Annotated in this window: 399 protein-coding genes, 4 tRNA genes, 3 pseudogenes and 2 riboswitches; of the genes and pseudogenes, 207 read left to right on the forward strand and 199 right to left on the reverse strand. The window is 66.7% G+C overall.

Annotation, left to right across the window (positions count from 1 at the left end):
* The 3 genes from ASE30_RS15875 to coq7 form a co-directional block, all read right to left on the reverse strand.
* On the reverse strand, positions 1–544 hold a 544-nt coding region (locus ASE30_RS15875), incomplete at its 3' end, for a nucleotide sugar dehydrogenase (protein ID WP_369819330.1).
* A 94-nt stretch (positions 545–638) separates the two neighbouring features.
* Entirely contained in the window at positions 639–1745 is a 1107-nt protein-coding gene (locus ASE30_RS15880) for a glycosyltransferase (protein ID WP_057285255.1), read from the reverse strand.
* 775 nt (positions 1746–2520) lie between these two features.
* Positions 2521–3198 (reverse strand): 2-polyprenyl-3-methyl-6-methoxy-1,4-benzoquinone monooxygenase, encoded by a 678-nt coding sequence (gene coq7 / locus ASE30_RS15885; RefSeq protein WP_057285256.1) that lies wholly within the window; start codon positions 3196–3198, stop codon positions 2521–2523.
* 122 nt (positions 3199–3320) lie between these two features.
* Between coq7 and ASE30_RS15890 the strand changes: the two genes are divergently transcribed.
* The 4 genes from ASE30_RS15890 (at position 3321) to ASE30_RS15905 (ending at position 7832) form a co-directional block, all read left to right on the forward strand.
* Positions 3321–3764, forward strand: a complete 444-nt coding sequence (locus ASE30_RS15890; protein WP_013396217.1) for an OsmC family protein — start codon at positions 3321–3323, stop codon at positions 3762–3764.
* Between the two features lie 118 nt (positions 3765–3882).
* On the forward strand, positions 3883–4854 hold the full coding sequence (locus tag ASE30_RS15895) for a thymidylate synthase (RefSeq protein ID WP_057285257.1): 972 nt from the start codon (positions 3883–3885) through the stop codon (positions 4852–4854).
* Positions 4855–5201: 347 nt separating this feature from the next.
* Positions 5202–7265, forward strand: coding sequence for a bifunctional diguanylate cyclase/phosphodiesterase (locus tag ASE30_RS15900; protein ID WP_057285258.1), 2064 nt, complete (start codon positions 5202–5204; stop codon positions 7263–7265).
* 81 nt (positions 7266–7346) lie between these two features.
* The gene (locus tag ASE30_RS15905) at positions 7347–7832 is read left to right on the forward strand and encodes a dihydrofolate reductase (RefSeq protein WP_057285259.1); all 486 of its coding nucleotides are present in this window, start codon (positions 7347–7349) and stop codon (positions 7830–7832) included.
* 41 nt (positions 7833–7873) lie between these two features.
* On the opposite strand, the gene ASE30_RS15910 is transcribed toward ASE30_RS15905, so the two are convergent.
* Positions 7874–9292 (reverse strand): PLP-dependent aminotransferase family protein, encoded by a 1419-nt coding sequence (locus ASE30_RS15910; RefSeq protein ID WP_057285260.1) that lies wholly within the window; start codon positions 9290–9292, stop codon positions 7874–7876.
* 160 nt (positions 9293–9452) lie between these two features.
* On the opposite strand from ASE30_RS15910, the gene ASE30_RS15915 reads away from it, so the two are divergent.
* The 10 genes from ASE30_RS15915 (at position 9453) to ASE30_RS15960 (ending at position 24503) form a co-directional block, all read left to right on the forward strand.
* A complete protein-coding gene (locus ASE30_RS15915) occupies positions 9453–10778 on the forward strand; it encodes an aspartate aminotransferase family protein (protein WP_057285261.1) in 1326 nt (441 codons plus the stop codon).
* Positions 10779–10895: 117 nt separating this feature from the next.
* On the forward strand, positions 10896–12389 hold the full coding sequence (locus ASE30_RS15920; protein ID WP_057285262.1) for a CoA-acylating methylmalonate-semialdehyde dehydrogenase: 1494 nt from the start codon (positions 10896–10898) through the stop codon (positions 12387–12389).
* A gap of 214 nt (positions 12390–12603) precedes the next feature.
* On the forward strand, positions 12604–14112 hold the full coding sequence (locus tag ASE30_RS15925) for a M81 family metallopeptidase (protein ID WP_057285263.1): 1509 nt from the start codon (positions 12604–12606) through the stop codon (positions 14110–14112).
* 80 nt (positions 14113–14192) lie between these two features.
* Complete coding sequence (locus tag ASE30_RS15930; protein ID WP_057285264.1) at positions 14193–15758, forward strand: ABC transporter substrate-binding protein; 1566 nt, start codon at positions 14193–14195, stop codon at positions 15756–15758.
* Positions 15759–15820: 62 nt separating this feature from the next.
* Positions 15821–16762: an ABC transporter permease gene (locus ASE30_RS15935; protein ID WP_057285265.1), complete on the forward strand. Its 942-nt coding sequence runs from the start codon at positions 15821–15823 to the stop codon at positions 16760–16762.
* A 4-nt stretch (positions 16763–16766) separates the two neighbouring features.
* Entirely contained in the window at positions 16767–17672 is a 906-nt protein-coding gene (locus ASE30_RS15940; protein ID WP_057285266.1) for an ABC transporter permease, read from the forward strand.
* 5 nt (positions 17673–17677) lie between these two features.
* Entirely contained in the window at positions 17678–19375 is a 1698-nt protein-coding gene (locus ASE30_RS15945; protein WP_057285897.1) for an ABC transporter ATP-binding protein, read from the forward strand.
* A 28-nt stretch (positions 19376–19403) separates the two neighbouring features.
* Positions 19404–20813, forward strand: coding sequence for an amidase (locus ASE30_RS15950; RefSeq protein ID WP_057285267.1), 1410 nt, complete (start codon positions 19404–19406; stop codon positions 20811–20813).
* A 28-nt stretch (positions 20814–20841) separates the two neighbouring features.
* Positions 20842–22317 carry a M81 family metallopeptidase gene (locus ASE30_RS15955; RefSeq protein ID WP_057285268.1) on the forward strand — a complete coding sequence of 492 codons (1476 nt, stop codon included), beginning with the start codon at positions 20842–20844 and terminating at the stop codon, positions 22315–22317.
* Between the two features lie 230 nt (positions 22318–22547).
* A complete protein-coding gene (locus ASE30_RS15960; RefSeq protein ID WP_057285269.1) occupies positions 22548–24503 on the forward strand; it encodes a DUF945 family protein in 1956 nt (651 codons plus the stop codon).
* Between the two features lie 150 nt (positions 24504–24653).
* Here the strand turns inward: ASE30_RS15960 and ASE30_RS15965 are convergent, their stop codons facing one another.
* From ASE30_RS15965 to ASE30_RS16005, 9 genes are all read right to left on the reverse strand, one after another.
* A complete protein-coding gene (locus tag ASE30_RS15965) occupies positions 24654–25154 on the reverse strand; it encodes a hypothetical protein (protein ID WP_057285270.1) in 501 nt (166 codons plus the stop codon).
* 315 nt (positions 25155–25469) lie between these two features.
* Positions 25470–28343: an aminomethyl-transferring glycine dehydrogenase gene (gene gcvP, locus ASE30_RS15970; protein WP_057285271.1), complete on the reverse strand. Its 2874-nt coding sequence runs from the start codon at positions 28341–28343 to the stop codon at positions 25470–25472.
* Between the two features lie 101 nt (positions 28344–28444).
* Complete coding sequence (gene gcvH / locus ASE30_RS15975) at positions 28445–28822, reverse strand: glycine cleavage system protein GcvH (protein WP_057285272.1); 378 nt, start codon at positions 28820–28822, stop codon at positions 28445–28447.
* A 99-nt stretch (positions 28823–28921) separates the two neighbouring features.
* Complete coding sequence (gene gcvT, locus ASE30_RS15980) at positions 28922–30022, reverse strand: glycine cleavage system aminomethyltransferase GcvT (RefSeq protein ID WP_057285273.1); 1101 nt, start codon at positions 30020–30022, stop codon at positions 28922–28924.
* An 86-nt stretch (positions 30023–30108) separates the two neighbouring features.
* Positions 30109–30231, reverse strand: a riboswitch (glycine riboswitch).
* A 33-nt stretch (positions 30232–30264) separates the two neighbouring features.
* Positions 30265–30360: riboswitch (glycine riboswitch) on the reverse strand.
* 60 nt (positions 30361–30420) lie between these two features.
* Complete coding sequence (locus ASE30_RS15985; protein ID WP_057285274.1) at positions 30421–31314, reverse strand: ZIP family metal transporter; 894 nt, start codon at positions 31312–31314, stop codon at positions 30421–30423.
* Positions 31315–31343: 29 nt separating this feature from the next.
* Positions 31344–31958, reverse strand: a complete 615-nt coding sequence (locus ASE30_RS15990) for a superoxide dismutase (protein ID WP_057285275.1) — start codon at positions 31956–31958, stop codon at positions 31344–31346.
* Positions 31959–32117: 159 nt separating this feature from the next.
* Complete coding sequence (locus ASE30_RS15995) at positions 32118–33320, reverse strand: NAD(P)/FAD-dependent oxidoreductase (protein WP_057285276.1); 1203 nt, start codon at positions 33318–33320, stop codon at positions 32118–32120.
* A 23-nt stretch (positions 33321–33343) separates the two neighbouring features.
* On the reverse strand, positions 33344–35605 hold the full coding sequence (locus ASE30_RS16000) for an arginine/lysine/ornithine decarboxylase (RefSeq protein WP_057285277.1): 2262 nt from the start codon (positions 35603–35605) through the stop codon (positions 33344–33346).
* A gap of 297 nt (positions 35606–35902) precedes the next feature.
* Entirely contained in the window at positions 35903–36355 is a 453-nt protein-coding gene (locus ASE30_RS16005) for a hypothetical protein (RefSeq protein ID WP_057285278.1), read from the reverse strand.
* Between the two features lie 107 nt (positions 36356–36462).
* On the opposite strand from ASE30_RS16005, the gene ASE30_RS16010 reads away from it, so the two are divergent.
* Entirely contained in the window at positions 36463–36981 is a 519-nt protein-coding gene (locus ASE30_RS16010) for a GNAT family N-acetyltransferase (RefSeq protein ID WP_057285279.1), read from the forward strand.
* A 16-nt stretch (positions 36982–36997) separates the two neighbouring features.
* Here the strand turns inward: ASE30_RS16010 and ASE30_RS16015 are convergent, their stop codons facing one another.
* Positions 36998–38239: a diguanylate cyclase gene (locus ASE30_RS16015; RefSeq protein WP_057285898.1), complete on the reverse strand. Its 1242-nt coding sequence runs from the start codon at positions 38237–38239 to the stop codon at positions 36998–37000.
* A gap of 160 nt (positions 38240–38399) precedes the next feature.
* Here ASE30_RS16015 and ASE30_RS16020 point away from each other — a divergent pair, with 160 nt between their 5' ends.
* The gene (locus tag ASE30_RS16020; protein WP_057285280.1) at positions 38400–39269 is read left to right on the forward strand and encodes a GNAT family N-acetyltransferase; all 870 of its coding nucleotides are present in this window, start codon (positions 38400–38402) and stop codon (positions 39267–39269) included.
* A gap of 4 nt (positions 39270–39273) precedes the next feature.
* Here ASE30_RS16020 and dcd read toward each other — a convergent pair whose 3' ends face one another.
* The 4 genes from dcd to apbC form a co-directional block, all read right to left on the reverse strand.
* A complete protein-coding gene (dcd, locus tag ASE30_RS16025) occupies positions 39274–39837 on the reverse strand; it encodes a dCTP deaminase (protein ID WP_057285281.1) in 564 nt (187 codons plus the stop codon).
* 109 nt (positions 39838–39946) lie between these two features.
* Positions 39947–43654 (reverse strand): translocation/assembly module TamB domain-containing protein, encoded by a 3708-nt coding sequence (locus ASE30_RS16030; protein WP_057285899.1) that lies wholly within the window; start codon positions 43652–43654, stop codon positions 39947–39949.
* 56 nt (positions 43655–43710) lie between these two features.
* Positions 43711–45603 carry an autotransporter assembly complex family protein gene (locus ASE30_RS16035; protein WP_057285282.1) on the reverse strand — a complete coding sequence of 631 codons (1893 nt, stop codon included), beginning with the start codon at positions 45601–45603 and terminating at the stop codon, positions 43711–43713.
* 5 nt (positions 45604–45608) lie between these two features.
* On the reverse strand, positions 45609–46697 hold the full coding sequence (apbC, locus tag ASE30_RS16040) for an iron-sulfur cluster carrier protein ApbC (protein WP_057285283.1): 1089 nt from the start codon (positions 46695–46697) through the stop codon (positions 45609–45611).
* Positions 46698–46798: 101 nt separating this feature from the next.
* Between apbC and ASE30_RS16045 the strand changes: the two genes are divergently transcribed.
* Positions 46799–47074, forward strand: a complete 276-nt coding sequence (locus ASE30_RS16045; RefSeq protein WP_057285900.1) for a hypothetical protein — start codon at positions 46799–46801, stop codon at positions 47072–47074.
* A 232-nt stretch (positions 47075–47306) separates the two neighbouring features.
* Entirely contained in the window at positions 47307–49373 is a 2067-nt protein-coding gene (gene metG / locus ASE30_RS16050) for a methionine--tRNA ligase (protein WP_057285284.1), read from the forward strand.
* Positions 49374–49438: 65 nt separating this feature from the next.
* Here the strand turns inward: metG and ASE30_RS16055 are convergent, their stop codons facing one another.
* From ASE30_RS16055 to ASE30_RS16065, 3 genes are all read right to left on the reverse strand, one after another.
* Positions 49439–50176: a sulfurtransferase gene (locus ASE30_RS16055; protein WP_057285285.1), complete on the reverse strand. Its 738-nt coding sequence runs from the start codon at positions 50174–50176 to the stop codon at positions 49439–49441.
* 73 nt (positions 50177–50249) lie between these two features.
* Positions 50250–51047 carry an META and DUF4377 domain-containing protein gene (locus tag ASE30_RS16060; RefSeq protein ID WP_057285286.1) on the reverse strand — a complete coding sequence of 266 codons (798 nt, stop codon included), beginning with the start codon at positions 51045–51047 and terminating at the stop codon, positions 50250–50252.
* A 38-nt stretch (positions 51048–51085) separates the two neighbouring features.
* A complete protein-coding gene (locus ASE30_RS16065; protein ID WP_057285287.1) occupies positions 51086–51616 on the reverse strand; it encodes an META domain-containing protein in 531 nt (176 codons plus the stop codon).
* 309 nt (positions 51617–51925) lie between these two features.
* Between ASE30_RS16065 and ASE30_RS16070 the strand changes: the two genes are divergently transcribed.
* Complete coding sequence (locus ASE30_RS16070) at positions 51926–53074, forward strand: acyltransferase (RefSeq protein WP_057285288.1); 1149 nt, start codon at positions 51926–51928, stop codon at positions 53072–53074.
* Here the strand turns inward: ASE30_RS16070 and ASE30_RS16075 are convergent.
* Entirely contained in the window at positions 53055–53450 is a 396-nt protein-coding gene (locus tag ASE30_RS16075; protein WP_082601600.1) for a helix-turn-helix domain-containing protein, read from the reverse strand. The genes ASE30_RS16070 and ASE30_RS16075 overlap by 20 nt on opposite strands.
* Positions 53451–54015: 565 nt before the next feature.
* On the opposite strand from ASE30_RS16075, the gene ASE30_RS16080 reads away from it, so the two are divergent.
* On the forward strand, positions 54016–54831 hold the full coding sequence (locus tag ASE30_RS16080) for a response regulator transcription factor (protein ID WP_057285290.1): 816 nt from the start codon (positions 54016–54018) through the stop codon (positions 54829–54831).
* 415 nt (positions 54832–55246) lie between these two features.
* On the forward strand, positions 55247–56458 hold the full coding sequence (gene kch / locus ASE30_RS16085; RefSeq protein ID WP_057285291.1) for a voltage-gated potassium channel protein: 1212 nt from the start codon (positions 55247–55249) through the stop codon (positions 56456–56458).
* Between the two features lie 13 nt (positions 56459–56471).
* On the opposite strand, the gene ASE30_RS16090 is transcribed toward kch, so the two are convergent.
* Positions 56472–57146, reverse strand: a complete 675-nt coding sequence (locus tag ASE30_RS16090) for a TetR/AcrR family transcriptional regulator (RefSeq protein WP_057285292.1) — start codon at positions 57144–57146, stop codon at positions 56472–56474.
* Between the two features lie 200 nt (positions 57147–57346).
* Here ASE30_RS16090 and ASE30_RS16095 point away from each other — a divergent pair, with 200 nt between their 5' ends.
* The 13 genes from ASE30_RS16095 to ASE30_RS16150 all read left to right on the forward strand — a co-directional run bounded on the left by ASE30_RS16095 (position 57347) and on the right by ASE30_RS16150 (position 73542).
* Positions 57347–58867: an efflux transporter outer membrane subunit gene (locus tag ASE30_RS16095; protein WP_057285293.1), complete on the forward strand. Its 1521-nt coding sequence runs from the start codon at positions 57347–57349 to the stop codon at positions 58865–58867.
* A gap of 26 nt (positions 58868–58893) precedes the next feature.
* Positions 58894–59961 carry an HlyD family secretion protein gene (locus tag ASE30_RS16100; RefSeq protein WP_057285294.1) on the forward strand — a complete coding sequence of 356 codons (1068 nt, stop codon included), beginning with the start codon at positions 58894–58896 and terminating at the stop codon, positions 59959–59961.
* Complete coding sequence (gene rbbA, locus ASE30_RS16105) at positions 59961–62690, forward strand: ribosome-associated ATPase/putative transporter RbbA (protein WP_057285295.1); 2730 nt, start codon at positions 59961–59963, stop codon at positions 62688–62690. The genes ASE30_RS16100 and rbbA overlap by 1 nt, the downstream gene beginning before the upstream one ends.
* Position 62691: 1 nt before the next feature.
* Positions 62692–63816, forward strand: coding sequence for an ABC transporter permease (locus ASE30_RS16110; protein ID WP_057285296.1), 1125 nt, complete (start codon positions 62692–62694; stop codon positions 63814–63816).
* 51 nt (positions 63817–63867) lie between these two features.
* Positions 63868–64335, forward strand: a complete 468-nt coding sequence (locus ASE30_RS16115; RefSeq protein WP_369819332.1) for a hypothetical protein — start codon at positions 63868–63870, stop codon at positions 64333–64335.
* On the forward strand, positions 64325–65074 hold the full coding sequence (phbB, locus tag ASE30_RS16120; protein ID WP_057285298.1) for an acetoacetyl-CoA reductase: 750 nt from the start codon (positions 64325–64327) through the stop codon (positions 65072–65074). The genes ASE30_RS16115 and phbB overlap by 11 nt, the downstream gene beginning before the upstream one ends.
* Before the next feature lie 341 nt (positions 65075–65415).
* Complete coding sequence (locus tag ASE30_RS16125; RefSeq protein ID WP_057285299.1) at positions 65416–66852, forward strand: cytochrome ubiquinol oxidase subunit I; 1437 nt, start codon at positions 65416–65418, stop codon at positions 66850–66852.
* Between the two features lie 3 nt (positions 66853–66855).
* Positions 66856–67863, forward strand: a complete 1008-nt coding sequence (cydB, locus tag ASE30_RS16130) for a cytochrome d ubiquinol oxidase subunit II (protein ID WP_057285300.1) — start codon at positions 66856–66858, stop codon at positions 67861–67863.
* The gene (locus ASE30_RS28585; protein ID WP_082601601.1) at positions 67863–68006 is read left to right on the forward strand and encodes a DUF2474 domain-containing protein; all 144 of its coding nucleotides are present in this window, start codon (positions 67863–67865) and stop codon (positions 68004–68006) included. The genes cydB and ASE30_RS28585 overlap by 1 nt, the downstream gene beginning before the upstream one ends.
* 28 nt (positions 68007–68034) lie before the next feature.
* Positions 68035–69447, forward strand: coding sequence for a PLP-dependent aminotransferase family protein (locus tag ASE30_RS16135; RefSeq protein WP_057285301.1), 1413 nt, complete (start codon positions 68035–68037; stop codon positions 69445–69447).
* Between the two features lie 74 nt (positions 69448–69521).
* On the forward strand, positions 69522–70031 hold the full coding sequence (locus ASE30_RS16140) for a sigma-70 family RNA polymerase sigma factor (protein WP_057285302.1): 510 nt from the start codon (positions 69522–69524) through the stop codon (positions 70029–70031).
* The gene (locus ASE30_RS16145) at positions 70031–70996 is read left to right on the forward strand and encodes a FecR domain-containing protein (protein ID WP_057285303.1); all 966 of its coding nucleotides are present in this window, start codon (positions 70031–70033) and stop codon (positions 70994–70996) included. The genes ASE30_RS16140 and ASE30_RS16145 overlap by 1 nt, the downstream gene beginning before the upstream one ends.
* Before the next feature lie 92 nt (positions 70997–71088).
* A complete protein-coding gene (locus tag ASE30_RS16150; RefSeq protein ID WP_057285304.1) occupies positions 71089–73542 on the forward strand; it encodes a TonB-dependent siderophore receptor in 2454 nt (817 codons plus the stop codon).
* A gap of 6 nt (positions 73543–73548) precedes the next feature.
* On the opposite strand, the gene ASE30_RS16155 is transcribed toward ASE30_RS16150, so the two are convergent.
* The 7 genes from ASE30_RS16155 to ASE30_RS16185 all read right to left on the reverse strand — a co-directional run bounded on the left by ASE30_RS16155 (position 73549) and on the right by ASE30_RS16185 (position 80113).
* Positions 73549–74139 (reverse strand): WG repeat-containing protein, encoded by a 591-nt coding sequence (locus tag ASE30_RS16155; protein ID WP_057285305.1) that lies wholly within the window; start codon positions 74137–74139, stop codon positions 73549–73551.
* A gap of 114 nt (positions 74140–74253) precedes the next feature.
* Complete coding sequence (locus ASE30_RS16160; protein ID WP_057285306.1) at positions 74254–75231, reverse strand: tripartite tricarboxylate transporter substrate binding protein; 978 nt, start codon at positions 75229–75231, stop codon at positions 74254–74256.
* 69 nt (positions 75232–75300) lie between these two features.
* The gene (gene tcuB / locus ASE30_RS16165) at positions 75301–76530 is read right to left on the reverse strand and encodes a tricarballylate utilization 4Fe-4S protein TcuB (protein WP_057285307.1); all 1230 of its coding nucleotides are present in this window, start codon (positions 76528–76530) and stop codon (positions 75301–75303) included.
* Positions 76517–77932 (reverse strand): FAD-dependent tricarballylate dehydrogenase TcuA, encoded by a 1416-nt coding sequence (gene tcuA / locus ASE30_RS16170; protein WP_057285308.1) that lies wholly within the window; start codon positions 77930–77932, stop codon positions 76517–76519. The genes tcuB and tcuA overlap by 14 nt, the downstream gene beginning before the upstream one ends.
* 77 nt (positions 77933–78009) lie before the next feature.
* Positions 78010–78936 carry a LysR family transcriptional regulator gene (locus ASE30_RS16175; protein WP_057285309.1) on the reverse strand — a complete coding sequence of 309 codons (927 nt, stop codon included), beginning with the start codon at positions 78934–78936 and terminating at the stop codon, positions 78010–78012.
* A gap of 3 nt (positions 78937–78939) precedes the next feature.
* Positions 78940–79638 (reverse strand): glutathione S-transferase N-terminal domain-containing protein, encoded by a 699-nt coding sequence (locus tag ASE30_RS16180; protein ID WP_057285310.1) that lies wholly within the window; start codon positions 79636–79638, stop codon positions 78940–78942.
* 43 nt (positions 79639–79681) lie between these two features.
* The gene (locus ASE30_RS16185) at positions 79682–80113 is read right to left on the reverse strand and encodes a hypothetical protein (protein ID WP_057285311.1); all 432 of its coding nucleotides are present in this window, start codon (positions 80111–80113) and stop codon (positions 79682–79684) included.
* A gap of 162 nt (positions 80114–80275) precedes the next feature.
* Between ASE30_RS16185 and ASE30_RS16190 the strand changes: the two genes are divergently transcribed.
* Positions 80276–81685 (forward strand): tetratricopeptide repeat protein, encoded by a 1410-nt coding sequence (locus tag ASE30_RS16190; RefSeq protein WP_057285312.1) that lies wholly within the window; start codon positions 80276–80278, stop codon positions 81683–81685.
* On the opposite strand, the gene ASE30_RS16195 is transcribed toward ASE30_RS16190, so the two are convergent.
* The gene (locus ASE30_RS16195) at positions 81686–82378 is read right to left on the reverse strand and encodes a hypothetical protein (protein WP_057285313.1); all 693 of its coding nucleotides are present in this window, start codon (positions 82376–82378) and stop codon (positions 81686–81688) included. It abuts the gene before it with no gap.
* A gap of 223 nt (positions 82379–82601) precedes the next feature.
* On the opposite strand from ASE30_RS16195, the gene ASE30_RS16200 reads away from it, so the two are divergent.
* Both ASE30_RS16200 and ASE30_RS16205 read left to right on the forward strand, forming a co-directional pair.
* A complete protein-coding gene (locus tag ASE30_RS16200) occupies positions 82602–84575 on the forward strand; it encodes a hypothetical protein (RefSeq protein ID WP_057285314.1) in 1974 nt (657 codons plus the stop codon).
* A 19-nt stretch (positions 84576–84594) separates the two neighbouring features.
* On the forward strand, positions 84595–85569 hold the full coding sequence (locus ASE30_RS16205; RefSeq protein ID WP_057285315.1) for a hypothetical protein: 975 nt from the start codon (positions 84595–84597) through the stop codon (positions 85567–85569).
* Here ASE30_RS16205 and ASE30_RS16210 read toward each other — a convergent pair.
* The 15 genes from ASE30_RS16210 to ASE30_RS16280 form a co-directional block, all read right to left on the reverse strand.
* The gene (locus ASE30_RS16210) at positions 85524–88892 is read right to left on the reverse strand and encodes an ATP-binding protein (RefSeq protein ID WP_057285316.1); all 3369 of its coding nucleotides are present in this window, start codon (positions 88890–88892) and stop codon (positions 85524–85526) included. The two genes, ASE30_RS16205 and ASE30_RS16210, sit on opposite strands and share 46 nt — an antisense overlap.
* A 211-nt stretch (positions 88893–89103) precedes the next feature.
* Positions 89104–90321 (reverse strand): beta-ketoacyl synthase, encoded by a 1218-nt coding sequence (locus ASE30_RS16215; protein ID WP_057285901.1) that lies wholly within the window; start codon positions 90319–90321, stop codon positions 89104–89106.
* A gap of 16 nt (positions 90322–90337) precedes the next feature.
* Entirely contained in the window at positions 90338–90787 is a 450-nt protein-coding gene (locus ASE30_RS16220) for a hypothetical protein (RefSeq protein WP_057285317.1), read from the reverse strand.
* 18 nt (positions 90788–90805) lie between these two features.
* Positions 90806–92011 (reverse strand): fimbrial protein, encoded by a 1206-nt coding sequence (locus ASE30_RS16225; protein ID WP_057285318.1) that lies wholly within the window; start codon positions 92009–92011, stop codon positions 90806–90808.
* Positions 92002–94506, reverse strand: coding sequence for a fimbria/pilus outer membrane usher protein (locus ASE30_RS16230; RefSeq protein WP_235515274.1), 2505 nt, complete (start codon positions 94504–94506; stop codon positions 92002–92004). Before ASE30_RS16230 ends, ASE30_RS16225 begins: the two co-directional genes overlap by 10 nt.
* A 100-nt stretch (positions 94507–94606) precedes the next feature.
* The gene (locus ASE30_RS16235) at positions 94607–95149 is read right to left on the reverse strand and encodes a fimbrial protein (protein WP_162259929.1); all 543 of its coding nucleotides are present in this window, start codon (positions 95147–95149) and stop codon (positions 94607–94609) included.
* Positions 95150–95165: 16 nt separating this feature from the next.
* Positions 95166–95873, reverse strand: a complete 708-nt coding sequence (locus ASE30_RS16240; RefSeq protein ID WP_057285321.1) for a molecular chaperone — start codon at positions 95871–95873, stop codon at positions 95166–95168.
* 7 nt (positions 95874–95880) lie between these two features.
* Complete coding sequence (locus tag ASE30_RS16245) at positions 95881–96417, reverse strand: fimbrial protein (RefSeq protein WP_082601641.1); 537 nt, start codon at positions 96415–96417, stop codon at positions 95881–95883.
* 191 nt (positions 96418–96608) lie between these two features.
* Complete coding sequence (locus ASE30_RS16250) at positions 96609–97136, reverse strand: fimbrial protein (RefSeq protein ID WP_057285323.1); 528 nt, start codon at positions 97134–97136, stop codon at positions 96609–96611.
* 39 nt (positions 97137–97175) lie between these two features.
* On the reverse strand, positions 97176–97583 hold the full coding sequence (locus tag ASE30_RS16255; RefSeq protein ID WP_057285324.1) for a hypothetical protein: 408 nt from the start codon (positions 97581–97583) through the stop codon (positions 97176–97178).
* Positions 97584–97694: 111 nt separating this feature from the next.
* The gene (locus ASE30_RS16260; RefSeq protein ID WP_082601604.1) at positions 97695–99074 is read right to left on the reverse strand and encodes an amino acid permease; all 1380 of its coding nucleotides are present in this window, start codon (positions 99072–99074) and stop codon (positions 97695–97697) included.
* A gap of 353 nt (positions 99075–99427) precedes the next feature.
* Complete coding sequence (locus ASE30_RS16265) at positions 99428–99742, reverse strand: hypothetical protein (protein ID WP_156407684.1); 315 nt, start codon at positions 99740–99742, stop codon at positions 99428–99430.
* A 225-nt stretch (positions 99743–99967) separates the two neighbouring features.
* Positions 99968–100294: a hypothetical protein gene (locus tag ASE30_RS16270; RefSeq protein WP_156407685.1), complete on the reverse strand. Its 327-nt coding sequence runs from the start codon at positions 100292–100294 to the stop codon at positions 99968–99970.
* A gap of 98 nt (positions 100295–100392) precedes the next feature.
* A complete protein-coding gene (locus ASE30_RS16275) occupies positions 100393–100605 on the reverse strand; it encodes a hypothetical protein (RefSeq protein ID WP_057285328.1) in 213 nt (70 codons plus the stop codon).
* A 174-nt stretch (positions 100606–100779) separates the two neighbouring features.
* Positions 100780–101478: a response regulator transcription factor gene (locus tag ASE30_RS16280; RefSeq protein ID WP_057285329.1), complete on the reverse strand. Its 699-nt coding sequence runs from the start codon at positions 101476–101478 to the stop codon at positions 100780–100782.
* Between the two features lie 296 nt (positions 101479–101774).
* Between ASE30_RS16280 and ASE30_RS29280 the strand changes: the two genes are divergently transcribed.
* The 7 genes from ASE30_RS29280 to ASE30_RS16310 all read left to right on the forward strand — a co-directional run bounded on the left by ASE30_RS29280 (position 101775) and on the right by ASE30_RS16310 (position 109737).
* Complete coding sequence (locus ASE30_RS29280; protein ID WP_200964443.1) at positions 101775–101939, forward strand: hypothetical protein; 165 nt, start codon at positions 101775–101777, stop codon at positions 101937–101939.
* 117 nt (positions 101940–102056) lie between these two features.
* Positions 102057–103277 (forward strand): CaiB/BaiF CoA-transferase family protein, encoded by a 1221-nt coding sequence (locus ASE30_RS16285; RefSeq protein ID WP_057285330.1) that lies wholly within the window; start codon positions 102057–102059, stop codon positions 103275–103277.
* Between the two features lie 17 nt (positions 103278–103294).
* Positions 103295–104092 carry an enoyl-CoA hydratase/isomerase family protein gene (locus ASE30_RS16290; protein WP_369819333.1) on the forward strand — a complete coding sequence of 266 codons (798 nt, stop codon included), beginning with the start codon at positions 103295–103297 and terminating at the stop codon, positions 104090–104092.
* Positions 104093–104105: 13 nt separating this feature from the next.
* Entirely contained in the window at positions 104106–105329 is a 1224-nt protein-coding gene (locus tag ASE30_RS16295) for a CaiB/BaiF CoA-transferase family protein (RefSeq protein ID WP_057285331.1), read from the forward strand.
* Positions 105326–107668: an acyl-CoA dehydrogenase gene (locus ASE30_RS16300; RefSeq protein WP_057285332.1), complete on the forward strand. Its 2343-nt coding sequence runs from the start codon at positions 105326–105328 to the stop codon at positions 107666–107668. Before ASE30_RS16295 ends, ASE30_RS16300 begins: the two co-directional genes overlap by 4 nt.
* A gap of 257 nt (positions 107669–107925) precedes the next feature.
* Positions 107926–108705, forward strand: coding sequence for a tripartite tricarboxylate transporter substrate binding protein (locus tag ASE30_RS16305; RefSeq protein WP_235515275.1), 780 nt, complete (start codon positions 107926–107928; stop codon positions 108703–108705).
* A gap of 69 nt (positions 108706–108774) precedes the next feature.
* The gene (locus ASE30_RS16310) at positions 108775–109737 is read left to right on the forward strand and encodes a LysR family transcriptional regulator (protein ID WP_057285903.1); all 963 of its coding nucleotides are present in this window, start codon (positions 108775–108777) and stop codon (positions 109735–109737) included.
* 22 nt (positions 109738–109759) lie between these two features.
* Here ASE30_RS16310 and ASE30_RS16315 read toward each other — a convergent pair whose 3' ends face one another.
* The 8 genes from ASE30_RS16315 to ASE30_RS16350 form a co-directional block, all read right to left on the reverse strand.
* Positions 109760–110608 carry an amidohydrolase gene (locus tag ASE30_RS16315; RefSeq protein ID WP_057285904.1) on the reverse strand — a complete coding sequence of 283 codons (849 nt, stop codon included), beginning with the start codon at positions 110606–110608 and terminating at the stop codon, positions 109760–109762.
* Positions 110609–110709: 101 nt separating this feature from the next.
* Positions 110710–111321 (reverse strand): carboxymuconolactone decarboxylase family protein, encoded by a 612-nt coding sequence (locus tag ASE30_RS16320; protein WP_057285333.1) that lies wholly within the window; start codon positions 111319–111321, stop codon positions 110710–110712.
* Between the two features lie 13 nt (positions 111322–111334).
* Positions 111335–111949 (reverse strand): glutathione S-transferase family protein, encoded by a 615-nt coding sequence (locus tag ASE30_RS16325; RefSeq protein WP_057285334.1) that lies wholly within the window; start codon positions 111947–111949, stop codon positions 111335–111337.
* 38 nt (positions 111950–111987) lie between these two features.
* Positions 111988–112632 carry a flavin reductase family protein gene (locus ASE30_RS16330; RefSeq protein WP_057285335.1) on the reverse strand — a complete coding sequence of 215 codons (645 nt, stop codon included), beginning with the start codon at positions 112630–112632 and terminating at the stop codon, positions 111988–111990.
* A gap of 37 nt (positions 112633–112669) precedes the next feature.
* Positions 112670–113638, reverse strand: a complete 969-nt coding sequence (locus ASE30_RS16335) for a tripartite tricarboxylate transporter substrate binding protein (protein WP_156407712.1) — start codon at positions 113636–113638, stop codon at positions 112670–112672.
* Positions 113639–113700: 62 nt separating this feature from the next.
* A complete protein-coding gene (locus tag ASE30_RS16340) occupies positions 113701–114681 on the reverse strand; it encodes a tripartite tricarboxylate transporter substrate binding protein (protein ID WP_057285337.1) in 981 nt (326 codons plus the stop codon).
* Between the two features lie 108 nt (positions 114682–114789).
* Entirely contained in the window at positions 114790–115323 is a 534-nt protein-coding gene (locus ASE30_RS16345; RefSeq protein WP_057285338.1) for a thioredoxin family protein, read from the reverse strand.
* 11 nt (positions 115324–115334) lie between these two features.
* Complete coding sequence (locus ASE30_RS16350) at positions 115335–116027, reverse strand: cytochrome c biogenesis CcdA family protein (protein ID WP_057285339.1); 693 nt, start codon at positions 116025–116027, stop codon at positions 115335–115337.
* Positions 116028–116201: 174 nt separating this feature from the next.
* Between ASE30_RS16350 and ASE30_RS29775 the strand changes: the two genes are divergently transcribed.
* The 3 genes from ASE30_RS29775 (at position 116202) to ASE30_RS16360 (ending at position 118476) form a co-directional block, all read left to right on the forward strand.
* A complete protein-coding gene (locus ASE30_RS29775) occupies positions 116202–116333 on the forward strand; it encodes a hypothetical protein (protein ID WP_255366988.1) in 132 nt (43 codons plus the stop codon).
* Positions 116334–116404: 71 nt separating this feature from the next.
* A complete protein-coding gene (locus ASE30_RS16355) occupies positions 116405–117145 on the forward strand; it encodes a response regulator (RefSeq protein ID WP_057285340.1) in 741 nt (246 codons plus the stop codon).
* Complete coding sequence (locus ASE30_RS16360) at positions 117142–118476, forward strand: HAMP domain-containing sensor histidine kinase (protein WP_057285341.1); 1335 nt, start codon at positions 117142–117144, stop codon at positions 118474–118476. Before ASE30_RS16355 ends, ASE30_RS16360 begins: the two co-directional genes overlap by 4 nt.
* A 122-nt stretch (positions 118477–118598) precedes the next feature.
* Here ASE30_RS16360 and ASE30_RS16365 read toward each other — a convergent pair whose 3' ends face one another.
* On the reverse strand, positions 118599–119357 hold the full coding sequence (locus ASE30_RS16365) for a 5'-methylthioadenosine/adenosylhomocysteine nucleosidase (protein ID WP_082601642.1): 759 nt from the start codon (positions 119355–119357) through the stop codon (positions 118599–118601).
* Between the two features lie 245 nt (positions 119358–119602).
* Here ASE30_RS16365 and ASE30_RS16370 point away from each other — a divergent pair, with 245 nt between their 5' ends.
* Positions 119603–120028 carry an organic hydroperoxide resistance protein gene (locus ASE30_RS16370; RefSeq protein ID WP_057285343.1) on the forward strand — a complete coding sequence of 142 codons (426 nt, stop codon included), beginning with the start codon at positions 119603–119605 and terminating at the stop codon, positions 120026–120028.
* Between the two features lie 374 nt (positions 120029–120402).
* The gene (locus ASE30_RS16375; protein WP_057285344.1) at positions 120403–121440 is read left to right on the forward strand and encodes a DUF2235 domain-containing protein; all 1038 of its coding nucleotides are present in this window, start codon (positions 120403–120405) and stop codon (positions 121438–121440) included.
* Between the two features lie 25 nt (positions 121441–121465).
* On the opposite strand, the pseudogene ASE30_RS16380 reads toward ASE30_RS16375, so the two are convergent.
* From ASE30_RS16380 to ASE30_RS16390, 3 genes and pseudogenes are all read right to left on the reverse strand, one after another.
* Positions 121466–121576 (reverse strand): annotated as a pseudogene (locus tag ASE30_RS16380) (XRE family transcriptional regulator); the annotation flags it as partial.
* A 156-nt stretch (positions 121577–121732) separates the two neighbouring features.
* Positions 121733–122125, reverse strand: coding sequence for an SMI1/KNR4 family protein (locus ASE30_RS29010; RefSeq protein ID WP_156407686.1), 393 nt, complete (start codon positions 122123–122125; stop codon positions 121733–121735).
* An 11-nt stretch (positions 122126–122136) separates the two neighbouring features.
* Entirely contained in the window at positions 122137–124755 is a 2619-nt protein-coding gene (locus ASE30_RS16390) for a LysM peptidoglycan-binding domain-containing protein (protein ID WP_082601606.1), read from the reverse strand.
* Here ASE30_RS16390 and ASE30_RS16400 point away from each other — a divergent pair.
* A protein-coding gene (locus tag ASE30_RS16400) for an IS3 family transposase (RefSeq protein ID WP_369819334.1) occupies positions 124690–125765 on the forward strand; the annotation gives its coding sequence in 2 pieces (ribosomal slippage) (positions 124690–124915 and positions 124915–125765; 1077 coding nt in all). The genes ASE30_RS16390 and ASE30_RS16400 overlap by 66 nt on opposite strands.
* Before the next feature lie 352 nt (positions 125766–126117).
* On the opposite strand, the gene ASE30_RS29015 is transcribed toward ASE30_RS16400, so the two are convergent.
* Together ASE30_RS29015 and ASE30_RS29020 are read right to left on the reverse strand one after the other, a co-directional pair.
* Positions 126118–126414, reverse strand: a complete 297-nt coding sequence (locus ASE30_RS29015; RefSeq protein WP_156407688.1) for a hypothetical protein — start codon at positions 126412–126414, stop codon at positions 126118–126120.
* A gap of 727 nt (positions 126415–127141) precedes the next feature.
* The gene (locus ASE30_RS29020; RefSeq protein ID WP_156407689.1) at positions 127142–127687 is read right to left on the reverse strand and encodes a hypothetical protein; all 546 of its coding nucleotides are present in this window, start codon (positions 127685–127687) and stop codon (positions 127142–127144) included.
* Between the two features lie 114 nt (positions 127688–127801).
* Here ASE30_RS29020 and ASE30_RS28590 point away from each other — a divergent pair.
* Positions 127802–127951 (forward strand): annotated as a pseudogene (locus ASE30_RS28590) (integrase core domain-containing protein); the annotation flags it as partial.
* A gap of 53 nt (positions 127952–128004) precedes the next feature.
* Here the strand turns inward: ASE30_RS28590 and ASE30_RS16405 are convergent.
* The gene (locus tag ASE30_RS16405; RefSeq protein WP_057285348.1) at positions 128005–128847 is read right to left on the reverse strand and encodes an IclR family transcriptional regulator; all 843 of its coding nucleotides are present in this window, start codon (positions 128845–128847) and stop codon (positions 128005–128007) included.
* Positions 128848–129007: 160 nt separating this feature from the next.
* Here ASE30_RS16405 and ASE30_RS16410 point away from each other — a divergent pair, with 160 nt between their 5' ends.
* Positions 129008–129997 (forward strand): tripartite tricarboxylate transporter substrate binding protein, encoded by a 990-nt coding sequence (locus ASE30_RS16410; RefSeq protein ID WP_057285349.1) that lies wholly within the window; start codon positions 129008–129010, stop codon positions 129995–129997.
* A gap of 80 nt (positions 129998–130077) precedes the next feature.
* Positions 130078–132429, forward strand: a complete 2352-nt coding sequence (locus ASE30_RS16415) for a cytochrome P450/oxidoreductase (protein ID WP_057285350.1) — start codon at positions 130078–130080, stop codon at positions 132427–132429.
* Between the two features lie 94 nt (positions 132430–132523).
* Here ASE30_RS16415 and ASE30_RS16420 read toward each other — a convergent pair whose 3' ends face one another.
* The 17 genes from ASE30_RS16420 to ASE30_RS16500 all read right to left on the reverse strand — a co-directional run bounded on the left by ASE30_RS16420 (position 132524) and on the right by ASE30_RS16500 (position 153377).
* Entirely contained in the window at positions 132524–133828 is a 1305-nt protein-coding gene (locus ASE30_RS16420; protein WP_057285351.1) for an ABC transporter substrate-binding protein, read from the reverse strand.
* Between the two features lie 36 nt (positions 133829–133864).
* Positions 133865–134989, reverse strand: a complete 1125-nt coding sequence (locus ASE30_RS16425) for a zinc-dependent alcohol dehydrogenase family protein (RefSeq protein ID WP_057285352.1) — start codon at positions 134987–134989, stop codon at positions 133865–133867.
* Between the two features lie 60 nt (positions 134990–135049).
* Positions 135050–135802, reverse strand: coding sequence for a glucose 1-dehydrogenase (locus ASE30_RS16430; RefSeq protein ID WP_057285353.1), 753 nt, complete (start codon positions 135800–135802; stop codon positions 135050–135052).
* A gap of 28 nt (positions 135803–135830) precedes the next feature.
* Positions 135831–137267, reverse strand: coding sequence for an aldehyde dehydrogenase family protein (locus ASE30_RS16435; RefSeq protein ID WP_057285354.1), 1437 nt, complete (start codon positions 137265–137267; stop codon positions 135831–135833).
* Between the two features lie 19 nt (positions 137268–137286).
* Positions 137287–137943, reverse strand: a complete 657-nt coding sequence (locus ASE30_RS16440; protein WP_057285355.1) for an ABC transporter ATP-binding protein — start codon at positions 137941–137943, stop codon at positions 137287–137289.
* A 3-nt stretch (positions 137944–137946) separates the two neighbouring features.
* On the reverse strand, positions 137947–138687 hold the full coding sequence (locus tag ASE30_RS16445; RefSeq protein WP_057285356.1) for an ABC transporter ATP-binding protein: 741 nt from the start codon (positions 138685–138687) through the stop codon (positions 137947–137949).
* A 2-nt stretch (positions 138688–138689) separates the two neighbouring features.
* On the reverse strand, positions 138690–139670 hold the full coding sequence (locus ASE30_RS16450; RefSeq protein WP_057285357.1) for a branched-chain amino acid ABC transporter permease: 981 nt from the start codon (positions 139668–139670) through the stop codon (positions 138690–138692).
* Positions 139670–140575: a branched-chain amino acid ABC transporter permease gene (locus ASE30_RS16455; RefSeq protein WP_057285358.1), complete on the reverse strand. Its 906-nt coding sequence runs from the start codon at positions 140573–140575 to the stop codon at positions 139670–139672. The genes ASE30_RS16450 and ASE30_RS16455 overlap by 1 nt, the downstream gene beginning before the upstream one ends.
* 296 nt (positions 140576–140871) lie before the next feature.
* Positions 140872–141423 (reverse strand): DUF4340 domain-containing protein, encoded by a 552-nt coding sequence (locus ASE30_RS16460; protein ID WP_156407690.1) that lies wholly within the window; start codon positions 141421–141423, stop codon positions 140872–140874.
* The gene (locus ASE30_RS16465; protein ID WP_057285360.1) at positions 141420–142802 is read right to left on the reverse strand and encodes a GldG family protein; all 1383 of its coding nucleotides are present in this window, start codon (positions 142800–142802) and stop codon (positions 141420–141422) included. The genes ASE30_RS16460 and ASE30_RS16465 overlap by 4 nt, the downstream gene beginning before the upstream one ends.
* The gene (locus ASE30_RS16470; RefSeq protein WP_057285361.1) at positions 142799–143512 is read right to left on the reverse strand and encodes an ABC transporter permease; all 714 of its coding nucleotides are present in this window, start codon (positions 143510–143512) and stop codon (positions 142799–142801) included. Before ASE30_RS16470 ends, ASE30_RS16465 begins: the two co-directional genes overlap by 4 nt.
* Positions 143509–144468, reverse strand: coding sequence for an ABC transporter ATP-binding protein (locus tag ASE30_RS16475; RefSeq protein ID WP_057285362.1), 960 nt, complete (start codon positions 144466–144468; stop codon positions 143509–143511). Before ASE30_RS16475 ends, ASE30_RS16470 begins: the two co-directional genes overlap by 4 nt.
* A 9-nt stretch (positions 144469–144477) precedes the next feature.
* Positions 144478–145335 carry an N-acyl homoserine lactonase family protein gene (locus ASE30_RS16480; protein WP_057285363.1) on the reverse strand — a complete coding sequence of 286 codons (858 nt, stop codon included), beginning with the start codon at positions 145333–145335 and terminating at the stop codon, positions 144478–144480.
* 286 nt (positions 145336–145621) lie between these two features.
* Entirely contained in the window at positions 145622–147610 is a 1989-nt protein-coding gene (locus ASE30_RS16485) for an aconitase family protein (protein WP_057285364.1), read from the reverse strand.
* A gap of 10 nt (positions 147611–147620) precedes the next feature.
* Entirely contained in the window at positions 147621–148592 is a 972-nt protein-coding gene (locus ASE30_RS16490) for a tripartite tricarboxylate transporter substrate binding protein (RefSeq protein WP_082601608.1), read from the reverse strand.
* Between the two features lie 223 nt (positions 148593–148815).
* Entirely contained in the window at positions 148816–149718 is a 903-nt protein-coding gene (locus tag ASE30_RS16495) for a LysR family transcriptional regulator (RefSeq protein WP_057285907.1), read from the reverse strand.
* A 107-nt stretch (positions 149719–149825) separates the two neighbouring features.
* Positions 149826–153377, reverse strand: a complete 3552-nt coding sequence (locus ASE30_RS16500; protein ID WP_057285365.1) for an indolepyruvate ferredoxin oxidoreductase family protein — start codon at positions 153375–153377, stop codon at positions 149826–149828.
* A 124-nt stretch (positions 153378–153501) separates the two neighbouring features.
* Here ASE30_RS16500 and ASE30_RS16505 point away from each other — a divergent pair, with 124 nt between their 5' ends.
* On the forward strand, positions 153502–154407 hold the full coding sequence (locus tag ASE30_RS16505; protein WP_057285366.1) for a LysR family transcriptional regulator: 906 nt from the start codon (positions 153502–153504) through the stop codon (positions 154405–154407).
* Positions 154408–154440: 33 nt separating this feature from the next.
* On the opposite strand, the gene ASE30_RS16510 is transcribed toward ASE30_RS16505, so the two are convergent.
* A complete protein-coding gene (locus tag ASE30_RS16510) occupies positions 154441–155349 on the reverse strand; it encodes a LysR family transcriptional regulator (protein WP_057285367.1) in 909 nt (302 codons plus the stop codon).
* 122 nt (positions 155350–155471) lie between these two features.
* Between ASE30_RS16510 and ASE30_RS16515 the strand changes: the two genes are divergently transcribed.
* The 8 genes from ASE30_RS16515 to ASE30_RS29600 all read left to right on the forward strand — a co-directional run bounded on the left by ASE30_RS16515 (position 155472) and on the right by ASE30_RS29600 (position 165052).
* Entirely contained in the window at positions 155472–156065 is a 594-nt protein-coding gene (locus ASE30_RS16515) for an amino acid synthesis family protein (RefSeq protein WP_057285368.1), read from the forward strand.
* Positions 156062–156850 carry an alpha/beta fold hydrolase gene (locus ASE30_RS16520; RefSeq protein WP_057285369.1) on the forward strand — a complete coding sequence of 263 codons (789 nt, stop codon included), beginning with the start codon at positions 156062–156064 and terminating at the stop codon, positions 156848–156850. The genes ASE30_RS16515 and ASE30_RS16520 overlap by 4 nt, the downstream gene beginning before the upstream one ends.
* A gap of 48 nt (positions 156851–156898) precedes the next feature.
* On the forward strand, positions 156899–157867 hold the full coding sequence (locus tag ASE30_RS16525; RefSeq protein WP_057285370.1) for a tripartite tricarboxylate transporter substrate binding protein: 969 nt from the start codon (positions 156899–156901) through the stop codon (positions 157865–157867).
* Between the two features lie 132 nt (positions 157868–157999).
* Positions 158000–158710 carry a GntR family transcriptional regulator gene (locus ASE30_RS16530; RefSeq protein ID WP_057285371.1) on the forward strand — a complete coding sequence of 237 codons (711 nt, stop codon included), beginning with the start codon at positions 158000–158002 and terminating at the stop codon, positions 158708–158710.
* The gene (gene acnD / locus ASE30_RS16535) at positions 158710–161328 is read left to right on the forward strand and encodes a Fe/S-dependent 2-methylisocitrate dehydratase AcnD (RefSeq protein WP_057285372.1); all 2619 of its coding nucleotides are present in this window, start codon (positions 158710–158712) and stop codon (positions 161326–161328) included. Before ASE30_RS16530 ends, acnD begins: the two co-directional genes overlap by 1 nt.
* Before the next feature lie 71 nt (positions 161329–161399).
* A complete protein-coding gene (gene prpF / locus ASE30_RS16540; protein WP_057285373.1) occupies positions 161400–162584 on the forward strand; it encodes a 2-methylaconitate cis-trans isomerase PrpF in 1185 nt (394 codons plus the stop codon).
* A 621-nt stretch (positions 162585–163205) separates the two neighbouring features.
* Complete coding sequence (locus ASE30_RS16545; protein ID WP_057285374.1) at positions 163206–164897, forward strand: sodium:solute symporter family protein; 1692 nt, start codon at positions 163206–163208, stop codon at positions 164895–164897.
* A 32-nt stretch (positions 164898–164929) separates the two neighbouring features.
* Positions 164930–165052, forward strand: a complete 123-nt coding sequence (locus tag ASE30_RS29600) for a putative transporter small subunit (protein WP_235515276.1) — start codon at positions 164930–164932, stop codon at positions 165050–165052.
* Positions 165053–165093: 41 nt separating this feature from the next.
* Here the strand turns inward: ASE30_RS29600 and ASE30_RS16550 are convergent, their stop codons facing one another.
* The gene (locus tag ASE30_RS16550) at positions 165094–165531 is read right to left on the reverse strand and encodes a PaaI family thioesterase (protein WP_057285375.1); all 438 of its coding nucleotides are present in this window, start codon (positions 165529–165531) and stop codon (positions 165094–165096) included.
* Between the two features lie 4 nt (positions 165532–165535).
* Entirely contained in the window at positions 165536–166336 is an 801-nt protein-coding gene (locus ASE30_RS16555; protein ID WP_082601609.1) for an IclR family transcriptional regulator, read from the reverse strand.
* A 167-nt stretch (positions 166337–166503) separates the two neighbouring features.
* On the opposite strand from ASE30_RS16555, the gene ASE30_RS16560 reads away from it, so the two are divergent.
* The 4 genes from ASE30_RS16560 to ASE30_RS16575 are packed head-to-tail and all read left to right on the forward strand — an operon-like array spanning position 166504 to position 171542.
* Positions 166504–168081 carry an acyl-CoA synthetase gene (locus tag ASE30_RS16560; RefSeq protein WP_057285377.1) on the forward strand — a complete coding sequence of 526 codons (1578 nt, stop codon included), beginning with the start codon at positions 166504–166506 and terminating at the stop codon, positions 168079–168081.
* Between the two features lie 38 nt (positions 168082–168119).
* Positions 168120–169265, forward strand: a complete 1146-nt coding sequence (locus ASE30_RS16565; protein WP_057285378.1) for a MaoC family dehydratase N-terminal domain-containing protein — start codon at positions 168120–168122, stop codon at positions 169263–169265.
* 25 nt (positions 169266–169290) lie between these two features.
* Positions 169291–170535 (forward strand): CaiB/BaiF CoA-transferase family protein, encoded by a 1245-nt coding sequence (locus tag ASE30_RS16570; RefSeq protein ID WP_057285379.1) that lies wholly within the window; start codon positions 169291–169293, stop codon positions 170533–170535.
* A gap of 41 nt (positions 170536–170576) precedes the next feature.
* Positions 170577–171542, forward strand: coding sequence for a tripartite tricarboxylate transporter substrate binding protein (locus ASE30_RS16575; RefSeq protein WP_057285380.1), 966 nt, complete (start codon positions 170577–170579; stop codon positions 171540–171542).
* Positions 171543–171544: 2 nt separating this feature from the next.
* On the opposite strand, the gene ASE30_RS16580 is transcribed toward ASE30_RS16575, so the two are convergent.
* Positions 171545–172963, reverse strand: a complete 1419-nt coding sequence (locus ASE30_RS16580; RefSeq protein WP_156407691.1) for an MFS transporter — start codon at positions 172961–172963, stop codon at positions 171545–171547.
* Between the two features lie 142 nt (positions 172964–173105).
* Here ASE30_RS16580 and ASE30_RS16585 point away from each other — a divergent pair, with 142 nt between their 5' ends.
* A complete protein-coding gene (locus ASE30_RS16585) occupies positions 173106–174008 on the forward strand; it encodes a LysR family transcriptional regulator (RefSeq protein ID WP_057285909.1) in 903 nt (300 codons plus the stop codon).
* Between the two features lie 67 nt (positions 174009–174075).
* Here ASE30_RS16585 and ASE30_RS16590 read toward each other — a convergent pair whose 3' ends face one another.
* From ASE30_RS16590 to ASE30_RS16600, 3 genes are all read right to left on the reverse strand, one after another.
* Positions 174076–175590 (reverse strand): argininosuccinate lyase, encoded by a 1515-nt coding sequence (locus tag ASE30_RS16590; protein WP_057285381.1) that lies wholly within the window; start codon positions 175588–175590, stop codon positions 174076–174078.
* A 150-nt stretch (positions 175591–175740) separates the two neighbouring features.
* Positions 175741–178170 carry an autotransporter outer membrane beta-barrel domain-containing protein gene (locus tag ASE30_RS16595; RefSeq protein WP_162259931.1) on the reverse strand — a complete coding sequence of 810 codons (2430 nt, stop codon included), beginning with the start codon at positions 178168–178170 and terminating at the stop codon, positions 175741–175743.
* A gap of 306 nt (positions 178171–178476) precedes the next feature.
* Positions 178477–180516 carry a sensor histidine kinase gene (locus ASE30_RS16600; protein WP_057285383.1) on the reverse strand — a complete coding sequence of 680 codons (2040 nt, stop codon included), beginning with the start codon at positions 180514–180516 and terminating at the stop codon, positions 178477–178479.
* A 78-nt stretch (positions 180517–180594) separates the two neighbouring features.
* Here ASE30_RS16600 and ASE30_RS16605 point away from each other — a divergent pair, with 78 nt between their 5' ends.
* Positions 180595–181293 (forward strand): response regulator transcription factor, encoded by a 699-nt coding sequence (locus tag ASE30_RS16605; protein WP_057285384.1) that lies wholly within the window; start codon positions 180595–180597, stop codon positions 181291–181293.
* A 26-nt stretch (positions 181294–181319) separates the two neighbouring features.
* Here ASE30_RS16605 and ASE30_RS16610 read toward each other — a convergent pair whose 3' ends face one another.
* Positions 181320–182399: a sensor histidine kinase gene (locus ASE30_RS16610; protein ID WP_057285385.1), complete on the reverse strand. Its 1080-nt coding sequence runs from the start codon at positions 182397–182399 to the stop codon at positions 181320–181322.
* Positions 182400–182441: 42 nt separating this feature from the next.
* On the opposite strand from ASE30_RS16610, the gene ASE30_RS16615 reads away from it, so the two are divergent.
* Entirely contained in the window at positions 182442–183128 is a 687-nt protein-coding gene (locus tag ASE30_RS16615; RefSeq protein ID WP_057285386.1) for a LytTR family DNA-binding domain-containing protein, read from the forward strand.
* A 41-nt stretch (positions 183129–183169) separates the two neighbouring features.
* On the opposite strand, the gene ASE30_RS16620 is transcribed toward ASE30_RS16615, so the two are convergent.
* The 3 genes from ASE30_RS16620 to ASE30_RS16630 form a co-directional block, all read right to left on the reverse strand.
* Positions 183170–189388: an autotransporter outer membrane beta-barrel domain-containing protein gene (locus ASE30_RS16620; protein ID WP_057285387.1), complete on the reverse strand. Its 6219-nt coding sequence runs from the start codon at positions 189386–189388 to the stop codon at positions 183170–183172.
* A 233-nt stretch (positions 189389–189621) separates the two neighbouring features.
* Entirely contained in the window at positions 189622–190311 is a 690-nt protein-coding gene (locus ASE30_RS16625; protein ID WP_057285388.1) for a DUF1971 domain-containing protein, read from the reverse strand.
* A 172-nt stretch (positions 190312–190483) separates the two neighbouring features.
* Positions 190484–191197: a Crp/Fnr family transcriptional regulator gene (locus tag ASE30_RS16630; protein WP_057285389.1), complete on the reverse strand. Its 714-nt coding sequence runs from the start codon at positions 191195–191197 to the stop codon at positions 190484–190486.
* Positions 191198–191253: 56 nt separating this feature from the next.
* Between ASE30_RS16630 and ASE30_RS16635 the strand changes: the two genes are divergently transcribed.
* From ASE30_RS16635 to ASE30_RS16660, 6 genes are all read left to right on the forward strand, one after another.
* A complete protein-coding gene (locus ASE30_RS16635; RefSeq protein WP_057285390.1) occupies positions 191254–192258 on the forward strand; it encodes a hypothetical protein in 1005 nt (334 codons plus the stop codon).
* Positions 192255–193040: an ABC transporter permease gene (locus ASE30_RS16640; protein ID WP_057285391.1), complete on the forward strand. Its 786-nt coding sequence runs from the start codon at positions 192255–192257 to the stop codon at positions 193038–193040. The genes ASE30_RS16635 and ASE30_RS16640 overlap by 4 nt, the downstream gene beginning before the upstream one ends.
* Complete coding sequence (locus tag ASE30_RS16645; RefSeq protein ID WP_057285392.1) at positions 193033–193731, forward strand: ATP-binding cassette domain-containing protein; 699 nt, start codon at positions 193033–193035, stop codon at positions 193729–193731. The genes ASE30_RS16640 and ASE30_RS16645 overlap by 8 nt, the downstream gene beginning before the upstream one ends.
* Positions 193728–194168 carry a CopD family copper resistance protein gene (locus tag ASE30_RS16650; protein WP_057285393.1) on the forward strand — a complete coding sequence of 147 codons (441 nt, stop codon included), beginning with the start codon at positions 193728–193730 and terminating at the stop codon, positions 194166–194168. The genes ASE30_RS16645 and ASE30_RS16650 overlap by 4 nt, the downstream gene beginning before the upstream one ends.
* A gap of 63 nt (positions 194169–194231) precedes the next feature.
* Complete coding sequence (locus tag ASE30_RS16655; RefSeq protein WP_082601612.1) at positions 194232–196334, forward strand: TonB-dependent receptor domain-containing protein; 2103 nt, start codon at positions 194232–194234, stop codon at positions 196332–196334.
* Positions 196335–196473: 139 nt separating this feature from the next.
* Positions 196474–197682: a benzoate/H(+) symporter BenE family transporter gene (locus tag ASE30_RS16660; RefSeq protein WP_057285395.1), complete on the forward strand. Its 1209-nt coding sequence runs from the start codon at positions 196474–196476 to the stop codon at positions 197680–197682.
* 42 nt (positions 197683–197724) lie between these two features.
* Here ASE30_RS16660 and ASE30_RS16665 read toward each other — a convergent pair whose 3' ends face one another.
* Both ASE30_RS16665 and ASE30_RS16670 read right to left on the reverse strand, forming a co-directional pair.
* The gene (locus ASE30_RS16665) at positions 197725–199221 is read right to left on the reverse strand and encodes a PLP-dependent aminotransferase family protein (RefSeq protein ID WP_057285396.1); all 1497 of its coding nucleotides are present in this window, start codon (positions 199219–199221) and stop codon (positions 197725–197727) included.
* Between the two features lie 78 nt (positions 199222–199299).
* Positions 199300–199914 carry a response regulator transcription factor gene (locus ASE30_RS16670; RefSeq protein ID WP_057285397.1) on the reverse strand — a complete coding sequence of 205 codons (615 nt, stop codon included), beginning with the start codon at positions 199912–199914 and terminating at the stop codon, positions 199300–199302.
* 419 nt (positions 199915–200333) lie between these two features.
* Between ASE30_RS16670 and ASE30_RS16675 the strand changes: the two genes are divergently transcribed.
* The 6 genes from ASE30_RS16675 to ASE30_RS16700 all read left to right on the forward strand — a co-directional run bounded on the left by ASE30_RS16675 (position 200334) and on the right by ASE30_RS16700 (position 210492).
* The gene (locus ASE30_RS16675) at positions 200334–200882 is read left to right on the forward strand and encodes a fimbrial protein (protein WP_156407692.1); all 549 of its coding nucleotides are present in this window, start codon (positions 200334–200336) and stop codon (positions 200880–200882) included.
* A 113-nt stretch (positions 200883–200995) separates the two neighbouring features.
* The gene (locus ASE30_RS16680) at positions 200996–201760 is read left to right on the forward strand and encodes a molecular chaperone (RefSeq protein ID WP_235515277.1); all 765 of its coding nucleotides are present in this window, start codon (positions 200996–200998) and stop codon (positions 201758–201760) included.
* A 277-nt stretch (positions 201761–202037) separates the two neighbouring features.
* Positions 202038–204536, forward strand: coding sequence for a fimbria/pilus outer membrane usher protein (locus tag ASE30_RS16685; protein WP_162259932.1), 2499 nt, complete (start codon positions 202038–202040; stop codon positions 204534–204536).
* Complete coding sequence (locus ASE30_RS16690; protein WP_162259933.1) at positions 204533–205561, forward strand: fimbrial protein; 1029 nt, start codon at positions 204533–204535, stop codon at positions 205559–205561. The genes ASE30_RS16685 and ASE30_RS16690 overlap by 4 nt, the downstream gene beginning before the upstream one ends.
* 129 nt (positions 205562–205690) lie before the next feature.
* Positions 205691–207460, forward strand: coding sequence for a ShlB/FhaC/HecB family hemolysin secretion/activation protein (locus ASE30_RS16695; RefSeq protein ID WP_235515278.1), 1770 nt, complete (start codon positions 205691–205693; stop codon positions 207458–207460).
* 80 nt (positions 207461–207540) lie between these two features.
* On the forward strand, positions 207541–210492 hold the full coding sequence (locus ASE30_RS16700; RefSeq protein WP_057285402.1) for a filamentous hemagglutinin N-terminal domain-containing protein: 2952 nt from the start codon (positions 207541–207543) through the stop codon (positions 210490–210492).
* A gap of 86 nt (positions 210493–210578) precedes the next feature.
* On the opposite strand, the gene ASE30_RS29025 is transcribed toward ASE30_RS16700, so the two are convergent.
* From ASE30_RS29025 to ASE30_RS16730, 7 genes are all read right to left on the reverse strand, one after another.
* Entirely contained in the window at positions 210579–210896 is a 318-nt protein-coding gene (locus tag ASE30_RS29025; protein WP_156407693.1) for a hypothetical protein, read from the reverse strand.
* Positions 210897–211124: 228 nt separating this feature from the next.
* Complete coding sequence (locus tag ASE30_RS16705) at positions 211125–213596, reverse strand: TonB-dependent receptor (RefSeq protein WP_082601615.1); 2472 nt, start codon at positions 213594–213596, stop codon at positions 211125–211127.
* Positions 213597–213749: 153 nt separating this feature from the next.
* Positions 213750–214748 (reverse strand): FecR domain-containing protein, encoded by a 999-nt coding sequence (locus ASE30_RS16710; RefSeq protein ID WP_235515279.1) that lies wholly within the window; start codon positions 214746–214748, stop codon positions 213750–213752.
* Complete coding sequence (locus ASE30_RS16715; RefSeq protein ID WP_369819343.1) at positions 214745–215323, reverse strand: sigma-70 family RNA polymerase sigma factor; 579 nt, start codon at positions 215321–215323, stop codon at positions 214745–214747. Before ASE30_RS16715 ends, ASE30_RS16710 begins: the two co-directional genes overlap by 4 nt.
* 109 nt (positions 215324–215432) lie before the next feature.
* A complete protein-coding gene (locus tag ASE30_RS16720; protein WP_057285404.1) occupies positions 215433–216209 on the reverse strand; it encodes an SDR family oxidoreductase in 777 nt (258 codons plus the stop codon).
* A complete protein-coding gene (locus ASE30_RS16725) occupies positions 216206–217120 on the reverse strand; it encodes a 3-keto-5-aminohexanoate cleavage protein (protein ID WP_057285913.1) in 915 nt (304 codons plus the stop codon). Before ASE30_RS16725 ends, ASE30_RS16720 begins: the two co-directional genes overlap by 4 nt.
* A 10-nt stretch (positions 217121–217130) precedes the next feature.
* On the reverse strand, positions 217131–218348 hold the full coding sequence (locus tag ASE30_RS16730) for an ABC transporter substrate-binding protein (RefSeq protein ID WP_156407694.1): 1218 nt from the start codon (positions 218346–218348) through the stop codon (positions 217131–217133).
* 223 nt (positions 218349–218571) lie between these two features.
* Between ASE30_RS16730 and ASE30_RS16735 the strand changes: the two genes are divergently transcribed.
* Positions 218572–219264, forward strand: coding sequence for a Crp/Fnr family transcriptional regulator (locus ASE30_RS16735; RefSeq protein WP_057285405.1), 693 nt, complete (start codon positions 218572–218574; stop codon positions 219262–219264).
* A gap of 64 nt (positions 219265–219328) precedes the next feature.
* Here ASE30_RS16735 and ASE30_RS16740 read toward each other — a convergent pair whose 3' ends face one another.
* Entirely contained in the window at positions 219329–220219 is an 891-nt protein-coding gene (locus ASE30_RS16740) for a DMT family transporter (protein WP_057285406.1), read from the reverse strand.
* Complete coding sequence (locus tag ASE30_RS16745) at positions 220216–221136, reverse strand: bifunctional helix-turn-helix transcriptional regulator/GNAT family N-acetyltransferase (RefSeq protein ID WP_057285407.1); 921 nt, start codon at positions 221134–221136, stop codon at positions 220216–220218. The genes ASE30_RS16740 and ASE30_RS16745 overlap by 4 nt, the downstream gene beginning before the upstream one ends.
* Before the next feature lie 122 nt (positions 221137–221258).
* Between ASE30_RS16745 and ASE30_RS16750 the strand changes: the two genes are divergently transcribed.
* The 3 genes from ASE30_RS16750 (at position 221259) to ASE30_RS16760 (ending at position 224825) form a co-directional block, all read left to right on the forward strand.
* Positions 221259–223097, forward strand: coding sequence for an ABC transporter ATP-binding protein (locus tag ASE30_RS16750; RefSeq protein ID WP_057285408.1), 1839 nt, complete (start codon positions 221259–221261; stop codon positions 223095–223097).
* Between the two features lie 109 nt (positions 223098–223206).
* Entirely contained in the window at positions 223207–223533 is a 327-nt protein-coding gene (locus ASE30_RS16755) for a helix-turn-helix transcriptional regulator (protein WP_057285409.1), read from the forward strand.
* Positions 223533–224825 carry a type II toxin-antitoxin system HipA family toxin gene (locus ASE30_RS16760; protein WP_057285410.1) on the forward strand — a complete coding sequence of 431 codons (1293 nt, stop codon included), beginning with the start codon at positions 223533–223535 and terminating at the stop codon, positions 224823–224825. The genes ASE30_RS16755 and ASE30_RS16760 overlap by 1 nt, the downstream gene beginning before the upstream one ends.
* Positions 224826–224908: 83 nt before the next feature.
* Here ASE30_RS16760 and ASE30_RS16765 read toward each other — a convergent pair.
* From ASE30_RS16765 to ASE30_RS16785, 5 genes are all read right to left on the reverse strand, one after another.
* Positions 224909–224982, reverse strand: a tRNA-Gly gene (locus ASE30_RS16765).
* 113 nt (positions 224983–225095) lie between these two features.
* Entirely contained in the window at positions 225096–226082 is a 987-nt protein-coding gene (locus tag ASE30_RS16770) for a tripartite tricarboxylate transporter substrate binding protein (RefSeq protein ID WP_057285411.1), read from the reverse strand.
* A gap of 175 nt (positions 226083–226257) precedes the next feature.
* A complete protein-coding gene (locus ASE30_RS16775; RefSeq protein WP_057285412.1) occupies positions 226258–227214 on the reverse strand; it encodes a hydroxymethylglutaryl-CoA lyase in 957 nt (318 codons plus the stop codon).
* Positions 227211–228404, reverse strand: coding sequence for a CaiB/BaiF CoA-transferase family protein (locus ASE30_RS16780; RefSeq protein WP_057285413.1), 1194 nt, complete (start codon positions 228402–228404; stop codon positions 227211–227213). The genes ASE30_RS16775 and ASE30_RS16780 overlap by 4 nt, the downstream gene beginning before the upstream one ends.
* Positions 228405–228529: 125 nt before the next feature.
* Complete coding sequence (locus tag ASE30_RS16785) at positions 228530–229426, reverse strand: LysR substrate-binding domain-containing protein (protein WP_057285414.1); 897 nt, start codon at positions 229424–229426, stop codon at positions 228530–228532.
* Between the two features lie 127 nt (positions 229427–229553).
* On the opposite strand from ASE30_RS16785, the gene trmB reads away from it, so the two are divergent.
* The 4 genes from trmB (at position 229554) to lysM (ending at position 232362) form a co-directional block, all read left to right on the forward strand.
* On the forward strand, positions 229554–230378 hold the full coding sequence (gene trmB, locus ASE30_RS16790) for a tRNA (guanosine(46)-N7)-methyltransferase TrmB (RefSeq protein WP_057285415.1): 825 nt from the start codon (positions 229554–229556) through the stop codon (positions 230376–230378).
* Positions 230378–231319: a prolyl aminopeptidase gene (gene pip, locus ASE30_RS16795; protein WP_057285416.1), complete on the forward strand. Its 942-nt coding sequence runs from the start codon at positions 230378–230380 to the stop codon at positions 231317–231319. Before trmB ends, pip begins: the two co-directional genes overlap by 1 nt.
* An 11-nt stretch (positions 231320–231330) precedes the next feature.
* Entirely contained in the window at positions 231331–231531 is a 201-nt protein-coding gene (thiS, locus tag ASE30_RS16800) for a sulfur carrier protein ThiS (RefSeq protein ID WP_057285417.1), read from the forward strand.
* Positions 231532–231915: 384 nt separating this feature from the next.
* Positions 231916–232362 (forward strand): peptidoglycan-binding protein LysM, encoded by a 447-nt coding sequence (gene lysM / locus ASE30_RS16805; protein WP_057285418.1) that lies wholly within the window; start codon positions 231916–231918, stop codon positions 232360–232362.
* Positions 232363–232621: 259 nt separating this feature from the next.
* Here the strand turns inward: lysM and ffh are convergent, their stop codons facing one another.
* Positions 232622–234028, reverse strand: a complete 1407-nt coding sequence (gene ffh, locus ASE30_RS16810; RefSeq protein ID WP_057285419.1) for a signal recognition particle protein — start codon at positions 234026–234028, stop codon at positions 232622–232624.
* A gap of 106 nt (positions 234029–234134) precedes the next feature.
* Between ffh and ASE30_RS16815 the strand changes: the two genes are divergently transcribed.
* The 4 genes from ASE30_RS16815 (at position 234135) to ASE30_RS16830 (ending at position 236572) form a co-directional block, all read left to right on the forward strand.
* The gene (locus ASE30_RS16815; protein ID WP_057285420.1) at positions 234135–234977 is read left to right on the forward strand and encodes an inner membrane protein YpjD; all 843 of its coding nucleotides are present in this window, start codon (positions 234135–234137) and stop codon (positions 234975–234977) included.
* Between the two features lies 1 nt (position 234978).
* On the forward strand, positions 234979–235251 hold the full coding sequence (locus ASE30_RS29030) for a PP0621 family protein (RefSeq protein WP_057285421.1): 273 nt from the start codon (positions 234979–234981) through the stop codon (positions 235249–235251).
* Positions 235252–235352: 101 nt separating this feature from the next.
* Positions 235353–235931 (forward strand): 1,6-anhydro-N-acetylmuramyl-L-alanine amidase AmpD, encoded by a 579-nt coding sequence (gene ampD / locus ASE30_RS16825; RefSeq protein ID WP_057285915.1) that lies wholly within the window; start codon positions 235353–235355, stop codon positions 235929–235931.
* A gap of 17 nt (positions 235932–235948) precedes the next feature.
* Complete coding sequence (locus ASE30_RS16830; RefSeq protein WP_057285422.1) at positions 235949–236572, forward strand: glutathione S-transferase family protein; 624 nt, start codon at positions 235949–235951, stop codon at positions 236570–236572.
* A 13-nt stretch (positions 236573–236585) separates the two neighbouring features.
* Here ASE30_RS16830 and ASE30_RS16835 read toward each other — a convergent pair whose 3' ends face one another.
* From ASE30_RS16835 to ASE30_RS16865, 7 genes are all read right to left on the reverse strand, one after another.
* Positions 236586–237545: a tripartite tricarboxylate transporter substrate binding protein gene (locus tag ASE30_RS16835; protein ID WP_057285423.1), complete on the reverse strand. Its 960-nt coding sequence runs from the start codon at positions 237543–237545 to the stop codon at positions 236586–236588.
* An 87-nt stretch (positions 237546–237632) separates the two neighbouring features.
* Complete coding sequence (locus ASE30_RS16840; protein ID WP_082601617.1) at positions 237633–239054, reverse strand: FAD-binding oxidoreductase; 1422 nt, start codon at positions 239052–239054, stop codon at positions 237633–237635.
* A complete protein-coding gene (locus ASE30_RS16845) occupies positions 239051–240016 on the reverse strand; it encodes a 2-hydroxyacid dehydrogenase (RefSeq protein ID WP_057285424.1) in 966 nt (321 codons plus the stop codon). The genes ASE30_RS16840 and ASE30_RS16845 overlap by 4 nt, the downstream gene beginning before the upstream one ends.
* Complete coding sequence (locus tag ASE30_RS16850) at positions 240013–240690, reverse strand: RraA family protein (protein ID WP_057285425.1); 678 nt, start codon at positions 240688–240690, stop codon at positions 240013–240015. Before ASE30_RS16850 ends, ASE30_RS16845 begins: the two co-directional genes overlap by 4 nt.
* Before the next feature lie 38 nt (positions 240691–240728).
* A complete protein-coding gene (locus ASE30_RS16855; RefSeq protein WP_057285426.1) occupies positions 240729–241703 on the reverse strand; it encodes a tripartite tricarboxylate transporter substrate binding protein in 975 nt (324 codons plus the stop codon).
* A 181-nt stretch (positions 241704–241884) separates the two neighbouring features.
* Entirely contained in the window at positions 241885–242907 is a 1023-nt protein-coding gene (locus ASE30_RS16860; RefSeq protein WP_057285427.1) for an NAD(P)-dependent oxidoreductase, read from the reverse strand.
* A 6-nt stretch (positions 242908–242913) separates the two neighbouring features.
* Positions 242914–244389 carry an aldehyde dehydrogenase gene (locus tag ASE30_RS16865; protein ID WP_057285428.1) on the reverse strand — a complete coding sequence of 492 codons (1476 nt, stop codon included), beginning with the start codon at positions 244387–244389 and terminating at the stop codon, positions 242914–242916.
* 93 nt (positions 244390–244482) lie between these two features.
* Here ASE30_RS16865 and ASE30_RS16870 point away from each other — a divergent pair, with 93 nt between their 5' ends.
* Positions 244483–245433, forward strand: a complete 951-nt coding sequence (locus ASE30_RS16870; RefSeq protein ID WP_057285429.1) for a LysR family transcriptional regulator — start codon at positions 244483–244485, stop codon at positions 245431–245433.
* A 57-nt stretch (positions 245434–245490) separates the two neighbouring features.
* Here the strand turns inward: ASE30_RS16870 and ASE30_RS16875 are convergent, their stop codons facing one another.
* Entirely contained in the window at positions 245491–246312 is an 822-nt protein-coding gene (locus ASE30_RS16875; protein WP_057285917.1) for an IclR family transcriptional regulator, read from the reverse strand.
* 324 nt (positions 246313–246636) lie between these two features.
* Between ASE30_RS16875 and ASE30_RS16880 the strand changes: the two genes are divergently transcribed.
* From ASE30_RS16880 to ASE30_RS16895, 4 genes are read left to right on the forward strand one after another with little or no spacing between them, the layout of a single operon-like run.
* A complete protein-coding gene (locus ASE30_RS16880) occupies positions 246637–247644 on the forward strand; it encodes a 2-dehydro-3-deoxygalactonokinase (RefSeq protein WP_057285430.1) in 1008 nt (335 codons plus the stop codon).
* Positions 247645–247653: 9 nt separating this feature from the next.
* Positions 247654–248307 (forward strand): 2-dehydro-3-deoxy-6-phosphogalactonate aldolase, encoded by a 654-nt coding sequence (locus ASE30_RS16885; protein WP_057285431.1) that lies wholly within the window; start codon positions 247654–247656, stop codon positions 248305–248307.
* Positions 248304–249452, forward strand: coding sequence for a galactonate dehydratase (gene dgoD / locus ASE30_RS16890; RefSeq protein WP_056559450.1), 1149 nt, complete (start codon positions 248304–248306; stop codon positions 249450–249452). Before ASE30_RS16885 ends, dgoD begins: the two co-directional genes overlap by 4 nt.
* A gap of 26 nt (positions 249453–249478) precedes the next feature.
* A complete protein-coding gene (locus tag ASE30_RS16895; RefSeq protein WP_057285432.1) occupies positions 249479–250789 on the forward strand; it encodes an MFS transporter in 1311 nt (436 codons plus the stop codon).
* A gap of 115 nt (positions 250790–250904) precedes the next feature.
* On the opposite strand, the gene ASE30_RS16900 is transcribed toward ASE30_RS16895, so the two are convergent.
* A complete protein-coding gene (locus ASE30_RS16900) occupies positions 250905–254075 on the reverse strand; it encodes an autotransporter domain-containing protein (protein ID WP_057285433.1) in 3171 nt (1056 codons plus the stop codon).
* A 350-nt stretch (positions 254076–254425) separates the two neighbouring features.
* Here ASE30_RS16900 and ASE30_RS16905 point away from each other — a divergent pair, with 350 nt between their 5' ends.
* The 4 genes from ASE30_RS16905 (at position 254426) to ASE30_RS16920 (ending at position 258722) form a co-directional block, all read left to right on the forward strand.
* Positions 254426–255142 carry a PAS domain S-box protein gene (locus tag ASE30_RS16905; protein WP_057285434.1) on the forward strand — a complete coding sequence of 239 codons (717 nt, stop codon included), beginning with the start codon at positions 254426–254428 and terminating at the stop codon, positions 255140–255142.
* Between the two features lie 169 nt (positions 255143–255311).
* The gene (locus tag ASE30_RS16910) at positions 255312–256760 is read left to right on the forward strand and encodes a GIY-YIG nuclease family protein (protein ID WP_057285435.1); all 1449 of its coding nucleotides are present in this window, start codon (positions 255312–255314) and stop codon (positions 256758–256760) included.
* Positions 256757–257653, forward strand: coding sequence for a hypothetical protein (locus tag ASE30_RS16915; RefSeq protein WP_057285436.1), 897 nt, complete (start codon positions 256757–256759; stop codon positions 257651–257653). Before ASE30_RS16910 ends, ASE30_RS16915 begins: the two co-directional genes overlap by 4 nt.
* 7 nt (positions 257654–257660) lie before the next feature.
* On the forward strand, positions 257661–258722 hold the full coding sequence (locus tag ASE30_RS16920; protein ID WP_057285437.1) for a YafY family protein: 1062 nt from the start codon (positions 257661–257663) through the stop codon (positions 258720–258722).
* Here ASE30_RS16920 and ASE30_RS16925 read toward each other — a convergent pair.
* The gene (locus ASE30_RS16925) at positions 258710–259444 is read right to left on the reverse strand and encodes a hypothetical protein (protein WP_156407696.1); all 735 of its coding nucleotides are present in this window, start codon (positions 259442–259444) and stop codon (positions 258710–258712) included. The genes ASE30_RS16920 and ASE30_RS16925 overlap by 13 nt on opposite strands.
* Before the next feature lie 107 nt (positions 259445–259551).
* On the opposite strand from ASE30_RS16925, the gene ASE30_RS16930 reads away from it, so the two are divergent.
* Complete coding sequence (locus ASE30_RS16930; protein ID WP_057285439.1) at positions 259552–260046, forward strand: MarR family winged helix-turn-helix transcriptional regulator; 495 nt, start codon at positions 259552–259554, stop codon at positions 260044–260046.
* Positions 260043–260510 carry a hypothetical protein gene (locus tag ASE30_RS16935; protein WP_057285440.1) on the forward strand — a complete coding sequence of 156 codons (468 nt, stop codon included), beginning with the start codon at positions 260043–260045 and terminating at the stop codon, positions 260508–260510. Before ASE30_RS16930 ends, ASE30_RS16935 begins: the two co-directional genes overlap by 4 nt.
* 243 nt (positions 260511–260753) lie before the next feature.
* On the opposite strand, the gene ASE30_RS16940 is transcribed toward ASE30_RS16935, so the two are convergent.
* From ASE30_RS16940 to ASE30_RS16950, 3 genes are all read right to left on the reverse strand, one after another.
* A complete protein-coding gene (locus ASE30_RS16940; protein ID WP_057285441.1) occupies positions 260754–261953 on the reverse strand; it encodes an MFS transporter in 1200 nt (399 codons plus the stop codon).
* A 154-nt stretch (positions 261954–262107) separates the two neighbouring features.
* Positions 262108–262884 carry an IclR family transcriptional regulator gene (locus ASE30_RS16945; RefSeq protein ID WP_057285442.1) on the reverse strand — a complete coding sequence of 259 codons (777 nt, stop codon included), beginning with the start codon at positions 262882–262884 and terminating at the stop codon, positions 262108–262110.
* A complete protein-coding gene (locus ASE30_RS16950) occupies positions 262874–263671 on the reverse strand; it encodes an IclR family transcriptional regulator (protein WP_057285443.1) in 798 nt (265 codons plus the stop codon). The genes ASE30_RS16945 and ASE30_RS16950 overlap by 11 nt, the downstream gene beginning before the upstream one ends.
* Before the next feature lie 201 nt (positions 263672–263872).
* Here ASE30_RS16950 and ASE30_RS16955 point away from each other — a divergent pair, with 201 nt between their 5' ends.
* The 6 genes from ASE30_RS16955 (at position 263873) to ASE30_RS16980 (ending at position 271428) form a co-directional block, all read left to right on the forward strand.
* Positions 263873–265039 carry an acyl-CoA dehydrogenase family protein gene (locus ASE30_RS16955; protein ID WP_057285444.1) on the forward strand — a complete coding sequence of 389 codons (1167 nt, stop codon included), beginning with the start codon at positions 263873–263875 and terminating at the stop codon, positions 265037–265039.
* Positions 265040–265103: 64 nt separating this feature from the next.
* On the forward strand, positions 265104–266087 hold the full coding sequence (locus ASE30_RS16960) for a tripartite tricarboxylate transporter substrate binding protein (protein WP_057285445.1): 984 nt from the start codon (positions 265104–265106) through the stop codon (positions 266085–266087).
* A gap of 19 nt (positions 266088–266106) precedes the next feature.
* The gene (locus ASE30_RS16965) at positions 266107–267081 is read left to right on the forward strand and encodes a tripartite tricarboxylate transporter substrate binding protein (RefSeq protein WP_057285446.1); all 975 of its coding nucleotides are present in this window, start codon (positions 266107–266109) and stop codon (positions 267079–267081) included.
* Between the two features lie 3 nt (positions 267082–267084).
* Positions 267085–268251, forward strand: a complete 1167-nt coding sequence (locus ASE30_RS16970; protein ID WP_057285447.1) for an acyl-CoA dehydrogenase family protein — start codon at positions 267085–267087, stop codon at positions 268249–268251.
* Between the two features lie 18 nt (positions 268252–268269).
* Positions 268270–269265, forward strand: a complete 996-nt coding sequence (locus ASE30_RS16975) for an acryloyl-CoA reductase (protein ID WP_057285448.1) — start codon at positions 268270–268272, stop codon at positions 269263–269265.
* 18 nt (positions 269266–269283) lie between these two features.
* Positions 269284–271428 carry an acetate--CoA ligase family protein gene (locus ASE30_RS16980; protein WP_057285449.1) on the forward strand — a complete coding sequence of 715 codons (2145 nt, stop codon included), beginning with the start codon at positions 269284–269286 and terminating at the stop codon, positions 271426–271428.
* On the opposite strand, the gene ASE30_RS16985 is transcribed toward ASE30_RS16980, so the two are convergent.
* The 3 genes from ASE30_RS16985 to htpG form a co-directional block, all read right to left on the reverse strand.
* Complete coding sequence (locus ASE30_RS16985) at positions 271388–272644, reverse strand: type II toxin-antitoxin system HipA family toxin (RefSeq protein WP_057285450.1); 1257 nt, start codon at positions 272642–272644, stop codon at positions 271388–271390. The genes ASE30_RS16980 and ASE30_RS16985 overlap by 41 nt on opposite strands.
* Complete coding sequence (locus ASE30_RS16990; protein ID WP_057285451.1) at positions 272641–272898, reverse strand: helix-turn-helix transcriptional regulator; 258 nt, start codon at positions 272896–272898, stop codon at positions 272641–272643. Before ASE30_RS16990 ends, ASE30_RS16985 begins: the two co-directional genes overlap by 4 nt.
* A gap of 253 nt (positions 272899–273151) precedes the next feature.
* Positions 273152–275050: a molecular chaperone HtpG gene (htpG, locus tag ASE30_RS16995; protein WP_057285452.1), complete on the reverse strand. Its 1899-nt coding sequence runs from the start codon at positions 275048–275050 to the stop codon at positions 273152–273154.
* Positions 275051–275253: 203 nt separating this feature from the next.
* On the opposite strand from htpG, the gene ASE30_RS17000 reads away from it, so the two are divergent.
* The 6 genes from ASE30_RS17000 to ASE30_RS17025 all read left to right on the forward strand — a co-directional run bounded on the left by ASE30_RS17000 (position 275254) and on the right by ASE30_RS17025 (position 280821).
* The gene (locus tag ASE30_RS17000) at positions 275254–276651 is read left to right on the forward strand and encodes a uracil-xanthine permease family protein (protein WP_057285453.1); all 1398 of its coding nucleotides are present in this window, start codon (positions 275254–275256) and stop codon (positions 276649–276651) included.
* A 236-nt stretch (positions 276652–276887) separates the two neighbouring features.
* Positions 276888–276972: transfer RNA gene (locus ASE30_RS17005), tRNA-Leu, on the forward strand.
* 191 nt (positions 276973–277163) lie between these two features.
* Positions 277164–277466, forward strand: coding sequence for a helix-turn-helix transcriptional regulator (locus tag ASE30_RS17010; RefSeq protein ID WP_057285454.1), 303 nt, complete (start codon positions 277164–277166; stop codon positions 277464–277466).
* A 62-nt stretch (positions 277467–277528) separates the two neighbouring features.
* Positions 277529–278500 carry a zinc-dependent alcohol dehydrogenase family protein gene (locus ASE30_RS17015; protein ID WP_057285455.1) on the forward strand — a complete coding sequence of 324 codons (972 nt, stop codon included), beginning with the start codon at positions 277529–277531 and terminating at the stop codon, positions 278498–278500.
* Between the two features lie 763 nt (positions 278501–279263).
* On the forward strand, positions 279264–280448 hold the full coding sequence (locus ASE30_RS17020) for a S1 family peptidase (RefSeq protein WP_235515280.1): 1185 nt from the start codon (positions 279264–279266) through the stop codon (positions 280446–280448).
* A 76-nt stretch (positions 280449–280524) separates the two neighbouring features.
* Entirely contained in the window at positions 280525–280821 is a 297-nt protein-coding gene (locus tag ASE30_RS17025) for a hypothetical protein (RefSeq protein ID WP_057285457.1), read from the forward strand.
* A 136-nt stretch (positions 280822–280957) separates the two neighbouring features.
* Here ASE30_RS17025 and ASE30_RS17030 read toward each other — a convergent pair whose 3' ends face one another.
* The 3 genes from ASE30_RS17030 to ASE30_RS17040 form a co-directional block, all read right to left on the reverse strand.
* The gene (locus ASE30_RS17030; RefSeq protein ID WP_057285458.1) at positions 280958–281647 is read right to left on the reverse strand and encodes a 4-carboxy-4-hydroxy-2-oxoadipate aldolase/oxaloacetate decarboxylase; all 690 of its coding nucleotides are present in this window, start codon (positions 281645–281647) and stop codon (positions 280958–280960) included.
* Entirely contained in the window at positions 281644–282363 is a 720-nt protein-coding gene (locus ASE30_RS17035) for a PIG-L deacetylase family protein (RefSeq protein ID WP_057285459.1), read from the reverse strand. The genes ASE30_RS17030 and ASE30_RS17035 overlap by 4 nt, the downstream gene beginning before the upstream one ends.
* A gap of 67 nt (positions 282364–282430) precedes the next feature.
* Complete coding sequence (locus ASE30_RS17040; RefSeq protein ID WP_255367015.1) at positions 282431–283255, reverse strand: tripartite tricarboxylate transporter substrate binding protein; 825 nt, start codon at positions 283253–283255, stop codon at positions 282431–282433.
* A 30-nt stretch (positions 283256–283285) separates the two neighbouring features.
* On the opposite strand from ASE30_RS17040, the gene ASE30_RS28595 reads away from it, so the two are divergent.
* Together ASE30_RS28595 and ASE30_RS17045 are read left to right on the forward strand one after the other, a co-directional pair.
* Entirely contained in the window at positions 283286–283492 is a 207-nt protein-coding gene (locus tag ASE30_RS28595; RefSeq protein ID WP_235515281.1) for a LysR substrate-binding domain-containing protein, read from the forward strand.
* A 45-nt stretch (positions 283493–283537) separates the two neighbouring features.
* Positions 283538–284383, forward strand: a complete 846-nt coding sequence (locus tag ASE30_RS17045; RefSeq protein ID WP_057285460.1) for a DMT family transporter — start codon at positions 283538–283540, stop codon at positions 284381–284383.
* A 92-nt stretch (positions 284384–284475) separates the two neighbouring features.
* On the opposite strand, the gene ASE30_RS17050 is transcribed toward ASE30_RS17045, so the two are convergent.
* From ASE30_RS17050 to ASE30_RS17060, 3 genes are read right to left on the reverse strand one after another with little or no spacing between them, the layout of a single operon-like run.
* Entirely contained in the window at positions 284476–285039 is a 564-nt protein-coding gene (locus ASE30_RS17050) for a GAF domain-containing protein (RefSeq protein WP_057285461.1), read from the reverse strand.
* Positions 285036–286391: an MFS transporter gene (locus tag ASE30_RS17055; protein ID WP_057285462.1), complete on the reverse strand. Its 1356-nt coding sequence runs from the start codon at positions 286389–286391 to the stop codon at positions 285036–285038. Before ASE30_RS17055 ends, ASE30_RS17050 begins: the two co-directional genes overlap by 4 nt.
* A gap of 36 nt (positions 286392–286427) precedes the next feature.
* Complete coding sequence (locus ASE30_RS17060; protein WP_057285463.1) at positions 286428–287657, reverse strand: amidohydrolase family protein; 1230 nt, start codon at positions 287655–287657, stop codon at positions 286428–286430.
* A 174-nt stretch (positions 287658–287831) separates the two neighbouring features.
* Here ASE30_RS17060 and ASE30_RS17065 point away from each other — a divergent pair, with 174 nt between their 5' ends.
* Positions 287832–288839 (forward strand): LysR substrate-binding domain-containing protein, encoded by a 1008-nt coding sequence (locus ASE30_RS17065; protein WP_235515282.1) that lies wholly within the window; start codon positions 287832–287834, stop codon positions 288837–288839.
* Here ASE30_RS17065 and ASE30_RS17070 read toward each other — a convergent pair.
* The 3 genes from ASE30_RS17070 to ASE30_RS17080 all read right to left on the reverse strand — a co-directional run bounded on the left by ASE30_RS17070 (position 288811) and on the right by ASE30_RS17080 (position 291847).
* Positions 288811–290013, reverse strand: coding sequence for an aminotransferase class I/II-fold pyridoxal phosphate-dependent enzyme (locus ASE30_RS17070; protein ID WP_057285464.1), 1203 nt, complete (start codon positions 290011–290013; stop codon positions 288811–288813). The genes ASE30_RS17065 and ASE30_RS17070 overlap by 29 nt on opposite strands.
* Positions 290014–290074: 61 nt before the next feature.
* Complete coding sequence (locus tag ASE30_RS17075) at positions 290075–291049, reverse strand: D-2-hydroxyacid dehydrogenase (protein ID WP_057285465.1); 975 nt, start codon at positions 291047–291049, stop codon at positions 290075–290077.
* 9 nt (positions 291050–291058) lie between these two features.
* Complete coding sequence (locus tag ASE30_RS17080) at positions 291059–291847, reverse strand: class II aldolase/adducin family protein (protein WP_057285466.1); 789 nt, start codon at positions 291845–291847, stop codon at positions 291059–291061.
* A gap of 172 nt (positions 291848–292019) precedes the next feature.
* Between ASE30_RS17080 and ASE30_RS17085 the strand changes: the two genes are divergently transcribed.
* Positions 292020–293066: a LysR family transcriptional regulator gene (locus tag ASE30_RS17085; protein WP_057285467.1), complete on the forward strand. Its 1047-nt coding sequence runs from the start codon at positions 292020–292022 to the stop codon at positions 293064–293066.
* A 17-nt stretch (positions 293067–293083) separates the two neighbouring features.
* On the opposite strand, the gene ASE30_RS17090 is transcribed toward ASE30_RS17085, so the two are convergent.
* The 3 genes from ASE30_RS17090 to ASE30_RS17100 form a co-directional block, all read right to left on the reverse strand.
* The gene (locus tag ASE30_RS17090) at positions 293084–294061 is read right to left on the reverse strand and encodes a tripartite tricarboxylate transporter substrate binding protein (RefSeq protein WP_057285468.1); all 978 of its coding nucleotides are present in this window, start codon (positions 294059–294061) and stop codon (positions 293084–293086) included.
* 127 nt (positions 294062–294188) lie between these two features.
* Complete coding sequence (locus tag ASE30_RS17095) at positions 294189–295910, reverse strand: amidohydrolase family protein (protein ID WP_057285469.1); 1722 nt, start codon at positions 295908–295910, stop codon at positions 294189–294191.
* Positions 295911–295968: 58 nt separating this feature from the next.
* Positions 295969–296982: a tripartite tricarboxylate transporter substrate binding protein gene (locus tag ASE30_RS17100; RefSeq protein WP_057285470.1), complete on the reverse strand. Its 1014-nt coding sequence runs from the start codon at positions 296980–296982 to the stop codon at positions 295969–295971.
* Positions 296983–297153: 171 nt separating this feature from the next.
* Here ASE30_RS17100 and ASE30_RS17105 point away from each other — a divergent pair, with 171 nt between their 5' ends.
* Positions 297154–298116 (forward strand): LysR family transcriptional regulator, encoded by a 963-nt coding sequence (locus ASE30_RS17105; RefSeq protein ID WP_057285471.1) that lies wholly within the window; start codon positions 297154–297156, stop codon positions 298114–298116.
* Positions 298117–298126: 10 nt separating this feature from the next.
* On the opposite strand, the gene ASE30_RS17110 is transcribed toward ASE30_RS17105, so the two are convergent.
* Positions 298127–299251: an FUSC family protein gene (locus ASE30_RS17110; RefSeq protein ID WP_057285472.1), complete on the reverse strand. Its 1125-nt coding sequence runs from the start codon at positions 299249–299251 to the stop codon at positions 298127–298129.
* A 261-nt stretch (positions 299252–299512) separates the two neighbouring features.
* Between ASE30_RS17110 and ASE30_RS17115 the strand changes: the two genes are divergently transcribed.
* From ASE30_RS17115 to ASE30_RS17125, 3 genes are all read left to right on the forward strand, one after another.
* Positions 299513–300529, forward strand: a complete 1017-nt coding sequence (locus ASE30_RS17115) for an amino acid ABC transporter substrate-binding protein (protein ID WP_057285473.1) — start codon at positions 299513–299515, stop codon at positions 300527–300529.
* 158 nt (positions 300530–300687) lie between these two features.
* Positions 300688–302826 (forward strand): ATP-dependent helicase, encoded by a 2139-nt coding sequence (locus tag ASE30_RS17120; RefSeq protein WP_057285474.1) that lies wholly within the window; start codon positions 300688–300690, stop codon positions 302824–302826.
* Between the two features lie 315 nt (positions 302827–303141).
* A complete protein-coding gene (locus tag ASE30_RS17125; protein WP_057285475.1) occupies positions 303142–303483 on the forward strand; it encodes an addiction module antidote protein in 342 nt (113 codons plus the stop codon).
* A gap of 39 nt (positions 303484–303522) precedes the next feature.
* Here ASE30_RS17125 and ASE30_RS28600 read toward each other — a convergent pair whose 3' ends face one another.
* A complete protein-coding gene (locus ASE30_RS28600) occupies positions 303523–304407 on the reverse strand; it encodes an HNH endonuclease (RefSeq protein ID WP_082601619.1) in 885 nt (294 codons plus the stop codon).
* Positions 304408–304588: 181 nt separating this feature from the next.
* On the opposite strand from ASE30_RS28600, the gene ASE30_RS17130 reads away from it, so the two are divergent.
* The 4 genes from ASE30_RS17130 to ASE30_RS17145 all read left to right on the forward strand — a co-directional run bounded on the left by ASE30_RS17130 (position 304589) and on the right by ASE30_RS17145 (position 308087).
* Positions 304589–304870 (forward strand): peptidylprolyl isomerase, encoded by a 282-nt coding sequence (locus ASE30_RS17130; RefSeq protein WP_057285476.1) that lies wholly within the window; start codon positions 304589–304591, stop codon positions 304868–304870.
* Between the two features lie 221 nt (positions 304871–305091).
* Positions 305092–306024: a 3-keto-5-aminohexanoate cleavage protein gene (locus ASE30_RS17135; RefSeq protein WP_057285477.1), complete on the forward strand. Its 933-nt coding sequence runs from the start codon at positions 305092–305094 to the stop codon at positions 306022–306024.
* Between the two features lie 31 nt (positions 306025–306055).
* Entirely contained in the window at positions 306056–307255 is a 1200-nt protein-coding gene (locus tag ASE30_RS17140; protein WP_057285478.1) for an ABC transporter substrate-binding protein, read from the forward strand.
* Positions 307256–307280: 25 nt separating this feature from the next.
* Positions 307281–308087, forward strand: a complete 807-nt coding sequence (locus tag ASE30_RS17145; protein ID WP_057285918.1) for an SDR family oxidoreductase — start codon at positions 307281–307283, stop codon at positions 308085–308087.
* A 75-nt stretch (positions 308088–308162) separates the two neighbouring features.
* On the opposite strand, the gene ASE30_RS17150 is transcribed toward ASE30_RS17145, so the two are convergent.
* Both ASE30_RS17150 and ASE30_RS17155 read right to left on the reverse strand, forming a co-directional pair.
* Positions 308163–309092, reverse strand: a complete 930-nt coding sequence (locus ASE30_RS17150; protein WP_057285479.1) for a LysR family transcriptional regulator — start codon at positions 309090–309092, stop codon at positions 308163–308165.
* An 11-nt stretch (positions 309093–309103) separates the two neighbouring features.
* The gene (locus tag ASE30_RS17155) at positions 309104–310297 is read right to left on the reverse strand and encodes a DUF1254 domain-containing protein (RefSeq protein WP_057285480.1); all 1194 of its coding nucleotides are present in this window, start codon (positions 310295–310297) and stop codon (positions 309104–309106) included.
* A 152-nt stretch (positions 310298–310449) separates the two neighbouring features.
* Here ASE30_RS17155 and ASE30_RS17160 point away from each other — a divergent pair, with 152 nt between their 5' ends.
* Complete coding sequence (locus ASE30_RS17160) at positions 310450–311046, forward strand: hypothetical protein (RefSeq protein WP_057285481.1); 597 nt, start codon at positions 310450–310452, stop codon at positions 311044–311046.
* On the opposite strand, the gene ASE30_RS17165 is transcribed toward ASE30_RS17160, so the two are convergent.
* On the reverse strand, positions 311043–311600 hold the full coding sequence (locus tag ASE30_RS17165; RefSeq protein ID WP_057285482.1) for an ureidoglycolate lyase: 558 nt from the start codon (positions 311598–311600) through the stop codon (positions 311043–311045). The two genes, ASE30_RS17160 and ASE30_RS17165, sit on opposite strands and share 4 nt — an antisense overlap.
* Positions 311597–311830 (reverse strand): Arm DNA-binding domain-containing protein, encoded by a 234-nt coding sequence (locus ASE30_RS17170; RefSeq protein ID WP_057285919.1) that lies wholly within the window; start codon positions 311828–311830, stop codon positions 311597–311599. Before ASE30_RS17170 ends, ASE30_RS17165 begins: the two co-directional genes overlap by 4 nt.
* Positions 311831–311933: 103 nt before the next feature.
* Between ASE30_RS17170 and ASE30_RS17175 the strand changes: the two genes are divergently transcribed.
* A complete protein-coding gene (locus tag ASE30_RS17175) occupies positions 311934–312314 on the forward strand; it encodes a cupin domain-containing protein (protein ID WP_057285483.1) in 381 nt (126 codons plus the stop codon).
* 21 nt (positions 312315–312335) lie between these two features.
* Here ASE30_RS17175 and ASE30_RS17180 read toward each other — a convergent pair whose 3' ends face one another.
* Both ASE30_RS17180 and ASE30_RS17185 read right to left on the reverse strand, forming a co-directional pair.
* The gene (locus tag ASE30_RS17180) at positions 312336–313577 is read right to left on the reverse strand and encodes an MFS transporter (protein WP_057285484.1); all 1242 of its coding nucleotides are present in this window, start codon (positions 313575–313577) and stop codon (positions 312336–312338) included.
* A gap of 126 nt (positions 313578–313703) precedes the next feature.
* A complete protein-coding gene (locus tag ASE30_RS17185; RefSeq protein WP_057285485.1) occupies positions 313704–315095 on the reverse strand; it encodes a sensor histidine kinase KdpD in 1392 nt (463 codons plus the stop codon).
* Between the two features lie 70 nt (positions 315096–315165).
* Between ASE30_RS17185 and ASE30_RS17190 the strand changes: the two genes are divergently transcribed.
* The 4 genes from ASE30_RS17190 (at position 315166) to ASE30_RS17205 (ending at position 322838) form a co-directional block, all read left to right on the forward strand.
* A complete protein-coding gene (locus ASE30_RS17190) occupies positions 315166–315801 on the forward strand; it encodes a response regulator transcription factor (RefSeq protein ID WP_057285486.1) in 636 nt (211 codons plus the stop codon).
* 172 nt (positions 315802–315973) lie between these two features.
* Positions 315974–316555, forward strand: a complete 582-nt coding sequence (locus ASE30_RS17195) for an RNA polymerase sigma factor (protein WP_057285487.1) — start codon at positions 315974–315976, stop codon at positions 316553–316555.
* 266 nt (positions 316556–316821) lie between these two features.
* Positions 316822–319926: a WG repeat-containing protein gene (locus ASE30_RS17200; RefSeq protein ID WP_057285488.1), complete on the forward strand. Its 3105-nt coding sequence runs from the start codon at positions 316822–316824 to the stop codon at positions 319924–319926.
* A 2-nt stretch (positions 319927–319928) separates the two neighbouring features.
* Positions 319929–322838, forward strand: a complete 2910-nt coding sequence (locus tag ASE30_RS17205) for a WG repeat-containing protein (RefSeq protein ID WP_057285489.1) — start codon at positions 319929–319931, stop codon at positions 322836–322838.
* Here the strand turns inward: ASE30_RS17205 and ASE30_RS17210 are convergent.
* Positions 322790–323674, reverse strand: coding sequence for an oxaloacetate decarboxylase (locus ASE30_RS17210; RefSeq protein WP_156407697.1), 885 nt, complete (start codon positions 323672–323674; stop codon positions 322790–322792). The genes ASE30_RS17205 and ASE30_RS17210 overlap by 49 nt on opposite strands.
* 103 nt (positions 323675–323777) lie before the next feature.
* Here ASE30_RS17210 and ASE30_RS17215 point away from each other — a divergent pair, with 103 nt between their 5' ends.
* Positions 323778–324668, forward strand: coding sequence for a LysR family transcriptional regulator (locus tag ASE30_RS17215; RefSeq protein WP_057285491.1), 891 nt, complete (start codon positions 323778–323780; stop codon positions 324666–324668).
* Between the two features lie 12 nt (positions 324669–324680).
* On the opposite strand, the gene ASE30_RS17220 is transcribed toward ASE30_RS17215, so the two are convergent.
* The 6 genes and pseudogenes from ASE30_RS17220 to ASE30_RS17240 form a co-directional block, all read right to left on the reverse strand.
* Positions 324681–325496 (reverse strand): siderophore-interacting protein, encoded by an 816-nt coding sequence (locus tag ASE30_RS17220; protein ID WP_057285492.1) that lies wholly within the window; start codon positions 325494–325496, stop codon positions 324681–324683.
* A gap of 30 nt (positions 325497–325526) precedes the next feature.
* A complete protein-coding gene (locus ASE30_RS17225; protein WP_369819344.1) occupies positions 325527–326357 on the reverse strand; it encodes a PadR family transcriptional regulator in 831 nt (276 codons plus the stop codon).
* Positions 326358–326438: 81 nt separating this feature from the next.
* Positions 326439–326807: a DMT family transporter gene (locus tag ASE30_RS29605; RefSeq protein WP_235515283.1), complete on the reverse strand. Its 369-nt coding sequence runs from the start codon at positions 326805–326807 to the stop codon at positions 326439–326441.
* Positions 326808–326890: 83 nt separating this feature from the next.
* Positions 326891–327136: pseudogene (locus ASE30_RS29610) on the reverse strand (EamA family transporter); the annotation flags it as partial.
* A 100-nt stretch (positions 327137–327236) separates the two neighbouring features.
* Positions 327237–328043, reverse strand: coding sequence for a pyrroline-5-carboxylate reductase (gene proC / locus ASE30_RS17235; RefSeq protein ID WP_057285493.1), 807 nt, complete (start codon positions 328041–328043; stop codon positions 327237–327239).
* Between the two features lie 36 nt (positions 328044–328079).
* Complete coding sequence (locus tag ASE30_RS17240; protein WP_057285494.1) at positions 328080–329213, reverse strand: alpha-hydroxy acid oxidase; 1134 nt, start codon at positions 329211–329213, stop codon at positions 328080–328082.
* Between the two features lie 337 nt (positions 329214–329550).
* On the opposite strand from ASE30_RS17240, the gene ASE30_RS17245 reads away from it, so the two are divergent.
* The 5 genes from ASE30_RS17245 to dapA all read left to right on the forward strand — a co-directional run bounded on the left by ASE30_RS17245 (position 329551) and on the right by dapA (position 335993).
* Complete coding sequence (locus tag ASE30_RS17245) at positions 329551–330978, forward strand: FAD-binding oxidoreductase (RefSeq protein WP_057285495.1); 1428 nt, start codon at positions 329551–329553, stop codon at positions 330976–330978.
* Positions 330979–331027: 49 nt separating this feature from the next.
* Complete coding sequence (locus tag ASE30_RS17250; protein WP_057285496.1) at positions 331028–332110, forward strand: ABC transporter substrate-binding protein; 1083 nt, start codon at positions 331028–331030, stop codon at positions 332108–332110.
* A gap of 63 nt (positions 332111–332173) precedes the next feature.
* Positions 332174–333271, forward strand: a complete 1098-nt coding sequence (locus ASE30_RS17255) for an ABC transporter ATP-binding protein (protein WP_057285497.1) — start codon at positions 332174–332176, stop codon at positions 333269–333271.
* Positions 333272–333275: 4 nt separating this feature from the next.
* The gene (locus tag ASE30_RS17260) at positions 333276–335054 is read left to right on the forward strand and encodes an ABC transporter permease subunit (RefSeq protein WP_057285498.1); all 1779 of its coding nucleotides are present in this window, start codon (positions 333276–333278) and stop codon (positions 335052–335054) included.
* A gap of 33 nt (positions 335055–335087) precedes the next feature.
* Positions 335088–335993 carry a 4-hydroxy-tetrahydrodipicolinate synthase gene (gene dapA / locus ASE30_RS17265; RefSeq protein WP_082601621.1) on the forward strand — a complete coding sequence of 302 codons (906 nt, stop codon included), beginning with the start codon at positions 335088–335090 and terminating at the stop codon, positions 335991–335993.
* Positions 335994–336262: 269 nt separating this feature from the next.
* Here dapA and ASE30_RS17270 read toward each other — a convergent pair whose 3' ends face one another.
* The 4 genes from ASE30_RS17270 to ASE30_RS17285 all read right to left on the reverse strand — a co-directional run bounded on the left by ASE30_RS17270 (position 336263) and on the right by ASE30_RS17285 (position 340484).
* Positions 336263–337090, reverse strand: a complete 828-nt coding sequence (locus tag ASE30_RS17270; protein ID WP_057285500.1) for an IclR family transcriptional regulator — start codon at positions 337088–337090, stop codon at positions 336263–336265.
* A gap of 139 nt (positions 337091–337229) precedes the next feature.
* Positions 337230–338006, reverse strand: a complete 777-nt coding sequence (locus ASE30_RS17275; protein ID WP_057285501.1) for a phytanoyl-CoA dioxygenase family protein — start codon at positions 338004–338006, stop codon at positions 337230–337232.
* A gap of 120 nt (positions 338007–338126) precedes the next feature.
* On the reverse strand, positions 338127–339239 hold the full coding sequence (locus ASE30_RS17280) for an AI-2E family transporter (RefSeq protein WP_057285502.1): 1113 nt from the start codon (positions 339237–339239) through the stop codon (positions 338127–338129).
* Between the two features lie 153 nt (positions 339240–339392).
* Complete coding sequence (locus ASE30_RS17285; RefSeq protein ID WP_057285503.1) at positions 339393–340484, reverse strand: LysR family transcriptional regulator; 1092 nt, start codon at positions 340482–340484, stop codon at positions 339393–339395.
* Between the two features lie 388 nt (positions 340485–340872).
* Here ASE30_RS17285 and ASE30_RS17290 point away from each other — a divergent pair, with 388 nt between their 5' ends.
* The 3 genes from ASE30_RS17290 to ASE30_RS17300 all read left to right on the forward strand — a co-directional run bounded on the left by ASE30_RS17290 (position 340873) and on the right by ASE30_RS17300 (position 346867).
* Positions 340873–342075: an efflux RND transporter periplasmic adaptor subunit gene (locus ASE30_RS17290; RefSeq protein ID WP_082601622.1), complete on the forward strand. Its 1203-nt coding sequence runs from the start codon at positions 340873–340875 to the stop codon at positions 342073–342075.
* A gap of 25 nt (positions 342076–342100) precedes the next feature.
* The gene (locus tag ASE30_RS17295) at positions 342101–345316 is read left to right on the forward strand and encodes an efflux RND transporter permease subunit (RefSeq protein ID WP_057285504.1); all 3216 of its coding nucleotides are present in this window, start codon (positions 342101–342103) and stop codon (positions 345314–345316) included.
* Positions 345317–345388: 72 nt separating this feature from the next.
* Positions 345389–346867: an efflux transporter outer membrane subunit gene (locus ASE30_RS17300; protein WP_057285505.1), complete on the forward strand. Its 1479-nt coding sequence runs from the start codon at positions 345389–345391 to the stop codon at positions 346865–346867.
* 423 nt (positions 346868–347290) lie between these two features.
* On the opposite strand, the gene ASE30_RS17305 is transcribed toward ASE30_RS17300, so the two are convergent.
* Both ASE30_RS17305 and ASE30_RS17310 read right to left on the reverse strand, forming a co-directional pair.
* Positions 347291–347839 (reverse strand): hypothetical protein, encoded by a 549-nt coding sequence (locus tag ASE30_RS17305; protein WP_057285506.1) that lies wholly within the window; start codon positions 347837–347839, stop codon positions 347291–347293.
* Positions 347836–348771, reverse strand: a complete 936-nt coding sequence (locus ASE30_RS17310; RefSeq protein ID WP_057285507.1) for a LysR substrate-binding domain-containing protein — start codon at positions 348769–348771, stop codon at positions 347836–347838. The genes ASE30_RS17305 and ASE30_RS17310 overlap by 4 nt, the downstream gene beginning before the upstream one ends.
* Before the next feature lie 180 nt (positions 348772–348951).
* Here ASE30_RS17310 and gtdA point away from each other — a divergent pair, with 180 nt between their 5' ends.
* From gtdA to ASE30_RS17350, 8 genes are all read left to right on the forward strand, one after another.
* The gene (gtdA, locus tag ASE30_RS17315) at positions 348952–350019 is read left to right on the forward strand and encodes a gentisate 1,2-dioxygenase (RefSeq protein ID WP_057285508.1); all 1068 of its coding nucleotides are present in this window, start codon (positions 348952–348954) and stop codon (positions 350017–350019) included.
* Positions 350020–350074: 55 nt separating this feature from the next.
* Positions 350075–350773 (forward strand): fumarylacetoacetate hydrolase family protein, encoded by a 699-nt coding sequence (locus ASE30_RS17320; RefSeq protein ID WP_057285509.1) that lies wholly within the window; start codon positions 350075–350077, stop codon positions 350771–350773.
* Between the two features lie 13 nt (positions 350774–350786).
* Positions 350787–351425 carry a maleylacetoacetate isomerase gene (maiA, locus tag ASE30_RS17325; RefSeq protein WP_057285510.1) on the forward strand — a complete coding sequence of 213 codons (639 nt, stop codon included), beginning with the start codon at positions 350787–350789 and terminating at the stop codon, positions 351423–351425.
* Positions 351422–351805 (forward strand): chorismate mutase, encoded by a 384-nt coding sequence (locus tag ASE30_RS17330; protein WP_057285511.1) that lies wholly within the window; start codon positions 351422–351424, stop codon positions 351803–351805. Before maiA ends, ASE30_RS17330 begins: the two co-directional genes overlap by 4 nt.
* A complete protein-coding gene (locus ASE30_RS17335; RefSeq protein WP_057285512.1) occupies positions 351798–352814 on the forward strand; it encodes a tripartite tricarboxylate transporter substrate binding protein in 1017 nt (338 codons plus the stop codon). The genes ASE30_RS17330 and ASE30_RS17335 overlap by 8 nt, the downstream gene beginning before the upstream one ends.
* A 49-nt stretch (positions 352815–352863) precedes the next feature.
* Positions 352864–354216 carry an FAD-dependent oxidoreductase gene (locus ASE30_RS17340; RefSeq protein WP_057285513.1) on the forward strand — a complete coding sequence of 451 codons (1353 nt, stop codon included), beginning with the start codon at positions 352864–352866 and terminating at the stop codon, positions 354214–354216.
* A 19-nt stretch (positions 354217–354235) separates the two neighbouring features.
* Positions 354236–355459, forward strand: coding sequence for a 3-hydroxybenzoate 6-monooxygenase (locus ASE30_RS17345; RefSeq protein ID WP_057285514.1), 1224 nt, complete (start codon positions 354236–354238; stop codon positions 355457–355459).
* Positions 355460–355531: 72 nt separating this feature from the next.
* Positions 355532–356707: an ABC transporter substrate-binding protein gene (locus ASE30_RS17350; protein WP_057285515.1), complete on the forward strand. Its 1176-nt coding sequence runs from the start codon at positions 355532–355534 to the stop codon at positions 356705–356707.
* Positions 356708–356741: 34 nt separating this feature from the next.
* On the opposite strand, the gene ASE30_RS17355 is transcribed toward ASE30_RS17350, so the two are convergent.
* The 3 genes from ASE30_RS17355 to ASE30_RS17365 form a co-directional block, all read right to left on the reverse strand.
* Positions 356742–357086 (reverse strand): glyoxalase superfamily protein, encoded by a 345-nt coding sequence (locus tag ASE30_RS17355; RefSeq protein ID WP_057285516.1) that lies wholly within the window; start codon positions 357084–357086, stop codon positions 356742–356744.
* Positions 357087–357516: 430 nt separating this feature from the next.
* Complete coding sequence (locus tag ASE30_RS17360; protein ID WP_057285517.1) at positions 357517–358533, reverse strand: tripartite tricarboxylate transporter substrate binding protein; 1017 nt, start codon at positions 358531–358533, stop codon at positions 357517–357519.
* A gap of 88 nt (positions 358534–358621) precedes the next feature.
* Complete coding sequence (locus tag ASE30_RS17365) at positions 358622–359395, reverse strand: IclR family transcriptional regulator C-terminal domain-containing protein (RefSeq protein ID WP_057285518.1); 774 nt, start codon at positions 359393–359395, stop codon at positions 358622–358624.
* 163 nt (positions 359396–359558) lie between these two features.
* Between ASE30_RS17365 and ASE30_RS17370 the strand changes: the two genes are divergently transcribed.
* The 6 genes from ASE30_RS17370 to ASE30_RS17395 are packed head-to-tail and all read left to right on the forward strand — an operon-like array spanning position 359559 to position 364329.
* Positions 359559–360032: a MaoC family dehydratase gene (locus tag ASE30_RS17370; RefSeq protein WP_057285519.1), complete on the forward strand. Its 474-nt coding sequence runs from the start codon at positions 359559–359561 to the stop codon at positions 360030–360032.
* Between the two features lie 11 nt (positions 360033–360043).
* The gene (locus ASE30_RS17375; RefSeq protein WP_057285520.1) at positions 360044–360478 is read left to right on the forward strand and encodes a MaoC family dehydratase; all 435 of its coding nucleotides are present in this window, start codon (positions 360044–360046) and stop codon (positions 360476–360478) included.
* Between the two features lie 56 nt (positions 360479–360534).
* The gene (locus ASE30_RS17380) at positions 360535–361521 is read left to right on the forward strand and encodes a tripartite tricarboxylate transporter substrate binding protein (protein ID WP_057285521.1); all 987 of its coding nucleotides are present in this window, start codon (positions 360535–360537) and stop codon (positions 361519–361521) included.
* 8 nt (positions 361522–361529) lie between these two features.
* Positions 361530–362795, forward strand: a complete 1266-nt coding sequence (locus ASE30_RS17385; RefSeq protein WP_057285522.1) for a CaiB/BaiF CoA-transferase family protein — start codon at positions 361530–361532, stop codon at positions 362793–362795.
* An 11-nt stretch (positions 362796–362806) separates the two neighbouring features.
* Complete coding sequence (locus ASE30_RS17390) at positions 362807–363175, forward strand: Zn-ribbon domain-containing OB-fold protein (protein WP_057285523.1); 369 nt, start codon at positions 362807–362809, stop codon at positions 363173–363175.
* A complete protein-coding gene (locus tag ASE30_RS17395; protein ID WP_057285524.1) occupies positions 363172–364329 on the forward strand; it encodes an acetyl-CoA acetyltransferase in 1158 nt (385 codons plus the stop codon). The genes ASE30_RS17390 and ASE30_RS17395 overlap by 4 nt, the downstream gene beginning before the upstream one ends.
* Positions 364330–364478: 149 nt before the next feature.
* Here ASE30_RS17395 and ASE30_RS17400 read toward each other — a convergent pair whose 3' ends face one another.
* From ASE30_RS17400 to ASE30_RS17415, 4 genes are all read right to left on the reverse strand, one after another.
* Positions 364479–365219 (reverse strand): amino acid ABC transporter ATP-binding protein, encoded by a 741-nt coding sequence (locus tag ASE30_RS17400; protein WP_057285525.1) that lies wholly within the window; start codon positions 365217–365219, stop codon positions 364479–364481.
* 60 nt (positions 365220–365279) lie between these two features.
* Positions 365280–366380 (reverse strand): amino acid ABC transporter permease, encoded by a 1101-nt coding sequence (locus tag ASE30_RS17405; protein ID WP_057285526.1) that lies wholly within the window; start codon positions 366378–366380, stop codon positions 365280–365282.
* A 1-nt stretch (position 366381) separates the two neighbouring features.
* Positions 366382–367572 (reverse strand): amino acid ABC transporter permease, encoded by a 1191-nt coding sequence (locus ASE30_RS17410; RefSeq protein WP_057285921.1) that lies wholly within the window; start codon positions 367570–367572, stop codon positions 366382–366384.
* 129 nt (positions 367573–367701) lie between these two features.
* On the reverse strand, positions 367702–368718 hold the full coding sequence (locus ASE30_RS17415; RefSeq protein ID WP_057285527.1) for an amino acid ABC transporter substrate-binding protein: 1017 nt from the start codon (positions 368716–368718) through the stop codon (positions 367702–367704).
* 290 nt (positions 368719–369008) lie between these two features.
* Here ASE30_RS17415 and ASE30_RS17420 point away from each other — a divergent pair, with 290 nt between their 5' ends.
* The 3 genes from ASE30_RS17420 to cheD all read left to right on the forward strand — a co-directional run bounded on the left by ASE30_RS17420 (position 369009) and on the right by cheD (position 371798).
* A complete protein-coding gene (locus tag ASE30_RS17420) occupies positions 369009–369764 on the forward strand; it encodes a cell division ATP-binding protein FtsE (RefSeq protein WP_057285528.1) in 756 nt (251 codons plus the stop codon).
* Positions 369761–370669 carry an ABC transporter permease gene (locus ASE30_RS17425; RefSeq protein WP_057285529.1) on the forward strand — a complete coding sequence of 303 codons (909 nt, stop codon included), beginning with the start codon at positions 369761–369763 and terminating at the stop codon, positions 370667–370669. Before ASE30_RS17420 ends, ASE30_RS17425 begins: the two co-directional genes overlap by 4 nt.
* A gap of 343 nt (positions 370670–371012) precedes the next feature.
* Entirely contained in the window at positions 371013–371798 is a 786-nt protein-coding gene (cheD, locus tag ASE30_RS17430; RefSeq protein ID WP_057285530.1) for a chemoreceptor glutamine deamidase CheD, read from the forward strand.
* A 9-nt stretch (positions 371799–371807) separates the two neighbouring features.
* Here the strand turns inward: cheD and ASE30_RS17435 are convergent, their stop codons facing one another.
* Complete coding sequence (locus tag ASE30_RS17435) at positions 371808–372764, reverse strand: GlxA family transcriptional regulator (protein WP_057285531.1); 957 nt, start codon at positions 372762–372764, stop codon at positions 371808–371810.
* A 248-nt stretch (positions 372765–373012) separates the two neighbouring features.
* Between ASE30_RS17435 and ASE30_RS17440 the strand changes: the two genes are divergently transcribed.
* The 4 genes from ASE30_RS17440 (at position 373013) to ASE30_RS17455 (ending at position 376281) form a co-directional block, all read left to right on the forward strand.
* On the forward strand, positions 373013–373699 hold the full coding sequence (locus ASE30_RS17440; protein ID WP_057285532.1) for a M24 family metallopeptidase: 687 nt from the start codon (positions 373013–373015) through the stop codon (positions 373697–373699).
* A gap of 36 nt (positions 373700–373735) precedes the next feature.
* The gene (gene thpR / locus ASE30_RS17445; RefSeq protein ID WP_057285533.1) at positions 373736–374266 is read left to right on the forward strand and encodes an RNA 2',3'-cyclic phosphodiesterase; all 531 of its coding nucleotides are present in this window, start codon (positions 373736–373738) and stop codon (positions 374264–374266) included.
* 45 nt (positions 374267–374311) lie between these two features.
* Positions 374312–374872 carry a 5'-3'-deoxyribonucleotidase gene (locus tag ASE30_RS17450; RefSeq protein ID WP_057285534.1) on the forward strand — a complete coding sequence of 187 codons (561 nt, stop codon included), beginning with the start codon at positions 374312–374314 and terminating at the stop codon, positions 374870–374872.
* A 71-nt stretch (positions 374873–374943) separates the two neighbouring features.
* Complete coding sequence (locus ASE30_RS17455; RefSeq protein WP_057285535.1) at positions 374944–376281, forward strand: NAD(P)H-dependent oxidoreductase; 1338 nt, start codon at positions 374944–374946, stop codon at positions 376279–376281.
* Positions 376282–376377: 96 nt separating this feature from the next.
* Here ASE30_RS17455 and ASE30_RS17460 read toward each other — a convergent pair whose 3' ends face one another.
* Both ASE30_RS17460 and ASE30_RS17465 read right to left on the reverse strand, forming a co-directional pair.
* Positions 376378–377124: a FadR/GntR family transcriptional regulator gene (locus ASE30_RS17460; RefSeq protein WP_057285536.1), complete on the reverse strand. Its 747-nt coding sequence runs from the start codon at positions 377122–377124 to the stop codon at positions 376378–376380.
* Between the two features lie 152 nt (positions 377125–377276).
* Positions 377277–378014, reverse strand: coding sequence for an SDR family NAD(P)-dependent oxidoreductase (locus ASE30_RS17465; RefSeq protein ID WP_057285537.1), 738 nt, complete (start codon positions 378012–378014; stop codon positions 377277–377279).
* A gap of 493 nt (positions 378015–378507) precedes the next feature.
* On the opposite strand from ASE30_RS17465, the gene ASE30_RS17470 reads away from it, so the two are divergent.
* From ASE30_RS17470 to lpdA, 10 genes are all read left to right on the forward strand, one after another.
* Entirely contained in the window at positions 378508–379743 is a 1236-nt protein-coding gene (locus tag ASE30_RS17470) for a branched-chain amino acid ABC transporter substrate-binding protein (protein ID WP_057285538.1), read from the forward strand.
* Between the two features lie 152 nt (positions 379744–379895).
* On the forward strand, positions 379896–380837 hold the full coding sequence (locus tag ASE30_RS17475) for a branched-chain amino acid ABC transporter permease (RefSeq protein ID WP_057285539.1): 942 nt from the start codon (positions 379896–379898) through the stop codon (positions 380835–380837).
* Positions 380834–382114: a branched-chain amino acid ABC transporter permease gene (locus ASE30_RS17480; RefSeq protein ID WP_057285540.1), complete on the forward strand. Its 1281-nt coding sequence runs from the start codon at positions 380834–380836 to the stop codon at positions 382112–382114. Before ASE30_RS17475 ends, ASE30_RS17480 begins: the two co-directional genes overlap by 4 nt.
* A complete protein-coding gene (locus tag ASE30_RS17485; protein WP_057285541.1) occupies positions 382111–382863 on the forward strand; it encodes an ABC transporter ATP-binding protein in 753 nt (250 codons plus the stop codon). Before ASE30_RS17480 ends, ASE30_RS17485 begins: the two co-directional genes overlap by 4 nt.
* Positions 382860–383579 (forward strand): ABC transporter ATP-binding protein, encoded by a 720-nt coding sequence (locus ASE30_RS17490; protein ID WP_057285542.1) that lies wholly within the window; start codon positions 382860–382862, stop codon positions 383577–383579. The genes ASE30_RS17485 and ASE30_RS17490 overlap by 4 nt, the downstream gene beginning before the upstream one ends.
* A 33-nt stretch (positions 383580–383612) precedes the next feature.
* A complete protein-coding gene (locus ASE30_RS17495; protein WP_057285543.1) occupies positions 383613–384401 on the forward strand; it encodes an SDR family NAD(P)-dependent oxidoreductase in 789 nt (262 codons plus the stop codon).
* Between the two features lie 37 nt (positions 384402–384438).
* Positions 384439–386622, forward strand: a complete 2184-nt coding sequence (locus ASE30_RS17500; protein WP_057285544.1) for a thiamine pyrophosphate-dependent enzyme — start codon at positions 384439–384441, stop codon at positions 386620–386622.
* Positions 386619–387107 (forward strand): VOC family protein, encoded by a 489-nt coding sequence (locus ASE30_RS17505; protein WP_057285545.1) that lies wholly within the window; start codon positions 386619–386621, stop codon positions 387105–387107. Before ASE30_RS17500 ends, ASE30_RS17505 begins: the two co-directional genes overlap by 4 nt.
* 10 nt (positions 387108–387117) lie before the next feature.
* Positions 387118–388464, forward strand: coding sequence for a pyruvate dehydrogenase complex dihydrolipoamide acetyltransferase (locus ASE30_RS17510; RefSeq protein ID WP_057285546.1), 1347 nt, complete (start codon positions 387118–387120; stop codon positions 388462–388464).
* A gap of 8 nt (positions 388465–388472) precedes the next feature.
* Complete coding sequence (lpdA, locus tag ASE30_RS17515) at positions 388473–389870, forward strand: dihydrolipoyl dehydrogenase (protein WP_057285547.1); 1398 nt, start codon at positions 388473–388475, stop codon at positions 389868–389870.
* Positions 389871–389964: 94 nt separating this feature from the next.
* Here lpdA and ASE30_RS17520 read toward each other — a convergent pair whose 3' ends face one another.
* From ASE30_RS17520 to ASE30_RS17530, 3 genes are all read right to left on the reverse strand, one after another.
* Entirely contained in the window at positions 389965–390846 is an 882-nt protein-coding gene (locus tag ASE30_RS17520) for a LysR family transcriptional regulator (RefSeq protein WP_057285548.1), read from the reverse strand.
* A gap of 134 nt (positions 390847–390980) precedes the next feature.
* Complete coding sequence (gene ilvD, locus ASE30_RS17525) at positions 390981–392849, reverse strand: dihydroxy-acid dehydratase (protein WP_057285549.1); 1869 nt, start codon at positions 392847–392849, stop codon at positions 390981–390983.
* A gap of 240 nt (positions 392850–393089) precedes the next feature.
* The gene (locus ASE30_RS17530) at positions 393090–393980 is read right to left on the reverse strand and encodes a LysR family transcriptional regulator (protein ID WP_057285922.1); all 891 of its coding nucleotides are present in this window, start codon (positions 393978–393980) and stop codon (positions 393090–393092) included.
* Between the two features lie 124 nt (positions 393981–394104).
* Here ASE30_RS17530 and ASE30_RS17535 point away from each other — a divergent pair, with 124 nt between their 5' ends.
* On the forward strand, positions 394105–394650 hold the full coding sequence (locus tag ASE30_RS17535; protein ID WP_057285923.1) for a GNAT family N-acetyltransferase: 546 nt from the start codon (positions 394105–394107) through the stop codon (positions 394648–394650).
* The gene (locus ASE30_RS17540; protein WP_057285550.1) at positions 394647–395885 is read left to right on the forward strand and encodes an MFS transporter; all 1239 of its coding nucleotides are present in this window, start codon (positions 394647–394649) and stop codon (positions 395883–395885) included. Before ASE30_RS17535 ends, ASE30_RS17540 begins: the two co-directional genes overlap by 4 nt.
* 384 nt (positions 395886–396269) lie before the next feature.
* Here ASE30_RS17540 and queC read toward each other — a convergent pair whose 3' ends face one another.
* On the reverse strand, positions 396270–396989 hold the full coding sequence (gene queC, locus ASE30_RS17545) for a 7-cyano-7-deazaguanine synthase QueC (RefSeq protein ID WP_057285551.1): 720 nt from the start codon (positions 396987–396989) through the stop codon (positions 396270–396272).
* 166 nt (positions 396990–397155) lie between these two features.
* On the opposite strand from queC, the gene ppc reads away from it, so the two are divergent.
* The 4 genes from ppc to ASE30_RS17565 all read left to right on the forward strand — a co-directional run bounded on the left by ppc (position 397156) and on the right by ASE30_RS17565 (position 404152).
* Positions 397156–400005 (forward strand): phosphoenolpyruvate carboxylase, encoded by a 2850-nt coding sequence (gene ppc / locus ASE30_RS17550; protein WP_057285552.1) that lies wholly within the window; start codon positions 397156–397158, stop codon positions 400003–400005.
* An 800-nt stretch (positions 400006–400805) separates the two neighbouring features.
* Positions 400806–401741: a 3-hydroxyacyl-CoA dehydrogenase family protein gene (locus ASE30_RS17555; protein ID WP_057285553.1), complete on the forward strand. Its 936-nt coding sequence runs from the start codon at positions 400806–400808 to the stop codon at positions 401739–401741.
* A gap of 186 nt (positions 401742–401927) precedes the next feature.
* On the forward strand, positions 401928–403268 hold the full coding sequence (locus tag ASE30_RS17560) for a short-chain fatty acid transporter (RefSeq protein ID WP_057285554.1): 1341 nt from the start codon (positions 401928–401930) through the stop codon (positions 403266–403268).
* 155 nt (positions 403269–403423) lie between these two features.
* Positions 403424–404152 carry an SDR family NAD(P)-dependent oxidoreductase gene (locus tag ASE30_RS17565; RefSeq protein ID WP_057285555.1) on the forward strand — a complete coding sequence of 243 codons (729 nt, stop codon included), beginning with the start codon at positions 403424–403426 and terminating at the stop codon, positions 404150–404152.
* 44 nt (positions 404153–404196) lie between these two features.
* Here the strand turns inward: ASE30_RS17565 and ASE30_RS17570 are convergent, their stop codons facing one another.
* Positions 404197–404979, reverse strand: coding sequence for an IclR family transcriptional regulator (locus ASE30_RS17570; RefSeq protein ID WP_057285556.1), 783 nt, complete (start codon positions 404977–404979; stop codon positions 404197–404199).
* A 197-nt stretch (positions 404980–405176) separates the two neighbouring features.
* On the opposite strand from ASE30_RS17570, the gene ASE30_RS17575 reads away from it, so the two are divergent.
* From ASE30_RS17575 to ASE30_RS17600, 6 genes are read left to right on the forward strand one after another with little or no spacing between them, the layout of a single operon-like run.
* Positions 405177–405866 (forward strand): 3-oxoacid CoA-transferase subunit A, encoded by a 690-nt coding sequence (locus ASE30_RS17575; RefSeq protein WP_057285557.1) that lies wholly within the window; start codon positions 405177–405179, stop codon positions 405864–405866.
* Positions 405863–406507 carry a 3-oxoacid CoA-transferase subunit B gene (locus ASE30_RS17580; RefSeq protein ID WP_057285558.1) on the forward strand — a complete coding sequence of 215 codons (645 nt, stop codon included), beginning with the start codon at positions 405863–405865 and terminating at the stop codon, positions 406505–406507. The genes ASE30_RS17575 and ASE30_RS17580 overlap by 4 nt, the downstream gene beginning before the upstream one ends.
* A gap of 55 nt (positions 406508–406562) precedes the next feature.
* Positions 406563–406838, forward strand: a complete 276-nt coding sequence (catC, locus tag ASE30_RS17585) for a muconolactone Delta-isomerase (protein WP_057285559.1) — start codon at positions 406563–406565, stop codon at positions 406836–406838.
* A gap of 12 nt (positions 406839–406850) precedes the next feature.
* Positions 406851–407147, forward strand: a complete 297-nt coding sequence (locus tag ASE30_RS17590; protein ID WP_057285560.1) for a YciI family protein — start codon at positions 406851–406853, stop codon at positions 407145–407147.
* A 52-nt stretch (positions 407148–407199) separates the two neighbouring features.
* Entirely contained in the window at positions 407200–407979 is a 780-nt protein-coding gene (gene pcaD / locus ASE30_RS17595) for a 3-oxoadipate enol-lactonase (protein WP_057285561.1), read from the forward strand.
* 5 nt (positions 407980–407984) lie between these two features.
* A complete protein-coding gene (locus tag ASE30_RS17600) occupies positions 407985–409025 on the forward strand; it encodes a cyclase family protein (RefSeq protein ID WP_057285562.1) in 1041 nt (346 codons plus the stop codon).
* Between the two features lie 70 nt (positions 409026–409095).
* On the opposite strand, the gene ASE30_RS17605 is transcribed toward ASE30_RS17600, so the two are convergent.
* Positions 409096–409416, reverse strand: a complete 321-nt coding sequence (locus ASE30_RS17605) for a PsiF family protein (RefSeq protein ID WP_057285563.1) — start codon at positions 409414–409416, stop codon at positions 409096–409098.
* 269 nt (positions 409417–409685) lie between these two features.
* Between ASE30_RS17605 and ASE30_RS17610 the strand changes: the two genes are divergently transcribed.
* The 3 genes from ASE30_RS17610 to ASE30_RS17620 all read left to right on the forward strand — a co-directional run bounded on the left by ASE30_RS17610 (position 409686) and on the right by ASE30_RS17620 (position 411561).
* On the forward strand, positions 409686–410027 hold the full coding sequence (locus ASE30_RS17610) for an FxLYD domain-containing protein (RefSeq protein WP_369819335.1): 342 nt from the start codon (positions 409686–409688) through the stop codon (positions 410025–410027).
* Positions 410028–410207: 180 nt separating this feature from the next.
* The gene (locus ASE30_RS17615) at positions 410208–410858 is read left to right on the forward strand and encodes a carbonic anhydrase (RefSeq protein WP_057285565.1); all 651 of its coding nucleotides are present in this window, start codon (positions 410208–410210) and stop codon (positions 410856–410858) included.
* A gap of 103 nt (positions 410859–410961) precedes the next feature.
* Positions 410962–411561, forward strand: coding sequence for a glutathione S-transferase (locus tag ASE30_RS17620; protein WP_057285566.1), 600 nt, complete (start codon positions 410962–410964; stop codon positions 411559–411561).
* Positions 411562–411695: 134 nt separating this feature from the next.
* On the opposite strand, the gene ASE30_RS17625 is transcribed toward ASE30_RS17620, so the two are convergent.
* Positions 411696–412664, reverse strand: a complete 969-nt coding sequence (locus ASE30_RS17625; RefSeq protein ID WP_057285567.1) for an AraC family transcriptional regulator — start codon at positions 412662–412664, stop codon at positions 411696–411698.
* Positions 412665–412756: 92 nt separating this feature from the next.
* Between ASE30_RS17625 and ASE30_RS17630 the strand changes: the two genes are divergently transcribed.
* The gene (locus tag ASE30_RS17630) at positions 412757–413590 is read left to right on the forward strand and encodes an oxidoreductase (protein WP_057285568.1); all 834 of its coding nucleotides are present in this window, start codon (positions 412757–412759) and stop codon (positions 413588–413590) included.
* Positions 413591–413696: 106 nt separating this feature from the next.
* Positions 413697–414281: a hypothetical protein gene (locus ASE30_RS17635; protein WP_057285569.1), complete on the forward strand. Its 585-nt coding sequence runs from the start codon at positions 413697–413699 to the stop codon at positions 414279–414281.
* Between the two features lie 105 nt (positions 414282–414386).
* Here the strand turns inward: ASE30_RS17635 and ASE30_RS17640 are convergent, their stop codons facing one another.
* Entirely contained in the window at positions 414387–415724 is a 1338-nt protein-coding gene (locus tag ASE30_RS17640) for a DUF3100 domain-containing protein (protein WP_057285570.1), read from the reverse strand.
* A 301-nt stretch (positions 415725–416025) separates the two neighbouring features.
* Between ASE30_RS17640 and ASE30_RS17645 the strand changes: the two genes are divergently transcribed.
* From ASE30_RS17645 to ASE30_RS17660, 4 genes are all read left to right on the forward strand, one after another.
* Positions 416026–416991, forward strand: coding sequence for a LysR family transcriptional regulator (locus tag ASE30_RS17645; protein ID WP_057285571.1), 966 nt, complete (start codon positions 416026–416028; stop codon positions 416989–416991).
* A 74-nt stretch (positions 416992–417065) separates the two neighbouring features.
* Positions 417066–417257 carry a DUF2970 domain-containing protein gene (locus tag ASE30_RS17650; RefSeq protein WP_057285572.1) on the forward strand — a complete coding sequence of 64 codons (192 nt, stop codon included), beginning with the start codon at positions 417066–417068 and terminating at the stop codon, positions 417255–417257.
* Positions 417258–417853: 596 nt separating this feature from the next.
* Entirely contained in the window at positions 417854–419596 is a 1743-nt protein-coding gene (locus tag ASE30_RS17655; protein WP_057285573.1) for a nitrite/sulfite reductase, read from the forward strand.
* On the forward strand, positions 419589–420137 hold the full coding sequence (locus ASE30_RS17660; protein ID WP_057285574.1) for a DUF934 domain-containing protein: 549 nt from the start codon (positions 419589–419591) through the stop codon (positions 420135–420137). Before ASE30_RS17655 ends, ASE30_RS17660 begins: the two co-directional genes overlap by 8 nt.
* A gap of 108 nt (positions 420138–420245) precedes the next feature.
* On the opposite strand, the gene ASE30_RS17665 is transcribed toward ASE30_RS17660, so the two are convergent.
* On the reverse strand, positions 420246–421040 hold the full coding sequence (locus tag ASE30_RS17665) for an IclR family transcriptional regulator (protein ID WP_057285575.1): 795 nt from the start codon (positions 421038–421040) through the stop codon (positions 420246–420248).
* A 103-nt stretch (positions 421041–421143) separates the two neighbouring features.
* Between ASE30_RS17665 and ASE30_RS17670 the strand changes: the two genes are divergently transcribed.
* Genes ASE30_RS17670 through ASE30_RS17690 form a run of 5 tightly spaced genes read left to right on the forward strand, consistent with a single transcriptional unit; the run spans position 421144 to position 425971 of the window.
* Positions 421144–422133 (forward strand): tripartite tricarboxylate transporter substrate binding protein, encoded by a 990-nt coding sequence (locus tag ASE30_RS17670; protein WP_057285576.1) that lies wholly within the window; start codon positions 421144–421146, stop codon positions 422131–422133.
* 16 nt (positions 422134–422149) lie between these two features.
* Positions 422150–423655, forward strand: coding sequence for a class I adenylate-forming enzyme family protein (locus ASE30_RS17675; RefSeq protein WP_057285577.1), 1506 nt, complete (start codon positions 422150–422152; stop codon positions 423653–423655).
* Positions 423652–424440 carry a citryl-CoA lyase gene (locus ASE30_RS17680; RefSeq protein ID WP_057285578.1) on the forward strand — a complete coding sequence of 263 codons (789 nt, stop codon included), beginning with the start codon at positions 423652–423654 and terminating at the stop codon, positions 424438–424440. Before ASE30_RS17675 ends, ASE30_RS17680 begins: the two co-directional genes overlap by 4 nt.
* The gene (locus ASE30_RS17685; protein WP_057285579.1) at positions 424437–425162 is read left to right on the forward strand and encodes an SDR family NAD(P)-dependent oxidoreductase; all 726 of its coding nucleotides are present in this window, start codon (positions 424437–424439) and stop codon (positions 425160–425162) included. Before ASE30_RS17680 ends, ASE30_RS17685 begins: the two co-directional genes overlap by 4 nt.
* On the forward strand, positions 425159–425971 hold the full coding sequence (locus ASE30_RS17690; RefSeq protein WP_057285580.1) for an SDR family NAD(P)-dependent oxidoreductase: 813 nt from the start codon (positions 425159–425161) through the stop codon (positions 425969–425971). Before ASE30_RS17685 ends, ASE30_RS17690 begins: the two co-directional genes overlap by 4 nt.
* A 21-nt stretch (positions 425972–425992) precedes the next feature.
* On the opposite strand, the gene ASE30_RS17695 is transcribed toward ASE30_RS17690, so the two are convergent.
* Positions 425993–426985, reverse strand: a complete 993-nt coding sequence (locus ASE30_RS17695) for a tripartite tricarboxylate transporter substrate binding protein (protein ID WP_057285581.1) — start codon at positions 426983–426985, stop codon at positions 425993–425995.
* Positions 426986–427075: 90 nt separating this feature from the next.
* On the reverse strand, positions 427076–428173 hold the full coding sequence (locus ASE30_RS17700) for a mandelate racemase/muconate lactonizing enzyme family protein (RefSeq protein WP_057285582.1): 1098 nt from the start codon (positions 428171–428173) through the stop codon (positions 427076–427078).
* 104 nt (positions 428174–428277) lie between these two features.
* On the opposite strand from ASE30_RS17700, the gene ASE30_RS17705 reads away from it, so the two are divergent.
* Positions 428278–429195 carry a LysR family transcriptional regulator gene (locus ASE30_RS17705; RefSeq protein ID WP_057285583.1) on the forward strand — a complete coding sequence of 306 codons (918 nt, stop codon included), beginning with the start codon at positions 428278–428280 and terminating at the stop codon, positions 429193–429195.
* 20 nt (positions 429196–429215) lie between these two features.
* On the opposite strand, the gene ASE30_RS17710 is transcribed toward ASE30_RS17705, so the two are convergent.
* The 5 genes from ASE30_RS17710 to hemA all read right to left on the reverse strand — a co-directional run bounded on the left by ASE30_RS17710 (position 429216) and on the right by hemA (position 433548).
* Positions 429216–429776 (reverse strand): UbiX family flavin prenyltransferase, encoded by a 561-nt coding sequence (locus tag ASE30_RS17710; protein ID WP_057285584.1) that lies wholly within the window; start codon positions 429774–429776, stop codon positions 429216–429218.
* A gap of 7 nt (positions 429777–429783) precedes the next feature.
* On the reverse strand, positions 429784–430110 hold the full coding sequence (grxD, locus tag ASE30_RS17715) for a Grx4 family monothiol glutaredoxin (protein ID WP_057285585.1): 327 nt from the start codon (positions 430108–430110) through the stop codon (positions 429784–429786).
* A 158-nt stretch (positions 430111–430268) separates the two neighbouring features.
* Positions 430269–431096 (reverse strand): peptide chain release factor N(5)-glutamine methyltransferase, encoded by an 828-nt coding sequence (prmC, locus tag ASE30_RS17720; protein WP_057285586.1) that lies wholly within the window; start codon positions 431094–431096, stop codon positions 430269–430271.
* A gap of 10 nt (positions 431097–431106) precedes the next feature.
* The gene (prfA, locus tag ASE30_RS17725) at positions 431107–432189 is read right to left on the reverse strand and encodes a peptide chain release factor 1 (RefSeq protein ID WP_057285587.1); all 1083 of its coding nucleotides are present in this window, start codon (positions 432187–432189) and stop codon (positions 431107–431109) included.
* An 84-nt stretch (positions 432190–432273) separates the two neighbouring features.
* Complete coding sequence (hemA, locus tag ASE30_RS17730) at positions 432274–433548, reverse strand: glutamyl-tRNA reductase (RefSeq protein ID WP_046803238.1); 1275 nt, start codon at positions 433546–433548, stop codon at positions 432274–432276.
* A 320-nt stretch (positions 433549–433868) separates the two neighbouring features.
* On the opposite strand from hemA, the gene ASE30_RS17735 reads away from it, so the two are divergent.
* From ASE30_RS17735 to ASE30_RS17745, 3 genes are all read left to right on the forward strand, one after another.
* Positions 433869–433944 (forward strand) — tRNA-Phe (locus tag ASE30_RS17735).
* A 192-nt stretch (positions 433945–434136) separates the two neighbouring features.
* Positions 434137–434212, forward strand: a tRNA-Phe gene (locus ASE30_RS17740).
* A gap of 229 nt (positions 434213–434441) precedes the next feature.
* On the forward strand, positions 434442–436907 hold the full coding sequence (locus tag ASE30_RS17745; RefSeq protein WP_057285588.1) for a mechanosensitive ion channel family protein: 2466 nt from the start codon (positions 434442–434444) through the stop codon (positions 436905–436907).
* Between the two features lie 17 nt (positions 436908–436924).
* Here the strand turns inward: ASE30_RS17745 and ASE30_RS17750 are convergent, their stop codons facing one another.
* Positions 436925–437395 carry an Lrp/AsnC family transcriptional regulator gene (locus ASE30_RS17750; protein ID WP_057285589.1) on the reverse strand — a complete coding sequence of 157 codons (471 nt, stop codon included), beginning with the start codon at positions 437393–437395 and terminating at the stop codon, positions 436925–436927.
* Between the two features lie 193 nt (positions 437396–437588).
* On the opposite strand from ASE30_RS17750, the gene ASE30_RS17755 reads away from it, so the two are divergent.
* Both ASE30_RS17755 and ASE30_RS17760 read left to right on the forward strand, forming a co-directional pair.
* A complete protein-coding gene (locus tag ASE30_RS17755) occupies positions 437589–438227 on the forward strand; it encodes a LysE family translocator (RefSeq protein WP_082601623.1) in 639 nt (212 codons plus the stop codon).
* On the forward strand, positions 438224–439129 hold the full coding sequence (locus ASE30_RS17760) for a DMT family transporter (protein ID WP_057285590.1): 906 nt from the start codon (positions 438224–438226) through the stop codon (positions 439127–439129). Before ASE30_RS17755 ends, ASE30_RS17760 begins: the two co-directional genes overlap by 4 nt.
* 8 nt (positions 439130–439137) lie before the next feature.
* On the opposite strand, the gene ASE30_RS17765 is transcribed toward ASE30_RS17760, so the two are convergent.
* The 11 genes from ASE30_RS17765 to ASE30_RS17815 all read right to left on the reverse strand — a co-directional run bounded on the left by ASE30_RS17765 (position 439138) and on the right by ASE30_RS17815 (position 452134).
* Entirely contained in the window at positions 439138–439713 is a 576-nt protein-coding gene (locus ASE30_RS17765) for a hypothetical protein (protein ID WP_057285591.1), read from the reverse strand.
* A gap of 157 nt (positions 439714–439870) precedes the next feature.
* The gene (gene otnI, locus ASE30_RS17770; protein WP_057285592.1) at positions 439871–440656 is read right to left on the reverse strand and encodes a 2-oxo-tetronate isomerase; all 786 of its coding nucleotides are present in this window, start codon (positions 440654–440656) and stop codon (positions 439871–439873) included.
* An 81-nt stretch (positions 440657–440737) separates the two neighbouring features.
* Positions 440738–442849, reverse strand: a complete 2112-nt coding sequence (locus ASE30_RS17775) for a TonB-dependent receptor domain-containing protein (RefSeq protein WP_057285593.1) — start codon at positions 442847–442849, stop codon at positions 440738–440740.
* A gap of 158 nt (positions 442850–443007) precedes the next feature.
* A complete protein-coding gene (locus tag ASE30_RS17780) occupies positions 443008–444057 on the reverse strand; it encodes an ABC transporter substrate-binding protein (protein WP_057285594.1) in 1050 nt (349 codons plus the stop codon).
* 32 nt (positions 444058–444089) lie between these two features.
* A complete protein-coding gene (locus ASE30_RS17785) occupies positions 444090–445067 on the reverse strand; it encodes a GTP-binding protein (RefSeq protein ID WP_057285595.1) in 978 nt (325 codons plus the stop codon).
* Between the two features lies 1 nt (position 445068).
* The gene (locus ASE30_RS17790; RefSeq protein WP_057285596.1) at positions 445069–446727 is read right to left on the reverse strand and encodes an amidohydrolase family protein; all 1659 of its coding nucleotides are present in this window, start codon (positions 446725–446727) and stop codon (positions 445069–445071) included.
* A gap of 5 nt (positions 446728–446732) precedes the next feature.
* Complete coding sequence (locus ASE30_RS17795; RefSeq protein WP_057285597.1) at positions 446733–447980, reverse strand: amidohydrolase family protein; 1248 nt, start codon at positions 447978–447980, stop codon at positions 446733–446735.
* A gap of 27 nt (positions 447981–448007) precedes the next feature.
* Positions 448008–448889 carry an ABC transporter permease gene (locus ASE30_RS17800; protein WP_057285598.1) on the reverse strand — a complete coding sequence of 294 codons (882 nt, stop codon included), beginning with the start codon at positions 448887–448889 and terminating at the stop codon, positions 448008–448010.
* 10 nt (positions 448890–448899) lie between these two features.
* On the reverse strand, positions 448900–449946 hold the full coding sequence (locus ASE30_RS17805) for an ABC transporter ATP-binding protein (RefSeq protein WP_057285599.1): 1047 nt from the start codon (positions 449944–449946) through the stop codon (positions 448900–448902).
* A gap of 3 nt (positions 449947–449949) precedes the next feature.
* Complete coding sequence (locus ASE30_RS17810; RefSeq protein ID WP_235515284.1) at positions 449950–450813, reverse strand: ABC transporter permease; 864 nt, start codon at positions 450811–450813, stop codon at positions 449950–449952.
* Between the two features lie 226 nt (positions 450814–451039).
* A complete protein-coding gene (locus ASE30_RS17815) occupies positions 451040–452134 on the reverse strand; it encodes a M14 family metallopeptidase (RefSeq protein ID WP_057285600.1) in 1095 nt (364 codons plus the stop codon).
* Positions 452135–452369: 235 nt separating this feature from the next.
* Here ASE30_RS17815 and ASE30_RS17820 point away from each other — a divergent pair, with 235 nt between their 5' ends.
* Positions 452370–453077, forward strand: coding sequence for a FadR/GntR family transcriptional regulator (locus ASE30_RS17820; protein WP_057285601.1), 708 nt, complete (start codon positions 452370–452372; stop codon positions 453075–453077).
* A gap of 36 nt (positions 453078–453113) precedes the next feature.
* Here the strand turns inward: ASE30_RS17820 and otnK are convergent, their stop codons facing one another.
* The 6 genes from otnK to ASE30_RS17850 all read right to left on the reverse strand — a co-directional run bounded on the left by otnK (position 453114) and on the right by ASE30_RS17850 (position 459165).
* Positions 453114–454367: a 3-oxo-tetronate kinase gene (gene otnK, locus ASE30_RS17825; RefSeq protein WP_057285602.1), complete on the reverse strand. Its 1254-nt coding sequence runs from the start codon at positions 454365–454367 to the stop codon at positions 453114–453116.
* A complete protein-coding gene (ltnD, locus tag ASE30_RS17830; protein WP_057285603.1) occupies positions 454364–455272 on the reverse strand; it encodes an L-threonate dehydrogenase in 909 nt (302 codons plus the stop codon). Before ltnD ends, otnK begins: the two co-directional genes overlap by 4 nt.
* A gap of 41 nt (positions 455273–455313) precedes the next feature.
* Positions 455314–456288, reverse strand: coding sequence for a D-erythronate dehydrogenase (gene denD, locus ASE30_RS17835; RefSeq protein ID WP_057285604.1), 975 nt, complete (start codon positions 456286–456288; stop codon positions 455314–455316).
* A gap of 10 nt (positions 456289–456298) precedes the next feature.
* Positions 456299–457084 carry a 2-oxo-tetronate isomerase gene (gene otnI / locus ASE30_RS17840; RefSeq protein WP_057285605.1) on the reverse strand — a complete coding sequence of 262 codons (786 nt, stop codon included), beginning with the start codon at positions 457082–457084 and terminating at the stop codon, positions 456299–456301.
* A gap of 37 nt (positions 457085–457121) precedes the next feature.
* Positions 457122–458453, reverse strand: a complete 1332-nt coding sequence (locus ASE30_RS17845; RefSeq protein ID WP_057285606.1) for an MFS transporter — start codon at positions 458451–458453, stop codon at positions 457122–457124.
* Positions 458454–458526: 73 nt separating this feature from the next.
* On the reverse strand, positions 458527–459165 hold the full coding sequence (locus ASE30_RS17850) for an aldolase (protein ID WP_057285607.1): 639 nt from the start codon (positions 459163–459165) through the stop codon (positions 458527–458529).
* Positions 459166–459177 lie beyond the last annotated feature (12 nt).

The following is a 459177-nucleotide window of genomic DNA, read 5'->3' on the forward strand; positions in this document are numbered from 1 at the left end:
GTTCGGCGACTTCGGGCGTCGAGCCGGACGTCACCTTCTTGATGGTGCTGACGCGGTGTTCCTTGTCGCCCGGGTTGATGCGCTCGGGGCTGTAGCCGGCATAGAAGTCCACGTTGAACTTCAGGCCCGACACGCGCTCCAGCACCGGCACGCAGTCTTCTTCGGTGGCGCCCGGATAGACGGTGGATTCGTAGATGACGATGTCGCCGCGCTTGAGCACGGCGCCGATGGTTTCGCTGGCCTTGACCAGCGGAGTCAGGTCGGGCTGCTTGTATTCGTCGATCGGGGTGGGCACGGTCACGATGTACACGTTGGCCTGGGCCAGTTCGGCGCGGTCGGCGGTGTAAGTGAGCTGCGTGGCTTCGGCGAGTTCGGCCTCGCTGACTTCCAGCGTGTGATCGTGCCCGGCCTTCAGCCCGTCGATGCGGCGCGTATTGATGTCGAACCCGATGACCGGACGCTTCTTGCCGAATTCCACCGCTAGGGGCAGACCGACGTAGCCGAGGCCAACGACAGCGAGTTTCACTTCTTGAATTCGCAACATAACTCTCCCTTCACCGTAGAACGATTACGGCATTTTAAATATGGTCGGGTGATAGATAACCGAGCCCCCGGCGGCGATCGCCGGGGCACTCAAACTAGTCGGTGGTTCGCAAGACTGAAGGCAGCAGCAGCCAGCCCGGGCGGCGCCAGGACACCAATCGCGCGTACAACCAGATGTAGACGCTGGCGAACACAACCAGGCTGGCGCTCAGGGCCCAGGGGTTGTCCCACCAGATCGTGGCCGGCACCAGCCCGATCAGCGCAAGCACCCACATGTACGGGGAAGCCAGCGCGTTGCACAGCGCGGGAACGGCGTGGCGCCGGCCCCGGCTGAACGTCACGCGGACCAGGCGGCGGAATACAAGCTGGTGCAGGTGCAGCGCATCCGGCTGGTCCACCGGCACGCCGCGCTTGAAGCGGCGGCGCCAGATCGAAAAACCGGTTTCGAATACGGGGTAGAACAGCACCGCCAGCGCGTAGAAGGGCGACACCGACGGATTGCGCACCACGAGCAGCACCGCCAGCTCGGCCAGCATGAAGCCCAGGAAGTACGCGCCGCCGTCGCCCAGGAACACTCGGCCGAACGGGAAGTTCCAGACCAGGAAACCCAGCGTGGCCGATGCCAGCGCCGCGGCCACCAGGAAGATCGGCACGTCGCCGACCTGCATCGCCACCAGGCTGATCGATATGGCCATCAGCGTGGCGACCATGCCGGCCAGGCCATTCATGCCGTCGACGATGTTCAGCGCATGCGTACAGCCCCCCACCGCGAACATGGTGAACAGCAGCGACACGGGCCAGAATGACAGCACGTAATCCACCGGCGCCATGCCGACGCGGCTTACGCCGCCGAGCAGCCACCACGCGATCGCGGCGGACAGGAACGCGGCCAGCAAACGCTTGCTGGCGCCGATGTCCTTGGTGATGTCTTCAAGCAAGCCAGCCACGAACACCGGCAGCGCCGCGACGAACAGCGCGGGCCAAAGCCAGGTCAGGGTCATGTTGCTGGGGCCAAGCACCAGCAGGCCCGCGAGCGTACCCGCAAGCACGGCCAATCCGCCGACGCGAGGCGTCGCGCGGGAGTGGTTGGCCTGGGGTTTGTTGAGGTCGCTGTCGCCGGTAAAAGCGCCATGCCAGCGCTCGGACGCCACGATGAGTCCCCCCACCATGAACGCGACCACGCATATGTACAGCCAGGTCACAGGATCACCTCTGGTTGGTCTATCGAGACAGGCCCGCCATTATCGGAGGCAGGTGTAACGCCCATATATGGGATGAATAAGGAAGTGCAATTCCGCGGCACAGAACGTAACACCCGCCGCGGCGCGATTCGTCCGCCGGCAAGACTGCGATTGGAAGGCGCCGATGCAACAACACCGCGGACGCGCGGAAGTACAGGTTTCATCTGGGGATTGTAGAGCTTTCCGCCCTGGCGCACGTGAAATATCCCAGGGAAAACGCGAAGACCGCCCTGGGGGAACGAGCCGCCGAAATGCGGCGGCGCTCGGCGCCGGCCATAAACTGGGGACGCATCAATTCCGGTCAAAAAAAAGCCCGAGATCGTGAGATCTCGGGCTAAATCCACCAAAGGAGGAGGGTGGAGGAGACAACCGTGGCATGTTGGGAGCGGGACTTCTGCTCGCTGCGCATCCGGGGTTTTCACCGCGCCGTTTGCGTTTCAACATCCGATGACTGAATAGTACCGAGGTTTTTTGTGCGATGCAAGAATTTTTTTGATCTCTTTTCAGTGACCGATTCCGCGTTGCGTTTTTGCTGCAAATTTAGGGACTCCCCTCTGGAAAGCCGCACCAGTCAATGACCTTAACAAGAAGCGGGTTTTTGCCGAAGGGGTAAACCCCTTGCGGATTTACCCTTGAACGGCGCGGGTAATCCCACCCCGCGCAACGCACCATTACGGTGCATCAAGCACCATGATGCGGCCATTTTTGCGCATTGCAACATTTTTGGCCCTTGTCTTCAAATCCAGTAGGCCGTGGACGTCATGACCTTGGACATGCCCCGCATGGCCGTTTTCACGGGGCCGGGCAAGGGCACGCCGCCCGCTTGCTCGGCGCTGGCCCGGTGCTGGGCTTCGTCTTCCTTCATCTTTTGCACGATCTGGCGCGACCGCTCATCCTGCACCGGCAAGGTGCGCAGATGTTCTTCCAGATGCGCCTCGACCTGCTTTTCGGTTTCCGCCATGAAGCCCAGGTTGCGAGGCACGCCCGCGACACTCGCCATCACGCCCAGCGCGAACGAACCGGCGTACCAGAGGGGATTGAGCAGACTGGGGCGGCTGCCCAGTTCTTCCAGGCGCCGGTTGCACCAGACCAGATGGTCCACTTCCTCGGCCGCGGCGTTCAGCAGCAACGCGCGGGGCGTGGGCTCGCGGCAGACCGAGGCCTGGCCCCGGTACAGCGCCTGGGCGCAGACCTCGCCTACGTGGTTGACCCGCATCAGCCCGGCGGCGTGGCGTTTCTCTTGCACCGACAAGGCCTGGGGCGCCTCTTCCACCGTGGCCGGATACGGCCTGCCGGCGCTGGCGCTTCCGGACAGGACCCGCAGCGCGCGGTCGGCTTCGGCCAGCAAGGCGTCCAGGGGGCTGGCGCGCCGCAGGAAGGAAGCGGGGCCGGATCGGGACAGGGTAGTGGGCATGGAAACTCCTCGACAGGACTGGCGCGTACACCCCTGATGCGGGGCGGGGCACCCGTGCCCGGAATTGTACGCAACAGGTATCATCGGCCATTGACTGCGCTCAAGCTCAAGGACAGCACAAAATGGAATGCACGATCGACTGGGGCGGCCCCAACGGCATGCTCTTCACCGCCAGCACAGGCAGCGGCCACGTGGCCGTGATGGACGGCGCCGTGGACGGCGGCGGACACAACCTGGCTCCGCGCCCGATGGAAATGCTGCTGGCCGGAACGGGCGGCTGCACCGCCTATGACGTGGTGCTGATCCTCAAGCGCGGCCGCCACGCGGTCAGCGGTTGCAGCGTCAAGCTGCAGGCCGACCGCGCGGATGCCGACCCCAAGGTCTTCACGCGCATCCATTTCGCGTTCACCGTCACCGGCCGCAATCTGCCCCGCGCGGCGGTCGAACGCGCCGTGCAGCTTTCCCACGAGAAGTACTGCTCGGCCTCGGCCATGCTGGAGAAAACCGCGGCACTGACTTTTTCGGTCGAGATCGTCGACACGCAGGAAGCGCCGGCCGCCGCCTGAGCCGCGCCCGCCGCGTGGTGTAATTCGGCTTGCTTCCCTATCTTTACAGGCGCCGTCGCGATCCGCTCGTGGCGGCCCGTTTGCGTCACCCGCGGGGTGGGCGAACACAAGGACCGCCATGAAACAATACCTGGACCTCGTTCAATCCATCCTTGACACCGGCGCGTGGCAGGAAAACCGGACGGGCATACGCACCTTGAGCATGCCGGGCGCCTCGCTGCGATTCGACCTGCAAAAAGGCTTCCCGGCCGTCACGACCAAGAAACTGGCGTTCAAGTCCGCCATCGGTGAAATGGTGGGTTTCATGCGCGCGTCGCGCAGCGCCGCGGAGTTCCGCGAGCTCGGGTGCAAGGTCTGGGACCAGAACGCCAACGAGAACAGCCAATGGCTGGCGAACCCCTATCGCGAAGGTCCCGACGATCTGGGCCCCGTCTACGGCGTGCAGTGGCGCCAATGGCCGGCCTACAAGATGCTGGACGCCGCCCGCCCGGCCCAGATCGAAGACGCCCTGTCGCGCGGCTACGCCAAAGTGGCCGAACTGGACGAAGGCGGCGTGCCCAAGGTATTGCTGTACAAGGCGGTCGATCAGTTGCGGCAATGCCTGGACACCATCCACGAGCGGCCCGGCGACCGCCGCATCCTGTTCCACGGCTGGAACTGGGCCCAGATCGAGGAAATGGCGTTGCCTCCCTGCCATCTGCTCTATCAGTTCCTGCCCAACGCGACGACCCGCGAAATCTCGCTCTGCCTGTACATCCGTTCCAATGATGTCGGGCTGGGCACGCCGTTCAACCTGACGGAAGGCGCGGCGCTGTTGCATCTGGTCGGACGGCTGACGGGCTACACCCCGCGCTGGTTCACGTACTTCATCGGCGACGCGCATATCTACGAGAACCACCTGCCGATGCTGCGTGAACAGTTGACGCGCGAGCCCTACGAGTCGCCCCGGCTCGTCCTGTCTGACCGCATTCCGGATTTCGCCGTTACGGGCCGCTACGAACCCGAGTGGCTGGAAAAGGTCGAACCTGGCGACTTTACGCTGTCCGGCTATCGCCATCACGCTCCGCTGACGGCGGCCATGGCCGTGTAGTACCGCTGGCTCGCAGCGGCACCAGGTGAAGATTGGTGAGCTTCTGGAAGCCCGATTTCGGTATAACCCATCCCTTAGCCTCGGACGCGCGTCCAGCATCCCGCGCGCCGCCGTGGCTTCCGACCGGCCCCTGGCGCGCCGTGCCCGTGGCTCGCCGCGAGCCCGGGCCCCCGCCCGCGCAGCGCCGACCGCTGCCGTTGCCCTGCCGCATCCCCCGTCCTACAAGAGAGTGTGAGAATCGCCAGCGTCGAGAGCAGGATCCCCCTTGCGACCGGCATGCACTGTTGACTACCAATTGAATCAAGGCCCGCGCGGCGGCTGTATGCGCTCAGGACAGGACCCCACAAATGCTCGTTGGAACTTATAACCCTTCGCTCGTCCTCGTATCCCTAGGGGTCGCCATCCTGGCGTCATACACGGCGTTGGGGATGGCCAACCGGGTGCGGGCCTCGCACGGACTGCCCGCGGCGCGATATTGGCTGGCGGGCGGCGCATTCGCCATGGGCATCGGGATCTGGTCCATGCATTTCGTGGGCATGCTCGCCTTCAGCCTGCCCATTCCCATGGGCTACGACCTGCCGCTGACCGTGCTGTCCCTGGCCATCGCCATCGGCTGCTCGGCCTTCGCCCTGTGGATAGTCTGCAAGGACGAACTGCCCTGGCGCCGGCTGGCCGCCGGCGCGCTCCTGATGGGCTCGGGCATCGCCGCGATGCACTACATCGGCATGGCGGCCATGCGCATGGCGCCCGGCATCGACTACGACCCCGCGTGGTTCGCGCTGTCCATCGCCATCGCCATCGCCGCCTCGGGCGCGGCGCTGTGGATCACCTACCGGCTGCGCCATGACGGGCCCCGCGTGGCGCTATCGCGGCCGCTGGCCGCCGTCATCATGGGCGTGGCCATCGTCGGCATGCACTATACGGGCATGGAGGCAGCCAGCTTTCCGGCCGGCAGCATCTGCATGGCGGCCGACGCCGGCATATCCGCCGGCTGGCTGGCAATCGCCGTGACCGCCGTGACGCTGAGCGTGCTGGCCATTGCACTGGTCGTCGCGGTGCTGGACAACCGTCTCGAAGCGCGCACGTCCGCGCTGGCGTCTTCGCTGGCGGAAGCCAATGAAGAGCTGGTGCAGCTTGCACTGCACGACACCCTGACCAAATTGCCCAACCGCATCCTGCTGGAAGACCGGCTGGAGCAGGCCATCGAAAGCGCCAGCCGCCGCAGGGGTTACTTCGCGGTGCTGTTTTTCGACCTGGACGGTTTCAAGGCGGTCAACGATGCCTACGGACACCACACGGGCGACGCCCTGCTGATCGACCTGGCCCAGCGCATCCGCCAGGCCCTGCGCACGCAGGACACGGTCGCCCGCCTGGGCGGCGACGAATTCATCGTGCTGAGCGAAGTGCTTGAACCCACCGACGCGGCCAACGTGGCCGACCGGCTGATCGACGCCATCGCCCGCCCTGTCACGGTGTACGGACACGAAGTCCTGGTCACCTCGAGCGTGGGGATCGCGGTCTACCCGAACGACGGCGAAGACACCCACGCCCTGCTGACCAACGCCGACGCGGCCATGTACCACGCCAAGCGGCTGGGCGGCACCGGCTACAGCTTCTTCGAGCCGTCCATGAACGCGGACGCGCACGAACAGATCGAGCTGCTGCACGACCTGCGCCTGGCGCAGGAGCGGGGCCAGTTCGTCCTGCACTACCAGCCCAAGTACGAAGCGCCCGCCGGCCCCATCCGGGGCGCCGAAGCGCTGCTGCGCTGGAACCATCCCACGCGCGGCCTGGTGGGCCCGGACCAGTTCATCCCCACGGCGGAAAAAACGGGTTTGATCCTGTCGATCGGGGAATGGGTCATCAACGAGGCCTGCCGCCAGATGCGGGAGTGGATCAATGCCGGCCAAGGGCACTGGACCATCGCCGTGAATATCTCGGCGCTGCAGTTCGGGCATTCCAGCCTGGTTGAAACGGTGCGTTCGGCGCTGGTGCGCCATGACGTCCCGCCCGCGTGCCTGACGCTGGAAGTGACCGAATCCACCGCCATGCGCGACGCGGAGGCCAGCCTGGCTGTGCTCAAGCGCCTGTCCGGCCTGGGCGTCACGATCTCGATCGACGACTTCGGCACGGGCTATTCCAGCCTGCTCTACCTGAAGCGGCTGCCCGCCACCGAGCTGAAGATCGACCGCGGATTCGTGAATCAGCTGGACAACGACAACGAGGACGCCGCCATCGTCTCGGCCATCGTCGCGCTGGCGCAGCAGTTGAACCTGCGCATCGTGGCCGAGGGCGTGGAGACCGCGGCGCAGCAGAAATTCCTGACGGGCCTGGGCTGCGACTCGCTGCAGGGCTTCCTGCTGGGCAAGCCGATGCCGGCCACCGAATTCCTGGAGCACGCGTCGATCTGAGCGGCCGGCCCGCCCGGGCCCGGACGCCAATTTGCTACGCTATGGCGTCCAACCCGCCGAACCCTACCGTTGCAACGCCGTATGCCTGCCAGCCTTACCCTGATCGTCGCCTATTCCACCAACCGCGCCATCGGGCGCGACAATGCCCTGCCCTGGAAACTGCCGGGCGATCTTGCGCATTTCAAGCGCAGCACGCTGGGCCATCCCATCATCATGGGGCGCAAGACCTGGGATTCGCTGGGCCGTCCGCTGCCCGGCCGCAGCAACATCGTCATCAGCCGCAATGCCGCCTTCAACGCTCCGGGCGCGATCCTGGCGCCCACGCTGGAGGCCGCCGTGGCCGCCTGCGGCGACATCGATGAAGCCTTCGTGATCGGCGGCGCGCAGATCTACGCGCAAGCCCTGCCCCTGGCCAGGCGCGTGCTGGCCACCGAAGTCCACGCCGAGGTCGAGGGAGACGCGTTCTTTCCGCTGCTGCCCTCGTTCCAGTGGAAGGAAACCGCGCGCGCGCCCCAAGCCGCTGAAAACGGCTACGGCTACGACTTCGTCACGTACGAGCGCGCCTAGGTCCCGGCCGCACGCGAGGCGCGTCGCACCGGCCCTGGAGGCTACGCCGCGCCGGCGTTGCGCATGAAGCGCCACAGCGCGGGCGCGGCCGAGTACGCCACATTGAAGCGCACCCAGGGCGTGTCGGCCTCGTCCGCCTCGAAGTAGGAGCCGGGGGCCAGCCAGATCCCGTCCTTGAGCGCCAGTTCCGCCAGGCCATTGGCCCCGCGTTCGCGCCACTGCCCGGCCACCTTGGCCCAGAGGAACAGTCCGCCCTGCGGCCGTCCGTAGATCTCGAAACCGTGTTGCCGCATCTGCTCGGCCACGCCCGTGTGGGCCTCGGCCAGCCGTTCGCGGGTGCGCGCGATGTGGGAGCGGTACCGCCCTTCGCGTATGACCTGATGCACGATGCGTTCCATGATCTCGGGCGAGGTAAGGCCGACCGCCATCTTCGTGCGGGCGATGTCGCGCGCAAGATCGCGGTGCGCCACCACGTAGCCCACCCGCACCGACGGACTGATGACTTTCGAGTAGCCGCCCAGGTAGACGACCCGGCGCGCGCCGTCCAGGGCGGCCAGCATCGGCGTCACGCCCGGCGCCAGCTCACGCGAGATATCGTCTTCCACGACCCACAAACCATGCCGCTCGGCCGCCTGCAGGATGCGGAACGCATTGGCCATGCCGATGCTCGCGCCCGAGGGATTCTGCAGCGCGGTATTGATGAACAGGGCGCGGGGCCGGTGCTGGGCCGCCACGCGATCCAGGGCGTCGCAGTCCAGCCCATCCAAGGTCCGGGGCACCGACAGGACGCGCAGGCCGGCCAGCCGCAGCATCTGCAGCAGATTGGCATAGGCCGGCTGCTCCACCACCACGCTGTCGCCGGGCCGCAGCAGGGTACGGATCACCATGTCCAGCCCGTGCGTCACGCCCTGCGTCAGCAGCACCTGCGATACCTCGACCTCCATGCCTTGCGCGCTCAGGCTGGCCGCGATGGTCTCGCGCAGCGGCGCATAGCCGTAGGGATGCCCGTAGTTGGCGATGCGCATCGCCGGCACGCGCCCCATGTGGCGCAGCGCCATGTGCAGCCCTTCCTCGTTCAGCCATTCGCCGGGCAGCCAGCCGCATCCCGATTTGATGGGAATGGAATGGTCCGCGAAGATATCCGACAGGAGCCAGCCCGCGTTCAGCCGGGGCGGCTCCCAGGACGGCGCTTCGACCCGCCGCGCGGGCGCATCGGGCGAGGCCACGCGGTAGCCGGCGCCGGGCCGCGCCGCCAGCCAGCCCTGGGACACCAGCCGGCTGTAGGCGCTGGCCACGGTGAACGTGCTGACGCCGTGCTGGCGCGCGCATTCGCGCACCGAAGGTAAGGACATACCCGGACGCAGGGTCTGTTCTTCAATGGCGCGCAGGATGGCGGCCACCAGTTGCTCGACAAGCGTCGGCGCGGGGCCGCGGGCGCGGGTGGGCTGGAAATCGATCACGAGATAACTATACAGTTGTGCTGCTCACAACTATACAGTTAGCGGCAAATGCGCAGATTGTATATTTTCATTCCCCGCAGGACGTACCAGAATCGTTTGAATCCCGCCGGCCGCGCCCCCGTCGCGCAGGCCCGGCGGCTTTCCATCCCCTGGAGTCACCATGAACGCCCCCGCCCAGTTGCCCGATCTGTCCCATCTCTGGATGCCCTTCACTGCCAACAAGCAGTTCAAGGCTCACCCGCGCATGCTGGCAACGGCCAAAGGCATGTACTACACCTCCACCGATGGCCGCCAGATCCTGGATGGCACCGCCGGCCTGTGGTGCGTCAACGCCGGGCACGGCCGCCAGGAGATCGTCGAGGCGATCTCCCGCCAGGCCGGCGTCATGGACTATGCCCCGGGCTTCCAGCTGGGCCACCCGCTGGCCTTCGAGGCCGCCACCGCGGTGGCCGGCCTGATGCCGCAGGGCCTGGACCGCGTGTTCTTCACGAATTCGGGTTCCGAGTCGGTCGATACGTCACTGAAGATCGCCCTGGCCTATCATCGCGCCCGCGGCGAAGGTCAACGCACCCGCCTGATCGGCCGCGAACGCGGCTACCACGGCGTCGGCTTTGGCGGCATCTCGGTGGGCGGCATCTCGACCAACCGCAAGACCTTCTCCGGCGCGCTGCTGCCCGCCGTGGACCACCTGCCCCACACGCACAACCTGGAGCACAACGCCTATTCCAAGGGCCAGCCCGCCTGGGGCGAGCACCTGGCCGAAGAGCTGGAGCGCATCGTCGCCCTGCACGACGCCTCCACCATCGCCGCCGTGATCGTCGAACCGATGGCCGGCTCGACCGGCGTGCTGATACCGCCCAAGGGCTATCTGGAAAAGCTGCGCGAGATCACCTCCAAGCACGGCATCCTGCTGATTTTCGACGAAGTCATCACCGCCTACGGCCGCCTGGGCGCAGCCACGGCTTCCGAGTTCTTGGGCGTGACGCCGGACATCATCGCCATGGCCAAGGGCGTCAGCAATGCCGCCGTCCCGGCCGGCGCGGTCGCGGTCAAGCGCGAGGTCCACGACGCCATCGTCAACGGCCCGGCCGGCGGTATCGAGTTCTTCCACGGCTATACCTATTCCGCGCACCCCCTGGCGGCGGCCGCCATCCTGGCCACGCTGGACATCTATCGCCGCGAAGACCTCTTCGGCCGCGCGCGCAAGCTGTCCGCCGCCTTCCAGGAAGCCGCCCACGGCCTGAAGGGCGCGCCGCATGTCATCGACGTGCGCAACCTGGGCCTGGTGTCCGGCATAGAATTGGCGCCACGAGCCGGCGCGCCGGGCGCGCGCGCCGCCGAAGCCTTCCAGAAGTGCTTCGACAGCGGCCTGATGGTGCGCTACACCGGCGACATCATCGCCGTCTCGCCCCCGCTGATCATCGAAGAGGCCCAGATCGGCCAGATCTTCGAACAGATCGGCAAGGTCCTGAAAGAAATTGCATAGCCCCATGCCGAATCCCGCGCCGCGCCGCGTGCGCGTCTCTTGACACACCAGCCCCGCGGGCGGCCTGCAGCCGCCCGCAGGCATTTTTGACGAATCTCCGCAGCGAGTCTTGCATCCATGAAGAAGATCCCTCATTTCATCAACGGCCAACCCTATGACGGCGGCAGCAGCCGCTATGCGGACGGCTTCAATCCCGCCACCGGCGAGATCTGCTCGTCGATCCCGCTGGCCTCCAATGAAGACGTGGCGCTGGCCGTGGCCGCCGCCAAGCAGGCCTTCCCGGCCTGGTCCGAGACCCCGGCGCTCAAGCGCGCCCGCGTCCTGTTCAATTTCAAGGCGCTGCTGGACCAGCATCAGGACGAGCTGGCCGAGCTGATCACCCGCGAACACGGCAAGGTGTTCTCGGACGCCAAGGGCGAAGTGATGCGCGGAATCGAGATCGTCGAATTCGCCTGCGGCATCCCGCAATTGCTCAAGGGCCAGTATTCCGACCAGATCGGCGGCGGCATCGACAACTGGAGCATGCGCCAGGCCCTGGGCGTGGTGGCCGGCATCACGCCGTTCAACTTCCCGATGATGGTGCCGTGCTGGATGTTCCCGGTGGCCATCGCCTGCGGCAATACCTTCATCCTCAAGCCGTCCGAACGCGATCCGTCCGCCTCGCTACGCCTGGCAGAACTGCTGACCGAAGCCGGCCTGCCCCCCGGCGTGTTCAACGTGCTGCACGGCGACAAGCTCGCCGTCGACGCGCTGATCTCGCACCCCGACGTCGAGGCGCTGTCCTTCGTCGGATCCACCCCGATCGCGGAATACATCTACGCCGAAGGCACCAAGCGCGGCAAGCGCGTGCAGGCGCTGGGCGGCGCCAAGAACCACCTGGTGGTCATGCCCGACGCGGACCTGGACCAGGTCACCGACGCGCTGATGGGCGCCGCCTACGGTTCCGCGGGCGAACGCTGCATGGCGATCTCGGTCGCCGTCGCGGTCGGCGATGTGGCGGACAAGATCGTCGAGCGGCTCACGCCGCGCGTGAAGGCGCTGGTCGTCAAGGACGGCATGCAGTCCGACGCCGAAATGGGCCCGCTGGTGACCGCGCAGCACCGCAAGAAGGTGCTGGGCTACATCGAAGACGGCATCGCCAGCGGCGCCGATCTGGTGGTGGACGGCCGCGGCCTGCAGGTGCCGGGCAACGAAAAGGGCTTCTTCCTGGGCGGCACGCTGTTCGACAACGTGAAGCCCTCCATGAACATCTACCGCGAAGAGATCTTCGGACCGGTGCTGTGCGTGGTGCGCGTGCCCGACTTCGCCAGCGCCGTCGAACTGATCAACGCCCATGAATTCGGCAACGGCGTTGCCTGCTTCACGTCCGACGGCGGCGTGGCGCGTGCGTTCGCGCGCCAGATCAAGGTGGGCATGGTCGGCATCAACGTGCCGATCCCGGTGCCCATGGCCTGGCATTCCTTCGGCGGCTGGAAGCGTTCGCTGTTTGGCGACCACCACGCCTACGGCGAAGAAGGCATCCGCTTCTACTCGCGCTACAAGAGCGTGATGCAGCGCTGGCCGGACAGCATCGCCAAGGGCGCCGAGTTCACGATGCCTGTGGCGAAGTGAGGCCCCCCCCGAAGCGCTGCGCGCTTCCCCCCAGGGGGGCGTCTCTGCGAACCGGCGGAGCCGGATCCGCGAGACCGCGCTCTTGGAGCGTATTGCCAAGTTGTGGCGCTTTAGCTGTTTGCGGGGCGGAGGGGGCGTCAACGCCTTGACGCACTGAAACAAACGCGGCGTTTCGCCGCGCTTTCCGGACATCAGTACTACAAGGGGAAACCTGATGCGTATCGGGATCGGCGGCTTTCAGCATGAGACCAACACGTTCGCGCCGTCGCGCGCGACGTGGGAGGATTTTGCGGACAAGGGCGGGGGCTGGCCCAAGCTGGTCAGCGGGCCCGCGATGTTCGAGGCGGTGGCCGGCGCCAACATACCGGTCGCGGGCTTCATCGAGGCCATGGGGCAGCACACGCTGCTGCCCACCACGTGGGCCGCGGCAAGCCCTTCCGGCCATGTCACCCGCGATGCGTTCGAGCGCATCAGCGCAATGATCCTGCAGGGCCTGTCAGAGGCCATGCCCCTGGACGGCGTGTACCTGGACCTGCACGGCGCCATGGTGACCGAACACCTGGACGATGGCGAAGGCGAACTGCTCAAGCGTGTGCGCGAGCTGGTCGGCCCCGGCGTGCCGGTCGTCGCCAGCCTGGACCTGCACGCCAACGTGACGCGCGCCATGGTGCGCCATGCCGACGCGCTGGTCTGCTACCGGACCTACCCCCACATCGACATGGCCGAGACCGGCCAGCGGGCCGCCAGCCTGCTGGCGTTGCGGCTGGCCGGCATGCCGCGCCACTACGCGGCGCTGCGCACCCTGCCCTTCCTGATTTCGCTGTGCTGGCAATCCACCGACATCGAGCCGTCCCGCAGCCTTTACCAGTTGGTGAGCGACCTCGAAGCACGCGGCGCCGCCAGCCTCTCATTCGCCACCGGCTTTCCGGCCGCGGACTTTCCCGAATGCGCGCCCACCGTGTGGGCCTATGGCGTGACGCAGGCCGACGCCGACGCGGCGGCGGACGAAATGGCGCGCGCGGTCCTGAACGCGGAACGCGACTTCGGCGGCAGGCTCTACACGCCAGACGAAGCCGTGCAGGAAGCCATGCGGCTGGCGCGCGACGCGGCCAAGCCTGTGGTCATCGCAGATGCGCAGGACAATCCCGGCGCGGGCGGCAGCTCGGACACCACCGGCGTATTGCGCGCGCTGATCCGCCACGACGCGCGCGACACCGCCATCGGACTGATTGTCGATCCCGCCGCCGCGCTGGCCGCGCATCGCGCCGGCACGGGAAACAAGGTGCGGATTGCATTGGGTGGACACTCGGGTATTCCCCACGATGAGCCGCTGGACACCGAGTTCATTGTCGAGAAAACTTCAGAGGGCCGTTTCGATACGCACGGCGCGTTCTATCGCGGCTTTCACATGGATCTGGGCCCCAGCGCCTGCCTGCGCATCGGCGGCGTGCGCATCATCGTCGCCTCCAACAAGGTGCAGATGGCGGACCAGGAGATGTTCCGCTTCGCGGGCGTGGAGCCCACCCGCGCCGCGATCCTGGTGGTGAAGAGTTCCGCGCACTTTCGCGCGGATTTCGCGCCCATCGCACAGACGATCCTGGTTTGCGCCGCCCCTGGCTCCATGCTTATGGATGCGGCAAAACAACCATGGACACGGTTGCGTCCCGGCATCAGAATGGCGCCTTGCGGACCGGTGTTCGACGGCCGGCCCGCTACCGCCTGACCCTCGCGCGCCGACCTTGCGCGGCGCGTTAACGACGTAGCGGCCGCCAGTGCCGCTCACAACGCTTCAAGGGGAACTACATGCTCAAGTTTGTCCGAGCGGCCGCGTTGGCCGGCGCAACCCTCGCGATGGCTCACGGCGCCTACGCCGAAACCGTCATCAAGACGGTCATGCACTCGCCTCTGCGCCTGACCGATCCGCACGCCACCACCGCGTACATCACGACGTGGCACGGCTACATGATCTACGACACCTTGCTGGCAACCGACGCCGACAACAAGGTGCAGCCGCAGATGCTTGAGAAGTGGGAAGTCTCGCCCGACGGCAAGACCTACACCATGACGTTGCGCGACGGCCAGAAGTGGCATGACGGCAAGCCGGTGACATCCGAAGACTGCGTCGCGTCGATCAAGCGCTGGGCCGCCGGCGACGGCATGGGCCGCACGCTGCTCAAGTTCACGGACAAGATCGAAGTCATCGACGACAAGAGCTTTCGCATCGTCATGAAGGAACCCACGGACCTCGCGCTGCGCGCCTTGTCCAAGCCCACCGGCACCGCGCCCTTCATGATGCCCAAGCGCATCGCGGAGCAGGCCATCGGCCAGCCCATTACCGACATGACCGGATCGGGTCCGTTCAAGATGGTCGAGTTCAAGCCGGGCGTGAAGACCGTCTACGCCAAGAACACCGACTATGTGCCGCGCAAGGAGCCCGTCAGCGGCCTGGCCGGCGGCAAGGTCGTCCACGTGGACAAGGTCGAATGGGATGTCATGCCCGACGCCCTGACCACGGCCAATGCGCTGCTTGGCGGCGAGATCGACTTCGTCGAGCAATTCCCCTATGACCTGCTGCCGATGATCGAAGGCAACAAGGACCTGAAGGAAGAGTCGCTCAGCCCGGTCGGCTACTTCACGATGTACCGCTTCAACTTCAAGTACCCGCCCTTCAACAACAAGAAGATCCGCCAGGCCGCGATGTACGCGATCGGCCAGGAAGACGTCATGAAGGCGCTGGTCGGCAATCCGAAGTACTGGAAGACCTGCGCTTCGCTGTGGGGTTGCGGCACGCCGCTGGAAAGCGATATCGGCAAGGACATGGTCGTGCCTTCCAACATCGAGAAAGCCAAGGCGCTGCTGAAGGAAGCCGGCTACGACAACACGCCGATCCTCGTCATGCACGCCACCGACGTGGGCACCCTGTCGGCCCAGCCGGTCGTGATGGCCCAGGCGCTGCGCAAGGCGGGCTTCAACGTCAACCTGGCGGCGATGGACTGGCAGAGCGTGGCCACGCGCCGCGCATCGAAGTCGGCGCCCGCCGAAGGCGGCTGGAACGTCCACAATACCAACTGGTACGCCACCGACGTGATGGATCCGGTCCGTTCGGCTCCGGCCGCGGCCAATGGCGACAACGCCTGGTTCGGCTGGCCCGACTTCCCGCAGATCGAAGAACTGCGCACGAAGATGGCGCTCACCGCCGATCCCGCCGAGCAGAAGAAGATCTCCGAAGAAGTGCAGCGTATCGGCATCGACGAAGGCCTGTATGTGCCGCTGGGCCAGATGTCCGTGCCCACCGTCTACTCGACCAAGCTCTCGGGCCTGGTGCACGCGCCGGTCTTCGCGTTCTGGAACGTCAAAAAAGCCCCTTGACGGGCAAAGGGCCTGCTCACACTGAAAACGTGAACAGGCCCTACTAGTACTGGGGGAATTACATGCTGGCATTTGTCTCACGCCGGCTCCTCGCGACCATCCCCGTTCTGGTGATGGTCGCGGTGGTGGTCTTCGCGATATTGCGTTTCAGCCCGGGGGATCCGGCCATCATCATGGCGGGCGACGGCGCCACGCCCGAACGTATCGTCCAGATACGTCAGACGATGGGCCTGGACCAGCCGGTCATCAAGCAGTTCTTCATATGGGGCGGCAGGCTGCTGCAAGGCGATCTGGGCACGTCGCTCATGTCGGGCGTGCCGGTCACCAAACTGATCGCGCAGCGTCTCGAGCCCTCCATGAGCCTGGCGGTCCTGACCCTCGTCTTCACGTTGATCGTCGCCATCCCGCTGGGCATCCTGGCGGCCTGGCGGCAAGGCAAGCTGCTGGACCGCGCGGTGATGGGCTTTTCGGTGCTGGGGTTCTCGGTGCCGGTGTTCGTCACGGGCTACCTGCTGATCTGGCTGTTCGCCATCAAGCTGGGCTGGTTCAACGTGCAGGGCTACACGCCGCTTGAAAAGGGCTTCTGGCCGTTCCTGCACCGGCTCATCCTGCCCTCGCTCGCCTTGTCCACGGTCTACGTGGCGCTGATCGCGCGCATCACGCGCACCAGCGTCATCGAGGTCATGGGCGAAGACTTCATCCGGACCGCGCGCTCCAAGGGCCTGGGCGAAACCGGCGTGCTGCTGGGCCACGCCCTGCGCAACGCCGCCGTGCCCATCGCGACCGTCGTGGGGCTGGGCATCGCGCTGCTGATCAGCGGCGTGGTCGTGACCGAATCGGTGTTCAACATCCCCGGCCTGGGCCGGCTGGTGGTCGAAGCCGTGCTGGCGCGCGACTATCCCGTCATCCAGGGCCTGACGCTGTTCTTCGCGTTCGTCTACGTGTTCATCAATCTGGTTGTCGATTGCGCCTACACGGTGTTCGACCCGCGGATCAGGTACTGACGCCATGCAAACGCCAACCGACTCCGCCGCACAGGCGGCCGCCGACCTCCCCGGAGGCGGCAATCCCCAAGTCACCGCCTGGCGGCAGATCCGCCAGGGGCTCAAGAGCTGGCCCGTCATGCTCGCGCTGGTGGTGCTGGCGGCAATCGTCGTCATCGCCCTGTTCGCGCCCGTGGTCGGCACGGTGGATCCCACCCTCCTCAATCCGGGCTCGCGCCTGAAGCAGCCGTTCACCGACTACCTGCTGGGCACCGACGCCTTCGGCCGCGACGTCTGGTCCCGCGTGGCCTACGGCGCCCGCATCTCGCTCATCGCGGGTCTGGGCGCCGCGGTCGTCAGCGTGGCCATCGGCCTGGTCATCGGCGTGATCGCCGGCTGGTTCCGTTCGCTGGACGGCCCGATCATGCGCACCATGGACGCCATCATGGCCATCCCCGGCATCCTGCTGGCGATCGCCCTGGTGTCCGTCACCGGCGCCAGCATCACGACAGTGCTCGTGGCCATCACCATCCCGGAAATTCCCCGGGTGGTGCGCCTGGTGCGCGGCCAGATCCTGACCGTGCGCGGTGAACCCTACGTCGAGGCCGCGCTGGCGCTGGGCACGCCGCTGCCGCTGCTGCTGTGGCGCCACATGGTTCCCAGCACCATCGCGCCGCTGACCGTGCAGGGCACCTACGTGTTCGCATCGGCCATGCTGACCGAAGCCATCCTGAGCTTCCTGGGCGCGGGCATCCCGCCCGAGATCGCGTCCTGGGGCAACATCATGTCCGAAGGCCGCATGTACTTCCGCATGCTGCCCGGGCTGATTCTGTTTCCCGGACTGTTCCTGTCGCTGACCGTGCTCAGCGTGAACATCCTGGGCGACGCCTTGCGCGACGCGCTGGACCCGAAAATGGTGCGCAGGATCTGATGCCGATGACCTACTCTCCCACTCCCCCCGCGGGCGATACCTCGTCCGCCATCCTGGCCATCCGCAACCTGTCGGTGGAAGTCGCCGGCGCGGGCAACCGCGTCGTCCGCAATCTGAGCCTGGACGTGCATGCCGGTGAAACCGTGTGCGTGGTCGGCGAGTCCGGTTCGGGCAAGTCAGTCACGTCGCTGGCCGTCATGGGCCTGCTGCCGCAGGGCATTCTTGGCATCAGCGCCGGCTCGATCCGCGTGGAGGGCGAAGACGTCGCCACCGCCACGCAGCGCCGCCTGCGCGAAATGCGCGCCACCCGCATGTCCATGGTGTTCCAGGAACCCATGACCGCCCTGAATCCCGTGCATACGGTGGGCAAGCAGGTCGACGAAGTGCTGCGCCTGCATCGCAGGAACATGTCGGCGGCGGAACGCCGCGCCAAGGTGCTGGACATGTTCCGGTCGGTGCACCTGCCGGACGTCGAACGCATCTTCGAGGCCTATCCGCACCAGTTGTCTGGCGGCCAGCGCCAGCGCATCGTCATCGCGATGGCGTTGATCCTCGAGCCCAAGCTGCTGATCGCCGACGAGCCCACCACGGCGCTGGACGTCACCACGCAAAAGCAGATCCTGGCGCTGATCAAGGAATTGCAGGTGCAGCACAAGACCGCCGTGCTGTTCATCACCCATGACTTCGGCGTGGTGGCGGAGATCGCCGACCGCATCGTCGTCATGAACCGCGGCGACCTGATCGAAAGCGGCACCCGCAACGAGATCCTGGCCGAACCCAAGCAGTCCTACACGCGCCGCCTGGTCTCGTCCGTGCCCAGCCTGATACCCACGCGCCGCGACGCGCCCGCCGGCGCGCCTGTCCTGCACGTCAAGGGCCTGGGCCGCACCTACGGCGGCAAGAGTTCGCTGTTCTCCCGCAAGGCGGCGCACAACGTCATCGCCGCCACCGACGTCAACCTGACGCTGCGCAAAGGAGAGATCCTGGGCATCGTGGGCGAGTCCGGCTCCGGCAAGTCCACCGTGGCGCGCTGCATCGTCCGCCTGATCGAACCCACGGCCGGCCACATGATGATGGGCGGCGAAGACCTCAGCACCCTGTCCGGCTCCGCGCTGCGCCCCGTGCGCCGCCGCATCCAGATCGTGTTCCAGGATCCGTACCGTTCGCTCAACCCGCGGCGCACCGTCGGCGAGTCCATCATCGAAGGCCTGCTGAACTTCGGCATGCCCCGAGACCAGGCGCTCAAGCGCGCCGGCGAAACCCTGACCGTCGTGGGCCTGAGCCCGGACGCCATGCGCCGCTACCCGCACCAGTTCTCCGGCGGCCAGCGCCAGCGCATCTGCATCGCGCGCGCGCTGGTCATGGACCCGGAAATCCTGGTGGCCGACGAGGCCGTGTCCGCGCTGGACGTCTCGGTGCAGGCCCAGGTGCTGGAGCTGCTGGAACAGGTGCGCGAACGCACGGGCGTGGGCGTGCTGTTCATCACGCACGACCTGCGCGTGGCCGCCCAGATCTGCGACACGATCATGGTGATGCAGCGGGGCAAGGTCGTCGAGACCGGTTCGGCCGAAACCGTGCTGACCGAACCCCGCCATGAATACACGCGCGCCCTGATCGACGCGGCGCCGGGGCGCGACTGGGATTTCCGCAACTTCCGGCCCATCGCGGCAGGCCTGATGCCCGCCGCGGCCCCCGCGACCTGACGCCCCCCGGCCACACACAGGAACCGAGATGCCACAACCGCATGAACTGTCCGCGCAGGAACTCCTGCAGGCGTATCGCAGCAAGACCCTCTCGCCCGTCGAAGCCACGCGCTCGGTGCTGGACCATATCGAGCGCTGGGAACCGCAACTGCATGCCACCTACGCGCTGGACCCGGAAGGCGCGCTGGCCATGGCCCGCGCCTCCGAGGCCCGCTGGATGAAAGGCGAGCCGCAATCCTGCGGCGGCTATACGCTGGACGGCGTGCCCGCCACCATCAAAGAGAACATCGCCACGCGCGGCGTGCCGATTCCGCTGGGAACGGCCGCGACGGACCTTACGCCCGCGGCGGCCGACGCCCCACCGGCCGCGCGCATGCGCGAGGCCGGCGCCGTTTTGCTTGGCAAGACCACCATGCCCGACTACGGCATGCTGTCGTCGGGGCTGTCCAGCTTCCATGCGCTGACGCGCAACCCCTGGGACCTGTCCAAGAATCCCGGCGGTTCCAGCGCAGGCGCGGGCGCGGCGGCGGCGGCCGGCTATGGCCCGCTGCACATCGGCACCGACATCGGCGGCTCGGTTCGCCTGCCGGCGGCCTGGTGCGGCATCGCCACGCTCAAGCCCAGCCTGGGCCGCATTCCCATCGACCCGCCGTTCATGGGCCGATGCGCCGGCCCCATGACGCGCACCGTCGCCGACGCGGCGCTCATGATGGGCGTGCTGTCGCAGCCCGATGCACGGGACCACATGAGCCTGCCGTTCCAGGACTTCGACTGGCTGAACCTGGAACAGGACGTGCGCGGCCTGCGCATCGGCCTGCTGATGGACGCCGGCTGCGGACTGCCACTGGATCCCGAGACCCGCGACGCCGTCGAAGCCGCCGCGCGCGCCTTCGAGGCCGCGGGCGCCATCGTCACGCCCATGCAGCCCTGGATGACGCCGGCCATGCTCGACGGCGTAGACCGCTTCTGGCGCACCCGTTCGGCGATCGACCTGGGCGCGCTGCCCGAATCGCGCCGCGCGAAGATCCTGCCCTTCATCCGCGCCTGGGCCGAAAGCGGCGGCGGCCAATCCGGCGACGCCGTGTTCCGCAGCTACTACGAGACGCTGAACGTGCGCGCCCGGACCGTGGCGGCCTGCGCCCCCTACGACTACGTGCTGTCGCCCGTGGCGCCCGTCGTGGCCTACAACGCGGAATGGCCGTCGCCCACCAACGAGGTCGCGACCACGATGCACCACATCGGCTTCACGCTGCCCTTCAACATGAGCGAGCAGCCCGCCGCGTCGGTCAATTGCGGCTACACCAAGGCCGGCCTGCCCATCGGGCTGCAGATCGCCGGTGCGCGCTTCGACGACCTCGGCGTCCTGCGCGTGGCCCGCGCCTGGGAACGGATGCGTCCGGCGCAGCGGCCCTGGCCCCAGCCCTCCAAACCGAACTGACTTTCCACGGCAACCCACAGGAATTCCCATGCGTTGGCTTTTGGCAATGATCAAGCACGAAACGAACACGTTTTCGCCCGTGCCGACCCCGCTTGAACGATTCTTCCGCGGCAGTCCCGAGATCCTGGCTGGCGACCGCGCCATCAAGGCCTATGAAAACACCGACAGCGGCCTGGGCGGCTACATCGAAGTGGCGCGCCGCGAGGGCGCCCAGATGGTCGTGCCGGTGGCGGCCGAGTCCTGGCCCAGCGGGCCCGCCAGCGCCCAGACCCACGAACGGCTGTGCGGGCTGATCCTGGACGAGGTCAAGCGCGGCGGCTTCGACGCCATCCTGCTGGACCTGCACGGCGCGATGGTCGCCGAGGGCGTCGAGGACGCAGAAGGCGACCTGCTGCGCCGACTGCGCGAGATCGATCCGACCACGCCGGTGGCCGTGACGCTGGACATGCACGCCAACATCTACGACGACATTGTCCGGAACGCCACGGTCATCAGCGGCTTCCACACCTATCCGCACGTCGACATCCGCGAGTCGGGCGTGCGCGCCGCCAACGTCATCGTCCGCGCCCTGAAGGGCGAGATCAAGCCGGTGATGGCCTGGGCCAACAAGCCCATGCTGCCGCACATCATGTGCCAGGGCACGCATGCCGCCCCGAACCAGCCCCTGCAGGAGCGCTGCAAGGAACTGGAAGCCAACGGCGTGCTGGCCGCGTCCGTCTTCGTGGGCTTTCCGCACGCGGACATCCGCGAGGCGGGCCTGAGCGCCGTGGTCTGTACGGACGGCAACCTGGCCGGCGCCGAACAATACCGCGACGAATTGCTGGAACGCGCCTGGACAGGCCGCGCCGACTGGGTGTTCCATCCCGAACCGCTGGCGCCCACCATCGCGCGCGCCAAGGCCATCGAACAGGGCCCCGTCGTGCTGCTGGACCACTTCGACAACACGGGCTCCGGCGGCACCATGGACACCACCGCGGTCCTGGCCGAAGTGCTGCGCCAGGAACTCGACAATGTGGTCTTCTATGCCATCTGCGACCCGCAGGCGGCGCTGGAGGCGGCGGGTTCCGGCGTGGGCAGCACCATCACGCTGAAACTGGGCGGCAAGCTGCCCATGCCAGCCATCAAGGAGCCCAGCGAACCGCTGGAAATCACCGGCCGCGTCAAGCTGGTGTTCGACGGCGTCTACCTGAACCGGGGCCCCATGTACCGCGGCGTGCGCAATGACACCGGCCTGACCGTCGTCATCGACACCGGCCGGGTGGAGATCGTGGTGGTGTCCCGTCACCAGGAACCCTTCGATATCAATTGCCTGCTGTCGGCCGGCATCGATCCGCAGCAAAAGCGGTATGTGGTGCTGAAAAGCCGGGTGCATTGGCGCGCGGGCTTTTCCGGCATGGCCACCGAAATCATCGAATGCACCGGCGTGGGTGTCACCACGTCGGACTACGGCCAGCTCGAATTCAAAAACGTGCGGCGCCCCATTTACCCCCTGGATCCGCTGTAAATCCACCGAATTGTCGACAAAAAGGCCGGCGCGACAGCGCCGGCTTTCATTTTGAAATCTTCGGTAACTGACGCGTTTCCGGGGAGACACCTGTCTCGGTATACTGCCGCGGGCCTTACAGGCCGATGAATACGTGTATTCCGGACGGCTTGCCCGTGGGCAGCCGGGCGCGGCGGCGAATGCGGCCTCGACCATCGGATATGACTCGATAATCAACACAGAAGCAGACGATGAAAAAGAGCGTAGCGATCACCCTGGGTGTGGTCATAGTGGGAGCGGGAAGCTGGGTAGGCGCCACGTGGTACACCGGCAAACGCATCGAGGAAAGCTCGCAGCGCCATCTGGCCGAGGCCAATGAAAAGCTGGCCAAGCTCACGCCGCTGTTCGGCCTGCGCATCGATCAGTTGAAGTACGAGCGCACCCTGTTCTCGACCCAGGCGCGCTATGGCGTGTCGCTCGTCAAGAACGACAAAAGCCTGGATGACATGCCCACCGGCATGATCGAATTCGACGCCAACGTCGAGCACGGCCCCTTTCCCAAGAGCGCTTTGGCGCGCGGCGCCATCGCTCCCAAGCTGGCGTTCGTCCATGCGGAACTGGCCAAGACCGACAACGTCAAGCCGGTATTCGAACTGACCAAGGACGTTTCCCCCCTGGTCAGCGACGCCATCATCAGCTACGGCGGCGCCTCCTCGTCGACGGCCAAAATCGCGCCGGTCGTCGTCACGCACGACGGCACGACGGTGAACTTCAGCGGCATGCAGATCGACGGCACGTTCGACCGCGACACGCAGGCCGTCACCGCGCAGGGCGTGATGAACGAACTGTTGGTGGACGCCAGCAAGGGCAACGATCCCGTCACCCTTACGCTGGCCGGCATGACGATTGGCCTCGACAGCCGCATGGGCAAGTTCGGCATTTCCATGGGCGATTCGGATCTGAAGATCAAGCGCATCGACGTCGTGCGCCCGCTCGACAAGCTCAAGGTTACGCTGGACAACTTCGCCTATGGCGTAAAACTGTCCGAAGACGACAAGTCGATCAATGCGCAGGCGACCTACCAGACCGGCGACCTTACCGTGAACGACGTGGTGCTGGGCAGCGGCCAGGCCACGCTCAAGGTGGCCAGGATGGACGGTCAGGCCGTCAAGCAGTTCTCCGACACCTACAACCAGATCATGCGCCAGTTCATGCTGGGCGCGTCCGACGAAGGCCTGAAGGACGAACAGTTCCAGGTGCTGCTGGACAACGCCGGCAAGGTGCTGGCCGGCAATCCGTCGTTCAGCATCGATCCCCTGAGCTGGAAGACGGCCAAGGGCGAAAGCAAGCTGACCTTCACGCTGGACCTGGCCAATCCGCCCAACGCCAAGGAACTGACGCCCCAGGAAATCGCTGTCCAGGCCATCAAGAAGATCGACGCCTCGCTGGTGATCTCCAAGCCCATGGTCCGCGACATGATGGTGCAGTACGCCATCAAGAAGGAAGGCCTGACCGCCGATAAGGCGGGCACCGAAGCCGACGAGCATGTGCGCCAGATGTCCGGCATGGCCGAAATGTTCAACGTCGGCAAGAACGACGGCGACAACATCATCGGCAAGTTCACCTTCGCCGATGGCATGGGCGACTTGAACGGCCAGAAGATTTCCGCGGACGAACTGTTCGGCGGCCTGCTGGGCGCGGCCGGCATGGACTCGATGGGCGACGATGACGACATGCCCGGCATCGGCATGGATGCCGAGGAAGAGCCGGCCCCCGCCCCCGCAGTAGGCGTCATGGAAGACTTCAATCTGGAGTCGGTGGCCACCATGCTCGAAGAGATGGGCTACACCGCCAACAAGACCGACGGCGACGAAGGCCCTGTTCTGGTCCTGAGCGCGGGCAGCACTGGCGCCAGCGATCTGCGCCTGGAATTCCTGTGCAACGACTTCACTGAAAAGTGCCTGGACCTGGTGATGACCGCCACCTACAGCACCAAGAAGCCGATGCCGCTGAAGACCATCAATGCCTGGAACCAGGAATACCGCTGGACCCGAGCCTATCTGGATGACAAGAACCAGGCCGTGCTGCAGATGGACATGAACGCGGAAGGCGGGATTGGCAAGGACAACCTGCAGATCCTGCTCAATACGTTCCTGAGCATCGCGGAAGACTTCGGCACCGCCAGCAAAGGCGCGCCCGCCAAGTAAGACGATCCGTCCCGCAGGCGGCGAGAGCTCGACTCAGCCCCTGCCCGCGTGTTCCTCTGGCGAGGATGGCCCCGGCCATCCTCGCCATTTTGTTGCGCGGCACGCGGACCGCCCATGCGGGCATGACGCCACAAGCCCTTCATCGATCCACTACGTGCCGGTCCGGTCGGCAGGCTGCGCGTGCTGGCGTTCGAGCAGGCGCCGATTGACTTCCTCTACGAACTTGCGCCCGTTGGCCACGGACCTGAGCACGATCTCGCTGCTCTTGGCGAACCGGTGGCCGACCCGGACGCAATACGAATTGCAGGTCCAGGCAAGAAACCCCTGGAAGTAGCCCGCCCCATCCACATCCCGCCATTGGACGCCGGTGATGCCTTTGGTCCAGGGGAGGATCCCGCTACTGATCCAGATGCCGTGATCATTGAGGTAAAGCCGTACCGCGCGCTTTGCGATGAAGCTGCCGACCAACACAAGCAAGAAGAACAGGAATATGCCCATGCCAGCCCATCGGTTTGTTTCGTGGATCGACAGTGCCAGCATCCAGAAGCACAGCACCACGACGGCAGGCCGGGCGTATGCGGTCCACGACAGGCGGTATGCGCTTTCGGCCCCGTCTTTCAGGTAACGTTGGTAGTTGGTCTGTTGATCCATCGGCATTTCCTGGATTGGCCGCGGCGATTCGAGGACAGATCAATGCCCCGCCACGCCCGCGGACCATCCCTGTCTCCTGTTTCAGCTTGAATGTCGAACTAGGTCCCAGCGCGAATCTCACCGAGCGTTGCGCGCAGGAGGCACCCAGATAGTCGCGGAGGAGTCTATTGAGCATTCACCGCTTTCGATAATTCTTTTGCTGAACAGCGCTATAGCCAAACGGAATACCTGAACCGGAAATGGCATCGGGCGGACTGAGAAAGGTGGATCACCCTCTCAGCCCGCCCGATGCAGGCCCTGATTGACGAAGAGACCTTACGCGTAGGCTTCCACCGGCAGGCACGCGCAAACCAGGTTGCGGTCGCCGTAGGCGTTGTCCACGCGGGCAACCGGCGGCCAGTACTTGGCATCGCGCAGGGAAGCCACCGGGTAGGCGGCCTGCTGGCGCGGGTAGTCGTGCAGCCATTCTTCGGCCAGCAGCATCTGCGCGGTGTGCGGGGCGTTCTTCAGGACGTTGTCTTCGCGGTCGCGTTCGCCGCGTTCGACCTGGGCGATTTCCTCGCGGATCGAGATCATCGCGTCGATGAAGCGATCCAGCTCGGCCACGCCTTCGGACTCGGTCGGCTCGACCATCAGCGTGCCCGCGACCGGGAAGCTCATGGTCGGCGCATGGAAACCGTAGTCCATCAGGCGCTTGGCGATGTCTTCGGCGCTGATGCCGCTGGTTTCCTTGAGCGGACGGACGTCCAGGATGCACTCGTGCGCCACGCGGCCGTTATGGCCGGCGTACAGGATCGGATAGTGATCGCGCAGGCGGGTGGCGATGTAGTTGGCGTTCAGGATGGCCACTTCGGTCGCGCGGCGCAGGCCGTCGGCGCCCATCAGCTCGATGTACACGAACGGGATCGGCAGGATGCCGGCGGAGCCGAACGGCGCGGCCGAGACCGGGCCGACGCGGGCGTCGCCCGGCAGCTTGCCCTGTTCGTTCACCACGCCAGGCAGGTAGGGCGCCAGATGCGCGCGCACCGCCACGGGGCCCACGCCGGGGCCGCCACCGCCGTGCGGGATGCAGAAGGTCTTGTGCAGGTTCAGGTGGGACACGTCCGAGCCGAACTTGCCGGGCTTGGCCACGCCGACCATCGCGTTCATGTTGGCGCCATCCAGGTAGACCTGGCCGCCGGCCTGGTGGACCAGATCGCAGATTTCGGTCACGGCTTCTTCGAACACGCCATGGGTGGACGGGTACGTGATCATCAGCGCGGCCAGCTTGTCGCCGACCTGTTCGATCTTGACGCGCAGGTCGGCCAGGTCCACGTTGCCGTTGGCGTCGGAAGCCACCACCACCACGTCCATGCCGGCCAGTTGGGCCGAAGCAGGGTTGGTGCCGTGCGCCGACGACGGGATCAGGCAGATGTTGCGCTGGTGCTGGCCGTTGGCCTGGTGATAGCCTCGGATGGCCAGAAGGCCCGCGTATTCGCCTTGCGCGCCGGAGTTGGGCTGCAGGCTGATGTTGTCGTAGCCGGTGATTTCGCACAGCGCGGCCGACAGGCGGTCGATCAGTTCGCTATAGCCCTGGCTTTGCGAGGCGGGCGCGAACGGATGGATCAGTGCGAATTCGGGCCAGGTGATGGGAATCATCTCGGCCGTGGCGTTCAACTTCATGGTGCACGAGCCCAGCGGGATCATCGTGCGGTCCAGCGCCAGGTCCTTGTCGGCCAGCTTGCGCAGATAGCGCAGCATGTCGGTTTCGGATTGCACGCTGGAGAACACCGAATGCGACAGGATCGCGCTCTCGCGCGCGACCGTGGCGGGGATACCGCCGGCGGCGGCCGCATCCAGCGCGTCGATGTCGAGCTCGACGTCATCGCGCTCCAGGGCGGAAGCGAAGACGTTGACCAGCGCCTGCAGATCGCCCACGGTGACGGTCTCGTCCAGCGAGACCGCCAGGCGGGCGCCGTCGACGCGGCGCAGATTGACGCGGGCGCAGTCGGCGGCGGTCAGGACGGCCGGGGTGGCGGCGCCGGTTTCGAGCAGCAGGGTGTCGAAGAAGGTGTCGTTGACGACCTTGACGCCCAGCTTGATCAGTTCGGCGCGCAGGATGGCGGTGCTGCGCTGCACGCGCTCGGCGATGCGGCGGATGCCGGCGGGGCCGTGCCACACCGCGTACATGCCGGCCATCACGGCCAGCAGCACCTGCGCGGTGCAGATGTTGGAGGTGGCCTTCTCGCGGCGGATATGCTGTTCGCGGGTCTGCAGCGCCAGGCGCATCGCCGGGTTGCCCTGCGCATCCTTGGACACGCCGACCAGGCGGCCGGCCATGTTGCGCTTGAACGAATCCTTGCAGGCCATGAAGCCGGCATGCGGGCCGCCAAAGCCGAACGGCACGCCGAAGCGCTGGGCCGAACCGATGGCGATGTCCGCGCCCCATTCGCCCGGGGCGGCCAGCAGGGCCAGCGCCAGCAGGTCGGTGGCGCAAGCGACCACGGCGCCCTGCGCGTGGGCGGCCTCGGCCAGCTTGCGGTAGTCGGAAACGGAACCCGTGCTGTGCGGATACTGCAGCAGCACGCCGAAGCACTCGGGCAGGCCTTCGGCTTCGTCGCCCACGCGGATCTCGATGTCCAGACCTTCGGCGCGCGTGCGCACGACTTCGATGGTCTGGGGATGCACGTGACGCGAGATGAAGAACACCGGGCTTTGCGACTTGGCGCCGCGGCGGGCCAGCGTCATGGCTTCGGCGGCGGCGGTGCTTTCGTCCAGCAGCGAGGCGTTGGAGATGTCCAGCCCGGTCAGGTCGGCGACCATGGTCTGGTAGTTCAGCAGGGCTTCAAGGCGGCCCTGCGAGATCTCGGGCTGGTAAGGCGTGTAGGCCGTGTACCAGGCGGGATTCTCAAGAATGTTGCGCAACACCACGTTGGGCGTCTGCGTGCCGTAGTACCCCTGCCCGATGTAGTTGCGGTAGACCTTGTTGCGGCCCGCGACCTGCTTCAGTTCGGCCAGCACGTCGGCTTCGCTGCGCGACGGCGGCAGCGCCAGCGGTTCCTGGCTGCGGATCTTGGGAGGCACGACTTCTTCGATCAGGGCGTCCAGGCTGGGGCTGCCGATGACGGCGAGCATGGCAGCCTGGTCGGCGTCGGAGGGGCCGATGTGGCGGGGGATGAAGTCGGTATGGGTGTCTAGGGCGCGCGACATGGGGAGATCTCGGGTAGCGGGTGTCGTCGTGGGACGGACGGTATTGCAGCCAGCGTGGCGGGCGCGGCGCCTGATCGGCCCCGCGCCCGCCCCGGACCGGCTTAGCCGTTGGCGACGGCTTCGTAGCCGGCGGCGTCCAGCAGCTTGTCGGCGTCGGCGGCGTTGACCGGCTTGATCTTGAAGATCCAGGCGGTGAAGGCCGATTCGTTGATCAGGTTGGGATTGCTTTCCAGCTCTTCGTTGAAGGCGACGATCTCGCCGGCGACGGGGGCATAGATGTCCGAGGCGGCCTTGACGGATTCCACCACGCCGGCGGTTTCACCCGCGTTCAGCTTGGCGCCGACCTTTACGTCGCCAACGAAAACCAGATCGCCCAATTGATCCTGGGCGGTATCGGTGATGCCGACGACGAACACGTCGCCTTCGGCTTTGACCCATTCGTGGGACTGGGTGTACTTGCGATCGGTGGGCAGACTCATGGGAACTCCTGAGGGAATGCGGGTAGATGAACGGTGTTGCGCGCCTCGCGCGGGCGGCCGCCGCCCTGGCCGGGCCGGCGCTCGCGCGAAGCTTCGAGTTTACGAGTGTTCGACGGCTTTGCCGTTACGGACGAAAGGCAGTTTGCAGGCCACGGCGGGCACCCACTTGCCGCGGATATCGACCTCGACCGTGTCGCCCGGGCGCACGTCCAGCGGCAGGCGGGCAAAGCCGATGGACACGCCCAGCGTGGGCGACATGGTGCCGCTGGTGAGCTCGCCCATGCCTTGCGCCGTGCGCACCGCCATGTGGGCGCGCATGACGCCCCGTTCCTGCAGCTTCAGGCCGATGAAGGCGGCGGGCGTGGCGAATTGCTCCAGTGCGTCGCGGCCGATGAAGCGGCGGTCGGCGTTCTTGAGCGACACCGTCCAGGTCAGCCCGGCTTCGTTGGGCTGGGTCAGCTCGTCCATGTCCTGGCCATATAGGTTCATGCCGGCTTCCAGGCGCAGCGTGTCGCGCGCGCCCAGGCCCGCCGGGCGCACGCCTTGCGCGGCCAGATCGCGCCATAGCTGCACCACGTCGGCGGCGGGCAGCACGATTTCAAAACCGTCTTCACCCGTGTAGCCGGTGCGGGCGACCAGCGTGTCGCCGTCCACTCGGGCGGCGACGAAAGGGGTCAGCGGTTCGGTGGCGGCCTGCCAGGCGGGACGCGCGGCCCACAGCTTGGCGCGGGCATTGGGGCCTTGCACGGCCACCATGGCGAGGTCGCGGCGCGGCGCGATGGCCACGTCGAACGCGCCGGCCTGCTTCACGCGCTGCATCCAGGCGACGTCCTTGTCGGCCGTGCCGGCATTGACCACCACGCGCCATTCGTCGGCCGCGAAGTAATAGATGATCAGATCGTCGATGACGCCGCCCTGCGGATTCAGCATGCAGCTATACAGCGCCTTGCCCGGCACCGTCAGCTTGGACACGTCGTTGGCGACCAGGCGCTGCAGGAACGCGAAGGCGTCCGGGCCCGTCACGTCCACGTTCAGCATGTGCGAAACGTCGAACATGCCGGCGTCCTGACGCACGGCATGGTGCTCTTCGAGCTGCGAGCCATAGGCCAAGGGCATGTCCCAGCCCCCGAAGTCGACCATTCGGGCGCCGGCGGCGATGTGTTCTTCGGCCAGCGGGGTGCGTTTGAGGGTTGCGGACATGCGGGGGAACTCCGGGGCGGCAGCGATGCCAGGGTTACGGAATGCCGTTGGCGACAAGCGGACTGCGCCCGCACAACGGCTGAATCTTCCGCCCCTCTGTCCTTTTGCCTGAGAGTTGCCCCGCGTGGCGGGTTTGCACCTTCGGCGCCTGGGCTGCTCGCTATGTCCCTAGTTCAGGGGCGGCGCCAGGTCTCTCCAGAGTGCTGTTTTGCCGCGTCCGCGCGGTAAAAACCGGGACGGGGCAAGCATGTGCGGTATCGGATGCCTGAGCGATTCTGGGCGAATTGCGCCTTCGGCGGCGGCCGGAGGTACAGGCCGCTCTCTCCCGCAACATGCGTGACAGCGCCGAAAGCATACAACGAAAGCCGTGCGCCGAAAAGGCGAAAGCAGCCCGCCCCCTAGCCCAGCGCCGTGTCCAGCAGCATCATCAGCACAAAGCCCAGCATCAGCCCGCAGGTGGCATAGACCTCATGCCCCTTGCGATGCGATTCGGGAATGATTTCGTGGCTGATGACGAACAGCATCGCCCCCGCCGCGAAACCCAGGCCCCAAGGCAATAGCGGCGCCGACCAGCCGGCGATGGCGGCTCCGAGCACCGCGCCCAGGGGTTCAACCAGTCCGGACAGCATGCCCAGCGCCACCGCGAAGGTCCGCTTGTAACCGGCAGCCAACAGGGCCACCGCCACCACCAGGCCTTCGGGAATATCCTGGATGGCGATGCCGGTCGCCAGCGCGGTGCCGCGCACGGGGTCGCCGCCGGCGTAGCCCACGCCGATCGCCAGGCCCTCGGGCAGGTTATGCAGCGTGATCGCGAAGACGAACAGCCAGGTGCGGCGCAGCCGGTGCGCCTCCATGCCTTCCCTGCCCTTGATGAAGTGCTCGTGCGGCAGCGTGCGGTCGATGATCAGCAGGACCGCCGCGCCCAACAGCACGGCGGCCGCGACCGTCAGGCCGGCGCCCCAGGGGCCGTAGCCCAGTTCCTTGCCCGCGGCGATGCCGGGCGCCACCAGCGAAAAGGCGCTGGCCGCCAGCATCACCCCGGCCCCGAAACCGAACATGCTGTCCTGCACTTTCTGGGGGATGGTGCGGGCGAAGAGGATCGGCACGGTGCCCAGCGCGGTCGCGCCGGCCGCGACCAGGCCGCCCAGCAGCGCATCGGCCACGTGCGGCGCGCGCACGTCCAGATAGGCCCAGAGCTGATGCAGGGCCAGGCAGGCCACCATGACGGCCAGCGTCCAGACGCTGATGCTGGTGGCCGCGGGCCGCACGCGATGACGGCTGAAGGTATTCATTTGCCGCGGCACTCCTTCAAGAAATGCGCTTAACCCTTGGCTGCCGCGTAGCGGCGGGCCACTTCGGGCCAGTTCACCACATTGTAGAAAGCGCCGATATATTCCGGCCGGCGGTTCTGGTACTTCAGATAATAGGCGTGTTCCCAGACATCCAGGCCCAGGATCGGCGTATTGCCCTGCATCAGCGGGCTGTCCTGGTTGGCGCTGCTCTCCACCACCAGTTTGCCGGCGGGCGTCACGCTCAGCCAGGCCCAGCCGCTGCCGAAGCGGGTCAGGGCCGCCTTGGTGAAGGCCTCGCGAAAGGCGGCCAGCCCGCCCAGCTCCGATTCGATGGCCGCAGCCAGCGCGCCATCCGGCGCTCCGCCGCCTTCGGGCGACATGACGGACCAGAACAGGCTGTGGTTGGCATGGCCGCCGCCATGATTGCGCACGGCGCCTCGAATGGCTTCGGGCAACTGGTCCAGGCGCGCGACGAGGGCTTCGACGGATTCGTCCGTGACGATGCCCGCGCCTTCCAGCGCGGCGTTCAGGCTGGTGACGTAGGTCTGGTGATGCTTGCTGTAGTGGATCTCCATCGTCATCGCATCGATGTGAGGCTCCAGCGCGTCATAGGCGTACGGCAGGGTCGGAAGGGTGTAAGCCATGCATGTCTCCGTCGGATCCGTCCCCCGGGTTGAGGGCAATGATCAAGATCAAAAACATAAATGATATGTATTTTTATTTAATATAACAATGGCGGATTGCCGTTGCCGGTCCACGGCCGCCCGGATCGCCTCCGGCGGCCGCGCCTCAGGCGCCGCCGCCTACAATGCCTGGCCGCACGCCACGCCGGAGGCCCAGGCCCATTGGAAGTTGTAGCCGCCCAGCCAGCCCGTGACGTCGACGGCCTCGCCGATGAAGTAAAGGCCGGGGGTTGACTTGGCCTGCATGGACTTCTGGTCCAGGCCCCGCGTATCCACCCCGCCACGCATCACTTCGGCTTTCTTGTAGCCCGCCGTGCCGCTGGGCACGAGCGTCCATTGATGGATGTCCTGCGCCAGCGCGCGCAGGGTCTTGTCCGGCGCATCCGCCAGGCGCAGCGCCGCCAGGCCGGGCTTGCCACCCTGCTCCGCCAGGTGCAGCCAGCGGTCCGCCAGGCGCTTGGGCCACAGTCCGGCCAGCACCGTGTGCAACTGCTGCCGGTTGCCGGACTTGGACGCCAGCAGCTCCTGCGCCAGGTCGCGGCCGGGCGCCAGGTCGATCACGATCGGTTCGCCGGGCTTCCAGAAACTGGATATCTGCAGGATCCCGGGACCGGACAGGCCCCGGTGCGTGAACAGCAGGTCTTCAAGGAATTCGCCGCGCGTCTTGCCCTGGCCCGTGTGCAGGTTCACTTCCAGCGCCACGCCCGACAACTCGGACAATGCCTGCCATTGCGCGGGATCGAACGTCAGCGGCACCAGCGCGGGCCGCGGTTCCACCACCTTGAGGCCGAACTGGCGCGCGATCTTCAAGCCGAAGTCGGTCGCGCCCAGTTGCGGAATCGCCATGCCGCCGGTCGCCACCACCAGCTTGGCGGCGCGGATCGCGCCCTGGCCGGTGCGCAGCTCGAAACCCTGCTCGCCGTGGGCGATCTCGGCCACCGAACAGCCCATGCGCCACTGCACATTGCCGGCGTCGCACTCGGCGCGCAGCATGTCGATGATGGATTCGCTGGAATCGTCGCAGAAAAGCTGTCCGCGGTGCTTCTCGTGCCAGGCGATGCGGTGGCGCTTCATCAGCGCCAGAAAGTCCTGCGGCGTATAGGCCGACAGGGCCGACCGGCAGAAATGCGGATTATCGGAAAGAAAATTGGCGGGTCCGGCGCCGATGTTCGTGAAGTTGCAGCGGCCTCCGCCGGAAATGCGGATCTTCTCCGCCAGGCGCTCCGCGTGGTCGACCAGCACCACGCGCAAGCCGCGCTGACCGGCCACCGCTGCACACATCATGCCAGCGGCGCCGGCGCCGAGTACGGCTACATCAAACATCAGGACTCCAGACCCGCCGGGTCTTACTCTTCGATCAGGCAATCAACGTAGTAGCGCTTTTCGCCGTCCGGACCTATTTCATCGGCCAGGCCGTGGATATAGGTTTCGAAGCCGGGGAAGCGTTCGTTGAACTCGCGCGCGAACTGCAGGTATTGCACGATGGTGCGGTTGAAGCGCTCGCCCGGAATCAGCAGGGGAATGCCCGGCGGATAGGGCGTCAGCAGCACGCCGGTGACACGCCCTTCCAGCTTGTCGATGTCGACGCGCTCGACCTCGCGGTGCGCCATGCGCGCAAACGCGTCCGACGGCTTCAGCGCGGGCACCATGTCGCTGAGATACATCTCGGTGGTCAGGCGGGCGACGTCGCGCGCGCGGTAGGCCTCGTGGATTTCCTGGCACAGATCGCGCAGGCCCATGCGCTCGTAGCGGCGCTGGCCCCGGCAGAAGTCCGGCAGGATGCGCCACAGCGGCTGGTTGCGGTCGTAATCGTCCTTGAACTGCTGCAAGGCGGTCAGCAGCGTGTTCCAGCGGCCCTTGGTGATGCCGATGGTGAACAGGATGAAGAACGAATACAGGCCGGTCTTTTCGACCACGACGCCGTGCTCGGTCAGGTACTTGGAGACCAGCGCGGCGGGGATGCCCGTTTCGCCAAAGCTGCCCGACATGTCCAGCCCCGGCGTGATGACCGTGGCCTTGATCGGATCCAGCATGTTGAAACCTTCGGCCATTTCGCCGAAGCCGTGCCAGTGGTCGTTGGACTCCAGGATCCATTCGTCGCGGTTGCCGATGCCTTCCGACACCAGGCGGTTCGGGCCCCAGACCTTGAACCACCAGTCGTTCTTGCCGAACTCGGATTCCACCTTGCGCATGGCGCGGCGAAAGTCCAGGGCTTCGCGGATGCTTTCCTCGACCAGCGCGGTACCGCCCGGCGGCTCCATCATGGCGGCGGCCACGTCGCACGACGCGATGATCGCGTACTGCGGGGACGTGGACGTGTGCATCAGGTACGCCTCGTTGAACACGTTGCGGTCCAGCTTGCGGGTCTCGGACTCCTGCACGATGATCTGCGAGGCTTGCGAGATGCCTGCCAGCAGCTTGTGCGTGGAGTGCGTGGCAAAGACCATCGCGTCCTGGCTGCGCGGACGGTCCACGCCGATGGCGTGCATGTCCTGGTAGAACTCGTGGAACGAGGCGTGCGGCAGCCAGGCTTCATCGAAGTGCAGCGTGTCGACATAGCTGCCCAGTTGATCCTTGATCATTTCCACGTTGTAGATGACGCCGTCGTACGTGCTTTGCGTCAGCGTCAGGATGCGTGGATTCTTGTTCACCGCTTCGCGCGCGAAGGGGTTGGCTTCGATCTTCTTGCGGATGTTGTCCGGATGGAATTCTTCCAGCGGGATCGGACCGATGATGCCCAGGTGGTTGCGCGTGGGACGCAGGAACACCGGGATCGCGCCGGTCATCGTGATGGCGTGCAGGATCGACTTGTGGCAATTGCGGTCCACCACCACCACGTCGCCCGCGGCGACGTTGGCATGCCACACGACCTTGTTCGAGGTCGAGGTGCCGTTGGTCACGAAGAAGCAGTGATCCGCGTGGAAGATGCGCGCGGCGTTCAGTTCGGATTCGGCGATGGGGCCGGTGTGGTCCAGCAACTGGCCCAGTTCGTCCACGGCGTTGCAGACGTCGGCGCGCAGCATGTTCTCGCCGAAGAACTGGTGGAACATCCGTCCGACCGGGCTCTTCAGGAATGCCACGCCGCCCGAGTGGCCCGGGCAATGCCAGGAGTACGAACCGTCCTGCGCGTACTTGACCAGTTCGCGAAAGAACGGCGGCGGCAGGCTGTCGACGTAGCTGCGTGCTTCGCGGATGATGTGGCGCGCCACGAATTCGGGGGTGTCCTCGAACATGTGGATGAAGCCGTGCAATTCGCGCAGGATGTCGTTCGGAATGTGTTCCGACGTGCGGGTTTCGCCGTACAGGTAGATGGGGATGTCGGCGTTGCGAAAGCGCAGCTCGCCGATGAACATGCGCAGGTTCTTGATCGCGCTGGCCACGTCCTCGGGCGAATCCACGTCGAACTCTTCATCGTCGATCGACAGGATGAAGGCGCTGGCGCGGCTTTGCTGTTGCGCGAACGAACTCAGGTCGCCATAACTGGTCACCCCGATCACCTCGACGCCCTCGGCCTCGATCGCGGCTGACAAGGCTCGGATACCCAAACCGGACGCGTTCTCGGAACGGTAGTCCTCGTCGATGATGAAAATGGGGAAGCGGAATTTCATGCAGGCGCTCCTGGGGGCAAGGCGAATCGGACGCGTATCGCGGCGCGAAGGTACTGCTAGTAAAGACCGTCCGATGACAGACGGCGCGAGCACCCGCCGGGAGGCGGGAATTGCGGAATTGTAGGGCTGTTTTTCTTACAGTCCTACGGGAAATCCCCAGAAGGCCGCCAGGCCGTTGTCCTGACGCCAAAAGCGGGGGCCGGCGTGCTCGAGCGCGTGGGAGGGCGGCGTCGGCCCGGCTGGCGTCTTCAGGACGCCGGGGCGGCGGCAACCTGTCGTCGGCGAGGCAGCGCCTGCCTAACGGATGGTCTGGGCTTCGCCGGTCTGCAAGGCGGCCGTGAACAGTTCGAAGTAGGCGGGGATGGCCTCGGCGGCCCCGTAGCGGATGCGCCGTTCGACCTTGGCGATGGCGCCAAAACAGACTTCCGCCCCCGGCTGGCCGCAGACCAGGACCACGGGGTCCTCGTCGTCGCAGACTTCGTACAAGCCGCCGTGCGCGCGGCGCCCGACCTCGTAAAGGTAGGCGGCTGCGCCGACGGTTTGCATGGGGGTCAGAGGCAGCGACCCGAGATGGGCGGCCTCCAGCGCGTCATCCAGCGCATGGATGCTGGACGGCGAGTAGTCCAGCACGGCGCCGGTGGACCCGGCGGCCTGCACAAAATCTTGCGCGGCATCCGCCACACGCGTCACGAATTCTTCCTGCACTTCGTCGCGCGTAGCGTCCTGGTTTATCTTGAGGAAACCAAACATCGTGGGCTCCTTTGTGAAAACCGCAAGCGGCGTTAGCCCCATTATAGGCAAGCCACCCGCCTATACTGCCCAAACTCTCCCAACCGTTCCCAATTCCCAACAGTCAAATGACCTCTGTTCTTGTCCGACGTTTGATCGCATCCGACGCTGCCTCCCTGCGGCAGCTACGTCTGGACGCCCTGGTTGAAACGCCGGAATCGTTCGGATCGAGTTACGAAGAGGAACACACGCTGACATTGGAGGACATCCACGCATGGATCTCGCCCGCCAATGATGGCGCCATGTTTGGCGCCTTCGCCGATGGCGTCCTTGCCGGCATGGTGGGCGTCGGCCGCCAGCGCATGCTGAAGATGCGTCACAAGGCGCATATCTGGAGCATGTACGTGGCGCCGGCCCAGCGTGGCCGCGGGCTGGCACGGCTGCTGATGCAGGCGGCGATCGCGCACGCGCGGACCATGCGCGGCATCCGTCAGGTGCAATTGAGCGTCACCGCCAACAATGCGCCGGCGGCGGCCCTGTACGCGAGCCTGGGCTTTGACGTGTATGGAAACGAGCCCGAAGCGCTGTGCGTGAACGGCAAGCTTTACGACGAAGCGCTGATGAGCCTGCCGCTGGCCGGCGAATAGCCGCCCCGGCGCGGCGTCAGGCGGCGCCTGCCCGCCGGCGCACGCCGTACGCGCACACCTGGTTGCGGCCGCCGTCCTTGGCCTTGTATAGCGCCTGGTCGGCCGCCTTGATCACAGCGTCCGGCGCGCGCAGCGCATCGCCGCGTTCCGCCACGCCGATGCTGACCGTCACCCGCAGCGGCCTCGACCCGCGGCTGCCGCGGCTATTGCGGCGGCGCTGGCCGATCTGATCCGCCTTCGGACGGGCGGGTTTGTCGCGCAACCGCATCTGGTAGGCCTCGATGGCGCGCCGGACCGTTTCCAGGTGCGGCATGGCCTCCGCCGCGGTCTTACCCGGGAACACCAGCGTGAACTCCTCGCCACCGTAGCGGTAGGCATGGCCGCCGCCCGGCACGCGCCGCAACTGCGACGCCACCATGCGCAGCACCTGATCGCCTACATCGTGGCCATGGGTATCGTTGAAGGCCTTGAAGTGGTCCACGTCGGCCATCGCAAGCGTATAGACGCGCCCCATGCGCTGCAGCCGCTCGTTCAGGGCGCGCCGGCCCGGCAGGCCGGTGAGCTCGTCGCGGAACGCCATGTGGAACCCTTCGTGCGCCAGCGAGATGCACAGCGCCGTCAGCGATGCGGCGGACATCAGCGCCAGTTCGATGGGATGGCTCGCGGCGCGCGGCAAGGCCCACGCCATGCACACGAAGCCGAGCCATTGCCCCGCTTGCTGCGGACGCCCATAGCGCAGCAGCAGCAGGGTCAGCGTCAGGCCGGTGGCCAGCAGGGCGACCAGCGCCTCGACCGGCACGCCCAGCCGCGCCAGCATGCCTTGCAGCGCAAGCGTGCCGAACAGATCCCCCAGGCCGTCCTTGCCGGCCAGCGCGATCACCGCCACGCCGGCGGCCATCAGGCCGATGCGGGCCGCCATGTCCATCAACATGCTGGAACGTTCCGACCACAGGGCATTGATCGTGTAGACGAGTGACCACCAGGCCAGCAAGGGGCCCATCGCCCACGGCGCCTGCCGCGCGAGGGTGGGCCAGGCCGCCGTGACCGCCAGCACGCACAGCATCAGCGCCATCGTCTGCGAACGCTGGTACATGAGGCAGATCGCCGCGCCGATCAAGGCCATCACCCACGGCACGAACGGCACGATCAGGGTCAGCGCGGGCGGCCATTCCCGCCAGAACAGAAGTCCCACCGCGGCGGCCACTGGCAACGCGGGATAGAACAGTAGGGGCAGCCAGGGAATATGGGGGTAACGCACGGATCGGGCCTTGCTCACGCTTGCAGAGATGACGTCGCCAAATCGGCAAACACATGTACTCTTTTTACGGACGCATGATGGGGTTCTTTAGCGCAAGCCGCGTAACAGCGGGCGCCGCGTCCGTGCTATGTTTTCCCGCTCCACTCGCAAAACGCCCCTTATGAAATTCCTGATCAATATCGATGTGCCCGATCTTGAACACGCCATCGGCTTCTATCAGCGAGCCTTCGGCCTGACCCTGGGGCGCCGATTGGGTCCGGCCGCCGCGGAAATGCTGGGCGCCGACGCGCCCATCTATCTGCTGGAAAAGGCCGCGGGCACGCCGGCCGCCGGCGCCACGCGCCAGCCGCGCGACTACGCACGGCACTGGACGCCCGTGCATCTGGACGTGGTGGTCGACGACGTCGACCGCGCGGTCGCCCAGGCGGTGGCCGCGGGCGCGCATCTGGAGGACCCGGCCGCCACGCATGCCTGGGGCCGCATCGCACACCTCAGCGACCCCTATGGCCACGGCATCTGCATCGTGCAGTTCCTGGGGCAAGGCTACGACGCGCTGGCGTTGAACGAACCCGCCGCGCCCAGGGCGCTGCGCTTCCCGTCGGCGGCCGACGCCGATTTCGAAGCGTTGCTGGCGCTGCGTATCGACGCCATGCGCGAAAGCCTGGAGCGGCTGGGCCGCTTCGATCCGGCGCGCGCGCGTTCGCGCCTGCGCGACACGTTCCGGCCGGAATGCACCTGGTTCATCGAGCAGGACGGCCACCGCGTCGGCTTCTATGCCGTGCGCCCCGACGGCGACGGCCTGCGCCTGGACCACCTGTATGTGCAACCCGCCAGCCAGGGGCAAGGCGTGGGCGGCCAGGTCATGCGGATGATTCTGGAAGACGCCGACAGCCGCGGGCTGCCGGTGGCCGTGGGCGCGTTGCGCGACAGCGATTCGAATCGCTTCTACCGCCGGCATGGGTTCGTCCAGACCGGCGCCAGCGAATGGGACATCGACTACCTGCGGCCGGCCCCGGCGCCCAGGCGCTGAAGGCTCAGGTGCGGGGCAGCGTGACGCCGCGCTGGCCCTGATACTTGCCGCCACGGTCGCGGTAAGAGGTTTCGCAGACCTCGTCGCTTTCCAGGAACAGCATCTGCGCGCAGCCTTCGCCTGCGTAGATCTTGGCGGGCAGCGGCGTGGTGTTCGAGAATTCCAGCGTGACGTGGCCTTCCCATTCGGGTTCCAGCGGCGTGACGTTGACGATGATGCCGCAGCGGGCATAGGTGCTCTTGCCCAGGCAAACCGTCAGGACGCTGCGGGGAATCCGGAAGTACTCCACCGTGCGCGCCAGCGCGAACGAGTTGGGGGGGATGATGCAGACACCGCCCTTGAAGTCCACGAACGAGCCTTCGTCGAAATTCTTGGGATCGACGATGGTGGAGTTGATGTTCGTGAAGATCTTGAATTCATCGGCGCAGCGCACGTCGTAGCCGTAGCTGCTGGTGCCGTAGCTGACGATGCGCCCGCCATTGGCCGTACGGACCTGCCCCGGTTCAAAGGGTTCGATCATGCCGGCTTCGGCCTGGCGGCGGATCCAGCGGTCGCTTTTGATGCTCATGGTGGGATGGGTGCTAGGGGATGGAACGGGCCTCATTTTATCCCGACCGCGCCCGGCCTGCCGGCGGGCGGGCGGGACAGCCTGGTCCCGCCCCTGCCGGCGCGCCGGATCAGTTGCCGAAGAGGCTTCGGTAGACCAGGGAGATTCCGTTGACCGACCCGCCCTTCAAATCCAGGGACAGGCCGCGCGCCAGGCGGTAGCTGGCCCGCCCGACCGTGTCGCTGCCCGACAGCGCCTGCTCGACGCTGAGCGTGATGCCATTGGCGAAATTCTTGCTGGCCACCAGGAACTGCGTCGAAAGGTCGCTGCCGATGTCCCGGTTCACGTTGCCGGCAACCGTGCGGTCAGGCAGGATGCTGCCGGAACTGCCCATGTTGCCGGTGCGCACGGCGACGTCGTCCAGCCCGAATTGCTTGAAGAACGGCTGCCCGCCTCCCAGCAGGGCGGTGCCTATCGACACCAGCAAAGCGGCGTCGCCCCCGCTTTCGTCGGGGCCGCGCCCCAGCAGCAGCCAGGAAAGCTTTTCGACGTCGCTGACTTCGGGGTGGGACACCAGGTCGATGCGCGGCCGCTGCGCCGTGCCCACCACCCTGACGCCCGCCTCGACCAGTTCGCCGGTGCGCAGCGCCTCGATGTCCAGGATCGGGTTGTCCAGGCGGCCCTGGAACGTCAGCGTGCCCCGGTTCAACCGCAGCCGCTGGCCATAGGCCTCGATGCCCCCGCCGCGCGTGCGCAACTGGCCCCAGCCCGTCAGGCGCCCATCGTTGAGCCGGATCTGGATGGAACCCAGCAGGCCCGCGTCCAGTCCCATGCCGGTGATGTAGAAACGCGGCCCCATGTCGAACTTGAGGTCCATGCTGGTCTGCAGCGGCGTCGAGACCGCCGAGGGGTCCTCGCCCGCCCGGATCACCCTGACGTCGTCGTCCAGCGAAGGCACGCCCTGCAGGATCTCCAGGCTGAACCAGCCCGCGTCGGCGCTCAGATTGCCGACGATCTCCAGGCGCGGCATGGCAGCCCTGACATCGACAGTGCCGGACACCATGGCGTAGCGGTCGGAGCGCTGCAAGGCAGGGAAGCGGAAGAGCGTGAGCCGCACGGCGCCGCCGCCATCCATGAAATTCCAGTCGCCCTTGGCTTCGGCGTATCCCCCCTTCGCCCCGGGATTGCTCGTGATCCATTCCTTGGTGCGCCATTCCGCCGGCATGACCCGCAGCGACGCCGGGAACCGCAGGCTGTCCAGCACCAGCCTTTCGCCGTCCAGCCGCGCGGAAAGCGTGCCGTCGATCAGACGCACGCCATCATCGATCCGCACGATCCGCAATTTTTCGCCCCGGATATTGCCGGTGGCGGTCCACTTGCCGGCCAGGGTGCCCTGGGCCTCCAGGTTGGCCCGGAGCGTCCCCCCGATCTCCATCGAGTCGCCCACGAACAGGCCCATCCAGGCCAGGTCGGCGATGTCGGCGTTGAGCCTGACGCGCAGCGGCTGGCGGGGATCCAGCGCCATGCCGCCCTGGGCATCCACCACCAGCACACCCGTGCCGGTGCCGCTGATCGAGCCCATCTTGTCGGTGGACAGATCCACCGTGGCGTCCAGCCGGCTGGCGTTGGGGGAGGTGGGCGTGGCGGTCAGGCCCAGCACCAGCGACTTCACGCCCAGCGGGATGGGCGGATCGCCTGGAATCAACAGGTCGCCCGAGCGGCGCGCGATGCGGGCCCTGCCGGCCAGGCGGCCGTCGAACTTCAGATCCCACAGCGCATCCAGCGCAATGCGGCGCTGGCCGTCCGGCACCATCGCGTTCACGCGTCCGGACTTGCGGCCCAGCTTGGCGGCGGCGTCGGGATCGACCGCGGCGATCAACTGGCGCGCGATGGGCGCGCTGATGACCAGATTGTCGACCTGTCCGGCAGTTTCCCAACGCTTGCCGCCCCCGCGCGAGCCCCCATGCGCCAGGGTCAGGCGCTCCTTGCCCGGCAGGGTCAGGCTCACCGAGGTCTGGCCGACCTGCCATTGCCATTGCGGCGCCACGGCGGACGGCAGGAAGGTCAGCGCGACCGGGCGGTCCGCGGACACGGAAAAACCCGCGGTGTTCGCGGTGAACCGGGAGAACGTGCCGCGCCAGCCCACCAGCACCGCGTCGGGCTGGCCGGCGGATCCCCTGCCCCAGCCTCCCGCAAAAACAAGATTGGCCTGCGCCCGAGACTGGCCGATGATCCCCGGACGCGGGCTGGCAGGGGTGTAGCTGGCGGAGATCTCGCCGCGATGGGCGGCCACGGCGCCGTCGAGCCGGGCCTTTACCTCCGCGCCGCCCGGCAGGTCGGGCCAGAAGGCATCCAGTTGAGGCGCCTGGGCATCCAGCGTCAGCGCGCCATCCGCCGCGCCCAGTTCGCCCGTCGCCCGGACACGGTTACGCCCCAGCCTCAGGTCCACATCCAGGCCCTGGATTCGCAGCCCGGCCAGAAAGGCCAGCGCCGGATCCGGCGCGCCATCCGCGGCCGCCGTGGCGGCCGACGTAGCCGCCGACGGAGCTGGCGTAGGGGCCGGCGTAGGGGCCGGCGTAGGCGCCGCCACGTCAACCTGCGCCTTCAACGTGCCGCTCAGGGGCTGCCTGTTCCAGCGGCTGCCCTCTTCGAAGCGGAGGTCGAACGCCGCGCGCCGCAATTGACTCAGGTTCTCGATCTCGGCCTGCACGTCGGCGCGCAGAGTCAGCAGCGCGGGGGGGATGGCGTTGCCCGCCCAGGGCGCCAGGTCCAGGCGCTGGGCATCGAGCGACCCGACTATCCTGTCGCGCCCTGGGGCATCCCCAGCCTGCAGGTCGAATTGCGCCGCCAGCGTCGATTTGTCGGGTAACTGCGCGCGCGCCCGGGCGCTGCGCAGCACCAGGGGCGTGCGGGGCGCCAGATCGGCAACCACATCCAGCACCAGGTTGGAGCCCGAGCCGTCCAGCTTGGCCTGAATTCCATCCAGGGATCCCGCGGCATCCGCGCGCAACGCGACCAGGCACGCGGGCGCCGGGGGCCCCATCGGGGCGGTCGGCGCCGTCGGGGTGGCCGAGGCGGCCGGCGGATTCTGCGCGGATTTGCCCTTGCCGCCCGCGGCGGCATCGGTGCGCCCCTTGGCGGCCCCGCGCGCGGCTTCGTCGGCCTTGGGCCTGGCCGGCGCGGCGGCCGGTCCGAACACGCCGCTCAGCCGGTCGGCCTGGCACAGCGGCGACTCGGGCCCCGAGCCTCGGGCCGCCACGTCCAGGCGCGCGGTAAAGGGCCAGGGATCGGCCATGCCCTGCAGCTCGGCCTGGCCGCTCACGTCGGCCTCGCCCATTTCGTGGCCCACGCGCAGGCTGGCGATCCGCAACTGCGCGCCCTTCTGCCCGGCCGCGAAGGTGGCGTTCAAGTCTTTCAGCGTCACGGGCAGCGGCTGGCCGTCCTGAATGAGCTGGAATTCCCCCAATGCCATGCGGTCCACCGCGATGTCCACGGGCAGGGCCGGCAGGGTAAAGGGTTCCTCGCCGTCTTCGGCGGGCGGCGTCTCGGGCGACGAAGCGATGGCCACGCGGACCGATCCCGCCGAGACATTGCGCACATGCAGCAACCGGTTTCCCAGCGCGCGCCAGTGCACCACCAGATTCAGATCGGTGATGCCGACGCGCGTACCGCCCGTTTCCAGGTCCAGCTTGCCCACCGTCACGCCCCGCAGGATGGAGCCGTTCACGTCCAACGCCTGCCCGTTCAATTGCTGGGCCGCGGTGGTCAGCAGCAGGCGCGTGCCGTTCTGCGACGCCACCAGCCAGAACACAAACCCGGCCGCCAGCACGGCAAGCATGGCCAGCCCAGGCAGCCACCACACCAGCACATGGCGCAGGAATTTACGCACGACCTTCAAAACGCGATCCCCAGCGAGAAATGCAGGCGCAGGTCACGTTCGCGCTGGCCATAGGCCAGGTCCAGGAACAGCGGACCCGCCGGGGTGCGCACGCGAGCGCCGACCCCATAGCCCACCGCCATCGACATGTCGCCGAACGACTCGGCGGCATCGCCCGCGTCGATGAAAACGCCCATGCCCCAGCGCTCATCGAAATAATGGTCGTATTCGATGCTGCCAACCAGCAGCGTGGGCGCGCCCACGACCGCGTTGTCGCGGTTGACGCCGATGCTCTGGTAGCGGTAGCCCCGGATCGAACGCGCGCCGCCGGTACGGAAGCCGAAATCGTCCGGCACCTGCACATCGCCGTTGGACCAGACGCGGCCGACCTCGCCGCGTATCGTCAGCACGTCCAGCTTGCCGATCGGCCACCACTTCTGGCCGCGCAGCCTCAAGCGTGTGTAGGGCTCGCCCGTATCCAGCGTGACGCCTACCCCGCCGCCCAACGAGATCAGGTTGCCTTCGCGCGGGTCGTATTTGTTGTCGACGTCGCGCCGCAGCCATTCGGCGGTGGCCGTCAGCGTGGGCAGCGTGAAGCTGTCGCCGCCGTCAATCTTGACGTGATCCTGCGCCAGCAGCATGCCCCAGCGCGTTTCGTATTCGACCCGGCTGTCGCCCGCGCCCTTGCGCTCTTGCGTGCGGGTGGCGCCCAGCGCGTAGCGGGTCACTTCCAGCCCCTGGATGTCGGAGCGGTCCGCCAGCACCCCGATGGAATCACGGTAGCCGCGCTCGGTCGGCGGCAAGAGAATGTCCATGAAGACGCGCTGGCGCAGGCGGTCTACCCCGAAGCCAGTTTCCATCGTGACGGGCTGGCCAAAAACCACGTTCTGGCGATACAGGGATTCGACGCGCACCCCAGCCTCGTCGTCGACGCCGATGGACGCGGAGAAGCGCTTGGGCGGCGCTTCGACCACGCGCACCTGCACCGGCAGGGTCACCTCGCCATCGGAATCGAACTGGGGCGGCGGTGGCGGCATGGCTCCCGACACCGTCGGATCACCGGCGGGCGCGGCGGCCGCGATGTCGGCGGAGCCCGGCGCGCGCGCGCGGTCCGATACCGGGTCCGTGGGCTGCTGGGTGTCTCCCGGTTCCTGGAGCGACACAAACGCGCCCCGGAAGAAAGCGGTGGACTGCAGGTCCTGCTGCCACTGGTCCAGGCGGTTCTGGTCGAAGGCCGCGCCCACGTTGTAGCGGACATAGCGGTCGATCAGCGTCTCCGGCACCCGCTTGAGGCCTTGCGTGTTCAATTCGCCCATGCGGACCTGCGGTCCGCTATCGATCGAGACGTGCAGGTGGGCGGTGGCGTTGTCGGCATCGATGTCCGCCCGGGAAGAGGTCATGCGCGCCAAGAGGAAATCGCGCGTGGACACGTCGTCCAGCAGCGTCGCCTTGGCCCTGTTCCAGTCGCTGTTGATGAAAGGCTGGCCCTTCCGGAGCCGCCAGTCGTCGCGCAGCTTCTGCACGCGCTGCGCGTACTCGGGACGGGTGATCCGTCCGGCGAACTCCAGATTCACGGACTCGACGGTCGTGCGCTTGCCGGGCACGATGGCGATGTCCCAGGTTTCGCCGCCGATATCGCTGCCGGCCTCCAGCGTCACCTTGGGCGAAAAATAGCCCTGGGTGGCCAGGGCAGCCAGCGTCGCATCGCGCGCGCGCCGGCGCAGGCGGTTGATTTCACCGCCGTCCTGGTCCTCGGCCAGCCGCGCAATCGCGTCGACTGCCTGGGTGATGGCCTGCAGCGCGGCCGGGGGCACGCCGCCCGGGTCCACAATGACCTCAGGGCGCTTGGCCAACGCCTCGCCCGCCATCACGCACAGTCCTGCCAAGAAGGCGCGGGCAGCCCACCGCATATGCTTCAGGTCGGTTGCTGCACGACGATGGAGGGGAATTTCCCGGCCATGTCGCGGGGAAGCGCCGCTACGCCCGCCGCCAGTTTTCTTGCGATGGAACGATACAGCGACGCTGCTTCGCTGCCGGCGTCCGACACGACGGTCGGCGTGCCGGCATCCGTCTGCTCGCGGATCGCGAGCGTCAGCGGCAGGCTGCCGAGCCAGGGCGTTTGGTATTGCTCGGCCATGCGCTGGCCGCCGCCTTCGCCAAAGATGTGCTCGGCGTGCCCGCATTGCGAGCAGATATGGATGGCCATGTTCTCGACCACGCCCAGGATCGGCACATCCACCTTCTGGAACATGCGCAGGCCCTTGCGCGCATCCAGCAGCGCAACGTCCTGCGGCGTGGTGACGATGACCGCGCCCACCACCGGCACCTTCTGCGCCAGGGTCAGGGCCACATCGCCCGTGCCGGGCGGCATGTCGACGATCAGATAATCCAGGTCGCGCCAGTTGGTCTGGCGCAGCAGTTGCTCGAGCGCCTGCGTGACCATCGGGCCGCGCCAGATGGCGGGGGAATCGGCGTCGATCAGAAAACCGATGGAGTTGGCCTGAAGGCCGTGGCCGGTGAGCGGCTCCATGCTTTTGTTGTCCAGGCTCTCGGGGCGGCCCGAGATGCCCAGCATCGTCGGCACGCTGGGGCCATAGATATCCGCGTCCAGCAGGCCAACCTTGGCGCCTTCGGCCGCCAGGGCCAGGGCCAGATTCACGGCGGTGGTGCTCTTGCCCACGCCGCCCTTGCCGGAAGCCACCGCGATAATGTTGCGCACGTTGGGCAGCGGCTTCAGGCCCTTCTGCACCGCATGGGCGGCCACCTTCCAGTTGACGGTCACGTGGGCGTCTGGCGCGCCCGCCCGGGCCAGCGCGGACGCGGCGAGATCGCGGATCTGCCCACGGACGCCGTCGGCCGGATAGCCTAGTTCCAGCGTCAGCGTGACACGGCCGCCGTCCAACTGGATGTCACGATCTTTTACAGAAATACCCAAATCCAAACCAGTATTCGGGTCTTGCACGGCGCGCAATGCGGCGCGAATGTGTTCTATCGTTATACTCATATCACTATGGTTCCGTAGGCAGCGCGGCTTCTGCGGGCCGCCATCCCCTAAAGGATAGCGGATACACGGGAACCTTTCGCTGCGTTTTGCATCCGACATTCATGACCAACACTCTTATCCGCTTCTTTCGTGCCGTCCTATTCGCCGCCCTGGCCTTGATCGGCATGGCGATGGCGCTGGTGTTCATGCTTTCCACGGCACTCGCCGTGGCGATCCTGTACGTGGTCGCCAAAGTGCGCGGCAAGCCTTTCGGCGTTCGCGCCTATTGGAGCCAGCGCCAAGGCGTGCGCCCGGGACCGTTCCAGCCCGCCACCGCCCCGTTCGCCACGCAGCCTCGCGGCGACGTGATCGACGTCGAGGCCCGCGAAATCCGCTGACGGCGCTTTTCCCCCGCGCCTGGCGCCCTCCGGCGCGCGAGCGGGGCTTGGTGCGCCGGGCGGACCCGGCTGTTCTTCCGTACCCGCACCTGCTTCCCTTTCACCAACCCGCCTGACTCGCCTTGCCGCGATGGGCGGGTTGCGTGCTTTCCGGGAGGCTCGGGGCAAGTCCCCGCGCTTGCCCTAAAATGGCCGGCCAAATCCCTTTTCCCCTCAACCTCTGTCGACAACCATGTCTCGCACCCTTTTTGTCACCACAGCGCTGCCCTACGCCAACGGATCCTTCCACATCGGCCACATCATGGAGTACATCCAGGCCGATATCTGGGTTCGTTCGATGCGAATGGCGGGCCACACGGTGCATTTCGTGGGTGCGGATGACGCGCACGGCGCGCCGATCATGCTGAAGGCCGAAAAGGAAGGCATCACGCCCCAAGCGCTGGTGGCCCGCTACGCGGCCGAACGGCCGCAGTACCTGAACGGTTTTCACATCCGCTTCGACCACTGGCATTCCACCGACTCGGCCGAGAACGTCGCCCTGTCGCACGACATCTACCGCGCCCTGAAGGCCCAGGATCTGATCGAAACGCGCTCCATCGAGCAGTTCTACGATCCGGTCAAGGGCATGTTCCTGGCCGACCGCTACATCAAGGGCGAATGCCCCAAGTGCCACGCCAAGGATCAGTACGGCGATTCCTGCGAAGTCTGCGGCGCGGTCTACGCGCCGACCGAGCTGATCAACCCGTATTCGGCACTGACCGGCGCCACGCCCATCCTGAAGTCGTCCGACCATTTCTTCTTCAAGCTTTCCGACCCGCGCTGCGTGGAATTCCTGCAGCAATGGACCACCGGCTCGAACAAGAACGGCGGCAAGCACCTGCAACCCGAAATGCTCGCCAAGACGCGCGAATGGCTGGGCGCGGAAGACGGCGAAGCCAAGCTGGGCGACTGGGACATTTCCCGCGATGCGCCTTATTTCGGCATCGAGATCCCGGACGCGCCGGGCAAGTACTTCTACGTGTGGCTGGATGCGCCGGTGGGCTATCTGGCGTCCTTGAAGTCGTACTGCGAGGTCAAGGGCCTGGACTTCGACGCCCTGCTCGACCCGAACGGCGATACGGAACAGGTGCACTTCATCGGCAAGGACATCGTGTACTTCCACGCGCTGTTCTGGCCCGCGATGCTGAAGTTCGCCGGCCGCAAGACCCCGGACGCCGTGAACGTGCACGGGTTCATCACGGTCAGCGGTGAAAAGATGTCCAAGAGCCGCGGCACCGGCATCTCGCCGCTGCGCTACCTGGATATCGGCATGAACGCCGAATGGATGCGCTACTACATCGCCGCCAAACTGAACGCCCGGGTCGAAGACATGGACTTCAACCCCGAAGACTTCATCGCGCGCGTCAACAGCGATCTGGTCGGCAAGTACGTCAACATCGCCAGCCGCGCCGCCAGCTTCATCACCAAGCACTTCGACGGCGTCCTGGGCTACTCGGGCGACACCGCCGCGCTGGCCGCGGAATACGCCCAGCAGGCCGAATCCATCCGCGCTGCGTTCGAAGCCCGCGAGTACAACCGCGCCATCCGCGAAATCATGGCCTACGCCGACGGCATCAACCAGGCATTCGACACGGCTCAGCCCTGGGTGCTGGCCAAGGGCCTCGCCACCGCGGACGATGCGCAAAAAGCCGCGCTGCAGGACATCTGCTCGCGTTCGCTGGCAGGCTTCAAGGCCCTGTCCGTGATGCTGGCGCCCGTACTGCCGGCACTGGCCGAGCGCGTGGCGCTGGAACTCTTCGGCGCCCAGGCGCCCTTCACCTGGGCAGACGCCTCGGTGCTGCCGCAGCGCGTCGCGCCGTTCAAACACCTGATGCAGCGCGTCGAGCCGCAAATGCTGGAAGACCTGTTCGAACCGCCCGCCGCGCCCGTCGTGGTGCCCGGCGGCGAGCCCCTGGCCGAGACCATCTCCATCGACGACTTCGCGCGTGTCGATCTGCGCATCGCGCAGATCGTCAATTGCGAGCACGTTGAAGGCTCGACCAAGCTGCTGCGCCTGACGCTGGACGTGGGCGAAGGCCGGCACCGCAACGTGTTTTCGGGCATCAAGTCGGCCTACAAGCCGGAAGACCTGGTCGGCAAGCTGACCGTCATGGTCGCCAACCTGGCCCCGCGCAAGATGAAGTTCGGCGTATCCGAAGGCATGGTGCTGGCCGCCAGCCATGCGGACGAAGCCGAGGATGCCGGCATCTACGTGCTGGAACCGTTCCCCGGCGCCAAGCCCGGCATGCGCGTGCGCTGAGCGGTTCGCCCCGCGCATGAAAAGAGCCCGCCATCGGCGGGCTCTTTTTCGTTCAGAGCGGCAGGCTAGACGCTGCTGGGCGCCAGCGCCGGATCCAGCGAGATCCGTTCGTCGAACACGAAGCACTTGCCTTCGTAGCCCGGCCCGCCCGTGTCCTCGAAGTACTTGAGGATGCCGCCGTCGAGCTGATAGACGTTCTGGATCCCGGCTTCGTTCATATAGATGGCGGCCTTCTCGCAGCGGATACCGCCCGTGCAGAAGCTGACGACCGTTTTGCCCTCGAGTTCGGCGCGGTTTGCCTGCACCGCGGCGGGAAACTGCGTGAAGCGGTCAATGCGCCAGTCGATGGCGTTCTTGAAGGTGCCCTCGTCCACTTCGAACGCATTGCGCGTATCCAGCATGACCACGGGCCTGCCGGTGTCATCCGCGCCCTGCTCCAGCCAGCGCGCCAGCGTATGCGCGTCCACGCCGGGCGCGCGCCCCGCGGCGGGGCGTATCGCCGGATGATCCATGCGGATGATCTCGCGCTTGATCTTGACCAGCAGCTTGCGGAACGGCACGCCGCCGCTATGGCTGAACTTCACTTCGAGGTCGGCGAAGCGCGCATCGGCGCGCAGCCCCTGCAGGAAGGCGTCTATGCTCGCGGCCGGCCCGGCCAGAAACAGGTTGATGCCCTCTTCGGCCAGCAGGATGGTGCCCTTGAGCGCGGCTGCGCTGGCCTGGGCAAACAACTGGACGCGCAACTCGGGAAGGGAATCCAGCGGGACGAACTTGTAGGCGGCGATATTGACGGCGGAAGTCATGGCAAAGCAATAAAAGCAGGCGGCGAAGCCCGTAATAGTAATCGCTGGGCGGGTGGCCCCCCCCCGGCCGCGCTCAGCGGCTGACGATCTCCTGCTCGATCACGGCGTCCAGCACCCACTGTATGGAGGAGGCGCCGGCCGGTGGATTCGGGTTCTTGACTTCGACCACGCGCAGCCGGTAGCGGATGCCGGGCTGGAAATTGAAGCCGGTGATTTCCCCGTACCAGACCTGCCAGGGCTGCGAGGCGCTGTCCCGCACCTGATAGCACATCGCGTGGCCGGCGCCGGCGTTGCACGGCACGCGATCCGAATTGACGTAGACCAGCTTGGTGGGCCCGATCTGGCCGCCGGCCACGGGATCGGCGCGGCGGCCGAAATCCAGCGTGTCGCCCGTGGCGAGCACCCATGTCATGCGTTGCGGACTATTGGTGTTGTCCAGGGAACTGGCGGTGATGCGCGTGAGGCCGGCCAGGAAGTCCTGCTCCAGTTTCATGGCGGGCGGCGCGCACGCCATCATCGTGGACACGGGGTGCGACCGCACGATCAGCAGGCCGTTGGCAACGGTGTAGGGCGCGTTGTACTGGTTGCAGCCGGAAAACCCCAACATCAGGGGCGAGCCCTGCTGATGGATGAAACTGACCGTGATGGGACGTGAATTCGACGAAGGATGGGGCACGGGCCGCAGGCCACCGCCAGGCAGCGTCCAGCGGGCCAGATCCCAGCTCGTCTGCACCAGCATGTCCGAAGCCGATGCGGGCTGGAACCGCGGATCCTGGCCGTCCGCGGCACGCATGGGCGGCGACGAGCAGGCGGCCAGGCCCACCGACAGCAGGCACGGCGCCAGCCTGCGCAAGAAAGCGAAAAGGGGCATGCAGGTCTCCATGAACTATCCGCGGCGCGGGCGTGGAATCACGGCGTCGGCGGATCCTGGCGGCGCTCGAATTCCAGCACGTCGCCGCCGCGCAGATTGAATGTCAGGTGCCGCGGGGCGCCCCCGCTGTCCAGGGTGAATGTGTCGATGGAGGCCAAGGCCCGCAGGTAGTCGGCTTCCAGCTTGGCGCGCTCGGGCGGCACGCAGGCCATGCGCGTCGTGGCGGGTGCGTCGATGAACAGTTTGCCGCTTTGGAGCTTGTACGTGCCCATGTACCGGTTGCAGCCGGAAAAGCCATTGACGCGGTATTGCTTGCCTTGCGCCAGGAATGTCAGCCGTATGGGCTCGCCGTTATCGCCGTGGGGGATGTCCCGCAGCGCGCCTGCGGCTTGCGTCCATCGCACTAGCTCCCAACTGGTCTGAGCCAGCGAATCCGCGCTGGTGGCGGCGTTGGCGGCGGCGGCGCCTTCGGGGCGGGCGCCCCCGATGGAACCGGCGCAACCCGCCAGCGCCACGGTCAAGAGACTCAGGCAGAGCAGCCGGCAACGCGGGGGCAGTAGGGTAAGCATGAGGCGCGACTCCGAAAAAAAATCAGACCCCTAGACTGTAACCGGCATCGGGCCGACGGGCGATTCCATCCGCCCTACAGCCGTATCCAAAAGCAGCACGAAAACTCGCGCGCACTAGCTCCGATGGCGCGGCCTGCTGCATCGAATGCCGCATGGCGGCCCCTTGCGGCGACGAGCAGAATCAACGGCAGAAGGTAGTTCCGGCCAAGCAGGGAATAAAGGGAAAGAGGACCGGGACAGCCCAGTACCGCAAGCGCAGGTGTCCGGCCCATGGGGCCAAAAAATAATATCAACCGGGGAGACACGGCGATGGGATTCTTGAGAACTCTACTGGCGTTATCGGTGGTGCTGGACCACCTGGGCGGGGGCTACGCCGATCAACTGGTGGGCGGCCGGCTGGCGGTACAGCTCTTCTATGTGATTTCCGGCTTCCTTATTTCCTATGTGCTGACAGCGACCGATCATTATCAGGGCGCGGTGGGCAAGTTCTACGCAAACCGCTTCCTGCGCCTGTTCCCGATCTACCTGGCCATCGCCGCCATGACGCTGATGGCCCACGTGGTGAGCGGCGGCTCTTTCTTCCGCATCTACGACGCCCTGCCCTTCAGTGCCGAGATCTTCCTGGTGTTCTCCAATATCTTCATTTTTGGACAGGACTGGCTGATGTTCTTCGGCATCCAGAATGCCCAACTGGCATTCACCGGCAGCTTCGCGCGCAGCGAAGTGCCGCTGTACCAGGGGTTGCTGGTGCCCCAGGCCTGGACGCTGGGCGTGGAGATGAGCTTTTATCTGGTGGCGCCCTTCGTGCTGGGTTCGCCGCGCCGCCTGCTGGCCCTGCTGGCGGCCTCTCTGGCGCTGCGCGGCGTGCTCATCGCGACCGGCATCGGCCTGTCGGACCCGTGGACCTACCGCTTCTTTCCCACGGAACTGGCGCTGTTCCTGATCGGATCGCTGTCGCATCAGGTTTTGCTGCCGCGCATGAAGGCCTGGACCCAGCGCGTGAAGCGCTTGCCGGAACTGGGCACGGCCGCCTTGTTCGCCTACAGCCTGATGCATTTCTCGATCGGGATAAATCCCACGGTGCGCGATGGCCTTGCCGTCATTCTGTTTGCCGCGCTGCTGCCGCTGGCGTTCCTGTTCCAGTCCCGGCACAAGCTCGACAAGGCGATCGGGGAACTGAGCTATCCGATCTATATCTGCCACATGCTGGTGATCATGGCGTTCAGCTGGCTGCTTCACGACGTCCAGGAGCACCAGCCCCTGCTGTTCGCGGCGCTGGTGATCGCGGGCTGCATCGGATTCTCGGCGCTGCTCAATGGATTGATCGCGGACCCCGTGGAACGCCTGCGTAGCCGCCTGCGCACGGATACGGGCAGCGGCGCGGCGCCCGCGGCCGATGCGCGCCGGCGCCCGCAGACGCCGGCCCAGCCGATGGGGACTATTCGCCGCGTGCCTTGATATAGGCGGCCAGCACCAGTTCTATCTGCCGCTTTTCCTGCAAGCTGAGCCGGGCATAGGTGGCATAGGACACGGTTTCGAAGGGCCACGCGGGCGGGACGGAGGGGTCGCCGATGGTGCCGATGGCGCCGCCTTCGCCTGCATTCAGCATCGGCCCTTCGCCGGTGCTGAGCCACATCGGATTCACGCGCAACGCGCGCGTCAATTTGATGAGGGCGTCGCTCGAGGGCTGCTGGCGCTGCCCGCTTTCGTAGTTGCCGATGGCGCTTTGCGACAGGTTGCTTGCGACGGCCAAGTCCTTTTGAGTCCATCCCTGAAGCATTCTTGCGTTGCGCAGACGATGGCTAAACGTGTCCAATCGATCGACCCGAGACATTAATATGAATTTATTTATTTGATTAAAACATCTCAATACAGCGGCCAAATAAACGGATTACGCACCAATTGCCGGGCTAATCCGTAAATCGCGGCAGTGTCCGCTTGGACCGGCTTACGTTAAGGGCACAATATGCCACCGCGCAGGACGCAGCCGATTAAAGATCATATCTATCATCGACTTGCGCACACCCCGCCTTGCCTGGAGCGTGCGCGCCGGCCACCGAGCCGGAGCGCCGGACCGGAAAAACCCGACAGAGTTTATGGTCATTCGCCGCGCAATAAGAATAAATAATGTATCGGCAATACATAATAATTTGCGGGCGCAAAGCCAAAAACAAACGCTGTTTCAATGCCTTCAAGGCGCTTTGCCGCCCGCGCGCTGTTACCATCCGAAACTACAGAAACGTATCTTCACAAAAAAACACGCCCGTGTTTAAATGAAACACGGGCGTGACTTCCCTGCGGAACAGCCTGAACAATGGCCGGCAACGGCCCGGCCATGGCAGGCGCCACGGCCCATTTCCGGCGCCGCGCCCTGTCGCGCCGCCTCATTGGAAGCATCAATGAACAACACGCTGGATGTCATATTTCTGGGCGATAACGATGCCAGGCATGCCAGACTGGTGGAGGCGCTCTCCCACCTGGGATTCAATGTCCGCCGCTGCCACGACCTTGCCGATGTCTACGACAGGTATTCCCGCCGGCCCAGCCCCCTGGTGGTGCTGGAAGCGCCCCTGACCGATGTCCACAACGCCGCCGTGCGGCTGCGCGCCATGGACCGCGGACTGGGGATCGTCGCCATCGCGGGCTTCGCCGACTCGGAAAGCCGGATCCGCACATTGCTCTGCGGCGCGGACGCCTGTCTGCCCCCGGACGTCACGGGACTGGAACTCGCGGCGGTACTTCAGGCGCTGGTGCGGCGCGCGGTAGGCCTGGACGCCATGGATGCGGCATCCGACGCCCACGCAGGGGAAGAACCCGCCCGGGAAGGCTGGCGGCTGGCCAACAAGGGCTGGACCCTGATCAGCCCCCGTGGCCGGACCTTGGGCCTGACCACCGGAGAACGCGACTTCCTGTCCCGCCTGGTCCGGGCGCCCGACCGCAAGGTCAGCCGGGACGCGTTCATTGCCGATGGCGCCGACGATACCGACAGCGGCCTCACGCGGCGCCGCTTCGTGGACGTCATGATCAGCCGCCTGCGCCGCAAGGCCACCGCCAACCAGATGACCCTGCCGATACGCGCCGTGCACGGCTGGGGCTATATGTTCGCAGCCGACATCACGCTGGATCTGGACTATCGGGTATCGGGGAAAGACAGCCGCCCGGCTGGCCAGGAGGACTGGCGCCGTGAAACGGCGGACGCGAGCGCGTCTGTGTAGGGTGCGGCCCAAACCGGGCCTGTGCCTCGCGCGCGCAACGGCGCGAGGAGAAAAAAACGCGGCGCTGCCCTCGAAAGGTAAGACGCCGCGCTAAAACAACACGTGAGCCCGGAGTCATCGGCCGGCACCGATGCCTTCTACCTGGATCACGCGATTCCAACATTCGTGCCTCATACTACTCACGCACGGTCCGGCCGTGGACTTGCCCCGGGTCTCTAGTCCCTGCGCAAGCTGCAACGTGATCAACGCCTGGCAATGCGCCCGCCGGGAATACTGGCGGGCTTATCGCCGATATCAGCGGCGTTCCTTCCGGATAGCCGCCTGATGAGGCGAGTTTAGGACTTCGGACGAATTTCCAGTAATTCTTTGTTGATGGTCTTCCATACTTATTTGATATAGGAAGAGCGTGCGCCCCATGCCATTACAACCGCCCTCCCTCAGGCACCGGCTCCGCAAGGTTCTGGCGCTGTTCCCGCCCAATTGGTGCCTGGCCATCCTGGTGGCGCTGGACGGCTACGCCTTCATGCACCCGGTGCTGCGCGAAGTGCGCGCGCGCGAGTATTCATTCTGGCTCGCGCTGGACAACTGGCATGAAATCATGCGCGTGGTCGGCCTGCTGGAGATCCCGCGCCTGGTGCTCGGCGTCGGCTTGCAAGTGATCGCGCTGGGCCTGATCCTGAAGGCCCGCATCGCGTGGGCGTTCTCGCTGGTGCTGCTGATCGGTATCGGCACGTTCGCCATCCTGGGCGACGGCGGCCGGGCCGGGCTGGGCATCTATACGTTGATTCTCGTGATCGCGCTGATCGCGTACTGGCGGCGCTTCGACCGCGCCAGCGTGACCGCCGGCTCGCTGTTCGCGCTGGTCAGCGTGCTGTCGCTGCTGATCTACGCTATCTTCGGCACGCTTTACCTGGGCAACGAATTCAACCCACCCATCCTGGATGCCGGCACGGCGCTTTATTTTTCCATCGTCTCCATGTCCACGGTGGGCTACGGCGACATCACGCCGCACACCGGCACGGCGCGGCTGTTCACGGCGTCGATTATCATCCTTGGCATTACCGTCTTCGCCACGTCCGTCAGCGCGATCGCCGGGCCGGTGATCGGCGGCAACCTGAAACGGCTGGTCAAAGGCAGGTTTTCCTCCGCCATGAGAAAGAACCACATCATCATCGCCGGCGCGACGCCCCTGGCCCTGAGCGTCTATCAAGGCCTGCGCCGCCGCAACGAAGAGGTCACCGTCATCGTCCCGCCAGGCATGGCGCAGGAGTATCCGGTGGCGGCCGACCTGATCGAAGGCGATCCCTCCAGCGTCGAAGTCCTGCACACCGCGGGCGTGGCGCGCGCGCGCTACGTGCTGGCGCTGCGCGACGACGACGCCGAAAACGCGTTCATCGTGCTGGCCGCCAAGGAAGCCACCGGGGACAACGGCGTCAAGACCGTGGCGCTGGTCAATACCAGCAAGCACCTGGAGAAGATCCGCCGCGTGCAGCCAGATCTGGTTTTCTCGGTGCAGCTCCTGGGAGCCGAGTTGCTGACGCGCGCCATCAACGGCGAACCCATGGACAGCCAGGCCATCACCGATCTGTTCTTCGCCAACGCCGCACCCGCGGCCAAGGCTTCCTGAGCGCCGCTCGGCGTCAGGAAGCGCTGCGGGCGCGCCTGCCCGCCGCCGGCCGTCGCGGACTCGTGCCCGGGGCTTGACGCTCGGGATCGAGCAGCTCGCGGATCAGCGCCACGTGCGCGCGGCGCCGCTCCGGCAGCGGGACGCGCTCATCCGGCCCGAGCAGCGCGGCCATGACGATCGTGTGGACGACAGGGGACAGCAGCAGCCAGGGATGATCCATCGCCACGCCGGCGCGGCACAGGCCGCGCAGGTGCGCGCGCGCCAACAACCGTCCCAGGTCCGCCTGGTGCGCGGCGGCCGTTTCATGGCGCCAGCGCGCCGCCAGATGCGGCACGCGTCCGCTCTCGGCCAGCAGCAGACGCATGGTGCTGACCATGGCCGGATTGGCCAGGCTGATATACAGGTGGTCCGCAATGCGCTCGGCGAGCTGCCGCGGCGTGGCGGCCCCATCCACGATGCCTTCGACGTCGAGCCGGGACGGGCTCAGGTGGCGCGCAAGCAGTGCTTCGAAGACCGCTTCCTTGCTGGAGAAGTGGGCGTACACCCCGCCTTTGGACAGACCTGCGCGCAGGGCAATGTCTTCCATCCTGGCGCCCGCGTAACCCGCTTGGGAAAACTCCTGCAACGCGGCGTCGAGGATCTGCCCGACTCGCACGGCCGGAGGAAGACGACTTCGCTGCCTGTCCATCCTTGCTGCTCCCTGTTTCGAACTCAAGCCATTAAATACCGACCAGTCAGTCGCTAGCTTTGATTTCGGTCAAAGCATGGTCAAGACAGCATCGGCAGAATAAGTGCAAGACCCCGTGTCGGGTCCGTCCCGGACGGCCGGGCCACAAGCCTGCCTTTTTTCGTGACGCGCCCGGCACCCTTGTGCTGGAGAACCGTTGCATGACTTCCCCCGCGTTTGCCGCCAAGACCGTCGCCCGCCTTGCCCCCGCCGCCCTGTCGGCGCTGCTGACCGCGGGCTGCGCGTCGCTCGCGCCCGACTACCAGCGCCCCGCCCTGCCTGTGCCCGCCAGCTACGCCGAGGCCGGACAGGCCGGGGCCGGATCCGCCGGACAGGCCACCGACCAGGCCGCCGCGCAGTCTGCCGGCCAACCCGCCGCGCAATCCGGTATCGCGGCCCGCGTCGCGTGGCAAACCTATTTCTCCGACCCGACGCTGCAGGGATTGATCGCCACCGCGCTGGACAACAACCGCGACCTGCGCGCCGCCTTGCTGCGGGTCGAAGAGGCGCGCGCGTTGTACGGCATACAGCGCGCGGACGAGTTCCCCACCCTCGGCGCCCAGGCGGACGGCACGCGCGGCCGCGTACCGGGCGACCTGAACCTCACGGGCCAGCCGCAAGTCACCAGCCAATACCAGGTGGGCATCGGCATGGCGAGCTGGGAGCTGGACTTCTGGGGCCGCGTGCGCAGCCTGAACCAAGCCGCGTTGCAGAACTACCTGGCCACGGAGGCCGCCGCGCGCGCCGCCACCTTGAGCCTGATCGCCCAGGTCGCCGACAGCTACCTGACGCTGCGCGAACTGGACGAGCGGCTGGAACTCACCCGGGAAACGATCGAATCGCGCGCGGAATCGCTGCGCATATTCCGCCGCCGCTTCGAAGTGGGCGCCATATCGAAACTGGACCTGACGCAGGTGGAAACGCTGTGGCAGCAGGCCAAGGCGCTGGGCACGGAGCTGGAGCAGACCCGCGCCGCCCAGGCCCACGCGCTGGAACTGCTGGTGGGCGCGCCGCTGAACCTGCCCACGCAGCAGCCCCGGCTTGACGACGACGCCGTCATGCGCGCGCTGCCGGCCGGGCTGCCGTCCGACCTGCTGACCTACCGTCCCGACATCATCGCGGCCGAGCATCAGCTACAGGCTGCCAACGCCAACATCGGCGCGGCGCGCGCCGCGTTCCTGCCCAGCATCACGTTGACCGGCGCCTTCGGCACGGCAAGCGCGGAACTGGACGGCCTGTTCGCGGGCGGCAGCCGCGCCTGGAACTTCGCGCCCAGCATCAATCTGCCGATCTTCGACGCGGGCCGCCGGGAATCGTCCCTGGACCTGACGCAGGCCCGCCGCGACCTGGCTGTCGCAAACTACGAAAAAACCATACAGGCAGCCTTCCGGGACGTGTCCGACGCGCTCTCCGCGCGCCGCTGGCTGGCCGAACAGGTCGAGGTGCTGCGCGCCACCGTGGCCGCGCAAAACGAGCGCGCGCGCCTGGCCCAGCTTCGCTATGACCACGGCGCCTCGCCCTATCTGGAGGTGCTGGATGCCAAGCGTGACCTGCTGGCCGCGCAGCAGCAGCTCGTGCAAACCCGCCGCGCGCTCCTGTCCAGCCGCGTCGGCCTGTACGCGGCGTTGGGCGGAGGCACGCAAGCGTCCGCGTCCGCCGCTCTGGACGCTCCCCACAGTTGATAACCACGGACCAAGGACCCGCCGCCATGCCTCTGCCTTCCCGAAAACTGATATCCCTGCTTGCCGTCCTGGCCGTTGCCGCCGCGGGCTATTACGGATGGCGCCTGCTGGCCGACACCGGTCCCGGTGCAGGCTTTATCAGCGGCAACGGCCGGATCGAAGCGACCGAGATCGATGTGGCCACCAAACTGGCCGGCCGCGTGCAGGAGGTGCTGGTCACCGAGGGAGATTTCGTTGCCGCCGGCCAAACCCTCGCGCGCATGCAGATCGATACGCTGCAGGCCCAGCGCGAAGAGGCACGCGCCCAGCATCAGCAGGCGGTCAACAGCGCGGCCAGCGCGGCGGCCCAGGTGGCGCAGCGCGAAAGCGACAAGCTGGCCGCCGAAGCCGTGGTGGTGCAGCGGGAAAGCGAGCTGGACGCGGCGCGCCGCCGCCTGGCGCGGTCCGAAACGCTATCCAAGGAAGGCGCGTCGTCGATCCAGGAGCTGGACGACGACCGCGCCCGCGTGCGCAGCGCGCAGGCGGCGGTGAATGCCGCTCGCGCCCAGGTGACGGCCGCGGCCGCCGCCATCGAGGCGGCCCGCGCCGCCCGGGTCGGAGCGCAATCCGCCATCGCCGCCGCCCAGGCCACCGTCGCGCGCATCGACGCCGACATCGCCGACAGCGAGCTGCGCGCCCCGCGCGCCGGCCGCGTGCAGTACCGCGTGGCGCAACCCGGCGAGGTGCTGGCGGCCGGCGGCAAGGTGCTGAACATGGTGGATCTGGCCGACGTCTACATGACGTTCTTCCTGCCCGAACAGGCCGCGGGCCGCGTAGCGCTGGGCCAGGACGTGCGCATCATCCTGGACGCCGCGCCCGAATACGTCATCCCCGCCAAGGTGTCTTTCGTGGCCAGCACGGCGCAGTTCACGCCGAAGACGGTCGAGACGGCCAGCGAACGCCAGAAGCTGATGTTCCGCGTCAAGGCGCAGATCAGCCCCGAACTGCTGCTGCAGCATCTGAAGCAGGTCAAGACCGGCCTGCCGGGCGTGGCGTGGCTGAAGCTGGACGCCGGCGCCCAATGGCCCGCCAACCTTGAAGTCAAGGTGCCGTGATGTCCGCCGCGCCCGTCGTCACACTGTCCGAAGTCAGCCTGCGCTACGGCAAGACGCTGGCGCTGGACGGCATCACGCTGGACATCCCGGCGGGACGCATGGTGGGGCTGATCGGCCCGGACGGCGTGGGCAAGTCCAGCCTGCTGGCGCTGGTGGCCGGCGCCCGGGCGGTGCAGCGGGGCAGGATCGTGGTGCTGGGCGGTGACATGGCCAGCCGCCGGCACCGCGACGACGTCTGCCCGCGCATCGCCTACATGCCGCAAGGGCTGGGCAAGAACCTGTACCCCACCCTGTCGGTGGAAGAGAACCTGCAATTCTTCGGCCGCCTGTTCGGCCATGACGCGGCCGAGCGCCGCCGGCGCATCGACAGCCTGACGCGCAGCACCGGCATGTCCGCCTTCCTGTCGCGCCCCGCCGGCAAGCTGTCCGGCGGGATGAAGCAGAAGCTGGGCTTGTGCTGCGCGCTGATCCACGACCCCGACCTGCTCATCCTGGACGAGCCCACGACCGGCGTGGATCCGCTCGCGCGCGCGCAGTTCTGGGACCTGATCAATCAGATCCGCCAGGAACGGCCGGGCATGAGCGTCATCGTGGCGACGGCCTACATGGACGAAGCGCAGCGCTTCGACTGGCTGATCGCGATGGACGAGGGCCGGGTTCTGGCCACCGGCTCGCCCGCGGAACTGGAACAACGCACAGGCGCGGATTCGCTCGAAGCGGCGTTCATCGCGCTGCTGCCGGAAGAAAAGCGGCGCGGGCACCAGCCCGTGGAAATCGTGCCGCTGGCGTTGGACGAAGACGCCGAGATCGCGATCGAAGCGCGCGACCTGACCATGCGGTTCGGCGACTTCGTGGCGGTGGACCACGTCAATCTGCGCATCCGCCGCGGCGAGATCTTCGGCTTCCTGGGATCCAATGGCTGCGGCAAGTCGACCACCATGAAGATGCTGACCGGACTGCTGCCCGCCAGCGAGGGCCAGGCCTGGCTGTTCGGCAAGGAAGTCGATCCCCGCAATATCGATACGCGGCGCCGCGTGGGCTATATGTCGCAGGCGTTCTCGCTGTACGGGGAGCTGACCGTGCGGCAGAACCTGGTGCTGCACGCCCGCCTGTTCCATGTGCCCGAGGCCGACATCCCCGCGCGCGTCGACGACATGGCGGGCCGCTTCGATCTGGGAGACGTGCTGGACGCGCTGCCCGAGAGCCTGCCCATGGGCGTGCGCCAGCGCCTGTCGCTGGCGGTGGCCATGGTGCACAAGCCCGAGCTGCTGATCCTGGACGAACCGACATCGGGCGTGGACCCCGTCGCCCGCGACAACTTCTGGCGCCTGCTGATCGCGCTGGCGCGGCAGGATCAGGTCACGATATTCATCTCGACGCACTTCATGAACGAGGCCCAGCGCTGCGATCGCATGTCGTTGATGCACGCGGGCAAGGTGCTGGTCAGCGCGTCGCCCGCCGAGATCACGCGGATGCGTGGCGCGAAGACGCTTGAAGAGGCCTTTATCGCCTATTTGATCGATGCGGGCGCCGGCGCGGCGCCGGAGGCTGGCGGCGCGCCGCCCGCGCCAACCGCGCCCCGGGCCGCGGAGGAACCGCGGCCCGGGTTCAGCATGCAGCGCACGTGGAGCTACATGTGGCGGGAAGCGCTGGAGTTGCGGCGCGACCCCGTGCGCGCCACCCTCGCCCTGATGGGATCGCTGCTGCTGATGTTCGTGATGGGCTATGGCATCAGCCTGGACGTCGAAGACCTGCGCTACGCGGTGATGGACCGCGACCAGACCACCCTGAGCCATAACTACAGCCTGAACCTGTCCGGGTCGCGCTACTTCATCGAACGGCCGCCCATCGCCGATTACGCCGACATGGATGCGCGCATGCGCAGTGGCGAACTGTCCCTGGCGATCGAGATTCCGCAGGGCTTCGCGCGCGACGTGCAGCGCGGCAAGCCCGTGCAGATCGGCGTGTGGATCGACGGCGCCATGCCGCAGCGCGCCGAGACCATCCGCGGCTACGTGATGGGCATGCACCAGGGCTGGCTGGCGCAGCAGGCGCGCGAAAGGCTGGGCGCCAGCGCGGCGTCTTCGGTCGGCATCGAGACCCGGTTCCGCTACAACCCCGACGTGCGCAGCCTGCCCGCCATGGTGCCCGCGGTGATTCCCCTGCTGCTGCTGATGATGCCGGCCATGCTGACCGCGCTGGCGGTGGTGCGCGAAAAAGAGCTGGGCTCGATCATCAACCTGTATGTCACGCCCGTGACCCGGCTGGAATTCCTGCTGGGCAAGCAGGCGCCGTACGTGGCGCTGGCCATGCTGAATTTCCTGCTGATGACACTGCTGGCGGTGACGCTCTTTGGCGTTCCCATCACCGGCAGCTTCGCCACCCTGCTGCTGGCCGCGCTGATCTACAACGTGGTGGCCACCGCCATCGGGCTGCTGGCGTCCACGTTCACGCGCAGCCAGATCGCGGCGCTCTTCTTCACCATGATCGGTACGCTGGTGCCCGCCGTGCAGTTCGCCGGGCTGCTCAATCCGGTGTCTTCGCTGGAGGGCGGCGGGCGGCTGATCGGGCAGATCTATCCCGCCACGCACATGCTCACCATCAGCCGCGGCGTGTTCAGCAAGGCGCTGGATTTCCCGGACCTGCAGGGTTCGTTCTGGCCGCTGCTGGCTGCGATACCGATCATCCTGGGCGCCTCGGCGCTGCTGCTGAAGAAGCAGGAGACCTGACATGAGGCATCTGGCCAATATCTACCGCCTGGGCGTCAAGGAGCTATGGAGCCTGGCGCGCGACCCGATGATGCTGGTGCTGATCGTCGTGTCGTTCACGCTGATGATCTACACGGCGGCCACCGCGGTGCCCGAGACGCTGCACAACGCGCCCATCGCGGTCGTGGACGAAGACGTGTCCCCGCTGTCGGCGCGGATCGCCTCGGCCTTCTATCCCCCGCATTTCACCCCGCCCCGGATGATCGGCTCGGCCGAGGCCGACGCGGGCATGGACGCTGGGCGCTACACGTTCTCGGTCAATATCCCGCCGAATTTCCAGCGCGACGTCCTGGCCGGCAAGCCGGCGGAGATCCAGTTGAACGTGGACGCGACCCGGATGAGCCAGGCGTTCACCGGCAGCAGCTACATCCAGCAGATCATCACCGACGAGATCAACGAATTCGTCAGGCGCTACCGCGCCCCCGCCGAACCGCCCGTGGACCTGGCGGTGCGCATGCGATTCAACCCCAATCTGACGCAGGCCTGGTTCGGCGCGCTCATGGAGATCATCAACAACGTCACGATGCTGTCCATCATCCTGACCGGGGCGGCGCTGATCCGCGAGCGCGAACACGGCACCATCGAGCATCTGCTCGTCATGCCCGTGACGCCGACCGAGATCATGGTCGCCAAGGTCTGGTCCATGGGGCTGGTCGTATTGGCGTCCGCTGCGCTATCGTTGACGTTCGTGGTGCGCGCCCTGTTGCACGTGCCGATCGAAGGCTCGGTGGCGCTATTCCTGACCGGCGTGGCGCTGCACCTGTTCGCGACGACCTCCATGGGCATCTTCATGGCCACGCTTGCTCGCAGCATGCCGCAGTTCGGCATGTTGCTTGTACTAGTGCTTCTGCCCCTGCAAATGCTGTCAGGCGGCACCACGCCGCGCGAAAGCATGCCGGAGTTCGTACAGAACATCATGCTGGCCGCCCCCACGACCCATTTCGTGGAACTTGGCCAGGCCATTCTCTATCGCGGCGCGGGCATCGGCGTCGTGTGGCAACCCTTCCTGGCGCTGGCGCTGATCGGCACGGTCCTGTTCTCGCTATCCCTGGCACGCTTTCGCAAGACCCTCAGCCAGATGGCATGAGGCCCAGGTTATTCGTTTCCCCTTACCACGCTATTTTTAAAAGGACGGATGATGAAGAAGACTACAGCCTCCATGCCCCAAGGCCTCGCGGGCGCTAATGCGGCCTATTGCCAGCGCCTGGCCCAGCTTGCCCAGGAAAGCCAGCAGCGCTGGATCGAACTGGGCCAGCGCCTGGCCGGCGACAGCACCAGCCAATACCTGGCCACCCTGGCTCCTCTGACGCCGGCCGGCAACTGGCAGGAGATCGCCCCCGCGCTGGGCGAGCTCACGCGCAAGCGGTGGCAATGCCAGCTTGACGCCAGCCAGGCCATCACCCACGCCGCGCTGACGGAGCAGGCCGCGCTGGCGGCCGGCCTGGGCGAAGCAATGAGCGAATGGTTCAAGCGCGCCACCGATGTCGGCGCGGGTGCCGATGCGTCTCCGCTTACGCAGATGTGGTCCACGATGTCGAACCAGATGGCGGCCGCATGCTCGGCCATGCGCGACGCCAGCCAGCCGGGGGCCCATCATGACAGTTGACCCACGCACGGCCCTGATCACGGGCGGGGCCGGCTGCCTTGGCCGCGCCATCGCCGTGGCGCTGCACGACGCCGGCCATGACGTGATCGTCACCTACCATTCCAGCGAAGCCGCCACGCGCGAGTGGGTCGAAGAAGAGGCGGCCAAGGGGCGCAAGTTCGCCATGTACAAGGTGGACGTGGCGGACTTCGACTCGTGCCAGGCGCTGGTCCAGCGCCTGGCGCAGGACGGCCGCCAGATCGACATCCTGGTGAACAACGCCGGCATCACCCGCGATGCCAGCCTGCGCAAGATGACCGCCGATAACTGGGCCGAGGTCATGCACAGCAACCTGGATTCCATGTTCAACATGACGCAGCCCTTATGCGGCGCGATGGCGGACCGGGGCTGGGGCCGCATCGTGAATATCTCGTCCGTGAACGGCAGCAAGGGCGCTTTCGGGCAGACCAACTACGCCGCGTCGAAGGCAGGCATACACGGTTTCACCAAGTCGCTGGCGCTCGAATTGGCGAAAAAGGGGGTGACGGTGAACACCGTGTCGCCGGGCTATCTGGCCACGCGCATGGTGCAGGCCGTGCCTGAAGAGGTCATGAAGGAAAAGATACTGCCGCAGATTCCGCTGGGGCGTCTGGGCCAGCCCGAGGAGATCGGCGCGCTGGTGGCGTTCATCTGCAGCGACGCCGCCGGTTTCATGACGGGCAGCAACGTGGCCATGAACGGCGGGCAGCACATGTATTGACGGCAGCGCGGCGGGCCCGTCCGGGCGGGCGCCTGGCTGGGCACGCGCCCGAGCGCCCTGGATGCCCCAACCGGGCGGATCAAGCGATACAACAGCGCAATCTGCGCTGTTTTTTTGTAACTTCAGAGAATTTGAATTCCAGGAAACACAGCGGATTCTCCTATGCATGGCCTGTGTTTCTCGTGCCGCGCGCCCAAACTGATCCGCTTTTTCCAGATGTCTCTGAATCTGTACTGTCTCTAGCCAAAGTCCTACCTTCGTGGTGCAGGTCAACACCCCGTCAGCGCCCGCCGTCTTGTGGCGGTCCGCCAGCGCTGGCAACGAAAGTCAGGAATACCACCATGGATAGCGACGCGCTATTGCTAGCCCGAATACAGTTCGGCTTCACCATCTCGTTTCACATCGTCTTTCCCGCCATCACCATCGGTCTGGCCAGCTACCTGGCCGTGCTGGAAGGCTTCTGGCTGCGCACGGGCAAGACGGTCTACCGGGATCTCTATCACTTCTGGACCAAGATCTTCGCCGTCAACTTCGGCATGGGCGTCGTGTCCGGCCTGGTGATGGCTTACCAGTTCGGCACCAACTGGAGCTTCTTCTCCGATTTCGCGGGCAGCGTGACCGGGCCGCTGCTGGCCTACGAGGTGCTGACCGCCTTCTTCCTGGAAGCCGGCTTCCTGGGCGTGATGCTGTTCGGCTGGTCGCGCGTGGGGCCGGGGCTGCATTTCTTTTCGACCATCATGGTTGCGTTGGGCACGCTGGTGTCGGCCACCTGGATCCTGGCGTCCAACAGCTGGATGCAGACGCCCGCCGGGTACGAGATCCTGGACGGGCGCGTGGTGCCCACCGACTGGCTGGCCGTGATCTTCAACCCGTCCTTTCCCTATCGGCTGGCGCACATGGGCATCGCCGCCTTCCTGGCCACCGCGCTGATGGTGGGCGCGTCCGGCGCCTGGCACCTGCTGCGCGGCGACCGCAGCCCGGCGGTGAAGAAGATGTTCGCGATGGCGATGGGCATGCTGCTGCTGGTGGCGCCGCTGCAGGCCGTGGTGGGCGACTTCCATGGCCTGAACACGCTCAAGCACCAGCCCGCCAAGATCGCTGCCATCGAAGGGCATTGGGAAAACGAGCCGGGCGCGGGCGTGCCGCTGACGCTGTTCGGCATTCCGGACATGGAGCGCGAGGAAACCCGCTACGCGGTGAACATTCCGCGCCTGGGCAGCCTGATCCTCACGCATAGCTGGGACGGCCAGTTCCCCGGCCTGAAATCCTATCCCCCCGAAGACCGGCCCAATTCGCTGGTGGTGTTCTGGTCGTTCCGCGTGATGGCCGGGCTGGGCGTCCTGATGATCGCGCTGGCCGCGTGGGCGCTGTGGGCCCGCTGGCGCCATCGGCTCTACGAGTCGCGCTGGCTGCACCGCTGCGCGCTATGGATGGGGCCGTCCGGGCTGGTGGCGATGCTGGCCGGCTGGTATGTCACCGAGATCGGGCGCCAGCCCTGGATCGTCTATGGCGTCATGCGCACGGCGGACGCCGCCACGCCGCACGGCCTGGGCGAACTCACGCTGACGCTGGCGCTCTTCGTGGTGGTCTACCTGCTGGTCTTTGGCGCGGGCGTGTCCTACATGCTGCGCCTGATCCGCATGGGCCCCAGCCCCGCGCCCGGCCACGCGCCGCTGTCCGGCGGCCCGGGCGAAGCGCGCCAGCCGTCGCGGCCGCTGTCGGCCGCGTCCACCCTGGCGGGCATCGAGCCCGCGCCACGCAAGCATTCGGGAGTCTGAGCCATGGGCGTAGACCTTGCATTGATTTGGGCCGTCGTCATCCTGTTCGGCGTGATGATGTACGTGATCATGGATGGCTTCGATCTGGGTATCGGCATCCTGTTTTCGCTGATCTCCGACCGCGAGGAGCGGGACGTGATGGTCAATACCGTGGCGCCGGTCTGGGACGGCAACGAGACCTGGCTGGTGCTGGGCGGCGCGGGGCTGATGGCGGCGTTTCCGCTGGCCTACTCGGTGATCCTGAGCGCGCTGCACCTGCCGCTGGTCTTCATGCTGCTGGGGCTGATCTTTCGGGGCGTGGCGTTCGAGTTCCGCTTCAAGGCCGACGAGCACCATCGTCCGCTGTGGGATTTTGCCTTCGTCTTCGGTTCCCTGTGCGCCACGTTTTTCCAGGGCGTCACGCTGGGCGCCTACATCGAAGGCATTCCGGTCGCCGGGCGCGCCTACAGCGGCGGCCCCTGGGACTGGATCAGCCCGTTCTCGATGTTCACCGGCGTGGGCCTGGTGGCCGCATACGCGCTGCTGGGCTGCACCTGGCTCATCATGAAGACCGAAGGCCGGCTGCATCGCCACATGTGCGATATCGCGCGCCCCCTGACGCTGGCGCTGCTGGCCGTCATCGCCGTGCTGAGCGCCTGGACGCCGCTGGCGCAGCCGCAGATCGCGCAGCGCTGGTTCAGCCTGCCCAATATGTTCTGGTTCTTTCCGGTGCCGCTGCTGGTGGCCGCGGCGGGCTTTGAACTGATCCGCCGGGTCAAGGGCATGCCTGCCGCCGGCCCCTTCGTGCTGTCGCTGGCGCTGGTCTTCCTGGGATACAGCGGCCTGGGCATCAGCATCTGGCCCGCGATCATTCCACCGGACGTATCCATCTGGACGGCGTCCGCGCCGCCGCAGAGCCAGGGCTTCGCGCTGGTGGGCGCCCTGGCGATCATTCCGATTATCCTCATGTACACCGCCTGGTCGTATTACGTGTTCCGGGGCAAGGTGCGCGCGGGCGAGGAGTTCCATTGATGAACGGCACGCAACCCTCCCTGCCCTCGTGGCGCAGCCGCCTGCTGTGGCTGGCGGCGATCTGGGCCTGCAGCGTCGGGGCGCTGGGCGTGGCGGCCTATGCCCTGCGCCTGGTCATGAGATCCATCGGCATGTCGGCCTGAACCTCAGTATCCTGCACACGGATTCTCCATGAAGCGCTATGAACGCCTGACCGAAGAAATCACCGCCTCGATCCTGTCCGGCCTGCTGCAGGTGGGCGACCGCCTGCCCTCGGTGCGGCAGACCAGCGCCAGCCGCGGCGTCAGTCCGTCGACGGTGTTCAAGGCCTATTACCTGCTGGAGGCGCGCGGACTGATCCGCGCGCGCGACCGGTCCGGGTATTACGTGCAGCGCGCCCCGCGCGCCGCGCTGCCCGAACTGGACGGCCTGTCCAGCGCCACCCCGGGCCGACATCCGGTGGACGTCAGCGACAACGTGCTGCGCGTGCTCAATGCCACGTTGCGCCGCGACATGCTGCCGTTCGGTTCGGCCTTTCCCAGCCCGTCGCTGCTGCCCTACGGCCGGCTGGCCAGGTTCATGGCGGCCACCGTCCAGAAGCTGGATCCGTGGGGTTCCATCGACGACCTGAGCCCAGGCGACGCCGCCCTGCGCCGCGCGATTGCGCTGCGCTACCTCGCCGATGGCCTGTCCGTGCCCGTGGACGACATCATCATCACCAATGGCGCGCTGGACGCGCTGAACCTGTGCCTGGCGGCGGTGACCCGCCCCGGGGACGCTGTCATCGTGGAATCCCCCACGTTCTACGCCGCGCTGCAATCACTGGAGCGCAGTGGGCTGCATGCCATCGAGGTGGCGACGCATCCGCGCGAAGGCATTGACCTGCAGGCGCTGGAAGAAGCCATCCTGCAGCACCACCCGCGGGCCTGCTGGCTGATGACCACCTTCCAGAACCCGCTGGGCAGCCTGATGCCGGATGAAAAAAAGGAGGCGCTGGTCAAGCTGCTGACCCGCCACGACGTGGCGCTGATCGAGGACGATGTCTACGGCGAGCTGTACTTCGGCGATACGCGGCCGCGGCCGGCCAAGGCCTTCGACACGGAGGGCATCGTGATGCACTGCGCGTCGTTCTCCAAGACGCTGGCGCCGGGTTACCGGGTGGGCTGGGTGGCCGGCGGCCGCTACACGCGCCAGATCATGCGCAACAAGCTGACCACCAGCCTGGCCACTGCGGCCCCCACCCAGGCGGCCATCGCGGCCTATCTGGAGAAAGGCGGCTTCGACCGCCACCTGCGGCAATTCCGCCAGGCCCTGGCCTTGCAGCAGGGCGAACTGCTGCAGGCCATCGCGCGCTACTTTCCCAAGGGCACGCGCGCCACGCGCCCGGCGGGCGGCTACTTCGTCTGGGTGGAGCTGCCGGCGCATATCGACACGTTGAAGGTACACCGCGCCGCGCTGGACCACGGCATCAGCATTGCGCCCGGCCCGCTGTTTTCATCGTCGGGCGCCTTCGGAAATTTCCTGCGCCTGAACCACGGCCATCCCTGGAACGATGCAATGGAACAAGGGATGGCGACGCTGGGGAAACTGCTGGCTAGCGGATAGCGCGGTTTGTCTTGGGCAGCGATCCACGTTATAAATGAGTGTTATTCCTATTAACATTCATTCATACGCCGTCCATGGACTCCCCCGCGTACAAGAACGTTCACCAGCTTTACGCGGAACACCACGACTGGCTGTTGGGCTGGCTGAACCGGCGTGTGAACAACCGCGCCGACGCTGCCGATCTGACGCAGGACACGTTCTGCCGCGTCCTGACGTCCGCCAGCGCCACCCCCATTGCCGAACCCCGGGCCTACCTGCTGACCCTGGCGCGACGGCTCACCATCGACCTGTGGCGGGCGCGCGATGTCGAAGCGCGCTATCTCGAAGCGCTGGCGCACGAACAGGAGTCCGTGGCCGTGTCGCCCGAGACCCTGGTGATGCTCAAGCAGGCCGTCATGGAGATCGACGCCCTGCTGGACGGGCTGCCCGTTCCGGTCAAGCATGCGTTCCTGTTGAACCGGCTGGACGGCATGACGCACCCCGCCATCGCGCAAGCGCTGGGGCTGTCGCTTGCCACCGTCGAGCGCCACGTGAAACGGGCCTTTCTGCATTGCCTTGCCGCGCGCCGCGCCGTGGTCGCGTAATGAAGGCGACGCCCGCCACCGGCGCGCCGATGGAGCTCGCGGTCGACTGGATCGTGCTGCTGACGTCCGGGCAGGCCTGCGATCGCGACCGCCAGCGTTTTGAACACTGGCTGGCCAGCCACCCCGACAACGCGCGCGCCTGGGCCGAGGTCGACGGCCTGATGCGCCAGCCGCTGTCCCGGCTGCGCACGGCCTCGCGCGACGCCCCCGGCGCCGCGCGCGCCGCCCGCGCCACGCTGCTGCAAACCAGCGGCCTGGACCGGCGCCGCGTGCTGAAGCTGGCGATGCTGACGGCTGGTGTCGGCGTCGGCGCGCTGGTCACCAACCGCTATGTGCCGCTGGCTGGCCTGACCGCCACCTATTCGACGCGCACTGGTGAACGCCGGACGTATGCGCTGGCCGACGGCTCGGTGCTGACGCTGAACGCGCGTTCGGCCGCCGACGTGCATTACGACGACGCGCAACGCACGGTCGTTCTGCGCCAAGGCGGCCTGTACGCCGAGGCGCACGCCGACCGCCGGCCCTTCGTCGTGCGCACGCCCCTGGGCAACGTATCGGCCGAGGCTTCCCGCCTGGCCGTCAACCTGTTCGACACCTACGCGGTTGCGAGCGCCATCCAGGATGCGCTCACGCTGCGCCCTGAACGCGGCCAGCCCATGGCATTGCAGCAGGCCGCTACGGCGGCGTTCGACCGGGACCGCGTCTGGATGCGCGACGATGTCGCGCAGGCCAGTTGGCGCGGCGGCATCCTCACCGTGCGCGACACCCGGCTGGACGAAGTGGTGGAGCAGTTGCGTGCCTATCAGCCCGGCCTGATCCGCGTGTCGCCCCAGGCCGCCTCGTTGCGCGTCTTCGGCGTCTTTCCGCTGGACGATCCGCGCCGGACGCTGCTGGCGCTGAGCGAGACGCTGCCCATCCAGGTGCAGCGCTACGGGCCATGGCTGACGCTGGTGGATGCGGCCTGAAAAAAAGCCGGCCGGCAGTGAGGGGATTTCGAATCGGCAGCCGTCATGACTTATGACGCAACCGAAATCCTCGCAACCGACCCTCTGCAATCATGAAATTCCCCTTGCCCCCCGCCGCGGCGCTTGTCGCCTGCGCGTTGAGCGCCTGCGTACTGGCGCAACCCGTGAATGCCCAGGACGCTGCCCCCGCCGCCGAGCGGGCCGCCCTGCCCTACGATCTATCGTCCGCCCCCCTGGCCGACACGCTCAGCCAGATCTCGCTGCGTAGCGGTCAAACCATTTCAGCCGGCGCCGAACTCGTGACGGGCAGGCAAGCCGCGCCGGTGCGCGGCGTGCTGACCGCCGAGGCGGCCGCCCGGCAGGCGCTGGCAGGCACGGGACTGGAGCTCGTGGTCACGCGCAACGGCGTGCTGACCGTACGCCCCGTGCCCGCGGCGGGCGCCGTGACCGCGCTCGAGCCCGTGGTGGTCACCGCCAGCGGCATGATCCCGCCCAGCGAAGGCACCGGCTCATACACCATGCCCGAGTCGTCCTCGGCCATGCGCATGCGCCTGACGATGCGGGAAACGCCGCAATCGGTCAGCGTCATCACGCGCCAGCAGATGGACGACCAAGGCATCGTAAGCGTGGCGAGGGCTCTTGAGCAGACACCCGGCATTACCGTCGTCCAGGACAATTCCGAGGGCTACAGCTTCTACTCGCGCGGCTTCCAGCTGGAGAATTTCCAGTTCGACGGCCTGCCCAGCCTGTCCAGCGACGGCGGGAACGTCCGCGACAACTACAGCATCACGAACACGGTCATCTACGACCGCGTGGAAATCCTGAAGGGGGCCACCGGACTGGTCAACGGCGCGGGCTATCCCTCTGGCGTCGTCAACTTCATCCGCAAGCGGCCCACGCAGGAATTCCAGGGCAGCCTGAGCGCTGGCGCCGGGTCCTGGGACCGCTTCCGCAGCGAAGTGGACCTGGGCGGCCCCCTGAGCGAAAACGGCAAGGTGCGCGGCCGCGTGGTCGGCGCCGCCGAGACCCGGGGCAGCTTCATGGACTACGCCCGAGGCAAGGAATACGTCGGCTACGGAATCCTGGAAGCCGACCTGACCGCGCGCACCAAGGCATCCATCGGCGTGGACTATCAGCAGAACCGCAACAACGGCACCACCAACACCCATCTGCCTTCGCTGTTCTCCGAAGGGTCGCCGGTCACGTTTTCCCGGTCCACGAACCCGGCCGACAAATGGGCGTGGCGCAACCAGGACACCACGCGCGTCTTCGCTGACATCGAACACAAGCTGGACAATGGCTGGAAATTCAAGCTGGCCGCCGCCCATCGCAACTACAGCTCGCGCGAACTGATCTCCGGCATGAGCGGCGCCCTGGTCGACGTGGATACCCACAGCATCGACCACGGCTTCTATGCGGGCGGCGCCTCCCGTTTCAACACCGACTCGCGCGAGAACACCGTCGACTTCCAGGCGTCCGGACCCTACAGCCTGTTCGGTCGCCAGCATGAGCTGGTGCTGGGCTACAGCGCCGCCCGCACCCATTCGCAATCGAACCGGTATGACGGCGAAACCGATTTGCTTATCGACGACGCCTTCAACTGGCGCAACAACGCCGCCGAGCCCGGCTCGTACGAATGGTGGCTGACGCACAACGTGCTGGTGAACCAGAAGATCCTGTACGGGGCGACGGTGCTGCGCCCGGCCGACCGTCTCGCACTCATTCTGGGCGGCCGCTTGACGGACTATTCGTGGAGCCTGGACGGACGTCTGGGTAACGGCCGGTCCACGCACTACGCTTCCAGCGTCGACAACAAGTTCATCCCCTATGCCGGCATTACCTATGATCTGGATAGTTGGAACACGCTTTATGCCAGCTACACCGATGTATTCAAACCCCAGGCCTACAACTTCGACGCCGGCAACCGCCAACTGGATCCGCTGACCGGCAAGAGCTACGAAATAGGCGCCAAGGGCGAATACCTGGATGGCCGCCTGAACGCCAGCATCGCGCTGTTTCAGCTCAAGCAGGACAATGTCGCCGAACCCGATCCCAGCGGCGCGTCGACCCCTACCGGCGGCACGGCCTACATCGCGATTCCGGGCGTCACCACGCGCGGCGTGGAACTGGAGGTCTCCGGCGAGGTGATGCCGGGTTGGCAGGTGAATGCCGGCTACACCTACAGCCGGTCGCGCGACCGCGACGGCAAGCGGGTCAGCGCCACGCAGCCGGAGCACCTGTTCAAGGTGGCCACGGCCTATCGCCTGCCCGGCGACTGGCACCGCCTGACCGTCGGTGCGAACCTGCATTGGCAAAGCGGCACGTACTTCACGCAAGAGGTCGAATCGAGCGACCATCGCTTCACGCAGGACAGCTTTGGCGTGCTGGGGCTGATGGCCGGCTATGACTTCAGCAAGGACCTGCGCCTGACCGTGAACCTGAACAACGTGCTGGACAAGCACTATTACTCGGGCATGGGCAACTACAACTCGGTCTTCTACGGCGCGCCACGCAACGTGTTCGCACAGCTTCGGTACAAGTTCTAAGGCGGGTCAGCGCAAGGCGGATCCGGCGGCGGCGCGCGCCGCCTCCACGTCCCCGTGCAGGGACGCCGCATCCGGCCGCAGGGGCAGCACGAGCCGCCCCTGGCGGTCGATCGCGCCCCATTCCCCGCCCACGACATAGCTGTGTTCGCCATCGGGCGTGCGTTCCAGGCGGCAGCCCTTGCATACGGCGGCCAGGCCGCCGCTGAAGCGGTCCACCCAGTCATAGGGCGTGGCCAGCACGCGGTTGAGCTGCTTGTCGTAATAGGCCATGCCGCCCGGCCAGGGGCCGCGCGTCAGGCCCGCTTCGAAGTCGTCGGCGCCGTTGTCGAAGGTGACGACCGCAACGGCATAGCCATCCGGACGCACCCAATGCCATGACCCGTTGGCGGTGGCCGGCGACAGGCCGTCGCCTGCGAAGTCCATGCGCGCCAGCACATCGGGCCGGAACGCCACGGATTCGCCGGCGGGGCGGGCGCAATGCTCGGCGTATTCCAGCGATCCGCCGGCGCCCTTCTCCGCGTAAAAGCAGGGCAGGCCGTAATCGGCGGCGTTGCCCGAGGCCAGGGCAAGCGAGGAAAGCAAGGCGGCGATAAACATGCGGGCGATCCTAGCACGGGGCGGCACCGGCTTTTCCCAATGGCCGCCTGCCGCCCGCCGCCAAAAAATAGCGGCCCCGCAGGGCCGCCATTCAGATCATGCAGGTCATTCGGGTCAGTTGGCGGTGGCGCCCGAGTCCTTGACGGCCTTTGCCCAACTGGCGATCTCGGTCTGGATGAACTTGCCGAATTCGGCGGTGTTCACGCCGGACGCGCGCGCGCCCTCTTCGAGCAGGCGCTGCTTGACTTCCGGCGCGGCCAGGGCGCCGCTCAGGGCCTGGTTAAGCCGCGCCACCACCGCGTCCGGCGTGCCGGCCGGCGCCACGATGCCGTGCCAGGACACCGCCTGGAATCCGGGCAGACCCGATTCCGCCATCGTCGGCACGTCGGGCATGGCCGACGAGCGCTCGGGCGACGTGACGGCCAGCGCGCGCAGCGTGCCCGCCTTCACGTGCGGCAGCACGCCGGGAATGGTGGTGAACATGAAGTCGATCTGGCCGCCGATCAGGTCCGTGATGGCGGGGCTGCCGCCCTTGTAAGGCACGTGCGTGAACTGCAGCTTGGCTTCGCTCTTGAACATCTCGCCCGCCAGATGCCCCGGCGTGCCCGCGCCCGCCGAGCCCATGTTGGTCTTGTCGCCCTGCGAACGGATGAACGCGATCAGCTCCTGCACCGTGGTGGCCTTGACGTTCGGGCCCACCACCAGCACGTTGGGCACGGTGGCCAGCAGCGTGACCGGCGTGAAGTCCTTCACGGCGTCATAGGAAATGCGCGAGTACAACGACGGGTTGATGCCGTGCGTGCTGGCGGTGGCCAGCAGCAGCGTGTAGCCGTCCGGCGCGGCGGAGGCCACCTGCTTGGCCGCGATGGTGCCGTTGGCGCCGCCCTTGTTGTCGATCACGATGGTCTGGCCCAGCGTCTTGGCGGCTTCGGCGGCGACGGTGCGCGCCAGGATGTCGGACGTGCCGCCGGCGGAGTGCGGCACGGACAGCGTGATCGGCTTGGCCGGGAAGGATTGCGCATGCGCCGCCGGCAGCGCCGGCGCGAGACAGGCGGCCAGCGCGACGCGCGCCAGCAATCGAGTACGGAACATTGGAGTCTCCAGGGTTGTTGTCGGTTGCGGCGCCTTCCTGGGCGCCGTCATAGGCGTGATAAGGCCGGTTCAGTCCGATCCGAGCTGCAGCTTGTTGGGCTGGCGTTTTTCGATGGACCATTTCAGCAGCGCGGCCGACCGATAGATGCCATGCGCGAACTTGCCGTAGGGCAAGGTCAGGAACAACGCCATCACCACGCCCAGGTGGATCGCCAGCAGCAGCGCCATCGCGCCGCCGTCGCGGCCCGCCAGCAGGACCAGGCCCGTGGCGCTGGTCAGGAACAGCAGCACGATGAAGCCGCGGTCCATCGGCTTTTGCGCCGCGTCGCCCTGCTGCGGATGACGCTTGATGTTCAGCCACAGCAATCCGGCCGGCCCGATGAGCAGGCCGATGCCGCCCACGGTGCCCAGCAGCACCGGGGCGCTCAAGAGCGGATAGGGGGCCTGCAGGCCGAGCAGGTAGTGATACAGCGTGGCCACGCAGGTGGCCGCGAAGCACAGCATGAAGCCGTAGAACGTGAAGTGATGGAAGCGCCTGCGCCACAGCGTGAAGGCGTCGTCGGCGTTGTTGCAGCCCTTGCCGTGGCCGCCGTCCAGGTAGCGCAGGCGCAGCGCGTCGTGCGCGGCCTCCGCCACCGCCGCGCCCGACGCCGCCCCCGGGCTCACGTTGCGCCAGAAGCGCGTGACGCCCACGGCCAGCGCCAGCATCGAGAATCCGAACACCACGCCGAACATCAGCGCCAGCGTGTTGTGCGGAAACACGGCATAGAAATTGCCCGCCATCGGCTCGTGGAACAGGCCACCCGCCATCAAGACCGCCAGGACCAGGAACAGCGCCAGCCCCGCGGCCGTGGCCAGCGACAGGGCCAGCCCGTTGCGCTTGTACAGCGTGCCCAGCGCGGCCGGCCAGGCGTAGTCGGTATAGGTCTGCACCCGGACCTTGGCCATGGCCTGCGGCACATTGACCGCGAACTCGTGCGGCGGCGCGTACTGGCACGCGTGCAGACAGGCCCCGCAGTTATGGCACAGGTTGGCCAGGTAGTTCAGGTCGGCCTTGCCGAATTCCAGGCGCCGGGTCATGGCGGGAAACACCGCGCAGAAGCCTTCGCAGTAGCGGCAGGCGTTGCAGATCTGCATGACGCGCGCCACTTCGGTTTCGTCGTCCGTCAGGGTCTCGGTCAGCGGCTTGGCGGTCCTGCCGTGAAAATGCACGGGCTGCTCCGCCATGGCGGGACCGGCTTCCGGGTGGCTGTTGGAGAACGACTGCGCCTCGCGGGCCAGGGCTTCAAGCTGCTTCATGTTGTGCTCCCGCAAGTTGCTGGCGGCGCGCGGCGGCGGCGGCCTGGGTCCCGGCGATGCGGCCGAAGGCCGTGCCGATGGACATGCCCACCCCGGCCGTGTAGCCCTTGCCCAGCACGTTGCCGGCCATCATTTCGCCGGCGACAAACAGGTTGCCGCTGGGCTGGCCGTTGAACCGGACCGCTGCAGTGTCGTCCACCTTCAGGCCCAGGTAGGTAAAGGTGATGCCGGGCCGCAGCGCATAGCCGTAGAACGGCGCGGTGTCGATCGGCCGCGCCCAGTGCGTCTTGGCGGGCGTCAGGCCCTCGGTGTGGCAGTCGTCCAGCGCGGTGTGGTCGAACCTGCCCACGCGGCAGGCCTCGTTGTATTGGCGGACCGTCTGTTCGAAGGTGGCCGGGTCCAGGCCCAGCTTTTCGGCCAGCTCGGGCAGGGTGTCGGCCTGCACGCCGGGAAACACCGGCGGCATGAAGCGGCCGATCGCCTTGGCGTCGATGATGGAATAGGCGATCTGGCCCGGCTGCATGGCGGTCAGGCGGCCCCAGATGGCGTAGCGCTTGGGCCAGAAGTCTTCGCCCTCGTCATAGAAACGCACGGCATCGCGGTTGACCACCACGCCCAGCGACACGCAATCGATGCGCGTGCAGATGCCGCCGTCATACAGCGGCGCGCGGGCGTCGATGGCCACGCAATGCGATTGGGACGGGTCGCCGATGCTGTCCGCGCCCGCATCCAGCATGAATTTCAGCAGCACGCCCATGTTGAAGCGCGTGCCGCGGATCAGGAAATTGTCGGCCGGCCATTCGCCGCGCTCGTTCTGGCCCCAGGCCTCGCGCAGCCATTCGCGGTTGGACTCGAACCCGCCGGCGGCCAGCACACAGGCGCGGGCCTCGATGCGTTCCGAACCGATGCGCGCGGCCACGAAGCGGCCGTTGTCCAGTTCCAGGGAATCGACCGGCGCGTTGTAGCGGATCTTCACGCCCAGCGCCTCGGCGCTGCGGTAGTAGGCATTGACCAGCGCCTTGCCGCCGCCCATGAAGAAGGCATTGGTGCGCGCCACATGCAGCGCCCCCGACAGCGGCGGCTGGAAGTTCACGCCATGGCGGCGCATCCAGTCCCGGCAGGTGGAGGATTCGCGGATGACCAGCCGCGCCAGATGTTCGTTGGTCAGCCCGCCCGTGACCTTGAGCAGGTCCTGCCAGTATTCTTCTTCGGGATACGCGTCGGTCAGCACGTCCTGCGGCGCATCGTGCATGCAGCGCAGATTGCGCGTGTGCTGCGAGTTCCCGCCCCGCCATTCCTGCGGCGCCGCTTCCAGCAGCAACACGCTGGCGCCGGCCTCGCGCGCCATCAGGGCCGCGCACAGCGCCGCGTTGCCCCCCCCTATCACCAAGACGTCGACCATGCCATCTTCCCCAATTCAAGGGGAAGACTGTACGCAGCGGCGCGCCGTTGCGATATCAGGCGGGCGTCAACGGGTCTTCACGAATCGTGAAGAGCAACCACCGCCCATTGCCCGTTGCGTGCCAGGGTGCGGGAGACGTCGGCCAACACCAGCCGGGCGGCCAGCGCCGCCGGCGACAGTTCCTCGTCGGACAGGCTGGCCAGCAGATTCGGGCGGAACAGATGGGCGTCGTCGATGCGGGCCATGTGCAACTGGCCGGGCGCGATCCGGGCCATCGCCGAACTGGGCTGGATGGTGGCGGCGATGCCTTGCTGGACCACGTCCATCAGCAGGGACAGGCCATCGACTTCGGCCACCACCCGGGGCGTATGGCCCTGTTGCAGAAAGGCGTTGTTCACCAGCGCCCGCAGCCCGTGGCGGCCGCTGGGCAGCACCAGCGGCAGGTCCGCGATCGCTTCCAGCCGCGTGGTGGCGCCGGCCGGCACGCCCGGCAGATCGGGCCGGGCAAAGAGAAACAGGGGTTCGTCCAGCAGCGGCATGATGCTCCAGCGGCGTGCGGACTCGGCGTGAAAGACGATGGCCAGGTCCAGCAGGCGGCCGTTCAGCATGTCGCTGAGATGGCCCGACAGCGCCTCGACCAGATGCAGCCGGATGTCGGGATAGCGCGCGTTCATGGCCTGCAGGAAAGGCGCCCCCAGGATCGCCGCCGTGGTGGACGGCAGGCCGACGCTGACGTGCCCGGCCAGCCTGGCCTGCTGGGCCGCCTGGACCGCGTCGTCGGCGTGGCGCAAGGCCAGTTGCGCCTGGCGGAAGAACGCCAGTCCCGCGTCCGTGGGCACCACGCCGCTGGCGCTGCGCTGCAGGAGCCGGGTGGAGAGCTCGCCTTCGAGCCTGCTGATCTGCTGGCTGAGCGCCGACGTGACCATGCCGATCGACATGGCCGCCCGGCCGATGCTGCCCGCTTCGACCACGCGCACGAAATAGCGTAGCTGGCGCAGTTCCATGGATCAGCCCGGAATGGCCAGTCCCTTGACCACGGCGGGCCGGGCCACGAAGGCATCCAGCACGCGCGCGATGTTCTTGAATTCGGAGAACCCGACCAGCTCGCCGGCGTCATAGAAGCCCACCAGGTTGCGCACCCAGGGCAGGATCGCGATGTCGGCGATGGTGTATTGATCGCCCATCACCCAGTCGCGCCCATCCAGGCGCTGATCCAGCACGGCCAACAGGCGCCGGGACTCGGCCGCGTAGCGGTCGCGCGGACGCTTGTCTTCGTAGTCCTTGCCCGCGAACTTATGGAAGAAGCCGAGCTGGCCGAACATCGGGCCGATCCCGCCCATCTGGAACATCACCCATTGCAGCGTCTCGTAGCGTCCCGCCGTGTCGGCCGGGATGAACTGGCCGGTCTTGCTGGCCAGGTAGACCAGGATGGCGCCGGATTCAAACAAGGCCAGCGGCGTGCCGTCGGGCCCGTTGGGGTCGAGGATGGCCGGAATCTTGTTGTTCGGGCTGATAGACAGGAATTCGGGTGAAAACTGGTCCTTGGAATCGAAGCTGACCCGGTGCGGCTCATAGGGCAGGCCGGTTTCCTCCAGCATGATCGACGCCTTCACGCCATTGGGGGTGGGCAGCGAATAGAGCTGGATGCGATCGGGATGCCGGGCGGGCCATTTCTGGGTGATGGCGAACGAGTCTAGGGAGGTCATGCGGGGGAATCTCCGGGGGAGGCGGGGGTTTGTGACGACAATCCTAGCGCAAAACCCGGTGCAGTCCCCACCGCAGCGCCACCACGGCCAGCGCGATGGGCAGCACCATGTGGAGTTGCGCCAGAAACAATTCCCGCGCCGCCTCGCCGGGCGCCCAGGTATTGCCGAACACCTGGGGAGAAGGCGGCGCCGCATACAAGGACACCAGCGCGGCGGCCAGGACCGCCGCGGCCCGGCCCGGGGCCGACTCGCGCACCTTCGCGGCGCGTTCCGCCAACGCCAGCACCAGCATGCCACCCAGGCCCGCCAATGCCGCGTCGATGAAGAAATCCCGCGGCTCGTACATATAGGGCGCGTCGGGGATCATCCAGCCGTAGGCGCCGGTCTTCAACACCGAGGTCAGGCAGGCGCCAAATAGCGCCGCCGCGGCGGACAGCAACAGGAAGTCAAAGACACGTAGCGGCAGTTTTGGCATGGCGGGGAAAGCAGAGGGGTGGCCACGCAAGGCGGCGTTTGCAAGGCGCGCAGGATGCCACAGCTTGGGCCCGAACGCAGCCGACGCGCAATTGACCCCATTTGTTTGAGAGAATGGCCGCCTTGCCCTCCCGGGCGATTGCCAAGGCATCGAGCAGTTCCCATGACGCGTCCGCAACAAAAGCTCCACCCGGTACTGCTGGCCAGTGCGCTCCTGCTATCCCAGGTTGCGGCATCCGCCGCGGATGCGCCGACCGCCCCGCCTTCGCCCCCAACGGTTCTTGCCGCGCCACAGGAAGGCATGCCGCAGTACGGCCAGGGCGAATACGGCATGGTCCTGACGCTGACGCTGCATAACAACCGGGACAGCGCCATTGCCCCCAACACGCCCTACCGCTTGTTCCTGACCGGCGCGGGCCAGTCCATCGACAACACGCCCAGCCAGGACGGCATCGTGCACGGCGTTACCGACGCGCAGGGCCGCACGGCCTGGATCTGGACCCGCGAACCGCATTCCGCCCAGGACTTCACGCTGATCCGCCGCATCGGCGACGGCCCGTGGGGCCAGTTCTTCCAGCTTGGCTCCCGCAACGACTCGACGCCGCTGCCGGGCTGGCCGTACGTCACCACCATGCACAAGCGCTGGGGCGAGCAATGGGTGGACCTGGGCTACACAAACGATCAGGGCGGGACCGCCTATTTCAGCCACGACGAACCGGCGGGATCCCTATCGCTGTCCGTGGACGCGGCCGTCACCGACAACCGCGCCTGCTTCGACGAGCTGGACGCCATCAACCGCAAGTTCAGCCAGGGCGACGAGGCGGGCGCGCGCCGGCTGATCGACGGCATGCAGTGCGCGGAGTCGCCGCAGCAGTTGCTGGATGCCGCCCATCTGATGCTGATGGCTGGCAAGGACGCGTGGGCGCGGGAGTTCCTGGCGCGATCACGCCTGTGGCGGTTTCCGCAATCGCTCAGGCCGACCGAAGACCGCGTGCTGCGCAGCCGCCTGAAGCTGGAAAAGCTGCTGGGCATGCCGGAACTGGCGTTGGCCGACGCGGTCATCCTGCAGAACCGGCAGGCCAGGCAGCATCGCGCAGCGCGCGTGGACGGCGAGGACCTGGCCAACGGCATCGCCTACTACCTCGCGGACTTCCCCGGCTACCTGCCCCAGGCCGAAGAGCAAGCGCGCAACTCCATCCAGACCAGAGGTTCTCGCCCGTACAACCAGGGCACGCTGGGCTGGATCCTCGCATTGCGCGGCGACACCGCCGGCGGCCTGCGCCTGATGAAGCAGGCCTACCGGGACATCCCGCGCGACGAGGAGATGGTGGCCGATTACGGCCTGGCGCTATGGCGTGACGGCCAGCGCGACCTGGCGGCACGGCTTTGGGACCAGGCGCAGACGCAATGCGTATGGGGCCAGCGCATGCACTCGGCGCTGCGCGAAGCCGGCTATCCGCATCCTTACTTCGAGCCCACGGCATCGCCTGCGGTGGATGCGTATCGGAAACGCTGCGATCAGCCTCGGACGAAGCGCAAGACCCTGGCCGCGAGCGCCGCCCTCATTCCGTAATTACTTCTCGTCCTTCATCTTCACTTCGCTGGCCGTGTCCGCCTTCAGGCCGCTGGTATTGATCTTGCCGGGCGGCGGCGCGTCGATCTCGTCCAGGTTGGCGGCGGCGGCGGGGGCCGACACATCGTCCAGGTTCACGGCATCGGCCACCGGCGCGGCGGGCTTGGCGGCGGCGGCCTTGGGCGCCGCCTTGGGGCGCGGCTTGGCCGGCGGACGCGGCTTGCTCACTTCCAGCGCGCGCGTGTACAGATTGCCGTCCTGGTAGACCAGCATGTAGGGCTTGCCGACCGCGGGTTTCACCGTCTGGCGCGCTGTCCACTGGCCGTTGGCCACGTTGAAGGACAGCGGGCCTTCGCAACTGCGATAGCTGTTCTGCCACTTCGAGGACTGGGTGCCCGACACGCTGTACACGTGGTAGACGTGACTGCAATTCATCTCGGGCACGTCCAGCGTGATCAGCGTGGCGCCCGGCACTTCGGCCACGTTGGCCACCATCATCATTGCGCCCTTGACCTCGAGTTCCATGACCTTTTTCTGGCCATAGAGCTTGATGTCATAGGAATCGTTGTAATACCGGCGCAGCGCCGCGCGCTCGCCGTTGACAAAGAAGACCTGCTGCTCCTTGGCCAGGACTTCGCCAAAATCCAGGCCCATCTTGCCCGAGCCGGTGCTGACGCAGCCGGTCAGGACCACGACGGCGCAAGCCGCGACTATTGCACCAAACGCGCGGCTGACACCGAATCGGCACGTGGCGTTTGCTGGGATCCGTCTGATAATTGGCGACACCATGAAACAACTCCCTGATACCAAATATGATTTTCCGTCCTGTATCAAACCTGACGAACGTATCATTTATGTTCAAATAATTTGCAATGTTAGACTGTAAACCAAAGCGTACAGGGGCGAGGCTCGAAGCATGAAGAAGGTTTGCGTGGCGGCGGCGATCGCCGCCAGTGTTGGCAGCCTGCCGGCACACGCCGAGGCGTACCGCCTGGCATATTCCAAAGCGGAAAACATCGAAATATTCATTGACCACGCCAATGGCTCTGCCTGGTGCGGTCCTCATCTGAATTTGCGCGCCGTTTATGGCGCCGCGCCCGACGCCGCCGCGCTGGGCCGCCTGCTGCCCAAGGTCGGCGTCTTGCTCAGCAAGCAATGTCCGCAAGCCGTCGACCTGCGCTGGACCAGCGTCAGCAATGCCGGCGCCCGTGTGGCCGACGGCACCAGCACCAAGGCGTCCGGCTGGGCACTGCAGATGGCCGCGGCGCCGGTTGCCGTGGCGCCCGCGCCCGCTCCCGTTCCTGCGGCGCCTGCAACACCTGCCCCGGCCGCGGAGGCGCCGGCCGCCGTGGCGGTTGCGCCCGCTGCCGCCGCTCCCGTCCCGGCCGATCCAGCCCCCGTCGCCGTTGCGCCGCAGCCGGCGGCCGCCCCGGCTCCCGCCGTCGTGGCGGCGCCCGCCGTACCGGCGCCCACGCCTGGCGCGGCCGTGCCGGAGCCGCAGCCCGCCGCCCCGCAACTACCCAGTCCGATTTTCGGGGCGCCTGCCGACCCCGCGCCAGCGGTTGCATCCGCTGCGGCCCCTGCTGTCCCTGCTGCCCCTGCCGCCGCTCCCCAGCCCGCGGCCGCACCGGCTCCCGCAGCTCAGGCCGCTTTCGCGATCAACGGCTGGACGCCGCCGTCCGCCGCGGCCGTGCTGGCCGGCACCAAGCAGCTCAAGGTCATGCAGGACCAGAACGGCTGCAAGGTCATCTCGACCTTCGAACTGGGCGAAAGCGCGCAATACATCACGCTGAAGTCGGACGGCCTGTCTTGCGGCCCCGACGGCTACGCGGCCGGCAAGGGCCGCTTGCGGCTGGAACGCTCGGACGGCGCCCGCATGGCCCAGACCAATGACGTCTGGCTGGTATCCGGCATCCCGTTCGCCTCTCCCGTCGCCGCCGCCAACCTGGCCCATATCGGCGAGAACACCACGCTGTGGTTCCACATGGATAGCGATCCGGCCAGCCGGTCGCACTACCTGATGCGCGCGGAACGCACCACCTACAACAACGCGCTGCAGGTCTGGCGCTACCGCCGCGTCGACGTGGTCACGGAAAGCACCGAGACCTTCCGCAACGCCACCCATATCAAGGTTGCCGTGGACACCGCGCTGCGCGTGCTGGAACGCACCGCCGTGCCGGACGCCGGCAACGCGCACATCGTGTTCTCGGACGACTTCGAACAAGGCGCCATCGGCGGCCAGGCCGAGCACCTGCTCTACGCCATCCAGGCCGACCGCGCGACCGACTGGCGCACCGGCAAACCCAAGAGCGAATGGCGCTACAACCTGCAGGCCGCGGACAATTACCTGTTCAGGCGCGACGAACTGCTGGCCCGCCAGAAGCGCGAAGCCCAGCGGCTCCTGGCCAACAAGGAACGGGACAATCTGCGGCAGTACCAGAACCTGGTCGAACAGGCCAAGAGCGATCCCAACGGCATCCTGGGCCGCATGCTGCGCGAAGTGCGCTACGACCCGCTGACCGGCGGCGGCTATGGCGGGCTGGTGGCCGGCCGCAAGGCCGCGGTCCGCATGGTCGTGCACGTGGACGACCACAAGGACAACGACGCCATCGCCGACTGGCCGTATGAAATGCGCCTGCCCGGGCAGAAGAACCTGAAGGAAGGCTGGTACCTCATCCCCGGCGACATCACGCTGGACATGAAGCGCCAGGACGGCCGGGGCCTGCCCCTGACGCTGCTGACGCTGGGCCAGGCCGCGCCCCAAGCCTGCCAGAAAGAAGGCTGCGCCGACCTGAACGACCCCCTGGTGGGCGCCCGCATGATGCTGGGCTTGCCCGACTGGACGCCCGAAAAGGCCCAGGCCGTGATCGACCAAGCCAACCAACCCTGATAGCCAGACGAGCAACGCAATGATCAATCAAAAGAAAGGCCTGATCGCAGGCGGCGTCGTGGTGGTGCTGGGCTGCGCCTGGTGGGGCCTGGGCGCCTATGCCGCCGGCAAGGCGGAAGACGAACTGGTGGCGCTGCTGGACAAGACCGGCCAGCGCGACATGGTGCACTGGAAGAGCATTTCGGCATCGCCGTTTGGCTCGGCCAAGCTGAAGGAAGTCACGATCGGCTCGCTGGCCGCGCCTGTCGCCAGCATCCAGACCGTCAAGATCAGCGGCTTGCGCAATACCCGCGACCGTCAAAGCGGTGACGTCACCATCGAGGGCGCCGCCCTGCCCAACGGCAACAGCGTGCTGAGCCAGACAGACCTGATCCGCCAGGCCGGCAAGACGGACCTGCCGCCCGCCAACCTGCGCATGCGCTGGGACTACCAGCGCGACGACGACAATGCCGAGATCGCGCTGAGCCTGGAACAGCCCGAAGCCCTGAACGCCGAACTGTCGCTGGCCCTGGAGCGCGTCAACGGCGCGGTCGCCCTGGCCGAGGACGGCGCCGGGCTGGGCGCGCTGGGCGTCATGGGGATGATGGGCATGGGCCGCATGGACCGTGCGCTGGCGCCTCTGGCACAGATGCGCGTCACGGCGGGCAGCCTGTCCTTGAAAGACGACGGCTACGTCAAGCGCAGCATCGAACTCTACAAGCGCTACAACATCACCGCCGTGCCCGGCGACGGCAATCCTGACAAGCAGCGCGCCAAGCAGTTCGACAGGTTGGTCGACGACACCAAGAAGCAGTGCATTCAGAAGAAGGCGCTATCCGGCTTCAAGGACAACGAGGACGCCTGCGAGGCCGTGGCCAATTTCGCCAGCGGCGAAGACAGCACGATCACGCTGACCTTGAACCCGCGCAACGGCGTGTCCGTCGCTGAAATGCTGGCGGGCGGGCCGAACTACAACGCGGCGCTGGCGCTGTTCTCGCCCTCGCTGAAGAACTGAGCGCGCTGACGCGGCGTCAGGGTTTGTTCGAGCATCTGCTCCAACTGATCCAGAAAAGGCGCCAGCCGTCCCAAGGTGCTGGGCGTGCCCTGCTGCATGCCCGTTTCGATTTCCACCAGCGCACGGCTGAGGTCGCTGCGCCGGAACACGCCCAGCATCCCCTTTAGCTGGTGCAATTCCGCCCGCAGGCCCTGCGTGTCCTGCGCCAGCCTGGCCTGCCTGAGCACCAGGATAGACCGGCGGCAGGCGTGCGCGAACACGTGCATCAGATCCTCCGGCATGGCCTCCTTGCCCAGCAGCGCGCCATTGGCGGCGTCCGCCTCCGAGACCGCGTCCGCGTTGGCGGCGTCTTCCGGCAGCAGGGCCAGGGCCCGCTCCAGTTTGGCCAACAGCAGCGGCTTGCTCAGCACATCGGCCATGCCGGCCGCCTTGGCCCGTTCGCGCTCGGTTGGCGTGACGTTGGCCGTCACCGCCACGACCGGCATCGACGGCCAGCGCTGGCGGACCCGCGCAGCCAATTCATAGCCGTCCATGCCCGGCATGGACAGGTCGGTCAGCAGCACGTCGAAACGCTGCCGCCGCAGCGCCTCCAGGGCGCGCTCGCCATCCTCGGCCAACTCCGCATCGCAACCCAGCAGCCGAAGCTGTTCGCGCAGCAAGGCGCGGTTGGCGGCATTGTCCTCCGCCACCAGCACCCGCAGCCGGCGCGCCGTCGGGCCTGCTTGCCGTTGCCGCGAAGCCAGCGCCCTGCCCTGCAACGTGTGCCGCAGCGCCGCCGCCAGGCCCTTCAGTCCGTGGATCGAAACGCTCAGCACGCTGCCCGTCGCCACGGGCTCGCCCGGGCCGTCCCGCGAGCAATCGATCACCCAGGCGGACTCTTCGACCAGCTGGTTCTCGTCGTCCGGATGCCAGGTCTGCCGTTCTCCCCACAGGATCAGGGTCCGCGCCTGGCCCAGGACCGCCTGTGAGACCTGGGCCGGATGCTGGTAGGCGTGCGCGCGCAGCCCCCAGGCCGTCAGCGTCCTGACCAGGTAGTTCCGCCAATGATCCGACGCGGCCACGACCAGCACCGATTCGCCCCGGAATCCCGGCACATCGGGCGGCGCAACCGCGCATGCCATGGGCAGCGCCAGCGTGAAGCGGCTGCCCCTGCCCGGCTCGCTTTGGACCGTCAGGGTGCCGGCCATCGCCTGCGTCAGCCCCTGGCACAGGGCCAGGCCCAGCCCGGTGCCCCCAAAGCGCCGGCCGATCGACGCGTCGGCCTGGCTGAAGGCACGGAACAGCCGGTCCGTCTGCGCCCGCGACATGCCGATGCCGGTGTCCTCGACCGAGATGACAAGGCGGGACGTGTCCGCCCGCCCATCCACCCGCACCAGCACCTGGCCGGCCTGCGTGAACTTGATGGCATTGGACAACAGGTTCTGCACGACCTGCCCCAGCCGGACCGGGTCTCCGGTCGTCGGCCACGTCGCGGCCTGCCCCCACTCGCCCAGCAGGGACAGGCCTTTGGCGCGCGCCACGGGCTCGAACATCGTCAGGGCATGCGACACCACTTCCAGCGCATCGAATTCGATGGCCTCCAGGCGCATTTCGCCCGCCTCGATCTTCGAGAAGTCCAGCACATCGCTCACGATGGAAAGCAGCGCGCGGGAGGACGTCTGGACGGTGTCCAGGCGATCCCGCTGGATCGCGTCCAGGCGCGAATGCGCCAGCAGTTCCAGGTTCCCCAGTATCGCGTTCAGCGGGGTCCGGATCTCGTGGCTCATCGCGGCCAGAAAGGCGGATTTGGCCGCGTTCGCCTGATCGGAGGCCTGCTTCGCCTCGCGCAGCCCCTGCTCCAGCCGGCGCTTGGCCGTCACGTCCGTGAAGGCCGCCACCAGCATATCCTTGCCCAGGTACCTGACGCGGACCACGCTGACCGACAGGTCCACGCTGGCGCCGTCCACCGTGGCAAGGCTCACGTCTTCCTGGAACTCACGCAGTCTCCAACTGATGTCTCCCCGGGAAACGCGCTCTTTGTAGCGCCGCACGATCATGGTGGCCAGCGGCGGCTCGCCCGGCCCGATGCGCTGGCCGATAAGGGCCATCTCGGGGCTCATCAATAACGATCTGCCGGTTTCCACATCGATCAGCCCCAGCCCCAGGGGGGCCGTTCCGATCAAGGTGCGGCTCAGTTCCTCGCTTTCGAACACGCGCTGCGAGCGCTCCACCAGCGGCCGCACGATCCTCAGCTTGAATCTGAGCAGCAGCGCCCAGACCAGGGCGATCGCGATCAGGGCAAGGGCGCCATCCTGCCCCACCCGCCAGCCGATGTCGGCCAGCACCTCGCGCCATGGATGGGCGGCCACCAGCACCCACCCGGTATTGCCCAGTGGCTTCGATATCGCGAATACGCCGGACCGGTACTCTTCGAGCCAGCCCGCGCCCGTGCGTCCGGCGATGTCGCCCAGTCTCCAGGATGGCGGCAGCTCGCGCCCGCCCTCCTGCGCAACGACGCCGCCCTGGCGCGTCGAGATCAGATAGGCGCCTTGCCCGGGCTCGCGCGCCAGTGGCTTGAGCAAGGCCTTCGGGTCATATTCCATGACCAGCACGCCAAAAGGCCGGCCGTCATCCATGATGGGAGCGGCGATCTTGAATGCGCGCACGCCGGTCAGCGGGTTGACCGCGGGCGGGATCCAGGTCAGCGCGGGCACGGCCATCGGCTCGTGCGAGTCCGGGCTCCGCAGATGCGCATCCACGCCCTGCGTGATCAGGGCAAGCAACTGCTCGCGGTTGGCCGAGTAATACGCGCGGTCCCGGGCGCGGGGGGCCGGAATGATGCCCACCATATCGTGGCTGAAGGTGTAGAAGTAGCCGGAGAATTCGTTCTTTCTGACCAGCCCTTCTATCGCGGCCACGCGGCCAAGCTGGATCGACAGGCCGACGAACCGCAGCAGCGCGCGCTCGTCGAGACCGGCGGCCGTGGCGCCGGAGATCCACTGCGCCGGCCGCCCGGCCACCGCCCGGATCAGCAGGCTTTCGCCCTGCGCGCGGTAGAGCGCGCCATAGGTTCTGTCCGGCGGCGGGCTTTCGCTCCAGATGAGCGCGGCGGAGACCAGCGCCGTCCGGAAGGCGTGGGCCCGCGCCTCGACCTCCGCCATCACGCGGGCATGGTCGACAAAGAAGGCCTGGCGCTGCACCCCGGCATACTCGTTCAAGGTGCTTTGCGATTCCAGGACGAACATCAGCAACGTCATCGCCGTCGTGAGGATGCCTCCTCCAAACACCAGCAAACGTTGCGAATATCGCAGGCGCGTCAACGCCTTGATCGGTGAATCCAGCATGGCGGATAGGGTCGGGCCCGTCTGATGGCCGCGAGGATATCAAGAGTGCCGATTATGAGTGGATTTGCTCTGGCGCAAGCAAACACCCGGCGCTATTCGAATCCGCCCTGCCATGGAACGCCTGGATTCGTACAAGGTCGAGCTTTCCAGGCCGCCATGCTTAATTCCAGGCATGAACCCCGGCGCATCCGGCGGCGCCCCGCCTCGGCCGTCAGCAGACCTTGCGGAACGCCAGCACGGCGTTGTTGCCACCCATGCCGAAGGAATTGCTCAGCGCCACCCGCAGGCCCGGCAAGCGCCTGGCCGACAACGGCACGCAGTCCAGATCGCACTGCGCATCACCGCCTTCGTAAAACAGCGTGGGTGGCACCACGCCCCGCAGCACGGACAATGCGGTCACGGCGGCCTCGACCGCGCCCGCGGCCCCGATCATGTGCCCGACCGCCCCCTTGATGCTGCTGACGGGCAGCGCCGCCGCATGGCCGCCGAACACCTTCTTGATGGCCGCCGTTTCGATCCGGTCGCCCACCAGGGTGCCGGTCGCATGCGCGTTGATATAGCCCACGTCCCCGGGCGCCAGGCCCGCGTCGGCCAGGCAACGCGACATGGCCAGCGCCTGCCCCTCGGGGTCCGGACGCAGGGGATGCGTGCCGTCGTTGCTGACGCCGTAGCCGCACAACTCCGCAATCGGCGCCGCGCCCCGCGCGGCGGCATGCGCGGCGCTTTCCAGAACCAGCATGGCGGCGCCCTCGGACAGCGCGAAGCCCGTGCGCCTGTTGCTGAACGGCCGGCATCCGCCCGCTCCGCCATCGGCAGGATCGGCGCACAGCACATGCAATTGCAGCCAGGCCGCGAAGACGACCGGGGTCAGCATCGCGTCAGCGCCGCCGGCGATGGCGACGTCCAGGTAACCGTCGCGGATGCGCCGGAAGGCCTCGCCGATGGCGACCGCGCCCGAAGAGCAGGCCGTGGCATAGGTTTGCGCCTCTGCCACGGACTTGATCGTCTGCGCGATCTGCGCGGCGGCCGCGTTGGGCATCGTCGCGGGAACGACCAGCACCGGCCGCTTGGGCACGACGCCATGAAAGGCTTCGACCCCTTCGCACAGGGTCGATACGCCGCCGACCCCGGTGCCCACGAACACCCCGCATTCCGCATGCCGCGCCGCGCCGAGCCCGGCGCGCGCGAGGGCCTGGCCGGCCGCGTACTGCGCCATTACCGTCACCCGGTCCATCATCCGCGCCTGGCTGGGGTGCAGGCCGGCCGCGATGTCCGCGCGCACCTGTCCCACCCGCCGGCCGATTCCCGCGTCCGGGTGCGGATCCACGCCGCATTTACCCGCGATCAGCGCGTCGAACGTCTGCTCGGCGGAGTCTCCCACCGGGGTGGCCATGCCCATCGCCGTGATGACGACTCGGCGGGGATCCATCGCGGCGCCGGCGCGGCTACGGCGCACGGCCAGCGCCGGACGGCATCCCCGCGTCGGGCGCGGCGGCGGCGTCCGACGCCGCGGTGCGCCGGGCCTGCCGCAACGCTTGCAGCGTGTCCTCTCCCGCTTCCTGGCGGGCGGCGACGCGCGCAGCCACGACGCGCATGTAGGCGATCAGTTCGGACAGGTCCTTGGGAAACACGCTGGTGATTTCCTGGGCGCCGGTGGCATGGTCCAGCGGCAGCATGTCGTCCGTCTGGATGTGGAATTCGGTTTCGACTTCCAGCAGGATTTCCAGGATCGCCAGCGAGTCGAACTGCGTGATGACCGCCGAGAACGCCTGGCCGTCAAGCAAAGGACCGGGTTCGCACCGGCAGACCGTCGCGATGATCGTAGCCATCCTGTCGCGCAGGACCGGCGTATCCGGCAGCGAGACGATGTCAGCGGGCTTGGGGGTATCGGGCATGTTCCGGATCCTGTCGATTCAGTTGTAGGCGAACGTCAGCGTGGCGCCCGTCTGCAGCGCACCGGCGCGGATCTCGTTCACCGCGCCGGTGCGCGCATAGCGCATGGAAAACTGGTATTGCCACGATGACGCGGGCAGGCTGCCCAGGGCCTGGCCCAGATCCGTATGCACGGTGCCGAAGCCGGGATCCCGGCGCGTGCCCGTCGCGGGAACGATCGTCTGCAACTGCACGCCCACGCCCTGCGCGGCGTTCGCTCCCGTCAGCGCATTGGCCAGGAGGTTCGGCGAACTGCCCAGCCGGTTGTTCGACGTGATCTTCAGGGTCGGCGGCGATTGGCTCGACGAAGCACACGTGACCGGCACGATTCTGGTCTCCTCGGGCCCCGTCGCCGACCCGGCCAGCGTCGCCGAATTGATGTCCGGCAGGTTCACGTTCAAGGCCGACGCCTGGCTGACCGAGCAGGTCGGCACGCTGATCACGATGTTCCCCAACAGGGATACCCGGTACAGCGGCATCGGCATCGAACCGGAGTAGGGCACGGAGAGAACGCTTTGGCCATACACGTTGGCCGAAAGAATCGTCCCGGGCCTGACCTCGTCGCCCGTGGAAACGAAGTCGATCCGCGTGCGCAGGTTGCTGCCGAACGAATTGCCGTTGAACGGAAACACCAGCGCGCCGGAGGTAAAGGTGTTGGCGGCATACCAGGGCGCCGAAACGGATTCATTGCTGGAGATGTAGTAGTACACCCGGTAGCCGATCCCCGCCACGCCGGTCTGGTAGACGTCGGACCCCGAAATAGGCGAGCCCCGGCCATTGAACATTTCCAGGCCTCCGCTGGGACAGTCGTAGACCGGGGCCGCCCTGCCCTGGGCCTGCCCGGTCAGCCAGGGCAACTGCGTCTCCGTCGACGAGAACAAGAGCTGCCCGAAGCCCTTGTTGGCGGGCACGGGGTAGGAGGAAGACCGGGGTCTGACGGTGATCTGCCAGATACCCACATCGAAGCCGTCGTAGCGGTTTCCCTGGGAACTGACACCGCCGTTGTTGTTGACTCTGCACATCGTGGGCGCGCTGCGCGAATCCAGTGGCCCCGCCCGCGCGGCATCCAGGCCGCCGCCCAGCGCCGCGGCCATGGCCAGCGCGCTGGCCGCCAGGCGTCGGCGGCGCCGCAGTTCCGCGCAGGCCCGCGGCCGGCCGAGGTCGTACTTCATCGTCGTCAGACGCATGTCAATTCCTTGCTCTTCTCTTCCGGCTGGCTCTTGCCGGCAGGCACCTCGATATCGAAGGCGCATTGGTTTTCCTGGTCATTGCCCCACCGCACCGTGAAGCGGTTGGCGCCCGCCAGGCCGGTCAGCCAGACCCGGCCCACCGGCCCGACGATGCCCTTCTGCTCGTTGTCCTTGTCGAACACCGCAGCGCCGAACGGCAATTCCATTCCCGCATCATTGCGCAGCACCACCAGCATGGCGCGCCCGATCTCGGTATCGAACCTGGCCACCACGATGGCGCCCCGGGTCGGCACCACGGTTTGCACGTTGTGTTCCAGCGTGGTGTCGGCGTCGTCGAAGTTCGGCGTCAGGGATACCCGGTTCTCGCGGTAGGCGTTGGCATACGGAATCAGGGCCCGGCCATCGCCGTTGGTGCGCACGCCCGGAAAGGAGTCCACTTCCACCCCGGACGCGCCCGGCGCCTCCACGATGATCGCGGTCTCGCCCAGCGACTGGCCCAGCAGCACGCCCTTTCCGTCCAGCAGGATGGCGCCGCTGACATCCAGGTTGGTGTTGGACGAACGCTTGCTGTAGGCATGGCTGACGTTCGCGATGCCGGTCGGCCCCGCGTAGCCCAGCGCGCCGTATCCGCGCGCGCCCTCGCCCGAGCCGCTGGTCACCCCGGCCTGCAGCGCGTAGGTCAGCGCGTAGTCATCCGTCAGCGCCCCGCTCAGGGTGGCGTCCTGGCTCGTGCCCTGGCCGGAGCTGCGGCCGATCGCATAGCTTCCGTTATGCGAGCCGCCCAGCGGAATATTCATCGTGAACATCACCGTGGATTCACGCCGGCTCCAGGGGCTGCGGTTGACGCCGTAGGTCAGGGAATAGCCCACCCGCCCGATCGAGCTCGATACGCCCAGTTGGGCGAAGGTCGAAGTCGACGGCGCGTTCCGGTACGACACGCCGAAATAGTTGAACGACACCGACGCCCGCGTACCGATGCGCTGCGACAGGGAAAGCTGGTACTCGTTCACGCGGCTGAGGCCGCGCAAAAGATCCGAGTCCGGCCCGGACCGGTCGCGCACGGCGTCGTCCAGGCTGCGGAACCCCGCCGAGTTGTAGCGGTAGCCGGCCAGCGTGAAATCCGTTCCGCTGCCGGGAAAGGACTTTGCGTACTGGATGCGCGCGGCGATGCCCGAGATGCTTTTGCCCCGGTCGTCCCGCGAGCGCGACCCCGTGATATCCGACGACACCGCGCCCAGCGTCTCCATGTTCAGCGCCATGCCCAGCGCGCCGGCCTGATAGGAGCCCTCGGCCACCATCGCTCCGCCATAGCCCGTCAGCCCGCCGGGCAGGCCATAAGCCATGGTGAACTGGCTCATCATGGGACGTTCCGAGTCGAACCTGGATCGATGCTCGCCCGCCACGAAGTTGTAGCTCAGGATGCCTTCGCGCATCATCAGCGGCAACGCCGAGAACGGCTGCGAGAACCGCGTGACGCGGCCGCCGAGTTCCTCGATTTCCACCTGCAGGTCTCCGCCGCCGGGCGTGGAGTACAGGTCGTCGATCACGAAGGGGCCGGCCGGCACAAACGTCGTGTAGACCACGTAGCCGTTCTGGCGCACCGTGACCTTGGCGTTGCCGTTGGCGATGCCGCGCACCACGGGCGCATAGCCCCGCTGGCTGTCGGGGAGCATGCTTTCGTCCGACTGCATCTGCAGGCCGCGAAAGCGCGACGAACTGAAGATATTGCCGGGCGTCGAACTGGCGCCCAGGCGCAGCCAGCTTCGCAGCGGCACGATGCCGCGCTCGGCGTACACGTCGGTCCAGTCCCACGTGGACTCGCCGTTGCTCTGGTAGAAGCTGCCGTTGTTGCGCACGCGCCATTCGCCCAGGTTCAGGCCATTGCGAAAGCTCGCGAAGGTCGAATGGCTATTGCTGCCCCCGCCGGACACGCTCATCTGGTTGTGCCCGATCCGGTACGAGGACCACAGCGCGGTCTTGCCGCTGTCCCACAGATCGGCCGACACCAGGCCGCGCGCCTTCCGGTCCAGCGCGGCCTGGGGGATCGACAGGTCCAGGATGTTCTTTTCGTGGTCGTACGCGATCGACGTCTGCGGAATGGCGGCCAGCGGCGCCGTGCAGTCGGTGGGGTCCATGCTCAGCAACGGCGCGAAGGCCTTGATGTTGACGCCAAGCTCCTCCAGCGCGGTCACGGTGAAGCAAGGCTGCGCGTCCTCCTTGCCCTCTTGCGCCACGAACTCGATGTCGCGAGTGCCCAGCGGCTGGCGGTTCAGCCGCAGCAGCACGGTACGCGTGCCGGGCAGCACGCGATTGGAAAACGCAAAGACCGACAGGTCCACGCCGGGCTGCCCTTTGACGTTATGCAGGAAGTTGTTGTCGAACGAGGCTGCCGCCTCTTCCGGTGTCTGGCCGCTGGCGCTTGCGCAGGCCAGCGCCAGGGACAGGAAGCCCATTCCAGTGGCCAGGGAGCGATACAGGATCTTTGTTCTCATGGTGCTTGCGTGCGCCTCGCTGAAAGCGAGCCGGGATCGGTTCATGTTGGATGAATGGGGCAAGCCCGATGGGGCCGCTTGCGCGGCGGATGGATGCACGCTACGAATAGGTCAGCGTTACCGTCGCGGTGGCGTTCGCGGTGCCGGCCCTTGGCGCGGCGCCTTGCACGGGGCTGTAGAACGCCTTGAAGTCGTAGCTCGTCTTGATGCTGCCCACGTCGAAGGGAATGCCTTCGTTGCGGTTGAAGACGACGGAAAGCCCGTCGCCGGGATGCGTCGCATCGGTCCGGACGATCTGGATGCCGATGCCGGCCGCCACCCTGGGATCCGGTGTCAAGGCAAGCAAGGTGTCATTGCTGCCGGGAACGGTGGCGCCCGTGAAATCCAGCGAGGCGGAATGCAGCGTCTGCAGGTCGCACCCCGCCAAACCCACCTGGAAGTTCTTTCCGTAGTTGACGCCCGAGCCGGGGCTGCCCAGGAAGTCCGCCAGCGGGACCTTTCCCATGTCCACGGGACTCAGCACCAGCGTGCACGGCGCCGGCACGATTCTGCCCGTCACCTCCAGCAACGCGCCCCGCGCCTGCATCACGCCGCACAGTGCCAACAGCGCCACCGCGCAGCGGGTTCGGATCGTTCTGTTCATTTGCACACCCAAGGCGCTACTGCAACGATATTTCTGGCCAGGGCTCGACCACGCCATAGTCGTTGACGACGTGGGGCGCCAGCTTGATGGCTCCGGCGGGGCACTTGCCGAGCGCGACGCGCGTGCTGGCCAGCGGTTTGGCGACAACGGCCGTGCCGAACCCGGACGGCTCTCCGGTCGTATCGATGCGGGCGAAGTTCATGTTGTAGGCCGAGCCGTTCTGGATATCGATGCCGCAGTTCTTGCCATCGCGCACCAGGGCCCACTTCACCAGTTCGGGGCCGCGCGGAAGCTGCAGGACGGCCGTCGGACGGTAGAACAGCTTGATGCGCGTGCGCGTCGCCAGCGTCAGGCTGTTCTGGGCGGCGTCGGTCTTCTGCGGAATTTCCAGCACGTTGACCCAGTAGTAGGACTCGCGGTCGCCCGGCAACTGTCCCCCGCCCACCCGCGTGATGTTCAGGCTGCGTTCGGCATTCGCGTCGAACCGGCTGAGCGGCGGCGTGATGAAGAACGGGGTCTGCATTTCCTCGGCTTCGCCGTCGATCCATGCCTGCACCACGAAGGGCGCGGTCGTCAGGTTCTTCGCGAAGATCGAGACGTTGCGATCCTTTTCGTTCATGATGACGCGCGTGCCGGACAACTGGATCGCGGCGTCGGCCGCGCCGCCGGCCAGCGCGGCCATCAGGGCGATCGCCGGCAGAAAGGATAGGAATCGTATTTTCATGGCGTCCTCAGGCGTAGCTCAGCGTGACCGTGGCGGTGGCGTTGGCCGTGCCCGTGCGCAAAGCCACGCCAGGCACCGGCACCAGCTTTGCCTGGAAGTCATAGGTGTTCTTGCCGCTGGCCAGCAAAAAGGGATAGGCGGTCGCGCCGTCGAAACGCACGGCCGTACCCACCGAGCCGCCATGCGTGCTCTCGTTGATGTAGACAGAGACGGCAACGCCCTGCGCGCGCGTGGACGCATCGTTCAGCGCCAGCCCGGTGCTGTTCGATACTTCCGGCACGATGGTGCCCGCGAACGTGACGGAAGCGCGCGTCAGGGTCGCCATATCGCAATTCCCGAGCGTGACCTGGAACGTCTTCGCATATTGGCTGTCGGTAAAGTTCGCGATCGGCACGTCGCCGAACGCCACGGCGCCCACCGAGATCGTGCACGACGCGGCGACGACTCGCCCCGTGATGTTCAATTGCGCGCTTTGCGCCTGGACAGCGCCCGCCATCAAGGCATAAGCCGCAACGGCCGCAAGCCCTTTCAATCTGATGTTCATTTCTTCGCCCAAAAGCTCGCCCACACGGGTCACGCCTGCTGGATCCGTGGGCAATTCGACCAATTCGATTGGGATCCGGACGCGGTCCGCCGCGCCCGGATGCACCGGATGCCGGCAATGCACTCCGGCAATGTCGGAAGGCGGGCCGGGCGATAAGCCCGGCCCAGGGGCGGAACCGCCCCGCTACCCCATTAGGAGTACGTGACTTCAAATACGGCGCGCGCGTTGGCGGCGCCAGCGGTCACGTTGGCGTCGGTCGCCTCGTAGAACGCCTTGAAGTTCAGGTTGTTGGTGCCTTCCTGCAGCGTGTAGGACTTGGCCGCGCCGCCGACGATGATGTCGGTGCCGTCCTGTTCCAGGCCGACCGCCACGCCACGGGCGCCGCTGGCGTTTTCCAGGCCCAGCAGGCGGCTGGCGACAACGCTGCCGGCGCCCGGTGCGAACGAGATCGATGCCGTGGTGGCGACCGAGATGTCGCAGCCCAGCAGCGAGATCGTGAAGTCCTGCTTGGGACCGCGGACGCCGACGCCGGAGAACATGTTGGTCGAGATGCTGCCCATCGACACCGTCATGTTGCTGCCCAGTTGGCCGCCGCCGATCGAGCACGCGGATTCCGTGATTTCGCCTTCGAACGAAATCCGTCCGCTGTCCGCTGCGGCGGTGCCGGCGATGGCGGCCAGGGTAGCGGCGAACAATGCGTTGATGAGAGTCTTCTTCATGGTAAGGAACCTATCGGGTTAAGAGGTTGGCAATCCGAGTCAACAACCCAGCCGGCGGATCGAAGCATTGCGTGTGGCAATTCCCGTCCGCTTGCGCCGCAGTCCCGCAAGGGTGCCCAGTAGCGAGTTCGCCGGCCAGAACAGGCACTGGCTGACAAAGCGTCCGGGCAGATGCGGGCGCTTGCTCAGGCCCTTCCGATACTTGATATCGGCGGCCATCCAACGCACCGCGACGGCAAGGCCTCGTGCCAGCATCCGATGCTTGCGCATCAGCCGCAGGCACGGAGCCGCCCAGAGCCGGTAGCCCTGGTACGTCGCTGGGGAGAACCTTGACGCGCAGTAGCTGGCGTCATGCACCCAATCCGAGACGGAGATCAGTTCCTGGCGACGCAACTCGTTGCATACGATTTTTGAGCTGTAATCGACCCAGATACCTAGCTTTTTCATCCGCGCTGCTCGGAAGTTGATTCAGAAAATGCAGGCGTTTTGCCTGCGCCAGCTCTCCATGTCTGGGAGCCATGAGCATCTTAGGTTTGGGCCTGCTTTCGTTATATAGGACTAGGTCGAAACTTGAACGGCGGCGCGTGGCTTGCCCCGTTTGCGTTGGCGCAACAGGCGCGACAGGCGATGCAGCAGCCAGAGCGCGGCAACGGATGGCGCGCCGATCCTCAACGTGTAGTGGAATATCTCGATTGCCCAGGTTGATGCCGCGATGGCCAGCAGCGCCAGCGCGCCGGCACCTGCATCCCAGGCGCGCGTGCCGGCGCCACGACGCTGCCTGAAGCGCGCGCAGGCCGCGAACACGGACAGCCAGACCGTCATCAACCCTGCCGAGGCGATCGCCGTGGCGCCGGTGCCCGCAAGCAGCGGCTGCCAGCGATAGGCCGCGTAGACGGCGCCCGCCAGCAACGCGGTCGCCACGACCGCGAGTGCGGGACTGCCCGCGTGGATCTCGCCCAGCCGCCTGGGCGCCTGACCCGCGCGCGCCAGGCTGAACAGCATGCGCGACGCGCAGTACAGCAGGCTGTTCAACACCGACAGCACCGTGACCGCCACGATCGCCTGAAACACGAAGCCCATCCACGGCAATCCGGTCAGCCTCAGCACCAGAAAAAATGGAGGCATGCCGATATGCGACACGCCCCGGTAGGCCAGCGCCGCGGACACCCCCACCACGGCCAGCGACACCCCGGCAATCGCCCAGGCGGTCAGGCGCATCTGACGGCGGATCGCGGCCGCCGGCGCGGCCGTTTCCGCGGCGGCCACGGACAGCGATTCAAGACCGATATAGCCCAGGGTTGCAAGAATGAATACCTTCCACACCGCCGGAAACACGTCCGCCCATCCGTGGCCGTCCGCGCTGGCCGCTGCCGCGGGCGGCGCGGCGGAAGATCCCGCCGCCAGCGCGTAATACGCGGCCAGGCCGACGAAGATGAGCAATGCCGACAGCTTGAACGCCGACAGGGCGAATTCCACGCGAGCGAACCAACGGGCTCCGCGCGCATTGATGAAGGCCAGGCAGGCAAGCGCCACCACCACCACGGCGTCCTCCGGGACCCGCGGCGCAAGCGTCTTGAAGGCGTACGACAGCAACGGGACTTCGGTGCCGATGATCAGCACCACCGCGACATAGAACGAGATGCGCACGACAAAGCCCGCCGAGCCGCCCAGATACTGTTCCGCGTAGGCGCCGAACGCGCCCGGCGTGGGATGCGCCGCGCTCATCTCTGCCAGGCAGCGGCTGAACAGCAGGGCCAGGACCGCGGCCGCCAGATAGCCGGCTATCGCCCACGGCCCCGCGACGAACACGGAATACCCGCCGCCGGTGATCAGGCCATAGCTGAGCACGGCGCCGATGGCGACCATGGACATCTGCGCGGGACGCAGCACCGCCGGCAGCCCTGACTCTCTTCGTTGGATGTGATCGATTTCATTCATGATGGAGAACCCGGCGCCCGTGCTTGCGGGCGCGAAAGTGCATGCCGTTGTCCGAATGCCCGAAGCCGGGCGCGTGCGGGCCGACCGGATGCGCGCCAGCCCTGGAGATGGATGGCGCCCCTGCCGGCATGCGCGCGAATACGGGCGCACGCAGTCGGCGCCGGCTCGCGGCGCGCGGATTACGTGGGTGGGGCTAAAGGCTTCGCTGTCTTGGCGGCGCCGCGAAGGGCGCGCAAGCGCGCATTGAAACCGCAACTATCTCGTGGACCGATGATGCGCGCCGGCCGTCCCGGATTCCATAGGACAAGTTCGAAGATGCGCGGCGCGCAGGCCGCCTGGCCTGCACGGCCGGGTCAGCGGTAGGTCAAGGTCAGGAGTTGGCGGCGCTGGCCATCGCTGGAGACCAGTTCCTGCATCTGCACACCGACTTCGGCGCCGATGGATTCGCCGGGTGCCCGCTGCGCCGCACGGGCGGCGGAACAGGTTGCGACCGCGCGTTGGACCATGCCTTGGCGCAGGGCCTGGGGCTGGCACGTGGCGCCTTCCACGATGGCGCCTTGAAACAGTATCTTCCCCGTTTGCTTGGCCGCAAGATTGGGCGCCGCGATGGCGGCATGGGAGAGTCCACTAAGCAATGCCACTAATACCAGTGATCGGGTGGTGTTCATAGCGCCTCCTTGATGACTGTCCCACGCCGGCGCGGGCGCCGGATCCGGCCCATCCGAAGGCGCGGGGTCGATCAAGTATAGGACTGGTACTAGTAAAACTGGCAAGTACTATTTGACTAGTACAAAGCAAACCTCCCCGCGCGGCGATACCCGCGCAGGGAGGCTATGAAAGCAAGCGGAGTGGGGAATCGCGGGACCGCGCCTGAACCGGCGCCGGCCAAGGAATTATCCGCGGTGCAGCAGAGACTGCTTGCGCCGGTATAGCAGCTGGTCAATCGAGAACCGGCCCGCGCCATTGGCCAGCAGGATCAGCAGGCATCCCGCAAGGCAGGTGGCCATCTGCAATGGTCTGGGCCGGGTCAGCTCCCAGATCAGCGGAGTTCGCGCCACGAACAGCACGATGGCGCACAGCAGGGCCATGCTGGTCAGCCGCACAAAGGCGCCCGAGGCCAGCAGCGTCAGCAGCAGAATGTAGCCCACGTCGATATCCAGCCGCGCGGCCGATGCCGCGAATCCGGCCACCACACCGCAACGCAAGGTGAGTAGAAGCACGCCAATTCCATCCGATAGTGCGATGCGATCCCGTTCCGTGACGCCCCGCCAGGGCGTATCGATCGCGCCAAAGAAACCCTTGCCGTCGGCGCGGGAGTTCAGTCCTGAGCGTCCTCGTCATTGAACGGATGAAGCGACGCGGCGGTTTCCCGCTGCTCCCCCGCCCAATGCGACTGCATGGACTTGCGCCTCTTGGGGGATGCCAGCAGAAACTCGTTCATCCTGCTGATGAACTTGTCCCTGCCCGGCTCTCCGAGCTTCGCGAAATTCAGCAGGGCGGCATGGACGGGGTTCTGATTCGAATTGCTCACTGGCATATCCTCACGAAAACAGACGCGCCGGATACCGATGCTATTGATTGCATCTTTCACGAACCGAGGACACGATGAATTGCCGATGAGCACAACGCATCCACGACCGGTAATGAGATTACGTTTTGCGCTCCGCAAGAACCATCTGACCCGTATCAAAAATCTTGCCAATCCTTACATGAACGTAAGATTTTCCAGGGATGCATTGCCTTCCCTGCTGTGTTCGCTGGCCAGCGCCACGCCGTTCTCGTACGCAAACCTGAACAGATCGACGTCACGGTTGATGCCCAGCTTTCGCATCGCGCTGGATTTCTGCGAACTGACCGTCTGCTTCGTGCGGTTCAGCGTCTTCGCGATCTCGGTGACCGAGGAGCCGCCGACGTACAGGCGCACCACCTCGACTTCGCGGCGCGACAGGCGCTTGCGCCTGCCCTCGGGCTCGATGACATGGCCCTCGCTTTCGCCGGTGGCGCGCAATGACGGCGACAGGTACGTAGCGCCTGCATAGACGGCATGGATCGCGGAAATGAGGTGGCCGATATCGTCGACTTTGTTCAACACGGATTTGATGCCCAGCCTCATCATTTCGGACGCCATCGCCGCGTTGCCGACGGTTGTGAACACAATGATCTTCAGGCCCGGAAAGCGGCGCCGCAGGAACGACAACATGCCCATGCCATCGCCGAAACTTCCTCCCGGCATGATGTAATCCGTGACGAAGACATCGCAGGCGTGCTGCGTCAGCAGATCAATAGCTTCAGAGGAGTTTCTGGCCGTGCCGACCACATGCAGGGTCTGTACGCTGCGCAATTCATGCTGCACGCCGGCAAGCACCGCAGGATGGTCATCGGCAAAAATCAGGTCTATTTTCACGGCGTTCCCAGTATGTTCCAAACCCGGTTCGGGTCCAGATCCGCTGGTCCTAATTTAGGCCACAACGTCTGCCGAATATCTAGTACTTATATGAATAACCAGCGCCACGCGAATGGCCGGATCCGAAAATCAAATTGGAATCGCCGGACCAGCGCCGAATCAAATATTCGAGCGGCGTAAAAGCCGCAACCGGCCGGCGATTTTCAATTCCGGTACGCCGTTGCGGCGGACCACCTATAATCTTTCCATACGATGCAAGCCACGCGCCTGCTGAGGGGCAGCCGCAGGAGACCTCCATGAAATCCCGCCTGATTCGTCTGCTTTCACTCCTGGCAACCGCTCTGTTTGTGGCCGGCTGCGCCCCCGGCGAAGGCGGCCCGCCCCATCCCGGCGCGGCCAATCCCTACAGCTCGGGTGGCTTTAACGACGCCGGACCGAACTACCCGAACACGGGACGGTAAGCGCCGCGCCGCCTTGGCGCGGCAGGAAACGCATAACAGCTTTGTGTCCCGGGCGCATCCCGCGGCGCTTGGGAAATCCTAGACTACCTGCACATCACAGGAGTCAAGGAGAAGGCTTTGCAGCCGCTGTTATCAAACCTGAAGGTGCTGGACCTGAGCCGCATTCTGGCCGGCCCCTGGGCCAGCCAGATACTTGCCGATCTGGGCGCGGACGTCATCAAGGTCGAGCGGCCCGGCCAGGGCGACGACACCCGGTCGTGGGGACCGCCTTTCCTCAAGGATGAGCAGGGGCAGGACACGGCCGACGGCGCCTATTTCATCGCCACCAATCGCGGCAAGCGCTCCATCACGGTAGACCTGCAGACGCCCGAGGGCCAGGCCTTGATCAGAACACTGTGCCGCGACGCCGACGTGGTGCTGGAGAACTACAAGGTCGGCACGCTGGCGCGCATGGGGCTGGACTACGAATCGCTGTCCAGCATCAACCCGCGCCTGGTGTATTGCTCGGTCACCGGATTCGGCCAGACCGGCCCCCGCGCCGCGGAACCCGCCTACGACTTTCTGATCCAGGCCATGGGCGGCCTGATGAGCGTCACGGGCGAACGCGACGACAAGCCGGGCGGCGGCCCCCAGAAAGTGGGCGTGCCGATCGTGGACCTGACCACGGGCGTGTATGCCGCGCTGGGCATCGTGGCGGCGCTGCTGCGCCGTTCCCAGACGGGCCAGGGCGAATACATCGACGTCGCGATGCTGGACGTGCAGGTCGGGCTGCTGGCCAACCAGGCGATGAATTTCCTTCTGGGCAACCGCGCGCCGCGCCGCACGGGCACCGCGCATCCCAATATCCAACCGCAGCGCACGTTCGCCTGCGCCGACGGCGACATCGTGATCGTGGTCGGCAACGATGCGCAGTTCGCCACCCTGTGCGGCATGCTCGGCAGGCCCGAGCTGGCGCGGGACCCGCGTTATCTCACCAACAGCCAGCGCGTGAAGAACCAGGCCGATCTGGATCCCATTCTTGACGCCATTTTCGCCGCGCAGCCGCGCGCCCATTGGCTTGACGCCCTGAAACAGGCGGGCGTGCCAGCCGGGTCGATCAATACCGTTCCCGAGGTGTTCGAAGATCCGCAGGTGATCCACCGCAACATGCTGCGGCGCTTGCCGCATCCCGCCGCGGGCTCGGTGCCGCAGGTGATGAACCCCCTGCGCTTCGGCAACTCGGCGCTGCGCGCCGACAGCGCGCCCCCGCTGCTGGGCCAGCATACCGAGGATGTGCTGGCCGAGCTGGGCATGAGCGCCGAGGCGATCCAGGACTACCGCGACCGCAAGATCATCTGAACAACAAGGAGAGAGACATGAGCATGCCGGAGAACCTGGCCGGGCCCTATACCGCGCTGGAGGTCACGATCGCCGACGGCGTCGCGACGATCCTGCTGGCGAATCCGCCCGTCAATGCCCTGAGCACCGCGATGATGAACGAGCTGTCCTGGGTGCTGGACCGCATCTCGGAAACGCCGGAGGTGCGCGCGGTGGTGCTGTCGGGCCAGGGCAAGGTCTTTTGCGCGGGCGCCGACCTGAAGAACCGCGGCGACACCATCAAGGGGCCGGGCGATCTGCCGCAGCATTCGCGCCGCACGCGCGAGTGCTTTCACGCCATCCGCGAATGCGCCAAACCCGTGGTCGGCGCGGTCAACGGCGCGGCGCTGGGCGCGGGCCTGGCCATCGTGGCCTCGTGCGACATCCTGCTGGCGGCATCGACCGCGGTCGTCGGCCTGCCGGAGATCAACGTGGGGCTGCTGGGCGGCGGACGGCACGGCATGCGGCTATTTCCCCACTCGCGCCTGCGCCGCATGATGCTGACCGGACTGCGCGTGGACGGCGACGAGCTCTACCGCCTGGGCATCGTCGAGGCATCCGTGCCCGCCGACGCGCTGATGGACCGCGCCATGGAGCTTGCCCGGGAACTGGCGTCGAAGAGTCCGCTGGCAACCGTGCTGGCCAAGCAGACGCTCAACGCCATCGAAGACATGAGCCTGCGCGACGGCTACCGCTACGAGCAGGACATGACGGCGGCCATCGCCAAGACCGAGGACGCCCAGGAAGCGCGCCGCGCGTTCCTGGAAAAGCGCGCGCCCGTGTTCCACGGAAAATAGACAAGGAGCCGACATGAACGGTGCGTTGGATGGCGTGAAGGTCCTGGACCTGAGCCGGGTGTTCTCCGGCCCCTGGGCCGCGCAGATGCTGGCCGATTTTGGCGCCGAGGTGATCAAGGTGGAACGCCCCGGCCGCGGCGACGACGTGCGCCACCAGGGCTACCCCATGCCCGGCCGCGACGGGGCGCCCAGCCAGGAAACCTCTTCGTTTGTCGCGATGAACCGTGGCAAGAAATCCCTGACGATCGATATCTCCCGGCCGGAAGGCCAGGCGCTGGTGCGGCGGCTGGCGCAGAAGGCGGATATCGTCATCGAGAACTTCAAGGCCGGCGACCTGTGGCGTTACGGGCTGGACTACGCCTCGCTGTCCGCCCTGAATCCCCGGCTGGTCTATTGTTCGATAACGGGCTTCGGCCAGACCGGCCCCTACAGCCATCTGCCCGGCTACGACCCCATCTTCCAGTCCATGAGCGGCCTGATGAGCGTCACGGGCGTGCCGGACGGCGAGCCGGGCGCCGGGCCGGTCAAGGCCGGTTATTCGGTTTCCGACCTGACCGCCGGCTTCTATGCGGTATCCGCCATACTGGCCGCGCTGCGCCACCGCGATCAGATTTCCGGCGTGGGCCAGCACATCGACCTGGCGCTGCTGGATGCGCAGATCGCCGCCATCTCGCACATCGGCATGAACTATCTGGCCAGCGGCAAGCTGCCGGCGCGCATGGGCTCGGCCTCGCAGATCACCGCGCCGTTCCGGGCCTTCGAATGCCGCGACGGACACCTGATGGTGGCGGTGGGCAATGACTCCCAGTTCCGCAGTTTCTGCAATGTGATCGGCCTGCCCGATCTGGCCGACGATGCCCGCTACCTCACCAACCCCAAGCGGGCGGCGGCGCAGGCCGAGCTTTCCCGGCTGATCGAGCCGGCGATGCTGGCGCGCGGCGTCGAGGACTGGAACCGGGCCCTGGCCGCCGCCAACGTGCCCTGCGGGCCGATCTACACGATGGATCAGGTGTTCGAGGATCCGCAGGTCCGGCACCGCGAAGTGCTGGGCAGCGTGGAGCACCCCAGCCTGGGCAGCATGCCGGTCATCAAGAACCCCATCCACTTCTCCGGCACGCCGATCCGGCCCGGCCTGCCGCCGCCCATGCTGGGCGAACACACCGCCGAGATCCTGCGCGACGAACTGGGGCTGTCCGCCTCGGAGGTCGAGCGGCTGCATGCCGAGGGCATCGTATGAACGCCCTGGATCATGAACTCATCGAAGAAATCCGCGACAGCGCGCGTGATTTTCTTCAACGCCGCGATCAGCGGCAGAGAAAGCGCGGCGCGGCGGGAACCGATCGCGAGTACTGGCGCGAGATCGCCTCGGTCGGCTGGCTGGGCATGAGCGTGCCCGAGGCGCTGGGCGGCCTGGGCCTGGGCTGGCACGCGATGGCCGCCGTGATGGAAGAGGCGGGCCGCGCCCAGCTCCCCGAGCCGCTCGTGGGCGCCGGTGTGCTGAGCACCGCACTGCTGGCAGGAATCACCCCCGCGGGTGACGCCGGACAGCGCGGCCGGCTGCTCGAATCGATCTGCGACGGAACCCGGATGGTGGGACTGGCGTGGCAGGAAACCGAAGGCCAGCTCGAAGCCGGCGAGTCGGCGGGAGCCTTCGGCGTCACCGTCACCCGGCGCGAAGGCGCTTACGTCCTGAACGGAGAAAAGCGCCACGTCGTCCCCGGCGCCGGCGTGGACGGCTGGCTGGTCACGGCCGACGGCGAACACGGCACGGCGCTCTTCTACCTGGCCGCCGGCACGCCGGGCGTCACCGCGCAGACGCACGAGCGCGCGGACGGCGCCACGGCCTGCCATCTGGCCATCGAATCCGCCGAGGTCCCGGAAGCGGCGTTGCTGGCGCGGGAAGGCGTGCTGGACGCCGTCGACGAAGCGCTCGACTACGGCAGGCTGATGCAGTCCGCGGAGTTGGCAGGCCTGGCCCGGCAGGTGCTGGCCGATTCGGTGGCTTACCTGAATACACGCCAGCAATTCGGCCAGCCGCTGTCGTCGTTCCAGGCGCTGCAGCACCGGCTGGTGGATGCCGCCATGCAGGTCGAACTGGCCTCCAACAGCCTGCTGGACGCGCTGAACGCCATCGCGGCGGCGCCCGGCGACATCAAGGCGCGCAAGGCGGCGGCCAGCCGGGTCAAGGCCCGCGCGGCGCGCGCCGGCCTCGAAGCCGCGCGGCTGGCCATCCAGCTTCACGGCGCGATCGGCTATACCGAAGAATGCGATGTCAGCCTGTACTTCCGCAACGCGCTGCACCTGAGCGCCTGGCTGGGCAACGCCACGGCGCATCGCCAGCGGTACGGCGCGCTGGCCGCGGACCCCGCCCCGCAGGCGGACGAGGACGAAGGCGGCGACACGCCGGATGCCGTTTTTCCCCGCGACGCGGACTGGAATGGCATGCCCGAAGCCGAGTTCCGCAAGCTGTTGCGGCGGTTTTTCCGGGCGCGCTATCCCGAGCACCTGCGGCACGTGCCGTGGCGGCTGCATTGGGACGAGATCAAGGCCTGGTACTACACCCTGTCGCGCCAAGGCTGGATCGCGCCGTCATGGCCGCGCGAACATGGCGGCATGGCGCTGTCCCCGGCGCGGCAGATCGCCTTCATCGAGGAAGCCGAACGCTACGGCGTGGCGCGCGCGCCGGACCAGGGCCTGGTCATGCTGGGCCCCATCCTGATCCGCTACGGCACGGACGATCAGCGCGCGCGCTTCCTGCCCGGCATCCTGTCGGGCGAGGCGGTCTGGGCGCAGGGCTATTCCGAGCCCAATGCCGGATCCGACCTGGCCGCGCTGCGCTGCGAAGCGCTGATCGACGGCGACGAGCTGGTGGTGACGGGACAGAAGACCTGGTCCACGCTGGCGCAGGACGCCACCCACATGTTCATGCTGGTGCGCACCGACAAGACCGTCAAGAAACAGGCGGGCATCAGCTTCCTGCTGGTGGACCTGAACAGCCCGGGCGTCAGCCGCCGGCCCATCAGGACGCTGTCGGGCCACGAGGAATTCTGCGAGGTGTTCTTCGACCAGGTGCGCGTGCCGCGCGCCAACCTGGTCGGTGAGCTGAACGCGGGCTGGGGCATCGCCAAGGCGCTGCTGGGCTTCGAGCGCCTGTTCAGCGGCAGCCCCAAGCACGCCAGCCACGCCTTGCAGCAGATCTTCAGCATCGCGCGCCAGCGGGGCCTCCTGACCGACGCGGCGTTCGCCGACCGGCTGGCGGAACTGCGGCTGGACAGTGCGGACCTGACCTCCATGTACCGCGTCTACGCGGACATGGCCCGCGCCGGGCGTCCGCTGCCGCCAGAGCTGTCGCTGTTGAAGATCTGGGCGACGGAAACGCATGAACGGCTGGGCGCCCTGCTGATCCAGATCGCCGAGGAGTACGGCGGCGCGGCAATGCGGCTGGGCTACGGCAACGGCAACGTGCATGCCCTGGCGCCCTACGTCAACGCGCTGGCGGCGACCATCTTCAGCGGCACCAACGAGATCCAGCGCAACATCTACGCCAAGCAGGTGCTGGGCCTTCAGGGCGCGTGACAACGATAAAGATAACGACAACGACAACGCGCCGGCCCGGGCCGGCGCATCAGGAGAGAGACAAATGAAGAAAACAACCGCATTGACGGTGGCGGCAATGATCCTGGGCGCCGCGGCCGCGCCCGCCTCCCATGCCGCGCAGCCCTGGCCCAGCCAGCCCATCCGCCTGATCGTGCCCTACCCGCCCGGCGGTTCGGTGGACAACCTGGCGCGCCTGCTGGCGCCGGCCCTGGGCGAGCGCCTGGGCCCAGACCATCGTGATCGAGAACAAGGCCGGCGCCAGCGGCACCATCGGGGTCGACGCGACCGTGCGCGCCGCGCCCGACGGTGGCACCTTCGGCTTCGGCGTGCCGGGCGCCATCACGGGCCTGCCCCACGTCATGAAGGTTCCGTATGACGTGGCCAAGATCCAGTACGTGTCGCTGGTGGCGCGCATCCCGCAGGTGATCATGGTCAACCCGTCGCTGCCGGATTCCACGCTGGCGGCGTTCGTGGCCAGCGCCAAGCAGCAGCCCGGCAAGTACAACTACGGGTCCGCGGGCAACGTCACCACGCCGCACCTGGGCGGCGAACTGCTCAAGCAGCAGACCGGCATAGACATCATGCACGTGCCCTACAAGGGCGCCGCGCCCGCCGTGACGGCCCTGCTGGCCAACGAGGTGCAGATGTTCCCCGGCGACGCGTCCGCGGCGCTGGGCTTCATCAAGGCCGGCAAGCTGCGCGCGCTGGCCGTGGCCAGTCCCGAGCGCTTCGAGGGACTGCCCGCCGTACCCACCACCAAGGAGGCCGGCTTTCCCGGCCTCATCGTCGAATCCAACTACGGGATCATCGCGCCCACCGGCACGCCCAAGGACATCGTGGACAAGATGTCGGACGCCATCGCGAAGTCGCTGGCGGACCCCGCCCTGCGGCAGAAGATGATCGATCAGGGCGCCATCCCGGTGGCCACCACGCCGGACGCCTACCGCGCGCTGATGGAAGCGGAATCGAAGAAATGGGGCGAGGTCATCCGGCGCGGCAAGCTGGGCCTGGAATAACGCCATGGCCGGGCGCTTTTGCCGTACGCTTATGCCGATTTCCACGCCTGCCAACTTCCGCCTTCGACCATGCCATCTGCTAAAGCCACGGGCCTGAGCCTGGACCTGACCGCCGACCTGCACAAGTGGCGGGCATTCCTGGCCATCGCGGAACTGGGCAGCATCACGCGCGCCGCGCTGTACCTGGACCAGGACCAGTCGGTGCTCAGCCGCCGCATCAACGCGCTGGAACGCGAGTGCAACGCGCGGCTCTTCAACCGGACCGGCCGCGGCGTCCACCTGTCGGAAGTGGGCGAACGCCTGTTCCCGCTGGTGCAGACGCTGCTGAACGATGCCGAAAGGCTGGAGCTGGAACTGAACGGCGAGGCCCGCGAGCCCGCCGGCGAGGTCACGCTGGGGCTGCTGCCGTCAACGGCGCATCCCCTGATCCGCCGGCTGTTCTCGCGGCTGCGCAAGCAGTTTCCCAAGGTGCACCTGAAGATCCTGGAGGGCTCCAGCGGCCAGATCGAAGAATGGCTGACCGACAGCCGCGTGGATATCGCCATCCTGTACCGCTACGGCGACAAGTGCCCGCCGGGCGAACAGGCGCTGGCCTACGTGGATTCCTATCTGGTCGGCGCGGCGGGCGATGCCCGCACCCAGGCCGGAGAAATCACCTTCGACAAGCTGGACGGCCTGCCCTTTATCCTGCCCGGCGCCCCCAACGGCCTGCGCAACGCGCTGGACGGACTGGCGCGGGCGCGCAAGATCACCATCGCGCCCCTGATCGAGGCCGACTCGCTGCCGCTGATGAAGTCCATCGTCGAACACGAAAAGATGTACACCGTGCTGCCGTTACACGCCGTCTGGCAGGAGGTGCAGGAAGGCCGGCTCAGCATCGCCGCGCTGCGCGATCCCACCATGAGCCGGATCATCTCGATGGCGTTCTCGCGCTCGAAGGGGCCGGGCCGCACCGTCATGGAAGTGGCGGCGCAGATCGAGACCCTGGTGCGCGAGATCGGCGGAGAAGGTGTCTGGCACGCCAGCCCCTGATGGCGTGGCGGCGGCCCGGCGCCTACGCGAAGCCGTAGAGCCGCGCGGGATTGTCCACCCACACCTTCTTGCGCAGCGCGTCGTTACCCAGCCAATCGTGCGCCAGGTCGACGAGCGCATCGGCCGAGGGCGCGGCGGCGCCCATGCGCACGAAGGGCCAGTCCGACCCCCACAGCACCTGATCGGGATTGGCGGCGACGCAGGCATCGTGGATGAAGTGCGCGTTCTCGTAATCGGGTGCGGCCCCGACGCGGCACACCGTCAGCTTCATCCAGATCCGTCCGTCCGCCAAAAGCCCGCGAAGCAGCTGGAAGACCGGATCGTGATCGCCGCGCGCCGGGACGAGGCTGCCCAGGTGGTCGATGACCAGCGGCAGGTCCAGCCCGGCCAGCGCCGGCAGATGGCGCAGATAGGTATCGCACGGCGCCCAGAGCTGCGCGTGCAGGCCGTGGCGCTTCATGCGGGGCGCAAGTGCCGCGACCTGGTCGAAGCCGACGCTGCCCGGAAACAGATTGCCGGCGGGGTCGCGCGCCTCGACAAAGCGCAGGCCGCGCACGCCCCCTTCGTACAGGGACTGCAACTGCGCATCCGTGACCGACGGATCCGCCACGGCAATCCCCCGCAATCGGTCGCCGCCCTGCTGCAAGGCATCCAGCAGCGCGTCCGGGTTCGTGCCGTAGGGCGCCGGTTGCACCAGCACGCCGCGCGCCGCGCCCAGTGTGTCCAGCATGCGCAGATAGCGCGCGGCCGCGGCATCCGGCGCGGCATAGGACGACGGGTGCTGCAAGGGAAAGCGCTCGTAGGGGCCGAACACATGGCAATGCGTGTCGCACGCCCCGTCGGGCAGCGCGTGACGGGGCGTCACGGGCATGCGCGGCGTCTCGACGCTGGCGGGGACGTAGGGCGCGGCCTGAGGGGCAGCGTCCCCGTCGCGGCTGGCGGCGGTGTTCTTGTCGCGGCTGGTGGCGGTGTTCATGAATGCCCCCTGCCCAGCGGCGCCAGCTGGCTGAGCGACGGCCCGCCGTCCTGTTGCGGCGTGTCCAGCGGCGCGGGCGCATCGTCCGGCATCGGGATCTCGTGCGCGTTCAGCGTCATGGACACCATGGTGTAGTAGCCGATGACGGCCGTCAGTTCCACCACGCCCAGCGCGGCCCAGCGCTCCACCGCCTGCGCGTACAGGCCGGGCGCCACCTGTCCGGTTTCCTGAAGCTGGCGCGAAAACTCGTAGACGACTTCGTCGTCGCGGTTGTCGAAGACCGGCGTGGCACGCGCCTGGATAGCGTCCAGCACCGCATCCGGAATACCGGCGGCCCGGGCGGCCTGCGCGTGAATGTGCCATTCGATCTGGCTGTTCCAGCGGCGCGCCGTCACCACGATGGCGAGTTCGCTGACGCGGGGCGGCAGGCTGGTGCCAAAGCGCAGCAGCGCGCCCAGCGCCTGCCAGCGCTCGGCCAGTTCCGGGCTGTGCAGCGCGGCGCGCAAGGGGCCGACCAGGCGGCCGCGCGGGCCGGAGACGATCTTCTCGTACACGCGCTTCTGGTCGTCGGTCATGCTGTCGGGAGTGGGCAGCGGGATACGGCTCATCGTCGTCCTCTTCTTACGGGGTGTCGTCGGGCTGGCTGCGCATCACCGACGGGCGGGCGGAAAAGCGCTGGTGCCAGGCCGCCAATGCCGGGTGGCCGTCGCGCCAGGGAATATCCGGAAAACGATAATCCATGTACGACAGCGCGCAACCGATGGCGATCAGCCCCAGGTCGAAGCCGCTGGCCTGCAGCGCGGGCGCCTCGGCTTCCAGCGCGGCCAGCACCGCATCGGTCTTCAGCGCGAAGACGTCCAGCCATGCCGCCGTCTGCCTTTCCGCGGGCTTGTTGCGTTCCTGGCGGAACAGCAGCAGCGCATCCAGGAAGCCGTCGCCCAGGGCCTGGCGGCGCTCGGCCACGAGGCGTGCCTTGGGTTCCGAAGGCAGCAGGCCGCTGCCCGCGATACCGTCCAGCCAGGCGCAGATGACGCGCGAGTCGTACACCGCCGTGCCGTCGTCCAGCACCAGCGTGGGCAGCTTGATCAGCGGGTTGTCGCGCACCAGGTCCAGGTTGGGCTTGTCCATCGCGACGGGCGTGCGCACCAGCGTCACGCGGTCTTCGATGCCGGCCTCGTAGAGGACGATCATCACCTTGCGCACGAAAGGCGAACGCGGCGACCAATGCAATTTCATCGATAGGCTCCCTGTGGGTTCATAGTCATGGATGGCGTTCAATGGCCCTGCGCGGGCCGCACCGTCGGGTCATTGACCGCGTCCGGCGCGCGCATCTGGAACAGGTCGCTGGTGTGCGCGTACCAGCCGGCCCCATGCATGCGGCCCAGCAGGCGCAGCGCGGGCGTGTCCACATAGAATTTCTCGGGGTTCAGCAAGGCGTCGTCGCGCAGGTACAGCCCCACCACGCGCGCCAGCACGATCACGCGCTGCGGCGCCGCGTCCAGCACCTGCCACACCCTGCATTCCAGGGCGGCCGGGCTTTGCGCGATGCGCGGCGGATCCACGATCAGGGACGGTTCGGCCACGAGTCCCGCGCGCGCCAGCTCGTCGATGCTGGCCTCGTAATCCAGGCTGGTGTGGTTCATCTGCTCGGCCAGTTCGGCCGACACCAGGTTGATCACGAACTGCCCCGTTTCCAGGATGTTGCGTGAGGTGTCCTTCAGTTCCCCGCCGCGCGGACCGATGCCCAGCGCGACGATGGGCGGATCGCTGCTGACCACATTGAAGAAAGAGAACGGCGCGGCGTTGAGCGCGCCCTGCGCCGACTGGCTGACCACCCAGGCGATGGGCCGCGGAACGACCACGCTGGAAAGCAGCTTGAAGGCGTCGGCCGGGGCCAGCTTGCTGAAATCGAAGTTCATGGGGTGGGCGCCCTGCGCGGCGGGATAGGGGTCGTGTTCATTTGGCCAGCAGCCCCAGCGTGCCCAGCAGGCGCTGCATGTCGGCGCGGTCCTTCTGGACGTAGGCGTCGGCGTCCTTCGGGGACAGCGCCATCAACTCTATCGCCTGGTCCTGCATGACGCGGCGGTAGTCCGGGTCCTCGTTCACGCTCTGGACGGTGCCGCTCAGCTTTTGCACGATCCCGGCGGGCGTGCCGGCGGGCGCCGCCAGGCTGTACCAGGTGGCCGCCTGCGCGCCCCGCACCCCGGCCTCGTCCAGGGTGGGCACGTCCGGCAGCAGGGTCGAGCGCTTGTCCGCCGCGTAGGCCAGTGGCACCAGCCGGCCCTGCCGGATGAACGGCAGGCTGGCCGACAGGTTCAGCATGGCCAGGTCGATCTGCCCGCCCACTGCGTCATTGATCGCGGGCGACGCGCCGGCATAGGGAATGTGATTGAGCTGCACATGCGCGGCCTGCTGGAAGAGTTCCGCCCCCAGGTGGGTGGCGCCGCCCATCCCGGCCGACCCGTAGCTGAGCTTGCCGGGTTCCGCCTTGGCGCGGGCGATCAGGTCCGCCACCGTCTTGATGCCGCGCGACGGATTGACCACCAGCATGATGGGCTGCACCGCCACGACCGAGCAGAACTCAAAACCCTTGATGCCGTCATAAGGCGTCTTCTGCATCAGCGGCGTCACGACATGGCCCGCGGACGTGCCCAGCAGCAGGGTGTAGCCGTCGGGCTTGGCCCGAGCCACGAAGCCCGTGCCGATGGACGCGCCGCCGCCGGGCTTGTTCTCCACCACCACCGGCTGGCCCAGGCGCTTTTCCAGCGCGCGCGCCAGGCTGCGCGCCACGACGTCGGCCGGCCCCCCGGCCGCGTAAGGATTGATCAGCGTGATGGGGTGGTCCGGATAGCCAGCCGCCACGGCGGCGGGCGCGGACACGGCGGACAGGATGGCGGCGGCCGCCGCAAGCAGGGATCGGAGCATCGATGGCATGGTCGTTCCACTCGAATGGGTAGGCGTGAATTGGCGGGAAGGCGAGGCGGGGCTCAATCGGCCCGCGCGCCGGACTGCTCGATGATCCGCGCCCATTTCAGCGTGTCGGCGCGGATGCGTTCGGCGAATTCCTCGGGCGTGCTGTGGGTGGTCTGGATGCCGTAGCCCGCCATCCGCTCGACCATTTGCGGCGAGGTCATCACGGTCCCGATCGCGGCGTTCAGGCGGTCGATGACCGCGCGCGGCGTCCCCGCCGGCGCCAGCACGCCTGACCACAAGCTGACCTCGTAGGATTCGAAGCCCGGCGATTCCGAGATCGAGGGCACGTCCGGCAAGGCCGCCAGCCGCTTGCGGCTGGTCACCCCCAGCGCCTTGATCTTGCCCTGCCTGACCTGGTCGATGAAGTTGGACGAGGTGTCGATCATCATCGAGATGCGTCCGGCCAGGAAGTCGTTGATGGCCCCCGACGTCCCCTTGTACGGGATATGGCGGATATCCACGCCCGCCGTGGACTTGAACATCTCGCCCGCCAGGTGGCTGGTGGTGCCGCTGCCCGAGGAACTGAATGTGAGCTCGCCCGGACGCTGCCTGGCAAGGTCGGCCAGTTCGGACACGGAACCGGCCTTCAGGTCCGGATTGACCACCAGCAGGTTGGACGTCAGGTTGGTCAGCGAGACCGGCGCGAAGCTCTTCTGCGGGTCATACCGCAGCTTGGCGTAGAGCGACGGATTGATGGTCAGCACGCCCATCGTGGAGTACAGCAGGGTATAGCCGTCGGGCGCGGCGGTGGCCACCGCCTCGGCCCCGATCGCGCCGCCCGCCCCGCCGCGGTTTTCCACCACCACGGACTGGCCGAGCTTGTCGCCCAGCCCCTGCGCCAAGGCCCGGGCCATCAGGTCGGTGGCCCCGCCCGCCGGAAACGGAACGACCAGCCGCAGCGGCCGGTCGGGATAGGGGCCCGCCGCCACGGCCGCGGAAATCAGGCCCATGCCGAGCCACAGGCTGACCGCGGTCAGCGCGCTTGCCATTTTCATGCTGTCTCCACACCTGGTTTTTTGTGTTTGGAGCATGGTAGGCGCGCGGCCGGGAAGGCGCTATGCGCGGGATCGCATATCTGCTTTGCGGAGGCCAGGGCCGGGGGACTAACCCGGTTGCGCCAGCAGACGCTGGATCTCGGCCTCGGTCTCCTGGTACCTGCCTTCGCCGAAGTGGCGATAGACGATCCTGCCCTGCTTGTCGATCAGATAGGCCGCGGGCCAATATTGGTTGCGGTACGCGTCCCAGGTGGCGTAGCGGTTGTCCTGCGCCACCGGATAGGTGATGCCGAAGCGCTGCAGCGCCTTTTCCACATTGGGCGTGGACCGTTCGAACGGGAACTCCGGCGTATGCACGCCCACCACGACCAGGCCCTGGTCCTTGTACTTCTGGTACCAGCTGGTGACGTAGGGCAGCGTGCGGATGCAGTTGATGCAGGTGTAGGTCCAGAAATCCACCAGCACCACCTTGCCGCGCAGCGATTCCATCGTCAGCGGCCCGCTGTTGAGCCATTTGTCGATGCCGGTGAATTCCGGCGCGGTGGGGGCTTCGGCCGGCGCCGGGGCGGCTTGCGCCGACCCTTGCATCAGAGAGGCGGCAATCAGCGCGCCCAGGGCAATCTTCTTGAACGTGGCAAACATGGCGAACTCCTTCAGGGTTGGACGAACAGGTTGCTGATCCAGGCATAGGCCAGGACGTCGTACTGGAAATAGATGGCGATGGCGGTCAGGACCAGCAACACGCCGAAGCCCTGCTGCAGGCGGTGCGTGTGGCGGGACAGCCCGCGCACCCGGGCCGCGATGGCCTGCCCGCCGTAGGCGATCACCAGCATGGGCACGCCCGCGCCGATCGCGAACACCAGCAGCAGGGTGCTGGACTGCACCAGGTCCTGCGCCTTGGCGGCCAGCACCAGGATCGACGCCAGCACCGGCCCGGCGCAGGGCGTCCACACCGCGCCCAGCGACAGGCCCAGCACGAAGCCGCCGGCATTGCCGCTGCCGGTGCCGCCCGCGGCAGCCAGGCGCTGCAAGGGGCCGCCGACCCGGGCGATCAGCCGGTCGTAAGGCTGGGGCCAGATCCGCGCCAGGCCGAACAGCGCCAGCAAGACGATGGAGGTGGAGCGCACGGCTTCGTGCACGGATTCGTTCAGGTTGGACAGGAGGCTGAGCGCGATGCCCAGGCCGGCGAACGCCAGCACGAAGCCGGACACGACGAACAAGGGCCGCAGCCGGCCGACGCGCTCCAGCGAGGTGCCCAGCAGCACCGGCAGCAGGGGCAGCACGCAGGGAGACGCGATGGTCAGCATGCCGGCGAGCAAAGCGATGGGAGTGTTGATGAGGTCCATGGGGGTCGTCCTTTGGAAAGTGACCCCATTGCACCCGCCGCACGTATCCGGCTTGTGCCGGACAGGCGGAATTTTTCAAGCGCGTGTACCCGCCGCCCGGGCGTATACAGTACGACACACTTCCCGGACCGGTCGGCGCTATAAACCGTTCACGCCCTGTATCCGGAACCCGCCATGAAACGCTTGCTTGCCGTCTTGCTGTTGCTGTTCGGCGGCTTCACCGCCGAAGCCGCCAAACCTTTCCAATGCCAGCTCATTTCAAACACCCGCCCGCGCCGCGATCCCTTGCCCCCGGGCGAGCGCTAGGCGCGGATAGAATTCCGCAACCGGACCCGCGCGCCAACCGCGCCGTCATCAACTACTGGAAGGCCCCGCAGATGGATCACATAGACCACGTCATGATCGTGGACGACGATCGGGAAATTCGCGAACTCGCCGGCGGCTTTCTCAGGAAGAACGGCCTGACGGTCACGCTGGCGGCGGACGGACGGCAGATGCGGTCCCTGCTGGAAAGCCTGTCCGTCGACCTGATCGTGCTGGACATCATGATGCCCGGCGACGATGGCCTGGTGCTGTGCCGGGAACTGCGCAGCGGCAAGCACCGCCGCATCCCCATCCTGATGCTGACGGCGCGCAGCGACGACATGGACCGCGTCCTGGGACTGGAGATGGGCGCCGACGACTATCTGGTCAAGCCCTTCGTGGCGCGCGAACTGCTGGCCCGCATCAAGGCGATCCTGCGCCGCACGCGCATGCTGCCGCCCAATTTCCAGGTGACCGAGCCCGGCCGCGAGATCGCCTTCGGCAACTGGCGGCTGGACACCACCGCGCGCCACCTGCTGGACGCGGACGGCACCATCGTGTCGCTCAGCGGCGCGGAATACCGGCTTTTGCGCGTGTTCCTGGATCATCCGCAGCGCGTGCTCAGCCGTGACCAGTTGCTGAACCTGACGCAAGGCCGCGACGCCGACTTCTTCGGACGGTCCATCGACCTGCTGGTCAGCCGCCTGCGCCAGCGGCTGCGCGAAGACGCGCGCGAGCCCATGTACATCAAGACCGTGCGCAGCGAAGGCTATGTGTTCTCCGCCGCCGTCGACGTTTCGGAATCCGGTCAGTGACCGCCGCCGCGCCGCGCACGTTCGCCTGGCCCCGCACGCTGGTCGCGCGGCTGTTCCTGATCTTCCTGGCGGGCCTGGTCCTGGCCTACGGGCTGTCGTTCGCTTCCCTTTTTTACGAACGCTACAGCGCCACCCGCAACATGATGCTGGGCGACCTGGAGCGCGACGTCGCCATCGCCATGGACATCCTGGACCGGCTGCCCGCCGCCGAGCGCCCCGCCTGGCTGCCGCGCCTGTCCAGCAACAACCGCCAGTACCTGCTGGGCGATGGCCGGGCCGACCAGCCGCTCGCAAACGACGCCGCGCGCACCGCCGCCCAGTCCATCGAGGCGGCGCTGGGGCCGGACCGTCCGGTGACCGTCCGCGCCATGGCGGACGATCCGCGCCACATCCAGGCGCGCGTCGTGCTGTCCGACGGCCAGCCGGCGGTGCTGGACATCGAGCTTTCCCGCATGCGGCCGGCGCCCTGGCTGGCGGCCGTGCTGGGCCTGCAGCTTTTGCTTCTGGCCGGCTGCGCCTGGCTGGCGGTGCGCCTGGCCGTCCGTCCCCTGACGCGCCTGGCCCGCGCGGCCGAGGAACTGGATCCCGACAGGAAAAGCCCGCTGATGGACGAGGCCGGCCCCGCCGAGGTCGCGCATGCCGCCGTCGCCTTCAACGCGATGCAGGACCGCATCTCGGCCCACCTTGCGGAACGCATGCAGATGCTGGGCGCGATCTCGCACGATCTGCAAACGCCGATCACCCGCATGAAGCTGCGCACGGAATTCATGGACCCGTCCGCCGACCGCGACAAGCTGGCGCAGGACCTGAACGAAGTGGAGCGGCTGGTGCGCGAGGGCATCGATTACGCCCGCAGCGCGCACGGCAAGACGGAAGCCCCGGCGCGCATCGACCTGAACGCCTTCCTGGACAGCCTGGTGTGCGACTACCAGGACACGGGCAAGGACGTCAGCCTGTCGGGCGACACCGTCCCGCCGCTGTCCACGCGCCCGCACGCGCTGCGCCGCATCCTGGGCAACCTGATCGACAACGCGCTGAAGTTCGCGGGCGCGGCCGAGGTGCGCGTGGCGGCACCGGACGGCGGGCACCTGTCGATCTTCGTGCTGGATCGCGGGCCGGGCATCCCCGCTGGCGAACTGGACGCCGTGCTGCAGCCGTTCTACCGCCTGGAGAGTTCCCGCAGCCGGGACACTGGCGGCACCGGTCTGGGGCTGGCCATCGCGCATCAGCTGGCGGCTGCCCTGGGCGGCACGCTGGTCCTCAGCAACCGCGAGGGCGGCGGCCTGTCGGCCGAGGTCAGGATCGCGCTGGAAGGCGCTGCGGCGCCGTAGGCGGCAGCGGTTGGCGGCAGCGGTTGCGCCGCGCCGGGGCGCCTGACGCGGCGCAGGCCTGGGCGTTGGGCGGCCCGCCACCTTGGCGCCGCGCAGCCCTTGGTACCGCGCAACCTTCGGCGCTAGGCTTCCCGCAGCGCGCCCGACAGCAGCAGCGGCTTCAGGATGCCGGCGGTGTACACCCGCGCCAGGTTCACCAGGAAATCCGTGAAATCCGCCTTCGCCGCGTGGTCGGCGCTGTCCGAGATCACCCGCATCACGGCGAACGGAATGCCGAACTCATGGCAGACCTGCGCCATGGCGGCGCCTTCCATTTCCAGGCACAGCGCATCGGGCAGGCGCTCGCGCAGCGCATGGGCCAGCTCGTTGTCGTTGACGAAGACGTCGCCCGTCGCGATCAGACCGTGGTGGACTTGCGGTTGCGCAGGCGCGGACGGCTGCCCGCCGCCGCTGGCGAATTCCCGGGCGAAGCCGCCGGCGCTTTGCAGCAGCAGCGCGCTCAGCGCCGGATCGGCGTCGAAGCGTTCGCGTCCCAGCAGGGGAATCTCGTGCCGGCCGAACAAGGGCCGCGCGTCCATGTCGTGCTGCATCAGCGCGTCGGCCACCACCACGTCGCCCACCCGCACCCGGGGATGCAGGCCGCCGGCCAGGCCCGTGAAGATCACCCGCGACACCTCGAATTCCTGGATGACGATGGATGCCGTGGCCGCGGCCGCCACCTTGCCGATACGGCTGAGCGCGATCACGCAGGGCGTGCCCCACAAGGTTCCCACCTGGAAATCGCGCATGGCGATGCGGCGGGTTTCGGCGCCGGGATCCATGGCCGCCAGCAGGTCGGCGATCTCTTCGTGCAGCGCGCCCAGAATGGCGAGACGTCCCATGATGTTCTTCTTTCCGTGATCGATGTGGATGCGCGGCCGCGTGCCGCCAGGGCGCAACATACTCCAATGCCGGCGCGGCCGCCAACCGGCGCCGGCGTTTGTATCGCAGCGTATCCCGCCGCCGCCTTGACACGCCGCGATGCAATCCCGGCGCCTGGCCGACACATGACGGATACAGCGGCTTGTTGCAATGGGGGCTCTTACCCACTGGCACGGCCACGCCGCGCCGCCACCCTGGAGTCATCATGGCAAAGCAACTCGAGCAGGTCCTCTACACCGCGCACACCCACACCACCGCCGGCCGCGAGGGCGCGGGACGCAGCAGCGACGGCGCGCTGGACGTGACGCTCAGCATGCCCGGATCGGGCAAGCCCGGCACCAATCCCGAACAATTGTTCGGTGTGGGCTATTCCGCCTGCTTCATGGGCGCGATGAAGCGCGCCGGCGCCACTCATGGCATCACGGTCCCGCGCGATGTTGCCATCGACGCCAGCGTGTCGCTGGGCAAGGTCGACGGCGGCGCGAACTTCGCGCTGGGCGTCACCCTGGCCGTGTCCCTGCCCGGCCTGACTGCCGAGCAGAAACAATTGCTCGTCGAATCGGCGCATCAGCTCTGCCCCTATTCGCGCGCCATCCGCGACAACATCGACGTGCAGTTCGAGATCGTCTGACGCCCATCGTCCGGCGCGCTCCGGAACGCGGGCCCTCCGAACTGCCCCCCCGAAAGTTGGACAAAACCCAACCTTCGGGTTTTTTGCATCGAGCCGCTTTTTTTCCGGCTTTCAGATACCAACCGATGGCAATTCGGACTGCTACTGATGCTGTAGTAAAGACGGACTCCCGCAAATCGATGCCAACGTCCCGCCCCGGGAAAATCGGGCCACCACCCGCCGCTGGCTAGGCAAAAAGATGGTGTACATCCATTCAGCAGGGAAACCACGCGGCCTGCCCGCCGAACCTTGCGTGATAGCTTGCGTCACGCAGGCGTGGTCACAGCCGGCGGCAGAGGCATCGAAAGACTCTATCTGTGTGTGGGGAGACGATCATGGTGAAGAACCTTGCCGTATTCTTCGACGGAACCTGGAACGAGCCCAACGACCGCACCAACGTCTACGAGCTATACAAGGCCGCGCCCGAAACCAGCACGCAGGAAACGCTCTACATCGAGGGCGTGGGCACCCAGGGCCAGGGCCTGTGGGCCGCCATCGACAAATTCATGGGCGGCGCCTTCGGCGCCGGCCTGTCCGCCAACATCCGGCAAGGCTACCGCTGGCTCTGCCAGCGCCACGAGCCCGGCGACCGCATCTTCCTCTTCGGCTTCAGCCGCGGCGCCTACTCCGCGCGCAGCCTGGCCGGCATGGTGCGCAAATGCGGCCTGCTGAACACCCCCACCGACGAGGGCGTCGGGGAAGCCTACGCGCTATACCGCGACGACTGCACCCCATCCTCCGCCGAAGCCGCCGCCTTCCGCGCCAAGTTCTCGCGCGAGACCGACCTGCACTACGTCGGCGTCTGGGACACCGTCGGCAGCCTGGGCATCCCGGTCGGCAGCATCCCCTTTCCGGGCTTCTCCAGCTTCTACAACTTCCACGACACCGAACTGAGCAACCACGTCCTGCACGCCTATCACGCCATCGCCACCAACGAATACCGCGAGCCCTACTTCCCCACCCTGTGGACCCGCCAGCCCGGCTCCCCGCCCCGCCCGGATCACCTGCCCGTGGAGCAGCGCTGGTTCATCGGCGCGCACTCCGACATCGGCGGGGGCTATCAGGATGGAAGCCTGCAGACCCTGCCCGCGTCATGGCTGCAGGAAAAAGCGCGGCAGGCGGGGCTGGAGGCGGGAACGGTGCAGCGCATCTCCACCGACTACGAGCAGTGCGAGCCGCATGATTCGTACAAGGAGTTCACCGAGAAGGTGCCGATTCCGGTGAAGAAGCGGCCCCGGTTGTGGGATCGGGAGACGGTGCTGAACCTGACGATCGACGATCGGCTGGTCGGGCGGTTCGAGAGGAACCAGGGGTTCTTGAGGGAGTATCCGGATTTCAGGGATGAATTGGGGAAGCTGGAGGTGGGGAAATAGGCGCGCCTGCCTGCGGCAAGGGCCGTCAGGCAGCTTCGTGCTCGCGCATTTCCACACGCAAACCGGCGGCCGCCGCCATATTCACCAGCGCATCCAGACCAAACAGATTGATCTTGCCCCGCATCAGGTCGGAGATCTCGTCTCCATATGGTTTGCGGCTGACTTTCCCCGCCGCATGTGGCTCGGCGCTCACCTAGAGAGCGCAATCCACGATACAGGAGGCGAGCCGCCCTCCGAGTAACGAGCGGCCATAATATCTTAACTAGCGTGCGGGCATCGCATATCGTACGCCTCAAGAAATTGCAGATATTTTATTTCTTATAAATGATTGAAACGTAGGCGATATTTCTTCGATTTCTTTACTGACAGGATCCACCTCCACGACCTTCCAATCACTACATCGAAATCCGGTGCAGTATCCCTGAAAATCATCACCAAAGAGAAGTACATTATCCTCCCCAAGGATCTCCTCACCGTATATTTCAACGTATTCAACCAATCCGTTATAAATCATATAAACGGCTTCTCCCAATTCCCCCGCACCGATCTCCATCAAAAAATCAACATAATCCTTCGGTGGATTTAGCATAAAAGGATTCAAATCGGAGTCGAAGGCGACCTTAACTAAACCATCAAATGGAGTTCCGCGCCCTTTTTGCGTCGCCAGATCATCGTACGTAGCCACAATATCCCGCCTTATCTCTTAAATATCTCGTTTAACGGCCCACCCGATCGATGCAAACCAGCTTGGTGCTGATCCGGGAATCTCGCAGGGTGGATATTCCACCATTTATTGGGGCCACCATAGCCGCTCTCAATCACGTGATGAGCATCATAAGGTCGACCGACGTTTCTCACAAGATTTCCAGATTTTGACATAACCGGCTCACTGTACGTCGGCCACTTTTGCCCAGTATTTGCTTCCCACTCTGAGATAAGCGAGGTCTTTATTCGATCAAACTCCGAACGATTAGCCATCGCCTCCGCTTTGGACAATTTTGAATACTCATTCAATCGAAGGTCTTCTGCCAATAATCGACGTTGAACCGTGGTCAAAGGAACCCCAGTCTGAGATTTAATGTCCCAAACGTAAGCTCGACTTTGGCTAGACAAGCGCGTCCAAGAACCGGCGCCATTCGACGGAGGTACGAGACCTGAGCCAGTAATTCGCCCACCACGAGTCCCTAGAATTCCTCCCAACAACCCAGCGGCGCCGCTTCCGGCAGCTTCAAACTCTCCTGTTAGAAGATCGGTGAAGATCTGCCCCCCGGCATCGAACGGCGCTGAATAGTACTCGCCGAGCGTCCCCCCCGCCTTAGCGAACTTGCCTGTATCACTCCACGGAGTGAACTCGTCTGCCTGTCCCGTAACCAGCGCCTTGCTGGTTAGATATCCCAGTTGCGCCGTATCTGCGGCCATCAGGGGAACTTCCAGCGCGGCATCCTTCGCCCCAACGAATAAATCGCGCGTCCACGCACCAAACTTTTCCGAAAGGGTGGGCGCCGTAGTGTCCATGACCGACCTGTTCGCACGCCCTTCTGTCAGGCCGTAGACGAACGATCCCTTTTTACCCCACAGATCCACTAAGTTGGGCCCCTTTTGTAGCCTCGCCACCGCTTCCGCGAGAGCGGCGGATTGGTTACCGCCGTTGTCCGCGAGATAGATTCCTTCTTGTTGCGGCCGTTCCTCGGACATCGCCTGGACAAGCGAAGCGTAGAAGTCCGTATCGGAGTCGCTATTCGTATAGGTCACAGCGGGCCCGCCGTTGGCGAGGCTCGACCGAAGTTTCGCGAGCGGTAAGCCGCCATCATCCATCGACAACGGATTGGGCGCGAACTCAACGAGTTGCTGCTCGGTTACCTGCAATCCCGTGCCCAGCGTCGGATTCGAGGGGGACAAGTTTGGCATCGCGAGCCGCATCTCATCGACAATCGAGTTCCCCAGGGCATTCCCGAACGCGTCAACAGCGACTTGCACGTAGTTCGCTTTTCCTCCAGACAACACCGAAGCCGCCACTCCCCCTACCGCGCCCGCCACAAATCCACGAGTCAGCCTTTCACTGAACGATGACGCATTCGGGAGGAGTTCGGACGCCACCGCGGAGCCAACCCCAGCCCCAACCCCCGCAGCCGCCACATTCGTCCAACTGAATTTGGACTGCAGACCCGTCGCCGCTGCGATGCCCACCGCAACAAAGATCTTGCCGATCCCACCGCATCCGCCTCCACCACCGCCGCTGTCCGCCGCAGGCACCGGCATCGTCGGCTGGGTATCGCCGATGAGCTTGCCCGGGTCATACGGCTTGAACGTCTTGTAGTCGTTATGGTTGCCCGTCACCCGGTTCGGGATCGTGACGGTCGCGCCCACCCGCAGGTCGCGGTCGCTCGCCAACCCGTTGGCCTCGGCGACCAGATACCACAGCCGGCTGTCGCCATACGCTTGCTGCGCAATGGTTTGCAGCGTGTCGCCCGCCTGGATGCGGTACGAGCCCGGACTGGCCGAAGGATTGCCCCCATCAATCGGACGGAATGAAGGCGAGAAGTCGTCGGCGCCCGCGGTGGGCCCCGTTGTCCCCATCAATTCGCCGTTGACCACCAGCGACCGCATGGTCGTGCCATTCTGCACGCGCATCAGGATCTTGCCGTTGGCGTCGTGGATCAGCGTCTGGTTCTTGCTGCTGTCCTTGCTGTCGACCACGCCCACCATGTTGCCGTTGACGTCGTACTGGTACGTCGTCTGGCCGGGATCCAGTTGTGTGCTGACGCCGGATAGCGTCGCTTCGCGGTAGCCCTCGTAGCGCGTATGCGTGTAGGTATAGGTGTTGGTATAGGACGTTCCATCCCACATGTCCATGCGGTACTGGGTCACGTTGCCGGCCTGGTCGTAGCCGGTGTACGCACTGTTGTAACGGCTGGCGAGGCCGCCAGCGGTCATGTGCAACACGCGCACGTTCGCCAAACGGCCTGCCGCGTCGTACATGTTGCGCTTCTGCTCGTTTGCCAGGCCCGCCCGGTCAAAGAAGGCCTTGCCCTGCGACCCGTCGATACCGCTCATGACGACGCGGTCCGCCCCGTCGTAATAGCGCGCGTCCAGCATCTGCCCGTCTCGGCGCAGCGTGGTCAGCCGGTTGAGCGTGTCGTAACTGTAGGTCTCGGTGGTAAAGCCCGCGGCGGTGCTGCCATCGGCGTAGATAACCTTGTCCCAATACAGGTCGCTCAGGCGATTGCCGTTCGCGTCATAGGTCAGCTTATGGCCTTGGGTGGCGTTGATCTCCAGATTGGCGTTCACGGCCTCGACCGTGGTCTGCCGGTTCATGGAGTCATAGCCAGGTGGAAGAGCAAGTACTCGGGTGTTCAGGTGTCCGAGTTGCAGCGGCTGCGCGAGCTGGAGGCTGAGAACGCCAAGCTCAAGCGCATGTTTGCAGACTTGGCGTTGGAGAGTGCGGCGATCAAGGACGTCCTAAACCGAAAATCCTAACGCCGTCGGCCAGGCGCGAGGTGGAGCAACCGCTGGTGCAAGCCAAGCTTTCAATCACACGCGCGTGTCAGATTGCCGGCCTTTCGCGGGTGGCGTACTACAAGAGGCCAACGCCGGCATCTGAACGAGATGCTCCAGTCATTGATGCCCTCAATGCCATTGTCACTCGGCATGGGCGCTGGGAGTTCTGGAAGTGCTTTACCCGGCTGCGGCTCGACGGACGCTGCTGGAATAAAAAGCGCGTTCATCGGGTGCACTGCGATATGAGCTTGAACTTGCCTCGGCGCAGCAAGAAGCGGCTACCAGAGCGGCCTCGACAGCCGCTGGATCTGGCCACGGAGCCCAATCGCTGTTGGGCGCTGGACTTCATGCATGATGCGCTCTACTGCGGGCGACGGTTCCGGACACTGAACGTAATTTACGAGGCGAATAGGGAATGCTTGGCCATCGAGGTTGGCATGTCCATCCCTTCGGCGCGCCTGATTCGCGTCTTGAGCCGGTTGATCGATTGCTATGGGCCTCCCGACGCTGTATGCCTGGACAGCGGCCCGGAGATGATTTCCGACCCCTTTACCGAATGGGCCGCTGCCAAAGGCATTTCGATCCGCCATATCCAACCTGGCAAGCATCAAAACGCCTTTATCGAGCGCTTCAATCGCACTTATCGCATCGACGTGCTTGATGCACATCTGTTCGCCAACCTTGAGCAGGTCCAAGCAATCATTGATCGATGGCTCGTCGATTACAACGAATGCCGCCCGCATGAGTCGCTGGGCGGCCTCCCACCGGTGCACTTCATGCCTCGGTTAGCCCGTGCTCCGATCGTCTATCAACCAGTGGCTACTTGACAGGAGAGCTTACGCTGAAGCTTGAGGGGTTGATGCATCCACAGCCGATACATCGCCCATGCCGATCTGCGCGCCAAAGATCCCTTGTCGCGCGCTCCGAATCAATGGATACTTATTGACGGTTACCGCCTCGCCCGCTGATAAATCTTACTCGCATGCCATACGTTCCTTTCTGGATCAAGCGCGTACCAGGCTTCAATATGGGAAAGGTTGCCCACCTTTAGGAGCGGCCAACATACCCGGCACCACACTAGCGCACATAACACGAGGCCACTGCATTTAAAAGGGGCTGCTTCGGCCAAGGCATTCGCACATTCCAAAATCGGCCAGTTTTTTTGGAACCGCCTATGGCTCAACTACCCCCTGGGGGGGGATCGTGGGGAAAAACGGGCGACCAAAGAAACCGAATCGCATAATTTCGCGCATCCAACTCGTTGTCGGTCGGATAAACTTCATATTCATTCAGGATATCCGCCCATGAAAAATCCGGATTCTGGAATGCTGAGATCAAAGCTTCGCGTAACTTTCGCTTATATTCAGAATTAGCGACCATTTCAAAGAAAAGCGCATTTTCCTCCGCCTCCGAGCGCCCAAGATCGGACGCAAACACTGAATCAAGTATTCCGTGAATTATTGAGTAATCGTTCATTTTCATCTCGTCGGGAAGATTGTGTCCGTTAGCCAACGATTCTCAACCGAGCTCCATTTGTACACTGCGTCGACCTTTTGGAGTCCATCAATACGTTGGATAGGTCCTTGTAAGTTTGGATTGTACGAAGAACTACCAATACGCGAAAACCCTCTCCCAAGATTCACCCCAAGATCGACTCCATTTAAGCGAATGGAGTTCTGGTTAGGCGAAAATGCAACAGCGCGCCCCAGACAGCTCTCACGTAATATTTCATCAGCTAAAATCAGAAGATCATTGGAATAAAAGGCTGTGGACATTGGAGGTAATATCGGCTGCTGCGTCACCATATTGAGCTTCACCGTTCCGTTACGGCCGCCTCTCCCGCGCCTCCGATAGCTCTAGTTCCTAGCGCACTCGCACCGCTTGTAGCCGTGTACAGCCATTTGCGAGGCCATATTCGGATTAATAGGCGCCGAACCAGTTTCGCCACGGAAGATCAGGCGACGCCCACCTACCGAAAACATAGCGAATTAATCACCCGTCACGGCAGTCAATGAGGACGGATCACGTTAACCAAATGACTGGTGTGCAATCGTGCCGGAACCGAATTCCGGCAATTGCTCCAACATAGCAGCCCCCCTCCTGCCTCTCCGCCGTACCCTCAAAATTTTTGGAATAACAAATAATCAAGGCGCATAGCATTTCCCGGGTTTCCCTATCGCTCTCACCAAAAGCAGGATCACTGTTATTTCGTCAACAACGAATGAACTCGTTCCGCTGAGATATCCGTGCATTCCAGCGATAGCAAATGAGCTAGCGTAAACGCAATCTTCTCAAATGTCGGCTCATTCGAAGAAACATCCCCGTAGGCAGCATGACAAATTTCTACCATACCACTACTCAGGTTTGCTCCGTCTTCGAAGGCTCGCTTTAATCCAGAAATGGAAGCAGCTGCGTATTCTGGCGGCAAGCCAATATTGGTCGCCTCGAAAATGCCAATCAACGAATCCGAATATATTTTTTTTGACAGCGGTGATTTTCCGGCTTTTACCCTAAGCACTGCATCTACGTTAGACGGTAGATAACGCACCCCAAGCAATCCATATACGACACGAGCCCCGCGGGGAATTATGCACTCCAATACCAGAGTACAAGTGTGATATGTTTTCCCTTCTTTGAACTGATGCAAAAAAACAGAGTCGTCTGTAGGTGCTAACAGACAGGAATCCTCATGAGGCTCATTACACCAAAGGCGAAACTTCCCGTGCGCGCCAATATTTCCATTTTTCACTAAAGCTTGCTCCAAAAGTTAAGACGATTTTTATTGAAGGAGCCAGGCTCTGTTTTACCTATAGCTTTGATCTCATCGGGGTGGCGTAGACGCTAATGGCGAAACCTGATAGGGCCTCTGGCAATTCGGTGCAACAACGACCCAGAATATGTCGGAACGGCGCTGACAACTTGGGCGACCAAACGTGGCGTTCGGCCGAAACATATCAAGCCCGGCAAGCCACAGCGGAATGCCTACATTGAACGGTTTGATCAAACCGCACGGTAAGAATGACTACCCCCATATGAGTGGGAAGACCTTGAACATCGCGAAAATAATTATTTCGCTACGTACCCCAGCGCCACGCTAGCTGCCAGCGCCTCTTTCTTTACCGCCGCCACCACCGCGCCGTCCGCCGACACATCAAACCCGCCCGTCGCACCCAGCGCGGTCAATACCGCGCAGACCCGCCCGGTGTGGTCATACAGCGGCGCCGACACCGCGCTGATGCCGCGCAGGTTCGTGTCCTTCACGGTTGCGCACCCTAGCGCACGGACTTCGCGGCGCAGGGCGCCGATGGGGTCCTCGCGGTCCAGCAGCGCGCGTTGTTCAACCGGCGCGCCGGCCAGTTCGGCCTCCGCCAGCGCCTGCACGGGTGCCTCGTCCAATAACCCCAGAAAGGCACGCCCCGTCGCCGACCACAGCATCGACAGCACCGAGCCCACGCGCACGTTCACCGTGACCGGCAGGCCCGGCTCTTCGAAGCGCACGATGGTGGGGCCCTTGTTGCCCATGACCGCGATGAAGCAGGTGACGGCCAGGTTTTCGCGCAAGCGGACGAGCGCGGGCTCGCCGATGCGAAGGGGGTCGGCCTGGCGCATGGCGGCCACGCCGATGAACAGGGCTTCCAGGCCCAGGTGATATTGCTGCGTAGCCGCTTCCTGGTCGACCAGGCCTTCGGCGATGAGGCTCATCAGATAGCGATGCACTTTGGCCGGGCTTTCGTCGATGTGGGCGGCCAAGGCGGTGAGGCTGGCGCGCCCGCCCAATCGGGCCAGGCCCTTGAGCACCGTCATGCCGGTTTCGGCGGCCTGCACCCGTTGGCGGCGCTCGCGCGGGCGTGCAGTCGCTTCCGGGGCGGAATCGAGGCCGGATTCGGGCGGCGGGGGGGCTTTGCTCATGGGGAAATTCGGCTCCGGGACAGACGCTGCCAGGCAAAAAAGGGACTGTAAGCCTGAAGCGGGATCAAGGTTAACCCTTCTTTAAAATTTACGCATAGCGTATATGATTTACGCAAATAAGGGATGCCATCAGGACATTCCATGTAAAGGAGACTTGCGCATGCGCAACTTGAAGCACCATTTTCTGGCCGGCCTGCTGGCCCTGCCCCTGCTGGCCTGTGCCAGCGCATCCGCCCAGCAGCCGGACGCCGCCTATCCGTCCAAGCCCGTGCGCTGGATCGTGCCCTATGCGGCCGGCGGCGGGTCCGATTTTCTGGCGCGCAGCATCGGCCAGGGGTTGACGGGGCGGCTGGGCCAGCCGGTCGTGATCGAGAACAAGCCCGGCGGCAACACCGCCATCGCCGCCTCGGAAACCGCGCGCGCCACGGCCGACGGCTACACGATGCTGTCCGCCGACAACGGCACGCTGGTGTTCAACCCGGCGCTCTATAAGAAGCTGTCGTATGACCCGGCGAAGGACCTGGCGCCCGTCACGCTGATGGGCCGCTTCCCGATGATCCTGGTCGTCGGACCGGCGATGAAGGTCAACACGGTGCAGGAGTTCCTGGCCGAGGCCAAGAGCCGCAAGGACGGGCTGGACTACGCGTCGGCCGGGGCGGGCAGTCCGCATCACCTGGCGATGGAATTGCTGAAGGTCGAATCCGGCCTGACCCTCACGCACGTCCCCTATCGCGGCGCGTCGCCCGCGCTGGCCGATGTGGCCGGCGGGCAGGTTCCCGCGATGATGGTGGACCTGGCGGCGGGCGCCGGCTTCATCAATGGCGGCAAGGTCAAGGCGCTGGCTGTCGCCAACCCGACCCGCCTGCCGCAGTTGCCCGATGTGCCGACCTTCGCGGAAATCGGCCTGAAGAACGTGGAAGCCTCCGCCCAAGTGGGCGTGGTGGTGCCGGCCGGCACGCCCAAGGCGGTGATCGACGCCTTGAACAAGCAGGTCGTGGCCACCATCAATGACCCGGCCACGCGCCAGCGTCTGGTCGAGTTCGGCATCGAGCCCGTGGGTAACACGCCCGCGCAGTATGCCGACATGCTGACGGGCGAGCGCGCCCGCTGGCAGAAGCTGATCAGCGACCTGGGCATCACCCTGGATTGAGCGCCGCAGGTCCGAGCACCTGGCCTGCCGCAAGCCGACGCGCGCGGCGGGCCCGCAAGACGAACACACGGAAAGAACTCATGACCCTAACACCCGCTTCCCCGCGCCCTTCGGGCTGTCCCATTAACCACGCCGCGCTGGCCGCCACGCAGAGCCCGACCGGTTGCCCCATCAGCGCGCGCGCCGCCGCGTTCGACCCTTTCGGCGACGGCTACCAGCAGGACCCGCCCGAGTACGTGCGCTGGGCGCGCGACCAGGAGCCGGTGTTCTACAGCCCGCAGCTCGGCTACTGGGTGGTCACGCGCTACGACGACATCAAGGCGATCTTCCGCGACAACATCACCTTCAGCCCGTCCATCGCGCTGGAGAAGATTACCCCCACGGGGCCCGAGGCCAACGCGGTGCTGGAATCCTATGGCTACGCCATGAACCGCACCCTGGTGAACGAGGACGAACCCGCTCACATGCCGCGCCGCCGGGTGCTGATGGACCCGTTCACGCCCGAGGAGCTGAAGCACCATGAACCCATGGTGCGCCGTTTGACGCGCGAATACGTGGACCGCTTCATCGACGATGGCCGCGCCGACCTGGTCGATCAGTTGCTGTGGGAGGTGCCCCTGACCGTGGCGCTGCATTTCCTGGGCGTGCCCGAAGAGGACATGGACCTGCTGCGCCAGTACTCCATCGCGCACACCGTCAATACCTGGGGCCGTCCCAAGCCGGAGGAACAGGTGGCCGTGGCGCATGCGGTAGGCAACTTCTGGCAGCTTGCCGGCAAGATCCTGGACAAGATGCGGCAGGATCCGTCCGGCCCCGGCTGGATGCAGTACGGCCTGCGCAAGCAGCGGACGCACCCGGAAGTCGTGACCGACTCCTATCTGCATTCCATGATGATGGCGGGCATCGTTGCGGCGCACGAGACCACGGCGAACGCGTCGGCCAATGCCATCAAGCTGCTGCTGCAGCACCCGGAAGCCTGGCGCGAAATCTGCGAAGACCCCGACCTGATCCCCAATGCGGTCGAGGAATGCCTGCGCCACAACGGCTCGGTCGCGGCCTGGCGGCGGCTGGCCACGCGCGATGTCGACATCGCGGGCGTTGCCATCCCGGCCGGATCCAAGCTGTTGATCGTGACGTCGTCCGCCAATCACGACGAAGGCCAGTTCGCCGATGCCGACCTGTTCGACATCCGCCGCGAGAACGCCAGCGACCAGCTTACCTTCGGCTATGGATCGCACCAGTGCATGGGCAAGAACCTGGCGCGCATGGAGATGCAGATCTTCCTGGAAGAGCTGACGCGCCGCCTGCCGCACCTGAAACTGGCCGAACAGGCCTTTACCTACGTGCCCAATACGTCGTTTCGCGGACCGGAACACCTGTGGGTGGAATGGGATGCGCAGCGCAATCCCGAACGCGCCGACCCCGCCCTGCTGCAGGGCCAGCATCCCGTGCGCATCGGCGAGCCGTCCTCGCACGCGATCACCCGTCCGGTCGTGGTGCAGAGCGCCGTCCAGGCGGCCGACGGGGTCCTGCGCCTGCGCCTGGTTTCGCCTGACGGCAAGGCCCTGCCCCGCTGGTCGCCGGGATCGCACATCGACGTGGAGTGCGGCGACACGGGCCTGTCGCGCCAGTATTCGCTATGCGGCGACCCCGCCGAAACCGGGGTGTTCGAGATCGCGGTGCTGCGCGAGGCCGATGGACGCGGCGGCTCCGCCTGGATGCACGAGCACGCCCTGCCCGGCGCGCGCCTGCGCATCCGCGGTCCGCGCAACCACTTCCGGCTGAACGAAGCCGCCGGCAAGCTCGTCCTGATCGCGGGCGGCATCGGCATCACGCCCATCAGCGCCATGGCGCGCCGCGCCAGCGAACTTGGCATCGACTACGAACTGCATTACAGCGGCCGTTCGCGTCATTGCATGGCGCTGGTGGACGAACTGGCCCGGTTGCACGGAAGCCGCCTGCACCTGCACATCAAGGACGAAGGCGGGCGCGCCGACTACGCGGCGCTGCTTGCCGCGCCGCAAGCGGATACGCAGATCTATGCCTGTGGTCCCCAAACGCTGCTGGATGCGCTGGCAGGGTGCTGCGCCGTGTGGCCGCAAGACACGCTGCGTGTGGAGCATTTCCACTCCACGCTGGGCACGCTCGATCCTTCCAAGGAGCAGGCGTTCGAGGCGGTGCTGAAGGATTCGGGCATCGTCATCACCGTGCCGGCGGGCCAGACGCTACTGGCAGCGCTGCGCGGCGCCAATATCGACGTGCAAAGCGACTGCGAGGAAGGTCTGTGCGGGTCCTGCGAGGTGCGCGTGCTGGAAGGTGACATCGATCACCGCGACGTGGTCCTCACGCGGGCCGAACGCGAGGCGAACAACAAGATGATGGCCTGCTGCTCGCGGTCATGCGGCGGCAAGAAGGTGGTTCTGGAACTATAGAGCCCCCACGCCGCGCCCACCAAAAAAACGCCCCGGCGGTTCACGCCGGGGCCATCCCTGCACCACACACTGCTGCTTGCTCAAACCATCCCGTTCAGTTCGGGAACACTTTGATCTGATCGCTCTTGAGCACGTCAGGCGTCAGGCTCTTTTCGATCCAGGCCATCGACGTGTCCGTCACCCCCGGCGTCACCAGTTCGGCCGGCACGATGGTGATGTCGGAAAGCACCTTGAACGGATACTTGTCGCTCTTCTTGGTCACGCCGAAGAGCTGCGCTTCCAGCGCCTGGCCGTCCGCGCGGTGCATCTTCACTTCGCGGCCATACCCCTTGAAGCTCACGTCATGCATGGCCGCGGCGACCTGCTCCGGCGTGGGCCACGCGCCGTTGTTGTCCTTGATGGCCTTTTCGTAGCCCGCCTTCAGGCCCTGGATGCCCTGCACCATGTGATACACCGAGTAGATCGGATAGGCGCCGGTCTTGTCGTGGAATTTCTTCACGAAGGCCTGGTGCTGCGGATCGTCCTTGGTTTCCGGATGTAGGAAGTAGTGATCGCCCCGGGCGCCGACCAGGACGCCTTCGGGCAGCGCGTTACCCAGGCGTTCCAGTGAACTTTCGGCCAGCGACAGCACGAAGGTGGAGTTCTTGAACAGGTTGCGCTGCGAAGCCTGGCGCACGAAATTGTCCAGGTCGCCGCCCCAGGAGGTGGAGACGATGACGTCCGGGCGCAATGCCTGCAGGCGGCTGATTTCGGTGGAGAAGTCGGCGGCGCCGAACTTGGGGAACATCTCGGCCACGACCTTGACGTCGGGCTTGAACTTCTTCAAGGCGGCCAGGAAGATGTCGCGCGAATCGCGGCCCCAGGCGTAGTCCTGGTTGACGATGGCGATGGTCTTGAAGTCGGGCTTGACCTTCATCAGGTACAGCACCTGGGCGACCATTTCGGTGGTGGCGTTGGCCTGCGTGCGCACCACGTACTTGTAGTTCTTGCCTTCCAGCGCCTTTTCCGTGCCGCAGTCCCACATCACGTTCAGCACTTTCAGGTCTTCGGCCACGGGCGCGACGATGTTGCAGTGGCCGCTGGAGATGGCCGACAGCATCACGCGCGTGCCGCCTTCGGCCAGGCGGCGGTATTCGGACAGCAGTTTTTCGCCGCCGCCGCCTTCGTCGATGTAGCTGGGCACCAGCTTCACGCCGTCGATGCCGCCGTTGGCGTTGATGTCCTGGATCAGGATGTCGGCCGCGTCGCGGGCCGGCACGCCAAACACCGACGCCGATCCCGACAGGAAGGTCGAGATGCCGATGTTCAGTTCCTTGGGCTTGTCGGCGGCGCCAGCCAGCGCGGTCAGGCCCGACAGCAGGGTGGCGCCCAGCAAGGCCGCCAATGTTGAGGTCTTCATGGTGTTGTCTCCAGTGTTGTTATCGGGTCTGTGCCCTTAGAAAACGATGGCGTCGCGCAAGCTGCCGCCGGTGGCGAGGTGATCGAACCCCTCGTTGATCTGGTCCAGCGAAAACGATCGGCCCATCATCCTGTCCACCGGCAGCCGGCCGGCCTTGTACAGGTCGATATAGCGGCCGATGTCGATGGCGGGCACGCCCGAGCCCAGGTAGCTGCCCCGGATCTCGCGCTCTTCGCCCACCATCTGCGACAGCGACAGCGGAAAGCTGAGCTTGGGATTGGGCAGGCCCGACGTGATAGTGGCGCCGCCGCGGCGGGTCAGCTTGTAGGCCGTTTCAAAGGCGGGCACCGCGCCCGCCATGTCGAAGCCGTAGTCCACGCGGCCGCCGGCCAGGTCCATCAGGTCATCGTCCGACTTCACCTGCTTCGGATTGACGGTATGGGTGGCCCCCAGCTCCTTGGCCAGCGCCAGCTTTTCGTCGCTGAGGTCGATGGCGACGATGCGGCGGGCGCCGGCCGCCGCCGCGGCCAGCAGTGCGCTCAGACCCACGCCGCCGAGCCCGACGATGGCGGCCGTGTCGCCCGTCTTGATGCGGGCGCGGTTGATGACGGCGCCCGCGCCGGTCAGCACCGCGCAGCCGAACAGCGCGGCCTCGCGGTGGCTGAGTTCGACATTGACCTTGACGCAGGAACGCCGCGAGACCACCGCGTACTCCGCGAAGCACGACACGCCGGTGTGGTGATTGATGTATTCGTCGCCGATGTGCAGGCGGCGCTCGCCGCCCAGCAGCGTGCCTTTGGTGTTTGCCGCGGCCCCGGGTTCGCACAAGGCGGGCCGGCCTTCCATGCAGGGATTGCAGCAGCCGCAGCTAGGCACGAACACCATGGCGACGTGGTCGCCGGGCTTCAGGTCCGTCACGCCGGGGCCGGTTTCCACGACCTCGCCCGACGATTCGTGGCCCAGCACGATGGGCACGCCGCGCGGACGGTCGCCGTTGATGACGGACAGGTCCGAATGGCACAGCCCCGCCGCCTTGATCCTGACCAGCACTTCGCCGAACCCGGGCGGGTCCAGTTCGATCTCCGCGATACTCAATGGCCGGGTCTGCGCATAGGGGACTTCGACCCCTACTTCCCGCAACAACGCCGCTCTGATTTTCATGCGCCTTCATCCACAGAAAGAGAACAACCGGTGCCCGGCACCGGTGAAGCCGGACTGGCCCTACACCGTGCGCCCGCCGTCCACCGGGAATTCCACGCCGGTGATGAACTCGGCCGCATCGCTGGCCAGGAACAGCGCGGCGGCGGCCACGTCGGACGGCTGGCAGAAGCGGCCCAGCGGAATGGTCGACACGAACTTGGCGCGGTTTTCGGGGGTGTCCGGCAGGCCCATGAAGAGCTCGAACATGCCGGTGATGCCCATGACCGGGCAGATGGCGTTGACGCGGATGCCGTCGGCGCCCAGTTCCACGGCCATGGACTTGGACAGCACGTTGACCGCGCCCTTGGACGCGTTGTACCAGCTCAGTCCCGGACGCGGACGGATGCCGGCGGTGGAGCCGATGTTCAGGATGACGCCGCGCTTCTGCTTGCGCATGACGGGCACCACGGCCTGCGCCATGTGATAGATGGACTTCACGTTGATGTCGAACATGCGGTCGAACATGGCCTCGTCCACATCCAGCATGGGCTGGTTCTTGTGGGTGATGGCGGCGTTGTTGACCACGATGTCGACCGACCCGAATTTTTCCTGGGCGGCGCGCACGACGTTGTCGATGTCGGCGCGGCTGGACACGTCGGCCTTGACGGCCAGCGCGGCCTCGCCGACCTCCGCGGCCACGCGGTCCGCGGCTTCTTTGTTGATGTCGGCGATGACGACCTTGGCGCCTTCCTTGGCATACAGCTTGACGATGCCTTCGCCGAAACCGCTGCCGCCGCCCGTGACGATCGCAACCTTGCCTTGCAACTGGCTCATTTTCTTGTCTCCGTATGATGCGTGGCGATCACTCGCCATAGAACTGAATCAGGGTCTTGGTGGTGCTCATTTCTTCCAGGGCGATGAAGCCCTTCTCGCGGCCATGCCCGCTTTTCTTGACGCCGCCGAAGGGCAGCTCCACGCCGCCGCCCGCGCCGAAGCCGTTGATGTAGACCTGGCCGCACTTGATGCCGCGCGCCACGCGCTGCTGGCGTCCGCCGTTTTCGGTCCAGACCGCGCCCAACAGGCCGTAGTCGGTGGCGTTGGCCAACCGGATGGCTTCGGCCTCGTCCGTGAAGGGCAGCGCGACCAGCACCGGCCCGAAGATTTCCTGGGTGAGCAGATCGCTGTCGTGGCTGGCGGCGCTGAATAGCGTGGGCTTCACGAAGTAGCCGCCCTTGGGCACGCCGTCCGCGATGCCGCCTTCGGCCGCCACCGTCAGGCCGTCGGACAAGCCCTTGGCGATGTAGCGGTTCACGCGGTCGAACTGCGCCTTGTTGACGACGGGGCCGCAGGTCAGGTCCATGTCCGGCGTACCGGCGCGCACCTTGGAGAACTCCTCGGCCAGTGCCTTCATGAAGTCCGCGTAGATGCCCTTCTGCACCAGCAGGCGGCTGCCCGCGGTGCAGGTCTGCCCGGTGTTGTGGACGATGCCCTTGACGATGGCGGGAATGGCCAGCTTGTAGTTGGCGTCGTCGAAGACGATGTGCGCAGACTTGCCGCCCAGCTCGAGCACGCACTTGACGGCATTGACCGCCGCGGCCTGCTGGATCAGCACGCCGACCTCGTTGGAACCCGTGAAGGTGATGAAGTTGATGCCCGGATGGCGCGACAGCGCGGCGCCCGCCTCTTCGCCCAGGCCCGTCACGATGTTCAGCGCGCCGGCCGGGAAGCCCACGTCCAGCGCCAGCTCGGCCACGCGGATGATGGACAGGCAGGCGTCTTCGGCCGGCTTGACCACGGCGGCATTGCCCATGGCGAGCGCCGGGGCCACGCTGCGGCCGAACATCTGCGCGGGGTAGTTCCACGGAATGATGTGGGCGGTGACGCCCAGCGGCTCGCGGATGAGCTGGACCGAATAGTCCTTCTGGAAAGGGATCGTCTGGCCGTGCACCTTGTCGGCGGCGCCGCCATAGAACTCGAAATAGCGCGCCAGCACGGTGATGTCGCCGCGAGCGGTGGACATGGGCTTGCCGGTGTCGCGGGATTCCAGTTGGGCCAGTTCTTCATGGTGCGCCAGGACGCTTTCGCCCAGGCGCAGCAACAGCCGGCCGCGTTCCAGCGCCGTCATCTGGCCCCAGCCGCCGTCCAGCGCGTCGCGCGCGGCCTGCACCGCCGCATTCACGTCGGCCTGCTGGCCGCGGGGAATGGTCGTGAACACCTCGCCGTCCACCGGCGATACCACCTCGATCGTGCGCCCGTCGTGGGCATCGGCCTGACGGCCGCCGATAATCATCTGCGTCATGGAAAGTCTCCGTGGGAATTCAGTTCAGCGTGATCGAGCCGCGCTCGATCGTCCATATCTGGTCGGGGATGTCGCCCAGCAGCTTGACGTTCGACTCGGTGACCACCACGCACAGATCGGGCTGCATTTCCTTCAGCCGGCCCAGCGCTTCGGTGTAGTCGCGCGCAAGCTTGGGCGCGAGTCCCTGGAAGGGTTCGTCCAGCATCAGCAGCCGGGTGCCGACCATGATGGCGCGCGCCAGCGCCACCATCTTTCCCTGGCCGCCCGACAGGGCCGAACCCGAGCGCTTGAGCATGGGCTCAAGCTGTGGCACCACCTGCAGCACCGTCGCCACGCGGGCCTGGATTTCCGCCTTGGACTGGCCTTGCACTTCACACGGCAGATACAGGTTTTCCTCGACCGTCATGGTGGGGAAGATGACCCGGTCCTCGGGCGCATAGCCCACCTTCATGGCCGCCCGCTTATGCCCGGGTTGCGCGGTCAGGTCGGTGCCGTCGAAGGCGATCTTGCCGGACCGGATCCGGGTGAGGCCCATGATGGTGCGCAGCAGCGTGGTCTTGCCCGCGCCGTTGCGGCCGACGATGCCGATGGTTTTCGACGCCTCGAAGCTGGCGCTGACGTCGCGCAGGATGCGGTTTCCCGCCAGGTCGACGTTGATGGCCGATAGATTCAACATGGTTCAGGCCCCCAGCACTTCGCTTCTGATTTGCGGGTTGTTCAAGACTTCATCGGGCGAGCCGTCCGCGGCCACCTTGCCCGCGATCCAGGCCGCCACCCGCGTGGCGTAGCGCGACACGATGTCCACGTCGTGCTCGACGAACCAGCTCGTCACGCGGCGTTCATCCAGCGCATGCATCACGGTTTCCATCAGCGCGAATTTGTCTTCGGACGCCACGCCGCTGGTGGGTTCGTCCATGATCAAGAGCTTGGGCCGCAGCGCCAGCGCCATGGCCACGTCCAGCAGCTTGCGCTTGCCTTCGGGCAACTCGATGCTGGCCTCGTCGGCCTCGGGAAGCAGGCCCACAAGATCCAGCGTGGCGTCCACCTCGCGTCCGTCGATGGTGCTTTCCAGAGAACGGAACCAGCTCAGTTCCTTGTTGCGCCGCGCGGCGGCAATCTCCACGCACTGGCGCACGGTGTGCTCGGTGAAAAGCTGCGGAAGCTGGAACGACCGCCCCATCCCCAGACGCACGATCTTGCGCGGAGCCATGGCGGTGACGTCCTTGCCGTCGAAGTACACCTTGCCTTTGGAGGGCGCCAGATAACCGGTGCAGATGTTGATGAAGGTGGTCTTGCCCGCGCCGTTCTGCCCGATCACGGCCAGGCGTTCGCCTTCATGCAGCTCGAAGTTGATGTTGTCCGCGGCCACCACGCCGCCGAAGGCCAGGTACAGGTCTGTGGTTTGAATGAGGGGTTTCATGTTCAATTCCTTGCCTCGGCCTGCACGGGCGCCTGCTCGCGGCGCTGGGCGCGGTCCCGCGTCCTGACACGCTTCATGATCTGGCCGACGAATCCGGTGGGGAACATGAAGATCACCAGGATCAGCGTGAGTCCCAGCAGGAACTGCCAGAGGCCCGGGAAATAAGCGGCGGACACCAGCTTGACGGACTCGAACCCCACCGCGCCCAAGAAGGCGCCGGCGGCATGGCCCGCGCCGCCCAGGATGGTGATGAAGACGAACTCGCCCGAGCGCAGCCAGGACCCGATTTCCGGCGTGACCAGCCCCTGCATCAGGGCCAGGATGGCGCCCGAGAAACCGACCACCACGGCCGACAGCAGATAGCCCTTCCACATGATGAAGTAGGCGGAGAAGCCCAGGTACTCGATGCGGGTTTCGTTGGTCTTGATGGCGGACAGGGCCTGGCCGCTGCCCGACCGGAAGTAGCGTTGCACCCACCACGCCAGCACCAGCGACAGGACCAGGGTCAGCACCAGCAGCGCGCGTTCAAAGGATTCCCGCTCCATGGCGATGCCCGCCATGGCCGGCCGCACGATGCGCATGCCGTCGGAACCGCCCGTCAGGGTGTAGAGCTTGCCCAGCAGGGCGAACAGCACCATGCTCAGCGCCAGGTTCAGCATGCCGAAGAAGATGCCACGGTAGCGCACCACGAACAGGCCGATCACGACAGCGGCGGCGAAGCTGGCGGCGACGCCCGCCGCGATCAGCGCCAGCGCGTCGGCGCCCGGCATGGCGCGGGCCAGGAAGGCCACGGTGTACGCCGAAATGCAGGAATACATGGCGTGGCCGAACGAGATCTGGCCGGCGCGCGCCATCACCGATACGCCCAGCGCGGCGATCGCGTAGGTCAGGCCGATGACGATGGGGGTGATGGTCCAGGAATAGGTGTAGCCAAGGTACAGCGTGACCAGCGCGGCCAGGAGGCTCAGGACAGCGACTTTCATCAGATGGTCCTCGCTTTGGCCACGGTGAACAGCCCGTGGGGCCGGATGATCAGCACCAGCACCATGATGATGTAGGGCACCGCCACCTCCAGTTCCGGCGTGGCGTACACGGCGATGGCGCGAATGATGCCGATCAGCAGCGCCGCGATGAGCGCGCCGGTGATCTGGCCCAACCCGGCGGTGGCGACCACCGCGAAGGACAGCACCGTCATGTCGGTGCCGGCGCCCGGCACCAGCGACGTGGTGGGCGCGGCCAGCGCCCCGCCCAGCGCGCCCAGGATGGTGGCGATCACGAACGTGATGTAGCCGATCTTCTTGGCGTTAATGCCCAGCGAGGTCGCGACCTCGCGGTTGTGCGTGGTCGCCACGGTCTGCTTGCCCAGCTTGGTGTGGCGCAGGAAGTATTCCAGGCACACGTAGGCCAGCAATGCGGTGATCGGCACCACCACAAGCTGGTAGGTGGTGTAGGTGATGTCGCCGATCTCGATGTTGCCCAGCCGGTTCACGACTTCGCTGGCGCTATAGGGTTGCGCGCCCCACAGCAGGCGCTGGATGTCTTCGAGCATAAGGAAGGCGCCGAAGGTGAGCAGCAGCTTCAGGATGGGGTCGTAGTTCTGAGCGCGGCGTATCAGCACGAATTCCATGATGCTGCCCAGCGCCAGGCCGACGGCGATGGCGGCGACGAACAGGGCGGCGAACAGCAGCACCGGAGAATCGGTTTTGGGGGCCACGAACATGACGAGGCTGGCGGCGGCGTACCCGCCAAAGGCGTAGAAGGCGCCGTGGGCGACATTCAATATGCCCATCACGCCGAACACCAGGGTTAATCCCATCGATACCAGGAACAGCAGACTGGCGTATGCCACGCCGTCCACCAAGGCGAGAGGCAGTAGATCCAAGGTCAAGCGTCTTCTCCCAATACGCTGAGCACGGCCGCGGCGGCATCGCTTGCGCGGCGCGGCGTGCGGGCTTGCGCCCTGGGCGCGCCCGACGCGCCCTTGTCTCTTTGTGAACCTTGCCGTCCCCCTGCGCGGTGCATGCCGCAAGAGCCGGAAGGCGCTTATTCGGATCGGTTCTTCGGCCCCGGTCAAGGCGCCGGGCAGACCGTCCATGTAGTTGTGCGAAGTATAGGTAGGCGTATATCAAGCACCTATTTATCTTTGTGAAAGCCGGGTTTAACAGGCAATGGAGTGGCCGCCGGCTACGGGTTTTCCTGATGCATCGCCGCCAGCGGCGCGCGTGTCTGATAGTCGGGGATAATCCGGATCTGCGCCTCATCCGGCAACTGCACATAACGGCCTAGCCCATCCGGCGCAAGCGCGCCGACGTCGATGCGGGCCAGCCTGGCGCCGTCGGCGTCGCGCACTTCGATGCGCAGTTGCGGCGGGTTCAAGCCATAGGTTTCGCCGGCTTGCGGCGCCAGCACGCGGTCGCTGCGGGCCTGCGAAAGCAGGGCAAGAAAATCGGCCGTGTCGAACCCGGCCGCCCTGCCCCGCGGCGATGCGTCCCAGCCTTGCGGGCCGCGCGTCAGGCTGACGGCATCGGCCGGCGTGGCCAGCGTCACCTGCGCGGCCCGGGACGCGTCCCACGCGTACAGCCGCGCGGGCTTGCCGCTGTCGTCATGCAGATGGGTGTGGCCGCCGTGATGCGCGGGCGACTCGGCGGCTTCATGCCATTGCCACGCCGACAGCGCGACGCCGGCCGCCAGCAACAGCAGCCATATGAAAAGCCGACCGCCGCGCGCCACGTTCACCGCCGCCTCCACCACAGCAGCAGCCCCGTCATCAGCGCCAGCAGGGGCAAGGCCACCGTGCTGGTCCAGAACACGGCGCGCATCTGGCGGTTGGTGAGCTCGACGCGGCGGTTCTCGTAGTGGCGCGGCCGGATGGCCAGCAAGGAGTCTTCGCCCGCCAGCAACGACACGGCATTGGTGAACAGGGCGCCGTTGCCCAGCGTCGCGAAATGCCGGTTGATGGCGAAGTCGCTGTCGCCCGCCACCAGCAGCGCGGGGCGCGCCGAGCCGTCCTCGCCGGCGGCCTGCGCATTGCGCGTGGCCAGCGCCATCAGCGTGTAGCGGGACGGGGCCTGGCCGGGCAGGTGCGCCTCGCCCGAGGTCTGCGCCAGCGGCGTCACGACCACGCCGGGCGGCAAGCCGTCGCCCGCCGGTTCCAGTCCGGCCGCGCCGGGAAAGAAGCTCAGCGGCAGGCCGCGCGTCATCTTGTGGCGCGTGTAGTCGCTGACGGCGGGGCTGCCGGGATCGTTGCGGTAGTGGCTGCCCGGATCGGCCAGCGCGCCGGGCGGCCGTGCAATGCCGAAGTCGCGCAGCAACGCGTCCAGGCCGTGCGGGGTGTCGGGCTCCAGCAGCAGCAGGGTCTTGCCGCCCGCGTGGGTCCAGCGGCGCAGCGCCTGGGCGTCGTCCTCGCCGAAAGGCGTGCGGGGCCCGGCCACGACTGCCACCGCGCAGCGTGGCAGCGCCTGCGCCAGGCTGCCCGCGTTGACGGCGACCGTGGCGAAGCCCAACGTCTGCAACGCATTGCGCGCCATCGCCAGGCCGTGCTGCTCGTGCACCTCTACCCGCGCCACCAGATTTTCGTCGTCGCCGTGCTCTTCCAGGTCGTCCAGCGACGTCAGGCTGTCGAGCGGGGCTTCGCGATGGCCCTGCGTGAAGCAGATGGTCTGCGCGCCGTTCTGGCTGATGCGGATCAGCGCATTGGTGAAGTCGGTTTCGGTGCCGCCGTTGATCGTGGTCTTGCGCGCACCCGAAGCCAGCACCGCGCTGCCCGCGAACTGGATGCCGGCGGCCCGCGCCTCGGCCGGGCGCAGCGCCGGATCCACGCCGCGCACGCGGATCAGCGGATTGGCATGTTCATACTGGCGCAGCAGTTCCAGGGCGTCGACCATGCTCTTGTTGCGCAGGTCATAGAACCAGGTCACCTCAACAGGCTGCCGCACCTGGCGCGCGACCTCGATGCTTTCCGGCGTCAGGCTGTACAGCCGCTGCGCCGTCAGGTCGATCCGGCCCAGATGGCGGGCGGCCCACAGGTTCACCGCCAGCAGCAGCGCGGCCACGGCCAGCACGGGCAGCCAGAGCGACAAGCGCCGCCCGGCGCGGCGCAGGGCTGGCCGGCTCATCGCAGCCTCCAGCGCTTCAGGTTGACGGCGGCCACCATCAGCGCCAGCACCGCCACGCTGGCCAGCGTGACGGTAGCGGGCCCGGGCAGCACGCCCCGGATGAAGTCGACGTGCTGCGCCGACAGCGACAGGGCCTGGAAAAACGGCGACAGCGCGGGAAACGCATCCAGCGCCGCCGGATAGTCGATGAACCACAGCAGCACCAGGATGCCCCAGGTGGCGCTGGCCGCCACGATCTGGTTGGCGCAGGCGCTCGACACCGCGATGCCGATGGCAAGAAACAGCGCGCCATACAGAAACACGCCGATGTAGCCGCCCACGATGGGGCCGTAGTCCGGTTCGCCGTACCAGGCCAGCGGCAGCACCGCAGACATGGTGCCGGCCAGCATCAGCGCCAGCACGGTCAGGCCCGCCGCGTACTTGGCCGCCACCAGCGTGAAGTCCGACAAGGGCAAGGTCAGCAGCAGCTCCAGCGTGCCTTGCCGCGCTTCCTCGGCGAACGCCCGCATGCTGACCAGCGGCATCACCAGCATCAGCAGGATGGTCATGTTGTGGAACGCCGTGACCATCTGCCCGGTGCTGACAAAGAACAGGTTGAAACTGAAGAGGTAACCCGACAGGGCCCAGAACACCGCCACGACCACCAGCGCCACGGGGGAGCCGAAGTCGGTGCGTAGTTCCTTCCGGTACAGCGCAGCCAGGCCCTTCATGCCCGCCTCCGTGCGGGAGGATCGTTCGGCGCCAGCGCCGCCAGCAGGCGGGTCTCGACCGCGTCCCGCATCGACAGCACGGCGCGCAATTCGGCATGCGCCAGCGCCACGCGCATCACCGCGTCGCACGCGGCGCCGCTTGCGCCGGGCGATTCCCAGGCGATGCGCCATTTGCTGTGGCCCGAATCCAGGATCTCGACGTCCACGCCGCCCACGCCCGGGCAGGCGGCCAGCGCCGCTTGCAGCGCGGCATGACCCGCGCCGGGCAAGGCCAGGTGCAACTGCAGCGCCGCCTGGGATGCCCCCAGCGCGGCGTCTTCCACCAGCCGGCCCTGGCGCAGGATGGCGATGCGCGTGCACAAGGCCTCCACCTCTTGCATCAGATGGCTGCTGAACACCACCGCGCGCCCCTCGGCGCACCGCCGGATCATCGCGCGCGCCTCCACGATCTGCACCGGGTCCAGGCCGTTGGTGGCTTCGTCCAGCAGCAGCACCGGCGGATCGTTCAGCACGGCCTGTGCCAGCCCCACCCGTTGCCGCTGCCCCTTGGACAGGCGCCCGATCACGGACCTCGCCACGCCTTGCAGGTCGAAGCCGTCGATGGCCCGCTCGATGGCCTGGCGCCGCGCGCGGGCGCCCCCTTCGACCTTGACGCCGGCGCCGAACTCCAGGTATTGGGTCACGGTCAGCGCGTCATAGAGCGGCGCGCGTTCGGGCAGATAGCCGATATCCGCGTTGCCGCGCCCCGCGGCCGGCTGGCGGCCGCGGATCTCGATGCGTCCGCTATCGGGCGTATAAAAGCCCGCCATCAGGCGCAACGTGGTGGTCTTGCCGCTGCCGTTCGGGCCCAGCAGACCCACGATCTCCCCCGGCCGCACGGACAGGCTGAGGGTATCGAGGACCTGGCGCGGCCCAAACGACTTGCAGACCTTGTGCAAGACAACGGCAGGCTGCATGGCGCGCCTTCAGTCGAAGACTTTGGTCTTGGCGTTCTGCGCGTGCTGCGCCGCGTCGTGGCTGTACCAGAGCTGGCCCTGGCGCGCGTCGCGGATCTGCTTCAGGCGGTCGATGGCCAGCATGGATGCCGCCGTGTTCCAGGTGATGCCCGGGATCACGCCCGCCTCGTTTTCGCCGGTGTAGATCGCATCCGCGGCCAGCAGCACCGTGCCGGTCTTGGGCAGCTTCACCTGCAGCGATTGATGGCCCTGCGTATGGCCCTTGGTGTCCAGAAGGACGATGGTGCCGTCGCCGAACAGGTCGAAGTCGCCCTCCACCTGGATGAAATCGTAGTCGCGCGTGGTGTCGAAGTCCTTCATCACGTAGGCGGCGCGCTGGAATTTCTCGGGCCACCAGGCGGCGCGCAGTTCGGCCTTCTGCACCACGTGCTTGGCCTTGGGGAACATCTTGATGTTGCCGGCGTGGTCCAGGTGGAAGTGGGAATACACCACGTACTTCACGTCGCTGACGTCAAAGCCGGCGGCCTTGAGCTGGCGGTCGATGACCTCGTCGCGGCCCTGGATGGAATTGAACGCGCCGCACAGGCCCTGGCCCCAGTAATTGGCGCAGTTGCCGTCGGCGGTCGCCTGGTTCATGCCGGTATCGAACAGCACCAGGCCGCGCGGGTGCTGTATCACGTAGGCGGGGACCGGAATCTTGATCTTGGTGCCCACGTCCACCATTGCGGTCATGAAGCCCTTGTCCAGTTCGATCTTGCCTACCGACAGCTGCATCAGTTTGACGTCCGGCGGCGCATCGGCGGCCTGCGCCCATCCACCCGCCATGACCGCCAACGCGGCGGCCAGCGATTTCCAGATCTTGCTCATTGTTGTCTCCTCGGACCAACATGGAAAACCGCGGCCAGGCGGCAGCGGCCAATCGGCAAGCGCCCGGTGTATCCCGGGTTTACATCTAGACAGGTGTTTTCCGTGCGAGGGAGCCTTGCGGCGGGCCATGCCAGAACGCGCAACCCGAAACGGCATCTGACGGCCGTTTTCTCTGTTGCGCACTCTGACTCAGGCGGGGTGGACTGCCAATTAAGGATTTATTAAGCAGGGCTTCACGCCGTCCGAAGCGGTAGGAACCCTAATGGACGGCGCGCCCGCGGCCGGTTCACGGCGCGTGGCGCGCCTGCAGCTCCGCGAACGATACGAGTTCTCCCGCCAGCGCGCTGGCCATGACGGTGGGCGGGCTGGCCAGCCAGACGCTGCCCGGTCCCGAGCGGCCGGGAAAGTTCCGGTTGATCGCGCTGATCGTCACCTGCGAGGCATCGGTGGACGAGCCCGGGCCGCAATTGGCGCAGGCGCCGCAGGATGGCTGCAGGATACGCGCGCCCACGGCGGCGAAGGTCTGGTCGTAACCCTGCGCCACGCAGTAGTCGCGCACCGCCGTGGTGCCGTACTGCAGATACAGCGTCACGCCTGCCGGCAGCGTCAGGCCGCGCGCCACCGCCCAGGCTAGGACCTGGTGGTAGTGGTCGAAGTCTTCGCGCTTGCCGGCGGTGCAGGATCCGCCGTAGGCGATGTCGATGCGGGGCCGTACCCGGATCGACGACAAGGCCGCGCCGTTGCCCGGGTCGCCGGGCGCCGCCACCATCGGCGACAGCGCCGCGCAGTCCACGCGCACGGTGGCCGAATACGATGCGCCGGGGTCGCTGCGCATCCATGGTTCGATGCCGGCATCCACGCCGCGGCGCTCGCGCAGAAAGCGCGCCGTCTCGGCGTCCGGCGCGACGATGCCCGTCAGCCCGCCCAGTTCGGCGGTCATGTTGGTGAGCGTGGCGCGCTCGTCGATGGACAGGCCGGCGACGGCCTCGCCCGTGAACTCGAACACCTTGCCCACCCCGGCGCCCGCGCGGATCTCGGGCAGCGCCAGCAGATGCAGCACGATGTCCTTGGCCGTGACGCCCGGCGGCGGAGCGCCGGCCAGATCGATGCGCAGCGACGCCGGCATCGTCAGCCGGACGGCGCCCGTGACGAAGGCGTTCGCCATGTCGGTGGTCCCCACGCCGAAGGCCACGCAGCCCAGCGCGCCGCTGTGCGGGGTGTGCGAGTCCGTGCCCACCACCACCTGTCCCGGCAGCGCGTAGTGTTCGGCCATCATGGCGTGCGAAATACCCGCCACGTTGCCGCCGGCGTCGCGCGCCGCCTCGGCCTCGGTCAGCGTGCGGTGCTGGCGCAGGCCGTAGGCGCCGGCGAAATCGCGCTGCGCCTGGCACATCGCGCGCACATTGGGCACGATGCCCGCCCGCACGTGGTTGGGGCTTTCCTCGACATAGGACGTATGGTCTTCAAAGACCACGATGCGGCCGGCATCCACCATGCGCAGGGGCCGTCCGAAGCGCGCATGCAGCATATGGGCGGCCATGCCGGTGTAGTACTCATGGATGAAGCGCCAGTCGGCGCGGATGAAGACGCCCGTGCCCAGCGCGGGCTCGGTGGCCGTCACCGGCGTGCGCAACAGGTGCCGCAGGATGATCTTTTCGAACAGCGTGCGCGGCGGCGTGTCCGGGGCCGCATCCTGTCCGCCGTCCACCGGCGCGACGTCGCGCAGTTGCGATTGCCCGAAGGCCAGCAGCCCGCCCGCCTTGACGATGGCGGCGGCCAGCGCGTCGCGCCCGGCGACGATCTCGTCGACCGTGATGCGTTCGCCCCGTTGCAGGCGCGCTACCAGCCCCATGTCGGTGCTGGTGTAGAGCCCGATGTTGTCGGCGTTCTGGCGATAGATGCGCTCGAAGCTTTCCGCGATCACCAGCCGCACGCCGGCCGACTTCTCGGCCATCGGACTGTGTTCGCGCGACGAGCCCTTGCCGTAGCGTTTGCCCGCCACGACCACGTCGATGCCCGCCTGCCTGACCGCGTCGCTGCCGATCGGCAGCGTGTCCCCCGCGCGAAAGCCGGTGTACGGGTAGCGGCCCAGCTTCTCGTCGAAGTGGGTCAGGATCGGCACGGGCGTGATCTCGTCGGTGGAGATATCGTCGCGCAGCGCCGTGGCCTGGCTCAAGTCCGGCGCGGCGCCGGCCAGTTGCGCGGCCACACAGGCCGGATCCCGCGCCAGGAACAGCAGGCGGGCCGGGCCGTCGATGACGAATGCGGCGGTCATGGCGATTCCGCTATTCAATGCTGACGCCCGCGGCCTTGACGAGCGCCTGGCTCTTGGTGATCTCATCGGCCAGCGTCTGGGCCGCCTGCTCGGCGCTGCTGCCCTGCGCCACGAAACCCTGCGGCGAAAGCGCCTTCAGAACCGTCGGCTCCTGCATCGTTTTGCGGGCCGCGGCCTGCAGCTTCTGGACGATGTCGGCGGGCAGGTTCGCCGGCCCGATCAGCGAGATCCAGGCGTCGTAGGAATAGCCCTTCACGCCCGCCTCGTCCAGCGTGGGCACGCCGGGCAGGACGGCGAGGCGCTCGGGCGTGCTGACCGCCAGCGCGCGCAGCTTGCCCGCCTGGACCTGCGCCAGTACCGACGGGATCGCCAGGAAGGCGACCTGGATCTGCCCGGACATGACGTCGGTGATCAGGGCGTTGCCGCCCTTGTACGGGATATGCATCATGTCCACGCCCGCCTTGGATTTCAGCAGTTCACCGGCCAGATGCAGGACGCTGCCCGTGCCGGACGAGCCGTAGTTGATCTTGCCGGGCTGCGTGCGCGCCGCCTTCAGCAGGTCCGCCATGGTCTTGTACGGCGCATTCTCCGCCACCACGACCACCAGCGGCGTCGTGCCGATGACGGAGATGGGCGTGATGTCCTTGACCGCGTCGTAGGGCATGCTCTTGTACAGGCTGGGATTGATGGCGTGGTTGGACGACACGATGCCCAGGGTGTAGCCGTCCGGCTTGGCCGACACGAGCTGGCGCGTGCCTGGAATGCCCGCGGCCCCGGCCAGGTTCTCTACGATCATGGGCTGGGCCAGCGTCTTGCCCAGGTTCTCGGCGACCACGCGCGCCACCATGTCGGCGGTCGAGCCGGGCGACGTGGGCACGATCAGCCGGATGGGGCGGTCGGGATAGTCCGCGGCGGACGCCGGGACCGCGCAAAGGGCGCCGAGCGCGAGCGCACAGCTTGCAAGCAATCTGGTGGGGGTCATGATGTCTCCGTATAGGACGCAGCGGGGTCTGGATGCCCCGTACCGGCGATGAACGCGTCTTGACTATACGAACGCCGGCGCGATTGCCGAAGTGCCTTCTCGGCAGGCCCGCCATCGCGAATGGCGACGGCGTGTCACGACGGCGTGTTGCGGCGGCGTGTCGCGACGGCGCGTCGCGGTGGCGTGTCGCGCTGGCGTGTCGCGACAGCGCTTCGCGGTGGCCTCAGCCCTGCTGCGCCAGGAACTTCACCAGGGAGGCCGCCGTCGCGGAGAGTTGCGCCTGCCGGGGATACACGATGCAGAGCTGGCGCCGGGCCCAGGGGTCCGACAGCGGACGCACCACCACATCCAGCGCCTGCAGGTATAGCTCTGCCACCTGCTGCGGCATTACCGCGATGCCCAGGCCGGCATGCGCCATGCGGCACAGCGCGTCCAGGCTGGCCACGCGGATCTTGACCGACAGCGTCTTGCCCATGGACGCGGCCTGCGTGGCCAGAAGCTGGGTCAGCGCGCTGTTTTCGCGCAGGCCCACGAAGGTTTCGTCGGCAATGTCCTGCAGGCTGAACTGGCGGGCCGACGCCTTGGGGTGGCTGGACGGCAGCATCACCGCCAGCCGGTCGCGCCGGTAGGGCAATTGCTCGAGTCCTTCGGCGCCCGCGATCTGGTTGCAGATGCCGAAGTCGGCAGCGCGCTCGCGCACCAGGCGCAGGACGTCGGGGCTGTGCTGTTCTTCCAGGTCGATATCCACGTCGGGAAACAGGCGCTGGAACGCCGCCACGTCTTCGGGCAGGAACTGCACGATGGCCGACAGGTTGGCCACCACCCGCACATGCCCTTTCACGCCCTCGTAGAAGCGGGACAGGTCGGCGCCCATGGCCTCGACGTCGCCGATGATCTGCCGCGCGTGGCGCAGCACGGTCTGCCCGGCGGGCGTAGGTGTCACGCCGCGGGTATGGCGGGCGATCAGCGGCAGGCCGATCAGTGACTCCAGGTCCGCGATGCGGCGGCTGACGGCGGAAGGCGCGATGAACTCGCGCTCGGCCGCCCGCGCGATGCTGTTTTCCTGGCACACCGCCACGAACAGGCGCAGCGAGGTCAGATCGAGTTTGCGTAGGATGTTTTCCATGGCGGGCAGGCAGGGGCGGCGGGGCGTGTCCCGCATTGTCGGGGGATCGTACACCACGCCCCACCCCGGCGATCAGGCGGCCAATCAGGCAGCCTGATCGCCGCCAATCACGCCGCCAATCCGGCCGCCAATCGCGCCTGGCCGCCGTTGCGGTAACGGTCCCACAACACATCCTGCCGGACCCGCGCCTCCTCCACGCGCTTCTCCTTCACATGGCCAAAGCCGCGGATCGTATCCGGCACGTTGGCCAGTTCGAGCGCCGCGTCGCGGTTGGCGGCGTCCAGGGTGCGCGCGAACGTTTCCGCCAAGGCCAGGTAGTCGGCGGCGAGCTGCCGCTCCATGCGGCGCTCGGCCGTCTTGCCGAAGACGTCCAGCCAGGTCCCACGCACGCGCTTCATCGGCGCCAGCGCGCGGAACGCCAGCGCCACCCAGGCGCCAAAGGCGCGCTTTTGCAGGCGGCCCTGCGCATCGCGGCGGGCGAACGCGGGCGGCGCCAGGTAATAGCGCACGCGGTAGTCGCGGCCCGGCTCGCCCTCGAACTGCGCGCGCAGCCTGTCCTTGAAGGCGGGATCGGCATACAGGCGAGCGACCTCGTATTCATCCTTGTAGATCATGAGCTTGGCCAGGTTGCGCGCCACGGCCCGCGTCACCGCGTGCTGCTTGTCTCCCAAGGCGGATTCGCGCGCGCGCACGGCCTCCACCGCCGCCAGGTAGCGGCCGGCATAGGCGTCGTCCTGGTAGGCGCGCACATGCGCCGCCAGCCGCTTGATCAGGGCGTCCAGGGACTCGGGCAGCGCCACCACGCGCTCGGGCGCCTTCGGGCGCAGCGCGTCCGCCCCATGATGCGCCGCCTGGCGGCCCAGTTCGAACGCGGCCAGGTTCTTGTCCACCGCCACGCCGTTGATCTCGATCGCGCGGCGCAGGCTTTCCAGCGATAGCGGCAGGCCGCCCTGCTGCCAGGCGTAGCCCAGCAGCAGCGGATTGGCGTAAAGGCTGTCGCCCAGCAGGGCTTCGGCCAGCGGCCCGGCCTCGATGAAGTCGCAGTTGCCGCCGGTGCTTTGCGCCAGCGCCGCCTGCGCCTGCGCTCCCGGGAAGCGCCAGGCGGGCTGCGACAGGAAGGCGGCCGTGGGCGCGGCGCTGCTGTTGACCACCGCCCGGCCGTGATCCGGCCGCAGACGCGACAGCACCTCCGTGGATGCGGACACCAGCGCGTCGCACCCGATGACGAGATCCGCCTCGCCCAGCGCCACGCGGGTGGCGTGCAGGTCTTCGGGCCGATTGGCAAGCTGCACATGGCTGAGCACGGCGCCGCCCTTCTGCGCCAGGCCCGCCATGTCCAGCACGGTGACGCCCTTGCCTTCGATGTGCGCGGCCGCGCCCAGCAGCGCGCCTATCGTCACCACGCCGGTGCCGCCCACCCCGGCGATCACCACGCGGTACGCGGCGCCGGCGGCGATGCCCGCGGCGCTGGGCTGGGGCGCGTCAAGCAGCGCCGGCACGCCGCCGGCAAGCGCGGGCTTGCGCAGCACCGCGCCTTCCGCCGTCACGAAGCTGGGGCAAAAACCTTCCACGCAGGAAAAGTCCTTGTTGCACGACGACTGGTTGATGCGCCGTTTCGTGCCCAGTGGCGTGTCCAGCGGCTCCACCGACAGGCAGTTGGATTTCACCGAGCAATCGCCGCAGCCTTCGCACACTGCGTCGTTGATGAAGGCGCGGCGTGGCGGGTCGGGGTATTCGCCGCGCTTGCGGCGGCGGCGCTTCTCGGTGGCGCAGGTCTGGTCGTAGATGAGCACCGTGGCGCCCTCGGTGTCGCGCAAGGCGCGCTGCACCTCGTCCAGCGCCTTGCGATGATGCACCTCGATCCCGGCCGGCAGCGCGGCGGCGCCTGTGTATTTGTCGGGCTCGTCGGTCACGACCACCGTCTTGCCCACGCCTTCCGCCTGCATCTGCGCCGCGATCTGCGGCACGGTCAGCACGCCGTCCACCGGCTGCCCGCCGGTCATCGCGACCGCGTCGTTGTAGAGGATCTTGTAGGTGATGTTGGCGCGCGCCGCGACCGCCGCGCGGATGGCCAGCAGGCCGGAATGGAAGTAGGTGCCGTCGCCCAGGTTGGCGAAGATGTGGCGTTCCGACGTGAAGTCCTTCTGCCCCAGCCAGGCGACGCCTTCGCCGCCCATCTGGCTGAAGGTATCGGTATTGCGGTCCATCCACATCGCCATGTAGTGGCAGCCGATGCCCGCCACCGCGCGCGAGCCCTCCGGCACGCGGGTGGACGTGTTGTGCGGGCAGCCCGAGCAGAACCAGGGCTTGCGCTCTTCGACCAGCGTGGGGCGGCTGGACTCGCGCTCCTTCGCGTCGATCACGGCCAGCCGGGCCGCGATGCGGGCGCGCAGCGCGTCCGGCAGGTCCGCCTTTTCCAGGCGCGCGGCGATCGCGCGCGCGATCAGCGCCGGCGACAGTTCGTGACGCGCCGGCAGCAGCCAGCCGCCGCGCGGCGTCGACCATTCGCCGCCGCCGTTCTCGCGTTCGTCGAACTTGCCGTACACGCGCGGACGCACGTCGTCGCGCCAGTTGTAGAGTTCTTCCTTCAGCGCGTATTCCAGGATCTGGCGCTTCTCTTCGACGACCAGGATTTCCTTCAGCCCCGTGGCGAATTCGCGCGCGTCCTGGGCGTCCAGCGGCCAGATGCAGCCCACCTTCAGCACGCGGATGCCGGCCTGCGCACAGGCTGCCTCGTCCAGCCCCAGGTCATTGAGCGCCTGGCGCACGTCCAGATAGGCCTTGCCCGCGGTCATGATGCCGAAATGCGCGCGCGGGGAATCCAGCACCACCCGGTTCAGCTTGTTGGCGCGCACATAGGCCAGCGCGGCGTACCACTTGTGGTCCAGCAGCCGCGCCTCTTGCGCCAGCGGCGAATCGGGCCAGCGGATGTTCAGGCCGCCGTCCGGCAGGCCGTCTTGCGGCAGCACGATCCGCACGCGTGCCGGATCCACATCGACCGACGCGCTGGACTCCACCACATCGGTCACGCACTTCATCGCCACCCACAGGCCCGTGTGCCGGCTCATGGCCCAGCCATGCAGGCCGTAGTCCAGATACTCCTGCACGTTGGACGGATACAGCACCGGGATGCCGCTGGCGATCAGCACGTGTTCGGACTGGTGCGCCACGGACGAGGACTTGGCGGCGTGGTCGTCGCCCGCCAGCATCAGCACGCCGCCGTGCGCGGACGTGCCCGCCGAGTTGGCGTGCTTGAGCACATCCACCGAGCGGTCCACGCCCGGCCCCTTGCCGTACCACATGCCGAACACGCCGTCGCGCTCGGCGCCCGGAAACAGGTTCAGTTGCTGCGTGCCCCAGACGGCGGTGGCGGCCAGGTCCTCGTTCACGCCGGGTTGGAACACCACGTCGTTCGCCTTCAGATGGTGCTTGGCTTTCCACAGCGCCTGGTCCAGACCGCCCAGCGGCGACCCCCGGTAGCCCGAGACATAGCCCGCCGTGTTCAGGCCGGCCTGCTGGTCGCGCAGCTTTTGCATCATGGGCAGGCGCACCAGCGCCTGCGTGCCGCTGAGGTAGATGCGGCCCGAGGACCGGGTGTATTTATCGTCCAGCGTCAGGCCATGGGTATCGGCCACGCCGGGGGGTAGAGGGGCGTTCACGGGGCTTGTCTCCTGCGATCTTCGAGGGGGCTTCGAGGCGGGTTTTTTGGTGTTTTCCGCAGTGTAGGAAGCCCCTCGGCTATCGTATATTCATATATTCAGGTAGCTGGTATGCGATAAACACATGGCTAATGACGTCACGCTCCGACAACTGCGCTACTTTGCCGCCGCCGCCCGCACCGGCCGGTTCTCGATGGCGGCGGCCGACGAGCACGTCTCGCAGTCGGCCGTCACCAACGCGGTGCTGGCGCTGGAAGCGCAGCTTGGCGTGCGCCTGTTCGACCGCCATCCGCACGGCGTCACACTGACGCCCGAGGGCCACAACTTTCACCAGCGTGCCCGCGACGTGCTGGATTCCCTGGACGACGCGCTGCGCGAACCCGGCTTTCAGCGCTATGCGCTGCGCGGCTCGGTGCGGGTCGCGGCGTCCTATACGGTGCTGGGTTACTTCCTGCCCGACCTGCTGGCGCGCTTTCGGCGGCGCTACCCGGACGTGGTGCTGGACCTGGTGGACCTGGACCGCCCGGAGATCGAAAAGGCCGTCGCCAGCGGCGACGTCGAGCTGGGCGTGGCGCTGCTGTCCAACGTGGACAAGCGCGAGCGCTTCGGCCACCAGGTGCTGGTCAGGTCACGGCGCCAGCTCTGGACCGCGTCGGGCCACCCGCTGTTGCAGGGCGCGGCGCCATCGCTCGCCGACATCGCCCGATACCCGTACATCCTGCTGGAAATGGACGAGGGCGAACGCTCCACGCTGAACTATTGGCGCGCCCACGGGCTGCAGCCGGACATCGCGTTCCGCACCCGTTCGATGGAGGCGCTGCGCGGGCTGGTGGCGCACGGGTTCGGCATCACCATGCTGTCCGACATGGTCTACCGTCCCTGGTCGCTGGAGGGCCGCAAGATCGAAGCCTTGCCCATTACCGATGCCGTGCCGCCGATGGAAGCGGGCCTGCTGTGGCATCCGCGCGCGCCCATGGCCAAGCCCGCCGACGCCTTCCGACAATTCATGACGTATGCGTGCGGGGTCTGACGCCTGCCGCCCGCGCGGCCGAGAATCCGGACGCTACACCAGCAGCGCACCCTTGCGCCGGGTGAACTGGGCCAGGGACTGAAGCGCCAGCGCATGCATGGCCGCCACCGACGGCAGCAAGGTCTCTTCCTTGCGCGTCAGGACGCCCACGATCCGCTCCACCACGGGCTCGGCCAGCGGCACGAAGGCCAGGCCGCTGCCGGTGGCGGGCCGCGCCAGCACCGGCAGCACGGTCACGCCCAGTCCGCCGACCACGCTGGCCAGCAGCGACGCGCGGTTGGACACCACCATGGCCGGGTCGTCGATGGCGCCGCCGAGCTGGCGGTTCTTCAGCGTGTCGAAGGTGGCGTTGCCGATCATCCGTTCGGCCGCCAGCGCCGTCCACGGCACCGGCCCGCGCCGCCGCGCCAGCGGATGGCTCTTCCTGCAGACCAGCCCGAAGGCGTCGCGCGCGACCGGCGTGAAGGCCACTTCGGCCGTGCGCGGCACCTGGCCCGCCACGCCCACCTGCACTTCGCCCGTCAAGACCAGCCGGTGCACGTCCGGGGACGGCTCATCGATGGCGCGGATGCGGATGTCGGGGTGGCTGCGCGCGTAGCGTTCCAGCAAGCGGGGCAGCCATTCGTCAGCCAGTGACGGCATGACCGCCAGCGACACCGGCCCCTGGTTGCCCATGCCGAACTGCCGTGCCGCGTCCAGCACCCGGTCATGGGTGGCCAGCAGTTCCCTGAACAGCGGCGCTACCGCCGCCCCCAGCGGCGTCAACTGGGCGCGCTTGCCGGGCTCGAACAAGGGCGCGCCCACCTGCTGCTCCAGATCCTGCATGGCCGCCGACACCGCCGCCTGCGACCGGAACGTGCCTTGCGCGGCAAGGCGGAAGCTGCCGTGGTCCGCCGCCAGCAGGAACTGGCGCAGGTGCTGGATCTTCAAGGGCGTGGGCATGGTGGCGGGCGTGAATGAATTCGGATTTTCCGAAATTAACTTACGTTAATTTGGATTGTCAAAATTCCCCTGCGAACTCAACAATGGGCCCATCTTTCAGCCATTGGTATTGGAGCAGCGGAATGTCTCTGCAAGTGCGCAAGGTAGTCAGTTATGTCGAGAAAACCCTCATCGAAGGCGGCCGCGGGGCCGAGCGCCCGCTGGTGATGATCGTGGCGGCCGCCGTCGTCCGCAATCCGTGGGCAGGCCTGCCGTTCCAGGAGGACCTGCGCCCCGGCATCCTGGAGGCCGCGCCCCCGCTGGGCGAACTGCTGGTCGCCGAAATCCTGCGTCAGGCCGGGTCGGCGGACAACATCGAAGCCTATGGCAAGGCCGCCGTGGTGGGCACCGCCGGCGAGGTCGAACACGCGTCCGCGCTGATCCATACGCTGCGCTTTGGCAACGCCTACCGCAACGCGGTGGGCGGAACCAGCTACCTGAGCTTCACCAACATGCGCGGCGGACCAGGCTGCGTGATCTCCGTCCCGTTGATGCACAAGCTCGACGAAGGTCTGCGCTCGCACTACCTGACGGTGCAGACCACCATCAATGACGCGCCCGCGCCGGACGAGATCGTGATAGCGCTGGGCGCCGCCACCTCCGGCCGCCCGCATCACCGCATCGGCAACCGCTATTCCGATCTGCAGGAACTGGCACAAGAGGCCCAGGAAAAATGAGCGCGCCACGGCGGCGCTCCGGCCGCGGCGAGCCCCTGGTCCTCTTGCACGGCGTCGGCCTGGACCACACCTTGTGGGACGATCTGGCGCCCCTGCTGGAACCGGACTTCGATGTGCTGCGCTACGACCTGCTGGGACACGGCGCGGCGCCCGCGCTCCGGGGCACGGCGGACATCCAGGACTTCATCGCGCAACTGGACGAAGAGCTGGACGGCGCCGGCTGGCGCGGCGCGAACCTGCTGGGCTATTCCATGGGCGGCCTGGTCGCGGGCGCCTATGCCGCGGCCCGGCCCGAACGCGTGAAGCGCCTGGTCCTCTTGAACACGGTGTTCCGGCGCACGGACGAAGAGGCCGCGGCGGTGCGCGCCCGGCTGGCCTCGGCCGCCACGCAGGACACACAGGCCGCCGCGAAGGTGTCGCTGGCCCGCTGGTTCACGCCGGACTTCCAGGCCCGCCGCACGGAGCGCGTCGCCCGGATCGAGCAGCGCCTGTTGGACAACGACCGCGCCAGCTTCCTGGCCGCCTACACACTGTTTGCCAATGGCGACCCGATCCTGGCGCGGGCCGCGCCGGATATCGCCTGCCCGGTCCTGGTCATGACCGGTGAGCACGATGTCGGCTCCAACCCGCGCATGACGCGCGAACTCGCACGGGCCTTGCCCAACGCCTGCGCCCGGGTCGTGCCGGCGCAGCGACATATGCTGCCGGTAGAGGAACCCGCCACCGTGGCCGCGGCGCTTCGGTCCTTTTTCCAGGCGCGCAAATCCGAATCGTCCGCCGCATAGAGACGATCCGCCACAAGCCCACCCAAGGTGGAGATGGAGACAAAGAACATGAACCGCAGAACCTTGATCAAGAGCATCGCGGCGCTGGCCCTGGCCCCGCTGGGCACGGCGGTGCGCGACGCCGCCGCGCGCGAAACGCCCTTGCGCGTCATCGTGCCGTTTCCGCCGGGCGGCGGCACCGACGTGCTGGGCCGCGTGATCGCGGCGTCGCTGGAAGGCGCGCTGGACCGCCCGGTCATCGTGGAAAACAAGCCGGGCGCCAGCGGCATGCTGGGCGCGGACTACACCGCCAACGGCGCCAAGGACGGCAGCATGCTGCTGTTCGCCGGCCTGGTGCCCTCGGTGCGCTACTACGCGCGCCCGCCGGAAGAGGTGCTCAAGCAGTTGACCCCGGTATGCCCGATCGCCCGTTCGCCGTACATGGTGGCCGTCAACAGCGACCTGCCCGCCAAGACATTGGGCGAGCTCGTCGCCCAGGCCAGGCGCGAGCCCAAGGGGCTGACGTTCGGCACGCCCGGCAACGCCACGCCCCAGCACCTGGCGACCGAACTGCTGCAGGCCGCCTGCGGCATCGAAATGCTGCATGTGCCCTATCGCGGCACCGGTCCCATGATGACCGACCTGCTGGGCGGCCAGATCCAGGTGGTGGTCGCCACCGTGGCCGCCGTCGAACCCTATCTGAAGAGCGGTCGCCTGCGCGTGCTGGCCGTGACCAGCCCGCAGCGCCTGCCCAAGTATCCGGACCTGCCCACCGTGGCGGAAAGCGGCTTTTCCGGCTTCTCGGCGCAGATCCAGTTTGGCACCTACTGCGCGGCCGGCACGCCCGAGGCCACGATTGCCGCGTTGAACCAGGGCATCAACCGCGCGCTCAAGACCGAGGCCGTGCACGCCAAGCTGGCCGAACAGGGCTTCGAGCCCACCGGGGGCACGCCGGCGCAGTTGCAGGAAGCGCTGCTGGCGGAAATCCGCGACGTGGCGGGACTGGTGCAGGCGGGCAAGGTGCGCGTGGACCTGTAGGGAAGCAGCGCGGGACGCGGTCGTCCCCGCGCTTGCGCCGCCACCCCGAGCGGGGTAAATTGTTGACAATCTGGCGCCCAGAGGCGCCTTATTCCGATTATTTCCATCAAAACCGGATAGATTGTTGACACCATGAGCAAAGTGCTGACCCTGCCGGGTACCCCACCGGGCGACGGCGAGACGCTTTCGGACCATATTTTCCGGAAGATCCAGTCCGCCATCGTCAAAGGCGAGATCGCCCCGGGCAGCAAGATCTCCGAGCCGGAACTGGCGCGCATCCATGGCGTCAGCCGGGGCCCGCTGCGCGAGGCCCTGCATCGGCTGGAAGGCCAGAAGCTGCTGGTCCGCGTGCCGCATGCCGGCGCGCGCGTCGTGTCGCTGTCGCGGCAGGAACTGTCCGAACTCTACGAGATCCGCGAATCGCTGGAAGGCATGGCCTGCCGGCTGGCCGCCGAACGCATGCCCCCGGCGGAAATCACCGAACTGCGCGGCGTGCTGGAAGCGCACGAGCGCGACGAGGCCTTCCAGGCGGGCCTGGGCTACTACCAGCAGGAAGGCGACTACGATTTCCACTACCGCATCGTCAAGGGCAGCGGCAACCAGATGCTGTTCCGCATGCTGTGCGACGAGCTCTACCAACTGGCGCGCATGTACCGCATCCAGTATTCGACGACGCCCAACCGCCCCCGGCAGGCTTATGCCGAACACCACCGCATTCTTGACGCCATCGCCGACGGCGACGGCGAGTTGGCCGAAATCCTGATGCGCCGCCACATCCGCGCATCCCGCATCAACATCGAACAACAGATCGCGCAGGGCAGCCTGCAGCGCACGGAGGCATGATGAACCAGTCGTACCGCAAGACCCTGCCGGGCACCCGCCTGGACTACTTCGACGCCCGCGCGGCCGTGGAGGCCATCGCCCCCGGCGCCTATGACGGCCTGCCCTACACCTCGCGCGTCCTGGCCGAAAACCTGGTCCGCCGTTGCGACCCGGCGATGCTGACCGACGCGCTCAAGCAGCTCATCGAACGCCGCCGCGACCTGGACTTTCCGTGGTTCCCCGCGCGCGTGGTGTGCCATGACATCCTGGGCCAGACCGCGCTGGTGGACCTGGCCGGCCTGCGCGACGCCATCGCCGAGAAAGGCGGCGATCCCGCCAAGGTCAACCCCGTGGTGCCGGTGCAGTTGATCGTCGACCACTCGCTGGCCGTGGAATTCGACGGCAACGATCCCGACGCCTTCGCCAAGAACCGCGCCGTCGAAGACCGCCGCAACGAAGACCGCTTCCATTTCATCGACTGGACCAAGCAGGCCTTCGAGAACATCGAGGTCGTGCCCCCGGGCAACGGCATCATGCACCAGATCAACCTGGAGCGGATGTCGCCCGTGATCTACACGCAGGACGGCGTGGCCTTCCCGGACACGCTGGTGGGCACCGACAGCCACACCCCGCACGTGGACGCGCTGGGCGTCATCGCCATCGGCGTGGGCGGCCTGGAAGCCGAAAACGTCATGCTGGGCCGCGCGTCGTGGATGCGCCTGCCCGACATCGTCGGCGTGGAACTGAGCGGCCGCGCCCAGCCCGGCATCACCGCCACCGACATCGTACTGACCCTGACCGAATTCCTGCGCAAGGAAAAGGTCGTCGGCGCGTACCTGGAGTTCTACGGCGAGGGCGCCTCCAGCCTGACGCTGGGCGACCGCGCCACCATCTCGAACATGGCGCCCGAATACGGCGCCACGGCCGCGATGTTCTCGATCGACCAGCAAACCATCGACTACCTCCGCCTGACCGGCCGCGAGGACGAACAGATCGCGCTGGTGGAAACCTATGCCAAGATCGCGGGCCTGTGGTCCGACAGCCTGGCCACCGCTGAATACGAGCGCGTGCTGCGCTTTGACCTGTCGACCGTGGTGCGCACGCTGGCCGGCCCGTCCAACCCGCATCGCCGGCTGCCGGTGTCCGACCTGGCCGAACGCGGTATATCTGGCGTCGTCGAAAACGAACCCGGCCGGATGCCGGATGGCGCCGTCATCATCGCCGCCATCACCAGCTGCACCAACACCAGCAACCCGCGCAACGTCATCGCGGCGGGCCTCTTGGCGCGCAACGCCAACCGCGCGGGCCTGGCCCGCAAGCCCTGGGTGAAGAGCTCGCTGGCGCCGGGATCGAAGGCCGTGCAGCTCTACCTGGACGAAGCCGGCCTGACCGAAGACCTGGAAAAGCTGGGCTTCGGCGTGGTGGCGTTTGCCTGTACCACGTGCAACGGCATGTCCGGCGCGCTGGACCCCGTGATCCAGCAGGAAATCATCGACCGCGATCTTTACGCCACCGCCGTGCTTTCCGGCAACCGCAACTTCGACGGCCGCATCCACCCCTACGCCAAGCAGGCCTTCCTGGCCTCGCCGCCGCTGGTCGTGGCCTACGCCATCGCCGGCACCATCCGCTTCGACATCGAACGCGATGTGCTGGGCGTCGCCGCCGACGGCCGCGAGATCCGCCTGAAGGACATCTGGCCCAGCGACGAAGAGATCGACGCCATGGTCAAGTCGGCGGTCAAGCCCGAGCAGTTCCGCAAGGTCTATGCCCCGATGTTCGGCATCAAGGACGACCGCAACAGCGCCGTCAGCCCGCTGTACGACTGGCGCCCGCAAAGCACCTATATCCGCCGCCCGCCGTACTGGGAAGGCGCGCTGGCCGGCGAACGCACGCTGCGCGGCATGCTGCCGCTGGCCGTGCTGGGCGACAACATCACCACCGACCATCTGTCGCCATCCAACGCCATCCTGCTGGACAGCGCCGCCGGCGAATACCTGGACAAGATGGGCCTGCCCGAAGAGGACTTCAACTCCTACGCCACGCACCGCGGCGATCACCTGACCGCGCAGCGCGCCACCTTCGCCAATCCCAAGCTGTTCAACGAAATGGTGAAGAGCGCCGACGGCACGGTCACGCAGGGCTCGCTGGCGCGTGTGGAGCCCGAAGGCCAGGTCATGCGTATGTGGGAAGCCATCGAAACCTACATGGAACGCAAGCAGCCCCTGATCATCGTTGCCGGCGCCGACTACGGCCAGGGATCGTCGCGCGACTGGGCCGCCAAGGGCGTGCGCCTGGCCGGCGTGGAAGCCATCGCCGCCGAAGGCTTCGAGCGCATCCACCGCACCAACCTGATCGGCATGGGCGTGCTGCCGCTGGAATTCAAGCCGGGCGTGAACCGCAAGATGCTGGGCCTGGACGGCACCGAAAGCTACGACGTCATCGGCGAACGCAAGCCGCGCGCCGACCTGACGCTGGTGATCCACCGCCGCGACGGCCAGACCGTTGAAGTCCCCGTGACCTGCCGCCTGGACACCGCCGAAGAAGTCTCGATCTACGAGGCCGGCGGCGTGCTGCAGCGCTTTGCCCAGGATTTCCTGGAAGCCGAATCCGTATCGGGCGCCGGCAAGCTGGCCGGCTGATCCGCCTTACATGTCATGACAGGCGGGCGCCGCGCGCCCGCCCCCCACCTTCCGCACATCAGGACTGCCCCATGGCCCATGCTCCCCAGACCAAGATTGCCGCCACCTACATGCGCGGCGGCACCAGCAAAGGCGTGTTCTTCAAGCTCGACGACCTGCCCGAATCGGCGCGCACGCCCGGCGCCGCGCGCGACGCGCTGCTGTTGCGCGTCCTCGGCAGCCCCGACCCCTACGGCAAGCAGATCGACGGCATGGGCGCCGCCACGTCCAGCACCAGCAAGACCGTCATCGTCGGCAAAAGCACCCGCCCGGATCACGACGTGGATTACCTGTTCGGGCAGGTCTCCATCGATCAGCCTTTCGTGGACTGGAGCGGTAACTGCGGCAACCTGTCGGCCGCGGTCGGCCCGTTCGCCATCACGAACGGCCTGGTCGACGCGGCCCGCATTCCGCAGGACGGCATCGCCATCGTGAGGATCTGGCAGGCGAACATCAAGAAGACCATCATCGCGCACGTGCCCATCACGGGCGGCGCGGTGCAGGAAACCGGCGACTTCGAACTGGATGGCGTGACCTTCCCCGCCGCCGAGCTGCGCCTGGAATTCATGGACCCCGCCGAAGAAGGCGAAGGCGGCTCCATGTTCCCCACCGGCAAGCTGGTGGACGACCTGGAGGTGCCGGGCGTGGGCACATTCAAGGCCACCATGATCAACTCCGGCATTCCCACGATCTTCCTGGAAGCCTCGGCCCTGGGCTACACCGGCGCGGAACTGCAGGACGACATCAACGGCGACGCCGCCGCGCTGGCGCGCTTCGAAACGATCCGCGCGCACGGCGCGCTGCGCATGGGGCTGATCAAGAACCTCGAAGAGGCCGCCAGCCGCCAGCACACCCCCAAGGTCGCCTTCGTGGCCCCGCCCAAGGAATACGTGTCGTCCAGCGGCAAGAAGATCGGAACCGCCGACATCGACGTGCTGGTGCGCGCGCTGTCCATGGGCAAGCTGCATCACGCCATGATGGGCACGGCATCGGTGGCCATCGCCACCGCGGCAGCGGTGCCCGGCACGCTGGTCAACCTGGCCGCCGGCGGCGCCGAACGCGACAACGTCTGCTTCGGCCATCCGTCGGGCACCCTGCGCGTGGGCGCCCAGGCCCAACTGGTGGATGGCGAATGGAAGGTCACCAAGGCCATCATGAGCCGCAGCGCGCGTGTGCTGATGGAAGGCCGCGTACACGTGCCGCGCGTGGGGTTCTGACCGGGGCGCGTCAACGCGCGCACCGCGTTTTCCAGGGGTTTCAAGCCGATTTTGTGAATTGCGAGCCGCGAGCAAAGGCTCGCAATTTACATTTTCGGACCGGGCTCAGGGGCTTGAACACTAGACGCCGTCCGCGTCCGCCCCTATACTTAACAGATGTTGTAATTCATCACCGGACCCCACCGATGCTCAGTCATCGGGGGCACCCGTCACACGGTCGCGCACAGCGGCCCGGCGCCTGCGCCGAAACACCACAACCCAGCCCCAGGCCCCACTGCCGGCGGCTGCGGAACAAACCCCTGCTTACCCGGCAGGAACATTGCTCACCGCATTGAGCCCGTCTGCGTCAACGGCACCCGTGTCCGCGACGCCTGGGCCCTATGCCGCGGCAAGGCACCAATACGGTGTGTCTTGTGTCTGTCCGCTCCGGGCTGCCATCCCCTGCCCGGCCGGACAGGCACGCGATCGCGCGCTCGAAACGAAAACAATGCGTCCGCGATCCACTGGTGTTTCGCCCGCGCCATGGGAAGGCCCGCCGCCCATCGCACCCCGCGGAAACGGCGACCACGCAGCCACGGCCCCTTGGGCTGACGCGGCTGTCGAGGAGTAAGGACCCACAAGATGCAAGAGACAGTTTTCTTCCAGTTATCGGCGACCACCGCCATCCTGTTGCTCGCCGGCTTCTACGGCGCCACGTTCCTCATGTCGCTGTTCATCGGCCAGAAGAACGAGAATGTCGACGGCTACATGGTGTCCAACAACGCGGTCGGCTTCGGCCTGTCGACCGCCAGCATGATCGCCACCTGGATCTGGGCCGCCTCGTTCTATGCCAGCGCCACGTCCGGCTTCAAGTACGGCCTGTCAGGCCCGCTGCACTATGGCTTCTGGGGCGCCCTGATGATTCTCTTCATCTATCCCTTCGGCAAACGCTTCCGGCAACTGGCGCCCAAGGCGCACACGCTGGCCGAAGTGATCCATGCGCGCCACGGCGCGTCCAGCCAGATGATCATGGCGGTATCGAACATCGTGGGCAGTTGCATCAGCCTGATGGTGAACTTCACCGCGGCGGGCGCGCTGGTGTCCATACTCAGCCCGCTCAGCTTCATCCAGGGCGTGCTGATCGCCGGACTGGGCGTGCTGTCCTATACGTTGTGGTCGGGCTTCCGGACATCGGTCATGACCGACTTCGCGCAGCTCACCGCGATGATCATCGCGGCCGTCATCATCATCCCGCTGATCTTCTTCAATGCCGGCGGCCCGGACGTGCTGCAGGCCAACATGTGGCGCCTGAACAGCGATCAGGCCGACTTCTATTCCACCAAGGCCATCATGGAGCAGGGCGCGCCCTACTTCGTTGCGGTGCTGGCCTACGCGATCGGCAACCAGACCATCGCCCAGCGCCTGTTCGCCGTGCGCGAAGACCTGATCAAGCCCACCTTCCTGACCGCCACGGTCGGCTATGGCGCCGTGGTGATCGGCTTGGGCATGCTGGGCCTGCTGGCTCTGTTCGTCGGGCTGGAGCCCGCCAATGGCGACCTGAACAACATCATTCCGCAGATGGCTTCGACCTATCTGCCACCCTTCGGCATCGCGCTGTTCTTCCTGCTGGTCGTGGGCTCGCTCTCGTCCACCGCCGACTCCGACCTGGCCGCGCTGTCCGCCATCGTCATGACCGACGTCTACGCCAAGAACATCGCCCGCGGCCGCCCGGACCCGCGGCGCATGCTGTGGTGGGGCCGCGCCACCATGATCATCGCCACGATGATCGGCGTCATTTTCGCCAGCCTGCGCCTGGATATCCTGGTCATGCTGGTGTTCGTCGGCGCGCTGTGGGGCGCCATCGTCTTCCCGGTGATCGCCAGCTTCTACTGGGACCGCGTCAGCAACCGGGCCTTCGTCTGCTCCGTGCTGTCGGCGGTGGTGCTGTTCACCATCGTGCGATTCGAGCTTGTGCCGATCCAGGGCGCCGTGGCCTTCTTCTTCGAGCTCTTTTCCGCCATCGGCGGCGCCGTGGTCCTCGGGCTCATGGCGTTCGGCTTCCTTGGGCGCCGCATCGCGATCGCCGTCGGCGCGATTACCTTTGCCGTCCTGCTGCCCTTTTTCATCGGCACGCTGCGCGACTACATCGTGCTGATGGGATCGCTGACCGCCTACGGCGTCAGCGCGACCGTCTGCGTGGCCTTGAGCCTGCGCAATCCGCAGCGCTTCGACTTCGGCCTGCTGGCCGAGCGCGTCACGTCGTTCCACCGCGAGCAGCAGGCCGTCTCGAAACCGCAGGCGGGCAACCCCGTCGTGGAACCGGTCAAAGCTTGATTGCCCGCCCCCCCACACACCAGGAGATTGATATGTTGTTGACCGCTTACTTTCTGATCTGGCCGGCGATATCCGCCGCCATTCTGGCGATCCTGTGCGTAACGCTGTGGAAGGACATTCGCGCCGCCCGGCGCGGCGGACAGTCGATGATCTGAACCGGCGCGGTGGCCTGTCTGGGCGGGCCACTGCGCCGGCGTCACGACGGCGCTGCTGCGTTCCCCAACACCTTCAACAACGCCACGCCCGCCGCCACGATATTTCCGTCCACGCTCAGCTCGCCTTGCATGAACACCAGGCTGGACGTGGCGCGCACCATGCGCCCCCGCGCCTCCAGGAACTGGCCCGCGCGCGCGGCCGCCAGGAAATGCGTGTCAAGCTGCACGGTCACGCAGGCGCGCCGCGCAAGCGCTTCCCATGCGATGGCGCTGAGCGAGTGATCCAGCAGCGCGGTCAGCAGTCCGCCGTGCACCACACCCGCGGGATTCAGGTGTTCTTCCGTCGCCAGCAGGCCATACGCCCAGCCGTCCGCTTCCTTGCGGGCCCACAACGGGCCGATCAGCCCCGCGAATCCGGGCAGCAACTTCTGCCGCCATCCGTCCGCGCCGAGCGATTCGAGTGTCGGCATCGTGTTCATGGGATCAGTTCCGGGTTGCCAGCAGTTGCGACAAGGCATTTGCCTCGGCCTGAAGCTCCTTGGCCAGGGCGTCGACACGCGCCGCGTCGAGCTGCTCGGCCAGGCCCGCGGCCACCAGCGCGTGGGTCATGCGTTGCTGCCTGTCCAGCACCGGCACCGCGATCACGACAACGCCGTTGATGTAGTTGTTCCGGTCCAGGCTGTAGCCCAGGCGCCGCACGGCGTCCACGTCCGCCTTCCAGGCGTCGAATTCGGGCGCCTGATCCCAGCGCAGGCCCTTGAAGCGGCGTTCCAGTTCCTTGTCCGAAAAATCCGCGAATGCCGCCACCAGACGGCCCGTCGCGCTGATCAGCGCGGGGAAACGGCTGCCCACATCCACATGCAGGCGGAATGGCGCGGTCGAGCGTGACAACGCCAACACGACCATATGGTCGCTGCCCGCGACTTCGACGCCGATGGCGGTGACGTTCGCCGCGTGGGCGATCTTGTCCAGCACCGGTTGCGCCAGGGTAGGAAACGGGCTGCTTTCGATCACGCTGCGGGCCAGCGTCAGCATGCCCACGCCCAGGCTGTAGCGCTTGGTGCCGGCGTCGACCTTCACCAGCCCCTCTTCCACCAGGACCCGCAGGATGTGCAGGCAGGTGCTGGTGACCATGCCGAGTTCCTGCGAGATCGTCTTCAAGGTCATTGGCTCACCGCCCTTGCCCAGCAAGCGCAGGATCGCGATCGACCGCGTCACGGCGGGGACCGCCCGAACGCGCGGGCCCGCGGCTGCCGCGGGTTCCTGGGTACTGGTTTCGCTCATCTGACTCTCCGTTTTTATTGCGGCAAGCATACCTTGCGCGGGGCCGCAGGATAGGACCTGCTCGACCTGATAATTATATATATACAATTGATAGACGTGGTTGACAATTTAAATCGCGGCGCGCATAGTCGCTTCAACAGATTGCGGATCCACACAGGTACGACGAAATGACGAAGCTGACCGAGACCACTTCTTATGCGGACGCCCAGGCGCTTTGCTCCGCCGACAAGCTCTGGGAACTGTTCGATGGCGACCGCGAACGGATGAACATCGCCCACGAATGCATCGACCGGCACGTGGGCCGCGACCAGCCCGCCATCATCCTGGTGCGCGCGGCCGGTGGCGACGAGTCCTATTCCTTCCAGCGGATCTCCGAGGAATCCTCGCGCTTCGCGCATTACCTGGCCGAACAGGGCATTCGCCCCGGCGACCGGGTCGCGGTGATGCTGGAACCGTCGCTGCCGTTTTACGTGGCCATGTTCGGCGCCATGAAGATGGGCGCCATCGCGGTGCCGCTCTTCACGCTGTTCGGCCCCGACGGCATCCGCCTGCGCGTCCAGGACTGCAAGCCCCGCATGCTGGTGACGAACGCCGAAAAAGCGCCCCTGGCCGCTGGCGGCGCAGACATGCAGGTCGTCATCGCGGACGATGCGTTCATCGGCACGCTGGCCGCCTACCCCTCGCGCTATGACTGCCGCACGCGTGCCGACGACCTGGCCATTTTTCAGTACACATCAGGCACCACCCGCGAACTGCCCGACGCCGTCAAGCACACCCACCGCGCGCTGGTCACGTTGATGCTGGCCGCGCTGTATGGCACCGGCGTGCGCCCGGGCGACCGCTTCATGTGCCCGTCGTCCCCCGCCTGGGGGCACGGACTGTGGCACGGCACGCTGGCGCCGCTGGCGCTGGGCGTGACCATCGGCGCCTACGCCGGCAAATTCAATGCCGAACGGCTGCTGCGGGCCCTGCAGGAACACGGTTTCAACAACATCTCGGCGGCCGCCACGCACTACCGGATGATGCGAAATTCCGGCGTCGCGGACCAGTACCGCTACCGCCTGGACAAGGTGTCCTTCACCGGCGAACCCATCGACAGCGAAACCTCCGCGTTCGTGGAATCCACCTTCGGGCGGCCCGTCTGCAGCATGTACGGCACCACCGAAATCGGCGTGTGCCTGGTGAACTATCCGGGCGCGCCGGACTTCCCGGTCAAGGCCGGGTCGCTGGGCAAGCCCGTGCCCGGACTGCGCGTGGAAGTCCAGGACACCAGCGGCCAGCCCTGCGCGCCCGGCGAAACCGGCGAACTGAAACTGTGGCGCCGCGACGAATGGGTCGCCACCAAGGACTTGGGACGCGTCGACGAAGACGGCTACTTCTGGCACGGCGGCCGCGCCGACGACGTCATCATCTCGGCCGGCTGGACCATGAGCGCCGTCGAAATCGAAGACGCCATCCTGAAGCATCGCGACGTGTCCGAAGCCGCCGCCATCGGCGTGCCGGACCCCTTGCGCGGCCAGGTCGTCAAGGCCTTCGTGGTGTCCGCCCGCTCCGGCGACGCCGCCTTCATCGAAGAGATACAGGACGCGGTGCGCAGCCGCCTGGCGCAGCACGAGTATCCGCGCCAGGTCGTGTTCGTGGCCGAACTGCCCAAGACCCCCGCCGGAAAGATCCATCGCAGAAAACTGCGCGAGCAAGAGCTGGCGGCCGCCAGCGCGACGCCCGCCAGCGCCGCGCACGCCTGACAAACCGTTCACCCCCCTATCCACACCCAGGAGACATCATGCTGACCACGACCAAGACCGAAAGAAGCTTCCCGAAGATCACCGAACGCGGACTGGACGAATTGCGCGAACGCATCGGCGTCAAGATCGGCGCCACCGCCGAACCGTGGTGCTATGAAGCCACGCGCGACAACATCCGCCACTACGCCCACGGCATCGGCGACGACAACCCGCTGTGGTCGGATCCCGAATACGCGGCCAAGACGCAGCACGGCGGCATCATCGCCCTGCCCAGCTTTCTTTTTTCCACCAGCCGCATCGTGTCCGGCTACGTGGGCGGACTGCCCGGCGTGCACGCCATGTGGTCGGGCGCGGACTGGACGTGGCACAAGACCGTCAAGCGCAACGACACCATCTCGACCGAAGCCCACCTGAAGAACCTGATCGAACACCAGACCCGCTTCGCCGGCCGCGCCGTGCAGCAGATCTATCACGTGGACTTCTTCAACCAGGACGGCGACAAGGTGGCCGAAGCCGATAGCTGGTGCTTCCGGACCGAGCGCGACCACGCCCGCGAACAGGGCAGCAAATACAAGGAAGTGCGCGCCCGCGAGCCGCGCCGCTACAGCCCCGAGGAAATCAAGGAAGCCTACAAGCTCTATGCACAGGAAGAAGTTCGCGGCGCCACGCCGCGCTACTGGGAAGACGTGAAAGAAGGCGAAGCGCTGCCCGTGATGTTCAAGGGCCCGATGACGGTGACGGGCTTCATCGCCTATGCGCAAGGCTGGGGCGGGCTGTACATCCGCGCCAACAAGCTGGCCTGGCAACTGATCGACGCGCACCCCGGCGTGGGCATCACCAACCGCTTCGGCATCCCCGACGTGCCCGAACGCGTCCATTGGGAAGAAGAGTTCGCGCTGGAAGTCGGCGCCCCCGGCGCCTACGACTACGGCCCCGAGCGCAATTCGTGGCTGACGCACCACCTTACCAACTGGATGGGCGACGCGGGCTTCCTGCGCAAGTCCACCTGCAAGATCCGCCGCCACAACCCCGAAGGCGACATGCTGTTCTTCAAGGGCAAGGTCGTGCGCAAGTACGTCGAAGACGGCCGCCATCTGGTCGAGATCGAACAAGAAGCGCGCAACCAGGACGACGAGCTTTCCGTGCTCGGGTCGGGTGTGGTTGAATTGCCCACCCGCGGTTAAACGTCGGAAAAAATCGAGGTCAGCGATGTCTGGTTCATCCGAGCTTGCTGCACCCGCCCCCGCCGCCCCCGCCCGGGGCGCGCTGGAGGGCCTGCGCGTCATCGATCTGTCCCGCGTGCTGGCGGGGCCGCTCTGCACGCAGATGCTGGCCGACCAGGGCGCGGACGTGATCAAGGTCGAACCGCCAGGCGGGGACGAGACGCGCACCCTGGGGCCGCCCGTCAACGACGACGGCGACGCCGCCTATTTCACGGCCGTCAACCGCGGCAAGCGCGCCATCGGACTGGATCTGTCCCAGGCCGCCGGCCGCGACGTCCTGCTCACCCTGCTGGCCGACGCCGATGTCCTGATCGAGAATTTCATTCCGGGCACGATGGCCAGATGGGGGCTGGATTACGAGGCGGACCTGAAGCACCGCTACCCCCAATTGATCTACTGCGCCATCTCCGGCTTCGGCGACGACGGCCCGCTGGGCGGACTGCCCGGCTACGACGCCATCCTGCAAGCCATGTGCGGACTGATGAGCGTGAACGGCGATCCGGCCAGCGGCCCCACCCGCATCGGCATCCCCATCGTGGACCACCTGACGGGCTACACGGCGCTCTCGGGCATCCTGCTGGCGCTGTATCACCGCGCGCGCACCGGCCAGGGCCAGCGCGTGGAGGTCACGCTGTTCGACACCGCGCTAAGCCTGCTGGTGCCCCATGCCGCCAACTGGATGCACACGCAGCGCGCGCCCGGCCTGCTGGGAAGCGCGCATCCCAACATCGCGCCCTACGACCGTTTCGCGTGCCAGGACGGCGCGATCTTCCTGGGCGTGGTGAACGACCGCCAGTTCCGCCGGTTCTGCGACTATGCCGGCCTGACGGCCCTGCTGGAAGACCCGCGCTTTGCCACCAACCGCTCGCGGCTGGAACATTGCGACGCCCTGCGCGGCGCCATCGAGAACGCGCTGTCGGATCGGCCACGCGATGCAGTCTGCCGCGACCTGATGCGGCTGGGCGTGCCGGCTGGCCCGGTCAATAGCGTGCCCGAAGCCTTCGAACAGGCGCACACGGCCCATCGCGGCATGCGGATCGACAAAGACGGTTATCACGGCATCGGAACGCCCGTCCGGCTGTCGCGTGCGCCGGCCCGCGTGGACCGCCTGCCCCCTGCTTACGCGCAGCACACCGACGAGGTCCTCCGGGAGGCCGGCCTCGTCGACTCTCAAATCGCGGCCCTGCGGGAACAGGGTATCTTGCCGCGCTGGCCTCCTTCCAAGCCGTAGCCGCAGGTAATGCCATCAAATAAAAAATCGAGGAGACCACCATGAAGACACTACGCCTCATCGCCGCGCTAGCCGCGCCGCTATTGTTCTCACTGTCCGCCGCGGCCGCGGATAGCTACCCGTCAAAACCCGTCAAGATCATCGTCCCCTATCAGGCGGGCCAGGGCACCGACGTGGCCGGACGCTATCTGGCCGAATATCTGGCCCGCGACCTGGGCCAGCCTTTCATCGTTGAAAACCGCCCCGGCGCGGGCGGCAACATCGGCGCGTCCGAAGCCGCGCGCGCGGCGCCCGACGGGTACACGCTGCTGATGGGCACCAATGGCACGCACGTGCTGAACCAGTACATGTATGCGTCCACCGCCTTCGATCCCGAGAAGGACTTCGCGCCCATCATGCTGGTCAGCTCCTTCCCCATGGTGCTGCTGACCACGCCCGCCTCGCCCTATGCCAGCCTGGCCGATCTGCGCAACGCAACCAAGGCCAAGCCCGACAGCGTCAACGTGGGCATGCCCAGCACCACCGCGCGGCTGGTCTTCGAACTGCTCAAGCAGCAAGGCGTGAACAGCCTGCGCGGCATTCCCTACAAGGGATCGGCCACCGCCACGACGGATCTGCTGGGTGGCCAGGTCCAGGTCGGCATCGACACCGTCAGCGCGGCGCGTTCGTTCATCACCGGCGGCAAGCTGCGCGCGCTGGCCGTGACCTCGTTGAAGGAATCCGCCCTGCTGCCCGGCGTCCCGTCAGTGGCGGCGCAAGGTCTGGACGGCTTCCAGGTCATCGCCTGGAACGGGCTCTACGCGCCGAAGGGCACGCCGCAGGCGGCCATCAATACCTTGAACGAGGCGCTTGCGAAGATCCTGGCCCGTCCCGAAGTGCGGCAGAAGCTGCTGGACCTGGGCCACGAGCCCGGCGGCGGCACGCCCGGGGAGCTGGCTTCGTTTGCCCGCAGCGAACGCCTGAAGTGGCAGCCGCTGATCGTGCAGGCCGGCCTGAAGGCGGAGTAAGGCTAAGGCTGGACGGCGGCAAGCTTGGGGCGGCTTGCCGCCGCCACCGCCGCGGCCAGCGTGATCAGCGCCGCGCCCGCGGCAAACACCGCGCGCAGCCCGGCCGCAAGCGCCTCGGGCGATCCGCCCATCGGATCCGCCACCCCGGCGCCGGCGGCGAACAGCGCGCCCATCGCCGACGCGCCGGTGATCAAGCCCAGGTTGCGGGACAGGTTCAGCATGCCCGACACGGCGCCGCGTTCGCCGCCACCGATGCCGCCCATCACGGCCGTGTTGTTGGCCGCCTGGAACAGCGCATAGCCCGCGGTAAGCACGGCAAGCGGAACGATGTACCCCGCCACGCCGAACGCCGCGCTCGCCGCCGGCAGCGTGGCCGAAGCGGCCGCCATCGCGATCAATGCGGCCAGCGCCATGGCCCGCGCGCCAAAGCGATCCACGCAGCGGCCGGCGGGCACGCCAGCCAGGGCGGCCACGAGCGGACCACAAGACATCACCAGCCCAGCCCGCGCGGCATCCAGCCCCAGCGCGCCCGCCAGGTAGAAGGGCCCCACCACCAGGGTCGCCATCATTACCGTGGCCACCAGCGCGCTGGTGGCAAAGCCGCCGGCCAGCACCGCGTTGCCAAACATGGCCGGCCTGATCAAGGGATGCGCGGTCCTGTATTCAACCCTGATGAACAGGCCCAAACCGGCCGCCGCCGCCGCAAGCAAAGCGCCATTGAGCAATCCAAAATGGCCGCGCCCCAGCGTCATCGACAATGCGTAGGCCGCCAGCGTCAGCGCCAACAGGGCGTTGCCCAGGCGGTCGAAGCGAACCGCTGTCTGCGCGGGATGCCGCCGATCGGCCGGCAGATGGCGCAGGGCCAGCCAGAACGTCAGCACGCCCAGCGGCAGATTGATCAGGAAGATCGCCCGCCATCCCGCCCCGGCGATCAGCGCGCCACCCAGCGTCGGGCCCAGCGCGGTGCCGACCGCCGACATCGTGCCCAGCCAACCCATGACGCTTCCCGTCCGGCCCTTCGGCGCCGCCTCGCTGGCGAAGGCCATGGTCAACGCCATCAGTACAGCGGCGCCCAGGCCCTGCGCGGCGCGCGCCGCCACCAGGACCCAGAGGTCCGGCGCCGCGCCGCACAGGACCGACGCGGCGGTGAACAGCGCCAGCCCCGCCAGCATCAGCCGCCGCCGGCCCAGCAGATCGCCCAACCGGCCGGCGCCCACGATCGCGGCCGTGATGGCAAGCAGATAGGCCAGCACCACCCACTGCACCGCCTGAAACGACACGCCGAACGCCTGCGCCAGCGTTGGCAGGCCGACATTGGCGATGCTGGTGCCCAGCGATGACAGCAGCGTCGCCAAGGACAGGCACGCCAGCAGGGCGAAGTGCGGCGGGGAAGGCAAAGGGAAATCATCGGAGTCGGGCATGATCGTGTCCAGCAAAGGGAAGACAAGACCCAGCGTAGGCCCGGCGCACGATTGGCGGAAGACGCAGCATTTGCACTGAATACCTGCATGCGACGCCATGTCGTGCTTTCCCGCCGCGCGGCGGACGTGCTACGTTTGCCGCATGACCATGCCCGACCTCAATCTGCTGATCACCCTGGACGCGCTGCTTGCGGAAGGCAGCGTGGCGGGCGCGGCCCGGCGTTTGCGCCTGAGCCCCTCGGCCATGAGCCGCGCGCTGGCGCGCCTGCGCGACACCACGGGCGATCCCCTGCTGGTGCGCGCGGGGCGCGGCCTGGTCCCCACCCCCCGGGCGCTGGAACTGCGCGAGCGGGTCGGCGTGCTGCTGAGGGACGTGGAAGGGGTGCTGCGCCCGGCGGAGCATCTGGACCCGGCGCGGCTCGTGCGTACGTTCACGCTGCGGACCAGCGACGGTTTCGTGGAGAACTTCGGCCCCGCGCTGCTGGCCCGCATCGGCGCGCAAGCGCCCGGCGTGCGGCTGCGCTTCGTTCAGAAGACGGACAAGGACAGCGCGCCGCTACGCACGGGCGCCGTGGACCTGGAAACGGGCGTGGTGGGGGATTCCGCCAGCCCCGAGCTGCGTACGCGCGCGCTGTTTCAAGACCGCTTTATCGGCGTCATGCGCGCGGGCCATCCGCTGAGCCAGGGCAAGGTCACGCTGGCGCGCTACGCGGCCGGCCGCCACGTCCTGGTGTCGCGCCGGGGCCTGGACTCGGGGCCCATGGACGAAGCCTTGAAGCGGCTGGGGCGCGAACGCGGCATCGCCGCCGTCACCGGCGGCTTTTCGGCCGCGCTGGCGCTGGCGCGGGCCTCGGACCTGATCGCCACGGTTCCCGAACGGCATACCGAAGCCATGCGGGAAGGCATGCGCGGATTTTCCCTGCCCTTTCCGATGGAGCCCTTCCTGGTGTCGATGCTCTGGCATCCCAGGATGGATGGCGACGCCGCGCATCGCTGGCTGCGCGGCTGCGTCCTGCAGGCATGCGGGAAGACTGCCCCGGATTAGGGCCTGGCCACGGGTCCTGACCGGCGGCCCGGCCGGGGCACGGCCTGGCCCCCGGCCTATGCCAGCCCTATTGCTTGGGCGCGCTGGCCGCCAGCGCGTCGAACTGCTTGTCCAGTTCGGCCAGCGAATCGCGGATGTGCGCGCGGCGGTCCTTGATCCACTTGTCCTGCGAGGCGAGCTGTTCGCGCGCTTCCTTCAGCATGCGGTCCATTTCCTTGGGCTGGGGGCCGCCGCTGGTGGCGCGGTTCTTCACGATCGCCACGGGATCCAGCGTCGCGCGGAACTCGGCTTCGCTCATGGGCAGGTCGGTGCCGTACTTCGAGTCCTTCATCGTATCGGCGTAGATGCGGCGCGCCTGATCGTAAGGAAAGTCCAGCGGCTTGATGTTGTTGGACTTGGCGTACGACACGACTTCCGACGCGAAATGATGCCCCGCGCGGAACGGCAGCTTGTACTTGTGCATCAGCACGTCGGCCAGTTCCTGCGACGCGGTCCAGTCGCTGTTCAGTTCTTCCAGCGCGCGGTCGGGGCTGATGACCATGGCCTTCAGCACGCGGTCCCAGCGCTTGAGCGCGGAAATGCCGCTGTCGACCATGGCCGAGTTCTGCTTCACGTCCTTGGGGTCGCTCATGCCCGGGGTGATGTTGTGGGTCTGCATGATCGGCCCCATGGCCAGCGTCACGGCGGTCGACGCGTCGCTGCGCGTGTCGTTGAGCAGGCCGGGATTGCGCTTCTGCGGCATGGCGCTGGACACGTAGGTATTGCCGCCGCCCTCCTGCAGCAGGATCCACGGGCGCGACTGCGCGTACTGCGTCATCACGTCTTCGACGAAGTTGCCGGTGCGCAGTGCGATGCTGGTGACGATGGACGCCACTTCGACCGGCTGGTCCATGGACGAGATCTGCGAAGCGTCGTAGGCGTTGTCCACCAGCGCGGCGAATCCAAGGTATTGCGCCATGCGCTTGCGGTCCAGCGGCCAGCTCGTGCCGTTCAGCACCGTGGTGCCCATGGGCGAGCGGTCGATGCGGACGTAGGCTTCGCGGATGCGCTGCGCGTCGCGCGCCAGGCCGGCGGCCTGCCCCAGCAGGTAGTGTCCATAGCTATTGGGCTGCGCCGCCACGCCGTTGGTGTAGTTCGGCACGATGGTGCCGGCATGCTTGGCCGCCAATTCCACCAGCGATGCCGACGTGATGTTCAACTGGTCGGCCAGTTCAAGCAGCTTGTCGCGCAGGATCGCGCTGCGGTAGGTGGCGTGCATGTCCTGGCTGGAGCGGCCGGCATGCAGCAGGGTGATGTCCTCGCCCGCCGCCTTGATCAGCAGGGGTTCGAAGGTGATGACGGTGGCCGGCCGCTTCGCGCCCGGCTGGTTGCCGTCATGGATGACCTTGGCCACGCCCGCCGCCAGGCGCGGCGCCATGGCCTTGTCCAGCAAACCTTCGTCGGTGTTGATGACCGTCGTGGCCTTGTTCATTTCCCCGAGCCAGAAGAAGGGGTCGCGCGGCGGGGACTGCTGGGCGGCCGCGGGATTGGCGGCCAGCGATAGCACCAGGGCGGCGCCCAGGGCGGGAAGAAACTGTCTCATGGCGTTCTCGTTATAGGGGTGGCCGGACAGTGTATCCAAGGGTCACGCTCGACGGCATCCTGTATTTCACGGAGGCCGCAGGGTCCGGGAAGCAAAAAAAAGGCTGGCCCCGGAAGGCCAGCCTCTGCGCGTGCGCCGGAACGGTTGCGCTTAGAAGCGCCAGCTCACGTTCACGGTGCCGGTGTTCTGGCGGTTGCCGTCGCCAAACTGGCCCGAGTAGGCCAGGCCCAGGGTGGCGTTCTTGCTCATCGCCAGGTCCACGCCCAGTTCCATGACCGCCGCGTCGCGCGCCAGCGGATTGCCCGCCACGGTGAAGGGCTGGCTGCCGTCGAACGACATCGTCGCTTCCGGATTGACGTCGCCGTAGGCGTGGCGCCATCCCAGCATGCCGCGCAGGCGGGCGGCGGTTTCCTTGACGTCGAACGTGGTCTGCGCGCGCAGGCCCAGCGTGGTCGTGCCCACGTGGTTGGTGCTGCTCTTGCCGCTGAGCGCCGCGTCGCCGCCCGATTCCGAGAAGCCGCGGGTGCGCAGGTCGCTGAAGTCCGCGCCGAAGAACGGTTCAAGCGTGACGCGCTCGGTCAGCGGAATCGCATAGCCCACATCGGTGAAGATCTGGCCGGTGCTTGCGCTGTAATCGGCCTTCAGTTCCTGGCGCTCGCCCGCCGCGTTGATGTTGCGCTTGCTGTCGATGTCGTGCCACGTGTAGGCCAGGCCGGCGGTGAAGTTGATCTTGCCCGAGCCGGCCTCGAACGACTTGCCGCTATAGAGGATCGCGCTATAGCTGTTCACGTCGGATTTCGCGGAACGGTCGTCCACGGTGATGCTGCTGTCGGTGTAGCCAAACGCGCCGCCCAGGCGCCAGCCGTTGCCCACGCCGTGGTCCCCGCCGACGAAGATGCCGACGTCGCGTTCACGGGACTTGGCGACGTTGCTATTGCCGTCCATCGTGCGCCAGTTGCCGAAGACCTGCGCCCACATCGGCTGCGCGGCGGAGCGCGGCAGCATCGAGGCGTCGCCGCGGCCCACTTGCGCCGTGGGGGGGCCCGGGATGAAACCGGCATTCATGTTGGCGCGCAATTGCGCGGTGGGCAGGCTGGCGACGTTGTTGCTGACGTTCTGCATCGCGGACACGCTGCTGCCGAACGATTCGCCGGACAGGTCGGCGAACACGCCGGCCGGGGTGCCCTCGGGCAGGTTGAGCACACGCGAGTACAGCGAACTGGTGGCGGGCATCGTCTGCACCGCTTTCGCGACCGAACGCTGGTTGCCGGTAACGGCCAGGTCGGCGAACTCGATGGGACGGGTTGCGCCGCCGCCGGTGTTGCCGCCGGTGTTGCCGCCGGTATCGCCGCCGCCGTTGTCCACGGGCGGCGTGACGGGATCGACCGGAACCGTCTTCAGGTTGACGCTCAGCACCACGTCATTGCCCTGATAGGCCAGCTTCGGATCCAGATAGGCCAGATTGCTGGACAGGCTGTCGAACTTGCCGTTCAAGCCGCCGTCCGCGGTGACGATCGTGTAGTTGGTCGCCGCGGCATAAGCGCCGCCCGCGCCCACGTGCAGCACCGAGCCCGCCAGGTTGGCGGCACCCATGGCGTGCACGGTGTCGCTCTTGCCGTCCGGCGTGGCATCAACGCGATAGGTCGAATCCGCGTTGAAGGTCAGGTCGCCGTTCACCGTGAGGGCGCCGACCGGCGTCTTGGCGGTGCCGGGCGAAAGGGTCGAACCCGCGAGCAGCGTCGTCGGGCCCACATCGCCCGAACCGGCCAGGGTGCCGCCGATCGACATCAGGCCCTTCACTTCCTGCTTGGACAGGGTCAGCGTCTTGCCCGCAGCAAGGTTCAACTGGTTGACGCTGATCTTGGCCTTCGGCGAAAAGTCGGCGTTGACATTCAGGATGCCGCTGCTGGCCGTGATGGCGCCCGTGATATCGCCGCCCTCGAAGTTCAGGGTGGACGCGCCAAGGCGGACATCGCCAGCAATCGTACCCGTGTTGGTGATGACCATCGGCACGGTCGCGCCCGCGACATCCAGCGCCACGTCGTCGATCTTGCGCTCGATGGTGCCGGTGTTCAGGATGCCGCCGATCACGGTGGCGTTATTCACCACGATGCCCGCCTGGAGCACATTCGTGTTGACGATGCGCCCGCGAACCTCGCTGCCGCCGGAGACTTCGAGCCCCACGCCGGTACCGTAGCTGCCCGAAATCCGGCCGTCGTTCAAAATGTCGCCATAGACCACGGTGCCATTCAGGACCTGGACGGCGAACGTGCCGGTCAACTGGCTGCCGACCTGGTTCATGATCGAACCGTTCAGGGTCGACGCGTCCAGCTTGATGCCGGCGCCCGTGCTGGACGCATTCCACAAACTCCCATTGTTGATGATGTGGCCTGCACGCTGTGCATTGTTGATCAGGCTGATGGAATCGTAGCCGCCGGTATTGATGAGATCGGCAACAACCACCGGGCCGCCATCTTGAATATACGGCCCGCCCGCGGCGAAGGCGGACGGCGCACCGAAAGGCGAAGCACTCAGGCTGAGCAGCAGGGCAAGACGAGTAAGCGGAAAGCGGCGAGACATTTTGTAGTGACCATGTAAATTTCGTTTCGGAAATGTACAGATCATTGCATCGCTATACCTGAGCAAATCTGAGCAATTTGTAAAGTGCGCTGTATATCCTGAATTTAGCGGCACAAAACGCGCTAAATAGCTAATTTTACGCGACGATAAAATCCGGCCCGTCAATCTGTGGCGATACAAATAGATGCTTTCAAGCAACAGCTGTCAGATGTCGACAGGCGACGCGCAGCAGGAAACCCTAATCGGATTCGGTCCACGGGCCGGCCGGCTTTCGCCCCAGCCCGGGAACGAGTCCGCTGAGTCCGCTCAGTCCGCGCGGTGCAACGGCAGGCTCAGGCAGAAGCACACGGGCTCCGCCCCGCCCGCGGTCTCCAGGATGACCGTCCCGCCCAGACGCTCGGCGATCGATTTGACCAGGTACAGACCCAGGCCGGCGCCCGGATGGCGCAGCGCATTCTGCCCCCGGTAGTACTTCTGGAACAGGCGCTCCTGCTCGGCCGGCGGGATGTGGCTGCCCGGGTTGGAGACCGCGATGCGCAGCACGCCCCCCTCCTGCTCAACCGCCACGGTCACCGTCCCGCCCTCGGCGCAATGCCGGTCCGCGTTGGCCAGCAGATTGCGCAATGCGATGTGCAGCATGCTGGCGTCGCAGGCCAGGACATGCGCGCCAGGACCGTAGGCGCATTGGATGCGTCCGGGCGGGAACTCCCGGCGCAAGTCTTCCAGCAGCGCCGGGACGTCGCATCGGGTCATGCGCAGCGCGGCGCGCGGCTCGCGCATGCGGTCATCGGTCAGGTATTCGTCGACCAGGGCCAGCAGGCGCAGCGCGGCGTCGCGGATGTTGCCGCAGCGCGCCAGGCTTTTCTCAACCGGCGCGGCAAGATTGCGGCCCAGTTGCTGCGCCGACGTCGTGATGATGGCCAAGGGCGTGCGGAATTCGTGCGACACCATGGCCACGAACTCGCGCTGCTCCACGAACATCTGGCGCTCTTTGTCCAGCGAGGTGCGCAGCTCGCCCTCCAGCGCTACCCGGCGTTCGATTTCGCTCTGCATTTCGGCCGTGCGCAACACGACCTCCCGTTCGAGCCGGTGGCTGTGCTGGCGCGCCAGCTCCGCGGCCAGATTGGCCTGCTGCCGTTCCTTGAAGCGGCGCTGCCGCTCGTAGCGCCCCACGATGAACAGGCTCAGCAACAGCATATGCAGCATCGTGCCCAGCGTGGAGACGTACTCCGTGAAGGCGTTGACCGGGAAGACACCCAGGTTGCGCAGAAAGGCGATCAGCACGCTCACATAGAACACGCCGAAGGCCACCGCGAAAAAGCGCGCCGGCCGCCACCCGCGTTTCAGCAAGTAAACCGCCAGGGCCGAAAAACCGACGATCAGCAACAGGGCCAGCGCCTGGATAGGCTGCATGCCCCAGGCGTAATGCCCCGTCACGACCAGCGTCGCGCAGGCCACGGCGATGCCCCAGAACAGCGCATCCAGCCAGCGCACCGTGCGCGGATAAAGCGCGGCAAGGTTCAATTGGCGGCACGCGATGCGCAGCGCCACGGGCAGGCTGACGGCGATGCCGACGCCCAACAGGCGGTCGCTCCAGGCGACCGGCAGGCCCGTGAGCTGCTGCACCAGTCCCAGCGACAGCACTTCATTGAAGACGCAGTTGCCGATGTAGGCCAGGAACAGGCCGCTCATGGGCGCACGCGTGACCAGCCAGAAGGCGGCGTGCGCGCAAATCAGCAGCAGATAGAAACCGAAGTACAGGCCGAACAGCAGCCCCTCACGGCGCGACTGGTTGTCGAACGCCAGACGCTGCCAGACCTCCAGGCGCGCCGCCAGCGCATTCTTGCTTTCCAGCCGCACCAGGATGACGTAGTCGCCCGCGCTCGGCGGATTGAATTGAATGACCGGGCTGCGATAGTCCACCGGCCATTCGGCGCGCGCCAGGTCCTCGCCGCTGCGTCCCAGCGGCGCCCATCCGCCGCCTCGGCTCACATAGGCGCGCACATCGTCCAGCAGTGCATTGCTCAGGCGCAGCATCCAGCCGCCCTGCGGAATCTGGTCCACCCGTACCGGCAAGCGCAGCCAGACCGTCGCCGGCGTGAAGCCCGCGCTCAGGTTGCCGGGCAGCGGCGTCCAGCCGGGCGCGTCCGCGGCGGTGGCGGCATCGAGCGAGCCATTCGGGTCGTCCAGGCGCTCAAGATGGCCCCCGGCGTCCTCCACGCCAACCTGCCCGTCCAGGCGCAGGGGCGCCGCGCGCGCCTCCGCGGCCAAGAACAACATGCCGGCCATCAACCACGCCAGCAGCGCGAGCCACGCGCGTGTCGTGGGGTAATATTTCCGCTTCATCAAGTCGCAAACCCTACGCATTTCCGTGCAACCAGGCAGATTACACCAGCCCGCCGGCGGCATTTTCACAGGCAACGCATGCCTGATGTGATCCTGCTGGAAGACGAACCCGTGCTGCGCCAGGAACTTGGCGAATTTCTGGAAGAACTGGGCTACGCGCCACTATGCGTATCCAGCCTGAAGGAATTCGACCAATGCTTCGACGCCGGCCGCCATCGGCTTGCCGTCATCGACATCGGCTTGCCCGACGGCTGCGGCCTGGACCTGATCCAGCGCCTGCGCCAGGAGGGCCAGCAGGTCGGCATCGTCGTGTTCAGCGCGCGCCACACCGGCCCGGACAAGATCGCGGGCCTGGGAATGGGCGCCGATCATTATCTGGGCAAGGGCTGCGACCTTGACGAGCTGGCCGCCACGCTGGCGGCGCTGGCCCGGCGCCTCGGCCTGCAACGGCCTGGCGAAGAACAGCCGCCCGCCGAATGGCTGCTGGACGTGGGCCCGCGGCGGCTGCGCATACCCAACGCGCCGGCCGTTCCGCTGTCGCAGCAGGACCTGACGGTGCTGCGCTGCCTGATGAACCGGCCAGGCGAAAACATCAGCCGCCGCGAGATCATCGAATCCCTGGGCGCCGATTTCCTGGAATACGACCAGCGCCGCCTGGATACGCAAATGCGCCGCTTGCGCCGCCGCGTCGAAGCCGTCAGCGGCCAGACGCTGCCGGTCAAGACACTGCGCAACAGCGGCTTCTGCTTCTACCTGCCGGCGCAAGTCCAGGCCTGAGGCGCGCGCGTGATGTGCCGGGGCTGCTACAGCGGCGCCGGATCGCCCCTTAGCCGGATTTCGGCCACTGTCGTGGCGCCGCGCTGATCCAGCGAAAATTCATAGCGGCCGGCGTAGCGCAGGGCCAGGCGGCGGCAGAGATTGCCCAGGCCGCCCGCGCTCTGGACCAGATCGAAGGGCGCCTGCAACTGGCCCGGGTTGTCGACCGCGATGATCAGCACATCGTCCTGAAGGCGGGTGCGGATGTGGATCACGAACCGGTCGCGCTCTGAACGCATGCCGTGCTTGATCGCATTCTCCGCCAGCCCCTGCAGGGTCATGTGGGGTATGTTGATCTGCAGCGTGGCCGGGTCGATCTGGCACCGGCATTCGAGCTGCCTGTCAAAACGCAGCGCCTGTATGCGTATGTAGGCCTGGGCCGCCTCGATGTCCTCTTCCAGCCGGCACAGGCCGCGCCCGCGCCTGTCCAGCGAATAGCGCAGATAGTCGGCCAGTCGGCGCGTCATCTCTTCGGCAACCTTGGGGCGATCGGCGATTTCCGCCACGATGGTGTTGAGCGAATTGAACAGGAAGTGGGGCTCGATCTGTAGCTGCAGATGTTCCAGTTCCAGTTTCAGTGACCGGGTCTCGGCCTTCATCTTGGACATGCGTTCGGTGCGCGCTGCCAGTTCGGCCGACACGCCGAAGTAGATCAGCGTCCAGATGGACAGTATTCCCATGTAGTAGATGAAGGCCAGCCGGTATTGGTTTCCCGGTATCACCCGGATCATCCCCGGCAGGAACAGTTGATTGATGGCATAGGCAATCGAGGCCAGCAACGCCGACGCGGCCACGCACAGCAGCACCGCGCAGGCCAGCACCAGCAACGGCGAATCGGCCTTGGCCGGCCGGCGTCCGTGCAGCACGGCGGCCGCGCTGGTCATGACGAACGCCAGCGGCTCCAGCGCCAGCGTGAGCCAGAACGCCGCGACGGCATTGCCGAACACGGCCAGGCGGATGAAGTAGCCGATGACAGCAAGAAAAACCCACCCCACGACCTGGGCGCGCCAGAATCCCGGGGAAGATTCCCCCTGGCTGAGTCCCTGGCCGATCGAAGTCAATATCATGGAAAGAATATACTCGCCACATCCCTGGCGCCTGAGAGAACCATGCTACGCGTGCTGATCATCGACGACGAGGCGCCGGCGCGGCGCTACCTGCGCCGCCTGCTTGAAGCCGCGCCCGCGGTCCAGGTCGAGGGCGAGGCCGCCACGGTCGAGCAGGCCAGACGCTTGATGCGGGACCATCAGCCCGATGCCATTTTCCTGGATATCGAACTGGCCTCCGGCACGGGCTTCGATCTTCTGGACGGCCAGGAATCCGCGGCCTCCGTTGTCTTCGTTACCGCGCATACCGACTATGCCGCCCGTGCCTTCGACGTCGAAGCGGTCGACTATCTGCTCAAGCCGGTCTGCCCCGACAGGCTCACGCAGACGCTGGCGCGGCTGCGCCCCCGCGCGGCCGGCCACCTGTCCATGCGAACCAAGGCCGGCACCCGGCTGATCAAGGTTCAGGAACTGACCGTCATGCAAGCCCAGGGCGACTATGTGCGCCTGAGCAGCGCCGCCAATGCGAACGAGCTGATGCACATCACGCTCAAGCGGCTGGCGGCGCAGCTTCCCTTCCCGCCCTTCTGCGCCTTGTCGCGCTCGGTCATCATCAATCTGGAGCATGTCTCCCATTTGTCGCAACTCGCCGGCGCGCAGACCGAAGTGACGTTCAACAACGGAGTCGCGCCCATCGTCCTGGGCCGCGTCGCGTCGCTGCGCCTGCGGCGCGCGGTGGCGCAGGCATAAAGCCCGCGCCGCCGCCTTGGCCAGACACGCCTCGCGCGCGCTCAGAACGGCACCATCACCTTCAGCGCCGCGCTGTGGCTGCTTACGTGCTCCGAGAACTGGCCTTCGTACTGCAGACGGAAATCAACGCCGCCCGCCTTCATCACCTCCAGCCCCGCGCCCACCTTGCCGACCACGTCGTCGACAGGCAGCGAAGTGTCGAAGGCGCCCGTGCCCTGCGGCGCGCCGCGCAGGCGCGCGCGGGAAGTCCAATCGTCCTGCGACAGGAAGGACCCGCCCACATACAGGAACGGACGCAGCATCGCGCCGTTGTCGAGTTCGGCCCGGCCGCCGATCTCGATCATGGGCGACAGGCCCACGACGAACTGATCGCTGCCGTCGACCGACAGCGCCAGCGGGTTGTCGCCCGACTCCGTGTAGGCGGGCATGCGGCTGTAGCTGAAATCCAGATCCACATAGGGCTTCACGTACGTATTGCCGTGCGCGAAGGGACGCGCGGCGCGCAGGCGCGCATTGAACCCGTACACGTCGGGCCGGCTGGACACGGTTTCCTGATAGCCGGCGATGTCGATGCCGCGGTCCATCCGATAGCCGCCATAGCCGCCGCCCAAGGCCGCGGAGAACACCCACTGTCCCGCTTCCCGCTTCAGCACCACGCCGGCGTAGCCGCTGTCGCCATTGCCGTTGACGCTGCCGTCGCTGGCGCGCACGTGGCTGTTCTGGTACGCCATGGAGCCGCCAAGAAACCAGCCGGGGCTGACCTCGCGCTGGCCGCCGAACTGATAGGTGACGGTGTCGTAGTTGAATCCCGAGGTGCCTGCGCTGCCGTCCTGGCTGGTGGCGCGCCCGCTCACCTGCCCCCAGAAGCAATTCTGTTCGCCCGTCATCGCATCCGCGCCGGTGAAGGTGGGACACGACATCATGGCGCCAGTGAACTGCCCCAGGTTGGCGGCGGACTGCACCGCCGGCGCGAGCGTCACGCCCGGCGACAGGTTGGCGACGCTGTCGCGGTAGGCGCCCGCGCCCTGGCGCGAGGCCAGGTCCAACTGCGCGAAGAGCGGCGCCAGCGCGGAATTTCCGCCCGCGTCCCAGATGCGCTGCAAGTGCCGGGCGACCTGGCTCTGGTTCTGCTTCAAGCTCATCGAAGCCGCATTGAAATCGGCGGCCTCGACGCGGATACGGGTTTCCGGCCCGACCTGGCGCGTTTCGTAGTCGAAGACCGGGCTGTCCACCGCGGTAAGCACGCCCTGCAAGCTTCCCTGCACCGTCACCACGGACAGTTCACGGTTAGGCAGCAGCGCTTGCGGCAGCACGTCCATGCCTCCCGCCAGATCGGCGTCGCCCTGCACGATCATCTGCGAAGACCGCAGCTTGTCGAAATCCACATCGGCGCGCAACACGCCGCTGGCGGACTGGGTCAGGCCGCCGCTGACCGTCAACGTCTGGAACTGGCCGGGCCTGCCGATCACGATCAGCCCGTCGTTGCGGACGTCGGCGTTATAGGCGACGGCGTCGGTGGCCACGGCGCCCGCCTGGTTGTGCAGGGCGCAGGCATTGCCGCCATCGGCGTTGGTGCACAGGACGCTGCCGGACAGCGTGCCGTAGTTATCGATGTTCAGCACGGCACCCGACGCGGCATTGCCTTTGCCGTCGTAGCGCACCGCCACGCCCGATAGCGCCCCTAGCGAGCCGCCCGCATTCACGGTCAATTGGTTATCCTCGCCCGAGGCTATCCACACCCCGCTGCCCGTTCCCGAGCCGCCCAGCACGTCGCCGTTGACGACGACGGCGACCCGGTCCTTGTAGATGCCGCTGTCGCTTTGCGCGAATATGCCCGCCGATCCCGCGCCCGTGGCCTGCAAGGTGCCCGACTGCTGGACGTCGACATCGCCCGCGCTGCCGCCCTCCCCGGTGGATCCCGCGAATCCGCCCTGCGGGCCGCCGGCCAGCCCGCCGCCACCGCCGATCGACTGCGCCACGATGCCGTGCGCGTTGGCGCCGCTTGTCGCCAGGTTGCCGTTGAAGGCCACATTGACGTCATTGCCTCCGCCGCCATTGGAGTTGGCCGTGATCGACTGCCTGGCAAACCCCGCCGGATTGAACTGGATGGCTTGGGACACGTCGCCCACGATGCCCCCGCCACCGCCGATGGATTGGGCGACGATGCCGTGCGAGCCGGCGCCTCGGGTCGCGATGGTGCCGCTCAGGGCGACCGTCACATCGCTGGCGTTCGCGGCGGAGTAACTGGTCCGCTGGCTGCCCAGTTCGATCGTGCCGATCCCGCTCGCGGTGCCGCTGGTCGCAACGCCCCCGCCAGCGCCGATGGACTGCGCGATGACGCCCATCGCCCTGTCGCCGTAGGTGTTCAGGTTCAGGCCCCCGCCAATAGTGACGGGGCTGCCGTAGCCGCCACCGGTGGTGTTGCCCGCGGTCATGCTGAACTGCTGGCTGCCGGGATTGGCCGCCGCACCGGTGCTGCCCGCCATGGCGATGCCGCCGCCGCCGCCGATCGATTGCGCGACCAGACCGTAGGCGCTATCGCCCTTGGTCTGGATCGAAGCCCAGCTTCCACCAGTGATGGTGATGGCGCCGCCATTGCCCTGCATGCCGCCCAGCCGCATCTGGCCATGTGCCCGCGGCGAACCCGATCCCGCCATGCCGCCGCCGCCGCCGATGGACTGCAGCACGATGCCTGCCGCGCCGTAGCCTTCGGTATTGAACGCGTTGACGCCGTCGTCGTTCAGCCAGGCCGTGATGGCGCCGCCCGATCCGCCGTTGCCGCCGCTGCCCCCGACCGCCAGCGTGACATTGGACAGGGAGACGCTGGAGGACACCGTGGACGCCCCGCCCGCGCCACCGCCGCCGCCGATGGATTGCACCACGGCCGCGTCCGCGTAGTCGCCGTAGGTCTGGGTGGAGGCGCCCAGAATGGCGGGCGCGCTGCTGCTTCCGATGGCGCCGCCGCTCCCACCGGCTCCGCCCGTCCCGCCCACGGCCACGGTGAACTGATAGGTGGTCCCGGAATCGTTCACTGGGGAGAGCGAAGAGGTGGCGCCGCTGTTGCCGCCCACCGCGCCACCCAGCCCCCCGGAGCCGCCGATGCTTTGCGCCAGCAGGCCGTCCGCGTCGGCGCCATAGGTGAAGATGTTGCCGTCGCTGTTCAAATTGATCGCGCCGCCGTTGCCGCCTCCGCCGCCCCCGCGGCCGACGGAGACCGAGCCGCGGAAGTCCGTGGTGCTGTCCTCTTCGGTAGCGCTTACCTCCAGGCCGACCTGGCCGCCCTGCGATGCCCCGCCGCCGCCGCCGATGGACTGCAACAGCGCGGCGCGCGCGCCGTCGCCACGCGTGGTCACCGAGCTGCCCGGGTCTATCGTCAGGCTGGCGGTGCCGCCGTTGCCGCCCGAGTTGCCGCTGCCGCCCAAGGCGATCGTGATCGACACATTGGCGTCGGTATTGATGCTGCGCCCCGTGGCCGATCCCACGCCGCCCGCGCCGCCGCCCCCGCCCACGCTCTGCACCAGAATCGCATTGGCGGAATCGCCCGAGGTGACGATGCTGCTGCCCTGCATGACCACCGACGCCGTGCCGCCCGTGTTGCCCGCGCCGCCGCTGCCGCCCAGCGACGACTGCAGCGATCCGCCGATGGAGTCGCCCGTGCCGATCACCGTGGACGTCGCCGATGCGCTGCCGCCCATGCCGCCGCCGCCGCCGATGGACTGCACGATCACGCCCTGCGCATTGGCGCCGCTTGTCGTGACCCCGGCGTTGGCCAGCGTTGCCGTGGCGGTGGACCCTGCCCCACCCGTCGCGCCCGAGCCGCCCATGGCGAAACTGACCGCGACGCCAAACGAAGCGTCTTCGTCGGGAACCGCGATGGTCAGGGCCTGGGCCACCGACGCGCCGCCGGCCCCGCCTCCGCCGCCCACCGATTGCACGATGACGCCATGCGCATCGCTTGCACCCGTGTTCACGCTGGCGTTGGAAACGTTGGCGGCCGCCACGCCGCCCGCGCCGCCATTGCCGCCCGTGCCGCCTATCGCGACCGCCATGGAGAACCCCACGCCGGCATCGTACGCGGACGCCGCGCCCCCGGTGCCCCCGCCTCCCCCGATGGCTTGCGAAACGATGCCGTAGCCATGATCGCCGCCGGTATAGATCGAGTACCCGCCGAGGCTGGCCGTTGCCTGGCCACCCGCGCCCCCGCCTCCGCCCGTGCCGCCGATCACCGCCACGCCGTTGGCGCTGCCGCCGTCACCGCCGCCGCCGCCAATGGCTTGCGCCAGCATGCCGATGGAAGCCGAGCCATACACGTTCAGGTTGCCGCTCTGCTTGAGGTTCACCGTGCCGCCCGCGACAGCGCTTCCGCCAGCGCCTCCCACTGCAACGAGGCCGGCGCTGGCGCCTGCCGTGCCGCCGCCCCCGCCGATGGCCTGCCCCACGATGCCGTGCGACGATGCGCCAAACGTGGTGATGGCGGTGCGGCTGTCGACGTTGACCGTGCCGCTGGCGCCGCCGTTGCCGGCATCGGCGCCGGCATTGCCGAACATCTCGAAATTGCCGCTGGTGGTGCCGCCGATGCCGCCCATCGACTGCCCCAGGATGCCGATCGAATAATCCCCCTGGGTTTTGATCGAACCGCCGGCGGCGCCCGTCGAGGCATCGCCGGTCGTCACACTGATCGTGCCGCCGGCGCCGCCCACGCCTGCGTTTTCCGCCTTGAAATCGACCAGGCCGCTGCTGCTCTCCAAGCCGCCGCCCCCGCCACCGGCGCTGCGCGCGACGATGCCATGGGATTGCGTGCCGTAGGTGGAAATGCTGGCGCTGCCGCTCATGCCGACGACGACGGTGCCGCCGTTACCGCCGTTGGCGCCGTTACTGGTTTCGCGCCCGGGGCCGCCGTCGCCGCCTTGGCTGATCACGTTCACGCCTGGCAGGTAGTAGCCGCTGGTGGTGATCGACGAGCCATCGTTCAGCGTGACGGTCGCCGAAGACAGGGCCGAGCCCCCGACGCCGCCTATCTCGTTGGTGGTGTTGCTCATGGTCATGGGCCCGCCGCCGCCTACGCCGCCCAGGCCCACCATCACGATGCCGCCGGACAGGGATGCCAGAGTCGTCGGTTCGGGCACGGAATTGCTGGTGACCGAGATCTGCCCGTTGTTGACGGCCGCCATGGTGCCGAACCCGCCGCCCGGGCCGCCGTTATCGCTGCCGTCGCTGGACGCGAATCCAGCGTTGCCCTGGCTGGTGACGTACAGCCCGCGCACGCCGTTGGTCAGGAGATTGCTGGTGGCGCCGCCGGGCACATCGACATTGACCTGCACCTTCCCGCTGTTCGTGATGATCGTGGTGCCTGACGGGTTCCCGCCGCCGCCCGTGCCGCCATAGCCGTTGTCCTTGCCGCCCGCGCCCGCGAGCGATTCCGCGCCGATGCCCCAGGCGTAGCGGCCCGCGCTGCCCGACGACACCGTGACCGAGCCGGTATTGGTGATATTGACGATATCGCTGTTGCCGCCATTGCCGCCCACTTGGTCGCTGCCCACGGCGCTCATCTGGTCGCCGCCGGTTCCGCCTATGCTGGCCCCATAGATGCCCACGCCGCCATAGGGCAGCTTTTGCACCACGACCTGTCCGGTGTTGCTGATGGTGACCGCCGAACCATTGCCGCCGCTGCCGCCGCTGCCGCCGCCAAAGTTGTCGGGCGGCGTGCCGCCCTTGCCGCCCACCGATGCGCCGTAGATGCCGAACTGCGCGCTGTAGTCGTCCCAGACGCCCGGCGCGGACCCTTGCGCGCTCTCCACGGGAGAGCCGTTGCTCTCTACCGACTCGTTGTTGGTGATGGTGATCGCGCCGCCCCAGCCGCCGAAGGTGCCGCTGTCCTTGCCGTCGGGCGAACCCGTGCCGCCCTTCAGGCGCACCAGCAGCGCCGCCTGCTGGGGGTTGGGGCCCAGATAGCCGTTGTTGACCACGATGTAGTTGCCGCCATAGCCGCCGTTGTTGGTGCCGGTGCCCGTGCCGCCGGTGTAATCGACGGTCAGGTTGCCGCTATCGGTAGCGCCAACGGTGCACGTCGTCGCGGAAGAAGAAGAGTTCGCCTGCGGACAGTTGATGTCGGCGTACGCCGGCTGCGCCAGCATCAAGCCAACAGCCGTGGCCGACAGCGACGAAAACCGTCCAAGATGGGGTCCGGTGGCTCGCAGGCTCTGGCCCAGCAGGGTCGCCACGCCCTTGCGGACGGGCGGGTTGGCAGTCGGCTTCTTCATCTCTCATCCTTTGCGGGCAACGGGTTCCACTTGGAACCGAAGACGTATCGATTTTTATCGTTGCCAGAAAGAGAGACTGCTTTTTTTCGACGAAACGTCGATTTATCTCGGCGGAACGGCTTGCCGCGCGTGTCCGTGGGCGGTCGAGCCCAGTTTTGAACAGAAATGTTTCATCATTCGCCGCGATCGGCGTAACGAATCAAGTCCGATCGCCTTTGCGAGGGCGGCCGCCATCAGGCCCTGCAGAACGTGATCTGGAAACTGCCCGGCAGTTCAAAGGCCACGTGGTGCCGCACCTGCGGCTCGATCAGCACCTGCTGACCCGCCGTCAGCACGGCCTCGCCGCCGGGCGCATCGTCCAGCGTGAAGCGCAGCACGCCTGCGTGGACCTTGAGCAGGCCCCAGGTGCCGGCCTTGGTGGAATGGGCCGCCTTCAACGCATCCGGCAGGTTCTCCGGCGTGAATACCGGGCTGTCCTTGTAGGGCCGCACGCCTTCGGGCAAGGTGCCGGGCAAACTGGGAATGGCGGCGCGCTGCTGCCACACGCTCCACAGCTTGGCGGCGATGCGTTCGGCCATGGCGTCCACCTGCGTCTGCAAGGCCGGGCACCCCAGCTCCGCCGATGTGCCGTGAAACAGCGCGAGCCAGCGCTGGAACAAGGGCCAGGACAAGTCGGGAATCCGCGCATGCGCGGGAATCGGCGCGCCCTTGAAGCGGCGCGTGCCCAGCACCAGCGACGACCAGAAGTCGCACAGCATCTCCAGATGGCGGTCCCAATCCGCCACCCGCGCATTGAAGATCGGACCCAGCACCTCGTCCTGGCGCACCTTGGCATAGAAGCGGTGGACCAGCCGGTGGATGTCGTCTTCGGTATAGGGGGCTGCCGTTGGGGCGGGAGGTTCGGCAGGGGCGGGAGGGAACATGCGGGGCTCGGGCGGAGGGATCGGCCGTCCATTCTCCGGCCCCGCGGCCCGGACGCCCATGACGCAAGTCATTGGCGCGCCGCGGCCGGGGCGCCAGGCCGCCTGCACCGGACCCCTGCCCGTGCGCGCGTGCCCGTGCGCCGTGCCCCGTGCCCCCGCCCGCGTTCACGTTTCAGAACGGCCGGCGCGCCGTCATGGTCAAGCTGCCCAGATGCGCCAGGTCATGCAGCACCCACTGGCAGCGCTTGCCGCTGATGTAGCCCTGGGCCTGCCAGTCGTTGAGCAGCCGGCTCAGCGTTTCGGCGCGGATGCCCAGATGCGCGGCAAGCTGGCGCTGGTTCAGCGGCAGCGTCAGCGCGCTGCCCTGTTGCTCCTGCAGCCCCATCAGGTAATTGGCCAGCCGCTCGGCGGCGGAACTGGAGGTCATCCAGTCGACCCGGTTCACCTGGTCATAGACGGCCTTGCTCAATCCCGCCAGCAGCTTGAGCGCCAGGTCGGGCCAGCGCCGGCAGGCCTCGTGCAGCCGGTGGCGGCACAGGCGCCAGCATTGCAGGTCGCCGCGGGCCCGCGCCTGCATGGGATAGCGGCCATGCGGCATGAACATCGCCGCCTCCGCCATCAACTGGCCAGGTTCGAACACCCGGAAGACGCGCTCGTCGCCGTTGTAGCTGTAGCGCATCACCTCCGCCTGTCCGCGTTCGATCAGCAGATAGTGGCGCGCCTCGTCGCCTTCCCCGAACAGGATCTGCCCTGCCGTCGCATGCAGCGAGCTGGCGTCGCGCAGCAGATCGGCGGCCACGCCCGCCGGCAGTCCGCTCAACAGCGGATGCTTCGCGAGCAGCGCGGCGGCGGCGGCTGGCGGCTCGGGCGGATTGATATTTGTCATTCTGGGCCTTCGGACATGAGTGGGAGAATAAAACGATAATAATTCGTATTTAGAAAATGAACGACACTCTGCACACCCGCCGCCGCCTTTGCGCGGCAGCACTGGGCGCCGCGCTGCTGCCGCGCCTGCCCGCCGCCCGGGCCGCGACACCCCGGCGCCACGCGCAATTGACACTCGCCGGACCGGGGGCCGTGGTCAGCTATCCGCTGATGCACATGGCCGCCAAGGGCGCGCTGTCGGACTACACCGACACGCTGCGGTTCCGCCTCTGGCAAACGCCGGACCAGCTGCGCACGCTGCTGGTGAACCGGGATATCGACTTCAGCGCGGCGCCCAGCACCCTGCCCGCCCTGCTGCACAACCGAGGCATGCCGGTGCGCCTGCTGAACATCTCGGTGTGGGGCATTCTTTGGCTGGTCAGCCGCGACCCGGCGGTAAAGACCTTCGCCGACCTGGCGGGCCGCGAACTGGTGGTGCCCTTCCAGCGCGACCTGCCCGCCGTCCTGCTGGACACGTTGCTGGAGGCCCAGACCGCTCGTGGACTGGCCCCCGTCGCCCTGAGGCGCACCCGCGACGCCCAGGACGCGATCGCCCTGGTGCTCAACGGCCAGGCCGAACACGTGCTGCTGGTGGAGCCCATGGCGTCGCTGCTGCTGTGGCGCGCGTCGCAGCCCGGCGGCTTGCCGCTGTACCGGGCGCAAAGCCTGGAGCAGGCCTGGCGCGGCGGCTTTCCCGAGCAGCCCTCGTTGCCGCAGGCCGGCGTCATGGCCGCGGCCGGCGTGGCGGACGACGCCGGCCTGTGCCTCGCGGTGGACCGGGCCTATACGGAATCGGCGCGCTGGTGCGCCGCCAACCCCGCGGCCTGCGCGGCCCTGGTGCGCGAGCACCTGCCGCATCTGCCCGCCGCCGCCGTCGAGACCGCGATCCGCAGCACCCGGCTGGAAAGCCGCAGCGCCCGCGACGTCCGGCCCGAACTGGAATCGCTATACCGGCTGCTGGCCAGCCGCTATCCCCAGGCCATCGGCGGCGATCTGCCGCCAGTGGGCTTCTACGGGCCATGAGCGCGCCAGTCAGCGGGCGCGGCCCCGCACGCACCTCGCGCGGCTGGAGCGCGGCCGGCGTCCTGCTGTTGCTGCTTGCGTGGCACCTGACCGCCCGCCAGCTCGGCCCCCTGCTGATGGCCACCCCCTGGGACGCGCTGCGGGCGATCGGCCCGCTGGTGCGCAGCGAGCAGTTCTTCGCCAACGCGGGCATCAGCCTGATGCGTATTGGCGTCGGCGTGCTGGCCGGCGCGTCCATCGGTTTCACGCTGGGCGTGCTGGCGGGCCACAGCGCACGCCTGCGCGGCTTGATCGAACCCGTGCGCTGGCTGCTGATGGCGATGCCGCCGGTGGTGATGGTGGTGCTGGCCATGCTGTGGTTCGGCCTGGGATCCCCGATGGTCATCTTCATCACCACGCTGATGATGGCGCCGGGCATGTACGTCAACACCGTCAAGGGCATGCTGCACGTGGACCGGCAACTGGTGGAGATGACGCATGTGTACCGCTACGGCGCGTGGCTGCGGCTGCGCCATCTGTACCTGCCCGCATTGAGCGCACCCCTGCTGGCGGCCTTGCTGATCGCCATGTGCGGCGGCGTGCGGCTGGTCGTCATGGCCGAGGTCCTGGGCGCGGAAAACGGCGTGGGCTACGCCCTGGCCAATGCCCGCAGCACCTTCGACACCGCCGAGCTGTTCGCCTGGGTGCTGCTGATCTTTGGCCTGGTCGCCGTGCTGGAGTTCGCGCTGCTGCAGCCGCTGCAGCGGCGCCTGGGCCGCTGGATGGAGCCCAGCAATGCTTGAGATGCAAACGCTATCCCTGAGCTACGGCGCCCAGACCGTGCTGGAACACGTCGACCTGCGCCTGGCGCCGGGCGAACGGCTGGGCCTGCTGGGCCCCAGCGGCGCGGGCAAGAGCTCGCTGCTGCGTTTGGCCGCGGGCCTGCTGCGGCCCAGCGGGGGCACGCTGCGCAACACATTCCGGCACCCGGTGCTGGTGTTCCAGGAACCCCGGCTGCTGCCTTGGCGCAACGCGCTCGACAACGTGGCCCTGCCCTTGCGCGCCGCCGGCCATCGCGCCGACGACGCACGCGTCATCGCGGGCGGCTGGCTGACCCGCGTGGGCCTGGACGGGGCGGGACAAGCCTGGCCGGCCGAGCTGTCTGGCGGCATGGCCCAGCGCGTCTCGCTGGCGCGCGCGCTGGCCCTGGAGCCCGATCTGCTGCTGCTGGACGAACCCTTCAGCGCGCTCGACCCCGCCCTGCGCCATCAGCTTTCCGCCTGCTGCCGCGAAGAGCTGGCCCGGCGCGGCGCCGCCTTGCTCTGCATCAGCCACGACCCGCAGGAACTGCTGGGCCTGGTGGACCGCTGCGTCGTGGTCGACCAGGGCCGCGTCACGCCTGTTCCGCTGAGCGGCCCGCGGGGCAGCCCGCAACGCGCGGCCGACGCGGTGCGCCTGCGCGCCTTACTGCTTGCCACGAGGAATCAACCATGACGTATCCCCTGCTTGTCACCGTGCATCTGATGGCCGCGCTGGTCTTCATCGGCACGGTCACTTTCGAAGTGCTGTTCCTGGAGCCGGTGCAAAAACGCCTGCCCGCCGAGGTCCGCAAGGCGCTATCTCGCGAGCTGGCGCCGCGCGTCCGCGCGGTCATGCCGTGGGTGCTGCTGGTGCTCTATAGCGCCGGACTGGGCATGGCCTGGCACTACCGCGCCGCGCTCGCCAGCCCCGGCAGCTCGGCGTTCGGCACCCTGCTGCTGATCAAGATCACCCTGGCGGCCAGCGTGCTTCTGCACGTCATCACCGCCATGACGCTGGCGCGCCGCAAGCGCCTGCACGCCGCCCTGCGCGGACGGGTTCACCTGAGCGTGTTCTGTCACATGGTCGGCATCGTATTGCTGGCCAAAGCCCTGTTCCATTTCTCCTGGTAACGCCCAAGGCCGGCTCCTTTCAATGCGAGCCGGCCCAAGACCGCTCTTCGTGGAATCCTTTCGATGTCGACCCCTGTCCTGCGCAAACTTGCGTCCAGTCTTACTCTCAGCGCCCTCGGGCTGTCCGTGGCCCTTGCCCAGGACGCGCCCTCGCTGGCGCCCGTGCTGGTGCACGGGCTGAGCCTCCCGCGCGCCCTCGAACCCAATGTGCAGCGGTCCCAAGCCGAACTGCAGGCCGTGCCCGGCGGCACCAACCTCATCCAGCCGCAGCAGGAAGTGCGCCTGACGACGCTGCGCGATGCGCTCGACTACCAGCCCGGCGTAATCGTGCAGGAATTCTTCGGCGGGCTGGACCAGCCGCGCCTGAACATCCGAGGCTCGGGTATCCAAAGCAATCCGCTTTCCCGGGGCATCCTGCTGATGCAGGACGGCCTGCCTCTCAACGACGCCGACGGCTCGTTCATCATCAGCCTGCTCGAACCGCGCAACACGGGCATCATCACCGTGCGGCGGGGCGCCAACGCCCTGGCCCCTGGCGCCAGCACCCTGGGCGGCGAGGTCGACTTCCAATCCCTCACCGGCACCCAGGGCGACTTCATCCGCCTGGGCGGCGGCAGCTTCGGCACGCGCAACGTAACGCTGGCCAAAGGCTTCGAGGACGACCGCGCGGACGGCCGGTTCAGCTTCGGCTACGACAAGTCCGACGGCTACCGCCACCACTCCGAATCGGAGCGCACCAGCTTCCAGGGCAACGTCGGATTCCGCCGCGGCGCTTTCGAAAACCGCACCTATCTTTCCTATACCGACCTGAAGTTCGACATCCCGCAGCCCATCCCGAAGGCGCGCATGCTCGAGGACCCGCGCAGCGTGCTGGGCGACGGCAAGACACCGCAGGATCTGGCCAACAACGTCTACCTGCGCGACCCGCACCGCGACACCACCCAGTTCCGCCTGGCGAACCGCAGCTTCTGGGGGACCGAAAACCTCAACCAGACCGCCGGCGTCTACTGGCAACACACGAAGGACGACTTCACCAACCCGCAAGTCGCCAACCTGACGGACGGCGACACCTACGGCCTGCTGTGGCAACTGGCCGGCAAGCTGGGCACGGTGAACTACCGGGTGGCGCTGGACTGGCAGCGCAGCGACATGGACCGCGATCTGGTGGCGATCCGCCCGGCCGACGGCCAGCGGCTGCAGCGCTTCGGCGCCTACGACCTGCGCGCCGAGAACCGCAGCGCCATGGTCGGGCTGGACTGGCACCTGACGCCGCAGTTCAGCGTGGTCGGCGACCTGAAGTACACCGAGGCGGTGCGCGACGCGCACGAACAGAACAGCGGCAAGACGCTGGATCAGGACTGGCGCTACGCCACGCCGAAGCTCGGCATCATCTGGCAGCCCGCCGCCTCCCAGCGCTGGTACGCAAACGTCAGCCGCAGCAACGAGGCGCCCACTTTCTGGGAAATCGTGAACGGCGAAGTGTCCGCCCCCATGAATCCCGCCACCGCCAGCACGTCCGTGAGCCAGCTGGACCTGCAGCGCGCCCTTACCTATGAAGTGGGCGGCGACGGCACCTTCACCGTGGCCGGGCGCGACCAGCAGTGGAGCGTGTCGCTGTACCGCAGCAAGGTCGACGACGAGCTGATGTCCGTCACCAACGAAAACGGCACGCCCGCCGGCACCTACAACTACAACGGCCGCACGCGCCATCAAGGCATCGAGGCCGGGCTCTCCGGCACGCTGCCCTCGCCCGGCGCCGGCATGTTCGACTACCGCATCGCCTACACGCTCAGCGACTTCCGTTTCCGCAATGGCCAATACGAAGGCAACCGCATCGCCGGCGTGCCGCGCCACCTGCTCAGCGCCGAACTGATGTACCGCATCGGCGGACTGCGCCTGGGTCCGAACCTGCGCTGGCTGATGAGCGACACCGAAACCAACCATGCCAACGCGCCGGGCACCCAGCAGGAGGCCTACGCGCTGCTCGGCTTCAAGATCGCCTACGAGTATGACGCGCACTGGAGCGGCTATGTGACGGCCGACAACCTCACCGACAAGACCTACGCCAGCAGCTACGCCATCCGCAACACCGCCACCCCCGCCATGCCCATCTTCCTGCCGGGAAATGGCCGGGCGTTCAGCGCCGGGCTGGCTTACAAGTTCTGACCATGGCGCGGGCAGACCCAGAAGCGGTCTGCCCGTTCCCGAAAATGTGGCATGAATCGCCGTGCCACTGCCCCCATAAACTCCACGTTCAGTCGCGGCCGGCGTATCGGCCGGGACGTTCATTCGCGTGGAGTCAATCATGAGCACATCGCCGGCAGGGCTTCGACCCGCCGATTTCCTGTCGCCCGCCGTCGCGGCGATGATTTCGGTGCTGGTCAATTACGGCGGGACCTTCGTGCTGGTGTTCCAGGCCGCCGCGCTTGCCGGACTGACGCCCGCGCAGACGGCCTCCTGGGTGTGGTCGGTGTCCGTGGGCGTCGGCCTGACCGGCGCCTGGCTCAGCTATCGCTACAAAGCGCCCATCATCACGGCCTGGTCGACGCCGGGAGCCGCGTTTCTGGCCACCGTCATGCCGTTCACTCCGTATCCCGAGGTCATCGGCGCGTATATCCTGTCGGCGCTCGGCTTCGTCATCCTGGGCCTGTCCGGCGCCTTCGACAAGCTGGTTCGCATGATCCCTGGCGGCATTGCCGCCGGCATGCTGGCGGGCATTCTGCTGCAGTTCGGGGTCAATGCCTTCGGCGGCGCCAGCGCCGATCCGCTGCTGGTGATCGTGCTGGTGCTCTCGTACGCGCTGCTCAGGCGGTTCACCTCAAGGTTCGCCGTGGTCGGCATTCTGGTCATCGGCCTGGCGCTGCTGATCGCGCAGGACCGGATCGACTTCTCCGCCATCCAGCTCACCCTGGCCACGCCGGTTTTCGAAATGCCCCGGTTCTCCCTGAATGCCGCGCTGGGCGTCGCCCTGCCGCTCTTCATCATCACCCTGACGGGCCAGTACATGCCGGGCATGCTGGTATTGCGCCACGATGGCTTCAAGACCAGCGCGAACCCCATCCTGGCCGTCACCGGCCTGGGTTCGCTGATCATGGCCCCATTCGGCGCGCACGCGTTCAACGTGGCGGCGATCACGGCGGCCATCTGCACCGGCAGGGACGCGCACGAAGATCCGCGCAAGCGCTACCTCGCGGGCCTGGCCTGCGGCCTGTTCTATGTCCTGGTCGGAACATTCGGCGTCACGCTGGCCGCGCTGTTCATGGTGCTGCCCAAGGCATTCATCACCACGCTCGCGGGCCTTGCCCTGCTGGGCGCCATCGGCGGCAGCCTGTCCAATGCCATGGCCGACGCCCGCACCCGGGAAACCGCGCTCATTACCTTCCTGGCCACCGCCGCGAACGTCACCTTGCTTGGCGTGGGCGGCGCGTTCTGGGGACTGGCCGCGGGTCTGACCGCGCACCTGCTGATCCATGGCGGCCACCGCACGTTGATCGGCGGCCCCGCCAAGCCCTAGCGGCCCCCCGCCCGCGCCGGCCGCGTCGCTGGCCGAAGCCCGTCAGCGCGTTCTCAGGGCAGCGCCCAGGCGCAGCACGGCGGCTTCTATCTCGTGGCCCGCCAAGGACGCATAGCCCAGCAGCCAGCCCTGCATCCGGTCCGTGCCGGCGTACAGCCGGCTGATCCCGGGCAACAGCACACCGGCCGCCGCGGCCCGCCGGATGGTCTGTTCCTCGGTCCATCCGCGCTCCAGCAGGCACGGCACCTGAAGGCCGCCCGCCGGCCTGACCGCGGTGGCGATGCCGGCAAGATGCCTGCCTATCGAATCCAGCATGGTTTCCCTGCGCGACGCGTACAGCTTGCGCATCGCGCGCACATGGGCGTTGTAGTGGCCGTCGTCCATGAAGCGGGCCAGCGTAAGCTGCGCAATTTGCGGCGTGTGCCCGTCCATGACGCTGCGCGCGCGGGAAAACGCGCCAACCAGTTCAGGCGGCAGAACCAGGTATCCCATCCGCAGGCCCGGGTGCAGCGTCTTGCTGAAGGTGCCGACATACAAGGTTCTTTGGTAGCAGTCCACGCCCTGCACGCACGCCGTCGGCAGTCCGTCGTAGTGGAACTCGCTGTCGTAGTCGTCCTCGATGATCCAGCCGCCGTTGCCGCCGGCCCAGCGCGTCAATTCCAGCCTGCGTGCCAGCGACAACGTCGCGCCGGTGGGGTACTGATGCGAAGGCGTCACGTAGACGCAGTTGGCGCCGCTGCGATCGGCCCGCAGCAGGTCCGTGCGTATCCCTTGCGCGTCCACGTCGATCGGCACGACACGGGCCTCGGCGGCTTCGAACGCCTTCCTGGCGCCAAAGTAGCCGGGGTTCTCCATCAGGATGGGCTTGCCGGCGTCCACCAGCAATTGCGCGCACAGGAACAGCGCTTGCCGGGCGCTGCTCAGCACCAGCACCTGTCCCGCCGACACCACGGCGCCGCGCTCAAGATTCAGGTGGGCGGCAATCGCCTTGCGCAGCGGCTCGGCGCCCTGCGGGTCGCCATGCAGCAGCACGTTGGCGCGATGGTCCTTCATCACCTGGCGTTGCAGCCGTTCCCAGACGTCGGTCGGGAAGGTCCGGGTTTCGGGCAGGCCGGTGGCGAACGCCTTGACCGTCTGCTGGTCGGCAACGCCGCCGCTGCCGAAGATCGTCCGGCCGCGCCGGCTCAGGCCCGTTCCCGGCTCCGCGGCCGCGCGGCGCGCATCGCCGGGCCTGGTCCCGCGTCCGGCGCCCCGCAACTGGGCGCCCACCGCGTCGGACACGTAGCTGCCCGAGCCCTCGCGCCGGACGATGTAGCCATCGCGGTGCAACTGTACGTAGGCATTCTCGACGGTGTCGCGGGCCACGCCCAACGAGAGCGCCAGGCCGCGCGTGGCGGGCAGTCTGACGCCCGGGCCCAGCGCCCCGCCCAGGATCAGGGCGCGCAGCGCGCGCTGTATGCGCTGATGCAGGTCCAGTTGCTGGAACTCGGCATCGCCCATCCGCATCTTCAGCGTTTCAAGTTCGAATGTTCTTGCCATCTTTCTGTCCGGCCCTGGTGAATCGGCTTGCAGAAGCAGGTGCCGGAAATAATCAATAAATGCGGCAGGTATTATTTATCAAGTTTGAATTCCCTGCTTTCGTGCATATTCAAACAGGTTCGACACCGACTCCAGGCCAAGTTTCTGCAGCATCCTGGTTTTATGCGTGCTGACGGTTTTGGAACTCAGGCAGAGACCATCGGCGATTTCACTATTGGTCTTTCCGCGCAGGATCAGATGCATGACCTGCCGTTCGCGGCGCGATAAGTCAGGAATCTTTCCGACGATCCGCTCCTGCTTCTGCTTCAGCAATTCCATCGGAAAGAAAGCATAGCCCGCCAGCACGGCATCGATGGCCCGGCGTATCTCGAACATATCCGATGTCTTGTAAAGCAGGCCCGACACGCCGGCGTTCACGCACTGCTCGGCAACTTCGCTCGCATAGTTTCCGGTCAGGACAAGAATCTTGGTGCCTTCGCTGCGCGCGTGAATACCATCGATGACTTCCAGGCCCGACACGCTGTCTTCAAGCATCAGATCCAGGATCAGCAGATCCGGCTTGTGATGGTGCGCCAGGCGGATCGCATGTGCGCCGCTTCCCGTTTCGGCCAGGACCCGATAATCACTTTCCAGGCTTGACCGTATCGCTACCCGGATCAGTGGATGGTCATCAACGATGATTATTGTTTGCATATATAGACCGCGCTAATCAGAAATAATTGCGTGCCAGTCAATAATAAGCAACAGGAACAGCCACTACTTATAAGCTGGTATCGCTCGCTTCCCGTCTATTGCGGCCCTGCACAGGTGCGAGAGGATACGCGCTAACTGCCGCCCGGTTATCGCCAGATACCAATTTGCGAATTTTCCTCAGCCGGGCCAAGCCATATTCCCACAAAGTTGCAGACAATTCGAGCATTACAAAGGGAGCCAGGCCGATACCGCCCGTTGACCCGAATGTCGACAATGCACTGTCCGCAATCAATGCAGACAACACAAACCCAACGTGACCTTCTCTGCGGATCGCAGTACCGCAGGTAAATCGATATCCATCGCCAAGAGGGTCTTGCCAGTTTGGCACGTTCAATTTCGGAATCAATGAGGTGTTTTACATGAAGAAAACTTTCATCGCGGCGGTGATCGCCTCGGTATCGAGCATCGCAACGTTGGGCGTCGCCCACGCCGAGGACGGCACGATCGACTTCACCGGCGAAATCGTGACCAACACTTGCACCATCGGCGGGGCCGGCAAGAACTTCAGCGTGGCCTTGCCGCCCGTGTCGACGACCTCGCTGGCTGCCGGCGGACAGACCGCGGGCACCACCGGCTTTGCCATCGAGCTGATCAACTGCGATCCGAAGAGCGGTCAGGTCACCGCGTTTTTCGAAGCGGACGCCGGCGTGGACATGAACAGCGGCCGCCTGAAAAACCTGACGCCCACTCCGGTCGGCGCGGGGAACGTCCAGGTTGAACTGCTGAACGAGAACTTCGGCCCGATCAAGATCGGCGCCCCCGTCAACCTGCAGAACCTGGTGTACGCCGACATCGACACCGTCACCGGCGGCGCCAAGCTGCAGTACTTCGCCCGCTACTACGCAACGGCCCTGGCCGAAGCGGGCGACGTGGACGCCAAGGCGCGCTACACGCTCACCTACCAGTAAGCCTACGCGCGGACACCGGCGCCGACAGGCGCCGGTTGGGAAGCGGGCCGCGCCTTGCCGCGCGCCCTGCTTCCCCGCATTCATATCCAATCAGTCTTGTCAGGAGCAGCACCGTGTGGCGCATTCTTCATAAAACGGCAGCGGTCGCGGGCATCGCCCTCATCCTCGCGCTGCACGGCGGCAACGCCGTGGCCAGCATCGTCATCACGGGCACGCGGGTCATCTATCCCGAGAACCAGCGTGAAGTGTCGGTGAGCCTGACGAACAATGGCCAATCGCCCGCCCTGGTGCAGGCGTGGCTGGACCGCGGAGACCCCAACGCCTCGCCCGAAACGATCGATGTGCCGTTCATGATCACGCCGACCATGTTCCGCCTCGACGCCTCGCGCGGCCAGGTCATCCGCCTGATCTATTCCAAAGAGCCGCAGCCGGCCGACAAGGAAACCCTGTACTGGCTGAATGTCCTGGAGATCCCGCCCCGCGCCGCCGGCGACCAGCCCAGCGCCAACAAGCTGCAACTGGCGATACGCACGCGCATCAAGGTGATGTTCCGGCCCGTCGGCCTGGCCGGGCGTCCCGAGGAATCGCCCGCGAAGGTGACCTGGTCGGTCGTGCCCGCGCCCGAAGGCAAGGGCTATCTGCTGAAGGGCACGAACCCGACGCCCTATTTCGTCAACCTGTCGCGCGTGTCGATCCAGACCGACGGCAAGACCTATCCCGCCGGCGCCGGCCATATCGCGCCGGGAGATTCCCAGGTGTTCTCGCTGCATGCGCTGCCCAAGGTCCCCAATGCCGGAGCGACGGTGCTCTATACGGCCTTGAACGACTACGGCGCCGGTGTCGACGCCAGCGCCATCGTCGACACCGTGCAGCGATAAGCGGCGGCCGACGGCCGGCCCGTTCCCTCCAAACGTAGTGCCTGTCCGCGCCCCTTGGCGCGCGGCCGAGACGCGTGTTGCCCGGCGGATAGCCTCGCTCTCCGCGCAAACCATCCCACCCACGGACGTTAGCCCAATGGATCAAAGAGACAACCGGCCGCGGCCCAGAGCCCGCGTTCCGCTCGCTTCGTGCGCCTTGCTTGCCGGCTTGGCCGGCGGTTGCGACAGCGCGGGCGCTCAGCCCGCCGGCGACATTCCGGCGGCGCAAAGCCCTGCCGTGGAGTTTGATCCCGCCTTCCTGCCCGCAGGATTCGGCGGCGGCATCGACCTTTCGCGCTTCTCGAAGGGCAGCTCCGTTCTGCCGGGCACGTACAACGTGGATGCCTACGTCAACGACGACTGGGTCGGCCGCGTCAGCGTGCCTTTCATGGCGTCCCCCGGCAGCCCCGATTCGGCGCAGCCGTGCTTCGACGCGAAGCTGCTGGCCAGACTGGGCATCTCGATCCACAAACTGCCCATCGATACGGGCCCTCGCCTGGAGGCGGCCGGCGGATGCCTGCCGCTGCCGGACCTGATAGACATGGCCGCGGCGACGTTCCAGCTGAACGAGCAGCGCCTCTACCTGAGCGTGCCGCAATCCGTCCTGGACCGCATGTCCAGAGGCTATGTCAGCCCCGATCAATGGAACTCGGGCGTCAATGGCGGCGTCCTGGGCTACGACTTGAACGCCTACCGCTACACCGGCGGATTCAGCGGCTCTTACACCTCGTACTACGCCGGCATCAATGCCGGCTTCAACGCGGGGGAATGGCGCTTCCGCCATGCCGGCTCGGCGCTTGGCAGCTCCGTCGGATCCAGTTCGTACAACACGATTTCCACCTACGGACAACGCGACGTGACCATGTGGAACGCGCAGCTCACGCTGGGCGACGCGTTCACCAGTGGCGACCTGTTCGACTCCGTGGCGTTCCGAGGCGTGCGCGTGGCGTCGGATGACCGTATGCTGCCCGACTCCATGCGGGGCTACGCCCCGCGTATCGCGGGCGTGGCGAACACGAACGCCCGCGTTCGCGTGACGCAGAACGGCATCGTCCTGTACCAGACGAACGTCGCCCCGGGCGCCTTCGAAATCGACGACCTGTATCCCACCGGATTCGGCGGCGATCTGCTGGTGGAAGTCCTGGAATCCGATGGCCGCCGCAGCAGCTTCGTCGTGCCCTTCGCGGCCGTGCCGCTTGCGCTTCGGCCAGGCGGCAATCGCTTCAGCATCACCGCCGGCGTGGTTCGCGATCCGTCGCTGCACCGCAAGCCCGAATACCTGGAAGCAACGTGGCAGCATGGCTTCACGAACGTGTTCACCGGCTACGGCGGTGTCACCACCGCGAACAGCACCTACGCGGCCGCGATCCTGGGCGGCGCGTTCAATACGTCGATCGGCGCCATTGGCGTGGACGTCACCCAGGCGGCCGCCCAGATCCCCAATTCGCCGGACTTCAACGGCACCAGCGCGCGCGTCAGCTTCAGCAAGCTGGTCACCGAGACCGACACGAACTTCGCGCTGGCGACCTACCGGTACTCCACCAGCGGCTTCCTGTCGCTGACGGACGCCATGTACGCGACCGAGTCCGCCCTGCGCGCGCCGGATGGCCAGAACCGGGTGATACGTCCTCGAAGCCGCACCCAGGCCACGATCAGCCAGGCGTTCGGCAGCGGGGGAGGCGTACTGAATCTCAACGCGTCCAGCGTGAACTACTGGAATCGCGGGGGCTCGGACATCAACTACGCCATCGGCTACACCAACAGCCTGGGGCGCGTCAGCTTCAACCTTTCCGCCAACCGCCAGCGGGACTGGAACGGCCGGATGGAGACGATCCTCTTCGCCAATATCTCGATTCCGATCGGACGGACGAACCCCGCCACGCTCAGCTCCAGCGTCACCCGCGAGAGCAGCGGCAGAAACAGCGTGCAGGCAGCGCTTTCGGCCAACCTGGGCGAACAGAACGAGTTCTCGTATGGCCTGAACGTGAACCGCAGTTCGGGCGGCGACCGGCATGCCCGCGACATCACCACGACGGGCGGCAACGTCACCTATCGCGCCTCCTCGGCGCAGTTGTCCGCCGGCGCCAGCCAAGGCGGCGGATTCTCGCAGGCATCGGTGGGCATACGCGGGGCCATCGTTGCGCACCCCGGCGGTGTCACGCTTTCCCAACCGGTGGGCGACACCATCGCCGTCCTGAACGCGGAGGGCGCCGACGGCGCGCGCGTGGTCTCCAGCCCCGGCGCGTCGGTCGACGGACGCGGCTATGCGGTCGTGCCTTACCTCACGCCTTACCGCATCAATACCGTGCAGCTGGACCCCAAGGGGCTGGACACGGACGTGGAACTCAAGGAAACGAGCCAGCAGTTCGCGCCAAGGGCAGGCTCGATCATGATGCTCAAGTTCGAAACGGATATCGGCCGTTCCGCATTCATCCGCGTGGAGCGGGCCGGCGGTGAAGCGCCGCCGTTCGGCGCCGCCGTGATGGATGAAGACGGCCGCCAGATCGGCACCGTGGGCCAGGCGGGCAGGGTCTTCGCACGCGGCCTGAAGGACACGGGCACGGCCACCATCACGTGGGGCACCGACGGGACGACCTCGTGCCGCATGGACTACGCCTTACCCCCGCCGCAGAAGAAGTCCGCCGACAAGCTCCTGTACCAGCAGATTTCGGCCACATGCCTGGCCGTCGCCGCCTCGAATCCCCATTCCAACCCTCAATCCAAGGGATCGCCATGAAGACCTGCCGAGCGCTTTGCCTAGTCTTGCTGCTGTCCGCCGGCCCCGCCGCCACCGCGTGGGGGCAGTCCTGCACGGTGGCGCAGATCACCAATTCCGGCCAGTTCCTGGCGACATTGACCGCGGTCAATGGGGGCACCGTGGACGGCAACACGCTGATCGTGAACGGACAGGCGCCGCTTGGCGCGGCCATAGGATCCGCGCAGTTCCAGGTCAATTCCGCCACCACGTTCACCGTGAATTGTCCCAGCACACCGGTGAGCCTGGTGTGGCGCCTTGCCAGCCCCGATTCCGAGAACGTCGCGCCGACCGGCATTCCCGGGGTCGGCATGAAAGTGAAGGTGAACGGCGTGCATCAGATGCAGCCCACGTTCTTCCAGACGTTCAACAGCTCTCCGATCTCCCAGTCGGACATCAGCATCCGAAGCCTGACGCTGGAGTTCATCCGCACGGGCGACATCGACTGGCAGGCCAAGACGATGAACACGACGCTGATGACGGGCAGCATTCAGCAGGCCCCGGGGTTCTCGACGTCCGTCGGCATGATCGGCACCATTCTGTCCATCCGGAAGGGCGCGCCCACCTGCAATGTCACGACCCCCGCGATATCCGTGCCCATGGGCCGCATCAACAGTGCGTCCCTGGAGAATGCCCCGAACATCGGCTTCGACATCGGGTTGCGCTGCGAGGGAGGCGACGCGGGCATCACGTCCAAGGTCTACGTCACGCTGACCGACACGAACTACCGGGCCAACCGCACGGACGTGCTGACCTTGCGCAACGACGGGTCCGGCAACCCCGTCGCGCAAGGCGTGGGCATTCAGCTCACCAACGCATCCGGCGCGGTCATCAAGTACGGCGAAGACAAGAAGGCCATCGATCCCACCAGCAACCAATGGCTTGCCGGCAACGCGGGCAATGGCGTTTTCAACATCCCGATCAGGGCGCGGTACGTCAAGACAGGCTCCACCGTGACGGCCGGTTCGGCCAACGCGCAGGCCACCTTCACGATCAACTATCTGTAGCCCCCAGACCGCCGCCCCCGCCACCGATGTTCCCGGACGCCCGGACAAGGCGGCCGGGCCGTTGGCGCGCCGCGTTCGGCGCGCGCCAGTCCGGCGGCGAATCGTTTCTTCAGCCTTACTGCGTATTCGATGCCTTACCTCTTTTCGGCGGCCCCACGGCGCGCCGCCAGCGCCGCGCCCGCCTCGACGCCCGATTCATGTTCGTCCCCGGCCGGGGCGGTTGGCGCGCGCATTCCCTTGCGCTGGGTGTTCGCGGCGTGCGCCATGAGCTATGCCTGCGCCGGCGCCGCGCAACTGATACCCAACGCGGGCGACGCATTGCGCGGTATCGAGGGGCCGCGCCCGGCGCTGGAACCGTCCGCGCCCCCCGTGCTGACTCGCCCTCCCGCGCAGACGGACGCGCCCCGTTCCCCCGCCGGCGATGAGGCCGGCGCGACGGTCATCGTCACCCGCTACGACTTCGAACAGAACACCGTTTTCGACGAGACGACGCTGCGCGCCCTGCTCGACGACACGCTGCACTCGCCGCAGAGCTTCCAGGCCCTGCAGGCGGCCGCCGCGCGCATCACCGCGTTCTATCACGAGCGCGGCTACGTGCTGGCGCGCGCCTATCTGCCGCCGCAGGAAATAGAGAACGGCCGCGTGCGCATCCGCGTGGCGGAAGGCCGGTACGACCAGATCGTGATCAACAACACGTCCCGCGTGCGTGACGCCGTGCTTGCGCGCCCTCTTGCGCCGCTGCGGCGGGACACACCGCTGCAGGCGGGTCCCCTGGAACGCAGCCTGCTCCTGTTGAGCGATCTGCCCGGCGTGGAAGTAAGCGGCACGCTACGCCCGGCCGGCACCCAGGGCGCCACCGACCTGGTGGTGGATGTGGCTCCAGGCCCGATGGTCTCGGGCAGCGTGGAAGCCGACAACCATGGCGGGCTCTACACCGGCGAGCATCGCCTGGGCGGCAGCCTGGACCTCAACAACCCGCTGGCGCTGGGCGACCAGGCGAGTCTCCGGCTGCTGGGCACCGACGGCCGGCAGCGCTACTACAGAGCGGCGTACCAGTTGCCCGTCACGCCCTGGTCCACCCGCCTCGGCGCGGCCCATTCGCAGATGCGCTATCGCCTGGGCAAGGAATTCGACGAACTGGACGCGCACGGCCGCGCAAACAGCGACAGCATCTTCATCAGCCAGCCGCTCCTGCGTTCCCGCAACCTCAGCGTGTACGGCCAGGTCCAGTACGAAAGGCAGCGGCTGCGGGACGACATCGACCTGTTCGAGCTCAGCAGCGAAAAGCGGCTGGATAGCTGGACGGCCAGCCTGAGCGCGAACGGACAGGACCGCATCCTGGGCGGCGGCCTGAGCAGCGGTTCGATCAGCTACAGCACCGGGCGGCTGCGCATTCTGGATGAGGACGAGCGCTACGTGGACCGGCGGACGGCCCGGACCGCGGGCCGCAGCCATCGCACCAACCTCGACGCGGCGCGGCTGCAACGCTTGAGCGACCGGTTCCAGCTTTACAGCCAGGCCAGTGCCCAGTGGGCGGGCGGCAACCTGGACAGCTCGCAGAAGTTCAGCCTGGGCGGCGCCTACAGCGTGCGCGCCTATCCCCTGGGCGCCGCAAGCGGCGACCAGGGATGGATGCTGGGCACGGAGTTGCGCTATCTGCCCGCGCCCGCGTGGCAACTCAGCACCTTCGTGGAGGGCGGCGCCGTGCAGTTCAACAAGCGGCCCTGGATGGCCGGCCGCAACCGCCAGACGCTCGGCGGCGCCGGCGTCGGCGCGCTCTGGACAGGCGACCGGCGCCAGATCGGCATGTCCCTGGCCTGGCGCATCGGCCGATACGACAAAGCCACGGGTCCCGAGCGCTCTCCGCGGATCTGGCTGCAAGCCGCCCAGTACTTCTGAGCCCGTTCCTATCCCTCGTTTTTTCCGACCCGCCCCAATCCCCGGGGCGGCATTTGTTCAACATCTATCGCGGAGTCGACATGAACAAAACCTATTCCTTGATCTGGAATCACTCGAAACACTGCTGGACCGTGGCCAACGAACACGCGCGCCGGCATGGCAAACCGGGCGGCGGCCGCCGCCTGATGCTGGGCCTGGTCGCCTTGCTTGGCGTATCGGGCGCCGCCACGGCGCAAAATCTTCCCTTTGATGGCAAGGTGGTCGCCGGCAGCGGTGTCATCTCGGTCTACAACGACAACAAGAGCATGATGATCAGCCAGTCCACCGACAAGCTGATCCTGAACTGGCGAGACTTCAGCGTCGGCGCTGGCAATTCGGTGTCCTTCAACCAGCCCACCAGCACCTCGATCGCGCTGAACCGCGTAACCGGCGGCAATGTCAGCAACATCCAGGGGCGCATCGACGCGAACGGCCGCGTGTTCCTGGTCAACCCGAACGGCATACTGTTCGGCAAGACCGCGCAGGTGAACGTGGGCGGGCTGATCGCGTCCACGCAGGAAATGTCCGACGCCAACTTCCTGGCCAGCAACTACCGCTTCGCCGGAACCTCCACCGCCAGCATCCAGAACGACGGTACGATCACCGCCACGCAAGGCGGCAGCGTGGCCCTCTTGGGCGCCAAGGTAAGCAATAACGGCGTCATCCAGGCGCAGCTCGGCAGCGTTGCGCTGGGCGCGGCCAACGCCTTCACGGTGAACTTCGACGGCAGCGGCCTGCTCAACCTGCAAGTGGACCCGACCACGATGGACGTGCTGGCCAAGAACGGCGGCCTGCTGCGCGCGGATGGCGGGCAAGTGCTGATGACGGCCAATTCCAGCTCGGCGTTGCTGCAGACGGTGGTGAACAACCAGGGCACCATCGAAGCCAGGACGCTGAACAACAAGTCGGGCAGGATCGTGCTGGATGGCCACGGCCAGGGCACCGTCCAGGTCGCGGGCGTTTTGAACGCCAACGCCATGAACACGGTGGGCAATGGCGGCTCCATCGTGACCAATGGCGCCAATGTCCAGGTGGCGCTCGCAACCCAGGTGGACACGCGCGCGACCAATGGCCAGTACGGTTCGTGGACCATTTCGGCCCCGGAAATCAATGTCAATGCGACGGGCGTCAATCCCGTGTTCGTGTCGCTCCACGCGGATACGCTGTCGCGCAACCTGGCCACCACGAACATCACGCTCGAAAGCACGGTCGGCAACCTTTACCAGGAGGGTCCGATCACCTGGGCCGCGCCGACCAGGCTGACCATGAAGGCGGCCAACGACGTCAACCTCAAAGGGGACATCAGCGCCTCGGGCATGTCTTCCGGCCTCGCGCTGGAGCAGGGCGGCGTCTATCGCCTGGCGCCCGGCAACCGCATCAGCCTGACGGGCACCGGCGCGACGTTCAGTTCCAACGGCAACCAGTACAACGTCATCCAGAATCTGGCGCAGTTCCAGGCCGTGGGCAACAACCTCAATGGCCTGTACGTGCTGGGTGCCAACATTTCCGGGGCGAACAAATCGTTCAACGCGATCGGCAGCGGCGCGGCGTTCACCGGCGTGCTGGATGGTCTGGGCAATACGATTTCCAACGTCGCGATCACGGGCACCGGCCCGTATATCGGGCTGATCGGCAACAACGCCGGCACGATATCGAACCTCAACCTGATGAGCAGTTCGGTATCGGGAGCCAGTTCCCAAGCCTCCATGGTCGAAATCGGCGCCATCGCCGGCCGCAACAGCGGCACGATCACCAACGTCACCAGCGACACGCGCGTCTCGGCGGACGCGACGCGCACCAACACGGCCGGGGGCCTTGTGGGCGTGAACACCGGCACGATCCGGGCCTCGCGCATTTCGGGGGGCTCGGTCGCCGGCAACAACTACACCCAGGCCTTGGGCGGCGTGGCCGGTGAAAACCGCGGGGGCCAATTGATCGAACTCACGTCCGCGGCGGCCGTCATGGCGAACTCGATGCAACGCAACGCGACAGGCGGCGTGGGCGGCATTGCCGGCCTGAACAACGGCGGCAGCATCTTCAACGCCACGGTGACGGGCAATGTCGCGACGCTGAACAGCGGCCTGAACGCCGGCGGCATAGCCGGCTACAACCGCGGCGGCGGCGTCATTGCCAACGCCTTGTCCACTGGCGCGGTCTCCGGCTACTTCACCAGCATGGTGGGCGGTCTTGTGGGTCTGAACGAAAACGCGGTCATCCGCGACTCCTACACGGTCAGCAGAACCACCGGCTCCGGCGCGACGGCCGTCGGCGGCGCGGTCGGCATGAACCAGCAGGGGGGCATCGTCAGCAACGTGCGCGCGGAAGGGGCCGTGAGCGACACGGCGGCCGCCAACATCGGCGGGCTGGTCGGCGCGAACAATGGCGGTGAAATCAACTCTGGCGAGGCGCGCGGCGCCGTCACCGGCGGCACGAACTCCCTCGTCGGCGGCCTGGTGGGCAGCAACAACGGCGGCAACGTCACCTACTCCGTCGCGCACGGCAACGTGACGGGCGGCAGCACCAGCCAAGTGGGGGGTCTGGCCGGCTACAACAGCGGCAACCTGATCCAGGTGGCCGCCAGCGGTGAAGTCTCTGCCGGCACGGGCAGCCGCGTCGGCGGCCTGGTGGGCACGAACGCGGCGTCGGCCGGCTATGTCATCGACTTTGCCAGCGCCAGCGGCAACGTGAAGGGCGAGAGCCGCAGCGAAGTCGGCGGACTGGTCGGGTCGAACCAGGGCGAGATCAGGAACGCGTCGGCAAGCGGCATGATCAGCGGCGGCACCTATGCCACATTGGGAGGCCTGGTCGGCTCGAACCAGGGCAAGATATCGCAGTCGGTGGCCAGCGGCAAAGTCAACGTCCTGTCGAACTATTATGTCCAGGTCGCGGGTGGTCTGGTTGGCATCAACTACGGCGAGATGAAGGGCAATTCCGCATTTGGCGAAGCCGCCAAGCTGCCGGCGGTGGGTGCCAACTACGGCACGATCGACTAAGCGGTTCCTTCCGGCTTGCAAAGCCGGATATGGAACGCGCATGGACCTCCCGGACTAACTTCCGGGAGGTCCATACGGCGAAGACATCAAAGGTATTCGATCGTCGCGATATAGGCGCGAACGCGAACGCCTTTCGCGTCCGGCTGCAGCATCACCGGCGCCATGCCCACATGGGAATAGGTTTTAGGCGCAACGTCTTTCCCCGCCGCCCCCCGTTGCGGACACTGCACTTTCCCTTGTGGATTGTCCAGGCCGCCAACGACTCGCACCGAACACTCGGCGGGTACGAATACGCTTCCGCGGAAATGAATGACACCAGCCGCCTCATCAGCGGCATTCGCCGTGACGGGGACGAGCAGCGCCGCGCCTGTTGCCAGTGCGCAATACAGTCCGAGCTTAGCCATAAACCACCTCTCTTCTTGAGTTCGAGGTTGAGCTCGCCGGAAATCCGGCGGTCTGCATCGGTTGCGGCGGCTCGGCAAAAGCGAAAGCGCGGGTTCCTGGTTAAGTGACGAGGGGGTTGAGCTACCACAACATGCATTGATGGTGTCTGCTATCTCTCGGTCTGCCGCTATATTGCGCTTGGGATCGCCGGGGTCTCAATCAGGGGAATTACGGATAAGCGGCAATGGTCAGAACTCCGTCGAGACCGACAGCAGCACCGTCAACGGCGCCCCGACCGTCAGGCCCTCGCGCGCGGCGGATTGCCAGTAGTTCTTGTTCAATACGTTCTCGACCGTTGCGCGCACGACGACGGGCTTGCCGTTGGCGTTGAACGCATAGCGCGCGCCCACGTCAAAGCGCGTCCAGCCGGGAATCTCCTGGGTATTGCCGACGTCGACGATCTGGGAGCTCGTGCGCAGCATCCGCGCGGTCAGCGTCAGGCCCGGCAGAAACGGCGTGTCCCATTCCGCCGCCGCGTTGAACTGAAAGCGCGGCACGGCCGGCGCCCGGTTGCCGTCGTTGACCCCGCCCTCGGTGCGGGTCAGGCGCGCATCCGTGTAGGCCACGCCGCCCAACAGCCGGACGCTGCGCGCCGCCTCGCCCTGCACCAGGAACTCGAGCCCGCGATTGCGCTGCTGCCCGTTCGACACATAGCGCTGCGTGTCCGGATCCAGATAACTGCTGGGACGATCGATCTGAAAGGCGCTGACCGTGGTGGCGAAATCGCCGAAGTCATACTTGGCGCCCACCTCGAACTGCTTGGAGATTTCCGGAGCGAACACCTCCCCTGCGTTGAGCGAACCTTCCGGCGCCGTGCCGCCCTGGCTCAGGCCCTCGATGTAGTTCCCATACAGCGACAGGCGCTCGGTGGGCCGGACCGTCAGCGCGAAGGCGGGCGTGATCGCGGACTTGTCATAGTCGGACGACTGCCGTCCCGTGGCGGCATCGAAGTTGGCGGACTCTATCCGCTGGTGCCTGAAGCCCGCGATGAGCTGCACGCGGTCGTCCGCCAGCGAGATGGTGTCGGCCAGGGCAATGCTGTAGAGCCGCGACTCGCTGGTCTTGGGCAGATCGCCGGGGCGGGCGATATCCGGCTTGGCCAGATCGGCGGGACGATAGATGTTGGAAAACACCGTGGTGGAACGGATGCGGGCGGACGAGTAATCGATGTCCAGCACACTGGCGCTCAAGGCGGGCTCGTGCTTGAGCGCACCGGTCTGGAAGCGTCCACGTACCCCGACCTCGCCCGTCTTGCTGGTCAGGGATTCATCCAGGCGTGCCGGCACCGCGCCGATGTTTCCCGCGCCATCCAGCATGAGCCAGCTCGTCTGCATGCTTTCAAAATCGTGCTTGCGCGCGCCCAGCGCGCCATACACCGTCCAGTCCGGTGTCACGTCGTATTCCGCGCGCAACGCGCCCGACCATTCCTTGGTCTTCCAGTAGGTCCATGACGGAAAGAAGTTCCGCCGCGCATCGGGCGCATCGCCTATCTGCACGCCGGCGGGCGGCGGGAACAGCAAGCCGCTGCGGGCATCGGTGGTGCGGTTCTGGTAGTTGATGTCGCCTTCGATGCGGAAGCGCTCGCTCTGATAGTCCAGGCCCAGGGCCACCGCGCCCAGGTCTTCCCGGGCGCCGTCCATCGGCAGGTCGCCGCCGCTGCCGGCCACATTGAGACGCACGCCGAATTCCTGGCTGTCGCCATAGCGGCGCGCCAGATCGGCATGCGCGCCGAACTGGCTGTCGCCGATGTAGGACACCGTAAAGCGGTTCAGCGGATCCGGGCCCGCCCGCTTGGGCACCAGGTTGATCGAGCCACCCACGGAACCATAGGGCGCCATGCCATTCAGCAGGGCATTGGGGCCGCGCAGCACTTCCACCCGTTCCACGCCGATCAGCGAACTGGAGTTGCGCGGCGATACGCCATACAGCCCGTTGAAGGAAACGTCGTAATTGAAGAGCGAAAAGCCACGGATGTTGAACTCGTCGCGGCCCGCCCCGCGCGAGTACGTGTTGCGAACCGACGGATCGTTGACCAGCACGTCGCCGATGTTCTGCGCCTGCTGATCCTCGATCAGCTTGGACGTGTACTGGGTCGCGCTGAAGGGCGTGTCCATGTCGTCGCGGTTGCCCAGCAGCCCCAGGCGGCCGCCCCGCGCCACCTGGCCGCCCGGATACACGGGCGGCAGGCCGCTGGACACCGCGCTGCCGGTGACGGTCACCGACTCCAGCAGCGCCGCCTCGGCGCCCGGCTGCACGCTGAGCCGATACTGGTCCGGCGCCTCGCGGGTTGCGCGCAGCCCGGTGCCGGCCAAGGCCAGCCCCAGCGCGTCCTGGCTGGAATAGCTGCCACGCACGCCATTGCTGTGGCGGTTGGCCACCAACGCCGGCGTGGCCGCAAGCAAAATCCCCGATTCATTGGCCAGCCGTGTCAGCACCTGGTTCAGCGGCGCGGGCGGAATGTCGAAAGCAAACACGTCCGCCCTCTGGTCCGCCCCGCCCTGCGCGGCCTGCGCCCGGGCCGCCGGCCCCCAAACCGCCGATACCGCGATGGCCAGCGCCAGAGGCAGGCCCCACGCCCGCAGCCGGCGGCGGGCCGATGTCAGAGCGCGCGCGCTGGGCACGGCGGGCGCCGCTACAGAGGTGGGAAAACGTTGGGACATGACGGGCCTGGGTTCTCGTGCGAATGCGTGAAAGGGAAGCGAGAGGCGCAGCGAACGCGGCTTGCCCGGGCGGGTCTCAAGCCCGGGTTCTGCTCTCACTATCCTTAATCGAACGAGGTGCCGAAATGCGGAACCGTCCAACCCAACTATTTTTCAGGCGCGCGGCTCGATGCTGATCCACCAGGGCAGCGTCCGGCGCATACGGATCGGCAGCACCGACGCCAGCATCTCCAGCGCGCGCTCCGCGTCATTGATCGGATAGCTGCCGAACACGCGCAGGCGTTCAAGCTCGGGCGCGATGCCCAGGTGGCCAAAGTGGTAGCGGCGCAACTCGTCGACCACCTCCGCCAGGGACGTGTCATCGGCCACCAGCACGCCGCGCGTCCAGGCTTCCCGCCCCAGATCCGCCGGCGCGTCCGTATCCAGCGCGTCCGCCGTAAAGCGCGCTTGCCGCCCCGCCGGCACGATGCCGGTGGCGCCGGAGGCCGCCGTATCGACACGGACCGCGCCCTCATGGACGGCGATCAGGACCCGGCCCGCTTCCTGGCGCACGGTAAAGCGCGTGCCCAGTGCCTGCAGCCTGCCCTGCGCGGTATCCACCACGAACGCACGCCGCGGATCCGGCGCGGTGCCGATGAGCAGTTCGCCGGCGACCAGTTGCAGGCGGCGCAGCCTGTCGCTGTAGTCGGCGTTGAATGCGCTCAGGGCCTTGAGCCAGACTTCGGAACCGTCGGGCAGCGCGATGCGGCGGGTTTCCCCGACGCCCGCGCGATGGTCTGCGCCCCAGGTCGACGCCAGGGCGGGCAATGGCGTCTGGCGCCAGGCGGTCCACCCCAGGCAGCCCACGCCCAGCGATCCGGCCAGGCCCAGCAACAGTTGCCGACGCCGCCGCGGCGCCACGCCCGCGGCCTGGCGAAACGCCGATACGGCGGCATCCCGGTCCGGACTGGATTGCAGCGGCGCGAACCTGCGGCCGATACGCTCGACGTAGTTCCAGGCCTGCCGATGCTCGGGCGCGCGGTCGAACCACTGCTGCCATTGCAGGCGCTCGGCGGCCGACGCGTCGCCGGCACGCATCAGCGCATACCATTCGGCGGCCTGCTCCATGACGCGATGAGACGGCTCATGGCCTGGCGTATCGGCGATGTTCATGGCAAGGAGGGGCAGGCAGCCGCGTCGCGCGGGCCACGCGGGCCGTCCGGCTGGCCGGGCGCCAGCCGCGCTTCGAGTTTCAGGCAGCACAGCATCGCCTGGGCGATGTACTTGCGCACCATGCGGGAGGACACGTTGAGGATATCCGCCACTTCCTGGTCCGTCATTTCGCAGGCCACCGCCATGACGAAGGCGTGGGCGACCTTGGGCGGCAGTTCGCGCAGCATGGCGTCGATCTCGCCCAGCGCTTCAAGCACGATGGCCTGCTGCTCGGCGGACGACGCGGTGGGCTCCGGCTGCGCCGCCAGGGTCTCCAGCCACGCCTGCTCGAGGTTGCGGCGGCGCCACAGATCGATGCACATGCCGTCGGCCATCTTGCGCAGATAGGACCGGGCCTGGCGCGCATCGTCGAAATGACAGGGCCGCGTCAACAGGCGCACAAACGCGTCATGCGCCAGATCCGCCGCATCCGCCGCATTGCCCAAGCGCCAATTCACCCACGCCAGCAGCCAGCCATGATGGTTGCCATAGAGGCGCTCGATGTCATGGGACACCCCTTCCGATCCGCTCACGATCCCGCCTGCCCGCGACAACCGCTCGCATAATGTGGAATGCGAACGGTTATCAATTATCAGTAAAGCGCAGATTATGGCCCGGGGCCGAGCGGTTTGGCAACCGCCCTTTTCAGCCCAGGTATTCCACGTTGCCGCAGACCGAAATGCTCTGGCCGCTGATCATCGCCCCTTCGTCCGAGCATAAAAAAGCGACCTGGTTGGCCACGTCCTCGGGGCTGGTCATGCGGCGCAGCGAGACCTTCTCCACGAGCTGATCGCGCATGTCATCGTTGCTGACGCCGCCCGCGGCGGCGCGGGCGGCAATCACGCGCTCGACCCGGTCGCCGGACACGACACCCGGCAGGACCGAATTGACACGGATGTTGGAAGGTCCCAATTCCATGGCCCAGGTTTGCATCAAACCGCCCAGTCCGAATTTGCTGGCGCTGTAGGGTGATCGTAGCGAGAACCCCAGGCGCCCCGCGACCGAGGAAATGTTGACGATGGATCCGCCCCCCGCAGCGCGGAGCAGCGGCACCGCGCTGCGCGCGCACAGGAAGGTGCCGGTCAGGTTGACGTCCAGGGTGCTTTGCCATGCGTCCAGCGTCGTGTCCTCGAGCCGGCTCGTGGGTCCGGACACGCCCGCGTTGTTGATCAGCGCATCGAGCGCTCCCCAAGTCGCGGCCAACTCGTCGAACAGGGCCAGGACCTGGGCTTCGTCCGAGACATCCGTCACGCTTGCGCTCAAGGCTGGGTACTGGTCCCTGGCGGCCTGGCAGGCTTGCGCGTCCACATCGCAGATATGCACGTCGGCGCCCGCCGCCAGGAATTTGCGGGCGATCGCCAGGCCAATACCCTGCGCGCCCGCCGTGACCAGGATACGGGCCCCTTTCAGCGATTCGCTCATATCGCGAACTCCGGACGTATGCCGCGTTGCAACGGCAAGCCGAGAATCTCGCGCGCCTCCGCGGGCGTGGCGGGTTCCATGTCCATCTCGCGGATGATGCGCACGATGCGTTCGGTCAACTGGACGTTGGTGGCCAGTTCTCCGTGGCGGTAGTACAGGTTGTCTTCCAGCCCGACCCGCGCATGCCCGCCCAGCAGGAGCGCGCTGATATTGGCCTCAAGCTGCGCCGGCCCGATGCCGCTGACGCAGAAGATGCTGTTCTTGGGCAGCAGGTCGACCATCATCTGCAGATGACGGGGCGAGAACGGCATGGCGTTCTGGAAATTCCGGTGCACGTTCATGACCAGGTTGATGAAGTGCGGCCCTTCGTCCAGTCCTTCATTGATCAGCGTCGTCGTGTCCTGCAGGATGTGCGTCGGGCTGAACACCTCCCATTCGGGCTTGATGCCCCGCGCCTGCATGCCGGCCGCCAGCTCGCGCGCCTTGCTCAACGGCGTGTTCATCAGGTATTCGCGGTCTCCGAAAGCAAGATTCAGGGTGGTGGCGTCCAGCGTGCACATCTCGGCGCCCGCATCCATGCCCTTGAGCCGTTCCTCCCACAGGATTTCCCAGGTTCCCGGCGAAGTCTCCTTCACCATGTCGCCATGCACTCCCCCGCCCGTCGAGTTGTTCAGGACGATGTCGCAACGCTCGCGGATAAGCTGGTTCATCTGGCGATAGACCGCGGCGTCGCAGGTGGCCAGATCGTCCGGACGCCGCGCATGCAGGGCCACCACGCTGGCGCCGGCGTTGTAGCAGCGGTAGACGTCCTGGGCGATTTCGGCCGGCTGGGTCGGCAGATGCTCGTTCTGGCTTTTCAATGCCATGCCCCCGGTCGGGGCGATGGTGACGATCACTTTGCGTTTGGCCATCATGGTTCTCCTAGGATTTCCAGAGCGCGCAGCGGCTCTCGGCCTGGGTGGTAAAGGCCTGATTGCCGTCGATGGCCTGCAGAACCGTGAAATAGTCCCAGGGTTCCTTGGACTGTTCCGGCGTCTTGACCTGCAGCAGGTACATATCGTGCACGACGCGGCCATCCGGGCGGACGACGCCGTCTTTGATATACATGTCGTTCAGCTTGTTCTCCCGCAGATGGGCAAGCACCCGGTCGGCGTCATCGGTGCCCGTGGCCTTGACCGCACGCAAGTATTGCAGCGCCGCCGAATAGTCCGCGGCCTGAAGCGACGAGGGCATGGCCTGGCGCCGGTCGAAGAACTTGCGGCTCCAGGCGCGAGTCCCGTCCGACGCGTTCCAGTACCAGCTGTCCGTCAGGTACATGCCCTGCGCAGCCGGCAGCCCCATGGCGTGGATATCGTTGATGAACATGATCATGCCGGCCAGCTTCATGGTCTTGGTGATGCCGAACTCGTTGGCCGCCTTGATCGCGTTCGTGGCGTCGGCGCCGGCATTGGCCAGCGCAAGAATGTCGGCCTTGCTGCCTTGCGCCTGCAGCAGAAAGGAAGAAAAGTCGCTGGACGACAGGGGATGCTTGACCGAGCCCAACACGGTGCCGCCGCCCGCCTTGACCACCGTGGTCGTGTCGGCCTGCAGCGCGTGGCCGAAGGCGTAATCGGCTGTCAGGAAGTACCAGCTCTTGCCGCCCGCCTTGACGACCGCCGCGCCCGTGCCGCGCGCTTGCGCAACGGTGTCGTAGGCGTAGTTAAGGGTGTACGGCGTGCATTGCTCGTTGGTCAGCGCGGGGGCCCCCGCGCCCACCACGATGATCGGCTTCTTCTTGTCCGCGGCCACCTTGGACATGGCAAGCGCGGTGCTGGAATTGGTGCCGCCTATCAGCATGTCCAGGCCGCGCTGGTCGAACCACTCGCGAGCCTTGGCCGAAGCGATATCCGCCTTGTTCTGGTGGTCCGCCGTCAATAGCTCGATCTTCTTGCCGTTGATCTCGCCGCCCATTTCCTCGATCGCCATCTTGATGGCTTCCGCGCCACCTGGACCGTCGGGTCCGGAGTAGACGCCGGACATATCGGTAATGAAGCCGATTCGGATGACATCGTCGGAAATCTGCGCGCTGGCGGCATTGGCGTACAGGAGCGTGACGGCCATTCCGCAGGCCATCGCGGTGGCGGACAATCTGCTTGGCATTGACAACATACCGGTCTCCTCTTATGGTTTTTTGGCCCGTAGGGCGTCAACTATTCTGCGACCGGGCTGCCCCTTGGACAGTCATCATGTTGACAAAGCACCCTAGGGTTTACCTAAGCGGCATCCCCCAAACGAACAGGGAAGGAATATGCGCGGATCGCCTGCCCAGGCCAACCACCCGTCAAGCGCGAACCGGCGCCCGGGGCGATGCCCGGTCGACAAAATGCTCGACGTCGTGCCCTGGTACAAGGGATTGCCCGAACTGGAGCGGGATGTGGTCCGCTCGGAACTGCGCACGGTGTCGCTGGCCACGGGCGAATACCTGTTTCGGCCGGGCTCCCGGTCGCCTGGCTGGTACGGCGTGGTGGAAGGCCTGGTGAAGTGGTCCTCCCCCGGCACCGACGGCAGGACGCTGTCGCTCGCCGGCTTCAGCACCGGAAGCTGGTTTGGCGAGGCCACCATGATCCGCCGTGAACGCTTTGAATACGAAGTGGTCGCCTTGAGACCGAGCCGTATCGTGATCCTGCCGCGCGATGCCTGCGAGCGCCTATGGAACAACAACATCGAATTCACCAAGGCGTTGATGACGCACCTGGCCCAGCGGGTGAACTGGCTGATGGGCAGCTACACCGGGAACATGCTGCTCGACGTCGACACCACGGTGGCGCGCGCCGTTGCGGCGCAACTCGACGCCGAGCTGTATTCGGGCACCCACGGGCGCTTGAAGATCTCCCAGGAAGAGATCGCCAGCCTGTGCGGCGTTTCGCGGCAGCGCTGCAATACCGCGTTGACCCGGCTGGCCCGCGCCGGCGTACTGCAAACGCATTACGGCGGACTGACGGTGCTGGACACGGACGCGCTGTACCGGTTTGCGAAGATCAGCCGCACGCCGGGAACGGACAGGGGGCCGGCCTAACCCGCCACGCCGGCAAGCTGGCCTTCGCGGCGAACGCGATAAGAACCTTGCGCGGCCGAACGGTTCAGGCCGCTTCGCGCGTGGCGCGCTGCGCGATGAACAGCCCCGCAAAGACCAGCGCCATCGAAACGACGAAGATCCACGATGGCAATTGGCGGCTTCCGATGAGTTCGATGGCCGCGGCCGTGACGGGCCCCAGCATTTGAAAACCCATCACGCGGCTGGCCGGCGCGCGCGCCAGCGCCCAAAGCAGGCACAGATAGCCGACTCCGCTGGAAAATCCGATGAACAGGACGTGCGCCCATTGGCCCGCGGAAAGCGCGGGCGCCAGGGGTTTGCCGGTCAGCCAGCAGAAGGCGGCAAGCAATGCGACCGACGCGCACATCGCCAGGGCGCTGGTCGGCAATACCGGATAGCGCTGCAGATAGGGGCGATACAGGATACTGCACACGGCGCCGATCAGTGTGGCGCCAATCAGCGCGGCGTAGGCCAGGAGGGTTCCGCCGCCCGGACTTTCAATCGCGTGTCCCGGCGCATAGCCCAACAGCAGCGCCAGGCCCGCAACCGCCACGAGCAGGCCGCAGAGCTTTTTGGCGCTGAAGGCTTCCCGTCCGAAAGCGACCGCCAGCGCAAGGGTAAACAAGGGCAAGGACGAGAACACCAGGGCGCAGGTGGCGGCCGGCAGCGTGCGCAAGGCGTAATTCAGAAGGACGATCAGCACGCCGAACTGGAAAACCCCCAACCCGCACACGGCAACGGCGTCCGGCCAGGAATAGCGGGGACGCGCCACGGCCAGGGCGGGCAGCGCCAGGAACGCGACGCCCACCAGATAACGCAGGAAGGCGAGCGCCTGGGGCGACACCGCATCCGTCACCGCGCGCGTGGACACCATCGCCGCGCCCACCAGGATGCCGGTGGCCGCTGCCGCCAGCGTGGCCTTGGATTGTTCGTTCACAGGTCGCGGGCAAACACCTGGCCCACCAGGTCCTTGCCAAAGCTATGGTGCGTTTCTTCTTCGACCAAGGCAAAACCTGCGCGGTCATAGATGCGCCGCGCATCGGTAAGCACGCTATTGGTCCACAGCACCATCCTGGCATAGCCCGCCTGGCGCGCGAAGCGCAGGCATTCGTCCACCAGCCGGCTCCCGATGCCCAGGCCGCGCGCGGCGGGATCGACGTACAACAGCCGCAGCTTCGCCGTGGCGGCATCCTGCTCGACGATGAACACGGAACCCACCACCTTGCCATCCTTTTCGGCGATCCAGCACCGTTCCCGCGCCGGCTTGAACTCCCGCACGAACTTCGAGACGATCTCGGCCACCAGGGCCTCGTACTCGTTGTTCCAGCCGAATTCCTGCGCATACAGCAGCGCCTGGCGATGGATCACGTATCCCAGGTCGCCGGGGTACGGATCCCGCAGCACATAGCTTTTCTCGGTGGGATCGAGCAACGCGCGGATCCGCGCCATGGCATCCAGCAATTGCGCCTGCCGCAGTTCCGGCAGCCGGGCCAACATCGCGCTGACTTCCTTGCGCGATGCCTGATTGAGCGGCTCGAACACCTTGCGTCCCTGCTCGGTCAGGTTGAGCTGGATCGCGCGCGCGTCATTGGGCGACCGGCTCTTGCCCACCAGCCCCTTTTTCTCGAAGCCCGATATCACCCGGCTGACATAGCCGGCGTTCAACCCCAGCTCCTGGCAAAGATCGGACGACGTCAGCCCCTGGCGGTGCGCCAACTCGTACAGGATGCGGACTTCCGTCAGCGAAAACTCGCTTTCCAGCAAGTGTTCGTGCAGCACACCGATCTGGCGGGTGTAATAGCGGTTGAAGCTGCGGACAGCCTCCGCGCGCTGGGTCAGTGTGTCGAGTACCATTTGCCAAATTCCAGTAAATACTTGCCTCAAGCAATTATTCACCGGGATTGGCATTACGGCAAGCGCCCGAGCGCCCTTGTGTCAATATCCGGCCATCGTTCCCTGATTCTGGAGTCTCTGCCTTGTTTCGCAGATTTGAAGGTCGACTCGACCCCTTCCCGTCCGAAAATGTCCCGCCGCCCCCCAAGGGCTTTTTCGCGTTCCTCTGGTTTTGCACGCATGGATCGCGCCGCTACATCGCCGCGCTGGCGGTGCTGAGCGCCGGTGTTTCCATCTACGAAGCCTGGCTGTTTGCCTTCCTGGGGCAGATCGTCGATTTGCTCACGGTCTGGCAGGCGGGCGACCCGGCGTCGGCGCATGAACGCCGCGTGCTCTGGAGCATCGGCATTGTGCTGTTCGCCAGCATCGGCCTGGTGACGCTGCGCACGCTGGTGCAGCACCAGATACTGGCCATCAACCTGCCCCTGCGCCTGCGGTGGGACTTTCACCGCATGATGCTGCGGCAAAGCCTGTCGTTCTTTGCCGACGAATTCGCGGGCCGCGTCACCACCAAGGTCATGCAGACCGCGCTGGCGGTGCGCGAGGTGCTGCTCACCTTCTGCGAAATCGCGCTTGGCATCGTGGTCTATTTCTTCACCATCGTGGCGCTGGCCGGCGGTTTCGATTGGCGCCTGATGCTGCCGTTCGTTGGCTGGCTGGCGCTGTACGGATTGGCCATGGTGTACTTCGTGCCCAGGCTGGGCAAGGTCGGCAAGGAACAGGCGCACGCGCGGTCCTCGATGACCGGGCGCGTGACCGACGCGTATTCCAACATCACCACCGTCAAACTCTTTTCGCACACCAACCGCGAGGCCCGGTTCGCTCGGGCCGCAATGGAAGACTTCAAGAACACGGGCTATCTCCAGATGCGCCTGGTCAGCCAGTTCGAGATCGTCAACCAGATACTGGCGACCGCACTGATTCTGTCGGCGGGAGGCTATGCGCTGTGGCTGTGGCACGGCAGTGAAATCGGCACCGGCGCGGTCGCTGCCGTCACGGCCATGGCGTTGCGCGTGAACGGCATGTCGCACTGGATCATGTGGCAGATGACATCGCTCTTCGAGAGCATCGGCACCGTGCAGGACGGCATCGCCACCCTGACCCACGTTCCGAAAGTGCAGGACGCGCCCCAGGCAGCGCCGTTGCGCGTCACGCGCGGCGAGGTCGAATTCGACGACGTCTACTTCAACTACAACGGCGAGCGCCAGGTGCTGGACGGCCTGAGCCTCAAGGTGCGTCCCGGCGAGAAGATCGGCCTGGTGGGACGCTCGGGCGCCGGCAAATCCACCCTGATCAATCTGCTGCTGCGCTTCTACGATGTGGACCGCGGGCAGATACGCATCGACGGGCAGGATATCTCGCAGGTCACCCAGGACAGCCTGCGCAGCGCCATCGGCATGGTCACGCAGGACACCTCGCTGCTGCATCGATCCATCTGCGACAACATCTCCTACGGGCGTCCCGACGCGGATCCCGCCGAGGTCCGTGCCGCCGCGGCCCGCGCCCAGGCAGACGACTTCATTCAGCAGTTGAGCGATTCGCATGGCAACAAAGGCTACGACACGCTGGTCGGCGAACGCGGCGTCAAGCTCTCCGGCGGTCAGCGCCAGCGGATCGCCATTGCCCGCGTCATGCTCAAGAACGCCCCCATCCTGCTGCTGGACGAAGCCACCAGCGCGCTCGATTCGGAGGTCGAAGCCGCGATTCAGGAAAGTCTGGACGAAGTCATGCAAGGCAAGACAGTCATTGCCATCGCCCACCGGCTTTCGACCATCGCGGCGATGGATAGGCTGATCGTGATGGATCAAGGCCGCATCATCGAAGCAGGCAGCCATGCCGAACTATTGAATAAGGGCGGGGTCTACGCCCGCCTGTGGCGCCACCAGAGCGGCGGATTTTTGGCGGAGGAGCTGGAACAGTAGGGCGCGGCGGATGGCGCGGCTGTGCGAAATCACCAGCCCCCCCGGTTAGTCACAATTGCTCCCGTGAGATCTCTAATCTACAATTAGAGTTCCCAAGGGACGCTTAATCATGGAACTTCCCCTTCCTTTTCCCGTGGATCGTGCGATCCGGAAGCTCGGCAGCGACATTTCCTTGGCTCGCAGGCGGCGACACATCTCGCAGGCCTCGCTTGCCGAGCGCATGGGCGCGTCCCTGTCTACCGTGCGCCGCATGGAGAAAGGCGACAGCAAGGTGCCCATCCACTTCTTCGCCCGAGCCCTGCACGTCTTTGGCGAAATCCAGGCACTCGAGCACCTCTTGGACACGCCGAACGACGAGATCGGGTTGACGCTGATGGACGAGCAGTTGCCCAAACGCGTTCGCAGCAAGCCCGGCGGATCTTCGGGAGCTCTGTAATGGCGATCGCCCCACCGACCCGCCAACAGGTCCAGGTATGCATTGGCAAGGCTGGGCTGCCGCTAGGCTCACTCGTGTACGTACAGCAAGGCAGGCGCCAGAACTGCGCCTTTGCCTATGACGAGACCTGGCTGGCCAACCCTGAACGGTTCAACATATCGGCAGACCTGCAACTCATGCCAGGGCATCAGTCACACAAGGCTGCCTCGCCGCATGACTCCGTATTCCACGGCGCGATTGCCGATACGGTTCCCGACGCCTGGGGCCGTCGCGTCATAGCCCGCGACCACGCCAAGCGCCGTCGCACCGCTCCGAAACTGCCGCCCTTGACCGAGTTGGACTATCTACTGGCGGTGGACGATTTCAGCCGTGTGGGTGCATTGCGCCTGCGCGATCAGAATGGAACCTGGCATAGAACCGCGGCTGAGGGGCGGCGCACTACCCCACCGATAATCGAACTCGAACATATTTACCAAGCCAGCCGCGCCGTCGAGCGCGGGCAAGAGACAGCGGAAGACCTCCGCTACCTGCAAGGCAAGGGCACATCGCTCGGTGGCATGCGTCCCAAATGCACCATAGTGGACGAAGACGGCAGGCTTGCCATCGGCAAGTTTCCCAGCCTGAACGATGCGCGCAGCGTCACGCGCGGCGAGGTCCTGGCGTTGAAGCTGGCACAGTTGGCGGGCATCGATTCCGCGCCTGCGCGCATCGTCACCATGGCCGAGGTACCCGTGGCGGTCATCCGACGTTTCGATCGTGACGGCGACGACGGCCGCATTCCCTATCAATCAGCCGCATCGCTGTTGCAAGCCTCGCGAGAGGAAGACCGCAGCTACACGGAAATTGCAGACGCCATCCGCTCCCACGGCCACGCACCGACTCAGGATTTACATGAACTCTGGCGCCGCCTCGTTTTCAACTTGTTGATCACGAACGTCGACGATCACCTGCAGAACCATGGCTTCCTGCATGTGGAACATGGACTGTGGCGGCTTGCGCCTGCGTTCGACATCAACCCGTTCCCGGACAAAGAACGAGAGTCAAAGACTTGGCTATCCGAGGAAGACGGACCGGTAACCGATGTGAATATGTTGCTAGCCCGCGCGCCCTACTTCGGTCTCGATAGGAAGCAAGCTATGCGTATTTTGGCGAAAGTCCATGCGGCGGTATTGAACTGGCGGCAAGTCGCTTTAGGTGCTGGGGTCGGACTGCGCGCACACGAGCTGGACGATTTTGCAGCAGCGTTCGATCATGGGCAGATAGAGGCAACTGCCGCCCTGCTTGAAGGGTAAAAGAGTTACTCCCGCTGCCCTCGAGCATGGGGGTGCCACAGGCGTTCACGTCCCAAACTGACGCGATGGGTATGAAGCGTGATTGGAGCGGGTGAAGGGAATCGAACCCTCGTATGAAGCTTGGGAAGCTGCCGTTCTACCATTGAACTACACCCGCTCGGGTGTCGTGCCGCGATCATGAAACCGGGGCAGAGGCGGGGATTATAGCGCGCCTTTTTCCGGCTGGGACGGCGCCGGGGCGCCGTCCCTCACCCTGCGCAAGCTGATACGTCAGTTCGCCGTGATGTTGGCGGCCTTGACCACTTTGCCCCAGCGGTCCAGCTCGGTCTGGGTGTAGGCGCCCAGTTCCTTCGGGCCCATGAAGATGGCTTCGGCGCCCTGCTCCGCGGCCTTCTGGCGGAAGGCGTCGCTCTTCATGATCTTCTGGATTTCACCGGCGATCTTGTCGACCACGGGCGCGGGCGTGTCCTTGGGCGCGTACATGGCGAACCACGACGAGACGATCAGGTCCGGGTAGCCGGCTTCGGCGGCGGTGGGAACGTCGGGCAGCGACGGCAGGCGGGTGTTGCCCGTGACGGCCAGCGCGCGCAGCTTGCCGGCGGCGATCTGGCCCAGCAGCGGAGGCGGCGTGGTGATGGTCATGTCCACGGCGCCACCCAGCAGGTCGTTGAGCGCAGGGCCGGTGCCCTTGTAGGGGATGTGGGTGATCTGCGTGCCGGCCATCTGGTTCAAGAGTTCCGTGGCCACTTGCTGCAACGAACCGTTGCCCGACGAGGCGTAGTTGAGCTTGCCCGGATTGGCCTTGGCATAGGCGACCAGTTCCTTCAGAGACTTGATCGGCAGGTCGGGACGCACCACCACCACTTGCGGGGCCGACAGCACGTTGGCCACCGGCGCGAAGTCCTTGATGGGGTCCCAGCCGGCGGCCGGCGTGACGTGCGGGGTGATGACCTGGAAGCCCGAATACTGCAGCAGCAGCGTGTAGCCATCGGGCTTGGCGCGGGCGACGGCCTGCGCGGCGATGCCGCCGGACGCGCCCGGCTTGTTCTCGACCACGACGCTCTGGCCCAGCGCCGTGCCCAGGGGCTGGGCGATCAGGCGGGCGGCGATGTCGGTGGTGCCGCCGGGCGCGGCGGACACGATCAAGGTGATGGGACGATTGGGAAAATCGGCTTGCGCGCTGGCGGCGCCGGCGGCGATGGTCAGGGCGGCGGCTACGCTGGCGCGCAGGGCGATGGGCAGGCTGGACAGAGCCATGGTTTGTCTCCTAGGTATTTTTATCCGTGGGTGGTCGTCAGGTATTGCGGGTACTGAGGGTATTACCGGTACTGCTGATATTGCGGGTGCCGTGAGCACGGCAAGTGATGCCGGTACTGCAAGTACTGCGGGTATTCGAATCCGGTCTTGGAGAAGTCCGCGTCAGACTGCCGCGTCACGCCGCCGCGTCCGGGAACCGTTCCGCCAGCCACGCCGGCGCCGCATGCAGAGCAAGCCGCGGCCCGGCCTGGAGCAGCGCGTTGGACAGGTCCCGCTGCACCAACGCGGGCAAGCCGCGCACGATCGCCAGCAAGGGCTCCAGCGACACGCCGGACTCCACGCCCATGCAGGCGAACATGTGCGCCAATTCTTCGGTGTTGACGTTGCCGCTGGCGCCGGGCGCGTAAGGGCATCCGCCCAGCCCGCCGGCGGCGGCGTCGAATCGGGTGATGCCGGTCTGCCATGCCGCGATGGCGTTGGCCAGCGCCATGCCGCGCGTATTGTGCAGGTGCACGGTCAGCGCGGCGCCCGGCAGGCGCGCTGCCGCCTGTTCGCACAGATCGGCCACTTGCGTCGGAAACGCCATGCCGGTGGTGTCGCACAGCGTGATGCCCGAGGCCCCCGCATCCACCAGCCTGGCGGCCAGGTCCAGGACCTGGGCGGCGGGCACGTCGCCATCGAACGGACAGCCGAAGGCGGTGGACAGGGATACGTTGCAAGGCGCGCCGGCGCGGGCCGCGGCGGCCAGCACCTGGGCCAGTTCGGCGTACGACTGGTCGCGGGTCATGCGCAGGTTGGCCCGGTTGTGGGTTTCCGAGCACGACATAACCAGGTTCATCTCGTCGGTGCCGGCTTCCAGCGCCCGCTCCAGCCCGCGGATGTTGGGGACCAGCGCGGTATAGATCACGCCCGGACGGCGGCGGATGCGGCGCATGACTTCCACGGCATCGGCCAGCGCGGGAATGGCCTTGGGCGACGTGAAGCTGGTGACCTCGATGCGCGCAAAGCCGCAATCGGACAAGGCGTCCACAAAGGCGACCTTGTCGTCGGTGGACACTATGGTCTTTTCGATCTGCAGGCCGTCGCGCGGGCCGACTTCATTGATTTCGATGCGGGCGGGACCGGTGTTCATGCGATGACTCCCTTGGCGCGCAACGCGGCGCGTTGTGCTTCGGACAGGCCCGCCGACGCCAGTACGGCATCGGTGTGCTCGCCCAGCGTGGGCGCGCGCTCGCGCACCGCCCCGGGGTTGGACGACAGGCAAGGGAACACGGCGGGCATCTCCACCTGCACGCCTGCCGCGGACTCGATCGAGGTGATGGCGTTGCGGGCGCGGTAATGGGGATCCTTGGCGATATCGGCGACCGAATAAATCCGGCCGGCGGGCACGCCCGCCTCCAGCATCGCGGCCAGCACGTCGTCGATGCGGCGCTCGAGCGTCCAGCCGCCGATGGCGGCGTCGATCTCGGCGACGCGCCGGGCGCGGCCGTCGTTGTGCGCCAGCGAGGGATCCTGACCCAGGTCGTCGCGCCCGATGCGCGCCATGAGGCGCGTGTAGATGGCGTCGCCGTTACCGGCGATGAGCACGTAGCCGTCCTGGCAGGGATAGGCGTTGGACGGGGCGATGCCCGGCAGCGAGGCGCCGGCGGGCTCGCGCACCGCGCCGAACACCGAGTATTCGGGCAGCAGGCTTTCGCTGAGGTTGAAGAGGCTTTCATAGAGCGCGGTGTCGATCACCTGCCCCACGCCCCCGCGCGCATCGCGCTGGTACAGCGCCAGCATCACGCCCAGCGCGCCATGCAGGCCCGCGATGGTGTCGCCCAGCGACAGGCCGGCCCGCACCGGCGCGCGGCCGGGCTCGCCGTTCAGGTAGCGCAGGCCCGCCATGGCTTCGCCGATGGCCGCAAAACCCGGTTCGCGCGCCTTCGGGCCGGTCTGGCCGTAGCCCGAGATGCGCAGCATGATCAGGCGGGGGTTCAGTTCGTGCAGGGCTTCCCACGACAAGCCCCATTTTTCCAGGGTGCCGGGGCGGAAGTTCTCGATCAGCACGTCGGCTTCGCGGGCCAGCAAGCGCACGATGTCCTGGCCTTCCTGCTGGCGCAGGTCCACGCAGACGGACTGCTTGTTGCGCGACTGGGCCTCCCACCACACCGAAGTGCCCTCGTGCAGCAGGCGCCATTTGCGCAGCGGGTCGCCCTGGCCCGGCGGCTCGATCTTGATGACCTGCGCGCCAAAGTCCGCCAGGGTCTTGGCGGCGAAAGGTCCAGCAATGAGTTGCCCCAGTTCCAGCACACGGATGCCGGCAAGAATCTGCCCTGCCATATCGCCTCCCAGGCGCGTCTATCGGTATTGATGGAAGGCAGTGTGCGCGCAAAGCGCCGGCCAGCGGAATGGACAATCGGGGAAAGGGGCATTCCCGGAACGAGAAACCCCGGGCAAACCCGCGCTCAGCCTTCGCCGCGCAAATGCGCCAGCAGCAGGCGTGCCGCCACGGTCAGGGTGTCGGCGTCCCGCACCCCCAGCAGCAGCCAGCGCCGGGCCCATTCGTCGGTCAGCGGGATCAGGCGGATGGGCATGGAGCGCGCGTGCGGTTCGGCCGCGATGCGCGGCAGGATGCCCACGCCCCGGGTGGCCGCCACCATGCGGCAGATGGCGTCAAAGCTGCGCACCTGGATGCGCAGGCGCATGGCCCGCCCCATCCGGCCGCTTTCTTCGGACAGGCGGGTCGCCAGCGACGTCGCGGGCGGCAGGCCGACGTAGTCGTACGCCAGCGTGTCCGCGAAGGCCACCTGCGGTTCGGCGGCCAGCGGATGGCGCTGCGGCACGATCAGCACCAGCTCGTCCAGGCGGTACGGAAAAGTGGACAGGCCATCGGCGGGCGTGCGGTCGGCGAATACGCCGATGTCGGCGCGGTTTTCCAGCACCGCCGTGACGATATCGATGCTGTTTTGCTCTTCCAGGTCGATGCGCACCGCGGGATGCTCATCCATGAAGGCGGCCAGGTCCTCGGGCAGGAATTGCGTCAGGGACGAGGTATTGGCCGCGATGCGCACCTGCCCGCGCACGCCTTGCGCGAAGTCCGACAGGGCGCCCGCCATCTGCTCCACTTCCTGCAGCACCCGCAGCGCATGGACCAGACAGGCCTGGCCGGCGTCGGTGAGTTCGATCCCGGCCGCATTGCGGTATAGCAGCGGAGAACCCAGCGCGGCCTCCAGATCCGAGATGCGCTTGCTGGCCGCGCCCACCGCCAGGTGCGATTGGCGCGCACCGGCCGAAATGCTTCCCTGGCGCGCGACGGCGACAAAGAGGGCAAGCGTAACGAGATCGATGCGGGCAAAGTTCATGAAAAGGGTCTACGACGCCAAGGGGCCGGGCTGAAACTATAGCGGGAGCCATCCGGGATAAATATGTCCCTATTTTAGTCCCTATGGCCGACTCCGCGCCGGCAAGCCTGCCACTACAATTCGGGCTATGAATACGAACAACCCCGCGAACAAGCCCGCGGACACTTCCGCGAATCCGCCCGTGACCCCCTCCGCAACGCCCGCCTCCGACGCCGCGCCCGCCCCCGTTTCCCCCGAAACCCAGGCCGCGCTGGCCAGCACCGCCCACGCGCCCAACAGCCCCGGCGCCATGCACATCCGCAGTTTCGTGCACCGCCGAGGCCATATCACCCAAGGCCAGTTGGCCGCGCTGGAACGCCTGATGGGCCAGTGGTCCATCCCTTACGCACCACGGCGCCTCGATCCCGCCGCCGCCTTCGGCCGGCAGGCCCCGACGGTGCTGGAGATCGGTTTCGGCATGGGCGAGACCACCGAGAAGATCGCGCTGGCCCGTCCGGACGACAACTTCCTGGGCGTGGAAGTCTTCAACGCGGGCGTCGGCTCGCTGCTGCGCCGCATCGAAGACTCCAGCATCCAGAACCTGCGCATCGTCCAGCACGACGCCGTCGAAGTGGTGCGCGACATGATCGCCCCCGACTCGCTGGCCGGGGTGCACATCTACTTTCCGGATCCCTGGCCCAAGAAGCGCCACCACAAGCGCCGCCTGATCCAGCCCGCCTTCATTTCGCTGCTGGCCAGCCGCATCGCGCCGGGCGGCTACATCCATTGCGCCACCGACTGGGAAGACTACGCGGTGCAGATGCTGGAAGTGCTGGGCGGCGAACCGCTGCTGAAGAACACCGCGGACGGCTACGCGCCCCGCCCCGATTACCGCCCCCTGACCAAATTCGAGACACGCGGCCTGCGCCTGGGCCACGGCGTCTGGGACCTGATCTTCAAGCGAGTCGCCTGATGCTCTATCCGCCGATCGAACCTTACCGCCATGGCATGCTGGACACCGGAGACGGCCACCAGATCTATTGGGAAATGTGCGGCAACCCCAAGGGCAAGCCCGCCGTGTTCCTGCATGGGGGACCCGGCAGCGGCTGCTCGCCCCTGCATCGGCAGTTGTTCGATCCGCAACGCTACAACGTGCTGCTGTTCGACCAGCGCGGCTGCGGCCGTTCGCAGCCGCACGCCAGCCTGGACAACAACACCACCTGGCATCTGGTCGCCGACATCGAGCGCCTGCGCGCCGAGGTCATGGGCGCCGAGCAATGGCTCGTGTTCGGCGGATCCTGGGGCTCGACCCTGGCGCTGGCCTATGCGGAAACGCACGCATCGCACACCAGCGAACTGGTGCTGCGCGGCATCTTCGGCCTGCGCCGCGCCGAGATCCAATGGTTCTACCAGGAAGGCGCGTCGTGGCTGTTTCCCGACCGCTGGGAAGACTATCTGGCGCCCATTCCGGCAGACGAACGCGGCGACCTGGTCACGGCCTATCACAAGCGTCTGACGGGCAATGATCCCGCCGAGCAATTGCGCGCCGCCAAGGCCTGGAGCAAATGGGAAGACAGCACCATCACGCTGCTGCCCAGCCCGCGCCATCAGCAAAGCCACGCCGCCGACCGCGCCGCGCTGGCCTTTGCGCGCATCGAGAACCACTACTTCTTCAACGCCGGCTTCATGGAAGAAGGCCAACTGATCCGGGACGCCCACAAGCTGCGTGGCATTGCCGGCACCATCGTGCAGGGCCGCTACGACGTCTGCACACCGGCGCGCACCGCCTGGGACCTGCATCGCGCCTGGCCCGAAGCGGAATTCCACCTGGTGCCCGACGCCGGCCACGCCTTCGATGAACCCGGCACGCTGGCGCGCCTGATCGCCGCCACCGACGCCTACGCAAAGCAATAAGGAGACCCGCCATGCACATCACGCTGAACGGAGACGCACGTGAATTCCCGCTGGACACCACGGTGAATGAACTGCTTGAAGCATTGGGCTATGCCGGCAAGCGCGTAGCCGTGGAACGCAACGGCGAAATCGTGCCCAAGAGCCAGCATGCGCAAACCGCGCTGACGGACGGCGATCAAGTTGAAATCGTGGTCGCGGTGGGCGGCGGCTGAAACCCGATCCGACGCGCGATTTCGCGCCATCGCACCGCATGCAAAAGGGCCGCCGACACAGCGGCCCTTTTTGCATGCCGCCGCTCGCACGAGAGGGCTTAAACCCGCGGATACAAACGCCCTGCAAAGAGGCCGGCAATGTTGCGTAGTCTGGCGAGAGGCTATCAACCTGTTACACGTTACCCCCTCGTCGCACGGCGAATGTGCGAGTCATAATCGTTCCTGCTGGCGTTCTACTGGCTCGCGCCGATGATCGGCGCCGCCGCGGCAGGCAATGCGGGACTGGATCTTTTGGCGATCGCGGACATCGTGAAAAAAATGTTCACGGCCGCGCGCCCTGACAGCGCTTAGTTTTCTCACCGCAACATCGATAAAGGAAACACTATGGGTCTGCTCAATTTCATCAAAGACGTTGGCGAAAAGCTCTTCGGCGCCAGCGAGGCCAAGGCCGCGACAGCGGACGAACTGAAGAAAGAGTTGGATAAGCACGGCCTGAACGCGGATGGCCTGCAAATATCGGTGGACGGCGACAAGGTCACGGTGGCGGGCGAAGCGCTGAGCACCGAAGACGCCGAGAAGATCTCGCTGGCGCTGGGCAATACCGTGGGCGTGGCCGCGGTGGACAACCAGTTGAAGGTCAAGCAAGCCGCGCCCGAAGCCAAGATGTACACGGTGCAGAAGGGCGACAACCTGTGGAAGATCGCCGAAGCGCAATACGGCACGGGCCAGGGCGCCAAGAACACGCTGATCTTCGAGGCCAACAAGCCGATGCTGACCAGCCCCGACAAGATCTACCCGGGCCAGGTCCTGCGCATTCCGCCGCTGTCGTAAGCGGCACCCGATTCAGACAACCCGGAGGACACCCATGCGTTTTCCGGCTTGTGTCGCGGCACGGCGCCCCCTGCCAGCCGCGATTACTTGGCCAGACGCAACGTCTGGCCATTTTTTGCGCGGCGAGCGCTGCATACGCCTACACCGCTAAAGCACCGGCCCCGCGCAAGAATGCCCGCCCCGCCGCCGGGCCGTCCCAAGGCGGGGCAGCCCCCGCGGGGGGCAGCAAGCGAGCGCAGCGAGTGCGGCGTGGGGGTCCTTACTTCATTCCGAAGCGGCCAAGGCCTTTCATGCCACCCATGGCGCGCATCATCTTCGCCATGCCGCCCTTCTTCATCTGCTTCATCATGCCCTGCATCTGCTCGAACTGAGCCAGCAGGCGGTTGACCTCTTGCACCGGCACGCCGGAGCCGGTCGCGATGCGGCGCTTGCGCGATGCCTTGATCAGTTCGGGCTTGGCGCGTTCGGCGGCCGTCATGGAATTCAGGATGCCTTCGGTGCGGCGTAGCTGCTTTTCGGCCTGGCCGCCCTGCAGTTGGCCCGCGGCCTGCTGGAACTGGGCCGGCAGCTTTTCAAGCAGCGAACCCATGTCGCCCAGCTTCTTCACCTGGCCGAGCTGGTCGCGGAAGTCGTTCAAGTCGAACTTGTTGCCCGACTTGATCTTCGAGGCCAGCTTCTGCGCTTCGGCGATGTCGATGTTCTTTTGCGCTTGTTCGACAAGCGAAACGATGTCGCCCATGCCCAGCACGCGCTGCGCCATGCGGTCGGGGTAGAACGGCTCCAGGCCGTCCAGCTTTTCCGACACGCCGACGAACTTGAGCGGCTTGCCCGTGACGTGGCGCACCGACAGCGCCGCGCCGCCGCGGGCGTCGCCGTCCAGCTTGGTCAGCACCACACCCGTCAGCGGCAGCGCATCCGCGAAGGCGCGCGCGGTGTTGACCGCGTCCTGGCCCTGCATGGCGTCCACCACGAACAGCGTTTCCACCGGCTTGACCAGGTCATGCAGCGCGCGGATCTCGCGCATCATGGCCTCGTCGATGCCCAGCCGGCCGGCCGTATCCAGGATCAGCACGTCATAGTGATGGCGGCGGGCGTGGTCCATCGCGCCGCGCGCGATGTCTTCGGGCTTCTGGCTGGGGTCGGACGGCAGGAAGTCCACGCCCACCTGCGCCGCCACGCTCTTCAATTGGTCGATAGCGGCCGGACGGTAGACGTCAGCCGACACCACCAGCACTTTCTTCTTGCCGGTCTTGCGGCCGTGCTGCGTATGCTGGCCTTCGGACAGCCAGCGCGCCAGCTTGCCGGTGGTGGTGGTCTTGCCGGCGCCCTGAAGGCCTGCCATCAGGATGACGGCGGGCGGCTGCACGGCCAGCGACAGTTCATTGGCGCCTTCGCCCAGGTCGCCGCCCATCAGCGCGGTCAATTCCTTGCTGACCACGCCCACCAGGGCCTGGCCGGGGCTGAGGCTGGCGGCGACTTCTTCGCCCAGCGCCTTTTCCTTGACCCGCGCGACGAACTCGCGCACGACGGGCAGCGCCACGTCGGCTTCCAGCAGCGCCATGCGCACTTCGCGCAGCATCTCCTGGGTGTTGGCCTCTGTCAGGCGGGCTTCCCCACGCAGCGTCTTGACGACGCGCGATAGGCGTTGAGTTAGGTTATCGAGCATGAGAGGCGTTTCCGCTTAAACTAGTTGATTGAACGGTGGCCGCAGGCGCGGATTCTGCGCTTTCGGGTGACATGCACCCCAAGGCCCCATCCAGACAACGGTTTCTATGTCACTAGGCATTGTATTTCACACAGCGGCTGCCTTGGCGTACGCAGTGCTCGGGGGGTCGCTCTGGATCCGCCTGGCCGGCGCCGGGGAAGTGGAAAAGACAGGCAGAATTGCCCGTCTGTGCCTGCTGGGAGCCCTGGTTCTCCATGGAATCGGGCTGCAACAGTCTATGCTGGGCGCCCATCATCTGTTCATTGGGTGGGCACTTGCCCTGTCCGCGGCCATCTGGCTGGGCATGGTCGTCTTCTGGCTGGAAAGCCTGCTGGTCCGCATCGACGGCCTGCAATTGCTGCTGCTGCCCGCCGCCGCCGCCGCCAGCGCACTGGCCGCCCTGTTCCCCCAGGGACAGTTCGTGCCCCACGCCGACGACCCCTGGCTGCGCGTCCATCTGCTGATCGCCCTGGCGGCTTACGGCCTGATCACCATCGCCGCCCTGCACGCCATGATGATGGCCCTGCTGGACCGCCACCTGCACCGACCTCTCGACACGCCCACCGAGCGCAGCATCGTCGGGCGCGTGCTGGACTCCCAGCCCCCGCTGCTGGTGCAGGAACAACTGCTGTTCCGCATCATCTGGATCGGCTTCATCGTGCTGACGCTGGCCGTGGGGTCGGGATCCGTGGCGTCCATGAAGCTGACCGGCAAGATCCTGCCGTTCGACCACAAAACCGTCTTCACCCTGCTGTCCTGGCTGACCTTCGGCGTGCTGCTGGCGGGCCGCCACATCTGGGGCTGGCGCGGCCGCGTCGCGCTACGCTGGACCCTGACGGGCTTTGGTTTCCTGATTCTGGCCTACACCGGCAGCCGGTTCGTGCTGGAAATGATTTTGCATCGAGGCTGACGTGGGCAAGTTGCTGTTCTGGATTGTTCTGATCATCCTGGTGCTGTTCGTGGCCCGCATCGCCGGCCGCATGGCCGCGGCGCGCCAGGCCGGCACGCAAGCCGGCCACGGCAAGAAGCAGGCCGGCGGGCAGCCCCCGCCGCCCAAACCGCTGGAGTCCATGGAGCGCTGCGCCCATTGCGGCATCCACCTGCCGCGCTCCGAAGCCGTGCTGCTGAACGGCCAGACCTGGTGCAGCGCCGAACACGCGCGGCTGGGTCCGGCCAAGCGCTGATCGGGTTTTGCGCCGGCCGGCGTGGGCGTGCGCCCGCCGATAGGGCGTTGCGTCCGCGCACGGCATAATGCATGTCGGAATCAACACACATGCTTTCTTCCATGGCCTTGCTTCTGGATCGACATGGCTGGCTGGCGCCGGCTCCGGGCGTTTCCCTTCTGCCCTCGCCCAACTGCGACGCGCGGCCCGCGGGCGCGCAGGTGTCGCTATTGGTGCTGCACAACATCAGCCTGCCCCCCGGGCAATTCGGCGGCCCCGAGGTCGCCGGGCTGTTCCTGAATACGCTGGACCACGCCTCGCACCCCTGGCTGGAACGCCTGCGCGGACTGCGCGTATCGGCGCACTTCTTCATCCGCCGCGAAGGCCGCATCCTGCAGTTCGTGTCCACCGAGCGCCGCGCCTGGCATGCCGGTGTATCGGCCTTCGCCGGCCGCGAGCGCTGCAATGATTTTTCCATCGGCATCGAACTGGAAGGCACGGACACGCTGCCCTACACTGACGAGCAATATCAGGCGCTGCGCAAGCTGGCGCCGTTGCTGCGCACGCGCTATCCCCTGGCCGCGGCCTGGGGACACGAACACATTGCGCCGGGCCGCAAGACGGACCCCGGCCCCGCTTTCAACTGGACGCGCTTTTCGCGCGACAGCGGCTTTGCGCGGCGGCAGTTGCCGCCCGTCTGACACTTAAAGGATTGGCTATGTTGAAGATCTGGGGACGCCTGACTTCCGTCAACGTTCAGAAAGTGATGCTGACCGTGCGCGAACTGGCCCTGCCGCACACCTTTGTCCAGGCCGGTGGCAAGTTTGGCGTGGTGGACACGGCCGACTACGCCGCCAAGCTCAATCCCAACCGCCTCGTCCCCGTCATCGACGACGGCGGCTTCGTGCTGTGGGAATCCAACGCCATCGTGCGCTACCTGGCCGCGCGCTATGGCGTGGGCACGCTCTGGCCCGAGGACGTCTGCCTGCGCGCCGACGCCGACCGCTGGATGGACTGGCAGGCGACCGAATGGCAGCCCGCCATGGGTCCGGCATTCCTGGGCCTGATCCGCACGCCCGAAGACAAGCGCGACCACGCCGCCATCGAAAACTCCGTCAAGCGGTCGAATGCGCGCGCGCTGATCCTGGACCAGGCCTTGCAAGGCCGCGAGTTCATCGCCGGCCGCCACCTGACGATGGGCGACATCGCCCTGGTCAGCGCCGCGCACCGCTGGCTGGCCCTGCCGATAGCGCGTCCGGATACGCCCGCGCTGTCGGCCTGGTACCGCCGCGTCATGATGCGCCCCGCTCCGCAGGGCGTGCTGACGCTGCCGCTGGAATAAGACGCCGGCGGGGCTACTCCACCCAGGGCGTCTGCGCCCAGATCTGGCGCAGGCGGGCATCATCGTCCTTCAGGCGGTCCTGCCATTGCGGTCCGTCCACGTAGTCCATTTCGGTGAACTGCTGCTTCATCTGGGCCTGGAATTCCGGGTTGGCGGCAACCTTGCCCAGCGCGCCGCGCAGCTTCTCGGACACATCGGCGGGCAGGTCCTTGGGCGCGACGATGCCGCGCTCCGAGGCAAATACCAGGTTCACGCCCAGTTCCTTGAACGTGGGCACGTCCGGCCCCAGCGGCGAACGCTTTTCGCTGGCCTGCGCCAGCACCCGCATGTTCTTGCCGTGGTAGGGCATGACCTCTCCCATGTTCAGGCCGCCGATGACGGTGTGCCCGCCCAGCACCGAGCTGCGCAACGGCCCCGCGCCGTTGTACGGCACGTGGTTCAGCTTCGTGCCTGTCTGGGCCTGGAACAACACCAGCGCCAGATGGTCGTCGGTGCCGACGCCCGTAGACCCATAGCTCACCGCGCCGGGCTTTTCCTTGGCCGCGGCAATCAGCGCCTCCAAGGTCTGGTACGGACTGTCGCTGGCCACGCTGAATGCGCTGGGGTCGCGCACCAGGTTGGCCAGGTAGGTGAAATCGCTTCCCGTGAAACCCGCCTTGCGCTCGATCGGCAAGGACACCAGACCGGGCATGTTCGTCATGGCCAGCGTGTAGCCGTCCGGCTTGGCGCGCGCCACGTACGACAGCGCAATCGCGCTCGAAGCGCCCGGCTTGTTCTGCACCACGACGGTCGTGCCCAGCTCTTTTTCCAGGAAGACCGCCAGCGAACGGGCCGTAAGGTCCGTGCCGCCTCCCGGCGCAAAGCCGACAACCAGTTCGATGGGCCGGTCCGGCCACGCCCAGGCGGGCAACGCGGCGCAAAGGCCCGCGACGGACAGCGCGGCGCGCGCGATGGTCTTGCACGATACAAACATTTTTTTGTCTCCAGGCTTTTGGTGTGGTCCGGCCAAGCGGCCATCTAAGAAAAAGTGCCCGCCGCGCGAGGCTCGCGGCGCGGCGTATTACGGCAAGGCGCCGGCCGGGCTTGCCGGCAGCACCTTGCCAGGGTTCATCAGCCCCTGCGGGTCCAGGGCCTGCTTGATCCGCCGCATCAGGTCCAGCTCCACCTCGCTCTTGTAGCGCTGCAGGTCCTGCACGCGGCGCTGGCCGATGCCCTGCTCGGCGCTGATGGATCCGCCGGCCTCGTGCACGCGGTCATGCACCAGCCGCTGGATGTCCGCTTGCGGCGCGCCAGCAGGAGGCAGCAGGTTGTAGTGAAGATTGCCGTCGCCCAGATGGCCGAATACGCGCATGGCCACGCCGGGATACGCGGCGGCCAGCGCCTCGTCCGTGCACCGTACGAAATCGGGGATCCGCGACGCGGGCAGCGAGATATCGTGCTTGACACAGGCCTCGGCCCGCGCCAGCGCCAGCGTAATGCTCTCGCGCAGATGCCAGAAGGCGGCGCTTTGCGCGCCCGACACCGAGACCGCCGCATCCAGCGCCTCGCCCGCCTCCATGGCGGCCGACAGAACGGCCTCCAGCCGCTCCTGCGCATGCTGCTCGTCCTCGCTGTCCGATATTTCCAGCAACGCGCACCAGGCGCCCTCGGGCAGTTCGGCGAACGGCAGGCGTTGCTGCGGAAACGCCCGCGTCACGTCCTGCAGGCACGCAAGCGACATGACCTCGAAGGCGGTCAGCCCCGCGCCAAAGCCGGCGCGGGCACGCTGCAGCAATTGCAGCGCCTGGGGCAATCCAGGCACCGCGAGCAACGCGGTGCGTTGCGTGCGCGGCAAGGGAAAGAGCTTGAGCACCGCGGCAGTGATGATGCCCAGCGTGCCCTCGCTGCCGATGTAGACATCGCGCAGGTCGTAGCCGGTGTTGTCCTTGCGCAGGCCGCGCAGCCCGTGCCAGATCCGGCCTTGCGGCGTGACGACTTCCAGGCCCAGCGCAAGCTCGCGCGCGTTGCCGTAGCGCAGCACCTGCGTGCCGCCCGCGTTGGTCGCCAGGTTGCCGCCGATGGTGCAACTGCCTTCCGCCCCTAATGACAGCGGAAACAGCCGGCCGGCCTGGGCCGCCGCTTCCTGGACGGCCTGCAGCACGCAGCCGGCTTCGACCGTGATGGTGTCGTTGTCCAGGTCCACGGCGCGCACCCGGTTCATGCGCAGCAGCGACAGCACCACGGCCGACGCGCTGGCATCGGGCGTGGCGGCCGCCACCTGGCCGGTATTGCCGCCCTGCGGCACCACCGGCACGCCGGCGGCGGCGCACACGCGCATCACCCGCGCCACCTCGTCGCTATCAGCGGGCCGCAGCACCGCCAGCGCGCGGCCGGTGACGGCCTGGCGCCAGTCGGTCAGGTAAGGCTCGGCATCGGCGCCGGTCAGCACATGCGCCTGGCCAAGGCAGGCGATCAGGTCCCCCAGCAGCCCGGCCCGCGTCACGCCTGCATCTCCCGCGCCGCCACCGGCGTCAGCAGCCTGCCCGAGCGCATGAACTCGTTCACGTTGTCCAGCACCAGTTCCGCCATGGCGGCCCGGGTCTCGCGCGTGGCGCTGCCCACATGAGGCATCAGCGACACCTGGTCCAGACCGGCGAATTCGACGGCCGGCGTGGGTTCCTGCTCCAGCACGTCCAGGCCGGCGCCGCCCAGTTCTCCGGAACGCAGCGCGGCCAGCGCGGCGGCCTGGTCCACGACGCTTCCGCGCGCGATGTTGACCAGGATGCCTTGCGGCCCCAGCGCGCGGATGACCGGCGCATTCACCAAATGCCGGGTCGCCGCGCCCCCAACGCAAGCCACCACCAGAAAATCGGACCACGCGGCCAGGTCCACCAGCGAGGCCTCGTAACCGTAAGGCGCCTGCGGCCTGGGGCTGCGGCTGTGGTAACGCACTTGCATATCGAAGCCCGCGGCTCGCCGGGCGATGGCCTCGCCGATGCGGCCCAGCCCCAGAATTCCCAGCCGCTTGCTCGATACTTTGGTGGCCACTGGAAACTGCCCCAGCGCCCGCCACTGGCCCGTCTTCACGTAGCGGTCGCCCACGGCCGTGCGCCGCGCCGCCGACAGCATCAGCGCCCAGGCCAGATCGGCCACGCAATCGTCCAGCACGTCGGGCGTGACGCTGACGCCGATGCCGCGCGCGGCGGCCGCGCGCAGGTCCAGGGTGTCGTGGCCCACGCCCCAACTGCAGACGGCCTGCAGGGCGGGCAGCGCATCGAACATGGATTGCGTAAAACCATGGCGCACCGAAGTCACGGCAACGCGCAGGCCTTGCAGTTCGCCGCCGAACGCGGCGAGGCCCCGAGGCTCGCGCCAGGCCGGCAGGACCCGGTAGCGCGCCGCCAGTCGCTGATCGAAGTCGGCGCCCAGCGACGCCACCTGCACGACATCATAAGAAGCCGTCACGCCCGGTCTCCAGGGCTGGCGGGGATGTAGTTCGCGGCGGCGGCCGCATCGGCGAACGACAGGCCGTCGCGTATGCCCTTTTCCACGCGCTCGTCGACGTCCAGGGCTTCCCGCGCCGCGGCCAGCACCTCATCGAGCCGCGCGCGCGGCACCACCACCAGGCCCGTGTCGTCGCCGACCACGAGGTCTCCCTCGGCCACCGGCACGCCGCCGATGACCACGGGCTCGCCCATGGCCTGCAGGCGCAGCCGCGTCTTGCCCGTCAACGGCGTGACGTGGCGGCTGGCAAGCCACAGCCCGGTCGCCTGGATTTCATCGACGTCGCGGCAGGCGCCGTCGATGACCACCGCGGTGGCCTGGCGCCGCGAAGCCGCCAGCGAGGCGATGCCGCCAAAGGTGGAAATGCAGGTCCCGCCCGCATCCACCATCAGCACCTTTCCGGGGCCGGTGGCGGCCACCAGCCGCCCCACCGCGAATTCGGAGCGGTCGAAATCGCCCAGCCCGCCCCATACGTGGCGGGCGGTGACGGCGAAGCCGGCGATGCGGCCCTGGCCGCCGCGCCGGGCGATGCCCTGCACGACGCCGGCAATGCCCAGCGTGTCCATGGCGTCGGCCCAGGTGCTGGTCCCGATGGCGGCGCAGCGCGCCAGCAGGTCTTGATCGGTGTTGCTCATAGTGCGTGGTCTCCCGTCGGATTGGCCCGTGCGGCCGGTCAGTCGATCTGCGCGCCCGAGAGCTTTACGCCCTCTGCCCAGCGTTGAGCTTCGTCGTTGATGAAGGCCTGGAACTGCTGGGGCGAGCTGTTGTTCACATCACCGCCCATGTCTTGCAGCTTCTTGGTCATTTCCGGCGTGGCCACGATCTTGGCGACATCGGTGTAGATTTTCTCGCGCAGGTCGGCGGGCATGCTGGACGGCGCGAACAGCCCGAACCACGTCGCCGCTTCGAACTGCTTCATTCCGGCCTCGGCCATCGTGGGCACCTGAGCGATGGCCTCCACCCGGCGCGGATGCGCCAGCGCGATGGCCTTGAGCTTGCCCGACTGAATGTGGGGCAGCGCCGCCGACAGCGTGACGAATGCCATCTGCACCTGGCCGCCGATCAGGTCGGTCAGCATGGGCGCGTCGCCACGGTACGGCACGTGCACCAGGTTCAGGCCCGCCTTGGCCTTGAACAGTTCGCCCGTCAGGTGCTGAGGCGTGCCGTTGCCGGTGGACGCCATGCTCAGCCCCTGCGGCGACGCCTTGGCGTACGCAATCAGCTCGTCCAGATTCTTGACCGGCAGCGACGGCGCGGTCACCAGCACCAACGGAATGGTGGATGTCAGCGTCAGCGGCGCGAAGTCCTTCAGCGGGTCGTAGTTCAGCTTCTTGTACAGGCTGGCGCTGATGGTGTGCGCCGCCGTCGTCATGTAGAGCGTGTAGCCGTCGCCGGGCGAACGCGCCACCGCTTCGGCGGCCACGGTGGTTCCCGCGCCCGGCCGGTTGTTGACGATGACCTGCTGCCCCCACGCCGCCGGCAGCTTTTCCGCGATCAGGCGCGCGATGACGTCCGTAGCGCCGCCCGGCGGATAGGGCACGACCAGCGTCACGGGTTTGTCGGGATAGCCCGCGGCCAGGGCCGCGCCCCCGCCCAGCGCCAGTCCCATGGCGATGAACACGCCGGCAATGCAATTGCGCTTCTTCATTGTCCTGTCTCCTCTGTGTTGTTGTATCGACTTTCGACGCACGTAAACGTGTGTGCATCGGGTCCGCTTTCTTCGGGTGCGGATCCGCGATGCCTTTCACTGCTGCCTTCACTGCTTGCCGTCCGGCGCCCTGCGGCGCCGTGGGGCCGGCACCGCTTGCGCGGTCCCGGCCGGTCCGGGCTTAACCCGCTTCCTGCGCTTCGCGCCAGGCCAGCAGCCGGGTCACGCCTTCGCTCATGGTCACCGTCGGCTGCCAGCCGATATGCTGGCCGGCCAGGTCGTGCGGAATATGGAACGCGCCGCCGGAGGTCAGGCGCACCGTGCCGGGAGGATCCGGCTTGATCTCGGGCTGCAGGTCGCTCTTGCAGTAGTCGAGCACCAGGCGCACCAGTTCGCCGGTGGTGATGGGCGCGGGGCCGGACACGTTCACCGCCACGTCGGTCGCCGCGCTCTGGAATGCCGCCACGTTGGCGCGCGCCACGTCCGAGACATGCACGAAGTGCTTGGTGTCGGTGCCGTCGCCGGGCAGCACGGGGCGCTCGCCCTTGCGCACGCGGTCATAGGTTTCCATGATGTACAGCGAGTTGGCCGCGCGATAGTGCTGCCGTTCTCCGTAGACCGTGGAATAACGCAGCACCACGTAGTCCAGCCCGGACTTCTGGTAGTACTGGCGGCAGAGTTGCTCGCCCATGATCTTAGATGCGCCATACAGAATGGCGGCCGGAGGCGCGCCCACCGAATGGAAGGGGCCGTTCTCGACCAGCGCGCCGGCGATGCCGGTGCCATAGCCGTAAACGGCATTGGACGAGGCAAAGACGATCTTCTTCACCTTGTTGGCGCGGCAGGCTTCAAGCATGTTCTGCGCGCCACGGACGTTCACGTCCACCGCCTGCCACGGCGTCTGGGAAAAGCCCAGCGTCATGTAGGCGGCCAGATGCAGCACGCCGTCCACGCCTTCGGTCGCCGCCAGCAGGTCGGGCAGGCGCATCAGGTCGCCGCGCACCACTTTCACGCGCGGGTTGTCCTGCAGGTGGGCAATGGCTTCGGGCGTGCCGAACGCGAAGTTATCCAGCAGGATCACTTCCTTCGCGCCAGCCGCCAGCAAGGCGTCCGCGGTGTGCGAACCCACCAGGCTGGCAGCGCCAGCGATCAGGATGCGGGAATCGGCCAGCGACAGCGCCGCGCCTTTCTTTTCAGTCGTCATGTTTGTTCAAAGTCCCATGGGTTTGTCGTGCATGCCCCAGTACAGGCTCTTGACCTGGCTGTAGAGGCGCAGTCCGTGCAGGCCCTTCTCGCGCCCGATGCCGCTGGCCTTGAAGCCGCCGAACGGGGTGGCGATATGCGATTGCTTGTAGGTATTGATCCAGATGGAGCCGGCCTCGATCTCGCGGGCCACGCGCCAGGCCCGGGCGTAGTCGCCGGTCCACATGCCGGCGGCCAGGCCGAAGGCCGTGTCGTTGGCCTGGAGGATCACGTCGTCCTCGTCGTCGAACGGCAGCGCCACCAGCACGGGTCCGAAGATCTCTTCCTGGCAGACCCGCGCCTGGTTGCCCAGGCCGTCGATCACCGTGGGCATGTAGAACCAGCCCTTGGCCAGTTCAGCCTGCGTGGGCGCGGCGCCGCCCGCCAGCACGCGGCCGCCTTCGGCGCGGCCGATGTCCACATAGCCCGCGACCTTGTCGCGATGCGCGCGCGACACCAGCGGACCCATCTGCGTAGCCGGATCATCAGGCAGGCCGACGCGCACCTGCCGCGTGCGTTCCACCAGCGCGTCCATGAAGCGCTTGTAGATGGACTTCTGCACGAACAGCCGCGAACCCGCCACGCAGCTCTGGCCGGCCGAGCCGAAGATGCCCGACACCACGCCGGCCACGGCGCGATCCAGGTCGGCATCGTCGAACACGATATGGGGCGACTTGCCGCCCAGTTCCAATCCCACCGGGATCAGGCGCTGGCCAGCGATGCCGCCGATGGCGCGTCCGGTATCGGTGCCGCCGGTGAACGACACCATGCGCACGCCGGGATGCTTGACCAGCGCGGCGCCCACGTCTTCGCCGTGGCCGGGCAGCACGGTCAGCAGGCCCTCGGGCAGCCCGGCTTCGCCGCAGATGCGGGCCAGTTCCAGGGCCAGTTGCGGCGTTTCCTCGGACGGTTTGATCAGCACCGCGTTGCCGGCCGCAAGCGCCGGCGCGGCCTTCTGGGCTTCGTTCATGATGGGCGAGTTCCACGGCGTGATGGCCGCGATCACGCCGAAAGGCTCGGACAGCGCCATCGAGAAGTACTCGCCGCGCGGCGACGTCATCTCGTTCTGCCAGGTCTCGCAGACCGCGGCGTAATAGCGGAAATGCCCGGCCGCGCTGTCGACCATGTTCAGGCATTCCTTCCACGGCTTGCCGCTGTCCTGCATCTGCAGCCGCGCCAGGGGCTCGCGCTCGGCCGACAGTCGCCGCCCGATCTCGTACAGCGTCCCCGCGCGCAGGTCGGGGCGCAGCTTGCGCCAGGGCTGGTTGTGGAAGGCGTCCCAGGCGATGGCGACCGCCGTGTCCACGTCCTGCGGCAAGGCGCGCGTGACGATGCCGGCAATGCTGCCGTCGGCAGGGTTGATGGAGGTGATGACGGCGTCGCCGTCTTGGCTCAGGCGCCAGTTGGCGCCCAGCCGGAAGGGCTTGTGGCTTGATGCGTCCATAACGTCTTTGAATCCGGAAGGGCTTCGGTAGACGTCATCATCGGCCGGTCAATTATTAGACACAAATAGATATTTATCTAATATTCTTAGTCCATGGCTATCAATATCAAGTATCGGCCGCTCAAGGCCTTCCTGCTGGCGGTGGACACGGGCTCATTTACCCACGCGGCCAACCAGCTCGGCGTGACCCAGCCGTCGTTCACGGCATTGATCCAGGATCTGGAAGAAGTGCTGGGCCTGCGGCTGTTCGAGCGCACCACGCGCAGCATCAGCCTGACCTCCGCGGGACAGGATTTCTACTCGCGCGTGCAGCGCCCCATCGCCGATCTGGAAGAGGCCTATCGCAGCCTGGCGGACCTGGCCGCGGTGCGGCGCGGCAATGTGGCGCTGGGCGCCCTGCCCTCGACCGCGCTGAGCCTGCTGCCCGCTGCGATCGGCGCGCTGCGCCAGGCGCATCCGGCCCTGAAGGTGCGCGTGGTGGAGGCGCACAACGACGAGCTGGTGGCCATGCTGCGCACCAACCAGATCGAATTCGCGATGGCCGCGCAGGCCGAACCGGCGTCCGACCTGACGTTCACGCAGTTAGGCGAGGATTGCTTCTGTGCCGTCTATCCCGCCGGCCACCCGCTGGGCGAAGGGCCGGGAACGCTGCACTGGCGCGACGTATTGCGCTACGACCTGATCCTGCTGTCGCAGGGGTCGAACGCGCGCCAGCAGTTCGACCGCGCCGTGCGCGACGAGGTCGGCGCGCCCGCCACCGCGCTGCGCTACGACGTGACGCACATGGGCACCGCGGCCGGCATGGTGCGCCAGGGCCTGGGCGTGAGCGTGCTGCCCCGCCTGGCCTTGCCGGAACTGAACCTGACCGGCCTGTGCTGCACGCCGTTGGGGGACGCCTCGGCCCGCCGCTACATCGGTCTTCTGCACCGGCGCGACCGCTCGCTGTCGCCGGCGGCGCAGGCTTTGGTCGCGCAGCTTGAAATGGCCATTACCGCGATCCAGCCGCGGCTGCTGAGCCTGCCGCCGCTTCCGCCCGCCGGCTAGCGCGACGCGCGCGGCCAAGCACCCTAGGGCCAAGCGCCAACAGTCAGACGCCAACCGTCAGGCGCGGTCCACCTTCCACCCCAGTTCCGCCGAAATGCCCGCCGCCGCGCCCTGCACGACGGCGACCATCTCTCGCATGCGTTCCAGCGACATGTAGGGCACCGTGCTGGACACGCTGATCGCGGCCACGATGCCGCTGGACGCGTCCCGCACCGGCGCCGCCACGCAGCGTATCGAGGGTTCGTTGTCTTCCAGGTCGAACGCATAACCGTGCGCGGCATAGTCACGCATGCGGTCGCGGAACGCCTCCCAGCTTTGCTGCCCGCCCGGCGTGCGCGACGACACCGGCGCGCCGATGCGATGCAGCGTCTTCCATTGCGGCTCTTCGGTATCCAGCAGCAGCGCCTTGCCCACGCCCGTCGCGGCGAGTGGCATGCGGTGCCCCACGCGCGAACGCATCTCCAGGCCTTTTTTGCCCGGGATCTTCTCCAGGTAAAGCACCTCGTTGTTGTCGCGCACGGCCAGGTGGATGGTGTCGCCCGTCAAATCGGCCAGGCTGTCCAGATAGGGGCGCGCCAAGGTCGCCATCGGGAAGGCCTCGCGCGCCTGGAAACCCAGTTCGATCAGCTTCGGCCCCAGCACATAACCCACGCCCGGCAAGGCGCGCAGATAGCGTTCCTGCACCAGGCAACTGGCCAGCCGGTGCGTGGTGCTGCGCGCCACGCCGATGCGCGCGCAGATCTCTTTCAGGTCGCGCGCGCCGTCGGCCACGGCCTGCACGACGGCCAGGCCGCGCATCAGCGTCTGCGTGCCGGCGGGCGCGGCGGAATCGGGGTCCAGGACGGACAGCGGGTCGGAAGTCAGGGAGGCGGCGGTCATGAAGATCAAGCTGGGGCGGCGGGAAGAAGCGCAAGCATACCCGGCGCCGTCGGCCCGGAATGCGTGGAAATAGGGGGGATTCCCAGGGTCGGATCCGGTATGCGTCCGCTAACTGGCCGCATCGGATCATTCCCTGTATGTGGGATTTAATTCTATATTTTGAGATTTTTCAAGCGCTGATCTAGAATTTTTCGCACCGCCCGCAGCGCGCCCCGACACGCGCGGCGGGCTTCAGACAACAAGGTCCGCGAACCCTGCCCGCCCGCCGCCCTCATGGCGCAGCGCCGCCCGCAGGCTACGCGGCCAGAGACGAGACAGACTCTGATGACTACCGGATCGCCCGCCCGCGCGGCGCTTATCGCGCTGGACTGGGGCACCTCTTCGCTACGCGCGTACAGGATGGACGCCGCGGGCCGCACGCTCGACGCCCGCCATCTGCCCTGGGGCATCATGCGCTTGCCCCAGCCCTTGCAGGACGGCGCCGCCACCGCCGCGCTGTCCGGCTTCGACCTGGCCTTCGATCAGGCCTGCGGCGACTGGCTGCGCGCCGAACCCGCCCTGCCCGTGATCGCCTGCGGCATGGTCGGCAGCGCCCAGGGCTGGAAAGAAGCCGCCTACCTGGACGTGCCCGTGGACCTGGAACGCATCGGCACCCTGCTGACGGTGGTGGACCGCGACGGCGCCACCCCGGTCCACATCGTGCCCGGCCTGATCCAGCGGCACGGCCTGCCCAACGTGATGCGCGGCGAAGAAACCCAGGTCTTCGGCGTGATGTTCGACCAGACCGGCGGCAATGCCGATAGCGTGCTGATCGGCCTGCCCGGCACGCATTCCAAATGGGTCAACGCCCGCCGCGGCCGCGTCACCCACTTCGACACCTTCATGACCGGCGAGGTCTACGCCGCGCTGCGCGGCCACACCATTCTGGGCCGCACCATGGCGGACGCCACCAGCGCCGACATGGCCGCCTTCGAGCGCGGCGTCAATGTCGCCGGCGCCCCGGCCGGCCGCGCGGGCGTGCTGTCCACCATCTTCAGCACCCGCGCACTGGGCTTGACGGGAGAACTTGCGCCCCAATCGCAGGCCGACTACCTGTCCGGCCTGCTGATCGGCCATGAAATCGCCGCCCTTGCCGACATGCTGCGCCAGCAGGGCGAACTGCCCCGCATCGTGCTTTGCGGCGACCCCGCGCTGTGCCAGCGCTACATCCTGGCCATGCGCCATTACGGCCTGGGCACGCCCGAACAGGCGCAGAACGCCACCGAGCGCGGCCTGTGGCACCTGGCCGTCTGCGGCGGGCTAGTCGCCTCCCCCACCCCGATCTCCGCTTAGGAACTCTTCATGAACCATCCCGGTCTGCAAACCGCCATGGCCCACTGCGGCCTGATCGCCATCCTGCGCGGCATCACGCCCGCCGAGGCCGAACCCGTCGGCCAGGCGCTCTACGACGCCGGCTTTCGCCTGATCGAAGTGCCGCTGAATTCGCCCGATCCGCTGGACAGCATCCGCGCCATGCGCGCGGCCCTGCCCACCGACTGCCTGATCGGCGCGGGCACCGTGTTGAATCCCGATGACTGCGCGCGCGTCCAGCAGGCAGGCGGCGAACTCATCGTCATGCCGCACAGCGACCCCGCCGTGATCCGCGCCGCCAAGAAGCTGGGCATGGCGTCCTGCCCCGGCGTAGCCACGCCCACCGAAGCCTTCGCCGCGCTGGCCGCCGGCGCCGACGTGCTGAAGATGTTCCCCGCCGAACAACTGGGCCCCGTCGTGCTGAAGGCCTGGCGCGCCGTGATGCGTCCGCCGATCGCACTGGTCCCCGTGGGCGGCATCACGCCCGACAACCTTTCCACTTACGCCCAGGCGGGCGCCAGCGGCTTCGGCCTGGGCTCCGCCTTGTACAAACCCGGCCTGTCCGCCGAAGAAACCGGCCAGAACGCGCGCGCATTCGTCGCCGCCTGGCAACGCGCCTATCCCGCCCAGGAGACCCAAGCATGAAGATCACCAAGCTCACTACCTACATCGTGCCGCCCCGGTGGTGCTTCCTGAAGATCGAAACGGACGAGGGCATCGTCGGCTGGGGCGAACCCGTCGTCGAAGGCCGCGCGCATTCAGTGGCGGCTGCCGTCGAGGAACTGTCCGACTATCTGATCGGCAAGGACCCCCGCAACATCGAAGACCACTGGACGGTGCTGTACCGTGGCGGCTTCTATCGCGGCGGCGCCATCCACATGAGCGCGCTGGCCGGCATCGACCAGGCGCTGTGGGACATCAAGGGCAAGCACCTGGGCGTGCCCGTGTCGCAGTTGTTGGGCGGCAATGTGCGCGACCGCATCCGTGTGTATTCGTGGATCGGCGGCGACCGGCCGGCCGACACCGCCGCGGCCGCCAAGAGCGCCGTGGAACGCGGCTTCACCGCCGTGAAGATGAACGGCACCGAAGAGCTGCAGTACATCGACTCGTTCGACAAGGTTGAAAAATGCCTGGAGAACGTGGCCGCCGTGCGCGACGCCGTCGGCCCCAATGTGGGCATCGGCGTGGACTTCCACGGCCGCGTCCACAAGCCCATGGCCAAGGTGCTGATGAAAGAGCTGGACCCGTTCAAGCTCATGTTCATCGAAGAACCCGTGCTGAGCGAACACTACGAAGCGCTGAAGGAACTGGCCCCGCTGACGTCCACGCCCATCGCGCTGGGCGAACGCCTGTTCTCGCGCTGGGACTTCAAGCGCGTGCTGTCCGAAGGCTACGTGGACATCATCCAGCCGGATCCGTCGCACGCCGGCGGCATCACCGAGACCCGCAAGATCGCCGCCATGGCCGAGGCCTATGACGTGGCCCTGGCCCTGCACTGCCCGCTGGGCCCCATCGCCCTGGCCACCTGCCTGCAGATCGACGCCGGCTGCTACAACGCCTTCATCCAGGAACAAAGCCTGGGCATCCACTACAACGCCGCCAACGACCTGCTGGACTACGTCAGCAACCGCGAGGTCTTCGCCTACGAGGACGGCATGGTCGCGATTCCGCAAGGCCCGGGCCTGGGCATCGAGGTGAACGAGGAATACGTCAAGGAACGCGCGGCCGTGGGCCACCGCTGGCGCAACCCCATCTGGCGCCACGCCGACGGCAGCTTCGCCGAGTGGTAAGCCGATAAAAGAGAGAGGAGACCCCATTGTCCACCGCCACCCACGCGGGCCTGCAAAGCGCCCAGCGGCCCACCCGCAGCCGCTACATCATCATGGTGATGCTGTTCATCACCGTCGTCATCAACTACCTGGACCGCAGCAATCTGTCCATCGCCGCGCCCGCCCTGAAGGACGAGTTCGGCCTGGACACCTGGCATGAAGGCCTGATCCTGTCGGCCTTCGGCTGGACGTATGCCGCCATGCAGATTCCCGGCGGCTGGCTGGTGGACCGCGTGTCTCCCCGCGTGCTGTATGCCGCCGCGCTGATCCTGTGGTCGGCGGCCACCTTTTTCATGGGCTTTGCCGGCAGCTTCGTCATCCTGTTCGTGCTGCGCCTGGCCGTGGGCGCGCTGGAGGCCCCGGCCTATCCCATCAACAACCGCGTCGTCACCACCTGGTTCCCGGAACGCGAACGGGCCACCGCCATCGGCTTCTATACCTCCGGCCAGTTCGTCGGCCTGGCGTTCCTGACGCCGGTGCTGGCCTGGCTGCAGCACCACTACGGCTGGCACATGGTGTTCGTCAGCACCGGTTTGCTCGGCATCGTCTGGGGCGTGCTGTGGTTCATGATCTACCGCGAACCGCGTCAGTTCAAGGGCGCCAATGCCGCCGAAATCGAGCTGATCCAGCAAGGCGGCGGCGTGGTCGACCTGGACAAGCGAGTCCGGGAAAAGAAGGCCCCCTTCAACTGGAACGACCTGGGCCTGGTCATGTCCAAGCGCAAGCTCTGGGGCGTGTACCTGGGCCAGTTCTGCCTGACGTCCACGCTATGGTTCTTCCTGACCTGGTTCCCCACCTACCTGGTCAAGTACCGCGGCATGGACTTCATCAAATCCGGCTTCCTGGCGTCCGTGCCCTTCCTGGCCGCTTTCGTCGGCGTGCAGTGTTCGGGCGTGCTGTCCGACTTCCTGATCCGCCGCGGCGCCACCGTGGGCGTGGCTCGCAAGCTGCCCATCATCCTGGGCCTCTTGATCTCCACGTCCATGATCGGCGCCAACTTCACGGACTCGACGCCCTGGGTCATCTTCTTCCTGGCCGTGGCGTTCTTCGGCAACGGGCTGGCGTCGATCACGTGGTCGCTCGTATCCACGCTGGCGCCGGTGCGCCTCTTGGGCCTGACCGGCGGCGTGTTCAACTTCGTCGGCAACCTGTCGTCGATCTGCACACCCATCGTCATCGGCTTCCTGGTGTCCAAGGACAGCTTCGCCCCCGCCATCGTGTACGTGTCGTCGCTGGCCTTGCTGGGCGCGCTGTCGTACATCCTGCTGGTGGGCAAGGTGGAACGGATAGAGGCCTGAAGCGCCTGCACGCTGAAACCCCGTTCAAGGCATGAACAACAAGGGCGTCCGGATGGACGCCCTTGTTGCATCGGGCCGCGGCGCAGCCAGCATGCCTTTCGCGGCGGTCAGCGCATCAGAACTGCCAGCGCATGTTGACGTTGGCCGAGTGTTCGCGGCTGCCGCTGGCGTATTGCCCGGAATAGCCCAGGCCCAGCGAGGCCGAGCGGCCGATCGCCACTTCCGCGCCCAGTTCCAGCACTGCCGCATCGCGCCCGATGGGTGCGCCAGCCACGGTGAAGGCTTGCCCGGCATCGAACGCCAGGACCGACTCGGGTTTCACGTCGCCGAACACGTGGCGCCAGCCCACGGTGCCGTAGACCCGGCCCTGACGGCCCGCGGCGTCGAACCCCTGCGCGGCGCGCAGGCCCAGGGTGGAGTGCGTCTGTTGCGTGCTGCCGGACTCACCGGACAAGGCCGCATCGCCGCCGCTTTCCGAAAAGCCCCGGGTGCGCAGATCGCTCCAGGCCAGACCCGCGAACGGCTCCAGCGTGGTGCGTTCGGCCAGTTTCCAGGCATAGGACAGTTCGGTGAAGATCTGGCTGGTGCTGGCGCCGTAGTCCGCCGTCAGCGCGGCGGTCTGGCTGTCGGCGTAGCGCCGCGTGGAAATGTCGTGCCAGGTGTAGCCGGCGCCGGTCAGGAACTGCCAGGCGCCGGGGCCGGAAGCAAACGACTTTCCGCCATAGACCAGCGCGCTGTAGCTGCCCACGTCCGCCTGTGAAGACCGATCGTCCACACGGGCCTTGCTATCGGTGAACCCCACCGCGCCCCCGACACGCCAGCCAGGACCCACCGGGCGATCGGCGCCCATGAACAATCCGCCAACGTGCTGACGGATGCGCGCGGCGTTGCCGTCGCCATCGATGGTTTGCCAATTGCCCACGACCTCGGCCCAGGCCGGCAAGGCGCCGGAGACGGGCAGTTGCGACGCGGAAACCGGCGCATCGGAAACGCCCGACGCGGCAGTGGGAGCGCCGGGCAGCGCACCGGCCTGAAGATTCGCGCGCAGCTTGGCCAGGGGCGTGGCGCGGACCTGCGCCGCGCCCTGAAGCAAGGTGTTGGTCACGCTGGCATGGACTTCGCCAGACAGGCTGTCGAAGGCGTCTTCGGTCTGGCCCTGCGCCAGCGTGGCCACATACTGACGCAGCGCGCTGTCGTTGCCCAGGCTTTCCAGGGCGCCGGCCACGGCGCGCTGGTTGGGCGTGTTGGCGCCCGTGGGAAAGGCGCGCGTCTGCAGCAGGCCCAGCGACACGTCGGTGGCGGTGTAGGACAAGCGGGGATCCAGGAACGCGTAGTTCGAGGTCACGCTGTCGAACTGGCCCTGGACCGCATTGGCGTGCAGGATGTTGTAACTGACATTGGGCGCGAAGTTGCCGTCGGGCCCCACGTGCAGCACGGAACCGGCCAGGCGCGCGGTGCCGTTCACCACCACGCGGTCGCTGTCCGCCGAACCCGGCGCGGCCTCGACGTGGTAGTTCGACCCGGGCGCGAAGGTCAGGTCGCCATTGACGGTCAGCGTACCGATGGAATTGCCCGGGCTAAGGGTGGAACCAGCGGCCAGGGTCGTGGAACCCACCGAGCCCGAGCCGCCCAGCATGGCGCCAGCGCCCACGCTGACGGGACCGGCCAGCGCGCCATTCACCTTGAGCGAACCGCCCGACACGGTCGTCATACCGGCGTTGCTGCTGTTGCCGGTAAGAATCACATCACCAGACATGAGGTTGACCCGGCCGTTGCCTTCAATGCTGCCGCCGAACGTCAGGGCAGGCCCGACGAAATTGAAGAGCAGCTCGCCGTCGCCCGCGCCGAACCGCAGCACCGGCGTGTCCAGCGTGCCCCCAGGCGCCGCTCCGAAGCCCTCGGGCGCGCCCACGACGAGCCCCCCTTTGGAGCCGGCGGCGTCTGCAATCACGACTTCACTTGCGCTCAACGTACCGCCGAACGCCACGATGGCCCGGCCTTCGCCAGCCCCGCCCACGGTGACAGGGCCCGTGGATTTCCAGCTGGACCCGCTGCCCGCGATCGTCATGTTTCCGTAGGAACCGGCTTGCCGGCCCAACGTTCCGTCCAGGCTGGACAGGTGGCCGCCGTTCAGGATGGCCACGCCGCCGCGCGCGCCGCTCTTGTCCCCGACGACGAAAATGCCGCTGTTGATCCAGGAAGATCCGGCCCCGGCGATGTTCGCCGTGCTATCCGGGCCGGCATCCGCCCCCACGAAACCGGACGTGCCGCTCAGCGTCGCCCCTTCCGCGATGGCCAACGTGCCTTGGCCCAGATTGCCCACCATGACCGGCCCGGAACTGGTCCAGGAGGTGCCTGCGTTCACCAACATCACGATGCCGGAGGAGCCTGCCTGGTCACCGACAACGAGGCCGCCGCTTTGAATGGTGCCGGTGTTGCCGGCGATGACCGAACCCATGCCGTTACGGCCCACCACCACCGCCAACCCCGCATCGACGCTCGACCCCGCGCCATCGATCAGCAGGGAGCCCGTAGACCGGGCGGTGTCGCCCAGCACGATCTCGGTGGCAAGCAGCGTTGCGCCGGCCATCACGTTCACCGAGCCGCGCGCGGTGGTGCTGGGCGCGGCGGATTGGTCGCCGCCGATCAGCAGCCGGGTCGCCTGCAAGGTCGAGCCCGCGTCCGACACGATCACTTCGCCCACGGCATCGCCACTGCTGCCGACCGCCAGCATGGCAGCCTGCACCACGCCCTGGTCGTGGATCGTCAGCGAGCCGGTGCCCAGGTCGCCGACGAACAGCCCGCCCAGCGACTCAAGCCGGTTGCCCAAGCCCGTGATGGAGATCGCGCCCGAGCTGCCGGCGCCTTTGCCTATCGTTCCACCCATCGTGTTCCAGACATTGCCGCCGCCGAGCGTGCCCAGGGCTGCCGTCCCGCCGGAGCCCGCGGCATTGCCCACCACGAAGCTGGTGGTGGTCAGTCCGCCACCCGGCCGGAAAATCAGCGCGGCGGGGCCGGTGTCGCCCAGCATCAGCGATCCCGCGCTCTGGACGCCGTCCAGTTCGACGGTGCCCGTGGGAATCAAGACGTCGTCGGCGATTCCGGGCACGGTGCCGCCCCAGTTCGCGGCGTCGCTCCATAGATTCAGCCCTCCGCCGACCCAAGTGATCGTCGCGGCGGCGGCGGGTTGCGATCCGAGGCCCCATGCCGCCGCGATGGCGATTGCCGCGGACAGCGGACGCAGGGGAAAGAAGGGAATGCTGCGGGACAGGCGCTTGGGGTTCATTCTTGGGATTCCGGTTAGCAGTCTGCCGAGTGTTCAGCGTGGGCCAACTGGCGCAGTCGGCCGCGCTTTTCTCCATCCCTCGGCCTGCGGCGACGTGGAGTATAGGTTTTTGAATTCCTCTGAAGCTGAGCAAAGCTGAGCGCCAAACACGGGGTTCAGGCCCGCCGTGCGGACGCGTTATTGATTGCATTTTTATGACTGCCACTCGGGTGCAGCCGCGCGCCAACGCCGACTCGAAACGTAACGGCGAGGTTTCACAAAATTGCTACCGGAAGGGGAACTTTGGTTACACTTGCCGACGGTAAGACCAGTACGGTTTTACTGGTCACCCCCGCCATACAGGAATTCTCATGTCCGCCCCGCCGCCCGCCGACTTGATGCCGATGCTTTTGGACGCGGTCTGCGTCGTGAATGAATCCGGCACCTTCCTATCGGTGACAGGCGCCTGCGAACAGATCTTTGGCTATACCCCCGAAGAGATGGCCGGGCGCCAGATGATGGACTTGATCTACGAGCCCGACCGCGCCGCGACGTTGGCCGCCGTTGAGCGGCTCATGGGTGGCAAGCTCCAATACGATTTCGAAAATCGCTACGTGCGCAAGGATGGCCGGGTCGTCCGCATCATGTGGTCGGCGCGCTGGTACCCGGAAAGAAAAATACGTGTCGCCGTCGCGCGCGACGTCACCGACAGGCAGGCGCCTTCGGCGGAAACGGAAGCGGACACGGCGCCAGGGCAGGTATCACCGTGGCAGCTATGCAGTTCGCCGCCCAGCCTGGTGCCCCCCGGCGAGCCTCCCATTCCCTTGTCGCACCAGGACTACACCGTCCTGGCCACGCTGGCCACCCGCGACAAGGGCGCCAGCCGTAAGGAAATCGTGGAGGCGCTGGGAAAGGATTATTGGACCTACGACCGGCGCAGCCTCGATACCCAGATGCGCCGGCTGCGCCGCAAGGTCGAACAGGCCTGCGACCGCCAGTTGCCCGTGGCGACGCTCAGAGGCATGGGCTATCGGTTCTACGATCCCATCGAACTCAGAAAACAAGGCGAATCGCCCCGCGCGGCGTAGATGCGCTGCGCAGGCCCGCGGCGTACGGCCTGCTAGGCCGGCCGCGACGCGCGTTGCGCCCGCCCCCCTTCACTAGCCAATTACCGTGCGCCGGGAAAAATATCCCGCGAAGTGTTACATTTTATTTCTTTCGTAATTTCATTCTCGACTTTGGCTTAGAAAAAACAAAATGCAGCCCGAACTGAAAGAACTATCGCCGCTGGCCAATCTGATCGTCGATCGCGCGATCGACAACACCAACCGGAAACTGATCGGCGGCTTTCGCAACAAGAACAATTCGCGCCCCGGCGCAAAAACCACCAAGCCAGGCAGCGTGGCCAAGGATGCACTGAACGCGACGTCGGCCCAGAGCGTCATGGACGTGGCCAATCGCGGTGTGGCCTGGCGCGAAATGATCGAGAAAAGCCTTACGCACGGGATCTCCACGCTGAAAACGATGAAGTTCGACGGTGAATTCAGCGTCAAGGACGGCTTGGCGACGGGCCTGGATGCCGTGCCAAACAAGCCCGGCGTCTACGTGGTCACCAACAAGCACAACGAGGTCATGTATGTCGGCGACAGCACCAAGCTTCAGAGCCGCTGGCACGCTGGCCATCTGAACGAGTTCAGGCAGGGCGAGCGAGCCCAAGCGCCGTACAAGCTGGCGGACGAATTCAAGGACGGCTGCACCGTCAAATACGTGGTGATGGACTCCGAGGAAACGGCCGCCGCGCTGGAAGCGTATCTGATCCGCACGGAACAGCCCCCCGCCAACAAGCGCGAAGAGCTGCTGAACGAGCAGGGCAAGCGCCCGAATATCGAGGCGAAGAAAATGAAGGATGCCGCCGGCTCCGCGGCGTCCCTGCTGCAGGGCGCGGCCAAGGAAGCCGCCAAGAACAGCGGCTGGGTAGTGCTTGAACAATTGACCGCCGCAGCGCTGAAAGCCCTGAAAGACGAACTCGTGGATATCTTCGGCGGCGGCAAGTCGACCATCCTGGCCCGTCTCCAGCGCTTTTGCGAGAAAGTCTGGAGCATTGTGAAGCGCATCATCGAAGCGCCCTTGCAGCTTCTGAAAGGGATATTCGAGTTCATCGTCAATGCGCTGTCCAAGACCATCCGGCAGATTTACCAATTGGCGCGCAACATATTCGATCTGGGCGCGGCGGCCTGGTCGCTGTTCAAGGACGCGGGCAGCATGAGCAAGGCGGATCTCGTGACGAAGATCACCGAGACCATCATTGTCAGCGGCAGCCTCGTCATCTGGGATGGCCTGGACCCCATCATCGAATCCCAGCTCATCCCGCTGCTTGGCCCCGTGGCGCCCTATCTGGCGGCAGCGATCTCAGCCATGGGATTTGGCCTTTCCAGCCACTACCTGCAGCAGTTCGTTCCCAGCATCGTTGAATTCCTGATCAATTCCCGCACGGGCCATCACGAAGCGCTGCAAGCGCAACGCGAGGCCTGCATGCAGCTCATCACGCTGAACGAGCAGCAGTTCGAAACTGTCAATGTGCTTGGCCGCTACGTGGAGTCATCGCTGACCCTGGAGATTGAAACCAAGGCGCATGTCCGCGAGTTGTCTCAGCATTCCGCAATCAAGCCCCTCGATATCCGCAACCTGTTAGCGAGCAGCAAATGAACAGCCAAGTGTCCTTCTCCTCATCCGGCGGTCAGCCCCATGTGCCGGCGCTACGCGGCACCTCCCTGACCCAGGACGACGATTACCTGGCCTTCCAGCGCGATTTCGACGAACACTTCCAGAACCTGACCAGCGCCATTTCCAAAAGCCGGTCGGTCGGGTCGATGGCATCCTCGGTCGAAAAGAAAAGCACGCTCGGCATGCTGTGGGGTTCGCTGAACGGCGACAACGACAAAGAGTTTGCGCAGATGGCGGGCGACCTTGCCGCCAGCCTGACCACGACGCAGGTCGTATTGCAGGTCGTCATGCAGCTCAACCATCGCAAGAACGGGTTGCTGAAGGACTTCCATCACGCGCTCGTGGGCAAGATCGGCAGCATCGTCAACGATACCCAAACGCTGGACAACAACCAGAAGGAGGCCACGCTGGTCGTTCTGGAACAACTGCGCAGCCACGTCGAATCCCGGATTGAACAAGAGGAATTGATCCAGCAGAACAACAAGCGGCTGGAGCATCTGGGCAACCAGACGACCGCCTTGCGCACCGACATTGATACCTTTCGCCACCGCCTGAGCCAGATCGACGCGACGACACTAGCCTTGCATCGGCAGGACGGCGAATCGGCGGCGCTGCTGGAAGTCCTGCGATCCCATACCGCCGAGCAGGCCAAGGCCCTGGACACGCAAGCAAAGCACATTGAAGGTTCGCGGCAGGAAATCGCCAGGCTGGAAACCCTGCTCACGACCCAGGCAGTGCAGATCGATGGCCTGGTTGCCGCCATGAACCGTGCTGGCGGCATGACGGAAAGGTTGCTGCGCCACGTCATTCCCTTCGCTGCTCTGGCCGTGGCGGCGGCCGCGCTGTTCAAAGCCGCGGGTCCCCTGGGCGGCTGAGCGGCCGATGAGCAGCACACCACTCAACGCGCTGCACTGGGACGTCATCGACCAGTTGCAGCGCGATGGCGGCTGGATGTTCTCGCGCACGCTCTATGAGCGGCTGCGGCCCACGTATGGCTATTCCGCCGCCACGGCCAAGACCATGCAGCGGGCCTTGCTGCACCTGTATCACGCCGGCATCATCGACAGCCGCGGGAAAGGCAGCGGGCGCAGCTGGGTCAGTATGCCCGGCCGCGTTCCCACCAGAGCGAAAGTCGACAGCGTCGAATTGGCCGTCGCCCTGCTTCAGCTGGAGCAGTTCGCCGAAAACCAGCTACCCGCGGACGCATTGAAAACGCTACGCGAGCATTGCGATCGCAGCCGCGACCTGCTGGCCAGCCACCCCTCGTATCCGCGCTACCTGCAGGGCCGCGCCTGGCGCGGCAAGGCGGCGGTCATCGATTCCGGCTTTCCGCTGCTTCCCCCGGCGCAGGACGAGGCCATCATGGACGCGGTCACGGATTCGCTCTATCGCAACAAGATGCTGCTTCTGCACTACCAGAATGCCGCGCTGTCGACCGATGCGCCCGTCAGCTACCACGTGTCGGCCCTGGCATTAGTTGAACGTGGCAGCGTGCTGTATCTGGTCTCGTGCCGCAGGTCGCGGCGCAGCGGCCGGTTTGTGCGCTACCTGCACCGCCTTGACCGCATCGTCAGCGCCACCGTCACCGATGAGCCGGCCGACATGGACACGGACTTCGATCTGGATCGGTTTCTACGCCACGAACATACGCTGCTCTTCTTCCCCGAAGCCCCGCAGCAAATCACCCTTAGAGTCCAGGAGCGCGGCTTTCGCAGCCGCCTGCGTCATTACCGCCTGTCGGAAGACCAGACCATCAAGGAAACGCGAAACGGCTTCGAACTGGTTGCGACGGTGCGTCCCTCCCTGACGTTCAAGCAGTTCCTGCTGGGCCTGGCGCCCGATGTCATTCTGATCAAGCCGCCCCACCTGCGCAAAGAGCTGCAGGGCGTGCTGGAAGCGGGCGCATCGGCGTATTCAACAGGCAAGTTTTCTCAGGCCGAATAAGCCGGCTGCGGCCACGGGAACCCCACCAGGGCGTCCACCCGCATGATGCCATCGAGCGTCATCGGCGCCACCGCGACGATTTCGGTCTCTTGCATGCCGGCCTCGACCAGGGTGCGCTCCACGACGGCACGGGAAGCACCGGCAACCGACAGGGCGGCCGGCGGCGCCATGGACGCGGAAAATGCCTGACGCACCAGACCAGCAAAGTCCCCCGCGTCTTCATTGGATGTCATCACCGCCAGCAGATTGGCCTGCGTCAATGCGCGCAGCCCGCGCCACGCCGCAACCTCCTTGTAGCCGCGCCGAGGCTCCCATTCCAGCGCGGCCAAGGCGCGGACCAGCGCCTGCAGGTTTTGCGCCCAGTCCCCGCTTGCCGTCGTCACCCATAGGCCGACACGTTCAGGGGGCAGCCTGCTGATCCGGCCACGGCACACCGCCACCGCGGCCACGCCTGCCTGGCGCGCCCGGCGCATCGCTTCCACAGGCCCGAAGGTGTTCCAGATCGCGCCCCTGGCATCGCCGGCCAGCGCGCCCTCGTCCACAAGGACCAGGGTCAGCGCACCCGGGACCGGCGTGTCGCCGGCATGCCAGTCCAGCGACGGCAGCAGCCCCTGCAGCGTCCGGGCCAGCGCCTCGACCTCCTCCGCTCGCATGCCCCATCCTTCCAGATAGATGGCGGGCTTGGTTTGCGTGAAGATGGATTGGGGGTTTTCGTGCGGCACGGTTGGCTCCATTCAGACTTGAGAAAACTCAGTCTGAATGCCCCTCTGGACAATCGCTGTCCAGGGCCATATTGACAACCAGTTTCCATTATTGGAAACTGGTTGTCATGAACTCGACCAGACCTACTCCCCGCCCCAGGTTTGCCGCCGATGTCGCGGCGCTTACCGACTTGACGCTCACGGTATTCCGCACGCACGGCGCCCTGCTGCAATGGGGCGACAAGCTGGTGGAGCCCTTGGGCCTGAGCAGCGCACGCTGGCAAATGCTGGGCTCCATTGCGCTCGCTGAAAGGCCGCTCACCGCCCCCCAGATCGGAGACGCCATGGGGGTGACGCGCCAAGGCGCGCAAAAACAGCTCAACCTGCTGCTCGAGGCCGGCCTGGTGAGCTCGCACGCCAATCCGGCCCATCGGCGCTCCCCGCTCTACGCGCTTACGCCGCGTGGAAGGCAACTCTATCAGCGCGCCGAGAAACTCTGGGCCGCCCGGGCCGCCGACCTCGCCGCCCGCATCCCGCCCGCGCAGATCCGGGCCGCCCGCGCAACGCTGGACAGCCTGCTGCGCCAATTGACTCCTACCGATCCTCCAGGGGAAACACCATGAAATCGAAACTGCATGCCGCAGCAGGCATGGTCGCGCTTGCCTGCATCGCCACCTTCTGGACGTCGACCGTGGTGTCCGAGGTCTTCTTGAACGAAGCGGCGGTGGTGGCCGTGAAGAACGGGATACTGACGGCGATGTGGCTGTTGGTTCCCGCGATGGCCGCCACGGGCGCCAGCGGGTTTGCGCTGGGCCGGGGCCGCAAGGGGCGCCTCGTGAATATCAAGAAGCGGCGCATGCGGATCATCGCCGCCAACGGCCTTCTCGTCCTGCTTCCCTGTGCGTTCACGCTCGCGTCGATGGCCAACGCGGGCCGCTTCGATGCCTGGTTCCAGGCAATCCAAGGAGTCGAGCTCATCGCCGGCGCCTTGAACATCGCGTTGCTCGGGTTGAACATGCGCGATGGCCTGCGGCTCGGGCGGCACTCGCGGGGCAACCATGGCTCGCTTGCGCCGCTGAGGGAATGATCCCAACGGTAGGTGCCGGTACAAGAGCCAAAAGGATCACGCCCGGCGGTTGCTTCCAGGACGCCATTCCGAAGAACATCTGTCTCCACGCGCTGCACCAGCGCCACAGACGAAATGGCGCGCGGTAAGGAGCCTGATGCCAGGCAGCCGGCAGATGGGACTGCGGCTGGCGGTGCAGCCGCTCAGCCCCCCTGCGCCAGCCGGAACCGCCTGACATCCCGATGCCCACCTGCAAGCCAGGAATCAGCAGCCCTGCATCGCCAGCTTGCGGCGGCGTACATTGCCGGCGCGCTGCACCAGCACCAGCGCCAAGCCGCCCGTCGCGATGACCGCGCCCGCGATGGGCACCGCCGCATAGCCCAGGCCCGCCGAAATCACCGCGCCGCCAGCGGCCGCGCCCACCGCGTTGCCCAGGTTGAAGGCGCCCACGTTCATCGACGACGCCAGTCCCGGGGCGTCCGTGGCGGCGCGCATCACGCCCATCTGCAAGGGCGGCACCACCGCGAACGTCGCCACGCCGAAGATCAGCAGCGCGATCCCCGCGCCAACGGGTGTAGAGGCAAGCCACGGGAAGGCCAGCAGATCGACGATGACCAGCACCAGGAAGAAGATCAGCGTGCCATCCAGCGAGCGATCGGCCATGCGCCCGCCCAGCCCGTTGCCCAGCGTGAAGCCCAGCCCGATCAGCACCAGCATCCCCGTCACAAGTGCGGGCGACGCGCCGGTAATGTCAGCCAGCGTCGGTGCAATGTAGGTGTACAGCGTGAACATCGCGCCCGCGCCCAGCACCGTCGTGAACAGCGCCAGCAGCACGGCGGGACTCTTCAGCACGGCCAGTTCGTGGCGCACATTGGGACGGCGTCCCGCCTCGCCCGTCGGCAGCGCGAACCATAGCGACAGCATCGCGATCAGGCCCAGCACCGCGGTCGCGGCAAACGACATCCGCCAGCCGATCACCTGCCCCAGCCACGTCGCCGCGGGCACTCCGCCCACGTTCGCGATGGTCAGCCCCATGAACATGGTGGCGACGGCGCTGGCCTGCTTGTGGCGCGGCACGACGCTGGCGGCCACCAGCGAACCCAGGCCGAAGAACGCGCCGTGGTTCAGGCTGGTCACCAGGCGGGCCAGCAGCAGCGTCGTGTAATTGGGCGACAGCGCGGACAGGATATTGCCGATCGTGAAGATCGCCATCAGCAGGATCAGCGCCTTGCGGCGCGACCACCGCGAGAACGCCAGCGTCATCAGGGGCGCGCCGATCATCACGCCGATGGCATAGGCGCTGATCAGCATGCCGGCGCTGGGTATGGACACGCCCACGCCGTCGGCGATGACGGGCAGCAGGCCCATGGGAGAAAATTCGGTCACACCGATGCCAAACGCACCGACGGCGAGCGCCAGCAGCGGCGGGCCGGATTTGACCGGTTGGGTATCTTGGGGGCTCATGCGGGTTCCTTGGGTTCGACGGCGCCGGCAGGACGTTCCTGGGGCGTTCCCGGCCCGAAATGGCCGGCGCATCGGAAAGACAGGCGTGCAGTATGACGGCCCGATCCTTGCAGAAAAAGCCGTCTGGCAGGCAAACACTTTTGACTTCAGGTCATTAATCGCTCATGCCCAGCAGCCTCTCGGTCTCCCGCGCCAGGGCGACCAGCCGGGGGCCGATGTCGGCGGCGCGTTCGCGGTACGGGCCGTCGCCCGACGGAACCCCGCAATTGAACACGAAAAGCAGCGACTGATAGGGCCGGCACAAGGGCGCGGCAAAGCCGTAGGCGTCCGCGCGCCATTGCGCGTTGTTGCCGCAATATCCCTTGCGCTCCAGATCGCGGCGGGCCGCCTCCAGGGTGGAGAAATGCTCGGCGTAGTGGCGCGCATCCGCGACGCGCAGTTGATTCAGCACGGCGGCCCGTTCCTCGTCCGAAACGCGGGCCAGCCATGCCTTGCCCGCGGCGCTGGACAAGAGCGGCAAGGCGGCGCCGATGTCCGGCCGGGTCTGCAAGGCTTCGTTCGACCTGGCCGTCTCCACGTACACCATTTGCAGGCGGTCGCGCACCACCAGCGACACGGCGCCGCGGGCGTGATCGGCCAGCAGCTTCATCGACGGCCGCGCCAGTTGGCGGATCTGCATGCTTGCCAGCAAGGGGTAGCTCAACGCCAGCACCGCCCCGCCCAGCCGGTAGCGTGCGGGCGTTCCCAGACGCTGCAGAAAACCCAGTTCGACCAGCGTGTGGGTCAGGCGCGCCACGGCGCTCTTGGACAGCCCGGTCTGCTGGGCGAAGTCCTTGTTCGCCAGCTCGGGCCGGTCGGCCCGGAAGCAGGCCAGGATATCGATGCCGTGGGCCAGGGTGGTGGCAAAGTCCCGGTCGCGATCAGGCTGCATCCTGGCGCTCCAGCAGTTTCTCCACGCGCGCTACCAGGGTCAGCAGACGCGGAGCGATGCGCCGGCGCAGATCGCCCGCGCGCAGCCGCCGCACCGGCACGCCGCAATTGAAGACGAACACCTGGCCGTCGACGGGGCGGCGCATCGGCACCGCCACGGCGTGCACATCGGCATGCCAATAGCCCTCGGCCACGCAATAGCCATGGGCCGCGTAGTCGCGCCGCGCCTGTTCCCATCCGGCGGCCATGCACTGCCAGGCCGCGGGATCCTGCTGGCGCAGCGCCCGCAGCAATCCGTCCGCTTCGGCGGCATCGGCCCGCGCCAGCCAGGCGCGCCCCATGGCCGATTGCAGCAGGGGCAGCATGGCGCCGATGTCGGGCCGGAACGCCACGGCATCGTGGCCGCGGCAGGTTTCCACGTAGACCATGTGCTGCCCGTGGCGCATGCCCAGCGATGCCGAGCCGCCCGCGGCTTCCGCCAAGCGGGCCATCAGCGGACGCGCCAGTTGCCGCAGCTTGATGCTGGCAAGCAGGGGATAGCTCAGGGACAGCAAGGCCGTCCCCAGACGATAGCGGCGCAGGCTGCTGTCATACCGGAGCAGGCCGCGCTGCACCAGCGTGTAGGTCAGCCGCGAGATGGTGGCCTTGGACAGGCCCGTGCGATCGGACAATTCCCGGTTGCTGAGCGCGGGCTCGCCGTGCCGGAAGGTCTGCAGCACCGACAGGCCATGCGCCAGCGTGGTGGCAAAGGCGGGGTCGGCGTGGCGGTCGCCAAGAGGAGTGGTCATGATCACGGTCCGGAACGGGCGTGGCCGTGCAAGGCGCGGCCAGGTGCTTCGATGATAGGCGAAACCCTCGTCCGGCGGCCGGCAGCGCGTTCAAGATATCAAAACACTTGTCTCGCAATGTCCCGCCCTTTGTTAGCCTGGATTCCCGATGGACCCAGGCCGCATTCGATGGCCGGGCGCCAAAAAAAACGGAGACACAACATGATCAGGGACCCTGACGGATTCCCCGCCTTTCTCGATTCGCTGCGCCGCTTTGTCCGCGCGGAACTGGCCCCGCGCGAAGCCGAGGTCGCCCGGCTGGACGAGGTGCCGGCGGATCTGGTCAGCGCCATGGCCGGCCAGGGCATGTTCGGGTATTCGATCCCCGAGGCCTACGGCGGCGCGGGAATGACCACGGAGGAACTGATACGGGCCGCCATCGAGCTGTCCCAGTGTTCCGTGGCGTTCCGGGCCAGGGTCGGCACCAATACGGGCATCGGGTCCGAGGCGCTGGTGGCCGACGGCACCGAGGCACAGAAGGCCCGCTATCTGCCCCGCCTGGCGTCCGGCGAGTTGACGGGGTGCTTCGCCCTGACCGAGCCGCAGGCCGGCTCCGACGCGACCGCCCTGCGCACGACCGCCGTCCGCGATGGCGACCACTATGTGCTGAACGGCGAAAAGTGCTTCATCACCAACGCGCCGCTGGCCGGCCTGTTCACCGTCATGGCGCGCACTGACGAGCACGCGCCCGGCGGCAAGGGTATTTCGGCGTTCATCGTCGAACGCGGGACGCCGGGCCTGTCCACCGGCCAGCCCTACGACAAGATGGGTCAGGCCGGGTCGCCCGTGTCAGCCGTCCACTTCGACAATTGCCGCGTGCCCGCTGCCAACATCATCGGCGGCCAGCCCGGCATGGGCTTCAAGACGGCGATGAAGGTGTTGAACAAACAGCGCATCCATCTGGCCGCGCTCTGCATCGGCCCCGCCATCCGCATGCTCGACGACACCATGCGCTTCGTGGCCGAGCGCCAGCAGTTCGGCAAGCCGCTGATGGATTTTCAACTGATCCAGGCCATGCTGGCCGACTGCCAGACCGAGATCCAGGCCGCGCTGGCGCTGGTGCTGCAAACCGCCCGCGAGCGCGACGAAGGCCGCGACGTCACGCTCAACGCGTCGATCTGCAAGTATTTCGCCTCCGAGATGTGCGGCCGCGTGGCGGACCGCTGCGTGCAGATGCACGGCGGCTACGGCTATGTCGCCGATCACGGCATCGAACGCTTCTATCGCGATGTGCGCCTGTTCCGCCTGTACGAAGGCACCAGCCAGATCCATCAACTGACCATCGCCCGCCACACGCTGACGCAGGCAGGCTATACGCCCGGCCGCTAGGCGGGGCGCGACCCGGGACCGCGGCCACAAGAAGCCGGCGGCCCACAAACCAAAGGAGACTCACATGCTGCAAAAGCACCTGCCAAAATGGATCGCCGCCGTGGCGGCAACATTGGCCTGCGTGGCCCTGCCGCCCCAAGCCGCGGCCGCCTACCCCGACAAGCCCGTCCGCCTGATCATCCCGTTTGCCCCCGGCGGATCCACCGACATCCTGGGCCGGCTGCTGGCCGAGGCCCTGCACCCCATTCTGGGCCAGCCGGTCATCGTGGAAAACAAGCCCGGCGCCGGCGGCAACATCGGCGGAGACTTCGTGGCCCGCGCCGCGCCGGACGGCTACACGCTGCTGCTGGCGGCCGCCGGCCCCACGGTCGTCAATCCCAGCCTGTATGCCAACATGCCGTTCAATCCCGCCAAGGACCTGGCGCCCATCAGTTGCCTCGAGCGCGAGCACAACCTGATGGTGGTGACGAAATCGATGCCGGTAAAGACCCTGCAGGAGTTCCTGCAATACGCGCGCAGCAACCCCGGCAAGCTGTCGTTCGGCTCGCCGGGCAATGGGTCTCCCGCGCAATTGGCGGGCGAACTGCTCAAGCAGCAGGCCGGCCTGCAGGCCGAGCACGTGCCCTACAAGGGCACCGGCCCCGCCGTCACCGACCTGGTGGCCGGCCACATCGACTTCATGATCGACAACATGCCCGCGCTGCTGCCGCAAGTGAAGGCCGGCAGCCTGCGCGCACTGGCCGTGCCCAGCGACCAGCGCGCCACGGCGGCGCCCGACATTCCGACCTTCGACGAAGCCGGGCAGAAGGGCTTTGTGGTGATGGCCTGGAAGGGCTTGATGGCGCCCGCCGGCACCGACCCGGCAGTGATAGAACGCCTGCACGCCGCGGTGGTCAAGGCGCTGCAGGATCCGCAACTGCGCGCGCGCTTCCAGGAGCTGGGCGCCGAGCCGCTGGGCAGCACGCCGGCCGAATTCGCCAAGCAGATCGCGGACGAAACCGCCTGGTGGGCCAAGCTGGTGCAGTCCACCGGCACCCGCATTCAATAGGCCATCCGGGGACACCGCCATGCATCCAATCATCCAAACGCTGCGCGCCCTGTGCGCGATCGCCCTGGCCGGGGCCGCCGGGGCCGCGCATGCCGCCTCGGCGTATCCCGACAAGCCTATCCGCCTGATCGTGCCCTATGCGGCCGGCGGCGGCACCGACACCGCGGCTCGCATGATCGCGCGCAAGCTGGCGCCCCTGCTGGGCCAGCCGGTGGTGGTGGAAAACAAGCCGGGCGGGGCCACGCAGATCGGCACCGCGTATGTCGCCGGCGCCGCGCCCGACGGCTACACCCTGCTGATGGGCACCGCCAACCTGGCGACCAACAGCGTGCTGTACCGCAAGCTGCCCTACGACGTGCGCAAGGACCTGACGCCGGTTGTGTGGGCCACCGACGTGCCGGTCTACCTGCTGCTGCCGGCCGCCAGCCCCATACGCACCCTGGACGACCTCAAGCGCGCCGCCGCGCAGCAACAGGGCCTGACGTTCGCCACGGCGGGCACGGGCAGCATTCCGCATCTGGCCGGCGAACAGTTCGCGCACCAGACCGGCATCGCGCTGCGCCACATCCCCTACAAGGGCAGCAGCGAGGCCGCCACGGCGCTGGTCGGCGGACAGGTGCAGATGAGCTTCGACAACCTGCCTCCCGTGCAGGCGCAGGTCAAGGCCGGCCGGCTCCGGCCGGTCGCCATCGCGGCGCAGGCGCGCAATCCGGACCTGCCCGACGTGCCCACGCTGACCGAGCTGGGCGTGCCCCTGTCGGCCTCGTCGTGGTGGGGTGTCATGGCGCCGGCCGGCACGCCCAAGGACGTGGTCGCCCTGCTGAACCGCCAGGTCAACGCCGTGCTGGCCGACCCCGAAGTGCGGAGCTACTTCACCGGGCTGGGCATGCAGCCCACGGGCGGCACGCCCGACGCCTTCGGCCGGCATATCTCTGACGAAACCGACAGATGGCGCGCCGTCGTGAAACAGGCCGGCGTGAAGATCGAGGAATAAGCCATGCATCCCCAACAAGAACGCAACGACGCCCAGACGCGCGACCTGTGCGAACGGGTACGCGGCTTTGTGGACGACATCGCCATCCCCGCGGAATCGCCCGCCATCGCGCGCGACGTCGCCGCCCTGGACGAACGCATCGCCGGCCTGCGTGTACAAGCCCGGCAGGCAGGCCTGTATGCGCCGCAATTGCCCGCCGAACAGGGCGGACTCGGCCTGGGCTGGCGCGCACTGGCACTGGTGCTGGAAGAGGCCGGCCGCGGCTTTCTTGGCCCGGCGGCGCTGAACTGCGCCGCGCCCGACCAGCCCAACATGTTGACGCTGCTGCGCCTGGGGACTCCGGCCCAGCAAGAACGTTTCCTGGCGCCTCTGGTGCGTGGCGAGCAGCGCGCCTGCTTTGCCATGACCGAACCCGCCCCCGGCGCCGGTTCCGATCCCTCCATGCTGCGTACCCGGGCCGAGCGGCGCGGCCAGCGCTGGGTGCTGAACGGGCACAAACAATTCATCAGCGGCGGCGTGGGCGCGGATTTTGCGCTGGTGCTGGCGCAAACCGATGTGGGCGCGACCTTGTTCGTGGTGCCGGCCGCGACACCCGGCTACCGGGTCGTGCGCGACATCGGCATGGTCACGGTCTATCAGATTGGCGGCCATGCCGAGATCCTGCTGGAAGACTGCGAAGTCGGCGAAGACGCGGTGCTGGGCGAGCCCGGGCGCGGACTGGAGTATGCGCAGATTCGCCTGGAGCCCGCCCGCCTGTCGCACTGCATGCGCTACATCGGCCGCGCCCGGCGCGCGCTGGAAACGGCGCAGGCCTATGTCGCCGGACGCGAGTCATTCGGCTCCCGCCTGGCCGACCTGCAGCAGATCCAGGCGATGGTGGCGGATTCGCACATCGACCTGCACGCCAGCCGCCTCATGACCCTGGACTGCGCCGGCCGCATGGACGACGGGTTGCCGGTCAAGCAGCACAGCGCGATGACCAAGGTCTTCGTGTCCGAGGCCGTGAACCGCGTAGCCGACCGGGCGGTGCAGATGATGGGCGCATCGGGCCTTTCCGAAGACACGCCGGTATCCATGATCTGGCAGGAAATGCGCCCCTTCCGCATCTACGACGGCGCCAACGAACTGCACCGCGCCACACTGGCGCGCCGCCTGCTGGCCCGCGCCTGAACATCGCAAGGAACCTCCATGACCCTACCCGAATTCCAGGCGTACCGCCTGCACGGCGGCCCCGACGGCGCGCCTCCGCAAGGACGCTTCGACACGATGTCGGTCGACCAGCTATCGCCCGGCGACACGCTCATCAAAGTGGCCTACGCGGGCTTGAACTACAAGGACGCGCTGGCCCAGGCCGGCCGCGGCGGCATCGTGCGCGACTATCCTCGCATCGGCGGCATCGACCTCTCCGGCACGGTGGTGCATTCCGCCGACCCGGCCCTGGAGCCGGGCCAGGAAGTCGTGGTGCATGGCTTTGGCATCGGCGTGGATTGCGACGGCGGCTATGCGGAATATGCGCGAGTGCCGCACGGCTGGGTGCTGCCCCTGCCCGCCGGCATCGGCTTGCAGGATGCCGCGGTACTGGGCGCGGCCGGCTACACCGCTGCGCTGTCGCTGCACTGGATGGAACACTGCGGCCTGGCGCCCGGCCAGGGCGAGGTGCTGGTCACCGGCGCCACCGGCGGGGTCGCCGGCATTGCGATCGATATCCTCAGCCAGCGCGGCTACACGGTATGCGCCATGTCGGGCAAGGCCGACGCGCGGGATTACCTGCGGTCGCTCGGCGCCAGCGACGTGATCGCGCCGCCCGATCTGTCCGGGCCGATCAAACCGCTGATGAGCGCCCGCTGGGCCGGCGTCATCGATTCCGTGGGCGGCAAGCTGCTGGCCCACGCGCTGGCCAGCCTGCGCCCGGACGGCGTGGCCGCCGCCTTCGGCAATGCGGGCGGCGCGGAACTGCCCTCCTCGGTCATTCCCTTCATCCTGCGCGGCGTCAAGCTGCTGGGCATCAACGCCAACAGCCCCATGCCGCTGCGCCGCGCGCTTTGGCAGAAGCTGGCAACCGACTACCGCCCATCGCGCCTGGCGCTTGCCTCGCGCGTCATCTCGCCCAAGGATCTGCCACAGGCGCTGGCCGCCATGCTGGAACGCGGCAGCATCGGCCGCAGCGTCGTGCGCTTTTCCTGAATCATCTTCATCGCCACCATGTCCCAGCCCTTCGATTCCTCGCTCTCCCGCCTGTTCAATCCCCGCAGCATCGCCATCGTCGGCGCGTCGGCCACGCCGGGCAAGATCGGCGCCATGCCGGTCGCCCTGCTGCGCCAGCACGGGTACGACGGACGCATCCTGCCCATCAATCCGCGCGCCAGCGTCATCCAGGACCTGCCCGCATTCCCCGACCTGGCCGCGCTTGACGCCGACGCCGACTTGGTCATCCTGGCCGTGCCCGCGGCCCATGCCGCGCAGGCGCTGGAGCATGCGCGCCCCGGCCAGGTGGGCGGCGCCGTGGTGTTCACATCGGGCTTTTCCGAGACCGGCGCATCCGGCGCGCAAATGCAGCAACGCCTGCTCGCCATTGCGCGCGAACGCGGCATACGCTTGCTGGGTCCCAACTGCCTGGGGTTCATGAACGTCCGGCGCAATGTCTACGCCACGTTCTCGCCCGCCCCCGCCAACGGCGCGGTCGCCGCGGGCGGCATCGGCATGGTGTCGCAAAGCGGCGCCTTCGGCGCCTATGCCTACAGCATGGCGCGTGAGCGCGGGCTGGGTCTGTCGCACTGGATCAGCACCGGCAACGAGGCCGACATCGATGTCGCCGATTGCATCCAATGGCTGGCGCACGATCCGGACACGCGCGTCATCATGACCTACATGGAGGGCTGCCGCGACGGCGCCAAGCTGCGCCGCGCCCTGGCCGCCGCGCGCGACGCCGGCAAGCCCGTCGTCGTCACCAAGATCGGCCGCACCCAGGCCGGCGCGCAGGCCGCCGCTTCGCATACCGCCGCGCTCGCCGGCGACGATGCCGTCTACGACGCGCTGTTCAAACAGTACGGGGCGCTGCGCGCGCGCACCATCGAAGAGTTCTTCAATCTGGGCTATGCACTGGACACCTGGAAGCACGCGCCGCAAGGCAGGCGCCTGGGCATCTTCACGATCTCCGGCGGCGTCGGCGCGCTGATGGCGGACGAGGCCGAAGAAGCGGGCTTGACGCTGCCCGAGCCCGCGGCCGACGCACAGGCCCGGCTGCTCGAGCGCGTCGCCTTCGCCAGTGCCCGCAACCCGGTCGACGTCACCGGCCAGGCTGTTTCGGAACCCGGACTGCTGCTGGCCACCGCCGAGGACATGCTGGCGGACGGCCGCTACGACGCCCTGGCCGTCTTCCTGGCGGCCGCGGGCTCGTCCGAAGCGCTGTGGCCCACCTTCGAGGCCTTTGCCAAGCAGCTGCAGGCCAGCCATCCCGCCGTGCCCCTGATCATCTGCGCGCTGTTCCCGCCCGCCCGCCGCCGCGAACTGGAACGGCTGGGATGTCTGGTATTCGCAGACCCCAGCGCCGCGATCCGCACCATCGGGGCCGTGGCGGCCTGCGCCGGCGCCAGGGAGGCCGCGGCGGCCAACACGGAAGACGATGGCGGCTTGGCAAGCATCACCGGCACCGCGCCGGTCCTGGACGCCTACAACGAGGTCCAGGCCATGGACCTGCTGCGCCAGGCCGGGTTGCCCGCCTCCCCCTGCACGCTGGCCGCCGACGCCGACGCCGCCGTGCTCGCCGCCGCGCGCCTGGACGCCCCCGCCGTGCTGAAAGTGGTATCGCCGGACATCCTGCACAAGAGCGACGTCGGCGGCGTCAAACTCAACGTCTCCGGTGAAGCCGCCCTACGGCGCGCCTTTGCCGACATCATGACCAGCGTACGCCAGCATCGCCCCGACGCCCGCATCGACGGCATCCTCGTCGCGCCCATGGCGAGCAAAGGCGTGGAATGCATTGCCGGCGTGCACTGCGATCCGGTGTTCGGCCCCGTCGTCATGTTTGGCCTGGGCGGCGTGTTTGTCGAAGTCCTGAAAGACGTCAGCTTCCGCCTGGCGCCCTTCGGCCGCGCCGAGGCGCTGGCCATGATCCGCGAAACCAAGGGCCACGCGCTCCTGCAAGGCGCCCGTGGCGCGCCCCCCTGCGATATCGGCGCGCTGGCCGATGCGCTGGTGGCGCTGTCCCGCTTCGCTCACGCGCGCCGCACCGACTTCAGTTCGGTAGAGATCAATCCCCTGCTGGCGTTGCCCGAAGGACAGGGCGCGCTGGCGCTGGACGCGGTGGTCATTCCCACCGCTTCGCGTGGCGGCGGACATTCGTCCTGATCCAATCGCCCAGGCGGTCGATGAGCGTGCGCTCGGTGCCGGCGCCGACCTGCGCCCGCAGCGACGCCTGCACCTGGTCGAGGGCCTGGGGCAGCGCCGCCATCAAGCCGCGCGCCACGGTCATGACATAGCGCTCGTTGAATCCCAGGTCCTGGGCCATCGCTTGTATCCGCTCCCGCCCGATGCTGCCCGGCTTCATCTCGCCGCCGATCGCAAAGGCGAACTTGCTGGCCAGTCCCGGATACATCGCCGTGCACATCAGGTCATAGAACGGCGCCAGGCGATATCGACCTTCGCTGGTTTGCAGCACCGACAGATTCTTGGCATGGCTGTCGTTGTTGCCGACGCACAGATTGAAAAGCACCCATTGCAGGAAGCGCTTGAGATCCGCCGCACTGATGCCTGCATCTTTCAACAGCCTGCGGCAATCCGCCAGCGACGGACCACCGTCCGATTCATACTTCACATCCGACGGCTTGCCCGCCAATTGGCACAGGTCCAACTGATGCAGACGCAGCAAGCTGCCCTGTCCATCCGGTACACGGTCATAGCGCTGGATCAGGCACGCGCGCGTATGCGGCTGATAGGTGGCATCCGCCGCGCCCAGTCCCAATTTGGCGGCCAGTTGCATCACCAGGGTCTCATTCAAGGCCGATGCCCACACGCCATCCACGCCGCGGATATCAGGCTTGAGGATGTGCCAAGACGGCGCCGTGCCCTCCGGCATCGCGGGTGAGCCATCCGGCATCACTGTCAGCAGAAGCTTGTCTTGCGCGCCCGCCAACGAAATACGCGTGCCTTCGGCGTTCTCAGCGGCCAGCGCCGGCACACCGTCATTTTTCAAGCGCGCAGCGATGTCCTGCCAAGTCGTGGGCCGGTAGCGAGGTGGTGCGGGCCGCTCGCCCTGCGGCAGTATCGTCAGTCCGCTTGCGGTATCGCCCCCGACGCTGCGCAGCAGGCCAAATACGGTGGTCGCATGGCGGCTAAGCTGCAAGAACTTGCGCACATGTCCTTCGGGCAGCAGGTTCTCAAAGTAGGCATGCACGGCGTCGCCCGCGTGAGCACCGCTTTTGAGCGGCATCGACGGCGCAATCGCTTGCGCATCAGGCCGGTCCAGCCAGGCCTGCGCATAGACAAAGCGCAACGGCCGCTCGTCGAACAGACGGCCAACCTTGCGGTCCGCCTGATACAGGTCCAACGCATCCGCGGCGGTCATGGCAGCCTTGCCTGCTTGGGCACTACTTGCACTTCCAGCCCCAGCAGGTCCAGCATGTCCAGCACCTTCTGTAATTGCAGCGTAGGCTTGCCCCGCTCCAGATCCACCACAAAGCGATTGCCGGTTCCTGACAGACCGGCCAGATCCGTTTGCAGCAAGCCCTGCGAGCGCCGCGCGGCCCTCACCACCTCACCCAGATCCGTCGAGGAGTGGATTGGCAACGGAAAGGTGTCCAATTCGGATGCCGCGGGCATGATGTTCCCCTGAATTACCGTTCGGTAATTTTATGGGGCTTCCAGGTGGAAAGCCACAACAGAATTACCGTTCAGTAATTTTTTCTGCATGACACGGTTTTCGGTTTAGGAAAATTACCGATCGGGAACAATCCCCCGACATCCACACTATCTGGCCAACAATTTACCGATCGGTAATTTACAACTAGCAGCCCCTGGTCCGCCCGCAAAAAGGGCGCCCTCAGGCGCCCCTCTCACCAACCACCGATGCCGCTTACTTCAGCAGCAAGGCATTCAGCCGCTTCACGAACGCCGCCGGGTCCGCGATCTGCGCCCCTTCGGCCAGCAAGGCCTGATCCAGCAGCAGGCGTGCCCACTGGTCGAACTCGCCGTCATCGGCCGAACGGATGCGCGCCAGCAGCGGGTGTTCCGGGTTGATTTCCAGCACCGGCTTCACGTTGGGCGCTTCCTGGCCGGCGGCCTTCAGCATGCGCAGCAGATGCGGGCTGAGTTCATTCTGGCCCACCACCACGCACGCCGGGGAATCCACCAGGCGCAGCGTCACACGCACTTCCTTGACCTGGTCTTCCAGCGTCTTCTGCAGGCGCTCGACCAGCGGCTTGAAGTCCTCGGCCACTTCGGCCTGGTGCTTCTTTTCTTCCTCGTCGGCCAGTTCCGCCAGGTCCAGGCCGCCCTTGGCCACCGACACCAGCGACTTGCCGTCGAATTCGCGCAGGTACGACAGCATCCACTCGTCCACGCGATCCGACAGCAGCAGGACTTCAATGCCCTTCTTGCGGAAGATCTCCAGATGCGGGCTGTTGCTGGCCGCGGCGAACGTATCCGCCGTCACGTAGTAGATCTTGTCCTGGCCTTCCTTCATGCGCGACACGTAGTCGGCGAACGACACCGTCTGCGCCTGATCGCCCGAATTCGTCGACGCGAAACGCATCAGCTTGGCGATGCGTTCCAGGTTGGCCGAATCCTCGCCTGCGCCTTCCTTCAGCACCTGGCCGAACTCCGACCAGAACGTGGCGTAGTCTTCCGGCTTGTTTTCCGCCATGTCTTCGAGCAGCGACAGGATGCGCTTGGCCGACCCTTCACGGATGGCGCGCACATCGCGGCTTTCCTGCAGGATCTCGCGCGACACGTTCAGCGGCAGGTCCGCCGAATCGATCACCCCACGCACGAAGCGCAGGTACGACGGCAGCAACTGGTCCGCATCGTCCATGATGAAAACGCGCTTCACATACAGCTTCACGCCATGGCGGCCGTCGCGGTCCCACATATCCATGGGCGCATGCTTGGGCACGTACAGCAGTTGCGTGTATTCGCTGCGGCCTTCCACGCGGTTGTGTGTCCAGGCCAACGGATCGTCGTAGTCGTGCGACACCGTCTTGTAGAACTCGCGGTACTGCTCTTCCGTCACGTCCGACTTGCTGCGGGCCCACAGCGCATTCGCCTGGTTCACCGTTTCAAGTTCGTCGGTCTTGACCTGCTCGCCCTTCTCTTGGTCCCACTCTTCCTTGGCCATGCGGATCGGCAAGGAAATATGGTCCGAATAGCGGCGCAGGATCTCGCGCAGCTTCCAGCCATTCAGCAGCTCGTCCTCGTCGGCGCGCAGGTGCAGCGTCACATCCGTGCCACGGCCCGACTTTTCAGCGGCGGCAATCGTGAACTCGCCCTGGCCGTCCGATTCCCACTGGATCGCGTCCGTCGCGCCAGCGCGGCGGCTCACCACCGTGACCTTGTCCGCCACGATGAACGACGAATAGAAACCCACGCCGAACTGGCCGATGAGCTGCGCATCCTTCTGCTTGTCGCCCGTCAGTTGCGAGAAAAACTCCCGCGTACCCGAACGGGCAATCGTGCCCAGGTTGGCCACGGCCTCGTCGCGCGACAGACCGATCCCGTTGTCCGAAATCGTGATCGTGCGGGCGGCCTTGTCGTAGCTGACCGTGATCGCCAGTTCGCCATTGCCCTCCAGCAGCTCCGGCTGGTCGATGGCCTCGAAGCGCAACTTGTCGCAGGCATCCGACGCGTTCGACACCAGCTCGCGCAGGAAGATTTCCTTGTTGCTGTACAGCGAATGGATCATCAGGTGCAGCAGTTGCTTCACCTCGGCCTGGAACCCCAGGGTTTCGGACGCGGAAGTCGTGGCGGTTTGGCTCATAGTTCTACGTGGCTTTGAGAATAAATTAGGGACGGAATAATGGACGACTGGGGAGCGAAGCCCGCGCAGTCTCCGGGAAACCCTACTGATGTGGGGGCCTATTGGAACTTTTCAAGGCCGGGTGGCGATGCAGCAACCTGACAAGCGCCTGTCCCCGGTAAAATCCCGCACTTTTCTCACCTACCCCCGGCCGGCACTCCGCCATGCAACCCGCCTCCCTAGCCCAACCCGCCCCCCACAGCGCCCCCGACGACGACGCCCCCAGCCACGACCTGGTCTACGGTCCCGATGACCGCCCCGCGCCGCCCGTCGCCTTCGTCGCCGCGCTGCAGCACCTGCTGGCCATCCTGGTCCCCATCGTCACCCCCGGCCTGCTCATCTGCCAGGCGCTGGGCGTCAGCAGCCGCGACACCACCCTGATCGTGTCCATGTCGCTGGTCATCTCCGGCATCGCCACCTACGTGCAGTGCAAGCGCTTCGGCCCCCTGGGCGCCGGCCTCCTCATCGTGCAGGGCACCAGCTTCAACTTCGTCGGCCCGCTGATCGCCGGCGGTTCGGTCATGGTCAAGCAAGGCACCCCGGTCGAAGCCGTCATGGCCGCCATCTTCGGCGTCGTCATCGCCGGATCCTTCGTCGAAATGGGCATCAGCCGCATCCTGCCCTTCGTCAAACGCCTCATCACCCCGCTGGTCACCGGCATCGTCGTCCTGCTCATCGGCCTGACGCTCATCAAGGTCGGTCTCATCAGCATGGGCGGCGGCTTCGGCGCCATGGCCAACGGCACCTTCGCCAGCGCCGAGAACCTGACCCTGTCCGGCCTCGTCCTGGGCACCATCATCCTGCTCAACCGCGTACCGGTCGTCTGGATCCGCAGCACCGCGCTGGTCCTGGCCCTGGCCGTCGGCTACATCGCCGCCGCCTACATGGGCCGCCTGGACTTCACCGGCGCCCGCGAAGCCGCCCTGTTCCAGGTCCCCGTGCCGCTGCACTTCGGCCTGGGCTTCTCGTGGGCCCTGTTCGTCCCCATGCTGATCATCTACCTGGTCACGTCCCTGGAAGCCATCGGCGACGTCACCGCCACCAGCAAAGTATCCAAGCAGCCCGTCGAAGGCCCGCTGTGGATGCAGCGCATCAAGGGCGGCGTCCTGGTCAACGGCGCCAACTCGCTCCTGGCAGGCGTCTTCAACACCTTCCCCAGCTCCGTCTTCGCGCAGAACAACGGCGTCATCCAACTGACCGGCATCGCCAGCCGCCACATTGGCGTGTGGATCGCGGGCATGCTGATCCTGCTGGGCCTCTTCCCCGCCGTCGCCGGCGTCCTGCAGGCGGTGCCCGAGCCCGTGCTGGGCGGCGCCGCCATGGTGATGTTCGGCGCGGTCGCCGCGTCGGGGATCAATATCCTGGCCGGCATCCAGCTTGACCGCCGTGCATTGCTGATCATCGCCGTCTCGCTGGCCCTGGGCTTGGGCGTGTCGCAAGTGCCGGAAATCCTGTCGCATCTGCCGCATTCGGTGAAGAGCGTGCTGGAGTCGGGCGTGGCTACGGGCGGGATTTGCGCGCTGGTGATGAACTGGTTCTTGCCTGAGAAGAAGTCAGGCTGATGAACGCAGCCTGCTGAAGTAAGGCTGCTGAAGTAAGGCTAATCGAAGGCCCGCCTAGATGCGATCTCCGAGGCGGACCTCGATTAGATTTGGAAGCCTGGCGCGGTACGCCGGCACGTGCGCCGGCACCGCCGCAATGCCCGTCCGGGCGTCGCCTGACAATTTATGAAAGACCGCATATAATCGCTGTCTTCGTATCTCCCGCAGCCGTCATCTGGACGTGTTCGCGACCCCCTGCCCGGGTGGTGAAATTGGTAGACGCAGGGGACTCAAAATCCCCCGCCGCAAGGCGTGCCGGTTCGATTCCGGCCCCGGGCACCATCAAAAATCTTCTGAGTATTTATTCGCTTGGAAGGTTTCGCAGCACGAGCCCCGCACCGGGGAACTTCCCTGGAATTTTCGTCAGTCACAGCTTCGATACAGCGATGCGGCGATAGCGTCTGCCTCAACCTAGCGTCGACCGCACCCAAATCTCGCATTGACATATCGCTAAATCCCGATATCATGTCGCCATGGACCTGCTAGAAATATTCAAAGCTCTCTCGAATCGTACGCGTCTCGACATCTTGAGAGGACTGAAGGACCCCGCGAAAAACTTCCCTCCGCAGGACGAGGGGGACGTGCATACCGTGGGTGTCTGCGTCAGCAGTATTCAGGAAGGCGTCGGGCTGTCGCAGTCGACGGTGTCTGACTATCTTGCAACCTTGCAAAAGGCAGGCCTGGTCGAAGTGCGGCGCATCGGCCAGTGGACCTACTACAAGCGGAATGAAGCAGCCATCAGCGCACTTGCCGAGCTGATAGGAAAAGACCTGTAATTTTTTTACCCCATGATATCGATAATTCCCGATATCCCTTTTTATCGAAACGAGGATTTACTATGAAAGCGATCGTACTGACATCATTTAGCGGACCGGAATCGTTCGAACTGCGCGACGTGCCCAAGCCCGTACCCGGCACAGGACAAGTCCTGGTGCGGGTGCATGCCACCTCCATCAATCCGCTGGATTACCAGGTTCGACGGGGTGACTACCCCGATTTGGTGCCATTGCCGGGCATTACCGGACACGACGTATCCGGGGTTGTCGAAGCCGTCGGCCCCGGCGTGACGGCTTTCTCTCCAGGGGATGAAGTCTGGTACACCCCGCAAATATTTGATGGCCCGGGAAGTTATGCCGAATACCACGTTGCGGCCGAGAGCATTGTTGGAAAGAAGCCCCCCTCGTTGAGCCATCTTGAGGCGGCAAGCCTGACGCTCGTGGGCGGCACGGCTTGGGAAGCACTGGCCGTGCGCGCTGCGCTGCGAGTGGGCGAAAGCATCCTGATACACGGTGGCGCGGGCGGGGTCGGCCACGTGGCGATCCAACTCGCAAAAGCCATGGGGGCAAGGGTGTTCACGACCGTGCGTGAAGAGAACTTCGAGTTCGCGCGAAGCCTGGGGGCCGACGTGGTCATTGACTATGAAAAGGAGGACTACGTCGATGCCATCATGCGGGAAACGGGTGGCTCCGGCGTGGATGTCGTCTTCGACACCATCGGCGGCAACGCGTTGACGCGCAGCCCCGACGCGCTGGCTCAACTTGGCCGCGTTGTCACGATCGTGGACGTCGCACAGCCGCAAAACCTGATTCAGGCGTGGGGCAAAAATGCGAGCTATCACTTCGTTTTCACAAGACAGAATCGCGGCAAGCTTGATGAACTGAGCGCACTGATAGAGCGCGGCCAACTACGGCCACACGTGGGCGCCGTCTATTCGCTGGCCGACATTCCGCTCGCTCACGCTCGATTGGAGACGCCCAATAATGGCCTCCGGGGAAAAATCGCGATTGCGGTGGAGCCGTCGACTCACTGAACGCGCACGTCGTTTCGACACCGCCGAAGCTTCAACTCGGCATCGGTTCGGGTATCACATTTTCCGAAGAATACGGCCCGCCGCCGCGCTGGGAAAACGAAGCGGGGTGCGTTGCAATTCCCTGTCTCTGGTGCAGACGGCGAGGCCCCAGGGTTTCGCGGGCAGCGCCCGCCCTTTGGGGCCGGGCCTGCCTGGAGACCGGCGCCATCAGCTGGCCCGGTCACCATCCGGATATAAACCGTGCCTATCCAGGCCCAGCTTGTCCATACTTCAAGTTGCCCATACACAACGGGCGACCGCAGCCAAATAATGGCTCGCATCCAGAGTCCAAATAGCCTAATCCGTCAAAAGACCCGCCAGCGCCGCATTTCTGGCTCGGCGCGTCGGACGGATCGCTGGGCTGCCTCACCCGTCGCGCTGGGCATGCCCCACCCTTGATTGCGGACCCGCCGTTGGAACACCCCGGCACCGCTACGCCAAGCCTGCACCCGCCGCCACTCCCCCACTTCCCCGCAGTCCTGACCCCGCTGACCGTCCATCACAAGACTCGCTCACCGCATCAAGACCTCGTCCGGCCTAACAGGCCATCACCTCAAGGAGAAATCGACCGCCCCTTTACCGAAGATCAGCAGCCCGGCGGCAGTCTCAGTCGATGCCGGGTTTCACGCCCGGGCCAACTCTCGAGCCCCAGGCGACTTATGAACCTGTGCAATCCCTGCACGGTTACATCGAACGCTTACTTATATTGTTGGAGGACACTGTCATGTCAGGAAAGAACAACAATACCCCACGGGTGGACAACCCGGGCGAAGAAGACGACGGCGGACCGGCCACCGGTAAACCCGCCTCCGGGGCGCCCGAGAACCCGGACTCTGACTCCGCCGGCCTTGAAGCACTGAGCCAAGAGGCGGAACAACAAGCCGTTTTTGCCGAAGCGGGTGTTTCGGACGATCTGCTGGCGCTCAGGGATGCGATCGAAGCGCAGTTGCTCTCGGCGTCCGGCGAATTCCGGACGCTGTCGGAAGGCCCTTCGACCGAGGGCATCGTCGGTGTCGGGATCGGTTTGCCGGACCCGACCAACGTCACCTTTGGCGCCGGCGGACCGGGCGAGCCGGTGCTGACGATCTTTACCGAGAGCGCCATGCCGCAGGAGGCAGTGCTGGGCCAGGTTGCACGGGCGGCCGGCACGCGTTCGCTGTCGAGCGTGCCGGTGCAGCAGGTGCCGGTTGGCGTGGTGGACGCCTATTCGCATCGCGCGCGGCACCGGCCGGCGCCGGGCGGAGTGTCGGTGGGACACGTGAATGTCACGGCAGGCACGCTCGGAAGCCGGGCGATCGGGCTGACGGCGCCGTGGACCAATCGTCACCTCATTCTCAGCAACAACCACGTACTGGCGAATTCGAACGTTGCCAGCGTGAACGACAGCATCATCCAGCCGGGCGCGGCGGATGGGGGCCGTCATCCGGGAGACCAGATCGCGGTGCTTGCCCGCTGGGTGCCGATCAACTTCGGCGGCGCAGCGAACTTCGTGGATGCCGCGTTTGGCTGGGCGTGGCACGAGCGCATCCGCGGCGAGCAATACTATCTTTCGGGCGGCAGCGCCGCGTATTACCGCACTGGCACCGCCGCGCTTGCCGCTACGCTCGGCTTGATTGTCGGGAAGAGCGGCCGCACGACCGGCCTTACGCAGGGCCGGGTGACACAGATTGGCGTGTCGGTTAACGTGAATTACGGCGGCGGCCGCGTCGCCCTGTTCCGTAATCAGATCGCCATTCAATCGGTGAACAGCAACCCGTTCTCGGCGGGCGGGGATTCCGGATCGCTGATCTGGCATTGGGCGGCCGGCGTGCGGCCCGTCGCGCTGCTGTTCGCGGGCGGCGGCGGCACGACGTTCGCCAATCCGATTGGGTCCGTGTTTTCCGCGCTGAACATCAGGCTGTTGCCTTAAGAGGCCCTCGGCCGCCCTGTCGCGAATCGGGGCGGCCGATTACACTGGATTCGATCAGGTTAGAGGAGTTGGCGCCATGAGCGACACACAAACCCCAGGGCCAGATTTCTCCGGCGCCGGCCCCGTCGAATACGGCCCCGCCGAAACGCAATCGAGCGGCGCGGCCGGACAGTTGCTGGCCAGCGAGGAAGCGCGGCTGCTCGCCATTCCTGGCGTCGTGTCGGTCGGCGTCAGCACCGGACGCCCGGGAGAAGAAGCGCTTGCCGTGGGCGTGACGGATGCCAACGTGGCGGCGCGCCTGCCCCGGGAAATCAACGGCGTGCCTTTGGTGATTACGGTGACCGGGCCCGTGGACGCGCAGCGACAGCGCTGACGGCAACCCGTCCAGGGTGTCGCCGCGCAAGCAGCTCCTCTTCCGACTGTCATCACCGGTCGCAGCGGCCATCCTCGACGGATGATCCGCACCGCCGTGCAACCGGGGCCGCCCGGGTTCCGCGACGATATAAACGCTACGCGCCGGAAACGCTGTCCACGTACACCAGTCCCGCCGCCGCCAGTTTCTCCCGCATCCCATAAATATCCAGCCCCAGTTCACCGGCAGCCAGCCGCTTGCGCTTGCCCGCTTCGTTCAGCAGCCGCGCATCGCAGGCGTCGGCGACCTCGGCGGCCCGGGCGCGCGGAACCACGCACACCCCGTCGTCATCGGCAATGACGACATCACCGGGCTGCACCAGCGCGCCCGCGCACACCACCGGCACGTTGACCGATCCCGGGGTGGCCTTGACCGTGCCCTTGGCCGATACACACTTGGACCACACGGGAAACTTCATCTCTTTCAGCGCCGCCACATCCCGGCAACCGGCATCGATGATCAAGCCCTGCACGCCCCGTGCCCGCATCGACGTCGCAAGCAGCTCGCCGAACATTCCATCCTCGTTCGACGACGCACACGCCACGACGACGATGTCGCCCGGCTGGCAAAGCTCGATGGCGACATGCAGCATCCAGTTATCGCCCGGCTGCGCCAGCACCGTCACGGCGCTGCCCGCGATCGATGCGCCGGCATAGACCGGCCGCATATAGGGCTGCAGCAATCCGGTCCGCTGCTGCGCTTCGTGCGCGGTGGCGACGCCGGCCGTGGCCAGGCGGGCGATGACCGTACTGTCGGCGCGTGGGATGTTCCTGACAGCAATGCTCATGCCAGTTCTCCGGTGACTTGCGGAAACACGCGCTGGTAGCCTTCGGCGTAGACGATCTTCTGGTTGGAATTACGCGATGCCTGCACGCCCCGCTGCAGGGCGACGCGGGTGTAGTACTCCCACAGGTGTTCCTGCGCGGCCATGGTCTCGAAGGCGCGGCGCTTCTGGTCCCAGACGTCGGAGATATCCAGCAGCACTTCGGGTTTCCATTCGCACTGTTCGGGCTGGTGCGGCTCGAAGAGGAACACGGGCGGCGCGCCGACGACCGCTTGTCCGGGGTTGTGCCCATGCGCCTGCGCGATCACGCGCGCTTCCTGCGCGACGTGCGTGGCCAGCGGATGGTCGAAGTTGTAGGGGTCTTTTTGCGAGTGGGTCAGCACGAATTCGGGCTGCAGTTCGCGGTAGACGTCCACCAGTTCGAACAGCGCGTCATCCGACACGCGCAGCGGATAGTCGCCGCAGTCCATGAAACGGATGTCGGCGCCCAGAATGCCGGCCGCGAGGCGCGCTTCGTCGCGGCGGTTGGTCTTGACCTGCTCCAGCGTCATGCCGGCCTGCTTCCACAGCTTGGCCGATTCGCCGCGTTCGCCGAACGATAGGCACACCACGGTCATTTTCCAGCCGCGTTTGGCGTACAGGGCGATGGCGCCGCCCGCGCGCCAGACGAAGTCCGCGGAATGCGCGCTGACGATCAGCCCGTTCTTTTGCCGTTCCATTTCAATTCCTTTATGCGTGTGCGCCGGCCGGCACCGCCGCGCGGCCCCATGCCGGCGCGGGGCGCGGCTAGTCGGCCTTGATGCCCGCGTCCTTGATGACCTTGGTCCATTTGGTGGTTTCAGCCGCGACGAAAGCGCTGAACTGCGGGGCGGTGCCGGGCGTGACGACGGCGCCCATTTCGCCGAAGCGCTTTTTGACTTCCGGGTCTTTCAACGCGCTTTGCAGCGCGGCGTTCAGCTTGGTGGTTACCTCGGGCGGCAGGTCCTTGGGCCCGATCAGGCCCCACCACACCGTGGCCATGGCGCCAGGCAGGCCTTGCGACACCACGGTGGGCACCTCGGGCAGCATGGCGGCCGGTTCGTCGTCCAGCACGGCGAGCGCGCGCAGCTTGCCCGCCTTGACGTGGGAGACGACCTCGAGCGGGTTGATGGACATGAAGGAGATCCGCTGTCCCAACAGGTCGGTGACCGCCGGCGAGCCGCCCTTATAGGGCACATGAAGGGCTTTCATGCCGCTCTCGCGCTTGAGCAGTTCGCTGGCCAGATGGCCCGAACTGCCATTTCCCGCCGAGGCGTAGGTGAGCTTGTCGGGGTGCGAACGGCCGTAGTCGGTCAATTCCTTCAGGGACTTGAACGACGATTCGATCGGCACCACCACCGCCAGCGGCGCGTAGCCGATGGCGCCTACCGGCGTGAAGTCGTGCGCGGGATCGAAGGTCAGCTTGGAGAACAGGGCGCCGTTGGCGGCCAGGGTGTTGGACGCGGTCAACAGCGTGTAGCCGTCGGCCGGAGCCCGCGCGACCATGTCCATGCCGATGTTGGTGGCCGCGCCGGGGCGGTTGTCGACGATGATGGTCTGCTTCAGGGCATCGCCCATTTTCTGACTGACCAGGCGCTGGAAGAGGAACTGGGGTCGCCGCTGTTGACGCGCACCAGCCGTGGACTGGTGGCGGCGGGCATGGGCATCTCGATCCTGCCGGACACGTACATGAAGACCGGTATTCCCGGCGTGGCGTACCGTGAATTGGATACGCCGGATGCGCAAAGCCAGGTGCTGCTGGCGTATCGTTCCGAAGACGGTTCCCCGCTGGTGCAGCGGTTCCGCGAGGCCGCCCAGGCAGCGCAGTAGTCCGCCGCCGCGGCGGCTCGCAGCGGTTATTGGAAGGCCCGCGCCATGACACTCCGGCTGTTCGCGCTTACCCTCTTCGCCATGCTGGCCTTCGCCGGCAATTCGCTGCTGTGCCGCCTTGCGCTCAAGCAGACGCCCATCGATCCCACGACCTTTGTCGCCATCCGCATCCTGTCCGGCGCGCTGATGCTGTGGCTGCTGCTCTATCTGCGCCGGGAATCCGCCCGCCTGGAAGGCAACTGGGCCGGCGCGTTGGCCTTGTTCGCGTATGCCCTGGCGTTCTCGTATGCCTACACGCGCATCCCCGCTGGCACCGGCGCCCTGCTGCTGTTCGGCGCGATCCAGATCAGCATGATCCTGTACGGGCTGTTCATCGGCGAAAGACTGTCATTCCTGCAAGGCTTGGGAATCGGCCTGGCGATATGCGGGCTGGTGGCCTTGTTGCTGCCCAGCGTGGGCGCGCCGCCCCTGTTCTATGGGTTCCTGATGATTGTTTCGGGGGTGGCGTGGAGCATCTATTCGCTGCTGGGCCGCGGGTCGAAGAATCCGGCGGCCGCGACGGCGGGAAATTTCATACGCGCCACGCCCGTCGCGCTGGCGCTGTTCCTGGTTCAGTTCCTGGCGTCGCAGGTCCGGCTGGACGCCGCCGGCGCGGCGTATGCGGTGGTGTCCGGCGCGGTGACGTCGGGGCTGGGCTACATCCTCTGGTACGCGGCGCTCAAGCACCTGAACGTCACACGCGCCGCCACGGTGCAGCTCAGCGTGCCGGTGCTGGCGGCGTTTGGCGGCACGCTGTTCCTGGATGAACCGCTGACAGGCGTGCTAATGGCCGCGTCGGCGCTGGTGCTGCTGGGCGTGTCGCTGGTGATCCTGAACAAGCGGCCGGCGTAAGCCCATCCAGGCCATCGGAAAGCGGGCCGCTCCAAAGAGCGGCCCGCCACAGTCCGTCACATGCCCCGCGCCGGGCATTTCAACCGCAAGGATCAGACACTGTCCAGCGCCGACCGGTCCACGCCTTCCGCGGCCAATTGCGCGGCCCGCATCTCTTCGATGAAGACCGGCGCGCACAAGCCGCCAACCAGCGCGGCCAGATCATGGTTCGCATCGTCATAGGCATGCCGGCCGCTCAGCATGTTGAGCGAACCGATCACCCGCCCCTCGTGCCGCACCGGGATGTTGAAGGCCGACTGCAGCCCCCGGTCGATCAACATCGGCGCCTCGGAGAACACGGTGCGGACATCGTCCTCGTTGCTGGCCACGTAGATCTGCCCTTCCTGCAGCACAAGCCGCGACCACGGTCCATTGCCAGTGGCCTTGAAGCCGCCGAGCGGGCTGATGCTCTCGTCCGAGGTATGCAAGCGCTTCATCAGGCGGTGCGCTTCCAGGTGTACCAGCGCAGTGAAGAGCTTGTGGCCGAACGCTTCTTGCAGCAACGCCGATATCGCGCCCCACTGCGCCTGCCGGTCGCCGGCCAAGCCCAGCGCGCGAGCGTGCGCGGCCAACAGTCCCAATACCGATCCCGATGCGGATGCCGATGCCGCGCTCATGCCGCGATCTCCTCAAGCACCACGCCGCGCGTGTTCTTGCCATAGAACAAAATGCCCAGCCCGCCAACCAGCAGGATGGCCGTCATCATGGCGAACACGCCGGCAAAGCCCAGCACCGGATACGCCACGCCCACGATGGTTGGCGACGCGATCGAGCCGATCCGTGCGAAGGCCGACGCCGCGCCCATGCCGGTGGCCCGGATGGAAGTGGGATAGATCTCGGCGGTGTAGGTGTATTGGCCCGCGATCACGCCATTCATGCCGAAGGACAGCAGCATGCTCAGCATGATGATCTGGTGCTCGCCCGTGGCCAGCGCCAGGCCCAGCGCCGACAGGCACGACAGCAGCATATAGGCCAGGATGGTGTACTTGCGGCCGATCCGGTCATTGAAGTACGCGGCCGAGAAGTAGCCCGGAATTTGCGCCAGATAGATCAGGATGGTGTACGAGAAGCTCTTCGTGATGGTGAAGCCGCGTTCGACCAGCAGGCTGGGAATCCACACCAGGAAGGCGTAGTAGCAGAACAGCACGGTGATCCAGAAGACCCACACCAGCGCGGTGGTGCCCAGGTATTGCTTCGAGAACAGCGAGGCCAGCTTGGCCATCGCGCCCTCTTGCCCGGCCGGCACCGCCGCGGCCTTGCGCGTTGCGACCGGCGTGGGCAACGGACGGCCCAGGTTCTGCTGCACTTCGGTTTCGATCAACGTGCAGATACGGTTGGCTTCTTCGGTCTGGCCGGAATGTTCCAGCCAGCGCGGCGATTCGAACAGCGACTTGCGCCACCATAGCAGGAAGACGACCGGCACCGAGGCGATGATCATGATCCAGCGCCAGCCGTCGTCGCTCAGCGGCACGATGAAGTAGCCCAGCAAGGCCGACATCACAAAGCCGAAGGAAAAGAACCCGGCCAGCGCACCCGTGAAACGGCCACGGTATTTGCTGCTGACGAACTCCGCCAGGTAGGGCGCGATGATGGCGCCTTCCGCGCCCATGCCGATGCCGGCGATCATGCGCAGGATATAGAACTCGTGGTAGTTCCTGGCGAAGGCATTGATGAAGGTGGCCACGCAGAACAGCAGCAGCGCCCACATCATGATCTTCTTGCGGCCGTAGCGGTCGCCCAGGATGCCGGAGAACAGCGCGCCAACCAGGAATCCCACATACGTGCTGCTGGCGATCCAGCCGACCTGGCCGGTGCTCAAGCCCCATTGGGTGCGCAAAGAGGGAATGATGAAGGCGATGATGCCGGCGTCCAGCGCTTCGAAGGCGAGCCCCAGGCCGCCGATCAACAGCAGCCTGAAATGAAAGCTGCTGAAGGGCAACCGCTCCAGGCGGTCCGATACGGAATACATGGTGAGAGAGTTCCGGAGAGAAGTGGAAAGAGAACGTCAGCAGTCGTTCTTGTGCAGCAAGCCGCGGTTCACGATCAGCTTGATCGATTCCGGCTTGGTCAGCAGTTCGATGTTGTCCAGCGGGTTGCCGTCGATCAGCAGCAGGTCGGCGTAGGCGCCCTCGCGGACTTCGCCCAAGAGGCCTTCCTGGTTGAGGATCTCGGCGCCGATCAGGGTGGCTTGCTGGATCACCTTGGCGTTGCCCAGCACGCGGCTGCGCAGCACCAGTTCATCGGACTGCATGTAATGGGTCTCGCCCAGCAGGTCGCTGCCGTAGCCCATCTTCACGCCCACCTCGTCCAGGATCTCCAGGGCCGTCAGACCCTGCGTGCGGACCGTGGCGATCTTCCTGACGGAATCGGCCGGCAAGCCATAGCGCTCGCCATCGTTGGCCAGGCCTTCGTAGGTAATGAGCGTGGGCACCATGTAGGCGCCGTGGTCCTTCATCACCTGCGCGGCCTCGCGGTCGACCAGATTGCCGTGTTCGATGGTGCGCACGCCGCAGCGCACGGCGCGCGAAATCGCCCGCGGCGTGTAGGCGTGCGCCATGACGTAGGTGTTGGCGTTGCTGGCCTCTTCCACGATGGCGATCAGCTCGGCTTCCGAGAACCCCAGGTTCTGGATGGGATCGTTCGGCGAAGCCACGCCGCCGGACGCCATGACCTTGATCTGCGTGGCGCCCTTCAGGATTTCTTCGCGTACCGCCAGGCGGCAGTTGTCGACGCCATCGACCACCCGGCCGATGTTGCCGATCTTGACCGAGCACGGGCACGGGTCAAGTTCATCGTTGCGCTGGCGGAAATCGCCATGGCCGCCGGTCTGCGACAGGGCCTTGCCCGAGCAGAACAGCCGCGGCCCGTCCACCGTTCCATCCAGCACGGCCTGCGCCAGCGCCCAGTCCGCTCCGCCCGCATCTCGCACCGACGTGAAGCCGCGGTCCAGCATGCCCTGCATGATGGGCAGCGCGCGCAGCAACGCCAGGGCGTTGGGCAGCGCGGCCACGCGGCCCAGATTGAACGACGAGGCCACCACGTGCACGTGGCAGTCGATCATGCCGGGCATCAAGGTCATGCCCTTGGCGTCCACGACCTGCGCATCCGGATGCGCCAGGTCATCGGCGCTGATGCGGGAGATCATCCCGTCTTCGATCAGCACATTGGCCGCGCTTTCGAGGACCAGCGATCGGGTATTGAGGATCTTGCAATTCTTGACTACAACCGGCTTCATAAATAAATCACGCTATCCGTTCGACAATGCAGAAAATTCAGCATGGCGAACTCTACCGGTACAATCGAAACGTCCGATACCGGGTCTCCCCCTATGCATCCGACACAAATTCGAACAGCCTTATGAGCTTTGCTCATACCCCCCATGAGACGCCGCTGCCCCACCCTTTCTGAGTTGAATGCGTTTACCGCGGCGGCGCGTCACCTGTCGTTCTCGAAGGCCGGCAAGGAACTGTTCGTCACGCAAAGCGCCATCAGCCGGCACATTGCCACACTGGAAAGCTACCTGGGCCACGCGCTGTTCATCCGCGGCACCCATGGCCTGCAACTGACCCGCATGGGCGCAACGTACCTCAGCCTGATCCGGCCGGCCTTGCACACGCTGGAGAGCGCCACGTCGCAGGTCATGGCCACGCAGCAGTCCGCCAAATCGCTCAACGTATCGGCCGCGCCGACGTTCGCGGCGCAATGGCTGTTTCCTCGGCTGAAGACGTTCCGGGAGGTCAACCCGGACATCTCCATCAATTTCGTGCGCTACAGCGTCGCCGATTACAAAAGCACCGAACTCGACTTCGATGCGTCCATTCAATATGGCTACGGAGACTGGCACGACGGAGACGCCAAATACCTGACCGGCCGGGAAACCCGGCTGGTCTGCTCACCGGAATATCTCGAACAGCAGCCCATCGGCAGCCTGGAAGACATCAAGAAATGCACGCTGCTGCAGCACATCGAGATTCCGCTGTCATGGGAATACTGGTTTTCGACCTATATCGGCGATTATGACCGCGCCCGGTTCGGGCCCGGCTTCAATCTGTTTTCCATGATCATCCAGGCGGCGTCGTCGGGTTTTGGCGTGGCATTGATGCCGCATTGCCTGATAGAAAAGGAACTGGCCACCGGGCAATTGGTCGACGTGTTCGATCGCACCTTCGAAAGCCCGCTTGGCTATTATCTGTGCGCCCCGAATTGGCGCAGCAACATGGAAAGCTACGACCGGCTGAGCCAATGGCTGTCGCACGAGTGCTTTCATGGCGGCGCGGCGGACAAGGGCGTGGGCGCCCCATCCGCGAAACCCTGCGCCGCCGACTGCCCTTATTGCGCCGCGGATGCGGAGCGTGCCGCCACGGCGGGGGCAAAGGCCGCCCCGCCCATCAGGCCAGCTTCTGGCACGCCCGCCTGATCCGCGCGCAGCCCTCGTCCAGCAGGTCCATCGACGTCGCATAGGAAATCCGGAAGAACGGCGACACGCCGTAGGCCGCGCCTTGCAGCACGGCCAGATTCTCCTCGTCCAGCAGGTACAGGATGAAATCCTCGTCCGTGCGCAGGACCTGGCCGGCCGGCGTCTTCTTTCCCAGCAGTCCTTCGCACGACGGGAACACATAGAACGCGCCCTCGGGCACGTGGCAGGAGATCCCTTCGATCCGGTTCAGGCTGGCCACGACCCGGTCGCGGCGTTCCTGGAAGATGCGCGTGCGCGCGGCAATGAAATCCTGCGGCCCCGACAACGCCTCTTGCGCGGCCGCCTGGCTGATCGACGACGGATTCGACGTGCTCTGCGACTGCAGCTTGGTCATGGCCTTGATCAGCGCGGCGGGCGCCGCGCCGTATCCGATGCGCCAGCCGGTCATCGCATAGGCCTTGGACACGCCGTTGATCGTGAGCGTGCGCGCCTTGAGTTCGGGTTCCACCTGCGCCATCGTGGCGAATCGCCGGCCGTCGTAAAGGATGTGTTCGTAGATGTCGTCCGACATCAGCCACACCTGCGGATGGCGCAGCAGCACCTCGGCCAACGCCTTCAGCTCTTCACGCGTGTAGGTCGCGCCGCTGGGATTGTTGGGGCCATTCAGGATCAACCAGCGGGTACGCGGCGTGATGGCTTTTTCCAGATCGGCGGGCTGCAGCTTGAACCCGCGCGCCGGCGGGCAGGCCACGAAGACGGGCGTGCCGCCCGCCAGCAGCACGATGTCCGGATAGGACACCCAGTACGGCGTGGGCACGATGACCTCGTCGCCTTCCTCGACCGTGGCAAGCAGCGCATTGAAGATGATCTGCTTGCCGCCGTTGCCGACGATGATCTCGCTTGCGGTAAAGGCCAGGCCATTGTCGCGGCGGAATTTATCGCGGATGGCGTCCTTCAGTTCAGGCGTGCCGCCCACGTCCGTGTACTTGGTGCGCGATTGCGCCATCGCGCGCACCACGGCTTCGGTCACGTTCTCGGGCGTGTCGAAGTCCGGCTCGCCGGCCGTCAGGGCCACGATGTCGCGGCCGGTGGCGCGCAGCTCGCGCGCGCGCTGGCCGGCCATGGAGCTGGGAGAGGGTTTGATGCGGTGTATACGCGCGGCGATCTGGGGCATGAAAAATCCTAAGGGGTGAGTACGGATCAGGGGTTCGGGCGGCCGGGTTCCGGGCGGCGGATCATTGCCGCCAGTCGCGCAGGTAATCCAGGAATATGCGGTCCACCCGGGCCTCGTTGCCATCCGAATGCCCCGCCGAATGTGGGGTGACGATGACGTTCTCCAGATCCCACAGCGGGGACTGGCCAGCCAGCGGCTCGTGTTCGAAGACATCCACGTAGGCGCCGGCCAGCATCCCGGCCTTCAAAGCGGCTATCAGGTCGCGTTCGACAACGATCTCCCCGCGCGCCACGTTGACCAGCCGGGCGTGCGGCGCCATGCGCGCCAGCACGTCCGCGTCCACCAGCCCGCGCGTCCGGTCGCTGAGCGGACATGCCAGAATCAGCCAGTCGGCGCGGCCGGCGATATCCTTCAGGTCCTCGAAGGCAAACGTCTGCACGCCGTCCGACGCCGGCGCCGAGGCACTGCGCAGCGCAATGACGGTCAGGCCCAGCATCCGCAGATAGCCCGCCAGTTGCTGGCCTATCGGCCCCCAGCCCACCACCACGGCGGTCTGGCCGGCCAGGTCGCGCGGCAGCAGGCCGCCGATAAGCGGCGTCCAGGCGCGCTTGCGCTGGGCATCGAACATTTTGGGGAACTCGCGCGCCAATGCCAGGATGCCGGCCAGCGCGGTGTGCGCCACGACCTGCGCGTTGGCGCCCGACGAGGTCGTCACGCGGATGCCGCGTTCCTTGAGTTCGGCGAAGATGGGCCGGTCCGCGCCCGCCGAATGCACATGCACCCACGCAAGCCTGGGCGATCTGCGCAGGGAAACGTAAAAGGACTCCAGCGGCTCCAGCACCTGGTGCTTGGTCGAAAGCCCGGTGACATCGCGCGAGATGAACGCCAGATCGACGTCCGCCGGTTCATGGCCGTGCGAACGCGCCGCGATGACGGGTTCGAACGCGCGTTCGCCCAGCACTTCGGCAAGCGCGCCGCCGATACGGTCCAGGGTCTGTTCCGACATCAGAATGCGCAAGGGATGTTGTGTGTTCATGATGGCGGCCTATGTCCGGAACGAAGCATCCATGCGGTCCAGCTTGCGCAGCAGCGCTGGCCATTCCATGACGCCGTAGGGGCGCCGCGTGCCGGGCTGGTAGTTGTTCCAGGTCTGCTGCAGCACCGGGTCGGCGACGCGCGCGAACGGCGTATTGGCGGCCATGGCCGCAAGCTGTGAGCGGCAGGCCAGTTCCAGCCTGTGCATCCAGTTGAAGGCCGCGCCCACGCTGTTACCCACCGTCAGCGCGCCATGATTGCGCAGGATCAGCGCTTCGCCGGATCCCAGGTCGGCCACCAGCGATTCCTGTTCGGCCAGGTCCAGCACCACGCCCTGATAGTCGTGGTAGCCGATCTTCAGGAAACGCATGGCGGTCTGGGTAATGGGCAACAGGCCGCATTCCAGCGAAGACACCGCCATGGATGCCCAGCTATGCGTATGAATCACGCAGGCCACCTCGGGGCGCGCGGCATGCACCGCGCTGTGGATGACGTAGCCCGCCTTGTTGACGCCATAACCGAGGTCGCCGAAGTCGGGCGTGGACAGGATTGCGCCGGCATGGTCCACCTTGATCAGGCTGGACGCGGTGATCTCCTCGTACATCATGCCGTAGGCGTTGATCAGGAACGCGCCATCTTCGTCCGGCACGCGCGCCGAAATGTGATTGGCCATCATGTCCGACATGCCGTATAGATTCACCAGCCGGTAGCAGGCGGCAAGATCCACGCGCGCCTGCCATTCCTGGGCGGAACACCGGTCCCGCATCGATTCGATCTGTAATACGCCTGCACTGCTCATCGCTTGGACTCCCTCTTGCGCCAGACATTCGGCGACGCGTGCGCCACGCCGCTCCGAAAGAAATTCTAGAGTGAGGTTTTCTTCACTACAAATTGTTGATATTTGTTTATTATTCGGTTTTTCCAATATATCCAGAGCGCGCCCCGCGTGCGTCTGGCTCCGGGGCGCGACGATGAAGCGAAATATCTCGCTGCGGCATTTCCGCAGCTTCGTGGCGGTGGCCAACACAGGCTCGTTCACGGTGGCCGCGTCGCAGCTATTCCTGACCCAGTCGTCACTGACCGCCACGATCCAGCAGTTCGAGGAAGCGGTGGGCGTCAAGCTCTTTGACCGCAGCACGCGCCGCGTGGTGATGACGCCGGAGGCGGCGCGCTTCAAGGCCGAGGCCGAACGCATCCTCAGCCAGTTCGATGGCGCGGTCAGCGACCTGGAAGCGCTTTCCGAAGGGCGGCAGGGGCACGTCAGGATCGCCGTCGTGGCGTCGGTCACCAACTACTTCCTGGGCGATGCCATCGCCGCCTTCCGCCAGGCCTATCCGAAGATCACCTTCTCATTGCACGACGCCGGCTCCGAACAGGTCGAGAAAATGATCGCCAACGGCGATATCGATTTTGCGATATCCACGTCGCATCACGGGTTTTCCGAACTGGTCTACACGCCGCTGTTCGAGGACCGCTACGGTGTGATCTGCGCGGCGTCCTACGCCTACGCGCAAGGGTCGCGGCCCTTGAAATGGGCCGATCTGGATCCGGCCGAGTACGTGGGATTCACCGAAGACACCGGCATCGGCGTATTCCTGCGGGCGCACGCTGGCAAGCCCGGCTTTTTCGAGCAGCAGCACGACGAGGTTTCCAGGACATCGTCGCTGCATGCCGTGCTGCGCGGCGGCGGCCGCTATTCCATCCTGCCGGCCCTGGCGGCCAGTTCCATCGCGCCGCCGCGCACCGGCCGCGACGCCGAGCCGGCCTCCTTTGTGTTCCGCGAACTGAGCTCGCCCCGGCTGTCGCGCGAAGTCTGCCTGATCACCCGGCGGCTGCGCTCCTTGTCCGCCAGTTCCGAGCTGTTCCTGCAATACATGCGGCAGATCATCAGCGAAAAGCCCGTCCCTGCGGGCGTCCGGGTGCTGGGCGGCAAAGACAGGAAGACACGCCAGGCCGCCTCGGCGCCAAGCACGCAAGGCGCGCGCCGGGCGCAGACGCCGCGAAGCCGCGGCGCCTGACGCCGGGACAAATCCGCCTATTGCGTGGCGATCTTCGCGTCGCGCACCAGCTTGCCCCACTTGGCGCGCTCGGCCTCGATATGCGCGGTGAAGTCCTGCGCCGTGCCGCCGGTTGCCTGCGCGCCCAGTTCGGTGAGCTTCTTGCGCACGCCTTCATCCGCAAGAATGGCGTTCAGCTCGCGGTTCAGCTTGTCGACGACCGGTTGGGGCGTTCCCGCCGGCGCCACCACGCCCGTCCACGACAGGGATTCATAGCCCTTCAGTCCGGCTTCGCCCAGCGGCGGCACGCCGGGCAGGACGGACAGCGGCGTGGTGCTGGTCACGGCCAGCGCCTTCACCTTGCCGGATTGCGCCAGCGGCACCGCCGACGGCGCGTTGTCGAAGATCATGTTGATCTGGCCGCCCACCAGATCCACCAACGCCTGCCCGCTGCCTTTGTACGGCACGTGCATCAGGTCCACGCCCGCCATGTTCTTGAACAGCTCGCCGGACAGATGGGTGGAGCTTCCCGCGCCCGAGGATGCAAAGGAATACTTGCCGGGGTTCTCGCGGGCCAGCTTGATCAGGTCCGCCACGTTGGACACGGGCATGTCCTTGTTGACGATGAGCACATTGCTGATGGACGCGGTGTAGACGACCGGCAGCAGATCGCGGCTGGCCTTGTAGCCCGGATTGGCGTAGAGAAACTCATTGATGGACAGGATGCCCGTGGTGCCGAACAGCAGCGTCTGGCCATCGGGCGCGGCCTTGGCCACCACGGCGGCGCCGATATTGCCGCCCGCGCCCGAGCGGTTCTCGACGACGACAGGCTGCTTGAGCGCAACCGCCAGGCGCTCGGCCAGCAGGCGTCCGATCACGTCGGTCGATCCGCCGGGCGCGAAGGGCACGACCAGCGTGACCGGACCCTTCGGATACGCCGGATCGGCGGCGCTTGCGGTCGTGGCCCAGCCGCACAGGACGGCCGCGGCAATGGCGGCCAGTTTCCAGGTTTTCATTTTTTTCCCCTTGATGTGAGTTGCTGACAAACGCAACCCTGCCGATCATAGGGAGGCCCTTCCTCCACAACAAATGAGAAATTCCGGCGAATTATTCGTCTTTACAAATATATGCAGTCGGCGCGCCCTAGGTCCGGACAGCCTGCGTCTTCGGGCCGCGCAGCAGTTTCCCCGGCAGGTCGCCGGTGGCCTGCCCCACTTCGAAGATGGGCACACCGTTGACCAGCGTGGCGGCGTAGCCGTCGGCGCGCTGCACCAGCCTGCGTCCGCCCCCGGGCAGGTCGAACACCATTTCGGGGCAATGCACTTTCAGCGCGTCCGGGTCGATGATGTTCACATCGGCCTTGTAGCCCGCCCGCAGCAGGCCCCTGTCCCGCAGGCCGTACACCATCGCCGTGTCGCGGGTCTGGCGCCGGACGATGTGCTCCAGCGGCAGCAGGGGGCCTCGGCGGCGGTCGCGGGTCCAGTGGCTGAGCATGAAGGTGGGCATGCTGACGTCGCAGATGTAGCCGCAATGGGCGCCGCCGTCGGACAGGCTGTTGACGGTGTTGGCGTGCTGCATGAGCTGATGCAGGTGATCGAGGTTTTCGTAGGAATAGTTGAAGGACGGATAGTAGAGAATCGCCTGCCCATCGTTTTCCAGCATCAGGTCGTACACCATCTCCAAGGGCGGCCGGCCGGCGCTCGCGGCCATGGCCGCCACGCTTTCTTCGGGCAAGGGTTCGTAATCGGGTTCCTTGCCCAGGCGGTAGATCTTGTGAAAGCTGCTGAACAGGGTTTCCGCGCGGCGGTCCAACAGGCCGCGCTGTTCGTTCATGATCGTCTGGCGCGTTTGCGGGTCGCGCAGCCGCGCCAGCTTCTCGGCGAAGGGCAGCGCCTGCAGGGCCTGATAGCTCGGGTGCGCAATGAACGGATGCAGCGTGCTCTGCCAAGAGAACAGAATGCCCAGCGGGCGTCCGCTGATGCCGGCCAGCAGCGGCACGCCTTCGTCCCTTGCCTTGTCCAGCGTCAGGACGATCTGCTTCCAGACGTCCGGGGCGGCATCGGTCTGCTGCAGATTGAACAGCACCGGCAGGCGATTGTGGCGGGCAAGCTGCTCCAGCCAGGGAATCTCTCCTTCCATGGCGGGATGGTTCGCCGTCATCTGGAAAACGCCATGGCCGACTTCTCCCATGACCGAGCCCAGCGCGATGATCTCCTCGCCCGTGGCGAAGGTGCCCGGCGGATATTTGCGTTCGTCGTACTTGTGCAGGAAGGTGCGCGACGTCGAAAAGCCGACGGCGCCCGCCTGCAGGGCCGCGCGCACGACCTCGCGCATGGCCAGCAGATCGGCGGGCGAGGCCTCGTCGTGATGAATGGCGCGGTCGCCCATGACGTAGGCGCGCACCGCGCTGTGCGGTATCTGCGCCCCGATGTCCAGCGCCTTGGGCCGGCGTTCCAGCGCATCCAGATATTCCGGAAAGGTCTCCCAATCCCACTCGATACCCTCGGACAGCACGGACCCCGGGATGTCCTCCACGCCCTCCATGACCTTGATCAGCCATTCGCGGCGGTCCGGCTTGACCGGCGCGAAGCCGACGCCGCAGTTGCCCATGATGGCGGTCGTGACCCCATGCCAGGTGGAAGGGCTGAGATAGGGATCCCAGGTCGCCTGGCCATCGTAGTGGGTGTGGATATCCACCCATCCCGGCGTGACCAGGGCGCCCTCGGCATCGATTTCGCGCCGCCCCGGGCCCGCCTTGCCGCCCGCCTGCGTCACCCGCCCGCCGTCGATGGCGAGGTCTCCCGCAAAGGCGGCGCAACCCGAGCCGTCCACGATGGTCCCGCCGCGTATCACCACATCATGCATCGTCTTCTCCTGGCGCCCTCGCAGGCCCGTTTTTCCCGCCCACCCGCTTGCAAGCCGATTACTCCAGCACCAGCCCGATCCGGCGTATGACGTCGCCCCAGCGCGCGCTGTCGCGCTGGACGATCGCCGCGAATTCCTTCGGTCCCGCGCCGCTCACCTCGTTGCCCTGGGACACGATGGTCTGTGTGATATCGGGCGTTTCAAGCGCCGCGCGGAATACACCGGCCACGCGGTTCGCCAGTTCAGGCGGCATGTCGCCCGGGCCGAAGATGCCTTGCCAGCCCACGATGTTCAGCCCCTGTATGCCCTGCTCTTCCAGCGTGGGCAGCTCCGGCAGGACGCCCAGGCGGCGGTCCGTAGCCGGGCCGAGCAGCTTGACCTTGCCCGCGCGGGCGTTTTCGACCGCCGTGGCCGTGCCGTCGAAGTACACCTGCACGTCGCCCGCCAGCAGCGCGCGGCTGGCGTCGGCCGTTCCCTTGTAGGGCACATGGACGATGTCCGTGCCGGTCTTCATCTTCAGGATTTCGCCATTGAGGTGCGAGGTCGATCCCAAGCTGTACGACGCATAGTTGAGCTTGCCCGGATGGGCCTTGGCATACGCAATCAGTTCCGCCGTGGTGGAAAACGGCGCTTCCTTGGCGGCGACCAGCACGGTCGCCGAACGCACCGCCTGCAGGATCGGCGTGAAGTCCTTCACGGGGTCGTACGGCAGCTTCTTGTACAGGTGCGGATTCTGCGTATGGGTCACGACGATGGTGTACAGCAGGGTGTAGCCGTCGGGTTTGGCGCGGGCCACGTCCTGCGCGCCGATCATCGTTCCGGCGCCGGGCTTGTTATCGATGATGACGGACGCTCCGGTCTGCTGCGTCACCTTCGCCGCCAGCATGCGCGCCAGCGAATCCGAGCCCGAACCCGCCGGAAAAGGCACCACCATGCGTATCGATTTGCCCGCCGCGGGCCATGACGCGTCGGGCTGCCCGGCCGGCGCCGCAGCCGCCCCGAAACAGGCCAGGACACTCAAGGACAAGGCGCCGCCCCAGCCCGCCAGATGTGAAAACGACTTGTGGTTCATGGTGTCTCCTCAGCCGAGGTTGGCGGTGTCGCGACGTCGCGCAGCGCTCTGGATCGTGTTTTGCCGGCGGGCATTTCGGACAATGCGCCCAACGCCGCCGACAGCCAGTTGTAGTCTTGCCAACGGGGCGAATCAATTGCATATTTGGTGCATTCCCGATGAGAAATTCTCATGAGCCTGACGATACGTTCGCTTCAGCACTTTTCCGTCCTTGCCGAAGAGCGGCATTTCTCGCGGGCCGCCCAACGATTGCATCTGACGCAGTCCGCCCTGACGCGCAGCATCCAGGCGCTGGAGGAAACACTGGGACTGGTGCTGGTGGACCGGGCCTCCATCGGCGTGACGCCCACGCAGGCGGGGCAGATGGTGCTGGACCGGTCGCGGCGGATCCTGGGCGATGTGCTTGCCCTGCGCCGCGAAGCTGAACTGATACGGGGCCACGACTCCGGGCACGTCAGTTTCGGGGTGGGCGCATTCCCGGCCGCCGGCTTTTTGTCGCCGCTTCTGGTGCGCCTGGCGCGCGAACACCCCGGACTGAGCGTGCACGTCGAAATCGAAAGCTGGCAAAGGCTGCTGGACAAGCTGTTGCAGGACAAGCTGGACTTCGCGGTGGCCGTCACCCATAGCCTGCCGCCGCCCGCGGACTTCATCGTCCGGGCGCTGCCACCCCAGCACGGCGGACTATTCGTGCGTGCCGGGCATCCTTTGCAGGCGGCGCGCAAGCCCAAGCTGCGCGCGGCGCTGGCGCAATACCGCCTGGCCGCCACCGACCTGCCTCAGCGCGCGCGCGAATACCTGGCAAAGCTGTACCAGGTGGACGGCCCGGACGCGCTGCCCATCGCCTTCGAATGCGACAGCGTCGGCGCGCTGCGCGATGTCGCCCTGGGCAGCGACGTGGTGCTTTTCTGCACCCGCGAAGCCATCGCCGGGGAATTGGACCGGGGTACGCTCGTACCCCTGCCCTTGCCCTACCCCGCGTCCGGACCGCTGACGTATAACGTGATCCACCGGGCCCGCCGCAGCCTGTCGCCCACGGCCGAACGCATCATCGCCCTGGTGCAGGGTTTCCTGGCCGGCGAGGCGCCCGTTCCCACGCCGGGCGCACGGCGCCGGGGCGCGGCCCGGCGCGGCTGAGCGCCGTGCTTCAGCTCACCCGGCTGGGCAGCACCGCGCGCATCCAGCGCGACAGATGCGGCCGGATGCGCTGGTTGTGCAGCAGCACGGCGCCCAACACACCGATGAAGGCGCCGATCACCGTATCCAGGAACCGGGCCTCGATGACGGCCGCGGGATAGCCTTGGCCCAGATGCGGGGCCTCCGCCAGGAAGATCGTCAGCGGCGTGATCAGGACGACAGCGCTGGCGTAGTGGCGCACCACCAGCGTTTCGATGCCGAAGGACAGCGCCATCATGACCAGGCTCAAGGTCCACACATTCAAGGGCAGGCTGAGCAGCGCCCAGGCCACGCACAAGCCCACGGCGGTGCCCAGGATGCGGTGTAGCTGCCGGCTCCAGGCCGCACGCAGGCTGGCCCCCTGGATGATCGCCAGGCAACTGACCGGCACCCAGTAGGGGCGCGGCAGCTGCAGCAGTTCGGCCACCAGCAGCGAAATGCCCACGAACACGCCGATGATCACGGAGTCGTACACCACAAAATCGAATGTGGGACTGGGCAGTTCCGGCGCCGGCGGCGGCGGCGCCACGCGCGTCATGTGCAAGGAATACGCAAAGGCGACCAGGCACGCCACCAGGCAGCCCAGCGCCACCATGCCGACCCGCAGGGGCACGTCCTCCAGCCGTCCGGGCGTGTACGCCGCGATGGCCGTCGCCATGATGAAGAACAGGCTGCCGGGCGGGCCCAGCCGATAGCACCGGCAGACCATGCTGACCACGATGGCGATCAGGGTCAGCGCCGCGATCATGACCGTGGGCCAGAACTGGGTCAGCGCGCCCACGGCAAAACAGGCCACCATGCCGAACGACGCGGCCAGCAACATCATCATCCGGTGCTGCAGCGACGAATTGGGCAGGCTCAGGAAAACCATGCCGCCCAGGCTGGACATCAGCCCGTAGTCCATTCGTCCGAAATACGCGCCCACCATCAGGGGAAGGCCCGAGGACAGCGCGGCGGCCAGCGGCATCTCCCAACGCCGATCGCTGGCGTTGACGCGGATCAGCTCGCGCCAGGTTCCACGCAGGGGTTCTTTCAGGAAGGCAAATGAGCGCCAGGACCGCGGGGCGGGCTCTTCGGGTTCGTCACTTCGTTTCATAGGCTGGCCTTGGCGGCGATTCGATTCCTGCCCGGCGCCATCGTCCGGCGCGGGGCAGCCGCTGGCGGCATGGACGCGCGGCCGATCCGGTTCTGGACAGGGGAAGCGTCCAGTATGGGCGATCGGCCGTGGCCCGGCAAATTCCGCCGGGCGGATTTAACGGGATTTCCCGTATTCTCCGCCCCTTACCCGCTGGCTACCATTCGCCGCACCTCAGCCTTCGGCTGATTGATACACATGCGCCACGCGCGCGGAGACACAATGAAAGCACTCAAATTGGCGGCGGCGGGCAGCGCCTTGTTCATCTCGTCCTGGACCGCCAACGCTGGCGTGACCTTCGATGCCGTCAAGAGCAAGGGCTTTGTCCAATGCGGCGTATCCACGGGCGTCGCCGGCTTTTCGGTGAATGACAGCAAGGGCGGATGGATCGGCCTGGATGTCGACCTGTGCCGCGCGCTGGCCGTCGCGATGTTCGGCGACGCCTCCAAATCCAAGATCATGGCGGTCAGCGCGGTCCAGCGCTTCACCGCGCTGCAATCCGGCGAAGTCGACGTGCTGCCGCGCAACACCACGCTGTCCTTGACCCGCGACACCACGCTGGGCCTGATCGGCGTCGGCGTGAACTACTACGACAGCCAGGGCATCATGGTGAACAAGTCCCTGGGCGTGAAAAGCGCCAAGGAACTGGATGGCGCGACGGTCTGCGTGCAGCCCGGCACCACCACCGAGCTGAACCTGGCGGACTGGTTCCGCGCGCAGAACATCGTCTTCAAGCCGGTCGTCGTCGAGCGCCTGGACGAGATCATCCGCGCGTTCGCGGTGGGCCGTTGCGACGCGTTCACCGGCGACAAGTCCCAGCTCGCGGCGGCGCGCAGCAATCTGGAAAACCCCGAAAAGTACGACATCCTGCCGGAGAACTTCTCCAAGGAACCGCTGGGCCCGATGGTGCGCCAGGGCGACGAGCGATGGTTCAACCTGGTCCGCTGGACGATGTCCGTCATGCTCGAAGCCGAGGAATACGGCGTCACGTCGAAGAATGTGGACGAGATGCTCAAAAGCACCAATCCCAACGTGCAGCGCCTGCTGGGCGTGACGCCCGGGATGGGGAAGAACCTGGGTCTCGACGACAAGTGGGCCTACAACATCATCAAGAATATCGGCAACTACGGCGAAAGCTTTGAGAAGAACCTGGGCCCCAGCAGCCCCTTGAAGCTCACGCGCGGCCTGAACGCGTCGTATCGGGATGGTGGTTTGATGTACGGGTGGCCGGTGCGCTAGCGCGGCCCGCGGGCGGGCCGGCGACGCTGCCGGCCACCCGCCAGTCTGGCGCGGCCGGGCGTCGTGCAGCGCGGCGGTCCGGGATAACCTGACCGCCGCCTATACTGAAGCAGCCGCCGGATCCTGCGGCCTGACCTGCCTGCCCGTCCCCCTTCCCGATGACCACGACTACGCCCGCTCAATTCTCCCCCGCAGGATTCGTCCCCACTGAAGAACAAGTAAAAATCCAGATCTCGCGGAACCGGACCACGCTTGTCATTGCTAATGCGGGCGCCGCAAAAACGACGACCTTGGCCCTGCGCATCGGGGAAGCGCTTACCCGGGGCCTGGCGCCCGAAGACATCCTGGCGCTGACCTTCACCGACGAAGCCCGGCAGGTGTTGCAAAGCCGCCTGCAGGACGTGGGCATCGCCTACAACACCGCCAGGCGGGTCAACGTCCAGACCATGGAAGACTTCGCGCAGCGGGTGCTGTCGAACATCGAAGACGGCAAGCCGGAAATCCTGCATTCCACGCGCGAACAACAGAGCTTTGCCTTGTCGGCGCTGGAAAACGTGGCGCTTGGCCACCCGCAGTACGCCGACCTGCTCGACATCCGCACACACAACACCGCCGTCAGCCAGTTCCTGGATGGGTTGCTGAAGCTGAAGGCCACGATGCAGATCTTCGGAGACGGCGGGGACGATCCCCAGTACGCGGCGGAAAGCGCGAACACGCCGCTGACCGACTATCTGTGGGCCATTGAATATGAAAAGCAGCGCGTCGACGTCTTTGGCCACGTGGCGGCCCGAGGGTTCTTCGATGCCAGCTACGACCTCGCCAGCAGGCTGACGGCGGAGCCGGATACGCGGCACCAACTGCCGTTCTACAAACTGGTGGTCTGCGATGAACTGCATGACATCAACGAAGCATCGTTCCGCATTCTTGAGGCGTTGTTGAGCATCGGCATCAGCTACTTCGTCGGTGTCGGAGACAAGGACCAGGTCATCTATTCCCACCTGGGCGCGGACGAATCATTCCTGCGGCATCGCATCGCCTCCAGTTTTCCGGACTGCGCGACGCTTCCGCTGACGATGACGTACCGGCATGGGCCGCATCTGGCATACGCCATGGAAGCGTTCAAGCACAAACCCGTCGACTCCAATCTTCCCGTGCGCACGGAGATCCGCGAGCCGACGTATCCGGACGCCCCAGGCGCGTGCGGGATCGAAGCCGTCAACGCCGCGCTGCAATGGAAGCAGGACGGCAGGGCGCTGGACAAGTGCTGCATCCTGCTGCGCGACGCCCATCAATCCATCGAAATCGAAAATGCGCTGATGAACGCCGGCGTGCAGTACCGCACGCTGACGATGAACAGCTACCTGCTGCGCGAAGAGATCCTGTTTCTACGCGGCATGATCGCCATCGCGCTCGATGATTTCCATCACGTCGCGTCGCCCGCCACGCGCGAGGCGATCGTGGAAGCGCTGGCCACATTCGCGGAGGTTCCGCTGACGCCGCAGGAGCTGCGCGAAGCCAAGACCACGCTCTCGAAAGAACCGTCCGCGCTGAAGCATTTTTTTGACGGGCAGATACAGCGCGTGGGCAGCGTCTCCGCGCGCACCCGCATCGCGGATGCCGTGGCCCATCTGCGCGGCCTGGCTGCCGACACTCCCGCGCACGGCGCGTTGGAGCATGTCTGCCACATCATGGATATGGATAATCTGGCCCGGCGCCTGTACGTCCATCCCTACGAAGCGTCCGTGGTTACCAGGTCCGTAAGCGGATTCATCGCCACCGCCCAGAGTTCCGGCAAGAGCCTGCGGCAGTTTTCCGAATGGATCGGCGCCGCGGAAGCCTTTGCCGGCGCGCGCCCAGCCAAAAACGCCGTGTTGGTGGACTGCATCGTCAACGTCAAGGGTAAGGAATTCGAACACGTCATTCTGCCTTTCATGGCCGCCGGCGAATTTCCCAGTCCGCTGCGAGAACTTGAAGAGGAAAAGAACCTGTTCTACGTCGCCGCCACCCGAACGAAATCGCGCTTGACCCTGATTTCCCCCGAAGCCCCCGCGCAGCGCAGCGCGTTCCTGGCGCAAATGCAGCTGGACGGCATCCAGAAGCGAGCGGACACCGCCCTACGCCGCAATGTGGCCACGCCCGCAAAAGCCCTGGGCCACCGCGATCTCAAGGTCGCTTACGCGAACAGAGAGGTGGTGAAGGCGCTGGGGGCTCAGTGGGACAAGACTCGGAAGGTCTGGTACGTGCCGGGTAATCTGGACCCGGAGCCTTTCAGGCAGTGGTTTGCCGACCCTTCCTAGGCTAGGCCGCGATTTGGCGAGCGTATCGGCTCGCGCAGCCGTCCCACCGACTTCCAGGCGTCGTTCCGCTAGTGTGGTGAGGTATCAGACCGATCCTACCCGTCCCGCGAGCACAAGCACCACCGACCTTCCCGTAGACTGAACTCACCGCTGCCGCAATAGTGATCCGGAATCACGGCCGGACGCCGATGGACCTCCGTCCACATATCTTGTGGCGTGTTTGTCCAGAGTGCATCTGCGTTTCGCGTTGATCCTCTTTAATGCCCGACAGGCCGGTGCCGGCTACAAGGCAAGGGACTGGAAACGGAGAAATACATGAGCAGCCGCAAACATGCCGCCTCGGTCTCCCACAGCGAGAGCACCATCGCCGAGCTGCGTGCTGATCGAGCCTTTGCGGTCGAATACCTGAAATCCGCGATGGAAGAACTGGACAACTCGGAGCATCGCGCGGTCGGTCTGCTTGCGCTTCGCGACGTGGCCGAGGCATACGGCGGACTGGGATTGGTCGCGCAGGAAGCTGGTATCACCCGAGAAGCGCTCTATCGGGCGCTGTCGCCAACCGGCAACCCGACCCTCAAGACCTTGCTGGCGGTGCTGCATGCGCTGGAGCTGAGGCTGTCCGTAGCGCCTGCCGAGCGCACGGTGTCACACGCTTGAGCGAGCGCGGCGAAGTATCCGATGATCGCTTGCACAAATCTACGATCGTCTAAATATTTGGTCACGATGAAAACCAAGATAGCCAGACGTCTGGCTGGAAAACTCGCCCACATTCCAACGTGTCGGCAGCCCCCACGCGTTGATCACCGCGGCAACCTCTGGAACAAACAACAGATCACCACAATCTTGAAACGATATCCACCCCTGATCAAACAACCGATCCACATGTGGGGCTAGCATCAATCCGTTGTGCCCATCCAATCGCTCTGCGTTCGAGCTACTTCTCCAGGGTTTGATATGACTGGCAATCAGAAAATTCGCGTCCGACACCCCCGTTAATCGACATCTCGGCTCGAGCCGTAGAACCTCTCTCCGGTACGTTCCCTGCCCGACCCTAGCCTGATGCAACCGAATTTTCTCCGTCGCCGGAATATTCTGCGCGTTCACCTCGGCATCGTCAGCAAGATTTAGGACTAGTGCTTCATTCACCCCGACGTTACGCAACAGCCATTCACAAAACTCTTTGCTGATCGAAGTCAGATAGGCCAACTGGGCCTTTCCGTTAGGTTGGAGTGGCGCATTTTTTAAGGCTAGAAACCCGCTAATAGTTTCCACGTAGGGCTTCAGCGAGAAAGGCAACGGTAACATTTCCCACTGTACTTTGACCTCCCACCCCAGGTCACTCCAACCATTCTCCGCATAGCCAGGCTTGGGTTCCGAATCAAGGGCGCTCGTCAAGGCGATCCCCACGGCCCGCACATGCTGCTTGGCATAGGAAATGATCAGATCACCAGGGCGGACTGCAGCCACATTGAGCCATGGGGTTCTCTGCACATCCCCCGGATGAACTTGTGGGCACCAGATGTACCCACCTCCGAGCTCCACCTTATAGGACTTGCTGTGATTGACCCACCAGAAGTTCATCCTTCGCTCCTTGTTATCTTTTGTAATAGTAGCGAAGGATTTGGAGCAACCCGAAATCACTCCATGATCTGAGGTCCAGGCTTTCGGTGCCGCCCCAAACCCCGTTTATGATGGCAACGTAGCGAGTACGCCCAAATGCGTTACTCTCCCCTCCCCAAATCAAGCCCGCAAGGAGCCCCTCATGGCACAAGCCTCCGCCCGTCACATCCTCGTTTCCACCGAAGCCAAGGCCAACGAACTCAAGACCGCCATTGAAAACGGCGGCGACTTCGCTCAGCTCGCCAAGGAAAACTCCAGCTGCCCGTCGAGCCGTGACGGTGGCAACCTGGGTTCCTTCGGCCCGGGCCAGATGGTCAAGGAATTCGACACCGTGGTGTTCAGCGCCCCGGTCGGCGTCGTCCAGGGCCCCGTGAAGACCCAGTTCGGCTATCACCTGGTTGAAGTGACCAGCCGCCAGGACTAAGTCCCGCTGCTGTCCTGAAGAAGCCGCCGCCCGGAGCAATCCTGGCGGCGGCTTTTTCATGGCGGCTCGGTGTTGCCCGGCACGTTGCACCGCAGCACCGGATTCCCTATCAATTGATAATTTCTGTTCAGGTGACAGGCACCGGAAGCGTGCGACAGAATGGCCCACACCCGGAGGAGACAGCCGGGGCCATAAGAATCCAACGCGCACGCCAGAGGCCCATGAAAAAGTCCAGGAAGGTCATCATTACCTGCGCCATTACCGGCTCGGTCCATACGCCGTCGATGTCGCCGCATCTGCCCGTCACGCCCGACGAGATCGCGCGATCCGCGCTGGAGGCCGCGGAGGCTGGCGCGGCGATCGTGCATTTGCATGCGCGCCAACCCGATACCGGCCAGCCGACCCAGGATCCGGCGCTGTACGCGCAGTTCCTGCCGCGCATCAAGGAAGCTTCCGACGTGGTGATCAACATCACCACGGGCGGGTCGCCGGTGCTGCCGATTGCCGAGCGCATGGCACCGGCGCTGCGGTTCAAGCCCGAAGTGGCGTCGCTGAACATGGGGTCGATGAACTTCGGGATGTATGAGCTGGTAGAACGCTTCAAGGAGTTCAAACACGCCTGGGAACTGCCGTATCTGGAAGGCAGCAACGATCTGATCTTCAGGAATACGTTCAAGGATATCGAGCACATCCTGTCGTCCTGCAGCGATAACGGTACGCGGTTCGAGATCGAATGCTATGACATCGGGCATCTTTATACGGCGGCGCATTTCGTGGACCGCAAGCTGCTGAAACCGCCGTTCCTGATCCAGTCGGTGTTTGGGATACGCGGCGGGATCGGCACGCACCCCGAAGACGTGATGATGATGAAGCGCACGGCAGACCGTCTGTTCGGGGACGACTACATCTGGTCGGTGCTGGCCGCCGGCCGCAAGCAGACGCCGCTGACGACGATGGCGGCGACGATGGGGGGAAATGTGCGCGTGGGGCTGGAGGATTCCTTGTGGGAAGGGCCGGGCGAGCTGGCGCGGTCGAATGCGGATCAGGTGCGCCGGATTCGCCGGATTCTTGAGGATCTGTCGCTGCAAGCCGCCACACCCGACGACGCGCGTAAGACGCTGCAACTGAAGGGACGCGGCAACGTCGCGTTCTGAATAATCGTTCTATCCAGTGGGGAGACCAGACATGAAAAAGACATTGTGCGCGACGGCCGTGGCCGCGCTGTTGGGGATGGCGGGCGCGGCGCAGGCCGATGATGGAGTGATCCGCATCGGGTTCATCACGGACATGTCCGGCTTGTCGGCGGACGCCGACGGGCCGGGCGGCGCCGAGGCGATCAAGATGGCGGTGGCGGACCTGGGCGGGGTGGTGGCGGGCAAGAAGGTCGAGGTGCTGGTGGCCGACCACCAGAACCGCGCCGACATCGCGTCGTCCCGTGCGCGGGAATGGCTGGACCAGAAGGGCGTGAACATGCTGATCGCGGGCGCGAATTCGGCGGCGGCGCTGGCGATGGCGAAGGTGGCCGAGGAAAAGAAGACGCCATTCTTCGTGGTGAGCGCGGGCGCGTCGGAACTGACGAATGCGCAGTGCACGCCCTACACCGTGCATTACGTGTACGACACCGTGTCCCTGTCGCGCGGTACGGCGCGCGCCATGATGAAGGAAGGCAACAAGGACTGGTTCTTCCTGACGGTGGACCATGCCTTCGGACATGCGCTGGAGCGGGACGCGGCGGCGGTCGTGCAGGCGGACGGCGGCAATACCAAGGGGCGGGTGCGCCATCCGTTGAACTCGTCCGATTTCTCGTCGTTCATCCTGCAGGCGCAGGCCTCGGGCGCGCAGGTGCTGGGGCTGGCCAATTCCGCCAGCGACACCAGCAATGCGGTGAAGGCCGCGAATGAATTCGGGCTGACGCCCAAGATGAAGATCGCGGGTCTGCTGGTGCTGATCACGGACGTGCACGCGCTGGGCCTGCAGGCGGCGCAGAACATGTACCTGACCACGGCCTGGTACTGGGATCAGGACGATCCGTCGCGCAAGTGGGCGTCGCGCTTCGAGGCCGTGATGAAGAAGAAGCCGTCGATGCTGCAAGCGGGCGACTATTCCGCGGCGACGACCTATCTGAAAGCGGTGGAAGCCACCAAGAGCACCGACGGCGAGACCATCATGAAGTGGCTGAAGGCGAACCCGGTGAACGACTTTTTCGTGAAGGACGGCAAGATCCGCGCCGATGGGCTGATGGTGCACGACATGTTCCTGATGCAGGTGAAGACGCCGGCGGAATCCAGGGGACCCTGGGACTACTACAAGCTGGTGACCCGGGTGCCGGGCGATCAGGTCTATACGTCGCCCGCGGAATCGACCTGCCGCCTGATGAAGCCTTGATGCCATGGACCAACCGGAAACGCTCATGAATACCGCCACCAACCTCGCCGCTCTGCCCGTGGACCTGTCGGGCAAGCGGGTCATCGTCACGGCGGGCGCGGCCGGCATCGGCGCGGCGCTGGCCGACGCCTTCGCCGAGCGCGGCGCGCGGGTGCATCTGTGCGACGTGGACGAACAGGCGCTGGCGACTTGCCGCCACGCCTGGGCGCGCGCGGATGTCAGCCGCCGCGACGAGATCGACCGCTACATGCAGACGGCGCTGTCGCATCTGGGCGGGCTGGACGTGCTGGTCAACAACGCCGGCATCGCGGGGCCGACGGCCGGTATTGCCGACATCACGGCCGACGACCTGGACGCCACGCTGGACATCAATCTGGCGTCGCAGTTCCATACGGTGCGTCACGCGCTTCCCGCGCTGCGCGAGGCGGGCGGCGGCAGCATCATCAACATCAGCTCGGTGGCGGGCCGCATGGGAGTGCCGATGCGCACCCCTTACGCGGCGACCAAATGGGGCGTGGTGGGACTGACGCGTTCCCTGGCCGTGGAGCTGGGGCCCTTGGGCATCCGGGTCAACGCGCTGCTGCCGGGACTGGTGGCGGGGCCGCGCATCGACCGCGTGATCGCCGCCCGGGCGAAGAACATGGGACTGACGGTCGAGGAAGAAACCACGCTGGAGTTGTCCGGCGTCAGCCTGCGGCAGTTCGTGCGCGCGGCGGACATCGCCAATATGGCGCTGTTTCTGGCCAGTCCTTTCGGGGCGATGGTCAGCGGGCAAGCCATCAGCATCGATGGCGATCTGCAGTCTCTGCCCTGGCAACCGCCCGCGGCATGACGGCGCGCGGAGCCGGCCTGGCCGTCCCCGGGGTCGTCCCCAGGTCGTCCCATTATGCGGCCAGGCAAGCGGTGCCTAGTCCAGCAGTTCGATGGTGTGCGCGTAAACGCCGTGGCGGCGTTCCTGGGCGGTGGCGCGCAAGGCGTCCAGCAGCCGGCCCGTCAGGTCCTGGTTGCGCGCTTCGATGCGGGTAATGAGCAAAAAGTCGAACCACTGCCGCGAGGCCAGCGGTATCGCCACCAGGTCCGGGAAGGACGCCACGATGTCCGAGGCCGACAAGGCGTTGACCAGGCTGATGCCTTTGACCGCGCGCACGGTGCCGGGCACCAGCGACATGTGGGCCTGCATGCCCGATCGCAGCAGCAGCGAGTCGGCGATGTCGCCCTGCGCCACGACGTAGTCGGACCACAGCGGCTTGACATAGGTGTCGGGCGGGATGTCCCCGACGGCGATGACGTCGCGCCCGGCCAGAGCATGCTCGTGGTGTGCGATCGCCATGACGTCCGCACGCAGGAACGGGGTAAAGCCCAGCCGGGTGCTGTCGCGCCCGACCGCGCCGAGGCCGAAGTCGGCACGCATGGTTTCCACCGCGCTGATCACTTGCATGGACGATTCGACGTCGATGGAAAACGGACGGGTGCCGTTGATGTCCAGATAGCGGCGCACGGCGTCGGCCGCGTAGCCCAGCGCCAGTGCCGGGGATGAGGCGATTCGCAGGCCGCGTCCGCCGAACTGTTCGATGCTGTGCAGCGCTTCGTCGATGCGCACCAGTTCGTCCAGCACGAACTTGGCTTCGCTGTACAGGTACTGACCCGCCTCGGTGGGGCGCAATGTCTTGTGGGACCGGTCGAAAAGCTGGACGCCGGTGGCGCTTTCCAGGCGTGAAATCGCGTGGCTGATCGCCGGCTGGGTCAGGTGCATGGCGTGCGCCGCCTGCCGGGTCGAGCCTGTCATGACCACCGCATAGAAGATGCGCAGGTCGTGGATATTGAAGTTGCGCTTCATGCGGCGCCGGCCTATTTGTTCGGCGCGGCGGGCAGCGCTTCCTTGGTGCCGCTGGCGCCCAAGCCCATCTGCGCGCCAGTGGCGCGCGACAGATAGTCGTTCTTCAGCGTGGCGCGGTCGCCGAACAGCGAGCCGGTCTTGCCGCCCAGGGCCGCGCGGTTCTTGTCGATGTCGTTCTGCCCGTCGTGCATGCCTTCCTGCAGGGCGCGGCGCAGGGCGGGATTGAGGTTCTCGGTGTCGAACGGTTGGCCGGCCCTGACGCCGATGCTGGCGAAGCGTTCGCGCAGCCATTTTTCGGTGGAGTGCGTGGGCGCGAACTGCAGCAGGAAGGCAAGCTCGTTGTAGAACTCGAGCGACGTGCGCAGCTGCGCGGGCGGCACCGGATCGATCCAATCCACGGCGGCGGGCACGGCCGTCGCGGGCTTCCTGGTGAACGCCGACAAGGGCTGGATCTTGTAGCGCGACTGGATGCGCTGGATGTTTTCCTGGTCGGCGGCGTTGAATCGCTGCGTGCGGCCCACCACGGTGACGAACTCGGTCTCCGACGCAATGACCTGGGTGATGCCGGGCGGGACCGCGCCCTTCCAGCGCGGCGCGGCGACCAGGAAGCGGCCGCCGCCGTTGCCGGTGGAGCGGCTGCCGATATAGGCAAGGCGATATGTGTACAGGTCCATGAACTGCAGCGCGAAGTCGCGCCGCGCCTCGATTGGCGGCACGGTGATGACCACGGGTTCGGCGCGCAAATCCAGGACGGCGAAGGAATATGAAGTGCTGCCCGAAGTGCCGCCTGACGTGCCGCCAGAGCGGCTGCCCGAGGTTCTGCCCGATATGTTTGCCGATGCGCTTGCCTCAGGCGCCGCGGGCGCCACGTCCCCGGGCGCGCCTGCGCGCACAGGGTTGTCGATCGTGTTGAGCGTATTGAACGGACCCTTGTACTGCGGACTCTTCTTGTCGATGCTGAAGGCGTACATGGCCTGGTAGCTGGCGACCATGGGTGTGCCGTACAGATAGGCCTCGCGGGCGATGCTGCGCGCCTGTTGCGCGGTGACGCCCTGGATGCCGACGGATTGCGACCCCGTCGCGGCGTCGGGCGACGTGAAACTGCATCCCGCCAGGCTGCCGGCCAGCGTGGCGGCCGCTATGGCCTTGGGAAACGAACGTTGGCTTGCGTTGAAAGATCCAGTGCTACTCTGACGGTGGCGCATTCAGTGCTCCAACATGGCGTGATGTTGGCAACGCCCAGGTGGGGGCAGCGTCGCGTGCAAGGCTTGAATTCCCGGGGATTCTGGCATATTTCCCCCTCATGTAAAAGAATCGGCGCGGCAGGGGCCGGCCAGACAGCAACGGCAAACGGAAGATGCAGACGCAAGACCACGGCAGCAGCGGCCCGGACGGCGAGTCCTACAACATACGCGCGTCTTCGTACTTCGTGCTGCAGGCCCCGCACCGCTGCCCGGCCTGCAACGAGATCTCGCGGGTGTACGCGCTGGCGGTGCCGTCCGGCCACGAAAGCACCGAGGCCGACGTGGAGCTGGACGAAGACGATGCCGACAGCCCCGGGCTGGATCCCCAGGCGTTTCGCGACTGGCTGTTCAGCCCCGCTTCATGGCAGCGGATTCCAGGGCCGGCCATGATTTCCGCGACGGCGGCCTTGTCCCCCGCGGTGGCGCAAACGATGCAGGCCCTTGCGCCGCCCTACCGTCCGAACCCCGGCCGGGGCGGCGAATGGAGCAATTTTTGCGAGCATTGCGACAAGCCCGTCTGGGATGGGGCCCTGCATCCGAATCCAGGCCAGGCGTTCTGCCCGGCAGATGCCGAGGCCGCGGCGCAAGTGACGGTGCATGCGGTCGACGCGCCGTTCGCCGCGTTCTTCGGCATGTGCTGGACGGACAGCTACCGCAACAAGTGGCCGCTGTTCGCGCGCATGGGGTACGCGTGCAGCGCCGGTGATTAGGCCGCCTGGCTCAGGTCCTGCGGCAGTTCCAGATGGCATGCGGGAATGGCGGCGATGTCGCTTTCCGTGGCGCGGGCGTCGGTGGTCAGGTGCTGGATCAGGTCCACCGTGGTGGAGCGGCGGGTCAGCATCAGGCACGTGACTTCCGCGCTGGCGACGCGGGTGGCGTGCCAGCAGCCCGGCCGCATGCACACGCCCTGCCCCTGCGGCACGCGGAAGGCCGCCAGCGTGGACAGGTCGGGGCTGCCATCGGCGGCGCTGCGCGCCACGATCTGGATGATCTCGCCGGTGAGGGGAACGATGGCCTGTTGCGTCAGCAGGTGCTTTTCCAGGCTTGAGACTTCCGTGGACTGGCTGCGGTAGTTGACCCACAGCAACTCGGCGTCGCCGCCCGCGCCGGTATTGAACAGGTGTTCCTGCCAGAAGTCGGTGGCGGGGTGCGAGTACAGCGGCACGCCGTGGCCATCCGGTATCGGCTTGCCCAGCATCCAGCCGTAGGCGTTGAACGCCTCCGGCGTGAGATCGTTGATTTGCAGCGCGGTGTTGCTTGTCATGCGGGACCCTGTGGTGGCTTAGCGCCGCGCTTGGGGAATTCGGCGTCATAGTCGAACTCGCCACGCGCGATGGCCTCGAGGATGGCGGCCCGCCGGTCGGCGGCCCGCTTGAGATTGGCGGCGGTGGGTTTGACCCGGACGCGCTCGACATAGTGCCTGCCGTCATAGAGGAAGCCGATCTCGATGGATGATTCGGACGCGGGCCGTACCCCCTCGAATCCCTTGTTCATCGCCCTCTCCCCTGGTTGCCGTTGGACCCCATGATAAACGCTTCGATATGACAGCCGCGCCGTCATACACTGGCCGCACGCCCCCACTCCAAGGATGCGCATCATGGCCACTGACCTGTCTACGCACTATGTGTTCCTGGACGCCTCCGGCGCCGCCGCCACGGTACCCGGCGGCGTTGCGTTCTGGTCGCAACCCGAAGCGGAGCTGGAAAAGTACGGACGCGGCTGGCTGGTGTCCGAATATGCGTTCGCGGCGGACTGGCCGCAATGGGAAATGCACCCCGAGGCCGACGAGATCGTGCGTCTCATGTCCGGCGCGGCGGAACTGCATCTGGAGCAACCCGAAGGACCGCGCATCGCGACGCTGCGGGCTGGCGACGCGTATGTCATTCCGAAGGGCGCGTGGCACACCGTCAAGGTGATCCAGCCCTGCCGCATGCTGCACATCACGCTGGGCGCGGGCACGCAGCACCGCCCCGCGTAGCGGCGCCCGGTCCCGCGCGGACTATCCCGGCACGCCGGCGGGACGGACGCGCTGGATCTCGCGATCATCGATCGGCCAGTGCAGCGCGGCCGACAGCACGCCCAGCCCCATCGCCCCCAGCCAGATCAGATCGTAGGACTTGGTGGTCTCGAACACGACGCCGCCCAGCCATACGCCCAGGAACGATCCCACCTGATGGCCAAAGAACACGAAGCCAAACAAGGTGGTGATATAGCGCACGCCGAACACCTGTGAGATCAGACCGTTGGTGAGCGGCACGGTACCCAGCCAGACAAAGCCCATCACGGCGGCGAATGCATAGACCGACCACGTGGACAGCGGCAGCAGCACGAACAGGGCGATGGCGGCGGTGCGCAGCAGGTAGATACCGGCCAGCAGGTATTTGCGGCGATGATGCGCCCCCAGGATGCCGCAGACATAGGTGCCCATGACGTTGGTCAGCGCGATGATGGCCAACGCCGCGACCGCATCGGAAGCGCGCAGGCCCTTGTCCATCAGGTACGCCGGCAGGTGCGTGCCGATGAAGGCCAACTGGAAGCCGCAGGCCAGGAAACCCAGGTTCAACAGCCAGAACCCGGGGCGGGTAAAGGCCTCGCGGATGGCGGCGGGCATGGACAGATTGGCGTCCGGGGCGGTGGCGTCCTGCATCCTGACGGCGGGCTCGCGCAAGGGCAGCGCCAAGGGCAGCAGAAAAGCCAGCACGACCGCAAAGACCAGCAGCGCCGTGACCCATCCCCAGCCCCCGATCAGCCATTGCGCCGCCGGCACCATGGTGAACTGCCCCAGCCCGCCCACCGCGCCCGCCACGCCCAGGGCCCAGCTTCGGCGCTCGGGCGGCACCAGGCGGCTCAGCGCGCCGTAGATGGCGGCGAACGCCGTGCCGGACAGCGCAATGCCGACGCACACGCCCGCCGTCCACAGAAAGCCCGCGGGCGTCGTGGCGTGCGCCATGCCCACCAGCCCCACGGCGTAGAACAGCAGCCCGCCCGCGATGACCTTGGCCGAACCGTAGCGGTCAGCGATCATGCCGGTGAACGGCTGCACGATGCCCCAGGTCAGGTTCTGCACGGCCAGCGCGATGGCGAAGGTCTCGCGGCTCCAGCCCCGGTCCATCGTGACGGGCAACAGGAACAGGCCCTGCACGTGGCGTACGCCCAGGGCCAGGCCCATGACGACGCCGCCGGCCAGCACCAGCAGCCATAGCTGCGAGACATCCAGGGAAGATCTGCTCGGGGTGGACATGGCGAACCTCTTGCGTGGAACGTCGCCCCCATTAGGGCGGGCACGGCTCTATTACAGGCGCGGCGCGCCCCGGATTCAACCGATTATTTTTTGTCCGCTGCATGCGCGGCGGGAATGCCAGGCGGATCAGCCGGCTGGCGGTGGCGCGGGCATGCGCACCGAAAACACCGAGCCCTTGCCCACCGCCGACCGCACCGAGACCTCGTATCCCAGCAGCGCGGCCAACCTGCGCACGATCGCCAAACCCAGGCCCAGGCCCTGCCCCGCATCCGGCGCGTCCACGCCGCGCGTGAACTCGGTGAAGACAGCCTCTTGCGCGTCGGGCGCGATGCCCACCCCCGTGTCCCAGATCTGGATCACGGCGCCGCCGCGCCGACGCCGGGCGCACAGCAGCACGCGCCCCTCGACCGTGTAGGACAGCGCGTTGCTCAGCAGGTTGTCCAGAATGCGGCGCAGCAGCGCGGGGTCGGTATCCAGTTCGATATCTGTGGGCAGCACCGACAGCGTCAAGCCGCGGGCCAGCGCCTGCGGCTCGTAGTCCTGCCGCAGGGCGTCGAACAGTGCGTCCAGGCTGACTCGCCGGCGTTCGATACGCAGCAGGTGCGCGTCCATGCGGGAGACGTCCAGCAGACCGTCCAGCAGGCGGTTCAGGTCTTCCAGCACCGTTTGCTGGCGCCGCGCAACGTGCATCGCGTCCTGCGGGCTGATGTGTCCTTGCGCGGCTCGGTTGGCCAGGATGTCGGTGAACAGGCCCAGCGCGTGCACGGGCTGGCGCAGGTCGTGCCCGGCGGCGGCCAGGAAGCGGGTCTTGGCCTCGTCCGCCGCGGCGACGCGGTCGCGCTCGCGCTCCAGGCGGCCTATCAGGTCCGTGTTTTCGAACCGCAGCGCCACGGTGGTCTTGAGGCTGCGGTAGGTGATGGCGCTGAAGTACAGGTTGACGGCCAGCAGGCAGAAGGCGAAGGCCGCGTAGACCAGATGCAGGCTGTCTCCGGCCGCGAGGCAGGCGGCGGTGAACGGCGCCAGCATGGCCAGCGCGGATCCCGCGTAGGCGGGCGGATAGGCCGACAGTGACGGCACCGCGCCGCTGCACATGCCGGCCAGCATGACGCAACCGAATGCCAGCATCATGTCGTCGTGCGACAGCACGGCCGTCAGGCCCGCCAGCCCCCACAGCAGGCCCGACAGCCAGGACAGCGCGGAAAACCCCAGCACCCATCGGCGCACCCCGGATGGCGCGGGTTGCCGCCGCAGAAAAACGCGGCTCAGGCCGACCCGCAGGCCTGTCAGCAGGTAGATGGCCGAGGCCCAGGCCGCCAGCAGCCAGGACGGCACGCTGCCCTGCATCACGTAGGCCACCGGGACCACGACGGCGAAATTGGCGAACAGCACGCCGTAGGATTGCCGGTAGAGCAGGACGGCCAGCGCGGCCTGCGTCGATGCCGCCGCGAGCGGCGGCCCCGGCATAGCCAGGGCAGGCCCGAGAGACCCGGGCACGGCGGGGGAGGCGGAATGGGTCATGGGCCTGAGCCGGGATCGGTCCCTATAATGACGCATCATTCTGACACATCATGTCATCACACTGTCCCCCATGAGCGTCCCGCCTCAGTCATCCCCTCTGCGCATCCTGATTGCCGACGACCACGGCATCGTGCGTGAAGGCGTGAGGATGATGCTGGCCCAGTCGCCGGCTGCAATCGGCGCCGTGGACGAGGCCGGCACCGGCGAACAGGTGCTGGCGTTGCTGGCGGCGCACGGCGCGGATCTGCTGGTGCTGGACCTGGGCATGCCCGGGGTGTCGGGATCGGGTTGGGTGCGTGCGCTGCGCGAGCGATACCCGGCGCTGCACATCATGGTGCTGACGGCAAACACCGACGAGCGCACCCGCGCCGCCGTGCTGGAGGCCGGCGCCGACGCCTTTCTCGCGAAGACCGGCAGTTCGCAGCCGCTGTTGGCCGCCATCGCGGATCTTGCCAGCGGCGGGGCGCGTCCACGGGCCGCACTTGCGCCCTACGCCCAGACGCCCGACGAAACCCTGACGCGGCGCGAGCAGCAGGTGCTGGCGATGGCCGCGCTGGGCGCCACGGCGGCCCAGATTGCGCAGGACCTGCACATCAGCCCCTACACCGCGCGCAAGCACCGCGAAAACCTGATGCGCAAACTGGATCTGCACAGCACGGCCGAACTGGTCGCCTACGCGGTGCGCCTGGGCCTGCCCACGGGCTAGCCGCAAAAAATACGGCACGCATCGTATTTCCCGCCCGGTCGTCCATCACTAGACTGGCCCGGCAGCGTTGCGCCTTCCTGGTTCGCCAAGACGTCCGGGATCGCGGGCGCGCACCAGACTCCCACGCCGTCCCCGCCTTCCCGCGTGCCGTCGAACCCGCCGCACCGTCCCCATGCACCCTGCTCCCGCCCTTGCCGCCGGCCGCGCCGCCGCCTCGCCCGCCAGTCCGCCGCCGCCCGCCGATCCGGTCAGTGAACTGGTGCGGGCGCAACACGACCGGCTGCGCCGTTTCGTGGGCAGGCACGTCGGCAACCGCAGCGAAGCAGACGACATCACCCAGCAGGCATTCGCGGAGATGTCGCTGTCCTACCACCGGTTCCGAGGCGACAGCAAGCCGTCGACCTGGCTATATGGCATTGCGCTGAACCTGATCCGCAATCACCTGTCGCGGGCGCCAGAGCGGCGTTACGCCTTTGTGGACATCGACACGCTGGCGTCCGACCCCAGCCCCGAGCCCGGTCCGCCAGCGCAGGCGGAATGGCGGCAGATGGTCGGTCTCGTGGACCGGGCCATGAGCGAAATCCCGCAGGACCTGCGCGATCTGATCCACCTGATCGCCGTGGAAGAACTGTCTTACGAAGAGGCCGCGCAGCGGCTGGCGCTGCCAATCGGCACAGTACGCAGCCGCCTGTCGCGTGCGCGCGCCCAGTTGCGGATCCGCATGCGGGCGCGAGGCATTTGCCTGGATGGGTAAGCAGCAAGTGAACAAAGGATAAATGGCAGGCAAATAGGCCCGCAATCCGCGCGGATTACGGCTATTTGCCGGATGATAGCGCCTTATACAGGGGTGGAGCCCGCCAATGCTAACGCTTGGTTCTTTATAGTTACATTTACCGGCCTCCGAGCCTGCTACCGGTGGTTACAGTGCTGCCTTCCCTTCTTACTCGGCAGGCATCCGACCATGTGGCACGCCCGGCTTGGCTTCTTTGTTCGCGCGGCTCGCTGCCGCGCCACCGCGCGATGAAGGCGGTTTCCGCCCTCAAGCCCTGGGCGCTGGCGGTGGCCCTGGCGGGCCTGCCCTTGGCGCCCGGCGCGGCGCACGCCCTGCCCGACTGGATGCGGCAATGCACGGCCAGCTACTACGGCGAGGGTTCCGGCACGTCCTGCCATCAGGTATATCAGGAAGGCCTGGCGGCGGTTCTGACCGGAACCGCCAAGGACGAATCAGGCGCCTGGGGCTACATCGACAAGCAGGGCCGCATGGCCATCACGCCCGCCTACACGGACGCCAAGCCGTTCCAGAACGGCCTGGCGCCGGTCAGCCAGGGCGGCCTCTGGGGCTACATCGATGCCAAGGGCCAATGGGCCATCGAGCCGCGCTTCACGGACGCCACCGGCTTCAATGCCGAAGGCACGGCGCTGGCCGAAGAGGCCGGGCGGGACGTGCTGATCGACCGCCACGGCAAGGTCATCAGGACCTTTCCGCTGGGCACGCGCACGTGGGGCTTCCAGCCCGATCAAAAGTTGGCGTCGATGGAGGTGCCGACGCCGCCGCGCCTGTTCAACACCGCGACCGGCAAGGCGGCGGCGCTGCCCGACGGCGTGATGGCGCTGGCCGCCCCGACCGGCGGCTACGTGCCCGCCCAGTCGCGCGACTCGCGCTACGGCGGCTGGTGGGGCCTGCTGGACAGCGGCGGCGGCTGGGCCATCGCTCCACCGGTCCTGCGCTCCCTGGAAGCGCCGATGCGCGACGGCGATGTGATCGCCGTGCGGCGCGACCGGGCCTGGGAGTTCGTGGATCCTCGCGGCGAGTCCGTATCCCCCGGCCGCTATGAACGCGTGCAGATGCTGGCGGCAGGCGCCTGGCTGGTCAAGCCGGAAGGCGGCAATCCGTCCTTGCTGGACGGCCAGCTCAAGCCCGTGCATGCGTTTCAGGAAGCCTACCCGGGCGTGCAGGAGCGCGACGGCTGGCGGTACACGGCCGAACCCGGCATGACGCTGCTGATCGCCCCCTCGGGCCGGCTGCAGTTTCTGCCGCTGCGCAATGGCAATGTGGCAATCCACCGCGGACGGGCGTGGGTCTATGGAACCCCCATGCCGGCCGGCGGTGCGACGGCCGCCGCCGCTGACGCAACGGAAGCCGCGGGAACCGAGGCGGTGGCGGAGGCGATGGAAGCGTCCGCCGACACCGCCGAGGCCCAGGATGACGGTGCGGCGGGCATGGTGACGCAAGCCGAGCCCGCCGTGGATATCGCTGCGCCGGCGGACGCCCCGGACGCCACGGATGCCACGGATGCCATGGCCGCCGACGCGGCGGTGGCCGATGCGGCGGTAGCCGACGCGGCAGCAGTTGCCGACGCGGCGGTAGCCGCGGATGCCGACGGCGCCGCGCAGGACACGGCCATCGCGCTGTCGGACGACGGCCCCCTGTTCCAGATCTACGCGCAGGACAGCAGCCCCTTGCTGGACGACGCGACGGTTGCGCGGTTGCGCGGCTACCAGATCGACACCTTCAACCTGAGCAAATATACGGATCCGCGCGGGGCGGACGCCGGCGGCGTGCCGTTGGCCCTGCTGCGCCCCATGCAGTACGGACAGGCGCTGGGCATCCTGACGGCGGCGGGCAAGATCGTCACCAATCCGGATTGGCAGGACATCGACAACTACGATGTCTCGCTGCCGCTGGTGGTCAGCACGAAGAACCAGGGCACCGGCGCGATCGGCCCGGACGGGGCGTGGGCCGTGCCGCCCGCCTTCAGCGACCTCCGGGCCTTCCGTGGCCCCTACACCTGGGCCCGCACTGAAACCATGAAGCGCGGCGACGCTCTGCTGATCGACCAGCGCGGCAACACGGTCGCCATCCCCGCGGATATCGTGAACGACGCGTCCACGCTCAACGGCGAACTGCTTTTCTACCGCGCAAGGGACGAAAGCCGCGCGCGCCTCTGGGGCATCTGGAACATCCGCAAAGGCGCGCCCGCCCTCAAGCCCGCCTATGAGCGCATGGAGGAATTCGAAGACGACTGGGCCCGCGTCGAGGACAAGGGGCGCTGGGGCGTGGTCAACCGCGAAGGCCGGTGGGTCGTGCCCGCGACGCATGCCAGCGCCTACGACATGGAGTACCTGGGCAACGGGCTCATGCTGATCGACGACCCCGAGGCCAAGCGCAGGCAGTCCGGCTATGTCGATAGCGCCTACCGCCTGGTCAACCTGCACACAGGCAAGTCCAGCGAACCTGTCATCGGCAAGCCGGACAAGCTCAAGGGCGGACGTTTCCTGGGCACACTGGCCGACGCCAGCGTCGTGCTTTTCGACGCGCAGGGCGGCGCCACGCGCGTCTCCGATGGCCGGCCGGAAAGCAGGGAGCAGTACGGCGACTGGCTCTACATCAAGAACAGCGAACGCGAGGGCGCCATCGATGCCCGCGGCAACATGCAGGTGCCCGCCATCTATGGCGAGTTCAATCCGTTCTTCGCGCAGCCCGAAGGCCTGGCGCGCGCCAACCTCGGGCCGGGTTATCGCGTGATCGACCAGAACGGCCGCGCCGTGCTGGAAAAGCTGGGCGACGGCACGCCGCTGGCATCGATGCGCCGCATCGTATTCGAGGATGACAACGCCAATGCCAGCATCATGACGGACCTGCAGGGCCGCGTAATCACCCGCTTCGCGGGCCGCTACACCGTGGAGCATCGCAACGCCAGCGAAGGCGTCGTGCCCTACAGCGACGGCAATGGCAAATTGGGCTTCGTCAACGCTGCCGGCCAGCGGATCGTGGGACCGCACTTCGACCAGTTGGGCGCCCTGAAAAACGGGCTGGCCAAGGCTCGCAGGCTGGAGCGCACGGGCAAGCTGTACGGCTATGTCGATTTGACGGGACGCTACGCGATTGCGCCCGCGTTCCTCTGGGCAGACGACTTCCACGAAGGACGCGCGATGGTTCGCCGCGACAGGCTGGTCGAGTTCATCGACACCAAGGGTCAGACGACCGCCGTGTTTGGCGTGCTGTGCGACACGGTCGTGATCGTGGACGCGCAGGACCGGCAAAGCTGGCCCCTCCAGAAACTCACGTGCCCCGAGGCAGCCAGCCTCGAACCGCCCGTCGCCGCCAACGCCAAGGCAGAGTAATCATGACGTCACGCGTGATCCGCGCCACCCAAATCGCCTGCGCCCTTGCCGCGCTGGGCGCGTCCCTGTCCGTGCATGCGCAGACCGGCCATGTGTATTGCCTGGAAGAATCCGCGTACCGCGCCTATCCGGCCGCCGACGATATCTCCAGCCGCAATCCCTTCGGCAACGGCTGCATCCGCAACCTGTCCGACGGGCGCGCCGCGGTGCTGCTGCCGTCGGCCACCGAAAGTATCGACCGAGTGCCCCGCGACGAATCCCTGCGCCGCCATGCGTGGGGCTTTCTGGACCGGAACGGCCGCGTGGCGATCAAGCCCATTTTCGAAGCGGTGGGCGACTTCCGCAACGGCCTGGCCGCCGTGCAGTGGCAAGGCAAATGGGGATTCATCGACAAGAACGGCCGGATGGCCGTTCGGCCGCGCTATGACGCGGTGCAGGACTTTGTCGAGATCGGGCTGGCCGTGGCCACGTTGGACGGGCGTCCGTTGCTGATCGACCGCCAAGGCAATCCGGTCGGCGCCCCGTTCGAGGACAATGTGCGCGCCCTGCACCTGTCGGACGGCGTGCCCGCGCGCGCCACGGTCCAGTACAAGGAAGAGTACCGCTCGGCCACCGGCGAACGCCGGTACGGCGGAACCGGCGTCACCATTACGAAGCCCTTCGGCCATGGCCTGTACATCGCCACCAATGCCGACGGCAAGTACGGGGTGGTCGACCGGGACTGGAAGTGGATTCTCGATCCGGTGCTGGAAGATATCTTCATCCAGGAAGGCGGCGCGCTGGCCACGGGCTATGGCGCCGAAGGGTCGGTGATGATCACCCCGGACGGCAAGCTGATCGGCGCGGACCAGCACTACGAAAGCGTGAATCCCGTGGGCAAGGCATTCTGGAGCGCCGCGCTGCCCCGCCACGCCGGCTACGCGGTGCTGGACGCAGCGGGCACGGTGGTGGCCACGCTGACGCAGGAAGAGGGGCACGCATCCCAGCGCTATGCCGACACCATCGTCTATCCCTCCGGCGGGAACACCATGGCATTGGTGCCGGGACGGGCCGCGCCGCTCGAACTCGGTCCGGCGCTGTCGGCCACCGAGGATGTGGATGGCTATGTGCTGTTTGTGGACGGCGAGCGCCAACCCGCGGGCGTGCTGACGCCGACGGGCGCCTGGGTGCATGGGGATAACGCCCCGGCATGGCTGGCCCAGGCCGGCCGCATCGACGCGCGCCAAGGCAGGCTATGGGTGTCCGATCAGCAAGGCAAGCTGCTGAATGTGCTGGACCGCGACGGCAAGGCGCTGCTCAAGCCCGAGACCGTGGAAGCGGCCCGGGATCTGGCGCTGACGTCGCTTCCGGGCGACGTAGCCGGCGGCCCCCTGGGCCTGCTCGGACCGGGCCACTGCCACTGCGGCGGCGCGGAAGCGGGCGCGGGGCTGCTGCTGGCGGACGGCAGCATCGTCACGGACCCGTCCTGGACCGAGCTAATCGCGCTGGATGCCGCCGAAGACGCGCATCCGGGCGAGCTCGGCGCGGACCAACTGCGCTACGCCGCCGACACCGAAGACGGCATGCGGCTGCTGGACGCGCGCGGCCGGCCCATCGACCTGCCGACACAGCAGCACATCGGCGCGTTCCATTACGGGTATGCCCAGATCTACGGCGACGGCGTCGTCCGGATGATCGACCGCGACGGCAAGACTTACGGCCTGCCCGAGGCCTTCGACACGCAAGTCGTGGCGCCAGGCGTCGTCCGTTTTCTGAAGACCGCGGCAGATGGCGCCCCCTGGGGCCTGTACGACTTCGTGGCCGGCAAGGAAGTGGCCGCGCCCGCCTTCCGCAGCATCGGCGCTTTCGAAAATGGCCAGGCCGTGGCATCGCTCGGTCCGGATCGCGTGGGGGTCATCGACCTGCAAGGCAAATGGATCATTCCCGCCAGCCACCATGACGCCGAGCGCGTGAACGACACCCTGTGGAAGCTCGTGCAGGCCGGCAAGCAGGACGACGACTACGCGCACCCCGCCGCGGTGTTCAATGCCCAGGGCCAGGCCCTGACCGCGTTCCTGCGCGGCCTGCAGGTCGGCGCCTACGGAGATGGCTCGATCAGCGCCGGCAACGACAAGAACCGCTGGATCATCTCGCCCGACGGAAAGGACGCGCTGGACATGAAGGACGCGGACTACGTGCGCCTGGGCGATTGGATGGAGATTCGCCGCGCCGATCGCCTGGGCTACCTGAACAGCCAGGGAAGCTGGCAGATCGAGCCGGCCGCCGGTTCGGGGTCCGCGTTTCACGGCACGCCCGCGCGGGCACTGTCGACGGACCAGGGCGGCACGCGCGTCATCGACGGCAACGCCAAGGTTCTCGCCAAGCTGCCGGAAGGCGAATGGAGCTGGCCGCGTGGATCCGCCACGCTGCTCAGGCACTACACCGTGCAGGGCAGGACCCTGACGGACTACGCCGATCTGTCCGGCAAGACCCGGCTCACGGTCGAGGGCTACGCGTCGGCGTATTCGGAAGGACGTGCCGTATCGCAGGTATCGGGCGACGGCGTGCGCGCGGTGGACGCCAAGGGCGCTTTCGTGGGGCCCGCGTTCGACGCGCTGGGCGCGATGCGCGAAGGCCTGGCGCCCGCCAGCGCCGACCGCGGCTATGGCTATGTGGACAGCCAGGGCCGCTTTGCCATCCCGGCCGAATACAAAGCCGTGTCGCCCTTCGCGGACCAGCGCGCGGTGGTCTCCACGATGGACGATTCGCGCATCATCGGTCCCGATGGCACGACGTTCGCGCGTGTCGAAATGGAGTGCGGCATCCGCACGCTGACCGGCGCCGCCGGCCAGCGCGTGTGGCCGCTGCGCATGCCGCAGCGCTGTCAGCGTAGCGCGGATTCCGGCGCCGACTGGGCATCCAGTGCCAGATAGCGGCGGGTCTGCACGATCTCCTCGCGCTCCTTGAAGCTGGTAAGCCGGTCGGCCAGCTCGCGGCTGTCGCCCGATTGCCGGATCGCCGCCAGCGTGGCCTGCATCGCGTGGATGGCCGCGCGCTGCAGGTCCGACGGAATGATGGCCAGCCGATAGCCCATGGCGGCCAGATCCGGCAGCGGCACCAGGGGCGTCTTGCCGCCATGGAACATGTTGATGAGCTTCAGGCCCGGCAGGCGTTCGGCGATGGCGCGGATCTGCGCCAGGGTCTCCGGCGCTTCGACGAAGATCATGTCCGCCCCCGCCTTCACGTAGCGTTCGGCGCGCGCGATGGCGGCATCGAATCCTTCGACCGCGATGGCGTCGGTGCGCGCGATGACCAGCGTGTCCGCGTCGGCCAGGGTCTGCCGGGCGATGTGGACCTTGCGGCACATCTCTTCGACGTCCACCAGGGTTTTGTCGTCCAGGTGGCCGCAGCGCTTGGGAAAGGACTGATCCTCGATATGAAACGCCGCGACGCCGGCACGCTCCATGATGCGCACCGTGCGCTCGACATTGGCCGATCCGCCAAAGCCCGTGTCCGCGTCCGCCACGACGGGCAGCCCGCCGGCGTCGACGATTTTCTCCACGCGGTCCATGACTTCGGTGAAGCTGAGCAGGCCGATGTCGGGATAGCCCGCCGCGCGCGCGATGGCGCCGCCGCTGGCATACACGGCGGAAAAGCCCGCGGCGGCAACCAGCCTGGCCGACAGGCCGTCGTACGCGCCGGGCGCCACGACGATCTCCTGGGCCAGGCGCTGGCGCAGCAGCGCGCCCGGTTTCATCAAGGTAGTCATGCGGATTCCTTCAGGTGACGAGTGGATGCAGTCATCATCGGCCTGAAGAATTAGAATGTCCAATATATGGAAAATTGATAATCAGGACTTTTTAGATATCGATATGGAACTACGCCATCTGCGCTATTTCGTCGTGACCGCCGAATCCCAGCACTTCACGCGCGCGGCGGAGCTGCTGGGCATGGCGCAACCGCCGCTCAGTCAGCAGATCCGCAGGCTGGAACAGGAAGTGGGCACGCCGTTGTTCGACCGGACCGGCCGCGGCGTGGCGCTGAACGACGCCGGCCGCGCGTTTCTGGCGTGCGCGCAGGACATCCTGCAACGCGCCGACGCCGCGGTGCGCACGGCGCAACGGGCGGCGCGCGGAGAAGTCGGCGAGCTGACGCTGGGGTTCACGGAGTCCGCGTCGTTCAACGGCGTGGTGACCGAACTGATCCGCCAGTACCGGCAGTTGTACCCGGACGTGGAGATGACCTTGTCGCAAGGCGATAGCGAAACGCTGGTGGCGCGCCTGCGCGAGGGCGCGATAGACGCCGCGTTCGTGCGGCCGCCGTTTGCGCTGGATGGCGGGCTGACGTTCACACAGCTTGTCCAGGAACCGCTGATGGTGGCGCTGCCGCTGGGCCACGCGCTGGCGCGCCGCAAGCGCCTGGCGCCTGCCGATCTGTCGCGCGAACGCTTCATCCTGTATTCGCGCAAGTCGGGTTACGGGCTAAGCGCGGACGTCATGGCGGCATGCCGTCAGCACGGCCTGAATCCGCTGATCGGGCAACAGGCGCCGCAACTGTCTTCGGCGGTGAACCTGGTGGCGGCCGGGATGGGCGTGGCCATCGTGCCGGCGTCCCTGCGCCATCTGCGCCCCGACGGCGTGGTCTACCGGCCTTTCGGGCTGGACTGGCCGCGCGCGGTGCTGGGGCTGGCGGTGCGCGACCAGGCCTCCGGCGGGCGCGCCGCAAACCTGTTGGCGCTGGCCCGCGATCCGCGCAAGGCGTGAAGCGCCCGGCGCTCAGTCTTCGTGCGACTCGTGCACGGCCACCGCGCCGCGCTTCCAGTAGCTGGCGGCGCGGATGCGGCTCTTGTCGATGCCATGCTGCGCCACCATGATTTCGCGCACGGCCTTGGCCACGGCGGATTCCGCCGCCACCCACACATAGCCTTCGCCCTGGGGCAGAGTCAGTTCGCGCGCCGCTTCCAGCAGCAAGGTGCTGTAGCCCGGCGCCGTGCCATTGCGGTGCAGCCAGCGGATCGAGGCCTGGGCGCTGGTGGCCAGCGGAAGTTCGTTGGAAGCGGCGGGCACTTCCATCAGGACCAGCGCCTGTGCCGTGGCGGGCAGTTCTTCCAGGCGGCGCGCGATGGCCGGCAAGGCGGTTTCGTCGCCGATCAGCACATGCCAGTCAAACGCCTTGGGCACCACGAAGGAGCCGCGCGGGCCGCCGATGCCCAATTGCTGGCCCGCTTCGGCCCGTTCGGCCCAGGTGGAGGCGGGGCCATCGCCGTGCAGGACGAAATCAATGTCCAGTTCCTGGCGGGCGGCATCGAAGCGGCGCGGCGTGTAATCGCGTGCGGCCGGCTTGGGTGTGCCTTCCGGGAACTTGACCCCGTCTGGGCCGACGGTGGGCAGCACCAGCGGCCGGGACAGGTCGGCGGGGAAAAATATCTTCACGTGGTCGTCGAAGGAAGCGGACACGAAGTCCTGCAGATCCGCGCCGGTGAAAGTGACGCGCGCCAGCATGCCGGCGATGCGCTCCACGCGGGCCACGGTCAGCGTGCGCATCTTCAGGGTGTGGCGCACGCGTTCTACGTTCAGGTCGCTACGGGTCATCAATACTCCAATATTTGTTCAGGTACGGGATCAGGCGCCGGTCTTGCCGGTGATCTCGTCGGCCGCACGCGCCAGGATGGCGGCGATGCGCCGTTGTTCGGCGGGCGAGGCGTCGGTGCGTTCCAGCAGCGCGCGCTTGATCGCCTGGCGGGCTTCCACGAATTCCGGCAGCCAGCCGGTGCGGGAATCCTCTCCTTCGGGGCCGGTGCTTCGCGGCTGGCCGCTCCACGCCTGGCGCATCCAGTCCATCTTGCGCGCGACGTGCTTGAGCTTGTTGAACATCGTCGACAGGCGCTCGCGGTTCGCGTCCAGGTGCGCCCTGCCCGGTTCGGCCAGGTGATAGCGCTTCTTCGTGCCCTCTTGTTCGACGGTGGCGTAGCCCAGCTCTTCCAGATAGGTCAGCGCGGGGTAGACCATGCCCGGGCTGGGCGTGTAGAAGCCGTTGCTCAGGGCGCCCAGCGCCTTGATGAGCTCATACCCGTGGCTGGGATTCTGTTCCAGCAGCCCCAGCAGCATCAGTTGCAGATCGTCGCCCGTCACCTTGCGGCTGCGGGTGAAGCCGCGGCCGTCGCCACCGAAGCCATCGGCGTCGCCGCGGCCATCGGATGAACCCGAGAACCAGTCACCGCCAGCGCTGGCGTGACGGTGATGGCGGTGGTGACGGCCACCGTGGGCATGGTGCTCGTGATGGGCGTGACCGTGCGGCCCGTGGGCATGGTGCTCGTGATGGGCGTGACCGTGCGGCCCGTGGGCGTGATGCCCGTGATCGTGATGCCCGTGATCGTGGGGGCCGTGATGATGAGGATGGCCGTGATGCCCGTGGGCGTGGCGCCCCTCGAAAGCATGGCCGAACGCGGTCAGAAAATGGGAATGGCGCATGATTACCTCTTACGATGTATCTTACGATATAGATCGTACGATATACCCCGAGCCATCGAGCCGTCAAGCGCGCCGTTCGAGCACCCCGGCGGCGATGCCCGCCACGATCAGCGCCATGCCCGCCAGCAACGAGGCGCTGAGCGGCTCGCGCAGGATCAGGGAGGAACACAGCAGCCCGAACACGGGCACGCCCAACAGGCCAATCGACGTAACGCCCGCCGGCAAGGACCGGTTCACGTTCACGGCGGCCCAATACGCGATGGCGATGCCGAACACCCCGCCGTAGCCCAGCAGCCACGCCAGATCGGCGCTCCAGTCCACCACGGGCGCCCCTTCCGCCAGCAGCGCCGCCACCGACAGCACCCCGGTCGCCAGCAAAGCCTGCCAGAACGCGAGTTCAAAGGGCGGCGTGGCCCAGCGGTGCGCGCGCACATAAATGATGTTGGCCGCCCAGCACCCGAGCGGCCCGCCGGCACGTATTGGAGGCCCAGGCTGACCAGCGCGGCGAACGCGCCCATGTGCAGCAGCCCGACGCTGAGTATCACGGGAACGTCGGCCTTCACTGGCCATGCCACGCGGCGCAAGGCCAGGCCCAGCGCCAGCAACGCGGCAGTGCCCGCCATGCAGCGCGCGGCCACCGCCCACAGCGGTGTCATGTGCGACAACAGCAGCTTGCTGACGACCCAGGTGTAGCCCCAGGCCAGCACCACCACCACTAGCAGCAGCAAGGCGTTTCGGCGGGAAAGCGTGGCGGTGGACATGGGCGGAAGAACGGGCCGCGCAAGCGGCGCCCCCGTAGACCCACGCCGCGCCTATTCTCTGGGGCCACGCGCCGGCCTCGCTTGCCGGCCGCGCGTTGCCCTAGCCCGCGGACAGTTCGCGCGCCCGCTGTTCGGCCTTGTGGACGGCCTGCGTGATGGCGGCGGCCACGCCTGCTTCCTGCATGTGGGACAAGGCGGCGTAGGTGGTGCCGCCCTTGGAGGTGACACGCTCCTGCAATTCGGTCAGCGGCACGTCTTCGCTTGCGGCCAGGCCGGCCGCGCCCCGAAACGCCGCGACCGCCAGGCGGCGCGCATCCTCGGGCGCAAAGCCCAGTTCGACCGCGCCCTTTTCCAGGGCCGCCATGAAATGGAAGACGTAGCCGGGGCCGCTGCCCGTCACGGCGGTGACGGCATCGATCATCGCTTCGCTGCCCGTCCAGATGCGCTCGCCCACGGCGGCGAACAGCGCGTCCACCTGCTCGCGTTCGGCCGGCCCGCAGGCTGGCGTGGCGTACAGGCCGGTCATGCCCAGCCCCACCTTGGCCGGCGTGTTCGGCATCGCGCGCACGATGCGCGCATGGCCGCCCAGCCAGTCGGACAGCGACGCCAGTTCCACGCCCGCGGCGATGCTGACGACGGTGGCCTCGGACGGCAGGTGGCGCCCGACCTGCCCGCAGACCTCGCGCAGCACCTGCGGCTTGGTGGCCAGCACGCACAGCGCGGCATCGGCCATGTCTGCGCCGACGCTTTCGCGGCACGGCAGGCCGCGCGCGAACAGCGCCTCGCGCGTGGGCGCATAGGGCTCGATCACCAGGAAATCGGTCAATGCCCGGCCCTGGCCGAGCAAGCCGTCGATGATGGCGGAGGCCATGTTGCCGCCGCCGATGAAGACGATCTTTTCACGCATGTTGCTTCAGTTCCAGAGTAGGGGTTGCATGACGGTTCAGCGCTTGCGCACCGCCGCGGCGTCCAGCGCGCCGACGCGGTTGCGGCCCAGCAGCCTGAGCGTATTTTCCAGTTCACCGCGCAGAATGGCCAGCACCTCGCTTGCGCCCCTGGGGCCCCTGCCCGCCAGCCCGTACAAGGGCGCACGCCCCAGCAGCACGGCGCGCGCGCCCAGCGCCACGGCTTTGGCGACATCGCTGCCTCGGCGCACGCCGCCGTCCACCAGGATCTCCAGCGTATGGCCCAGTTCAGCGGCGACTTCAGGCAGGGTGTCCAGCGGACACGGCGCGCTTTCCAATTGCCGGCCGCCATGGTTGGACAAGACGATGCCGTCCACGCCGTGCGCCTGCGCGCGCCGCGCGTCGGCCAGGCTCTGGATGCCCTTGATGACGATGCGCCCGTGCCAAACGCGCCGCAGCCACGCGATGTCGTCCCAGGTCAGCGCCAGGTCCATCTGGCGGCTGAGGGCCGACGCCTGCTCGGTGATGTTCTCGCGCGCATTGGAACTGACGGCCAGGTTCTTCAGTTGCGGACCGCCGTGGCGCAGCATCCGCCAGCACCAGCCCGGGTGCGCGGCCAGATCCCACAGCAGCCGGCGCGACGGCCGCAGCGGCAGCTTGAAGCCATTGCGCTTGTCGTGGTCCCGGTTGCCGTGGACCGGTACGTCCACGGTCAGGAAAAGTACGGTGTAGCCGTTCTGCCAGGCGCGGTCCATCAGGTGCTCGGCAATGCGGCGGTCTCGCTGCACGTAAAGCTGCAGCCAAAGTTCCCCGGAGCTGGCGGCGCGGACGTTCTCCAGCAAGGAAGTGGACGCCGTGGACAGCACGAAGGGCAGGCCCGCCTGGTGCGCGGCGCGCGCCAGATGCACGTCGGCCTCTGGCCAGAACAGGCCATTCAGCCCGGTGGGCCCCACGATGGCGGGCATGGCGGCGGCGGCGCCCAGCACGGTCACATCCAGCCGGCAGTCCGTGACGTCCACCAGCACATCAGGCCGGAACTCCAGATCGGCATAGGCCGCCGTGTTGCGCGCCAGCGTGATGCCGCCCTCGGCTCCGCCCTCAAGATAATCAAACGCCAGCCGGGGCAGGCGTCGTTGCGCCCGCCGCCGATACTCCATGACGCTGGGAAGCATGTACTTTCCTTGATTCGCACGGGAAACTGAAATTGCATATCGAGCAATGTGATTGTATTTCGATCATTTCCAATTCCGCAATCAGGGACTGCCATTAGGCGCTTCAGACGCTGGACGCACGGCGCGACCACCAGCGAAAACCCTGCCAGAATGCGGCCTGGCGGTAATTTTCCGCCGCGGCCCGGCTCCCGGCATCAGGCTGTTTCATCACTAGGACATACCCTAGAATCAATTGCTATACGATTATTCAAATCGAAAAGCGATTTAAGTAATCGTATGCTGTGCCTCAATGCGCTCGGGGTTCCGTCGATCCCAAGCCCCATTCGGGACCACAGACATGACCAACGGCATCACCCTGCTAGACGCGCTCACCCAGGCCCTGGGCCAGGACGCCATTCTTCATTCCGACGCCGATAAGACCGGATACACCGAAGACTGGCGCGGCCGGTACAAGGGTCCGGCGCTGTGCGTCGCGCTGCCCACCAATACGCAACAGGTGTCGGACATCGTGCGCCTCTGCATCGACCATGCCACGCCCGTGCTGCCTCAGGGAGGCAACACCAGCCTGTGCGGCGGCGCGGTGCCCGCCTCGGCCGGCAAGCCGCCCGTCATCGTGAACCTGTCCCGCATGCGCAAGGTCATCGGTGTCGACGCCGCGAACAATTCCATGCTGGTCGAGGCCGGCTGCGTGCTGGCCACGGTACAGGAAGCCGCCGCCGCCAGCGGCCGCCTGTACCCGATCAGCCTGGGCGCCGAAGGCTCATGCCAGATCGGCGGCACCATCGCCACCAACGCCGGCGGCACGGGCGTGCTGCGCTACGGGAACACGCGCGATAACATTCTGGGCCTGGAAGTCGTGCTGCCCGACGGCCGCGTCTGGAACGGCCTGACGGCCCTGCGCAAGAACAATACGGGCTTCGACCTGAAGCATCTGTTCATCGGCGCCGAGGGCACGATGGGCATTGTCACCGCCGCGGTGCTCAAGCTGCATCCGCTGCCCACCACGCATGCGGTCGCTTGGCTGGCGCCCGACAGCCCGCAAGCGGCGCTGGATATCCTGGGCCTGTTCCAACGCGCCTGCGGGTCGCGCCTGTCGGCCTTCGAGATGATCGACCGCAATCAGCTCGACGTGGTGATGCAGCATGTGCCCGGCCGCAAGAATCCGCTGGGGGACTCGCATCCCTGGCATGTGCTGGTGGAGCTGTCGGACACCGGCGACGACGGCGAATTGCAGGACCTGCTGCAACAAATCCTGGAGCAGGCGTCCGAACAGGGCCTGCTGCATGATGCCGTGGTGGCCAGCAACGGCAACCAGCGCGCCGCGCTGTGGGAAGTGCGCCACAGCGTGTCGGAAGGCAACAAGAAAGCCGGCGTCGGCCTGACCACCGACAGCGCCGTGCCCGTATCCAGCGTACCGCGCTTCATCGAAGAGGCCACGGTGGCCGTGCACCGCCTGGTGCCGGACCTGCCCGTTCTGATCGTGGCGCACCTGGGCGATGGAAACGTCCACTTCATTCCCTTTTTCACGTTCGACGCCTGGAATGCGCTGCCCGACCGCGACGCGATGGCGGCCGCCATCCGCCGCGCCGTCAACGACGTGGCCGATGCGTTGGGCGGCACGTTCAGCGCCGAACACGGAGTGGGCCGCACTTCGCTTGCCGAAATGGCGCATTACAAGTCGCCGGTCGAACTGGCGATGATGCGCGCGCTCAAGACCACCTTCGATCCCGCCAATCTCTTCAATCCCGGCCGCTTGCTGCCTTGAGCCGTCGTTCTTGATCCGCCGTCCCTGACCCGACCCGCAGGAGTCTTCCATGAAATCGACCCTCCACAACGCCTCGCGCCGCAACGCGCTAAAAACCGTCGCGGCCGGCGCCGCCGCGCTCGCCATGCCAATGATCTGGACGCCATCGCGCGCGGCCTCCAAGCGCATCGTCGTGCGCGACGACGGCGGTATCTACAGCAAGGCCTATGGTGCGGTGTTCTACAAGCCCTTCACGGAGGCCACCGGCATCCAGGTGGTGGGCGTGCAGGCCAACGCCGAGCCCACCGCGCAGATCCGCAGCATGGTGGACACTGGCAACTACACCTGGGATATGGCCAAGATCAGCCAGCCCGCCATCCTGATGCTGACCGAAGGCGGCAAGGTCTATCTGGAAAAGCACGGGCTGGAATCCGACCCCGTGGTGGCCGCCATCCCCAAGCAGTACATGTCGCCCTACGGCGTGGGCAACAACGTCTACACCACGGTGCTGGCCTACCGCACGGACGCCTTCAAGGGCCGCCGCGCGCCGGCCTCGTGGGCCGACTTCTGGAACATAAAGGAAATCCCCGGGCGCCGCGGGCTGCGCAAGCATCCGTTCGACACCATCGAGGAAGCGCTGATGGCCGACGGCGTGGCACCCGACAAGGTCTACCCCTGCGACATCGACCGCGCGCTGGCCAGCTTGGACAAGATCAAGCCGTCCGTGGACGTGTGGTGGAACACCGGTGCCCAGGTCGAGCAGATGCTGGGCTCGGGCGAAGTCGACATGATCGCCACCTGGGTGTCGCGCGCGCAATCGGCCATCGCCAATGGCGCGCCGGTGCAGATCGTGTGGGACCAGAACATCTGGGGTTGCGATAACTGGTCCATTCTGAAGGGCACGCCGAATGCCGACGCCTGCCGCGAGTTCATCAAGTTCGCGTCCGACCCCAAGCGCCAGGCCTCGCTGGTCGAGTACTTCGCGGCCGGCGTGACGCAGCCCGCCGCCTTCGACTACATCAAGGCCGATGTGGCGCGCAACTGCCCGACGCACCCCGACAACATCAAGACGGGCCTGCACATCAACGCCGCCTACTGGCTGGAGAAGCAGCGCGACGTGATCGAGCGCTTCAACGGTTGGGTCCTGCAGTAAGTCTATCGACCGCGCGCCGCTGCACGCGGCGTCGCGCCGGGCATTTTCTTTGTGTTGAGCACCATGTCTTCTTCCAATCTGCAAATCTCGGGCCTGGGCAAACGCTACGGCGACTTCGTCGCCCTGGCTCCCACGCATCTGGACGTCGCCCGCGGCGAATTCCTGACTCTCCTGGGTCCCTCCGGCTCTGGCAAGACCACCCTGCTGAGCCTGATCGCCGGCCTGGCCCAGCCCGATGAGGGCCGCGTGCTGATCGATGGCGCCGACGTGACCTTCGGTGCGCCGTATGAGCGGGATATCGGTATGGTGTTCCAGAACTACGCGCTGTTCCCGCACATGACGATCGAAGAGAACATCGCGTTTCCGCTCAAGATGCGCAAGGTGCCCGCAGCCGAGGCCCGCCGCCGCGCGCTAGAAGCGCTGGAGATGGTGCGCCTGCCACACGTGGCGGCCCGCCTGCCGCGTGAACTCTCCGGGGGCCAGCAGCAGCGCATCGCGCTGGCGCGCTGCATGGTCTACCGCCCAGCGATTATCCTGATGGACGAGCCGCTGGGTGCGCTGGACAAGAAGCTGCGCGACCAGATGCAGCTTGAGATCAAGCGTATTCACCGTGAACTGGGCACGACCATCGTCTACGTGACGCACGACCAGGAAGAGGCCATGACGATGTCCGACCGCATCTGCCTGATGAACGGCGGCGCGATCGAACAGCTAGGATCGCCGGCGGACCTGTACTTCCGCCCGCGCACCCTGTTCGTTGCGGACTTTCTGGGCGAATCGAATCTGCTGCAGGGCGTGGTGACCGCGGTTGACGGCGAGACCCTTTCCGTCCAGCTCGCCCACCAGGGCGTGACCGGCCAGGCCTTGTCCAACGGCGCCCCGATCAAGGCCGGCCAAAAGGTCACCGTGATGTTGCGCCCGCAAAATCTAAGCGTCAGTACTGCCAGCGGCAACGGCGGCGCGGGCCAGCCCCTGTCGGGCAAGCTGCTGGATGTGATGGTGACGGGCAGCCTGACCAAGCTCTACCTGGACACGGGCATCGCCGACACCGCGCCGATCGTGGTCGCCTACCCCACTCAGCGCCAGGCCGAGCAGTACGCCATCGGCCAGCCGCTGTCCGTAAGCTGGCAGGCCGCGGATGCGGTGGCCATTGCGGAGTGATCGCATGACTACTCTTGCTACTCCCCGTAAGCGCATGAGCCAGGGCCGCCGCCATTTCCTGATGGCGGCTCCCCTGGTCCTGCTGCTGGTGGTGCTGCTCATCTATCCGGTGGGCCAGTTGCTGTTGCTGAGCGTTTTTGGCGAACACGGCTTCAGCTTGACGCAGTACCAGAAGCTGTTTCAGTCGTCGGTCTACGTGAATGTGCTGCTCATCACGCTGAAGATCTCGTTGTGGACGACGTTCTTTTCGGTGGTGGCGGGCTATCCCGTGGCCTACCTGATCTCCAGCCTGACGGCCAAGCGCAAGACTTCCCTGCTGTTCTGGGTGCTGCTGTCCTTCTGGACCAGCTTCCTGGTGCGCACGTTCGCCTGGGTAGTGCTGCTGGGCCGCAATGGCGTGGTGAACCAGCTCCTGCAGGCGCTGGGCATCCTGGATGCGCCAGCCAACCTGCTCTACAACTTCGGCAGCGTGCTGGTGGGCATGGTGCATGCGCTGATGCCGCTGGCGGTACTGACGATGCTGTCGGTCATGGAGAACATCGACCGCAACTTGCCACGCGCCGCGTCCACCCTGGGCGCCCGGCCGGGCACCGCGTTCTGGAAGATCTACTTCCCGCTGTCGATGCCCGGCGTCGCGGCCGCGGCCATCATGGTGTTCGTGACGGCCATCGGCTTCTTCATCACGCCCGCGCTACTGGGCGGACGCAAGGAAACGATGATCACGCAGATCATCATCGACCAGGTGCAGCAGACGCTGAACTGGGAGTTCGCAGGCGCGGTGTCGGTGCTGCTGCTGGTCGTGGTGCTGGTGGTGTTCGCCATCTACGACAAGGTGCTGGGCCTGTCGACCATGACAGGCGGCGCCTCGACCCGACAGCGCGATTCCGGCAAGGAAAGCCTGAGCCGGCGCGCGGGCGATGCAGTGCTGACGGTGCTGGCCAACGTGTCCGACGCGTTGTTCGCGCTGCTCCCCAGGCGCCTGCGCCGTTCGGTGTCGGGCACCGGCCAGTCTCGCACCTTGTGGTGGATCGTGTTGCTGGTGCTGGCCTTCCTGTCCGCCCCCGCCTTCCTGATGATCCCGCTGTCATTCGATTCCGGCTCGGGACTCACGTGGCCACCCAAGGGTTTTTCGCTGCAATGGTACGAACAAATGTTCACCTCGCCCGTGTGGATGCAGGCGATCACGCGTTCGCTCATCGTTGGCGTGGGCACGGGACTCCTTGCGATGCTGATCGGTACGCCGGCCGCTTTCCTGCTGGTGCGCGCGAATATGCGAGGCAAGTCGGCCATGCTGGCTTTCGTGCTATCGCCAATCGTGGTGCCCCGCATGATCATCGCCGTGGGCATGTTCTATTTCTTTGCTCGCGTCGGGCTGGTGGGTTCCACCATTGGACTGATCCTGGCGCACACGGTGGTCGCCGTGCCGTACGTGGTGATCACCATGATGGCAGTGCTGCGCAACTACGACACGCGGCTGGATCTGGCCGCGCAAAGCCTGGGCGCCGGTCCGTGGTCGACGCTGCGTTTCGTGACCTTCCCGATCCTGAGCGCGGGGCTGATGTCGTCGTTCCTGTTCGCGTTCGCCACGTCGTTCGATGAGCTGACGATTGCGCTGTTCGCCTCGGGAGGCCTGAACGCCACGCTGCCCAAGCAGTTCTGGGACGAGGTGACGCTGCAGATTTCGCCGGTGATCGCCTCGGTCTCCACCTGCCTTTTCATCTTCATTGCCGCGCTGATCTGGCTGGCTGACCGGCTACGCCGCCGCAGTCTGGCTACCCAATGATCCGCGCTTGTTTCACCCTTTAGGATTCGCAATATGCTGAACGCAACCCAACTTCGCGGCGTCTTTCCCGCTATCCCTACCCCCGTCAATGCCGATGACACCATCAACGTCGCGGCCGCGAAGGCGCTGATTTCCTATCTGCTCAAGCAGGGCATCGACGGCATCGTGCCGCTGGGCGGGACCGGTGAATATGGCGCGCTGGCCCGCGCGGAACGCATCCGCATGTGCAAGCTGACAGTGGACGCCGTGGCGGGTTCGGTGCCGGTGATTCCGGGGGTTCTGGACCCGGGTTTTCACGATGCCATGCAGGCCGGCCAGGAGTTCGCCGACGCGGGCGCGGATGCGCTGATGGTGCTCACGCCTTATTACACGACGCCGACGCAGGCTGGCATCCGCGAGTATTTCCTGCGCTATGCGGACGCCTCGCCGCTGCCGGTGATGATCTACGAGATCCCCTACCGCACGCGCATCGCGATCGCGCCGGAGGTGCTGCATGAGTTGTCGCGGCACGAGAACATCATCGGCATGAAGGCGTGCAATACCGACATGTACCATTTTCTGCAGACGGTAGCGGGGGTGGATGCGTCGTTTGCGGTATTCAGCGGGGAAGATACGTTGCTCCCGGTGCAGCTGGCGGCGGGTGCGCGGGGCGGGATCGTGGTGACGGCTACTTTGCTGCCATCGGCTTGGCGCAGGGTGTATGAGCTGGCTTCCGAAGGGCGCACGCGGGAGTCGATGGAACTGCACCGGCGGCTGATTCCGCTGATGAATCTGGCGTTCGCGGAGACGAACCCGGGGCCGATGAAGTCGGTGATGGATCTGATCGGCGTGAATGCGCCGGAGGTTCTGGATCCGCTGGTGCCGCCCGCGGAAGGACTACAGGCTGCGTTGCGCAAGGCGTTGATTCCTTTGCTTAAGGAATTTGAGGGCGTTGCCTGACGGCTTTCTATTTGGTTTTGTTGAAAAAGGACCGCCTGTGACGGGGGGGCCCTTTTTTTGGGTGGATCGTTGGGGCGTTGGTCGTCGCCTCCGGCGACTGCCTTCGGGTTGCCTCGGGCGCATCTGACGCCCCGCCCATCCCAGGCCCATGCGACGCCGGGAAGCCTACGAAGATCTGCAAAACGTACCCACGAAGCTGCGAAGACCGCACCGACGAAGCGCTGCCAACAATCACATACGCAGTTCATCGCACCACAAAAGCAATATTCTCACCTCGAATAAGCCGAAAACTTCGACTTTGATATCGAAGTCGCCGCCACCTGCACATGCGGCGCCAATTCGGCTTCCACCCTGGCCACCGTCCATCTCGTCGTCGGTACCGCAATATTGATGGCGGCCACTGCCAGTCCCCGATGATCAATCACCGGCGCCGCCACCGAAATATCGCCCAGCACCGTTTCATTGACGATGATCGCGTAGCCCTTCTCGGCCACCCGCTGCACACGGTCCAGCAGCCTGTCCGGATTCACCTCCGTGTACGGCGTGATCGCTTCCAGCCTGGTCTGCGCCAGGATCTCGCGACGCTGTTCGTCCGTCAGGCGCGACAGGATCGCGGTACCCGAGGCCGTGAAATACGCGGGCAGGCGGCTGCCTACTGCGATGTCCACGTTGACCAGATGATGGCCGGGAAAGCGCGCCACGAACACGATCTCGTGGCCGTCGAGCTCTTGCAGGTTGGTGGTTTCGCCCAGTGTGCGGCTGATGTCCAGGAGGTACGGCGACGCCTTGTCGATCAACTCGTTAGCGCGCACGTAGTTGTACGAGAACTGCAGCACCTTCGGCGTCAGCCCGTAGTTGCGCGTGTCCGGGATGCGGCGCAGATAGCCCAGGGTTTCCAGCGTGTAGACCAAGCGCTGCGTGGCGCTACGGTCCAGCCCCGACGCGCGGGCGATGTCGGCCAGTGTCATGTGGCGCCTGGAACCGTCGAACGCATGCAGGACCTGAAAGGCTTTTTCAGTGGAGCCTACGAACAGCGACGAGCGGATCTCGGTCGGCGCTTGCGGTTTTTCCGTGTCGTCGATGGGTGATTTGCGCACAGGGGCAACCTATTTGAGTTCTGGGGAGGCGGCGCAGGCGTCAACGCGGCGTGGGTTTTGCCGGCCCGTCACCGCGTATTGCGCTTAATTCAATTGTAGTTCAATTACTAATAGCAGATTTCAATTACTTTTAGCGTGATCAACCCCGGAAGTCCATCAACGGCACGCCCGGCTGCGAGGCGGAACGGGTGCCCGGCATGGGGTGACAGGATTGCGGGTGGTAGGTGTGGACCACGGAAAGCTTCACGCGGCCGCTGCGGTTGCCCTGGGCGGCATGCAGCGTGCGGCAATGGAAGAACACCACGTCGCCGGCCTCCAGTTCCGGACAGACCGCGCGGGCGATCCATTCGGCATTTTGCGGCGCATCGTCGCGGAAGAATTTCTTGTCGTCAAACTGCTCGGGCGCGAACGCCGCCGCGTGCGATCCGGGGATGAAGGACAGCCCCCCGTTGGCGCGCGTTTCCGGCCCCAGGGCCAGCCAGGTGGACACCAGGTCCGTGTCGGAAAAGGACCAGTAGCGGATGTCCTGGTGCCAGCCCGTCAGGCTGCCATACGCGGGGTGCTTGGTCATCACGCAGTTGTGGTGCGTCGTGGACAGCACGGGCGGTTCACCGAAATAGCGGGCCAGCCATTGGCCGATGCGCGGATCGGTGGCCCACTGGGCAAACACTGGATCGCGGCCATGGGCCCCCAGCAGGCGGCGCACGGTCATCCCGCCTTCGGCGGTGCGCGATTCGGGCGCGCCAGGGTAGCGCAGATCGGCTTCGTATTCGATGGGGGCCACGTGGTCGCGCAAGTGGCGCTCGGCCAGCGCGCGCAGGGCGGCAACCTGTTCGGGGCTTGCAAATTGGCGCGCCACCACGAACCCCTGCTGGCGCAGCTCGGCTATCTGTTCATCAGGCAGTAACCCGGACATCTCGATCCTCACTCCCCGCGGCATGTGCAACGCGTCTGCGCGCGAGGCAGGCGGGTACCGGATCAGGCGCCGGTGGGCGCGGGGACGGCTAGATTACCAAAACCGCCGGCCGGTACGGGCTCAGGCGGCCGGCGTTTTTTCAGGGCGGCCGGCGGGTGGATTCAAGCGGGCGGCGTCGCGCTCCTGCACTTCATGGTGCACCCATTCGCGCCACACCGCCACCAGCAGCGCCATCAGCACCGGCCCCACGAAGAGGCCGACGATGCCCATGGTCTTCACGCCCCCCACCAGGCCGAAGAAGGTCGGCAGGAACGGCAGTTTCACGGGGCCGCCCACCAGACGCGGGCGCAGGGTCTTGTCGACGATGAAGAGCTCCACGCTGCCCCAGACCATCAGCGCGATGCCCGCCACCACATGGCCCGACCCCACCAGGTACAGCGACACCAGCGTGAACGACAGCGGCGCGCCGCCGGGTATCAGCGCCATGAAGCCGGTGACGACGCCCAGCAGCACCGGCGACGGCACGCCCGCCACCCAGTACGCCACGCCCAGCACCAGGCCTTCGCCCAGGGCGATCAGGCCCATGCCGGTGACGGTGGAATTGATGGTGGCCGGCACCACGCGCGAAAAACGCTGCCAGCGCGCGGGCAGGATGCGTTCGCCCAGCACGTCCAGCTGGGCCACCATGCGGATGCCGTCCTTGTAGACGAAGAACAGCGTGATCAGCATGAACAGCACGGTCAGGAGCAGTTGGAACACGTTACCCGTGGCCGCCAGCACCATGCGGTAGATATTGCCCAGGTGTTCGCCGCTGACGGCCTCGACCAGCGCGCCCAGCGCGTGGGGCTGGCCGATATAGGATTCCCAGTATTGGCCCAGGCGCTCGCCCACGACGGGCATGGACGTGATCCATGCCGGCACGTCGACCCCGTGGCGATTGGCCGCGATGGCCCAGGCGAAAAACGCGCTGGCTTCTTTGATGGCATACGACAGGGCCAGCGTCATCGGCACGATAAGCACCACGATGACCACCAGCAGCGCCAGCGACGCGGCAAGCGCGGTGCGGCCGCCGCAACGGGCGACCAGGCGCTGGTACAACGGCCAGCTGGCCAGGCCGATGATCAGCGCCGCCAGCGCGGGAACGAGGAATCCGCTAAGAAAGTAAACCCCCGCCAACAACACGAGCAGCAACAACCATCGGGCGATCAGGTAAGCGGGTAGAACAGGCTGCATGGAGCGGATCGACAGTAAGGGCGTTGTAGGCTTTGACTGTCGGACTATACAGACGTTTCACGAAATACGAGGGACGTAAGGGCTGTATTTACTACGGGGTTTCCCGCGTTTAGTACGCATGGCGGACGCTCCTGCCCGCCATGCGCGCGCCGCTTACAGGGCGTATTCCGCCGCCTCTTCGCGCGCCGTGCGGCGGCGCGGCGGCATGTCGGCAAGCGCCGGCACCCGGGGGAGCTGGGGTTGGAGCTGAGGTTGGAGCTGGGCCAGGGCCTCGGCCGTCAGACCCTGGTTACGCTGGTAGACCGCGCACGAAGCGGCCGCCGGATCGGTCTCGTCGCGGCCGCTGAGCAGCGGGCAGCCGGCGAACAGCTCCGCCACCCAGTCGGTGAAAGCGCGCACCTTGGGCGACAACTGCCGGCTCTGGGGATACAGCACGGAAATCGCCGTGGAGCTGGGCTTCCATTGCGGCAGGATTTCTATGAGTTCACCGGATTGCAGATGGGGCAGCGCCATATAGCGCGCGGTCTGGATCAGGCCAAAGCCCTTCAGCCCGCAGTCCAGGTAGGCGCCCGCTTCGTTCACGGCCACCGTGCCCTTCATGTCCACTTCCTGGTGTTTGCCGTCCACCTTGAAATCCCAGGCGCAATTGCGGCCGGTGCGGCTGGAGAAATAATGCACCGCGTGGTGGTCGCGCAGGGATTCGATCGTTTGCGGCATGCCGTGGCGCGCGACGTACGTGGGCGACGCGCAGGTCACGGTCTGCAGGGTGCCGATGCGGCGGGCCACCAGGCTGGAATCTTCCAGGTCGCCGGCGCGGATCACGCAGTCCACGGCCTCTTGCACCATATCCACCGGACGGTCGCCCAGGCCGAGCACCAGTTCGACGTCCGGGTATTTGTCGTGGAAATCACACAATGCCGGAATCAGGATCAGGCGTCCGATGCAGGTGGGCACGTCGATGCGCAACCGCCCCTTCAGGCGCAGGGCGGCTTCCTGGAAGCAGGCCTCGGTTTCCTCGACGTCGGCCAGGATGCGCACGCAATGCTGGTAATAGCCGGCGCCGTCCGGCGTCAGGCCGATACGGCGCGTGGTGCGGTTGAGCAGGCGCACGCCCAGCAGGCGTTCGAGGTTCTGGATGATGGTGGTGACGGTGGTGCGCGGAAGCGAAAGGCTGTCGGCCGCCCGGGTGAAGCTATTGGCGTCCACGACGCGCACAAACACCTGCATAGCCTGAAAACGGTCCATGGCGGGGTGTCCTTTTGGGCAAATAAGTCGGGGTGAACGGAGCATAACCCGATTTCGGCGTCGATTAGTCATTTCACACGACTAGTGTTGCCGGGATAGACAGGTTTATCCGGCCCCACAAAACACTCAGAATGCAAACCATCTTGAAGTGCCCTTGCCGCCCGGCGCCACAAAAGGGGCATGTCAACCCTCAGATTCCGAACCCGCAGCGAGCCGCCCCGATCAGGCGCCGCCGCCCAGGATACGCAACACCGTTGCATGCTGCACCGCAGCATATCCATATGGCCATCGGACCCTGAGGACTGGCATTCCCCCAGGACCGCCGCCGCCTCCCGCCCCAGGCCCCGGGCAAGCGCGCTTCCGCCCCTACACCACTCAAGGAAACATCATGGTTTCGCGTAATCGTATTGCTATGCTCGTCGTCTTTGCAGCCGTGCTCGCGGCCGGCGGCGGCTACGCCCTCACCCGGGGCCCCGCCGGCGGCAACGTCGCCATGGCGCAGGGCGCCCCGTCCGCCCCGCCCGTCGAAGTGGCCGAAGTCATCAACAAGACCATCGTGGACTGGCAGCGCTATTCCGGCCGCCTGGAAGCCATCGACCGCGTCGACATCCGCCCCCTGGTGTCCGGCACCCTGACCGCCGTCCACTTCCAGGACGGCACCATCGTCAAGAAGGGCGACGTGCTGTTCACCATCGACCCGCGCCCCTACGCGGCCGAGGTGGACCGCGCCGCCGCCGCCCTGACCGCGGCCCGCGCCCGCGCCGCCTACACGGCGTCGGAACTGGCTCGGGGCCAGCGCCTGCTGGCCGACAACGCCATCGCCCGCCGCGACTTCGAAGAAAAGCAGAACGCCTCGCGCGAAGCCGCCGCCAACCTGCAGGGCGCGCAGGCCGCGCTGGACTACGCCAAGCTGAACCTGGGCTACACCCGCATCGAAGCGCCCGTGGCCGGCCGCGTCTCGCGCGCCGAAGTCACGGTGGGCAACGTGGTGGCCGCCGGCGCCGCGTCGGTGCCGCTGACCACGCTGGTTTCGGTGTCCAAGATGTACGCATCGTTCGACGTGGACGAACAAACCTTCCTCAAGTACGTAAACCCCGCCCGCAACGGCAAGGCTGGCTCGGTGCCCGTCGAACTGGGGCTGGCCAACGAGGAAGGCTATTCGCGCACGGGCTTCGTGCAATCGGTGGACAACCGCCTGGACGCGACGTCCGGCACCATCCGCGTGCGCGCCGAGTTCGACAACGCCGACGGCTCGCTCCTGCCGGGCTTGTACGCCCGCGTCCGCCTGGGCGGCAGCGACCCGCGCGCGGCCGTCCTGATCGACGAAAAAGCCATCGGCACCGACCAGGACAAGCGTTTCGTGCTGGTGCTGGACGACAAGAACCACGCCCTGTACCGCCAAGTGAAGCTGGGCGCCAACCAGGAAGGCCTGCGCGTCGTCGACTCCGGCCTGGCCGCGGGCGAGCGCATCGTCGTCAATGGCCTGCAGCGCATCCGTCCCGGCGATGCCGTGACCCCGACCGTCGTCCCCATGGTTGCCGCCAAGCCCAATTCCGGCAACCCGGTCCAGACCGCATCGGCACAGAACTGAGCCGACGCGTCGAACGAGAACGTCCATGAATATCTCGAAATTCTTCATCGACCGGCCCATCTTCGCCGGCGTGCTTTCCATCCTGGTGCTGCTGGCGGGCCTGCTGGCCATGTTCCAGCTCCCCATCTCCGAATACCCGGAAGTGGTGCCGCCATCGGTGGTGGTGCGCGCGCAGTATCCGGGCGCCAACCCCAAGGTCATCGCCGAAACCGTCGCCTCGCCGCTGGAGGAATCCATCAACGGCGTGGAAGACATGCTGTACATGCAGTCGCAGGCCAACAGCGACGGCAACCTGACGCTGACCGTGAACTTCAAGCTGGGCGTCGACCCGGACAAGGCGCAGCAGCTCGTGCAGAACCGCGTGTCGCAGGCGCTGCCGCGCCTTCCGCCAGACGTGCAGCGCCTGGGCGTGACCACGGCCAAGAGTTCGCCCACGCTGACGCTGGTTGTCCACCTGATCTCGCCCAATGATCGCTACGACATCACCTACCTGCGCAACTACGCGATCCTGAACGTCAAGGATCGCCTGGCCCGCATCACGGGCGTGGGCGAAGTCACGGTGTGGGGTTCGGGCAACTACTCCATGCGCGTCTGGCTGGACCCGCAGAAGGTCGCGCAGCGCGGCATGACCGCGTCCGAAGTCGTCGCCGCCATCCGCGAACAGAACGTGCAGGTGGCCGCCGGCGTGATCGGCGCATCGCCCACGCAAGGCGACGTGCCGTTGCAGCTCAACGTGAATGCACGCGGCCGCCTGCAGACCGAAGAAGAATTCCGCGACATCATCCTGAAGACCTCGCCCGACGGCGCCGTGACCTACCTGTCCGACGTCGCCCGCGTGGAACTGGACGCGCAGGAATACGGCCTGCGTTCACTCCTGGACAACAAGCAGGCGGTGGGCATGGGCATCATGCAATCGCCGGGCGCCAACGCCCTGGACGTGTCCAGCAAGGTGCGCGCCGCCATGACCGAATTGGCGCAGGACTTCCCGCCGGGCGTGGAATACCGCATCGAATACGACCCCACGCAGTTCGTGCGGTCCAGTATCGAAGCCGTGGTGCACACGCTGCTCGAAGCCATCGCCCTGGTGGTGCTGGTGGTGATCCTGTTCCTGCAGACCTGGCGCGCGTCCATCATCCCGCTGCTGGCGGTGCCCGTGTCCATCGTGGGGACGTTCGCGCTGCTGCTGGTGTTCGGCTATTCCATCAACGCGCTGTCGCTGTTCGGGATGGTGCTGGCCATCGGCATCGTGGTGGACGACGCCATCGTGGTGGTGGAAAACGTCGAACGCAATATCGCGGCGGGGCTGAGTCCACGCGACGCCACCTACCGCGCCATGCGCGAAGTCAGCGGCCCCATCATCGCCATCGCGCTGACCCTGTGCGCGGTGTTCGTGCCGCTCGCCTTCATGACGGGCCTGACCGGCCAGTTCTACAAGCAGTTCGCCATGACCATCGCCATCTCGACGGTGATCTCGGCCTTCAACTCGCTGACCCTGTCCCCCGCGCTGTCGGCCCTGCTGCTCAAGAGCCACCACGACAAGCCTGACTGGCTGACCCGTGGCATGAACCGCGTGTTCGGCCGCTTCTTCAACTGGTTCAACAACATGTTCGGCCGCGCGTCCGAGTCCTACGGCACGGGCGTCGCCAACGTGATCCGCCGCAAGGCGGGCGCCATGGGCGTGTACGCGGTGCTGGTGGCCGCCACCATCGGCGTGTCGTATCTGGTGCCCGGCGGCTTCGTGCCCGCCCAGGACAAGCAATACCTGATCGGCTTCACGCAATTGCCCAACGGCGCCTCGCTGGACCGCACCGAAGACGTGATCCGCCGCATGAGCGACATCGCCCTGAAGGAACCCGGCGTGCAGTCCGCCATCGCCTTCCCCGGCCTGTCGATCAACGGCTTCACCAACAGCTCCAGCGCGGGCATCGTGTTCGTGACCCTGAAGCCCTTTGATGAACGCAAGGGCGCCGACCTGTCCGGCAATGCCATCGCGGCATCGCTGAACCAGAAGTTCGCGGCCATCCAGGACTCGTTCATTGCCGTGTTCCCGCCCCCGCCCGTGATGGGCCTGGGCACGCTGGGCGGCTTCAAGCTGCAACTGGAAGACCGCGCCGCGCTGGGCTATGCCGAACTGGACAAGGCCAAGCAGGCGTTCCTGGAAAAGGCCCGCCAGACGCCCGAACTGGGCCCCGCGTTCTCCAGCTACGAAATCAACGTGCCGCAGCTCGACGTGGACCTGGACCGCGTCAAGGCCAAGCAACTGGGCGTGCCGGTGACGGAAGTCTTCGACACCATGCAGATCTACCTGGGCTCCATGTACGTCAACGACTTCAACCGCTTTGGCCGCGTCTTCCAGGTGCGGGCGCAAGCCGACGCCCCGTTCCGCGCGCACGCCGACGACATCCTGCAACTGAAGACCCGCAATGCCGCGGGCGACATGGTGCCGCTGTCGTCGCTCGTGACGGTCAAGCAGACCTTCGGCCCGGAAATGGTGGTGCGCTACAACGGCTACACCGCCGCCGACATCAACGGCGGCCCGGCCCCCGGCTACTCGTCCGACCAGGCGCAAGCCGCGGCCGAACGCGTTGCCGCTGAAACCCTGCCGCGCGGCGTGAAGTTCGAATGGACCGACCTGACCTACCAGCAGATCCTGGCGGGCAACGCCGGCCTGTGGGTGTTCCCCATCAGCGTGCTGCTGGTGTTCCTGGTGCTGGCCGCGCTGTACGAAAGCCTGACCCTGCCCCTGGCCGTCATCCTGATCGTGCCGATGAGCATCCTCGCCGCGCTGACCGGCGTCTACCTGACCGGCAACGACAACAACATCTTCACGCAGATCGGCCTGATGGTGCTGGTGGGGCTGTCGGCGAAGAACGCGATCCTGATCGTCGAATTCGCCCGCGAGCTGGAAATGAACGGACGTACCCCGCTCGAAGCCGCCATCGAAGCCAGCCGCCTGCGCCTGCGTCCCATCCTGATGACGTCCATCGCGTTCATCATGGGCGTGGTGCCCCTGGTGCTGTCCTCGGGCGCGGGTTCGGAAATGCGCCATGCCATGGGTGTCGCCGTGTTCTTCGGCATGCTGGGCGTGACCCTGTTCGGCCTGTTCCTGACGCCGGTGTTCTACGTGCTGCTGCGCTCCATCGGCGGCAAGCAGCTGCATTCCGCCGCGCCGCATGAAGCGCCCGTGTGCGTGCCGCACGTGGACCCCAACGCGCCGCCCGCCACGCAGCACAACGCGTAGGCCGCCAGACAGAAGAGAAGCCAGCGCGTCCCGCCCAACGAGACGGGACGCGCGCTAAAGAGAAAAGTCATCATGATCCAAAGACTGACCCGCGGTTCCGCCCTGCTCGCCCTCCTGCTGGTGCTGGCCGGCTGCGCGGTGGGCCCGACCTACGAGCGGCCCTCCGCCGCCACCCCGGCGGCCTTCAAGGAAGCCGCCCTGCCCGCCTCCGAAGCCGGCACCTGGAAGCCCGCCGAGCCGTCCGAAGACGTATTGCGCGGCGCCTGGTGGAAGATATTCGGCGACGAAGGCCTGAACCAGTTGGAAGAAGAAGCCCAGCAGGCCAACCAGAACCTGCAGGCCGCGGCCGCCCGCCTGACCCAGGCCCGCGCGCTGCAGCGCGAAGCCCGCTCCGGCTTCTTCCCCAGCCTGGACGCCGGCTTCGGCCCCAGCCGCCAGCGTCCCTCGGCCGTATCGCAAGGCCAGCCCGACGGCACATCCACCACAACCGTCACCACCTGGCGCGCCCAGGGCATGGTCTCGTACGAAGCCGACCTGTTCGGCCGCGTCGCCTCCACCGCCGACGCCGCCACCGCCGACGCCCAGCAAAGCGAAGCGCTGTACCGTTCCGTGCTGCTGGCGCTGCAGGCCGACGTCGCCACCACCTACTTCCTGGTGCGCGAACAGGACGCCGAATCGCGGCTCTACCACCAGACCGTCAAGCTGCGCACCGACACCCTGCAACTGATCCAGCGCCGCTATGACGCCGGCGACATCAGCGAACTGGACCTGGCCCGCGCCAAGGCCGAACTGGCCTCCGCGCAATCCGAAGCCCTGGGCATCGACCGCCGCCGCGCCACCGCCGAACACGCGCTGGCCGTGCTGCTGGGCCGCGCCCCGTCCGACTTCGCCATGCCGCCGCAACCCATCGACAAGGTCGCGGTGTCGATCCCGGCCGGCCTGCCCTCCACCCTGCTGGAACGCCGTCCCGATATCGCCGCCGCCGAACGCGCCATGGCCGCCGCCAACGCCCGCGTCGGCGCCGCCAAGTCCGCCTTCTTCCCGCGCCTGGACATCACCGGCGCCTTCGGCTACGAGTCATCCGACCTGGGCAACCTGTTCGAGTGGTCCAGCCGCACCTTCCTGCTCGGCCCGCTGGTGGGCGCCGCCCTGTCCATGCCCATCTTCGACGGCGGCCGCCGCCAGGCCGGCCTGGACCGCGCCCGCGCCGTCTACGAAGAAGACGTCGCCGTCTACCGCCAAACGGTGCTCAACGCGTTCCGCGAAGTGGAAGACAATCTGGCCAACCTGCGCATCCTGGCCGACCAGACCAAGGCCCAGGACGCCGCGGTAGACGCCGCCGCCCGCGCCGCGAAGCTCTCGCATACGCAATACCGCGAAGGCTCCATCAGCTTCCTGGACGTGATCGAAGCCGACCGCAGCGTATTGCTTCAGCAACGCGTCTCGGTGCAGTTGAACGGCGAACAGGCCCGCTCCGCCGTCGGCCTGATCCGCGCCATCGGCGGCGGCTGGGAGAATCCCGTGCCGCCCGAGACGGTGGCGGCGAAGTAACCAACGCCGCAGCAGCGCCAGGCACAAACAACAATTCCAAAGCCTGGCGCGGCGAAAACTGCATCCGCCCGCAGCGCCCTCCCGACGCGAGACACCACGTAAGCCCCACAAGGCCGCCCGCGCGGCCGGCATGGGGCGGGCCCCGCAAGACGCTCCAACACCTCCTGGCGCTTGGCAAGAACCTCAAGAACCCCGACCAGCCCGGCGACCGCCAAGATCCATCATTGGAGCCCGGCGCGGCGGCGGCCTGGGGTGCGCGGGGCGTCAGATGCGCCCGAGGGAATCGGAAGGCAGGCGCCGAAGGCGACAACGACGATGACGATGGGGCAGTCCGGAGCGTAGGCTCCGGACCGCAATCGCAGCCCCGCGCACCCCAGGCCGCCGCCACGCCGGGCGTCTTAAGAACCATCGCCCCGCAAAACCCTACCCCCGCCGCGCCAAACACCGCAACGCCATCCGATACCCCACAAACACAAAAAACCCCTGACTATTCATCACCAACCAAGCCCCCAACCCGCCAACCACAGCCACCACCGGCCCCACCGCCCTCACATCCCCCTGCGTCCACGCAATCACCCCGAACGCGCCAACGGCCGCCAGCCCGATCGACAGCCACTTCAACAGCACCAGCCCCCCGGCCCGCCCCGCCATCAGCATCACCACCCCGATCGCCAGCCCCAGCGCCGTCCCCGCGCAAACCACCACCAGCGCGAACGCCGCCATCGCCGAACCGGCCACGCGCAGCAGCAGGCTCAGCACCTCGATCCCGACCCCCAGCCCGCCCACCATCACCAGCACCGCCAGGACCAATGGCGACCACATCCCAGGCGGCGTGCGCCCCGCGTCCATCTCGGCCACGAAACGATGCATTGCCGAAGACGACGCCGGATCCTCACCGCTTGCCAACGCCGCCTCCAGCCTGCGGCACTGCCCGATCAGAGCGTTCAGGCCAGAGGCGGGTCCGGGCGTCACAGACGCGTCACTCCCGGCGCGTGTTCCGCCACCGTGCCGCGCAACGCCGCCATCGCCTCCTGCACCGCCACCGGCCGGAACGCATCCTCGCGCCAGTACATCGCCACCGAGCCAAACCCGGACAGCCGGACAGGGATGATCCGCATCGCCCGCATCTGCGAAAACCGCAAGGCCGCGCGATGCGACGCCACGCCGATCATGTCGCTGTTGTTGATCAGCGTGAGATTGATCGTGACCGAATTCGACTCCACATGGTCCACGGGCGGCGACTGTCCCGCCGCCGCCAGCGCCGCATCCACCGCATTGCGGATAGGCGTGCCCTTCGGCCACAGGATCCAGCGATAGGACAGCAGATCCTGCCAGCTTGGCTGCTCCACCGCGAACAGCGGATGCCGCGGCCGCGCCACCAGATGAATGGGTTCCAGATACAGGGCTTCAAAGCGGACGGCGGGGTCGTGGTGCTCGGGCGCGGAACGGCCCACCACGATATCCAGATCGCCTTGCGCAAGCTGCGCCAGAAGACGGTCCGTCGTGCCCTCGACCAGCTTCACGCGCGCCTGCGGCATGCGCTCCAGCAGCTTCATCACCGCCAGCGGCACCGTGTCGGAAGCCGACGCGCCCGACGCCCCGATCACCACCCGCCCCCCGCCGCCCTCGCGCAACGCCGCCATGTCCGCACTGGCGCGGTCCAACTGCGACTCCACGCGCTGCGCGTGCGCGATCAGCACATCGCCGTGCGGCGTCGGCCGCAGACCGCGGGCATGGCGTTCGAACAGCGGCAGCCCGATATCGTCTTCCAGATCCTTCAGCCACTTCGACAGCCCAGGCTGCGTCGTATTGAGCATCGCGGCGGAATGGCTGATGTTGCGGGTCTGGGCCAGGCTGAGCAACATCTTGAGGTTGCGCAGCCGCAAGCGGTGGGTCCAGTCCATGCAGGCCCTCGTCTTGGGGGATTGTCTCGTATGTATATTGTTATTCGTATGGATAATAAGATAATTTCATTATCAAACACATAGCTGCGTACGCATAATCGTCTCCTAACTGGACCAGCCGCGAACCACGCGGTGGCCGCCCGTAGAAGCCGGCATCAGCCGGACATACCGGAGACAACCATGCACCACGGTCAACCCGCCGGCGCGGACAGCGCCGCCTCGGACCGCGCCCTTTATTACGCGCGCATCGCCAAGAAGCACATGGCCCCCCTGTGGGAATCGCTGCACAACCTGGTGCCGCGCCAGCCCGCGCCCCGCTGCATCCCCGCCATCTGGAAATACGACGACGTGCGCGGCGACGTCATGGCGTCGGGGTCGCTGATCACCGCAGAAGAAGCCGTCAGGCGTGTGCTGATCCTGGAGAACCCCGGCCTGCCCGGCCAGGCCAGCATCACGCAAAGCCTTTACGCCGGCCTTCAACTGATCCTGCCCGGCGAAATCGCGCCCAGCCATCGCCATACACAATCGGCGCTGCGCTTCATCGTCGAAGGGCGCGGCGCATACACCGCCGTCAATGGCGAACGCACCACCATGCATCCGGGCGACTTCATCATCACGCCGTCCTGGACCTGGCACGACCACGGCAACGCCGAAACCGTCGAAGGCGGCGAACCCGTGGTCTGGCTGGACGGCCTGGACATCCCGCTGCTGCGCTTCCTGGACGCGGGCTTCGCGGAAAACTACCCGTCGGCCACCCAGCCCGTCACGCGCCCCGAAGGCGACAGCATGGCGCGCTTCGGCCACAACATGGCCCCCGTGCGCCATCAGGCCACAAGCGGCACCTCGCCCATCTTCAACTACCCCTACGAACGCAGTCGCGAGGCACTGGACGAGCTCTACCGCCACGGCGAACTCGACCCCTGGGACGGCGTCAAGCTGCGCTACCTGAATCCGGCCACCGGCGGCTACCCCATGCCGACGATGGCCACCTTCATGCAGTTCCTGCCCGCCGGCTTTCAGGGCAAGACCACCCGCACGACCGACTCCACCGTCTACAGCGTGGTCGAAGGCCGCGGCACCGCGCGCATCGGCGACCAGGAATTCCACTTCGGCCCGCGCGACGTTTTCGTCGCGCCGTCGTGGATGCCAGTGCAGTTGGCCGCGCTGGAAGACGCCACGCTCTTCAGCTATTCCGACCGCCCGGTGCAGGTCGCGCTGGGCCTGTGGCGCGAAGAGCGCGTCGGCTGACCCGCCATTCCGTTTAGCAATCCGTAAACCCATCCCGCTCTTCAAAGGGTGATCCATGTCTTTTGTGTTTGCTCCCGCCGCTCCGGTTGCCGTGCCCATCGCCGGCGGCCCGGACAGCTTTCCCGTGCGCCGCGTCTACTGCGTGGGCCGCAACTACGCCGCCCATGCGCGTGAGATGGGCTTCGACCCCGACCGCGAACCGCCGTTCTTCTTCTGCAAACCCGCCGACGCCGTGGTGCCTGTCGCGGAAGGCAGCACCTTGTCCCTGCCCTATCCGCCCGAAACGTCGAACCTGCACTACGAAATCGAACTGGTCGCGGCCATCGGCAAGGGCGGCGCCGATATCCAGGTCGAAGACGCGCTGCAGCACGTGTGGGGCTATGCCGTGGGCCTGGACATGACCCGGCGCGACCTGCAGATGAAGATGCGCGAAGCCGGCCGGCCCTGGGAACTGGGCAAGGCCTTCGACCAGAGCGCGCCCATCGGTCCGCTGCACCCCGCGAAATCCGTTGCCGGCATCGAGCAGGCAGGCATCTGGCTGCAGGTCAATGGCGCGGACAAGCAGCGCAGCGATGTCGGCAAGCTGATCTGGTCCGTCGCCGAAACCATCGCGTACCTGTCCAGGTATTTCAGGCTGGAAGCCGGCGACCTGATCTACACCGGCACACCCGAAGGCGTGGGTCCGGTAGTGCGCGGCGACACGATGGTCGGCGGTGTCGACGGCCTGGGCACGCTCAGCGTGCGGATGGTGTAACCCAAGGGAACCCATGCAACTCCACAGCTTCTTCAACAGTTCCACGTCCTACCGCGTGCGCATCGCGCTTGCGCTCAAGGGCCTGTCCTACGAGTACCTTCCCGTGAACCTGCGCAAGCAGGAACAGCGCGATGCGGACTACGTCGCCAGGAATCCGTCGGCCGGCGTGCCGCTGCTGACCGACGGCGACACGCAGCTATCGCAGTCGCTCGCCATCATCGACTACCTGGACGCCACCCATCCCGAACCGCGCCTGATCCCCGCCAGCACGCCGGCCCGCGCCCGCGTGCTGGAGCTGTCCGACGCCATCTCCTGCGACATCCACCCGGTCAACAACATGCGCGTCCTGCGCTACCTGCAAGAGGTGCTGGGGGCCAGCGACGAACAGAAAAACGCCTGGTACCACCACTGGATCCGCGAGGGCCTGACCGCGGTGGAAGCCATGCTGGCCCGCCATGGCCACGGCGCGTATTGTTTTGGCGACGCGCCGACGCTGGCGGATTGCTGCCTGGTTCCGCAGGTGGCCAACGCCCAGCGCATGGGCTGCGACCTTTCCGCCTATCCGCGCATCCTGCGCATCCACGAACATTGCAGCGCGCAACCTGCCTTCCAGCAGGCGGCGCCCGCACGGCAACCGGACTTCAAACCATGAACCCCCAAGAACCCGACACCCAGGGCGCGCCGCTGCGCGAGTACGCCGATCCCGCCTACCGTCCGCTGTGCGCCAGCCTGGCCGAGGTGCGCGCCAACATCGACAGGCTGGACGACGACATCGTCCGGCTGATCGCCGAACGCGCCATGTACGTGAAGGATGCCGCGCGCTTCAAGCGCGACGCCTTCCAGGTGAGCGCGCCCGCGCGCCAGGCCCAGGTCTTCGACAAGGCCAGGCAGCTTGCCGAACGCCACAACCGGGGCTTCACCCATCTGGAACAGGTGGTGGACGCCACCTACCGCGCGATGGTTGCCGCCTTCATCGCCAATGAACAGACCTACTTCGACACCATGAAAGACGTGGGAGACACGCATGCATGATATTTCGACTCCGCTGCCCGGACGCGCGCTCGCGCGCCGCATCGCCATCCGCGCGCTGGCCCTGGGTTTTGCCGCATTGACGCCGCTGGCCGCCGCCCAGGCCGCCGACGCCTGGCCCAGCCAGCCGCTCAAGGCGGTGGTGCCGTTCGGCCCCGGTTCCAGCCCCGACCAGGTCGCCCGCATCGTCGGCGAAAAGGCCGGCGCGATCCTGGGCCAGACCATCGTGATCGAGAACAAGCCGGGTGCCAGCGGCAACATCGGCACCTTCGCCATCGCCAACGCCAAGCCGGACGGCTACACCTTCGGCGTATCCATCACCGGCCCGCTGGTGAACAACACGCTGCTGTTCGACAAGCTGCCCTATGCGCCCGCCACCGACCTGTCGCCGCTGACCCTGGCCGTCCACCAGCCCAACGTGCTGGTCGTGCCCGCCAGCGCCGGCATCGACAGCATCGGGCAATTGCTGGAAGCATTGAAGAAGAATCCGGACAAGTACAACTTTCCCTCCCCGGGCGCAGGCACCGTTTCGCACCTGGCCGTGGAATTGCTGCTGCAGCAGATCGGCGCGAAAGCCACCCACGTTCCTTATCCCTCTTCGCCCGCCGCGCTGACCTCGCTGCTGTCCGGAGACACCCAGTTCGCCGCGCTGCCGCCCATCGCGGTCATGCCGATGGTGAAGGATGGACGCCTAAAGGCGCTGGCCGTCACCTCGTCCAAGCGCTCCACCCTGCTGCCCGAGATTCCGACGCTGGCGGAAGTCGGGGTACAGGGCATCGAGGGCTCGGCATGGATCGGATTCGTGGTGTCTTCCAAGACGCCGGCCGACGTCCAGAAAAAACTGTCCGACGCGCTGATCCAGGCGATCCGCGACCCCGAGGTCGTCAAGCGGCTGCAGGCCCAGTTCATGGACCCGGTGGGAGACACGCCAGCCGAATTCCGCGGCTACATGGACGCGGAGCTCAAGCGCTGGGAGCCCCTGATCAAGAAACTGGGCATCAAGGGCCAGTAAGCGCCGCGCAGGCAGTCACGCAGCAACCGCAACACGCAAGGAGAATCAGATGCTCATCACCGAACCCGCCCGCCAGGTCCCCCTCTACGGCGAATATGAAGTCGTCGTGCTGGGCGGCGGCCCGGCCGGCGTGCTGGCGGCCGCCAGCGCCGCGCGCAACGGCGCCAGCGTGCTGCTGGTGGAACGCTACGGCTTTCTGGGCGGCATGGGCACGGCCGCCGGGGTCTCGAATTTCTGCGGGCTGCACGCCAATATCCACGGCGATATCCGGCAGGTAGTACACGGCATGACGGACGACCTGCTGGACCGCATGCGCGCGATGGACGGGCTGAACGATCCGCATCTGATCCTGGGCAAGATCCACGCCCAGGCCTACGACATCTCGGCCTTCAAGTGCGCCGCCGACGGCCTGGTGCAGGACAGCGGCGCGCAGGTCCTGTTCCACGCACTGGCCACCGGTCTGGCGCGCGACGAGCGCGGCCGCGTGGACGCTTTGTTCCTGGAAACCAAGTCCGGCCGCTGCGCGGTGCGCGCCAGGATATTCATCGACTGTTCGGGCGATGCGGACATCGCCCAATGGGGCGGCCTGCCGTTCGAAAAGGGCGACGCGCACGGCCACATGCTCTACCCCACGCTGATGTTCAAGGTGGGCAATGTGGACGGCGCCCGCGCGCAGGAAGCCTGGAAGACCATTCCCCAACTGATGGACCAGGCCGCCGCCAGCGGCGAATTCACCTTCCCCCGGCGCGGCGCCATCGTCCGGCCGCAAAAACACGACTACGAATGGCGCGTCAACGTGACCCAGCTTGCCAACGCGGACGGCAGCGCGGCCGACGGCACCGATGCCGCCTCGCTGTCGGCGGGCGAACTGGAAGGCCGCCGGCAGATCATGCAGTACCTGGGCTTCCTGCGCGCGAAAGTGCCGGGCTTCGAACAGGCCTATGTCCTGGACATCGCCCCGCAGCTTGGCATCCGCGAAACGCGCCGCATCGTGGGCGAGGCCGTGCTGAGCAAAGAGGACGTGCTGGGCTGCGCGGACTTCCCCGACAGCATCGGCGTCAATGGCTGGCCGCTGGAGATGCACACGGCCGGCGACGTGCAATGGATGTGGCCGCCCATCCCCGAATCGCGCGGCTACAACCAGCTTCCGTTTCGCATGATGGTGCCCAAACGCGGCCCGGGTGTGGCCGACAACGTGCTGGTGGCGGGCCGTTGCGCGTCCATGACGCACGAAGGCCAGTCCGCCGCGCGCGTCAGCGGAAGCTGCTTTGTCATGGGCGAGGCGGCGGGCACCGCAGCCGCGATGGCGCTGCGCGCGGGCATCGCGCCCGGCGACATATCCATTCCCGCGCTGCAGGCGCAGCTTGAACAACAGGGTGCCTTCCTGGGCGGCCAGCACTGAACCGGCGCGAGATTCCGACATGACTACTAGCCTGGCTGGAAAGCCGAAGACGCAAACCGTGATCGTCGTGGGCGGCGGTATCGGCGGACTGGCCGCCGCGCTGGCGCTGACGCGGCAAGGCATCGCCGTGCAGCTCCTGGAGCAGGCCGCGCACATCGCCGAGATCGGCGCCGGCATCCAGTTGGGGCCCAACGCCTTCGCGGCGCTGGATGCCCTGGGGGTCGGCGTCAAGGCCCGCGAGCGCGCCGTCTTCACCGACCACATCATCATGATGGACGCCGTGGACGCCAAGGAGGTGGTGCGCATCGACACTGGCGATGCCTTCCGCGATCGCTTCGGCGGTCCGTATGCCGTGATCCATCGCGCCGACATCCACCTGTCCATCCTGGAAGCCGTGCAGCAGAATCCGCTGATCCGCTTTCGCACATCCACCCAGATCACCAGCATGTCTCAGGACGAGCGCGGCGTGGAGGTCGTGGACACCTTGGGCAACCGCTATCGCGCCGATGCCATCGTGGGCGCGGACGGCGTCAAGTCCGTGATCCGCGAGCGCATGGTGGGCGACCCCGCGCGCGTGACCGGCCACGTGGTCTACCGCGCCGTGGTCGAACGCGACAACATGCCCGAGGAACTGCGCATCAACGCGCCCGTCCTATGGGCGGGGCCCCACTGCCATCTGGTTCACTACCCCTTGCGCGGCGGCCAGCAATACAACCTGGTCGTCACCTTCCACAGCCGCGAGAACGAGGAATGGGGCGTGCGCGAGGGCAGCAAGGAAGAGGTGCTGTCGTACTTCCAGGGCATCCACCCGCGTCCGCACCAGATGCTGGACCGCCCCACCTCATGGAAACGCTGGGCCACCGCCGACCGCGAGCCGGTCGAACGCTGGGGCCAGGGCCGCGCCACCATCCTGGGAGACGCCGCCCACCCCATGACGCAATACATGGCGCAGGGCGCCTGCATGGCGCTGGAAGACGCCGTGACACTGGGCGAAGCCATTCGCCATTGCGGACACGATCTGGAAGCCGCCTTCCGGCTGTACGAATCGATCCGGATTCCGCGCAGCGCCCGCGTGGTCTGGTCCACCCGCGAGATGGGCAGGATCTACCACGCCCGAGGGGTCGAACGCACCGTGCGCAACATGCTGTGGACGGGCCGCAGCCAGACCCAGTTCTATGACGCGTTGCAATGGCTGTATGGCTGGAAGGTCGAGAACTGCCTCGCGGGAGGCGTCGCGACGTAATTGAAGTCTCGGGAGAAACCCGTCTGCCGCCAGCCAGGGGGCAAACGAACATAAGCACAAGAGGAGACAACCATGAACAAAAGCACACTCCGCGGCGCCGCCGCCGTCATGCTGTCATTGGCCTCGTACGCGGCCAGCGCCCAGCAGAAGCCGGTGGACATCGGCTTCATCGGCACCCTGTCCACGCCCGCCGGCTACATCGGCGAAGACGAACGGGATGCCTTCATGCTGGCCGTCAAGGAAGGCGGCGGCAAGCTTGGCGGCGTGCCGGTCAACGTGCGCGTCGAGGACGACGCGCTCAAGCCCGCCAACGCCAAGCAGATCGCCGACAAGATGGTGCAGGACGGCGTGCGGCTGTTCACCGGCGTCAACTTCTCGAACGTGATGGCCGCGGTCGGCCCCACCGTCCTGAACGCCGGCGCCTTCTATGTCAGCCTGAACGCCGGCCCCTCCAACTACGCGGGCAAGGCCTGCAAGCCCAACTACTTCTCCGTCGCATTCCAGAACGACTCGTACGCGGACACCGCCGGCATGGCGGCCAACGAACTGGGCGCCAAGCGCGTGGTCATCATGGCCCCGAACTACCAGGCCGGCCGCGACGCCGTCGCCGGCTTCAAGCGCACCTACCAGGGCGAGATCGCCGACGAGATCTACACCAAGCTGGAACAGGCCGACTTTTCGGTCGAGCTGGCGCGCACCCGCTCGCTCAACCCCGACGCCATCTTCCAGTTCCATCCCGGCGGCGCGGGCATCAACCTGACCAAACAGTTCGCCAACTCCGGGCTGTCCGACAAGATCAAGATGATCACCCCCATCTACTCGATGGACGACCGCATGCTGGCCGCGACCGGCACGGCGGGCAAGGGCTTCTACCTGAGTTCGCTCTGGAGCGCCGACCTGGACAACGCGCAAAACAAGCACTTCGTGGACGCCTTCACCAAAGCCTACAACCGCGTGCCCACCGCCTACGCCGCGCAGGCCTACGACACCGCCAACCTGATCGCCTCGGGCCTGAAGGCCGTCGACGGCGACATCGCCGGACGCCCGGACGACTTCCGCAACGCCTTGCGTAAAGCGGACTTCCCCAGCGTGCGCGGCAAGTTCAAGTTCGGCCCGAACCAGCATCCCATCCAGGACTGGTACCTGCTGCACATCGAGGCCGGCCCGGACGGGAAGCTGATCTACAAGAACCTGAAAGTGCTTGCCCGCGACCACACCGACGTCCACGCCGCGGATTGCAAGATGTAGGCCGGGGCGCCGGGCAAAGCACCTTTGCCCGGCCCTAATCCTTGTCCTCGCAGAAACTCAAGCGGTTGCCGAACGGATCGATGACCGCCATCACCCGCCCCCAAGGCATGTCCTCGACGCACGGCCGCATATAGCCATAGCGCTTCGCGCTGACCTCGGCGTGGAATTCGTCCACGCCCTGCATCCGCACGAACACCGCCGACCCCGGCGTCCCATCGCCATGATGCTCGCTCAGGTGCAGCACCAGATCCCCTCGATGCACCTGCGCATAAAGCGGCATGCCCGCTTCGAAGCGATGCTCCCAATCCCACGTGAACCCCAGGAAATCCAGATAGAACTCGCGCGCCTTCTCCAGGGAAAAGATTCGCAGGATGGGAATGGCGGCGTGCCACCACCATCACGCAAGACACCGCGTAAGCCCCAAAAGGCCGCCCGCGCGGCCGGCCTGGGGCGGGCCCCGCAAGACGCTTCAACCCCCAAAAATGACGGCAAGAACCTAAAGAACCCCACCCGCCCCCACACCCGCGAAGCTGAAACCACTAGAGCCCGGCGTGGCGGCGGCCTGGGGTGCGCGGGGCGTCAGATGCGCCCGAGGGAATCGGAAGGCAGTCGCCGAAGGCGACAACGACGATGACAACGGGGCAGTCCGGAGCGAAGGCTCCGGACCGCAATCGCAGCCCCGCGCACCCCAGGCCGCCGCCACGCCGGGCGTCAAAAGAAAGCAAAACGCCCGCCAAAAAATCCCGGCGGGCGTAATGAAAACACAATCAACAGGGCATCCAACCAAAGACCCCCATCAACCAAAAACATCAATTCAAACTAGCACCCGAGATCTTCACGATCTCCTGATACTTCGCCTTCTCGGCCTTCACGAACTCCGCGAACGCCTCAGGCGTCATCGGCCCCGTTTCGGACCCCATGGTCAGCAAACGCTGCTTCACATCCGGCTGCCCCATCGCGTCCGCATAGGCCTTGTTCAGCTTGGCCACCACCGGCGCCGGCGTGCCGCCCGTCGTGAACACGCCAAACCACGTCCCCAGGTCAAAACCCTTGACCCCCGACTCCTCGACCGTCGGCACGTCCGCCAGCAGCGACGAACGCTGAGCGGTGGTAACGGCCAGCGCCTTCACCTTGCCGTCCTTGATCAGCGGCGCCGAAGCCGCCAGATTGTCGAACATAAAATCCGACTGCCCCGACAACAGCGCCAACTGCGCCGGCGCCGCGCCCTGGTAAGGGATGTGCTCGACATTGATGCCCGCGCGTGCCTTCAGCAGCTCGCCCGACAGATGGCCCGCGCTGCCGTTGCCGCCCGAACCGTAGTTCAGCTTGCCCGGATTCTTCTTGGCGTAATCGATCAGATCGGCCAGCTTCTCGATCTTGTTCTTCTGCGCGAACTCGACGTTCATCACCAGCACGTTCGGCACCGACGCCACGATCGTCACCGGCGCGAAATCCTTCACCGGGTCATACGGCAGATTGGCGAACAGCCAGGGATTGATCGCGTGCGTGGCGACCGCGCCCATCACCAGCGTGTAGCCGTCGGCCGGCGCCTTGGCCACCAGGTCCGCGCCGATGTTGCCGCCCGCGCCCGAACGGTTTTCCACGATGACGGCCTGGCCCAGCGAACCGCGCACCTTCTCGGCCAGCAGGCGGGCCATGGTGTCCAGCGGACCGCCAGGCGGGTAAGGCACGACAAAACGGATCGGCTTGGCCGGGAAATCGGCGGCTTGCGCCAGCGCGGGCGCGCCGAAAGGCAGGGTCGCGGCCAGCGCCACGGCGCCTTGCAACAGGGCGCGGCGCACAGCGCTGCGGGGGGTACGCGTCATGATGGTGTTCTCCTCACTCTGGATCAATGGCGGCTCGTAGCATACCGCACAGTCGTCAATGAGGTAACAAAGCGCTACTTCGCTTCCGCTAGCGCAAACCCATCATCGTCGCGCGCAATTGCCACGCCGTCTGCCGCAAGGGCTGGAGGAATTCCGCCACCGCGGCGGCTTCCTCGTAGGTGCCCGCCGACAGGCTGACATTCACGGCCGCCACGATCGCGCCGTCTTGATCGCGCACCGGGACGGCCAGGCCCGCGATCGAATCATCCAATTCACCGTCCACCCAGGCATAACCTTGCTCTCGCGCCCGCAGGATCTCCTGGCGCAATCGATCGCAGTCCACGACCGTGGCCGCGGTCAGCCTTTTCAGCCGGGCCGTTTCCAGATAGCCCTGCAGCGCCGCATCATCCAGACCCGACAACAGCACTCTGCCCATCGACACCGCATGCGCCGGCAAACGGCTGCCCAGCGAAGGACTCATAGGCAGGATGCGCTTGGTGTGCAAGCGCTGCACATAGACGATGTCTTCCTCGTCCAGCACCGAGACCGCGCACGACTGCCCAATGCGCGCACCCAGTTCCTCGAGCGCCAATTGAGACTGCCGCCAAAAGGGCAGCGTGTACAGATAAGACAGGCCCAGACGCAGCACCTTGGGCGTGAGCCAGTAGTGCTTGCCATCGCTTTTCACGAAAGACAGTTCGACCAGCGTCATCAGAAAGCGGCGCACCGCCGTGCGCGGCAGATCCACGGCTGACGCGACGTCGGCCAGCGTCTGGCGCGCCTCCCCCTGCCCCATGGTTTCAATGATTTTGAGTCCGCGCGCAAAGGTGCGGACGAAGGATTCGCTTTCAGGGGTTGCCATAGGTGCTCCGGCATACGTGCTTGACACGTCCGCGCTCAACTCTCAGAATGACCGTATAGCGGATGTATGTATCCGCTTAGCGGTCATTATAGACCCGCTGATCGTGTTCGCGCAAGTCCGGGCCCGGCAATGCGCCTTCCCCACAACCCGCCCTGGAAAGGCCATGACTCAAACTACATTCGAGACAGATTTCTGGAAAGACGCCGCCACGCGCAAGATCTGGGACGACATCGTCCCTGGCGAGCCTCGCGAAACCATTCCCTACACCCTGACGCTGGAAGCCATTCAAAAGTACTGCCGCGTCGTCGGCGACACGCACCCCCTGTACTTCGACGAGGCCTACGCGCTGAAGTCCCCCTACAAAGGTCTGATCGCCCCGCCGGCCATCCACATCCTCCTGATGTTCTCGTGCACCCCCGCCGATGACTGGATGCGCAGCCCCGGCACGGTCAATGCCGGCCAATCCTGGAGCTACAACATCCCCGCGCGCCCGGGCGATGTCATCCGGCTTGAAGCCCGCGCACTGGACAAGTTCATCCGCAAGGACCGCCTGTTCGTCGTGCACGACAACGTCTTCTTCAACCAGAACAACGAAGTGATCTGCTCCGGCCGCGGCTGGACTATCCGGCCCGTGTAAGGAGCAACAAGATGACCCAAGCTTTCGACTCGCTCGCGATCGGCCAGAAAATCGAAGGGGTGCCCTTCTCGCCCACCCGCGAATCCATCCGCGCCTTCTGCGAAGCCTCGCTGGACTACAACCCCCTGCATCTGGACGACAACTACATGCAGGGCGACTTCGGCCGCACCAACTTCGGCGGCATCATCATGCACGGCATGAACAACTTCGGCGTGATCACGCGCATGCTGACCGACTGGCTCTATGAGCGCGGCGGTGTCCAACGCCGCCTGGAGACGCGCTGGAAAGCGCCCGTCAAACCTGGCGACACCATTACCCCGCTGGCGGTGATCACGGCCACGCGCAAGACCGAGCAAAGCCGCTGGGCGACGCTGGACGTGCAAGTGCTCAATCAGCGCGGCGAAACCGTGGCGATGGGCGAAGCCATGGTGGAGTTCCCCCGCTGAAGCCTCCGGTATCCGCCACGCGGATACCGGTTCAAAAAAAAATCGAGGAGACAATAATGAATCGCTGGTTGCACACTGCTGCCTCCCTGTGCCTGGGAGTGCTTTGCCTGTTGCCGATAAGCGCGCGCGCTCAGGACTTTCCCGATCATCCCGTCCGCCTGGTCGTGCCCTTTCCGCCCGGCGGCACCACCGACATCCTGGCACGGATGCTGAGCAACACGCTGGGCACGGAATGGAAACAGCCCGTGGTGGTCGAGAACAAGCCCGGCGCCAGCGGCACGATCTTTTCCGAACAACTGGCCCGCACACCCGCCGACGGCTACACGCTGATGGTGACGGCCACGCACCACGTGATCAACCCCGCGCTATACAAGAACCTGCGCTACGACAGCAAGAAGGACTTCACTCCCGTCGCGCAGGTCGCCGCGGTGCCCAATGTGCTCGTGGTCAACCCGGACTTCGCCGCACGCAATCACATCGGCAGCGTCGCCGACCTGATCGCCTACGCCAAGGCCAACCCCGGCAAGGTGAACTTTGGCTCGGCGGGCACGGGTGGCGCCAACCATCTGTCCGGTGAGTTGTTCAAGACCATGACGGGCGTGTCCATGATTCACATTCCATACAAAGGCGCGGCGCCCGCCTTGAACGACCTGCTGGGCGGCCAGATCCCCATCATGTTCGACTCGGTCCCCGGCGTACTGCAGCACATCAAGGCCGGCAAGCTGCGCGCCTTGGCCGTGACTTCCCTGACACGCTCGCCCGCCCTGCCCGATGTGCCGACGCTCGATGAGGCGGGCGTCAAGGGCTTCGAGGCCACGGCCTGGTTCGGCCTGTATGCACCTGGCCGCATGGATCCCAAGCTGCTCGCCAAGCTGTCAAAGGACATCCAGACCGCATTGCGCTCTCCGGCTATCCAGGAACAGTTCGCGCAGCAAGGCGCCGTGCCAGGCGCCATGACGCAGCCCGAGTACGCGCGTTTTGTCGATGCGGAGATGGACAAGTGGGCCAAGGTCATCAACGACGCCCACATCACCATCCAATAGGAGCAGTCATGACGGCAACTCCCGCAAGCAACACGCCGGCGCGCGGCGCGCTTTCCCACATCCGCGTACTGGATCTGTCGCGCATTTTGGCCGGTCCCTGGTGCACGCAAAACCTGGCCGACCTTGGCGCGGACGTGATCAAGATCGAACGCCCGGGAACTGGCGATGACACACGTGCCTGGGGGCCGCCCTGGGTCCGCGACGGCGCGGGCCAGGACACGCGAGACTCCTCCTACTATGCGGCCGCCAACCGGGGCAAGAAATCGCTGACCCTCGACATCTCCAAACCCGAGGGCCAGCGCATCGTGCGCGAACTGGCGGCGCAAAGTGATGTGTTCATCGAAAACTACAAGATCGGCGACCTCAAGCGTTATGGCCTGGACTACGACAGCCTGCGCGCCATCAACCCGCGGCTGGTGTACTGCTCCATCACCGGATACGGCCAGGATGGCCCCAGCGCCAGCAAGCCGGGCTATGACTTCGTCTTCCAGGCCATTGGCGGGCTCATGAGCATTACGGGCGAACGCGACGACCTGCCTGGCGGCGGTCCCCAAAAAGCCGGTATCGCCATCGCCGACGTCATCACCGGCATGTATGCCACCATCGCCATCCTCGCAGCGCTGAATCACCGCGATGTCTCCGGCCTGGGCCAGTACATCGACATGGCCCTGCTCGACTGCATCGTGGCCCTGGGCGGCAACCAGGTCACCGGCTACTTCGCCAATGGCAAGGCCCCCAAGCGCTACGGCAACGCCCATGCCAGCCTGGTTCCCTACCAGGTCTTCGCGGTTGCCGATGGCGAGATCGTCGTGGCCGTCGGCAACGACGATCAATGGCAACGCTACTGCGCTGCTATCGGCCGCCCTGACCTTGCCGCCGATACGCGCTGGACCAAAGTCACGGGGCGCATCCAGGGCCGCGACACTCTGGTACCCGAACTGGCGCGCAGCATGCTGACGCGGCCCGCCGCCGACTGGATCGAACGCCTGGAGGCGAACGGCGTGCCCTGCGGCTGCATCAACGATTACGAGCAGGTCTTCCAGGACCCGCAGGTGCGGCACCGTGGATTGCGCGTGGACATCCCCCGGCCCCCGCACGCCGATATCGATGGCCTGGTGTCCACCATCGCCAGCCCCCTGCGGCTGCGCGATACGCCGCCGCGCTACGACCTGCCGCCGCCGCGCCTGGGCGACAACACGGACAGCGTGTTGAGCGCGCTGCTGGGCTACAGCGCCGAACAAATCACCCGGCTGCGCGAACAGCGCATCGTTTGAATGGACCCCCGATGACCCAACAGGAATCCCCGCTGGCGGCCTACCACCGCCAGTTATCCGCCGGCCAGCTCGCTTATCAATACGATACGCAGACCGCCAGGGCGGTCTTTCCACCGCGCGTAATCGGCCCGGCTTCCGGCAACCCGGCGCTCGAATGGCGCCTGAGCGCCGGCCTGGGCACCGTGCACGCCGTCACGGTCGTGCATCCGCGCGATCAGGACACCTACAACGTCGTCCTGGTCGACCTGGACGAGGGTTTTCGCCTCATGAGCCGGGTCGAAGGCACGCCCGCCATTGGCAAGCGTGTGCGCATGCGCGTTCATACGCCCGCCGGCGGCGGCGCCCCCTATCCCGTCTTCGACATCGAGGAGTCCGCATGACCCTCGCCCTGCAACGCGGCAGCGTCGCCATCGTCGGCGTCGCCGAATCCGACCTGGGCAAAGTCATGCCCGGCCTCGGCCCTATCGATCTCATGGCGCAGGCCGTGGTGCGCGCGCTGGACGACTGCGGCCTGCCACTGGGCGAGGTCGACGGACTGTTCGCCACCACCTCGCAAAGCCGCATGCCCACGCTGGCTCTGGCCGAATACCTCGGCATCCAGCCGCGCTATCACGATGCCACGAATATGGGCGGCGCCTCATTCATGACCATGGTCGGACGCGCGCAGGCCGCCATCGAGGCCGGCCTGATCCAAGTCGCCGTCATCGCCTACGGCAGCACCCAGCGCAGCCTGGGACGGGCCAACGTCGCAGCACCCGATCCCAACCCGCACGAGGCCCCCTTCCGGCCGCTGTACACAGCCAGTTCCTACGCGCTGGCCGCCTCGCGCCACATGCACCAGTACGGCACGACGCGCCGGCAACTCGCCGACATCGCGGTCGCCGCGCGGCAATGGGCGCTGCTCAACCCCGCCGCCTGGGAGACAAAACCGCTTACCGTCGAAGACGTCCTCGCGTCGCCCATGATCAGCGAACCACTCACCCTGCGCGACTGCTGCCTGGTCACCGACGGTGGCGGTGCCCTGGTGCTGGCCAGCGCCGAGCGCGCCCAAGGCCTGCGCCGCCCGCCCGCCTACGTGCTGGGGGTAGGCGAGGCGCTCGGGCACTATTCGATCTCCGCCATGCCCGACCTTACTGCCACGGCTGCCGTGGATTCCGGCGCCCAGGCTTATCGCATGGCCGGCCTCGCGGCCCGGGATATCGACGTCTTGCAGCTCTACGACGCCTTCACGATCACGCCGCTGCTCTTTCTGGAAGACCTGGGCTTTTGCCCCAAAGGCGAAGGCGGCCGCTACGTCGAAAACGGACGTATCGCGCCTAGTGGCGAACAGCCCGTCAACACCAACGGCGGCGGCCTGTCGTATTGCCACCCCGGCATGTACGGCATCTTCGCGCTTATCGAAGCAGTGCGCCAACTGCGGGGCGAGTGCGGCGAGAGGCAAATCGCCAACTGCCACACCGCGCTCGCGCATGGCAATGGCGGCACCCTGTCCAGCCAAAGCACGGTGATCCTGGGAAGCGCCGCGGCGCTGTAGCGCCGAACGCACGCCGCACAGACGCAAATCCACGCCCAGCCCGATATTCCAGAAACAACAATCCCCACTCAGCGCATCGCTTCGTGGGGATCGGGCGGGTCCATCTCGTTGAGCCCTTGCGGCGGGCCCTCGGAGATTCCAGCGGGTGATCAGTGCAGGATCTGGCTCAGGAACAGCTTGGTCCGTTCGTTCTGCGGATTATCGAAGAACTCGTCGGGACTGTTCTGCTCGATGATCTCGCCGCGGTCCATGAAGATCACGCGGTTGGCGACCTTGCGCGCAAAGCCCATTTCGTGGGTCACGCAGATCATCGTCATGCCGCTTTCCTGGGCCAGGCTGACCATCACGTCCAGCACTTCCTTCACCATTTCCGGATCCAGCGCGGAGGTGGGCTCATCGAACAGCATGATCTTGGGATTCATGCACAAGGACCGCGCGATGGCGACGCGCTGCTGCTGGCCGCCCGACAACTGGCCGGGGAACTTATTGGCCTGCTCCGGGATGCGCACGCGCTCCAGATACTTCATGGCCGTGGCTTCGGCTTCGGCGCGCGGCTTCTTCAGCACCCACATGGGGCCCAGGGTCAGGTTTTCCAGCACGGTCAGGTGCGGGAACAGATTGAAGTGCTGGAACACCATGCCGACATCCTTGCGGATGGTCTCGATGTGCTTCAGGTCATTGGTGAGCTCCGTGCCGTCCACGATGATGTGGCCCTTCTGGTGCTCTTCCAGCCGGTTGATGCAGCGGATCATCGTGGACTTGCCCGAACCCGAAGGTCCGCACACCACGATGCGCTCGCCCGGCGCAACGTCCAGGTTGATGTTGCGCAACACGTGGAACTGGCCGTACCACTTGTTCACGTCCTGCAAACGAATAATGGCATCCGACATGCCTGTACTCCCGTAAATATCGCTGGGCGCGCCCGCCTGTGGCGGACGCGCGGCAAATTGCTAACGTGCGTGATCAGTAGCCAGGCGTTTTTCCAGCGCCTGACTGTATTTGGACATGGAGAAGCAGAACACGAAGTAGATGAGCGAGATGAAAAGATACGCCTCCACCCCGAATCCGCGCCATGCCGCATCGGACAAGGCTGCCTTGGCCGCCAGCGTCAGGTCGAAGATGCCGATGATCACCACCAGCGACGTGTCCTTGAACAGCGCGATGAAGATGCTGACCAGCGGCGGAATCACGATCTTCAGCGCCTGCGGCAGGATGATCTTGCGCATCTGCTGCCAGTAGTTCAGGCCCAGCGAATCCGCGCCTTCGTACTGCCCCTTCGGGATGGCCTGCAAACCGCCGCGCACCGTTTCCGCGATGTAGGCCGCCGCGAACATGATGATCGCGATCTGCGCGCGCAGCAGCTTGTCGATGGAAAAACCTTCCGGCAGGAACAAAGGCAGCATCACCGACGACATGAACAGCAGGCTGATCAACGGCACGCCGCGGATCAGCTCGATGTACACGACGCACAGCGCCTTGATGGCGGGCATCTTCGAGCGCCGGCCCAGCGCCAGCAGCACCCCGATTGGGAATGCGAAGGCGATGCCGAACGTGGACAGGATGAGCGTCAGCGGCAGGCCGCCCCAACGCGCATTTTCCACGTAGGTCAGGCCGAACACGCCGCCCCACATCAGGAGCGCAACGGCCGTCAGGCCCACGGTCCAGATGACGGCGAGCTTCCAGTTCCAGAAACGGCGGATGCCGCTGCAGACGATCACCGCCACCAGGATGAAGGTGGCAATCAGCGGCCGCCATTGCTCATCGAAGGGGTAGGTGCCGAACAGGATCAGCCGGTGCTTCTCGATGATGAACGCCCAGCAGGCGCCGCCCGAGGCACGGCATTCCTGCGCGTTCGTCGCATTGAAGTTGGCCTTGATGAAAGCCCATTCCACCAGCGCCGGCACCGACATCAGCAGGAACCAGGCAAGCAGTACCGTGATGAGGATATTCAGCGGCGATGAGAACAGGCGGGACTTGAGCCACGCCCACGCGCCCACATGAGTGCTGGGCGGCGGCAGGCCTTCGCTGGGGGTATGCGTAGTACTGCTCATATCAACGCTCCACCAGCGCGATGCGCTTGTTGTACCAGTTCATGAATATCGAGATCGACAGGCTGACCGTGAGGTACGCGCCCATGATGATGAGAATGCCCTCGATGGCCTGGCCTGTCTGGTTCAGCGTCGTGTTCACCACCGACACGATATCGGGGTAGCCGATGGCCACGGCCAGCGAGCTGTTCTTCGTCAGGTTCAGGTACTGGCTGGTCATCGGGGGGATGATCACGCGCAGCGCCTGCGGCAGGATGACCAGGCGCAGCACCTTGCCACGCGGCAGGCCCAGCGAACCGGCGGCTTCCCATTGGCCGTTGTTGACGGCCTGGATGCCCGACCGCACCACTTCGGCGATGAACGCCGACGTATAGATCACCAGACCCGCCAGCAACGCGGCGAATTCCGGCGACAGGGTCAGGCCGCCCGAGAAGTTGAAGCCCTTGAGTTGCGGCATGTCCAGCGTCAGCGACGCGCCGCTGACCAGCCAGCCGACGATAGGCAAGCCGATGAGCAGGCCGATGGCCGCGCGGCCCAGCGGGAAAACGCGGCCCGTGGCCTCCTGGCGCTTCCTGCCCCAATGGCCCAGCAGGATGATGGCCACGATGGCCAGCCCCAGTCCGGCAAGCATCCAGTCCAGCGAATTGCCTTCCAGCGACGGCACCTTCAGGCCCCGGTTGGAGATGAAGACGCCGGGCAGCGGATTGTGCGCCTGGCGCGGACCCGGCATGTTTTCCGTGATCAGCGCGTACCAGAAGAACAACTGCAGCAAGAGCGGCACGTTGCGCATCACCTCGACATAGACCGACGTGATCTTCTTGACCAGCCAGTTCTTGGACAGTCGGCCAATGCCGATCAGGGTGCCGAGGATGGTAGCCAGAATGATGCCGATGACGGCCACGCGCAGCGTGTTGAACAGGCCCACCATGATGGCGCGGCCGTAAGTGTCGGAGGGGTTGTACGCGATGGCCGTTTCGCCGATCGCGAATCCGGCCTCTCGGTTCAGAAACCCGAAGCCCGTGGCGATATTGCGCACGGACAGGTTATGGAGCGTATTGGAAACCAGGAACCACACGGCCCAGGCTACCGCGGTCAGCGCAAGCACCTGGTAGACCACGGAGCGCACGCCGGGATCGTTCCAGTTCAGACGCCGGGGGGGTGCCGAAAGCGGGGCGTTTTTATTGGGAGTCGTCATGATGAATCTACAGAAGTCGGACACCGGGCGGCAAGGCCGGAAAGACCAGGCCACCCACTCCTGCCGCCCGCTCGAAGGCGGGCTAGGTAAAACGGAGCGCGAGGCTCCGTTTTACCAGGCAGCCGTGTGTTAGCGCACCGGCCAGCCGTACATCAAGCCACCTTGCTTGTACGAAGCGTTCAAACCGCGTTCCAGCTTCATCGCGCTGTTCTTGCCCAGCGTGCTTTCGAAGCTTTCACCGTAATTGCCCACGTTCTTGATGATGTTGTAGGCCCACTTGTCGTCCACGCCCAGATTCTTGCCCATGCCCGGGGTCACGCCCAGGATGCGCTGGATGTTGGGGTTGGGGCTCTTGAGCATTTCGTCGACGTTGGCCTTGGTGATGCCGTATTCCTCGGCTTCGAGCATGGCGTTGAGCGACCAGCGCACGACGTTGAACCATTGCTCGTCGCCCTGGCGGACCATGGGGCCCAGCGGCTCCTTGGAGAAGTCTTCCGGCAGGATGATGAACTTGTCCGGATTTTCCAGGGTCGTGCGGGTGGAAGCCAGTTGCGACTTGTCGGTCGTGAAGGCATCGCAGCGGCCGGCCGAGAAGGCACGGATGATTTCGTCGTACTTGTCGATCACGACAGGCTTGAATTCGATCTTCTGGCCACGGAACCAATCGGCCAGGTTCAGCTCGGTGGTGGTGCCCGGCTGCACGCAGATCGTGGCGCCGCCCAGTTCCTTCGCGCTCTTGAGGTTCAGGTCCTTGGAGACCATCACGCCCTGGCTGTCGTAGTAGTTCACGCCCACGCCGATCAGGCCCAGGGTCGTGTCGCGCGTCAACGTGACGGTGGTGTTGCGGGTCAGCACGTCGACTTCACCGGACTGCAGCGCGGTGAAACGTTGTTGCGTGTTCAGGGGCGTGAACTTCACCTTGGTGGCGTCGCCGAACATCGTCGAGGCGATGGCGCGGCACATGTCCACGTCGATGCCCTTGTATTCGCCCTTGCTGTCAGCGATGGAGAAGCCCGGAATGCCGGTGGAAACCCCGCACTGGACAAACCCTTTCTTCTTGACGTTATCGAAGGTCGCGCCCGCATTGGCAGCCGCGGATGCAGCGAACAGGGCAGCGCCAATGGCAGCAAGTTTCAGTACTTTCATCGTGATCTCCGTGTGGGATGAAGCGAATCCGCGCGCAGGCCGGGTTGGGCCCACGCATGGGGCGGATGGTAGCGTCCGCGCAGCAGGCGGCGCATCCGGGAATTCCCTTGAAATATAGGGACACTGGATGAAATGAAACGGCGTTTTCGGACAAAATCAGGGACACCCTTGCTCTGGCGCAAAAGCCTGCTGGGACCGTGACCCGGCTGCTGCCAGTTCGGCCTACGGCGAGAGATGTAGGCCACCTTACTGTCCCCGAGTTACTATGGCGGCTTCATCCGACAGCCGCCATGATCGAATTCCAGCACGTATTCAAATCATATGGTCGCGGCCGCAATATCCTGGCCGACATCAACTTCCGCGTGAGCGCGGGAGAATTCGTTTTTGTATCGGGGCCATCGGGCGCCGGGAAGTCCACGCTGCTCAAGCTGATCGGCGGGCTGGAGCCCGCCAGCCGCGGGTCCATCCAGGTCAACGGCCAGCGGCTCGACAAGCTGCCCGCGCGCGCCCGGCCCTACCTGCGCCGCGCGGTGGGCGTCATCCTTCAGGACACCCATCTGCTGTTCGACCGGAGCGCCTTCGAAAACGTGATGCTGCCGCTGGCCGTCCAGGGACACCCCTGGGATTCGGCCGCGTCGCGCGCGCGCGCCGCGCTGGACAAGGTGGGTCTGTCGGGCAAGGAAGACCTGAACCCGATCGAGCTCTCCGGCGGCGAACAGCAACGCCTGGCGATCGCCCGGGCCATCGTGAACCGTCCGGCCATCCTGATCGCGGACGAACCCACGGCCAACCTCGACCACGACAACGCGCAGCGCATCATGAACGTGTTCCGTGACTTTAACCGCGTCGGCGTGACCACGCTGATCGCATCGCACGACCAGGACCTGATGGCGCGCTACGCCAGCCGCACCCTGCGCATCGACCCGGGCAAGTTCGCCGATTCCCATGGCGCCGCGACGCCCCCCGAGGCCAGCGCGCCCCCGCCCAGCCCATCCCGTACGGGCCGCGCGGAACCGGGCTTCGGCCATCCGGGAGACTCCGCATGAACGCCTGGCTGCGGCAACACCGCTATGCGCTCCTGGTCACCCTGCGCCGCCTGATCAAGCAACCGTTCTCCTCGCTCGCCAACCTGCTGGTCATGGCCCTGGCCCTGGCGCTGCCGCTGTTGGGCAGCGCCATCCTGGTGTCGGTGCAGCCCGTGGCGCGCGAAATGTCCGTCACGCCCGAGGTCACCGTATTCATGCGGGTGGACGCCCCCGCCGGCGCCGCCGCCGACGTGGCCAAGCGCATCCAGGACGAGTACCGCCAGGACGTGCGCGCCGTCCGCGTCGTGGGCCGCGAAGCGGCCCTGGCGGATTTGCGCGCCAACCCGGCGTGGCAGCAGGCACTGGCGGTGCTGCCGGGCAACCCGCTGCCCGACGCCGTGGTGGCCACCCTGGCCGACGGCGACAACCTGGCCGGGCGCGCCGATAAGCTTGCCCAGTCCTGGAAACAATGGAATCACGTGGACCTGGTGCAGCTCGACAGCGCCTGGGTGCAGCGGCTGGAAGCCATTCTGCGCTTCGCCCGCATCGGACTGGGGTTCCTGGCCGCCTGCGTGGCGGTCGTGGTGCTGGCCACCGTCTTCAACACCGTGCGCATGCAGGCGCTCTCGCAACGCGAGGAAATCGGCGTGGCGCGCCTGGTCGGCGCCACCGAATCCTTCGTGCGCCGCCCCTTCCTGTACCTGGGCGCGCTATCCGGGGCCCTGGCCTCGCTGCTGGCCATCGGGGTCGCGGCGGTCGCGCTGTCTCCGCTGAACGACGCCCTGCTCGGCCTGGCCCGCAGCTACGGGGCGGAATTTGCCCTGCACCTGCCCGGGGCGTCCGTGCTGATCGGCGCGGTCGTGGCTTCCGCCGCGCTGGGCGCGCTGTCGGCCCGCTGGTCGGTTACGCGCAGCACCCGCTTCTGAAGCGCCTGGGGCGCCCGGACTCACCGCTTCGAGTCAGGGCGCCGGGCTAAAGCTCCGTATGACACCCCTTCCTCCCCGTGATCCGGGGAAAGACCCCCGATAGCCCTGTGTAGGATGCTTGCAAGCCATCCGGCGAGGGCGCGTGCCCGCTTCGGCGGCCGGTCCACGCTGACACGAAAATGTATCTGGATGGGCGCATCCTAGGCATTTACAGAGAATTTCTCGCACTCGCTGCCGGGATATGCAAGAATAAAGCGACATTTTTGTACATGTTTTGAAACAAATACCATTTTTCCCTGTATCTTAGTGCCTCAATCGCCGTTCTTGCCCAAAATTCAGTCCCATGGTCGCTCGTCTTGAAGCCCGCGCAACGCGTCATTATTTCGATAGCGCGTTCCAATGTCAGGCAGTGAAAGTACTTCCCAACGAGTACTACGTCACGAATGAAAACCTGATGATTTCGACCGTGCTGGGGTCGTGCGTCGCCGCGTGCATCCACGACCCCGTGACGGGCGTGGGCGGCATGAACCATTTCATGCTCCCCGAGGGCGACATGCAGTCGCCCGCGTCCGCGACCATGCGTTACGGCGCCTTCGCCATGGAAGTGCTGATCAACGAGCTGCTCAAGGCGGGCGCCGTGCGCGACCGCCTGGAAGCCAAGGTGTTCGGTGGCGGCGCCGTGCTGGCGGCCATGCAGCAGATGAACATCGGCGAGCGCAACGGCGAGTTCGTGCTGAGCTACCTGAAAACGGAAGGCATCCCCGTCAAGGCGCAAGACCTGGGCGACGTGCATGCGCGCCGCATCAATTACTTTCCCCGCGACGGGCGCGTGATGGTGCGCAGGATGGCGCCGCATCACCAGCGCGCGGAAGAACTCATCGCCAAGCGCGAACAGGCCGCGGCGCAGAGCGTGGCGGCCAAGACGGCCTCGCCCCCGCGGATCGAACGGTTCACGCGGCCCGGCGTGGAGCGCTTCGACAGGCCGGGCGTCGAACGCCTGGACCGTCCGGGCGTGGAACGCCTGAACCGGCCCGGGGTGGAACGCTTCGACCGCCCGGCCCGGCCTGGCGTCGAGCGTTTCGACACGGCGCTGTCGCGCCGCCCCAAGCCCGAAACCGCGGGCAGTTGACGCGCCGCGTCAGAATCCGAAACTGGCGCGGTAGTGGCTGGGCGACACCCCCAGCCTGCGGGTGAACACCTCGCGCAGATGGCGCGCATCTCGAAAGCCACATTCATAAGCCACGGTCTTCAAGGGAGACCCGTCGCGTTCCAGCCGGGCGCGGGCGGCATCCACCCGCGCACTTTCCACGAACTCCGCCGGCGTAACGCCGGCATCGCGCCGGAACACCCTGGAAAAATTGCGGCGGCTCATCCGCGCCACGGCGGCGAGCTCGGCCAGCCCCAGGTCCCGGGACAAGTGCCCCAGCACGTACTGCTGCACCTGCGCCACGGCCGAGGTTTCCTCGACGAATGGCGTCAGGAAGGGGCTGAACTGCGATTGCCCGCCCGCGCGTTGCGTGAAAACCACCAGACGCTTGGCCACATTCAGCGCCACCTCCGGTCCGTGATCCTGCGCCAGCAGGTATAGCGACAGATCGATCCCCGCCGTCACGCCCGCCGACGTGTGCAGGCGGCCGTGCTGGACGTACAGCCTGTCCGCCTCGAGGCGCAGCGCCGGATAACGGGCCGCCAGCGCCTGAGCGTCGTTCCAGTGGGTGGTGACGATATCGTCTTGCAGCAGGCCGGCACGCGCCAGCGGGAAGATCCCGTTGCAGATCGATCCGTAGCGCGGCGCCCGGCCGCAAGCGGCTCGCAGCCAGGCCAGCGCCTCGTCGGATTCGCATTGCGCGGGCAAGGCGGGGCCGCCGGCCACCAACAGCAGGTCCGGGGTGTCGGCAACCTCGGAAAAGTGCCGCTGCGGCGTGATCATCATGCCGTTGGAACAGGGCACCGCGCCCCGCGTCAGGCCGATGAGCTCCAGCCGGTAATGCTGGGCGGGCAGAAGAAAGCGGTTCGATTCGGCGAACACGTCCAGCGGTCCGCTGACGTCCAGGGCCTGCACCCCGGGGAACACGACGATGGCAACGGTTTTCATGGCAAGCGACGGGTGCCGTGGGCAAAGCGCTACCTTAGCCCACCGCCCGGGCCTCGGCCCGGGAGCACGCGGCGCTGGCCGCGAATCGCCCCATGCCGGCCCGAATCCGCCCCTGGCCGAAGGCGTGGCCGCCGGACGCGCCAGCCTGGCGCGATTCCGCCCCTCGCGGCGCTCGTCCTGCGGGCGCGCCCCGCCCAGACTGCTGCTTTCAAGCCCGGCATGCCGCCGCGCCCTCAAGGAATCCCGCCATGACGATGACCCCCTCCCCCGCCAGCGAACGAGTCGGCCCCGCTTTTTCCGTGGATGGCATGCTGCAGGCCCGCCACAAGACACGCCAGGCCATCGCGGATATCGCCGCCCGCATTCTGCCCGGCATGATCGAAGAAGACGCGGTCGCGCTCGCGAAGCAAACGCTGATCGACGCGGGCATGGCGCTCAGTTGGCACCCCACCCGCGTGCGCTTCGGCGCCAACACCTTGAAATCCATGCGCCAGCCCTCCGCCCCCGGCGTGGTGCTGGGCGAGGACGACATCTTCTTTCTGGACATCGCGCCCCGGCTCGACGCCTGGGAGGGAGATGGCGGAAAGTCCTACACGGTGGGCGGCAATGCCGATCACGCGCGCTGTGCGCGCGACGCCGAAGCCCTGTTCCACGACGTGCGCGGCACCTGGCTGCGCGACCGCCTGAGCGGCCAGGCGCTCTACGCCTACGCCGACCGCCAGGCGCGCGCCATGGGATGGGAGCTGAACTTCGAGCTGCCCGGGCACCGCGTGTCGGATTTTCCGCACGCGGCGATCCATACGGGGTCGCTCGCCGACCTGGACATTCCGCCTTCGGAAATGCGCTGGATCCTTGAAATCCATCTGCGCGATCCGCGCGGGCGCTTCGGGGCGTTCTTCGAGGACATGCTGCTGAGCGACGCGCATTACGGCTAAGACGTGGGACTGGCAGCGAGCCCCTACAATCGCCGGATGTCCACCGTTCGCCTCTTCTTCGCGCTGTGGCCGTCTACCCGACTGGCGGCGTCGCTGGCCGGGTGGGCGGAACAGGCCCGCCCCCTGACCGGTGGACGGGCCATGCGCACCGAGACGCTGCACCTGACCCTGGCGTTCCTGGGGCCGGTCGACACCGCGCTGGCGGACGAGCTGGCCGCCGCCACGCCCGACCGCCGCCTGGCGCCCGGCGACGTAGCCATGGAGCGATACGGCGTATTCAGCCGCCAGCGCATCCTCTGGGCCGGCCCCGCCGACACGCCCGCGGGCCTGCAGGCCGCGCACGACGACCTGTGGCAATGGCTGGGCGGCTACGGGCTGGCGGCGCCGCCCCAGCCCTTCCGGCCGCACGTCACGCTGCTGCGCAACATCGTCCACGCCCATCCGCCCGAGGAAACGCCCGCCCCGCTGACGTGGCGTTACGACCGCATGGTGCTGGTGGCCTCGGAATCGCTGACGGGCGGCAGCCGCTACCGCGTCGTCGCGCAGTCCCGTCCGCGGGATCCCTAGCGCCGCTCTGGCACAATCGGACGGTTGCAACGACCCGGATTCACCATGATCATCCTGCTGGATCAAGACGGCGTGCTGGCCGACTTCGAACATGCTTTCATCGACGCCTGGCGCGCGCGCCATCCCGACATCGCGCCGGTGGCCTTCGAGGACCGCAAGTCCTTCCACATCCGCGAGGACTACGCCCCCGAATTACGCGGCATGGCCGAGGCCATCTATACGGCGCCGGGCTTCATCCGCAATCTGCCGCCCGTGCCGGGCGCGCTCGACGCCGTGAAGGAACTGCTGGCGCTGGGCATGGACGTGCGCATCTGTTCGTCGCCCTTGTCGCAGTTCGAGAACTGCGTGGCCGAAAAGTACCTGTGGGTGGAAAAGCACCTGGGGCGCGACGCCACCAACCGCCTGATCCTGACCAAAGACAAGACGCTGGTTCAAGGCCATCTGCTGATCGACGACAAGCCCCAGATAGAAGGGGCCGCTAGACCGCGCTGGAAGCACATCCTGTTCGACGCGCCCTATAACCGGGAGGTCACCGGCCGTCCCCGCATCACCTGGCAGAACTGGCGCAATGTGCTGGCGGGCGAGCTCTATACGGCAGATGCCTGAGTCCTGTTCAGCGGTCATCGTTTGGGACTATCCTGTGGAGTCGTACCCCTCACCCAGGAGGACCCCGCGCCATGAATCTGCACCGTCTGCTCAAGCAGCGAGAAGCCGACCACAAGCCCTTGCGAGTTGCATTGTTGGGCGCCGGAAAGTTCGGCGCGATGTTCATGAGCCAGGCGCCGCGTACCCCGGGCATGCGCCTGGTGGCGGTGGCCGATCTGACGCCAGACCGCGCCCGCGCCGCGCTGACGCGCGTGGGTTGGCCCGCCAGCGCGCTCAATGCCAGCAGCACCAATGACGCGCTGAAGAACGGCAAGGTCTATTTCACCGACGATCCCTACGCCGTCATCGCCAGCCCGGAAGTCGATATCGTCGTCGACGCGACCGGCCAGGCCGCGGCAGGCATCAGCCACGTGCTGGCCTGCTGCGAACACGGCAAGCACATCATCATGGTCAACGTCGAAGCCGACGCGCTGGCCGGTCCGCTGCTGGCGCGCCGCGCGCGCGAGGCGGGCATTGTCTATTCGCTGGCCTACGGCGACCAGCCCGCCCTGATCTGCGAAATGGTCGACTGGGCGCGCGCCAGCGGCTTTGAAGTCATGGCCGCCGGCAAGGGCACGAAATACCTGCCGGAATTCCACACGTCCACGCCCGACACGGTCTGGCCCTACTACGGCTTCACCGCCGAAATGGTGGCGGCGGGCGACTTCAATGCCCAGATGTTCAACAGTTTCCTGGACGGCACCAAGAGCGCCATCGAGATGGCCGCCGTGTCCAACGCCACGGGTCTCCTGCCTTCGCCGTCCGGCCTGCACTTTCCGCCCTGCGGCGTGGACGACCTGGCCCGCGTGCTGCGTCCGCGCGACGACGGCGGCATCCTGCATCATCGCGGGCAGGTAGAGGTCATCTCGTCGCTCGAGCGCGACGGCCGTCCGGTGTTCCGGGACCTGCGCTGGGGCGTCTACGTGACGCTGGCCGCCGACAGCGACTACGTGCGGCGCTGCTTCCAGGAATACGGCCTGGTCACGGATCCCAGCGGCAACTTCACCGCCATGTACAAGCCCTATCACCTGATCGGGCTGGAACTGGGCATCAGCGTGGCCAGCGTAGGATTGCGCCGCGAACCCACGGGCGCGCCGGCCGGCTGGCACGGGGATGTCGTCGCCACCGCCAAGCGCGACCTGCAGGCCGGCCAGATCCTGGACGGCGAAGGCGGCTACACGGTCTATGGCCGGCTGATGCCCGCGCCCGATTCGGTCGAGGAAGGCTATCTGCCGCTGGGGCTGTCGCATCAGGTCAAGCTGAAAAATCCGGTGCGCCAGTCGCAGGCGATCCGCTGGCGCGACGTGGAATACGACGACCGCTCGACAGCGGTGCAGTTCCGCCGGGAAATGGAACAGACCTTCGCGTAGCGCCTGCGCGGGCCGGCCCGCGCGATTCGCGCGGGCGGCATGGACTACGTGCCTAACTGCGTGGCGAGGCCTGCGCGGCCTAGCTCTTACCCTGCCCTAGACCGGGGCGGGACGCTCGGCCTGGAACAACCGCAGGCGGTCGGCCGCGTTGCGCAAATGCTGCTCGGCCGCGCGGCCGGCGGCGTCCGGATCGCCGCCTTCGATCGCGGCGAAGATGGCCTGGTGCTCGCTCTGCACCGCGGCCATGCGCTCGGCGTACCGGCGCGCCGTGTTGTTGCGCGCGCTGCGGATGACGCGGCGCACATTGGCTTCCAGGTAGTCGTTCAGCGCCACCAGGTGCGGGTTGTGCGTCGCCAGCACGATGGCCTGGTGGAACTGGTAGTCCTCTTCGTCGCCCAGCTTGTCGTTGATCAGCGCGTACTCCATACCCACCAGCGCCTGGCGGATCTTCTTCAGGTCGGGCTCGGTGCGGCGCTGGGCGGCATAGCGCGCCGCGGTGACCTCGATGGACAACATCAACTCCAGGATGTGCTCCAGGTCCTGGTTGTCGCCCGGCGTGGGAGCGGCGATACGGAATGCGTTCTTCTGGAAATTCGGGTCGACGAACACGCCGCTGCCTTGCTGCGACGTAACCAGGCCCTCGGACTTCAGGCGAGCCAGGGCCTCGCGCACGACGGCGCGGCTGACCGAGTACATTTCGGTCAGCCGTTTTTCGGTGGGCAGGCGGTCGCCGGGGGCCAGTACGCCTTGGCGTATCTGGTCGGCCAGCGCATCCGCCACCGCCGCGGACAGCGAGCTCCGGGGCGCGGCGCGAGGCGGATCTTGTTCTGGACTGGGCTGCATGTGGAATCGTTGGAACGTGAGGGCGGCGCGCGGGTGCGGCAGCCGTGTTTATAGGAATGTCTCGCGTGGTTGTCCCGACACGATGCCGCGGCGACGTCTTTGAAAATTATAGGATTTTTGCCGGTTCTGCTGGGGCGCCGCCGCGTGGCGCGCTACGCGATATAGATGCCGCCGTTCACCTGCATGACCTCGCCCGTCACAAAGCCGGCCAGCGGCGAACACAGGAAGGCTATAGCCCCGGCGATTTCCTCGGGCGTGCCGAAACGGCGCAGCGGCGTGCTTTCCAGCAGTTGCGCGCCCTTCTGGCCGATCAGGTCGTGCGTCATGGACGTGGCGATGATGCCGGGCGCCACCGCGTTCACGCGGATCTGCGGCGCCAGTTCCAGCGCCAGGCTGCGGGTAAAGCTCTGCACCGCGCCCTTGGACGCGGAATAGGCGGCATGCGCATAGCTGCCGCGCTGCGCGGCCAGCGACGTCAGCAGCACGATGGAACCATCATGCCGGAGGTGGCGCTGGGCGGCGCGGCACGCGTAGAACGTGCCGTCCAGGTTGACCCGCATCAGCGTGCGCCAGGCCTCGTCGCTGGTGTCCTTGACCAGTTGCTCGGGGTAGATGCCGGCGCAATGGACCAGGTGGTCCAGCCCGCCGAAATGCCGGGCCGCCGCCTCGAACACCCGTTCGCAGTCGTGCGATAGCGACACGTCCAGCACATGGGTGTAGACCCGCTGCCCGCTGGGGTCCAGCTCGGCGGCAACGTCCTGCAGCCGCGCGTTGTCGATGTCCGTCAGCACCAGCCTTGCGCCGTGCGCGGCCATGAGGCGCGCCGTGGCCAGGCCGATCCCGTTACCCGCGCCCGTGATGGCGGCAACCTGCCCTTCAAACGAAATCATTCCGTCTCCTGAAACGCTGTTTTTTATCGGGCGCGTCTGTCTGCATGCCGCCGCGGTTATCAGGATTGAACTCCTGAATCCACTGCTTGACACGAGAAAAACGCTTGCCCTATGATTTATCGGACAACTTAATAAAGTTGCCTGACAACTTGTCTGACAAAGCGTAAATCAAGTGCCGCTTTCAGGCAAGTTCGTCAGAAAAACACGGCGCCACGCCGCATAACAGGCAGGGGACAACCAGGTGAACTTCACCGGCAGCATGACCGCATCCGCGCCATCGGCACGTCCGATCGCGCACCTTCAGACGCCCCGGCGGCTTCATGCCCTGTCCGGCCGGCGTATCGCTGCGGCGCATTCCGCGTCCGTGGCCCGCGCCATCCCCCCGTCCCCGCACCGCCACGCCCGCACGCCGTTCCGGCATGCAGCCGCCGCGGCCAGCACGCCTGCCTGATCAACGGATTCACCACACTCCCGTCCCACGGAGGAGACACGCATGAAATTGGCATTCACCACCGGCCTGCTGTGCCTGGCCGGACTCGCCGCGTCGGCCCAGGCCGCGCCCGTCAAGATCGGTCTGATCGAAACGCTGTCGGGGCCGCAGGCCTCGACCGGCCTGATGTTCCGCGCCGCCGTCAAATATGAGCTGGACCGCATCAACGCGGCCGGCGGCTGGAACGGCCAGCCGCTGGAACTGGTCGAGTTCGACAACCAGGGCGGCCCCGTGGGCGCGTCCGACCGCTTCCGCGCCGCGGCCGCGGAAGGCGTGCAGGTCCTGGTGCAGGGCTCGTCGTCGGCCATCTCCGGCCAGCTCACCGAAGACGTGCGCAAACACAACCTGCGCAACCCGGGCCGCGAGGTCGTGTTCCTGAACGTCGGCGGCGAAGCGCTGGAGCTGACCGGCCAGAAATGCCACTTCTACCACTTCCGCTTCACCACCAACGCCGACCTGCGCGTGAAGTCCCTGGCGTCCGTGATGTCGGCCGATGGCACGCTGGGCAAGCGCGTGTACGCCATCAACCAGAACTATTCCTGGGGCCAGGACATGGAAGGCGCCACCGAGCGCTTCGCCAAACAGTACGGCTACGAAGTGGTGGGCAAGACGCTGCACGAGGTCAACAAGATCCAGGACTTCGCGCCCTATGTGGCGCGCATCCGCTCGGCCACGCCCGACACGGTGATCACCGGCAACTGGTCCAACGACCTGCTGCTGCTCATGAAGGCCACGCAGGCCGCCGGCCTGAAGGTGCGCTTCGCCACGGTGTTCCTTGACCAGGTGGGCAATCTGGCCAATGCCGGCGACGTCGCGCTGGGCCATTACATCGCCCATCCGTACAACATCGAAGCCGCCGGCGACGAAGGCGCCAAGTTCGCCGAGGACTACAAGTCCAAGACCGGCCACTACCCCAGCTACACCGAGCCGCAGACGGTCATCGGCGTGCGCTTCCTGGGCGAGGCCCTGAAGCAGGTCAAGCCGCGGGACGGCAAGTTGTCCGTGCCCGAACTGGCTCGCGCGCTGGAGAAGGTCACCTACACCTCGGCGCTGGGCGACTACACGATGCGCGCCGAAGACCATCAGGTGCAGTTGCCGATGGTGGTGTCCAAGGTCAGCAAGAACGCCAAGTACAAGGCCGACGGCACCGACATGGGCTTCGAACCCGTGAAGGTGCTGGCCGCGGCGGATGTGTCCGCGCCGGTGCAGGCCACCTGCAAGATGCAGCGCCCGAACTGATGCGGCACGGCGGGCCGCGCAGCGTCGAAGGCAACGCGCGGCCCGCCGGCGCCCATCAATAACAAGCGCACCCCGGCGCGGGCCGGAAAAAACAAGGTGCGCAATCGCTCGCGGGACGCTCGGCGTCCCAGCGCAAGATTTATGGAGCGGACATGGAATTCTTTACCGTCTCGCTGTTGAACGGCGTGATTTACGGCCTGCTGCTATTCATGGTGTCGGCGGGCCTGACACTGATTTTTGGAATGATGGGCGTGCTGAACTTCGCGCACGCCTCGTTCTACATGATAGGCGCCTACGCGGCCTACACCCTGACGCCCGTCACGGGCTTCTGGACGGCGCTGGTGCTGGCCACGGTCATCGCCGGCGTGCTGGGCATGGGCGTCGAGCGCTTCTTTCTGCGCCGCGTCCACAAGTTCGGCCACGCGCAGGAACTGCTGGTGACCTTCGGGCTGGCGTTCATCGTCGCCGAACTGATCAAGCTGTTCTATGGCGACTTTCCCGTCGATTACCGCGTGCCGCAATTCCTGAACTTCGCGGCGTTCCGCGTGTTCGATGCGGACTATCCCTTCTACCGCCTGATGATGGGCGGCGTGTCGCTGGCGATGTTCGGCGTGATCTACCTGCTGCTGTCGCGCACCCGCGTGGGCATCGTGGTGCGTTCGGCCATCTACCGGCCGCGCATGGCCGAAGCGCTGGGACACAACGTGCCGCTGGTGTTCATGAGCGTGTTCGGCGTGGGCGCGGCCATGGCGGGACTGGCCGGCGCGGTGGCGGGCGCGTTCTACACCACCAATCCGAACATGGCGCTGGAACTGGGCGTGCTGGTGTTCGTGGTGGTCGTGGTCGGCGGCCTGGGCTCGCTTGAAGGCGCGATGATCGCATCGCTGCTGATCGGACTGATCAGTTCGTTTTCGGTCGGCATCGACGCCAGCCTCGCCACCCTGTTCGGCCTGTTCGGCGCCGGGGAATGGGCGGAAAGCGTGGGCGGCCTGATGACCGTGAAGATCTCCAGCCTGGCCGCGACCCTGCCCTTCCTGCTGATGCTGGTGGTGCTGCTGGTCAAGCCGTCGGGACTGAAGGGAGAACAGGCATGAGCCAGACCGTGACCCATACCCGCCGCGCCACCGGCGCGCTGCTGCTGATCCTGTGCGTGGCCGCGTTGTGCGCGCTGCCCTGGCTGCTGCCCCCGGGCCAGCTCGTGGCCGCCGTGCAGATGCTGATCGCCGCCCTGTTCGCCTGCGCCTTCAACCTGCTGGCCGGCCAGGGCGGCATGCTGTCCTTCGGCCATGCCGCGTACTTCGGCGTCGGCACCTTCGCCACCATCCATGCCATGAATGCGCTGGGCGGCGCGGGCCTGCTGCCCACACCCCTGATGCCGCTGGTGGGCGGCGTGGCCGGCCTGCTGTTCGGCCTGGTCGCCGGCTGGTTCGCCACCATGCGATCGGGCGTGTACTTTTCGATGATCACGCTGGCGCTGGCCGAACTGCTGCACGCGCTGGCGCCGCACCTGAAAGGCGTGTTCGGCGGCGAGGCGGGCGTGTCCGCCATGCGCATGCCGGCCTGGGGCTTTACCTTCGGGTCCGACATCGAGGTGTACTTCCTGGTGCTGGCCTGGGTGCTGATCTCGCTGGCGGCGCTGTACGGCCTGACCCGCACCCCGCTGGGCCGGCTGACGCTGGGCCTGCGCGAAAACGCCACCCGCCTGCGCTACCTGGGCTACCGCCCGCATGCGCTCAAGACCATGGTGTTCGCGCTGTCGGCCATGTTCGCCGGCATCGCGGGCGGCCTGCAGGCCCTGAACATCGAAGCCGGCAACTACGTGCTGTTCGAGGTCAAGCTGTCCACCGACGCGGTGCTGTTCGCCTACATCGGCGGCGTCAACGCGTTCCTGGGCCCCGTGCTGGGCGCCTCCATCCTGACCTTCCTGTCGCAGACGCTGGCCGACATCACGCGGTCCTGGCTGCTGTACCAGGGCATCTTGTTCGTGCTGGTGATGCTGTTCGTGCCGGACGGTCTGGTGGGACTGGTGCAGCGCGCTTCCAAGTCGCTGCGCGAACGCGGCCTGGCCAACTGGCTGCCGCGCGCCGCGGTATCGGTGGCCGGCGGCGTGCTGCTGACCGGCGCCACCGTCTTTGCGGTGGAGCTGCTGCAGCGCATGTTCGCCCGCGATTACCGGGCCCTGCTCGCCATGAACCCCGAGGCCGGTTGGCCCGCCATCCCGCTGTTCGGCCAGGACTGGGCACCGCTTGCCGTGTCCACCTGGCTGGTGCCGCTGGCGCTGTTCGCCGCCGGCCTCGCGGCCTTCCGCTGGGCACGGGCCCTGTGGCGCGACGCCGGTGAAGCCGCCCCCTTGCTGGAGCCCGCCAAATGAGCCACGAAATCCTGACCCTGACCGACGTGCGCAAGTCCTTCGGCGAAGCGCAGATCATCCGCGGTGTGAATCTTGCGATCGAAGCCGGTGAACGCCACGCCGTCATCGGCCCCAACGGCGCTGGCAAATCCACCCTGTTCCACCTGATGTCGGGCTCGTTCGCGCCCACCTCGGGCGACATCAACCTGCGCTCGCGGTCCATCGGCGGCCTGGCGCCCGAGGCCATCAACCGCCTGGGGCTGGCGCGCTCGTTCCAGATCACCAACGTGTTCCCGCGCCTGTCCGTGCGCGAGAACCTGCGGCTGGCGGTGCTGCGCATGCACGGGCTGGTCTACAACTTCTGGCGGCCCATCGCGCGCAACCGCGCCGTGAACGAGGACGTGGACCGCCTGCTGGAAAAGGTGCGGCTGACGGCCAAGCAGGACACCGCGGCGGGCGACCTGAACTACTCCGAGCAGCGCTCGCTGGAAATCGGCATGACGCTGGCGTCGCGCCCGAAGGTGATCCTGCTGGACGAGCCCATGGCCGGCATGTCGCAGCACGAGGTCGACTACACGGTCGAGCTCATCAAGGAAGTGACGCGCGACTGCACCCTGCTGATCGTCGAGCACGACATGCAGGTGGTGTTTTCGCTGGCAGACCGCATCAGCGTGCTGGTCTACGGGGAAATCCTGGCCACCGGCACGCCCGCCGCCATACGCGGCGACGCCCGCGTGCGCGAAGCCTACCTGGGAGAGGAAACGGTATGACGACGCAATCCCCCCTGTTGTCGCTGCAGGGCGTGCACGCCCATTACGGCAAGAGCCACATCCTGCACGGCATCGACCTGTCCATCGGGCGCGGTGAAGTCGTCAGCCTGCTGGGCCGCAACGGCGCGGGCCGCTCCACCACCATGAAGAGCATCATGGGCCTGGTGAACGTGACCGGCGGCCGCATCGCCATGGAAGGCCGCGACATCACCAACAAGCGTCCCTTCGAGATCGCGCGCGCGGGCCTGGGCTTCGTGCCCGAGGAACGCGAGGTCTTCGCCAACCTCACCGTGGACGAGAACCTGCGCATGGGCGAGCAGCCCCGGCGCGAGGACGCGCCCTTCTGGACCGTGGCGCAGATGTTCGATTACTTTCCGCGCCTGAAGGAACGCAGCAACACCCGCGCGGGCAACCTGTCCGGCGGTGAACAGCAGATGCTGACCATGTGCCGCTCGCTGCTGGGCAATCCCAAGGTCATGCTGATCGACGAGCCCACCGAAGGGCTTGCGCCGAAGATCGTCGAGGTCATCGCCGACGTGATCCGGGACATCCACAAGCGCGGCGTGTCCGTCGTGCTGGTGGAACAGAAGCTGACCATCGCGCTGAAGGTGTCCACCCGCGTCAGCGTCATGGGCCACGGCCGCATCGTGTTCGAAGGACCGCCCGCGCAACTGCATGAGCGCCAGGACGTCGTCCAGGAATGGCTGGCGGTCTGACCCCGGCCACACTCACCTCTACAGGCACACACCTTGGACCACACTACAGAAGTCATCCATAGCGACCTGCGCGGCCAGACCGTCGTGATCACCGGCGGCGCCAAGGGCATCGGCTATTCCACCGCCCAGGCCTTCGTGCGCCAGGGCGCGCGCGTCGCGCTGCTGGACATGGACGCCGCGGCGCTGGACGCGGCGGTCGCGGGCCTTGGGGCCTTGGGCGGCGAGGCCCTTGCCGTCCAGGCGTCCGTCACCGACGCCGACGCGGTCGAGCGCGCCTTCGCCCAGGTCGAGCAGGCCTGGGGCGGCATCGACGTGCTGGTCAACAACGCCGGCATTTCGGCCAACAAGCCCACGCTGGAAGTGACCGTGGACGAATGGCGCCGCGCGGTGGACATCAACCTGACCGGCGTCTTCCTGTGCGCGCAGGCCGCGGGCCGGCGCATGGTGCCGGCCGGTTCGGGCAGCATCATCAACCTGGCCTCCATGTACGGCGTGGTGGCGGCCCCCGACCGCGCCGCCTACTGCGCCACCAAGGGCGCGGTGGTGCTGCTGACCGAAACGCTGGCCGTGGAATGGGGGCCGATGGGCGTGCGCGTCAACGCGCTGGCGCCCGGCTATGTCGAGACCGATCTGGTGCGCGACCTGGCCGCGCGCGGCCGGCTGGACCCCGAACGCCTGAAGCAACGCACCCCCCTGCGCCGCATGGCGCAGCCGGCCGAGATGGCCGACCTGGCGGTCTTCCTGGCCTCGCGCCAGGCCGCCTACATCACCGGACACACCCTGGTGGCCGATGGCGGCTGGAGCCGCTACAGCTACCTCTAACCGCACCGACACACAAAAACATTCTGGAGATTCACTCATGGCCACCTACCAACCGCTCGAGCCCCAGGCGCCCTGGCGGCAACTGACGGCCGAGGCCTCGGACTGGCAGCAGGCGGACCCCGCCCTGCTCGGCACGATGCTGACCCAGCTTCACTGGATCCGCGCCTTCGAAGAAGCCGTGCTGGAACTGGCCGCCGAAGGCCTGGTGCACGGCCCCGCGCATTCGTCGGTGGGCCAGGAAGGCGGCGCCGTGGGCTCGGTGCTGGCCCTGGGCGCCGGCGACCAGATCAACGGCTCGCACCGCGGCCACCACCAGTTCCTGGCCAAGGCGCTGCAGCACGTGGCGCCGCTGGGCCAGGACCCGCGCAACCCGGTCACGCCCGCCATCGACGAGGTCCTCCACAAGACGCTGGCAGAGATCATGGGCCTGGCGGACGGCTATTGCCGCGGCCGTGGGGGCAGCATGCATCTGCGCTGGCTGGAAGCGGGCGCGCTGGGCACCAACGCCATCGTCGGCGGCGGCGTGCCGCTGGCGGCCGGCGCGGGCTGGGCGCACAAGCACGCCGGCACCGACCGCGTGGCCGTGACCTACTTCGGCGACGGCGCGGTGAACATCGGGTCCGTGCTGGAAACGATGAACCTCACCGCCGCCTGGAAGACGCCGCTGTGCTTCTTCATCGAGAACAACCGCTACGCCGTGTCCACGACCGTGGAAGAATCCACCGCCGAACCGCGCCTGTCGGCGCGTGGCCTGGCCTTCAACATCCCGTCATGGAAGGTCGACGGCATGGACCCGCTGGCGGTCCACCTGGCCATGTCGGAAGCCGTGGCGCACATGCGCGCGGGCAAGGGTCCGACCATCGTTGAAGTGGACGTCTACCGCTACTTCCACCAGAACGGCCCCTTCCCCGGCAGCGCCTTCGGCTATCGCACGAAGGATGAAGAGGCGCAATGGCGCCTGCGCGATCCGCTGGACCGGATCGCGTCGGAAATGATCGCCCGCAAGCTCGTCACGCAGGCCGACGTGGACGCGCTGCGCCAGCGCTGCAAGGACGTGATGAAGGACGTGTCCGGCCGGCTGACCGAAGCCGCGGACGGCGGCAAGCGCCGCGTGCGCGCCGACCTCTGGCCCAGCCCCGGCTTCCGCGACGTGGGCCTGCGCAGCGATGGCTCGGAACTGGCGGGCCTGCGCTACCAGGAAGCCTCGGACCACACCGGCGCCAAGATCGAACGCAAGTTCGTCGACGCGGTGGCCGACGTGCTGGACCGGCGCATGGAGACGGATGCGGGCGTGGTCGTGCTGGGCGAAGACGTGCACCGCCTGAAGGGCGGCACCAACGGCGCCACGCGCGGCCTGAAGGACAAGTACCCGGACCGCGTGCTGGGCACGCCGATCTCCGAGAACGCCTTTGCGGGCCTGGGCGGCGGCCTGGCCATGGACGGCCGCTACCGGCCCGTCGTGGAATTCATGTACCCCGACTTCATGTGGGTCGCGGCCGACCAGATCTTCAACCAGATCGGCAAGGCGCGCCACATGTTCGGCGGCGATATCGACATGCCCTTCGTGCTGCGCACCAAGGTCGCGATGGGCACGGGCTACGGCTCGCAGCATTCCATGGACCCGGCCGGCATCTTCGCCACCGCGCCCGGCTGGCGCATCGTCGCCCCGTCCACGCCCCACGACTACATCGGCCTGATGAACACGGCGCTGGCCTCCAAGGACCCGGTGCTGGTCATCGAGCACGTGGACCTGTACGCCTCGTCGGGCGACGTGCCCGACGGCGACCTGGACTACGCGATCCCGTTCGGCCGCGCCCACGTGCGCCGCGAGGGCGGCAAGGTCACCATCCTGACCTACCTGTCGATGGTCAGCCGCGCGCTGGCGGCCGCCGACGCGGCGGGCGTGGATGCGGAGGTCATCGACCTGCGCACGCTGGACCGCGCCAGCCTGGACTGGGACACCATCGGCGCCAGCATCCAGAAGACCAACAACGTGTTGATCGTGGAGCAAGGCGCCCGCGGCACGTCCTACGGCGCCATGCTGGCCGACGAGATCCAGCGCCGCTACTTCGACTGGCTGGACCAGCCGGTCAAGCGCGTCACCGGCGGCGAGGCCTCCCCCAGCATCTCGAAGGTGCTGGAACGCGCCGCGTTCGCCGATACCGACGAGGTGATGGCGGGCCTGGCCGACGTGCTGGCGGACCTGGGAGAACAGGCATGAGCGCCCTGCACATGACCGTGCCGATGGAGGTCGGCATCTGCTGCGCAGACCTGGATGCGCTGCTGGCCTTCTATACGGATGTGGTCGGCCTGACGCTCGTGAACCGCGTGACGGTGCCCGCCGACAAGGCCCGCGCCACGGGCCTCACGCAGCACGGCTACGACGTGGCGCGCCTGCAGACGCCATATGGCGAGCGCATCAAGCTGCTGCAGCCCGCCGCCGCCCCCGAGCCCGCCGTGCGCGGCAGGGCCATCCTGGACCGCCAGGGCGCCGCCTACCTGACCTTCATCGTGCGCGACCTGCGCGGCGTGGTGCGCGCCCTGGAAGCGAAGGGCGTCGCCTTCGACAGCGCGCCCGCACCGATGGAAGTGCGGCCGGGCACCTGGCTGGCCTTCTTCCGCGACCCCGAAGGCAATGTGCTGGAACTGGTCGAATACGACGACCCCGCCGCCTACCGGCCCGACCTGGCCGGCGCCGCTGAATAGGAAGAACATCGTGGCATACCTTATCAAGCTCCCCTCCGTTGCCGCAGACGCCTCGGGCGGCACCCTGCACCAGTGGCTCAAGAAGGAAGGCGACCGCGTCGCCGTGGGCGATGCGCTGGCGGAAATCGAAACCGAGAAGGCCATCGTCGAAATCAACGCCGAACAGGCCGGCGTGCTGGGCCGCATCGTGGTCCAGGCCGGCCCGGCCGCGGTGCCCATCAATACCGTGATCGGCGTGCTGATCGCGCAAGGCGAGGATGCGGCTGCGATCGATCGCGCGCTGGCCGAGCACGGCGGGGCTGTGGCGGGCGGTGCTGCGGCAGGGGCGCCGGCAGGCGCAGCGCCCGCCGCAGCGACGGCTGCCGCAAGCGCTTCCGCACACGCTGCGTCAGGCAGCGCTCCGGGCGGTGCGGCGGTGACGCAGCAGCCAGCCGCGCTTCCGGGTGCTCCGGCGCCCGCAGCCACCGCCGCTGTCCCGGCCTCCGGCGCGCCCGTCCCCGGCGGCCGTCTCTTTGCGAGCCCCTTGGCCCGCCGCCTTGCCGCGCAATGGCACGTCGACCTGCTGGGCGTCACCGGCACCGGCCCGCATGGCCGCATCGTGCGGCGTGACGTCGAAACCGCGCGCGACCGCGCAGCGGCCGCGCCCGCCGCCGCGACGCCGCTGGCCGCCCGCCCCGCCGCGCGCCGCGTGCCGCACACCGGCATGCGCCGCGCCATCGCGCGCCGTCTCACGGAAAGCAAGCAGCACGTGCCGCACTTCTACCTGACCGTCGATTGCCGCATGGACGCGCTGCTGGCCCTGCGCACGCAAGCCAACCACGGCGGCGCGGTCAAGCTGTCGGTCAACGATTTCATCGTGCGCGCGGCCGCGCTGGCGCTGCGCGAGGTGCCGGAAGTGAACGCCTCCTGGCATGACGACGACATCGAGTATCACGCCGGCGCCGACATCTCGGTGGCGGTGGCGACCGACGGCGGCCTGGTCACGCCCATCGTGCGCGATGCCGACGTGAAGCCGCTGTCCGCCATCTCGGCCGAGATCGGCGAGCTGGCCGGACGCGCCAAGGTCAACCGGCTCAAGCCCGAGGAATTCACGGGCGGCTCGCTGACGGTGAGCAACCTGGGCATGTACGGCATCAACCAGTTCGCCGCCATCATCAACCCGCCGCAAGCCGCCATCCTGGCCGTGGGCGCGGCCGAGCGCCGCCCGGTCGTGGACGAGGACGGGCAGCTTGCCGCCGCCACTGTCATGACGGTGACGCTGTCGGCCGACCACCGCGTGGTAGACGGCGCGGTCGGCGCGCGCTGGCTGGCCGCGTTCCGCGCGTTGATCGAAAACCCCGTGCGCATCCTGCTGTGAGCCTCGCCATGACGAAGACGACGTTTGACCTTGCCGTGGTGGGCGGCGGACCCGGCGGCTACGTTGCCGCGATCCGCGCCGCGCAGCTCGGCATGTCCGTGGCGCTGGTGGAGCGCGCCGAACTGGGCGGCATCTGCCTGAACTGGGGATGCATTCCCACCAAGGCGCTGCTGCACAGCGCCACGGTGCTGCGCGCCTGCCAGGAAGCGGCGCAGTACGGCGTGACGGGCGCGGGCGAAGCGCGCCCCGACCTGGCCGCCATGGTCGCCCGGTCCCGCAAGGTGGCCGGCCGTCTGGGCCAGGGCGTCGCGCACCTGATGAAGAAGAACGGCGTGTCGGTGTTCGCCGCCAGCGCCAGGCTTGCCGGATCCGGCAGGCTGTCGCTGGACAACGGCGCCACGCTGTCCGCCCGGCACATCGTCCTGGCCACCGGCGCGCGCGCCCGCGAACTGCCCGCGCTGCCCGTCGGCGAACGCATCTGGGCCTACCGCCAGGCGCTGGTCCCCGCCGAGATCCCGAAATCGCTGCTGGTCGTGGGCGCGGGCGCCATCGGCGCGGAGTTCGCCAGCTTCTACCGCGCGGTGGGCGCCGAGGTCACGCTGATCGACATGACGCCGGAAATCCTGCCGCAGGAAGACGCTGAAGTTTCGCAACTGGCGCGCAAGGCCTTCGAAAAACAAGGCATCCGCGTGGTGACCCGGTGTGCGGTGACGGCCTCGACGCAGACCGCCACGGGCGTGAAGGTAACGCTGGAGCAGGACGGCTACAAGACCGAACAGGACTTCGACCGCGTTATCGTCGCCGCCGGCATCGTCGGCAATGTGGAGAACCTGGGCCTGGAACAGACCCGCGTGAAGGTCGAGAAGACGCACATCGTCACCGACGGCCTGTGCCGCACCGGCGAACCGGGCGTCTACGCGATCGGCGACGTGGCCGGCGCGCCGTGGCTGGCGCACAAGGCCAGCCATGAAGCCGTGCTGTGCGTGGAAGCCATCGCCGGCAAGCCCGCGCACCCCATCGACCCGCTGCGCATCCCCGCCTGCACCTACTCTTACCCGCAGGTGGCCAGCATCGGCATGACCGAGGCCCGGGCCCGCGAGTCCGCCAGGCAGACAGGCGGCGAGATCCGTGTCGGCAGGTTCACCTTCGCGGGCAACGGCAAGGCCATCGCAATGGGCGAGGACCAGGGCCTGGTCAAGACCGTGTTCGATGCGAAGTCAGGCGAACTCCTGGGCGCCCACATCATCCATCCGGAGGCGTCCGAGCTGATCACGGGCTATGGCGTGGCGGCATCGCTGGAGGCCACCGAGGAAGACCTGATGCACACGGTGTTCGCGCATCCGACGCTATCGGAAACGCTGCACGAGTCGGTGCTGGCGGCGTTTGGGCGGGCGCTGCACGCGTAAGGCGCGGCGGGGTGCGCAACTGACCGGCGCCCATTCCGCTTGGGTGCCGGACACCGGCGCATCACTCGGGCGCCTGTCATCCGGGCATCGCGCCCTAGATCCGCCCCGCGTAGAAGTCCAGGAAACACGCAATGCGCCGCGAAAGCTGCGTGTTGCGGTAATACACGGCGTGCATGGGCTGCAGGTAATCGGTGTATTCGCTTTCCAGCACCTTCACCAGCCGCCCGGCCTGGATGTCTTCGCGCACCACGAAGTCCGACAGGCAGGCAATGCCCACGCCGCGCAACGCCAGTTGCCGCTGCGTTTCGCCACTGGACGTGGCGAGCGTCGGCGTCGCCTGGTAGCTGGTGCCGCCCGCGTGGCGCAGCGGCCAGACATTCAGGCTTTCCGGCTGGGTGAAGCCCAGCACCTCATGATCGGCCAGATCCTCCACCGTCCTGGGCGCGCCGCGACGCGCCACGTACTCCGGACTGGCCATCATCCAGCGCGGCGACGGCCGCAGCGGCCGCGCGTGCAGGGTCGAATCCGTCAGCGGCCCCATCCGCAGCGCCACGTCAGTGCGATGCTCCATCAGGTCCACGATGCGGTCGTTGCTGGTCAGTTCCAGCGAGATCTCCGGGTACTCGCGCCGGAATTCCGCCACGTGGGGCACCACGCAGTGCAGCATCACCGGCACCGACGCATCCACCCGCAGGCGGCCGGCGGGACGCTGATGCACCATGCGCATGCATTCCTCGGCCTCTTCGAGCGACGCGACGATCTGCCGGGCCTTGGGCAGAAAATGCCTGCCCTCTTCGGTCAGTTCCATGCGGCGCGTGGTGCGGTTGAGCAGCGTCACGCCCAGGTCTTCTTCCAGGCGCTGCAGGCCCCGGCTGACGCCCGACGCGGTCTGGCCGAGCATTTCGGCGGCGGCGCTCAGCGAGCCCGCGTCGACCACGCCGAGGAACAGGCGCAGGGCTTCGGAGTTCAGGGACATTTATCGCGCTCCGGTGGATGTCGTGGGATTTTATCGGGGCAACTCGTCGCGAACCATGACCGCCACGGCCGCCTGGCACAAAAAAAAAGCGGCGCACGAAGCGCCGCTTTCCTCAGCAACCGGCGATCAACCGATCAGCGCTTGCCCTTCTGCTTCAACTGCGACAGGTCCCGCACCGCGCCGCGATCCGCCGACGTCGCCAGCGCGGCATACGCCTGCAGCGCCTGCGACACCACGCGCTCGCGTCCCACCGGCTCCCAGCCGTCCGCGCGCGCGTCCATTGCCGCGCGGCGGCGGGCCAGTTCCTCGTCGGAGACGGCCAGGTGCATCTTGCGGTTCGGGATGTCGATCTCGATCACGTCACCCTCTTCCACCAGGCCGATCGTGCCGCCTTCGGCCGCTTCCGGCGATGCGTGGCCGATCACCAGGCCCGACGAACCGCCCGAGAAGCGGCCATCGGTGAAGAGCGCGCAGGTCTTGCCCAGGCCCTTGGACTTCAGGTAGGACGTGGGATACAGCATTTCCTGCATGCCCGGACCGCCCTTGGGGCCTTCGTAGCGGATCACCACCACGTCGCCCGCCACGATCTGGTCGCCCAGGATGCCTTCCACGGCGTCGTCCTGGCTTTCGAAGACACGCGCGCGGCCCGTGAAGACCCATTGCGACTCGTCCACGCCGGCCGTCTTCACGATGCAGCCCTTTTCAGCCAGATTGCCGTACAGCACGGCCAGGCCGCCATCCTTGGAATAGGCGCTTTCCTTGCTGCGGATGCAGCCCGTCTTGCGGTCGGTGTCCAGCGTCAGGAACGTGGCGTCCTGGCTGAAGGCGACGGTGGTCGGGATGCCGCCGGGGGCCGCGCGGTAGAACTTCCGCGCTTCCTCGCTGGCGTCGCCGGCCACGTCCCACTTCTGGATCGCGTTGCCCAGCGTGCCGCTGTGTACGTTGCCGCAGGTCAGGTCCAGCAGGTCCGCGCGCGCCAGCTCGCCCAGGATGCCCAGGATGCCGCCCGCGCGATGCACGTCTTCAATGTGGTACTTGTCGGTCGCGGGCGCCGCCTTGCACAGGCAGGGCACCTTGCGCGAGATGCGGTCGATGTCGGCCATCGTGAAGTCCACGCCGGCTTCCTGCGCCGCGGCCAGCAAGTGCAGCACCGTGTTGGTCGAGCCGCCCATGGCCACGTCCAGCGCCATCGCGTTCTGGAACGCGCTCTTGGTGGCGATGCTGCGCGGCAGGACCGATTCGTCCTCTTCCACGTAATAGCGGCGGCACAGGTCCACGACCAGGCGGCCGGCTTGCTCGAACAGCCCCTTGCGCCAGGCGTGCGTGGCCACGATGGTGCCGTTGCCCGGCAGCGCCAGGCCGATGGCTTCGGTCAGGCAGTTCATCGAGTTGGCGGTGAACATGCCGGAACAGGAGCCGCAGGTGGGGCAGGCGCTGCGTTCGATTTCGGCCACTTCGGCATCCGACACCTTGGGGTCGGCGGCCTTGATCATGGCGTCGATCAGGTCGATCTTGGCGATGACCGAACCGTCGGTCGGCGACTTGACCTTGCCCGCTTCCATCGGACCGCCGGACACGAACACGACCGGGATGTTCAGGCGCATCGCGGCCATCAGCATCCCCGGGGTGATCTTGTCGCAGTTCGAAATGCAGACCATGGCGTCGGCGCAGTGCGCGTTCACCATGTATTCCACCGAGTCGGCGATGAGCTCGCGCGACGGCAGCGAATACAGCATGCCCCCGTGGCCCATGGCGATACCATCATCGACGGCGATGGTGTTGAATTCCTTGGCCACGCCGCCGGCGGCTTCGATTTCCTTGGCCACCAGCGCGCCCAGGTCGCGCAGATGCACGTGGCCCGGCACGAACTGCGTGAACGAATTCACCACCGCGATGATCGGCTTGCCGAAGTCACCGTCCTTCATGCCGGTGGCGCGCCACAAGGCGCGGGCGCCGGCCATGTTGCGGCCGTGGGTCGAGGTGCGGGAACGGTAGTGCGGCATGATTTTGTCTCGGGCTGTAGCTGTTAGCGTGGGCGGCAAAACGGTAAATAATACGCTGGTTCGGCCCTGGGCCGCCCTGGCCCCCGCCCGGGACCGGTGATCGGCCATCAGGCGGACGCCCACGCCCGCGCGCCTGAACTGCGCCCGACACGCCAAGCCCGCCCCGCGCCACGCGATCCGCAACGCGCCTTGCGGCCTCGGACAGCAACGGCGCAACGGCGCAACGGGGGCATCCGCCGCTCAGCGCCGCAACGCCAGCAGCGCATCCTGCAAATGGCGCAGCCCGCGGCTGAGCGGCTTGTCGCGGCGCAGGACGATGGCCAGATCGCGCGACAGGCGCGGCGTCAGCGAGCGCACCTCCAATGCATCGCGCCGGCCCGCGCCCGACACCGCCAGCCGCGGCAGCACCGCGCAGCCCAGCCCCGCCGCCACGATCTCCTTCATGGCTTCCGTGCTGCCCAGCTCCATGACGGGCTTGGCCGCCACGCCCGCCGCCTCGAACCAGTCATCCACCAGCCGGCGCGTGCGCGCGCCGGGTTCGAACAGCACCAGCGGCAATTGCGCCAGCGACTGCGGCGTCACGATAGAGGGAATGGCGGCGGCGTCCCGCGCGGGGAAGATCGCCACGAACTCGTCCTCCATCACGGGCGTCGCCTGGAACATGCGGCCGGGCGCCGGCAGCGTGATCAGCACGATGTCCAACGTGTTGCCCTCCAGCCCCCGCAGCATGTCCGCCGTATTGCCGGTGCTGGCCACGATGTCCAGCGCCGGAAACCGCCGGCGCAGATCGGCCAGCAGCGGCGGAAGCAGATAGGTGCAGGCGGTGGCGCCCGTGCCCAGACGGATCCGGCCGGACACCTGGGACGCATGCGCGGTCATGGCCTGCTCGGCCTGCGCCAGCGCGCCATCGATCACCCGTATGTGAGTCAGCAGCTCTGCCCCCGCCGCCGTCGGCCCCGCGCGGCGTCCCACGCGCTCCACCAGCTTCAGCCCGAAGCGCCGTTCAAGCTGCCGGATCTGCAGGCTGACCGCCGGCTGCGTCACCCCGCCCCGTTCGGCGGCGGCGGAAAAACTGCCCAGTTCGATGACCTGCGCAAACGTGCGCAAATGGTCCAGGTTCAGCCCGCGCATCGCGTCCATCCAAAGTTTTGCTTATGAAAACCATAATAGACCAAAGCTTTATTAATGGATGCGCTTGCCCCACACTGGCGTCTGCCTTTCCGACCCTTTCGACATCCTTCTCGCCGGCCATCCCATGTCGCCCCACGCCCCCACCGTCCTCATCCGCGACAGCGCGGAAGCCGATCTCCCCGCCATCAAGACCATCTACGCGCACCACGTGCAGCACGGCACCGCCTCGTTCGAGCTGGACCCCCCATCCATCCCCGAAATGCTTCAGCGCCGCAGCGCCGTCCTGGAAAAGGAAATGCCCTATCTGGTGGCCGAAATCAACGGCGAGGTCGTAGGCTATGCCTACGTCACCCCCTACCGCCCGCGCCCCGCCTACCGGCACACCGTGGAAGACTCGGTCTACGTCAAGGCCGGCCGCGCCGGCCTGGGCATCGGCGGCAAACTGCTCGCCGCCCTGATCGACCGCTGTACCGCCGCGGGCTGGCGCCAGATGCTGGCGGTGGTGGGCGACAGCCGCAACGCCGCCTCGCTGGCGCTGCACGCCAGCCAGGGCTTCCATCCCGTCGGCACCCTGCGGTCCGTAGGACACAAGCATGGCGAATGGCGCGACACCGTGCTGATGCAGCGCAGCCTGGGCGAAGGCGACGCAACGCCCCCGCAACGGCCGTGATTTCCCCGCGCGCCATCGTCTGCCTGGGCCTGACCCAGCTAGTGGGCTGGGGCGTGACTTTCTACCTGATCGGCGCCCTGGGTCCCGCCATGACCGCCGACCTGGGCTGGAGCTCCGCCACCGTCTACGGCGGCTTCTCCGCCGCCATCGTCGTCATGGCCCTGGTCTCGCCCGCCGCCGGCGCGGCCGTGGATCGCTGGGGCGGCCACCGTGTCATGCCCACGGGCGCCGTGCTGTCCGCGGCCGGCTGCGCCATGCTCGCCGCCACGCACTCCCCCGTCCTGTATTTCGCGGCCTGGGCGGCCCTGGGCGTCGGCATGCGCCTGTGCCTCTACGACGCCGCCTTCGCCTCCCTGGCCCGCGCCGCCGGCCCCGCCGCGCGCCGCCCCATGTCCCAGATCACCCTGTTCGGCGGCCTGGCCTCCACCGTGATGTGGCCCATGGGCCACGCCCTGTCCGAATGGCTGGGCTGGCGCGGCGCCGCGCTGGCCTACGGCGCGCTGGCGCTGTCCACGCTGCCGCTTTACCTGGCCCTGCCCCGGCAACGCTACGCCGCCACCAAAGCAGACGCCGGCAAAGCCTCCACGGGCCTGACCCGCACCCCTGCCGAACGCCGCCTGGCCGGCGCGCTGTACGCCGTGATCGCGATGCTCACCAACTTCCTGGCCGCCGGCAACGCCGCCCACCTGTTTTCACTGCTCTCCGGCCTGGGCCTGGCCGCCACCGCCGCCGTCGGCGTCGCCGCGCTCTGGGGCATCGGCCAATTCGCCGCCCGCCTCACCGACGTCATCCTGGGCTCCCGCCTGCACCCGCTGACCCTGAACCTCGCCGCGGGCGTCGCGCTACCGCTGTGCTTCCTGCTCGCCCTGCTGCCGCAAGACACGCTCTACACCGCCGCCGCCTACACCCTGCTCTACGGCGCCTGCAACGGCCTGATGACCATCACCCGCGGCACGCTGCCGCTGGCCCTCTTCGACTTCCGCAGCTACGGCACCCTGGTCGGCGCCCTGCTGATCCCCAGCTTCCTGCTGACCGCCGCCGCCCCCATCGCCTACGCATTCATCATCGAAGCGCAAGGCGCACGCGCGGCAATGGCCGTCTCCGCCATCCTGGCAGCCATCATCGCCGCCGGCGCACTCATATTGAGATGGAAATTCATGGCGCGGGTCACCGACACATCCAGGGCGGACGCTCACTCGCGCAGCGCCACCGCCACGACGCAAAACACCGCGTAAGTCCCACAAGGCCGCCCGCGCGGCCGCCACGGGGCGGACCCCGCAAGACGCTCCAACACCCAAAGACGACGGCAAGAACCTGAAGAACCCCGCCCGCCCCAGCGGCCGGCAGGCTTCAATCACTGGAGCCCGGCGCGTCGGCGGCCTGGGGTGCGCGGGGCGTGTAGATGCGCCCGACGGAATCCGAAGGCAGCCGCCGCAGGCGGCCACGAGGATGAGGACGGGGGGGCCCGCCTAGGGCAGTCCGGAGCGAAGGCTCCGGACCGCAATCGTAGCCCCGCGCACCCCAGGCCGCCGACGCGCCGGGCGTCTCAAGAACGCCCACGCCGCATGCCCCAAAAAAAACACAAAAACCAACCAGCCCGACAAAAACCCAAAAAACCATCACCCCTCAGCAGCAGAAGCCACCACCCACTTCTCCCACCCGATCTTCCTCAACTTGCAAGCCGGACACTCCCCGCACCCGTACCCCCAATCATGCCGAGCCCCCCGCTCCCCCAGATAGCAGGTATGGCTTTCCTCGACGATCGTCTCCACCAGCGCATCCCCGCCCAATTGGTAAGCCAGCGCCCAGGTCTCCGACTTATCGATCCACATCAAAGGCGTCTCGATCGTCACCCGCGACCCCAGCCCCAACCCCAGCGCCACCTGCTGCGCCTTGATCGTATCGTCGCGGCAATCCGGATACCCGGAAAAATCCGTCTCGCACATCCCGCCCACCAGCACATCCAACTGCCGCCGATACCCCAGCGCCGCAGCCAGCGTCAGAAAGAGCAGATTGCGCCCAGGCACGAACGTATTCGGCAGCCCATTGGCCTGCATCTCGATCGCCCGGTCGCTGGTCATGGCCGTATCGCCCACCTGCCCCAGCACCTTCAGATCCAGCAGATGATCCTCGCCCAAACGCGCCGCCCAATCGGGGAAATTGGCCCGGATCTCCCGCAGCACATTCAGCCGCGCCGAAAGCTCTATGTGATGGCGCTGGCCATAATCGAACGCCACCGTTTCCACATGGGCATAACGGTCCAGCGCCCAGGCCAGGCAAGTGGTGGAATCCTGCCCGCCCGAAAACAGCACGAGCGCGCGACGTTGATGATTTTGCATAAAGGGGGCTTCTGGAATGACGAAGGGACACCTTGGACTTTAACCGAGCAAAGCCGCTTCCCCGTAAGGAACGCTGCGTAAAATCAACCGGTCATTTTCAAGGTTCACCCGCAACGCCCGCTTCGACTCCTTCCTTTCCTACAGCCGCCAGACGGATCCCCGAACGATGAATGCCAAGCGCACGCAGTCCGATTCCGCAGAACCCTTGCGTCACGACATCCGGCTCCTGGGCCGCCTGCTAGGAGAGGTCATCGAAGAATGCGAAGGCAAACGCGTCTTCGACACCATCGAAACCCTGCGCCGCACCGCCGTCAAATTCCGCCGCGAAGGCAACGACGCCGACAGCAAACTGCTGGAACAGCGCGTCAAGCGCCTGCAAGGCAGCGACCCCAACTCCGTCGCGCGCGCCTTCAGCTACTTCCTGCACCTGGCCAACATCGCCGAAGACCGCGACCAGAACCGCCGCCAGCGCGCCCGCGCCCTCACCGACGACACGCCCGCGCGCGGCAGCCTGCGCGAAGCCATCCAGATCCTGGGCGGACAAGGCGTCGGCGTCGCCCGCATCCGCCGCCTGCTGGCCGACGCCTGCGTCATGCCCGTCCTCACCGCCCACCCCACCGAAGTCCAGCGCAAAAGCACCCTGGACGTGCACCGCGAGATCTCCACCGCCCTCGCGCAACGCGAAGCCCCGCTCACCCCCGAAGAACTGGCCGAACTGGACACCGCCCTGCTGGGCCGCGTCGCCACGCTGTGGCAGACCCGCATGCTGCGCTACACCCGCCTCACCGTCGCCGACGAAATCGAAAACGCGCTCTCGTACTACCGCAGCACCTTCCTGCAAGTTATCCCGCGCCTGTACGCCGACCTGTCCAAACTGCTCAACCGCGAACCCGCCAAACCCTTTGCCGCCCCGCCCCCGCCGCTCGAACCCTTCCTGCGCATGGGAAGCTGGATCGGCGGCGACCGCGACGGCAACCCCAACGTCGACGCCGCCACCCTCGAACGCGCACTGCTGCGCCAGGCCACCGTCCTGTTCGAGCACTACCTGCAAGAGGTCCACGCGCTCGGCGCCGAACTCTCCATCACCACCCTCCTGATCGCCGCCGACCCCCAACTGCTGGCGCTGGCCGACAGCAGCGGCGACGACTCCCCGCACCGCAGCGACGAACCCTACCGTCGCGCCCTCGTCGGCGTCTATGCCCGCCTGGCCGCCACCGCGCTGCGCCTGACCGGCCAGAACCTGGCCCGCCGCAGCACCGTCGCCGCCCCCGCCTACGACGCCCCCGAAGAACTGTCCGCCGACCTCGCCGTCATCGCCGCATCGCTCGCCGCCCACCACGGCGCGCCCGTCGGCAAGCTGCGGCTGGCCGGCCTGCAGCAGGCCGTCCAAGTCTTCGGCTTTCACCTGGCCACCGTCGACCTGCGCCAAAGCTCAGACGTCCACGAAAACGCGCTGGCGGAACTGTTCTCCCGCGCCGGCGCCACGCGCAATGGCAAACCCCTGGACTACCTGGCGCTGACCGAAGCAGAACGCGTCGAACTCCTGCGCGCCGAACTGGCCCAGGCGCGCCCGCTCGCCTCGCCCTGGATCGCCTACAGCGAAGACACCACCCGCGAACTCGCCGTGCTGCGCGCCGCCGCCGCCGGCCGCGCCCGCTACGGCAAGCAGGCCGTGCGCCAGACCATCGTGTCCCACACCGAAACCCTGAGCGACCTGCTCGAAGTCATGGTGCTGCAGAAAGAGGCCGGCCTGATCGCCCCCGCCGGCCAGGACATCGCGCCCGAAGACGGCCTGATGGTCGTGCCCCTGTTCGAAACCATCCCCGACTTGCAACGCGGCGCCGACATCATGGCCGCCTGGCTCGACCTGCCCGAAATCCGCCAGCGCGTGAAACACGCGCAGAACGGCGCGCAGGAAGTCATGCTGGGCTACTCCGACAGCAACAAGGACGGCGGCTTCCTCACCTCCAACTGGTCGCTCTACCAGGCCGAACGCGAACTGGTCGACGTCTTCTCCCGCCGCAACGTCCGCCTGCGCCTCTTCCACGGCCGCGGCGGCTCCGTCGGCCGCGGCGGCGGCTCCAGCTTCGACGCCATCCTCGCCCAGCCCCCGGGCACCGTCGCCGGCCAGATCCGCCTGACCGAACAGGGCGAAGTCATCCAGAGCAAATACAAGGACGCCGAAGTCGGCCGCTGGCACCTGGAACTGCTGGTCGCCGCCACCCTGGAATCCAGCCTGGCCCCGCGCGCCGAAGCCACCAGCGCCGAAGACGCGCACATGGCCCACCACGGCCCCGCCATGTCCTTCATGTCCGACACCGCGCAACGCACCTACCGCGGCCTCGTCTACGACACCCCCGGCTTCGCCGAGTACTTCTTCGCCGCCACCCCCATCAGCGAAATCGCCGGCCTGAACATCGGCTCACGCCCCGCGTCCCGCAAAAAAGGCCAGCGCATCGAAGACCTGCGCGCCATCCCCTGGGGCTTTTCGTGGGCCCAGTGCCGCCTCATGCTCACCGGCTGGTACGGCATGGGCTCCGCTATCGAGGCCTACGTGGAAACCGGCACCGCCGACGCCCCCCGCTCCCGTCGCTCACGCCTGGCCCAACTGCGCGAAATGGCCCGCGACTGGCCCGCCTTCCGCACCCTGCTCTCCAACATGGAAATGGTGCTGGCCAAATCCGACCTCGCCATCGCCGCCCGCTACGCCCAGCTCGTCCCGCAGCGCGCCCTGCGCGAACGCATCTTCGGCGCCATCAGCGCCGAACACGGCCGCACGCTCGCCATGCTCAAGCTCCTGACCCAGCGCGAACTGCTGGCCGACAACCCCACGCTGCAAGTCTCGCTGCGCGAACGCTTCGCCTACATCGACCCGCTCAACTACCTGCAGATCGACCTGATCCGCCGCCACCGCGCCGCGCACAAGCACCCCAACCCGGAAGTCGACGAACGCGTGCAACGCGCGATCCACCTGACGATCAACGGCATCGCGGCCGGGCTGAGAAATTCGGGGTAACCGGGGCACGCGGGCGGCAGGCGCCTGACGCATGGGGCGCCTGTGCACTGTCGCGCGAGCGGGTCTCTGCCACCTGACGCGAACGCACAAAAAAAGCAGAGCCGCCGTACAAGCCGCCCCCATCACATCGTCCCCGCAAGCGCGAAGCGCCCCAGCCACGACGCCAAACACCACGTAAGCCCCACAAGGCCGCCCGCGCGGCCGGCATGGGGCGGGCCCCGCAAAACGCTCCAACCCCGCCCCGGCTCACGGCCAGAACATCAAGAACCCCAGCCCCCCCAGAACCCGGCAAGATCCAGCCACCAGAGCCCGGCGTGGCGGCGGCCTGGGGCGCGCGGGGCGTGTAGATGCGCCCGAGGGAATCGGAAGGCAGGCGCCGAAGGCGACAACGACGATGACGACGGGGGGGCCCGCCTAGGGCAGTCCGGAGCGAAGGCTCCGGACCGCAATCGTAGCCCCGCGCGCCCCAGGCCGCCGCCACGCCGGGCGCCTAAAGAACCCTGACCGCCGCCAGCCTCCCCACCAGCCCAAACACCCCACGCCCCCCACGTAGACGCCAGCCCACCCGCCACCAAACGTCCACTCCTCGAACACCCGAAAACCCCCATTTGTCCGCCCCCCGCGACTTTTAGTACTATCTTCACCAGAAATTCTATACACGCACAAATGTTCGTATATAGAACAAAACGATTTTTCTGGCCAAGCAAGCACAGAAAGGCACCCCTGGACGAGACAGAGTTCACCCTGATCCCCGCCGTGCCCGCCTGCAAGCAACCGCCGCAAGCACCAAGCGAGCCATCATGGACACTCCCCTCAAGAATCTCGCCATCATCGGCGCAGGCGCCATGGGCAGCGGCATCGCCGCGCTGTTCGCCTCGAAAGGACTCAACGTCGTCCTGATCGACCCGATGGAAGGCGCCCTCGAGCGGGCCCTGAAGACCATCGACCGCCAACTGAACGTCTACGCCCCCGGCAACGTCCAGGAAGCCATCCAGCGCATCCGCCTGGAACCCGGCCTTGAAGCCGCCGCCACCAGCGACCTCGTCATCGAAGCCGTCCCGGAAAACCTGGACCTCAAGCGCGGCATCTTCGCCAAGCTCGACTCCCTGTGCCCCGCGCACACCCTGTTTGCCACCAACACCTCCGGCCTGTCCATCAACGCCATCGCCAGCGCCGTCCTGCGCCGCGACCGCTTCGTCGGCACCCACTTCTTCACCCCCGCCGACGTCATCCCCCTGGTCGAAGTCGTCCGCAACGACGACACCTCCGAAGACACCGTCGCCCAGGTCATGGCCACCCTGCGCCACGCCGGCAAGCGCCCCGTCCTCGTGCGCCAGGACATTCCCGGCTTCATCGCCAACCGCATCCAGCATGCGCTTGCCCGCGAAGCCATCTCCCTGCTGGAAAAAGGTGTAGCCAGCGCCGAAGACATCGACGAAGTCGTCAAATGGAGCCTAGGCATCCGCCTTGCCCTGTCCGGCCCGCTCGAACAGCGCGACATGAACGGCATCGACGTCCACTACGCCATCGCCAGCTACCTCTACAAAGACCTCGAAAACCGCACCGAACCGTCCGACCTGCTGAAAAGCAAAGTCGAAAACGGCCAGCTCGGCGCCAAGAGCGGCCAGGGCTTCTACACCTGGAGCCCCGAACGCCGCGAACGCGTCCTGCGCGAAAAAAGCGCCACGCTCGGCGAACTGGCTGCCTGGCTGAACAGCAAGGCCCCCGACTCCTGAACCCAGGCCGCTTCGAAAGACCGTATTTGCAAAAGATAAGGCGCGGGGGCCACCGCCAACCGCGCCATCGGGCCACGAGCCCAACCACACAAAGAAAACCAATCGTCCCACCCGCCCGCATCGCCACCCGATGCCCGGCAGCGCAAGACATCAGAGAACCCGCCTACGGAGTTTGTTGGAGGCACCATGAATAAACTAGCTTCATTCTTTACCGAGCTGATGCGCAAGTATCTGCCCGATCCCTTCGTCTTCGCGATCGCGCTCACCTTGCTCACCGTCCTGCTCGCCATGGGCATCGAAGGCCAGGGCATCGGCGACGTCACCCGCGCCTGGGGCAAGGGCTTCTGGAGCCTGCTGGCCTTCACGACCCAGATGGCCGTGATCCTCGCGATGGGCTACGTGCTGGCCACCGCGCCCCTCACCGACCGCCTGCTCAACCGCATCGTCAGCCACGTCCACAAGCCGCACACCGCCATCATCGTGGCGACGCTCGTCGGCGGCGTCGGCAGCTACCTGAACTGGGGCTTTGGCCTGGTCATCGGCGGCATCGTCGCCAAGAAACTGGCCCTGAAGGTCAAGGGCGTGCACTACCCCCTGATCATCGCCGCCGCCTATAGCGGCTTCACCATGTACGGCCTGGGCCTGTCCGCCAGCATCCCGGTACTGGTCGCCACCCCCGGCCACCCCACCGCCAATCAGATGGGCACCATCCCGCTGTCGGAAACCATCTTCTCGATTCCCATGCTGATCACCAGCCTGGTCATCATCATCACGCTGCCGCTGCTCAACGCCTGGCTGCACCCCAAGAACGGCGAGAAGATCGTCGAAGTCGATCCGGACATCGACCGCGACGCCAAGGCGTCGAACGCCGCCGAAGACATGCTGGAAAAAGGCACCATCGCCTCCAAGCTCAACAACAGCCGCATCCTCAGCATGCTGATCGGCGCGCTGGGCGTGGCCTACGTGGTCTTCCACTTCATGGACGGCGGCTCGCTCGACCTGAACCTGATCAACTTCATCATCCTGTTCCTGGGCATCATCCTGCTGGGCACGCCGGCCGCCTACGTGGCCAAGCTGACCGAAGGCATCAAGACCATCTCCGGGATCATCCTGCAATACCCGTTCTACGCCGGCATCATGGCCATCATGGCCGCCTCGGGCCTGGTCACCACGATCTCGAAAGTGTTCGTCGACGTCGCCACGCCCGAAACGCTGCCGTTCTGGGGCCTCATCAGCTCGTTCGTCATCAACTTCTTCGCGCCGTCCGCCGGCGGCCACTGGGTCATCCAGGGTCCGTTCATGATCGACGCCGCCAAGGAAATCGGCAGCGCCTTGAACCAGACCACGATGGCCGTCATGCTGGGCAACGCCTGGAACGACCTGGTGCAGCCCTTCTGGATCCTGCCGGCGCTGGCCCTGTCCAAGCTCAAGCTGCGCGACGTGATGGGCTATACGGTCATCATGATGCTGTGGGTCGGCGTGATCCACATCACCGCCGTGCTCGCCTGGGGCTATTTGACGCATTGATCAGTCCCCCCCCTACGCGCTGCGCGCGCCCCCCAAAGGGGGCGACACCTACAGACCGGCGGAGCCGGATCTGGTGGTGTCCCCGATCGGGGGGAGCTGGGAGTGTTGTTGGGGCGGTGTTCTTTTGGGTAGTGTTTTTTTGAACGGAAATTGATATGAGCAAACCGACCGCATATCTCGTCACCGGCGGCAGCGCCGGGATCGGCGCCGCCATCATCCGCATGCTGCTGGATACGGGCCACACCGTGGTCAACATCGACTACCGGCTGCCCGAGAATCCGCCGGCGGGACTGGTCTCGTATCAGGCCGATCTGACCGACGAAGCGCGCACGAAGGAAGTTGCCCGCGAAGTCACCAGCGCCTACAACATCGTGGGCCTGGTGAACAACGCCGGCGCGACCCGTCCCGGCACGGCCGACACGGCCACGCTGGCAGACCTGGACTATGTGGTGAACCTGCACCTGCGCACCGCGCTGATCCTGGTGCAGGCGGCGCTGCCCGCCATGCGCGAAGCGGGCTTCGGCCGCATCGTCAACATGTCGTCGCGCGCCGCGCTGGGCAAGCCGGACCGCGTGGTCTACTCGGCCACCAAGGCCGGCCTCGTGGGCCTGACCCGCACGCTGGCCATGGAGCTGGGCGGCGATGGCATCACCGTCAACGCCATCGGCCCCGGCCCCATCGCCACCGACCTCTTCACCAAGAGCAATCCGGCGGGCGCACCGCAGACCGAACGCATCATCAACAGCATCGTCGTCAAGCGTCTGGGCACGCCCGAAGACGTGGCGCGCGCCGCCATGTTCTTCCTGTCGCCCGACAACGGCTTCGTCACCGGCCAGATGCTGTATGTCTGCGGCGGCACGACGCTCGGCGTCGCCCCTATCTGAGCCCGGCCGCCATGTCCGTCCTGCCCGACCTCGCCTTGCGCCGCCTAGCGGCGCAGCAGCGCGTGGTTGATCTGGTCGGCGGCGTGGCGCAACGGCGGCAGGAACGCCGCCAGCATGGCCTCGCGCGAAAAACGGTTTGCATGCCCGCTGACATTCATGGCCGCGATCACGCGGCCGCTGCGGTCCATGATCGGCACGGCAACCGATTGCAGGCCCGGCTCCAGCTCCTGCGCCACGCAGGCGTAGCCGTCCTCGCGCACGCCGGCCAGCACACGCTTGATCTCGGCGATGTCGGTGACGGTCTCCGCGGTGTAGGACTGGATCTGGCTCATCGCCAGCACCCGGTCCAGCTCGGCTTCCGGCAAGCCGGCCAGCAGCACGCGGCCCATCGACGTCACCCACGCCGGCAGCCGGCTGCCGACCGCCAGGTTGATCGTCATCACCTTATGCGTGGACAGGCGCAGGATATAGACGATGTCCGCGCCTTCCAGCACGGACACGGAACACGACTCGCGCGTCTGCTCGGCCACTTCTTCCATGTAAGGCAACGCCAGGTTCCACAGCGGCGTGCCCGACAGGTAGGCGTAGCCCAGCTCCAGGATGCGCGGCGTCAGCGCGAACTTGCGCTCGTCGACCGTCACGTAGCCCAGGTGTTCCAGCGTCAGCAGGATGCGGCGCGCGCCCGCGCGGGTCAGCCCCGTCACGGCGGCCACTTCGGACAGCGTCATCTGCGAACGGTCGGGGCCAAAGGCCCGGATCACGGACAGGCCGCGCGCAAAGGATTGCACGTAGCTGTCGCTGGGTTGCTGAGGATCTTGCTCGGCCATCCGTCTTCTGTACCCAAGAGTGAAAAGCTCGCCGCAGGCGAGCCGTCCGTTGCCCCTTTCGGGCAACGCCGAATGATGGAGAGTGCAGCGCGCGGGCATGCCTTGACGCCCTGCGGTCCCCATGAAACGATGTTCTTCAGAAGAACGGAAGTTCTAATGAAGAACAAATTATGACACGCCACCTATGAGCGAACATCATGATCTCTAAGCTTGTTGCAAGCGCGGCGGCCGCCCTGGCGGACGTACCCGACGGCGCCACCGTCATGATCGGCGGCTTCGGCACGGCCGGCCAGCCCATGGAACTGATAGACGCCCTGCTCGAGCAGGGCGCCAAGGACCTGGTCATCATCAACAACAACGCCGGCAACGGCACCACCGGCCTGGCCGCCCTGCTGGGCGCCAACCGCGTCCGCAAGATCATCTGCTCGTTCCCGCGCCAGGCGGACTCGCAGATCTTCGACGGTCTGTACCGCAGCGGCAAGCTGGAACTGGAACTGGTGCCCCAGGGCAACCTGGCCGAGCGCATCCGCGCCGCCGGCGCCGGCATCGGCGCCTTCTTCACGCCCACCGGCTACGGCACGCCGCTGGCCGACGGCAAGGAAATCCGCGAAATCAACGGCCGCCACTACGTGCTGGAATATCCCCTGCACGCCGACTACGCGCTCATCAAGGCCGAGCGCGGCGACCGCTGGGGCAACCTGGTCTACCGCAAGACCGCCCGCAACTTCGGCCCCATCATGGCCAGCGCCGCGCGCGTCGCCGTGGCGCAGGTGCGTGAAGTCGTGGAACTGGGCGAACTCGACCCCGAAACCGTCGTCACCCCCGGCATCTTCGTCAAGCGCGTCGTGCAGATCGCAGCCCAGCCGGCCGCCAAGGAGCAGCAATGAGCACCAAACTGACCCGCGACCAGATCGCCGCCCGCGTCGCGCAGGACATCCCCGAAGGCGCCTACGTCAACCTGGGCATCGGCCTGCCCACGCTCGTGGCCAACCATCTGCCGGCCGACCGCGAAGTCATCCTGCACACTGAAAACGGCATGCTGGGCATGGGCCCGGCACCCGCCAAGGGCCAGGAAGACTACGACCTGATCAACGCCGGCAAGCAGCCCGTGACCGAACAGCCCGGCTGCTCGTTCTTCCATCACGCCGACTCGTTCGCCATGATGCGCGGCGGCCACCTCGACATCTGCGTGCTGGGCGCCTTCCAGGTGTCGCAGCACGGCGACCTGGCCAACTGGCACACCGGCGCGCCCGACGCGATTCCCGCCGTGGGCGGCGCGATGGACCTGGCCATCGGCGCGAAAGACGTGTTCGTGATGATGGAACTGCAGACCCGCGAAGGCCAGAGCAAGCTGGTCGAGGCTTGCTCCTACCCCTTGACCGGCGTGCGCTGCGTATCGCGCGTGTACACGGACGTGGCGGTGTTCGACATCCGCGCCGATGGCGTGACGGTCACCGACATGTTCGGCGATACCACCGCCGACGAACTGCTGCGCCTGACCGGCCTGCCGCTGAAGTTTTCCGCTTAAGTCCTTTGCCTATAAGCCCCCCGGCGCGCCGGGGCGGCATCATGGAGATTCCGTCATGTTGTTCATGGTTCAAATGCAAGTCAATCTGCCCGTCGACATGCCCGCCGACCGCGCGGACAAACTGAAAGCCGACGAAAAAGCCCTGGCGCAGCAACTGCAGCGCGACGGCAAGTGGAAGGAACTGTGGCGCGTCGTCGGCCGCTATGCCAACGTCAGCATCTTCGACGTGGAAAGCAACGACGAACTGCACACACTGCTGTCGTCCCTGCCGCTGTTCCCGTACATGGACATCGAAGTCACCGCGCTGGCCCGCCACCCCTCGGCGATCTGACAGGAGCATCGCATGCCTTACATCATCGAAACCTTCGACAAGCCCAACCACCAGGAAGTGCGCCAGCAACATCGCGCCGCCCACCTGGAATACCTGGACGCCAACAAGCAGCTCCTGCTGGCCTGCGGCGCCAAGCTGCAGGACGACGGCAAGGACGCCGGCGGCGGCCTGTACATCGTTGACCTGGATACGCGCGAAGCCGCGCAGCAGTTCATCGACGCCGACCCGTTCGCGCAAGCCAATCTCTTCGATCGCGTGACCATCACGCGCTGGCGCAAGGCCTACCTCGACGGCGCCTGCCACCTGTAATGCCCACGCGGCCGCCGTATGCGCGGCCGCGGCTTCATCCAAGGAATCCCACATGTCTTATGCCGAACTCAGCCAGGCACGGCTGTACTACGTCATCGATGGCCCCGCCGACGCGCCGGTGCTCGTGCTCTCCAATTCGCTGGGCACCTGCTCCGACATGTGGGCCCGCCAGATCCCCGAACTGAGCAAACATTTCCGCGTCCTGCGCTACGACACCCGCGGCCACGGCAAGTCCTCGATCCCCGAGGGCGAGTACACCTTCGAACAGCTTGGCAACGACGTGGCGGAACTGCTGGCGCACCTGGACATCAAGCGCGCGCACTTCTGCGGCCTGTCGATGGGCGGCCCCACCGGCCTCTGGCTGGCGTTGGCCCGTCCCGAACTGATCGGCAAGCTGGTCCTGTGCAACACGGCCGCGCGCATCGGCTCCGCCGAAGGCTGGAGCGCCCGCATCGCCGCCGTGGCGGACCAGACCCTGGAAAAGATGGCGCCCGCGCTGGTCGAGCGCTGGCTGACCGACGGCTACCGCGCCGCCGAACCCGGCCTGACGCAGGTGCTGATCGACATGCTCCGCCGCACGCCGGACGCGGGCTACTCGGGCAACTGCGCCGCGCTGCGCGACGCCGACTTCCGCGAACAGGTGTCGTCCATCAAGGCGCCCACGCTGGTCATCGGCAGCACGCACGATCTGGCCGCCACGCCCGCGCAAGGCCGCGAGCTGGCCGCCGCGATTCCCGGCGCGCGCTACGTCGAACTGAACACCTCCCATATCTCCAACTGGGAGCAACCGGAAGCCTACACCCGCGCGCTCGTCGACTTTCTGACGGAGTAAGCCGCATGCAACGCTGGAAGCACCGGCCCGAAGGCTCCAATTGGGGCGACTTCGGGCCCGACGACCAACTCGGCCGCCTGAATCTCATCACCGAAGAACAGGTCCTGAAAGGCGCGCGCGAGATCCGCGCCGGCAAGACCTTCTGCCTGTCGCTGCCGCTGGACCTGCCCGGCGGCAACGTGCTGAACCCGCGGCGCCATCCGCCGCAGCTCAGCCCCACAAAGCTCAAGGACACGCCGTACCTGAACTTCCCGCTGAAGAACGTCAACCCCGATGCGGTGGACGTGCTGAGCGACGACCAGGTGCTGTTGTCCATGCAGTATTCCACGCAGTGGGACGCGCTGGCGCACGTAGGCGCCCTGTTCGACGCCGATGGCGACGGCAAGCCCGAGCTGCGCTACTACAACGGCTTTCAGGCTGGCGTCGACGTGGTGGGCCCGGCCGACGGCGACCACACCGGCTGCGGCTGCAACAGCGGCGGCCCGTCGGCCGCGCTGAAGCTGGGCGTGGAAAACCTGGCCCAGAAGGGCATGCAGGGCCGCGGCGTGCTGGTGGACCTGTTCCGCCACTACGGCGCGGGCCGCACCCTGATCGGCCATGCCGAACTGATGCACGTGCTGGAAACGGACAAGATCGCGGTCGAACCCGGCGACATGCTGGTGCTGCGCACCGGCTACGCCGAGGCCGTCGTCGCCATGAACGGCACACCCGACCCCGATGTGCTCCACACCTACGGCGCCGCGCTGGACGGCACCGACGCGGCCCTGCTGCAATGGATCACGGACAGCGGCATCGCCGCCATCTGCGCCGACAACTACGCCGTGGAAGCCTATCCCGCCCGCGAAAAGACCGGCCCGCGCGCCATGCTGCCGTTGCACCACCACTGCCTGTTCAAGCTGGGCCTGCCGCTGGCCGAGCTCTGGTACCTGAAGGACCTGGCCGGCTTCCTGCACGCCAACGGCCGCCACCACTTCATGCTGACCGCGCCGCCGCTGCGGCTGCCGCATGCGATCGGTTCGCCGGTCACGCCCATCGCGACTGTGTAAAAGCAGGTTTGCGATCAGGGCAAAAAAAAGCGCCAGACAACCGTCTGGCGCTTTTTTCTTGCCGCAGCGTTCAGCCCTTCAAGCAGGTGCTCATGAACGTCTTGCGCAGGTCGCCGGTCAGCTTCTGCTCGCCGGCCTTGGCATTGCAGTCCTTCATCCTCTGCTGCTGCGGCGTCAATTGCTTGGCGGGCTCTTCGCCCTTCAGGCAGCTGCTCATGTAGGCCTTGCGGTCGTCGCCCTTCTTGCCTTCCGCGGACTTGTTGCAGTCCGCCATGCGCTGCTGCTGCGGCGTTGGCGTCTTGGCGGGAGCGGCGGGCGTCTGAGCGTGGGCGCCGGCAAAACATGCGGACAACAGGATGGCCGAGGCCAACTGGCTGGTACGGGAAAGCATGAGTTCCTCCCTTGAGCGCCCGCCGGCGTGGTGACACGCGCAAGGCCGGGCTGCACGATCCGCCGGCCAAGGCGCCGGCCAGGTCATCATCGAACAAACCGTACGGCTTCGCAATAACCGGCGCAACCTGTTACCCATTCATCCATCTGACCCGTTGTGCCCCGGCCTGGAAAGGAGTGAGATAGGCGTACCCCGCGATACGGGGTGAAGCAAACCCCGGGCGCCATCCGCAAAGCGCGTCCCCTGCGCCGGGGTTCGAGGAGAACACCGTGAAAAAACTCGCCCTTGCCGTACTCGCGATGCTTGCCGGCCTGGCCGGCCCCGCCGGCGCGCAAAGCCTGGCCTATGGCATCACGCTAGGCAACGTCCAGGCCGTGCGCGACACCAACCAGAACCTGTCCACCATCACCGGCTACCTGGCCAACCAGTCCGCGCGCCCCGTCAACAGCGTCCTGCTGACCTACGTGCTGTACGACGCGCAAAACAGGGAAGTGGGCCGGCTGCAAGAAGACGTCATCGGCCCCCTGGCGCCTGGGCAGATCAAGGTCGTCAAGGCGGTCACGCCGCTGCAATTCTCGCGCGTCACCGCGCTGGAGGTAGCCGCCCGCTAAGGCGGGAACCTGAGCGCGGACAAAAACCCTTTCCATGTCAGGGTTTAGACAGGTGGCTGTAGGGCCAGTTATGGGAAAATCCAGACTGCCGACTCGATAAAAGGGGCTTCCACACGAAGCCCCTTCTTGCGTATGCCGGCGCGCCAGCAAGCCTGGCCACGTTACTAGGAAGTGAAGATCATGTTTCCCAAAAGACTCTCTGAAGGCTACCAATCATTCCTGGACGGCCGTTTCCACTCGGAAAGCAGCCGTTATCAGAAACTGGCCGAAATCGGCCAAAGCCCGGAAATCCTGATCATCGGCTGTTGCGACTCGCGCGTATCCCCCGAAGTCATCTTCGATGCAGGCCCCGGTGAAATGTTCGTGGTGCGCAACGTGGCCAATCTTGTGCCGCCCTGCGACCCGGACTCGGAATCCTCGTACCACGGCACCAGCGCCGCCATCGAATTCGCGGTCAACGGCCTGAACGTCAAGCACATCGTCGTGCTGGGCCACGCCTCCTGCGGCGGCATCCGCTCGTTCTTCGACGACGCCAAGCCGCTCACCAAGGGCGACTTCATCGGCAAGTGGATGTCGCAGATCGAGCCCGTGGCCGAACGCCTGGGCCCCGGCACCGGCGACCGCCAGGCCAACCTGAAGCGCCTGGAACTGGCCACGGTCGAACACAGCCTGAACAACCTGATGACCTTCCCGTCCATCCGCCGCCGTGTCGAAAAAGGCGAGCTGGAACTGCACGGCACCTACTTCGGCGTAGCTACCGGCGTCCTGTTCCTGCGCGACCCCGCCACCGGCGAATTCGTCCCCTGCCAGGAAACCGGCATCAAGGAATAGGCGGCGCGCCTGAAGCACCGGCAGCTTCGCGATCTGCCCCTGTCGGCTGGACAGCGCCCGCGCCCTGCGCAACACTGGCGCCTCTCCACCGACAAGGATCCTCATGAAAATCTTCTACTCGCCCGCTTCGCCCTTCGTGCGCAAATGCATGGTCATCGCCCATGAACTGGGCCTGGCCGACCGCATTGAAAAGCTCCCCAGCGCGGCCGGCCCCGTTGCCCGCGACCTGACCATCATCCCGGCCAACCCGCTGGGCCAGGTGCCGACCTTCATCACCGACGACGGCCAGATCCTGTTCGACAGCCCCGTGGTCTGCGAATACCTGAACGATCTCGGCGGCGGCCCGTTCTTCCCCACCGGCAAGACACGCTGGCAGGTGCTGACGGAACAATCGATGGGCGACGGCATGCTGGGCGCGGCGCTGCTGGCCCGCTATGAAACCGTGCTGCGCCCCGAAGCGCTGCGCTGGGACGGCTGGGTGGAAGGCCAACTGGGCAAGGTCCGCGACGGACTGGCGCTCATCGAGAAGAACGCCGCCGGCCTCGAAGGTCGACTGGACATCGGCACCATCACCATCGGCTGCGCGCTGGGCTACCTGGATTTCCGCTTCCCCAGCCTGGACTGGCGCGCCTCGCACCCGGCCACCGCGGCCTGGTACGAAACCTTCAGCCAGCGCCCGTCGATGCAGGCCACCAAGCCCTGACCCGGCTGCGGACCGGCGCATCCGCCTGCAAGCCCCTGACCGATTCCAGCAGGGGCTTTTTCAATTCAACTAAAGCCAGCACCACGTGGCGAGCCTGGCCGAGGCACTCGCACTCGGACGGACGGTCTGCCGCTTCAGTGAGACGACACATAGGTCGTGTTCGCAAACGGCGGAATGGCGAAGCCTTCTCGCATGCGTCGGGCCTCTGCTGCGGGCGTCAGGCCAAATAGACGTTTGAACTCGCGGCTGAACTGGGACGGGCTGGTATAGCCCACCGCCTGGCTCGCCGTCTCTGCCGTCAGGTCATGCCGCACCATCAGCAGGCGCGCCTGGTGCAACCGCGTTGATTTCACGTACTGCATGGGCGAGACCTGCGTGACAACCTTGAAATGGCTGTGGAAGCTCGGCACGCTCATGCCCGCTTCGTCCGCCAGTCGTGCCACGTCAAGCGGTTGCGCGTACTCAGCATGGATGAGACGCAAGGATTTTCCGATTCTTCCAAACTGCCCTCGCAAAGACAGCGCTTCGCGCATCGAGCTGCCCTGCGGGCCTGTCAGCACCCGGAAATACAGCTCGCGCAACAGTCCCGGGCCCAGCACGGCGGCCTCCAGCGGCCGGGTCATGGCCTGGACGAAGCGCAGTACGGACGCGCGCATTCCGCCGTCCATCGGGGTCGACAGCATGCTTTGAGGCGCCTGCACGGGCGTTGCCAGGCCGGCGCTGTCAATTTGCGCCGCCAGTTCGGCAGCCAGTGCGAAATCAAGATGGAGGTACAGCGCAAGCAAGGGGGACTCGGGCGTAGCGTCGGTCTCCATGCTGAATGGCACCGGTACAGACACGGCCAGGTAATGCTGTGCGTCGTACAGGTACAGCCGATTACCGAAATAGCCGCGCTTGCGGCCTTGGCAGACGATCACGATGCCAGGGTCGTACAGCACGGGCGTGCGCGCCAGCGCCCTGTCGGCGCGCAGCACCCGCACGCTGGGCAGCGGTGTCAGGTTGTAGCCTTCGTTGGGGGCCAGGCTGCGCAGCAACGCCACCATGGATTTTTCAGAAGAGGCGGAGCCCTCTTCATAGTGCAGCGCAGTCGGTGTCGCGCTCATAGTTTTATGCAATAAAAGTCGCGGAATCTGGCTTATTTTTGGCAATTGTGCAGACTACCATGCACTCTCCAATGACATCCGAGAGAAGTTGCATGACATCCTCCAAAACATTGCTCATCACGGGCGTCAGCAGCGGCTTTGGCCGCGCTCTTGCCGAAGAAGCCCTGGCCTCCGGTCACCGAGTGGTCGGAACGGTGCGTAGCGAGCAGGCCAGAATCGCGTTCCAGGCCTTTTCTCCCGGCGCGGCTATTGGCCGCAAGTTGGACGTGACCGACTTCGACGCCATCGACGGCGTCGTGGCGGATATCGAGGCCAGCGTCGGCGCCATTGATGTTCTGGTCAACAACGCTGGCTACGGACACGAAGGCGTCATGGAAGAGTCGCCGTTGTCCGAAATGCGCCGCCAGTTCGATGTGAACGTGTTTGGCGCGGTTGCGATGATGAAAGCTATCCTGCCTTTCATGCGCCGGCGCAGACGTGGCCACATCTTGAACATCACCTCCATGGGCGGCCACATCACCATGCCGGGCATCACCTACTACTGCGGCAGCAAGTTCGCGCTGGAGGGTATTTCCGAAGCCTTGGGCAAAGAGGTGCAGTCCTTGGGTATTGCCGTGACGGCGGTTGCGCCGGGATCGTTCCGCACCGACTGGGCGGGTCGATCCATGACACGAACACCCCGATCCCTCGCGGATTACGACCCGATCTTCGACCCCATCCGCCAAGCCCGCGAGGAGAAAAGCGGCCGGCAACTGGGCGATCCCCGCAAGGCCGCGCGTGCAATGCTCGCAGCTATCGCCGCGGATCACCCTCCCGCACACCTGCTGCTGGGCAGCGACGCACTCACGCTAGTACGGGGCAAGCTATCCGCCTTCGCGCAGGAAATGTGCGCCTGGGAGACGACCACGGTCTCGACGGACGGTTGATGCTCCACCACGTGACCTGTGTGGCGAGGAGGCTCCTCTGTTACAGTGAACTCGTAACTGGCTGGACGGACCAACTCATAGGCCAACCACGACAGGGAGCACCCGCATGAGCATTGCTGCGATCTCCGCCATTCCCCGCGTTGCCGCGCCCTACCCGGCGCGCGTGCCGATGCTGGATGAAACCCGCCCCTCCTGGGAAACCGAACGCGCGGCAGAGAGCTACGCGGCCCGGCTGGCCCAGCGCGCCGCGCAGGCCCAGGACGCCCGGGAAGCCCAGCGCATCGAACGCGCCCAGGCCGCCAAGGCGGCCGCGCGCAGCCACGAAGCAAATCCGGTCCGCGACCGCGCCGACTCGGCAAGCGAGCCGCTAGCCATCGGTGCTGCGTCCGCCAGCATCGACGAACTGCGCGACCTGTACGCGGAATCCAGGATGCGGCGCGCGGTCAAGGACTTTGCCGCCCAGCCCGGCCCGCTGGCGCAGCGCGCCGGCAGCGCCAATGACCTGGGCACCATCGAAGGGCTGACCCCGCTGCAACCCTACCGCGTGGCGATGGGCAATCCGCAGGTGCAGGAACTGCAGACCGCCGTCGCCATGAAGGCCGCGGGCATCGGCATTCCCAAGGTGGCCAACATCGGCGCCACCGAAAACGTCACCGACAACGCGCGCTACCGTCCCGGCGCCGCCTTCTGATTGCTGCCTGCGGGCAAGGCGGGATATCACCGCTGACGCCAGCCCGCTGCCTCAATGAAAAAAGCCGCCTGACCCCAGGCGGCTTTTTCGTCAGGCGTAACCAGATCAGTGGAAGAATTCAGCGATCATCGTGGCGCCCATGAAGGTGCCGGCGTTGGCGGCCAGCGACACCACCACGATCTTCCAGCCCAGCTTGCGGAAGGCGGGCAAGTCCTTCAGGATCGACAGGCCGGCCATGGCCAGGATCACCGTCGTGAACGGCAGGAAATTCACCTTGCCGACCAGCGCGATGATCTGGTCCGAGTACGGCAGCACGCCGGGGCAGCCGGCCGTCATGGCGATCAGCGACAGCACGAACACGGCGGGCAGCTTGGGCACCACGCGCAGGATCAGGTCGGTGATGACGACCAGCAGGATGATGATGCCCATGCCGGGCAGCGCGTCCGCGAACGGCACGTTGTAGCCCAGGCGGTTGCCCACCAGCGCGAACAGGCCGCAGATGACATAGGCCGTCAGACGGTCGCCAAAGCCCATCTTGGCGCTGTGCGCGGGCACGTCTTCCGACACGCTGTTGTCCACGGCGGCCTCGTCGGCCTTGCCGCGCGAGAAGCGGCCCAGCACGGGTTCCAGCTTGCCGTACAGGAAGATGGTCGTCGGCAGCGAAATGAACAGCGTGAAGTACACGCCCACCACGGTGGTCAGCAGGTTCGCGGCGGCGGCCAGGGCGGCGACCTGATGGGCCATCTCGGGGGTCTGCTGCGAGGCGATGGCGCCCACGCCGGCGGCCATCATGCTGCCCGATCCCACGCCGGCGCCCATGGCGAGCGAACGCGGATCGAAGATGTTCAGGCTGGTGATGAAGCCGGCCATCAGCGCGACGAACAGCGCGCCGATCACGGTGCCCGTGATGTACTCGGCCATCACGCCGCGGCCTTCCGGCGAATTCATGCCGTAGCGCTCGCCGATGATCGCCAGGCTGGGCTCGCGGCCCACCGAGAACGTGGCGCCGATGGCCTCGCGCTTGATGCCCAGCAGCAGCGCCAGCGGCAGGCCGATGGCCATGGTGCCGAAGAAGTGGCCGAATTCCTGGAACACGAGCGCCCAGCCGGCCTCGCGCACCTGCGGCAAGGCGCCGCCCACCATCAGGCCGAGCTTGGCCAGGAACGGCAGCAGCGCGTATTGCAGATAGCCGCTGATGCGGGTCTGCATGGCGCGGTCGATGCCCGCGCCGACGGGCAGGCGTTGGCCGAAAGCGGCCACGATGGCGCCGATGAAGATGGCCCACAGCATCGGCTGCAGAATGATCTTGCCCGGGCCCACCGCAAAGGTGACGCTGCCGATCGCTTCCGAGATCACCACCACCAGCAAGATGGCGGCAAGCATGCGGATGCGGCCGGATAGCGGCATGGAGGGCGCGGCCAGGCTGGCGCTGGCGTGAGACATCGGATTCCCCTGAAGAACGTGAATAGTAGTCGTGGCGGCTCGCCGCAGACCTGCCGGGGGTGCCTGGCCCGGGTGAACCGGACCGGCGCGCCCGGACGCGGCGGCGGCGTGGGCAGCAGACAAGGATTTTCACCGGGGCTCTGCCGGGCGAACCATGACACCGCCCGCGCATAAGTGTTGCGTAAAATGCAACGGATATGATTTTCCTGGGAGATTTTTGCACGGCAACGCGAATATTAGGGGTAAACCCTAATCTCGATCCGTGTATCTCCCGCTGCACTTGCGCCAGGAAGGCCACGCCATGGATGAAAAACTCGACGCCCGCCGCACCCATTACTTCATGCAGGTCATGAGCCGCGGGTCGGTGCGCGGCGCCGCCGAAGTGCTGGACATGGACCCGTCCGCCGTCAGCCGGGCCATCGCCGCGCTGGAGCGCGATTGCGGCATGGCGCTGTTCGAACGCCGGGGACGCGGCGTGGTGCCCACCGACGCCGGCCACATCCTGGCCCGCTACGTGAAGCGCCAACAGAACATCCAGGAGAGCTTCTTTTCCGAGATCGACAGCCTGCGCAAAGCCGAACGCGGGCACATCGACCTGGTGCTGGGCGAAGGTTTCGTCGAACTCATGTTCGACCGAGTCCTGCCCGGCTACTGGCGCAGCCATCCGGAGGTCACGCTGGACATCGATGTCGCCCGCACGTCGGAAATCGTCCAGCGCATCGTGGACGACCGCGCCTATATAGGATTGGTATTCCAGCCGCCCACCGACGCGCGCCTGCGCACGCACTACTCGCGGCCCGAGCCCATACGGGCCATCGTGCGCCAGGACCATCCGCTGACGCGGCTGGGGCGTCCGCTGCTGCTGACCGATCTGGCCGACTACCCCGGCGCATCCATGCAAGAGGGCTTTGGCGTGCGCCAGCACATCCAGGCCGCCGAGATCAGCGAACAGGTGCGGCTGCACAACGTGCTGACCACCTCGTCCTTCAAGGCACTGTGGCAGTTCGCCGCGGCGGGCATCGGCTATGCGCTCACGCCCCCCATCGCCGTCACCGCCGACATGCGAGCCCAGCGGCTGGCCAGCCTGCCGCTGGCCAACCCCATCCTGAACCAGGGCAGCCTGCACGTGCTCAGCCGCGCCGGCCGCCACATCTCCCCCGCCGCGCGCGAGCTGCTGGAGCACATCGTGCGCGGCATCGGCGCCCCGGCCGCCGCGGCATCGGCCGCCGCGGCATCGGCCGCCGCGCCAACTGATACGCCCGGTTAAAGCGGATCTGCACCTGTCTGTCCGCCGCCACAGCGTCTACAGTGGCCTGTCCGCAAACCCGCCAGGAGTCGCATATGTTCAGTTTCCTGCGCACGGTCCGCTCCGTGCTCTGGGCCTTCTTCGGCGTCCGGCGCGGCCGAGGCTACGACGCCGACATCGCCCACAACAAGCCCGCCCCCCTCGTCGCCACCGGCCTGCTGCTCGCCGCCTGCCTGGTAATCATCCTGGTCGTCGTCGCCCGCTGGGCCGTCAATGCGGCACTCTAGGCGACGAATAGCGGCTTGCGCAAAAGCAAGGTGAATATCCCTATAAGTGGATAAGCTTTCCGCAACAGCCGCTTTGCACACACCGCAGACCCACTCCATGGACCTCGCGCCCACCCCCCACAAAAATAGCCGCCCCGCCCCCGGGCCGCCCCAAACCCGGGCAGCCCCGCGCACACCAAGACTCACAGCCAGGGCGTAGCGCCCCGCAAAAAAAGACCGCCCCAAGACGGACTCTCCACACACGCCAAGGCCCACAGAAAGGGCGTACCGCCCAACCTCCGCAAAAACAGCCGCCCCGCCGCCGGGCCGTCCCAAGGCGGGGCAGCCCCCTCGGGGGGCAGCAAGCACGCAAAGCGTGCGCGGCGTGGGGGCCTATTCCAGCCGCCCCGCCGCCGGGCCGCCCCAAGGCGGGGCAGCCCCCTCGGGGGGCAGCAAGCGAGCGAAGCGAGTGCGGCGTGGGGGCCTTATTTCCTTATTACCAGAATGACTTAGACGGTCGCGGCGGGTGACTGTTACGGTTATGAATCCCCTTCGCCCGCGCGCTGCGCCGGGCGCGTCCAGGGGCTCAGACCGAGAAGATTTCAAGGGCAGTAGACATGTACGTGTATGACCCCGTGGACCAGCAGCTTGTCGAGCAGCGTGTGGCGCAATTCGCCGACCAGACGCGCCGCTTCCTCGACGGCCAGCTTACCGAAGATGATTTCCGCGTCCTGCGCTTGCAGAACGGCTTGTACATACAGCGTCACGCGCCCATGCTGCGCGTCGCCATTCCGTATGGCCTGCTGGCCTCCCGCCAGTTGCGCACCCTGGCCCACATCGCGCGCAAATGGGACCGCGGCTACGGCCACTTCAGCACCCGCCAGAACATCCAGTTCAACTGGCCCAAGCTGGAAGACGTGCCGGACATCCTGGCCGAACTGGCCACGGTCCAGATGCACGCCATCCAGACCAGCGGCAACTGCATCCGCAACACCACCACCGACCACTTCGCCGGCGTCGCGCCGGACGAACTCGTGGACCCGCTGGTGTGGTGCGAGATCATCCGCCAGTGGTCCACGCTGCATCCGGAATTCGCCTTCCTGCCGCGCAAGTTCAAGATCGCCGTCAGCGGCGCCGTGCAGGACCGCGCGGCCGTGGGCGTGCACGACATCGGCCTGCAGGCCGTCGAACGCGACGGCAAGCTGGGCTTTCGCGTCTGGGTGGGCGGCGGCATGGGCCGCACACCCATCGTCGGCAAGCTGATCAACCCCTTCGTCGAATGGCAGGATCTGCTGACTTACATGCAGGCCGCACTGCGGGTCTACAACCTGCATGGCCGCCGCGACAACAAATACAAGGCGCGCATCAAGATCCTGGTCAAGGACCTGACGCCGGAAGTCTACGCACAGCAGGTCGACGAACAGTGGCAGCTCATCAAGGGCGGCCCCGACACGATCACGCAGGAATTCGTCGACAGCATCAAGTCCCGCTTTGTCTGGCCGCAGTACGACGCCGCCGCCGCTGCCGACATCGACAACACCGCCGCGCTGGCCGCCGCCGATCCGCGCTTCGCGCGCTGGCTGCGCACCAACGTGCATGCGCACAAGGTGGCCGGATATGCCGCCGTCACCGTGTCGCTCAAGCCCACCGGCGTGCCGCCGGGCGACATCACGGCCGACCAGATGGACGCCGTGGCCGACCTGGCCGACGCCTATGGCTTTGGCGAACTGCGCGTCTCGCATGAGCAGAACCTGATCCTGGCCGACGTGCGCCGCGCGCGTCTGCACGAACTCTGGCAGAAGCTGGAAGCGCTGAACCTGGCTACGCCCAACATCGGCCTGCTCACCAACATCATCGCCTGTCCGGGCGGAGACTTCTGCGCGCTGGCCAACGCCGTCTCCATTCCCGTGGCCGAAGCCATCCAACGCCAGTTCGATGACCTGGACTATCTGTTCGAAATCGGCGAGCTGGACCTGAACATCTCGGGCTGCATCAATTCCTGCGGCCACCATCATGTCGGGCACATCGGCATCCTGGGCATCGATAAGGCCGGCGAAGAGTGGTATCAGGTCACGCTGGGCGGCCGCCAGAACGGCGCCGCCAAGCCCTTGCCCGACCTGGAATCCACGCGCGGCGGCGGCGCGGCCGTGGGCCGCATCATCGGCCCGTCCTTCGCCCGCGATCAAGTCCCCGGCGTGGTGGACCGCCTGATCCGTACCTATCTGGGCTTGCGCGACAGCGACGCGGAACGCTTCATCGACGTGGTGGACCGCGTCGGCATCGATCCCTTCAAGCAGGATGTCTACGCCGACCCTGCCTTCGCCAAACCCGCCCAGATCGCGGAGGCGGCCCATGTCTGAGATCTACGCCCACGACGCCCCCGGCCCGCACCTGATCCGCAACGGCAAGCTGGAAGCCGACACCTCGCGTCCCTTTACGCCGGAACCCGAAGTGCCCGCCGAAGGCCAGGTGCCTGGGGACGAACCCGGCTGGATCGTGCCGCTTTCCCTCTGGAAGACGTCGCGCGCCGCCTTGCGCCGCCACAAGCACCCCGTCGCCGTGCTGCTGGACCCCGACGCCGACCTGGCCGACCTGGCCGAAGCCGATGGCACGCTGAATCCCGCCGGCATCGCCTTCATCGCCGTGGACTTCCCCGTCTACACCGATGGCCGCGGCTACTCGCTGGCGCAGCTTCTGCGCACTCGCTACCAATGGCAGGGCGAACTGCGCGCGGTGGGCGACGTGATGATCGACACCATCCACTATCAGGCGCGCGTCGGCTTCGACAGCTTCCTGGTCAAGCCTGGACACGATCCCCATAAGGCGCTGGACGCGTTCAAGACGTTCACGGTGCACTACCAGAAGACATACCGCGTGCCGGCTCCGGCCGTGCAGGCCTGACAAGCCGGATACGCCGGCTACGCATGACACGCCTGGCACACCGGATACGCCTGACACGCGTGACTCGCCGGCCCGCGCCGGCGCGCCAGGTCCGTTCTTCGATGGAAGTCAGGCGCCCGCGCCCGGCAACGCCCAGCGCTGCATCCCCGGTTCGTCCTGCGCCAGTTGCGCGCGGATCAGGTCGGCGATGCTGCGCTGGCGCGGCGCCTGCATGCGGCTGATCAGGCTGGATACGCTGACCGCCAGACGCGGGTAGCCGCCCGCGTCGCATAGCGCCACCCCCACTCCCAGCACCCCGGGCACCGCGGCATTGCCCACGACGGCCCAGCCCCGGTCGCGCGTGTTTTCCACCAGACGCCGCATCTGCGCGCCGGTCATGCCGCCGTAGGCCCGCAGCGCCTGTTCATTGCGCGCCACCACCTCGTCCGCCTCATCCGGCGGCAACGCGCCCAGCAGCGCCAGCCCGGCCGCGCCCACGCCCAGCGGCTGGCGATGCCCCACCGTGACCGCCAGCACCTGCACCGGGTAGTTCCCCACTTCGCGATGCAGGCACAGGGAGTCGTTCGCGGCGCGGCAGATGAGAAAGGCGGAATCCCCGCTTACGTCGCTGATCTGGCGCAGCACCGGCCGCAGGCTGCGCACCGCCTGCGCATGCGGGTCGCCGGCCATCATGACGCCCAGTTCGGCCACGCGCCAGCGCGGCGCCTGCGACTCGCGCAGCGCATACCCCTCCTCCACCAGCACGTCCAGATAGCGGTACGCCGTTGAGCGCTGCATGCCCGCCGCCTGCGCGATGTCCACCACATGCAGGCCCGCCGCGCCCGCCTGGCGCAGAACGCCCAGCACGCGCAGCCCGCGGCGAAGCACGCGCGGCCCAGAACCTTCGGAATCCGGTTTGTTCAATTTTTGGACACCTTGCGTTGATGACTCCTCTATGTAAGCCCAATATGAAGACGGACAGACGAAGAGCTGTCCAAATATTAGACAAAACAGAACGGAGACAACAATGAAGACATACAGCAAGCGGTGGACCGTGGCAGCGCTGGCCTTGAGCAGCGGACTCCTGGCCAGCGCCCCCGCCTGGTCGGCCAAGCCCTACCCCGAACGCCCCGTGACGCTCGTCGTCGGCTACGCGGCGGGTGGGGCCACCGATATCGTCGCGCGCCTCATGGCGAAGTCGCTGTCGGAAGAGCTGGGCCAGACCGTCGTGGTCGAAAACAAGACCGGCGCCAACAGCAACATCGGCGCGGAGATCGTCTCGCGCGCCGCGCCCGACGGCTACACGCTGTATGTCGGCTCCATTGCCAACACCATCAACCGCACGCTGTACAGCCAGCTCAACTATGACTTCGTGAAGGGCTTCGAGCCCGTCGGCCTCCTGGCGACCATCCCGAACATCCTGGTCGTCAATCCCAAGCTGCCGGTCAAGACGGTGCAGGAATACATCGCGTACGCCAAGGCACATCCCGGCAAGCTGACCTGCGCCTCGTCCGGCAGCGGATCGTCCATTCACCTGTCCTGCGAACTGTTCAAGATGAAGACCGGCACGGACATCCTGCACGTGCCCTATCGCGGCAGCGGTCCGGCGGTGGCCGACCTGCTGGGCGGCCAGGTGGACTCCATGTTCGACAACCTGCCTTCGTCCCTGCCGCACGTGCAGGCGTCCAAGCTGCGCGCCCTGGGCGTCACCTCGCCCCAGCGGCTGCCCACCACGCCCGACGCGCCCACGCTGGCCGAGTCCGGCCTGCCAGGCTTCGACGTGGAATCCTGGTTCGGCGTGGTGGCGCCCGCCGGCACGCCCCAGCCGGTCATCGACCGCCTGAACCAGGCGATGAACAAGGCGCTGGCGAGCCCGGCGCTGCAGGCCTCCTACAAGCAGTCCGGCTTCTTCGCGCCGCAGCAGCCCAACACCCCCGAAACCTTCCGCGCGAAGATCTCCAGCGAAATCGACAAATGGGGCGCGGTCGTGAAGAACGCCAACCTCAAGGCCAACTAGCGTCCAAGGAGCACAGGTGTACCCGATTGATTTTTTCTTCCGCGCCGCCGAGCAGCACCCGGAGCGCGTTGCGCTGGACGGGCCCGATGGCCAGGTGACGTACGCGCGGCTGGCCGCCGACACCCGCGCGCTGGCCGCCGCCCTGCAGGACCTGGACCCCGCGCCGCAAACGCGCGTGGCGATCTGCGCCGGCAATTCGGCGCGCCACATCCTGGCGCTGCTGGCCGTGCTGGCCAGCGGCAAGGTGTGGGTGCCGCTGAACTACCGCAGCACCGAGCGGGAAATCGGCCGCATCCTGGACGCCACGGCGCCGTCCATCGTGATCATGGACGGCGTGGGCGCGCCGCTGGTGCCGGCCAGCCCGGCCCGGCGCATCGACCTGGAGGACGGCCCGGCGGACCTGGCGCTGGCCGCCTTGCTGGCGCGCGGCGCGGGCCGCGAACCCGTGCGCCATGCGCTGCCGCGCGATGCCACGCAGGCGATCAAATTCACCGGCGGCACCACCGGCCTGCCCAAGGGCGTGATGCAGCCGTACCACGCCTGGAACGCGGGCATCGTCAACCAGATCGCAAGCTGGGGCCTCACGCACGAAGACCGCTATGTGGTGTCGGCGCCCATCACCCACGGCACGGGCACCTACCTGTTGCCGGTGCTGGCGCAAGGCGGCGCCCACCTGCTGCTGGACAGCGTCACCCCCGCCACCATCACCGCCGCGTTCCGCGAGCGTGGCGGCACGCTGAGCTTCATGCCCCCGACGCTGATCTACATGATCATGGCGCAGCCGGGCGTATCGCGCGCCGACTTCCCCGCGCTGCGCAACCTGATCTACGGCGGCGCGCCCATGCCCGTCGAAAAAATCGAACGCGCGCGCGGCTTCTTCGGTCCGGTACTGGGCACCACTTACGGCCAGACCGAAGCCCCACAGATTGTCACGGTGCTGCGGCCCGCCGACCTGGAAGCGCCCGAGAACCGCGCCTCGGTCGGACGCGTCACCTCTCTGTCCGACGTGGCGATCATGGACACCGCCGGCAAGCTGCTGCCCCGAGGCGAAATCGGCGAGGTCGTGGTCCAGGGCGACCTGGTGATGACGGGCTACTGGCGCCTGCCCGAGAAGACCGCCGAGACCATCGTCGACGGCTGGCTGCATACCGGCGACACCGGCCTGATCGACGCGCGCGGATACCTGTTCCTGAAGGACCGCCTGCGCGACGTCATCATCACCGGCGGCTTCAACATCTATCCCGTGGACGTCGAAAACGCGCTGTCCGCGCACCCGGCCGTCTACGAGTGTTCGGTGTTCGGGCTGCCGGACGACAAATGGGGCGAGGCCGTCCATGCCGCCGTGCAGTTCCATCCCGGCGCGCAGGCAGGCGCCGACGAACTCAAGGCCCATGTGCGCGCGCTGCTCGGCCCGGTGGCCACGCCCAAGCAGATCCACATCCACGACAGCCTGCCGCGCTCCAGCGTGGGCAAGGTACTGAAGAACGCCGTGCGCGACGCCGCGCAAAAGGAGACCTCATGAAAACGCCCGAAACCCGCCTGTGCGCCCATCACCTCACTGGCATGTCGTACCGGGATGTCGATCTGGTGGAAGATCTGATCGGCAAGAAGACGTTCACCGAAGTCATGGTCATGCAGATCCTGGGCCGCGACGCGCGCCCCGTGGACCTGCGCGTCGTCGACGCCGTGCTGGTCACGCTGATGGAACACGGCATGACGCCCAGCGCCATCGCCACCCGGCTGATCTACATGAGCGCGCCCGAGAACCTGCAAGGCGCCGTGGCGTCGGGCCTGATGGCCGTGGGCAGCCAGTTCGTCGGCACCATGGAAAACTGCGCACGCCTGCTGGACCGCATCCGCCAGGCCGCCGACGGGCAGGCCGAGGCGCTGGCGATCGCGCGCGAATTCCGCGCGTCCCGCAGCGCGCTGCCCGGCTTCGGCCACCATCTGCACAAGCCGGACGATCCCCGCGCGGTCAAGCTTCTGGCGCTGGCCGAAGCCGAAAGCGAGCTGGACGGCGGATCCATCAAGGCGCTGCGGCTGCTGGCCGGCGCGATCGACGAGACCTATGGCAAGCACATCACCATCAACGCCACCGGCGCGGTCGCCGCGCTGCTCAGCGAGATCGGCGTACCCACCGACCTGATGCGCGGCTTTGCCGTCATCTCGCGCGCCGCCGGGCTGGTGTCCCATGTCGCCGAAGAGCAGCAAAGCCCTTCCGGCCGCTATATCTGGGAAACCATCGACCACGCCATTCCCTACGTGGGCAAAGGCAAGACCCACCAGCAGAGCGGCGGACAATCATGAATTCGGATGTGCTGGTCACCGGAGGCAGTCAGGGCATCGGCCGCGCGATCGTCGCCCGCCTGCTGGCCGACGGCTTTCCGGTCATCAATATCGACCTCAAGGCGCCGCCCGCCCTTCTGGATGGCGAAACCCATGTACAGGCCGACCTGACCGATGCGCCCGCCCTGCGCGACGCCGTCGCCCGCATCGCCGGGCAGCGCAACGTGTTGCGGCTGGTGAACAATGCCGGCATCGTGCGTCCCGCGCTGCTGGAGGACACCACGCCTGAAGACCTGGCCGCCGTCAGCGCGTTGAACCTGACGGCGCCGCTACTGCTGCTGCAGGGCCTGCTGCCCGGCATGCGCGCCGCGGGCTTCGGCCGCGTCGTGAACGTGGCCAGCCGTGCCGCGCTGGGCAAGGCGCGGCGCAGCGCCTACGCGGCCACCAAGGCCGGCCTGCTCGGCATGACGCGCACCTGGGCGCTCGAGGTGGCGGCGCAAGGCATCACGGTCAACGCCGTGGGGCCCGGTCCCATCGCAACCGAGCTCTTCGACCGCGTCAACCCGCCGGGCGCACCGCAGACGGAACAGATCCGGTCAGCCATTCCCGTGCGGCGCATGGGCACGGCGGACGACGTCGCGCACGCCGTCGCATCGTTGCTGGACGCGCGCGCCGGCTTCATCACCGGCCAGGTGCTGTACGTGTGCGGCGGCATGACGGTAGGACTGGGGAACGCGGCATGACGGCCGGTCTGGATACCCGCCTGGCGGGCAAGGTCGCCTTGGTGGCCGGGGCCGGCGCATCGGCCACCGGCTGGAGCATCGGCAAGGCGAGCTGCGTGACGCTGGCGCGGCAAGGCGCGGCCATCGTCGCGCTGGACGCCAACCTGGCCGCCGCCGAAGACGCCGCGCATGAAGTCGAGATGGCGGGCGGCAGCGCGCTGCCGGTGCAGGCGGATGTCGCGGACCCCGCGGCCATGCAGGCGGCGGTCGACGCCGCCCTGCGCCGCCATGGCCGCATCGACATCCTGCAGGCCAACGCCGGCATCGGGAAGGTGGGCGGACCCGAGGACATTACGCTGGAAGAATGGGACCGCATCCAGCAGGTGAACGTGACCAGCCTGCTGATCGCCACCCGGCTGCTGGCCCCCGTCATGCGGGCACAGGGCGGCGGCGCGATCGTCACCGTCTCTTCCATCGCGGGAATCCGGTACACCGGCTATCCGCACCTGGCCTACAGCGTCAGCAAGGCGGCCGTCATCCACTTCGCGCGCATGGCCGCACAGCAATATGCCGCCGACCGCATCCGCGTGAATACGGTCATTCCGGGCCTGATCGATACCCCGCGCGTCGCCAACAACGTGGCCCGCATGTTCGACGCGGACGACCTGCAAGCCGCGCTCGCGGCGCGCGACAGGCAGGTGCCGATGGGACGCATGGGGACGCCATGGGAGGTCGCCAACGCGGTGGCGTTCCTGGCGTCGGACGAAGCGTCTTACATCACCGGCACCGAGCTCGTCGTGGATGGCGGCCTGACCGGCAAGTACACGTAACGCGCCAGCCGGCATTCAAGCCTATTCCGCCTTGATGCCGCCTCGCTGGATCACCGCCGTCCACTTGGCGACATCGTCGCGGATGCGTTGCGCGAACTCGGCGGGCGTGCTGCCGACCGGCTGGAAGCCCAGGCCCGCGAGCTTGTCGCGCAGTTCCCCGCCGCGCACGGACGCCGCCAGCGTGGCCGACAGTTGCTCGATGATCGGCGCGGGCACGCCGGCAGGCGCAACCAGGCCGAACAGCGGCGAGATATCCACGCCAGGCAGCCCCGCTTCCTTGAACGTCGGCACATCGGGCAACTGGCTGACGCGCTGGGAACTGGTGACCGCCAGCGCGCGCAGGCGTCCGCCCTTGATGTGTTCCAGCAGCGTGGGCACGGTGGCGAAGGCAAACTGCACCTGGCCGCCCAGCAGATCCGTGATCACCGTGCCGCCGCCGCGATAGGGCACGTGCAGCACATCCACGCCGGCCTGTTGCCGCAGTTGTTCGCCCGCCAGATGCGGCCCGCTGCCCACCCCCGCCGTGCCGAACGACAAGGTGCCGGGATGCGCCTTGGCCAGCGCCACGAAGGACGCGACATCCGTCGCCTTGACCGACGGATGCACCACCATCACGAACGGCGCCGTCGCCATGAGCGAGATCGGGGCAAAGTCCTTGATCGCGTCGTAGGGCTGGCGGTCACCCAGCAACGCGGGATTGATGGTGAACGTGGAATCAACCATGCCGATGGTGTAGCCGTCCGGCGCGGACACCGCCAGCGCGCGCGTGCCGATGGTGGTGCCGCCCCCGCCACGGTTCTCCACCACAAAGGGCTGCCCCAGCGCCTGTGCGTAGGCCTGGCCGGCCATGCGACCCAGCGTGTCGGTCGCCGCGCCCGGCGGGTATGGCACGTACAGGCGGACCGCCTTGTCCGGATATTGCGAGGCCCGGGCCGCGGTGGTCCACGGCAGGACGGCGGCGCCCAAGGCCATGGCCGTGCCGTTAATCAGGAACGATCTGCGTGATTGATGCATGCTTTGTCTCCGTGTTTATGTTCTATTTGGCCGGGGATGGTCCGGCTTCGGTCCGGCCGCCGACTGGCCGCGGTCCGGGCCAATCAAGGCTCATGCGCTGTAGCGCCCCGCCGCAAGCTCAGCTTCGGGGTCCGCGCCCAGGCCGGGTCCGTCCGGCACGCGCACCCAGCCATCTTCGATCGGCACGCTGCGCGCATAGGGCACGTGCGCCAATTCAACGTAAAGCCGCTCCAGCGACACCTCGGCCTGCTGCGCCGCGATCAGGTGCAGGCTGGCCAGATAGCCCGGACCGAAAAACGCCACCTGAGGCGCGCAGACGACGGGCGTGCCCACGCATTTCTGCGCGATCCGCCACGCGGCGCTCAACCCCATCTTGATGACGCTGGGCTGCACATACTGCACGGCGCCGGTATCCACCAGCCGTTCCAGATCGGTGGCGCTGCTGGCGTTCTCTCCGACGGCCAGCGGTATCCCGCAGGCGCGCTTGAGCCGGGCCAGTTCGCGGTCATCCTCGGGCGGCCACAGCGGCTCTTCGATCCAGAACGGGTCATACGGGCGCATGGCGTCGATGGCGGCCTCGGCCTCGGCGGGCAGCCAGGCGCAATTCGTGTCCACCATGATGGGAATGCCCGGGCCGGTGCTGCGGCGCACGGCCGCCAGCGCATCGGCGGTGCGCTCATGCAGCTTGATCTCGGCATAGCCTTCCTGCAAGGCCTGCGTGGTCACCGCGTCCAGGCGTTCCGCGTTGCCGTAATACTGCAGCAAAGACGCATACACGCGCACCCGGTCCCGGCGCTTGCCGCCCAGCAAGGCATGCAAAGGCACGCCGGCGCGCTTGGCGCGCAGGTCCCACAGCGCGATATCCAAGCCCGCCAACGCATGCACCACGGGGCCGGACCGCCCCAGGTTATGCAGCGTGCGCTGCATGCCGGGTAGCAGCGTGCCGTCGTCGGCGTCCCGTCCGCAGGCCAGCGGCGCGATCAGGGTATCGAAGATGGCCGTCAGGGCGCGCGGCTCGACGCAGTACGACTCGCCCCAGGCGACCGCTCCGTCTTCCGTCTGCACGCGCACCAGCGCGCTGTCCAGCTTGTCGCGCGGGCGTCCGGCGAACAGCGGAGCAGGACTCCAGTGATGAAAGGGCAGGCGCAGGGGAATACAGGTGACAGAAACAATGGTGTTGGCTGGCATGGCGGCTGAGCGGCGGATAGATCCTGAAGTCGATCCGGCTATTCTCGATGCCGCCTATTCATATGGTCAAATAGATGAATTGACTATTTTCATATGAATTTCATATGCTGAATCGACGCGAACTCCTGCTGCTGCGCGCGATGTACCGGCACGACACGGTCACCGCCGCCGCCGAGGCGATCAACATGACGCAACCCGCCGCCAGCGCGCTGTTGCGCGACATGGAAACGCGCCTGGGCTTCGCGCTGTTCAGCCGCGAAAACCGGCGCCTGCATCTCACCAGCCAGGGCCGATCCCTGATTCCCGAAGTGTTGAACGCGCTGGCCGGCATAGAAGCCGTCGACCGGCTTGCCGTCGATATCCGGCAGGGCGCGCTGGCGCGGCTGGACGTGGGGGCCGTCGCCATCGCGGCATCCAGCCTGCTGCCCGCCGCGATGGCCGCCATGCGCCAGGCGCACCCGTCGGTGGCGGTCACGGTCCGGGCCGGCACGGCGCTGGAGATCATCGAAATGGCGGTGGATCACCGCATCGACCTGGGCATCATCATTGGCTCGCCCTCGGATATCGACCGGGTGTCCAGCCTGCGGCTGGCTCCCTTGAGCCTGCACGCGGTCATGCGCAAGGATCATCCGTGGGCAAGGCTGCCGGTACTGACGTTGGCGGAGGTGGCCGAAGCCGGCCCGATCGTGCTGGCGCCCGCCCTGCCCGCGGGCCGCGCGACGCGCCAGGCGCTGGACACGCGCGGCCTGCCCTATCGTCCCATCATCGAAGTGGCGCAATCGTCTGCGGCCTGCGCGCTGGCCGCGGAAGGACTGGGCGTGGCCATCGTCGAAAGCCTGGGCGCCCACTACGCCGAGCGGCAAGGCCTGGCCTCCCGCCATCTACTGGCGCTGGAAGACCCCGTGCTCGCGGTGGTCTGGTCTCGCGACCGGGCGATGAGCGCCCCCGCGCAATTGCTGCAGGCGGGTTTGGCCGAGCAGGCGCGCACCTGGCTGACCCGGGCGGTCGATCCGACGGCCTGAGGCAACGCCCGCGGCGCTTGCTACGTGCCTTCCCAGTGCGGACCAGGCACGGCAATGTCGAAAAGCTCGAGCACGCGCGCCACGGTATGGTCCACCATCTCTTCGATGGAAGCGGGCCGGTGATAAAACGCCGGCAGCGGCGGAAAGACGATGCCGCCCATTTCGGTCACCGCCGTCATGTTGCGCAGGTGAGCCAGATTGAAGGGCGTTTCGCGCACCATCAGCACCAGGCGCCGGCGCTCTTTGAGCGTCACGTCGGCGGCACGGGTGATGAGGTTGTCCGACAGGCCGTGGGCCACGGCGGCCAACGTCCGCATCGAGCACGGCACGATCACCATCCCCGCGGTCTGGAACGCGCCGCTGGCCAGCGTGGCGCCCACGTCGCGCACACTGTGGACGTGGTCCGCCAGGGCGTTGACGTCGTGGCGGCTGACATCCAGTTCGTGCTTGATGTTCAGCACGCCGGAGGCCGACACCACCAGATGGGTCTCGACATCGTCCACGCCGCGCAGCGCCTGCAACATACGCACCGCGTAAAGCGCGCCGGTGGCGCCCGTGATGCCGATGACCAGTCGCCGCATGGAGGCGTTAAGCCGTTGCGCCGGATTGCTCCAGCAGCGTCTTCAGTTCGCCGGACTCGTTCATTTCATTCATGATGTCCGAGCCGCCGATGAATTCGCCGGCCACGTACAACTGCGGGATGGTGGGCCAGTTGGAGAATTCCTTGATGCCCTGGCGGACTTCGTCGTCCTCCAGCACATTGACGGTGACCAGCTTCTTCACGCCACAGCCCTTCAGGATCTGAATGGCCTTGCCGGAAAAGCCGCATTGCGGGAACTGGGCGGTGCCCTTCATGAACAGCACCACGGGGTGCTGGGTCACGGTTTCGCGGATGAATTCTTTAACGTCGCTCATGGTGGTCTCTTGGACAGGCATAACGGAATATGCCAATTATAGGTACAGCGGGAAAAACCGCTCCGATTACCCCGGCGCGGCGCCGGTCTATCCCGGAAATTCAAGGGCTCAGGGGCTAACAGCCGCCATCGGGCGACCCGGCCGCGGGTGCCGGTCCATCAGCCGCCGCGCTTGCGTCCCCCCGAGATCCGCTCGATGCCGGCCAGATCCTGGCGGCTGTGCACGCTCTCAAATCCGGCCTCGGCAAGCATGTCCCGCACCGCCTGTGCCTGGTCCCAGCCATGCTCCATCCACAGGGCGCCGCCCGGCTTCAGGCGGCTGCCGGCGCCCTGCACGATGCGCGCCAGGTCTTCCAGTCCACCCGCGCCGTCGGTCAGCGCGCCGCGCGGCTCGAAGCGCAGGTCGCCCTGGTCCAGGTGCGGATCGTCGCTTGCCACATAGGGCGGGTTCGACACGATCAGATCGAAGCCCTCGCCCGCGGGCACGGCCTCGTACCAGCTTCCTTCCACGAAGCGCACCGACGCGGTCAGATTCCAGGCATTGCCCGCGGCCACGGCGAGCGCGGCGGCGCTGACGTCCGACGCCATCACCCGCGCGTCGCGGCGCGCCAGCGCGATCGAAATCGCGATCGCCCCGCTCCCCGTGCCCAGGTCCAGCACGGCGGGTCCCGCCACGCCCGCCACGCATTCCAGCGCCGTCTCGACCAGCACCTCGGTGTCCGGGCGCGGAATCAATACGTCGGGCGTCACGCGGAACAGATGGCCCATGAACTCGCGCTGACCCAGCAGATAGGCCATGGGCTCGCCGGCGATACGCCGCAGCGCCAATGCCTCGTAGGCCGCCGCCGCTTCCGGGGCCAACGCATCGGTGTCGTGCGCCAGCAGCCACGCGCGGGGCTTGTCCAGCACGTGCTCCAGCAGCATGCGCACTTCCAGGCGCGGCAGCCGGGTATCGAGCAGCAGGCTCTTGATCTGCGGCTTGGTCATCGCGCCCGGCTCAGATGTCGTCGCCCAGCGCGGCGAGCTGCTCGGCCTGGTGCTCGGCGATCAGCGCGCCGGTCAGTTCTTCCAGATCGCCTTCCATGATCTGCTGCAGCTTGTACAGCGTCAGGTTGATGCGGTGGTCCGTCACGCGGCCCTGCGGGAAGTTATAGGTGCGGATGCGCTCGGAACGGTCGCCCGTCCCGATCAGGCTTTTGCGCTCGGCGGCTTCCTTGCTCTGCCGCTCGCGCGTTTCCTTGTCCTTCAGGCGCGCGGCCAGCACCTGCATGGCCTTGTCCTTGTTGCGGTGCTGCGAGCGGTCGTCCTGGCACTCCACCACCAGACCCGTCGGCAAGTGGGTGATGCGCACCGCCGAATCGGTCTTGTTGATGTGCTGACCGCCCGCGCCGCTGGCGCGGAACGTGTCGATACGCAGATCGTTCGTGTTGATGACGATCTCCGACATCGCATCGGCTTCCGCCATGATGGCCACGGTGCAGGCCGACGTGTGGATGCGGCCCTGCGCCTCGGTGGCGGGCACGCGCTGCACGCGGTGCGCCCCCGACTCGAATTTCAGGCGGCCGTAGGCCCCGTCGCCGTCGATGCGCGCGATCACTTCCTTGTAGCCGCCCAGCTCCGATGCGCTTTCCGACATCAGTTCGACGCGCCAGCCGCGCTGCTCCGCGTAGCGCGTGTACATGCGCAGCAGATCGCCGGAGAACAGCGCGCTTTCGTCGCCGCCCGTACCCGCGCGGATTTCCAGGAACACGCTGCGCCCGTCGTTGGGGTCGCGCGGCAGCAGCAATAGCTGCAACGCGGCTTCCAGGGACTCCAGCTTGCTGCGCCCCGCCTTGATCTCGTCCTCGGCCATGGACTTCAGTTCGGGATCGGACAGCATCTCCTGGGCGGCCGCCAGGTCTTCCTCGGTGCGGGCGAAGGCGGTGAACGCCTCGACCACGGGCTCCAGCTCGGCGCGTTCGCGGGAAAGCTTGCGAAAACGGTCCATGTCGGACGCGGTTTCCGGTTCGGCGAGCAGCGCATCGACCTCGATCAGGCGATGACACAGATGCTCCAGCCGGCTGCGCATGGAAGATTTCATGGGGGGATGACCAAAGAGAAAACGGAAACAGCGGGCGCCCAAAAAGCGAACGCCCGCCAAGAGGCGGGACGTGGGACAGCGCCGCTAACGGCGGGAGTCGCGGCCAGGGAAGAGGCGCGGCATCCAGGCAAGCAGTTGCTTGCGGTCGTCGCCTTCGCTGCGGTTCAGGGCCGCCAGCGGACCGTGCAGGTATTTTTGGGTCAGGCCGTGCGCAAGTTGCTCGAGCACGGCCTCGGGCGATTCGCCCCGCGCCAGCAGGCGGCGGGCGCGTTCCAGCTCGGCGGCGCGGACGTCTTCGGCGGCCTGGTGCAGGTCGCGGATGACGGGCACCACTTCGCGGGACTGCATCCAGTGCATGAAACCCTGGACGCGCGTTTCGATGATGGCTTCGGCCTGCACGACGGCGGCGCGGCGGGCGTCGGTGCCGGTCTGCACCAGCCGGCCCAGGTCATCCACCGAATACAGGTAGACGTCGTCGAGGCGGCCGACTTCGGGTTCGATGTCGCGCGGCACGGCCAGGTCGATCATCACCATCGGGCGGTGGCGGCGCAGGCGCGTGGCCCGTTCCACCATCCCCAGTCCGAGGATGGGCAGGGAGCTTGCCGTACAGGACACGATGACGTCGAACTCGGACAGGCGGTCCGTCAGGTCGGACAGCTTCATCGTGCTGGCCGAGAAACGGTTGGCCAGGATTTCGGCGCGTTCGGCCGTGCGGTTGGCCACCACCATGCTGCGCGGACGTTGCGCGGCGAAGTGCGTGGCGCAGAGTTCGATCATTTCGCCCGCGCCGATGAACAGCGTGCGGGCCTGGTCCAGATTGCCGAACACGCGTTCGGCCAGGCGCACGGCGGCGGCGGCCATGGACACCGACTGCGCGCCGATGGCGGTCTGCGACCGCACTTCCTTGGCCACCGAGAAGGTGCGCTGGAACATCTGATGCAGCAGCGTGCCCAGCGAACCGGCTTCGCCGGCGGCGCGCACGGCGTCCTTCATCTGGCCCACGATCTGGGTTTCGCCCAGCACCATGGAATCCAGGCCGCTGGCGACGCGAAAGGCGTGGCGGACGGCGTCGTCCTGGTGATGGCGATAAAGGTGCGGGCGCAGCGTGCCGGCGTCCAGGCGGTTGTGTTCGGCCAGCCAGGCGGGCAGTTGATCGGCCACGTGGCCGTCGGCCGCGCAGTAGATCTCGGTGCGATTACAGGTAGACAGGATGGCGGCTTCGCGGACGGAACCGCCAAACGCCGAACGCAGGCCTTCCAGCGCGGGCTTGACCAGATCGACGGGCATGGACACGCGCTCGCGGACCGAAACCGGCGCGGACGTGTGATTCAGACCGAAGGCAAGGACAGCTACCGACATGTGAGAGGGATGGCGCAGGCCACCCGCGGCTAAGCGTTAAGTACTGCCACTATAAGAACAATGCGGCACGGCTGGCTTGTCGCGCATCAAGCGCGCGGGACCGCCCAGCTGTAACAGCAAACCGCTAACGATTATACCCCTGCGGGTTATCCCCAGACCAATCCGACGGCCCGGCGCGACCTTATGCCGCAGCTTTCGTGCCGTGGAGCCAACAGTCCGGCTCGCGAGCCACCCGGTTTTCTCGCCGTCAGTGAAAAAATATCCTTTCCGTTCCTGACTGGCACAAGTTCAAAAATTTGTGTATAGTTGCGGACTTCGTTGGCCTGGTAGCTCAGTCGGTAGAGCAGAGGATTGAAAATCCTTGTGTCGGTGGTTCGATTCCGCCCCAGGCCACCAAAGAATTTTCGGGAACCTGGTTCCCGCAGCAGTGCAAAGAAAAGCTAGAAGAAATGCCCAGGAAAACCCAGCCGATCCGCTGGGTTTTTTGTTTTTTCAGAGGGCGTTGACTGCGCTTTTGGATAGCGGGCCCGCGCATCCGCGGCCCCGCCCCACCTGCCCCGGCAATTTGTGTATAGTGGCGGGCTTCGTGGCCTGGTAGCTCAGTCGGTAGAGCAGAGGATTGAAAATCCTTGTGTCGGTGGTTCGATTCCGCCCCAGGCCACCAAAGATATCTGCCCGAAGATATCTGCCCAAAGATATCCGCCCAGAGATAGCGCCCCGGGATTCAAGCAAAAGCCCAGCCGTACCGATGTACGGGCTGGGCTTTTTGCTTTGGCAGCGTTCCTTTTCCGTTCATGTGTATGGCATTTCGCGATATCGTGGAATGCCGCCCGCCGCCATGGCCGTGCGAAAACCGTCGTCGCAATTCGTAGCACCCCCAACGGAGTCGCGATATGCGCGTCCGCGCACGAATTCTCTTCTGCCTGTTTGGACTGGCCCTGGGATGGGCGCGCCTGGCGCATGCGGCCGACACCGTCCCGACCTCGGCGCCCGTGGCGTCCTCACCCGCCATCCAGATGGGCGACATCCCCCTGCGGGCGGATACCGACCTGCGCTACGCCGAAGGCGTGCTCCAGCGCGCCGCCGCGGCGGATCCCGCGTCCGCCTTCATCCCGGCGCTGGACGCGATTGCCAGGTCCGCCGACGAAAAACTCTATGAATTCCAGCCTGCCCAGCTTCGCAACTTTCCCATCATGCGGCTGGAAAGCCTGGAGCGGCATTGGAACTTCGATGCCCGCCGCCTGACGCACTGGCAGGCCGAGATGCGGCAGGCGACGGCCTGGTACGCCAACGACGCCGCGGAGCTGCTGCGCCGCCAGACCGCCTGGCAGGCGATCAAGGACGCCCCCGGCGCCGCGGGCCTGCCCGCCGTCCTGGCCGATCGCGTAAACGTGGTCCTGGCGCAGTTGTCGGCGGCGGGCCAGGCCCTGTCCGGCCCGCTGTCCCGCCAGGTCGAACTCGAACAGCGCGCCAACGCCATCGAAGAGCAGATCAAGGCCGGCCGGCGCGCGGTCGCCGAGGCGATCGACTTCGTCGACGCGCGGCTGTTGCGCGTGGATTCGCCGCCCCTGTGGGCGCTCAGCCAATCGGCGAGCAGCAGCGAAAACACGCTGGCCATGCTGCGCGCGGGACTCGACATCGAAGTGCGCTTTGCGCGGGAGTACGCCGCGGCGGGCAGTGGCAACCAGCGCGCCCTGCATGCGCTGCAATTGCTGCTGCTGCCGTTGCTGCTATGGCTGGCCCGCAAGAGCCGCAGCGCGATACGCACCGGCGTGATGAGCGAGACGGCAGCCGGCGTGCTGGGAAGGCCGTTTTCCACCTGGCTGCTGCTGGCGATGCTTGGCGTCCTGGCACTGGAGCCGGACGCGCCGCTGATGGTCCAGCAGGTCGCGCTGGTGCTCGCGGCCCCGCCCGTGCTGCGGCTGCTGCCGCCCTCCAGCCGGCGCCAGCTGGACCTGTGGCCTTATGCAATCACGGGGTTGTTCCTGGCGGAAAGGCTGGGATTCCTGTTCCTCGCCAACACCCTGTTCTACCGGCTCTCCACGGTGGCGCTGGCCGCCGCGGGATTGGCGGCCATCCTGTGGCTGCTGGCGCGCGGCCGGCACCGGACGCATCCGCCCCAATCCGAGCGGCTGTTCAGGGCGCTGCGCGCCGTGGCATGGGGCGCGGCCGCCCTGCTCAGCCTCTCCGTGGTCGCGAACCTGTTCGGCAACGTCTCCCTGTCCGAAATGCTGACCAGCGGCATCCTCGGCAGCGGCTACTTTGGCCTCGTCCTCTATGCCGGCGTCACCGTCATCATCACCCTGCTGCAACTGCTGCTGGCGCGCCAGGGCATATCGCGCTTCCGCCTGGCGCGCGAACACGCTCCGCCGCTGGTGCAACTGCTGATACGGCTGCTGACCGCCGCCGCGGTCGTGGGCTGGGCGGTGTATGCCATGGACCGCTTCCGGGTGCTGCGCTCGACCTACGCCATCGTGACCCAAGTGCTGTCGTACACGCTGGCGTTAGGGCAGGTTTCGATCAGCCTGGGCAACATCCTGGTGTTCGTGATCTCGGTGCTGATCGCCTTCTGGACCGCGCGCATGGTCCGGCTGGTGTTGCACGACGAGGTACTGACCCGCATGTCGCTGCCGCGCGGCGTCGGCAACAGCATCGCCTCGCTGACGTACTACCTGGTGCTGCTGCTGGGGCTGGGCATCGCCCTGTCGGCGGCGGGATTCCAGACCAGCCAACTGACCATCGTGTTCGGCGCTCTGGGCGTGGGCATCGGCTTTGGCCTGCAAAGCGTGGTGAACAACTTCGTGTCGGGCCTGATCCTGATGTTCGAACGGCCCATCCAGCCCGGTGACGTGGTGGACATTGGCGGCACGTCGGGGCAGGTGCGGGACATCGGCATGCGCGCCACCCGGATCAAGACCTTCGACGGCGCGGATGTCATCGTGCCCAACGGCAGCCTGCTGTCCGACAAGCTGACGAACTGGACGATGCTGGACCGCAGCCGCCGCATCGAAATCAGCATCGGCCTGGCCTACGGCACGGAGCCCAGGCAGGCGATCGAACTGCTGGACCGCGTGGCGCGCCAGACGCAAGGCATCGTGACCGATCCCGCGCCGGCGGCGCTGTTCATGGGCTTTGGCGCATCCACGTTGGATTTCAGCGTGCGCGCCTGGACGTATGACTTCGACCGGTGGATCGACATCCGCAGCGATATGCTGACGCGGATGTATGACGCGCTCAGAGAGGCCGGCATCGAGATCCCGCTGCCGCAGCGGGATTTGCACTTGCGCAGCATCTCGGCGCAGGCCGGCCAGACGCTGGCCGCCAGCGCGTCGCCCGAGCTGCCTCCAGCCCCCGGCTGACCTGCTGACCCGGCACTTCAGATTTGGCCAGTCACCGGCACCGCCAGGCCATGCTTGACGCGGTTCATCACGACCAGGGTGGAAAACCGCTTCACGTTGGGATTGCCCCAGAAATGCCGCTGGGCGAAGACCTCGTATTCGGCCATGTCGCGCATGGTCAGCGTCAGCACGAAATCGACCTCGCCCGTGACCGACAGGCACTGCATGATTTCAGGCGCGCCCTGCATCGCGCGCTTGAAATGGTCCAGCTTGTCGGCGCGTTCGCTTTCCAGCGACACCAGCACCACCATCGTGATTCCGCGCCCCACGGCGGCGGGGTCCACCACCGATACGTCCGCCGTCACCACCTTGGATTCGCGCAATCGCTTCATGCGGCGCAGGCAGGACACGGGCGACAGGTTCACGCGTTGCGCGACCTCCTGGCTGGTCCGCAGGTTGTCTTCCTGCATGCTCTGCAAGATCTGGAGGTCGAAATCGTCTAGTTCCATGGAGCTCTCGGAACGCGGGGCGCGGGGGGGGGTTTGGGCTATGGGCAATTCTAATCTCGCCCGCGACGGAATCCGGCCCCATTTCGACGGGAAACTGCATTTCCGGCACGCCGGACGCAGGAATTCTTCAGGCGTCTTGCTTACACTGGGATCCCTCCAGGCCCGCATCGCGGGATTCCCAGCCGCACCCGCAATGCCATCACTCCAACTTTTCCTGCTTTTCCTCGCCGCCGACGCGGCGCTCAAGCTCACGCCCGGCCCTGACATGGCGTTGACCCTGTCCCGGGGAATGACGCAGGGCTTCCGGCCCGCCTTCCATAGCGTGCTGGGCAATGTGGCTGCCGGCTTCATCCAGGTGCCGGCCGTGGTGCTGGGCCTGGCGTCGGTGCTGCGCGCCTTTCCGGCGCTGTTCGTCGGCATCAAGGCCGCGGGCGGCCTGTATCTGGGCTACCTGGGCATCAAGGCAATACTGCGGTGCGCGCGTTCCGCCGACGTGTCGCTGGCGGCATGTCCGGGAGATGCCCGCGACGCATTCTGGCAGGGCTTCGTCACCAACCTGCTGAACCCGAAGGTGCTGCTGTTCATGATCGCCTTCCTGCCGCAGTTCACCTCCCCCGACAACGGGCCGGTCTGGATCCAGATGCTGGTGCTGGGCATTACGATGAAAGCGCTCAGCCTTCCCTATGGCAGCTTCTTCGCCTATGGCGCGTCGCGCATCCGCGGCTGGGTCGGGCGCAATCCCTGGTTCCTGCGCACGCAGCAAGGGGTGCTGGGCGCGATCATGCTGGGGCTGGCGCTCTATGTGTTGTCTCACGCTACCCCGTCCCAATGACCGCCGCGACCTTGAACAACGGACACCACGCCTCGTCCTCCACCCTGCTTCCCACCCTGTCGCTGATCGGCGCGATGGCGTCGCTGTGCATCGGCACCTCGTTCGCCAAATCGCTTTTCCCCGAGGTGGGCGCCCAGGGCACCACGGCCTATCGCATCGTCATCGGCGCCATCATCCTGCTGGCGTTCTGGCGGCCCTGGCGCTTTCCGCTCACGCGCGTCAACGCGGCCAAGATCGCGCTGTACGGCGTCACCCTGGCGTGCATGAACCTGCTGTTCTACATGGCCCTGCGCACCTTGCCTCTGGGTGTAGCCATCGCCATCGAATTCACCGGGCCGCTGACCCTGGCCGTCGTGCTGTCACGGCGCGCCATCGACTTTGTCTGGATCGCCTGCGCACTGGTCGGGCTGGTCCTGCTGATCCCCACCGGGCAGTCGGTCCAAGACCTGGATCCGGAAGGCATCGCCTACGCGCTGGGCGCGGCCGTGTGCTGGGCGCTCTACATCGTCTTCGGCAAGATGGCGGGCAATGTGCATGGCGGACAGGCGACGTCGCTGGGGCTGCTGGCGGCCACGATGGTCGCCCTGCCGGTGGGCGCGGCTCACGCGGGCATGGCCCTGCTCGACCCCAAGCTGGTGCTGGCCGGTATTGCCGTCGGCATCCTGTCCAGCGCGCTGCCGTATTCGCTGGAAATGGTGGCGCTGCGCCGCCTGCCGCAGAAGACCTTCGGCGTGCTGCTCAGCATGGAACCAGCCATGGGCGCGCTGGCCGGCGTGATCGTGCTGAACGAACACCTGTCCCGGACGCAATGGCTGGCCATCTGCGGCATCATCGTCGCGTCGGCCGGCTGCGCGGCGACGGCGCGGCGCAGCCGCAAACCCCCGGTGCCCGCGCCCGACTGATCGCGCGCTCAGCCAAAACCCGGTTCGCGCTGCGGCGGCGCCAGCGGATCGAAGTCTTCCCAATGGTTGTTGCGCCAGCGGCCGTTGGCATGCTCCACATCTGCCCCGCCGGCATCGCGCAAAATGCGGCAGGCCAGCATTTCGCGCTGCGGGCGGGTCCGCACGGCGACCATCACGCCGGCCTGGCGGATTTCGGCATGGGCATCCGGGTTGAAGTGGCCATGCTGGGTGGCGCCGTGGCCGGTCACCCACAGCGCGCCAAATAGCGATCCCAGATAGGCGCCCACGCCCGCCGCGGCCAGAATGGCCGCGATCGAATCGCTGAGTTCCGACGCCACGAAACCGGCGAACACCGCGAACACCGCGCCTACGCCGCCCGCGCCCAGATACGCGCCCATGTCGGCACGCCCGGAGTCCGGATCGGAACGGCGGTCGCCGCCGAACGGGAAGCGGCCGTGTTCGCCGGCGGGATTCACGTAAAAGGTATGGATATCCCAGTCGGGAAAGCCGCTGGTGGCAAGACGGCGAGCCGCGTCCTGCGCCGCCTCGAAGCCCTCGAATCGGGCTGCTACGATCAGAGACATGGCAATCTCCTTGCCCGGATCCCGGGCTGCGTGCTGATCGCTTTATCGTACGCCCTCGTTGCCCCGCGGGATGCTCCCGTTACACCTTGCGGCGGCTGTTACGGGCATGGCCGCCGCGGGGGCCCGCTTGAGCGTCGATCCTGGAACGGCAAGGCGCTTACGCGCGGGCCGCGCCCAGCCACCGCAACCCGGCCGACGTGGAACCGGCCGGCCGGTACTCGCAACCGATCCAGCCGCCGTACCGCAGTTCGCGCAGCACGTTGAACACCCAGCCGTAATCCAGTTCGCCCCGGTCCGGTTCCTGGCGCAGGGGCACGCCGGCGATCTGCACATGGCCGACCCGGCCGGTGGGCAGATACTGCCTGAGCTTCATCGTGACATCGCCCTCGACGATCTGGCAGTGGTACAGATCCATCTGGACTTTCAGGTTGGGCGCGTTGACGGCCTGCACGATGGCATGCGCGTCGTCCTGGCGGTTCAGGAAATAGCCCGGGATGTCGCGGGTATTGATGGGTTCGATCAGCAGGGTGACCCCGGCCGAGCGCGCCTCTCGGGCCGCCCAGTCCAGGTTGTCTTGATAGCAGTCCAGCATCGACTGGCGCGACGCGCCCGGCGGGACCAGGCCAGCCATCACGTGAACATTGGCGCAGGACAGCGCCGTGGCATACGACAGCGCCTGTTCGATGCCCGCCTGGAATTCGGCCTGCCGGCCCGGCAGAGCCGCCAGGCCGCGCTCGCCTTGCGTGGTGATGCCGGGCGGCGCATTGAAAAGCACCTGCGCCACGCCGGCGGCGTCCATGCGCTCGCGCACGAAGGCAGCCGGGGCTTCGTAGGGAAACATGCATTCCACGCCCGCATAACCGTCCGCGGCGGCCGCCGCATAGCGGTCCAGGAACGCATGTTCCGTGTACATCATCGACAGATTGGCGGCGAACTTCAGCATGGCGGGCTCCTGGCGCATTCAGCCGCCGCCAGCGGCGGCATCCGGGAAAAATATCACAGCCCGGCGCCGCCCCCAACAAGATCAGTACGTCATGCGCACGCCCAGCAGGACACTGCGGCCGGGCAGCGGCGCCACTGACGAAATGAACGACGCATGGTTGTACGCCAGCTTGTTCAGCAGGTTGGTGCCGCGCAGGAAGACCTCATAGCCGGTCGCGCCGTACTGGCCGCGATAGGCCACGACGGCGTTGACCATGTTGTAGCCCGGCGTGCTTTCCTCGTAGGCGGCGATGTCCTTCTGCGCGAACACGCGCGCGTATTCGACGCCGCCCGACCACTGCTCCCACGTCACGTTGCCGCGGACGCCCGCGCGGCCGGCCGGGATGCGCGGCAGATTGCCGTCGCCGCCCGTCAGCTTGCCGCGCACGTAGTCCCCGAACAACGCTGCCGAGAACACAGGGGTGAACTGGTGCCGCAGCTCGCCTTCCACGCCCGTGAATTCCGCATCGCGTTGCGTGTACTCGATCAGACGGAAGTTCTCGTAGCGGTCCAGCGTGTTGGCGTAGATGTAGTTCTTCACGCGGTTGTGGAACACGCTGGCGGAGAACGTGGTGTCGCCCGAGTGCTTGCGCAACGTCAGATCGATGTTGTGCGAGGTTTCGCGGGTCAGGTCCGGGTTGCCCAGTTCATACGTATTGGTGGCCAGATGGACACCGTCCGCGTAAAGCTCCTGCGCGGTGGGCAGGCGCTGCGAACGCGACAGCGACAGGGCCACCGAATATTGCGGTGCGAAGTCCCAGATGGCCGCGGCCGACAGGGAGGTACCCGACATGCTGTTGCGCGGATCGCCGCCCGACGGCGAAATGCGCTGCCAGTCCTGGCGCGCGCCCACTTCAAAGCGCCAGTCCTTCAACTGGTATTCCTCCAGCACGAACAGCCCGTTCGAGCGCGTCTTGCTGCGCGGCAGGAACGCCTCTTCGCCGTCGGCGCGGAAGTCGCTGTACGCATTCTGCAAGCCGATCACGCCCCGCCAGCCCGCGATGGGCTTGTGCTGCAACTCCACGCGCAGGTCGTAACCCTTGTTCTTGAAGCGCGTGCCGACCTCGCCGCCCTCGATCTCATCGTGCTGGTAGTCGGTCAACCCGCCGCGGATGCGGATCTTCTCGAATCCGGCGAACGGATCCTGGTATTCGGCGCGCAGGTCCATGCGGTTGCTGCGCAGCTTCACATAGGGCACGCCGCCATGTTCATGCTCGTGGTCGTGGCCCTCTTCCTCGCCTTCGTGATCGTGATCGTGCCCGCCGCAATGCAGATGCGTGCCGTGCGGGTGGCAGCCTTCGTATTCATGGTTATGTCCGGGCAGGCCATACTCGCTTTCCAGATGCGTGAAAGCCAGACCGACGTACCCGCGCGGCGTGATCCACGACATGCCCACCGAACCCTGCGACGATTCGCTGTAGGAGCCTTCGAGCTTGCCACCCGGCCAATCGGGCACGTCGTAATCACTGGTGCGGCGCTTCATGCCTTCCACGCGTACCGCGAACCCGCCTTCACCGGCCGTGATGCCGACCGCCCCGGCGCGCTCCTTGGTGCCCGTCGCGCCGCGCAGCTCCGCCTCCGCCGCGATGCCCTTCTCCGGCACTTCGGTCGGGATCTTCTTGTCCACCACGTTGACCACACCGCCGATCGCGCCGCCGCCGTACAGCAAGGTGGCGGGGCCGCGCAGCACTTCGATGCGTTCGGCCAGCAGCGGCTCGACCGTCACCGCGTGATCGGGAGAAATCCCCGACGCGTCCATCACTTCGGAGCCGTCCGACAGCACCTTCACGCGCGGCGCGGTCTGGCCACGTATCACCGGCCGGCTGGCGCCGCCGCCGAAGGTGTCGCTGTTGACGCCGGGCAGATTCTTGAGCGTCTCGCCCAGCGTACCGCTGCGTTGCTCGATCAGCGCGTCGCCTTCCAGCACCGACGCCGGCGACGTGGTGCTGTTCAGGTCCAGGCCCAGGGCGGTGGCCGACACCGTTATCGGCGCCACCGTCCTGGCCTGCATCGACTCCGCCTCGGTCTCGGCCTGCGCGACGGGCGCCACCAGCATCAATGAGCACACCAGGGGTTTCAAGGTGGCCCGCCGATTTACCCGTCTGGAAATTGGCCTGCCGCTTTCTCTCTTGATCCCCAGCTTCTTGCCATTCATGTTCGTTCTCTCGGATGTTATATCATTACAAATAAGTAACGAATGATATAACATTTCAGAACTGACACAAGAGGCGGTGCGACAGGGAGCGGGCCAGAGTCGGCCCGCGAGATCGACTCAGCAAGGCGGGGGGCCGCCCAGACTGGCGGCTCCCCCCATCACCCAGCCTTGAATTCCTTGTTCCAGAACTCCAGGATGTCCGCCTTTTTTTCGGTCAGCCCCTTCAGGTCGTAGGCATGCAGAAGCTTGACCTCCGCTTCCGAGAAGCCCACGCGCTTCAGCGGTTCCGGCAGGGACGCATTGGTGACGGTCGGCGCGTAGCCCATCTTCTCGGCGAAGCCGATCTGGCCTTGCGGGTCGAGCATGGCATTCAGATAGGCCCAGGCCGCGTCCTTGTTGCGGCTGTTCTTGGCCACGGCGGCCTCGAACGACACCGGCACCGAGCCTTCCTTGGGGATCACAAAGCCCAGGGGCAGGCCGCTGTCCTTCCATTGCAGCGCGCGCGCCTTCCACATGCATGCAATCGCGATCTCGCCCGACTTGAAGGCCGCCGCCACCGCTTCGTTGGACGGATAGATGCGCGGGGCGTTGGGTTTGAGCTTGGCAAGAAAGCGTTTGCCGCCCTCGAAGTCCTTTGTGTTGCCGCCCGCACCCAGGCCGACGAAGACGGCGTTGTACAGATACAGGATGTCCGAAAACCCCACCTGCCCCTTCCACTTCGGATCCAGCAGCACCTCCAGCGAATCGGGCGGGGTGGGGAATTTCTCGGTGTTGTAAACCAGGGTCATGGCGCTGAAGATGTGCGGAATCGAGTACGGCGTCTTCAGCGCCGGAATGGCGTGCGCCAGATTGGGCAGCTTCTTGGCGTCCACGGGTTCCAGCGTTCCCGAGCGTTCGGCGTCATACATGTCGACCTCGCCCAGCAGCGCCACGTCCATGCTGCCGCGGCGCGAGTTCTTTTCGGCGCGCAGCTTGGTGACGCGGCCCACGGCGTTGCCGGTGTCGTACACCACCTTGACGTCCTGCTTGGCGACGATGGGGTTGATGATCTGTTGCAGCAGGTTCTGGTAATCACCGCCCCAGGTGCCCACCACGATTTCTTTTTCCGCCGCGTTCGCCATGCCCGGCACCCAACCCAGGGCGGGAGCCAAAGCCAGGCCGGAGGCCGTCTTGATGAAACCACGGCGAGTCAGGTTTTTCTCTTGCATAGCAACCTCGTGTCGTAGGGGGGTAAAAGGGTTCAGGCCAGCAGCTCCACCGGCGCGTCGGGCACGGACGCCCGGATCTCGTCGGCTTCGATATCGCGGGCGATCACGATGATGGCGTCGCGCGCATCGGGCTGGCGAGTCAGCCGCTGCGGCGCGCTGAAGGTCGTGCCGACGGACTGGATCAATATGGGTTCCGCGCATTCGCGCACACGCACCACGGCCTTCACGCGCAGCAGGCGTTCGCCGCAAAGCCCGGCCAGGTTATCCAGCCATTCTGAAAAATCCGTCCAGCTTATGCCGGTGCGCGCACGGGCCGCCATGACCCGGATGCGCGGATGCGCAGCGCCCTGCCCGCCCGCCGCCAGCACGCGCGCGGCCAGGTCCGCCAGGTCCGTCACGCCTAGAGCCGGGGCGAATGCTGCCTGCACGGCGCGTCCGCGGTCCAGCTCGGCCACCACCTCCGCCAGGGGATTCAACCCCGCGGCACGCGCGGCGCGCACGTCCAATCCGCCAGGCGGCAGCAGATCGGTCTTGGTCAGCACAATGCGATGGGCGGCGCCAAACTGCGCCATGGCCTCGTCCATGCCGGCCAGCGCCTCGACGTCGCGCGCGCAGTCGTCCGTGCAGACCACCGTGAGCCGCAAGCCCCGGCTGGCCAGCTCGGGATCCGCCAGCGACGCGATGACAGGGCCGGGCCGCGACAAGCCGCTGCATTCCAGGATGACGCGCGCGAGCGGTCCCGCGCCTTCCGGCCGGGGCGCGTCCAACAGCACGCTGAGCGTATGGACCAGATCGCTGCGTAGCGAGCAGCAGACGCAGCCATTGGCCATCAAGGTCATCGGCACGTTGCCGCTGTCGTTGGCGACGATGGCGCCGTCGACGCCAACCTCGCCCGCCTCGTTGACGATCACGCCCGTGTCGGCCGACGCCGGATCGCGCAGGTAATCCACCAGCAGCGTGGTCTTGCCGCTGCCCAGGAACCCGCAGAGCAGGAACAGGTCGATGGCCATGTCAGGACGCATCCCCGCCGCTGTCGCAGGGAGACCCCGCGGGCGCTCCCCCAAGGGGCGGCCGCTCGCCGTCCGGGTCGTCCGCCCAACTATCCTTGACCATGGCGCGCACATCCGCCAACAGCTCGGCGGTGTCGTACACCACGCCGGACTTGATCGTGGTGCGCAGGCAGCGCTTCCATTCCACCTTGGCCGTGTCGTCGTTCAAGCGCATGGCGCCGGTGCCGAACAGCAGCTTGAAGTCGGTCAGGGGATTCTGGTCGTGGATCAGCAGGTCGGCGCGTTTCTGCACATCGATGGAGCCGGTATCGTCATCGATGCCCAGCAGCGCCGCGCTCTGGGAGGTGGCCGCGCGCAGCACTTCAATGGGATGAAAACCCGCCTCCTGCAGCAGCTCCAGCTCGCGGATGAAGCCAAACCCGTAGATCTGGAAGATGAAGCCCGAATCGCTGCCGGCGCAAACACGGCCGCCCAGGTTTTTATATTCGTTGATGAATTGCATCCACAGCCGGTAGTTCTGCTTCCACTCGATCTCGTTGGTGGTGCTCCAGCGGTACCAGTAGGCGCCATGGCCGCCGCGTTGCGGCTGGAAGTACTTCCACACCGCCTTCCAGGTGTAGTCGTCGTGCCAGTCCGCGCGGCGCGCCCGCATCAGGTCGCGGTTGGCGTCGTAGATGTTGAAGGTGGGCACGAAGGTGTGGCCCAGTTCAAGGAACTGGTCCATGACCTGGCGCCACTTGGCCGACCCGGGCTGCGCGGCCTGCATGAAGGTCTGGCCCGCCGCCGCGAAGCGGTAGTACTCGTCGCTGTAGTTGTAGTCGGTGGGAAAGGACTGCACCACGCGGTCGTCGAACAGGGCCTCGGGCAATCCGTAGTAGTGCTCGGAACTGGTCAGCCCCCAGCGCGCGGATTTCAGCGCATTCACACGCGTCACCGCCATCTGCGCATGATGGCAGCCCGAGCGCAGGCCAAGTTGCGACGCTTCGTCCAGCGCGGCTTCCATGATGGCCGGCGGCGCACCGAAGAATTTGATGCCGTCCGCGCCGCGCGCCGCCAGCTTGCGCACCCACTCCCGTCCCTGCTCCGGGGTATGGATCGTCTTGACCCGGTCGTTGACGGCGGGGAACACCGAATGCACCACCATGCGCGGCGCCGCGATCCTGTTGGCGGCGGCAAGTTCGCGTTGCTCCAGCGTCCAGCCCAGCCCGCCCATCGCGCCCATCTCGCGCACGGTGGTCACGCCATGCGCGAGCCAGAGCTTGTAGATGTAATCGGCCGGCGGCACGATGCCGCTCATGGCGTGGTACGGGGTACCGATGTGCGCGTGCGCATCCACGAAGCCGGGCGTCACGAACTTGCCGTGGCAATCGATCTCGTGGTCGCCCGGGCCTGGCCGGCGCTTGGCGTCGATGGCCTTGTGCGGCGTGCCCACGTTGACCAGGGCGGTGATCCGGTCGTTCTCGATCACGATATCCACCGGCCCCCAGGGCGGTGCGCCGGTGCCGTCGATGATGGTGGCGCCGCGCAGGATCAGCCGCGCGAACGGCCCTTGCCCCCGGTCCCGGTCCACGGGCGCGGAGGGCGGATGCCAGCCCTTGGCGGCGTTGACATCGCGCGATTCTTCGCCGACTTCCGATTGGGAAAACGTGGGATCGCTCATGGCGCCTACACCCCCATTGCGTTGTGTTCGATGACCCCGCCTTTCATGATCAGCGAGAGGTGTTCGCCCTGGCCCAGCAGGCAGGACAGATCGCGGTACGGATTGCCATCCACCAGCAACACGTCGGCCAGCGCGCCCGGCTCGATGCGGCCAAGCTGGCCGACCTGGTTCAGGACCTCGGCGGCGGTGGTTGTCGCGCACTGGATGACTTCCTGCGTGGACAGCACCTCGTTGCGGATGCGGAATTCATCGCTCTGCAGCCGCTGGGACGGGCCCAGCAGGTCGGAGCCGTAGCCTATCTTCACGCCGGCCTTTTTATAGATCTCCAGCGAATGCAGGCCCGCGGTGCGCACGGTGGCGATCTTCGCCACCGAATCCGGGGGCAGGCCGTAGTCAGCGCCTTCGTTGGCCAGCGCCTCGTAGGTGACCAGCGTGGGCACCACGAAGGCGCCCTTCTCGGCCATGAAGCGCGCCACGCGCTCATCGACCAGATTGCCGTGCTCGATCGTGCGCACGCCGTTGCGGATGGCGCGCTCGATCGCATCCGCCGTGTAGGAGTGCGCCATCACGTAGGTCTGGCGGCTGGCGGCCTCGTCGACGATGACGCGGATCTCTTCTTCCGAGTAGCCAAACGATGCGATAGGGTCGGTGGGCGAAGCCACGCCGCCCGAAGCCATCATCTTGATCTGGTCCGCGCCCATCTGCAGTTCCTGGCGCACGGCCTTGCGCACATCGTCGATGCCGTCCGCCACCCGGCCGATATCGCCGGCGCGGAAGCAGCAGCCGCAGAAGCTCATGGGACGCAGATGATCCGAACGCGGGCGAGGATCGCCGTGGCCGCCCGTCTGGCTGATGGCGCGGCCCGATATGAACAGCCGAGGCCCCTGGACCGTGCCTTCATTGACCGCGCATTTCAGGCCCCAGCCCGCGCCGCCGGCATCGCGCACGGTCGTGAAGCCCCGGCGCAGCATGGCCGCCATGATGGGCACCGCCCGCATCATGACGAGCGCATCGGGCAGCACGCCCTGTGTGCTCAGGTTCAACTGGGTCGCCAGCACATGCACATGCAGGTCGATCAGGCCGGGCATCAGCGTGCGGCCCGCGGCGTCGATTACCCGGGCGGAGGCCGAGCTGATGGGTTTGTCCGACACTTCCCTGATGACGCCGTCCTCGACCAGGACATGGTGGCCCTCCAACAAGTCGGCCTGCAAGGGATCAAGCAGGTTTGCATTCTTGAACAGTACAGCAGCCATGAGGATTTCCTTGGAGTGTGACCGGGATCAGGACGCCATGGTCTTGATATAGCGGCGGTGGATCAGCCAGTTTGAAATCAGGGCGATGACAAGCGTGCCGCAAACCAGAATGACGGCCAGCGCGGCGCCGAACGGCCAGTTCGAAGCCTTGGTGATCTGGTCGTACAGCGCGGGCGCCATCATGGTCAGGCCGGAACCGCCCAGCAGCACCGGCGTCGCGTAGGCATTCATGCAAAGAATGAACACCAGCATCGTGCCCGCCGCCACGCCGGGCGCGGCGATAGGCAGCACGATGCGTCGGAAGGTGGTGAAGAAGCTGGCGCCCACGTTGCGCGCGGCCTCTTCCACCGACAGATCCATGCCTTCCAGCACGCTTTGCAACGTCAGGATCAGATAGGGCATGACCACGGCGGTGGTGCCGATGACGACCGCCGTGGGCGTATACATCAGCGTCAGCGGCTTGCCGATGATGCCCAGTCCCTGCAGCACGGCATTGACGACGCCGGCGTTGCCCAGCGCCACCATCCAGCCGGCCGCGCGCACCACGTTGCCCACCATCAGCGGAAAGACCAGCAGGATCACGAACAGGCTCTTGTACCGGCTTTGCGTGCGCGCAAGAAAGTACGCCACCGGGAAGCCCAGCACCAGGGCCAGCACGGTACACAGCGCCGCGATGCCGAGGGTGGTGAAGAAGATGTCGCGGTAGTAGGGGTCGCCGAAGAACTTGGCGTAATTGTCGAATGTGAAGGCGGTCTGCATCAGCTCCGCCGGGTCGAATTGATTGAAGCTGTAGCGCGCCAACTGAAGAATGGGGATCATGATGATCACCAGCACCACCAGGGACGCCGGAAACGCCAGCCCCGGCCCCAGCCAGCGGCTGGGGCGTCCGTCTTGTGTCGCGGTCGTCATCGCGGCGCTCCTATTGCGTGAAGGCGACGCAGTCGTCGGGATCGAAGCACGCGTAGACGCGCGCGCCGGGCGCGGGCGGCGCGCCGCGGGCGCCCCCGTTGACGATCTGGCTGACCATGCGGTCGCCGCCTTCGAGTTGCACGCGCACTTCCAGCACCGACCCCAGGTACAGCGATGACTCGACCACGCCCGCCAGCGCGTTGCCGCCCGACGGCTGTTCCTGCAGGCGGACCCGCTCGGGCCGCACGCCCACATGGGTGGCGCCGTCGCCGGCGGGCGCCGCGATGCGCTGGCCCGCCGCGGTCTGGAACACGTTGCCGGCCTGGCCGCGCCCCTGGAACACGTTCATCTTGCCCAGGAAGTCCGCCACGAACAGATTGGCCGGCCGCTCATACAGCGTGTCCGGCGCGCCCACCTGCTGCACGATGCCGTCATGCATGATGGCCATGCGGTCCGCGATAGCCAGGGCCTCTTCCTGGTCGTGCGTGACGAACACGGTGGTCAGTCCAAGGCGCCGCTGCAAGGACCGGATTTCCTCGCGGACTTCCAGGCGCAGCTTGGCATCCAGGTTGGACAGCGGCTCATCCAGCAGGAAGACCTTGGGTTCGATCGCCAGCGCGCGCGCGATGGCCACCCGCTGCTGCTGGCCGCCGGAGAGCTGGCGCGGATAGCGTTCGCGCAGCTCGGTCATGCGCACCATGTCCAGCACGCGCCGGACCTTGCCCTCGCGGTCCGGCTTGGGAACCTTGTGCATTTCAAGACCGAACGCCACGTTCTCGGCCACGGTCATGTGCGGAAACAGCGCGTAGCGCTGGAACACCATGCCGGTATCGCGTTTGTGCACCGGCAGCCGCGTCACGTCGGTGTCTCCGATGCGGATTCGCCCCGCCGTGGGGGCGATGAAGCCGGCGATCATGCGCAGCGTCGTAGTCTTGCCGCAGCCGCTGGGGCCCAGGAAAGTCACCAGTTCGCCTTCAGCGATCTCCAGTGAAAAGTCCGACACCGCCACCGCCGCGCCGAACTGCTTGCGGATATTTTCGATCGAGACCTTCGCCATTTCTTACACCACCTGACTGAGTTTCACATAGCGGTCGGTCACAAGCATGATGATGCCCAACAGCAGGATTTGCACCGAGGCCACCGAGGCGATGGTCGGGTCCAGATTGAATTCCAGGTACTGCATGATGGCGATCGGAAGCGTGGTGCGCCCCGGCCCGACCAGCGACAGCGACAGCTCCAGGTTTTCGAAGGACACCACGAAACTGAAAAGCGCCGCCGCGACGATGGAAGGACGCAGCATGGGCAAGGTGACCCGCATGAACGCGACCGGCGCGCTGGCGCCCAGGTTGCGCGCCGCCTCTTCGATCGAGCCATCCAGGCCCGCCATGCCGGCGGTGACAAGCCGCACGGTCCACGGGATCGTCAGGCACACATGCGCGATGACCAGCCCGCCGAAGGTGCCGACCAGATCCTTGTCCAACACCTCTTCGGCGCGCAGGTAGAAAAGATAGATGCCCACGCCCGCGACGATGCCAGGGATCAGCAGGGGCGACAGCAGCAAGGTGTTGATCCCCTTGCTGCCCTGAAAGCGGTAGCGCGCGATGGCGACGGCGGCCAGCACGCCCATGATGACGCCCACGAACGCGGCGACGAGCGACACCTGCAGGCTGAAAAGAAAGCCATTGGCGAACGCCGGGTTCTCCCAGGCTTTCACGTACCAGGACAGCGTGTAGCCGGACGGCGGAAAGTAGAGGATGGCGTCCTTGAAGAAGCTCAGCCAGACCACCAGCACGATGGGGCTGAGCATGAACGCATACATCAGGACAACGAAGACGCGGTGCAGCCACGTGGCCCACGGAATCACGCGCAGAGGCTTTCCCCGGGTGGCCGTGACGGCCGAGTTCAAAGGAGGCGCGTTATGCAAATCCTGTTTCCTTGCAGCAAGTGCCGGCTCGGTTGGAACTCCTCCGGTGGAAACTCTATGGCTCCTACGGTTAACCAAGCATATCGACGGGTTGCTGCGCGGCTCAACTAGGGATAACCCATGACAACTCGATACTCGCGGGTAATCCCTGCCGCGGGCCTCCAACCGGTGCAACCTGCCGTAAAGTGCAAGCCGCGACAGGTGCAACCCGCGAATCGGTGAGTGGCTACCCGCCTGCTTCCAGGCCGCACAGCGCCTGCAGCACGGCCACGCGGCTCTGGCCCAGAACCATGCCCTGCCAGTCTTCCTGGCCGCAATAGAACGCGTCCAGCGTGGCCTGCAGGATGTCGCGGCGCAGCGCCTCGTCGGCCTCGGGATGCGCGCGCAGCCAGTTTCGCCCGCGCAGTGCATGCACCACGCCTTCCCATGGCAGGGTGCCGAATTCCAGCGCCATCAGGGTCGGCACCGCATCCGGGCAGGCTTGATAGATCAGTCCGGCCAGATGGCCGGTAATGTCCACCGACGCGGACGTGCCCTGGTAGGGCACCGCGATGTCGCTGCCCCACCATTGGCGCGCGCGCGCCACTTCGGCATCGTCGCGCCGGCCGGCGTAGATCTTCTCGCCGTGGCCGCGCGGCCCCAGCCCCGTATGCACATCGATCCAGCCTATGTGCGCGTAGCGGCTGGCGTGCGCCCGCAGGATGGTCCGCAGATTCAGGAGCGACGGGGCGTGGCGGCCGCCACCGTAGAAGAGACCGTCGGCATGCGTGTACTGGCCGCGCGAGACGGCCTGTATCGTCGCCGCCTGGCCGTGCTTGTCCAGATAAAGGGCGATGTCCCGACGATTCTTCTCCGTGGGCGGCCATTCCGGTGGCAGCAACAGGCCATGGATATCGCCATAGCCCGGATTGGCCGGCAGCGGGCTGCCGTCGAACGGCTGGGCGTTGCGGTTCAGATCCACATTGCCTTCGTCGGTGCGCGCGATCCACGAGAACCCGTACGGATTCACCGCATGCACCAGCAAGAGCGCCACACCCGCCCGGCGCGCGCGTTCCAGCATGGGCGCGTCGTCCAGCAGGGCAAGCTGACAGCCCGAACCGCAGAACCCTTCGACCCCGTGCGTGGCCGACGTCATGATCAGCAGGCGCCGGGCGTCGGCGTCGCCGATCAGAGCCACATCGGTGGCCAGCGGTTCGCCCTGGCTGCCGGCGGGATCGATGGCATAGGACTCGATGAGCGCCGCCACGGGCTGGGCCCCGGCCAGGAATCGCTCGCGCGCCTGCGCGTAGCTGCTCGAGAAATAACGGGTCAAGGCTGGCATGGCAGGACTCCTGGTTATCGAGGTCATGGACGCTGCGGTCGCGTCTCCGCCAAGGACGGAGACACCCCAGACCGTACACCACCGGCATGCCTGTTGTGCGCGCGGACTTCGGAAATCGTGCGGCCAGGACGCCCATGGCGACCGCAAACCCGCCGATGGACCGGGTTATCATTGGCTCCTGGCGCCGCCGATGACTTCGAGACCGGCTATTTCGCCTTCTCTCCTGTCCCTGTCCATGGCGTTTCCCCGACTTCCCTCTCCTCCCACCCTGACCGACACGGTCGCCAAGCGCCTGCTCGCCGAGATCGACGAGGGTCGCGTGCTGCCCGGCGAAAAGCTGCCCACCGAAAGCGCCCTGGCGGAACAGTTCGGCGTCAGCCGCACGGTCATCCGCGAAGCCGTGTCGCGGCTGCGGCAGGACGGCGTGGTCGAAGCGCGGCAAGGCAGCGGGGTTTACGTCACCGGCCATACCGGCAACAGAGCGCTGCGGATCGACGCGGCCGAGCTCTCCACGCTGGATGCCGTGCTGCATATCGTCGATTTGCGCCGCGCCCTGGAAACCGAGATCGCGGCGCAGGCCGCGGCGGGACGCAGCAAGCAGGACATGGCGGACATCGACGCGGCACTGGCCGCGATCTCGCAGGCCGTGGACAACGGCGGAGACGGCGTGCAGGAAGACGTCGCCTTCCATCGCAGCATTGCGCGGGCCACCGGCAACCCCTATTTCATGACGACGCTGGCATTCGTCAGCCAGTTCCTGGAAGCGGCCACGCGCGTCACGCGCGGCAACGAGGCCCGCCATGCCAACCTGATGCGCGACGTGCTGCAAGAGCACATCGCCATCGTCGAGGCCATCCGCCGCAAGGACATCGACGGCGCGCGCGAAGCCGCCCGCATCCACATGGTGAACGCGGCCAAGCGGCTGAGCCAGGCGCATCGCTGATCCCGGCGGCCTCCGGCCCCCGTCCGCGCCAAACGCCTACAGGAACGCCTTCGTGAAGAAGTCCGGCGTGCCGAAGTTTCCGGACTTCAGCGCGATGCTGATATCGCCCCCCGCCACCGGCGCATAACCCGCGCACCACGGCACGCCCGGATCGATCTGCTCGCCGATCGCGATCTGCTCCAGCCCCAGCGCCTGCACCACCGCGCCGGACGTCTCGCCCCCCGCCACGATCAACTGCCTGACGCCGCGCTCCACCAGCCCGGTTGCGATGCGTGCGATGGCCGACTCGATCATGGCGCCCGCGCGGTCAGCGCCCAGCGCGCCTTGAGTCTGCCTGACCGTGTCGGGCTGCGCCGTCGAATAGATGAGCACCGGACCATCCTGCATGCGCGGCTCTGCCCAGGCCAGCGCCTGGCCCACGACGTCTTCGCCCGCGGCCAGTTTCATCGGGTCCAGCGCCAGCGCCGGCCGGCCGCTTTCGATGAAGGCGGCCACCTGCCCGTTCGTGGCGGTGGAGCAGCTTCCCGCCACCACCGCCTGCAACCCCTGCGCGCGCGCCGTGCTGGCCGCGCTGACGGCCGCCAGCCCCCAGTTCCCGGGCAGGCAGATCGCCACCCCGGAGCCGGCCGTGACCAGCGGCATGCCGCGCAGGGCCGGGCCCAAGGCCAGCAGATCGTCGTTGGACACGGCATCGACGATGGCGATCTCGATGCCTTGCGCCGTCAGTTCCTGGATGCGGGCGCGGATGGCATCGCTGCCGCGCGCGACGACGCCGTAATCGATCAGGCCGACCCGACGCGAGGTCTGCGCCGCCAGCACGCGCACCAGGTTGGGATCGGTCATCGGGGTCAGCGGATGGTGCTGCATGCCGGATTCGTTCAGCAATACATCGCCGGCAAACAGATAACCCTTGAACACCGTGCGCTTGTTGTCGGGAAACGCCGGGGTGGCAATGGTAAAGGCCGTGCCCAGGCTGGCCATCAGCGCATCGGTGACCGGCCCGATATTGCCCCTTGGCGTGCTGTCGAACGTGGAGCAGTACTTGAAATAGATCTGTTCGGCGCCCTGCGCCCGCAGCCATTGCAGCGCCGCCAGCGACTGCGCCACGGCCTCTTCCGCCGGCAGGGTGCGGGTCTTCAGCGCGACCACGACGGCATCCGCGTCGTCACGCAACGGCGCGCCGGGAATGCCGATGGCCTGCACCGTGCGCATGCCCGCGCGGACCAGGTTGTTGGCCAGATCGGTGGCGCCCGTGAAATCGTCGGCGATACAGCCCAGCTTGATGGTCATTTGGCCTCCGGCAGGGAAATGCCCGGGAATATCTTGATCACCGCGCTGTCGTCCTCGCGGCCATGGCCGGCCGTGGATGCCTGCATGAACATCTGATGCGCGGTAGACGCCAGCGGCAGCGGAAAGCGGGAGTGCCTTGCGGTGTCCAGCACCAGCCCCAGGTCCTTCACAAAGATGTCCACGGCGGACAGCGGCGTGTAGTCGCCGGCCAGCACGTGGGCCATGCGGTTTTCGAACATCCAGCTATTGCCCGCGCTGTGCGTGATGACCTCATACAGGGCATCGGCGTCCACGCCTTCGCGCAGGCCCAGCGCCATGGCCTCGGCGGCGGCCGCGATGTGCACGCCGGCCAGCAACTGGTTGATGATCTTGACCTTGCTGCCCGCCCCGGCGCTGTCGCCCAGGCGATAGACCTTGCCCGCCATCGATTCCAGCACCGGCAGGCAGGCCTCGTAGGCCGCAGCGTTGCCCGCGGTCATCATGGTCATCTGGCCCGCGGCCGCCTTGGCCGCGCCGCCGGAGATGGGCGCGTCCAGGTACAGGATGCCCTGCCCGGCCAATCGCGCTTCCATGGCGACGGACCAGTTGGGATCCACGGTGGAACACATGACGAATACGGAACCCGGCCGCAAGGCGGCGGCGATCCCGCCGTCGCCATACAGCACGGCCTCGGTCTGCTGCGCGTTGACGACCACGCTGATCACGATGTCGCAGGCGGCTGCCATGTCGGACAGGCACGCGCATGCCACGCCGCCCTGCGCCGCGAAAGCCGCGGCGGCGTCCGGACGGATGTCGTACACATGCACGGCATGTCCGGCGCGGCGCAGGCTTTGCGCGATGCCCGCGCCCATGGCGCCCAGGCCGATCACGCCAACGCGGCGTGGTGTTTCTGTGGAAGTTGTCATGTCGTCTTTCGTCCGTCGCGGGAAGGGGGTAGGAATGCGCTTCAGCGCGGCAGGTCGTCGGCCATGTAGGCCCGGATGATGTCGGCGAAGCTTGCGTCGCCTTTCAAGCCCAGCCGCGCCGCGCGCGTGGTGTCCCAGCGGCCCGGCCAGCTTCCGACGATGCGTTCCACGCGTTCGTCTGCCTGCCAGCCGATGCGGTCGGCGACCTCGTCGCCCGCGACGTCACGCAAGGCCTGCGCCATCTCGGCCACGGTGACCGACACGCCCGGCAGGTTGATGGGCGCGCGGTCCGCGACCGCGCCCGCCTCCAGTTCGCAGCCCGCGATCAGGGCCTGGATCGCGCCGCGCGGCGACAGCAGCCACAGACGCGTATCGGCGCCGACCGGACACACCGCCGGCTCGCCATTCAAGGGTTCACGGATGATGCCGCTTGCGAACGAGGACGCCGCCGCATTCGGGCGTCCGGGACGCACGCTGATGGTGGGCAGACGCAGTACGCGCCCGTCGACGAAGCCGCGCCGCGTGTAGTCGGCCAGCAGCAGCTCGGCGATCGCCTTTTGGGTGCCGTAGGACGATTGCGGATTGAGCGCGGTGTCGTCGCGCACGGTTTCCGGCAAGGCGCCGCCATACACCGCCACCGAACTCGTGAAGATCACGCGCGGCGTGTGGCCCCGCGCGCGGCAGGTCTCCAGCAGGGCGCGCGAAGCATCCAGATTGATGCGCATGCCCAGGTCGAAGTCGGCCTCCGCCTGTCCGCTGACGATGGCCGCCAGATGGAAGATGGCGCGGGTATCGGCGTCGATGGCCTGGCTCAGCACCGCCGGTTCGGCGATGTCGCCCACCAGCGGGCGCACGCGCGGGTCCGTCAGCGCGTCCGGCTTGACGACATCCAGCAGGCCGATTTGCGTGATGGCCTGGGGCTTGCCGCCATCGAGCGTTAGCGTGCCCTGCTCCAGCAGTTTGCGGGCCAGCCGCTGGCCCAGGAATCCCGCGCCGCCAGTGATCAGTATCTTCATGATGGAGTGCTCAACGATTGGATAGATAGGGTTGGGCCCAGCCCAGGCCTTGGGAAGTGCCTGCCCTGGGACGGTATTCGCAGCCGATCCAGCCGGCATAGCCCAGCGCGTCGATGCGCTGGAACAGGTACGGATAGTTCAGTTCGCCCAGGTCCGGTTCGTGCCGGTCCGGCACCCCCGCCACCTGGATGTGGCCGATGCCCGCCATGTCGCGCTCGAGCTTCACGGCGATGTCGCCCTCGACGATCTGGCAGTGGTAGATGTCGAACTGCACCTTCAGGTTGTCCGCGCCCACCTCGGCCCGGATGGCCTGGGCGTCATCCTGCCGGTTCAGGAAAAAGCCGGGGATGTCGCGCGTGTTGATGGGTTCGATCACCACCGTCACGCCGGCGGTAGCCGCCGTGCGCGCCGCCAGCGCCAGATTCTTCAGATAGACGTCGCGATGCACGGCGCGCTCCTGCCCGGGACCGATCAGGCCCGCCATCACATGCAGGTGGCGGTTGCCCAGCACGGCAGCGTATTCCAGCGCCTGGTCCAGTCCGCGCCGGAACTCGTCTTCGCGGCCCGGCAGCGACGCGATGCCGCGTTCGCCCGCCGTCCAGTCGCCGGGCGGCGCGTTGAAGAGAGCCTGCGTCAAGCCGTGTGCGTCCAGCCGCGATTGGATCTCGGCGGCCGCGAACTCGTACGGAAACAGAAACTCCACGCCCTCGAACCCGTCGGCCGCCGCGGCGGCGAACCGGTCCAGGAAGGGATGCTCCGTGTACATCATGCTCAGGTTTGCTGCCAGGCGCGGCATGTCGATTCCTTTATGTGCTGTGGTTGCGGGCGGCGCGCTAGCGGTTCACCAGCTTGGCCGGCGTGAACCAGACGGCGATGGCGCCGATGACCAGCACGCCCGCCAGCACATACATGCCCGACGCGGTGGAACTGGTCAGATCCTTCAGGTAGCCGATCATGTAGGGGCTGGCAAAGCCGGCCAGGTTGCCCACGGAGTTGACGATGGCGATACCGGCCGCGGCCGCCGTGCCTGACAGGAACGCCGTCGGCAGCGACCAGAACAGCGGCGCGCACGTCAGCACGCCAGCGGCCGCCATCGACAGGAAGACCAGCGACACCGCGGTGTTGTCGGCGAAGGAAGCCGCCGCCATGAAGCCCACCGCACCCGCCAGCGCCGGCACGATCAGATGCCAGCGGCGTTCGCGCCGCTTGTCGGCCGAGTGGCCCAGCAGGTTCATCACCACGATGGCGCAAAGAAAGGGAATCGCGCTGAGCAGACCGATATTGAAGGCGCCCGTGACGCCAGTCGATTTGATCAGGGTGGGCATCCAGAACGTCAGCCCGTACTGCCCCGCGACGAAGGCAAAGTAGATCAGGCACATCCACCACACGCGCTTGTCGGCGAATACCGCGCGCAGCGAATGCTTCTGGGTTCCGGCCTGCTTCTGGTCGTGTTCGATCTCGCGCGTCAGCAGCTTCTTCTCGTTGTCGCTCAGCCATTTGGCGCTGGATATGCCGTTGTCCAGATACATGATGGTGACCACGCCGATCAGCAGCGCGGGGACCGCCTCGATCAGGAACATCCATTGCCAGCCCTGCAGGCCGTGCGTGCCGTGGAACGCTTCCATGATCCATCCCGACAGCGGATTGCCGAAGATGCCGGCCACGGGAATGGCCGACATGAACAGGGCGATGATCTTCGCGCGGCGATGGGCCGGGTACCAATAGGTCAGGTACAGGATCACGCCTGGATAGAAGCCGGCCTCGGCCAGGCCCAGCAGGAATCGCAGGACGTAGAAGCCCGTCGGGGTTTCGACGAACATGAACATGCCCGACAGAATGCCCCACGTGATCATGATGCGCGCGATCCAGATCCGTGCCCCCAGCCGATGCATCAGGAGGTTGCTGGGCACCTCGAACAGAAAGTAGCCGATGAAGAATACGCCGGCGCCCAAGCCGAACACGGTTTCGCTGAACCCCAGGTCCTCCGACATCTGCAGCTTGGCGAAGCCGACGTTGACACGGTCCAGGTAAGCGATGACATAGCAAAGCATCAGGAACGGCACGAGCCGCCAGAACACCTTGGCATAGGCGCGAGCGGTTTCGCGGGACTCGGGCGGCGACGACGCCGCGGGCGCGGCGTTAGAGGCCAATTCCATCGGGGGCATGACTAGTCTCCAAAAGGGATGCGCCGCCTTGGTCCGCGAGGCCGCGGCCGGCAGCTTTCTACGAAAAGCGGGTTTAGTAGCGCGCCCCGAAGGCCGCGCGCAGTTCCTCGATGGCATCGGCGGACAGCGGCGCCGGCCGGGGATGGCTCATCAGCCACAGGCGGGCCGTTTCCTCCAGCTCTTCCAGCGCATACGACGCATGCGGCACCGAGCGTTCCCACACCACGGGACCCAGCCGTTCGAACAGCGCGCCGCGCACCTGGGCGGCCACGGCGGCGACCTCGGCCGCCGCTTGAGGGTCGCCGGGGCGGCGGTAACCGATCAACGGGATTCGTCCAACCTTCATGACCTGATAAGGCGTGATCGGCGGCAGCACTTCGTCCTGCCGCCACACGCCCGCAAGCGTCAACGCGACCAGATGCGTGGAATGCGTGTGCACGATGCCGCGCGACTCGGGGCTGGCGCGATAGATGCCCTGGTGCAGGACCAGCGTCTTGGACGGCTTGCCGCCCGCGACCCAGTTGCCGTCCAGATCGACCTTCGACAGTTCGGCGGGATCCAGGCGGCCCAGGCAGACATCGGTAGGCGTGATCAGCCAGCCGTCGTCCAGCCGGGCGCTGATGTTGCCGGCCGCGCCCACGGTGTAGCCGCGCTGGTAGAGGCTTGCGCCGATGGTGCAGATCTCTTCGCGGATGCGGGCTTCTTCAGTCATGAAACGCCCCCG

This window comes from Achromobacter sp. Root83, from assembly GCF_001428845.1.
Lineage (GTDB): Bacteria > Pseudomonadota > Gammaproteobacteria > Burkholderiales > Burkholderiaceae_B > Achromobacter.

Coding starts and splice junctions, on each gene's coding strand:
- ASE30_RS17015 (WP_057285455.1), top strand. CDS start 277,529: ATGAAAGCGATCGTACTGACATCATTTAGCGGACCGGAATCGTTCGAA.
- ASE30_RS16735 (WP_057285405.1), top strand. CDS start 218,572: ATGCTCGACGTCGTGCCCTGGTACAAGGGATTGCCCGAACTGGAGCGG.
- ASE30_RS17395 (WP_057285524.1), top strand. CDS start 363,172: ATGACCCTCGCCCTGCAACGCGGCAGCGTCGCCATCGTCGGCGTCGCC.
- ASE30_RS16420 (WP_057285351.1), bottom strand. CDS start 133,828: ATGAAGACCTCAACATTGGCGGCCTTGCTGGGCGCCACCCTGCTGTCG.
- ASE30_RS16065 (WP_057285287.1), bottom strand. CDS start 51,616: ATGCTTACCCTACTGCCCCCGCGTTGCCGGCTGCTCTGCCTGAGTCTC.
- ppc (WP_057285552.1), top strand. CDS start 397,156: ATGAATGCCAAGCGCACGCAGTCCGATTCCGCAGAACCCTTGCGTCAC.
- ASE30_RS16010 (WP_057285279.1), top strand. CDS start 36,463: ATGACCTCTGTTCTTGTCCGACGTTTGATCGCATCCGACGCTGCCTCC.
- ASE30_RS17565 (WP_057285555.1), top strand. CDS start 403,424: ATGAGCAAACCGACCGCATATCTCGTCACCGGCGGCAGCGCCGGGATC.
- ASE30_RS15955 (WP_057285268.1), top strand. CDS start 20,842: ATGCGTTGGCTTTTGGCAATGATCAAGCACGAAACGAACACGTTTTCG.
- ASE30_RS29015 (WP_156407688.1), bottom strand. CDS start 126,414: ATGAACGATTACTCAATAATTCACGGAATACTTGATTCAGTGTTTGCG.
- ASE30_RS17650 (WP_057285572.1), top strand. CDS start 417,066: ATGTTCAGTTTCCTGCGCACGGTCCGCTCCGTGCTCTGGGCCTTCTTC.
- ASE30_RS16580 (WP_156407691.1), bottom strand. CDS start 172,963: ATGCCCGACTCCGATGATTTCCCTTTGCCTTCCCCGCCGCACTTCGCC.
- thpR (WP_057285533.1), top strand. CDS start 373,736: ATGTCCACCGTTCGCCTCTTCTTCGCGCTGTGGCCGTCTACCCGACTG.
- ASE30_RS16125 (WP_057285299.1), top strand. CDS start 65,416: ATGGATAGCGACGCGCTATTGCTAGCCCGAATACAGTTCGGCTTCACC.
- ASE30_RS29280 (WP_200964443.1), top strand. CDS start 101,775: ATGAAATCCCGCCTGATTCGTCTGCTTTCACTCCTGGCAACCGCTCTG.
- ASE30_RS17010 (WP_057285454.1), top strand. CDS start 277,164: ATGGACCTGCTAGAAATATTCAAAGCTCTCTCGAATCGTACGCGTCTC.
- ASE30_RS16900 (WP_057285433.1), bottom strand. CDS start 254,075: ATGAACCCCAAGCGCCTGTCCCGCAGCATTCCCTTCTTTCCCCTGCGT.
- ASE30_RS17420 (WP_057285528.1), top strand. CDS start 369,009: ATGATCGAATTCCAGCACGTATTCAAATCATATGGTCGCGGCCGCAAT.
- denD (WP_057285604.1), bottom strand. CDS start 456,288: ATGAAGATACTGATCACTGGCGGCGCGGGATTCCTGGGCCAGCGGCTG.
- ASE30_RS16390 (WP_082601606.1), bottom strand. CDS start 124,755: ATGAACCGGCAGACCACGGTCGAGGCCGTGAACGCCAATCTGGAGATC.
- ASE30_RS16350 (WP_057285339.1), bottom strand. CDS start 116,027: ATGGACCTCATCAACACTCCCATCGCTTTGCTCGCCGGCATGCTGACC.
- ASE30_RS16595 (WP_162259931.1), bottom strand. CDS start 178,170: ATGTCTCGCCGCTTTCCGCTTACTCGTCTTGCCCTGCTGCTCAGCCTG.
- ASE30_RS16240 (WP_057285321.1), bottom strand. CDS start 95,873: ATGAAAATACGATTCCTATCCTTTCTGCCGGCGATCGCCCTGATGGCC.
- ASE30_RS15965 (WP_057285270.1), bottom strand. CDS start 25,154: ATGGATCAACAGACCAACTACCAACGTTACCTGAAAGACGGGGCCGAA.
- ASE30_RS16755 (WP_057285409.1), top strand. CDS start 223,207: ATGGAACTTCCCCTTCCTTTTCCCGTGGATCGTGCGATCCGGAAGCTC.
- ASE30_RS15900 (WP_057285258.1), top strand. CDS start 5,202: ATGCTCGTTGGAACTTATAACCCTTCGCTCGTCCTCGTATCCCTAGGG.
- ASE30_RS16200 (WP_057285314.1), top strand. CDS start 82,602: ATGAAGAAGGTTTGCGTGGCGGCGGCGATCGCCGCCAGTGTTGGCAGC.
- gcvH (WP_057285272.1), bottom strand. CDS start 28,822: ATGAGTCTGCCCACCGATCGCAAGTACACCCAGTCCCACGAATGGGTC.
- ASE30_RS16640 (WP_057285391.1), top strand. CDS start 192,255: ATGAGCGCGCCAGTCAGCGGGCGCGGCCCCGCACGCACCTCGCGCGGC.
- ASE30_RS16675 (WP_156407692.1), top strand. CDS start 200,334: ATGAAGAAAACTTTCATCGCGGCGGTGATCGCCTCGGTATCGAGCATC.
- ASE30_RS16410 (WP_057285349.1), top strand. CDS start 129,008: ATGCGCAACTTGAAGCACCATTTTCTGGCCGGCCTGCTGGCCCTGCCC.
- ASE30_RS16325 (WP_057285334.1), bottom strand. CDS start 111,949: ATGAAATTGCATTGGTCGCCGCGTTCGCCTTTCGTGCGCAAGGTGATG.
- ASE30_RS16975 (WP_057285448.1), top strand. CDS start 268,270: ATGACCCTACCCGAATTCCAGGCGTACCGCCTGCACGGCGGCCCCGAC.
- ASE30_RS17285 (WP_057285503.1), bottom strand. CDS start 340,484: ATGGACCGTTTTCAGGCTATGCAGGTGTTTGTGCGCGTCGTGGACGCC.
- ASE30_RS16870 (WP_057285429.1), top strand. CDS start 244,483: ATGGCTATCAATATCAAGTATCGGCCGCTCAAGGCCTTCCTGCTGGCG.
- ASE30_RS17215 (WP_057285491.1), top strand. CDS start 323,778: ATGGAACTACGCCATCTGCGCTATTTCGTCGTGACCGCCGAATCCCAG.
- ASE30_RS17790 (WP_057285596.1), bottom strand. CDS start 446,727: ATGAGCGATCCCACGTTTTCCCAATCGGAAGTCGGCGAAGAATCGCGC.
- lpdA (WP_057285547.1), top strand. CDS start 388,473: ATGACGAAGACGACGTTTGACCTTGCCGTGGTGGGCGGCGGACCCGGC.
- ASE30_RS16930 (WP_057285439.1), top strand. CDS start 259,552: ATGAACTCGACCAGACCTACTCCCCGCCCCAGGTTTGCCGCCGATGTC.
- ASE30_RS17690 (WP_057285580.1), top strand. CDS start 425,159: ATGACGGCCGGTCTGGATACCCGCCTGGCGGGCAAGGTCGCCTTGGTG.
- acnD (WP_057285372.1), top strand. CDS start 158,710: ATGAACCAGTCGTACCGCAAGACCCTGCCGGGCACCCGCCTGGACTAC.
- ASE30_RS17760 (WP_057285590.1), top strand. CDS start 438,224: ATGACCGCCGCGACCTTGAACAACGGACACCACGCCTCGTCCTCCACC.
- ASE30_RS16075 (WP_082601600.1), bottom strand. CDS start 53,450: ATGTCTCGGGTCGATCGATTGGACACGTTTAGCCATCGTCTGCGCAAC.
- ASE30_RS17475 (WP_057285539.1), top strand. CDS start 379,896: ATGGAATTCTTTACCGTCTCGCTGTTGAACGGCGTGATTTACGGCCTG.
- ASE30_RS16830 (WP_057285422.1), top strand. CDS start 235,949: ATGTTGAAGATCTGGGGACGCCTGACTTCCGTCAACGTTCAGAAAGTG.
- ASE30_RS15920 (WP_057285262.1), top strand. CDS start 10,896: ATGAAGAAGATCCCTCATTTCATCAACGGCCAACCCTATGACGGCGGC.
- ASE30_RS17055 (WP_057285462.1), bottom strand. CDS start 286,391: ATGTATTCCGTATCGGACCGCCTGGAGCGGTTGCCCTTCAGCAGCTTT.
- ffh (WP_057285419.1), bottom strand. CDS start 234,028: ATGCTCGATAACCTAACTCAACGCCTATCGCGCGTCGTCAAGACGCTG.
- ASE30_RS17400 (WP_057285525.1), bottom strand. CDS start 365,219: ATGTCGGATGCCATTATTCGTTTGCAGGACGTGAACAAGTGGTACGGC.
- ASE30_RS17620 (WP_057285566.1), top strand. CDS start 410,962: ATGAAAATCTTCTACTCGCCCGCTTCGCCCTTCGTGCGCAAATGCATG.
- ASE30_RS16880 (WP_057285430.1), top strand. CDS start 246,637: ATGACTACCGGATCGCCCGCCCGCGCGGCGCTTATCGCGCTGGACTGG.
- ASE30_RS16560 (WP_057285377.1), top strand. CDS start 166,504: ATGACGAAGCTGACCGAGACCACTTCTTATGCGGACGCCCAGGCGCTT.
- ASE30_RS17090 (WP_057285468.1), bottom strand. CDS start 294,061: ATGAAAACCTGGAAACTGGCCGCCATTGCCGCGGCCGTCCTGTGCGGC.
- ASE30_RS16505 (WP_057285366.1), top strand. CDS start 153,502: ATGGCTAATGACGTCACGCTCCGACAACTGCGCTACTTTGCCGCCGCC.
- ASE30_RS17310 (WP_057285507.1), bottom strand. CDS start 348,771: ATGGACTGGACCCACCGCTTGCGGCTGCGCAACCTCAAGATGTTGCTC.
- ASE30_RS17110 (WP_057285472.1), bottom strand. CDS start 299,251: ATGAAACGAAGTGACGAACCCGAAGAGCCCGCCCCGCGGTCCTGGCGC.
- ASE30_RS16910 (WP_057285435.1), top strand. CDS start 255,312: ATGCAGCCCGAACTGAAAGAACTATCGCCGCTGGCCAATCTGATCGTC.
- ASE30_RS16510 (WP_057285367.1), bottom strand. CDS start 155,349: ATGCCCACGCCCTTGAAGATCCAGCACCTGCGCCAGTTCCTGCTGGCG.
- ASE30_RS16250 (WP_057285323.1), bottom strand. CDS start 97,136: ATGAAGAAGACTCTCATCAACGCATTGTTCGCCGCTACCCTGGCCGCC.
- ASE30_RS16960 (WP_057285445.1), top strand. CDS start 265,104: ATGCTGCAAAAGCACCTGCCAAAATGGATCGCCGCCGTGGCGGCAACA.
- ASE30_RS16875 (WP_057285917.1), bottom strand. CDS start 246,312: ATGACCGCCGCCTCCCTGACTTCCGACCCGCTGTCCGTCCTGGACCCC.
- ASE30_RS16860 (WP_057285427.1), bottom strand. CDS start 242,907: ATGACGACTGAAAAGAAAGGCGCGGCGCTGTCGCTGGCCGATTCCCGC.
- ASE30_RS16940 (WP_057285441.1), bottom strand. CDS start 261,953: ATGAGCCCCCAAGATACCCAACCGGTCAAATCCGGCCCGCCGCTGCTG.
- ASE30_RS17060 (WP_057285463.1), bottom strand. CDS start 287,657: ATGAAGCCGGTTGTAGTCAAGAATTGCAAGATCCTCAATACCCGATCG.
- ASE30_RS17465 (WP_057285537.1), bottom strand. CDS start 378,014: ATGATTTCGTTTGAAGGGCAGGTTGCCGCCATCACGGGCGCGGGTAAC.
- ASE30_RS16605 (WP_057285384.1), top strand. CDS start 180,595: ATGCCTGATGTGATCCTGCTGGAAGACGAACCCGTGCTGCGCCAGGAA.
- prpF (WP_057285373.1), top strand. CDS start 161,400: ATGGCCCATGCTCCCCAGACCAAGATTGCCGCCACCTACATGCGCGGC.
- ASE30_RS17340 (WP_057285513.1), top strand. CDS start 352,864: ATGCTCATCACCGAACCCGCCCGCCAGGTCCCCCTCTACGGCGAATAT.
- ASE30_RS16645 (WP_057285392.1), top strand. CDS start 193,033: ATGCTTGAGATGCAAACGCTATCCCTGAGCTACGGCGCCCAGACCGTG.
- ASE30_RS16690 (WP_162259933.1), top strand. CDS start 204,533: ATGAAGACCTGCCGAGCGCTTTGCCTAGTCTTGCTGCTGTCCGCCGGC.
- ASE30_RS16315 (WP_057285904.1), bottom strand. CDS start 110,608: ATGCCCGTGACGCCCCGTCACGCGCTGCCCGACGGGGCGTGCGACACG.
- ASE30_RS17570 (WP_057285556.1), bottom strand. CDS start 404,979: ATGGCCGAGCAAGATCCTCAGCAACCCAGCGACAGCTACGTGCAATCC.
- ASE30_RS17370 (WP_057285519.1), top strand. CDS start 359,559: ATGACTCAAACTACATTCGAGACAGATTTCTGGAAAGACGCCGCCACG.
- ASE30_RS16695 (WP_235515278.1), top strand. CDS start 205,691: ATGCCTTACCTCTTTTCGGCGGCCCCACGGCGCGCCGCCAGCGCCGCG.
- ASE30_RS17260 (WP_057285498.1), top strand. CDS start 333,276: ATGACTACTCTTGCTACTCCCCGTAAGCGCATGAGCCAGGGCCGCCGC.
- pcaD (WP_057285561.1), top strand. CDS start 407,200: ATGTCTTATGCCGAACTCAGCCAGGCACGGCTGTACTACGTCATCGAT.
- ASE30_RS16225 (WP_057285318.1), bottom strand. CDS start 92,011: ATGCGTCTGACGACGATGAAGTACGACCTCGGCCGGCCGCGGGCCTGC.
- ASE30_RS29025 (WP_156407693.1), bottom strand. CDS start 210,896: ATGGCTAAGCTCGGACTGTATTGCGCACTGGCAACAGGCGCGGCGCTG.
- ASE30_RS17360 (WP_057285517.1), bottom strand. CDS start 358,533: ATGACGCGTACCCCCCGCAGCGCTGTGCGCCGCGCCCTGTTGCAAGGC.
- ASE30_RS17480 (WP_057285540.1), top strand. CDS start 380,834: ATGAGCCAGACCGTGACCCATACCCGCCGCGCCACCGGCGCGCTGCTG.
- ASE30_RS16035 (WP_057285282.1), bottom strand. CDS start 45,603: ATGCGGTGGGCTGCCCGCGCCTTCTTGGCAGGACTGTGCGTGATGGCG.
- ASE30_RS17025 (WP_057285457.1), top strand. CDS start 280,525: ATGAGCGACACACAAACCCCAGGGCCAGATTTCTCCGGCGCCGGCCCC.
- trmB (WP_057285415.1), top strand. CDS start 229,554: ATGAATACGAACAACCCCGCGAACAAGCCCGCGGACACTTCCGCGAAT.
- gcvP (WP_057285271.1), bottom strand. CDS start 28,343: ATGTCGCGCGCCCTAGACACCCATACCGACTTCATCCCCCGCCACATC.
- ASE30_RS17175 (WP_057285483.1), top strand. CDS start 311,934: ATGGCCACTGACCTGTCTACGCACTATGTGTTCCTGGACGCCTCCGGC.
- ASE30_RS16700 (WP_057285402.1), top strand. CDS start 207,541: ATGAACAAAACCTATTCCTTGATCTGGAATCACTCGAAACACTGCTGG.
- ASE30_RS17795 (WP_057285597.1), bottom strand. CDS start 447,980: ATGGCTGCTGTACTGTTCAAGAATGCAAACCTGCTTGATCCCTTGCAG.
- ASE30_RS17435 (WP_057285531.1), bottom strand. CDS start 372,764: ATGAAAACCGTTGCCATCGTCGTGTTCCCCGGGGTGCAGGCCCTGGAC.
- ASE30_RS16055 (WP_057285285.1), bottom strand. CDS start 50,176: ATGACTTCCGCCGTCAATATCGCCGCCTACAAGTTCGTCCCGCTGGAT.
- ASE30_RS16785 (WP_057285414.1), bottom strand. CDS start 229,426: ATGAACTTTGCCCGCATCGATCTCGTTACGCTTGCCCTCTTTGTCGCC.
- ASE30_RS16135 (WP_057285301.1), top strand. CDS start 68,035: ATGAAGCGCTATGAACGCCTGACCGAAGAAATCACCGCCTCGATCCTG.
- ASE30_RS17695 (WP_057285581.1), bottom strand. CDS start 426,985: ATGCATCAATCACGCAGATCGTTCCTGATTAACGGCACGGCCATGGCC.
- ASE30_RS16440 (WP_057285355.1), bottom strand. CDS start 137,943: ATGTTGAATCTATCGGCCATCAACGTCGACCTGGCGGGAAACCGCATC.
- ASE30_RS16470 (WP_057285361.1), bottom strand. CDS start 143,512: ATGAAGGGCCTGGCTGCGCTGTACCGGAAGGAACTACGCACCGACTTC.
- ASE30_RS17320 (WP_057285509.1), top strand. CDS start 350,075: ATGTCTTTTGTGTTTGCTCCCGCCGCTCCGGTTGCCGTGCCCATCGCC.
- ASE30_RS17250 (WP_057285496.1), top strand. CDS start 331,028: ATGAAATCGACCCTCCACAACGCCTCGCGCCGCAACGCGCTAAAAACC.
- ASE30_RS15940 (WP_057285266.1), top strand. CDS start 16,767: ATGCAAACGCCAACCGACTCCGCCGCACAGGCGGCCGCCGACCTCCCC.
- ASE30_RS16475 (WP_057285362.1), bottom strand. CDS start 144,468: ATGCAGCCTGCCGTTGTCTTGCACAAGGTCTGCAAGTCGTTTGGGCCG.
- ASE30_RS16005 (WP_057285278.1), bottom strand. CDS start 36,355: ATGTTTGGTTTCCTCAAGATAAACCAGGACGCTACGCGCGACGAAGTG.
- ASE30_RS16780 (WP_057285413.1), bottom strand. CDS start 228,404: ATGGCAGGGCAGATTCTTGCCGGCATCCGTGTGCTGGAACTGGGGCAA.
- gcvT (WP_057285273.1), bottom strand. CDS start 30,022: ATGTCCGCAACCCTCAAACGCACCCCGCTGGCCGAAGAACACATCGCC.
- ASE30_RS16340 (WP_057285337.1), bottom strand. CDS start 114,681: ATGAAAATGGCAAGCGCGCTGACCGCGGTCAGCCTGTGGCTCGGCATG.
- ASE30_RS16185 (WP_057285311.1), bottom strand. CDS start 80,113: ATGCCAAAACTGCCGCTACGTGTCTTTGACTTCCTGTTGCTGTCCGCC.
- ASE30_RS17850 (WP_057285607.1), bottom strand. CDS start 459,165: ATGACTGAAGAAGCCCGCATCCGCGAAGAGATCTGCACCATCGGCGCA.
- ASE30_RS17485 (WP_057285541.1), top strand. CDS start 382,111: ATGAGCCACGAAATCCTGACCCTGACCGACGTGCGCAAGTCCTTCGGC.
- ASE30_RS17630 (WP_057285568.1), top strand. CDS start 412,757: ATGACATCCTCCAAAACATTGCTCATCACGGGCGTCAGCAGCGGCTTT.
- ASE30_RS17405 (WP_057285526.1), bottom strand. CDS start 366,380: ATGAGCAGTACTACGCATACCCCCAGCGAAGGCCTGCCGCCGCCCAGC.
- ASE30_RS17415 (WP_057285527.1), bottom strand. CDS start 368,718: ATGAAAGTACTGAAACTTGCTGCCATTGGCGCTGCCCTGTTCGCTGCA.
- ASE30_RS17685 (WP_057285579.1), top strand. CDS start 424,437: ATGAATTCGGATGTGCTGGTCACCGGAGGCAGTCAGGGCATCGGCCGC.
- ASE30_RS17390 (WP_057285523.1), top strand. CDS start 362,807: ATGACCCAACAGGAATCCCCGCTGGCGGCCTACCACCGCCAGTTATCC.
- maiA (WP_057285510.1), top strand. CDS start 350,787: ATGCAACTCCACAGCTTCTTCAACAGTTCCACGTCCTACCGCGTGCGC.
- ASE30_RS16650 (WP_057285393.1), top strand. CDS start 193,728: ATGACGTATCCCCTGCTTGTCACCGTGCATCTGATGGCCGCGCTGGTC.
- ASE30_RS16915 (WP_057285436.1), top strand. CDS start 256,757: ATGAACAGCCAAGTGTCCTTCTCCTCATCCGGCGGTCAGCCCCATGTG.
- ASE30_RS16745 (WP_057285407.1), bottom strand. CDS start 221,136: ATGGTACTCGACACACTGACCCAGCGCGCGGAGGCTGTCCGCAGCTTC.
- ASE30_RS17245 (WP_057285495.1), top strand. CDS start 329,551: ATGACCAACGGCATCACCCTGCTAGACGCGCTCACCCAGGCCCTGGGC.
- ASE30_RS16255 (WP_057285324.1), bottom strand. CDS start 97,583: ATGAAAAAGCTAGGTATCTGGGTCGATTACAGCTCAAAAATCGTATGC.
- ASE30_RS16885 (WP_057285431.1), top strand. CDS start 247,654: ATGAACCATCCCGGTCTGCAAACCGCCATGGCCCACTGCGGCCTGATC.
- ASE30_RS15895 (WP_057285257.1), top strand. CDS start 3,883: ATGAAACAATACCTGGACCTCGTTCAATCCATCCTTGACACCGGCGCG.
- ASE30_RS15925 (WP_057285263.1), top strand. CDS start 12,604: ATGCGTATCGGGATCGGCGGCTTTCAGCATGAGACCAACACGTTCGCG.
- ASE30_RS16080 (WP_057285290.1), top strand. CDS start 54,016: ATGAACAACACGCTGGATGTCATATTTCTGGGCGATAACGATGCCAGG.
- ASE30_RS16190 (WP_057285312.1), top strand. CDS start 80,276: ATGACGCGTCCGCAACAAAAGCTCCACCCGGTACTGCTGGCCAGTGCG.
- dcd (WP_057285281.1), bottom strand. CDS start 39,837: ATGAGCATCAAAAGCGACCGCTGGATCCGCCGCCAGGCCGAAGCCGGC.
- ASE30_RS16670 (WP_057285397.1), bottom strand. CDS start 199,914: ATGCAAACAATAATCATCGTTGATGACCATCCACTGATCCGGGTAGCG.
- ASE30_RS16335 (WP_156407712.1), bottom strand. CDS start 113,638: ATGCTCCGATCCCTGCTTGCGGCGGCCGCCGCCATCCTGTCCGCCGTG.
- ASE30_RS16000 (WP_057285277.1), bottom strand. CDS start 35,605: ATGAAATTCCGCTTCCCCATTTTCATCATCGACGAGGACTACCGTTCC.
- ASE30_RS17150 (WP_057285479.1), bottom strand. CDS start 309,092: ATGAAGCGCAACTTCAATATCCACGACCTGCGCATCTTCTATGCGGTG.
- ASE30_RS17555 (WP_057285553.1), top strand. CDS start 400,806: ATGGACACTCCCCTCAAGAATCTCGCCATCATCGGCGCAGGCGCCATG.
- ASE30_RS16665 (WP_057285396.1), bottom strand. CDS start 199,221: ATGGCAAGAACATTCGAACTTGAAACGCTGAAGATGCGGATGGGCGAT.
- ASE30_RS17530 (WP_057285922.1), bottom strand. CDS start 393,980: ATGCGCGGGCTGAACCTGGACCATTTGCGCACGTTTGCGCAGGTCATC.
- ASE30_RS16620 (WP_057285387.1), bottom strand. CDS start 189,388: ATGAAGAAGCCGACTGCCAACCCGCCCGTCCGCAAGGGCGTGGCGACC.
- ASE30_RS17375 (WP_057285520.1), top strand. CDS start 360,044: ATGACCCAAGCTTTCGACTCGCTCGCGATCGGCCAGAAAATCGAAGGG.
- ASE30_RS16070 (WP_057285288.1), top strand. CDS start 51,926: ATGGGATTCTTGAGAACTCTACTGGCGTTATCGGTGGTGCTGGACCAC.
- ASE30_RS16375 (WP_057285344.1), top strand. CDS start 120,403: ATGGTGAAGAACCTTGCCGTATTCTTCGACGGAACCTGGAACGAGCCC.
- ASE30_RS17410 (WP_057285921.1), bottom strand. CDS start 367,572: ATGACGACTCCCAATAAAAACGCCCCGCTTTCGGCACCCCCCCGGCGT.
- ASE30_RS17500 (WP_057285544.1), top strand. CDS start 384,439: ATGGCCACCTACCAACCGCTCGAGCCCCAGGCGCCCTGGCGGCAACTG.
- ASE30_RS17380 (WP_057285521.1), top strand. CDS start 360,535: ATGAATCGCTGGTTGCACACTGCTGCCTCCCTGTGCCTGGGAGTGCTT.
- ASE30_RS17755 (WP_082601623.1), top strand. CDS start 437,589: ATGCCATCACTCCAACTTTTCCTGCTTTTCCTCGCCGCCGACGCGGCG.
- ASE30_RS16115 (WP_369819332.1), top strand. CDS start 63,868: ATGAAGAAGACTACAGCCTCCATGCCCCAAGGCCTCGCGGGCGCTAAT.
- ASE30_RS17330 (WP_057285511.1), top strand. CDS start 351,422: ATGAACCCCCAAGAACCCGACACCCAGGGCGCGCCGCTGCGCGAGTAC.
- ASE30_RS16965 (WP_057285446.1), top strand. CDS start 266,107: ATGCATCCAATCATCCAAACGCTGCGCGCCCTGTGCGCGATCGCCCTG.
- ASE30_RS16770 (WP_057285411.1), bottom strand. CDS start 226,082: ATGGCTCTGTCCAGCCTGCCCATCGCCCTGCGCGCCAGCGTAGCCGCC.
- ASE30_RS17000 (WP_057285453.1), top strand. CDS start 275,254: ATGCAACCCGCCTCCCTAGCCCAACCCGCCCCCCACAGCGCCCCCGAC.
- ASE30_RS17255 (WP_057285497.1), top strand. CDS start 332,174: ATGTCTTCTTCCAATCTGCAAATCTCGGGCCTGGGCAAACGCTACGGC.
- ASE30_RS17470 (WP_057285538.1), top strand. CDS start 378,508: ATGAAATTGGCATTCACCACCGGCCTGCTGTGCCTGGCCGGACTCGCC.
- ASE30_RS17440 (WP_057285532.1), top strand. CDS start 373,013: ATGACGATGACCCCCTCCCCCGCCAGCGAACGAGTCGGCCCCGCTTTT.
- ASE30_RS16145 (WP_057285303.1), top strand. CDS start 70,031: ATGAAGGCGACGCCCGCCACCGGCGCGCCGATGGAGCTCGCGGTCGAC.
- ASE30_RS16220 (WP_057285317.1), bottom strand. CDS start 90,787: ATGCCCGATACCCCCAAGCCCGCTGACATCGTCTCGCTGCCGGATACG.
- ASE30_RS16320 (WP_057285333.1), bottom strand. CDS start 111,321: ATGAGCCGTATCCCGCTGCCCACTCCCGACAGCATGACCGACGACCAG.
- ASE30_RS17050 (WP_057285461.1), bottom strand. CDS start 285,039: ATGAGCGCGGCATCGGCATCCGCATCGGGATCGGTATTGGGACTGTTG.
- tcuA (WP_057285308.1), bottom strand. CDS start 77,932: ATGGTCGACGTCTTGGTGATAGGGGGGGGCAACGCGGCGCTGTGCGCG.
- ASE30_RS17120 (WP_057285474.1), top strand. CDS start 300,688: ATGACCACGACTACGCCCGCTCAATTCTCCCCCGCAGGATTCGTCCCC.
- ASE30_RS16430 (WP_057285353.1), bottom strand. CDS start 135,802: ATGAGCCAGTTGCAAGGCAAGGTTGCGATCGTCACGGGCGGCGGCAGC.
- ASE30_RS17035 (WP_057285459.1), bottom strand. CDS start 282,363: ATGGAACGGCAAAAGAACGGGCTGATCGTCAGCGCGCATTCCGCGGAC.
- ASE30_RS17505 (WP_057285545.1), top strand. CDS start 386,619: ATGAGCGCCCTGCACATGACCGTGCCGATGGAGGTCGGCATCTGCTGC.
- kch (WP_057285291.1), top strand. CDS start 55,247: ATGCCATTACAACCGCCCTCCCTCAGGCACCGGCTCCGCAAGGTTCTG.
- pip (WP_057285416.1), top strand. CDS start 230,378: ATGCTCTATCCGCCGATCGAACCTTACCGCCATGGCATGCTGGACACC.
- ASE30_RS17635 (WP_057285569.1), top strand. CDS start 413,697: ATGAGCATTGCTGCGATCTCCGCCATTCCCCGCGTTGCCGCGCCCTAC.
- ASE30_RS17145 (WP_057285918.1), top strand. CDS start 307,281: ATGAATACCGCCACCAACCTCGCCGCTCTGCCCGTGGACCTGTCGGGC.
- ASE30_RS16835 (WP_057285423.1), bottom strand. CDS start 237,545: ATGTTTGTATCGTGCAAGACCATCGCGCGCGCCGCGCTGTCCGTCGCG.
- ASE30_RS17345 (WP_057285514.1), top strand. CDS start 354,236: ATGACTACTAGCCTGGCTGGAAAGCCGAAGACGCAAACCGTGATCGTC.
- ASE30_RS17660 (WP_057285574.1), top strand. CDS start 419,589: ATGTCTGAGATCTACGCCCACGACGCCCCCGGCCCGCACCTGATCCGC.
- catC (WP_057285559.1), top strand. CDS start 406,563: ATGTTGTTCATGGTTCAAATGCAAGTCAATCTGCCCGTCGACATGCCC.
- ASE30_RS17365 (WP_057285518.1), bottom strand. CDS start 359,395: ATGGCAACCCCTGAAAGCGAATCCTTCGTCCGCACCTTTGCGCGCGGA.
- ASE30_RS28600 (WP_082601619.1), bottom strand. CDS start 304,407: ATGAACTTCTGGTGGGTCAATCACAGCAAGTCCTATAAGGTGGAGCTC.
- ASE30_RS15890 (WP_013396217.1), top strand. CDS start 3,321: ATGGAATGCACGATCGACTGGGGCGGCCCCAACGGCATGCTCTTCACC.
- ASE30_RS16265 (WP_156407684.1), bottom strand. CDS start 99,742: ATGAACACCACCCGATCACTGGTATTAGTGGCATTGCTTAGTGGACTC.
- ASE30_RS16060 (WP_057285286.1), bottom strand. CDS start 51,047: ATGCCCCTTTTCGCTTTCTTGCGCAGGCTGGCGCCGTGCCTGCTGTCG.
- htpG (WP_057285452.1), bottom strand. CDS start 275,050: ATGAGCCAAACCGCCACGACTTCCGCGTCCGAAACCCTGGGGTTCCAG.
- ASE30_RS17765 (WP_057285591.1), bottom strand. CDS start 439,713: ATGTCTCTGATCGTAGCAGCCCGATTCGAGGGCTTCGAGGCGGCGCAG.
- ASE30_RS17490 (WP_057285542.1), top strand. CDS start 382,860: ATGACGACGCAATCCCCCCTGTTGTCGCTGCAGGGCGTGCACGCCCAT.
- ASE30_RS17625 (WP_057285567.1), bottom strand. CDS start 412,664: ATGAGCGCGACACCGACTGCGCTGCACTATGAAGAGGGCTCCGCCTCT.
- ASE30_RS16545 (WP_057285374.1), top strand. CDS start 163,206: ATGCAAGAGACAGTTTTCTTCCAGTTATCGGCGACCACCGCCATCCTG.
- ASE30_RS16370 (WP_057285343.1), top strand. CDS start 119,603: ATGGCAAAGCAACTCGAGCAGGTCCTCTACACCGCGCACACCCACACC.
- ASE30_RS17045 (WP_057285460.1), top strand. CDS start 283,538: ATGACACTCCGGCTGTTCGCGCTTACCCTCTTCGCCATGCTGGCCTTC.
- ASE30_RS16710 (WP_235515279.1), bottom strand. CDS start 214,748: ATGAACATCGCCGATACGCCAGGCCATGAGCCGTCTCATCGCGTCATG.
- ASE30_RS17275 (WP_057285501.1), bottom strand. CDS start 338,006: ATGTCCGGGTTACTGCCTGATGAACAGATAGCCGAGCTGCGCCAGCAG.
- ampD (WP_057285915.1), top strand. CDS start 235,353: ATGGCCTTGCTTCTGGATCGACATGGCTGGCTGGCGCCGGCTCCGGGC.
- ASE30_RS16365 (WP_082601642.1), bottom strand. CDS start 119,357: ATGGGACGTCTCGCCATTCTGGGCGCGCTGCACGAAGAGATCGCCGAC.
- ASE30_RS17115 (WP_057285473.1), top strand. CDS start 299,513: ATGAAAGCACTCAAATTGGCGGCGGCGGGCAGCGCCTTGTTCATCTCG.
- ASE30_RS17080 (WP_057285466.1), bottom strand. CDS start 291,847: ATGAGCAGTGCAGGCGTATTACAGATCGAATCGATGCGGGACCGGTGT.
- metG (WP_057285284.1), top strand. CDS start 47,307: ATGTCTCGCACCCTTTTTGTCACCACAGCGCTGCCCTACGCCAACGGA.
- ASE30_RS16920 (WP_057285437.1), top strand. CDS start 257,661: ATGAGCAGCACACCACTCAACGCGCTGCACTGGGACGTCATCGACCAG.
- apbC (WP_057285283.1), bottom strand. CDS start 46,697: ATGAGTATAACGATAGAACACATTCGCGCCGCATTGCGCGCCGTGCAA.
- ASE30_RS17290 (WP_082601622.1), top strand. CDS start 340,873: ATGGTTTCGCGTAATCGTATTGCTATGCTCGTCGTCTTTGCAGCCGTG.
- ASE30_RS16725 (WP_057285913.1), bottom strand. CDS start 217,120: ATGGCCAAACGCAAAGTGATCGTCACCATCGCCCCGACCGGGGGCATG.
- thiS (WP_057285417.1), top strand. CDS start 231,331: ATGCACATCACGCTGAACGGAGACGCACGTGAATTCCCGCTGGACACC.
- ASE30_RS16445 (WP_057285356.1), bottom strand. CDS start 138,687: ATGAAACCCCTCATTCAAACCACAGACCTGTACCTGGCCTTCGGCGGC.
- ASE30_RS16990 (WP_057285451.1), bottom strand. CDS start 272,898: ATGCCCGCGGCATCCGAATTGGACACCTTTCCGTTGCCAATCCACTCC.
- ASE30_RS16030 (WP_057285899.1), bottom strand. CDS start 43,654: ATGCTTGCCGTGCTGGCGGCCGGGTTTGTGTTCTGGCTGGTGGCGTCG.
- ASE30_RS16310 (WP_057285903.1), top strand. CDS start 108,775: ATGCCATCTGCTAAAGCCACGGGCCTGAGCCTGGACCTGACCGCCGAC.
- ASE30_RS16180 (WP_057285310.1), bottom strand. CDS start 79,638: ATGACCTCCCTAGACTCGTTCGCCATCACCCAGAAATGGCCCGCCCGG.
- ASE30_RS16775 (WP_057285412.1), bottom strand. CDS start 227,214: ATGAACACCGGTCCCGCCCGCATCGAAATCAATGAAGTCGGCCCGCGC.
- ASE30_RS17615 (WP_057285565.1), top strand. CDS start 410,208: ATGTTTCCCAAAAGACTCTCTGAAGGCTACCAATCATTCCTGGACGGC.
- ASE30_RS16175 (WP_057285309.1), bottom strand. CDS start 78,936: ATGGAACTGCGCCAGCTACGCTATTTCGTGCGCGTGGTCGAAGCGGGC.
- ASE30_RS16345 (WP_057285338.1), bottom strand. CDS start 115,323: ATGTTTGCCACGTTCAAGAAGATTGCCCTGGGCGCGCTGATTGCCGCC.
- ASE30_RS16525 (WP_057285370.1), top strand. CDS start 156,899: ATGAACCGCAGAACCTTGATCAAGAGCATCGCGGCGCTGGCCCTGGCC.
- ASE30_RS15960 (WP_057285269.1), top strand. CDS start 22,548: ATGAAAAAGAGCGTAGCGATCACCCTGGGTGTGGTCATAGTGGGAGCG.
- ASE30_RS16530 (WP_057285371.1), top strand. CDS start 158,000: ATGAGCAAAGTGCTGACCCTGCCGGGTACCCCACCGGGCGACGGCGAG.
- ASE30_RS16110 (WP_057285296.1), top strand. CDS start 62,692: ATGAGGCATCTGGCCAATATCTACCGCCTGGGCGTCAAGGAGCTATGG.
- ASE30_RS17240 (WP_057285494.1), bottom strand. CDS start 329,213: ATGCTTCCCAGCGTCATGGAGTATCGGCGGCGGGCGCAACGACGCCTG.
- ASE30_RS16630 (WP_057285389.1), bottom strand. CDS start 191,197: ATGACAAATATCAATCCGCCCGAGCCGCCAGCCGCCGCCGCCGCGCTG.
- ASE30_RS16100 (WP_057285294.1), top strand. CDS start 58,894: ATGCCTCTGCCTTCCCGAAAACTGATATCCCTGCTTGCCGTCCTGGCC.
- ASE30_RS16300 (WP_057285332.1), top strand. CDS start 105,326: ATGAACGCCCTGGATCATGAACTCATCGAAGAAATCCGCGACAGCGCG.
- ASE30_RS16615 (WP_057285386.1), top strand. CDS start 182,442: ATGCTACGCGTGCTGATCATCGACGACGAGGCGCCGGCGCGGCGCTAC.
- ASE30_RS16210 (WP_057285316.1), bottom strand. CDS start 88,892: ATGCTGGATTCACCGATCAAGGCGTTGACGCGCCTGCGATATTCGCAA.
- ASE30_RS28585 (WP_082601601.1), top strand. CDS start 67,863: ATGAACGGCACGCAACCCTCCCTGCCCTCGTGGCGCAGCCGCCTGCTG.
- ASE30_RS17180 (WP_057285484.1), bottom strand. CDS start 313,577: ATGTCCACCCCGAGCAGATCTTCCCTGGATGTCTCGCAGCTATGGCTG.
- ASE30_RS17125 (WP_057285475.1), top strand. CDS start 303,142: ATGAGCAGCCGCAAACATGCCGCCTCGGTCTCCCACAGCGAGAGCACC.
- ASE30_RS16660 (WP_057285395.1), top strand. CDS start 196,474: ATGAGCACATCGCCGGCAGGGCTTCGACCCGCCGATTTCCTGTCGCCC.
- ASE30_RS16565 (WP_057285378.1), top strand. CDS start 168,120: ATGCTGACCACGACCAAGACCGAAAGAAGCTTCCCGAAGATCACCGAA.
- ASE30_RS16610 (WP_057285385.1), bottom strand. CDS start 182,399: ATGATATTGACTTCGATCGGCCAGGGACTCAGCCAGGGGGAATCTTCC.
- coq7 (WP_057285256.1), bottom strand. CDS start 3,198: ATGCCCACTACCCTGTCCCGATCCGGCCCCGCTTCCTTCCTGCGGCGC.
- ASE30_RS17020 (WP_235515280.1), top strand. CDS start 279,264: ATGTCAGGAAAGAACAACAATACCCCACGGGTGGACAACCCGGGCGAA.
- ASE30_RS15995 (WP_057285276.1), bottom strand. CDS start 33,320: ATGTTTGATGTAGCCGTACTCGGCGCCGGCGCCGCTGGCATGATGTGT.
- ASE30_RS17580 (WP_057285558.1), top strand. CDS start 405,863: ATGAGCACCAAACTGACCCGCGACCAGATCGCCGCCCGCGTCGCGCAG.
- ASE30_RS29775 (WP_255366988.1), top strand. CDS start 116,202: ATGAAACGCTTGCTTGCCGTCTTGCTGTTGCTGTTCGGCGGCTTCACC.
- ASE30_RS16855 (WP_057285426.1), bottom strand. CDS start 241,703: ATGAAGAAGCGCAATTGCATTGCCGGCGTGTTCATCGCCATGGGACTG.
- ASE30_RS17450 (WP_057285534.1), top strand. CDS start 374,312: ATGATCATCCTGCTGGATCAAGACGGCGTGCTGGCCGACTTCGAACAT.
- ASE30_RS17425 (WP_057285529.1), top strand. CDS start 369,761: ATGAACGCCTGGCTGCGGCAACACCGCTATGCGCTCCTGGTCACCCTG.
- dgoD (WP_056559450.1), top strand. CDS start 248,304: ATGAAGATCACCAAGCTCACTACCTACATCGTGCCGCCCCGGTGGTGC.
- ASE30_RS15935 (WP_057285265.1), top strand. CDS start 15,821: ATGCTGGCATTTGTCTCACGCCGGCTCCTCGCGACCATCCCCGTTCTG.
- ASE30_RS17030 (WP_057285458.1), bottom strand. CDS start 281,647: ATGAGCATTGCTGTCAGGAACATCCCACGCGCCGACAGTACGGTCATC.
- ASE30_RS16555 (WP_082601609.1), bottom strand. CDS start 166,336: ATGAGCGAAACCAGTACCCAGGAACCCGCGGCAGCCGCGGGCCCGCGC.
- ASE30_RS17640 (WP_057285570.1), bottom strand. CDS start 415,724: ATGTCTCACGCCAGCGCCAGCCTGGCCGCGCCCTCCATGCCGCTATCC.
- ASE30_RS17095 (WP_057285469.1), bottom strand. CDS start 295,910: ATGCATGATGTGGTGATACGCGGCGGGACCATCGTGGACGGCTCGGGT.
- ASE30_RS17130 (WP_057285476.1), top strand. CDS start 304,589: ATGGCACAAGCCTCCGCCCGTCACATCCTCGTTTCCACCGAAGCCAAG.
- ASE30_RS17210 (WP_156407697.1), bottom strand. CDS start 323,674: ATGACTACCTTGATGAAACCGGGCGCGCTGCTGCGCCAGCGCCTGGCC.
- ASE30_RS17750 (WP_057285589.1), bottom strand. CDS start 437,395: ATGGAACTAGACGATTTCGACCTCCAGATCTTGCAGAGCATGCAGGAA.
- ASE30_RS15915 (WP_057285261.1), top strand. CDS start 9,453: ATGAACGCCCCCGCCCAGTTGCCCGATCTGTCCCATCTCTGGATGCCC.
- ASE30_RS17100 (WP_057285470.1), bottom strand. CDS start 296,982: ATGAACCACAAGTCGTTTTCACATCTGGCGGGCTGGGGCGGCGCCTTG.
- ASE30_RS16415 (WP_057285350.1), top strand. CDS start 130,078: ATGACCCTAACACCCGCTTCCCCGCGCCCTTCGGGCTGTCCCATTAAC.
- ilvD (WP_057285549.1), bottom strand. CDS start 392,849: ATGCCGCACTACCGTTCCCGCACCTCGACCCACGGCCGCAACATGGCC.
- ASE30_RS16230 (WP_235515274.1), bottom strand. CDS start 94,506: ATGAGAACAAAGATCCTGTATCGCTCCCTGGCCACTGGAATGGGCTTC.
- cydB (WP_057285300.1), top strand. CDS start 66,856: ATGGGCGTAGACCTTGCATTGATTTGGGCCGTCGTCATCCTGTTCGGC.
- ASE30_RS16485 (WP_057285364.1), bottom strand. CDS start 147,610: ATGACCGCCGCATTCGTCATCGACGGCCCGGCCCGCCTGCTGTTCCTG.
- ASE30_RS17075 (WP_057285465.1), bottom strand. CDS start 291,049: ATGAACACACAACATCCCTTGCGCATTCTGATGTCGGAACAGACCCTG.
- ASE30_RS16150 (WP_057285304.1), top strand. CDS start 71,089: ATGAAATTCCCCTTGCCCCCCGCCGCGGCGCTTGTCGCCTGCGCGTTG.
- ASE30_RS17460 (WP_057285536.1), bottom strand. CDS start 377,124: ATGCAGCCCAGTCCAGAACAAGATCCGCCTCGCGCCGCGCCCCGGAGC.
- ASE30_RS16515 (WP_057285368.1), top strand. CDS start 155,472: ATGTCTCTGCAAGTGCGCAAGGTAGTCAGTTATGTCGAGAAAACCCTC.
- ASE30_RS16550 (WP_057285375.1), bottom strand. CDS start 165,531: ATGAACACGATGCCGACACTCGAATCGCTCGGCGCGGACGGATGGCGG.
- ASE30_RS17785 (WP_057285595.1), bottom strand. CDS start 445,067: ATGGCCATCGACCTGTTCCTGCTCTGCGGGTTCCTGGGCAGCGGCAAG.
- ASE30_RS16985 (WP_057285450.1), bottom strand. CDS start 272,644: ATGACCGCCGCGGATGCGTTGGACCTGTATCAGGCGGACCGCAAGGTT.
- ASE30_RS16905 (WP_057285434.1), top strand. CDS start 254,426: ATGTCCGCCCCGCCGCCCGCCGACTTGATGCCGATGCTTTTGGACGCG.
- ASE30_RS15990 (WP_057285275.1), bottom strand. CDS start 31,958: ATGGCTTACACCCTTCCGACCCTGCCGTACGCCTATGACGCGCTGGAG.
- ASE30_RS16490 (WP_082601608.1), bottom strand. CDS start 148,592: ATGACCCCCACCAGATTGCTTGCAAGCTGTGCGCTCGCGCTCGGCGCC.
- ASE30_RS17605 (WP_057285563.1), bottom strand. CDS start 409,416: ATGCTTTCCCGTACCAGCCAGTTGGCCTCGGCCATCCTGTTGTCCGCA.
- ASE30_RS17185 (WP_057285485.1), bottom strand. CDS start 315,095: ATGACCCATTCCGCCTCCCCCGCCGTGCCCGGGTCTCTCGGGCCTGCC.
- ASE30_RS16465 (WP_057285360.1), bottom strand. CDS start 142,802: ATGAGCCGGCCAGCCCTGCGCCGCGCCGGGCGGCGCTTGTCGCTCTGG.
- ASE30_RS17190 (WP_057285486.1), top strand. CDS start 315,166: ATGAGCGTCCCGCCTCAGTCATCCCCTCTGCGCATCCTGATTGCCGAC.
- ASE30_RS17165 (WP_057285482.1), bottom strand. CDS start 311,600: ATGACAAGCAACACCGCGCTGCAAATCAACGATCTCACGCCGGAGGCG.
- ASE30_RS15950 (WP_057285267.1), top strand. CDS start 19,404: ATGCCACAACCGCATGAACTGTCCGCGCAGGAACTCCTGCAGGCGTAT.
- ASE30_RS16815 (WP_057285420.1), top strand. CDS start 234,135: ATGTCACTAGGCATTGTATTTCACACAGCGGCTGCCTTGGCGTACGCA.
- ASE30_RS16205 (WP_057285315.1), top strand. CDS start 84,595: ATGATCAATCAAAAGAAAGGCCTGATCGCAGGCGGCGTCGTGGTGGTG.
- ASE30_RS17140 (WP_057285478.1), top strand. CDS start 306,056: ATGAAAAAGACATTGTGCGCGACGGCCGTGGCCGCGCTGTTGGGGATG.
- ASE30_RS17160 (WP_057285481.1), top strand. CDS start 310,450: ATGCAGACGCAAGACCACGGCAGCAGCGGCCCGGACGGCGAGTCCTAC.
- ASE30_RS16950 (WP_057285443.1), bottom strand. CDS start 263,671: ATGACCACTCCTCTTGGCGACCGCCACGCCGACCCCGCCTTTGCCACC.
- ASE30_RS15905 (WP_057285259.1), top strand. CDS start 7,347: ATGCCTGCCAGCCTTACCCTGATCGTCGCCTATTCCACCAACCGCGCC.
- phbB (WP_057285298.1), top strand. CDS start 64,325: ATGACAGTTGACCCACGCACGGCCCTGATCACGGGCGGGGCCGGCTGC.
- ASE30_RS16980 (WP_057285449.1), top strand. CDS start 269,284: ATGTCCCAGCCCTTCGATTCCTCGCTCTCCCGCCTGTTCAATCCCCGC.
- ASE30_RS17280 (WP_057285502.1), bottom strand. CDS start 339,239: ATGCAGCCTGTTCTACCCGCTTACCTGATCGCCCGATGGTTGTTGCTG.
- ltnD (WP_057285603.1), bottom strand. CDS start 455,272: ATGACAACTTCCACAGAAACACCACGCCGCGTTGGCGTGATCGGCCTG.
- hemA (WP_046803238.1), bottom strand. CDS start 433,548: ATGTCGGTAGCTGTCCTTGCCTTCGGTCTGAATCACACGTCCGCGCCG.
- ASE30_RS16570 (WP_057285379.1), top strand. CDS start 169,291: ATGTCTGGTTCATCCGAGCTTGCTGCACCCGCCCCCGCCGCCCCCGCC.
- ASE30_RS17745 (WP_057285588.1), top strand. CDS start 434,442: ATGCGCGTCCGCGCACGAATTCTCTTCTGCCTGTTTGGACTGGCCCTG.
- queC (WP_057285551.1), bottom strand. CDS start 396,989: ATGCAAAATCATCAACGTCGCGCGCTCGTGCTGTTTTCGGGCGGGCAG.
- ASE30_RS16850 (WP_057285425.1), bottom strand. CDS start 240,690: ATGAGCAACACCGATCAAGACCTGCTGGCGCGCTGCGCCGCCATCGGG.
- ASE30_RS17845 (WP_057285606.1), bottom strand. CDS start 458,453: ATGCCCCCGATGGAATTGGCCTCTAACGCCGCGCCCGCGGCGTCGTCG.
- ASE30_RS17680 (WP_057285578.1), top strand. CDS start 423,652: ATGAAAACGCCCGAAACCCGCCTGTGCGCCCATCACCTCACTGGCATG.
- ASE30_RS16585 (WP_057285909.1), top strand. CDS start 173,106: ATGACCATGCCCGACCTCAATCTGCTGATCACCCTGGACGCGCTGCTT.
- ASE30_RS16235 (WP_162259929.1), bottom strand. CDS start 95,149: ATGAACAGAACGATCCGAACCCGCTGCGCGGTGGCGCTGTTGGCACTG.
- otnI (WP_057285605.1), bottom strand. CDS start 457,084: ATGCCGCGCCTGGCAGCAAACCTGAGCATGATGTACACGGAGCATCCC.
- ASE30_RS17520 (WP_057285548.1), bottom strand. CDS start 390,846: ATGTCCCTGAACTCCGAAGCCCTGCGCCTGTTCCTCGGCGTGGTCGAC.
- ASE30_RS17220 (WP_057285492.1), bottom strand. CDS start 325,496: ATGACCCGTAGCGACCTGAACGTAGAACGCGTGCGCCACACCCTGAAG.
- ASE30_RS17575 (WP_057285557.1), top strand. CDS start 405,177: ATGATCTCTAAGCTTGTTGCAAGCGCGGCGGCCGCCCTGGCGGACGTA.
- ASE30_RS17335 (WP_057285512.1), top strand. CDS start 351,798: ATGCATGATATTTCGACTCCGCTGCCCGGACGCGCGCTCGCGCGCCGC.
- ASE30_RS17780 (WP_057285594.1), bottom strand. CDS start 444,057: ATGCAAGAGAAAAACCTGACTCGCCGTGGTTTCATCAAGACGGCCTCC.
- ASE30_RS16760 (WP_057285410.1), top strand. CDS start 223,533: ATGGCGATCGCCCCACCGACCCGCCAACAGGTCCAGGTATGCATTGGC.
- ASE30_RS17205 (WP_057285489.1), top strand. CDS start 319,929: ATGACGTCACGCGTGATCCGCGCCACCCAAATCGCCTGCGCCCTTGCC.
- ASE30_RS17600 (WP_057285562.1), top strand. CDS start 407,985: ATGCAACGCTGGAAGCACCGGCCCGAAGGCTCCAATTGGGGCGACTTC.
- ASE30_RS16730 (WP_156407694.1), bottom strand. CDS start 218,348: ATGCCAAGCAGATTGTCCGCCACCGCGATGGCCTGCGGAATGGCCGTC.
- ASE30_RS17350 (WP_057285515.1), top strand. CDS start 355,532: ATGAACAAAAGCACACTCCGCGGCGCCGCCGCCGTCATGCTGTCATTG.
- ASE30_RS17085 (WP_057285467.1), top strand. CDS start 292,020: ATGAAGCGAAATATCTCGCTGCGGCATTTCCGCAGCTTCGTGGCGGTG.
- ASE30_RS17775 (WP_057285593.1), bottom strand. CDS start 442,849: ATGAATGGCAAGAAGCTGGGGATCAAGAGAGAAAGCGGCAGGCCAATT.
- ASE30_RS16865 (WP_057285428.1), bottom strand. CDS start 244,389: ATGGACGCATCAAGCCACAAGCCCTTCCGGCTGGGCGCCAACTGGCGC.
- ASE30_RS16355 (WP_057285340.1), top strand. CDS start 116,405: ATGGATCACATAGACCACGTCATGATCGTGGACGACGATCGGGAAATT.
- cheD (WP_057285530.1), top strand. CDS start 371,013: ATGGTCGCTCGTCTTGAAGCCCGCGCAACGCGTCATTATTTCGATAGC.
- lysM (WP_057285418.1), top strand. CDS start 231,916: ATGGGTCTGCTCAATTTCATCAAAGACGTTGGCGAAAAGCTCTTCGGC.
- ASE30_RS16520 (WP_057285369.1), top strand. CDS start 156,062: ATGAGCGCGCCACGGCGGCGCTCCGGCCGCGGCGAGCCCCTGGTCCTC.
- ASE30_RS16295 (WP_057285331.1), top strand. CDS start 104,106: ATGAACGGTGCGTTGGATGGCGTGAAGGTCCTGGACCTGAGCCGGGTG.
- ASE30_RS16625 (WP_057285388.1), bottom strand. CDS start 190,311: ATGTTCCCTCCCGCCCCTGCCGAACCTCCCGCCCCAACGGCAGCCCCC.
- ASE30_RS17655 (WP_057285573.1), top strand. CDS start 417,854: ATGTACGTGTATGACCCCGTGGACCAGCAGCTTGTCGAGCAGCGTGTG.
- ASE30_RS17815 (WP_057285600.1), bottom strand. CDS start 452,134: ATGCCAGCCTTGACCCGTTATTTCTCGAGCAGCTACGCGCAGGCGCGC.
- ASE30_RS17455 (WP_057285535.1), top strand. CDS start 374,944: ATGAATCTGCACCGTCTGCTCAAGCAGCGAGAAGCCGACCACAAGCCC.
- ASE30_RS17300 (WP_057285505.1), top strand. CDS start 345,389: ATGATCCAAAGACTGACCCGCGGTTCCGCCCTGCTCGCCCTCCTGCTG.
- proC (WP_057285493.1), bottom strand. CDS start 328,043: ATGCGTGAAAAGATCGTCTTCATCGGCGGCGGCAACATGGCCTCCGCC.
- ASE30_RS17170 (WP_057285919.1), bottom strand. CDS start 311,830: ATGAACAAGGGATTCGAGGGGGTACGGCCCGCGTCCGAATCATCCATC.
- rbbA (WP_057285295.1), top strand. CDS start 59,961: ATGTCCGCCGCGCCCGTCGTCACACTGTCCGAAGTCAGCCTGCGCTAC.
- ASE30_RS17710 (WP_057285584.1), bottom strand. CDS start 429,776: ATGCGGCGACTGGTCATCGGCATCACGGGCGCCACCGGCGCGCTTTAC.
- ASE30_RS17670 (WP_057285576.1), top strand. CDS start 421,144: ATGAAGACATACAGCAAGCGGTGGACCGTGGCAGCGCTGGCCTTGAGC.
- ASE30_RS17560 (WP_057285554.1), top strand. CDS start 401,928: ATGAATAAACTAGCTTCATTCTTTACCGAGCTGATGCGCAAGTATCTG.
- ASE30_RS17385 (WP_057285522.1), top strand. CDS start 361,530: ATGACGGCAACTCCCGCAAGCAACACGCCGGCGCGCGGCGCGCTTTCC.
- ASE30_RS16720 (WP_057285404.1), bottom strand. CDS start 216,209: ATGAGCGAATCGCTGAAAGGGGCCCGTATCCTGGTCACGGCGGGCGCG.
- ASE30_RS17135 (WP_057285477.1), top strand. CDS start 305,092: ATGAAAAAGTCCAGGAAGGTCATCATTACCTGCGCCATTACCGGCTCG.
- ASE30_RS16935 (WP_057285440.1), top strand. CDS start 260,043: ATGAAATCGAAACTGCATGCCGCAGCAGGCATGGTCGCGCTTGCCTGC.
- ASE30_RS17200 (WP_057285488.1), top strand. CDS start 316,822: ATGAAGGCGGTTTCCGCCCTCAAGCCCTGGGCGCTGGCGGTGGCCCTG.
- ASE30_RS17590 (WP_057285560.1), top strand. CDS start 406,851: ATGCCTTACATCATCGAAACCTTCGACAAGCCCAACCACCAGGAAGTG.
- ASE30_RS16600 (WP_057285383.1), bottom strand. CDS start 180,516: ATGAAGCGGAAATATTACCCCACGACACGCGCGTGGCTCGCGCTGCTG.
- ASE30_RS16575 (WP_057285380.1), top strand. CDS start 170,577: ATGAAGACACTACGCCTCATCGCCGCGCTAGCCGCGCCGCTATTGTTC.
- ASE30_RS29600 (WP_235515276.1), top strand. CDS start 164,930: ATGTTGTTGACCGCTTACTTTCTGATCTGGCCGGCGATATCCGCCGCC.
- ASE30_RS16970 (WP_057285447.1), top strand. CDS start 267,085: ATGCATCCCCAACAAGAACGCAACGACGCCCAGACGCGCGACCTGTGC.
- dapA (WP_082601621.1), top strand. CDS start 335,088: ATGCTGAACGCAACCCAACTTCGCGGCGTCTTTCCCGCTATCCCTACC.
- ASE30_RS16160 (WP_057285306.1), bottom strand. CDS start 75,231: ATGTTCCGTACTCGATTGCTGGCGCGCGTCGCGCTGGCCGCCTGTCTC.
- ASE30_RS16215 (WP_057285901.1), bottom strand. CDS start 90,321: ATGGATCCCCGCCGAGTCGTCATCACGGCGATGGGCATGGCCACCCCG.
- ASE30_RS17070 (WP_057285464.1), bottom strand. CDS start 290,013: ATGCCCCAGATCGCCGCGCGTATACACCGCATCAAACCCTCTCCCAGC.
- ASE30_RS16290 (WP_369819333.1), top strand. CDS start 103,295: ATGAGCATGCCGGAGAACCTGGCCGGGCCCTATACCGCGCTGGAGGTC.
- ASE30_RS15930 (WP_057285264.1), top strand. CDS start 14,193: ATGCTCAAGTTTGTCCGAGCGGCCGCGTTGGCCGGCGCAACCCTCGCG.
- ASE30_RS16095 (WP_057285293.1), top strand. CDS start 57,347: ATGACTTCCCCCGCGTTTGCCGCCAAGACCGTCGCCCGCCTTGCCCCC.
- ASE30_RS16450 (WP_057285357.1), bottom strand. CDS start 139,670: ATGAAAGTCGCTGTCCTGAGCCTCCTGGCCGCGCTGGTCACGCTGTAC.
- ASE30_RS17535 (WP_057285923.1), top strand. CDS start 394,105: ATGTCGCCCCACGCCCCCACCGTCCTCATCCGCGACAGCGCGGAAGCC.
- ASE30_RS15945 (WP_057285897.1), top strand. CDS start 17,678: ATGACCTACTCTCCCACTCCCCCCGCGGGCGATACCTCGTCCGCCATC.
- ASE30_RS17705 (WP_057285583.1), top strand. CDS start 428,278: ATGCTGAATCGACGCGAACTCCTGCTGCTGCGCGCGATGTACCGGCAC.
- ASE30_RS16955 (WP_057285444.1), top strand. CDS start 263,873: ATGATCAGGGACCCTGACGGATTCCCCGCCTTTCTCGATTCGCTGCGC.
- ASE30_RS16945 (WP_057285442.1), bottom strand. CDS start 262,884: ATGCAGCCTGATCGCGACCGGGACTTTGCCACCACCCTGGCCCACGGC.
- ASE30_RS17105 (WP_057285471.1), top strand. CDS start 297,154: ATGAGCCTGACGATACGTTCGCTTCAGCACTTTTCCGTCCTTGCCGAA.
- ASE30_RS16495 (WP_057285907.1), bottom strand. CDS start 149,718: ATGGAAAACATCCTACGCAAACTCGATCTGACCTCGCTGCGCCTGTTC.
- ASE30_RS17805 (WP_057285599.1), bottom strand. CDS start 449,946: ATGGCGAAGGTCTCGATCGAAAATATCCGCAAGCAGTTCGGCGCGGCG.
- ASE30_RS16435 (WP_057285354.1), bottom strand. CDS start 137,267: ATGACGCAGATGATTATCGGCGGCCGTCAGGCCGATGCCCACGACGGG.
- prmC (WP_057285586.1), bottom strand. CDS start 431,096: ATGACCAAGCCGCAGATCAAGAGCCTGCTGCTCGATACCCGGCTGCCG.
- ASE30_RS16425 (WP_057285352.1), bottom strand. CDS start 134,989: ATGAAAATCAGAGCGGCGTTGTTGCGGGAAGTAGGGGTCGAAGTCCCC.
- tcuB (WP_057285307.1), bottom strand. CDS start 76,530: ATGAAGCAGCTTGAAGCCCTGGCCCGCGAGGCGCAGTCGTTCTCCAAC.
- ASE30_RS16330 (WP_057285335.1), bottom strand. CDS start 112,632: ATGAACTTCGATTTCAGCAAGCTGGCCCCGGCCGACGCCTTCAAGCTG.
- ASE30_RS17195 (WP_057285487.1), top strand. CDS start 315,974: ATGCACCCTGCTCCCGCCCTTGCCGCCGGCCGCGCCGCCGCCTCGCCC.
- ASE30_RS15985 (WP_057285274.1), bottom strand. CDS start 31,314: ATGAATACCTTCAGCCGTCATCGCGTGCGGCCCGCGGCCACCAGCATC.
- ASE30_RS16655 (WP_082601612.1), top strand. CDS start 194,232: ATGTCGACCCCTGTCCTGCGCAAACTTGCGTCCAGTCTTACTCTCAGC.
- ASE30_RS17800 (WP_057285598.1), bottom strand. CDS start 448,889: ATGACGACCGCGACACAAGACGGACGCCCCAGCCGCTGGCTGGGGCCG.
- ASE30_RS16245 (WP_082601641.1), bottom strand. CDS start 96,417: ATGAACATCAGATTGAAAGGGCTTGCGGCCGTTGCGGCTTATGCCTTG.
- grxD (WP_057285585.1), bottom strand. CDS start 430,110: ATGAGCGACGTTAAAGAATTCATCCGCGAAACCGTGACCCAGCACCCC.
- ASE30_RS16480 (WP_057285363.1), bottom strand. CDS start 145,335: ATGAGCAAGATCTGGAAATCGCTGGCCGCCGCGTTGGCGGTCATGGCG.
- ASE30_RS16155 (WP_057285305.1), bottom strand. CDS start 74,139: ATGTTTATCGCCGCCTTGCTTTCCTCGCTTGCCCTGGCCTCGGGCAAC.
- ASE30_RS17820 (WP_057285601.1), top strand. CDS start 452,370: ATGGCGTTTCCCCGACTTCCCTCTCCTCCCACCCTGACCGACACGGTC.
- prfA (WP_057285587.1), bottom strand. CDS start 432,189: ATGAAATCTTCCATGCGCAGCCGGCTGGAGCATCTGTGTCATCGCCTG.
- ASE30_RS16705 (WP_082601615.1), bottom strand. CDS start 213,596: ATGTCCCAACGTTTTCCCACCTCTGTAGCGGCGCCCGCCGTGCCCAGC.
- ASE30_RS16635 (WP_057285390.1), top strand. CDS start 191,254: ATGAACGACACTCTGCACACCCGCCGCCGCCTTTGCGCGGCAGCACTG.
- ASE30_RS16140 (WP_057285302.1), top strand. CDS start 69,522: ATGGACTCCCCCGCGTACAAGAACGTTCACCAGCTTTACGCGGAACAC.
- ASE30_RS16090 (WP_057285292.1), bottom strand. CDS start 57,146: ATGGACAGGCAGCGAAGTCGTCTTCCTCCGGCCGTGCGAGTCGGGCAG.
- ASE30_RS17645 (WP_057285571.1), top strand. CDS start 416,026: ATGGATGAAAAACTCGACGCCCGCCGCACCCATTACTTCATGCAGGTC.
- ASE30_RS16590 (WP_057285381.1), bottom strand. CDS start 175,590: ATGAGACAGTTTCTTCCCGCCCTGGGCGCCGCCCTGGTGCTATCGCTG.
- ASE30_RS16405 (WP_057285348.1), bottom strand. CDS start 128,847: ATGAGCAAAGCCCCCCCGCCGCCCGAATCCGGCCTCGATTCCGCCCCG.
- ASE30_RS16020 (WP_057285280.1), top strand. CDS start 38,400: ATGAAATTCCTGATCAATATCGATGTGCCCGATCTTGAACACGCCATC.
- otnK (WP_057285602.1), bottom strand. CDS start 454,367: ATGACCATCAAGCTGGGCTGTATCGCCGACGATTTCACGGGCGCCACC.
- ASE30_RS16260 (WP_082601604.1), bottom strand. CDS start 99,074: ATGAATGAAATCGATCACATCCAACGAAGAGAGTCAGGGCTGCCGGCG.
- ASE30_RS17700 (WP_057285582.1), bottom strand. CDS start 428,173: ATGCCAGCCAACACCATTGTTTCTGTCACCTGTATTCCCCTGCGCCTG.
- ASE30_RS16045 (WP_057285900.1), top strand. CDS start 46,799: ATGACCAACACTCTTATCCGCTTCTTTCGTGCCGTCCTATTCGCCGCC.
- gtdA (WP_057285508.1), top strand. CDS start 348,952: ATGCACCACGGTCAACCCGCCGGCGCGGACAGCGCCGCCTCGGACCGC.
- ASE30_RS17295 (WP_057285504.1), top strand. CDS start 342,101: ATGAATATCTCGAAATTCTTCATCGACCGGCCCATCTTCGCCGGCGTG.
- ASE30_RS17155 (WP_057285480.1), bottom strand. CDS start 310,297: ATGCGCCACCGTCAGAGTAGCACTGGATCTTTCAACGCAAGCCAACGT.
- otnI (WP_057285592.1), bottom strand. CDS start 440,656: ATGCTGAAGTTCGCCGCCAATCTGTCGATGATGTACACGGAACATGCG.